This is a genomic window from Micromonospora sp. WMMD1102 (genome assembly GCF_029626265.1).
GTDB lineage: Bacteria > Actinomycetota > Actinomycetes > Mycobacteriales > Micromonosporaceae > Plantactinospora.
In genome coordinates this window covers 108,283-569,655 of sequence record NZ_JARUBN010000001.1, presented here as the reverse complement: position 1 = coordinate 569,655, position 461,373 = coordinate 108,283, and the positions used below count along the sequence as shown (strand labels likewise).

The 461,373-nt window shown below is 72.5% G+C and carries 405 protein-coding genes, 1 tRNA gene, 15 pseudogenes and 1 riboswitch (1 of these 422 only partly in view); of the genes and pseudogenes, 186 read left to right on the top strand and 235 right to left on the bottom strand.

Translation table 11 applies throughout. From position 1 onward, the window contains the following. Positions 1-68: 68 nt before the first annotated feature. The 4 genes from O7626_RS02795 to mtrA all read right to left on the bottom strand — a co-directional run bounded on the left by O7626_RS02795 (position 69) and on the right by mtrA (position 5,196). Positions 69-782 (bottom strand): phosphoribosyltransferase family protein, encoded by a 714-nt coding sequence (locus O7626_RS02795; protein WP_278058927.1) that lies wholly within the window; start codon positions 780-782, stop codon positions 69-71. A 32-nt stretch (positions 783-814) separates the two neighbouring features. Then, a complete protein-coding gene (locus O7626_RS02790; RefSeq protein ID WP_278058925.1) occupies positions 815-2,665 on the bottom strand; it encodes an LpqB family beta-propeller domain-containing protein in 1,851 nt (616 codons plus the stop codon). Next, complete coding sequence (gene mtrB, locus O7626_RS02785; RefSeq protein WP_347404849.1) at positions 2,662-4,407, bottom strand: MtrAB system histidine kinase MtrB; 1,746 nt, start codon at positions 4,405-4,407, stop codon at positions 2,662-2,664. The genes O7626_RS02790 and mtrB overlap by 4 nt, the downstream gene beginning before the upstream one ends. A gap of 99 nt (positions 4,408-4,506) precedes the next feature. After that, on the bottom strand, positions 4,507-5,196 hold the full coding sequence (gene mtrA, locus O7626_RS02780) for an MtrAB system response regulator MtrA (RefSeq protein ID WP_278058922.1): 690 nt from the start codon (positions 5,194-5,196) through the stop codon (positions 4,507-4,509). 262 nt (positions 5,197-5,458) lie between these two features. Here mtrA and O7626_RS02775 point away from each other — a divergent pair, with 262 nt between their 5' ends. From O7626_RS02775 to O7626_RS02755, 5 genes are all read left to right on the top strand, one after another. After that, positions 5,459-6,394, top strand: coding sequence for a hypothetical protein (locus O7626_RS02775; protein WP_278058920.1), 936 nt, complete (start codon positions 5,459-5,461; stop codon positions 6,392-6,394). After that, entirely contained in the window at positions 6,391-7,014 is a 624-nt protein-coding gene (locus tag O7626_RS02770; protein WP_278058915.1) for a DUF4129 domain-containing protein, read from the top strand. The genes O7626_RS02775 and O7626_RS02770 overlap by 4 nt, the downstream gene beginning before the upstream one ends. Before the next feature lie 83 nt (positions 7,015-7,097). Further along, the gene (locus tag O7626_RS02765; RefSeq protein WP_278058913.1) at positions 7,098-8,510 is read left to right on the top strand and encodes a DUF4350 domain-containing protein; all 1,413 of its coding nucleotides are present in this window, start codon (positions 7,098-7,100) and stop codon (positions 8,508-8,510) included. Positions 8,511-8,635: 125 nt separating this feature from the next. Continuing rightward, positions 8,636-9,613, top strand: a complete 978-nt coding sequence (locus O7626_RS02760; RefSeq protein WP_278066039.1) for a MoxR family ATPase — start codon at positions 8,636-8,638, stop codon at positions 9,611-9,613. A gap of 115 nt (positions 9,614-9,728) precedes the next feature. After that, on the top strand, positions 9,729-11,039 hold the full coding sequence (locus O7626_RS02755; protein ID WP_278058911.1) for a DUF58 domain-containing protein: 1,311 nt from the start codon (positions 9,729-9,731) through the stop codon (positions 11,037-11,039). Positions 11,040-11,152: 113 nt separating this feature from the next. Here the strand turns inward: O7626_RS02755 and O7626_RS02750 are convergent, their stop codons facing one another. Then, positions 11,153-12,121 (bottom strand): stage II sporulation protein M, encoded by a 969-nt coding sequence (locus tag O7626_RS02750; protein ID WP_278058909.1) that lies wholly within the window; start codon positions 12,119-12,121, stop codon positions 11,153-11,155. Positions 12,122-12,163: 42 nt separating this feature from the next. On the opposite strand from O7626_RS02750, the gene O7626_RS02745 reads away from it, so the two are divergent. Next, entirely contained in the window at positions 12,164-13,240 is a 1,077-nt protein-coding gene (locus O7626_RS02745) for an RDD family protein (RefSeq protein ID WP_278058907.1), read from the top strand. Continuing rightward, positions 13,237-13,383, top strand: a complete 147-nt coding sequence (locus tag O7626_RS02740) for a hypothetical protein (protein ID WP_278058905.1) — start codon at positions 13,237-13,239, stop codon at positions 13,381-13,383. Before O7626_RS02745 ends, O7626_RS02740 begins: the two co-directional genes overlap by 4 nt. A 101-nt stretch (positions 13,384-13,484) precedes the next feature. Here the strand turns inward: O7626_RS02740 and ahcY are convergent, their stop codons facing one another. From ahcY to O7626_RS02660, 16 genes and pseudogenes are all read right to left on the bottom strand, one after another. Further along, entirely contained in the window at positions 13,485-14,984 is a 1,500-nt protein-coding gene (gene ahcY, locus O7626_RS02735; RefSeq protein WP_278058902.1) for an adenosylhomocysteinase, read from the bottom strand. Between the two features lie 434 nt (positions 14,985-15,418). Continuing rightward, positions 15,419-16,597, bottom strand: a complete 1,179-nt coding sequence (manA, locus tag O7626_RS02730) for a mannose-6-phosphate isomerase, class I (protein WP_278058901.1) — start codon at positions 16,595-16,597, stop codon at positions 15,419-15,421. Between the two features lie 4 nt (positions 16,598-16,601). After that, entirely contained in the window at positions 16,602-17,570 is a 969-nt protein-coding gene (locus O7626_RS02725) for a cation diffusion facilitator family transporter (RefSeq protein WP_278058899.1), read from the bottom strand. Between the two features lie 67 nt (positions 17,571-17,637). After that, the gene (locus tag O7626_RS02720) at positions 17,638-18,831 is read right to left on the bottom strand and encodes an SIS domain-containing protein (protein ID WP_278058897.1); all 1,194 of its coding nucleotides are present in this window, start codon (positions 18,829-18,831) and stop codon (positions 17,638-17,640) included. A 152-nt stretch (positions 18,832-18,983) separates the two neighbouring features. Beyond that, positions 18,984-19,157: pseudogene (locus O7626_RS02715) on the bottom strand (Trm112 family protein); the annotation flags it as partial. 67 nt (positions 19,158-19,224) lie between these two features. Next, a complete protein-coding gene (locus O7626_RS02710; RefSeq protein ID WP_278058894.1) occupies positions 19,225-20,610 on the bottom strand; it encodes a phosphomannomutase/phosphoglucomutase in 1,386 nt (461 codons plus the stop codon). 199 nt (positions 20,611-20,809) lie between these two features. Next, positions 20,810-22,075 carry a hypothetical protein gene (locus O7626_RS02705; RefSeq protein ID WP_278058892.1) on the bottom strand — a complete coding sequence of 422 codons (1,266 nt, stop codon included), beginning with the start codon at positions 22,073-22,075 and terminating at the stop codon, positions 20,810-20,812. Positions 22,076-22,257: 182 nt separating this feature from the next. Further along, positions 22,258-22,920 (bottom strand): endonuclease V, encoded by a 663-nt coding sequence (locus tag O7626_RS02700; RefSeq protein ID WP_278066038.1) that lies wholly within the window; start codon positions 22,918-22,920, stop codon positions 22,258-22,260. Between the two features lie 44 nt (positions 22,921-22,964). Further along, positions 22,965-24,428 (bottom strand): aldehyde dehydrogenase family protein, encoded by a 1,464-nt coding sequence (locus O7626_RS02695; RefSeq protein ID WP_278058890.1) that lies wholly within the window; start codon positions 24,426-24,428, stop codon positions 22,965-22,967. 166 nt (positions 24,429-24,594) lie between these two features. Next, positions 24,595-25,320 (bottom strand): MerR family transcriptional regulator, encoded by a 726-nt coding sequence (locus O7626_RS02690; RefSeq protein ID WP_278058888.1) that lies wholly within the window; start codon positions 25,318-25,320, stop codon positions 24,595-24,597. A 200-nt stretch (positions 25,321-25,520) separates the two neighbouring features. Further along, positions 25,521-26,531: an aldo/keto reductase gene (locus O7626_RS02685; RefSeq protein WP_278058886.1), complete on the bottom strand. Its 1,011-nt coding sequence runs from the start codon at positions 26,529-26,531 to the stop codon at positions 25,521-25,523. A gap of 71 nt (positions 26,532-26,602) precedes the next feature. Further along, a complete protein-coding gene (locus O7626_RS02680; RefSeq protein ID WP_278058883.1) occupies positions 26,603-27,040 on the bottom strand; it encodes a hypothetical protein in 438 nt (145 codons plus the stop codon). Positions 27,041-27,142: 102 nt separating this feature from the next. Then, complete coding sequence (locus O7626_RS02675; protein WP_278058881.1) at positions 27,143-28,351, bottom strand: endonuclease/exonuclease/phosphatase family protein; 1,209 nt, start codon at positions 28,349-28,351, stop codon at positions 27,143-27,145. Between the two features lie 85 nt (positions 28,352-28,436). Beyond that, complete coding sequence (locus O7626_RS02670; protein WP_278058879.1) at positions 28,437-29,108, bottom strand: response regulator transcription factor; 672 nt, start codon at positions 29,106-29,108, stop codon at positions 28,437-28,439. After that, on the bottom strand, positions 29,105-30,211 hold the full coding sequence (locus O7626_RS02665; RefSeq protein WP_278058877.1) for an ATP-binding protein: 1,107 nt from the start codon (positions 30,209-30,211) through the stop codon (positions 29,105-29,107). Before O7626_RS02665 ends, O7626_RS02670 begins: the two co-directional genes overlap by 4 nt. Before the next feature lie 135 nt (positions 30,212-30,346). Then, the gene (locus O7626_RS02660; protein WP_278058875.1) at positions 30,347-31,399 is read right to left on the bottom strand and encodes a UbiA family prenyltransferase; all 1,053 of its coding nucleotides are present in this window, start codon (positions 31,397-31,399) and stop codon (positions 30,347-30,349) included. Positions 31,400-31,772: 373 nt separating this feature from the next. On the opposite strand from O7626_RS02660, the gene O7626_RS02655 reads away from it, so the two are divergent. From O7626_RS02655 to O7626_RS02640, 4 genes are read left to right on the top strand one after another with little or no spacing between them, the layout of a single operon-like run. After that, positions 31,773-33,104, top strand: a complete 1,332-nt coding sequence (locus tag O7626_RS02655; RefSeq protein WP_278066037.1) for an aminotransferase class III-fold pyridoxal phosphate-dependent enzyme — start codon at positions 31,773-31,775, stop codon at positions 33,102-33,104. Beyond that, complete coding sequence (locus O7626_RS02650) at positions 33,098-34,141, top strand: NAD-dependent epimerase/dehydratase family protein (protein WP_278058873.1); 1,044 nt, start codon at positions 33,098-33,100, stop codon at positions 34,139-34,141. Before O7626_RS02655 ends, O7626_RS02650 begins: the two co-directional genes overlap by 7 nt. Positions 34,142-34,191: 50 nt before the next feature. Next, positions 34,192-35,220 carry a UbiA prenyltransferase family protein gene (locus tag O7626_RS02645; protein WP_278058871.1) on the top strand — a complete coding sequence of 343 codons (1,029 nt, stop codon included), beginning with the start codon at positions 34,192-34,194 and terminating at the stop codon, positions 35,218-35,220. Then, positions 35,217-36,119, top strand: coding sequence for a BTAD domain-containing putative transcriptional regulator (locus O7626_RS02640; RefSeq protein ID WP_278058869.1), 903 nt, complete (start codon positions 35,217-35,219; stop codon positions 36,117-36,119). Before O7626_RS02645 ends, O7626_RS02640 begins: the two co-directional genes overlap by 4 nt. A 244-nt stretch (positions 36,120-36,363) precedes the next feature. Here O7626_RS02640 and O7626_RS02635 read toward each other — a convergent pair whose 3' ends face one another. Genes O7626_RS02635 through O7626_RS02625 form a run of 3 tightly spaced genes read right to left on the bottom strand, consistent with a single transcriptional unit; the run spans position 36,364 to position 39,809 of the window. After that, entirely contained in the window at positions 36,364-37,518 is a 1,155-nt protein-coding gene (locus O7626_RS02635; protein ID WP_278058866.1) for a glycosyltransferase family 4 protein, read from the bottom strand. Between the two features lie 39 nt (positions 37,519-37,557). Further along, positions 37,558-38,733, bottom strand: coding sequence for an endonuclease/exonuclease/phosphatase family protein (locus tag O7626_RS02630; protein ID WP_278058865.1), 1,176 nt, complete (start codon positions 38,731-38,733; stop codon positions 37,558-37,560). After that, the gene (locus O7626_RS02625) at positions 38,733-39,809 is read right to left on the bottom strand and encodes a glycosyltransferase family 2 protein (protein ID WP_278058863.1); all 1,077 of its coding nucleotides are present in this window, start codon (positions 39,807-39,809) and stop codon (positions 38,733-38,735) included. The genes O7626_RS02630 and O7626_RS02625 overlap by 1 nt, the downstream gene beginning before the upstream one ends. Before the next feature lie 190 nt (positions 39,810-39,999). On the opposite strand from O7626_RS02625, the gene O7626_RS02620 reads away from it, so the two are divergent. Further along, positions 40,000-41,211 (top strand): glycosyltransferase family 2 protein, encoded by a 1,212-nt coding sequence (locus O7626_RS02620; RefSeq protein WP_278058861.1) that lies wholly within the window; start codon positions 40,000-40,002, stop codon positions 41,209-41,211. Continuing rightward, on the top strand, positions 41,208-42,188 hold the full coding sequence (locus O7626_RS02615; RefSeq protein ID WP_278058859.1) for a lysylphosphatidylglycerol synthase domain-containing protein: 981 nt from the start codon (positions 41,208-41,210) through the stop codon (positions 42,186-42,188). The genes O7626_RS02620 and O7626_RS02615 overlap by 4 nt, the downstream gene beginning before the upstream one ends. Here the strand turns inward: O7626_RS02615 and O7626_RS02610 are convergent. Both O7626_RS02610 and O7626_RS02605 read right to left on the bottom strand, forming a co-directional pair. Next, complete coding sequence (locus O7626_RS02610; RefSeq protein WP_278058857.1) at positions 42,073-44,289, bottom strand: NACHT domain-containing protein; 2,217 nt, start codon at positions 44,287-44,289, stop codon at positions 42,073-42,075. The two genes, O7626_RS02615 and O7626_RS02610, sit on opposite strands and share 116 nt — an antisense overlap. A gap of 11 nt (positions 44,290-44,300) precedes the next feature. After that, positions 44,301-44,882, bottom strand: a complete 582-nt coding sequence (locus O7626_RS02605; RefSeq protein ID WP_278058855.1) for a hypothetical protein — start codon at positions 44,880-44,882, stop codon at positions 44,301-44,303. Positions 44,883-44,999: 117 nt separating this feature from the next. On the opposite strand from O7626_RS02605, the gene O7626_RS02600 reads away from it, so the two are divergent. The 3 genes from O7626_RS02600 (at position 45,000) to O7626_RS02590 (ending at position 47,786) form a co-directional block, all read left to right on the top strand. Then, positions 45,000-46,199, top strand: a complete 1,200-nt coding sequence (locus O7626_RS02600; protein WP_278058853.1) for a hypothetical protein — start codon at positions 45,000-45,002, stop codon at positions 46,197-46,199. 67 nt (positions 46,200-46,266) lie between these two features. Next, positions 46,267-46,698: a type VII secretion target gene (locus tag O7626_RS02595; RefSeq protein ID WP_278058851.1), complete on the top strand. Its 432-nt coding sequence runs from the start codon at positions 46,267-46,269 to the stop codon at positions 46,696-46,698. Positions 46,699-46,778: 80 nt separating this feature from the next. Continuing rightward, the gene (locus tag O7626_RS02590) at positions 46,779-47,786 is read left to right on the top strand and encodes a hypothetical protein (RefSeq protein WP_278058850.1); all 1,008 of its coding nucleotides are present in this window, start codon (positions 46,779-46,781) and stop codon (positions 47,784-47,786) included. 18 nt (positions 47,787-47,804) lie between these two features. Here O7626_RS02590 and O7626_RS02585 read toward each other — a convergent pair whose 3' ends face one another. Then, the gene (locus O7626_RS02585; RefSeq protein WP_278058849.1) at positions 47,805-48,089 is read right to left on the bottom strand and encodes a flavin reductase; all 285 of its coding nucleotides are present in this window, start codon (positions 48,087-48,089) and stop codon (positions 47,805-47,807) included. A gap of 3 nt (positions 48,090-48,092) precedes the next feature. Beyond that, the gene (locus O7626_RS02580) at positions 48,093-48,443 is read right to left on the bottom strand and encodes a hypothetical protein (protein WP_278058848.1); all 351 of its coding nucleotides are present in this window, start codon (positions 48,441-48,443) and stop codon (positions 48,093-48,095) included. Positions 48,444-48,650: 207 nt separating this feature from the next. Between O7626_RS02580 and O7626_RS02575 the strand changes: the two genes are divergently transcribed. Together O7626_RS02575 and O7626_RS02570 are read left to right on the top strand one after the other, a co-directional pair. Continuing rightward, positions 48,651-49,442 (top strand): DUF5753 domain-containing protein, encoded by a 792-nt coding sequence (locus O7626_RS02575; RefSeq protein ID WP_278058847.1) that lies wholly within the window; start codon positions 48,651-48,653, stop codon positions 49,440-49,442. Further along, complete coding sequence (locus O7626_RS02570; protein WP_278058846.1) at positions 49,439-49,630, top strand: DUF397 domain-containing protein; 192 nt, start codon at positions 49,439-49,441, stop codon at positions 49,628-49,630. Before O7626_RS02575 ends, O7626_RS02570 begins: the two co-directional genes overlap by 4 nt. Before the next feature lie 68 nt (positions 49,631-49,698). Here O7626_RS02570 and O7626_RS02565 read toward each other — a convergent pair whose 3' ends face one another. Next, a complete protein-coding gene (locus O7626_RS02565) occupies positions 49,699-51,216 on the bottom strand; it encodes a hypothetical protein (RefSeq protein WP_278058845.1) in 1,518 nt (505 codons plus the stop codon). Between the two features lie 463 nt (positions 51,217-51,679). Here O7626_RS02565 and O7626_RS02560 point away from each other — a divergent pair, with 463 nt between their 5' ends. The 3 genes from O7626_RS02560 (at position 51,680) to argS (ending at position 55,859) form a co-directional block, all read left to right on the top strand. Next, on the top strand, positions 51,680-52,279 hold the full coding sequence (locus O7626_RS02560; RefSeq protein WP_278058844.1) for a hypothetical protein: 600 nt from the start codon (positions 51,680-51,682) through the stop codon (positions 52,277-52,279). 139 nt (positions 52,280-52,418) lie between these two features. Then, positions 52,419-53,924: a rifampin monooxygenase gene (rox, locus tag O7626_RS02555; protein ID WP_278058843.1), complete on the top strand. Its 1,506-nt coding sequence runs from the start codon at positions 52,419-52,421 to the stop codon at positions 53,922-53,924. Between the two features lie 213 nt (positions 53,925-54,137). Further along, entirely contained in the window at positions 54,138-55,859 is a 1,722-nt protein-coding gene (argS, locus tag O7626_RS02550) for an arginine--tRNA ligase (protein ID WP_278058842.1), read from the top strand. A gap of 66 nt (positions 55,860-55,925) precedes the next feature. On the opposite strand, the gene O7626_RS02545 is transcribed toward argS, so the two are convergent. From O7626_RS02545 to O7626_RS02525, 5 genes are all read right to left on the bottom strand, one after another. After that, positions 55,926-57,320, bottom strand: coding sequence for a hypothetical protein (locus O7626_RS02545; RefSeq protein WP_278058841.1), 1,395 nt, complete (start codon positions 57,318-57,320; stop codon positions 55,926-55,928). Next, on the bottom strand, positions 57,313-57,948 hold the full coding sequence (locus O7626_RS02540) for a SigE family RNA polymerase sigma factor (RefSeq protein ID WP_347404740.1): 636 nt from the start codon (positions 57,946-57,948) through the stop codon (positions 57,313-57,315). The genes O7626_RS02545 and O7626_RS02540 overlap by 8 nt, the downstream gene beginning before the upstream one ends. A 202-nt stretch (positions 57,949-58,150) precedes the next feature. Beyond that, a complete protein-coding gene (locus tag O7626_RS02535; RefSeq protein ID WP_278058840.1) occupies positions 58,151-59,704 on the bottom strand; it encodes a hypothetical protein in 1,554 nt (517 codons plus the stop codon). Beyond that, positions 59,701-61,797, bottom strand: a complete 2,097-nt coding sequence (locus tag O7626_RS02530) for a dynamin family protein (RefSeq protein ID WP_278066036.1) — start codon at positions 61,795-61,797, stop codon at positions 59,701-59,703. The genes O7626_RS02535 and O7626_RS02530 overlap by 4 nt, the downstream gene beginning before the upstream one ends. Positions 61,798-61,900: 103 nt before the next feature. Next, positions 61,901-62,824: an IniB N-terminal domain-containing protein gene (locus tag O7626_RS02525; protein ID WP_278058839.1), complete on the bottom strand. Its 924-nt coding sequence runs from the start codon at positions 62,822-62,824 to the stop codon at positions 61,901-61,903. A gap of 499 nt (positions 62,825-63,323) precedes the next feature. On the opposite strand from O7626_RS02525, the gene O7626_RS02520 reads away from it, so the two are divergent. The 6 genes from O7626_RS02520 (at position 63,324) to O7626_RS02495 (ending at position 72,515) form a co-directional block, all read left to right on the top strand. Then, entirely contained in the window at positions 63,324-64,733 is a 1,410-nt protein-coding gene (locus O7626_RS02520; RefSeq protein ID WP_278058838.1) for an Hsp70 family protein, read from the top strand. Between the two features lie 11 nt (positions 64,734-64,744). Then, a complete protein-coding gene (locus tag O7626_RS02515) occupies positions 64,745-67,360 on the top strand; it encodes a helix-turn-helix transcriptional regulator (RefSeq protein WP_278058837.1) in 2,616 nt (871 codons plus the stop codon). A 1,340-nt stretch (positions 67,361-68,700) separates the two neighbouring features. Next, positions 68,701-70,929 (top strand): nitrate- and nitrite sensing domain-containing protein, encoded by a 2,229-nt coding sequence (locus O7626_RS02510; RefSeq protein WP_278058836.1) that lies wholly within the window; start codon positions 68,701-68,703, stop codon positions 70,927-70,929. Further along, positions 70,901-71,320, top strand: a complete 420-nt coding sequence (locus O7626_RS02505; RefSeq protein WP_278058835.1) for a roadblock/LC7 domain-containing protein — start codon at positions 70,901-70,903, stop codon at positions 71,318-71,320. Before O7626_RS02510 ends, O7626_RS02505 begins: the two co-directional genes overlap by 29 nt. A 6-nt stretch (positions 71,321-71,326) precedes the next feature. Then, positions 71,327-71,710 carry a DUF742 domain-containing protein gene (locus O7626_RS02500; protein WP_278058834.1) on the top strand — a complete coding sequence of 128 codons (384 nt, stop codon included), beginning with the start codon at positions 71,327-71,329 and terminating at the stop codon, positions 71,708-71,710. A 70-nt stretch (positions 71,711-71,780) separates the two neighbouring features. Beyond that, complete coding sequence (locus tag O7626_RS02495) at positions 71,781-72,515, top strand: cellulose binding domain-containing protein (protein ID WP_278058833.1); 735 nt, start codon at positions 71,781-71,783, stop codon at positions 72,513-72,515. A gap of 142 nt (positions 72,516-72,657) precedes the next feature. On the opposite strand, the gene O7626_RS02490 is transcribed toward O7626_RS02495, so the two are convergent. Then, positions 72,658-74,265 carry an AAA family ATPase gene (locus tag O7626_RS02490; RefSeq protein WP_278058832.1) on the bottom strand — a complete coding sequence of 536 codons (1,608 nt, stop codon included), beginning with the start codon at positions 74,263-74,265 and terminating at the stop codon, positions 72,658-72,660. Between the two features lie 171 nt (positions 74,266-74,436). Between O7626_RS02490 and O7626_RS02485 the strand changes: the two genes are divergently transcribed. From O7626_RS02485 to O7626_RS02470, 4 genes are all read left to right on the top strand, one after another. After that, positions 74,437-74,631: a CsbD family protein gene (locus O7626_RS02485; RefSeq protein WP_278058831.1), complete on the top strand. Its 195-nt coding sequence runs from the start codon at positions 74,437-74,439 to the stop codon at positions 74,629-74,631. 308 nt (positions 74,632-74,939) lie between these two features. Then, positions 74,940-76,142, top strand: coding sequence for an ATP-grasp domain-containing protein (locus O7626_RS02480; RefSeq protein WP_278058830.1), 1,203 nt, complete (start codon positions 74,940-74,942; stop codon positions 76,140-76,142). Next, positions 76,139-78,100 carry an IucA/IucC family siderophore biosynthesis protein gene (locus tag O7626_RS02475; RefSeq protein WP_278058828.1) on the top strand — a complete coding sequence of 654 codons (1,962 nt, stop codon included), beginning with the start codon at positions 76,139-76,141 and terminating at the stop codon, positions 78,098-78,100. Before O7626_RS02480 ends, O7626_RS02475 begins: the two co-directional genes overlap by 4 nt. Positions 78,101-78,156: 56 nt before the next feature. Beyond that, positions 78,157-79,728: an IucA/IucC family protein gene (locus tag O7626_RS02470; RefSeq protein ID WP_278058826.1), complete on the top strand. Its 1,572-nt coding sequence runs from the start codon at positions 78,157-78,159 to the stop codon at positions 79,726-79,728. Between the two features lie 55 nt (positions 79,729-79,783). Here O7626_RS02470 and O7626_RS02465 read toward each other — a convergent pair whose 3' ends face one another. Next, entirely contained in the window at positions 79,784-82,009 is a 2,226-nt protein-coding gene (locus O7626_RS02465; protein ID WP_278058824.1) for a hypothetical protein, read from the bottom strand. Positions 82,010-82,471: 462 nt separating this feature from the next. Between O7626_RS02465 and O7626_RS02460 the strand changes: the two genes are divergently transcribed. The 6 genes from O7626_RS02460 to O7626_RS02435 all read left to right on the top strand — a co-directional run bounded on the left by O7626_RS02460 (position 82,472) and on the right by O7626_RS02435 (position 86,818). Continuing rightward, complete coding sequence (locus O7626_RS02460; RefSeq protein ID WP_278058822.1) at positions 82,472-82,693, top strand: winged helix-turn-helix domain-containing protein; 222 nt, start codon at positions 82,472-82,474, stop codon at positions 82,691-82,693. A 258-nt stretch (positions 82,694-82,951) separates the two neighbouring features. Further along, positions 82,952-83,212: a hypothetical protein gene (locus O7626_RS02455; protein ID WP_278058820.1), complete on the top strand. Its 261-nt coding sequence runs from the start codon at positions 82,952-82,954 to the stop codon at positions 83,210-83,212. An 8-nt stretch (positions 83,213-83,220) separates the two neighbouring features. Beyond that, positions 83,221-83,907 carry a hypothetical protein gene (locus tag O7626_RS02450; RefSeq protein WP_278058818.1) on the top strand — a complete coding sequence of 229 codons (687 nt, stop codon included), beginning with the start codon at positions 83,221-83,223 and terminating at the stop codon, positions 83,905-83,907. 32 nt (positions 83,908-83,939) lie between these two features. Beyond that, on the top strand, positions 83,940-84,293 hold the full coding sequence (locus O7626_RS02445; RefSeq protein ID WP_278058816.1) for a hypothetical protein: 354 nt from the start codon (positions 83,940-83,942) through the stop codon (positions 84,291-84,293). Positions 84,294-84,356: 63 nt separating this feature from the next. Continuing rightward, on the top strand, positions 84,357-85,508 hold the full coding sequence (locus tag O7626_RS02440; protein ID WP_278058813.1) for an alanine racemase: 1,152 nt from the start codon (positions 84,357-84,359) through the stop codon (positions 85,506-85,508). A gap of 32 nt (positions 85,509-85,540) precedes the next feature. Continuing rightward, positions 85,541-86,818 carry a MarR family winged helix-turn-helix transcriptional regulator gene (locus tag O7626_RS02435; RefSeq protein ID WP_278058812.1) on the top strand — a complete coding sequence of 426 codons (1,278 nt, stop codon included), beginning with the start codon at positions 85,541-85,543 and terminating at the stop codon, positions 86,816-86,818. Between the two features lie 10 nt (positions 86,819-86,828). Here O7626_RS02435 and O7626_RS02430 read toward each other — a convergent pair whose 3' ends face one another. Next, positions 86,829-87,215 (bottom strand): MerR family transcriptional regulator, encoded by a 387-nt coding sequence (locus O7626_RS02430; protein ID WP_278058810.1) that lies wholly within the window; start codon positions 87,213-87,215, stop codon positions 86,829-86,831. Positions 87,216-87,266: 51 nt separating this feature from the next. Between O7626_RS02430 and O7626_RS02425 the strand changes: the two genes are divergently transcribed. Then, positions 87,267-88,058, top strand: a complete 792-nt coding sequence (locus tag O7626_RS02425) for an MBL fold metallo-hydrolase (protein WP_278058808.1) — start codon at positions 87,267-87,269, stop codon at positions 88,056-88,058. On the opposite strand, the gene O7626_RS02420 is transcribed toward O7626_RS02425, so the two are convergent. The 3 genes from O7626_RS02420 to O7626_RS02410 form a co-directional block, all read right to left on the bottom strand. Beyond that, entirely contained in the window at positions 88,027-88,368 is a 342-nt protein-coding gene (locus O7626_RS02420) for a hypothetical protein (RefSeq protein ID WP_278058806.1), read from the bottom strand. The genes O7626_RS02425 and O7626_RS02420 overlap by 32 nt on opposite strands. Continuing rightward, positions 88,331-88,837 carry a transposase gene (locus tag O7626_RS02415; protein ID WP_278058804.1) on the bottom strand — a complete coding sequence of 169 codons (507 nt, stop codon included), beginning with the start codon at positions 88,835-88,837 and terminating at the stop codon, positions 88,331-88,333. Before O7626_RS02415 ends, O7626_RS02420 begins: the two co-directional genes overlap by 38 nt. Positions 88,838-89,006: 169 nt before the next feature. Further along, positions 89,007-90,269: an erythromycin esterase family protein gene (locus tag O7626_RS02410; RefSeq protein ID WP_278058802.1), complete on the bottom strand. Its 1,263-nt coding sequence runs from the start codon at positions 90,267-90,269 to the stop codon at positions 89,007-89,009. A 74-nt stretch (positions 90,270-90,343) separates the two neighbouring features. On the opposite strand from O7626_RS02410, the gene O7626_RS02405 reads away from it, so the two are divergent. Further along, positions 90,344-90,535, top strand: coding sequence for a DUF2795 domain-containing protein (locus tag O7626_RS02405; RefSeq protein WP_278058799.1), 192 nt, complete (start codon positions 90,344-90,346; stop codon positions 90,533-90,535). Between the two features lie 23 nt (positions 90,536-90,558). Here the strand turns inward: O7626_RS02405 and O7626_RS02400 are convergent, their stop codons facing one another. Then, positions 90,559-91,206 carry a response regulator transcription factor gene (locus O7626_RS02400; RefSeq protein WP_278058798.1) on the bottom strand — a complete coding sequence of 216 codons (648 nt, stop codon included), beginning with the start codon at positions 91,204-91,206 and terminating at the stop codon, positions 90,559-90,561. Continuing rightward, a complete protein-coding gene (locus O7626_RS02395; protein WP_278058795.1) occupies positions 91,194-92,336 on the bottom strand; it encodes a sensor histidine kinase in 1,143 nt (380 codons plus the stop codon). The genes O7626_RS02400 and O7626_RS02395 overlap by 13 nt, the downstream gene beginning before the upstream one ends. Positions 92,337-92,448: 112 nt before the next feature. Between O7626_RS02395 and O7626_RS02390 the strand changes: the two genes are divergently transcribed. Then, positions 92,449-93,624, top strand: coding sequence for a serine hydrolase domain-containing protein (locus O7626_RS02390; protein ID WP_278058793.1), 1,176 nt, complete (start codon positions 92,449-92,451; stop codon positions 93,622-93,624). A gap of 28 nt (positions 93,625-93,652) precedes the next feature. On the opposite strand, the gene O7626_RS02385 is transcribed toward O7626_RS02390, so the two are convergent. The 10 genes from O7626_RS02385 to O7626_RS02340 form a co-directional block, all read right to left on the bottom strand. Then, on the bottom strand, positions 93,653-94,309 hold the full coding sequence (locus O7626_RS02385; protein ID WP_278058790.1) for a response regulator transcription factor: 657 nt from the start codon (positions 94,307-94,309) through the stop codon (positions 93,653-93,655). Next, the gene (locus tag O7626_RS02380) at positions 94,273-96,201 is read right to left on the bottom strand and encodes a sensor domain-containing protein (protein WP_278058789.1); all 1,929 of its coding nucleotides are present in this window, start codon (positions 96,199-96,201) and stop codon (positions 94,273-94,275) included. The genes O7626_RS02385 and O7626_RS02380 overlap by 37 nt, the downstream gene beginning before the upstream one ends. 153 nt (positions 96,202-96,354) lie before the next feature. After that, positions 96,355-98,013 (bottom strand): molybdopterin-dependent oxidoreductase, encoded by a 1,659-nt coding sequence (locus tag O7626_RS02375; protein ID WP_278058787.1) that lies wholly within the window; start codon positions 98,011-98,013, stop codon positions 96,355-96,357. 60 nt (positions 98,014-98,073) lie between these two features. Further along, positions 98,074-98,700 (bottom strand): fasciclin domain-containing protein, encoded by a 627-nt coding sequence (locus O7626_RS02370; protein ID WP_278058785.1) that lies wholly within the window; start codon positions 98,698-98,700, stop codon positions 98,074-98,076. A 35-nt stretch (positions 98,701-98,735) separates the two neighbouring features. Next, the gene (locus tag O7626_RS02365; RefSeq protein ID WP_278058783.1) at positions 98,736-98,957 is read right to left on the bottom strand and encodes a hypothetical protein; all 222 of its coding nucleotides are present in this window, start codon (positions 98,955-98,957) and stop codon (positions 98,736-98,738) included. 72 nt (positions 98,958-99,029) lie between these two features. Beyond that, on the bottom strand, positions 99,030-99,767 hold the full coding sequence (locus O7626_RS02360; RefSeq protein ID WP_278058781.1) for an anti-sigma factor: 738 nt from the start codon (positions 99,765-99,767) through the stop codon (positions 99,030-99,032). Next, a complete protein-coding gene (sigK, locus tag O7626_RS02355; RefSeq protein ID WP_278058779.1) occupies positions 99,767-100,459 on the bottom strand; it encodes an ECF RNA polymerase sigma factor SigK in 693 nt (230 codons plus the stop codon). The genes O7626_RS02360 and sigK overlap by 1 nt, the downstream gene beginning before the upstream one ends. Before the next feature lie 146 nt (positions 100,460-100,605). Then, positions 100,606-101,511, bottom strand: a complete 906-nt coding sequence (locus tag O7626_RS02350; protein WP_278058777.1) for a Gfo/Idh/MocA family oxidoreductase — start codon at positions 101,509-101,511, stop codon at positions 100,606-100,608. Between the two features lie 125 nt (positions 101,512-101,636). Next, the gene (locus O7626_RS02345) at positions 101,637-102,365 is read right to left on the bottom strand and encodes a hypothetical protein (RefSeq protein WP_278058776.1); all 729 of its coding nucleotides are present in this window, start codon (positions 102,363-102,365) and stop codon (positions 101,637-101,639) included. A 104-nt stretch (positions 102,366-102,469) separates the two neighbouring features. Then, positions 102,470-104,761 (bottom strand): UvrD-helicase domain-containing protein, encoded by a 2,292-nt coding sequence (locus O7626_RS02340; protein ID WP_278058774.1) that lies wholly within the window; start codon positions 104,759-104,761, stop codon positions 102,470-102,472. A 241-nt stretch (positions 104,762-105,002) separates the two neighbouring features. On the opposite strand from O7626_RS02340, the gene O7626_RS02335 reads away from it, so the two are divergent. Next, the gene (locus O7626_RS02335; RefSeq protein WP_278058771.1) at positions 105,003-105,368 is read left to right on the top strand and encodes a hypothetical protein; all 366 of its coding nucleotides are present in this window, start codon (positions 105,003-105,005) and stop codon (positions 105,366-105,368) included. A gap of 79 nt (positions 105,369-105,447) precedes the next feature. Continuing rightward, positions 105,448-105,807 carry a hypothetical protein gene (locus tag O7626_RS02330; RefSeq protein WP_278066035.1) on the top strand — a complete coding sequence of 120 codons (360 nt, stop codon included), beginning with the start codon at positions 105,448-105,450 and terminating at the stop codon, positions 105,805-105,807. A gap of 83 nt (positions 105,808-105,890) precedes the next feature. On the opposite strand, the gene O7626_RS02325 is transcribed toward O7626_RS02330, so the two are convergent. Then, complete coding sequence (locus O7626_RS02325; protein WP_278058769.1) at positions 105,891-107,546, bottom strand: alpha-amylase family protein; 1,656 nt, start codon at positions 107,544-107,546, stop codon at positions 105,891-105,893. Between the two features lie 188 nt (positions 107,547-107,734). Between O7626_RS02325 and O7626_RS02320 the strand changes: the two genes are divergently transcribed. Then, positions 107,735-108,397, top strand: coding sequence for a DedA family protein (locus tag O7626_RS02320; RefSeq protein WP_278058767.1), 663 nt, complete (start codon positions 107,735-107,737; stop codon positions 108,395-108,397). A 33-nt stretch (positions 108,398-108,430) separates the two neighbouring features. Here the strand turns inward: O7626_RS02320 and O7626_RS02315 are convergent, their stop codons facing one another. The 3 genes from O7626_RS02315 to yidC form a co-directional block, all read right to left on the bottom strand. Then, a complete protein-coding gene (locus O7626_RS02315) occupies positions 108,431-109,795 on the bottom strand; it encodes a cellulose binding domain-containing protein (protein WP_278058765.1) in 1,365 nt (454 codons plus the stop codon). Between the two features lie 152 nt (positions 109,796-109,947). Then, positions 109,948-111,384 (bottom strand): carbohydrate-binding protein, encoded by a 1,437-nt coding sequence (locus O7626_RS02310; RefSeq protein ID WP_278058763.1) that lies wholly within the window; start codon positions 111,382-111,384, stop codon positions 109,948-109,950. Between the two features lie 64 nt (positions 111,385-111,448). Further along, positions 111,449-112,234, bottom strand: coding sequence for a membrane protein insertase YidC (gene yidC / locus O7626_RS02305; RefSeq protein ID WP_278058761.1), 786 nt, complete (start codon positions 112,232-112,234; stop codon positions 111,449-111,451). Between yidC and O7626_RS02300 the strand changes: the two genes are divergently transcribed. Next, positions 112,233-112,412, top strand: a complete 180-nt coding sequence (locus tag O7626_RS02300) for a hypothetical protein (protein WP_278058760.1) — start codon at positions 112,233-112,235, stop codon at positions 112,410-112,412. The genes yidC and O7626_RS02300 overlap by 2 nt on opposite strands. A gap of 166 nt (positions 112,413-112,578) precedes the next feature. On the opposite strand, the gene O7626_RS02295 is transcribed toward O7626_RS02300, so the two are convergent. Further along, the gene (locus O7626_RS02295; protein WP_278058758.1) at positions 112,579-112,938 is read right to left on the bottom strand and encodes a DUF6412 domain-containing protein; all 360 of its coding nucleotides are present in this window, start codon (positions 112,936-112,938) and stop codon (positions 112,579-112,581) included. Between the two features lie 149 nt (positions 112,939-113,087). Between O7626_RS02295 and O7626_RS02290 the strand changes: the two genes are divergently transcribed. Then, complete coding sequence (locus O7626_RS02290; protein WP_278058756.1) at positions 113,088-113,846, top strand: phage Gp37/Gp68 family protein; 759 nt, start codon at positions 113,088-113,090, stop codon at positions 113,844-113,846. Between the two features lie 31 nt (positions 113,847-113,877). Here O7626_RS02290 and tcmP read toward each other — a convergent pair whose 3' ends face one another. Next, positions 113,878-115,059 (bottom strand): three-Cys-motif partner protein TcmP, encoded by a 1,182-nt coding sequence (gene tcmP / locus O7626_RS02285; protein WP_278058754.1) that lies wholly within the window; start codon positions 115,057-115,059, stop codon positions 113,878-113,880. A gap of 329 nt (positions 115,060-115,388) precedes the next feature. On the opposite strand from tcmP, the gene O7626_RS02280 reads away from it, so the two are divergent. The 3 genes from O7626_RS02280 to O7626_RS02270 all read left to right on the top strand — a co-directional run bounded on the left by O7626_RS02280 (position 115,389) and on the right by O7626_RS02270 (position 118,693). Then, complete coding sequence (locus O7626_RS02280; protein WP_278058753.1) at positions 115,389-116,618, top strand: glutamate--cysteine ligase; 1,230 nt, start codon at positions 115,389-115,391, stop codon at positions 116,616-116,618. A 14-nt stretch (positions 116,619-116,632) separates the two neighbouring features. Then, positions 116,633-118,003 carry an FAD-dependent oxidoreductase gene (locus O7626_RS02275; protein ID WP_278058751.1) on the top strand — a complete coding sequence of 457 codons (1,371 nt, stop codon included), beginning with the start codon at positions 116,633-116,635 and terminating at the stop codon, positions 118,001-118,003. Between the two features lie 69 nt (positions 118,004-118,072). Then, a complete protein-coding gene (locus O7626_RS02270; protein WP_278058749.1) occupies positions 118,073-118,693 on the top strand; it encodes a DUF1707 domain-containing protein in 621 nt (206 codons plus the stop codon). 59 nt (positions 118,694-118,752) lie between these two features. Here O7626_RS02270 and O7626_RS02265 read toward each other — a convergent pair whose 3' ends face one another. Continuing rightward, on the bottom strand, positions 118,753-120,024 hold the full coding sequence (locus O7626_RS02265; protein WP_278058747.1) for an ArsB/NhaD family transporter: 1,272 nt from the start codon (positions 120,022-120,024) through the stop codon (positions 118,753-118,755). A 256-nt stretch (positions 120,025-120,280) separates the two neighbouring features. On the opposite strand from O7626_RS02265, the gene O7626_RS02260 reads away from it, so the two are divergent. From O7626_RS02260 to O7626_RS02250, 3 genes are read left to right on the top strand one after another with little or no spacing between them, the layout of a single operon-like run. Further along, on the top strand, positions 120,281-120,640 hold the full coding sequence (locus O7626_RS02260; protein ID WP_278058745.1) for a GntR family transcriptional regulator: 360 nt from the start codon (positions 120,281-120,283) through the stop codon (positions 120,638-120,640). Continuing rightward, complete coding sequence (locus O7626_RS02255; protein ID WP_278058743.1) at positions 120,637-121,557, top strand: ABC transporter ATP-binding protein; 921 nt, start codon at positions 120,637-120,639, stop codon at positions 121,555-121,557. Before O7626_RS02260 ends, O7626_RS02255 begins: the two co-directional genes overlap by 4 nt. Further along, positions 121,554-122,246 (top strand): ABC transporter permease, encoded by a 693-nt coding sequence (locus O7626_RS02250; RefSeq protein WP_278058741.1) that lies wholly within the window; start codon positions 121,554-121,556, stop codon positions 122,244-122,246. Before O7626_RS02255 ends, O7626_RS02250 begins: the two co-directional genes overlap by 4 nt. A 39-nt stretch (positions 122,247-122,285) precedes the next feature. On the opposite strand, the gene O7626_RS02245 is transcribed toward O7626_RS02250, so the two are convergent. Genes O7626_RS02245 through O7626_RS02235 form a run of 3 tightly spaced genes read right to left on the bottom strand, consistent with a single transcriptional unit; the run spans position 122,286 to position 124,045 of the window. Continuing rightward, positions 122,286-122,729: a DUF6069 family protein gene (locus O7626_RS02245; RefSeq protein WP_278058739.1), complete on the bottom strand. Its 444-nt coding sequence runs from the start codon at positions 122,727-122,729 to the stop codon at positions 122,286-122,288. Positions 122,730-122,763: 34 nt separating this feature from the next. Further along, entirely contained in the window at positions 122,764-123,594 is an 831-nt protein-coding gene (locus O7626_RS02240) for a DNA-formamidopyrimidine glycosylase family protein (protein WP_278058738.1), read from the bottom strand. Between the two features lie 40 nt (positions 123,595-123,634). Further along, on the bottom strand, positions 123,635-124,045 hold the full coding sequence (locus O7626_RS02235; RefSeq protein ID WP_278058736.1) for a VOC family protein: 411 nt from the start codon (positions 124,043-124,045) through the stop codon (positions 123,635-123,637). A gap of 144 nt (positions 124,046-124,189) precedes the next feature. Between O7626_RS02235 and O7626_RS02230 the strand changes: the two genes are divergently transcribed. The 3 genes and pseudogenes from O7626_RS02230 to O7626_RS02220 all read left to right on the top strand — a co-directional run. After that, positions 124,190-124,549: a hypothetical protein gene (locus tag O7626_RS02230; protein WP_278058734.1), complete on the top strand. Its 360-nt coding sequence runs from the start codon at positions 124,190-124,192 to the stop codon at positions 124,547-124,549. After that, on the top strand, positions 124,546-124,713 hold the full coding sequence (locus tag O7626_RS02225; RefSeq protein WP_278058732.1) for a hypothetical protein: 168 nt from the start codon (positions 124,546-124,548) through the stop codon (positions 124,711-124,713). Before O7626_RS02230 ends, O7626_RS02225 begins: the two co-directional genes overlap by 4 nt. An 86-nt stretch (positions 124,714-124,799) precedes the next feature. Next, positions 124,800-124,988: pseudogene (locus tag O7626_RS02220) on the top strand (epoxide hydrolase); the annotation flags it as partial. A gap of 28 nt (positions 124,989-125,016) precedes the next feature. On the opposite strand, the gene O7626_RS02215 reads toward O7626_RS02220, so the two are convergent. The 4 genes from O7626_RS02215 to O7626_RS02200 all read right to left on the bottom strand — a co-directional run bounded on the left by O7626_RS02215 (position 125,017) and on the right by O7626_RS02200 (position 130,299). Then, a complete protein-coding gene (locus tag O7626_RS02215) occupies positions 125,017-126,750 on the bottom strand; it encodes an ABC transporter ATP-binding protein (RefSeq protein WP_278058730.1) in 1,734 nt (577 codons plus the stop codon). Continuing rightward, positions 126,747-128,462: an ABC transporter ATP-binding protein gene (locus O7626_RS02210; protein WP_278066034.1), complete on the bottom strand. Its 1,716-nt coding sequence runs from the start codon at positions 128,460-128,462 to the stop codon at positions 126,747-126,749. Before O7626_RS02210 ends, O7626_RS02215 begins: the two co-directional genes overlap by 4 nt. Before the next feature lie 230 nt (positions 128,463-128,692). Further along, a complete protein-coding gene (locus tag O7626_RS02205) occupies positions 128,693-129,292 on the bottom strand; it encodes a GNAT family N-acetyltransferase (protein ID WP_278058729.1) in 600 nt (199 codons plus the stop codon). Between the two features lie 29 nt (positions 129,293-129,321). Further along, positions 129,322-130,299 (bottom strand): AraC family transcriptional regulator, encoded by a 978-nt coding sequence (locus tag O7626_RS02200; protein ID WP_278058727.1) that lies wholly within the window; start codon positions 130,297-130,299, stop codon positions 129,322-129,324. A gap of 107 nt (positions 130,300-130,406) precedes the next feature. Between O7626_RS02200 and O7626_RS02195 the strand changes: the two genes are divergently transcribed. From O7626_RS02195 to O7626_RS02185, 3 genes are all read left to right on the top strand, one after another. Next, the gene (locus O7626_RS02195) at positions 130,407-131,372 is read left to right on the top strand and encodes an NADP-dependent oxidoreductase (RefSeq protein ID WP_278058725.1); all 966 of its coding nucleotides are present in this window, start codon (positions 130,407-130,409) and stop codon (positions 131,370-131,372) included. 107 nt (positions 131,373-131,479) lie between these two features. Next, positions 131,480-132,121, top strand: coding sequence for a hypothetical protein (locus tag O7626_RS02190; RefSeq protein WP_278058723.1), 642 nt, complete (start codon positions 131,480-131,482; stop codon positions 132,119-132,121). A gap of 67 nt (positions 132,122-132,188) precedes the next feature. Beyond that, positions 132,189-133,766 (top strand): nucleotidyl transferase AbiEii/AbiGii toxin family protein, encoded by a 1,578-nt coding sequence (locus O7626_RS02185; protein ID WP_278058721.1) that lies wholly within the window; start codon positions 132,189-132,191, stop codon positions 133,764-133,766. A gap of 399 nt (positions 133,767-134,165) precedes the next feature. Here O7626_RS02185 and O7626_RS02180 read toward each other — a convergent pair whose 3' ends face one another. Further along, positions 134,166-135,053: a helix-turn-helix transcriptional regulator gene (locus tag O7626_RS02180; RefSeq protein ID WP_278058719.1), complete on the bottom strand. Its 888-nt coding sequence runs from the start codon at positions 135,051-135,053 to the stop codon at positions 134,166-134,168. A gap of 407 nt (positions 135,054-135,460) precedes the next feature. Here O7626_RS02180 and O7626_RS02175 point away from each other — a divergent pair, with 407 nt between their 5' ends. From O7626_RS02175 to O7626_RS02165, 3 genes are all read left to right on the top strand, one after another. Further along, positions 135,461-135,649, top strand: a complete 189-nt coding sequence (locus O7626_RS02175; RefSeq protein ID WP_278058717.1) for a hypothetical protein — start codon at positions 135,461-135,463, stop codon at positions 135,647-135,649. Beyond that, positions 135,649-135,981: a hypothetical protein gene (locus O7626_RS02170; RefSeq protein WP_278058715.1), complete on the top strand. Its 333-nt coding sequence runs from the start codon at positions 135,649-135,651 to the stop codon at positions 135,979-135,981. The genes O7626_RS02175 and O7626_RS02170 overlap by 1 nt, the downstream gene beginning before the upstream one ends. 575 nt (positions 135,982-136,556) lie before the next feature. Next, complete coding sequence (locus O7626_RS02165) at positions 136,557-137,288, top strand: cellulose binding domain-containing protein (RefSeq protein WP_278058713.1); 732 nt, start codon at positions 136,557-136,559, stop codon at positions 137,286-137,288. Between the two features lie 4 nt (positions 137,289-137,292). Here the strand turns inward: O7626_RS02165 and O7626_RS02160 are convergent, their stop codons facing one another. Further along, the gene (locus O7626_RS02160) at positions 137,293-137,781 is read right to left on the bottom strand and encodes a cupin domain-containing protein (protein ID WP_278058711.1); all 489 of its coding nucleotides are present in this window, start codon (positions 137,779-137,781) and stop codon (positions 137,293-137,295) included. A 107-nt stretch (positions 137,782-137,888) separates the two neighbouring features. Here O7626_RS02160 and O7626_RS02155 point away from each other — a divergent pair, with 107 nt between their 5' ends. The 4 genes from O7626_RS02155 to rocD all read left to right on the top strand — a co-directional run bounded on the left by O7626_RS02155 (position 137,889) and on the right by rocD (position 142,071). Beyond that, positions 137,889-138,542, top strand: coding sequence for a helix-turn-helix domain-containing protein (locus O7626_RS02155; protein WP_278058709.1), 654 nt, complete (start codon positions 137,889-137,891; stop codon positions 138,540-138,542). 175 nt (positions 138,543-138,717) lie between these two features. Then, positions 138,718-139,587, top strand: a complete 870-nt coding sequence (locus O7626_RS02150; RefSeq protein WP_278058707.1) for a thrombospondin — start codon at positions 138,718-138,720, stop codon at positions 139,585-139,587. 334 nt (positions 139,588-139,921) lie between these two features. Continuing rightward, positions 139,922-140,779 carry a dimethylargininase gene (ddaH, locus tag O7626_RS02145; protein ID WP_347404739.1) on the top strand — a complete coding sequence of 286 codons (858 nt, stop codon included), beginning with the start codon at positions 139,922-139,924 and terminating at the stop codon, positions 140,777-140,779. Beyond that, positions 140,776-142,071 (top strand): ornithine--oxo-acid transaminase, encoded by a 1,296-nt coding sequence (gene rocD / locus O7626_RS02140; protein ID WP_278058705.1) that lies wholly within the window; start codon positions 140,776-140,778, stop codon positions 142,069-142,071. Before ddaH ends, rocD begins: the two co-directional genes overlap by 4 nt. A gap of 95 nt (positions 142,072-142,166) precedes the next feature. On the opposite strand, the gene O7626_RS02135 is transcribed toward rocD, so the two are convergent. Both O7626_RS02135 and O7626_RS02130 read right to left on the bottom strand, forming a co-directional pair. Then, a complete protein-coding gene (locus tag O7626_RS02135) occupies positions 142,167-143,315 on the bottom strand; it encodes an FHA domain-containing protein (RefSeq protein WP_278058703.1) in 1,149 nt (382 codons plus the stop codon). Then, positions 143,312-143,605: a 4a-hydroxytetrahydrobiopterin dehydratase gene (locus O7626_RS02130; RefSeq protein ID WP_278058701.1), complete on the bottom strand. Its 294-nt coding sequence runs from the start codon at positions 143,603-143,605 to the stop codon at positions 143,312-143,314. Before O7626_RS02130 ends, O7626_RS02135 begins: the two co-directional genes overlap by 4 nt. 240 nt (positions 143,606-143,845) lie before the next feature. On the opposite strand from O7626_RS02130, the gene O7626_RS02125 reads away from it, so the two are divergent. Then, a complete protein-coding gene (locus tag O7626_RS02125) occupies positions 143,846-144,625 on the top strand; it encodes a hypothetical protein (protein ID WP_278058698.1) in 780 nt (259 codons plus the stop codon). 22 nt (positions 144,626-144,647) lie between these two features. Here the strand turns inward: O7626_RS02125 and O7626_RS02120 are convergent, their stop codons facing one another. The 5 genes from O7626_RS02120 to O7626_RS02100 form a co-directional block, all read right to left on the bottom strand. Then, positions 144,648-145,709, bottom strand: coding sequence for an acyl-CoA desaturase (locus O7626_RS02120; protein WP_278058696.1), 1,062 nt, complete (start codon positions 145,707-145,709; stop codon positions 144,648-144,650). Positions 145,710-145,904: 195 nt separating this feature from the next. Beyond that, positions 145,905-149,843, bottom strand: coding sequence for a hypothetical protein (locus tag O7626_RS02115; RefSeq protein WP_278058694.1), 3,939 nt, complete (start codon positions 149,841-149,843; stop codon positions 145,905-145,907). Between the two features lie 131 nt (positions 149,844-149,974). Continuing rightward, positions 149,975-150,295, bottom strand: coding sequence for a divalent-cation tolerance protein CutA (gene cutA / locus O7626_RS02110; RefSeq protein WP_278058693.1), 321 nt, complete (start codon positions 150,293-150,295; stop codon positions 149,975-149,977). 10 nt (positions 150,296-150,305) lie between these two features. Next, positions 150,306-151,367: a 1-acyl-sn-glycerol-3-phosphate acyltransferase gene (locus tag O7626_RS02105; RefSeq protein ID WP_278058691.1), complete on the bottom strand. Its 1,062-nt coding sequence runs from the start codon at positions 151,365-151,367 to the stop codon at positions 150,306-150,308. Then, on the bottom strand, positions 151,367-152,203 hold the full coding sequence (locus O7626_RS02100) for a patatin-like phospholipase family protein (RefSeq protein WP_278066032.1): 837 nt from the start codon (positions 152,201-152,203) through the stop codon (positions 151,367-151,369). The genes O7626_RS02105 and O7626_RS02100 overlap by 1 nt, the downstream gene beginning before the upstream one ends. Positions 152,204-152,633: 430 nt before the next feature. Between O7626_RS02100 and O7626_RS02095 the strand changes: the two genes are divergently transcribed. Beyond that, entirely contained in the window at positions 152,634-154,652 is a 2,019-nt protein-coding gene (locus O7626_RS02095) for a serine/threonine protein kinase (RefSeq protein WP_278058689.1), read from the top strand. Between the two features lie 139 nt (positions 154,653-154,791). On the opposite strand, the gene O7626_RS02090 is transcribed toward O7626_RS02095, so the two are convergent. From O7626_RS02090 to O7626_RS02030, 13 genes are all read right to left on the bottom strand, one after another. After that, on the bottom strand, positions 154,792-156,120 hold the full coding sequence (locus O7626_RS02090) for an ABC transporter ATP-binding protein (RefSeq protein ID WP_278058687.1): 1,329 nt from the start codon (positions 156,118-156,120) through the stop codon (positions 154,792-154,794). Positions 156,121-156,434: 314 nt separating this feature from the next. After that, positions 156,435-157,466: a hypothetical protein gene (locus tag O7626_RS02085; protein ID WP_278058685.1), complete on the bottom strand. Its 1,032-nt coding sequence runs from the start codon at positions 157,464-157,466 to the stop codon at positions 156,435-156,437. 154 nt (positions 157,467-157,620) lie between these two features. After that, positions 157,621-157,836 carry a hypothetical protein gene (locus O7626_RS02080; RefSeq protein WP_278058683.1) on the bottom strand — a complete coding sequence of 72 codons (216 nt, stop codon included), beginning with the start codon at positions 157,834-157,836 and terminating at the stop codon, positions 157,621-157,623. A 9-nt stretch (positions 157,837-157,845) separates the two neighbouring features. Further along, positions 157,846-161,268, bottom strand: coding sequence for a cyclic nucleotide-binding protein (locus tag O7626_RS02075; protein ID WP_278058681.1), 3,423 nt, complete (start codon positions 161,266-161,268; stop codon positions 157,846-157,848). A gap of 180 nt (positions 161,269-161,448) precedes the next feature. After that, positions 161,449-162,507 carry a glycosyltransferase family 4 protein gene (locus tag O7626_RS02070; RefSeq protein WP_278066031.1) on the bottom strand — a complete coding sequence of 353 codons (1,059 nt, stop codon included), beginning with the start codon at positions 162,505-162,507 and terminating at the stop codon, positions 161,449-161,451. Between the two features lie 108 nt (positions 162,508-162,615). Continuing rightward, positions 162,616-163,293, bottom strand: a complete 678-nt coding sequence (locus tag O7626_RS02065; protein WP_278058679.1) for a BON domain-containing protein — start codon at positions 163,291-163,293, stop codon at positions 162,616-162,618. 256 nt (positions 163,294-163,549) lie between these two features. Next, a complete protein-coding gene (locus tag O7626_RS02060) occupies positions 163,550-165,229 on the bottom strand; it encodes a trypsin-like peptidase domain-containing protein (protein ID WP_278058677.1) in 1,680 nt (559 codons plus the stop codon). Positions 165,230-165,291: 62 nt separating this feature from the next. Further along, positions 165,292-166,905 (bottom strand): HAMP domain-containing sensor histidine kinase, encoded by a 1,614-nt coding sequence (locus tag O7626_RS02055; RefSeq protein ID WP_278058675.1) that lies wholly within the window; start codon positions 166,903-166,905, stop codon positions 165,292-165,294. Then, positions 166,902-167,606 carry a response regulator transcription factor gene (locus O7626_RS02050; RefSeq protein ID WP_278058673.1) on the bottom strand — a complete coding sequence of 235 codons (705 nt, stop codon included), beginning with the start codon at positions 167,604-167,606 and terminating at the stop codon, positions 166,902-166,904. The genes O7626_RS02055 and O7626_RS02050 overlap by 4 nt, the downstream gene beginning before the upstream one ends. Positions 167,607-167,680: 74 nt before the next feature. Beyond that, the gene (locus O7626_RS02045; protein WP_278058671.1) at positions 167,681-168,400 is read right to left on the bottom strand and encodes a PadR family transcriptional regulator; all 720 of its coding nucleotides are present in this window, start codon (positions 168,398-168,400) and stop codon (positions 167,681-167,683) included. Continuing rightward, complete coding sequence (locus O7626_RS02040) at positions 168,400-169,206, bottom strand: DUF4097 family beta strand repeat-containing protein (RefSeq protein WP_278058668.1); 807 nt, start codon at positions 169,204-169,206, stop codon at positions 168,400-168,402. Before O7626_RS02040 ends, O7626_RS02045 begins: the two co-directional genes overlap by 1 nt. Positions 169,207-169,406: 200 nt before the next feature. Beyond that, complete coding sequence (locus O7626_RS02035; RefSeq protein ID WP_278058666.1) at positions 169,407-170,402, bottom strand: lysophospholipid acyltransferase family protein; 996 nt, start codon at positions 170,400-170,402, stop codon at positions 169,407-169,409. Positions 170,403-170,470: 68 nt separating this feature from the next. After that, entirely contained in the window at positions 170,471-171,325 is an 855-nt protein-coding gene (locus O7626_RS02030; protein WP_278058664.1) for a GNAT family N-acyltransferase, read from the bottom strand. Between the two features lie 312 nt (positions 171,326-171,637). On the opposite strand from O7626_RS02030, the gene O7626_RS02025 reads away from it, so the two are divergent. From O7626_RS02025 to O7626_RS02010, 4 genes are all read left to right on the top strand, one after another. After that, positions 171,638-172,576, top strand: a complete 939-nt coding sequence (locus O7626_RS02025; protein WP_278058663.1) for an ATP-binding cassette domain-containing protein — start codon at positions 171,638-171,640, stop codon at positions 172,574-172,576. Beyond that, the gene (locus tag O7626_RS02020; protein WP_278058661.1) at positions 172,573-173,400 is read left to right on the top strand and encodes an ABC transporter permease subunit; all 828 of its coding nucleotides are present in this window, start codon (positions 172,573-172,575) and stop codon (positions 173,398-173,400) included. The genes O7626_RS02025 and O7626_RS02020 overlap by 4 nt, the downstream gene beginning before the upstream one ends. 313 nt (positions 173,401-173,713) lie before the next feature. Next, positions 173,714-177,625 carry a multifunctional oxoglutarate decarboxylase/oxoglutarate dehydrogenase thiamine pyrophosphate-binding subunit/dihydrolipoyllysine-residue succinyltransferase subunit gene (locus O7626_RS02015; protein WP_278058659.1) on the top strand — a complete coding sequence of 1,304 codons (3,912 nt, stop codon included), beginning with the start codon at positions 173,714-173,716 and terminating at the stop codon, positions 177,623-177,625. Between the two features lie 40 nt (positions 177,626-177,665). Next, complete coding sequence (locus O7626_RS02010) at positions 177,666-177,887, top strand: DUF6104 family protein (RefSeq protein ID WP_278058657.1); 222 nt, start codon at positions 177,666-177,668, stop codon at positions 177,885-177,887. Between the two features lie 10 nt (positions 177,888-177,897). Here the strand turns inward: O7626_RS02010 and O7626_RS02005 are convergent, their stop codons facing one another. The 3 genes from O7626_RS02005 to O7626_RS01995 are packed head-to-tail and all read right to left on the bottom strand — an operon-like array spanning position 177,898 to position 179,793. Continuing rightward, on the bottom strand, positions 177,898-178,086 hold the full coding sequence (locus tag O7626_RS02005; RefSeq protein ID WP_278058655.1) for a hypothetical protein: 189 nt from the start codon (positions 178,084-178,086) through the stop codon (positions 177,898-177,900). Further along, complete coding sequence (locus O7626_RS02000) at positions 178,079-178,507, bottom strand: hypothetical protein (protein WP_278058653.1); 429 nt, start codon at positions 178,505-178,507, stop codon at positions 178,079-178,081. The genes O7626_RS02005 and O7626_RS02000 overlap by 8 nt, the downstream gene beginning before the upstream one ends. 53 nt (positions 178,508-178,560) lie before the next feature. Continuing rightward, on the bottom strand, positions 178,561-179,793 hold the full coding sequence (locus O7626_RS01995) for a helix-turn-helix transcriptional regulator (RefSeq protein WP_278066030.1): 1,233 nt from the start codon (positions 179,791-179,793) through the stop codon (positions 178,561-178,563). 457 nt (positions 179,794-180,250) lie between these two features. Between O7626_RS01995 and O7626_RS01990 the strand changes: the two genes are divergently transcribed. Beyond that, complete coding sequence (locus O7626_RS01990; RefSeq protein WP_278058651.1) at positions 180,251-180,862, top strand: GNAT family N-acetyltransferase; 612 nt, start codon at positions 180,251-180,253, stop codon at positions 180,860-180,862. A 22-nt stretch (positions 180,863-180,884) separates the two neighbouring features. On the opposite strand, the gene O7626_RS01985 is transcribed toward O7626_RS01990, so the two are convergent. After that, positions 180,885-181,055, bottom strand: coding sequence for a hypothetical protein (locus O7626_RS01985; protein ID WP_278058649.1), 171 nt, complete (start codon positions 181,053-181,055; stop codon positions 180,885-180,887). Between the two features lie 127 nt (positions 181,056-181,182). Here O7626_RS01985 and O7626_RS01980 point away from each other — a divergent pair, with 127 nt between their 5' ends. From O7626_RS01980 to O7626_RS01970, 3 genes are all read left to right on the top strand, one after another. Further along, a complete protein-coding gene (locus O7626_RS01980; RefSeq protein WP_278058647.1) occupies positions 181,183-183,492 on the top strand; it encodes an MMPL family transporter in 2,310 nt (769 codons plus the stop codon). 135 nt (positions 183,493-183,627) lie between these two features. Beyond that, positions 183,628-184,587 (top strand): alpha/beta hydrolase, encoded by a 960-nt coding sequence (locus tag O7626_RS01975; RefSeq protein WP_278058645.1) that lies wholly within the window; start codon positions 183,628-183,630, stop codon positions 184,585-184,587. A gap of 62 nt (positions 184,588-184,649) precedes the next feature. Next, positions 184,650-185,645, top strand: a complete 996-nt coding sequence (locus tag O7626_RS01970) for a chlorophyllase (protein ID WP_278058643.1) — start codon at positions 184,650-184,652, stop codon at positions 185,643-185,645. Positions 185,646-185,765: 120 nt separating this feature from the next. On the opposite strand, the gene O7626_RS01965 is transcribed toward O7626_RS01970, so the two are convergent. From O7626_RS01965 to O7626_RS01950, 4 genes are all read right to left on the bottom strand, one after another. Beyond that, complete coding sequence (locus O7626_RS01965) at positions 185,766-187,019, bottom strand: hypothetical protein (protein WP_278058641.1); 1,254 nt, start codon at positions 187,017-187,019, stop codon at positions 185,766-185,768. Between the two features lie 409 nt (positions 187,020-187,428). Then, entirely contained in the window at positions 187,429-188,382 is a 954-nt protein-coding gene (locus tag O7626_RS01960) for a zinc-binding dehydrogenase (protein ID WP_278058639.1), read from the bottom strand. 122 nt (positions 188,383-188,504) lie between these two features. Continuing rightward, on the bottom strand, positions 188,505-189,731 hold the full coding sequence (locus O7626_RS01955; RefSeq protein ID WP_278058637.1) for an NADP-dependent malic enzyme: 1,227 nt from the start codon (positions 189,729-189,731) through the stop codon (positions 188,505-188,507). 171 nt (positions 189,732-189,902) lie between these two features. Beyond that, positions 189,903-190,265, bottom strand: a complete 363-nt coding sequence (locus O7626_RS01950; protein WP_278058635.1) for a S24/S26 family peptidase — start codon at positions 190,263-190,265, stop codon at positions 189,903-189,905. Between the two features lie 83 nt (positions 190,266-190,348). Between O7626_RS01950 and sodN the strand changes: the two genes are divergently transcribed. Together sodN and O7626_RS01940 are read left to right on the top strand one after the other, a co-directional pair. Next, positions 190,349-190,756, top strand: coding sequence for a superoxide dismutase, Ni (gene sodN / locus O7626_RS01945; protein WP_278058633.1), 408 nt, complete (start codon positions 190,349-190,351; stop codon positions 190,754-190,756). Positions 190,757-190,881: 125 nt separating this feature from the next. Then, complete coding sequence (locus O7626_RS01940) at positions 190,882-191,289, top strand: anti-sigma regulatory factor (RefSeq protein ID WP_278058631.1); 408 nt, start codon at positions 190,882-190,884, stop codon at positions 191,287-191,289. A gap of 77 nt (positions 191,290-191,366) precedes the next feature. Here the strand turns inward: O7626_RS01940 and O7626_RS01935 are convergent, their stop codons facing one another. After that, complete coding sequence (locus tag O7626_RS01935) at positions 191,367-191,768, bottom strand: hypothetical protein (protein ID WP_278058629.1); 402 nt, start codon at positions 191,766-191,768, stop codon at positions 191,367-191,369. A gap of 41 nt (positions 191,769-191,809) precedes the next feature. On the opposite strand from O7626_RS01935, the gene O7626_RS01930 reads away from it, so the two are divergent. Next, the gene (locus tag O7626_RS01930; protein ID WP_278058627.1) at positions 191,810-192,763 is read left to right on the top strand and encodes a diacylglycerol kinase family protein; all 954 of its coding nucleotides are present in this window, start codon (positions 191,810-191,812) and stop codon (positions 192,761-192,763) included. 428 nt (positions 192,764-193,191) lie between these two features. Continuing rightward, positions 193,192-193,449 carry a WhiB family transcriptional regulator gene (locus O7626_RS01925; RefSeq protein WP_278058625.1) on the top strand — a complete coding sequence of 86 codons (258 nt, stop codon included), beginning with the start codon at positions 193,192-193,194 and terminating at the stop codon, positions 193,447-193,449. A 349-nt stretch (positions 193,450-193,798) separates the two neighbouring features. Here O7626_RS01925 and O7626_RS01920 read toward each other — a convergent pair whose 3' ends face one another. The 4 genes from O7626_RS01920 to O7626_RS01905 are packed head-to-tail and all read right to left on the bottom strand — an operon-like array spanning position 193,799 to position 197,329. After that, complete coding sequence (locus tag O7626_RS01920; protein WP_278058623.1) at positions 193,799-194,602, bottom strand: CbiX/SirB N-terminal domain-containing protein; 804 nt, start codon at positions 194,600-194,602, stop codon at positions 193,799-193,801. After that, positions 194,584-195,345 (bottom strand): phosphoadenylyl-sulfate reductase, encoded by a 762-nt coding sequence (locus tag O7626_RS01915; protein ID WP_278058621.1) that lies wholly within the window; start codon positions 195,343-195,345, stop codon positions 194,584-194,586. Before O7626_RS01915 ends, O7626_RS01920 begins: the two co-directional genes overlap by 19 nt. After that, positions 195,342-195,539, bottom strand: a complete 198-nt coding sequence (locus O7626_RS01910; RefSeq protein ID WP_278066525.1) for a hypothetical protein — start codon at positions 195,537-195,539, stop codon at positions 195,342-195,344. The genes O7626_RS01915 and O7626_RS01910 overlap by 4 nt, the downstream gene beginning before the upstream one ends. Next, complete coding sequence (locus O7626_RS01905; protein WP_278058619.1) at positions 195,536-197,329, bottom strand: nitrite/sulfite reductase; 1,794 nt, start codon at positions 197,327-197,329, stop codon at positions 195,536-195,538. Before O7626_RS01905 ends, O7626_RS01910 begins: the two co-directional genes overlap by 4 nt. Positions 197,330-197,846: 517 nt before the next feature. Here O7626_RS01905 and O7626_RS01900 point away from each other — a divergent pair. Then, positions 197,847-199,211 (top strand): annotated as a pseudogene (locus O7626_RS01900) (glycosyltransferase family 39 protein); the annotation flags it as partial. Positions 199,212-199,411: 200 nt separating this feature from the next. Here the strand turns inward: O7626_RS01900 and O7626_RS01895 are convergent. After that, positions 199,412-200,932, bottom strand: coding sequence for a PAS domain-containing sensor histidine kinase (locus O7626_RS01895; protein ID WP_278058617.1), 1,521 nt, complete (start codon positions 200,930-200,932; stop codon positions 199,412-199,414). A 109-nt stretch (positions 200,933-201,041) separates the two neighbouring features. Then, on the bottom strand, positions 201,042-202,076 hold the full coding sequence (locus tag O7626_RS01890; RefSeq protein ID WP_278066029.1) for an SIS domain-containing protein: 1,035 nt from the start codon (positions 202,074-202,076) through the stop codon (positions 201,042-201,044). A gap of 190 nt (positions 202,077-202,266) precedes the next feature. On the opposite strand from O7626_RS01890, the gene O7626_RS01885 reads away from it, so the two are divergent. Then, positions 202,267-204,108 (top strand): tetratricopeptide repeat protein, encoded by a 1,842-nt coding sequence (locus tag O7626_RS01885; RefSeq protein WP_278058615.1) that lies wholly within the window; start codon positions 202,267-202,269, stop codon positions 204,106-204,108. A gap of 135 nt (positions 204,109-204,243) precedes the next feature. Here the strand turns inward: O7626_RS01885 and O7626_RS01880 are convergent, their stop codons facing one another. Further along, positions 204,244-205,824: an MDR family MFS transporter gene (locus tag O7626_RS01880; RefSeq protein WP_278066028.1), complete on the bottom strand. Its 1,581-nt coding sequence runs from the start codon at positions 205,822-205,824 to the stop codon at positions 204,244-204,246. A 120-nt stretch (positions 205,825-205,944) separates the two neighbouring features. Between O7626_RS01880 and O7626_RS01875 the strand changes: the two genes are divergently transcribed. Then, a complete protein-coding gene (locus tag O7626_RS01875; RefSeq protein ID WP_278066027.1) occupies positions 205,945-206,532 on the top strand; it encodes a TetR/AcrR family transcriptional regulator in 588 nt (195 codons plus the stop codon). 50 nt (positions 206,533-206,582) lie between these two features. Here the strand turns inward: O7626_RS01875 and O7626_RS01870 are convergent, their stop codons facing one another. After that, the gene (locus tag O7626_RS01870) at positions 206,583-207,116 is read right to left on the bottom strand and encodes a GNAT family N-acetyltransferase (protein ID WP_278058613.1); all 534 of its coding nucleotides are present in this window, start codon (positions 207,114-207,116) and stop codon (positions 206,583-206,585) included. Positions 207,117-207,180: 64 nt separating this feature from the next. Continuing rightward, positions 207,181-207,396, bottom strand: coding sequence for a biotin/lipoyl-binding carrier protein (locus tag O7626_RS01865; RefSeq protein WP_278058611.1), 216 nt, complete (start codon positions 207,394-207,396; stop codon positions 207,181-207,183). A gap of 106 nt (positions 207,397-207,502) precedes the next feature. Between O7626_RS01865 and O7626_RS01860 the strand changes: the two genes are divergently transcribed. Then, positions 207,503-207,649 (top strand): hypothetical protein, encoded by a 147-nt coding sequence (locus tag O7626_RS01860; protein ID WP_278058609.1) that lies wholly within the window; start codon positions 207,503-207,505, stop codon positions 207,647-207,649. Positions 207,650-207,804: 155 nt separating this feature from the next. Here the strand turns inward: O7626_RS01860 and rsrA are convergent, their stop codons facing one another. The 5 genes from rsrA to O7626_RS01835 all read right to left on the bottom strand — a co-directional run bounded on the left by rsrA (position 207,805) and on the right by O7626_RS01835 (position 211,434). After that, positions 207,805-208,089, bottom strand: a complete 285-nt coding sequence (rsrA, locus tag O7626_RS01855) for a mycothiol system anti-sigma-R factor (protein ID WP_278058607.1) — start codon at positions 208,087-208,089, stop codon at positions 207,805-207,807. A 4-nt stretch (positions 208,090-208,093) separates the two neighbouring features. After that, a complete protein-coding gene (locus O7626_RS01850; protein ID WP_278066026.1) occupies positions 208,094-208,924 on the bottom strand; it encodes a sigma-70 family RNA polymerase sigma factor in 831 nt (276 codons plus the stop codon). A 467-nt stretch (positions 208,925-209,391) separates the two neighbouring features. Then, entirely contained in the window at positions 209,392-210,006 is a 615-nt protein-coding gene (locus O7626_RS01845; protein WP_278058605.1) for an alpha/beta family hydrolase, read from the bottom strand. A 100-nt stretch (positions 210,007-210,106) separates the two neighbouring features. Beyond that, positions 210,107-210,511 (bottom strand): WhiB family transcriptional regulator, encoded by a 405-nt coding sequence (locus O7626_RS01840; protein WP_101369753.1) that lies wholly within the window; start codon positions 210,509-210,511, stop codon positions 210,107-210,109. A gap of 200 nt (positions 210,512-210,711) precedes the next feature. Beyond that, positions 210,712-211,434 carry an SOS response-associated peptidase gene (locus O7626_RS01835; RefSeq protein WP_278058602.1) on the bottom strand — a complete coding sequence of 241 codons (723 nt, stop codon included), beginning with the start codon at positions 211,432-211,434 and terminating at the stop codon, positions 210,712-210,714. Between the two features lie 176 nt (positions 211,435-211,610). Between O7626_RS01835 and aroA the strand changes: the two genes are divergently transcribed. Together aroA and rsgA are read left to right on the top strand one after the other, a co-directional pair. Further along, positions 211,611-212,921 (top strand): 3-phosphoshikimate 1-carboxyvinyltransferase, encoded by a 1,311-nt coding sequence (gene aroA / locus O7626_RS01830; RefSeq protein WP_278058600.1) that lies wholly within the window; start codon positions 211,611-211,613, stop codon positions 212,919-212,921. A 168-nt stretch (positions 212,922-213,089) separates the two neighbouring features. Then, positions 213,090-214,124 carry a ribosome small subunit-dependent GTPase A gene (rsgA, locus tag O7626_RS01825; protein ID WP_278058598.1) on the top strand — a complete coding sequence of 345 codons (1,035 nt, stop codon included), beginning with the start codon at positions 213,090-213,092 and terminating at the stop codon, positions 214,122-214,124. Between the two features lie 56 nt (positions 214,125-214,180). Here rsgA and O7626_RS01820 read toward each other — a convergent pair whose 3' ends face one another. Further along, on the bottom strand, positions 214,181-214,786 hold the full coding sequence (locus tag O7626_RS01820; RefSeq protein ID WP_278058596.1) for a DUF2087 domain-containing protein: 606 nt from the start codon (positions 214,784-214,786) through the stop codon (positions 214,181-214,183). Positions 214,787-214,837: 51 nt separating this feature from the next. Between O7626_RS01820 and hisN the strand changes: the two genes are divergently transcribed. Both hisN and O7626_RS01810 read left to right on the top strand, forming a co-directional pair. After that, positions 214,838-215,629 (top strand): histidinol-phosphatase, encoded by a 792-nt coding sequence (hisN, locus tag O7626_RS01815; protein ID WP_278058594.1) that lies wholly within the window; start codon positions 214,838-214,840, stop codon positions 215,627-215,629. Between the two features lie 71 nt (positions 215,630-215,700). Further along, on the top strand, positions 215,701-216,663 hold the full coding sequence (locus O7626_RS01810) for a hypothetical protein (RefSeq protein WP_347404848.1): 963 nt from the start codon (positions 215,701-215,703) through the stop codon (positions 216,661-216,663). A 52-nt stretch (positions 216,664-216,715) separates the two neighbouring features. On the opposite strand, the gene O7626_RS01805 is transcribed toward O7626_RS01810, so the two are convergent. Beyond that, positions 216,716-217,915, bottom strand: a complete 1,200-nt coding sequence (locus tag O7626_RS01805) for a glycosyltransferase (protein WP_278058592.1) — start codon at positions 217,913-217,915, stop codon at positions 216,716-216,718. A 345-nt stretch (positions 217,916-218,260) separates the two neighbouring features. Between O7626_RS01805 and O7626_RS01800 the strand changes: the two genes are divergently transcribed. Then, positions 218,261-218,830: a DUF5709 domain-containing protein gene (locus tag O7626_RS01800; RefSeq protein ID WP_278058590.1), complete on the top strand. Its 570-nt coding sequence runs from the start codon at positions 218,261-218,263 to the stop codon at positions 218,828-218,830. Between the two features lie 43 nt (positions 218,831-218,873). Here O7626_RS01800 and O7626_RS01795 read toward each other — a convergent pair whose 3' ends face one another. Both O7626_RS01795 and O7626_RS01790 read right to left on the bottom strand, forming a co-directional pair. Then, the gene (locus tag O7626_RS01795; protein ID WP_278066025.1) at positions 218,874-219,506 is read right to left on the bottom strand and encodes a response regulator transcription factor; all 633 of its coding nucleotides are present in this window, start codon (positions 219,504-219,506) and stop codon (positions 218,874-218,876) included. A 136-nt stretch (positions 219,507-219,642) separates the two neighbouring features. After that, positions 219,643-220,824: a DUF5931 domain-containing protein gene (locus tag O7626_RS01790; protein ID WP_278058588.1), complete on the bottom strand. Its 1,182-nt coding sequence runs from the start codon at positions 220,822-220,824 to the stop codon at positions 219,643-219,645. Between the two features lie 143 nt (positions 220,825-220,967). On the opposite strand from O7626_RS01790, the gene O7626_RS01785 reads away from it, so the two are divergent. Next, positions 220,968-221,429 (top strand): ATP-binding protein, encoded by a 462-nt coding sequence (locus tag O7626_RS01785; protein WP_278058586.1) that lies wholly within the window; start codon positions 220,968-220,970, stop codon positions 221,427-221,429. 212 nt (positions 221,430-221,641) lie between these two features. Here O7626_RS01785 and O7626_RS01780 read toward each other — a convergent pair whose 3' ends face one another. After that, complete coding sequence (locus O7626_RS01780) at positions 221,642-222,199, bottom strand: hypothetical protein (protein ID WP_278058584.1); 558 nt, start codon at positions 222,197-222,199, stop codon at positions 221,642-221,644. Positions 222,200-222,394: 195 nt separating this feature from the next. Between O7626_RS01780 and O7626_RS01775 the strand changes: the two genes are divergently transcribed. From O7626_RS01775 to O7626_RS01760, 4 genes are all read left to right on the top strand, one after another. Further along, complete coding sequence (locus O7626_RS01775; protein WP_278058582.1) at positions 222,395-226,366, top strand: hypothetical protein; 3,972 nt, start codon at positions 222,395-222,397, stop codon at positions 226,364-226,366. Positions 226,367-226,464: 98 nt separating this feature from the next. Next, a complete protein-coding gene (locus O7626_RS01770; RefSeq protein ID WP_278058580.1) occupies positions 226,465-227,571 on the top strand; it encodes a ricin-type beta-trefoil lectin domain protein in 1,107 nt (368 codons plus the stop codon). 113 nt (positions 227,572-227,684) lie between these two features. Beyond that, complete coding sequence (locus O7626_RS01765) at positions 227,685-228,881, top strand: glycosyltransferase family 1 protein (protein WP_278058578.1); 1,197 nt, start codon at positions 227,685-227,687, stop codon at positions 228,879-228,881. Then, complete coding sequence (locus tag O7626_RS01760; RefSeq protein WP_278058576.1) at positions 228,878-230,212, top strand: glycosyltransferase; 1,335 nt, start codon at positions 228,878-228,880, stop codon at positions 230,210-230,212. Before O7626_RS01765 ends, O7626_RS01760 begins: the two co-directional genes overlap by 4 nt. On the opposite strand, the gene O7626_RS01755 is transcribed toward O7626_RS01760, so the two are convergent. Then, on the bottom strand, positions 230,193-231,023 hold the full coding sequence (locus tag O7626_RS01755) for a phosphoribosylaminoimidazolesuccinocarboxamide synthase (protein WP_278058574.1): 831 nt from the start codon (positions 231,021-231,023) through the stop codon (positions 230,193-230,195). The genes O7626_RS01760 and O7626_RS01755 overlap by 20 nt on opposite strands. 203 nt (positions 231,024-231,226) lie before the next feature. Between O7626_RS01755 and O7626_RS01750 the strand changes: the two genes are divergently transcribed. After that, positions 231,227-232,624 (top strand): ABC transporter substrate-binding protein, encoded by a 1,398-nt coding sequence (locus O7626_RS01750; RefSeq protein ID WP_278058572.1) that lies wholly within the window; start codon positions 231,227-231,229, stop codon positions 232,622-232,624. Between the two features lie 103 nt (positions 232,625-232,727). Here O7626_RS01750 and O7626_RS01745 read toward each other — a convergent pair whose 3' ends face one another. The 3 genes from O7626_RS01745 to metG form a co-directional block, all read right to left on the bottom strand. After that, complete coding sequence (locus O7626_RS01745) at positions 232,728-232,979, bottom strand: hypothetical protein (protein WP_278058570.1); 252 nt, start codon at positions 232,977-232,979, stop codon at positions 232,728-232,730. A gap of 107 nt (positions 232,980-233,086) precedes the next feature. Further along, positions 233,087-233,581 carry an anthrone oxygenase family protein gene (locus tag O7626_RS01740; protein WP_278058568.1) on the bottom strand — a complete coding sequence of 165 codons (495 nt, stop codon included), beginning with the start codon at positions 233,579-233,581 and terminating at the stop codon, positions 233,087-233,089. A gap of 44 nt (positions 233,582-233,625) precedes the next feature. Then, on the bottom strand, positions 233,626-235,182 hold the full coding sequence (gene metG / locus O7626_RS01735; RefSeq protein ID WP_278058566.1) for a methionine--tRNA ligase: 1,557 nt from the start codon (positions 235,180-235,182) through the stop codon (positions 233,626-233,628). Positions 235,183-235,338: 156 nt separating this feature from the next. Between metG and O7626_RS01730 the strand changes: the two genes are divergently transcribed. Both O7626_RS01730 and O7626_RS01725 read left to right on the top strand, forming a co-directional pair. Beyond that, positions 235,339-236,181 (top strand): transposase family protein, encoded by an 843-nt coding sequence (locus O7626_RS01730; RefSeq protein WP_278066024.1) that lies wholly within the window; start codon positions 235,339-235,341, stop codon positions 236,179-236,181. A gap of 593 nt (positions 236,182-236,774) precedes the next feature. Further along, positions 236,775-237,305 (top strand): hypothetical protein, encoded by a 531-nt coding sequence (locus tag O7626_RS01725; protein WP_278058564.1) that lies wholly within the window; start codon positions 236,775-236,777, stop codon positions 237,303-237,305. Between the two features lie 858 nt (positions 237,306-238,163). On the opposite strand, the pseudogene O7626_RS01720 reads toward O7626_RS01725, so the two are convergent. The 8 genes and pseudogenes from O7626_RS01720 to O7626_RS01685 form a co-directional block, all read right to left on the bottom strand. Then, positions 238,164-238,493, bottom strand: a pseudogene (locus O7626_RS01720) (DDE-type integrase/transposase/recombinase); the annotation flags it as partial. An 18-nt stretch (positions 238,494-238,511) separates the two neighbouring features. Continuing rightward, positions 238,512-239,207 carry a hypothetical protein gene (locus O7626_RS01715; RefSeq protein ID WP_278058562.1) on the bottom strand — a complete coding sequence of 232 codons (696 nt, stop codon included), beginning with the start codon at positions 239,205-239,207 and terminating at the stop codon, positions 238,512-238,514. Beyond that, complete coding sequence (locus tag O7626_RS01710) at positions 239,122-239,652, bottom strand: membrane dipeptidase (RefSeq protein WP_278066023.1); 531 nt, start codon at positions 239,650-239,652, stop codon at positions 239,122-239,124. Before O7626_RS01710 ends, O7626_RS01715 begins: the two co-directional genes overlap by 86 nt. A gap of 96 nt (positions 239,653-239,748) precedes the next feature. Continuing rightward, positions 239,749-240,525, bottom strand: a pseudogene (locus O7626_RS01705) (transposase family protein). Between the two features lie 57 nt (positions 240,526-240,582). Beyond that, on the bottom strand, positions 240,583-242,055 hold the full coding sequence (locus O7626_RS01700) for an NF041680 family putative transposase (RefSeq protein WP_347404847.1): 1,473 nt from the start codon (positions 242,053-242,055) through the stop codon (positions 240,583-240,585). A gap of 473 nt (positions 242,056-242,528) precedes the next feature. After that, positions 242,529-242,602, bottom strand: a tRNA-Met gene (locus O7626_RS01695). Positions 242,603-242,707: 105 nt separating this feature from the next. Beyond that, complete coding sequence (locus O7626_RS01690) at positions 242,708-245,737, bottom strand: UPF0182 family protein (protein ID WP_278058558.1); 3,030 nt, start codon at positions 245,735-245,737, stop codon at positions 242,708-242,710. Between the two features lie 100 nt (positions 245,738-245,837). Then, the gene (locus O7626_RS01685; RefSeq protein ID WP_278058556.1) at positions 245,838-246,854 is read right to left on the bottom strand and encodes a PDZ domain-containing protein; all 1,017 of its coding nucleotides are present in this window, start codon (positions 246,852-246,854) and stop codon (positions 245,838-245,840) included. Positions 246,855-247,038: 184 nt separating this feature from the next. Here O7626_RS01685 and O7626_RS01680 point away from each other — a divergent pair. Continuing rightward, positions 247,039-248,181, top strand: a pseudogene (locus O7626_RS01680) (zinc-dependent metalloprotease); the annotation flags it as partial. A gap of 195 nt (positions 248,182-248,376) precedes the next feature. On the opposite strand, the gene O7626_RS01675 reads toward O7626_RS01680, so the two are convergent. Beyond that, positions 248,377-248,973: a hypothetical protein gene (locus tag O7626_RS01675; RefSeq protein ID WP_278058554.1), complete on the bottom strand. Its 597-nt coding sequence runs from the start codon at positions 248,971-248,973 to the stop codon at positions 248,377-248,379. A gap of 102 nt (positions 248,974-249,075) precedes the next feature. Continuing rightward, a complete protein-coding gene (locus O7626_RS01670) occupies positions 249,076-249,606 on the bottom strand; it encodes a M48 family metallopeptidase (protein WP_278058552.1) in 531 nt (176 codons plus the stop codon). A gap of 537 nt (positions 249,607-250,143) precedes the next feature. On the opposite strand from O7626_RS01670, the gene O7626_RS01665 reads away from it, so the two are divergent. The 3 genes and pseudogenes from O7626_RS01665 (at position 250,144) to O7626_RS01655 (ending at position 253,346) form a co-directional block, all read left to right on the top strand. After that, positions 250,144-250,311: a DUF5679 domain-containing protein gene (locus O7626_RS01665; RefSeq protein WP_165436864.1), complete on the top strand. Its 168-nt coding sequence runs from the start codon at positions 250,144-250,146 to the stop codon at positions 250,309-250,311. Positions 250,312-250,534: 223 nt separating this feature from the next. Next, positions 250,535-251,584, top strand: a pseudogene (locus tag O7626_RS01660) (PqqD family protein); the annotation flags it as partial. 376 nt (positions 251,585-251,960) lie between these two features. Continuing rightward, positions 251,961-253,346 (top strand): AarF/ABC1/UbiB kinase family protein, encoded by a 1,386-nt coding sequence (locus O7626_RS01655; RefSeq protein ID WP_278058548.1) that lies wholly within the window; start codon positions 251,961-251,963, stop codon positions 253,344-253,346. 453 nt (positions 253,347-253,799) lie between these two features. Here the strand turns inward: O7626_RS01655 and O7626_RS01650 are convergent, their stop codons facing one another. From O7626_RS01650 to O7626_RS01640, 3 genes are all read right to left on the bottom strand, one after another. Continuing rightward, on the bottom strand, positions 253,800-254,165 hold the full coding sequence (locus O7626_RS01650) for a WhiB family transcriptional regulator (RefSeq protein ID WP_278058546.1): 366 nt from the start codon (positions 254,163-254,165) through the stop codon (positions 253,800-253,802). Between the two features lie 133 nt (positions 254,166-254,298). Then, complete coding sequence (locus O7626_RS01645) at positions 254,299-254,556, bottom strand: hypothetical protein (protein ID WP_278058544.1); 258 nt, start codon at positions 254,554-254,556, stop codon at positions 254,299-254,301. Between the two features lie 302 nt (positions 254,557-254,858). Beyond that, complete coding sequence (locus O7626_RS01640) at positions 254,859-257,027, bottom strand: ATP-dependent DNA helicase UvrD2 (protein ID WP_278058542.1); 2,169 nt, start codon at positions 257,025-257,027, stop codon at positions 254,859-254,861. Between the two features lie 136 nt (positions 257,028-257,163). Here O7626_RS01640 and O7626_RS01635 point away from each other — a divergent pair, with 136 nt between their 5' ends. Continuing rightward, positions 257,164-257,409, top strand: coding sequence for a mycoredoxin (locus O7626_RS01635; RefSeq protein ID WP_278058540.1), 246 nt, complete (start codon positions 257,164-257,166; stop codon positions 257,407-257,409). Positions 257,410-257,635: 226 nt separating this feature from the next. Here O7626_RS01635 and O7626_RS01630 read toward each other — a convergent pair. Beyond that, positions 257,636-258,808, bottom strand: a pseudogene (locus O7626_RS01630) (MFS transporter); the annotation flags it as partial. 279 nt (positions 258,809-259,087) lie between these two features. Here O7626_RS01630 and O7626_RS01625 point away from each other — a divergent pair. Both O7626_RS01625 and O7626_RS01620 read left to right on the top strand, forming a co-directional pair. Next, entirely contained in the window at positions 259,088-260,062 is a 975-nt protein-coding gene (locus tag O7626_RS01625; protein WP_278058538.1) for a helix-turn-helix transcriptional regulator, read from the top strand. Positions 260,063-260,476: 414 nt separating this feature from the next. Next, positions 260,477-260,791 carry a hypothetical protein gene (locus tag O7626_RS01620; RefSeq protein WP_278058536.1) on the top strand — a complete coding sequence of 105 codons (315 nt, stop codon included), beginning with the start codon at positions 260,477-260,479 and terminating at the stop codon, positions 260,789-260,791. 152 nt (positions 260,792-260,943) lie between these two features. Here the strand turns inward: O7626_RS01620 and nudC are convergent, their stop codons facing one another. The 10 genes from nudC to O7626_RS01570 all read right to left on the bottom strand — a co-directional run bounded on the left by nudC (position 260,944) and on the right by O7626_RS01570 (position 275,627). After that, positions 260,944-261,915, bottom strand: coding sequence for an NAD(+) diphosphatase (gene nudC, locus O7626_RS01615; RefSeq protein WP_278058535.1), 972 nt, complete (start codon positions 261,913-261,915; stop codon positions 260,944-260,946). Then, positions 261,912-263,237, bottom strand: coding sequence for a pitrilysin family protein (locus tag O7626_RS01610; RefSeq protein ID WP_278058533.1), 1,326 nt, complete (start codon positions 263,235-263,237; stop codon positions 261,912-261,914). Before O7626_RS01610 ends, nudC begins: the two co-directional genes overlap by 4 nt. Next, the gene (locus O7626_RS01605) at positions 263,234-264,547 is read right to left on the bottom strand and encodes a pitrilysin family protein (RefSeq protein ID WP_278058531.1); all 1,314 of its coding nucleotides are present in this window, start codon (positions 264,545-264,547) and stop codon (positions 263,234-263,236) included. The genes O7626_RS01610 and O7626_RS01605 overlap by 4 nt, the downstream gene beginning before the upstream one ends. 192 nt (positions 264,548-264,739) lie before the next feature. Next, positions 264,740-265,693 (bottom strand): hypothetical protein, encoded by a 954-nt coding sequence (locus O7626_RS01600; protein ID WP_278058529.1) that lies wholly within the window; start codon positions 265,691-265,693, stop codon positions 264,740-264,742. A gap of 111 nt (positions 265,694-265,804) precedes the next feature. Continuing rightward, positions 265,805-266,011 (bottom strand): hypothetical protein, encoded by a 207-nt coding sequence (locus O7626_RS01595; protein WP_278058526.1) that lies wholly within the window; start codon positions 266,009-266,011, stop codon positions 265,805-265,807. A 293-nt stretch (positions 266,012-266,304) separates the two neighbouring features. Beyond that, positions 266,305-267,738 (bottom strand): DEAD/DEAH box helicase, encoded by a 1,434-nt coding sequence (locus tag O7626_RS01590; RefSeq protein ID WP_278066021.1) that lies wholly within the window; start codon positions 267,736-267,738, stop codon positions 266,305-266,307. A gap of 223 nt (positions 267,739-267,961) precedes the next feature. Continuing rightward, positions 267,962-268,165, bottom strand: coding sequence for a cold-shock protein (locus tag O7626_RS01585; protein WP_101369720.1), 204 nt, complete (start codon positions 268,163-268,165; stop codon positions 267,962-267,964). Positions 268,166-268,414: 249 nt separating this feature from the next. Beyond that, entirely contained in the window at positions 268,415-271,882 is a 3,468-nt protein-coding gene (locus tag O7626_RS01580) for an ATP-dependent DNA helicase (protein WP_278058521.1), read from the bottom strand. Then, positions 271,879-275,313: an ATP-dependent DNA helicase gene (locus O7626_RS01575; RefSeq protein WP_278058519.1), complete on the bottom strand. Its 3,435-nt coding sequence runs from the start codon at positions 275,311-275,313 to the stop codon at positions 271,879-271,881. The genes O7626_RS01580 and O7626_RS01575 overlap by 4 nt, the downstream gene beginning before the upstream one ends. Before the next feature lie 149 nt (positions 275,314-275,462). Further along, positions 275,463-275,627, bottom strand: a complete 165-nt coding sequence (locus tag O7626_RS01570) for a hypothetical protein (RefSeq protein WP_278058517.1) — start codon at positions 275,625-275,627, stop codon at positions 275,463-275,465. Between the two features lie 72 nt (positions 275,628-275,699). Between O7626_RS01570 and O7626_RS01565 the strand changes: the two genes are divergently transcribed. Continuing rightward, positions 275,700-276,170 carry a hypothetical protein gene (locus O7626_RS01565; protein ID WP_278058515.1) on the top strand — a complete coding sequence of 157 codons (471 nt, stop codon included), beginning with the start codon at positions 275,700-275,702 and terminating at the stop codon, positions 276,168-276,170. A gap of 180 nt (positions 276,171-276,350) precedes the next feature. Beyond that, on the top strand, positions 276,351-276,725 hold the full coding sequence (locus O7626_RS01560) for a hypothetical protein (protein WP_278058514.1): 375 nt from the start codon (positions 276,351-276,353) through the stop codon (positions 276,723-276,725). A gap of 102 nt (positions 276,726-276,827) precedes the next feature. Here the strand turns inward: O7626_RS01560 and O7626_RS01555 are convergent, their stop codons facing one another. Then, positions 276,828-277,679: a TIGR00730 family Rossman fold protein gene (locus O7626_RS01555; RefSeq protein ID WP_278058512.1), complete on the bottom strand. Its 852-nt coding sequence runs from the start codon at positions 277,677-277,679 to the stop codon at positions 276,828-276,830. Positions 277,680-277,851: 172 nt separating this feature from the next. Between O7626_RS01555 and O7626_RS01550 the strand changes: the two genes are divergently transcribed. Continuing rightward, the gene (locus tag O7626_RS01550) at positions 277,852-278,016 is read left to right on the top strand and encodes a hypothetical protein (RefSeq protein ID WP_278058510.1); all 165 of its coding nucleotides are present in this window, start codon (positions 277,852-277,854) and stop codon (positions 278,014-278,016) included. Positions 278,017-278,136: 120 nt separating this feature from the next. Here the strand turns inward: O7626_RS01550 and dapE are convergent, their stop codons facing one another. Then, entirely contained in the window at positions 278,137-279,210 is a 1,074-nt protein-coding gene (gene dapE, locus O7626_RS01545) for a succinyl-diaminopimelate desuccinylase (protein WP_278058508.1), read from the bottom strand. Between the two features lie 117 nt (positions 279,211-279,327). On the opposite strand from dapE, the gene dapD reads away from it, so the two are divergent. Together dapD and O7626_RS01535 are read left to right on the top strand one after the other, a co-directional pair. After that, positions 279,328-280,281 (top strand): 2,3,4,5-tetrahydropyridine-2,6-dicarboxylate N-succinyltransferase, encoded by a 954-nt coding sequence (gene dapD, locus O7626_RS01540; protein ID WP_278058506.1) that lies wholly within the window; start codon positions 279,328-279,330, stop codon positions 280,279-280,281. Between the two features lie 16 nt (positions 280,282-280,297). Continuing rightward, the gene (locus tag O7626_RS01535) at positions 280,298-280,885 is read left to right on the top strand and encodes a sugar O-acetyltransferase (protein WP_278058504.1); all 588 of its coding nucleotides are present in this window, start codon (positions 280,298-280,300) and stop codon (positions 280,883-280,885) included. Positions 280,886-280,920: 35 nt separating this feature from the next. Here O7626_RS01535 and O7626_RS01530 read toward each other — a convergent pair whose 3' ends face one another. From O7626_RS01530 to O7626_RS01520, 3 genes are all read right to left on the bottom strand, one after another. Beyond that, a complete protein-coding gene (locus tag O7626_RS01530; RefSeq protein WP_278058502.1) occupies positions 280,921-284,064 on the bottom strand; it encodes a bifunctional diguanylate cyclase/phosphodiesterase in 3,144 nt (1,047 codons plus the stop codon). A 209-nt stretch (positions 284,065-284,273) separates the two neighbouring features. Then, entirely contained in the window at positions 284,274-284,921 is a 648-nt protein-coding gene (locus O7626_RS01525; RefSeq protein WP_278058500.1) for a nucleoside/nucleotide kinase family protein, read from the bottom strand. Positions 284,922-284,929: 8 nt separating this feature from the next. Continuing rightward, on the bottom strand, positions 284,930-285,628 hold the full coding sequence (locus tag O7626_RS01520; protein WP_278058498.1) for an SIMPL domain-containing protein: 699 nt from the start codon (positions 285,626-285,628) through the stop codon (positions 284,930-284,932). Positions 285,629-285,857: 229 nt separating this feature from the next. Between O7626_RS01520 and O7626_RS01515 the strand changes: the two genes are divergently transcribed. Both O7626_RS01515 and O7626_RS01510 read left to right on the top strand, forming a co-directional pair. Beyond that, a complete protein-coding gene (locus tag O7626_RS01515) occupies positions 285,858-286,289 on the top strand; it encodes a hypothetical protein (RefSeq protein WP_278058496.1) in 432 nt (143 codons plus the stop codon). Continuing rightward, positions 286,286-287,155, top strand: a complete 870-nt coding sequence (locus O7626_RS01510; RefSeq protein WP_278058495.1) for a tetratricopeptide repeat protein — start codon at positions 286,286-286,288, stop codon at positions 287,153-287,155. The genes O7626_RS01515 and O7626_RS01510 overlap by 4 nt, the downstream gene beginning before the upstream one ends. Before the next feature lie 149 nt (positions 287,156-287,304). Here O7626_RS01510 and O7626_RS01505 read toward each other — a convergent pair whose 3' ends face one another. Next, positions 287,305-288,513 (bottom strand): epoxide hydrolase family protein, encoded by a 1,209-nt coding sequence (locus O7626_RS01505; protein ID WP_278066020.1) that lies wholly within the window; start codon positions 288,511-288,513, stop codon positions 287,305-287,307. A 36-nt stretch (positions 288,514-288,549) separates the two neighbouring features. Then, positions 288,550-289,023: a MarR family transcriptional regulator gene (locus O7626_RS01500; protein ID WP_278058493.1), complete on the bottom strand. Its 474-nt coding sequence runs from the start codon at positions 289,021-289,023 to the stop codon at positions 288,550-288,552. Between the two features lie 135 nt (positions 289,024-289,158). Here O7626_RS01500 and O7626_RS01495 point away from each other — a divergent pair, with 135 nt between their 5' ends. Further along, the gene (locus O7626_RS01495; RefSeq protein WP_278058491.1) at positions 289,159-290,001 is read left to right on the top strand and encodes a class I SAM-dependent methyltransferase; all 843 of its coding nucleotides are present in this window, start codon (positions 289,159-289,161) and stop codon (positions 289,999-290,001) included. 129 nt (positions 290,002-290,130) lie between these two features. Here the strand turns inward: O7626_RS01495 and O7626_RS01490 are convergent, their stop codons facing one another. Next, entirely contained in the window at positions 290,131-292,056 is a 1,926-nt protein-coding gene (locus tag O7626_RS01490) for a carbohydrate-binding protein (RefSeq protein ID WP_347404738.1), read from the bottom strand. A gap of 26 nt (positions 292,057-292,082) precedes the next feature. Here O7626_RS01490 and O7626_RS01485 point away from each other — a divergent pair, with 26 nt between their 5' ends. Continuing rightward, the gene (locus O7626_RS01485; RefSeq protein WP_278066019.1) at positions 292,083-292,616 is read left to right on the top strand and encodes a TetR/AcrR family transcriptional regulator; all 534 of its coding nucleotides are present in this window, start codon (positions 292,083-292,085) and stop codon (positions 292,614-292,616) included. Between the two features lie 23 nt (positions 292,617-292,639). Here the strand turns inward: O7626_RS01485 and dapC are convergent, their stop codons facing one another. After that, on the bottom strand, positions 292,640-293,716 hold the full coding sequence (dapC, locus tag O7626_RS01480) for a succinyldiaminopimelate transaminase (RefSeq protein ID WP_278066018.1): 1,077 nt from the start codon (positions 293,714-293,716) through the stop codon (positions 292,640-292,642). 62 nt (positions 293,717-293,778) lie between these two features. Beyond that, entirely contained in the window at positions 293,779-294,102 is a 324-nt protein-coding gene (gene fdxA, locus O7626_RS01475; protein ID WP_278058490.1) for a ferredoxin, read from the bottom strand. 79 nt (positions 294,103-294,181) lie between these two features. Here fdxA and O7626_RS01470 point away from each other — a divergent pair, with 79 nt between their 5' ends. Continuing rightward, the gene (locus O7626_RS01470; protein ID WP_278058488.1) at positions 294,182-295,270 is read left to right on the top strand and encodes a GNAT family N-acetyltransferase; all 1,089 of its coding nucleotides are present in this window, start codon (positions 294,182-294,184) and stop codon (positions 295,268-295,270) included. A 39-nt stretch (positions 295,271-295,309) separates the two neighbouring features. Here the strand turns inward: O7626_RS01470 and O7626_RS01465 are convergent, their stop codons facing one another. The 3 genes from O7626_RS01465 to mshB form a co-directional block, all read right to left on the bottom strand. Further along, positions 295,310-295,774, bottom strand: a complete 465-nt coding sequence (locus O7626_RS01465) for a hypothetical protein (protein WP_278058486.1) — start codon at positions 295,772-295,774, stop codon at positions 295,310-295,312. 208 nt (positions 295,775-295,982) lie between these two features. Continuing rightward, on the bottom strand, positions 295,983-296,462 hold the full coding sequence (locus O7626_RS01460; protein WP_278058484.1) for a hypothetical protein: 480 nt from the start codon (positions 296,460-296,462) through the stop codon (positions 295,983-295,985). Further along, entirely contained in the window at positions 296,459-297,493 is a 1,035-nt protein-coding gene (gene mshB / locus O7626_RS01455) for an N-acetyl-1-D-myo-inositol-2-amino-2-deoxy-alpha-D-glucopyranoside deacetylase (protein ID WP_278066017.1), read from the bottom strand. Before mshB ends, O7626_RS01460 begins: the two co-directional genes overlap by 4 nt. Before the next feature lie 178 nt (positions 297,494-297,671). Between mshB and O7626_RS41415 the strand changes: the two are divergent. The 3 genes and pseudogenes from O7626_RS41415 to O7626_RS01440 all read left to right on the top strand — a co-directional run. Next, positions 297,672-297,872, top strand: a pseudogene (locus O7626_RS41415) (hypothetical protein); the annotation flags it as partial. Positions 297,873-298,076: 204 nt separating this feature from the next. Beyond that, positions 298,077-299,993, top strand: a pseudogene (locus O7626_RS01450) (prolyl oligopeptidase family serine peptidase); the annotation flags it as partial. 149 nt (positions 299,994-300,142) lie between these two features. Continuing rightward, positions 300,143-300,415 (top strand): hypothetical protein, encoded by a 273-nt coding sequence (locus tag O7626_RS01440; protein WP_278066524.1) that lies wholly within the window; start codon positions 300,143-300,145, stop codon positions 300,413-300,415. 36 nt (positions 300,416-300,451) lie between these two features. On the opposite strand, the gene O7626_RS01435 is transcribed toward O7626_RS01440, so the two are convergent. Beyond that, entirely contained in the window at positions 300,452-300,880 is a 429-nt protein-coding gene (locus O7626_RS01435) for a VOC family protein (RefSeq protein WP_278058480.1), read from the bottom strand. A 77-nt stretch (positions 300,881-300,957) separates the two neighbouring features. Continuing rightward, positions 300,958-301,779, bottom strand: coding sequence for an SAM-dependent methyltransferase (locus tag O7626_RS01430; RefSeq protein WP_278058478.1), 822 nt, complete (start codon positions 301,777-301,779; stop codon positions 300,958-300,960). 270 nt (positions 301,780-302,049) lie between these two features. Continuing rightward, positions 302,050-302,132, top strand: a riboswitch (S-adenosyl-L-homocysteine riboswitch). A gap of 15 nt (positions 302,133-302,147) precedes the next feature. On the opposite strand from O7626_RS01430, the gene metH reads away from it, so the two are divergent. The 4 genes from metH (at position 302,148) to O7626_RS01410 (ending at position 307,800) form a co-directional block, all read left to right on the top strand. Then, positions 302,148-305,795, top strand: a complete 3,648-nt coding sequence (gene metH / locus O7626_RS01425; RefSeq protein ID WP_278058476.1) for a methionine synthase — start codon at positions 302,148-302,150, stop codon at positions 305,793-305,795. Between the two features lie 139 nt (positions 305,796-305,934). Next, positions 305,935-306,537, top strand: a complete 603-nt coding sequence (locus O7626_RS01420) for a hypothetical protein (protein ID WP_278058474.1) — start codon at positions 305,935-305,937, stop codon at positions 306,535-306,537. 148 nt (positions 306,538-306,685) lie between these two features. After that, positions 306,686-307,249, top strand: coding sequence for a TIGR03086 family metal-binding protein (locus tag O7626_RS01415; protein ID WP_347404846.1), 564 nt, complete (start codon positions 306,686-306,688; stop codon positions 307,247-307,249). 62 nt (positions 307,250-307,311) lie between these two features. Next, entirely contained in the window at positions 307,312-307,800 is a 489-nt protein-coding gene (locus tag O7626_RS01410; protein ID WP_278058472.1) for a type II toxin-antitoxin system PemK/MazF family toxin, read from the top strand. A 115-nt stretch (positions 307,801-307,915) separates the two neighbouring features. Here O7626_RS01410 and O7626_RS01405 read toward each other — a convergent pair whose 3' ends face one another. The 6 genes from O7626_RS01405 to O7626_RS01380 all read right to left on the bottom strand — a co-directional run bounded on the left by O7626_RS01405 (position 307,916) and on the right by O7626_RS01380 (position 314,505). Then, positions 307,916-309,670: an ABC transporter substrate-binding protein gene (locus O7626_RS01405; RefSeq protein WP_278058470.1), complete on the bottom strand. Its 1,755-nt coding sequence runs from the start codon at positions 309,668-309,670 to the stop codon at positions 307,916-307,918. A 67-nt stretch (positions 309,671-309,737) separates the two neighbouring features. After that, positions 309,738-310,736 (bottom strand): ABC transporter permease, encoded by a 999-nt coding sequence (locus O7626_RS01400; RefSeq protein WP_278058468.1) that lies wholly within the window; start codon positions 310,734-310,736, stop codon positions 309,738-309,740. 16 nt (positions 310,737-310,752) lie between these two features. Then, complete coding sequence (locus O7626_RS01395; RefSeq protein ID WP_278058466.1) at positions 310,753-311,781, bottom strand: ABC transporter permease; 1,029 nt, start codon at positions 311,779-311,781, stop codon at positions 310,753-310,755. Beyond that, a complete protein-coding gene (locus O7626_RS01390; RefSeq protein ID WP_278058464.1) occupies positions 311,778-312,857 on the bottom strand; it encodes a dipeptide ABC transporter ATP-binding protein in 1,080 nt (359 codons plus the stop codon). The genes O7626_RS01395 and O7626_RS01390 overlap by 4 nt, the downstream gene beginning before the upstream one ends. Beyond that, positions 312,854-313,876 (bottom strand): ABC transporter ATP-binding protein, encoded by a 1,023-nt coding sequence (locus O7626_RS01385; protein WP_278066014.1) that lies wholly within the window; start codon positions 313,874-313,876, stop codon positions 312,854-312,856. Before O7626_RS01385 ends, O7626_RS01390 begins: the two co-directional genes overlap by 4 nt. Positions 313,877-314,136: 260 nt before the next feature. Beyond that, entirely contained in the window at positions 314,137-314,505 is a 369-nt protein-coding gene (locus O7626_RS01380) for a hypothetical protein (protein WP_278058462.1), read from the bottom strand. A gap of 236 nt (positions 314,506-314,741) precedes the next feature. On the opposite strand from O7626_RS01380, the gene O7626_RS01375 reads away from it, so the two are divergent. Further along, positions 314,742-315,509, top strand: coding sequence for an XRE family transcriptional regulator (locus O7626_RS01375; protein WP_278058461.1), 768 nt, complete (start codon positions 314,742-314,744; stop codon positions 315,507-315,509). A gap of 57 nt (positions 315,510-315,566) precedes the next feature. Here O7626_RS01375 and O7626_RS01370 read toward each other — a convergent pair whose 3' ends face one another. The 3 genes from O7626_RS01370 to O7626_RS01360 form a co-directional block, all read right to left on the bottom strand. Then, positions 315,567-316,568 carry a hypothetical protein gene (locus O7626_RS01370; RefSeq protein ID WP_278058459.1) on the bottom strand — a complete coding sequence of 334 codons (1,002 nt, stop codon included), beginning with the start codon at positions 316,566-316,568 and terminating at the stop codon, positions 315,567-315,569. Positions 316,569-317,125: 557 nt separating this feature from the next. Next, positions 317,126-317,368, bottom strand: coding sequence for a type II toxin-antitoxin system RelE/ParE family toxin (locus O7626_RS01365; RefSeq protein ID WP_278058457.1), 243 nt, complete (start codon positions 317,366-317,368; stop codon positions 317,126-317,128). Further along, a complete protein-coding gene (locus tag O7626_RS01360; protein ID WP_278058455.1) occupies positions 317,365-317,664 on the bottom strand; it encodes a type II toxin-antitoxin system Phd/YefM family antitoxin in 300 nt (99 codons plus the stop codon). Before O7626_RS01360 ends, O7626_RS01365 begins: the two co-directional genes overlap by 4 nt. 121 nt (positions 317,665-317,785) lie before the next feature. Here O7626_RS01360 and O7626_RS01355 point away from each other — a divergent pair, with 121 nt between their 5' ends. From O7626_RS01355 to O7626_RS01325, 7 genes are all read left to right on the top strand, one after another. Beyond that, complete coding sequence (locus tag O7626_RS01355) at positions 317,786-318,340, top strand: Uma2 family endonuclease (RefSeq protein WP_278058453.1); 555 nt, start codon at positions 317,786-317,788, stop codon at positions 318,338-318,340. A 95-nt stretch (positions 318,341-318,435) separates the two neighbouring features. After that, a complete protein-coding gene (locus tag O7626_RS01350) occupies positions 318,436-319,872 on the top strand; it encodes a TldD/PmbA family protein (protein WP_278058451.1) in 1,437 nt (478 codons plus the stop codon). Further along, on the top strand, positions 319,869-321,275 hold the full coding sequence (locus tag O7626_RS01345; RefSeq protein WP_278058449.1) for a metallopeptidase TldD-related protein: 1,407 nt from the start codon (positions 319,869-319,871) through the stop codon (positions 321,273-321,275). Before O7626_RS01350 ends, O7626_RS01345 begins: the two co-directional genes overlap by 4 nt. 117 nt (positions 321,276-321,392) lie before the next feature. Next, the gene (locus O7626_RS01340; protein ID WP_278058421.1) at positions 321,393-322,163 is read left to right on the top strand and encodes a hypothetical protein; all 771 of its coding nucleotides are present in this window, start codon (positions 321,393-321,395) and stop codon (positions 322,161-322,163) included. Between the two features lie 235 nt (positions 322,164-322,398). Further along, positions 322,399-323,220 (top strand): hypothetical protein, encoded by an 822-nt coding sequence (locus O7626_RS01335; RefSeq protein ID WP_278058419.1) that lies wholly within the window; start codon positions 322,399-322,401, stop codon positions 323,218-323,220. A 12-nt stretch (positions 323,221-323,232) separates the two neighbouring features. Further along, entirely contained in the window at positions 323,233-325,158 is a 1,926-nt protein-coding gene (locus O7626_RS01330) for a fumarate reductase/succinate dehydrogenase flavoprotein subunit (protein ID WP_278058417.1), read from the top strand. Then, entirely contained in the window at positions 325,158-326,255 is a 1,098-nt protein-coding gene (locus O7626_RS01325; protein ID WP_278058414.1) for a succinate dehydrogenase/fumarate reductase iron-sulfur subunit, read from the top strand. The genes O7626_RS01330 and O7626_RS01325 overlap by 1 nt, the downstream gene beginning before the upstream one ends. Positions 326,256-326,363: 108 nt before the next feature. On the opposite strand, the gene O7626_RS01320 is transcribed toward O7626_RS01325, so the two are convergent. Then, a complete protein-coding gene (locus tag O7626_RS01320) occupies positions 326,364-326,756 on the bottom strand; it encodes a (deoxy)nucleoside triphosphate pyrophosphohydrolase (protein WP_278058412.1) in 393 nt (130 codons plus the stop codon). 266 nt (positions 326,757-327,022) lie between these two features. Here O7626_RS01320 and O7626_RS01315 point away from each other — a divergent pair, with 266 nt between their 5' ends. Next, entirely contained in the window at positions 327,023-327,334 is a 312-nt protein-coding gene (locus O7626_RS01315) for a 4a-hydroxytetrahydrobiopterin dehydratase (RefSeq protein ID WP_278058410.1), read from the top strand. A 67-nt stretch (positions 327,335-327,401) separates the two neighbouring features. Further along, positions 327,402-327,764 carry a PH domain-containing protein gene (locus O7626_RS01310; protein WP_278058408.1) on the top strand — a complete coding sequence of 121 codons (363 nt, stop codon included), beginning with the start codon at positions 327,402-327,404 and terminating at the stop codon, positions 327,762-327,764. 76 nt (positions 327,765-327,840) lie between these two features. Here O7626_RS01310 and O7626_RS01305 read toward each other — a convergent pair whose 3' ends face one another. Then, positions 327,841-328,143, bottom strand: coding sequence for a HigA family addiction module antitoxin (locus O7626_RS01305; RefSeq protein ID WP_278058406.1), 303 nt, complete (start codon positions 328,141-328,143; stop codon positions 327,841-327,843). Positions 328,144-328,163: 20 nt separating this feature from the next. Here O7626_RS01305 and O7626_RS01300 point away from each other — a divergent pair, with 20 nt between their 5' ends. From O7626_RS01300 to O7626_RS01290, 3 genes are all read left to right on the top strand, one after another. Continuing rightward, a complete protein-coding gene (locus O7626_RS01300) occupies positions 328,164-328,664 on the top strand; it encodes a lipoprotein (RefSeq protein ID WP_347404845.1) in 501 nt (166 codons plus the stop codon). A gap of 92 nt (positions 328,665-328,756) precedes the next feature. Next, complete coding sequence (locus tag O7626_RS01295; protein WP_278058402.1) at positions 328,757-329,338, top strand: Uma2 family endonuclease; 582 nt, start codon at positions 328,757-328,759, stop codon at positions 329,336-329,338. Positions 329,339-329,362: 24 nt separating this feature from the next. Next, on the top strand, positions 329,363-329,878 hold the full coding sequence (locus tag O7626_RS01290; protein WP_278058401.1) for an SMI1/KNR4 family protein: 516 nt from the start codon (positions 329,363-329,365) through the stop codon (positions 329,876-329,878). A 229-nt stretch (positions 329,879-330,107) separates the two neighbouring features. Here the strand turns inward: O7626_RS01290 and ychF are convergent, their stop codons facing one another. After that, positions 330,108-331,196, bottom strand: a complete 1,089-nt coding sequence (gene ychF / locus O7626_RS01285) for a redox-regulated ATPase YchF (protein WP_278058398.1) — start codon at positions 331,194-331,196, stop codon at positions 330,108-330,110. Between the two features lie 181 nt (positions 331,197-331,377). On the opposite strand from ychF, the gene O7626_RS01280 reads away from it, so the two are divergent. The 7 genes and pseudogenes from O7626_RS01280 (at position 331,378) to O7626_RS01250 (ending at position 341,228) form a co-directional block, all read left to right on the top strand. Continuing rightward, positions 331,378-332,952: a DNA-3-methyladenine glycosylase 2 gene (locus tag O7626_RS01280; RefSeq protein WP_278058396.1), complete on the top strand. Its 1,575-nt coding sequence runs from the start codon at positions 331,378-331,380 to the stop codon at positions 332,950-332,952. Beyond that, complete coding sequence (locus O7626_RS01275) at positions 332,949-333,473, top strand: methylated-DNA--[protein]-cysteine S-methyltransferase (RefSeq protein WP_278058394.1); 525 nt, start codon at positions 332,949-332,951, stop codon at positions 333,471-333,473. Before O7626_RS01280 ends, O7626_RS01275 begins: the two co-directional genes overlap by 4 nt. A gap of 189 nt (positions 333,474-333,662) precedes the next feature. Then, positions 333,663-335,474 carry an ABC transporter ATP-binding protein gene (locus tag O7626_RS01270; protein WP_278066013.1) on the top strand — a complete coding sequence of 604 codons (1,812 nt, stop codon included), beginning with the start codon at positions 333,663-333,665 and terminating at the stop codon, positions 335,472-335,474. Beyond that, positions 335,471-337,381, top strand: a pseudogene (locus tag O7626_RS01265) (ABC transporter ATP-binding protein); the annotation flags it as partial. The gene O7626_RS01270 and the pseudogene O7626_RS01265, both read left to right, overlap by 4 nt. 396 nt (positions 337,382-337,777) lie before the next feature. Then, on the top strand, positions 337,778-339,472 hold the full coding sequence (locus O7626_RS01260; protein ID WP_278058393.1) for a serine hydrolase domain-containing protein: 1,695 nt from the start codon (positions 337,778-337,780) through the stop codon (positions 339,470-339,472). 29 nt (positions 339,473-339,501) lie between these two features. Then, complete coding sequence (locus O7626_RS01255) at positions 339,502-340,173, top strand: response regulator transcription factor (RefSeq protein WP_278058391.1); 672 nt, start codon at positions 339,502-339,504, stop codon at positions 340,171-340,173. Further along, the gene (locus O7626_RS01250) at positions 340,170-341,228 is read left to right on the top strand and encodes a HAMP domain-containing sensor histidine kinase (protein ID WP_278058389.1); all 1,059 of its coding nucleotides are present in this window, start codon (positions 340,170-340,172) and stop codon (positions 341,226-341,228) included. Before O7626_RS01255 ends, O7626_RS01250 begins: the two co-directional genes overlap by 4 nt. A gap of 39 nt (positions 341,229-341,267) precedes the next feature. On the opposite strand, the gene O7626_RS01245 is transcribed toward O7626_RS01250, so the two are convergent. After that, the gene (locus O7626_RS01245) at positions 341,268-342,209 is read right to left on the bottom strand and encodes an aminoglycoside phosphotransferase family protein (RefSeq protein WP_278058387.1); all 942 of its coding nucleotides are present in this window, start codon (positions 342,207-342,209) and stop codon (positions 341,268-341,270) included. A gap of 69 nt (positions 342,210-342,278) precedes the next feature. Here O7626_RS01245 and valS point away from each other — a divergent pair, with 69 nt between their 5' ends. Continuing rightward, the gene (gene valS, locus O7626_RS01240; protein ID WP_278058385.1) at positions 342,279-344,894 is read left to right on the top strand and encodes a valine--tRNA ligase; all 2,616 of its coding nucleotides are present in this window, start codon (positions 342,279-342,281) and stop codon (positions 344,892-344,894) included. 12 nt (positions 344,895-344,906) lie between these two features. On the opposite strand, the gene O7626_RS01235 is transcribed toward valS, so the two are convergent. Further along, positions 344,907-345,581, bottom strand: a complete 675-nt coding sequence (locus O7626_RS01235) for a helix-turn-helix domain-containing protein (protein ID WP_278058384.1) — start codon at positions 345,579-345,581, stop codon at positions 344,907-344,909. Positions 345,582-345,616: 35 nt separating this feature from the next. Here O7626_RS01235 and O7626_RS01230 point away from each other — a divergent pair, with 35 nt between their 5' ends. Beyond that, positions 345,617-346,333, top strand: coding sequence for a hypothetical protein (locus O7626_RS01230; RefSeq protein ID WP_278058382.1), 717 nt, complete (start codon positions 345,617-345,619; stop codon positions 346,331-346,333). Between the two features lie 109 nt (positions 346,334-346,442). Here O7626_RS01230 and O7626_RS01225 read toward each other — a convergent pair whose 3' ends face one another. Next, the gene (locus tag O7626_RS01225; protein ID WP_278058380.1) at positions 346,443-347,387 is read right to left on the bottom strand and encodes a hypothetical protein; all 945 of its coding nucleotides are present in this window, start codon (positions 347,385-347,387) and stop codon (positions 346,443-346,445) included. A gap of 221 nt (positions 347,388-347,608) precedes the next feature. Then, complete coding sequence (locus O7626_RS01220; RefSeq protein WP_278058378.1) at positions 347,609-349,474, bottom strand: serine hydrolase; 1,866 nt, start codon at positions 349,472-349,474, stop codon at positions 347,609-347,611. A 189-nt stretch (positions 349,475-349,663) separates the two neighbouring features. Between O7626_RS01220 and O7626_RS01215 the strand changes: the two genes are divergently transcribed. The 5 genes from O7626_RS01215 to O7626_RS01195 all read left to right on the top strand — a co-directional run bounded on the left by O7626_RS01215 (position 349,664) and on the right by O7626_RS01195 (position 355,409). Continuing rightward, positions 349,664-351,547, top strand: a complete 1,884-nt coding sequence (locus tag O7626_RS01215) for a glycoside hydrolase family 3 protein (RefSeq protein WP_278058376.1) — start codon at positions 349,664-349,666, stop codon at positions 351,545-351,547. Between the two features lie 95 nt (positions 351,548-351,642). Beyond that, positions 351,643-352,539, top strand: coding sequence for an ABC transporter ATP-binding protein (locus O7626_RS01210; protein ID WP_278058374.1), 897 nt, complete (start codon positions 351,643-351,645; stop codon positions 352,537-352,539). After that, on the top strand, positions 352,536-353,321 hold the full coding sequence (locus tag O7626_RS01205; protein WP_278058373.1) for an ABC transporter permease subunit: 786 nt from the start codon (positions 352,536-352,538) through the stop codon (positions 353,319-353,321). Before O7626_RS01210 ends, O7626_RS01205 begins: the two co-directional genes overlap by 4 nt. A gap of 107 nt (positions 353,322-353,428) precedes the next feature. Then, a complete protein-coding gene (locus tag O7626_RS01200; protein WP_278058370.1) occupies positions 353,429-354,652 on the top strand; it encodes a histidine kinase in 1,224 nt (407 codons plus the stop codon). Between the two features lie 79 nt (positions 354,653-354,731). Next, complete coding sequence (locus O7626_RS01195; protein ID WP_278058369.1) at positions 354,732-355,409, top strand: response regulator transcription factor; 678 nt, start codon at positions 354,732-354,734, stop codon at positions 355,407-355,409. A gap of 54 nt (positions 355,410-355,463) precedes the next feature. Here the strand turns inward: O7626_RS01195 and O7626_RS01190 are convergent, their stop codons facing one another. Both O7626_RS01190 and O7626_RS01185 read right to left on the bottom strand, forming a co-directional pair. Then, complete coding sequence (locus tag O7626_RS01190) at positions 355,464-356,117, bottom strand: hypothetical protein (RefSeq protein WP_278058367.1); 654 nt, start codon at positions 356,115-356,117, stop codon at positions 355,464-355,466. A gap of 134 nt (positions 356,118-356,251) precedes the next feature. Continuing rightward, positions 356,252-357,001 carry a hypothetical protein gene (locus O7626_RS01185; protein WP_278058365.1) on the bottom strand — a complete coding sequence of 250 codons (750 nt, stop codon included), beginning with the start codon at positions 356,999-357,001 and terminating at the stop codon, positions 356,252-356,254. A 59-nt stretch (positions 357,002-357,060) separates the two neighbouring features. Between O7626_RS01185 and O7626_RS01180 the strand changes: the two genes are divergently transcribed. Beyond that, positions 357,061-358,257 carry a DNA recombination protein RmuC gene (locus tag O7626_RS01180; protein WP_278058363.1) on the top strand — a complete coding sequence of 399 codons (1,197 nt, stop codon included), beginning with the start codon at positions 357,061-357,063 and terminating at the stop codon, positions 358,255-358,257. Positions 358,258-358,317: 60 nt separating this feature from the next. Here the strand turns inward: O7626_RS01180 and O7626_RS01175 are convergent, their stop codons facing one another. After that, positions 358,318-358,764: a hypothetical protein gene (locus O7626_RS01175; RefSeq protein ID WP_278058361.1), complete on the bottom strand. Its 447-nt coding sequence runs from the start codon at positions 358,762-358,764 to the stop codon at positions 358,318-358,320. Positions 358,765-358,857: 93 nt separating this feature from the next. Next, positions 358,858-359,886: a 4-hydroxy-3-methylbut-2-enyl diphosphate reductase gene (locus O7626_RS01170; protein ID WP_278058359.1), complete on the bottom strand. Its 1,029-nt coding sequence runs from the start codon at positions 359,884-359,886 to the stop codon at positions 358,858-358,860. 105 nt (positions 359,887-359,991) lie between these two features. On the opposite strand from O7626_RS01170, the gene xseA reads away from it, so the two are divergent. After that, positions 359,992-361,212, top strand: coding sequence for an exodeoxyribonuclease VII large subunit (gene xseA / locus O7626_RS01165; protein WP_278058357.1), 1,221 nt, complete (start codon positions 359,992-359,994; stop codon positions 361,210-361,212). A 60-nt stretch (positions 361,213-361,272) separates the two neighbouring features. Continuing rightward, positions 361,273-361,509: an exodeoxyribonuclease VII small subunit gene (locus tag O7626_RS01160; RefSeq protein ID WP_278058355.1), complete on the top strand. Its 237-nt coding sequence runs from the start codon at positions 361,273-361,275 to the stop codon at positions 361,507-361,509. 52 nt (positions 361,510-361,561) lie between these two features. Here O7626_RS01160 and O7626_RS01155 read toward each other — a convergent pair whose 3' ends face one another. Together O7626_RS01155 and O7626_RS01150 are read right to left on the bottom strand one after the other, a co-directional pair. Then, on the bottom strand, positions 361,562-362,368 hold the full coding sequence (locus O7626_RS01155) for a hypothetical protein (protein WP_278058353.1): 807 nt from the start codon (positions 362,366-362,368) through the stop codon (positions 361,562-361,564). A gap of 91 nt (positions 362,369-362,459) precedes the next feature. Then, entirely contained in the window at positions 362,460-363,128 is a 669-nt protein-coding gene (locus O7626_RS01150; RefSeq protein WP_278058352.1) for a DUF4245 domain-containing protein, read from the bottom strand. Between the two features lie 273 nt (positions 363,129-363,401). Between O7626_RS01150 and glpX the strand changes: the two genes are divergently transcribed. Then, positions 363,402-364,433 (top strand): class II fructose-bisphosphatase, encoded by a 1,032-nt coding sequence (glpX, locus tag O7626_RS01145; protein WP_278058350.1) that lies wholly within the window; start codon positions 363,402-363,404, stop codon positions 364,431-364,433. A 40-nt stretch (positions 364,434-364,473) separates the two neighbouring features. On the opposite strand, the gene O7626_RS01140 is transcribed toward glpX, so the two are convergent. From O7626_RS01140 to O7626_RS01115, 6 genes are all read right to left on the bottom strand, one after another. Then, the gene (locus O7626_RS01140; RefSeq protein ID WP_278058347.1) at positions 364,474-365,442 is read right to left on the bottom strand and encodes an NAD(P)/FAD-dependent oxidoreductase; all 969 of its coding nucleotides are present in this window, start codon (positions 365,440-365,442) and stop codon (positions 364,474-364,476) included. Between the two features lie 136 nt (positions 365,443-365,578). Continuing rightward, the gene (locus O7626_RS01135) at positions 365,579-366,223 is read right to left on the bottom strand and encodes a rhomboid family intramembrane serine protease (RefSeq protein WP_278066012.1); all 645 of its coding nucleotides are present in this window, start codon (positions 366,221-366,223) and stop codon (positions 365,579-365,581) included. Between the two features lie 154 nt (positions 366,224-366,377). Next, positions 366,378-367,067 carry a transglycosylase SLT domain-containing protein gene (locus O7626_RS01130; RefSeq protein ID WP_278058345.1) on the bottom strand — a complete coding sequence of 230 codons (690 nt, stop codon included), beginning with the start codon at positions 367,065-367,067 and terminating at the stop codon, positions 366,378-366,380. 310 nt (positions 367,068-367,377) lie between these two features. Beyond that, a complete protein-coding gene (locus O7626_RS01125) occupies positions 367,378-368,796 on the bottom strand; it encodes a PhoH family protein (RefSeq protein ID WP_278058343.1) in 1,419 nt (472 codons plus the stop codon). 396 nt (positions 368,797-369,192) lie between these two features. After that, complete coding sequence (locus O7626_RS01120) at positions 369,193-369,543, bottom strand: hypothetical protein (RefSeq protein WP_278058341.1); 351 nt, start codon at positions 369,541-369,543, stop codon at positions 369,193-369,195. Positions 369,544-369,810: 267 nt separating this feature from the next. Further along, entirely contained in the window at positions 369,811-370,170 is a 360-nt protein-coding gene (locus O7626_RS01115; RefSeq protein WP_278058339.1) for a hypothetical protein, read from the bottom strand. Positions 370,171-370,434: 264 nt separating this feature from the next. Between O7626_RS01115 and O7626_RS01110 the strand changes: the two genes are divergently transcribed. From O7626_RS01110 to otsB, 3 genes are all read left to right on the top strand, one after another. Beyond that, on the top strand, positions 370,435-370,875 hold the full coding sequence (locus O7626_RS01110) for a helix-turn-helix transcriptional regulator (RefSeq protein ID WP_278058337.1): 441 nt from the start codon (positions 370,435-370,437) through the stop codon (positions 370,873-370,875). Positions 370,876-371,034: 159 nt separating this feature from the next. Next, positions 371,035-371,406 (top strand): hypothetical protein, encoded by a 372-nt coding sequence (locus tag O7626_RS01105; protein WP_278058335.1) that lies wholly within the window; start codon positions 371,035-371,037, stop codon positions 371,404-371,406. Between the two features lie 222 nt (positions 371,407-371,628). After that, a complete protein-coding gene (gene otsB, locus O7626_RS01100; protein ID WP_278058334.1) occupies positions 371,629-372,459 on the top strand; it encodes a trehalose-phosphatase in 831 nt (276 codons plus the stop codon). A 149-nt stretch (positions 372,460-372,608) separates the two neighbouring features. Here the strand turns inward: otsB and O7626_RS01095 are convergent, their stop codons facing one another. The 5 genes and pseudogenes from O7626_RS01095 to O7626_RS01075 all read right to left on the bottom strand — a co-directional run. Continuing rightward, the gene (locus O7626_RS01095) at positions 372,609-373,379 is read right to left on the bottom strand and encodes an isoprenyl transferase (protein ID WP_278058333.1); all 771 of its coding nucleotides are present in this window, start codon (positions 373,377-373,379) and stop codon (positions 372,609-372,611) included. A gap of 17 nt (positions 373,380-373,396) precedes the next feature. After that, positions 373,397-374,545 (bottom strand): geranylgeranyl reductase family protein, encoded by a 1,149-nt coding sequence (locus tag O7626_RS01090; RefSeq protein ID WP_278058332.1) that lies wholly within the window; start codon positions 374,543-374,545, stop codon positions 373,397-373,399. Between the two features lie 101 nt (positions 374,546-374,646). Next, on the bottom strand, positions 374,647-374,823 hold the full coding sequence (locus O7626_RS01085) for a hypothetical protein (RefSeq protein ID WP_278058330.1): 177 nt from the start codon (positions 374,821-374,823) through the stop codon (positions 374,647-374,649). 159 nt (positions 374,824-374,982) lie between these two features. Further along, positions 374,983-376,983, bottom strand: coding sequence for a hypothetical protein (locus O7626_RS01080; RefSeq protein ID WP_278058328.1), 2,001 nt, complete (start codon positions 376,981-376,983; stop codon positions 374,983-374,985). Positions 376,984-377,445: 462 nt separating this feature from the next. Further along, positions 377,446-377,789, bottom strand: a pseudogene (locus O7626_RS01075) (transposase); the annotation flags it as partial. Positions 377,790-378,206: 417 nt separating this feature from the next. Here O7626_RS01075 and O7626_RS01070 point away from each other — a divergent pair. Beyond that, complete coding sequence (locus tag O7626_RS01070) at positions 378,207-381,146, top strand: S8 family serine peptidase (RefSeq protein ID WP_278058326.1); 2,940 nt, start codon at positions 378,207-378,209, stop codon at positions 381,144-381,146. A 405-nt stretch (positions 381,147-381,551) separates the two neighbouring features. On the opposite strand, the gene O7626_RS01065 is transcribed toward O7626_RS01070, so the two are convergent. Then, complete coding sequence (locus tag O7626_RS01065; RefSeq protein ID WP_278058324.1) at positions 381,552-383,402, bottom strand: DJ-1/PfpI family protein; 1,851 nt, start codon at positions 383,400-383,402, stop codon at positions 381,552-381,554. A gap of 367 nt (positions 383,403-383,769) precedes the next feature. Between O7626_RS01065 and O7626_RS01060 the strand changes: the two genes are divergently transcribed. Next, positions 383,770-385,683, top strand: a complete 1,914-nt coding sequence (locus O7626_RS01060; RefSeq protein ID WP_278058322.1) for an ATP-binding protein — start codon at positions 383,770-383,772, stop codon at positions 385,681-385,683. On the opposite strand, the gene O7626_RS01055 is transcribed toward O7626_RS01060, so the two are convergent. The 7 genes and pseudogenes from O7626_RS01055 to O7626_RS01030 form a co-directional block, all read right to left on the bottom strand. Continuing rightward, positions 385,585-385,893, bottom strand: coding sequence for a response regulator (locus O7626_RS01055; protein ID WP_278058320.1), 309 nt, complete (start codon positions 385,891-385,893; stop codon positions 385,585-385,587). The genes O7626_RS01060 and O7626_RS01055 overlap by 99 nt on opposite strands. Positions 385,894-386,122: 229 nt before the next feature. After that, positions 386,123-386,728 (bottom strand): response regulator transcription factor, encoded by a 606-nt coding sequence (locus O7626_RS01050; protein ID WP_278058319.1) that lies wholly within the window; start codon positions 386,726-386,728, stop codon positions 386,123-386,125. A 318-nt stretch (positions 386,729-387,046) separates the two neighbouring features. Further along, positions 387,047-387,199 carry a hypothetical protein gene (locus tag O7626_RS01045; protein ID WP_278058317.1) on the bottom strand — a complete coding sequence of 51 codons (153 nt, stop codon included), beginning with the start codon at positions 387,197-387,199 and terminating at the stop codon, positions 387,047-387,049. 40 nt (positions 387,200-387,239) lie between these two features. Beyond that, positions 387,240-387,344 (bottom strand): annotated as a pseudogene (locus tag O7626_RS41410) (GAF domain-containing protein); the annotation flags it as partial. A gap of 287 nt (positions 387,345-387,631) precedes the next feature. Then, positions 387,632-387,910: pseudogene (locus O7626_RS01040) on the bottom strand (ISAzo13 family transposase); the annotation flags it as partial. A 286-nt stretch (positions 387,911-388,196) separates the two neighbouring features. Next, on the bottom strand, positions 388,197-389,057 hold the full coding sequence (locus O7626_RS01035; protein ID WP_278058315.1) for a hypothetical protein: 861 nt from the start codon (positions 389,055-389,057) through the stop codon (positions 388,197-388,199). Between the two features lie 100 nt (positions 389,058-389,157). Then, entirely contained in the window at positions 389,158-391,020 is a 1,863-nt protein-coding gene (locus tag O7626_RS01030) for a phosphoenolpyruvate carboxykinase (GTP) (RefSeq protein ID WP_278058313.1), read from the bottom strand. 450 nt (positions 391,021-391,470) lie between these two features. Here O7626_RS01030 and O7626_RS01025 point away from each other — a divergent pair, with 450 nt between their 5' ends. From O7626_RS01025 to O7626_RS01015, 3 genes are all read left to right on the top strand, one after another. Beyond that, positions 391,471-392,052, top strand: a complete 582-nt coding sequence (locus O7626_RS01025; RefSeq protein ID WP_347404737.1) for a GtrA family protein — start codon at positions 391,471-391,473, stop codon at positions 392,050-392,052. A 61-nt stretch (positions 392,053-392,113) separates the two neighbouring features. Then, positions 392,114-392,977: a GtrA family protein gene (locus tag O7626_RS01020; RefSeq protein WP_278058310.1), complete on the top strand. Its 864-nt coding sequence runs from the start codon at positions 392,114-392,116 to the stop codon at positions 392,975-392,977. Next, entirely contained in the window at positions 392,974-393,474 is a 501-nt protein-coding gene (locus O7626_RS01015) for a MaoC/PaaZ C-terminal domain-containing protein (RefSeq protein WP_278058308.1), read from the top strand. The genes O7626_RS01020 and O7626_RS01015 overlap by 4 nt, the downstream gene beginning before the upstream one ends. A 115-nt stretch (positions 393,475-393,589) precedes the next feature. On the opposite strand, the gene O7626_RS01010 is transcribed toward O7626_RS01015, so the two are convergent. Both O7626_RS01010 and O7626_RS01005 read right to left on the bottom strand, forming a co-directional pair. Next, entirely contained in the window at positions 393,590-394,162 is a 573-nt protein-coding gene (locus O7626_RS01010; protein WP_278058306.1) for a PH domain-containing protein, read from the bottom strand. 227 nt (positions 394,163-394,389) lie between these two features. After that, positions 394,390-395,463: a biotin--[acetyl-CoA-carboxylase] ligase gene (locus O7626_RS01005; protein WP_278058304.1), complete on the bottom strand. Its 1,074-nt coding sequence runs from the start codon at positions 395,461-395,463 to the stop codon at positions 394,390-394,392. Positions 395,464-395,704: 241 nt separating this feature from the next. On the opposite strand from O7626_RS01005, the gene O7626_RS01000 reads away from it, so the two are divergent. Then, positions 395,705-397,297 (top strand): acyl-CoA carboxylase subunit beta, encoded by a 1,593-nt coding sequence (locus O7626_RS01000; protein ID WP_278058302.1) that lies wholly within the window; start codon positions 395,705-395,707, stop codon positions 397,295-397,297. A 202-nt stretch (positions 397,298-397,499) separates the two neighbouring features. Here the strand turns inward: O7626_RS01000 and O7626_RS00995 are convergent, their stop codons facing one another. The 5 genes from O7626_RS00995 to O7626_RS00975 all read right to left on the bottom strand — a co-directional run bounded on the left by O7626_RS00995 (position 397,500) and on the right by O7626_RS00975 (position 401,233). Then, the gene (locus tag O7626_RS00995; protein WP_278058300.1) at positions 397,500-398,414 is read right to left on the bottom strand and encodes a hypothetical protein; all 915 of its coding nucleotides are present in this window, start codon (positions 398,412-398,414) and stop codon (positions 397,500-397,502) included. Continuing rightward, positions 398,407-398,916 carry a SigE family RNA polymerase sigma factor gene (locus O7626_RS00990; protein ID WP_278058298.1) on the bottom strand — a complete coding sequence of 170 codons (510 nt, stop codon included), beginning with the start codon at positions 398,914-398,916 and terminating at the stop codon, positions 398,407-398,409. The genes O7626_RS00995 and O7626_RS00990 overlap by 8 nt, the downstream gene beginning before the upstream one ends. 84 nt (positions 398,917-399,000) lie before the next feature. After that, positions 399,001-400,080 carry a 2-dehydropantoate 2-reductase N-terminal domain-containing protein gene (locus tag O7626_RS00985; protein WP_278058297.1) on the bottom strand — a complete coding sequence of 360 codons (1,080 nt, stop codon included), beginning with the start codon at positions 400,078-400,080 and terminating at the stop codon, positions 399,001-399,003. A gap of 120 nt (positions 400,081-400,200) precedes the next feature. After that, positions 400,201-400,941 carry a M50 family metallopeptidase gene (locus O7626_RS00980; protein ID WP_278058295.1) on the bottom strand — a complete coding sequence of 247 codons (741 nt, stop codon included), beginning with the start codon at positions 400,939-400,941 and terminating at the stop codon, positions 400,201-400,203. 43 nt (positions 400,942-400,984) lie between these two features. Continuing rightward, positions 400,985-401,233, bottom strand: coding sequence for a winged helix-turn-helix domain-containing protein (locus O7626_RS00975; RefSeq protein ID WP_278058293.1), 249 nt, complete (start codon positions 401,231-401,233; stop codon positions 400,985-400,987). Between the two features lie 209 nt (positions 401,234-401,442). On the opposite strand from O7626_RS00975, the gene O7626_RS00970 reads away from it, so the two are divergent. Further along, a complete protein-coding gene (locus O7626_RS00970) occupies positions 401,443-401,649 on the top strand; it encodes a hypothetical protein (protein WP_278058291.1) in 207 nt (68 codons plus the stop codon). Positions 401,650-401,740: 91 nt separating this feature from the next. Here O7626_RS00970 and O7626_RS00965 read toward each other — a convergent pair whose 3' ends face one another. Both O7626_RS00965 and O7626_RS00960 read right to left on the bottom strand, forming a co-directional pair. Next, on the bottom strand, positions 401,741-402,001 hold the full coding sequence (locus O7626_RS00965; RefSeq protein ID WP_278058289.1) for a hypothetical protein: 261 nt from the start codon (positions 401,999-402,001) through the stop codon (positions 401,741-401,743). 1,478 nt (positions 402,002-403,479) lie between these two features. After that, positions 403,480-404,472, bottom strand: a pseudogene (locus tag O7626_RS00960) (serine/threonine-protein kinase); the annotation flags it as partial. Between the two features lie 92 nt (positions 404,473-404,564). Between O7626_RS00960 and O7626_RS00955 the strand changes: the two are divergent. The 5 genes from O7626_RS00955 to O7626_RS00935 all read left to right on the top strand — a co-directional run bounded on the left by O7626_RS00955 (position 404,565) and on the right by O7626_RS00935 (position 409,536). Next, positions 404,565-404,792: an acyl-CoA carboxylase subunit epsilon gene (locus O7626_RS00955; protein WP_278058287.1), complete on the top strand. Its 228-nt coding sequence runs from the start codon at positions 404,565-404,567 to the stop codon at positions 404,790-404,792. A gap of 89 nt (positions 404,793-404,881) precedes the next feature. Continuing rightward, positions 404,882-405,346 carry a hypothetical protein gene (locus tag O7626_RS00950; protein WP_278058285.1) on the top strand — a complete coding sequence of 155 codons (465 nt, stop codon included), beginning with the start codon at positions 404,882-404,884 and terminating at the stop codon, positions 405,344-405,346. Positions 405,347-406,771: 1,425 nt separating this feature from the next. Next, the gene (mycP, locus tag O7626_RS00945; protein ID WP_278058283.1) at positions 406,772-407,872 is read left to right on the top strand and encodes a type VII secretion-associated serine protease mycosin; all 1,101 of its coding nucleotides are present in this window, start codon (positions 406,772-406,774) and stop codon (positions 407,870-407,872) included. A 70-nt stretch (positions 407,873-407,942) separates the two neighbouring features. Then, on the top strand, positions 407,943-408,683 hold the full coding sequence (locus O7626_RS00940) for a Maf family protein (RefSeq protein WP_278058281.1): 741 nt from the start codon (positions 407,943-407,945) through the stop codon (positions 408,681-408,683). 199 nt (positions 408,684-408,882) lie between these two features. Beyond that, a complete protein-coding gene (locus tag O7626_RS00935) occupies positions 408,883-409,536 on the top strand; it encodes an O-methyltransferase (RefSeq protein ID WP_278058279.1) in 654 nt (217 codons plus the stop codon). Positions 409,537-409,643: 107 nt separating this feature from the next. Here O7626_RS00935 and O7626_RS00930 read toward each other — a convergent pair whose 3' ends face one another. The 3 genes from O7626_RS00930 to O7626_RS00920 form a co-directional block, all read right to left on the bottom strand. Next, positions 409,644-410,399, bottom strand: coding sequence for an ABC transporter permease (locus O7626_RS00930; protein WP_278058277.1), 756 nt, complete (start codon positions 410,397-410,399; stop codon positions 409,644-409,646). Between the two features lie 98 nt (positions 410,400-410,497). Next, positions 410,498-411,457 carry an ATP-binding cassette domain-containing protein gene (locus O7626_RS00925; protein WP_278058275.1) on the bottom strand — a complete coding sequence of 320 codons (960 nt, stop codon included), beginning with the start codon at positions 411,455-411,457 and terminating at the stop codon, positions 410,498-410,500. A gap of 124 nt (positions 411,458-411,581) precedes the next feature. Continuing rightward, positions 411,582-412,313 (bottom strand): PadR family transcriptional regulator, encoded by a 732-nt coding sequence (locus tag O7626_RS00920; protein ID WP_278058273.1) that lies wholly within the window; start codon positions 412,311-412,313, stop codon positions 411,582-411,584. Positions 412,314-412,553: 240 nt separating this feature from the next. On the opposite strand from O7626_RS00920, the gene O7626_RS00915 reads away from it, so the two are divergent. Next, on the top strand, positions 412,554-414,341 hold the full coding sequence (locus O7626_RS00915; RefSeq protein ID WP_278058271.1) for a biotin carboxylase N-terminal domain-containing protein: 1,788 nt from the start codon (positions 412,554-412,556) through the stop codon (positions 414,339-414,341). Positions 414,342-414,473: 132 nt separating this feature from the next. Further along, complete coding sequence (locus O7626_RS00910; protein ID WP_278058269.1) at positions 414,474-415,913, top strand: GuaB1 family IMP dehydrogenase-related protein; 1,440 nt, start codon at positions 414,474-414,476, stop codon at positions 415,911-415,913. Positions 415,914-415,990: 77 nt separating this feature from the next. Here O7626_RS00910 and O7626_RS00905 read toward each other — a convergent pair whose 3' ends face one another. From O7626_RS00905 to O7626_RS00870, 8 genes are all read right to left on the bottom strand, one after another. Further along, positions 415,991-416,617, bottom strand: coding sequence for a TetR/AcrR family transcriptional regulator (locus tag O7626_RS00905; RefSeq protein WP_278058267.1), 627 nt, complete (start codon positions 416,615-416,617; stop codon positions 415,991-415,993). Between the two features lie 271 nt (positions 416,618-416,888). Beyond that, entirely contained in the window at positions 416,889-418,100 is a 1,212-nt protein-coding gene (gene thrS, locus O7626_RS00900) for a threonine--tRNA ligase (protein ID WP_278058265.1), read from the bottom strand. 263 nt (positions 418,101-418,363) lie between these two features. Beyond that, entirely contained in the window at positions 418,364-419,227 is an 864-nt protein-coding gene (locus O7626_RS00895) for a transglutaminase family protein (RefSeq protein ID WP_278058263.1), read from the bottom strand. Between the two features lie 144 nt (positions 419,228-419,371). Next, positions 419,372-420,325, bottom strand: a complete 954-nt coding sequence (locus O7626_RS00890; RefSeq protein ID WP_278058261.1) for an alpha-E domain-containing protein — start codon at positions 420,323-420,325, stop codon at positions 419,372-419,374. Next, the gene (locus O7626_RS00885; RefSeq protein WP_278058259.1) at positions 420,319-421,974 is read right to left on the bottom strand and encodes a circularly permuted type 2 ATP-grasp protein; all 1,656 of its coding nucleotides are present in this window, start codon (positions 421,972-421,974) and stop codon (positions 420,319-420,321) included. Before O7626_RS00885 ends, O7626_RS00890 begins: the two co-directional genes overlap by 7 nt. Before the next feature lie 172 nt (positions 421,975-422,146). Then, positions 422,147-423,070: a hypothetical protein gene (locus O7626_RS00880; protein WP_278058257.1), complete on the bottom strand. Its 924-nt coding sequence runs from the start codon at positions 423,068-423,070 to the stop codon at positions 422,147-422,149. After that, the gene (locus O7626_RS00875; RefSeq protein ID WP_278058255.1) at positions 423,067-423,411 is read right to left on the bottom strand and encodes a helix-turn-helix transcriptional regulator; all 345 of its coding nucleotides are present in this window, start codon (positions 423,409-423,411) and stop codon (positions 423,067-423,069) included. The genes O7626_RS00880 and O7626_RS00875 overlap by 4 nt, the downstream gene beginning before the upstream one ends. 256 nt (positions 423,412-423,667) lie before the next feature. Then, positions 423,668-425,071 (bottom strand): NAD(P)H-quinone dehydrogenase, encoded by a 1,404-nt coding sequence (locus tag O7626_RS00870; RefSeq protein WP_278058253.1) that lies wholly within the window; start codon positions 425,069-425,071, stop codon positions 423,668-423,670. A gap of 106 nt (positions 425,072-425,177) precedes the next feature. Here O7626_RS00870 and O7626_RS00865 point away from each other — a divergent pair, with 106 nt between their 5' ends. Then, positions 425,178-425,633, top strand: coding sequence for a gamma-glutamylcyclotransferase (locus tag O7626_RS00865; RefSeq protein WP_278058251.1), 456 nt, complete (start codon positions 425,178-425,180; stop codon positions 425,631-425,633). Positions 425,634-425,715: 82 nt separating this feature from the next. Here the strand turns inward: O7626_RS00865 and O7626_RS00860 are convergent, their stop codons facing one another. Further along, the gene (locus tag O7626_RS00860; RefSeq protein ID WP_278058249.1) at positions 425,716-427,671 is read right to left on the bottom strand and encodes a histidine kinase; all 1,956 of its coding nucleotides are present in this window, start codon (positions 427,669-427,671) and stop codon (positions 425,716-425,718) included. Positions 427,672-427,803: 132 nt separating this feature from the next. On the opposite strand from O7626_RS00860, the gene O7626_RS00855 reads away from it, so the two are divergent. Next, positions 427,804-428,556, top strand: coding sequence for an ABC transporter ATP-binding protein (locus O7626_RS00855; RefSeq protein WP_278058247.1), 753 nt, complete (start codon positions 427,804-427,806; stop codon positions 428,554-428,556). Positions 428,557-428,597: 41 nt separating this feature from the next. Next, the gene (locus tag O7626_RS00850) at positions 428,598-429,413 is read left to right on the top strand and encodes an ABC transporter permease (RefSeq protein WP_278058246.1); all 816 of its coding nucleotides are present in this window, start codon (positions 428,598-428,600) and stop codon (positions 429,411-429,413) included. Between the two features lie 182 nt (positions 429,414-429,595). On the opposite strand, the gene O7626_RS00845 is transcribed toward O7626_RS00850, so the two are convergent. From O7626_RS00845 to O7626_RS00835, 3 genes are all read right to left on the bottom strand, one after another. Next, the gene (locus tag O7626_RS00845) at positions 429,596-430,354 is read right to left on the bottom strand and encodes a hypothetical protein (RefSeq protein ID WP_278058244.1); all 759 of its coding nucleotides are present in this window, start codon (positions 430,352-430,354) and stop codon (positions 429,596-429,598) included. A gap of 259 nt (positions 430,355-430,613) precedes the next feature. Further along, positions 430,614-431,753, bottom strand: a complete 1,140-nt coding sequence (locus tag O7626_RS00840) for a hypothetical protein (RefSeq protein WP_278058242.1) — start codon at positions 431,751-431,753, stop codon at positions 430,614-430,616. Positions 431,754-431,769: 16 nt separating this feature from the next. Continuing rightward, positions 431,770-432,399, bottom strand: a complete 630-nt coding sequence (locus O7626_RS00835; RefSeq protein ID WP_278058241.1) for an MBL fold metallo-hydrolase — start codon at positions 432,397-432,399, stop codon at positions 431,770-431,772. A gap of 113 nt (positions 432,400-432,512) precedes the next feature. Between O7626_RS00835 and O7626_RS00830 the strand changes: the two genes are divergently transcribed. After that, positions 432,513-433,598 (top strand): DUF4349 domain-containing protein, encoded by a 1,086-nt coding sequence (locus tag O7626_RS00830; protein WP_278058239.1) that lies wholly within the window; start codon positions 432,513-432,515, stop codon positions 433,596-433,598. Positions 433,599-433,789: 191 nt separating this feature from the next. On the opposite strand, the gene O7626_RS00825 is transcribed toward O7626_RS00830, so the two are convergent. Further along, positions 433,790-435,043 carry an amidohydrolase gene (locus O7626_RS00825; RefSeq protein WP_278058237.1) on the bottom strand — a complete coding sequence of 418 codons (1,254 nt, stop codon included), beginning with the start codon at positions 435,041-435,043 and terminating at the stop codon, positions 433,790-433,792. 57 nt (positions 435,044-435,100) lie between these two features. Here O7626_RS00825 and O7626_RS00820 point away from each other — a divergent pair, with 57 nt between their 5' ends. Next, the gene (locus O7626_RS00820; protein WP_278058235.1) at positions 435,101-435,244 is read left to right on the top strand and encodes a hypothetical protein; all 144 of its coding nucleotides are present in this window, start codon (positions 435,101-435,103) and stop codon (positions 435,242-435,244) included. Between the two features lie 285 nt (positions 435,245-435,529). Here the strand turns inward: O7626_RS00820 and O7626_RS00815 are convergent, their stop codons facing one another. Then, positions 435,530-437,113, bottom strand: coding sequence for a methylmalonyl-CoA mutase family protein (locus tag O7626_RS00815; RefSeq protein ID WP_278058233.1), 1,584 nt, complete (start codon positions 437,111-437,113; stop codon positions 435,530-435,532). 282 nt (positions 437,114-437,395) lie between these two features. Between O7626_RS00815 and O7626_RS00810 the strand changes: the two genes are divergently transcribed. Together O7626_RS00810 and O7626_RS00805 are read left to right on the top strand one after the other, a co-directional pair. After that, a complete protein-coding gene (locus O7626_RS00810) occupies positions 437,396-439,315 on the top strand; it encodes a serine/threonine-protein kinase (protein WP_278058231.1) in 1,920 nt (639 codons plus the stop codon). Between the two features lie 90 nt (positions 439,316-439,405). Next, positions 439,406-441,172 carry a phospho-sugar mutase gene (locus O7626_RS00805; protein ID WP_278058228.1) on the top strand — a complete coding sequence of 589 codons (1,767 nt, stop codon included), beginning with the start codon at positions 439,406-439,408 and terminating at the stop codon, positions 441,170-441,172. A gap of 42 nt (positions 441,173-441,214) precedes the next feature. On the opposite strand, the gene O7626_RS00800 is transcribed toward O7626_RS00805, so the two are convergent. Both O7626_RS00800 and upp read right to left on the bottom strand, forming a co-directional pair. After that, positions 441,215-441,892, bottom strand: coding sequence for a GPP34 family phosphoprotein (locus O7626_RS00800; protein WP_278058226.1), 678 nt, complete (start codon positions 441,890-441,892; stop codon positions 441,215-441,217). Between the two features lie 100 nt (positions 441,893-441,992). Next, complete coding sequence (gene upp, locus O7626_RS00795; protein WP_278058224.1) at positions 441,993-442,625, bottom strand: uracil phosphoribosyltransferase; 633 nt, start codon at positions 442,623-442,625, stop codon at positions 441,993-441,995. Between the two features lie 179 nt (positions 442,626-442,804). Here upp and deoC point away from each other — a divergent pair, with 179 nt between their 5' ends. The 4 genes from deoC to O7626_RS00775 are packed head-to-tail and all read left to right on the top strand — an operon-like array spanning position 442,805 to position 446,938. Next, entirely contained in the window at positions 442,805-443,815 is a 1,011-nt protein-coding gene (gene deoC / locus O7626_RS00790) for a deoxyribose-phosphate aldolase (protein WP_278058222.1), read from the top strand. A gap of 2 nt (positions 443,816-443,817) precedes the next feature. Then, positions 443,818-445,269 carry an aldehyde dehydrogenase family protein gene (locus O7626_RS00785; protein WP_278058221.1) on the top strand — a complete coding sequence of 484 codons (1,452 nt, stop codon included), beginning with the start codon at positions 443,818-443,820 and terminating at the stop codon, positions 445,267-445,269. Next, positions 445,262-446,086, top strand: coding sequence for an aldehyde dehydrogenase family protein (locus tag O7626_RS00780; protein ID WP_278058219.1), 825 nt, complete (start codon positions 445,262-445,264; stop codon positions 446,084-446,086). Before O7626_RS00785 ends, O7626_RS00780 begins: the two co-directional genes overlap by 8 nt. Before the next feature lie 30 nt (positions 446,087-446,116). Beyond that, positions 446,117-446,938, top strand: a complete 822-nt coding sequence (locus O7626_RS00775; protein WP_278058217.1) for an AAC(3) family N-acetyltransferase — start codon at positions 446,117-446,119, stop codon at positions 446,936-446,938. Between the two features lie 37 nt (positions 446,939-446,975). On the opposite strand, the gene O7626_RS00770 is transcribed toward O7626_RS00775, so the two are convergent. Both O7626_RS00770 and O7626_RS00765 read right to left on the bottom strand, forming a co-directional pair. Next, on the bottom strand, positions 446,976-447,284 hold the full coding sequence (locus O7626_RS00770) for a hypothetical protein (RefSeq protein WP_278058215.1): 309 nt from the start codon (positions 447,282-447,284) through the stop codon (positions 446,976-446,978). Positions 447,285-447,778: 494 nt separating this feature from the next. Beyond that, complete coding sequence (locus O7626_RS00765; protein WP_278058213.1) at positions 447,779-447,967, bottom strand: hypothetical protein; 189 nt, start codon at positions 447,965-447,967, stop codon at positions 447,779-447,781. Positions 447,968-448,647: 680 nt separating this feature from the next. Here O7626_RS00765 and O7626_RS00760 point away from each other — a divergent pair. Further along, positions 448,648-448,830, top strand: a complete 183-nt coding sequence (locus tag O7626_RS00760) for a hypothetical protein (RefSeq protein ID WP_278058211.1) — start codon at positions 448,648-448,650, stop codon at positions 448,828-448,830. Between the two features lie 35 nt (positions 448,831-448,865). Here O7626_RS00760 and fxsT read toward each other — a convergent pair whose 3' ends face one another. Genes fxsT through fsxC form a run of 3 tightly spaced genes read right to left on the bottom strand, consistent with a single transcriptional unit; the run spans position 448,866 to position 453,953 of the window. Next, positions 448,866-452,798: an FxSxx-COOH system tetratricopeptide repeat protein gene (fxsT, locus tag O7626_RS00755; protein WP_278058209.1), complete on the bottom strand. Its 3,933-nt coding sequence runs from the start codon at positions 452,796-452,798 to the stop codon at positions 448,866-448,868. Next, the gene (locus tag O7626_RS00750; protein WP_278058207.1) at positions 452,785-453,042 is read right to left on the bottom strand and encodes a hypothetical protein; all 258 of its coding nucleotides are present in this window, start codon (positions 453,040-453,042) and stop codon (positions 452,785-452,787) included. Before O7626_RS00750 ends, fxsT begins: the two co-directional genes overlap by 14 nt. A 32-nt stretch (positions 453,043-453,074) precedes the next feature. After that, a complete protein-coding gene (fsxC, locus tag O7626_RS00745; protein ID WP_278058206.1) occupies positions 453,075-453,953 on the bottom strand; it encodes an FxsC protein in 879 nt (292 codons plus the stop codon). 827 nt (positions 453,954-454,780) lie between these two features. On the opposite strand from fsxC, the gene O7626_RS00740 reads away from it, so the two are divergent. Then, the gene (locus tag O7626_RS00740) at positions 454,781-455,350 is read left to right on the top strand and encodes a TIR-like protein FxsC (protein WP_278058204.1); all 570 of its coding nucleotides are present in this window, start codon (positions 454,781-454,783) and stop codon (positions 455,348-455,350) included. Then, complete coding sequence (locus O7626_RS00735; protein ID WP_278058202.1) at positions 455,335-455,679, top strand: hypothetical protein; 345 nt, start codon at positions 455,335-455,337, stop codon at positions 455,677-455,679. Before O7626_RS00740 ends, O7626_RS00735 begins: the two co-directional genes overlap by 16 nt. Positions 455,680-455,766: 87 nt before the next feature. On the opposite strand, the gene O7626_RS00730 is transcribed toward O7626_RS00735, so the two are convergent. Then, positions 455,767-456,954, bottom strand: coding sequence for an FxsB family cyclophane-forming radical SAM/SPASM peptide maturase (locus O7626_RS00730; RefSeq protein ID WP_347404736.1), 1,188 nt, complete (start codon positions 456,952-456,954; stop codon positions 455,767-455,769). A gap of 15 nt (positions 456,955-456,969) precedes the next feature. Further along, positions 456,970-457,149 (bottom strand): FxSxx-COOH cyclophane-containing RiPP peptide, encoded by a 180-nt coding sequence (gene fxsA, locus O7626_RS00725; protein ID WP_278058199.1) that lies wholly within the window; start codon positions 457,147-457,149, stop codon positions 456,970-456,972. A 331-nt stretch (positions 457,150-457,480) separates the two neighbouring features. Here fxsA and O7626_RS00720 point away from each other — a divergent pair, with 331 nt between their 5' ends. The 5 genes from O7626_RS00720 to cydC form a co-directional block, all read left to right on the top strand. Beyond that, complete coding sequence (locus O7626_RS00720) at positions 457,481-457,921, top strand: BlaI/MecI/CopY family transcriptional regulator (RefSeq protein ID WP_278058198.1); 441 nt, start codon at positions 457,481-457,483, stop codon at positions 457,919-457,921. A 4-nt stretch (positions 457,922-457,925) separates the two neighbouring features. Next, positions 457,926-458,849 carry a M56 family metallopeptidase gene (locus tag O7626_RS00715; RefSeq protein WP_278058196.1) on the top strand — a complete coding sequence of 308 codons (924 nt, stop codon included), beginning with the start codon at positions 457,926-457,928 and terminating at the stop codon, positions 458,847-458,849. Between the two features lie 83 nt (positions 458,850-458,932). Beyond that, positions 458,933-459,064, top strand: coding sequence for a hypothetical protein (locus tag O7626_RS00710; RefSeq protein WP_278058193.1), 132 nt, complete (start codon positions 458,933-458,935; stop codon positions 459,062-459,064). Further along, a complete protein-coding gene (gene cydD, locus O7626_RS00705; RefSeq protein WP_278058192.1) occupies positions 459,061-461,037 on the top strand; it encodes a thiol reductant ABC exporter subunit CydD in 1,977 nt (658 codons plus the stop codon). The genes O7626_RS00710 and cydD overlap by 4 nt, the downstream gene beginning before the upstream one ends. Beyond that, on the top strand, positions 460,968-461,373 hold the 5' portion of the coding sequence (cydC, locus tag O7626_RS00700) for a thiol reductant ABC exporter subunit CydC (protein ID WP_278066011.1). 1,499 nt of this gene lie beyond the right edge of the window; 406 of the gene's 1,905 nt are visible here — the first part of the coding sequence; its start codon is at positions 460,968-460,970; its stop codon lies off the right edge, out of view. Before cydD ends, cydC begins: the two co-directional genes overlap by 70 nt.

Sequence of the window (461,373 nt, the reverse complement as noted above, 5' to 3'; positions counted from 1 at the left end):
AGATTATTTGCAGAAGTACGTGACCAGCGTCAATCCACTGGCACGCAGCGTGAAGTCGTGAACAAAGCTCAGTCAACCCGGCCACGTCGGACGGTGGCCGCCAGCACGGCTGCCCCGTACACCGGGATGCCGGCACCGGCCAGGTGCCGGGACACCGCGGCCAGCGTGACCCCGGTGGTCACGATGTCGTCCAGCAGCACCACCGCCCGGCCGGCGGCCAGCCGGCGGACCGAATCCAGCCGACCGGCCCGCAGCCGGAACGCGTCCCGGGCCGCCGCCGCCCGGCCCGCGCTGTCCAGCGTCGCGGAGTCCGGCCGGGGCGCCGCCCGCAGCGGATGGGCCACCGCCACCGGCCAACCGGCGTCCCGCAGCCGGCCGGCACAGTGCCGGGCCAGCCGGCGCAGGTGGTCACCGTGCCGGGCCCGCACCGCCCGCGCGGTCGCCGGCACCGGCACCAGCAGCACCGCCCGGCGACTGCCGGCGGCCTCCGCCACGACCTCCGCGAGCAGCCTGCCCAGCGGCCGGGCGAGACCGTGCCGACCCCGTTCCTTGTACGCCAGCAGCGACTCCCGCAGCACCCCCTGGTAACTGCCGAGCGCCACGCAGTCCGGCAGCCCCGGCGGCGCCGGAGTGGGGCGTACCGCCCTCGGGCGCAGTGCCCCGAGCAGGGCGGCGCAGGCCGGGCAGGCGCCCTGGCGCAGCGGCACCCGCTCGCCCCGACAGCCCGCGCACTCGGCCGGCAGCAGCAGGTCGGTCAGCTCGGCCCAGACCCCCGCCAACACCACGCCCTCCGGCCCGGTCCCGTAGAGACAGCTCAGTAGAGATAGAAGGAGGCGGTCGCCGAGTTCGCGTTCGCCGGAGGCTCGCCCGACCCGGGTGCGATCTGGCTCCGCGTGACGATCGTGTCGGAGACGAAGGCGACCTCGTTCGCCTCGTAGGTCAGCGGCAGCGGCCGGGCCTCCAGGAAACTGGGATCGGCGGCCAGCGCCTCGACGGCAGCGGCACTGACGTACCTGATCTGCTGCGACTCCAGCGCGCCGTCGACGTTGATCCGGTTGATCGCCTTGGCGTCCTCGCCGTCCAGGCCGGCCACCACCAGCAGGTTCTCGCCGAACCAGTCCACCGCGCTGAGCGAGTGCAGCGAGGTGGCCAGCTGCCGGGGCGGCTCGACGTTCAGCCCGTTGTCGACCGGCCGGATCCCGGCGACGTAGAGCCGTCCGCCGGAGACGAAGGCGATCCGGTTGCCGTCCAGCGACGCCGACACCGCCGACACGCCCAGCTCGGCCCCGGAGAAGGAGACCGGGGCCAGCTCGGGGTTTCCGGCGGTGAAGGTGTGCAGCCTGCCCCGGGCCACGACCAGCCCGACCGGTCCGCCGACGCCCGCCTCCTTGAGCCACACCGGCCGCCCCAGGTCGGGATAGCTCTCCGCGCTGGTCAGCAGGCTGCCCGCCGCCTGCGGTCCGGAGCCGGTACGCAGCCGGAACGAGTCGCCGTCCCGGGTCACCAGCGCCACCGCGACGTCCTCGCCGTTGCGGCTCAGCCCCGCCGTGACGATGTCGTGGTTCTCGGTGGCGGGGATCGGCAACGGCTTCGGCTCGCCCGGGTTGGTCAGCGGATAGATCCGGCCCGCGAAGACGCCGTACCGGGCGGCCGGGCCGGCGAGCTGGTAGAGCGGGTGGTCCCGTCGGTAGTCGTCGGCGACCTCGACCATCCGGCTCTGGTTCTGGATCTTCAGCTCCAGCTCGTTGTCGAGCAGCTGGTTGGTCCGCAGCGACCAGACGATCTGGGTGAAGAGCTTCCGCAGGTCGAGATCGGCCTCCAGGGCGCCGGCCTTGACCGCGAGGTTGATCTCCAGCCGGCCGCCCTCCTCCGGCGCCGGGACGTTGCCCACCGAACTGGTGCCGTCGGGCAGCGCGACCGCCGACTTGAGCCACTCCGACGGGCCGCCGATCAGCCAGTCGAGCACCGCGGTGGCGTGCCGCTGCACCGGCACCGTACGCGGCAGGTAGCGCAGGTCCGGCACCAGCGAGGTGCCGTTGGCGTTCCAGAAGTAGATCGTGTTCTCCTGGTAGTAGTCCCGGAGAGCATCGTCGACCATCAGCAGCACCGGCGGCGGCTTGAGCACCCAGAGCCCGCCACCGGTGCCCGGATCGGTCGGCGCGGCGCCGACGACGAAGTTGTACTCCGTCTCCTGCTGCACCGGCGCGCCCATCGAGCCGTTGGCCCGGAGCACCCCGATCTGCTGGACCTTGACCGACACCAGACTGGTGCCGTCCTTGTTCTGGGTGACCCCGATCCCGCCGCCGTCGACGTCGACCCGCACGACGTTGATGTCGCCCTTGTCGTCCGGCTTCGGCTTCAACCGCTCGCCCGGCTGGATGTACTCGTTGACCCGCTTGTACGCCTCGCCCGCCTCGCCCGCGGCGGCGGTGAGGAAATTCCTGGCGAACGCCTCCGGTTCGCTGCCGCTCGCGGTACGGCCGGGCGGCTGCGCCGCCGGGCGGTCGGCCGGAGCGCTGTCGGCGACCGGCCCCCGGCCGTCGACCCGCACGTCGGTCTCGCCCGGGATGCCGCAGCCGGCCAGTCCGGCCAGCAGCACCGCCACGGCCCCGAGCGCGATGCGCGGGCGCTGCCGGACGCCCAACCCGACGCCACGCCGGCTCATCCGGTCACCTCGCTCCGCTCGGCCTCGGCCGGGCTCCTGGGGTTGGCCAACCGGTCCCGAACCGGCTCGACCCCCTGCTCCGCGCCCGCGCCCTCGTCTGGAGCGACCGGCGACGGCGACGGCTCGGGGTCGTCCGCGCTCCCGTCGGTCCCGCCGTCGGGCGGGGCCGGGACGGTCCAGCTCAGCCCGTCCGTGATCGCCAGCGGCGCGTCGGGCGGCACCAGTCGCAGCGGCGACGAGGTCAGCCGGTCACCGGCCCGGGCCGGCAGGGTCAGCCGGAACTGGGCACCCTCGCCCGGCGCCCCCCACGCCTCCAGCCAGCCGCCGTGCAGCCGGGCGTCCTCCAGACTGATCGAGAGGCCGAGGCCGGTGCCGCCGGTCTGCCGCGCCCGGGACGGGTCCGCCCGCCAGAACCGGTTGAAGACCAGCTTCTCCTCGCCGGGCTTGAGCCCGACGCCGTGGTCCCGGACCGTGATCGCCACCGCGGTCTCGTCCGCGGCCAGCACCACCACGACCGGCTTGCCGGCGCCGTGCTCCACCGCGTTGCCGACCAGGTTCCGCAGGATCCGCTCCACCCGGCGCGGATCGACCTCGGCGATCACCGGGGTCTCCGGCACGGTCACCCGCAGCGGCGTACCGCAGCGGCTGGCCAGCGACTCCAGCCGGTCCACCACCCGGTGCACCACCGGCACCAGGTCGGTGGGCTCGGCGTCCAGCATGGCGAACCCGGCGTCGAACCGGCTGATCTCCAGCAGGTCGGTGAGCAGGTCCTCGAACCGGTCGAGTTCGGCGTGCAGCAGCTCGGCGGTCCGGGTCACCGCCGGGTCGAACTCGTCCCGCTCCGCGTAGATCAGGTCGGCGGCCATCCGTACCGTGGTGAGCGGGGTGCGCAGTTCGTGGGAGACGTCCGAGGTGAACCGCCGTTGCAGCCGGGACATCTCCTCCAGCCGGACGATCTGCCGTTGCAGGTTGGTCGCCATCTGGTTGAAGGAGGAGGCGAGCATCGCCAGGTCGTCCTCGCCGTTGACCACCATCCGCTGGTCGAGCAGCCCCGCCGAGAGCCGCTGGGCGGTGCGGGCGGCCACCCGTACCGGATTGACCACCAGCCGGGTGACCAGGCCGGAGAGCAGCCCGAGCAGGACCACCAGGGCGAACCCGGTGGCCAGCACGGTGGCCCGGGAACCGTCCGCGATCTGGTCCCACCGGGTCAGCGGTACGAAGTAGTAGAGCTCTACCTGGCCGAACTGGGTCGGCACCGGCGAACCGTAGACGAGGTATTTCGTCGGACCCTTGTCGAACAGGTCGCCGGTGCGGAACTGGTGGGCGATGTCGCCGCTCTTGACCGCGTTCTCCAGCCCCGGCGTCAGGATGCCGCTGACGTCGACCTGCGGCGAGGTGGCCGGCGCGACGCCGGTGACCCGCAGCGACACCACCACGCCGCCGAGCTGGGCCGGGTCCCCGCCGGCCAGGTAGTTGACGGTGTTCTCCAGGGTGGCCCGCAGGCCCTGCTCGGCCACGGTGGTGTGGTTGCTGAGCTGCTCGGAGGCGTACTCCTGGCCGTCGTCGAGCCGGGTCTTGACGTCCGTGGTGGCGTTGTCCAGGACGATCTCGGTGATGTTGTCGGCGACCAGATAGGCGAACCCGCCGACCAGCAGGCTGGACGCCACCAGGGTGATCGTGACGACCCGCACCTGGAGCGAGCGCCGCCAGGTGCGGTGCAGGGCGCTGGCCGCCCGCGCCAGCCGGGCCGAGCCGACACGTCGCAGCCGCCGGCCGGTCGCGACGGCACGGCCGAGCAGCGCGGAGGAGGAGGTCAGGGTACGGGCCACAGTGCGCCCAGGTTATCCGGTGCCCGCCTTGTAGCCGACTCCCCGCACCGTCAGGATCACCTCGGGTCGCTCCGGATCCGGTTCGATCTTGGCGCGGAGCCGCTGCACGTGCACGTTCACCAGCCGGGTGTCGGCGGCGTGCCGGTAGCCCCAGACCTGCTCCAGCAGCACCTCCCGGGTGAAGACCTGGCGCGGCTTGCGGGCCAGCGCCACCAGCAGGTCGAACTCCAGCGGGGTCAGCTTCACCTCTTCGCCGTCCCGGCTCACGGTGTGCGCCGGCACGTCGATGTTGATCTGGTTGCCGGGCGGGCCGATGGTCAGCATCTCCGGCGCGGCGTCCTCGCCCCGGCGCAGCCGGGCCCGCATCCGGGCGACCAGCTCCTTGGGTTTGAACGGCTTGACCACGTAGTCGTCCGCGCCCGACTCCAGCCCGAGCACCACGTCGACGGTGTCGCTCTTGGCGGTCAGCATCACGATCGGGATGCCCGACTCGGAGCGGATCGCCCGGGCCACGTCGATGCCGCTCATTCCCGGCAGCATCAGGTCGAGCAGGACGATGTCGGGCCGATTCTCCCGGAACGCGGCCAGTGCCCGTTCTCCGTCGGCGACGAAGGAGGGCAGGAAGCCCTCACTACGCAGCACGATACCGAGCATCTCGGCCAGCGCGGGATCGTCGTCGACGACCAGTACCCGGGCTCTCATGACACTAATATTCCACCCTCTTCTCCACCCCGCCGTCCCGGCGCGGCGTACCGCCGGACCTTCCCGGGCCGCGAGGCGCAGAAGCTTACCCCGGCCACCCGCCCGGCACCAGGGACGGCCCGCGCTGATCAGCCCCGCCCCGACGCACACCGAACCGTGACGCGCGAACCGGCCCAGCGGCTCCGCCCGGGGTGAGCCGACGTGTCACCATGACTGCTGCGGTGCGTTCCCCCACCTCCCTCGAAGCCCGCCAGGAGTACGTTTGCCCGACGCCGGCCCGACCGCCGTACTGCCGCTGCGGCCACTCACCGTCGGTGAACTGATCGACTCGGCGGTCCTGCTGCTCCGCGACCATGCCCGGGTGCTGGTGCCGGTCGCCCTGGTGCTGGCCGGGCTGGAACAGCTCCTGCTGCACCCGTTGCGGCTGGTCGCCGAGGTCACCCCGCCGGCCTATCTGCCGAGGGTGGACGGGCTGCCGGCGTACTGGTTCCTGCTGGCCGTCGGCGCCGGCTGCGAAGCGGTGGTCATCGCACTGCTCGGCAACCTCTCCGCCCGAGCCGCCGGCACCGTGCTGCTCGCCCCCGGCACCCGGGCCCGCCGGCTGCTGCATCCGGCCGGCGCCCGACTGCCGGTGACGGTCCTGGTCGCCATGCTGGCCGGTGCGCTGATGTTCGTGGCGTCCCTGTTCCTGCCGCTCTGGCTGGTCGGCTTCGCCCTGCTCGGCGGGGTGGCGCCGGCGATCGTGCTGGACCGGACCGGGCCGTTCCGGGCGCTGTGGCGCTCGGCCACGCTCGCCCTGCGCACCGGCGGCCGGGCGGCGGCGGTACGCCTGCTCGGCTACCTCGTCTGGTGGCTGTTGCGGATCGGGCTCGCGGTCGGCGCCGTCACCGGCCTGGCCTCGGCCGGGCTGCTCGCACCGCACTGGCAGGTGCCGGTCGCGCTGGCGGTCTGGGCCCTGGTCAACAGTGTCGCCTATCCCGCGCTGGCCTGCCTCGACGCGGTGATCCACCTGGAGGCCCGGATCCGCACCGAGGGGCTGGACATCGCCGTCAGCCGGGCCGGCCGGACCGGAGCCCCGCTCCTCGGCACACCGGACGGAACACGAATCCTCGGCCTGCCGGACGGAACGCCGGTCCTCGGCCTGCCGGACCGGGTGCCGGTGCCGGGTCCCGGCCAGCAGACGGCGGGCCGACGGTGACCTTCAGCCGCTGGTGGACCGAGACGACGGCCGCGCTCGGCGACCGGATGCCGCTCTCCCTCGTGGCGCTGCTTCTGGTGCTGGCCGCCGTACTCGTCGCGCTCGGCTGGTTCCACTACCCCGCCTGGGCGCCCCGCCGCCTGCCGCGCTGGCGCCTCTCCCGGTGGCGGAAACGGCGGCGCCCCCGTCCGACGCCGACCCCGCAAGCCGAGCCGGAGACCGCCGCCGAGGATCCGGAGCTGCCGGACGTACCGGCGCAGACGCTGATCGCCCTCGCGGACCGGCTGGCCGCCGAGGGCCGGTACGCCGAGGCGGCCCGGGAGCGGTTCCGGGGGATGGTCCGGGAACTGGTCGACCGTGGGGTGCTGGAACACCGGCCCGGGTTCACCGTCACCGAGCTGGCCACGGCCGCCGCCCGGAACCGACCCGAGGTGGACCACCCGCTCGCCGAGGCCGGCCGGGTCTTCTCCGACCTCTGGTACGCCGAGCATCCGGCCCGGCGCGAGCACGACGACCGGATGCGCGCGCTCGCCACCGAACTCTCCCGGACCCTCACCGACAGCGCACCGCCCCGGACCACCGCGGACAGTGCACCGAACCCCGAGGCGGTTCGCGGATGAGCCCCGACCCGACGACCCGGCCGACACCCGACCCGACATCCCGGCCGACACCCGGCCGGACGCCTGATCTGACACCCCGGCCGATGCTCCGCCCGACGGCGCGTGGCCGGCGGCGTCGCTGGCACCGGATCGCGATCCCGCTCGGCACGGTCGCCGTGCTGCTCGCCGTCACCGGCATCACCCGGGCGGTCGACCAGCCCGACCCGGGCTCGCCCGGCTTCCTCTCCCCGGTCGAGACCGGTGACGAGGGCGGGAGCCGGCTCGCCGAGCGGCTCCGTGCCGAGGGCGTCCGGGTGGAGCGGTTCACCAGCACCCGGAGCGCACTGCTCCAGGCGACCGCCCGGGGGTTCACCCTCTTCGTACCCGCACCCGGGCTGGTGCATTCGCTGTACCTGCCGTACCTCGCCGAGCCGGCCGACCGCGCCCGGGTGGTGCTGGTCGACCCGCCGCAGCGGGTACTGGACGGCGCCGAGCTGCCGCTGGCCACCGCCGGCCGGCGGTGGGCCGCCGATGCGGTCGAGGCCGATGCCGGCGGCCGGCCCTGCCCGCTGCCCGAGGCGGCCGGTGCCGGGCGCGCCGCCGCACTGTTGCAGCGGTACGCCAGCCCGCCCGAACTGGCCGGCAGCACCGACTACTGCTACTCCGACGGGCTGGTCCGGACCCAGCGGCGCGGCAGCGAGGTCGTGGTGATCGGCGCCAGCGACCCGTTCCGGAACGACCGGATAGCCGAGCGGGGCAACGCCGCGCTGGCCACCGGACTGCTCGGCCGGCACGACCGGGTCGTCTGGCTCGACCTGGCCGGGCCGGAGCCGCCACCGCCGATCCATCCCGACGGTGAACTGGACCCGTGGACGTCGACGCCCGACGACTCCGACAGGTACGGCGACGGCACACCGGAGGCGACCGACGACGCCCCGGAGGAGTACGCCGACGGGGAGCGCCCGCCGCCACCAGGGCAGGACGACCGGGCCGCCCCGCCCGAGCGGAGCAACCCGCTCTGGGACGCCTTCCCGCCCTGGTTCTGGGCCCTGCTGGTGCAGCTCGCCCTGGCCCTGCTGCTGGTGGTGCTCTGGCGGGCCCGCCGGCTCGGGCCACCGGTCGCCGAGCCGCTGCCGGTGACCGTGCCGTCCGCCGAGACCGTCTTCGGACGCGGCCGGCTCTACCAGCGGGCCCGGGCGTACGGGCCGGCGGCCGGGACACTGCGGGCAGCGGCGCTGCACCGGCTGGCGCAGTCCCGGGGGGTACCGGCCGACGCCGGGCCGGACGAGCTGGCCGCCGCCGTGGCCGCGCGCACCGGACGGGGTACGGCCGAGGTGCACGACCTGCTGCACGGGCCCGCCCCGGAGACCAACCAGGAGTTGCTCGACCTGGCCCGCGCCCTCGACGACCTCGCCGGTTCCGCCGGCACCGCCCCGCCCGGACAGCCCCGGCCGGCCGGCACCGCCCCGCCCGACGAGCCCGGGCCCGACCGACCCGACGAAGGAGTTCCCCGGTGACCCGACCAGCCGGAACCACAGACCCGCGCTACGCCGCCGTGCCCTACCCGGCGCCGGCCCAAGCGGCCCATGGCGGCAGCGGCCCGATCCAAGGCGGCAGCTGCCCGGTCCAGAGTGACAGCGGCCTGGTCCAGGGCGGCGGTCCGGGGCACGCCGACGAGGCCCGGGCCGCGCTGCACCGGTTGCGTACCGAGGTCGCCAAGGCCGTGGTCGGGCAGGACGCCGTGGTCACCGGGATGGTGATCGCGCTGCTCTGCCGGGGGCACGTGCTGCTGGAGGGCGTGCCAGGGGTGGCCAAGACGCTGCTGGTGCGGACCATCGCGGCCGCCCTCGACCTGGACTCGAAGCGGCTCCAGTTCACCCCGGACCTGATGCCCGGCGACGTCACCGGGTCGTTGATCTTCGACCCGCGCACCGCCGCCTTCACCTTCCGGGAGGGGCCGGTCTTCACCAACCTGCTGCTCGCCGACGAGATCAACCGGACGCCGCCGAAGACCCAGGCCGCGCTCCTGGAGGTGATGGAGGAGCGGCAGGTCTCGGTGGAGGGGAACCGCCGGCCGCTCCCGGACCCGTTCATCGTGGCCGCCACACAGAACCCGGTCGAGTACGAGGGCACCTATCCGCTCCCCGAGGCACAGCTCGACCGCTTTCTGCTGCACCTGACGATGCCGCTGCCGAACCGGGACGAGGAACTGGGCGTACTCCGGGCGCACCACGCCGGCTTCGACCCGCGCGAACTGGCCGCCGCCGGGGTACGCCCGGTGGCCAGCCCGGCCGACCTGGCGCTGGCCCGCGCGGCGGTCAGCCGGGTCGGTGTCGCCGAGAGCGTGCTCGGCTACCTCGTGGACCTGTGTCGGGCCACCCGGGCCGCGCCCGCACTCGAACTCGGCGCCTCGCCCAGGGGCGCGATCGCGCTGCTGGTCACCGCGAAGGCGTGGGCCTGGCTGGCCGGGCGGGACCACGTCACCCCGGACGACGTCAAGGCGATCGCCCGGCCCACCCTGCGGCACCGGCTGCGGCTGCGGCCGGAGGCCGAACTGGAGGGCGTCACCACCCGGTCGGTGCTGGACGCGGTGCTCAACACCGTGCCGACACCCCGATGACGGACGACCGACACGACGACCGGACAGCCGACGCGACGACGGGACGGGCGGCACGATGACGGGACGGGCGGCACGATGACGGGACAGCCGGCACGATGACGGAACGAGCGGCACGATGACGGGACGGGCGGCGGTGCTGCTCGGCGCGGGCGCGCTGACCCTGCCGCTCTGGCCGGCGCCGTGGCTCGGCGTGCTGGTGATGTCCGGTGCGGTGCTGGTGCTCACCGTCTTCGACTGGTGGCTGGCCGCCCCGCCCGGCGCGGTCGAGGCGAGCCGGGACGGCGACCGGGCTGTCCGGCTCGGCGACACCGCCACCGTCACGCTGCGGCTGCACAACACCTCGGACCGGCCGCTGCGGGCTGTCCTCCGGGACGCCTGGGTGCCGTCCGCCGGGGCCCGCTTCGACTTCCCCGGCGCCCCGGCGGTACGCGTCGAGCCCGGTGACCGGGTGGAGCTGCCCAGCCGGCTGACCCCGACCCGGCGCGGTGACCGGCCGGCGCTGCGGCTGACGCTGCGCTCGTACGGGCCGCTGGGGCTGGCGTTCCGGCAGCGGGCCGGGCGGCCGTCGACTCCGGAGTGGACGTTGCGGGTGCTGCCCCGGTTCGAGTCCCGGCGGCACCTGCCGGAGAAGCTGGCCCGGCTGCGGATCATCGACGGGACCGAGGTGGCCCGGGGGCGGGGCCAGGGCACCGAGTTCGACACCCTGCGCGAGTACGTGGTCGGCGACGACGTGCGCTCGGTCGACTGGCGGGCCAGCGCCCGGCGGGCCGACGTGCTGGTCCGGACCTGGCGGCCGGAGCGGGACCGGCGGGTGGTCTGCGTACTCGACACCGGACGGACCAGCGCGGTACGCGTCGGCGACGAGCCCCGGCTGGACGCCGCGATCGACGCCGCCCTGCTGTTGGCGGCGCTCGCCTCCCGGGCCGGCGACCGGGTCGACCTGCTGGCCGTGGACAGCGCGGTCCGGGTGGCGTTGACCGGCGGTGCCCAGTCGACGCTGCTGGCCCGGCTTGTCGACGCGCTCGCCCCGCTCCAGCCGAACCTGGTGGAGACCGACTTCGACCTGGTCGCCGGGGAGATCCTCCGGCGCGAGCGACAGCGCTCGGTGGTGGTGCTCTTCACCGCCCTGGAACCGGGTGCCCTGGGCGAGGGGCTGCTGCCGGTGCTGCCCCGGCTGGCCGCCCGGCACCGGGTGATCGTCGCGTCGGTGCACGATCCGGTGCTGACCGAGCTGACCACCCGGACACCGGTTCGGGTCGAGGACGCCTACGCGGCGGCGGCGGCCTGGCGGGCGCTCGGCGACCGGGACCGGGTACGCGCGGCGCTGGCCCGGCACGGGGTGACCGTGGTGGACGCCCCGGCCGACCGGCTGGCGCCGGCGGTCACCGACACCTACCTGCGGCTCAAGGCCCTCGGCCAACTCTGAGCCGCCCCGCCCACCAGGCAGTGGCCCGCCCCGCCCACCGGCCAGTGGCCAGTGGCCCGGCGACCGGCCTGGTGGCCCCGCCCACCGGGTCAGGCTTGCCGCGCCACCCGCGATCACGCCGCGGCGACCCGGTCGGTTCTCTCCCGCAGCGCCGCCCGGCGGCCGAAGTAGCCGACGTAACCGAGGAAGCCGAGCCAGGCGAGCACGCCGATGCCGACCCGGATCCCGGTCGGGACCGCCGCCGGGGTGACGAACGCCTCGATGAGCCCGGCGACCGCGAAGAGCCCCACCAGGCCGACCGCGACCCCGACACCGGCACGACCGGCCCGGGCCACCGCCTGGCCCCGGGTCAGTTCGGGCGGCGGCGCGATCCAGGACCAGCCGATCCGCAGGCCGACGCCGGCCGCCACGAAGATCCCGGTCAGCTCCAGCAGGCCGTGCGGCGTGATCATGCTGAAGAAGACGTCGGTACGGCCGTAGGCGGCGAGCACCCCGCCGGTCACGCCGATGTTCAGGGCGTTGTGCCACAGCAGGTAGAAGACCGGCAGCACCAGGATGCCGGAGGCGAGGCAGCGGGCGGCGACCCAGGCGTTGTGCGTCCACAGTTGGAAGGCGAAGCTCGGTGCGGAGTACTCGCTGTAGTAGCCGACGAACCGGGCCTCGAACGCCTCGGCCGCCGCGTCCTCGCCGATGAGCGCGGCGGCGGTCTCCGGATGCCCGGCCGTCCAGTACATCAGGAAGCCGGCGACCAGCACGAACCCGGCGCCGACGGCGGAGCACCACGGCCAGGCCCGGTAGACGGCCAGCGGGAAGCCGGTGGAGAAGAACCGGCCGACCGCCGCCCAGGAGAATCCGGTCCGGCCGGCCAGCCTGCCCCGGGCGGCCAGCACCAGTTGGGAGAGCCGGGCGACCAGCACCGGATCGGGTGACCGGCTGCGCACCACCGACAGGTGCGTGGCGGCCCGCTGGTAGAGGGCGATCAGCTCGTCGGCCTCGTCGGCGTCGAGCCGGTACCGTCCGGTCAGCTCGGCCAGCCGCCGCCATTCCCGGTCGTGCTCGGCGGTGTACGCGTCGAGATCCAACTCGCTCCTCCAGGGTTCGCGACCATAGTGTTCACTGTGCGGGTGACAGCGCAACCGCCGAAGTCGGCTCCGGGACGGCCGGGCTACCCGACCGGGTACGGCACGGACGCCGGGCTGGTCAGCGGCGAGGCGGTCGAACTGGACATCCGGGCCGCCCGGCTCGGCTCGCGGATGCTGGCGCTGCTCCTCGACGTCCTGGTGCAGTTCACCCTGGCGGTCATCCTGGTCACCTGCGCGGGGATCCTGCTCGACTCCCTGGTCGACTCGGCGGTGCTGGACCGGGCCGCCCTGACCGGGTTGCAGACCGTCGGCGTGGTGCTGCTCCTGGTCGGCTACCCGGTCGCCTGCGAGACCCTCAACTCCGGCCGTACCCTCGGCAAGCTGGCCGTCGGGCTCCGGGTGGTACGCGCCGACGGCGGCCGGGTCGGCTTCCGGCAGGCGATGACCCGCAGCCTGGTCGGGGTCGCGGTGGAGTGGCCCGGACTGGTGCTGCCGCTGCTGACCTGGGCCGTCGGCGTGACGGTGATGCTCACCGATCCCCGGGGACGGCGACTCGGCGACCTGGCCGCCGGCACCCTGGTCATCCACGACCGGAGTCCGGCCGGCACCAACTACCTGCCGACGATGGTCCCGCCGCTGGCCGGCTGGGCGGCAACCCTCGACCTGACCCGGCTGGACGACGACCTGGCGCTGGCCGTACGCCAACTGCTCAGTCGGACCTCGACGCTGACCCGGGACTCCCGCCGCCGGCTGACCCGGTCACTCTGGGCGGAGGTGGCGGCGGTGACCTCACCACCTCCCCCGCCCGGCGTGCCCGAGTGGGCCTACCTGGCCGCCGTACTCGCCGAGCGGCACGCGCGGGCGCGACAGCGGCTGGCGGGCACCCGCTCGGTGGCCGCGACCCTCTGGCCGGAACTCGCCGCACCGGCCACCGACCCCCCGACCCCGGTCCGACCGGCAGCCCCGGTCGCGGCAGTCCCGACCGGCGCGGGCCCGAGCACGGCAGTCCCGACCGGGGTGGTTGCGACACCGGCGGCGCATCCGGTGCTGTCGCAACCGGCACTGGTACGCCCCGCGGCGGTCAGTCCCGCCGCCGAGCCGGAGAGGTCGAGCCGGTGAAGGCGTTCCTGCCCTGGCTCCTGGTGCTGGCGCTGGTGATCGCGCTGAACGCGCTGCGCCTGCGCCCGCTCGCCACGGCGGTGGCGATCGCCTGGCTCGTCTACTGCCTCTGGAGCTGGTTCCGCCCCCGCCGCCGACCCTGACGACCGACGAGCCCGGACCGGCAGTCCCCTGCCGACCCGGGCTCGTCGATCGTCCACCCGGCGGGCCGCCGCACCGGTGATCCGGCGGGCCCACCCGTTGCTCAGTAGCGGTAGTGCTCCGACTTGTACGGCCCCTCGACCGGAATGCCGAGGTAGCTGGCCTGCTCCTTGGTCAGCTCGGTCAGCTTGGCGCCGAGCGCGTCCAGGTGCAGCCGGGCGACCTTCTCGTCCAGGTGCTTCGGCAGCGTGTAGACGCCGACCGGGTACTGGTCGGTCTTGGTGAAGAGCTCGATCTGCGCGATCGTCTGGTTGGCGAACGAGTTCGACATCACGAAGCTCGGGTGCCCGGTGGCGTTGCCCAGGTTCAGCAACCGGCCCTCCGAGAGCACGATGATCGAGTGGCCGTCGTCGAACTGCCAGACGTCCACCTGCGGCTTGATGTTGATCCGCTGCACGTCGGAGCGCTTGGCCAGGCCGGCCATGTCGATCTCGTTGTCGAAGTGGCCGATGTTGCCGACGATCGCCTGGTGCTTCATCCGGGCCATGTGGTCGTTGCGGATCACGTCGAAGCAGCCGGTGGCGGTGATGAAGATGTCGGCGGTCTCCACCACGTCGTCCAGGGTGGCGACCTGGTAGCCGTCCATCGCGGCCTGGAGCGCGCAGATCGGGTCGACCTCGGTGACGATCACCCGGGCACCCTGGCCACGCAGCGACTCCGCGCAGCCCTTGCCGACGTCGCCGTAGCCGAGCACGACCGCGGTCTTGCCGCCGATCAGCACGTCGGTGGCCCGGTTGATGCCGTCGATCAGCGAGTGGCGGCAGCCGTACTTGTTGTCGAACTTGCTCTTGGTGACCGAGTCGTTGACGTTGATGGCCGGGAAGAGCAGCGTGCCGTTCTGCTGCATCTCGTAGAGCCGGTGCACGCCGGTGGTGGTCTCCTCGGTGACGCCCTTGATGCCGGCGGCGACCCGGGTCCAGCGCTGGCCGTCCTGAGCGAGCGAGCGGTGCAGCAGGTCAAGGATGACCGCGTACTCCTCGGAGTCGGCGCTCTCCACCGGCGGCACCGCGCCGGCCGCCTCGAACTGGGCGCCCCGGTGCACCAGCAGGGTGGCGTCACCGCCGTCGTCGAGGATCATGTTCGGCGCCTGGCCGTCCGGCCAGAGCAGCACCTGCTCGGTGCACCACCAGTACTCTTCGAGGGTCTCGCCCTTCCAGGCGTAGACCGGGACCCCGGACGGGGCGTCGGGGGTGCCGTCCGGCCCGACCACGATCGCGGCGGCCGCGTGGTCCTGGGTGGAGAAGATGTTGCACGAGGCCCAGCGGACCTGGGCGCCGAGTGCCACCAGGGTCTCGATGAGCACGGCGGTCTGGATCGTCATGTGCAGCGAGCCGGTGATCCGGGCACCGCGCAGCGGCTGCTCGGCGGCGTACTCGCGACGGATCGACATCAGGCCGGGCATCTCGTGCTCGGCGAGGCGGATCTCCTTGCGCCCGAACTCGGCGAGCGAGAGGTCCGCCACCTTGTAGTCGCCCTCGGCGACAGAGCCGGGGCGGGACGCGGCGGACGAACCACCCGCGGTTGCCGGGAGAGTGCTGGTCATGAAGGCTCCTGTCGTACGGTCTGCGGCGCGACTCTCCACGTTACGCCCCGGGCGTACGGCGACGGACCCCGGCCGGGTCGCAAACTGGACAGAGCGGGGCGGACCGGCGTCACCCGGCTGACCTGACCGCTGGGCCACTGCCGCCGGGACAGCGCACGGGGCGGTCGGTTCCGAGCGGTGTTCCGCCCAGCCTCCGGCCGCCCCGCGCATCCCCCCGGTTTGGTTCCCCGCGCGTGTCTCGGACCTGCGTCACGATAACGCTACGTACTCACAGCGTCACACTGCGCGAAGTTGATGTCAAGCCGATTCGAGATTCCCGCTCACTCGAACCGAGGAAGATCGCGCAGGATCGCGGGAAGAGTCCCCTCGTGCGCCGGCTGAGGCCACCATTTCCGGGAAGTAGTTCGATCTCGCCGGTCGGGGGCGCGCCGGGGTCAGCGTGGGGCGCCGACCGAGGCCAGGTAGAGGTCGCCCTCGCCGGTGACGGTGACGGGGCCGCCGTCGGCCCGGCCGATCGCGGCGCTGCCCTGACCGAGCAGCGTCGAACCGGCGCCGTCGGCCACGGTGACCTCGCCGGCCAGGCAGAGCGCGATCCGGGGACCCCGCAGGTCGAGCCGGGCGGACCGCACCCCGCCGTCGAGGCGTACCCGGTGCAGGGCGAAGTCGTCCACCGGCACCGGCCAGGTGACCACCCCGGGACCGACCGCGACCGGACTGACCACCGGGTCGGCCAGCACCTCGAAGCGGAGTACCCGGAGCAGTTCCCGGACGTCCACGTGCTTCGGGGTCAGCCCGCCACGCAGCACGTTGTCGCTGGCCGCCAGGATCTCCACCCCGGCACCGTGCAGGTAGGCGTGCAGGTTGCCGGCCGGCATCCAGATCGCCTCGCCCGGGGCCAGGCTGACGTGGTTGAGCAGCAGCGCGACGAGTACCCCCGGGTCCGCCGGATAGCGTCCGGCCAGGTCCCGGGCCAGCTCGACCGAGCCGGCGAACTGCTCGCCGACCTCCGCCGCCAGCACCGCCGCGACCAGCCCAGCCCGCTCGGACGACGGCCAGGTGAGCAGGGTACGCACCGCCGCCGGCAACCCGTCGACGCCACCGCGCAGCGCGGCGACCACCGGCGCCAACGCGGGTACCCCGAACGCGTCGAGCAGGTCCGCCGAGTGCTTCGGGTCGCGGAATCCGCACAGCGCCCGGAACGGCGAGACCGCGACAAGCATCTCCGGCTTGTGGTACGGGTCGACGTAGTTGCGGTGGGTCAGCTCCGGGTCGGTCGTCTCGGCCGCGTATCCGGCCCGGGCCTGCTCGGCGTCCGGGTGCGCCTGCAACGACAGCGGCGCCTCCGGAGCCAGCACCTTGAGCAGGAACGGCAGCCGCTGCCCGAACCGGTCGACCACGTCGGCGCCGAGCCAGCGACCCGGGTCCTCGGCGAACGCGTCGACCAGGTTCCGTGGCGCCCCGTCCCGCTCCAGTGTGGAGGGATCGCCGGGGTGGGCGCCGAGCCAGAGTTCCGCCTCGGGGCCGTCGCTCGGCACCGGGCGGCTCTGCAACCGGGCCAGGACGGTCCGCGACCCCCACGCGTAGTCGCGGATCCGACCGTGCAGCGGCTCCACCTGCTCAAACCTCCTTGAGTTCCGGGACCCCGTCGGCGGGCTGCTCGGCGGTGCGGTAGATATCCGGTTCCAGGTAGATCACCCGGGCGATCGGCACCGAGTTGCGGATCCGCGCCTCGACAGTGTTGATCCCCTCGGCCAGTTCGGCCGCCGAGGCGTACGGCCGGACCGCGACCTTGGCCGCGACCAGCAGCTCCTCCGGCCCCAGGTGCAGGGTCTTCATGTGGATGATCCGCTCGACCTCGGACCCCTCGGTGATCGCCTGCTCGATCCGGCGGACCTCGTCCGGGTTGGCCGCCTCGCCGAGCAGCAGGCTGCGGGTCTCGATCGCCAGGATGCCCGCGATGGCCACCAGCAGGATGCCGATCGCGGCTGTCCCGGCCGCGTCCCAGTAGCCGTTGTCGGTGATCAGGGTCATCGAGACGCCGACCAGGGCGAAGACCAGACCGAGCAGCGCGCCCAGGTCCTCCAGCAGCACCACCGGTAGCTCCGGGGCCTTGGCCCGGCGGACGAACTGTGTCCAGGACGCCTTGCCCCGGACCGCGTTCGACTCCACGATCGCGGTCCGGAACGAGAACGACTCCAGGATGATCGCGACCACCAGCACGACGACCGGCAACCACTGCCAGGACTCGATCCCACCCGGGTGTATCCGCTGCTCGTGCCACTTGTGGTACGCCTCGTAGAGCGCGAAGAGGCCGCCGAGGCTGAACAGCACGATCGAGACGATGAACGCGTAGATGTAGCGCTCCCGGCCGTACCCGAAGGGGTGTTCCGGGGTGGCCCGGCGGCGGGCCCGGCGCCCGCCGAGCAGCAGCAGCGCCTGGTTGCCGGAGTCGGCGACCGAGTGGATCGACTCCGCCAGCATCGACGACGAGCCACTCAGCGCGAAGGCGACGAACTTGGTGACCGCGATGCCGAGGTTGGCCAGCAGCGCGGCGACGATCGCCTTGGTGCCGCCGCTCGCGCTCACGACCGGCCCCCCGCCGGATCGGCCGGAGCCGGTGCCACGGCGGCGCCGGCCCGGGTGTTCTGCTCGGTCACGGGTTCGCAAGCTCCTTCATTTCGGTGATCGCCGGTACGGCCATCGGGTCGAGGCCGTGCGCCAGCGCCAGGTAGATCGACGCGAAGTCGGGTACGGCGACCAGCGAGGCGAGCCGCTCCAGCGCGGAACCACCCTCGGCGGTCACCACGTCGCAGCGCACCCCGCGCCGCTCGGCGAGAGTCTGCACCGCGTCGGCCCGGCGCTCCTCCACCACCAGCGGCTCGTCGGTGTCGTCCTCGGCGTTCAGGCCGCCGTCGCGGAGCAGCACCAGCCGCAGCCGGGTACCGCTCGGCTCGTCGTCCGGATCGGCGAAGATGTCCCGGCTCGACTCGCCGAGACCGCCGAAGACCCCGTCCAGCAGGCCGACCCGGCCCCGGCCGGCCTCGCCGAGTGCCCCGGCCACCACCGGGTAACGGGCGTTCGCCGAGAGGGTGTCGCCGAACCGCCGGGCGGCGGCGGTGGCCAGCGGCGACGAGCCCCAGACGATCGGCACCGAGCCGGCCAGGCCCAGCGCCAGCGACTTCGCCGGGTTGACGAACGACTCGGCGGACGGGCGGCACCGGTCGGCGTCCGCGTCCAGCCGGGCCGCCGTCTCGGCCAGGTCCGCCTCGTTCACCTTGACCAGGCCGAGCGCGCGGGCGGCCAGCAGCACCGGCACGGTCAGCGCCCAGAGGCTGGCCCGGGCCGGCGCCCGGCGGGGGACCGGGACGAACGGGGCGCGGACTCCCTCGGCCACCGACTGGAGCTGCGAGTCGGGTGCGCCGACGGCGACCAGCCGGGCCCCGCGCCGGGCGGCGGCCTCGGCCGCGCCGAGCGCCTCGGGACTGCGCCCGGAGGCGCTGACCGCGATCACCACGTCCGCCGCGCCGACCCAGCCGGGCACCCCGGCGCTGCGGTGCTGGATCACCGGGACCGGGCAGCGCGGCCCGGCGACGGTGGCCAGCACCTCCCCGGTACGCGCTGCGGTGCCGATGCCGGCGATCACCACCGCCCGGGGGCGGCCCTCGTCGGCCAGCGCCCCGAGGTTGGCCTCGGCGGCCAGTGCGGCCGACTCCCGCACCTGGGCACCGCCCGAGGCGGTGTGCCGGAGCATCCCGCCCGGGTCGCTCTCGTTCATCGCCGCGACGTCGTCGAGCAGCGCCTCGTCGGCGACCGCGCGACCGCGCAGACCGGCCGTACCGTCCATCACCGCTGGTCCGCGCTGCCGCCGGGGACCGCGTCCGGGCCGCCGGGGGCGAGTGCCGAACCGGCCGCCGGGGCGACAGCCGAGCCCTGCGCACCGCTCGCCGGTGCGGCGGCGGAGACGTCCGCCGGGCCGGCCGCGGCCGGACCTCCGGCAGCCGCCGGGCCGCCGCGCGCCTCGTCCAGCAGCAGCACCGGCACGTCGTCGCGTACGTCGAAGATCCGCGCGCACTCGGTGCAGGTCAGGGTCTGCGCCGCCGGGTCGTAGTCCAGCGGTGCGTGATGGGTGTCCGGGCAGGCCAGGATCTCCAGCAACTGCGGGTCGAGGGCCACCGTGCGGCTCCTTCCACTCCTCGGGCGACAGGTCGGTACGCCGGGTCTCCGACCAGCGCGATGGATCTTATCGGCGAACCAGTCCGAGCACCTCGTCGCGGAGCGTCACCATCCGGTCCGGGGTGGGCGCCTCGACGTTCAGCCGCAGCAGCGGCTCGGTGTTGGACGGGCGCAGGTTGACCCAGGCGCCGTCCGGGAAGCGCAGCGTCAACCCGTCCAGCTCGTCGGTCTCGGCGTCCGGGTAGGCCGCCCGAACCTCGGCGAGCTTGGCCCGCTGGTCCGGTACCGTCGAGTTGATCTCGCCGGAGGCGGCGTACCGCTCGTACGCCCGGCCGAGTTCCGAGAGCGGGCCGTCCTGCTCGCCGAGCGCCGCCAGCAGGTGCATCGCGGCCAGCATGCCGGTGTCGGCGAACCAGAAGTCCCGGAAGTAGTAGTGCGCCGAGTGCTCGCCGCCGAAGGCCGCGTTGGTGCGGGCCATCTCGGCCTTGATGAAGGAGTGCCCCACCCGGCTGCGCACCGGGTCGCCGCCGTGCTCCCGGACGATCTCCGGCACCGCGCTGGAGGTGATCAGGTTGTGGATGATCGCCGCGCCGGGGTGCTTGGCCAGCTCGCGTACGGCCACCAGGGCGGTGATCGCCGACGGGGAGACCGGTTCACCCCGCTCGTCGACCACGAAACAGCGGTCGGCGTCGCCGTCGAAGGCGAGCCCGAGGTCGGCGCCGTGCTCGCGTACCGCCGCCTGGAGGTCGACCAGGTTCGCCGGGTCGAGCGGGTTCGCCTCGTGGTTGGGGAAGGAGCCGTCGAGTTCGAAGTAGAGCGGAACGATCTCCAGCGGCAGCGCCGGCAGGACGGTGTCGCCGAGCACCGCCGGTGCGGTGTGCCCGCCCATCCCGTTGCCGGCGTCGATGACCACCTTCAGCGGGCGGATGCCGGTCAGGTCGACCAGGGTGCGCAGGTGGGCGGCGTACGCCGGCAGCAGGTCGCGGTGTTCGAGCGGCGGCAGCGGCTCGTCGGCCGCCCGGGTCTCGCCCTTGTCCAGCATCGCCTGGGCCCGGTCGCGCAGCTCGGCCAGCCCGGTGTCCTGGCCGATCGGCCGGGCGCCGGAGCGGCACATCTTGATCCCGTTGTAGCCGGCCGGGTTGTGGCTGGCGGTGAACATCGCACCGGGCAGGTCGAGGCTGCCGGAGGCGTAGTAGAGCAGGTCCGTGCTGCCCAGGCCGAGGTGGAGCACCCCGAGCCCCTCGGCCCGGACCCCGGCGGCGAACGCGGCGGCCAGCCCCGGCGACGAGTCCCGCATGTCGTGCGCGACGGCAACGGTCCCGGCCGGTTCCCCGGAAGTGCGCAGGAGTTGCGCGAAGGCCGCGCCCAACGCCTCGGCGGCCCGCTCGTCCCACTGCTCGGGCACCGTGCCCCGGACGTCGTACGCCTTGACGATTGCGGACAAATCAGACAAAATCCCGCCCCTCGGTCGGCCACTCGGTCAACGGCCTGAGCGTATCGGAGCCAGGCCCCGCGCCCTGCCCCAAGGCGATCCGCCAACCGCGAACAACCCCCGCCACCCCCACCGACCTCCCCCGGCACCCCGACACGCCGCCACCCTGCGGGTGCTGCCGGGGGCAGCGCCGTGGGCGGCAGCGCCGTGGGCGGCGGGATCAGCGCGGCGGGCGGCGGGAGGGCGGCAGGATCAGGGTGGCGTCGGGTCCACCGGTCGAGGGCGGGTCCGCCGGTGCGCCCGCGTCCGGTCCCGTCTGCTCGGCCGGCACCCCGGCGGGATCGACCGAGCCGGCCCGACGCGGCGGCACCGGGGCGGCATCGGCCGGCCGGGACGGGGTCGTCCCACGCGGTCGCCGCGGGGTCGTCGCCGAGACGGGCAGGATCAGCGTCTGGTCGCCGCCGGCCACCCCACCCGGCGCGACCTGACCGGGCACGGCGGGCGGTGAGGCTGGAGCGGGCGTGGCGGGCTGCGGGAGTGGCCCGGGAGCGGTGGCCGGCGGCGGGCCGGCCGGCAGCGTCGCACTGCGGAAGACCGGGCCGGCCGGGGGGATCCGGGTCGTCGGGTCCGCACCGGTCGGCGGGATCCGGGTGGTCGGCTCCGCGCCGAGCAGGACGATCCGGGCGGTCTGTTCGGCGCCGGTCGGATCGGCGGCAGCGGCGGACGGCATACCGGCTCGGGCCCGCTCCGCCCGGCTGCGGCGGACCAGCAGCACGATCAGGGCGATGCCGATCCCGACCATGACCACGCCGACCACCATCACCATGCCGCCGAGCCCGAGCGACCCGCCGGAGTCCTCGGCGGCGGCCGGCCGCACCGGCAGCGCCGCCGCGACCTCCTGACTCGGCTCGGCCTCCGCCGCCTCGGTGGCCTGCGGGGTCGCCGACGCAGTCACCAGACCGGGGGTACGCTGCGGGGCCTTCCCGGTCCGTCCGGTCACCCGGGCCGCGTCGCCGCCCCGGCCGAGCAGCCGGCCGCCCGCCGCGTACGCCTCGGCGACCAGCGTGACCCGACCGCCCGGCACCCCCTCGGCCAGGTTCACCCGGTAGCGGCTGGAGACGTTCTTCCGGGCGCACAGTTCGGGCCGCTGCGGGGCGGTGCGTTCCGTGACGAACAGCCCGTCCCCGGCCGCCGAGACCGGCACCCGCCGCCAGTCGCGGCCGGCGGGGACCCGCACCTCGACCCGGTCGGCGGTCAGCCCCGGCAGCTGCACGGCGAGCGCGGTGCGGACGTTCACGCAGTCGCCGCCGCGCATCGAGACGTTCACCGTCACCGAGGCCGCCGAGCCGCCCGCGCTTATCGAGTTCGGCGCGCGCACCTTCACCTGTTCGCCCTCGGCCCGGGCCGGGGCGGGTGCGAGTGCCACCGCCGCACCGGCCAGCAGGCCGACGGTTCCCAGCCAGGTCGCGCCACGCCGTACCGACATGTTTACCTCGCTCGTCGCAGTGCAAGATCAGGGCACAGGCTACCGGTGTGCCGGCAACCGTCCTCTCTTCTGCCCGGCCGGCCCCGCGCCGAATCCTCGGCCGGTGGCCGGAGGTGAGCTTCCCGCGCCCGGAAGCGAGCCGAGGCCCCGCACCGTGAAACCCCGACGGATCTGCCGCACCGTCACACCCCGACGGATCTGCGCAGCTCGGCCCGGCATGCCCGGTCGGCCTGCCGGGTGGTCTCCGGCAGCCGGTATCGGGGGGTCAGCCGGAGCACCTGGGCGCAGGCGTTCGCCACCCCCATCCGGTGCCCGACCGAGACGAAGACCGGCTTGACGCCGTCCCGGGTCCGCAACACCCGGCCGACCTCGTCGGTGCCGTCCCGCAGCGGGGTCCAGGAGCCGCGCCGCCGGTCCGGCTCGGCCCAGGAGCCGACCAGCGGAGTCTTTCCGACGCCGATCGCCGGGCGGTCGGTGAGCACACCCAGGTGGCAGGCGAGCCCGAACCGGCGCGGATGGGCCAGCCCGTGTCCGTCGCAGACCAGCAGCTCCGGCTCGACGGTCAGCCGGGCGAGCGCGGCGAGCAGGGCGGGCAGTTCCCGGAAGGCGAAGAGCCCGGGTACGTAGTCGAAGGCGGCCCGGCCGGTGACCACCGCCGTGTCCAGTACCGCCAGGGTGGCCGTGTCCAGCACGGTCACGGCGGCGGCGAGCCGGTCGCCGTCCTCGGCGTACGCGACGTCGAGTCCGGCCACCGTGCGGGGTGCGGCCGGCCCCGGCCCGGTCAGGTCGGCCAGTGGACGCAGCCGGTCCTGCACCGCCACCGCCTCGGCGACGGTGCCCGGGATCTCGACGGTGGCGGAAACGGTGGACAGGGCCGGCGGCCGGTCGGTCACCACTCGATCCCGCTCAGCACCAGCACCCGGGACTCGGTGTAGTCCTGCATCGCGCTGCGTACCCCCTCCCGGCCGACGCCACTGCCCTTCGTCCCGCCGTACGGCATCTGGTCGGCCCGGTACGACGGCACGTCACCGACGATCACCCCACCGACCCGCAGCGCCCGGTACGCCGCGAACGCCGTCTCCAGGCGATGTGTGAAGATCCCGGCCTGCAACCCGTACGTCGAGTCGTTGACGGCGGCGAACCCGGCCGCGTCGTCCGGCACCGGCGCCACCACCAGGACCGGCCCGAAGACCTCCTCGGTGTTCACCCGGCAGCCCGGCGGCACCCCGGTCAGCACGGTCGGGGCGTAGCTGGCGCCGTCCCGCCTACCGCCCAGTTCGACGGCGGCGCCGGCCGCGACGGCCTCGTCCACCCAGCTCTCCACCCGGCGGGCGGCGGCCTCGTCGACAAGTGGCCCGACCTCGGTCGCCTCGTCCGCCGGGTCCCCGGTGGCCAGCCCGGCGACCGCCGCGACCAGCCGGGGCAGGAAGGCGTCGAGCAGCCACTCGTGCACGAAGACCCGCTGCACCGCGATGCAGCTCTGCCCGGCCTGGTAGTTGCCGAAGGTGGCGATCCGGCGCGCGGCGTGGTCGAGGTCGTCGGTGCCGGCCCAGTCCGCGCAGACCAGCGCGGCGGCGTTGCCGCCCAGTTCGAGGGTCACGTGCTTCTCCGGGACCGAGCGCCGGATCGCGGTGCCGACCGGCCCGGAACCGGTGAACGAGACCACCGGCAGCCGGGGGTCGCGGACCAGGTCGCCGGTCCGGTCGTTCGGTAGCGGGAGCACCGAGACCAGCCCGGCCGGCAGCCCGGTGCCGGGGCCGTCCGGCTCGGTCACCTCGGCCAGCAGCTCGCCGAGGAGCAGCGCGGTCAGCGGGGTGGCCGGGGCTGGCTTGACGACGATCGGCGCCCCGACCGCGAGTGCCGGGGCGACCTTGTGCGCCACCAGGTTGACCGGAAAGTTGAACGGGGTGATGCCGAGCACCGGGCCCCGGGGCAGTCGGCCCACCAGGGCGAGCCGGCCCTCGCCGGTCGGTTCGGTGTCCAGTCGCTGCACCTCGCCGGACCAGCGCCGGGCCTCCTCGGCGGCCCACCGGAAGGTGGCTACCGCGCGGTCCACCTCGGCCCTGGCCCACCTGACCGGCTTGCCGCTTTCGGCGGTGACCAGCCGGGCGATCTCCTCGGCCCGCTCGCCGAGCCGCCGGGAGACGTGGTCGAGGGCGCCGGCCCGGACGTGCGCGGGCAGCGAGGCGGCCCGGTCCGCCACCGCCGCCGCGGCGGCCACCGCCGCCTCGACCTGCTCCGGATCGGCGAAACTGGTCCGGCCGACCTCCCGGCCGTCGTACGGATGCCGGACCACCAGCGGGTCGGCACCCTGCGCCGGCCGGCCGGCGAGGAGGAACGGCACGGACTCCACGCCCGGCAGCCTATCTCCGGGTACCGGCCGACAGCGCACCGCTGGCCGACCAGCCCGAAGCGGAGCCGCGCCCGCCGACCGGCCGCGGCAGCGGCCGAGCCTGCGATCGCGGCAGCGGCCGGGCCGGCGATCGCGGCAGCGGCAGTCGCCCCCAACACGGCAGCCGTCAGTCGGCCGGCGCGTCGGCGGTCAGGTAGTCGTGCAGCCGGCTCGACCCGGCCAGCATCGCGGTGGCCCGCCCGGTCAGCTCCTGCCGGCGGCGGGCCACGGCAGCCCGCAGTGCCGCGGTACTGCCGGTGCGGCGCAGGCCGTCCAGGATCGGCCGGATCTGCGGCAGCAGGTAGCGGCTCCGGCGCAGCATGTGGATCATCTGCGCGTCCCGGATCTCGGCCGGGCCGAACCGGCGGTACCCGGTGCCCGGCTCCCGCTCCGGCACCAGCAGCCCGGCCGCCTCCCAGACCCGCAGCGCGGAGGTACGCACGCCGAGCCGGGCCGCCAGCTCGCCGATCCGCAGCGTCAGCCGGGGTACGGCCGCCGACTCGGTCTGCTGCCCGGCGACCGCCTCCAGCGCGGCGGCGGTCTCGGCGAGCGCCCGCCGCTCCTCGTGCAGCCCCGCGTGACCGGCGTCGACCAGGGCCAGCGCCGACGGCAGGTCCCCGGCGTGCACCGCGTGCATGATCGCCCTGGCCGTCTCCCATCCGTAGCCGGCGGCCAGCGCCCGATAGGTGAGCAGCGCCCGGCGGTGCCGGTCGTCGAACTGGCGGTATCCGGAGGCGCTCCGGGACGCCGGGGGCAGGACCCCGGCGTCGAGATAGTTGCGGACCTGCTGGGTGGAGATGCCGGCCAGTCGGGCGAGGTCGACGGGACGCAGCCGCCGCGGCGCCCCGCTCACCACCGGGCCCCGCCCACCACACGGGCCCTGCCGAGCACACCGCCCCTGCTCACCGGCTGACCCACAGGGCTCCGCCGCCCCGCCCCGGGTCCGCGCACCGGGTTGAGGGTTTCCGGACACATCGGCCCAGGATATGTCAGGTCCGCGCGGAAACCCTCAAGCCGGTGCCGGATGGCGTTGGAGGGCCGGTGGCCGGGCGGTCAGGCGCCCGCGGCGTCGAGCCGAGCGAGCTGGTCGCCGCTGAGTTTCGCGCCGAGCGCCGGCAGGGCGGCCGCCAGCTGTTCGAAGGTACGCGGGCCGATCAGTGGGACCACCCGGGGCGAGGTCTGGTGCAGCAGCCAGGCGAGTACGAGCTGGTTCGGGGTCAGGCCGACCTCGGCGGCCACCTCGGTCAGTACGGCGATCCGGGCCTCGGCGTCCGGGCCCTCGTACGGGGCCATCGCCCAGTGCCCGGCCCGCTTCGCCGGGTCGTCGTAGATGCCCTTGACCAGTGGCGAGAACGACACCAGGGTCAGGTCGTCGTGTGCACGCAGGTAGTCGAGCTGTTCGTCGTCCACGATGGAGACTTCGTCCAGCCCCGCCCGGCGGCGCAGGTAGGAGTGCTGCTGCTGCACCGCCACCGGGGCGGGCCAGCCGTGCCGGGCGCAGAGCTGCCGGATCCGCTCCAGCCGCCAGGTGCGTACGTTCGACCAGCCGATGTGGCGTACCTTGCCGGCCCGGACCATCCCGGCCAGCGCCTCCAGGGTCTCCTCCAGCGGTGTCGACCGGTCGTCGACGTGCACGTAGTAGAGGTCGACGTGGTCGACTCCGAGCCGTCGCAGGCTCTCGTCCAGGGCGTTGCGCAGGGCGTCGCCGCCGGCTCCCTCGAAGTTCTCCCGGGCCACCGACCAGTCCGGGTCGGGACCCTCGCCCCAGAGCAGTTCGGGGTTGCGCTGCATGGCGCTGCCCTTGGTGGCCAGGAAGACCCGGTCGCGTACGCCGGACCGGCGCAGCCACCGGCCGAGCAGTTCCTCGCTCTCCCCGCCGTAGCTGCCCCGGTTGGGCCACCAGGCGTAGCAGTCGGCGGTGTCGACGAAGTTGCCGCCCTCGTCGAGATAGCGGTCCAGCATCCGCACCGAGGTGGCCTCGTCGGTGAGCGTGCCCATCAGCATGGCGCCGAGCGCGAGCTGGCTGACCTGCTCACCGGTCCGACCGAGTTCTACCGTCTGCACAGTCCGTCCTTCCAGTGTCGGCCGGTTCCGCCGGCCGTGTGCTTGAACAGATTCGGCGGATCCGCCGGGTGTCAGGCGTCGGCGTCCGCGTCGGGGCGTACCAGCAGGAGGGCCGCGATCAGCAGTGGGGGCAGCAGCATCGCCAGGGTGCTGTGCTGGTAGACCATCGTCGACTGCCAGCCGCAGTTGAGCACGGCCAGGGCGTGCACCGCCAGCGCGGTCCGGTGGGCTTTGGGCGTACCGGGCAGCCGGCGGAGCAGCCGGGCGCCCACGACGGCCAGCAGCACCACCCCGGCCAGCGAGAACCACATCAGCTTGATGTCCAGCCGGCTCACCCCGGTGGCGGCCAGTTGCCCCTCGCTGGACTGGAGCGTGGTGACCCAGAGCGCCGTGTACCCGGCCAGACAGGTCGCGACGACCAGGTGCACCCGGGCGACGACCCGGGCCACCCGCAGCGCGGCGGAGGGTCGGGTGCCGGTAGCGGCGGTATCCAGGGCTGCTGCGGTCATGGTCTGCCTCCAGACTTCGGGAATCGGGCGCCGTCGGCGCGGTGGCCGGGCGGCGGGTGTGGACCGGCCGGCGGCGGGTGTGAACCGGCCGGGGTGGCGCGGTCAGCTGCCCGGCGCGGCGAGCGAGAGCTGCATCCGTTGCAGGGCGTGGTCGGATCGTCCGCGCGGGTCGACCAGGTCGTATTCGTGCACGGCCAGCCCGGGGGTGGTGAACGCCCGGTCCACCCGCCACAGTTGCAGCGGCCCCTGGGTCTGCCAGGAGACCGGGTAGAAGGAGCGGTCGGCCCGGATCGCGTCCTCGACCAGCCCGTCGAAGTCCCGGGTCTCGCTCATCGAGGGCGAGGTGTTGAAGTCACCCACCACGAGCGACTGGTTCGGGTTCGCCGCCACGTCGTCGGCGATCGCCCGGTACTGCAACCGGCGGTTGTCGAAGCGGCCCCGGGAGTCGCGGATCAGCTCGACCGGCTCGGCGCTGGTGTCCACCGACACCTGGAGGTGCACGTTGTAGACCGACAGCGTCCGGTCCCCCACCGCCAGGTCGGTACGGATCGTCTTGACCTTCCAGTAGTCCGGCCACTCGTTGCCCAGCTCGGGCATCTCGGCATCGACCCAGAGCGGCCGGCTGGCCGAGATCGGGAACCGGGAGAGCGTGACAAGTTCGCCGACCGCGTAGATGTGGTAGCCGGGGAACTCCTGGCGCAGCCGGGCCAGGTCGTCGTACTCGACCATCCACATCCGGTCCGGGTCGTGGTAGAGGTACTCCTGCAACACGTAGACGTCGGCCGGCTGGCTCTTGACGAAGGTGTAGAAGTCGGCCGGGTCCTCGCTCTGGTGCCAGTAGCTCGTGTTCCAGGAGACCACCCGGATCGCGCCGGGCGGTGCGGGCGGCGGCGGGTCGCCGAGGGCGTACCAGTTGACCCCGAGGTTGCCGGCACCGGCGACCAGGCCGGCCGCCGCGACCAGCGCGACCAGCCGCCGGGCGCCGCGCGCCGTCCAGGCCAGCGCCGCCAGGAGCAGCGGTACGAGCAGGAATACCAGCGGCGGGGCCAGGTCGGGCAGTTGCATCAGCCACCAGCGGCCGGAGAGCACCGGCTGGAGCAGCGCGTACCCGAGCCACAGCACCGCCGCCACCAGCAGTCCCCGGGTACGCCGGGACCAGCGCGGCTGCGCTGCCGTCCCGGGGTCCGGCCCCGGCTGCGCTGCCGTCCCGGGGTCCGGCCCCGGCGCCTCCGTCGTCCCGGGGTCCGGCCCCGACTGCGCTGTCGTCCCGGGGTCCGCTCCGGGCGCCGATCGGATCGCTGAGGTCGTCATGGCCCGAAGCTACGGCGGGAACCCGGAGCCGGACTCTAGGAAACCTCGACTACCGAGCGTGTCCGTCCGACGTCGTCGGAAGCCGTCACCGGAGTGGGCCGCCGTCGGGGTCGATGAGTCGGGCCGCGGTCGCCTTCCGGATCGCGTCGACCCGGGAGACCGCCTGGAGTTTGGCGTAGATGTTGGTCAGGTGGCGTTTCACGGTCGCCTGGGTGATGTGCAGCCGGCTGGCGATCTGGGCGTTGCTGAACGCCTGCGCGGTCAGGGTCAGCACCTCCAGCTCCCGGTCGGTCAGCGGGCCCGCCGAGTTGCCGGCGCGGTCCCGCTGGCTGTCGAGCTGCGACACCGTACGCCGGGAGACCGAGAGCAGCACCGTGTCGGAGCGACTCGCCACCGAGCGGACCGCGACCACCAGCTCGTCCCGGAGGATCGTCTTGACCAGGTACGCGGCGGCGCCGCAGTTGAGCAGGTCGCGTACCACGTCGGCGTCGTCGTGCATGGTCAGCACCACGACCTGGGTCTGCGGGCGGACCCGGCGCAGTTCCCGGATCACCGGGCCGGCGCCGGGACCCGGCATCTCCACGTCGAGCAGCAGCACGTCGGGGCGTTCCGCCAGGACCAGCCCGACCGCGTCCGGGCCGGTGGCGGCCTCGCCGACCACCTGGATCCCCGGGTCGGTGGAGAGCATCTCCCGGATGCCCTGCCGGAACAGGGTGTGGTCGTCGGCGAGGGCGACCCGGATCAGGTTGGCGGTCACAGCCGCTCCCCGCGCAGCGGCACCCGCACGCCGATCCGGGTGCCCTGGCCGAGCCGGCTGTGCAGGTCGAGATGGCCCCGGAGCAGATCGGCCCGCTCCCCCATGGACGGCAGCCCGCCGCCCTGGGTGAAGGCGACGTTGCCGGGTTCGAAGCCCCGGCCGTCGTCGGCCACCGTCGCCTGGACCAGCAGGTCGGTGACCTCCAGGTCGATGGTGATCCGGGTCGGCGCGGCGTGCCGGAGCGCGTTGCGGACCGCTTCGCGCAGGATCAGGTACAGCTCCTCGCTGACGTCGGAGGGCAGCAGTTTCGCGTCCCCGGTCACCTGGAGGGTGGCCCGCACCGTCGTCGGGACGTTGGCCCGCAGGTACGCCCGCAGCGCCCGTTCGATGCCGTCCGCGCCGACCGAGCGGCGCAGTTCGGCCGAGAGCTGCTGCACGGTGCGCAGCGCATCGCCCAGCGACGCGACGGCGGCGGCGAGCTTGACCTCGGCGCGTTCGGGCTCCTGCGCGGCGTAGAGCCGGTGCAGGTCGAGGTGCTGCAACGCCAGACCCATGCCGTGGCCGACCCGGTCGTGCAGCTCCCGGGCTATCCGGCGGCACTCCTCCTGGCGGGACGCCTGGAGCTTCTCCATCAGGAAGCTGACGTAGGCGAGCGAGGCGAGGGCCACCCGGTCCATCACCGCCCGGTGCAGGGCGGCGCTCAGCACGAGCGGATCCGTGCCGTCGGATCGGCCCGCGGGCCCGACCAGCACCGGCAGGGCGGCGTCGAACAGCGCCGACGCCGCCCGCAGCGACTCCACCGGGTGTACGCCGCGCAGCGCCCGACTGGCCCCGATCTGGACCGCCAGTGGCGTCTCGGCCACCGGTTCCCCGGGGTCCTCCGGAACTCCCTCCGGACTGTCGCCAGTGGCTGGCAGGTCGGGCCGGCCCAGCACTTCGGCCACGATCGACGCCACCTGGCGCCGCAGTTGGCGTACGGTGTCCGGGCTCTGCATCAGTACGCTGTTCTCCGCCTCCAGCCGTTCTCGAAATGTGTCGAAAATCTGCCCGGCAAGGACAGCAGTGTCGCCATGCGACTCGTCGTCCGGCTGCCTCGGCTCCAATCCGGCCTCCCCCGAAAGGCATACTGACCGCGAACGGTCAGCCGTCCGGATGACCGTACCGAATTTGGATCAGAAAGACAGTGGCGTAGGTCAACGACTGAGCCCTTTTTGGGAGCGCTACCACGGTAGCACCACTCAGAGCAGGCACTGACCCAGTACGGTGCCGTGCACGCCGTACTGGGTGACCATAAAGGCCCGGTACGGGAGCCGGAGCCGGTTTCGTCCGAACTGGACGGACGCCTCGCCGGGCCGGCCGCTCACCATCGCCGCGAGCCGGGCCGGCAGCGACGCCCCGGAGCGGGTCGGCGGCACGGGTGCGGCGAGGCAGCTGGCCACCGTGCCGCCACCGAGCAGCAGCACCACGCCGGCCGGCAGCAGCTCCGGCACCCGGGCCGAGGCCACCAGGCAGAGACCGGCGCCGACCCCGACCGCGAGCACCGCCATCAGCCGGCGTGCCCGCCGGTCGCCGAGTACCACCGGCAGGGTGCGCCGGCCGGCCGCCCGGTCCCCGGCGACGTCGGAGAGGTCCTTGGTCATCCCGCCGAGGCTCATCCACAGCGACATCGCCGTGGCCAGCACCAGCAGCGGCAACGGGGGCAGCGGAGGCAGGCCACCGCCGAGCGCGGCAACCCCGCCGGCGGCCAGCCAACCGGCCAGGTAGGTGAGCAGGCCGCCGGCGGTCACCACCAGGACGAAGCCGTACACGTTCGCCTTCTGCGGCCGGGGTCCGGCCGAGTACGCCCAGCCGAGCCCGAGCATCCCGAGCACCACCAGCACCATCGGCCAGGAGAGCAGCGCGGCGCAGCCGAGCGCCGCCACCGCGAGCCCGGCGGCGACCGTCCGGGCGGCCCGCAGCGGCAGGGCGCCGCTGGCCAGCGGGCGGCCGGACCGGTTGTGCCGGTCCTCGACCTGGTCGCAGAGGCCGTTGAGCAGATAGATGTGCCAGGTCGCGCAGAGCCAGGCCAGGGCGCCGATCCCGACCCCGGCCAGCGCGCCCGGCGTCAGCACCCGACCGGGTACGGCGGCGAAGCCGGCGAGGCCGAGCAGCGCACCCGCCAGGAAACGGAGTTGAAACATGACCTGCACCGTCGGGCGCGACTCGATCCAGGCCAGCCGGACGGCGCGGAACAGCTCCCGGAACACGGCCGCGGGCAACGGGGCGGGCAACACCTCGGAAAGAACGCTCACGACAATCCCCCCAGGTCATGAATTGCCGAAGATCCCGGTCGGGATTTGATTCGGCGTGGTTGGGGAAATGGTGGTCCCGCCCCCGGTGGCAGACGCTTCGAACGTTGATCGAGCCACGTCTACCACCTTGGTCGTACGACCCTCTGCGACCTTGGTACGAACTCTGCCTTCCAGGGGCTCTGCGTCCTGTCGCGGGCCGCCTCGACCGGCCTAGGGTCACGCCACGGCCGGCACCCGCCGGTCGACCCGGACCCGGCGCGCAGGAGGACCCGCCATGCCCGAACTGATCACTCTGGATCAGGCCGAAGAGTTGACCGTGAAACAGGTCCACGACCTCTACCGGCGGTACGTGAACCGCAGCCAGGTCAATCTGATGACGTCATTCGGATTCGGCCGGGAACTGGTCGACCACGCCGAGGGCGCGATCGTGCACACCCGCGACGGGCGGCAGATCCTCGACTTCACCGGCGGGGTCGGGGTGCTCAACCACGGCCACAACCACCCGCGCATCCTGGCCGCCCGGCAACGCTTCCAGCAGCAGCGGCGGATGGAGGTGCACAAGACCTACTTCTCGCCGTACCTGGCCGCGCTCAGCCACAACCTGGCCGCGGTGCTCCCCGGCGACCTCAACATGTCGTTCCTGCCCAACTCGGGCGCGGAGGCGGTCGAGGGGGCGGTGAAGCTGGCGTACAAGTACCACGGCGGGCGGCGCAACACGATCATGCACGCCGACATCAGCTTCCACGGCAAGCTGCTCGGCTCCGGCAGCCTCACCGGCAGCGCGCAGAACCACTTCAAGTTCCCCGGCATCTCCGGCACGGTCGCCTACCCGTACGGCGACCTGGCCGTGCTGCGCGAGCAGGTGGCGGCGGCCCGGAACGCCGACGGCGGCTGCGACGTGTACGCCATCCTCGTCGAGCCGTTCAGCGCCTCCACGATGCGGCACTGCGAGGAGGAGTTCCTGCGCGGGCTGCGCCAGCTCTGCACCGACGAGGACATCGTGCTGATCTTCGACGAGATCTACACCGGCTGGGGCAAGACCGGCACGCTCTTCTACTTCATGCGCTACCCGGGGCTGATCCCGGACGTGCTGACCACCTCCAAGTCGTTCGGCGGCGGCAAGTCGTCGATCTCGGCGTACGTCGCCCGGGAGCCGGTCTTCCGCCGAGCCTACGACAGCCTCAACGACGCGCTGTTGCAGAGCACCAGCACCACCTACTACGGCTTCGGCGAGGAGGCCGCGACCGCGATCGAGGCGATCAACATCGCGGTCGAGGAGGACTTCCCGGCCCGCGCGGCGCAGATCGAGCGGGTCCTCGCTCCCGGGCTGGCCCGGCTGGCCAAGGAACACCCGGAGGTGATCTCCGACGTGGCCGGCGTCGGCGCGCTCTGGGGCGTCTTCCTGCACCGCGACTCCGCGCTGCTGAACCTCGCCGCCAAGCTGGCACCCGGCGGCTTCGCCAAGGACCCGCAGTTCGGCACCAAGCTGATCACCTGCGCGGTGATCGAGACGCTCTACCGCGAGCACGGCATCTACACCTACTACACGCTCAACGGGCGCAGCCCGCTCGTCGTCGGCCCGCCGCTGGTGGTCTCCGACGCCCAGGTCGAGTACTTCCTGAACTGCCTCGACGCCACCCTCGCCGAGGGGCTGCCGAAGCTGCTCACCCGCTTCGTCCAGGGGAAGGTGTCGGCGCTGTGGTGAACGTGGTGACGGTGACCGGCGGCAGCGGCATGCTCGGCGCCAGCCTGGTGCGCCGGCTGCGCGCCGAGGGACACGTGGTGCACAGCGTCGACCTGCGCGAGCCGGACGAACTGGTGGCCGGGGTCCGGTACAGCGTCGCCGACGTCCGGGACCCGGTCGGGATCGGCCGGGCGGTCGCCGACGCCGACGTGGTGGTGCACACCGCCGCGGCGCTGCCCAGCTATCCGGCCGACGAGATCCGCTCGATCATCGTCGGCGGGGCGCAGACCGTGCTGGAGGCGGCTCGGGCGCACCGGGTCGAACGGGTGGTGCAGATCTCCTCGACCGCCGTCTACGGCCTGCCCAGCGTGGTCCCGACCACCGAGGCGTACCCCCGGGAGCCGGTGGACGCGTACAGCGCGGCGAAGGCCGGCGCCGAGGAGGTCTGCGAGCGGTTCCGGGACGCCGGGATGTGCGTGCCGATCCTGCGGCCGAAGACGTTCCTCGGGCCGGGCCGGATGGGGCTGTTCGCGATGCTCTTCGAGTGGGCCGAGGAGGGGCGCAACTTCCCGATGCTCGGCTCCGGCGACGTCCGGATCCAGATGTTCGCCGTCGAGGACCTGGTCGACGCGGTACTCGTCGCGATGCGGGCCCCGGCCGACGTCGCCAACGACACCTACAACCTGGCCGCCGCCGAGTTCGGCACGATCCGGGAGGACTTCCAGGCGGTACTCGACGCCGCCGGGCACGGCAAGCGGGTGGTGCCGATACCGGCCCGGCCGGCGGTGGCAGTGCTCGACCTGCTGCAACGTGCCCGCCTCTCCCCGGTGTACGGCCGGCTCGTGCACAAGCTGCTCGCCGACTCGTACGTCAGCATCGACAAGGCCCGCGACCGGCTCGGCTTCCGGCCGCGCTATTCCAACCAGGACGCGATCCTCGCCACCTACCGGTGGTGGCGGGCGCAGCAGACGACGGCCCGGAACACCCGCTCCGCCGGCCGGACCAGCCGGGAGCCCTGGCGTCAGGGAGCGCTGTCGCTGGCCAAGGCCTTCTTCTGACCCGCCGGCATCTCCTCCGGCGGTTTCCTCCACCGAATGGGGACCCCGCAATGCAGACAGTGGACGCAACGCAGACAGTGGACACCTCACCCCCGACCGCATCCGGCGGACCGCTCGTCGTTCAGCCCGCCGGAGCCGCCCCTGCCGTCCTGCCGACGCCCGTGCTCGCCCCGCCGCCGGCCGGGCTGTTCCGGGACCTGCTCCGACTCGCCCGGCCACACCAGTGGCCGAAGAACCTGCTGGTCGTACCGCTGGCGCTGATCGACGCGCCGGGGCTGACCCTGGCCGGGGTGGCCAGGGTCGGCTGGGCGGTGCTCGTCTTCACCCTCGCCTCGGCCCTGGTCTACGTCTGGAACGACGCGGTGGACCGGCACCGGGACCGGGCACATCCGGTCAAGCGGCACCGCCCGATCGCCTCCGGCCGGATCGGCCTGCCGCTGGCCTGGGCGTACGGCGGGATCCTCACCGGGCTGCTGCTTGCCGCCGTCTTCGCCGGGCCGGCGGTGCCGTGGTGGCCGCTGACCGCCTACCTGGTGCTGAACGTCGCCTACAGCCGCTGGCTGAAGTACGTGCCGCTGGTGGACGTCTTCGTGGTCGCCGCCGGCTTCGTACTCCGGGCCGTGCAGGGGTACGTCGCCGCCGGCACCGACATCTCGTCCTGGCTGCTGATCGCCGTCTTCGCGCTCTGCCTGCTGCTGATCCTCGGCAAGCGGCGCAACGAGCTGGCGGTCTCCGGCACCGAACACCGCCCGGCCCTGAGCGCGTACTCCGCGCAGTACCTGGAATACCTGATCGTGCTCTGCGCCACCCTGGCGGTGACCGCGTTCCTGTTCTACCTGGCCGACGGCGGGCTGGTCACCCCGTACACCGATGTCGCGCTGCTGGTCTCGGTGCCGTTCGCGACCTTCGGACTGGCCCGCTACCTCCAGGTGGTCGTGGTGCACCGGGAGGGCGGCGACCCGGTCCGGGTCCTGCTGCGGGACCGGATGATGGTGGTCAACGCGGTGCTCTGGGCCGCCCTGCTCGGCCTGGTCGTACTGGCCGCCCGTTTCCCGGGTCTGGTCGAGGTGCTGCGATGACCGCGGGTGTCCTCGACCTGGTTCCGGCCGCGCCCCGTGCGGAGGGGGGCGCGGTCCGGATCCGCCTGCTCGGCACGATCGGCGCCGAGCGGGACGGCCGACCGCTCTACCTCGGCCCGGCCCGGCAGCGCGAGCTGCTCGCCATCCTCGGGCTGCGCCGGGGCGGCCCGGTCTCGGTGGAACAACTCGTCGACGACCTGTGGGGCGAGGACGCCCCGCGCAGCGCCGACAACCTCCTGCACACCTATCTCGGACGGCTGCGCCGGGCCCTCGGAACCGGGCCCGGCGACCGGCCGGTACTCCGGTCCCGCTGCCCCGGCTACCAGCTCGACGTACGCGCCGAGCAGGTCGACTCGGAGCTGTTCGAGCGGCGCCTGGGGCAGGCCCGCACCGCGCTCGCCACCGGTGACCTGGCGGCCGCACAGGCGCTGCTGCACCGGGCGCTGGACGGCTGGTCCGGGCCCCGGGCGATGGACGGTGCCACCGGGCCGCTGGTCACCGCGCAGCGCTGCCGGCTCGGCGAGTTGCGGCTGGACGCCACCGAGGACCTGCTGGCGGTCCGGCTCGCCCGGGGCGACAGTGCCGGAGTGGTGGCCGAACTGCGCGCCCTGGTCGCCCGCCATCCGCTCCGGGAACGGCTCTGGGCGCTGCTGCTGGCCGGGTTGGCCCGCAGCTCCCGCCGGGGCGAGGCGCTGGCCGCCTTCCACGACGTGCGGGGCATCCTGACCGAGCAGCTCGGCGTCGACCCGTCGGCGGAACTCCAGCAGAGCTACCGGTCGCTGCTACACGGCAGCGCCCCCGCCATCCCGCTGGGCGTACCCGGCACCACGTCCGGCGCCGGCACCGCGCCGGGCTACGTACCCGTCGCCGCCGCCCGTACCCTCGTCGCCACCGCCTGACGAGGACGGCCCGGCCCGCCGCCCTCGTAGCTGGGGGCACCTTCCAGATCTAGATGACTTGTGGTTGCCGCGGCAACCACAAGTCATCTAGATCTACTTTGTGCCTGAGCGCGCATGCGCCGAGACGACCGTGCGAGGCGACCCGGGACGGGCCGCCCGGGACGGGCCGCCCGGGACGGTGGCACGGGGGCGGCGGCTTCGGGCGTGGACCGGCCGGCCCCGGGGGGCCGGCCGGTTGCGGTCGTCAGGCGGTGGCGCGCAGGGCGGCGACCCGGAGGCGGTCGCCGGCGGCGGCCCGGAACGCCTCCTCGTACGCGTCGACCGAGACAGTCACCCCGAACCGGGCCTCCGCCCGGCGGGCTCCCTCGACCCGGTCCGCCGCCGAGGTCGCGCCCACCCGCACCAGGGCCTCGGCGATGGCCGCCGGATCACGGGGCGGCACCAGCTCGCCGAAGCCGGTGAGCTGGACCGGTACCCGCATCCCGGGCAGGTCGCTGGCGACCGACGGCACACCGGAGATCATCGCCTCGGCCTGCACGATGCCGAAGGACTCCTCGGCCACCGAGGTCAGCGCGAATACGTCGATCGAGGCGTACAGGTCGCTGATCTCGGCGTCGGTGAGCCGGCCGAGGAAGCGGATCCGGCGGTCCCCGGCGGCGCGGGCCCGCAGCTCGCCGATCACGCTGCCGCCGGCCACCGAGCTGTGGTCACCGGCGACCAGCAGCCTCGCCTCCGGGTCGCCGATCAGCCGGAACCCGTCGACCAGGTGGGTCAGCCCCTTCTCCGCGGCGATGCGGCCGAGGAAGCCGACGTGCAGCCCGGACGAGCCCCGGAACGAGGGCCGACCCGGCGGCCGGTGTACGCAGGGCGGCGGCACCGCGTGCACGGTCCGGTCCCGCATCACCGGCCAGTGCCGGGAGTGCTGGGCGTGGTCCACGTTGTTCACCAGCACGCCGACCGAGCGGCGCAGCGCGGCCCGGACCGAGCGTTCCACGAGGTCGATCTGGGCCCGCGCGACCAGGCCGCCCGGCACCCACACGTCGTCGTGGTGGTTGCAGACGATCGGGGTGTCGCCGGCCAGCCGGGCCACCAGGCCGGCCTCCAGCATCGGCAGGTGCAGGTTGACCACCGCCGAGTCCCGGGCGATCCGGCCGGCCAGGGTGGGGAAGCCGGGGCAGATCACCCCACGGCCCACCCGGGCCAGCACCGGGGCCCGGAACACCTCCACCCCGTTGCGTACCTCGTGCCGGGGCAGTGCCGGGTCGTGTTGGGAGGCGACGACCGCCACCCGCCAGCCCCGGGCGGCCAGCCCCTCGGCGACCACCCGGGCGACCTCGGTCAGCCCGCTGAGGTACGGGGTGTAGTAGGTGAGCACGACGGTCAGGTCGAAATGCTTCATCGTGACCTCCAATGTGTGTCATGGGTGAGGGAGTCGGGATCAGTGCACGGAGATCGCCAGCTGCTGTGCACTGTGGTCGGAGAGCCCGTCGTCGCCGGTCAGCCGGTACTCGTGCACGGTCAGCGCGCCCCGGCTGAAGGTCCAGTCGAGCCGCCACAGCCGGGGCAGCGGTACGCCCCGGGTCGGCCAGCTCGCCGGCAGCGGGGAGCCGGCGGTCGGGTCGTGCCGGCGCAGCCCGGCGCCGATCCGCCGCAGGTCGCGCATGAGGCTTGTCGAGTTCAGGTCGCCGCTGAGCAGTACCCGGTGCGGGTTCGCGGCCAGGTCGGCGTGCAGGGCGCGCAGGTGGGCGTCCCGGCGGTTGAATTGGCTGCGGACGAATTCGTAGAAGTCGGCCCGCAACGGGCTGCGGTCGATCTCCACCTGGACCGCCAGGTGCACGTTGTAGAACGACACCACCGCGGCACCGACCCGCACGTCGGTCCGGAGCGTCTTGCTGGTCCAGTACTCCGGCCAGTCCGTGCCGGGCGGCGGGGTGCTGCCGTCGGCGGCCGAGAGCCAGCCGCTGGCGTCGACCGTCCGGCTGGCCAGCACCGGCAGCCGGGAGAGGGTGACAAGTTCACTGCCGACCACCACCTGATAGCCGGGGAACTCGGCCCGCAGCCGGTCCAGCGCGTCGATGCGTACCGGGCGGTCGGTGTAGTGCAGGTACTCCTGCAACAGGTAGACGTCGGCCCGCTGCGCCCTCAGGTAGGCGTAGAACCGGTCCGGGTCGTCGTCCTGGTCCCAGTACTCCGGGTTCCAGGAGAAGACCCGGACGGCGTCCGGCGGGGTCGCCGGATCGGGCAGTGGCGCGGCCGGGGTCAGCCCGGACCGGGGTGCGCCGAACAGCAGGGTGGCGACCAACAGCACCAGCATCGGCGCGCGCACCGGCCGGGCGGCCAGCGGCACCGCGCCGAGCAGCACCAGCGGCACCACCAGCAGCAGGATCGGCGGGACGGTCTCGACCAGCAGCCAGAACCACCACCGTCCACTCAGGAGCGCGTGCAGCAGCAGGAGCACCGCCCAGCCGAGCCCGCCGCCGACCAGCAGCCGGGTACCGAGACACCACCGCCCAGCACCACCCACGCCCGGCGCGGCACCAGCCGGCGCCGTGCCGGCGGGGCCGGGCGGCGGGGTGGCCGACGGTGGGCGGGAGGTGTCGAGGTCGGGCAGCATCAGGCCCGGCCCGAGACGGTCGCCGGGGCGGGCCGGGCGAGGTGCCGGGGCCGGACCAGCCAGCGCAGCGCACCGACCGCCATCCCGGCCACCAGCACCAGGTGCACCAGCAGGTGCACGCCGAGGAAGAAGGCGGTGAACCGCGGGCCGCGCTGGGCGTACACGAAGCGGGGCAGCGCCGGGTCGGCCACGCAGAACGCCAGCGCCAGCACCGCCGGCAGGACCGCCAGCCAGCCCGCGTACGCCGGGGCGAGCAGCGGGGCGAGGGCGGCGAGCGGCAGGCTGCCCAGCAGCAGCGCGGCGGCGAGCACCCCGAGCGGGTGGTTGGCCCGCTCCAGGCGTACGCCGTCGGTCCGGCCGGCGGCCAGGGCCAGCGGGACCAACGGAACGGCCCGGCGCCACTGCTCGGTCAGGATCGGCCAGAGCCGGCTGCCGTCGTCGTGCCGGCCGACCACGGAGCCGGTGAGTACCACCCGGGTGTGCCGGGCCAGCCGGCTGCTGTACTCCACGTCCTCGCAGTCGCGCAGCCCCTCGTGCAGCGGACCGACCGCCCGGAGTACGTTCCGGCGCAGCGCCGCCAGCGCGAAGATGACGGTACGCACCTCGCCGACGTGCCGCCGCCGCCAGTGCACCGCGTGCAGGATGCGGTACCGCTCCACCGGCCCGTCGTCGACAAGCGGCTCGGTGTCGTACGTCCCGTGCACCGCGCCGACCGTCGGGTTCGTCGCCAGGATGTCGACGGCGTTGCCGAGGGCGTCCGGGGCGAGGGCCACGTCGGAGTCGAGGAAGAAGACCACCTCGCCCCTGGTGGCGGCGACCCCGGCGTTGCGGGCTGCCGAGACGCCCCGGTTCTCCGGTTGGCGCAGCACCTGGCAGCCGAGTTCGGCCGCGATCTCCCGGGACTCGTCGGTGCTGCCGTCGTCGACGAGGAGCACCTCCACCGGCCGGTACGTCTGCGCCAGTACCGACCGCAGGCAGGCGCGCAGGGTCCGCGCCGCGTTGTAGCAGGGTACGACCACGGAGACGGTGAGTGGCCCGGAGGCCGTACCGCTGATTCCGGTCCTGGTTCCAGTCATGGTCGCGGACGCTAGCCGCCGATGGTGGAGTCCTCCCCGACTACCGACCGTCGCCGCCGGTGACGGTGCGCGCTAGGGGTTTCCTCCAGCCCGACTACCCGGCCCGGCCCAGGTCGCCCGCCTAGCGTCTCGCTCGACGGACCGCCCGGCGTCCCGATCGAAAGGCCCGAACGCAGTGGACACGAACGCGATGGACACGAACGCAGTGGACACGAACGCGCCGGACACGAACGCAGTGGACAGGAACGCGCCGGACACGAGCGCGCTGGACACGAGTGCCGGCACGGTCTCGGTGGTCGTCCCCAGCTACCACTCGGCGAAGACCCTCGCCGCCTGCCTGGACGCCGTCTACGCCCAGTCGCACCCGCCGCTGGAGGTGATCGTGGTGGACGACGCCAGCTCCGACGACTCGGCCGCGATCGCCCGCCGCTATCCCTGCCGGCTGATCGTCGCGCCGGTCAACCGGGGCGTGTCGGCGGCCCGGAACACCGGCGCCGCGGCCAGCCGGGGCGACGTGCTCTTCTTCGTCGACTCGGACATCGCGCTCGCCCCGGACGCGCTGCGTTCCGCGCTGCGGGTGCTGGCCGGTGACCCGGAGTGCGCGCTGGTGCAGGGCATCTACGACCGGGAGCCGCTCTTCGCCGACGGACCGGTCGAGGAGTACAAGACGCTCTACGAGCATTTCTGGCGACGCCGGGCCGCCGGGCCGGTCACGGTGACGCTCTTCGCGCTCACCGCCGTCCGGCGGGAGGTCTTCGACCGGGTCGGCGGCTTCGACGAGGGGCTGCGGGACGGCGAGGACGTCGAGTTCGGCACCCGGCTGCCGGCCGGGACCCGGATCCTGATGAGCGCCGAAATGGTCGGCCGGCACGACGACGTGGACCGGCTCCGGCCGCTGCTGCGCGAGCAGTACCGCCGGGCCACCCTCTTCGCGGTCAACCTGGCCCGGGGCCTGCGCCGGGGCGGGCGGGCCGGGGTGGCCACCGCCCGCACCGACGCGCTCGGCCCGGCGGCGGTGCTGAGCTGCGCGGCCACCCTGGCCAGCCTGCCGCTGCCGCTGCTGGCACTGCTGTTGCCCGGCACGGGTGCGGCGTCCCCGCTGCTCGATTCCGGCGCCCCGTTGCCGCTGCTCGGTCTGCCCGCGCTGTCGCTGGCGCTGCTCGGCCTGCCGGTGCTGGCCGCCGCCGCGTTTCTGGCCGCGAACCGGGACCTGCTCGGCTTCGTCCGCCGGGTCCGGGGCGTCCGCTTCGCCGGCCGTTTCGCCGGGCTGCACTTCCTGCTGACCGCCGCGACGGTGTGCGGCACCGGGGTCGGACTGCTCCGGTTGCTGGCCGCACCGTGGCGCTGGCGGACGGCCGGCTCCGCCGCACCCGCCCGGGTCGCGCCGGGAGCCCTCCGATGACCGCCGACACCCTCCGGGTACGCCTCGGCGTGCTGCGCCGGGTCGCCACCGTACTCTTCGGAGTCGCCCTGGTGGTCGGCATCGCGATCGCGCTGCGCGACGCGGACTGGGCCGCCGTACGCGACCTGACCGGGGCGGGCGAGTTGGGCCTGCTCGGGCTCGCCCTGCTGGTCAACTCGGTGGGGCTGGTGCTCGGGATGCTCTCCTGGCGCCACCTGCTCGCCGGCCTCGGCTCGCCGGTCGGGGTCTGGACCGCCGCCCGGATCTTCTTCGTCGGCATGATCACGAAGTTCGTGCCGGGCCGGTTCTGGGCACTGATCGCCAACATCAGGATGGGTCGGACCGCCGGGGTGACCCCGGCCCGGATGGCCACGGTCTACGTGCTGAACATCGCGGTGATGTCGCTGACCGGGCTCACCGTCGGGCTGATCGCCGCGCCGAGCGTGCTCGGCGGGCGGGGTGGCTGGCTGCTGCTGGCCGCGCTGCCGGTGCTGGCCTGCGCGGTCCGGCCCGAGCTGGCCAACCGCTGGGCGGCGGCGCTGGCCCGGCTGCTGCGCCGGCCCGCACCCGCACCGGCCGGGCACCGCGACCTGCGGTACGCGATCGCGGCCCAGGCGGTCTCCTGGCTGGTCGCCGGCCTCCAGTTCTGGCTGGTGGCGGTCGCTGCCGGCGCCCCGCCGGCAGCCTCGTTCCCGGTCTGCGTCGGCGCGTTCGGGCTGGCTGCCGTGGTCGGCAGTTTCGTGGTCTTCGTCCCCGACGGCATCGGGGTGCGCGAGGGCATCCTGATGGTGGCACTGACCGGACTGCTGCCGCTGCCCACCGCCGGGGCCGTGGTGCTGGTCAGCCGGCTGATCTGCACGGTCAGCGAGATCGCCTCGGCCGGCGTGGCGCTGCTGGCCGCCGAGCTGATCCGCCGCCGCGCCCGACCGCCGGCCGGCGCCGAACCAGCCGGCGCGGAGTTGCCGGCTGGGGTGTGAGCTGCCCTGTCCGGTCCAGATGCTCCTGAAGCCGGGAGTGTCGGAACTGATAGACAGCTCCGACCTGTCGTAGCACCCCCCGTGCATGAGCGTCCCTCAAAAAACGCATCAAAGACCAGGGAAGCTTCCCGCGCGCGGCAAGCCACGATCGGGCTATGACGAATCGCACCCATGCACTCCCGGTGCCGGGACGGAGCCCAACGACACCTATGTGGCGGGATATTCGGTCAAACAGCAGTCGGGGCGCCAGTCCGAGCCCGACGCCGGAGAACAGGCCCAACATGAGCACTGCGGCCGGCCCAGGTAACGGCACTGGAAGAGCAGCCATTCCGCTCCCGTATGCAAGACCCACTATCACCCCGCCCACAAGCCCAATCGCCAGAAAGACGGTTCGGTCATCACGAAGCGTCGAGTGCGGGCCGAAGAGTTCCGTCTCCGTGGCCTTGGCCCCGAACCCGAACAACAAGCCGGATCCGAGCGCGAACCCGAGTCCGATAAGCAGACTGACCCGCAGACTGAGCCCCGATGTCAGCCCATGTAAGTATCCCACGACGAGGCCGGCAAATAGGCTGAACAGCAGTCGCCACAGCCGGAATCGCACGCGGCTCGGTGAGCCGTCAGAAAACCACAGCCCCGCCGGGAGCGCAAAGCCAAGCGTGAAGCCAAGCCACGCCAGAACTCCCTGTGACCCATCGAAGACCAGCCCTATCCCAATCCCGAAACCGAGTCCCATTCCTGAACCAAAGATCAAACCCAAAGCTGGCTTGTAGTGGGGGACCGCACGGATGAGCCTCCACCAAGCGAGGTCAGCGTTGCCCTGGCGCTCCAGATGCGAGGCAAGGAACGACAACCAACGCTCGGATTTCTCAAGCGGATACGCGGACAGCGGCACGCGTGCGGCATTTTTTCTCCAAGCTGGTTCCTGCCGGTAGATGGCCGGCAGGTAGGCGTTCAGCAGACGAGTTTCGATGACGGCTACGTCGGAGTGGCCGATCAAATCAGACGGATCGGCGCTGGGAGACGCGTAGGCCGTTCGCGCGAGGTACACCATCAAGGGAGTCGACAGCGTCTGGGCCAACGCCCCTCCGGGATGCTCCTTCAATTCTGCGAGCACCGACGCCCACCTACGTGGGCCCTCGGGTTGCCCCGTTGGCAGGTACTCCATCGCATCGCCAGCGGTGACCGGCTCGATCTCGACCACCGCCGCACGTCCCAATGGATTGCCAATCGCATCTACTGCAGCCTCGTATTCATCAGCTCGGCAGGTCACTACAAGGGGACGACTCGGCCCCACCGCGTCTGTCAGCGCCCTGACAGCGGAGACGTGCACGCCAACGGGCATCTCATCCAGTCCATCCAAGACAGGAAGGACCCGACCCTGATCTACCAGCCGCATCGCCGAATTCAAGCCGTATCGGTCCTGCGCGCGCAGAAATTGATACTGCTCAACGAGGCAATCGGCCAGCCAATCGTCAAAATGTTGACGGCGCGGGTTCCAGGAGGCGGGGTTGAGCAGAACCGGCACCGGTTCCCCCGGTATCCACTCTCGACACAACCCAACCGTAAGCAGGACCGCAAGCGCCGACTTACCAGCCCCCGGTCCGCCGATGACCACCAGCTGCCGCGCGGGAAGTTGCCGGAAGGCCGCCACTATCGCGGTCACGTCACCATGCAACCGAAGGCGTACCGGCCGCCCCGCGACCACACCGGGACCAAGGATCTCCGCGGCCGACGGCCCGACGCGACGCGTAGTTGACGACCAACGGACTCGTAGCGCCGCCGGGCGCAGCAGGCGGATCGCCGCCTCCCGTTCCCACTGGCGTCCGACAAGACGGGCAAGATCCTCGGCCGCAGCGCTCAGCATGGCCGACGGGTCGGTGGACACGTTCGCCGGTCGCCGGCTGAACCGCATGGCCGCAACGCTGACGCCGAGGCCCACGGCTGTCAGTACCAGGCTACCGACGCTGGCCAGCTTGTCCGTGCGGTCTAGCCGCTGTTCGGAACCGAGAGCGAGGAAGCCGAAGAATGCTGCTGCGGCTACGACAAAGGCGGCACCGGCGAGCCGTTGCCACCATTTCCACTGGTTGTCGAGCTTCCCCATACCGGCGCGGCTCAGCGGCGGTTCCGGTTGCGGGTCCGCAGCTCGGTCATCAGCTCCCGCCACTGCCGGGGAATGCCGATGTCGAAGTACTCCGACTTCAGGCCGATGATCTTCATTTCCCGGTCACTGAGCAGCGATTTCATCGCGGAGTGCAGCTCGGCCAGGAAGGCCGTCTCGCCGAGTCGCCGGATGCTGCCCGGCTCGATGTCGACGTTCCACTGCATCAGCCCGTAGGTGCGGACCCGCACCGCACCACCGGTCGAGACACCCTCGCCCTCGATGGCGTTCAGCTCCACTTCGTACTGCCGCCGGTACGGGTCGTCGCTGGGCCGCTCGGCGTCGGCGAGTTCGTCGGAGCTGAGCCCCTGGGACAGCCGGTACGCCTCGGAGCGGGCTCGGTGGTACGCCACCCAGGTGGTCAGCCCCAGCCGGCCGAGCTGGTGGCCGAGCTGCTCCTCGTCGTACCTGTCGAAGGCGCCGGGCGCGAAGGTGATCTCCACGTCGTGATAGTTGGAGACGCGTGCCCGGATGCGCTCGTCGGGAGAGTCCACCGTGACAACCATGTTGTCGAGGTACTCGCCGATGTGGGGCATCTCGCTCCTTTCGATGGGAAGCGTGTGGCGGCTCGATGGAAGCGTGTGGCGGCGCAACCATAAACCTTCCACGCACGAGGATTCGACCACTCGGTGTGCTGTGGTAGACAAAGGTCCATGCTTTCACCACGCCGGGTCGCCGTGCCGCTCGCCGCGCTCGTGATCGGGGCCGCTCTGGTCCCGCCCCCTCCGGCGTACGGCGAGGCGGTCGATCTCGACGTGTTCGCCGGTACCGGAACTGCCGGGGCGACCGGGGACGGCGGTCCGGCCTCGGCGGCGGCGCTCGACCGTCCCGGCGGGGTGGCGGTGGCCGCCGACGGCTCCGTCTACCTCAGCGACGCCGGCAACCGCCGGGTCCGGAAGGTAGCCCCGGACGGCACCATCTCGACCGTCGCCGGCAGCGGCCGGGCCGGCACGCCCGGCACGGAGGTGACCGACGGTACGTCCGGCACGGAGGTGGACCTGGCGCTGCCGCAGAGCCTGGCGGTCGGTCGCGACGACACGCTCTACATCGCGGACACCGGCCTGGCCCGGGTGTTCCGGCTCGCTCCGGACGGCCGGCTGTCGGTGGTCGCCGGCACCGGCGTACCGGGTCCGGTCGGCGACGGGGGCCCGGCGGCTCGGGCCTCCTTCGGCCAGCTCGGCGGTCTGGCCGTCGCACCCGACGGCACCGTCTACGTCGGGGACGTCCGCAACCACCGGGTCCGGGCGGTGACGCCCGACGGCACCATCGACACGGTGGCGGGGAACGGGAACAGCCAGCTCGTCGCCGCGGGCGGGGAGGCCACCACGATCCCGGTGCCGAGCCCCGGAAGTCTCGCCGTGGACGGCAGCGGTGACCTCTGGATCGCCGACGGGCTCGTGCTGCACCGGCTGGCCGGCGGCAAGCTCGGCACGGTCACGCTGCCGGACCAGCCCGACGGCGCACGGTGGGAGCTTTCCGAGGCGGGGAACTGGCCGCCGCCGGAGCCGCCGATGAACAACGTCGCCGCCGTCAGCGCCGCCGGTGACCAGGTCTACGCCCTCGACCAGTCGGCCCGGACACTGCTGCGACTCGGCGACGGCGCCGCACTCGGCACCGTCGCCACCCTCGACGCGGCCGGCAGCCCGGTGGTCGGTCCGGTCGCCGTGGGCGCCTCCGGCGTCGGCTATCTCGTCGACAACGCCGGACACCGGGTGTACTCGTTCCGCTTGTCCGCACCGAACCCGGAGACTCCGGACGGCGACTCGTCGGTGCCGTGGTGGCCGTTCGCGGCCGGCGCCGTCCTCGTCGTGATCGTCGTCGTCGGCTGGCTGGTCAGGCGACGATCCCGCTGAGCCGGGACCCCTCCGGGCGTCCGCGCAATACCCGAATTCCACAGCGAAACAGCCAAAGGAGCCCTTGATGGCAGAGATCGTCGGTGGTGACCTGTACCACCTCTGGCGGGTGTCCGACGTACACCTGCCCCGAATCGCGGACGTCTACTACGACGCCAGCCGCAGCCTCGGCGGCGCGACCGGTGACGACGGCGGCGGGTTCCGGGCCAACACCCCGACCGGGCCGGGCGGCACCATCATGTCCAGCGCCGGAGCGGCGGCCTGGGGCGCGCTGCGGGACGAGATGCAACGGATGTACACCCAGACCGGCGGGACGGTCCTGAACGCGGCCGAGGCGCTCCGGATGGCCCGCCAGGCGTACGTCGACGCCGACATGGCCAGTGCCGACGCCCTGTCGCAGTACCTGGCGGACCCGACGAACCACGACCCGAACGACCCGGCGTCGAACCCGCCCGCCGAGGGCGCCGACGACCACCCCGGCGAGCCCTACCAGGGCTGACCGGGCGGGGACGACAACCGCACAGACCTGGATCCGCAAGCCGACGCCCCGAACGGGGGGCAGTTGAAGGAGCGTCAGCAGTGAGCAGCCAAGTTGACACGCCGGCAGACCTCGCCGGCGGGACGTACAAGGGCACGGTCCGGGAGAAGGCGTCGCAGCTCAAGCAGGAGCTGATCCGGCAGACCCTGGACGACATCGAGTCCTGGCGCAAGGCCGTGGACCTCGAATGGGCGCAGACGCACCCCGAGTCCCCGCACTCGCCGATCCCGCCGGAGGAGATCGAGGGATACCGGAACACCGTCCGCAACGAGTACTACGAGTGGGTCGAGCCGGCCTTCGAGAAGTACCTGGAGCCCGATCCGGACGCCACCAACCCGATGATCGCCTCGCTGCGTACGATCGAGAGCTCCTTCGGCGGCAGCCAGGACGACGCGGGCAACTTCAGCGGGGCCAACTCGGCGCTGTCCCGGATCAACGACGTCCGCACCGACATGAGCCAGTGGCAGGGCGACCTCCAGGTCAACTTCATCGACAACTTCGTCAGCCCGTTGCAGACCGCGTCGATCAACCAGGCGGCCGTCGCCAAGGTGGTGCGCGAACAGCTCGAATGCAACAAGATCCTCTACATCCGCTACCGCAAGGGCATCATCGAGCTGCTCGACAAGTCGATCCAGGCGGTGCAGACGCTCAACAACGGCAAGGATCCGAAGAGCTTCACCTGGGGCACCCTGGTCGGCATCTCGATCGGTACCGGCCTGACCCTCGGCCCGGCCGGCTGGGCGATCGCCGGTGCGGTGCTGATCGCCGGCAGCACCCTGTCCCAGGGCCTGGTTCCGGACCCGCCGAAGACCAACGAGCTGAGCGCCCCGACCGCCCAGGAGGTCGCGGTCAAGGTCTCCGAGGCGATGATCAAGATGGACGGCGACATGGTCGAGGAGGAGCGGAAGGTCGAGCAGGCGCTGAAGAACCTCCTCGACACGATCGGGGACGCCCGCACCGGCAACGGCCCGCTCGCCGTGCCGGAGCCCGCGATCAGCTCCGCCCGGCCGGGCGAGATCACCGACGGCTCGCTGCGCCCGCACGACTGAGCCGTCCCGTCCCCGATCTCAGTGGCGACGGGGGACCCAGTAGAGGATCTGGCTGGCGACCAGGGCCGGGTGTGTGTCGGGTAGTGCTTCCAGGGCGCGGGTGAGGTGTGCGGCGAGGTACATCAGCAGGCCCACCCGGTCACCCCGGAAGCCGATCAGCAGGGCGAGTCGGGCCGGCGCGCACGGCCACGGGTCGGAGCAGCTCTGGCACCGGTACGCCTGGGCCGGCAGGTGCCGGCCCGTCGGATAGCGTCGCGGGTTGCGCCGCATGTGCCGGTACCAGCGTTCCTGCGGCCCGATCACGGCTCACACCTGCTGCCGCTGCCGGGAGCGCGCGGTCTGGGCCGGGGTCAGCGCCCCGGGCCGGCCGTTCGCCTGGAACGAGCGGGTCGGTGCGTCCAAGCCGGGGCCGCGGTTGACCGCCCGGAACCGGGCCGGCGAGGGTGGAGCGTCCGGCTGCGCTGTCGGCGTCGCCGCGCCGCGGCGGGCTGTCCGGTACGCCGTCCCGGTCAACGGCGGCACCGTCGGCGCGTACGGCATCGGCACCGGGTCGACCGAGTCCGGGCAACGCCAGCGAAAGCCGCACCGGCAGTACCGCCAGAGCCGCCGCCAGTCCCGGCGATGACGGTTTTTCTTCGTTCCGCGACCGAACATCATCCGGCCCTCCCATCCGTGGAAATTGCGTTTTCCGATCACCGGTGGCGGGTGCGGTAGACCCGCCGAAGGTGTCGGTTCCACCTTGGACGCACAGGCCCTACGCTGGGAACTGCTTATCCGCTGGTGGGCGCGGCTGACAGATTCAGGCAGTGCGTGAATGGCCGGTGGAGAGCCGTGAATAATTGATCTATCTCCTGGGGAATCCTGATGACCGACGTACCGGAACCACTTGCCGCATTCATCGTTTCCGAGATCCGCCAGGGCAGGCAGACCACCGGAACGACGCAGGAGGCGTTCGGGCGGGTGGCGAACTTCTCCGCCTCACACGTCAGCGCCGTCGAGAAACGGACCCGGGCCCTGACGATGGCCTTCATCGCCGGTGCCGACCGGGCCCTGAAGACGGGCGGGGTGTACGAACGCCTGGTCACCGCGCTCGGCACCCCGACCTGGCTGCGCGAGTGGATCGACCAGGAACGCGAGGCGGTCGCCCTGCGGTCCTTCCAGAACGCGGTCCTGCCGGGCCTGCTCCAGACCGAGGCGTACGCGCGCGCGGTGCTCAGGGTCGGGCTGCTCACCGACGAGCAGTTGCAGCAGAAGGTCGCCGAACGGCTCGACCGGCAGTCCATCCTGACCCGGGACGACCCGCCGCAGGTCATCGCCGTCGTCGACGAGTGCGTGATCCGGCGGGTCGTCGGCGGGCGCGAGGTGATGCGGGACCAGTTGGCCCACCTGCTCAAACTGAGCGCGACTCCCCTCGTGCAGATACAGGTAGTACCGAGCAGTGTCGGGGCGTACCTTGGGCTCAGCGGGCCGTTCGTGCTGGCGACCCTGCCGACCAACGTGGACGTGGGCTATCTCGACAACCAGCTGCATGGGCAGGTGGTCGAGCAGCCCGCCGAGGTGCTGCGGTTGCGTCGGGCCTGGGACGCCATTCGCGGCGGCGCGCTGACTGTAGAGCAGTCAGCCGACCTGATCAGGGAAGTGATGGAGCAGCTATGAACCTGAGCGGCGCCCAGTGGCACAAGAGCACGCGCAGCAGCCCGAATGGCGGGGACTGCGTCGAGGTGGCCCGCAACCTGTCCGAGGTCGTGGCCGTACGGGACAGCAAGGACACGACCGGACCGGTACTGGCCTTCGCCCCGGCAGCCTGGCGGGCCTTCGTCGACGAGGTCACCCGACGCCCGTAACACGATTGCCCGCAACACCTGTCGCACCGACACCGACGCGCTGTCCGAAATAGACGATTTTCACCTGCTCAGCCCCAGCGGGCCAGCAGGGCGGCGCAGTAGGCGTCGACGTCCTGCGGGCTGACCGGGGTGCGCCGGTGTTCCACCTCGGCCACCGCGTCGGCCACCGGTCCCGCCCACTGGCGGAGGAAGATCCAGCCCCCGACGTGCGACTGGTGCCTGATCTCGCCGGTCGGGCCGCTGCCGCTGACGTCGCGGCGCACCTCCGGACGGCCCCGGCGCCGTCGGAAGACGTTCCGCAGGAAGGTGCCGGCCAGCAGCCGCATGTCGTCGTCGGTGAAGACCGGGGGCAACGCCGGAGTCGCATGGTAGAGGCGGGCGAAGTCGAGGTCGATGAGCACGTGGGTGACGTCCTCGGGCCGGGGCACCGCCCGGTAGCCGGGACGGAAGCGCGACACGTCGGTCTCCGGATCCCCGGTCGGCTGCCAGCCCCGGTAGACGTGCCCGAACGACGGCCAGTACGGCCAGGTGAAGGCGCCGCCCTCGACCCGTAGTTGCGCACGCAGGGTCCGGGCCATCGCGACGGCCCGGTCGACGTACTCCCGGTCTCCGGTCACCGCCGCCAGCTCGACAAGCGTCCGACCGACCGCGAGAAACTCGTTGGTCGGCAGTTCTGCCCCGGCGAACGACACCGGCTCGTCCGGCAGCCAGGTGTAGTAGCCCTCGCCCTCGGCGGAGAGCCGCCACTGCTCCTCGTGCACGGCCAGCGCCTCGTGCACCGCCGTCAGGTAGTCGTCGACCCGGGCGACGATCCCGGCCGGCACGAGATCGGGCCGTTCCCGGGCCAGCCGGGCGAGCCCGGCCATCGGAAACGTGATCATGCCGGTCTGCGCCGCCAGCACCACCCGGGCCGGCTGGACCCGGTAACTGCCCGGCCGGGGCTGCCGGCGAGCGGCGTCGGCAGCCCCGGCGGTCCCGGCGGCGCCGGCCGACTCGGGTCCGGGTAGCAGGCGCACGGTCGTGCCGTCCTGCCAGGTGTACTGCCGGTAGGCGACCAGGTCGGCCCGGCGCGCGCCGGCCGGGTCCAGGTCGAGCCCGCGCAGCACGGTCTCCGGCCGACCCGGGTCGGCCCGCCGCACGGTGAGGGTGAAGGTGCCGTCGGCGTCGGGCGTGACGACGACGGTGGCCCGGAACGCGTGCGGCGGACAGATCCGCACCTCCAGCGCCGGATCGCCCCGCAGGTCCGGCACGGTCGCGGTGACCACCGTGTACCTGCCCGCCGACCCCCAGACCGGCAGGCTACGCCCCCGGAAGTCCCGCACCCCGCGAACCGAGTCCCGGACGTCGAGCACGCCGTCGACGGTCCGGGCGAGCCGGTGCAGATATTCCGGATCGCCGGTGGCCTCGGCCATCACCAGATAACTGTGCATCCGCCAGGAGCTGCCCCAGCCGATGGCGCCGGCCTCGTTGTGCGGCGGACCAGACCCACCGGTCAATGCGGACAACTCGGCGTCGATTTCGTCGAACCGCGCCCGGCGCTGACTCGCCGTCGACGGCGTAACGCGGCGGCGCACTGCCCAAAGCATCGACGGAGGCTATCAGGAATCGGCCCACCGCAACGTCCCCGAAGCACTCCGGCCCGAACCGTACGCCGAGCGCCCCGAATCTCGCGGCAAGCACTCCTTTCCACGGCAGCACACGCCAACCCCGCACAGGCGAGTCATGACCGAACTCCATTATGCACAACCGAATGTTCCAGTTCGGTCGACGGTTGAACCGCGGTTGTACGCTGACGGCATTCCGGGGGGAGTGACTATCGGCGAGTGACGGCAGGCACCGAGATGAGGGCGGATGGGTAAGCAGCGGACCCGACGGCGCAACAGGCGCGGGCAGACGGAGGAAATGGTCGCGCGCGTCGACCCGGGCCCGCCACCACAGCCGAACCGCCGCACGACACCATCCGACCGTGCCCGTGCGACGGAAAGCGACCCTCGCCGTTCGACAGGAAGCAGGCCGGGCGCAGCCGAGGCGTCGCAGTACAACCTCATAATGGAAAAGGTCGCGCAACCCGGGCCGGTGTTGGCGGTGCTCCTGATTTCGGGGCTCATCGCAGCAGGCTGGCTGGCTCCCAGGTACGTCGCCGACCCCACCACCATTGCCGGCCCGGCGCGTTACGTGGTCGCGGCCGGCCTGGCGGTCATAGCGTTTCTCTCGTTCTCGACGCTGAACCTCGTGGCCTACTGCCTGATCGTGACGAGGCAGTCCGAGCCGACGAAACGGTTCGTGTCGGCGGTCGGAAACCGCGCCGCCATCGGCGCGATCCTGGGTACGCTGCTGGGCCTGCGCATGGCGAGCATGATGGGCGATCGGCCGGTGGAGGACCCGGCCGTCCAGCCGACGACCTTCCTGGACTTCGAGAGCAACCTGAGCAACACGATCACGCTCGTCACACTGGCGCTGATCGGCACCGCGTGGCCCTACTGCTGGGGCCCGGTCAGGGCCTCGATGACCGCCTTCGCATCGAAGCCGCCGCTGGCGGCCCACGCCGGCAAGTTGGGTTTCGCGCTCGGGGCGACCTTGCTCCTCAGCAGTCACTTCCTGGGATTCGGCGTGGCACTGGCCGTGTATCGCGGCGTCGCCAATCCGTAGCCGGTCGCCAATCCGTAGCCGCACACAGGGAAATCCCTGCCACTACCAACATATACCGCACCCCCGGACTTGCGGCAAGACCCCCGTCGTGGCGCACAATCGTCGGCCGAAGACAACAAGCGGCAACCGGGGGGATTCCATGTTCGATGTCATCGTCGTCGGCGGTGGCCCGACCGGCATGATGCTGGCGAGCGAATTGCGACTGCACGGCGTCGACGTGCTCGTGCTGGAGAAGGAGACCGAGCCGCCGCCGTTCGTGCGGTCCCTCGGGCTGCACGTACGCAGTATCGAGATACTGGACCAGCGGGGCCTGTTGCGGCGATTCCTCGACAGCGGCAAACAGCACCCGATCGTCCCCGGCGCCGTCCGAGGATTCTTCGCCGGCATCGAGAAGCCCGCGCCCGCCGGGCTGGACACCGCACACGGTTACGTTCTCGGCATCCCGCAGACGCTCACCGACCGGCTGCTCGCCGAGCATGCCGCCGAAGTCGGCGCCGAGATCCGGCGCGGCGCGCCGGTGGTCGGACTCGAACAGAACGACGACAGCGTGACCGTCCTCGTGGCGAACGAACTCCTGGAAAACGGATCCGTGACGCCGTTGCGGGCACGGTTCGTCGTCGGCTGCGACGGTGGGCGCAGCACGGTTCGGAAACTGCTCGGGATCGGATTCCCCGGTGAGCCGTCGAAAATCGACACGCTGCTGGGCGAGATGGAGGTGACAGCCTCCCCGGACGACATCGCCGCGGTGACGATCGAGGTGCGCAGGACCGAGAAACGGTTCGGGATCGGGCCGTCGGGCAAGCCAGGAGTGTTCCGGGCGGTCGTACCGGCGGAGAACGTTGCCGAAGACCGCTCGGTGCCGCCGACGATCGAGGAGTTCAGCCGACAACTGCGCAGGTACGCCGGCACCGACTTCGGCGTGCACTCCCCCCGCTGGCTGTCCCGCTTCGGCGACGCGACCCGGCAGGCCGAGCGCTACCGGGTCGGCCGGGTGCTCCTGGCCGGGGACGCCGCGCACGTCCACCCGCCGCTGGGTGGACAGGGGCTCAATCTCGGCATCCAGGACGCGTTCAACCTCGGCTGGAAGCTGGCGGCGGCCGTCCACGGCTGGGCGCCGGAGGACCTGCTGGACAGCTACGAGCGCGAGCGCCATCCGGTCGCCGCCGACGTGCTCGACAACACCCGCGCCCAGATGCACCTGACCGTCGACGAGCCCGGACCACGGGCGGTTCGGCGACTGCTGGCGCAGTTGATGGACCTCGACGACGTCAACCGGTTCCTGGTCGAGAAGGTCACGGCAATCGGCGTCCGGTACGACTTCGGCACCGGCCATCCCCTGCTCGGTCGGCGACTGCGCGACATCCGGCTGAGCGGCGGGCGCCTGTACGAGCTGATGCGCACCGGCAACGGGCTGCTGCTCGACCAGACCGGACGGCTCTCGGTCGACGGCTGGACCGACCGGGTCGACCACGTTCTGGAGGCCACGGATGGCGCGGGCATCGCGGACGGCTGCGACGCGTCGGACGTACCGGCGATGCTGCTCCGGCCGGACGGGCACGTCGCCTGGGTCGGCGACGATCAGCAGACGCTCGACGTCGCGCTGGCCAGGTGGTTCGGCACCGCAGGAGCCCCTGCCACCGGCTGAGCGGACGCATCCGAGGACTGCGACATCCCCGGATGCCGACGTCCGGCATGCAGAAACCCGTACACCCCGGAGCCCAACTTCCGGATACCCTGGCGCCGTGGCCAGTCCTGTCACCACCGGCGGAATCGATCCGCCGGTGCCGCCGTACGCGATCGATCCGCTCCCGGCACGTGTGGTCCGGACAACGGACCGGAGCGAGGAAGGCGTACCCGGATGAATCTCGAAAGCCTGCTCAGCGACCGGCTGGCACGGTCGTTCGCCGCCGTCGCCGCCGACGACCCGGTGGATCCGGTGGTCCGGCGCTCGCGGCACGCGGACTTCCAGGCCGAGGCGGCGCTGTCACTGGCCCGCCGGCTCGGCCGGCCACCCCGGGAGATCGCCGCCGAGGTGGTCGAGCGGGCCGCGCTGGCCGACCTCTGCTCGGCGGTCACCGTCTCCGGCCCGGGGTTCGTCAACCTCACCGTCTCCGACCGCCTGCTCGGCGACCTGGTGTCGGCGATGGCCGCCGACCCCCGCCTCGGCGTGCCCGTCAGCCCCACCCCGGAAACCGTGGTGGTCGACTACTCGGCGCCGAACGTGGCCAAGGAGATGCACGTCGGCCACCTCAGGTCCACCATCATCGGCGACGCCGTCGCCCGGCTGCTCGACTGGCTCGGGCACCGGGTCGTCCGGGCCAACCACCTCGGCGACTGGGGCACCCCGTTCGGGATGCTGATCGAGCACCTGGTCGACCTCGGCGAGTCGGCGGCGGTGGCCGAACCCTCCATCGGCGACCTGGACTCGTTCTACAAGGGAGCGCGGGCGAAGTTCGACGCCGACGGGACGTTCCGGGAACGCGCCCGGCGGCGGGTGGTCGCCCTCCAGGGCGGCGACGAGGCGACGCTGCGGCTCTGGCGACTGCTGGTCGCCGAGTCGGAATCGTACTTCCTGGCCGTCTACGACCGGCTCGACGTGCTGCTGACCCGGGCCGACTTCGTCGGCGAGAGCCACTACAACCCGATGCTCGGCCCGGTCACCGACGAACTCGACCGGCTCGGCCTGCTCGTCGACAGCGGCGAGGCGGCCTGCGCCTTCCCGGCCGGCTTCCCCGGCCGGGACGGCGAGCCGGTCCCGCTGATCGTGCGCAAACGGGACGGCGGTTACGGGTATGCCGCCACCGACCTCGCCGCGCTCCGCCACCGGATCGGGGAACTCGGCGCCACCCGGCTGCTCTACGTCGTGGGCCTGCCGCAGCGGCAACACTTCGAGATGGTGTACGCGGTTGCCCGGCAGGCCGGCTGGCTACACCCGCCGGCCCGGGCCGAGCACGTCGGCTTCGGGCTGGTGCTCGGGCCGGACGGCCGGAAACTGGCCAGCCGGTCCGGTGACTCCGTGAAGCTGGTCGAGCTGCTGGACGAGGCGGTCGACCGGGCGGCGGCGCTGGCCCGGCAGAAGAACCCGGACCTGGACCCGGCGACCGCCGCCGCACTGGGCCGGGCGATCGGCGTCGGCGCGGTCAAGTACGCCGACCTCTCCGCCGACCGGACCAGGGACTACGTCTTCGACTGGGACCGGATGCTCGCCCTTTCCGGCAACACCGCCCCGTACCTCCAGTACGCGCACGCACGGATCAGGTCCATCTTCCGGCGGGCCGGCCAGCCAGCCCCGGCCGGCGTACCCGTCTCGGTCGTCGCGCCCGCCGAACGGGCCCTGGTACTCGAACTGCTCGCCTTCCCGACGGTCGTCGACACCGTGGCGGAGACGCTCGAACTCCACCGTCTCGCCGCCCACCTCCACGCGGTAGCGGTCGCGTTCAGCGGCTTCTTCGAACACTGCCCGGTGCTCCGCGCCGAGCCGGCCGTCCGGGACAGCCGGCTCGTCCTCTGCGACCTCACCGCCCGGGTACTCCGGCACGGGCTGCACCTGCTCGGCATCGCCGCCCCGGACCGGATGTGAGCGAACCGCCCCGGGGGTGAACCGCCCGGGGGCAACGGCTCGGCCGGACAGGCCGGACCGAAGCTCTCACCCGGGCGCCGCGCGCCGACGGATTCTTCGCCGGCCGACGAGCCGCCGGCAGCACCGGACGAGCCAGCCCAGCATCGGGGCGAGGACCAGCCCGACCGCCAGCAGTGCCCACCACTGGGCTGCGAACGGGGACGGGCCCGGGGACGGACCGCCGAAGCGCCCCGCCTCGACCAGCTGCCGGGGTACCGCCATCCCGGTGACCTCGTCGGCCGCGTCGACAAGCAGCTCCAGCTCGCTGTTCCGGTTCACCGCCACCAGCACCGTGCGCCGGGACGTCATCTCGGCGGCGGGGGTGTACGACAGCACCGGCTCGACCCCGGCCCGCCAGCCGAGCACCTCGCCCGGCCGGCCCGGCAGGGCGATCGGGGCCCCGGCGCTCGCACCCGTACCGGCGTCGAGGAACTCGATCCGCCAACGCTGCGCCGCGAGTCCGCTCTCGTCGCAGAAACTGGTGCAGCCGTCGACCGCGAGAATCGCCAGCCGCCTGCCGTCCGGGCTCCATGCTCCCGTGCCGCCCAACTGCCGGTGGCCGAGGTCCAGGCTCCACCGTTCCCGTCCGGTGGCCGCGTCGAGCACCGCGAGCCGCTGCTCCCCGTCGACCGCGTGTTGGCTGGCGACCGCCACCGAGGCGCCGTCCGGGGAGTACGCCGCCGCGCCGTACGCCAGCTGGCCGCCCTTGACCAGGTCGCGGAACTCCCCGGTGGTGGTGTCCACGGCGACGAGGTCGTCGGGGTGGTCCGGATCGTTCAACTGCTGCCCGTCCGGCCCGTACGAGATGCCCTCGTCGTCGTTGTTCCGGCCGCAGACGAGCCAGCGCCCGTCCGGCGACCAGGCCAGCGGGGTGAGGCCCCTGCCGGACGCGGACGAGGAGCGGGAATCGGAGCCGGAGCCGGAGGCGCGGCCGAGCTGGCGTTCGTCGCCGGTGGCCAGGTCGAGCAGGGCAGGGCCGAATCGCGCGTAGTACCGACCGTCCGGGGAGAGCACCCCCCGGCTCTCCCCGACGTCGAGGTACACCAGCCGGTAGGCGCCGCCCCGCCCCACCACCACCCCGGTGTCCTCGAAGTAGCGGGTCGCGCCGGTGAAGAACATGACCGTCGCCGGGCCGGGTGCCCACTGCCGTGCCGTGGCCTGCCACAGCCACGGCACCTCCACCCGGCCGGGGATCGCAGGATCGGCCGTCGCCGAGCCGTCGCCCACGGTCCCCGACGACGATCCGGCGAGCAGCGACGGCGACAGCACCGCACCGGCCAGCAGCACGGTGGCGACACCGGCCGCGGTGGCGAGCCGGACCCGCCGCCGCCGACGACCCCGACGCCACAGGTCGTCCGGCAGCCGGACCGGCGCCATCTCGTCGGCGTACGCGGTCAGCACGCCACGTACCCGCTCATCCATTGTCGACGCTCCTCTCCCCCGCCGGCACCTGAAGTGCTGGCCCGGCTCCAGGCGTCTGGCCCGGCGCCCGGACGCCGTCGAGGTCGCGGACGCCGTCAAGGTCGCGGACGCCGTCGAGGTCGCGGACGCCGTCAAGGTCGCGCAGCTCCGGTGCGACGGCGCGCAGCCGGGCCAACCCGTCCCGCACCTGGCTCTTGACCGTGCCGACCGAGCAGCCGAGCACCTCGGCGGTCTGCACCTCGGTCAGGTCCTCGAAATAGCGCAGCACCAGCGCGGCCCGCTGCCGTGGCGCGAGCCGGGACAGCGCCCGGCGGATCACGATGGAGGTGTCGAGTTGGCCGGTGTCGTCCGGCGCCGCCCGGTCCGGGACGTCGGCGTGCGGGATCGCAACCGGACGCCGGCGCCGCCACCACGACACGTGCTGGTGGTAGAGGACCCGCCGGACATACGCCTCCGGGTCGCCGGAGGCCACCACCCGCTCCCAGTGTCCGGCCACCTTCAGCAGCGCCGACTGGACGAGATCCTCCGCGAGATGCCGGTCGCCGGTGAGCAGGTACGCCACCCGGGACAGCGCCGCCAGCCGCGCTCCGACGTACGCGCGGAAGGACTCCTCACCGTTCACACCCACCCCCTCATCCCATACACGCCTGACGGCGCCGGTACGGAGGGGTGCCAGCGCGCGGCAGGATCGCGCTCGTTCCGGGAAAGAGTCCTCGCACGACCGGCGGAGGCCACTCCTTCCGGGAAAGAGCGCGATCTCGCCAGCGAGGGCACGCGAGGGCGAGCGACGGCGAGCAGGGGTGGCGGGGCGGGGCGGGGTGGCGCGGCGGTCAGGAGAGTTCGGCGAGGATGCCCTCGCAGCTACGCACCACGACGCGGGCGGCACGGCGCTGGTCGACGCCGCGCAGCGGATCCTCGGCCAGGTCCTGCCAGCGGCGTACCGCCGTCGAGCCGCGGGCCCACAACTCGTCGCCGGTGGCGTCGTGCTCGACACCGAGCCGGGCGGCCAGGCTCGCCCCGTCCCCGCCGATCAGCCGCTGCGCCTCGGCCGACAACTCCGGGTCGAACCGCAACTGGCCGCCGAGCAGCGCCGCCGAGAGCCGCAGCTCGCGGAACTCGTGCGCACCGGCGAGTACCTGCTCCAGCCGGGCCAGCAGCTCGGCCGCGCCCGGCCGGGGCTCCGAGCGGAGCAGCGACTCCAGCGCCATCAGCACCGCACGGGCCTTGAACACCGGGGCACGGTCCACGAAATACCTGGTCATCGACTCGCGCAGCTCGGTCAGGCCGCTGCGCCGGACCAGTTCGGCGGCGAGCCGGGCCCGGCTGTCGGAGCCGGTCCGGACCAGGGTGGTCGACAGGCGTACCCCGAAGATGCCGAGCCGGTCGAGCAGCCGGCGCCGGGTCTCCAGGTCCAGCGGGATCGGGAAGTCGGCGGCGAGGAACCGGTCGGTGGAGAGCAGCAGCCGGTCGGTCTCCGCCCGGGGTAGCCCGGCGAGCGCGGCCAACGCGGCGTACTCGGACTCGCTGAGCATCCGGCCGGCGAGCGCGACCAGCCCGCCGACCGCGACCACGCTCAGGCAGCGCGCGCTGACCCGGGGGTCGCGGCGGTGCCGGCGGGCGAGTTGCCGGGCGGTGAGCAGCGCGTCGACCCGGCCGCCGGCCAGCTCGTCCACTCTGGACAACACCAGGAGTACGTTCACCGGCGCGGCCCGGGCCACCGAGCCCGACTGGGCCGCCTGGAACGCCGGCAGGTCGTCACCGCTGCCGTCCCGGCTCAGGTACAGCACGGCATCCGCCTCCCGGACGATCCGCTGCACCGTGGCCGCCGCACCGGCACCACCGACCAGTTGGGCGTCCCCACCTGCGGTCGGACCCGCACCGATCGCCGGCCGCCCGCTTCCGTCCCGGCTTCCGGGGCTGGCCGTCCGCGCCTCGACACCCGACGCGGCCGCCGGGGTGTCGATGAGTACGGCGTGCCGCAGCGCCCTCGTCGGCCACTGCACCACGATGTCGTCGACCTGGTCCCACCGCCCGCCGCCGAGATCCACCCGCATCCCACTCGAGGTACGGGTCACCGCCAGGTCCCGGGGCGCACCGTTGGCCGGGTACGCGGTGACCCGGGGTTCGGGGCCGTCCTCGTACCAGGTGAAGACCTGGCGGCCGTCGGCCACCTCGACCGGCGCGACCGCCTCGCCCATCACGGCGTTGACAAGCGTCGACTTGCCGGAGCGCCAGGGACCGGCGACGGCGATCCGCAGCGGCTCCTCGAACCGGGTGAACTGCCGGTGCAACTGCTCGACGGCCCGCGGATCGTTGCCGTAGACCTCCAGCGCCTCGTGCACGAGCCCCCAGGCTGCCTCGTCCAGCCGCCCCACCCGACTCATGAGCCGGCTTCCGGGCCGACCGGGCCGATCGGGGTGGGTGTGCCGATCGGGGCGGAGGTGCCGACGGGCTGCGCGCCGGCCAGCACCTGTGCCTTCTCGTAGAGGTCGGCGAGCCGCTTCATCTCCAGGGCGAGCCGGCGCTGCCGCTGGTCGCGTTCGGCCGCGTCGGCTTCGGCGGCCTGCTTGGCGGTCCGGAACGACCGGACGATGCCCTCCTGCAACTCCTCGGTCAGCGCGGCGAAGTGGTCCCGGAGCATCCGCTGCACCTGCCGGGCGGTGTCCTTGCAGTCCTTGCTGAGCCGGAGGAAGAAGTCGTCGACGTGCCGCTGGGTCGCCGTCTTGACCGCCGCCTGCCGACGTTTGAGCAGCGACTTCCCCTCGTCGCGGACACTCTTACCGCCGAACAGCGCACCGGCGCCGAGCGAGATCGGGTTGATCAGCGGCATCCCGGCCAGCGTGGTGGCCAGGCCGAACATCAGCACCCCGCCGTACGAGCCGCGCAGGCCGGTGACGAGTTTCTGGGTACGGGTGAACCGCTCCACGGTCGGCTGTTCCATGATCTGGATCCGGTCGCCGAGGTTCTCCGGCACCCGCACCGACCAGCCCGGCAGTGCGTCGAAGCCGTACCTGTCGAACTGGCTGGCGACCCGGTTGGCGATCCAGCCGCAGCGCTCGGCCAGCCAGGCGTAGTTCGCCTCGGCCGCGTCGGTGAGGTTCTCGGTCAGCCACTCCTGGAAGGTGTCCCAGCCGTTGAGCGGGTCGGCCTTGTCGAACGCCTCGTCCACCTTGCGGAGGATCTGCCGGGTACGGTCCCGCAGGTCGTACTCGACGTCGGAGATCAGGTCGGCCATCTCGTCGTTGAGGGTGTTCTGCCAGCGCACCGAGCAGCGGCGCAGCTCGTCGACCTCGCGCTGGGCGGCGTGCAGTTTCGAGATCGGACCGGAGTGTTCGTCGGCGGCCTCCTTGGCGACCGTCAGCTCGGCCCGGAGCGGAGCGGCGAGCTGCTCGACGACGGTACGAGTGGTCAGCGCGACCGCCGCCCGGGCCAGCGCGTCGGCCTTGCCTGCCTGGTCGCGCTTGATCCGGCTGATCAGCTCGGGAAAGTGCGACTCGGCGTTGAGCTGCTTGTCGTTGCTCCGGGCCGCCTGTAGCCGCAGCGTCGCGGAGACCGGGATCAGCGCCGCCACCACGCCCGCGTCGGCGAGGTGCTGACGGTTGCGTTCGACCACGCTGCGCCAGTGCGGCACCATGTCGATCTTGCTCTGCACGACGGCCAGGTTGGCGTGCGACCGCGCGATGTGCAGCAGCAGGTCCAGCTCGGCGACGGAGAGTTCCCGGGTCACGTCCGAGACCAGCAGCACCAGGTCGGCCTGGCTCGGGGTGGCGGCCGGACTGATCGCCCGGCCCGGATCGGTGCCGTCGGCTCCCGGGGTGTCCACGAGCACGAGTCCGGAGGCGAGCAGCGCCCGGGGGATCCCGATCTCGGCGTGCTCCAACCCGCCGCCCGGACGTCGTCCCGAGGTCCCGGCACCGCCGACCGTACGCCCGCCGCCGGTCGGTCCGGTGCCGGCCGGGCCCGCCGGCAGGTCGGAGATTCCGCCGCTGCGACCGCTGATCCGGGCCGCGATCTGCTCGATCGGTACGGCGATCCGGTGTGCCGGGCTCGGCACCGCCGTACCGGGTCGGGTAGCGGCCAGCGGCGGCGTGGGCGGGGTGACCGGACCGCTACGGTCCGGTGCCCCCGCCGGGCCGGACAGCCGCCGGGGCTGCTGGCCGTCGGCGGGGCGGCGCGCCGGCTGTTCGGCGACCGGTGGCGGGCTCCAGACCAGGGCGGCGGTCGGGGTCTGGGCGTGTCCGACCACTGTCGGGATGGTGGTGCTGATTCCCTCGCCGACCGGGCAGACCGAGGCGTTGAGCAGTGCGTTCACGAGTTGGCTCTTGCCCTGCTTGGCTTCGCCGACGACCAGTACCCGAAGCCTCGGGTCCAGCAGTTGGGCCCGGCGACGCCGGAGCCACGAGGTCAGGTCGCCCCGACCGTGCGAGCCGGAGACCCGCACGACCTCGTCGAGTACGTCAAGCCAGCTGGGCGCCATCACGCACCAAGTGTGCCGGTTGCGCCGGAATTATCAAGAGGACCGAAGGCCGGACCGTGGGACCACGGTCCGGCCTTCGGCGGGCCTCACGGACTTCCTGCGCTCAGAGAAGGTCGTCCGTGATCCCCAGGAGGCCGCCGGAGGTGGAGGCGTCTACGTCTCCGGCGGTGCCGCTGTTGCCGAGGACACTCGAGGTGGTGTCACTCAGAGTGTGGCCGAGGTTGTCGGTCAGGTCGGTCACCCCGGAGGTGGTGCCGTCCAGCACCGGCGAGCCGGTGGAGTCGAGTGGGTCGAGGTCCAGCGCGTCACCGACCCCGCCCACCGTGCCGGTCACGCCACCGACGGTGTCCGTGACGCCGCCGACCGTGTCGGTCACGCCGCCGACCGTGCCGCCGACGCCGAGCGAGCCGACCAGTCCGGTCACGCCGTCCAAGGTGCCCTGCACCGTGTCACCGGCGAAGTCGACCAGCCCGAGCTGGTTGCCGTCGACGGTGTCGCCGACCAGGCCGTCGGTGGTGCCGACCGCGTCGGTGGCGTCGGTGAGCACCGGCTCCACCACCTCGGAGTCGAGGGTGTCGGCGACGTCCACCTCGGTCGGCACCAGCGGGTCGGCCAGACCCAGCGGATCGGAGAGCCGGTCGGCACCGAGCCCCGGCAGGACCCCGCCGAGCGCGCCCGGCGCGATGCTCATCGCACCCAGCGTCGCCGCATTGACGTCCGAGCCCGGCGAATGCGTACCGACCCCGAGCTGCGTCGCGACGCTCTGCAGTTGGCCGATCACGCCACTCGGGTCGAGCTGGAACTGCCCGAGGCCCGGGTCCTCGCCGACCGGCGCGAACGAACTGAGGCCCTGCACCGGGGCATAGTCCACCACCAGCGGCACCACGTCCTGAACGTCCGCGACGCTGATGTCGGCCAGCCCGGCCTCGCGCAGCGTCCCCTCCGGGTCGATCTCGAAGGCCGACCGGGCGTCCGGATTGGTCAGCAGGTTCAGCACGAAGTCGTGCAGGGTCTGGGGCGAGCCCATGGGCCGGTCTCCTCGGTGCGGTCCTCACACCGGCGCGGATCCGGTGCGACGAACTGGGCGGCGGATCCGCTTCCGGTCGGAGCGGGCCCGTCAACTGGTGCGGCGGAGCCTACGTCGGGTGTTGCGATGAAGCCAGGCGTCACCGGGAGCCGGACCTCGTCTGGTGCGGGTGTTGCCGACCTCCGGCGGCGACGCGCTGCGTTGCGCCGCCGCCGGATGTCGCCATCGACGCTAGCCGCGCCCCTCCGCTCCGGACATCGGGGACGACGCCGAGGTCACCCGCCACCCCCGCTAGGGCCGCGCCTTAGATCTGCGTTAGGGGCATAGGGGATGCGTTCCGTCGGAGTTAGGGTCCCGATGGCGGATAGATCTCTGGTACGAAAAGATGACTCCCCTAACGGCCCACCGGACGATCCCAGCCGCCCCCGGTTGCCCCGGCTGAGGCCACGACATGTACGCGCCGTCCCGGCGGAATGACTCGCGGTGGAGGAATGGTCGGATGCCCTACGTCCTCGGAATCGACATCGGCAGCACCGCAACGGCTGCCGCTGTCGCACGACTCCGGGGCAACAACTGGGATCCCCCCGAGCCCGTCCGGCTCGGCCCGGTCGGCCACGCCGTCCCCTCCGTACTGCTGATGTCGTCGAACCGGTCGATCACCGTCGCCGACCCCGACGAGTACGACGGCCCGGTCGACAGCGGCTGGGTCGCCCGTGACTTCGCCGGCCGGATCGGCGACGGCGTACCGCTGCTGCTCGGCGGCGAGGCGTGTTCGGCGCAGGCGCTCAGCGCCATGCTCGCGATGTGGGTGGTCGAGCGGGTGATGGAGCAGGAGCGCGAGCATCCCGACTGGATCGTGTTGAGCCATCCGGCGGGCTGGGGCGACCACCGGCGGCACCTGCTCGGCGAGGCGCTCTGGGACGTCGGCCTCGGCGACGTGGCCCTGCTCCCGGCACCGGTGCTCGTCGCCGCCAGCCACGCCGCGCACGGCTTCTCCGGGCGCACCCTCGCCGTGCACACCCTCGGCGGGCAGACCTGGTCCACCGCCGTCGTCGACCGGGCCCAGCCGCTCGGCTTCGAGCTGCGCACCGGACAGGTCGGCGCCGAGCCGCTCGGCGGGGCCGACTTCGACGAGGCGCTTGTCGAACACGTCCGTTCCGGGCTGGCCAAGGAACTCGCCGACCAGGCCGACCCGCTGGTCCGGCAGGCGCTGCTCGGGCTGCGCCGGGAAAGCCGCCGGGCCAAGATCGAACTGACTCTCGCCGACACCGCCGACGTACCGGTCCGGCTCCCCGCCCGGCAGACCCGGGTGCCGGTGCGCCGGGCCGAGTTCGAGGACCTGATCCGGCCCGCCGTCACACTCACCGTGCAGGAGCTGGTCCGTACCGTCCGGTCCTGCGGCCTGGCCCCACACCAGCTCGACGGGGTCCTGCTGGCCGGCGGCTCGGCCCGGATCCCGCTGGTGCGGGAGCTGGTCGCCGCCCGCTTCCCGGTGCCGGTCGAGGTCGAGGCCGACCCGCAGCTCACCATCGCCGCCGGTGCCGCCGTCGCCGGCTACCACCTGCTGGACCGGCAGCGCGGCAACCGGCCACCGCCCCGCCCGCCGGTGATGCGCCCGCCCCGGCCCGGTGTCCGGCGCGGCGAACCACCGGCCCGCCGGCAGCGCGGCCGGTCCGGCGACGGTCGCGAACCCGGCCGGTACGACGAGGACCGCTCGCAACTGCCACCCCGCCCACCGATCCGGATCACCCCACTGGAGTTGCCGATGCGAAAGCTGTCCCGCTTCGCCTCCGGCCGGGACACCACTGTCGTCGGCTTGGCGGCGCTGCTTGGCGCGCTCGGCGGGCTGCTCGGCGGGATCGGCGGATCGGATCCGCTGACCGTCGCCGCGTCGGGGTGGGGCTGGTGAGGACCGCCGTCATGCCGCGCACCGAGACCGAGATCCCGCTCGTGCTCGACGAGCAGACCAGCGCCTTCCTCAGCCGGGTCGACGCCGACCCGCAGGCACCGCTGCGCACCGCGATACAGGCGGTCGGCGGGCACGGCAAGACCGCCGTACTCGCCCGACTGCGCCGCGGCTACCAGCAGGCCGGCGTACCGGTGCCGGGCTCGTGGCGGGAACTGGCCGACTCCGGCGACCCCGACTGCGCCGTACTCGTCGACGACGCGCACCTGCTCGACGCCGCCGCGCTGGCCGAGCTGCGCCGGCTCGCCGAGAGCGGCCGGACCCGGCTGGCGGTCGCGTTCCGCCCCTGGCCCCGCCCGGCCGGGCTCGCCGAGCTGGCCGAGGTACTGCACCGGGGCGGCCCGCCGGTGGTGCTCGGCCCGTTCACCGAGCAGCGCACCGCGGCGTACCTCGGCACCGCGTACGGGTCTGCGCTGCCGCCCGGGGTCGCCCGGCTCGTACACGAGCAGACCGGTGGCGTACCCCGGTTCGTCGAGTGGCTGGCCCGGGCGCTGCGCCCGGCCGACCGCCGGCCCGGCCGCACGGACCGGCCGCCCACCGACCGGCCGGCACCCGCCGCGCCGACCCTGGAGATACCCCGGTCGGTACTGCTCCAGTTCGCGCCCGAGCTGGAGAGCCTGGAGATCGAGGTACGCCGGCTGCTGCTGGCGATGGCCGCCGGCCCGGCACTCCCCACCGACCTGCTCGGGGCGCTGCTCAACCGGCACCCGGAGGAACTGGACGAGCCGCTGGCCGCCGCCCGGGCCGCCGGACTGCTCGGGCCGGACGACCGGCTCGCCCCGATCGTCCGCCGGGCCATCGCCGCACTCAGCCCGGCGAGCCAGCGGGCGGCCGTCTGGCAGCGCCTCGCCGAGCTGCAACTCCAGCGCGGCGGACGGGTACTCCCGCTGGTCCGGTCGATGCTCGACGGCGGCTTCGGCGCCAGTTGCCCGGCCGGCGTCGCCGAGGCCGCCGGTGACGAGGCACTCGGCGAGGACCCGGCACTGGCGGCCCGGCTCTTCGCCGTCGCCGGTGCGGCCGGCCGGCCGGTGGCGGCCCGCCGGGCGATGGCGGCGGCACTCTCCGCCGACCTCGACTCCGCACTGCGCCTGGCCGACCGCCTGATCGCCACCCCGGACTCGCCGGACCGGGCCGACGGGGCGGCCGTCGCCGCCACCGCGCTGGTACACCGGGGTCACCCGGACCGGGCGGTCGAGCTGTACCGCTGGTCCGGCACCCCGTCGTCGGTGGCCTTCGCGGCCCTCGGCGCGGCCGGCGCCGGCCGGGTCGACCAGCTCGACCGGATCCTCGCCGACCCGCCGGCCGACGGCCCGCCGACGATGCTGGCCAGCGCGGCGCTGCTGATGGCCCGCGGGCTGAAGGAAACCCTCGCCGGCCCGCCGACCGCCGCGCTCTCCACCCTGGTGCAGGCATCCGCGCTGCTCGAACCGGCCGGCCGGTCGGTGCTGCTGCCGGAGACCCCGGCCGCGCTGGCCGCCCTGGTGGCCCTGCACTCCGGTGAACTCGACATCGGCGAGCGGGCCCTGGACCGGGCCACCGCCGCCGGCCTCGGCGGGGCGCTGACCGCCCGCCGGCACCGGCTGCTCCAGTCCTGGCTGCTGATGGTCCGGGGCCGGACCGGCGAGGCCGCCGCGCACCTGGCGGCGGTCACCACCGGTCCGGTACCCCTGGAATCCCGTGACCTGGTCTTCGCCGCAGCGCTCGACCTCGGCATCGCCCGCCGCAACAGCGACCTGCCGGGCCTGCAACGCGGTTGGGAACGCGCCCGGGAGGCGGTGGTACGTCACCCGGTGGACCTGTTCACCCTGCTTCCGCTCGGCGAGTTCGCGATCGCCGCCGCCCGGCTCGGCGAACTCGACCGGCTCGCCCCCTATCTCGGCGAGGCCCGGAACCTGCTCGCCCGGCTCGGCGACCCGGCACTGTGGACGACACCACTGCACTGGAGCTGTCTGCACGCCGCGATCCTGGCCGACCGTCCGGCCGTGGCGGACGAACACGTCGCCGCCCTCGCCGCCGCCACCGGACACACCCGGTACGCCTCCGTGGTGGCCGCCGCCGGCCAGAGCTGGGTCGAGGTGCTGCGCGGCACCGTCGACCCGGTACGCGTGGAGGCCGCCGCCCGGAGCCTGCACGGCATCGGACTGTGCTGGGACGGTGCCCGGCTGGCCGGTCAGGCCGCGATCCGTACCTCCGACCGGAAGGCGATGACCACCCTGCTGGACTGCGCCCGGATGCTCCAGGGCCGGCCCGCCGGTGCGAAGGGCGGCACCCGGCCGGCGGGTACCGGCAACACCCCGGTGGCCGACGCGATCGCCGCACCGGCCGAGGACCGGCTCAGCGAGCGGGAGCGGGAGGTGGCCGAGCTGGTGCTCAGCGGGCTGACGTACAAGCAGATCGGTGACCGGTTGTTCATCTCGGCCAAGACCGTCGAACACCACGTGGCCCGGATGCGGCAACGGCTCAACTGCGCCAACCGGAGCGAGCTGCTGGCCCGGCTCCGGGCGATCGTCGAGGAGCGGTCCGGCGGCCGGCCGGCCGGCTCCGCCTGGCCGCAGCGGACGGCACGGTGAAGGGGGCGGGGCGCCGGATAGCGGCGCTGGGCGCCGGACTCCGGCGCGGGGGACCGGTCCGTACCCCGGCGGACGCCGCGCCCGTCGACGGTCCCGTCGACCCGGCGGTCCCGGCGGTCCCGGCGGTCCCGGCGGACCGGCAGGACGACCAGCCACAGCCCACGGAACAGCGAAGCGACCGGGTGCGACCTGCGGAACAACCCGCCGACCGGTCACGACCTGGGGACCAGCGGAGCGACCGCCCACGACCGGCAGAACAACCCGCCGATCGACCACGACCGGTCGAACGCGCAACCGACCGACCACGACCTGGGGACCAACGAAGCGACCGGGTGCGACCGGCGGAACAGCGAAGCGACCGGGTGCGACCGGTCGAGCGGGCGGACGACCGTGCACGGCCTGGTCAGCAGCCCGCCGAGCGGCCACGTCCGGCGGAACAACCGGCGAACCGGCCTCGGCCCGCCGAGAGACCGGCCGATCGGGCGCGGCCGGCGGCGCGACCGACGGACCGGCCACGTCCGGCGGAGCAACCGGCGCAGCGCCTGCGGCCACCCGAGCAACCGGCGCAGCGGCTGCGGCCACCCGAGCAACCAGTGGACCGGCCCCGGCCAGCCGAGCAACCAGCCAATCGCGCACGGCCGCCCGAGCAACCGGCGAGCCGGCCACGGCCCCCCGAGCAGTTGGCGAACCGGCCACGGCTGCCGGAGCGACAGGTGCCCGGAGGTGGCAGATCCGGTCCGGGCGTCGGGCCGGCCGGACGCGGTGCCCCGGGACCGGAACGCGGCGAGCCTCGACCCGGCCCGGCAGGACGCGGCAGCCCCGACTCCGGCCCGGCAGGACGCGAGGGCTCGGCCAACCGGCCGACCGACCGCGGCGGCTCCCGCTCAGGGCATGCCAAGCCCGGCACTGATCCCGGGCCGACAGCGCGGACCGGATCCGGTCCCGGGCCGTCAGCACGAACGGGATCCGGTCCCGGGCCGTCGACGCGCACCGGATCGGGTTCCGGTCCTTCCCCGCGCACCGGATCGGGTTCCGGTCCTTCCCCGCGCACCGGCTCTGGTCCCGGGCCGACGTCGGCAACCGGGCCGACGTCGGCAACCGGGCCGACGTCGGCAACCGGGCCGGCGGGGCGTACGGGGGCCGGACCGGGAGGTCGTACCCGGGCCGGGGCGGCAGGGCAGGTGGGGTCCGGATCAGGGACGGTGGCTGCTGAGTCCCGGCCGGGAGGGGCTGGGACCGGTGCTGCCGGCTCGGCCGGTGCGGCCGACGGGACCGCCGCAACCGGCGGGACCGGGGCACCGGAGAAGCCGGGGGGCGCCTCGGCAGCACCCAGCAGGATCGTGGTCAAGGTTGCCGCGCTGCTGACCGTACTGACCGTGCTCTGGGCGTACGCCAGCTTCCTGACCGCCCGGGACGCGATGGACCTGCTCGCGGTCCGCACCCTCGGCACCCAGCTCGGTCAGCCGACCGACGCGCTGATCCTCGGCCTCCAGGCGGAACGCCGGCTGAGCATGGTCGAGTTGGCCGCACCGGGCCGGCACCGCGCCGCCCTGCTCGAACAGCGTGCCCGCACCGACACGGCTGTCGGGGCGCTGCGGCGGTTCGCCGGACGGACGGACCTGCGGCTGGCCACCGTCGGCGCGGTCCGGGAGCGGGCGGCGGAACTGGTCCGGCGGCTGGACGAACTCGGGCGACTCCGGGCTGACGTCGACGGCGGCCGGATCGAGCGGGCCGCCGTCGCCGCGTCCTACGGGGACATCATCGATGCCGGCTTCGCCGTGTACGGCTCGCAGTGGGCGAGCCGGCGCAGCGAGCTGATCGAGGAGACGCGTACCCTGCTCGCGCTCTCCCGGGCCGCCGAGCTGCTTTCCCGGGAGGATGCCCTGGTGGCCGGTGCGCTCGCCTCGCCCAGGTTGACCGGGGCGGAGCACGCCCGGCTGGTCGACCTGGTGGCGGTGGCCCGGTTCGTCCGGACCGAGGCCGCGGCCGGACTTCCGGAGTCGGAGCGGGTCGACTACGACCGGCTGGTCAGCGGTCCGGTCTTCGCCACCCTGCACGCCGTCGAGACGGAACTGCTGACTGCCGACTGGGACGGCGGGACTCCGCCGGTGCAGCCCGCCCGCTGGCAGGCGACGACCGAACCGGCCCTGTCCGAACTGCGGGCGCTGGTCAGCACCGGGGTACGCGACAGTGTCGACCGGGCCTCCCGGGGTGCGGCCGGGGTGGTGGTCCGGGCCGGGCTGGTCGGCGGCCTCGGGCTGGTGCTGCTGGTGGCCGCCTTCGTACTCACCCTGCGCGGCACCCGGCGGGTCGTCGCCCGGCTCGACGACCTGAACAGTGAGAACGCCACTCTGGCCAGCGCCCGGGACGGCCTGGCGGCGGAGCTGACCGCCCAGCGGAACCGGGCGGCAGAGCTGACGGACCGGGCGGCCGAGTTGACCGACCGGGCGGCCGAGTTGACCGCCCAGCGCAAGCGGCTCACCAGCCAGCGGGAGCAGCTGGTGGTGCAGACCGGGCAGCGGCAGGCGGAGGCCGAACGGGTCACCGAACGGGCCGCGCAGATCGCCGCCCGGCTCGCCGCGCACCAGCGGGCCCGGGAGGTCAACGCCTGGTTGGCCCGGGAGAACCAGAGCCTGCTGCACCGGCAGATCGGCCTGCTCGACGCGATGGAGCGGCGGGAGACCGACACCGAGGAACTGGCCGAACTCTTCCGGATCGACCATCTCGCCACCCGGGTCCGGCGGAACGTGGAGCAGATGATCAGCCTCTCCGGCGGTACGCCCGGCCGGCGCTGGCGGCGGCCCGTCCCGCTGGTCGACGTCGTACGCGGTGCGGTGGCCGAGGTGTCCGACTATCCCCGGGTACTGGTGGCCCCGCACTGGTCGGGGGCGGTCGCCGGGCGGGCGCTGCCGGACCTGATCCACCTGCTCGCCGAGATCGTCGAGGCCGCCCTTTCCGGCTCGGCCCCGACCACCACCGTCCGGATCGCCACCGAGGTACGCGACGACGGCCGGGCGATCATCGTCAGCGACGACGGCGTGGGGCGGAGTCCGGCCGAGCTGGCGGCCGTCAACGAGCTGCTCCGGGACACCCCAAACACCGGCCCGCTCAACGGCGCGGTCGGGATGTACGTGATCGGCCGGCTCGCCCGCCGGCACGGCGTCACCGTCGAACTGACGGCCGGTCCCCGGGGCGGAACCGCGGCGATCGTGCTGGTGCCGGCTACTCTGCTGGTCGAGACATCCGAACCCGAACCGGCTCCCGCCCCGGGCACCACCACCGCACCGGGACGACCGACCGACACCGCCGTCGGACCGCCGGCTGGTGCCTCCCGACCAGGGGCCGCACCGGCGCTCCCGGTCCGGGTCCGCCGTCCGGACCCGGGGAATCCGGTCGGCACTCCGAGCCGGGCCGCCGGCTCCGCGCAGAACGGCGCGCCCGTCCGGCGTGCCGCAACCGACTGGTCGGCGACGATGGAGCTGCCGGTAGCGCTCCCGGCACCCGGCGACGACCAAACCGAGAGCAGCGGAAGGACGACAGGTGACTCACGCAGTGGTCACGACGGATAACCTGGTCCGGATACTCGACGAGTTCGTGGACCGGGTCTCGGCGGCCGAGCACGCCGTCGCGCTCTCCCCGGACGGGCTACTGCTCGGGGTCTCCCGGGGAGTCGGCGGCGAACTCGCCGAACAGCTCTCCAGTGTGGTCGCCGGGTTGCAGGCGCTGGCCCAGGCCGCCGCCCGGTACTCCGACGACGGCGCGGTACGGCAGGTCATCGTGCAGATGCAGAAGGCGTTCCTGTTCGTCGCCGCGACCCGGGGCGGTGCCATTCTCGCCGTACGGTTCGCCGGGGACGCCGACGTCGACTCGATGGCGTACGAGGTGGCGTTGGCGGCCGGCCGGGCGGACACGCACCTGCCCACGTTTCCGGTGCCGGCCGATGACCTGACCGGGGGGTGACACGCGGTGCGCACCGGTGCAGGAGGTCGGCACGAGGATGCCTGGTACGACCAGGACGCCGGACCGGTGGTCCGCCCGTACGCGATGACGCGGGGCAGGACGCAGCCGATCCGGGGACAGTTCGATCTGATCTCTCTGGTGGTGGTCCGCTGGCCGGTGCCGCAGCGTTCCGACCTGACGCCCGAGCAGTCCGAGATCCTCGTGCTGTGCCGCCAGCCGCTCTCGGTGGCCGAGATCGCGGCCGCGCTGGACCTGCCGGTCGGCACCGTACGGGTGCTGCTCGGCGACCTGCTGGACGCGGGCCTGATCGACACCCACGAGCCGTCGGTGCTCAACGTGCCCTCGGAGGACCTGCTGGAGGCTGTGCTCGCCGGGTTGCGGGCGCTCTGATCCGCCCGGCCCGGGTCTGACGGGCGGGGGCGGCACGGCGTCGCCACCCGTGCAGCGAAAGGGAAGTCACGTGCGCAATGATCGACAACGTCCGGCGCGTACCCTGCCGGTCGCCATCCTCGACGCGCTGCTCGCCGTTGCGGCGGCGGTGCGTGCCCCGGTCCGCCGGCTGGCCCGGCTGTTGCCGGCACGCCGGGGTGACCGGGCGATGGTGGGCGCGATCGGGGCGGCGGCACTGGTCGTCGTCGTCGGCACCGGATTCCTCGTCTTCGCGCTGCTCCGGACACCGGACCAGTTCGCGCCGCTGGGTGTGGCGCCGCCACCCTCCGCCGAGATCGAGGTGGACCCCGGGGACGGGGCGGGCGACGCGACGGGCAGCGCGACCCCACCCGCCTCCTCGCCACCGGCCGGGTCACCCGCACCACCGGGCAACGGGTCCCGGAGCCGGCCGCAGCGGTCCGCCGCCCCGTCCCCCGTCCCGCCGCCGACCCTGGCCGCCCGGTACGCGACCGAGGACGTCACGCTGCTCAACTACACCGCTTCGGTGACCATCACCAATCCGGGTCCGGGTACGGCCAGCGGGTGGCGGCTGGTCATCACCCTGCCCCGGACAACCCAGTCGGTCGCGGCGGTGCAGGGCGCCGAGGCCAGCCGGGACGGTGCCACCTGGACCTTCGTACCGACCGGAGCGACCAGCCGGGTGCCGGCGCGCGGCTCGGTGCAGGTGCGCTTCCGGGTCGACGGCGCCCTGATCGACGGCGAGCCGACTGCCTGCACGATCGACAACCGCGCCTGCCAGGCGTAGTCGGCAGGCCGCACGACCGACAACGACCCCTGCCGGGCATGACCAACCGCCTGCACGACCAACGACCAACGACCAACGACCAACGACCAACGACTAACGACCAAGCCTGCGAGGCTCAACCGGCGGTCGGATGGTCGGGCGGTTATTCGATCGTCCAGGCGAGCCGACCCTCGGCGTCGACGGTCGGGCGGTACCGAGCGGCGTACGGCTCGCCGGTCTCCAGCGACCTGGCCACACCGACCAGCAACTCGGTGACCGATGCCGGCCAGCCGTCGAAGCCGGTGCCGTCCTCGGGATAGAACTCGCCGACCCGGCCGTGCCCGCCGGAGCGCTGGTCGACGAGCAGGCTGCCGCCGTCGCCGGCCGACGCGAAGGGCACGAAGGCCGGATGCCACCAGTGGTCGTCCGTCGCCATGTCGGCCCGAACGTCGCAGGTCAGCGCCCGGTCGGCGCCGATTTCGTCCAACGACAGCGGCCGGTAGAACGGCGGCAGGTCGAAATGCTCGGCACCGTCGTGCCGGCGCAGCGAGGCGACCAGGTCGGCCGGGAACGGCACCGACATCCGGACCTGGAGCGCGGCGATCCGGGCCGGTGCGGCCGGCGGTCGCAGGCCGGCCAGGCTGCGCGGGGCGTGTCGGGCCAGCCAGCGCTCGATGCGTGACCAGGCGCCGTCGATCCGGGCGGTGGTCGCCCGGTCCGGCACGGTGGGGACCACCTTCCGGACATACGGCGGGCAGGCGGAGCCAAAGGCAGAGGCGGATGGCCGGGACACGGTCGAGGGCGGGACGGGTATCGGGAGCCGAGCGGTCGGTGCCACCCTGTCCGGCACGTCCCGCTGATCGATGACCGTGTGCTGGTCAACGAACGCCGGACCGGTCGACGTGACCAGGTTCAGGCCGCAGAGCAGCAGCACCGAGGCCAGGAAGACGGCAAGCAGGACGATCAGCACCCGCTTGCCGCTGACCGTCCTGCTCCCGGCCGGCCGTCCCGCGTCGCCGCCCGTCGACGGGCCGCCCGACGACAACCCGCCTGACGCCCCGGCCGACGACGCCCCGGCCGGCTGCGGTCCGGCCGGCTGCGACGACCCCGTATCGGGACTGGCCGGAGCCGGCGGCTCGGGCGCACGGGTCGCGGTCGGGCGACGAGTGGCGTGCAGCAGTGGATCGAGCCAGCCCGGTGCCGCAGTCCGGAACGTCTCCGTCGGGAGCGCGGCCAGCCGGTCGGCGGCGTCCGCCGGGATCCGCCCGGCCAGCCGGACCGGCAGCACGGCGAGTTCGTCGCCGTCCCCTTCGCCGACCGCGACGACAGTGCCGGCCAGGTCGCGGCCGGCGAGGACGTCGAGGGCCAACGTCGTGTGGTTGACCGCCTCCGGCCCCAGATCGGCGACGAGCACCACCGGAGCGCCCAGCGTTCGGGCCAGCTCCGCGAGGGTCCAGCCGGCCCGTCCCACGGGTACGACGAGACCTGGTGCCCCGGCCACCAGCACCAGGCCGTGACCGTGGGAGAGGGACCGTACCAGCCTGGCCAGGTCGGTTACGCGGGTCGGATCGGCGGCACCGGCGCGTACCTCCAGATAGCTGGCGACGTTGTCACACAGCACCGCGGGCGGGACGTCCGGAGCGTCGTCGACGATCCGGAGCACCGCCACCCGTGCTGTCGACGCCGCGCAGATGGCCGCGGTGGCCACCGCCCAACTCGTGCTCGACGAAGTGGTGGCGACCACCCACGGTCCACCGTCCGGCCAGGTCATCCACGCCTCCCCCGCGTCGCCCCGGGCAGCCTACCGACACCTCCGGTCCGGCGCGGGGCACTCGATCGGCTGGTGGAGCGGCCGGCGTGGCCGGTTTCGGTGTTGCGGGGTCGGGGCACTAACAAAGCGACGGAGCGTATGCACCACGGCCAGTATTGGAGGACACACACCATGGGCATCGGAGACAAGATCCGGCACAAGGTCGAGGAAGTGACCGGTGCGGCCAAGGAGAAGGTCGGCGACGCGACCGACAACGAGCGGCTTCAGGCCGAGGGCGCGACCCAGCAGACCGAAGCCAACGTCAAGCAGGCCGGTGACCACGTGGGCGACGCCGCCCGCGACACCCGGGACGCGTTCCGGGGCTGACTTCCGTCCCATCCGGCGGGTCCGGGTGGTGGGTGCCTCGACCCTGGCACCCGCCACCCGGGCCCGTTCGTCTGCCGCTACCTCCCGCTCGTCTGCCGCTACCTCTCGTTGGTCCTCGCCGCAGCCGTGCTGGCGCGAGCCGGTGTTCCGGGACGCCGGCTCGGTGACCCGCATCGGACTCCGACACGCGGTCCGTGATCGGCGGGCAGATTTCCATTCCGCGCTGGGCAGGGCTAATCTTCCGCTAGGTAAGCCTTACCTTAGTGGAAAGAGGGACGCCGGGTGGCACCGCCGGAGGAGACTCGTCCGTGCGGCTCTACCTGACGGCGCTCAACCCGACCGACTCGGTACTCGACGGGTTCCTGCCGGCGGCCGTCCGGCTCGGACTGCCGGTGACCGTACTGACCGACCAGCCCGCCGCCTGGCGGGTGGAGCCGGTGCGACGGTCCGGGGCGGAGATCCGGGGTGCGGACGTTCGCGACGTGCGCGGCGTACTCGACGCGGTGCAGCAGGGCGAGCCGCCGGTCGCGCTGCTGTCCAACAGTGACCACCTACAGACCCCGACCGCGCTCGCCGCCGAGTACCTGGGACTGCCCGGAAAGGACTGGCGGGCCACCGTGCGCGGCAAGGACAAGCGACTCACCCGGCGTACCGTCGCCGACGCCGGACTGGACCGGGTGGCTGTGGTGGCGCTGCATCCGGACGACCCGGCGGAGCGGGCCGGGACCGTGCCCTTCCCGGCGGTGGTGAAGCCCCGGGAGGGCGTGGCCAGCGAGGACGTCTACCTGGTCGAGGACATGGCCGAGCTGCGGCGTCGGGTCACCGAGATCCGCACCCGGCGCCCCGGCCGAGACCTGCTGGTTGAGGAGTACCTGGCCGGCGAACTGCACACCCTGGAGACGCTGGGCGACGGCAGCGGTAGGGCGGTGCTGGGCGGCTGGCAAACCAGCCTCGGGCCGCCGCCGACCTTCACCGAGGAGGCTCTGGACTGGGCCCCCGAGCTGCCGGCGCCGGTACTCGGCCAGGTGCTCGCCCAACTCGACGCGCTCGGGGTCGGCTTCGGCGCCTGCCACACCGAGTTCGTGGTCACCGACGACGGCCGGGCCCGGCTCGTCGAGGTCAACTACCGGCTGGTCGGCGACCGGGTCGACCTGGTGATGGCCGACCTGCTCGAACTGCCGCTCTTCGCGCACGTCATCCGGATCCACGCCGGTGATCCGCTGCCGCCGCTGCCCGACCCGGTACGCCTGCCCCGGCACGCCCGGGTCGAGTGGGTCTGTGCCGACCGCTCCGGGACGCTGGTCGCCGCGCCCGGACCGGTGGACGCGACCGGACCGGCCGGGGTCACGCTCGGCGCCCGTCCACTCCGGACTGTCGGGACGACCGCCCCGCTCACCGGCACCAACCGGGACTACCTGGCGGCGTTGCACGGGATCGGGCCCGACCGGGCGACGGTACGCGCCGCGCTGGCCCGCTTTCGGGCGGCCCACCGCTGGAGGATCGAGGGATGACGACGCGACGCCCGGCGGAGCCGACGAGCCTGGCCGGCGGCGGCCCCCACGCACCGCAGCACCGGACCACCGACGACACGGTGCGCGGAAGCGCCGCCGCCGACGACGACGCCGAGCGGCAGCTCTTCCAGCGGGTACTGGACGCGCTGCTCCGCGAGGACCACCTCGGCCTGGCCGGCAGCGGGCGTCCCGCGGGTCGGTGGTGGCTCACCCGGATTCCGGGCGCCCGGTTGGCACTGCCGGTCCGTTCCGACGGCTTCCAGCACGAACTGCGCACCGCCGCCGCGGAACTGCTGGTACTACCCGACGCCGACCCGAACCCCGGCCCCGACCCCGACCCGGGCCCTGACTCGGAGCCGGAGCGGAAGCGCACTCCGGAGCCGTTCGCGGCAATTGGTGGTGATGCCGGCTCCGATGTCCCGGTGCGGGTGGTGCGGGACCTGGACGGGCTGCTGGACGTACTCGCGCCGGTGGGCGATCCGGAGGCCGAGCAGGGGTGGCGGGTGTTCCGCGCCGAGTGCCGGGACGATCTCGTGGCCCGTCGACTCGCCGACCGGACCCGGAGCAGGGTGTACGCAGAACTCCTCGCCACCCGCGCCGGTACCCCGGACGGGATGGCCGGTGCGCTGCTCGACGACGTACTGGCCGCCCGGACGGACCACCCGGTCTACCCGACCAGCCGGGCCCGGATCGGGCTCGACCGCGCCGCCCTGCTCGGGTACGCCCCGGAGCACGCCCCGCGATTCGCCCTGTGCTGGCTGCCGGTGCCGCATGCCGAGCTGACCCTCGCCGGCACGCTGCCGCCCTGGTGGCCGGCGTCCGGACAGCCGGGGACCGTGCTGCTGCCGGTGCACCCGCTGACCGCCGAGCGGTTCGACCTGCCGGTGCTCCGCGCCGACGCGTCCGACCTTCCCGAGGTGCTCGTCCGGCCGACCCTGTCGACCCGGACGGTGGCGCTGGTCGACGACCCGTACACGCATCTGAAGCTGCCGCTGGCCACGGCGACGCTCGGGGCGCGCAACATCCGCACCATCGGCCCCGGCACGCTTGTCGACGGCGCGGAACTACACCGGCTGCTGGCCCGGATCGCCGCCGCCGAACCGGCGTTCGCCGGCCGGATCCTGCACGCCGACGAGAGCTGCTACGGCCATGCCGGCGATCCCGTCCGGTCCTTCCTGGTGCGCCGCTTCCCGGCCGAGCTGACCGGGCGGACCGTCGTCCCGGTCGCCGCGCTGGCCGCCGAGGACCCGGCCGGCGGCACGGTCGCGCAACGGATCGGCGGCCCGGATCCGCGCCCGCTGCTCGAGTCCTACCTGGACCTACTTGTCGACTGGCACGCTTTTCTCTGGCTGCGGCACGGTGTCGCGCTGGAGGCGCACCAGCAGAACATCCACCTCGTCCTCGACCGGCCGGCCCGTAAGCAACAGGCGAGGGCCACCAGCCCGACCAGCGGCAACGCGTCCGACAGCGGTGCGTCCCGCGGCGGCCCGCTCGGCGGTGGTATCTGGTTGCTCTACAAGGACAACGACGGTGCCCGGTTGGTCCGGCGGCCGGGCCCGGCGTTGCGGGACGATCGGATGTGGGTCACTGATCCCGGCGAGCTGGCGGACGTCTTCACCACGATCACCCTGCACCTGGCCGCCGCCGCGCCGCTGCGCGCTCTCGCCGAGCGGGGTGTACCGGTGCCGGACCCCGGTACCGCGCTGCGGACCCGGCTGATCGCCGCCCGGGACCGCTGGGCCGGCACCCCGGCCGGAGCGGAACGAGACGCCCCGGCCGGCTGGGACGTGGCCGCCGCCGGACGGCAGCTCACCGGACGCGTCCTGACCGCCGACCGGTTGCCGGTCAAGGCGATGCTCACCGCCGGCACGCTGCTGTCGAAGCAGCGCACCGGCTGTGCCGACATCAACAAGTACTACCGGCGTACCGGCCCGAACTACCTGCGGTCCGACCGGTGACCGAGGTGGCGAACCGGGCGCCCGGGAGCAGGCACCGCAGCAACGAGGAGCAGTCGATGACCGCCGCCGTGTCCCGGCCCACCGCCGACGTCGCGAGTACGCACACTCTGCTCGGCTGCGTCGTCCGGGAGCTCGCCGGGCCGGAACGGCAGACCACGCTCGCCGACGGGTACGCGGTGGTACGGCTGCCGCGCAGCGCCGTGCTGCTGCGCTGTGCGGTGGCCCGGGTCTCCGAGGTGGGTGCGCACCGCTACCAGGGGCCGGTGCAGCGGCTCTCCGCCGACACCTGGTCACCGGTGGACGCGGCCGAACTCGCCGCGCTGGTCACCGACGAGCTGACCCTGCGCACGGGAGTACGCAACGACGAGTTCGCCGAGCAGGTGGTGGCCAGCCGGGACGCGCTGGACCGGGTACTCCGGCTGCGCCCGCCGGCCGATCCGGACCCGACCGGCGAGATTGCGATCGACTCCTATGTGGACTCCGAGCAGTCACTTGTGCACGGCCACCCCCGGCATCCGACGCCGAAGTGGCGCAGCGGCGACGTCGAGGCGTGGAACGCGTACGCCCCGGAGCTGCGGACCAGCCTGCGGCTGCGCTGGATCGGCGTACCGGAGGAGCTGCTCGGCTCGGCGGGACCGTTCGACGAGCTGATCGGGGTACTCGATCCGCCGGAGGCACCGGTCGGGTACGCCGTGCTGCCGGTGCACCCCTGGCAGTACGCGCTCGCCCGGCCGCTCGACCCCCGGCTGCGCGATCTCGGTACGGCCGGCGCGGTGCTCCGGCCGACCGCCAGCGTGCGTACCCTCTACGCCCCCCGCGCCGACCTCTTCGTCAAGACCAGCCTGCACGTCCGGATCACCAACTGCGTACGCAAGAACGCCCGCCACGAGCTGACCGGAGCGGTGGCGCTGACCCGGCTCCTCGACACGCTGCCACTGCCGCCCGGGGTGGCGCTGCTGCCCGAGCCGGCGTACCGGACGGTGGAGCTGCCGGTGCTGGACGAGACGTACGGGGTGATCCTGCGCGGCGGGCTGCGCCCGCACCTGGCCGACGGCGAGACGCCGCTGCTCGCCGCCGCGCTGGCCGCCGCGCCGCTGCCGGTGGCCGACCCGGTCGGCTGGTGGGTGGCGTACGTCCGGCTGCTCGTCCCGGCGGTGCTGGAACTCTGGGGGCGGCACGGGGTGGTGCACGAGGCGCACCTGCAGAACGTCGTGGTGGTGCTGGACGCCGACCGGTGGCCGGTGCGGATGCTGCTGCGCGACCTGGAGGGGGTCAAGCTGGACACCGAGCGCCGGGCCGACTGGCTCGCCCGACTGCCGGCCCCGATCGGGTACGACCCGGAGCAGGCGTTCAACCGGGTCAGCTACTGCCTCTTCGTCAACCATCTGGTGGAGCTGGCCGGGGCGCTCGCCGACGCGCGGCCGGGGATCGAGGCGCGGCTCTGGGCGGCGTTGCGCGAGGTGGTGGCCGAGACCTCCGCCCGGCTCGGCGAGCCGCCCCGGCTGCGGGCGCTGCTGGCCGGCGTACCGCTGCCGGTCAAGGCCAACCTGTTGGTGCGCTGGCAGCGGGCCGCCGACCGGCACGCCGACTACCTGCCCTTTCCCAACCCGATCGGCGAACGCTGGTGAACACGCGCCGCCCGAGCCCGAGTCCGGGCCCGAGCCCGAGCCCGGGCCCGGTTCGTCAGAGGCCGAGGGCGCCGATGGCGGCCGGCAGGGTGGCCGCGACGGCGAGTTGACGTACGTCGTGGTGTTCGCGGACCGATACCCGGCAGGTGCTGTCTCCATAGTGCACGGCGACAGGTTGCGCCGGATGGTGGCGGGCGAGCCGGCGCAACAGGGGTACCGGATCGTCGACGGTCCTCGAGGTCGGGTTCTGCGGTACCGGGATCGATGCGGTCGGGTCGGCGGGGACGTTGCCGGCGATGGCGAGTTCGAGATATTCGAGGCAGTACGCGGTCGCGGCCTCCGGGGTGGACCAGGTGGGTGGGTCCGCCGGGGCGGGCGGGACGCCTGGACGGTCGACTGTGACGTCCCAGCTCTCGCCCTGGACGAGGGTGAGGTCGCCGGCATTCCGGCTGTGGTCGGTGAGGGTGATCGTGACCGCCAGCCGCAGCCCGAGGAGGAGCCGGAGCAGGTCGGCCAGGGGCGGCACATCGGGGCGACGGGCGAGCAGGAACAGTCGGGCTCCGGGGCGCCCCCGGGCGGCCCAGCTCAGATACTCGGTGAGCGGGTCGGCGCCCGGCTCGTGCAGGGTGACGGTACCGTCTCGGAGACCGTGGTCGAGAGTGCCGCCGCCGTCGAGTTCGACCAGGTCCTCCGGGCGTACGCCGAAGTGGTCGGCCCAGCCGGCGAGCCGGAACTGGCCGGGAAGCTGGTGCAGCGGTTTGCCGCCGGGGTAGGTCGCGACGTGCGACGCCGGGACGTGCTGCCCGGCTCGCCAGTGCTCCTCCCCCGCCGGTCGGGCCGGCTCGTCGCCGTCTCCGGCAAGGTCGCCGTCTCCGGCAAGGTCGTCGGGTTGGGCGAGGTCGTCGGGTTGGGCGGTGAGATCGGCCCGCCAGGTCTGCTCGCCGGTCTGCCAGCCGGACGGACCGGCCCGCCAGTGCAGGTGCGCGACCCGGCCGGCCAGGTCGGTGATGGTGACCGTCACCGCGCTGTGCAGTCGACGGCTGTCGCGGCAGGTGTGGCAGCGCAGTACTGACGGGCTGCGGCCGGAGCCGGCGCAGTGTGGACAGTCCGGGTCGGCGCGGTCGGTGCCGAGCCGGCAGCCGCAGCGGCGTAGCCGGCTGTGCGGGTCGCAGTCGGGGCAGTCGACGTACCGGATCGGTGGACCCTGCCAGGATGGTGCCGGCGGCTGCCATCCGCGCCGCAGCACCGGAGAGCGGCGGCTGACGATCTGCCCGGTGGACCGTTCGGTGAGGGTTTCGGTGCTGCCGTCGGCGCGCAGGCTGGTGTGCCACCAGCGTCCGTCACGCCAGACCGCCTGCGCCCCGCAGGTCGGGTCGCCGGTGCCGAGATCGACGCAGTCGGCGAGGATCCGCCGTTCGAGCTGGTCCAGGTCGATCGTCGACGGCCCGGCCGAGGGTGGCGTGCCGGTCAACTGGTGCCCGGGGACGGTCAGGCCACGGGCCTCCAGCCCGTAGAGGGCGTCGAGATCGGTCGTGGCGGTGATCGCGCCGGCCAGGTCGTCGGCGTACCCGTAGGTTTCGGCCGGGACCGGCCCACCCGGCACCTCGAACCGGACCGCCCAGGTCAGCGAGGGCGTGGCGGCCAGCCGGCGGGCCTCGACCACCAGGTCGAGGCAGAGCAGGTCGGCCAGCCGGCACCACCGGCGCAGTTCGGCCGCCGCCTCCCGTTCCGGGACGACAGTGGTACGGCCGAGGTAGAGCCGCCAGGCGTCGTTGCTCTCCCCGGCGATGGCCTCCGCCTCGAGTACCCGCCGCACCGGCGCGGGTTGGTCCGGCCGCCAGGCGCGCGGCAGCAGGACGAGCGGCCCGTCCGGGTCGGCGGGCTGCCGGACGTCGGTCCACGAGCCGACACCGACCAGGCCGGCCAGCTCCCGCAGCAGCGGGCCGAGCGGCAGATGCCAACTTCCGCCGCCGTCCCCCGACCAGGGCGTCGGCTCCACGACTCCGGGTACGACGTTCGCCGACGCCACCGCTCCGCTATCGAGATTCGTCATTGTCAGCACGAGTTGCGCCCGCCGGCGACCGGTCTGCTGGCAGTCGTGGCACGGGCGGCCGACCGTGCCGACCCCCTGGCACTCCCGACAGTCCCGGTACGCCTCCGCCGCCGGCCGGTCCTGCTCGGTGACCAGCAGTCGGTCGCCGCCGTAGGTGCAGTGGCAGCGGTCGAGAGTGAACGCGAGCCCGTCACACGACCGGCACGACACCACCGGCACCCCGGCCATCAATACCCCGCCAGTTTCCGCGCCGAGGCCGACCGGTACGCCGACCCGAGCCGCCTCGCCGACACTCCCGCCCGCCGCGACAGCCGTTTCAACAGATCACGCACAGCCCTCACCAACCTTCCGACGACCGCAGCAGGTGGGCGGGTGGGCACGGTTCGGTCTGCCCAGCACACTCACCCGAACCGGGACCCCCCGCTCTGCCAACGCGGCCACGACCAGCACGCGCGTCAGCAGGGCGTGGTTGGGGCCAGCACGGCTGGAGGGGAGATCACCAGCCGTGCTGGCAGTGTGTGCCCAACCGGAGGGCCGGCTGCCTACCAGGCTTTCCGTTGCCAGGCGTCACACAGAGGTAACTTACAATGCAAAGCATGTGAGGACAAGTACCCGGCATGCAAAGCAGGCAGAGTATTGAGGCCATGTCGGCGATCATGAGAGGATGCATGGGCCTACCAGGAAGTTGCCATGCCCCGAATCTCAGATCGTCAGCGCATCGCGCAAGACATCCGAAACAAGATCGCGTCGGGTGAGTACAAACCCGGCGACAAGTTGCCGTCGCTGCGCGAGCTGACCGCCCTCTACGACGTGTCCGCCGAACCCGTTCGGTCGGCCCTGCTGATCCTGCAAGCCGAGGGCCTCCTGGAAGGCCACCAGGGGAAGGGCGTGTACGTCACCGAGCCGAAATAGTCGCTTCCCGACTCGGCACCGGCAATCGACCGCTCGATGTACCCTTTGACACTCTCGGATAGTGTTCGACCAGCCCCGCAGGCGCGACGTGGCCGGCAACGTGACCTCCGCCGGCTTGCAAAGGACGCCGCACGACGGCCGGCTGTCGGGAGGATCACTATGGCCACCTTCGAGGAAGTCGAAGCAACACTCAGCCGGGCCGCCGAACAGCGGAAGATCCTCTTCGACGTCGTCCCCCTGCGTTAGCCAGGCGGCGCGGTGAACATCGACGAGGTGAAACGCACCATCCGAGCGGGCAACCAGGCCGCCGAGGAGACCAAGGCCACTTTGGACGTGGCCCGCGCCGAGGCGGCCGCCGCCGAACAACTCGCACGGGTGACCATCCACGACAGCCAGGACGAGGACGCGCAGGCCGGCCTGAAGATCCTTGAGGGCTTCGAGCGTGAGGTGGGACTGGTGGTGCGCCGCGTCGACGCCGCCGTCGAGCACGCCAACGCCTACCTCGCGGCTCTCGGATGACCGATCCTATGCGGGAGGTGGTGGCCCAGCTTCTCGACGTACGCCAACGTCTCGCCGCCGCCACAGTAACCGCGATGAGAGCCAAGGCCGATGCCGAGCAGGTCTATCGGCGATATGCCGAAGCGGCACAGGGCACCGAACATCCGAAGATACAAGAAGCCCTCACCGATATCAGGACTGCCAGCGAGAAGGCAACTAGAACGGCCCGTCTGCTCAACGAGGCGAGAACACGATTCACCGCTTACCTCAACAGAATCGCCCCTGGCAGCGTGCCGGATGTGGACGTCTCGGAAGCAGAGATGCCGCCAGGCGAACAACTGGTAGGCGACGCCGTCCGCCGAGCGGAGAGTTCGTCCGGCATCGGCGCGTTCCTGAGAAGGACGAGCCGCAACATCGAGAACATCCAGGACGCGGGCAAGAGTGCCACCGAGGCGGCACAGAACACTATCAGGATAATCAAGAACCCCTTCAAGCCGCCGGGATCACAAACAACGAGCACCGCGACCGGATCGCCTGCCCAGCCGTCGATCCTGCAGAGAATCGATGCGCCGGAGGCGGTGGGAAATCTTCTCGTCGTGGGTGTGATAGCCGGCGTGTCACTTCATAGATCAACCCCATTTGTTACGCAAGAGCATAGAGAGGTTCAGGTCACGTGCAAGCAAGCAGAGAAGCGAGCGATCTCGTACGAGCGATAGCGAAGAGTGATTGGAACCGAGCCGATCGTCTGGTGGAACGCCTGGATCAAGTCGGCTGGGGCGAGGGGGCGCAGATCATCAGCGCTGCCTTCGCAATCGCCGTCGACCGGCGGTTCCGCGATAAGAGCCTCCAGGACATCGCCGAGTTCGTTGCCAACACACGCGCTCGCTATCAGGACGGCTCCGAACTTCCTGCTCTCGCCATGGAAGGAATGATCCGTGCCGTGCTCGGAGAGGCGCACCTCGTGGACGACATCGCGCCCGACACCGCATTCTCCGCGCAGATCGCGATCCTCGGCACGCTGCTGCATGACGAGAACCTGACCGACACCCAGTTGGATCAGTTCATCCAGCAGGTCGAGAAGACCGCCGCCGAGTACATGTAGGAACAGAGCAAGCCGATGTCAACGACGTCGCGTCTCCGACGACGCGTTTGGGAAGGCGAGCCGGTGACAGGTCCCGCCAAGCCGGGTTACTGGTACGACCTGGCCGGGCTGGACGCCTGGGCGGCGGCGGTCCGGGCCGCGCTGCCGGCCGGGGTCGAGCTGCTGTACGCGATGAAGGCGAACCCGGACCCGGGCATCCTGCGTACCCTCGCCCCGCACGTCGACGGCTTCGAGGCGGCCAGCGGCGGCGAGCTACGGCACTTGACCGAGGTCTTCCCCGGCACCGCCCCGGCGGCGTTCGGCGGCCCCGGCAAGACCGACCCGGAACTCGCCGCCGGGCTGGCCGCCGGGGTGCGCCGGTTCCACGTCGAGTCCCCGACCGAGCTGTACCGGCTGTCCCGGCTGGCCGACGACCGGGGCGAGATCACCGACGTGCTGCTCCGGGTCAACCTGCCGGTGCCGGTCGGCGGGGCGGTGCTGGTGATGGGCGGGCGGCCGAGCCCGTTCGGGATGTCCCCGGCCGACGCCCGGGACTGCGCGAAACTCGAGCTGCCGGGAATCCGGATCCGGGGCGTGCACGCCCATCTCGGCAGCGGACTCGACGCGCCGACCGCCGCCGAGATGGCCCGGACGATCGTGGAATGGGCGGTGGCCGAACTCGACGCCCGGGAGGTGAACGTCGGCGGCGGCATGGCTGTCGACTACACCGACCCGGCCGCCCGGTTCGACTGGCCGGCGTACGGGGCAGCGCTCGCCGACCTGCTCGGCTCGTATCCCGGCCGGACGCTGCGGATCGAGCCGGGCCGGGTCCTGACCGTCTACTGTGGCCGCTACCGGGTCGGCGTGCTGGACGTGAAGCGTTCCGGTGCCGAGTGGTTCGTGGTGGTGACGGGCGGCACGCACCAGTTCCGCACCCCGGCCGCGAAGGGGCACTCGCAGCCGTTCATCGTGCTCCCCCGACCGGAGTGGGCGTACCCGTTCCCCCGCCCGGTCACCGGTGACGCCGGGCCGGTGACCGTCGTCGGGCAGCTCTGCACTCCGAAGGACGTGCTGGCCCGGCTGCCGGACGTGGCCGTACTGCCGCCGTCGGGCCGGATCGCCGCCGGTGACACGATCGTCTTCGAGATGGCCGGTGCGTACGCCTGGAACATCAGTCATCGGGACTTCCTGATGCACGACCCCCCGGAGTTCCGGACCGGCATACCGGAGGAGTGACCAACGCCCGATCTCTGACTATAGTCAGAGAAATGACGGGGACCACACAGGAACAGGCAGCGACACAGGAACAGGCGGCGATCGTCGACCAGGCCCGGTCGGTCCGCGACTTCAACCGCTACTACTCGCAGCGGCTCGGGCTGCTCACCGACCGCTACCTCGGCCAGGACCGGCCGCTGAGCGAGGCGCGGCTGCTCTACGAGATCGGCACCGGCGCCTCGGTCCGCGACCTGCGCGCCCGACTCGGCTGGGACTCCGGCTATCTGAGCCGGTCACTGCGCTCGCTCGCCGGGCAGGGCCTGGTCCGGCTCCGGACGCACGAGACGGACGGCCGGGTCCGGGTCGCCGAACTGACCGAGGCCGGCATCGCCGAGCTCGCCGAACTGGACCGCCGGTCGACCGCCGCGGCCGGCGACCTGCTCGCTCCGCTCACCCCCGCCCAGCGGGCCGAGCTGATCGAGGCACAACGGCGTACCCGCCGGCTGCTCCGGCTGGCCGCCGTCACGGTCGAGCCGACCGGCGCCGACTCGGCCGCCGCCCGGCACTGCCTGGCCGAGTACGCCGCCGAACTCGCCACCCGGTTCCCCGAGGGCTACGACCGGGCCGCCCTGGTCAGTACGGACCAGGTAAGCGGCGGGGCCGGCGCGTTCCTGGTCGCCTACGAGCAGACCCGGCCGGTCGGCTGCGGCGGCATCCGCACCCTGGCACCGGGGGTGGCCGAACTGTGCCACCTCTGGGTGCACCCGGACGCGCGGGGGCTCGGGCTCGGCCGGCGGCTGCTCGGGGAACTGGAGCGGCAGGCGGTGAGGCGGGGACTGCACATCGTCCGGCTCGGCACCCACCGCTCGCTGCCGGAGGCTGCGGAACTCTACCGATCAGCCGGCTACCGGGAGATCCCGGTCTACGGCGACAGCCCGTACAACCAGGATTGCTTCGAGCGGGTGTTGAGCAGCGGCGACGTACCCGGGAAGGGGCTGCCGTCGCTGCACGGCCGGCGGTTCCGGGCGGTGCACGAGGTCGACGGCGGCGAGGTCGGCACCGCGACCGTCTTCGACTACCGGGAACGCGGCGGCGAGATCTCGGCGGCGTACTCCGGCGGCAGCGTCCGGACCGGCCACCTGGTCGGCACCCGGGACGGCGACACCCTCGACTTCCGCTACGCCCAGCTCAACACCGCCGGCCAAACCTCCACCGGGCACTGTGTCAGCCGCATTTCGAGACTGCCGGACGGCCGGCTGCGGCTCGACGAGACCTGGGCCTGGGAATCACGTGAGGGCTCCGGCACAAGTGCGGTCGAGGAGATCGACTAGCTGTTGCAGTTCAGGGCGTCGACGATACGAAGTCCTGACATGCGGGACACTCGCGAAGCACGGGGTGGGAACACTCCAGCACGTGATCGAGAAAGGTCACGACCCGTTCGAGTTGGGCACGTTGGCGGTTGATCGCGTCGCGCTGCTTGGTGACGAGGTGCCTGCGCTCGTGTCGCTGGCCGTTCAACAGCTGGGCGATCACGCTGAGCGACATGCCGGCCTGCTGACACTTGATCGCGATCGACAGCGCATCCAGCGACTCCGGGTCGTAGCGTCGGGCACCGCTCGCAGTGCGATGCGGAGTGATCACCCCTGCGGCCTCCCAATGCCGGAGGAGGTGTGCCGAGACCCCGAGACGTTCAGCCGCCTCGCCGATTCGCAGTAGTTGAATGCGCATGTGCCGATGATCGTTGACTTCGAGCCGACACGAACTTCTACCCTTCACCGGGTGCGAATCCATGAGCTCAACGGCGGAACCCTCAACGTCCCGGGCGGGCAAGCCGTCTTCGGGGTACCTCACTTCGTCTGCAGATGCCTCCTGATCGAGCTGGAAGGCCGGCTAGTCGCCGTCGACACGGGGATCGGGCGCGCGGACATCGAGTCCCCCGGGCTTCGCCTGGGCGAAGGCTGGATCGCGCAGGTCAGCCCAGCGCTCGATCCCGACGAGACGCTCATTGCCCGCGTCATCTCGCTGGGTCTGGATCCCGACGACGTCTCCGATGTGATCTTGACTCACCATCACCGCGACCACGTTGGCGGCCTTGCCGACTTCCCGGCGGCCCGCGTTCACGCCACAGGCGCGTGTCGATCCGCGGTTGAGGACGGTGACGGACGCGTCATGCCCGCACAATGGGCGCACGGCGTGACGTGGGCTCCCCCGCCCACCCCGGCGCCTCCGTGGCGGGGACAAGCCTGCTGGACCCTCGACGACCTTCCGGCATCGATCCGTCTGGTCGAGTTGTCCGGCCACTCGCCGGGACACGCCGGGGTACTGATCGAGAACGCCGCCCAGGGGCAGGAACTCCTGCACGTCGGCGACGCGATCTACCAGCACGCACAGCTTGCCTGCACCGCACCGCCCGCAGTCGAGGCCTTCGCCGCCTCGACACAACATGACCAAACCGCCAGACTCCATACACAACGACTGCTGGCGGAGCTTGCCGACGACAGGTCGGTTCGCCTGGTCAACTCACACGACCCGTTACCTCTCAGTGCGCTTCAGGAAGCACACGGTTGGTAGTCCTGCCTTGCGGTGGGACGGTCCCGGTCTGATCGACTGGTGTCGTGCCGGGTTCACGCTTCACGGCCACCTGCCCGCCGTGGCGGGTCTTCCGGTCGGCTCCACGTGCTGCCACCGGGCCACTCCCGGCGGTTTCGATCCGCGCCGCCAGGGCGGCCAGGTTTGCCGAGCAGGTCTTCGAGGACGGATACCAGCGGTCGGCCACGAGCAGCCGACCACCGTTCCATCCGGTCTTGTACGCCAGTTGGCGTCGGATCTCGGCGAACCCGGCGTCAGCGATGTGCCTGGCCAGCCGCCGGTTGGCGAGCATCCCGGTAACGTTGAGGTCTTCGACCACGATGGGTGCCGTGCTCGCGGGCGAGGCGGGTGGTGAGCTTGTGCAGCCCGTCACGGCGCAGGTTCGCCACCCTGGCGTGCGCCCGGGCGAGGCGGCCCGCGGCCCGCTCCCAGCGTTTCGACGCACGGCGTCCGGCCCGACAGTCCGGGCCGGACTTCCGGGACAGCGCCCGGCCGAGCCCCCGCATGCGCTGCCGCGCGACGACGAGGTGGCGCGGGTTGTCGACCAGCTCGCCGGTGGACAGTGCGGCGAGGTGCGCGACCCCCACGTCGACGCCGACCACCGACTGCGGCCGGGCCGGAACGCGGTCGGCCCGTTCGACCTCGACGGTGAACGCGACGTGCCAGCGGCCACCGTCTCGCCGCACGGTCGCGGACATGATCCGCGCGGTGCCGTTGTCGAGGCGGCGGGCGAGCTTGCGGGCGGACTCGTGAAGCTTCAACCGGCCCAGGCGGGGCGCACGACGTGCGTCCGGTCGGCTGCGACCCGGATCGCGCCGGTGGTGAACCGCACGCTGGGTGCGGTGCGGCGGCGGGACTTGAACCGGGGAAAGCCGACCGGCTGCCCGGCCCGGGTGCCCTCGAAGCTGACGTTGAGACGGACCTCCGACGCTAGACCCCGGAGGGGTACGTCTCGAGTTCGCCGGGGGCGGCGGAGGCGGGCAGCGGGTGCAGCGCGGTGGTGTGGTCGCACCAGACGAAGGCGTCGTACCGGTCGCCGAGCCGGGTCGGCACGTAGTTGCCCCACGCCTCGAAGGACGGGTCGTAGACCACCCCGATCGCCCGGTGGTCGGCCTCGTCGTCCAACCAGTCCGGCCGGTCGCCGTCACCCGCGTCGAAGACCAGCAGGGCACGCTCGGGCAGCACGTGGTGCATCCGCTCCTCCACCGAGCCGGGCCGGGCCGGCGGCACTGTCATCACCTCGGCCGGCGCGCCCCACCGGTCGGCGGCGACCACGCTGCCCTGGTAGCTGCCGAAGCCGACCAGCACCACGTCCTCGGCGCCGTACCGCTCGCGGGCGAGCTGGCCGATGTTCACCATCCCGCCGGCAGCCATGTCGGTGGCGCGGGCGTCACCGACATGCGTGTTGTGCGCCCAGACGACCGCCCGGGACCCCGGGCCGTACCGGTCCAGCAGTCGGTCGAGGGTCTCGACCATGTGACTGTCCCGCACGTTCCAGGACTGCGGGCCGCCGCCGACCATCGCCCGGTAGTACTTCTCCGCGCCGGCCACCACCGCCGCGTTCTGCCAGGCCGAGAAGGCGTCCGCGCCGTCGGCGGCGGCCCGTTCCCGGGTACGCGCCAACAGCCGCACCACCTCCTCCTCGCAGCGGGCCGAGACGAACCGGCTGGCCAGCCCGTACTCCTCGATCCGGCTGCCGTACGGCTCGAAGCACCGGTACGCCTCCTGAGCGGTCTCCAGCGACGCCGGGTCCTCCTCGCCCAGGTAGTCCAGGATCGCCCGCATCGAGTCCCACAGGCTGTAGACGTCGAGACCGTGGAAGCCGGCCCGCGACCCGTCCGGCCGGTCGACGTTCCAGGCCCGCAGCCACCGGCAGAACCGGGCCACCTCGGCGTTGGCCCACATCCAGGTCGGCCACCGCTCGAACCGTTCCAGCGCGCGCTGCGGGTCGTCGTCGCCGCCCGGCGCACCGACCACCGAACGGTGCACCAGGTCGCAGTCCGGCCAGTCGCCCTCCACGGCCACGAACGAGAACCCGCACTCGGCGACCAGCCGCCGGGTGAGCTGCTCACGGAGCCGGTAGTAGTCGTACGTACCGTGACTCGCCTCGCCGAGCATGACCACCCGGGCCGAGCCGATGCGCGCGAGCAGCGGGTCGAAGTCGTCCGCCGCCCCGAGCCGGGATACCAGCATGGGCGGCGGCTACCCCGCGGACCGCCCCGGCAAACCCGTGGTGTGGGTGGGACGAAACCGGGTATCCGACCGGTATGCGAGCCAACGCCATCCAGTTGCAGGAGTCGCTCGCCGGGCTGGACTACCCGGTGTCGAAGGAGGACCTGGTGCGCTGGGCCCAGGAGACCGGTGTCGACACCCAGACCCTCAAGCTGCTCCAGTCGCTGCCGGTCGAGCACTTCCAGACCCCGGCCGAGATCGGCGACGCGATCGTCGAACTCTCCTGACCGGCGGCGGCGACCGGGGGGTGTCAGCCCTGCCGCTGAAGGTACGCGAGTACGGCCCGGACCCGGCGATGACCGCTGTCGGCGGTCACCAGTCCCAGCTTGGCGAAGACGTTTCCCACATGCTTGTGCACGGCGTTGTCGGTGACGAAGAGTCGGGCCGCGATCGTCGCGTTGTCGTGCCCCTCCGCCATCAGCGCCAGAACCTCCCGCTCCCGGCGGGTCAGCGCCGCGATCGGGTCGCGACCGGAACGGCTGAGCAACTGCGCGACGACCTCCGGATCGAGCGCGGTACCCCCGGCGGCGACCCGGTGCAGCGCGTCGAGGAACTCGTCCACCCGGCTGACCCGGTCCTTCAGCAGGTAGCCGATCCCGCCCCGTCCGCCGGAGAGCAGTTCGGTGGCGTACGCCTGCTCGACGTACTGTGACAGCACGAGTACCGGCAGGTCGGGGTGGGCGCGGCGGGCCCGCAGCGCCGCCCGGATGCCCTCGTCGCGGAAGGAGGGCGGCAGCCGTACGTCGACGATCGTGGCATCCGGCCGGTGCGCGTCGACGGCGGCGAGGAAGCCGTCGACGTCCGCGGCGACCGCCGCGACCCGGCAGCCCCGGCTGCCCAGCAGCAGCTCCAGCCCGGCAGAGAGCAGCACGTTGTCCTCGGCGATCACCACCCGCACGGCAACTCCACGGTGATCTCGGTCGGCCCACCGGCCGGGCTTCGCACCGTCACGGCACCGTCCAACGCGGCGGCCCGGCGGCGGATGCCGGCCAGGCCGCTACCGCCCCGCTCGTCCGCCCCGCCGATCCCGTCGTCCACGACGGTGACCCGGAGCAGGTTGTCCTGCCGGGACACCCGCACCAGGGCCCGGTCGGCCCGACCGTGCCGGGCGACGTTGCTCAGCCCCTCGGTGACCGCGAAGTACGCCACCGCCTGCACCGCGACCGGCACCTCGGCCAACTCCCCCACCTCCAGCTCGGCCGGTACCCCGCTGCGGGCCACCACGGTACGCAGCGCACCGGCCAACCCCTGGTCGGCGAGGACCGGCGGATAGATCGTCCGGATCACCTCGCGCAGCTCGGTCATCGCCTCCTCCGTCCCCTCGTGCGCCTCCCGGAGCAGCTCCGCCACCGCCTCCGGGTCGCCCGGCAGCCGGTCCCGGGCCACCGCCAACCGGATGGCGATCGTCACCAGCCGGGCCTGGGTGCCGTCGTGCAGGTCCCGCTCGATCCGGCGCAGCTCGGCACCGTGCGCCTCCAACACGTCGGCGCGAGTCCGGGTCAGCACCGCGATGCGGTCGGCGAGCCGCTCCGCCGCCGACGGCGCCAGGACAGCCAGGCAGACCCGGGCGTGTGCCGTGGCAAGCCGGGGGAAGCCCCAGTACGCCACCGCCGCCAGCCCGGCGACCTGCACCGGCCCGAGGGTCAGTGCCGTGGCCCAGCCGGTCACCGGCACCTCGACCACCAGCCGGGCCGGGTCACCGACGGGGAACGCCCACCACAGTGGCGTCACCACCGCCGCCAGCAGCAGGTTGCCGAGGCAGACCAGCGCCACGGCACCGGCCGGCAGCCCGATCGCGAGATGCGCCGGCAGCCAGCCGAGCGCCCGGCGCGGCCGGATCCGGTGCGTCGGCACGGCCACCCGGCACAGCCGGCCGGCCCGCCGCTCGTGCCAGGCCGCCCATCGGCGGAGCACGGCGGGATGGCCGAGCAGCGGCAGCAGCGGCACAGTCAGTACCACGCTGGCCAGCGTGCCCAGCAGGTATCCCGTCGCCCACCACACCCGGGCCCGGTCTTCTCCTTCGCGCATCGCTCTCCAGCCTCACCGGGCGACGGCGGGATGGCACTACAGCCAGCGGTACCTTTTTGCGGCCGGTCCGGGGTATCGGGTCAGCCCGATACAGCGGCCTAGCGTCCCCGCCATGAGATTCTCGCTTCTGCGCGCCACCGTCGTCGTCGCGACGCTGGCCACCCTCGGCGGCGCGGCGACGGTGGTCGCCGGCAGCGCCGGACCCGAACCCACCCACCGCCAAGACCTGGAGCGCCTGCGCGGGGACGCCGACGCGCTCACCGCCCTCGGGGTGACCGGCGTGCAGGCCCGGCTGGTGCTGCCGGACGGCACCTCGCAGGTCGCCACCAGCGGCGTCGCCGACCTGCCCGGCAAGCGTCCGGTGCCGCCGGACGGGCACTTCCGGATCGCCAGTACCGCGAAGTCGTTCGTCGCGGTGGTGGCACTGCAACTCGTCGGCGAGGGGCGGCTCGGCCTGGACGACACCGTGGAACGCTGGCTGCCCGGCCTGGTCCGGGGCAACGGCAACGACGGGCGCCGGATCACCGTACGGCAGCTCCTCCAGCACACCAGCGGGATGCCCGACGACTTCCCGGACCACGCCTCGGCGGAGGACTACCGGCGGCACCGCGACGACGTGCACACCCCGGAGTCGTTGCTGGCCCGGGCGCTGAAGCACCCACCGGCCTTTCCACCCGGTACGGCGTGGCGCTACTCCAGTACCGGCTTCGTCCTGGTCGACCTGATCATCGAACGGGTCACCGGCCGACCCTGGCACGAGGAGGTTTCCAGCCGGATCATCAAGCCGCTCCGGTTGACCGGTACGAGCTGGCCGGGGCGTACGCCGACACTGCCGGAGCCGCACGCCCGGGCGTACCAGCCGTTCGAGACGCCGACCCTGGTGGACGTCACCGACCAGATCGTCGCCGACCCCGAGGGCGCGATCATCTCCACCACCCGGGACCTGAACACGTTCTTCCGGGCCCTGCTCGGCGGCCGGCTCCTCCGGCCGGCCCAGCTCGCCGAGATGACCCGGACGATGCCGATCGGCCCGGATTTCGCCGAGCTGCTGCCCGACACCCGCTACGGTCTCGGCCTGTTCGAACGGCCGCTGCCCTGCGGCGGCACGTACTGGAGCCACGGCGGCGGGGACGGCGGCTACCTCACCGACAGCGGGGTCACCGCCGACGGGCGGCGCAGCGTCGTCGTGTCGATGTCCAGTGTGCTCGGCCGCGCCCCCGAGGACCACATACGCCAGCAGCGCGCCATGGACACCCTGGTCGGCAACGCCCTCTGCGGCGGGGAGTGACCGCGGCCCGGTCGGGCCGAACCGGACGTCAACCGCCGGCCGCGCCGTTCAGGTATGCCAGGACGGCCAGCACCCGGCGGTTGTCGTCGTCCGAGGGTGCCAGGTCGAGCTTGCCGAAGATGCTGGCGGTGTGCTTGCCGACCGCACTGTCGCTGAGGAAAAGCCGCTGCCCGATGGCGCTGTTGGAGCGCCCCTCCGCCATCAGCTCCAGTACCTCCCGCTCCCGGGGCGTCAACCGGGCCATCGGCGCGTCCCGGCTGCTCCGGGCCAGCAGCTTCGCGATCACGTCCGGGTCCATCGCCGTACCGCCGCCGGCCACCCGGCGCACCGCGTCGACGAACTGCTCCGCGTTGAAGACCCGGTCCTTGAGCAGGTAGCCGATCCCGCCAGTGCCGTCGGCCAGCAGCTCCCGGGCGTAGAGCTGCTCGACGTGCTGGGAGAGCACCAGCACCGGCAGCCCGGGGACCTCCCGGCGGGCGGCGAGCGCGGCCTGGAGCCCCTCGTCGGTCTGGGTGGGCGGCAGGCGTACGTCCACCACGGCCACGTCGGGGCGCAGCTCCAGCAACGCCGCCAGCAGCTCCGGACCGGTCTCCACCGCCGCCACCACCTCGAAGCCGTGCGCGGTGAGCATCCGGGCCAGACCGTCCCTCAGGAGATAGAGGTCCTCGGCGAGGACAACGCGCACGGCACCTCCAGGGTCACCGTCGTCGGGCCGCCCGGTGGACTGCTCAGGTCGACGACGCCGTCGAATGTACCGAGCCGGCGGGCGATGCCGCGCAGCCCACTGCCCCGGGTCTCGTCCGCGCCGCCCCGCCCGTCGTCGACGACCACGATCCGCAGCCGGCCGTCGACATACCCGAGATGCACGGTGATCCGGTCGGCGCGGGCGTGCTTGACCGCGTTGGTCAGCAGTTCGCTGACCGCGAAGTAGGCCGCCGACTCGATCGGCTGCTCCAGCCGGCCCGGCAGCGCGACGGTCACCTTGGTCCGGACCGGGATGTCCAGGGCCAGCGCCCGGACGGCGTCGCCGAGCCCGCGTTCGGCGAGTACCGGCGGATGGATTCCCCGGACCAGGTCGCGCAGCTCGTCGAGTGCCTTCGCCGACGCCTGCCGCGCCTCGGCCAGCAGCGCCCGGGCCGCCTGCGGGTCCCGGTCCATCAGGTATTCGATGTTGCCGAGGTTGATGCCCATCGCGACCAGCCGGGCCTGGGCGCCGTCGTGCAGGTCGCGTTCGATCCGGCGCAGCTCGGCGGCCTGGCTCTCGGTGGCGTCGGCCCGGGTTTCGGTGAGCCGCTGCACCCGCAGCGCCAGCCGGGCCCCGGCGGTCGGGGCCAGCAGCAGCGCCACCCACCGGCCGTTGGACCGGAGCACCGCCGGACCGGCCAGCAGACCGAGCGCGACCAGGGCGAGCCCGACCGGGATCGCCGCCGCGTCGGAGCCGGCGACCGAGGCGTACCAGTCGCCGCCCTCGTCCGGCACCAGCCCGACGGCCATCCAGAGCCGGGGCAGGGCCAGGCCGAAGATGCCGTAGCCGACCGCGGCCAGCGGTGCGGCCAGGGCGAGCCCGCCGGCCACCGGGTCGAGCAGCAGGAAGCCGAGGTCACGCCAGTTCCCCGGATCGCGGACGAGCGAGCGCAGCCGCTCGTGGTACGCCGCCCACCGAGCCGTCCGGTAGAGGTTGTTCCCCACCTGGTAGCGGCCGTCCGGCCGGGGCTGCGGCACCCCGGGCCGGGGCCGGTACGGCGTGGCCACCTCGACCCCGCTCCACCGCGCGGCCAGCTTCCGGCGCAGCTCAGGCAGGCAGCGCTGGTTCTGCATCATCGGCGGCAGCACCACGACGACGCCGAGCCCGTACGCCAGCACCAGGCCGAGTACGGAAGCGGCGGCCATCGGCAGGGCGGCCAGGCTCAGCCCGAGCAGCGCGGCCAGGCGCAGCAGCAGGAGGAGCTGGCGGGCGTACCAGATCCGGAGCCGGCCCGGCTGTCGCTGCTCCGACCCCAACCACCAGTGGGTCCAGCGCCGGTGGGTGGCGAGCAGGCAGGGGGCGACCGCCAGCCCGGCGGCGGCGACGGCGAGCCCGGCCGGCAGGGCCCACCAGTGCCTTCCGGCGTTGCCGAGCGCGTACCAGGCACCGGCGGCGAGCAGCGCGACCGGGAGACCGCCGAGCAGCGTACCGACCACCGGAGTCGCGATCATCCAGCCCAGGTCGCGGTAGCTGGCCGGGTCGCCGAGTACCCAGTCCAGCCAGCGGAGGAAGGCGGGCACCCAGGGCCGCCGGTAGAGCCGGTTGTCGTGCGGGTAGCGCCCGCTCTCCTCCGGCCGCGGCGGCTCGGGCCGGGGCCGGTACGGCGACCCGATCGGTGCGCCACCGGCGCCGGCCAGCCGGCGGACCAGGTTGGTCAGGTACCGCCCGGCCAGGATCGGCAGCGGCACCAGGAAGATCAGCCCGAGTCCGAACCCCGGCACGAAGAAGACCAGGTGCACCAGGAGCAGCACCGCCCCGGCCAGCCCCAGCCCGGCCAGCGCCGCTCCGTGCAGCAGGGCCAGCCCGCTGGTGCGAAGCGCTCTGGATGCCATGCGCCCCAGTCTGGCCGGTCCCGCCCGGCGGCGACACTGCCGGAAGCCGCCGACCCGGGGTGGGGCTAGCCACACCGTCGACCGGGCCCTGCCCCCCTTTCAGGCCCTGCCCCATCCCCGGCGCCCTCGGCCGGCCGAGCACCGACGGCACGGTCAGCCGACCGTCACCGAGACGGTGTGCCAGCCGGTCGCGCCGGACGGGAACGGGGCGGCCCGTTGCCCGGTCTGCACCTCGCCCCCGCCGTCGACCGCCCGTACCCGCAGGGTGTGCGTACCGGTGGACGCGCGCCAGTCGTACCGCCACTGCACCCAGGTGTCGGAGGACGGGACCGGGGCCAGGGTCGCCGGCTGCCATCGCCCGCCGTCGACCTGCACCTCGACCGCCCGGATTCCGCGCCGCTGCGCCCAGGCCACCCCGGCCACCCGCACCGGACCACCCGACAACCGTGCGAACGGTGCGGGACGGTCGATCCGGGAGGCCGTCTTCACCGGTGCCCTGGCCGCCCAGCCCCGCCGCACCCAGTACGCGTCGAAGTCGTCGAACGTCGACAGCTCCAGCTCGGTCAACCACTTGCAGGCGCCGGCGTAACCGTACAAGCCGGGGGTGAGCATCCGGACCGGGAAACCGTGCTCGTACGGCAGCGGCTCGCCGTTCATCCCGACCGCGAGCATCGCGTCCCGGCCGTCAAACACCGTCTCGACCGGTGTGCCGATCGTCATTCCCTCGACGGACCTGGCCACCACCTGGTCGGCGCCGGTCTGGATGCCAGCTTCCCGCAGCAGCGGCGCGAGGGGTACGCCGAGCCAACGTGCCGTGCCGACGTACGGGCCGCCGACCTCGCTCGAAACGCAGTTCAGCGTGATGTCGCGCTCGACCAGCTCGCGCCGGAGCAGGTCGGTGAAGCGCAGCTCGACCGGCCGGTCGACCCGGCCACGGATCCGCAGCCGCCAGTCGTCGACGTCGAGGCGGGGTACCGTCAGGGCGGTGTCGACGCGATAGAACTCGGCGTTCGGAGTGTGGAAGCCCGGCTGGACGTCGGCCGGCAGCGGTTCGGCCGGTCGGGCCGCTGCCGGAAGCATTACGGTCTGCCTCGACCGCGCGGCGTCCCGGTTCCTGATCTGTGTCAGCAGGTAGCCGGCGGTGCCGGTGAGCACGGTCCCGCCGGCCACCACCGTCGCGGCCCGGACGAAGTGCCGTCGGGTCGCCCCCGCCGCCTGGGGTTCGGGAGCGGCGACGTCCGGCGCCGGCGGGGAACTTGGCTCGACACCACCCGGACCGGACGCCCCCTCGGTCGTCCGGTCCGGTCCGGCCCCGAACGGCGCCGGACCGGACCGGCCTGCCCCGACCGCGCGGCGCGGCAGCCGGTGCAGCACGATCGCGGCGACTACGGCACCTGCGGCGGAGGGCAGCAGGTCGGCGGGGCCGGCCGCTGGCCGGGTCAGTGCGGCTGCGGCGCCGACCAGCCCGAACAACACGGCCCCGACCGCTCCGACGGTCGGGCGCCGCGCCGCCAGCAGCCCGGTGAGTACTGCGAACGCGGCGAGCAGCAGCCCGATCCCGCCGAGCAGTACCGGCTTGTCGTACGTGCCGAAGGTCTGGACCGCGAACTCCTTCACCGGAGTGGGTGCCGCGTCGACGACGGCGGACCCGACCGCGACCAGTGGGCCGGCCTGCGGCCGGGTGGCGGCGGCGACGAGTTGCGCCACCGCCACCCCGGCGGCCCCGCCGAGCAGTCCGGCGAGACCTCGGCCGAACAGCTGCCCCGGACGTCCGCGGCTCCCGGCCGGTACGGCCCCGCGCGGCGCTGACATGGCTGTATCCTCCCTCGGGATACGGGAACCGCCGAGCCGACCGCAGCCCGGGCGGCGGGGTCAGGACGGCGGCATCAGGACGGAGTCGACCAGGTACACCACCGCGTTCGCGGTCTGGACGTTGCCGCAGACCACGGTCGCCTCCGGGCCGACCTTGAAGTCGGTGCCGGAGCCGGTCACGGTGACGGTGCCGCCCTGCAGCGTCTTGTGCGAGCCGGCGAGCTGTGCCGGGGCGAGCTTGCCGGACACCACGTGGTAGGTGAGCACCCCGGCGAGCATCTTCTTGTCGGCCATCACCTTGTTCAGGTCGGCCTCGGGGATCTTCGCGAACGCGTCGTTGGTGGGCGCGAAGACGGTGACCCCGTCGGCGCTGTTGAGCGAGTCGACCAGGTCCGCCTCTTTGACCGCACTGACCAGTGTGGAGAGCACCGGGTTGCCGCTGGCGGCGGTGGCCACCGGCACCTTCGCCATCGCCTCGAAGCTGCCCGGGTTCGACGCGTCGGTCGGCACGGCGGCGCAGCCGGGGCCGAACTCGCCGTCCATCATCGCCGGTGCGCTGGTCGCCATCGGCGGCGCGCTGGTCGCCGGGGCGCCGCCCGCCTCGTCCGCCGGGTCGCCGCCGCAGGCGCCGAGCGTCAGGATGCAGGCCGTGGCCACCGCCACCGGCGCGAAAATTTTGGTACGCATGACAGGAAGTCCTTTCATTTCACTTCGTTGGGTGCTTACTGGTGATTCGTCGCCGCATCCCGTCCGGATTGGTCCGGATCCGAACTTCTCGGGAAGCGCGCCCGGAACTCAGTCGGAAGCGCCCTCGGAACTTCGCCGGCCGTGCGGTCGGCGCCGAAGCCGATCGCTGTGAGGACCAGGCACAACCCGAGGTGCAGCAGGTTTTCGGCACCGTTCAGCGCGACGATGTTCGGGGCCGCACCGATCAGCACATTCATCTGGAAGAGTCCGCCGTCGCTACGGCGACCTCACCAGGGATTCGGAGCCGGTCCTCCGCCAGACGGGTCCGGTCAGGTGATCGGCACCTCGGCCACGGTCGGCAGGGTCGGCCGCGCCGAACCCGCCGCCGGTTCCACCGTCAGGCCCAGCCCGTCGGCACCGCGTACCCCGGTGATCAGCCTGGCGGCGCTGGAGGCGTCGGCGGTCAGTACGCCCGCGTCGGCCGGCTGCCCGCCGCGCAGCAGCCACAACTGGTAGGCCCGGTCGGGTCCGGGTGCCGGAGCGCCACCGAGCAGCACCACACCGGCGTCCAGACTCTCCGAGGTGACCAGGCTGATACGCCCGCCACCGGTCACGGCGCCGCCGTGCAGCACCGCGTCCGGAGCGGCCAGCACCGAACGGATCCGATCGGCCTCGGCCCGGGCCGCCTCGGCGACCCCCCGCTGCTCGCGTACCCGCTGCTCCTGAAGGCTGTAGCCGAGCGCACCGGCGCCGGCGGCCAGGATGCCGGCGGCGACCGCCGCGGCCGTCCAACGACGCCACCGCGACAGGGCCGGCGAACCCTCCGGATCGGCGCGGCCCGGCAGGAGTTGCCGGGTACGCCGCACCCGGTCCAGCACCTCGGCCCGCATCCCCGGCGGCGGCACCGACCAGGTCGGCTCGGCCAGCCGGGCGGCGGTCTCCCGCAGTTCGGCCACCTCGACCGCGCAGGTGTCGCAGCCGGCCAGGTGCCGGGCGAAGGCGGCCCGCTCGACGTCGTTCACCGCGTCCAGGACGTAGGCGCCGACCAGCGCGTGGATGTCGGTCATCAGCGGGTCACCTCCACACCCAGGCAGTCGCGCAGCCGGATCAGGCCGTCCCGCATCCTGGTCTTGACCGTCGGCAGCGAGGTTTCCAGCAGCCGGGCAACCTCGGGGTACGTGTGCCCGCCGTAGTAGGCCATGGTGATCGCCTGCCGCTGCAACTCGGTGAGCGCGTCGAGGCAGCGCCGGACCTGCTGCTGTTCCAGCCTGGTGGTGGCCGTCTCCACCACGTCGTCGTACGGGGTCTGCCCGCTCGCGGCGGCGAGCCGGCCGGCCCGGTCCACCCCGGCCTGCTCGGTGCGGATCCGGTCGACGGCCCGGCGGTGCGCGATGGTGAACATCCAGGCGGTCGCCGAGCCACGGGCCGGATCGAACCGGCCGGCGGTACGCCAGATCTCGACAAGCACCTCCTGGGTCACCTCCTCGGCCTGGGCCGGATCGCGCAGCACCCGCCGGACCAGGCCGAACACCCGGGGCGCCACGATCTCGTAGAGCTGGCCGAAGGCCGCCTCGTCACCCCGGGCGATGGCCCGGAGCAGCCGGTCCGGCTCGCCGGCGCCATCGGTCGGTACGGTCCGGCCCGGCTCGCCGCCCCGTTGTGCCGGCACCGCCGAGAGCCGTTCGGGCCGGAGCCGACGCGGCTGCCCGGCCCCCTCGGTCGGATCCGACCGGTCGGTTCCCCGGTCACCCGGTTTCATGGTCGACAACCTCCCGTCCGGTGCCGGCATGGCACAGACGTTATTCGGCGCCACCGGCCCACCGGATGGGTCCGCCCTCCGACCACCTCCGGCCGCACCGGCCCCGTCGTCCGCGCGTTCGTGGCCGTGAGCCGGGCGGGTCGGTTTCAGGATGGCAGCGTGACCGTGCGGCCCTGGCCGCGAGCGGTCTCGGCGGCGGCGAGCACCGCGACCACCTGCCGGCCGAACCGGACGTCGCACTGCTGGTCGCGGGTGCCGCTGTCGACCTCCGTGCAGAGCTGCTCGATCGCCAGCCGGAGCGCGTCGACCGGGGTGACGTCCCGGTCCGGCACCACGCCGATCCCGTCCTCGCCGTGGAAGGCGTACTCGACGGCGGTCGAGGCGGGCGGCGCGTCCAGGGCCAGCGACAGGGTGCTGGTCGCCGCCTCGCCGTGCGCCAGTGTCAGGTGCACGCTGTTCCGGGGCCCGGCCATTGCGGCAACCTGTGTCACCGGGCCGAGCACCGGCAGGACCAGCGAGAGCGCGTGCGGGCCGACGTCCCAGAGCGCGCCGTGCTCGCGCCGCCAGGCCGATCCGCCGTACGGGTTGCCGGGCTGGAAGATCGACGCGTAGTGCACCCCCCGGGCGCCGTGCCAGCCACCGGTGACAGCCGCGCTGGCCAGGAAGGTGGCGATGGCCGGGTGGAAACGGTTCGTGAAGAAGACCACCGAGGCGATCCCGCTCTGCGCGGCGGCCGACACGACCCGGTCGGCGTCCGGCAGGCTCAACGCCAGCGGCTTGTCCAGCAGCAGGTGCCGGCCGGCGGTGGCGGCCCGGACCGCCAGGTCGGCCTGCACGTCGGGCGGCAGCGCCACCGACACCGCCTGCACGTCCTCGATCAGCGCGTCGGCGTCGGAGTAGGCCGGCACGCCGTACCGCTCGGCGAGCGCTGCCGTCTTGGCCGGGTCCCGGCCCCAGACCCCGGCGAGCCGGGTCCGAGGATGCCCGGCGAGCGCGGCGGCGTGCACCTCGGTGGCCCAGACACCGGTGCCGAACAGTCCGAACGTGAGCACGGAAATCTCCTCTTCGCGCCGCCTCGAGCAGGAGCTTCTTCCTAACACAACCGGAAGCTGGTGCAGGAAGAGACGCAGCCGTGCGCACACCCCACGCCGGGCGCCGGCGACCACCGCGGCCCTGGTCAGGACCCCCGCCGACGCCGCCGGGGCCGGCCGCCGTGCCGCTGGGTGAACCGCTGGACGGTGTGGTACGCCTCCCGCGCCTCGGCCACCGACCGGTTCGCCTCGGAGCGCAACTCCCAGGCGGCGGCCTCGGCCATCGCAACCTCCTGCTCGGCGCGCCGGGCCAGCGCGGCGGACCGGTCGTACGCCCGCCGCGCCTCGGCCAGCCGCAACCAGACCAGGTCGAGCTGCCGTTCCCGTTCCTCCTGGATCGGCACCCAGGTCCCGCTGCGCCGGAACACCTCGCGCAGTTGCGACAGCGACAGGTCGCCGCGCCGGTAGGCCGCCAGCGCCGCCCTGGACACCGCACGCTCCCGCTCCGGGTCCGGATCGGAGTCGGCGACCGGTGCCGGAACGGTGCCCGCCTCCCGGGCGGCGAGTACCGTCCGCCACACCCGGTCGTACTCCCGCTCCGCCGCCTCCTGGTCGGCCCAGGCCTCGTCCCGGCACCGCTCGGCCTCGACCAGCGCCACCCGGGCCGCGGTGGCCACGGCGGCGGCCCGGCCGGCGTCGGTCTGCACGGCCATCGCGTACGCCTCCAGCTCGGCCACGGCGGCGCGCAGCCGCGTCAGGTCGGGTCGGGGGCCCCTCGGCCGGTCCGCCAGCAGGGCGAGCACGAGCAACGAGAACAGCACCACTCCACCGGCGATCAGCAACGCGGAGCGCGCGTCGATGCCGGACAGGTCCACGCGGTGGGGCTCCCGGTGAGGTGGCGGTGCGGGGCGGCCCAATCATAGAAGACACTGATGTTCCAGCCATGATCGCCCGGTGCCCCCGCACCCGCCGGCCCGAGTCAGTCGCGCAGCGCCGGCGGCAGCGGCTCGCGGTGCAGCACGACCAGTCCCGCGACGGCCCGGGTCAGCGCCACGTAGAGCCGGTTTCCGCCCCGGGGTTCGGCGGCCACGATCTCGGCCGGCTCCACCACGACCACGTGGTCGTACTCCAGACCCTTGCAGAGGCTCGCCGGCACCACGGCGACGGACGGCAGGTCGGCGAGCCCGGCGGTGAGTTCGTCGGCCGTGTCGTCGGCGGCGATGACCGCCACCGTGGCGTCGGGCGGAGCCTGCCGGGCCGCTGCCCGGACGGCGGCGGGCAGGTCGTCCACCTGCCGCACCGACAGGCTGCCGCCGGCCCGGTACGACCGGGTCGGCGCGATGCCGGGGGCGAGCACCCGGGCCGCGAACTCGGCGACGACCCGGGGGACCCGGTAGCCGGTGTTCAGCTCCAGTGTGCGTACCTCGCGCTTGCCGAGCCGGGTGAGCAGTCCGGGCCAGGAGTCGGTGGCCAGCGGATGGGTTGCCTGGCCGAGGTCGCCGACCACGGTCATCGAGGCGTACTCGGCGCGGCGGGCGATCATCCGGCACTCCATCGGCGACAGGTCCTGTGCCTCGTCCAGGATCACGTGCAGGTAGGGGTCGTCGCCGGACGGCTCGTCGTCGGGTTCCGGCACCGGCAGCGGCTCGGCGAGCAGCGGCACGTAGCCCTCCTCGCCGTGCGGGTCGAAGCCGTCGGTCCAGCCGACCACCCGGTGACCCTCCCGCAGGATGACCGCCTCGGCCCAGCGCTGGGCGGCGGCGGTCGCGTCGTTGTCGATCCCCGGCCCGGCCAGCGCCATCGGGGTCGCGAGACCCGGCGCGTACAGCTCCCAGCCCTCGCGCAGCCCGCAGCTCAGCACGAAGGTCCGCACGGTCCGGGCGCCGACGCCCAGCTCGCGCAGCTGCCACTCCGGCTCCGGTGCCCTCGGCGCGGGAGGCGGCTCGCCGAGCAGCTGGGCCAGCTCGTCGAGCAGCGGCACGTCGTCGACGGACCAGTCGGCCGGCCGACGCCGGTAGGAGGCGGCGAGCAGTTCGGCGTCCCGGCCGTCGTCCAGCCCGACCACCCGGGCGGGGTCGGCGAGCCAGCCGAGTACGGCCGTCGGGGTCAGCACCGGCCACCAGGCCCGGAGGAACCGGTGGAACTCGCCGCGGTCCCCGACGTCCTCGGCGAAGAGGTCCCGGTCCAGGTGACTGCCGTGCACCCTGTCCCAGAGCGCGTCCAGCAGGGTCGCGGCGGCGGCCGGGCGGGCGGCGTTCGGCAGTGTGCCGGTCTCGGCGCAGCGGTCCCGTACCCGGGCGCGGGCGGCGGTCAGGTCGGCTCTGTCCAGGGTGAGCACCTGCCCGGCGTAGACGATCCGGAGCCGCTCCGGTGCGCTCGGCGGGGTCTGCCAGACCAGCTCGGCCAGTACGTTCCGGACCCGCTCGTCGCCCTTGACCCGGGCCACCTCGGCCCGCTCCCGCCGGGTGGCGGTCACCCCGTCGACGAGTTCGCCGATGGCCCGCAGGTGCACGCTCTCCTCGCCGAGCGAGGGGAGTACCCGGCCGATGTAGTTGGTGAAGACTGTCGACGGGCCCACCACCAGGATCCGACCGTCGGTGAACCGGCCCCGGTCGGTGTAGAGCAGGTACGCCGCCCGGTGCAGCGCCACCTGGGTCTTGCCGGTACCCGGCCCGCCGGTGATCAGGGTGACGCCCCGGGCGGGTGCCCGGATCGCCTCGTCCTGTTCGCGCTGGATGGTGGTGACGATGTCCCGCATGTGCGGGCCACGGGAGCGGCGCAGCGCGGCCAGCAACGCGCCCTCGCCGAGCACCCGCAGGTCCGCCGCGGCGTCCGGGGAGAGTACGTCGTCGTCGAGGTCGACCACCTCCGCGCCCCGACAGATGATCACCCGACGGCGTACCACGCCGAGCGGCTCACCCGGGGTGGCCCGGTAGAACGGCGCGGCGGCCGGTGCCCGCCAGTCGACGAGCAGCGGCTCGGTGCCCTCGCGTACGCCGAGCCGCCCGATCCGGTAGGTCTCGCCGTCGTCGAAGTCGAGCCTTCCGAAGACGAGTCCCTCGGCCTCGGCGTCGAGTGCCCGCAGCCGGGTGGCGGCCCGGTGGGCCATCGCGTCCCGTTCGACAAGCCCGGTGAGCGGGCCGGCCGCCGCCCGCTGCCGTCCCTCGTCGGCGACGGCGGCGGCCTGCTCCCGCAGTACGTCGAGTCGCGCGTAGACCCGGTCGACGATCCGTTGTTCGGCGGCGATCTCCTGCGTTCTGGCGTCGGACACAGTGCTCCCCCGGTGCGTCTGCGAAGTGGCTCCGGCGAGCATATGTACCGGTCAGGGCCGAGAAATCATCATTCGCGCCGACGCGAAGGGCTTGCCACGCCCGTAGGATGAAGATGGCAGCCGGAACGAGCCCCGTCACGGCGCCCTACTACGCCGGTTAGTAGACTGCCCGGGTGAGTCGAGACCGGTCCCGCGCCGCAGCGCCGCCGCCGCGCACCGGCATCCGCCCCGGTGCCGGCCGATGAACGACTTCCTGGTCGCCTCCTCGATCGTGCTGTCACTCGTACTCGCCGGCTGGAGCCTGGTGACGACGATGCGCAACCGGCCGCCGGACGTCTCGCACCTCGCCGGCCTGGCCGTGCTGGAGCTGGTGCTGCTCGCGCTCGCCGCCACCGCGGTGGCCGCCTGGATCGGCGGCGAGCAGCCCGCCGAGGCCGGCACCTTCGCCGGCTACCTGGTCACCCTGGTCTGCCTGCCGCCGCTGGCCGGCGTGCTGGCCCGGATGGAACCGACCCGCTGGGGCTCGGTGATCGTCACCGTCGTCTGCCTGGTGGTCCCGGTGGTCGTGCTCCGCCTGCAACAGACCTGGCAGCTGCCCGGTGGCTGAGCCGACGACCTCCGACCCGGCGACCCCGACCGGCCCCGGGCCAGCGCCCCGGCGGGTCAACAGCGGTCCGGGGCGGGCGCTGGTCGCCGTCTACCTCCTCTTCGCCATCGCGGCGAGCTGCCGGGCCGGAGTGCAGATCATCACGAAGTTCGGCGAGGCGCCGGTGGCCTACCTGCTCTCCGCGCTCGCCGCCGTGATCTACATCGTGGCGACCGTCGGGCTGGCGAAGGGCGACCGGGCCGGCCGGCGTACCGCCCTGGTCTGCTGCACCGTGGAACTCGCCGGGGTGCTCGGGGTCGGTGCGTTGAGCCTGTTCGACCCGGCCCTGTTCCCGGACGACACCGTCTGGTCGGACTTCGGCGGCGGCTACGGCTACGTCCCGCTGGTGCTGCCGGTGCTCGGCCTGCTCTGGCTGCGCCGCACCCGCCCCGCCAGCTGAGCGGGGCCAGCCGCCGGGCGGAACCGCCGGCCCGGGCGAGCCAGCCCGCTGGGCGAGCCGGCCGCCCGGAGCGGCGACCGCCGCTATTCGACCGCGCCCGAGCGGAACAGCCGGATCCAGCGGTAGCCGTAGCCGGCCAGCTCCAGCGCGTCGAGCTTGCCGACCGGCGGGTAGTCGCGGTCGGCGAACACGTCGTTCGGCATGTCCGCCTCCGGGAAGAGCGCGCCCAGGTTGACCACCGCCCGCCGGGTGCCGAGGTTGTGCAGGAAGAGCATGCAGCCGGTCGGGCCGTCCGCCCGGTGTGCCAGCACCCCGGGCGGCATCTCCTGGTCGACGTGGGTGCAGGAGCCGGAGCCGATCTCGGGGGCCTCGCGCAGGGTACGGATCATCCGCTCGAACCAGCCCAGCAGCGACGACGCGTCGTGCCGCTGCGCGGTGACGTTCACCCGCTGGTAGCCGAACTCCCCGTCGTCGATCACCGGGCGGACCAGCTTGTCGGCGGGCGCGCTGGAGAAGCCGGCGTTCGGCTTCCCGGACCACTGCATCGGGGTACGGATCGACTCCCGACCCGGCAGCGACAGGTCCTCGCCCATCCCGATCTCCTCGCCGTACCGCAGCACCGGGGTGCCGCGCAGCGAGAACTGGAGGGCGTACGCCAGCTCGATCCGGCGCCGGTCGTTGCCGAGCATCGGGGCGAGCCGGCGCCGGATGCCCCGGTCGTAGATCCGCATGTTCTCGTCCGGCCCGAACTGCTCGTACACCTGCGCCCGCTGCTCGGCGGTGAGCCGGGAGAGGTCGATCTCGTCGTGGTTGCGCAGGAAGGTGGCCCACTGCGCCCCCTTCGGCAGCGCCGGGGTGTCCCGCAGGCCGTCGATGATCGGTTCCGGGTCCTGCCTGGCCAGCGCCAGGATCATCCGGCCGTTCAGCATGAAGTCGAAGAGCATGTGCAGCCGGTTGGCGGAGCCGCCGCTGTCGCCGAAATAGACGCGGAGCTGGTCGGGTTCGACGTTCGCCTCGGCCAGCAGCAGCGCGTCGGCCCGCCGCCACTGGACGTGCTGGCGCAGCTCGGTCAGGAACTCGAAGTCCTTGGGCGAGTTCGGGTTGCCGGGCTCGGTCTGCTCGATGATGAACGGCGCCGCGTCGATCCGGAACCCGGCGACACCGAGCTGGAGCCAGAACGACATGATCTTCTTGACCTCGGCACGTACCGCCGGGTTGCCGAAGTTGAGGTCCGGCTGGAACCGGTAGAACCGGTGGTAGAACCAGGACTTCGCGGTCCGGTCGTAGCTCCAGGTCTCGTCCTGCTCACCTGGGAAGACCATGCCCTGGTGCCGGTCCGGCGGCTCCTGGTCCGACCAGACGTACCAGTCGCGGTACGGCGAGTCGGGCGACGAGCGGGCGGAGGTGAACCACGGGTGCTGGTCCGAGGTGTGGTTGACCACCAGGTCGATGATGACCCGGATCCCCCGGTTGGCGGCCTGGTGCAGCAGCTCCGCGAAGTCGCCGAGGGTGCCGAGCCGGGGGTCGACGCCGTAGAAGTCGGTGGCGTCGTAGCCGTCGTCGCGCTGCGTCGACGGGTGGATCGGATGCAGCCACAGGCAGGTCACCCCGAGCCGGGCCAGATAGTCGAGCCGGCCGATCAGGCCCTGGATGTCGCCGATACCGTCGCCGTCCGAGTCGGCGTACGTGTCGATGTCGAGGCAGTAGACGACCGCCTCCGCGTACCACCGGTCCGTCATAGCCGAAGCTCTTTTCCGATCGGCGGCGCCGGCAAACCGGATCGGCCGGCCGGGTCGCCGGGGTGGCGGGACGGCGGGTGTAACCGGGGCGGTCACGGGGTAACGAGTTCGCTTCACCCGGGGCTTTCCCTGAGCCGGCCGATGAGCCCTGAGCCGACCGTACGAGCCGACGAAGGAGTGGGTGCGCCGTGGCCCTCGCCCAGGACGTGGACCCTACGCAGGTCGGTGGCCTGACCGGCTGGATCGCGGGCGTGATCGACTCGCTGGGCGTACCCGGAGTGGGGTTGCTGGTCGCGCTGGAGAACATCATCCCGCCGGTGCCGAGCGAACTGGTGCTGGCGATGGCCGGCTACCTGGCCGGTGACGGACGGATGAACGTCGTCCTGGTGGCCATCTCCGCCACCGCCGGCTCGGTGCTCGGCGCGATGCTGCTCTACTGGCTCGGCGCGGCGCTCGGCGAGGACCGGCTCAAGCGCTGGCTCGACCGGATTCCGCTGGTCGACCTCGACGACCTGGAACGGGCCGACAGGTGGTTCGAGCGGTACGGCTCCTGGGCGGTGCTCTTCGGCCGGATGATCCCGGTGGTCCGCAGCCTGGTCTCGATTCCGGCCGGCGCCAACCACATGCCGGTGGGGCGCTTCCTGGCACTGACCACGCTGGGCAGCGGGCTCTGGAACGCGATCTTCGTCGGCCTCGGCTACTCGCTCGGGTCGCGGTGGCAGCAGATCGACAGGTACGCCGGCTACTTCGACTACGCACTGCTGGCCGTCTTCGCGGTGATGATCGGACTCTGGGTGGTCAAGAAGGTGCGGCGGCGGTCGGGCCGGCGCCAGGCCGCCGACACACGCTGACGGCCCGGCGCCGGGTGCGGGGTGCCGGTCGGCTCAGGGCAGGGTGGACAGGTGCGGGCGTACGGTCCGGGCGAAGTTGTTGCCGTTGCTGACGTCCCAGTTGATCGACCAGGTCATCGCGCCCCGGATGCCGGGGTAGGTGCGTGGCGGGCGGAAGCTGCCGCAGCTGGTCCCCCTGGCCAGGCAGTCCAGCGCCTGGTTGACCAGGCTCGGCGCGACGATGCCGCCGCCGGCCGCCCCCGGGCCGGCGGGCAGGCCGAGCGCCACCTGCTCGGGGCGGAGTCCGGCTTCGAGTTGCAGGCAGGCCAGCGCCGTCATGAAGTTGACGGTGCCCTGGGCGTACGCGAAGGACTGGTCGCAGCCGAGCATCGAACCGGAGTTGTAGAACTGGGTGTGCACGACGGTGAGGATGTCCCGGATGTCCAGCGCCAGTTTGAAGTACGACACCGAGGGCGACTGCATGTCGATGGTCTGCGGCGCCATCGTGATGATCAGGCCGGCGCCGACCCGGCTGCGCAGTGACCGCAGCGCCTGCGCCATGTACGTCGGGTTGAGCCCGTTCTCCAGGTCGATGTCGACGCCGTCGAAGCCGTACTGCTGGATCAGGCTGTACACGCTGTTGCTGAACGCGGTCGCCGAGGCGGCGTCGTTGACCGCGACCCGGCCGGTCTCGCCGCCGACCGAGAGGATCACCTTCTTGCCGCGCGCCTTGACGGTGCGTACGTCGGCGGCGAAGTCGGCGTTCGTGTAGCCGCCGACCGAGGCGGACAGTCCGGGGTCGATGCCGAAGGTGACCGCCCCGGGGGTGCTGGTCGCCTCGGCGAAGGCGACGGCGATCAGGTCGTACTCGGCGGGCACGTCCCGCAGCCGCAACTCGACGGCGGGGTTGTCGAAGTTGTGCCAGTACCCGGTGAGGAAGTGTTTCGGCAGCCCGGTCGCCGGCGGGTCCGTCGGCGGGGTGGTGGGCGGCGCGGTGGTCGGCGGCGTCGTCGGGGTGCTGCTGCCGCCGCAGGCCGCGCCGTTGAGCGTGCAGTTGGCCGGGCTGCCGGAGCCGGTGGCGAGAAAGCCGAACGAGACCGAGGCGCCGGGGGCGACGGTGCCGTTCCAGGACCGGTTGGTGAAGGTGTGCCGCTGTCCGGAGGAGGTCAGCAGGGCGTCCCAGTAGCTGCCCATGGTGGTGCCGGCGGGCAGGTCGAAGGCGACCGACCAGCCGTTGAGGGTGCCGGTCCCGCCGTTGGTGATTGTGTACTTCCCCTCCCAGCCGGTCCCCCAGTCGGCGGTCTTGACGAAGGTCGCGGTCGGCCCGGCCGCGTACGCCGGCAGCGCTCCCCAGGCGACGCCGACGGTTGCCACCAGGCCGGCGACTACGGACAGGACAAGGCTTCTGCGGCGTCTCATGTGCTCCTCCACCGGGGCGGTCGGGTAGGCACAGCCATCGACTGTCCGCTAATTATTAGGAAGGTTAACTGTTAAAGCAAGAGATGCCGGGGCAGGGTCTCTCGGCGCCGCCCGCCCGCGCGGAGACGCCCCGCCCCGGCACCTCCCCGCGGTCAGCGGCGGAAGGTGAACCAGTTGAGGTTGGCGAAGTCGGCCGGCTGACCACTGTTGAAGGTCAGGTAGACCGTGCGTACCCCGGTCACCGAGGAGACGTTGCCGGGAATCGACTGCCAGCTCTGCCAGCCGCCGGTGTTGCCGACCGACAGGCTGCCCAGCACCGGGCCGGTCGGGCTGTCCAGGCGCACCTGCACCAGGCCGCTCACCCCGCCGCCCGCACCGGAGGCGACCCGGACCACGAAGTCCCGGGGTGGCGTGCTGCCGAAGTCGACCCGGTCGTACCGGACCCAGTCGCCGTTGGCCAGCCAGCCGATGTTCTGGCCGCCCTCGCTGCACGCCTCGACCGCGACACCCTGCTGCCCGCTGAACGCCTCACCCTGGATCGTCGAGTACGCGCTGACCGTGCCGCCCGGAGGTGGCGTGGTCGGCGGCGGGGTGGTCGGCGGGTTGGTCGGGTTGCCACCGCCGCCCCGGCTGTAGACCGCGACGTAGTCGACGAGCATCGGCCGTCCGGAGACGGTCGCGGCGGTCGGGGTTGTGCCGCCGGCCACGCCGTTCGGGAACGAGCCACCCATCGCGACGTTGAGCAGCAGGAAGTAGCCCGCGTGGTCGGTCATCTGCGACCAGTACGAGCCGACCTGCGCCTGGGTGACGGTGTGGTACTGCTGGCCGTCGACGTACCAGCGCAGTTGCTGGGGGCTGACCGAGGCGTCCCACTCGAAGCGGTAGGTGTGGAACGCGGACTGGCAGGTCGAGCCGGGGCAGGCCCGCTGGGCGCCGATGCCGTTGAACTCGTTGCACGGCCCGCCCGGCGCGACGCCACAGTGCAGTACGCCCCAGACCGAGTTGATCCCGTTGACGTTCTCCATCACGTCGAACTCGCCGATCCCCGGCCAGTTCTGGTAGTTGCCCCGGTAGGGCGAGCCGAGCGCCCAGAACGCCGGCCAGTAGCCGGCCGCCTCCGCACCGGTCACGTTCGGCATCTGGATCCGGCCCTCGATCGCCAGTACGCCACCGGCCGGCGGCTTGAAGTTGCTGCGTACCGTCTCGATCCGGGCGGAGGTCCAGCCGCCGGAGGCGTTGCGCAGCGGGGTGATCCGCAGGTTGCCGCCGCCGTCGTGACTGACGTTCGCGGTGCTGTTGGTGTACGTCTGGATCTCCCCGGTGCCCCAGTTCGGCGGGCCGCCGGGATAGCTGGTGCCGGTGTCGATGATCCAGTTGGCCGACGAGGGCAGCGTGTTGGCGGCGCCGGTGAAGTCGTCGGCCCAGACCAGGCTCCAGCCGGAGGCTGGTGGCGGTACGGCGGCGCGCGCGGTCACGGTCACCGTGCCGAAGACCGTGGCGAGCAGGGTCGACGCGGCCGCCAGCAGCGCGAGCCGGCGTCTGGTGGTCCGGCCGGCGGGGGCCGGCCGGGCGGTCCGGGTGGTGTTCATGTCGGGGGCCTCTCTACGGGGGACGGAAAGCCCTACAGGGGACAGTGCGCGAGAGAGCGCTCTCTCAGGAGTTGTACGTGCCGGACCCTCCCGTGTCAACACCTGTCGATGCCCTACCTCGGCGCAGCACCACCTGCTCCACTGCGGTCCACGCGGTGGTGGTGACCAGGTACAGCACCGCCGCCAACGGCACGAACAAGGCCACCAGCACCGTCCCGTACGGCAGCAGCGGCAGCACCCTGGCCAGCACCGCCGCCCCCGGCACCTCGGCGGCACCCGCCGGCCCGGATGCCGCGGCTCGGCGCATCCGTCGGGAGGACCACCAGGCCAGCAGGACCAGTAGTCCGAGCAGTACCCCGAAGACCGGGCCGGCCGCCCCGGCCAGCCCGTCGCCGAGGTGCTGGCCGAGCGGCACCCCGAAGAGCCGCTCGGCCAGCAGTCCCGTCCCGGCCGACCCGGCAGCCGGGCCCGCCCCGGCCGCCGGCACGGCGAAAAGCCGGTACATCAGGAAGAAGAACGGGGCCTGGGCCAGCGCCGGCAACAGGTTGCCGAACGGTGAGACCCCGGCCTCCCGGTGCAACGCGACCAACTCGTCGCGCAGCCGGGCCGGCTGGTTCCGGTACCGCTGCTGGAGTTCCCGGATCCGGGGCGCCAATACGGCCCGACGCCGCTCGCCCCGGACCTGCGCCCAGCTCAGCGGGGAGATCGACAGACGTACTCCGACGGTGAACAGCACGATGGCGGCGGCGGTGGCGCCGACCCCGGCGACCGGTTCCACCAGGGCGGCGAGCAGTGCGACGGCGTGCGCGGCGGCGCCGACCGCCCCGTCGAGTGGTGCGAAGGCGAGCATGCGAGGACTCCTCGGTTCGATTCCGGAACGCCCGGACGGGGATGTGCCCCTGGTCCGGCGGGACGGCCCGACGTCAGTCCCCGGCCACCGGGAGATCACCGCCCAGCCGGTCGGCGAGCCGACGAGCCGGGACGACGTCGCACACGGTGGCGGCGGGGTGGACGTACGGGCGGACTGACGCGGGATCGACCGGCGCGGCATCGTGGAGTCGCACCGCTGGGCGGAATGCCGAATGCCTCCCCGAGCGGAATCTCCGCCGGGTGCGGTGCCGCCTGGGTGGAGCGCGCTCCGCTTCGCTGAGCGCGCCCGCTGGATGGGACGCCGCCGCTGACGGAGCGCTGCCGCTAACCGGCCGAGAGGTGCGCGGAGGGTGCTCGCGGCCGAGGGCGACCCGCCGCGTCGGGATCGAGCTGGCGGAGCGTACCGAGTCGCCGGGACCGCTGCCGGAACGTGGCGCTCAGGCGTACCCGGTCGACGCCGGTGTGCGGACCGGCCGGCAGCCGGCCGGCGAGGGCGACCGTGAGCAGCGAGGCCGCCGCCAGCACCGCGGCGCCGGCCAGCGACTCCACCGCCGGCCCGGTGGGCGTGCCGACCACGGCCAGCGCGTACGCCGACCAGCCGAGCGACACCGCCAGCCAGCCGAGCAGCAGCGCCACCCCGCCGGACGGGACCGCCCGGCCGGAGATGGGCCTCGATCCGCTCACCGGCACGGCGCCCAGGCTAGTCGGCACAGGCAAGCGGCAGCAGCAGGAACTCGGCGGTCTCCGGACGAACCAGATGTTGGTTCGGCCGCGACGCTTCACTTCCGTACGAACGTTCGACAGGATTGCCCGGTCGACGGAAGGACGCGAACGTGGCCGACAAGAGCGCTATCGAGTGGACAGAAGCGACCTGGAACCCCACCACCGGATGCGACAAGGTATCCGCCGGTTGTGACAACTGTTACGCGATGAGCCTGGCTAAACGGCTCAAGGCGATGGGTTCGCCGAAATACCAGGTCGACGGGGACCCGCGCTCGTCGGGACCGGGCTTTGGGGTGACCCTGCACCGATCCGCCCTCGACATCCCGCACCGCTGGCGCGAGCCGCGGGTCGTGTTCGTCAATTCCATGTCCGACCTGTTTCACGCCCGCGTGCCACTAGCCTACGTGCAGCAGGTCTTCGAGGTGATGAGACAGACCCCCCGCCACACCTATCAGGTGCTGACGAAACGGGCGTCCCGCATGGCCAGGCTCGCCAGCAGCATCGACTGGCCGAAGAACGTCTGGATGGGCGTCTCTGTCGAGAATCGCTCTCAAGTACACCGAGTTGACGACCTTCGGCAGGTACCGGCAGCCGTACGCTTCGTCTCCGCCGAGCCGCTTCTCGGTCCGCTGGGTGCAATCGATCTCGAAGGCGTGCACTGGCTCATCGCCGGCGGTGAGTCCGGCGCGGGATGTCGAAGGATGGCTCCCGAATGGGTGCGCGAGTTGCGCGACGGCTGCGCTGCGGCCGGCACCGCGTTCTTCTTCAAGCAGTGGGGCGGCCGTACCCCCAAGGCCGGCGGGCGGGAGTTGGATGGCCGCACCTGGGATGAGATGCCGGCAGGACGGGAACTGAGCGCCGTCGCGTGACCGTTGCTCGACGAGGACGTTGCCGGCACACTCATGGACGCCGGATCATCTCGGCCCAGAAGTCGCCCTTTCCACTGTTCGCTACCCGGTCGCCGGCCAGCAACTTGACAGCGGCCCGTACGTGCCGCTCCCAGGCCTGCCCCAGTGTCGTGCCGTAGACCTCCGGCACAGCGGCATCGAGCCGGAACGGACCCGTCTCGTCAAGAAGTCGGTCGATGTTACCGGCGATGATCTCTGTCCAGGCAGGTGCCGACTGCTTGACGTACTTTTCAGGAGTGACGAGTACCTCCTCCCCGAAGAGCGCCCCCTGCCCGGGCGCCTCGCCGCGCCGGACCATGTCGGTCTTCCAGGCCACCCACCAGTCCAGGCCGGCCCTGCCCAGCGTGTCGGCGAATGACCATGCGCCGGCGTTGTTGGCGGTGAAGAGAGTGAGTACGTACTTCGGCTGCAACTCCGATCGGGGGCGCACCGGCATGCTGATCGCCTGGTATCGAGTCCCAGAGGTCAGCTTGCTCTCGTAGATCTTGCAGACACGCAGCGCACTCTGGGTGGCGGTCTCCTCGTCACGCTCGTCGTGCACCCGGGCGAACTCGTCCTGCCACCAAGCGCCGCCGAGGAATCGATCCAGTTGCTCTGCGGTCTTCTGGTCGGCGGGTGTGAGCGCATCGCCGCGAGTGCGGGCCAGGTGCACCGCACGCCCCATCCGTGCCACCGCCAGAACGCTGAAATGCAGCAGCACTTCCGTTCGGGGCCAGGACGGTCGGCCGAGCAGATTGTTTCGGATCGACTCGAAGTCCAACGCGAGCCCGAAGGGATCAAGGAAGGCGAAGAGAGCGGCGCCGTCCGCGACAGTCAGCAACTCCGGCAGGTGGTCGCTCACCGAACCACAGCGGAGCACCCGGCGAGTGTTGCCACCCTTCGCGTCCAGGACCCTCCGCAGGTTGTCGAAGTTGTCCTCGTCCTGCTCCACGAAGAAGCCCAGCACGTTCCGGTACGTGCTCACGTACTCGGCGCAACGCGAAAGCAGCAAGGGCGATCCCGGTTCCCCTTCACCGTACTCACCGCGACCGGCATATCCGTCGAGGAACACGACCCGGTTGCCCGCGACATCCCGGCCGGTCCGCGAGGCGAAGACCACCGGATATCGCTTCAGGATTCCGTGCTTGAAAACCGCTGCCGCCCTCTTCGATGCGAAGAAGTCCCTCCCGGCCACGTACCCTCCCCAGGAACTACCAAAAGTGACGCCACGGTAGCGCAGCGATCAAGTCGCAGCGCACCACGGATGAGTGGGCAGTTCAGCCTGCGACCATCGCCGCTGGTAGGAGGCTTCTGAGCGAGAAGCCCGTCCGTGATCCGACAATTTCTCGGAACAGCCCTCACCACGGCGCCCCGCGGTAACCCGGACGGGCTGATGCCGCGATTGGTGCCCCCGGGGAGTTTCCCGGCATCGACACTGAGGGTAATGAACAACCGGTCGGGGCAGCGCCGCTGATCCGACCGAGTGACGGGTCGACCGAGTGACGGGCGGTGATGGTGATGGTGATGGTCGACGGACCGGCCACACCGGTGCGGGGCGGGCTGGCCGCACCTGCGGGGGACGGGCTGGTCACACCGGCCGGAGGCGGACGGGCCGTACCCGTGCAGGCTGCTGGACCGGACGCCGGAACGGAGCGGCTCACGGTCGGGGTCGAGGAGGAGTTCCTGCTCGTCGACCCGGCGACCGGCGCGGCGGCCCCGGCGGTGGAGGCGGTCCTCGCCGAGGTGCCGGACGAGCTGCGCGGGCAGGTGCAGCGCGAGTTCCAGACCAGCCAGATCGAGATCGGCACCCCGCCCGGCCTCGAACTGAGCGCGCTGCGGCACTCGCTCGGCCTGCTGCGTACCGGGCTGGCCGACGCGGCCGAGGCGGCCGGGGTACGGCTGGTCGCGGTCGGCACCGGCCCGGTCGACGGCCCGGTCCCGCCGCTGGTGGACAATCCACGGTTCCACCGGATGATCGAGCGGTTCGGGCCGCTCGTCCCCTCCCCCGGGGTCAACGGCATGCACGTACACGTCGGGGTGCCCGAGCCGGAGATCGCGGTGCAGGTGCTCAACCACCTTCGCCCGGCGCTGCCGATGCTGCACGCCGCCACCGCCAACTCGCCGTTCTACGCCGGCCGGGACACCGGGTACGCGAGCTGGCGCTCGGTGCTCTGGGAGCGCTGGCCGTCGGTGGCGCCGACGCCCTGGCTGGAGTCGCACGCGCACTACGAGAGCCTGGTCGACGAACTGATCGGCACCGGCATGATGCTCGACGAGGGCATGCTCTACTGGTACGCCCGGCTGTCGTCGAAGTATCCGACCGTGGAGATCCGGATCGGTGACGTCTGTCCGGGCGTGGACGACACGATCCTGGTCGCGGCACTGGTCCGGGCGCTTGTCGACACCGCGCTCACCGACATCGCGGCCGGCCGGCCGGCCCCCCGGATACCACACCAGATGTTGACGGCGGCGCACTGGCGGGCGGCCCACGACGGCCTGGAGGGGCTGGCGGTCGACCCGGTCGACGGCGGCCTGCGTCCCGCCTGGCGCCTGATGCGTCGGCTGTTCGACCGGCTCCGGCCGGCCCTGGAGCGGCACGGCGACCTGCCCCTGGTCACCGCGCTGCTGAGCCGCCTGCAGGCGCACGGCACCGGCGCCGCCCGGCAGCGGGCCGCGTACGCGAAGCGGCACGAGATCTCCGACGTGCTGGACGACCTGGTCCGGCGTACCCGGGGCGTCGCGCGGAATGGCTGAGAAGGACGACCGGGATGGCTGAGAAGCTGGTGGTGGTCGGCGGCGACGCGGCGGGGATGTCCGCCGCGTCGCAGGCACGCCGCCGCCGGGACGCCTCCGACCTGGAGATCGTGGCGTTCGAGCGCGGACACTTCACGTCGTACTCGGCCTGCGGCATCCCCTACTGGGTGGGCGGGCTGGTCGACGACGTGGACCAGCTGGTCAGCCGGGACCCGGCCACCTTCCGGAAGGACTTCCAGATCGACGTCCGGCTCCGGCACGAGGTGGTCGGCATCGACCTGGACCGGCGCGAGGTGGTGGCCCGGGACCTGGAGAACGGCGGGCGCGAGGTCCGGGAGGGCTTCGACCAGCTCGTGTACGCCGCCGGTGCCGTCCCCGTCACACCGGAGTGGGCCCGGACGGACGCCGCCGGGGTGTTCGGGGTGCAAACCCTGGACGACGGCGCCGCGCTCATCGACTGGCTGGACGGCGACCCGATGCCACGCAACGCGGTGGTGGTCGGCGGCGGCTACATCGGTGTCGAGATGGCCGAGGCGATGATCCAGCGCGGCCTGTCTGTCACCCTGGTCGAGCGGAGCCCGGAGCCGATGTCGACAGTCGACCCCGACATGGGCGCCCTGGTCCGCGAGGCACTGTGCGGACTGGGGCTGGACGTGCGCAGCGGGGTCGGCGTCACCGGGCTGGAGACCCGGGACGGCCGGGTCACCGCCGTGGTCACCGAGGACGGCACGCTGCCGGCCGACGTCGTGGTGCTGGGTCTCGGGGTACGCCCGAACGCCGCGCTCGCCGCCGAGGCCGGCCTGCCGATCGGCCCGACCGGTGCGATCCGGGTCGACCTGCGGATGCGGGTGGTGGACACCCCCGGCGTCTGGGCGGCGGGCGACTGTGTCGAATGCGTGCACCGGGTCTCCGGACAGCCGGTCTTCGTGCCGCTCGGCACGCACGCCAACAAGCAGGGTCGGGTCGCCGGGATCAACATCGGCGGTGGTTACGCCACCTTCGCCGGGGTGGTCGGCACCGCCGTGACCCGGGTCTGCGACCTGGAGGTGGGGCGTACCGGGCTGCGCGAGGACGAGGCGGCGGCGGCCGGCTTCGAGTTCGTCGTGGTACGCGTCGAGTCGACGAACCGGGCCGGCTACTACCCCGGGGCGAAGCCGATGACCGTGAAACTGATCGCCGAGCGGCGCAGTGGGCGGCTGCTCGGCGCCCAGATCGTCGGCCGGTCGGAGGCGGCGAAGCGGATCGACGTACTCGCCGTGGCGCTGTGGAACCGGATGACCGTCGACGAGATGTCCGGGCTGGACCTCGGCTACGCGCCGCCGTACGCCCCGGTCTGGGATCCGGTGCTGGTCGCCGCCCGCAAGGCGGTCGACGCGATCCGCTGATCCTCGGTGCTCGTTCTTCGGTGGTCGGGTTGTGACCGGGCGGGCCGCCGGCCGCTAGGCTGTGCGGCCATGGAGCGGGAACCGCAGGACGGGGCGGACCGGATCGACGAGGCCGACCGGTTCCGGGTCTCGGACCGGGAGCGGGAGCAGATCGTCGAGTTGCTGGGTACGGCTGCCGCCGAGGGCCGGCTGACCCTGGACGAGTACGCCGAGCGGGCCACCGCCGCGCACGCCGCCAAGACCCGGGGTGAACTGGCCCGGCTCACCGACGACCTGCCGACCGGCCAGCCGCCGGCTCCGGTGCCGGCCCGCCGGGCCGGGTCCGCCGTCGCCGGGCCGGCCCCGGAACGACTGGTCGCGATCTTCGGCAACGAGACCCGGAAGGGACGCTGGCCGGTGCCGGCCCGGCTGGAGGCCCGGTCGATCTTCGGCGACTGCCATATCGAGTTGCAGGACAGCACGATCCCGCATCCGGTGGTCACGATCGAGGCGACCGCGATCTTCGGCTCGGTGACGATCTTCGTACCGGAGGGGGTGGAGGTGCGGCTGACCGGTACGGCGATCTTCGGCGCCAAGGAGTCGAAGCTGCGCGGCGACGCCCCGCCGGGCGGCCCCGTGCTGGAGGTGCACACAAAGATCGTCTTCGGCTCGGTGACCGTACGCCCGCCGAAGCGCCGCTGGCTGGACTGATCCGCCCCAGATCGAACGCGTCCGGTGTCGCGCGGGCGGGCCCGCCCGGTGGACGGGCTTCAGGCCGCCTGGGTCAGGTGTAGGGCCGCCCAGAGCGCGACCACCCCGGCGAGCAGGCCGGCGGGAGTGCTGAGCACGCCGAGCCGCAGGAAGGTGCCGGTGGCCGGCGGCTCGTCGCGCAGGTGCAGGATGCGCCGCCAGAGCAAAGTGGCCAGCGAGCCGACGTAGTAGAGGTTCGGCCCGACGTTCACCCCGATCAGCACCGCCAGCACCAGGCCCGGCGAGTGGGCGACCGCCGGCACCAGGACCAGGGTGGCCGGCAGGTTGTTGACCAGGTTGGCCAGCAGCGCGGCGAGCCCGGCGACCGCGAGCAGCCCGAGCAGGTCGGCCCGGTGTGGGGCGAGCCGGTCGACCAGGTCGTCCAGCCCGTGCCGGCGTACCGCGAGGACGACGACACCGAGGGCGAGGACGAAGACGCAGAACAGCGGCTGCGCCTCGGCCACGATCCGGCCGGTGACCCGCAGCCGCTCCACTTTCCGGGTACGCGCGACAAGCGGCACCCCGAGCAGCAGCGCCCCGAGCCCGGCCACCCAGCCCGGGTGCAGGTGCACCGGCTCGGCCGCCACGAACCCGGCCAGTGTGGCACCGAGAACCCCGAGCGCATACCGGGGCGGTGGCACCGGCTCGACCGATCCGGGTCGGGTCGGGGCGGCCAGGTCGGCGCCGAAGAACCGCCGGAACACCAGGTACTCGACGGCGATCACGGCCAGCCAGGGCAGCGCCATGGTGGCGGCGAAACCGGCGAAGGTCAGTCCGCTGGCGGCGAAGGCGAGCAGGTTGGTCAGGTTCGACACCGGCAGCAGCAGCGAGGCCGAGTTGGCCAGGTGCGCGCAGGCGTAGACGTGCGGCCGGGCGCGTACCCCGGTGGCGGTGGCGGTGGCCAGTACTACCGGGGTGAGCAGCACGACTGTGGCGTCCAGGCTGAGTACCGCGGTCACCGCGGCGGCGATCCCGAACACCACCGCGAGCATCCGGGTCGCCGGACGCCCACCCCGGCCGCCCCGGGCGAACCGCGCGGCCACCGTTCCCGCGTACCGGAAGACGCCCCAGGCGTCGGCCAGGTACGCCAGCACGAGGATCGCGGCCAGGAAGCCGACCGTCGGCGCGAGTAGCGCCAGCTCGGCGCGGGCGGCTGACCACGGCACCAGGCCGACCGCGATCACCAGGAGGGCGGCCGGGAGCGCGACGGCAGCCTCGGGCAGCCGTCGCGGGCGCAGTACGGCGAACCCGAGTACCGCCGCCAGCAGCATCGCGGCGGTGATCGTCGGCATCAGGTCGGCAGCCTATGGCCGTCCCGCCCCGGCCGCCTCCGCTGGAACCGGGGATGTGTCCAGGGCAACCTCCGCCGGTCGGCTACCCGACCTTGACAACGAGCGGGGTTGGTTACATGGTTGGTTACATGAGTAATGAACCGACGAAGCCCGACCGGGTCGAACCGCCCCCCGGCGCCGGGCCCTCGGCGGGCGACCGCGCGGCAGACAGGTCGCGGAACTCGGCGGGCGAGTGCGCGGCGGACGGGCCCGGCTGATGGAAGACGGGCGACCGATCTTTCTGCAGATCGCCGAGCTGATCGAAAACTCGGTCATCGACGGCACGCTCGCCGAGGAGAGCCAGGTGCCCTCCACGAACGAGCTGGCGGCGTTCCACCGGATCAACCCGGCGACCGCCGGCAAGGGCGTCAACCAGTTGGTCGACGACGGGATTCTCTACAAGAAGAGAGGTATCGGCATGTTCGTCGCCACCGGCGCCCGGGCCAGGCTGCGGGACCGCCGTCGCGAGGAGTTCGCCGAGCAGTACCTGCATCCGCTGCTCACCGAGGCCAACAAGCTCGGCATCGACGCCGACGAGTTGAAGCGCATGATCGACCGATGGGAGCAGGGGCGATGAGCACGGTGGTCGGCGCCCGGCACGTCAGCAAGCGGTTCCGCGACGTCACCGCCCTGGACGACGTCAGCTTCACCCTGGAGGAGAACCGGATCCACGGCCTGCTGGGCCGCAACGGCGCCGGCAAGACCACCCTGATGCAGATCATGACCGGGCAGCTGCTGGCCAGCTCGGGCGAGCTGACCATCGGCGGGAAGCCGCCGTACGAGAACGAGGCGGTGCTCTCCCGGGTCTGCTTCGTCAAGGAGAGCCAGACCTATCCGCAGTACTTCAAGGTGCGGCACGCACTGGAGTCGGCCCGGCTGCTCTTCCCCGGCTGGGACGAGGACTTCGCGCAGACGTTGCTTGCCGACTTCCGGCTGCCGGTGGACCGGCACGTCCGCAAGCTCTCCCGGGGCATGCACTCCATGCTCGGCATCGTCATCGGGCTCGCCTCCCGCGCCCCGCTGACCCTCTTCGACGAGCCGTACCTCGGTCTCGACGCCGTTGCCCGGCACCTCTTCTACGACCACCTGCTCACCGACTACGCCGAACACCCGCGCACCGTGCTGCTCTCCACCCACCTCATCGACGAGGTCGGCGAACTGCTCGAACACGTGCTCCTGCTCGACCGGGGCCGGATGCTGCTGGACACCACCGCCGAGGCGCTGCGCGGCCAGGTGGTCACCGTCGCCGGCCCGGCCGCCGCCGTCGACGAACGGGCGGCGCGCAACGAGGAACTGCACCGGGAGACCCTGGGCCGGTACGCCCGGGTGACCCTGCGCGGCAGCTTCGACGCCGCCGAACGCGCCCGGGCTGCGGAGCTGGGCCTGGACCTGGCGGCGGTCTCGTTGCAGGACATCGTCGTCCGGCTCACCACCGCACAGGCCAGGTCCGGTGGCGACGCCGCCGCGACCGACCGGAAGGAGACCGACCGATGAACCGGGTGCTGACAGTGAACCGGGTCCAGCTGGTCGGCTGGCAGAGCACCCTCGGCTGGCCCTGGCTGGTGTTGCTGATGGTCTTCGCCGTCAACTACGCCCTCTTCCTGGCGATCGGCGACCGGGAGCAGAACCCCACGACCGGCGCACTGGTGTCGATCTACATCGTCGTCTTCGTCGGCAGCATCAACTGGATCACCCAACTGCTGCCGTTCAGCATGGCGCTGAGCGTGATCCGGCGGACCTTCTACCTCGCCTCCGCGTTCTTCCTGGTGGTCCAGTCGGTCGTCTTCGGCCTGCTGCTCTTCTGCTGCCAGCTGATCGAGGACGCCACCGACGGCTGGGGCATCCGGCTGCGGTTCTTCGGGCTGAACTTCGTCGACGACCTGCATCCGCTGCTCCAGATCGCGGTCTACACGATGCCGTTCGTGCTGCTCGGTTTCCTCGGCATCTTCGTGGCGGTCTTCTACAAGCGGTTCGGGATCAACGGGATGTGGCTGCTCTCCGCCGGCACGCTGCTCGGGGTCGCCGTCGCCGCCGTCCTGCTCACCTGGCTGGATCTCTGGTCGGTCGTCGGCGGTCGGCTGGCCGACCAGCCGACGGCCGCCTGGATCGTCGGCTGGCCGGCGCTGCTGACCGCCGCGCTCGCCGCAGTGGGCTACCTGACCATTCGCCGGGTCACCCCCTGACGGGACGGTGAACCGGACCCTGCCCGACAGGGGTCCGGTTCACCGTCCGGATGCGGGGGCCGACGACCGGCGGACCGCCTCCAGGGTGAGCACCACGACGATGCCGAGCACGACGTGCATCGCGGCCGGTGCCACCCGGGTACCGGTGTCGGCGCCGGCGTTCAGCGGCCCCAGCACCGTCAGCAACGCGAGTCCCCCGCCGACGACCTGGGCGACGCGGAGGATCGGCCGCCACCAGAGAGAGATCAACACCGCCAGTCCGGTTCCGACCACCAGCGGCGGCACCGACGCGACCAACACACCGACAGCGTTCACCTCGTGCTCACCGGTGGCGTCCCGGTAAACGAACGAGACACCCGCGATCTTGCCGACGGCGAAGACGAGGAGATTGCCGACGGCCGCGGCGACGACGCCGCCACCGATCGCCTGCCACCAGTTCAGTCCACGACCGGTCAACACCGGCCGGTTCTCGGTCACACTCATGGCGATGACTTTCCAGCCTCAACAAGGGTTCAGGTCAAGCCCGGCGGCGGGCCCGGGGCGCCGGCTGGCACCCGGGGCACCAGTAGGAGTTCCGGCCGGCGAGGTCACCGCGCAGGATGGCGGCGCCGCAGAGGTGACAGGGCAGGGCGGCGCGACGATAGACGTAGACCTCGCCGCCGTGCCGGTCGACTCTGGGCGGCCGGCCCATCGCCTCCGGCAGATGGTGCGGATGCACGGTGTCGATCCGGCCGGTCCGCACCGCGGTACCCATCAGTTCGACGAGATCCGCCCAGATCCGCTGCCAGCCCTCCGGGCTGAGGTTCCGGCCCGGGGTGGTGGGTGGCAGGCCGGCCCGGAACAGTGCCTCGGTCACGAAGATCAGACCGGTGCCGGCGACTATCGACTGGTCGAGCAGCAGCGCGAAGAGCGGGGTGGGGCTGCGCCGGATCCGGGCGTACGGCGCGTCGGGGTCGGCGTCGGCGCGCAGCGGATCGGCGCCGAGCCGGGCCCGCAGCGCCTCGACCTCCGGTGGCGACAGCAGTTCGCAGGCGGTCGGGCCGCGCAGGTCCAACCAGTGCCGGTCGCTGCGCAGCCGCAACCGGACCTGGCCGACCGGCTCCGGCGGCTCACCGTCGCCGTCGGCGAACTTCCCGTAGAGCCCGAGGTGTACGTGCAGGGTCCGGTCGCCGGCGTAGTGGTGCAACAGGTGCTTCCCGTACGCCTCGGTGACGTCGAGCACGGAGCCGGAGAGCAGTGCGGCCCCCTCGGCGAACCGCCCCTGCGGGCTGCCGGCCAGCACCTTCTCCCCGCCGAACAGCTCCTGGTGCCGGGCTGCCAGCCGGTGCACGGTGTGACCCTCGGGCATGGTCGCCAAGCATAGACAGCCGGTTCGGGCGGCCGGCGGCTCAGCCGCGTGGCGCGGAGATGTTGACCATCCACGGTACGCCGAACCGGTCGACGCAGGCACCGAACTCGTCGCCCCACATCTGCCGCTCCAGTGGCACCGACACGATGCCGCCGTCGGCGAGCGCGGTCCAGTACCCGCGCAACTCGTCGCCGTCGTCCCCGCTCAGGCTCACCGTGATGGCGTTGCCGGGCTCGTAGTCCATCTCCGCCGGCACGTCGGAGCCCATCAGGGTGAAGCCGCTGTCCGTCTCCAGCATGGCGTGCATGACCTGGTCGCTCTGCTCGCCCTCGGTGCCGAACTCGCCGAAGGTGTTCACCACCAGGTTGCCGCCGAAGACGCGCTGGTAGAACTCCATCGCCGCCCGGGCGTCGCCGCGGAAGCTGAGGTACGGGTTGAGTCGGGTCGGCACCGGATGCTCCTGGAGTCGCGGGGACGGGTCGTCGTCGGGGACTAACGACTCAGGGGCACGCGGCGTTCCACCCGAGCCGGGCGGACATGGCGAGTTCGTCAAGGCAACTTGACGTCAAGGTGATCTGACGGCAGGGTGGACCGCATGACCACTCCCGACGAGTTGGAGCAGCGGTTCACCCTGCTGACCGCCGCCGCCCGGTACAACCAGCTCCGGCTGCGCGACGCGCTCGCCCCACCGGCCGACGACCCGGAGGACGACGACGACGAGCCCGACCCGGACGCCCGGCCGCTGAGCCGGGAGGAGGCGCTGGAACTGCTCGCCCTCGGCGAGGTTCTGGTGCGGAAGGCGGCCTACGGCCGGCAGTTGACGGTCCGGACGGCGCGCGCTGCCGGTGCCTCCTGGACGCAGATCGGCGCCGCCCTCGCCACCAGCAAGCAGTCGGCCTGGGAGACCCACACCCGCTGGCTCGCCGACCAGCAGCCGGACGGGAGCCGGCCGTGAGCGGCGGCACTGACACGGCGGCGGGCGTGCGGCCCCGCCTGGATCACCGCGGCGGGGACGACCTGCGGCCGTACCGGCTGGCGGTGGCCGAGGCCGAGTTGACCGACCTGCGCGAACGGCTGGCCCGGACCCGCCGGAACCGGGGGCGCTGCCGCTGGTGCTGACACACGGCTGGCCCGGGTCGATCGTGGAGTTCCTCGACGTACTCGGACCGCTCGCCGACCCCGGCCGGTACGGCGGCGGCCCCGATCCGCGCCGGCTGGCCGTGCCGACCGGGGTCGCCGTCTTCGGCGCGGACGTCGCCGCACCGGTACGCCGGCTCGCCGAGCGGGACAACCACATCGTGCACTGGACGGAGTACGACCGGGGCGGGCACTTCGCCGCGATGGATCAGCCGGACCTCGTCGTCGCCGACGTACGGGCCTTCTTCCGGGCGCTCCGCGCAACGGCGGTGCGGGGTCAGCCGGTCAGCCGTGCCAGGAGCGCCAGAGCGCCGCATAGGCGCCGTCGGCCCTGAGCAGCTCGTCGTGACTGCCCAGCTCGGTGATCCGGCCGTCCGCCATCACCGCCACCCGGTCGGCGTCGTGCGCGGTGTTCAGCCGGTGTGCGATCGCGATCACCGTACGTCCGGCCAGCACCGCCCCGAGCGCCCGTTCGGTCCGCCGGGCCGTGCTCGGGTCGAGCGCCGCGGTCGCCTCGTCCAGGATCAGCGTGTGCGGGTCGGCCAGCACCAGCCGGGCCAGCGCGAGCTGCTGCGCGTCGGCCGGACCCAGCTCCCGGGCCCCGTCGCCGAGTTCGGTGTCGAGCCCGTCGGGCAGTTCGGCGTACCAGTCGGCACCGACCGCGACCAGCGCGGACCGCATCTGCGGGTCGGTGGCATCCGGGGCGGCGAAGGCCAGGTTGTCCCGCAGCGAGCCGAGGAAGACGTGGTGCTCCTGGGTGACCAGCGCGATCCGGCGGCGGCGCTGCGCCGGGTCGAGGTCGGTGATCGGGCAGCCGCCGAGGGTCACCTCGCCGTGCCGGGGCCGGTCGATCCCGGCCAGCAGCCGGGCCAGCGTGGACTTGCCGGCGCCGGACGGACCGACGACGGCCAGCCGCTCGCCGGGACGGATCACCAGGTCGATGCCGTGCAGCACGTCGGGTCCGTCCGCGTAGCCGAACCGGGCGCCCCGGACCAGGAGTTGCTGCCCGGGTGCCTCGGAGGTCCGGCCGCGCGGCTCCGGCGGCACCTGGCCGACGCCGAGCACCCGGGCGAACGACGCCAGCCCGCGCTGCGCCTGCTCCAGCCAGAGCAGGAGTTGGTCCAGCGGGCCGATCGCCTGTTGCAGATAGAGCGTGGCGGCCACCACCTCGCCGAGCGTGACCAGCCCGTTGTGCAGACCGAGGCCGCCGACGAGCAGCACCGCCGCGATCGGCAGCGGATAGCTCCCCTCCACCACGGGAAAGAAGACCGAGCGCAGCCCGAGGGTACGCCGTCGGGTAGCCCACACCCGGCCGATCCGCTCCCGGCCGTGCGCCATCCGTTCCTCGCTGAGCCGGAGCGCCTCGACGGTCCGGGCGCCCTCGGCGGTGGTGGTGAGCGTCTCGGTCAGCTCGGCCGATGCGGCGCCCTCGGCGAGGTAGGCGGTGGACGCCCGGCGCAGATACCAGCGGGTCACCGCGACGATCGACGGCAACCCGGCCAGCGCGGCGACGCCGAGCACCGGATGCAGCAGGAAGATCGCCCCGAAGAGCAGGACCAGTTGCGCCGAGGCGATCGCCACCACCGGCACCACCCGGCGCACCGTCAGCCCGACCGTGCCGACGTCGACCGAGCTGCGGGTGGCGAGGTCGCCGGTGCCGGCCCGCTCGACGACCGAGACCGGCAGCGCCAGCGTCCGCCGGACGAACTCCTCGCGGAGCCGGGCCACCGCCCGCTCCCCGAACCGGTGGCCGGCGTACTGGGCGTAGCGGAAGAGCACGGTCTGCACGAGTACGCAGCCGACGATCGCCAGCGCCAGCCGGTCCACGGTGGCTGTCCCAGCGCCGGCCACCACCATGTCGACGATGACGCCGAGCAGCCAGGGCGCGGCCAGCCCGGCGACGGTGGCCGCGACGTGGAGTACCAGGATCACCGCCACCGCCCGCCGGTCCCGGCGGATCAGCTCCAGGGTTGCCCGGCGGACTTCGGACGACTCCGCCACCGGAAGTCCGGTCGTCATCGCAGCGCCTCGGCGGTGTCGGCGTTGGAACTGCCGGCCGGGACCGGCTCACCGTCGCGGGAGACCAGCGCCCGGTAGTCCGGGTCACGGTCGAGCAGTTCGGCATGGCTGCCGGTGCCGACGATCCGCCCGGCCCGCAGGTGCGCCACCTGCTCGGCGTGCCCCAGCAGCAGCGGCGAGGTGGCGAGCAGCACCGTCGTCCGGGCGGCCCGGGCCGCCCGGAGCCGCTGCGCGATCCGCGCCTCGGTGTGCGCGTCCACCGCCGAGGTCGGGTCGACCAGGATCAGCACCTCCGGTTCGACGAGCAGTGCCCGGGCCAGGCGTACCCGCTGCCGCTGGCCGCCGGAGAGCCGGCGGGCCCGGGTGTCGATCGCAGTGTCCAGCCCGTCGGGCAGGGCGTCCAGGACGTCCTCGGCCGAGGCGACCCGCAGGCCGGTGCGCAGCCGCGCGTCGTCGTGCCGCCGCCCACTGTGCAGGATCTCCCGGAGCGTCCCGGCGAAGAGGTAGGAGTCGTGGTCGGCGAGCAGGATCCGCTCCCGCACCTCCGGCAGGGCGACCTCGGCCAGCGGCACACCGCCCCAGGTCACGTCGCTGGGTGCGTACCGGCCGAGCCGGTCGGCCAGCGCGGTCGCCTCGGCCGGGTCGGCGGCGGCGACCGCGACCAGCCGGCCGGCCGGCACGGTCAGCCCGGTGGCCGGATCGTGCAGGTCGGCGGGACCGGCCGGAGCGGACCGCGCGGCGGCGGGACGGTTCCGTCCCCGCCCGACAGCCGAGTCCTCCGGTCCGGTCGCCCCGTCCGGTCCGGTCACCTCGTCCGGGGTCAGCCGGAGCAGGTTGACGATCCGGCGGGCGGCGACCCGGCCCCGGATCAACTGGTAACTGCCCTCCAGCATGAACCAGACCGGGATGACCAGCACCGCGACATACCCGTAGACGGCGACGAGCTGCCCGATGGTGATGTCGCCGTGCACGGCCATCCTGGCGGCCAGCCAGATCACGGCGGCGAGGAACCCGGCCGGGACGGCGGCGGTCAGCGCCTCGATCCAGCTGCCGACCGCGCCGACCCGGTAGCCCTCGCTCCGCAGTTCCCGGGACTGGTCCGCGTACCGGCGGGCGAAGAGGTCCCGGCCGCCGACCCCGGCGAGCACCCGCAGCCCGGCGACGATGTCCCCGGCCCGGGTGGTGAGGACTCCCTGCCGGTGCCGGTAGCGGGACTCGGCCCGGTCCAACCGGCGCAGCAGCGGGCCGACCAGCAGGGCGACCGCCGGCACGCCGAGCAGGACGCAGATGGCGAGCCGTGGGGAGATCGACCAGAGGATGACGGCGACGACCGTGTACGCCATGACCGCGCCGACGCCCGGACCGGTGAGCGTCAACACGTGCGAGGTGTTGGTGATGTCGGAGCCGCCGACGGTGGCGACCTCGCCGGCGGCGAGCTTGCGGGGCAGCACCGCACCGATCCGGGTGAGTTGCCGCAGCAGTACGGCGGCGGAGCGGGCGCTGGCGTCCTCCCGGATGAAGGTCATCGTGCGGTGCCGCAGGATGCCGAGCTGGGCCAGCCCGAACCCGGCGACGACGATCGCGGCGACCCAGAACAGCAGGGCACCCGTGTCACCGGTGCGCAGTCCGTCGTCGATCGCCCGGGAGACGAGGTACGGCCGCAGCGCGAGCCCGACCATCCAGGCCGTGCCGATCAGGCTGCCCCGCAGCACCCGGACGGGTTGGCTGCGCACCAACCACCAGATGTAGCGCAGCGGTCCCCGGGTGTCCGGCACCCCTGGATCGGGATGCGGGAGCTGCGGCGGCACCCGCCCAGGTTACCGAGCCGGGCATGGCGGCCCCACCCATTTCAGCGCTGGGCGAAGCGTTCCGGCTGAAGACGTTGGGAAGCATGTCGTCCGGACGGAGCTGCGGCGGCGGCTCCCCGACCTGCCGGGATGACTCAGAGCCGCAGGCCGAGATAGGTGAGCGGACCGGGGTCGGCGACCTCGACGACGTGGAAGCCGAGCCGGTCGTAGAAGGTCCGGGCCGGACGGTTCGCGCTGATCATGCCGACGTGCAGCCCGGGTACGCCGGCCCGGCGCAGCGCCGCGACGAAGGTGTCCATCATGGCCCGGCCGTGGCCGGCGCGCTGGTAACCGGGGAGCAGGTCGATGTGCAGGTGTGCCGGATAGTCGTCGAGGCCCGGCACGACCATCCGCTCCGGGGTGTGCAGTTCGTACGCCATCGCCTCGTCCCGGGTCGCCGGTTCGCCGGCCGGTGCCGGATAGCGCTCGGCGACCCGGGGCAGCCACTCGGCCCGGAACCGCCGGGCGAAGACGCCGGTGTCGGCGGTACCGAGTACGTAGCCGACGGCCCGTCCGCCGTCGTCCAGCACGAACGCCAGTTCCGGCTCCAGTTCGGCGTACGGCAGGGCGAAGATGTTCGGCAGGATGTCCGGGTCGGCGTACGAGCCGGAGGCGTCCTGCCCCAGGTCGGCGGTACGGATGCAGATGTCGTGCACGGCGTCCCGGTCACCGGGCCGGTACGGGCGGATCTCCATGTGCGGCAACATATCTGCTGGTACCGCTCTCACACCTCCCCGTGGTGACCGGTGCGTCGGAAGCGGCCCGGGGCGATCCCGTAGCGGCGCTTGAACGCGGCACCGAAGGCGAACTCGGAGCTGTAGCCGACCCGGCCGGCGATGGCGGTCAGCGGCGCGTCGGACTCCCGGAGCAGCCGGGCGGCGAGGGTCATCCGCCACCAGGTCAGGTACGCCAGCGGTGGCCGCCCGAGCAGCGTGCTGAACCGGCGGGCGAACGGCGCTCTGGAGAGCCCGGCCTCGGCGGCCAGGGTCGCGACCGTCCAGGGCCGGGCCGGCTCGCGGTGGATGGCCCGCAGTGCCACGCTGGTCACCGGATCGCGCAACGCGGCCGCCCAGCCGGAGCCGGCCGCGGGTGCCCGGTCGAACCAGGCGCGCAGGACGAAGAGCAGCAGGGTGTCCAGCAGCGCCGGCACGATGGCGTCGGTGCCGAGCCGGGGTGTGCCGAGCTCGGCGGCGAGCAGGTCGACCGTGGATCGCAGTTCGGGGTGCCGTCCGAGGTGCGCGGGCAGGTGGATCAGTTCGGGCAGGTCGTGCAGGAGCGGGTGGGTCCGGGCTGGGTCGAGTTCGTAGGCCCCGCAGAGCGTCACCGTCACCCCGGCGGACCCCGCTACCGTCCCGGCGTCGACGCCGGTCGAGTCGCCGTGACCGGGTCCGGTGGCAGCGGCGGACCGGACGAGGGCCTGCGGGACGGTCGGGTCGCAGGCGGGTGCGACGGGGCGGGTCGACGGGTTGTCGGCCAGGACGTGTCCGCGCCCGTGTGCCCGGAACAGCACGTCCCCGACGGCCAGCGGCACCGGCTCGGCCTCCGGCCGGATCAGCCAGCACGGGCCGCCGAGGATCACCTGGAAGCCAACGGCTCCGGGCACCGGCCCGAACTCCTGGGCCCACGGAGCGGGCCAGGCCAGCCTGGCCGATCTCGGCCGGCCGGACCGCATCACCGCGACCAGGTCGCTGAGCACGTCCATCGCGGCAACCGTATCCGGACCGAGACGATCGGAACCGAGACGATCGAACATGAATCCGGGACTGACCAGCATGGGTAGTCCCGGCCACCCGGCCTACGTTTCTTCCCGTGAGAACCGAACGAAGCATGCGGGCCGCACGGATCCACCGGTACGGCGACGCCTCCGTGATCCGCCACGACGAGGTCCCCCGGCCGGTGCCCGGCGACGGCGAGGTGCTGGTCGAGGTGGCCGCCACCTCGTTCAACCCGTCCGAGGTCGGTCTGCGCGCAGGGCTGCTGCGATCGCTGTTCGCGCTCGAGTTGCCGTACACCCTGGGTTGGGACGTGGCCGGCACGGTCGTCGAGGTGGGTGGCGGGGTGCGGACCTGGACCGTGGGGGACCGGATGGTCGGCCGGGTCGACACCGGCGGCGCGGCGGACTATGTCGTCGCGGCGGCCGGCACGGTGGTGCCGGCTCCCCGCACGGTGCCGCTGGCGCACGCCGCCGCGCTGCCGGTCGCCGGGCTGACCGCCTGGCAGGCGGTGTACGAGCAGGCCCGGCTCACCTCCGGCCAGCGAGTACTCGTGAACGGCGCGGGCGGCGGCGTCGGCGGCTTCGCCGTGCAACTCGCCAGGTACACCGGGGCGACGGTGATCGCCACCGCGAGCCGGCGCAGCGCCGGGACGCTACGCCGGCTCGGTGCCGACCAAATCGTCGACTACACCGCGACCTCGCTTGTCGAGGCGCTGGACGAGCCGGTCGACGCGCTACTCAACCTGGTCCCGCTCGACCCGCGGCAGGCTGGGGCGCTGCTTCCGCTGGTCCGGCCGGGAGGCATCCTGGTCTCGGCCACCGTTCCCGTTCCCGCGCCGGCCGGCTCGGCGGTCCGGACGACGCGGTTCGTGGCCCGCAACGATCCCGACCAGCTCGCCGGGTTGGTGGAGCTGGTGGACGCCGGTGTCGTCCGGTTGGACATCGCCGGGTTTAGGCCGCTGGCCGAGTTGGCCGAGCTGCACCGGGAGGCGGAGGCCGGGCGGATCCGGGGCAAGACGATCCTGATCCCGGCGGGTGTCACGGCCGACGCGCCGCACTGACCTCCGCCAGGCAGCCGGCCGTCAGCCGGTGCGGGTCCCGCGTCGTACCGTGGGGTTGTTGCGTACCGGCCCGCGCTTCGGGGCCCCGAGCTCGCGAAAGGCCGACGATGCACATCCCCGCCCGGTTCAACGGGCCGCCCGGCTCCGGCAACGGCGGCTACTCCGCCGGCCTCTTCGCGCACGGTGAGAGCGGCGAGGTCACGCTCCGGATGCCGCCGCCGCTGGACACCCCGCTGTCGCTGCTCGGCTGCCAGGTCCGCACCACCGACGGCGCCGTCGTGGCCGAGGTGGCGCCGGGCGCCGGGATCGACACCGTGGTCCCGCCGATCGGGTACCCGGACGCGGTCGAGGCCGCCAAGGGGTACCCGGGTTTCGTCGACCATCCGTTCCCGACCTGCTATGTCTGCGGTCCCGAGCGCACCGACGGGTTGGCGATCTATCCGGGGCGGCTCGCCGACGGCAGCACCGCGGCCCCGTGGACCGTTCCGGACGACGTCTCTACCCCGACCGTCTGGGCCGCCCTGGACTGTCCCGGCGGCTGGGCGGTGATCGGCGCAGGTCGCCCGTACGTGCTGGGCCGGATCGCCGTGGAGCTGGACCGGCTGCCCGCCGCCGGTGAGCGGTGCGTGCTGCGTGGTGCCCTCGCCACCACCGAAGGCCGCAAGGCCCTGGTGCACACCACCCTGTACGGCGGGGACGGCACCGAACTGGCCCGCGCCCGAGCCACCTGGATCGCCCTGCCCGGCTGACCCCGGCAGGGGCGCGACGGCCGACAACGCGCTTTCTCGGCTGGCGGCGTCCTCGTACGCTACGCCGGTGTCTGAGGTGTCGGGGGACTTCGAGATCCACGTGACGACGTACGGGCAGCACGCCGACCGGCTGGCGACGCTGGCGGCGGAACGCGGGGTGAAGTTCCTGCACATCATGCTCGACCGTGGCGAGTTCACCTCGCAGCCGATGCTCACCCTGACCGGCCGGGGCACCCTGGCGGAGCAGCACGCCGTGGTGCGGCGGTGGCAACGCGAGCTGCGCGAGGCGGGCATCCACCCGTGCCGGTCAGAGATCGAGGCGGCGCCGTGGTGTGCCGGCGTACCACGGTCCGACGCCGAGGCGGCGAACGAGCCGGCGGGGCGGTATTTCGAGCACCACGTGAAGCTGCTGCTGCCCACCGCGACCGTGCCGGAACTGCTGGCCGTCACCGACCTGGTCAGCCCGCACGGCGCCCGGCTGTCCCGCAACGCCCGGCGGGAACGGGCCGACGGCGGGCAGGAGAGGTTCGTGACCCAGCGCTGCCACGGCGTCGGGCTCGACACGGCCAGGTTACGACTCGACGCGCTCGTCGAGGACCTCCGGTCGGCCGGTCACGAGATCGTCTCGGTCGAGCAGGAGTACGTGGTCTTCGACAGCGACCTGGCCCACGACCGGGGTTGGCTGACCGGGTACGCCCGATGGCAGCCGAACGAGTACGCGATCAGGCGGGAGGAAGAGTTGCGCTCCGCACCGGTCGCCGGCCCGGACTTTCCGCCGACCTACCGGCCACTGCGCGCCGACCCGGCGGTACGGCAGCGGGCGGCGTTCGATCCCGCGCTGAAGCAGTACCCGAACGCCTACCGTGCCGGCGAGCCCACCTTCCTGGCGGCCGACACCGGCCGGCGCTGGATCGGCGCCCGGCACGCCGCGATCAAGCGCGTCCTGGCGGCGGTCGCCGCGACGTCCTGGGGCGAGCGGCTGGTGCTGCGCGGCAGTGTCACGATGGCGGCCTGGGTCGGCGAGGCCGCCCGGGAGCCGGGCGACCTCGACTTCGTGGTCACCCCGCACACCGTCACCAGCGACAGCGCGGAGGCCCGCGCGCTGCTGGACGGGCTCAGGGTCGCCGTGCGGCGCATCCCGGACGACGCCGGGCTGCGGGCGGACGAGATCACCGAGTCGGCCATCTGGACGTACGAGCGGGCCGACGGGCGACGGCTGGTCGTCCCGTTCGGCGCGCCCGGGGCACCGGACGGACACGTGCAGCTCGACATCGTCTTCGGGGAACGGCTGCCGGTCGCCCCGGAGGTGCTGGTGCTGCCCGGCGTGGACGAGCCGGTCCTGGCCGCGCCCGCCGCGCTCTCGCTGGCCTGGAAGCTGCTCTGGCTGGCCACCGACGCGTACCCGCAGGGCAAGGATCTCTACGACGCCGTGCTGCTGGCCGAGCACAGCACCGTCGACCGGGAACTCGTCCGCACCATGATGCGGCCGGAACTCGGTGCCGAGGCCGACGTCTTCACGGCGGAGACGGTGCTCAACTGGGACGTCGACTGGAGCAACTTCGTCGACGAGTACCCGGGAGTCACCGGCACGGCTGAGCAGTGGGCGCGGCGACTGGCGGTCGCGCTCGACCGGGCCTGGGAATGACGCCGGCCTCGGGGCCGGCGATCTCGGCGGCCGGTTCGTGCACGTCGGGGCCGGCGATCTCGGCGGCCGGTTCGTGCACGTCGGGGCCGACGGCCCGGTCGCGGCCGGCTGCCTCGCCGTCGGTCGCGACCCGGCGGCGGGCGCGACGATGCGGGTGCCCGTCGGGGTGGGCGCGGAGGTGGAGTGGGACGATCCCGCTCCACCGTCCACCGTCCCGGTCCCGGGCAACGGCGGGGCACCGAATCTCGTCCGTCCTCTCGGCTCGGCCCGATGCTGGGCCGGCCCGCCGGTCGCCGCTGTCTCCCCACACCGGCGACGTACGGCAGGCTGCCGACTACCGCTTCTCCCTCCCCGTACCGCTGTCCGGCCGGAGCCGGCCGGACGCTGTCCCGGCGGGCGTCAGCCGCCGTACTCCTCGGCCACCGTCGTGATCAGCTTCCGGGACAGCTCCTCGGTGAGACAGATTTCCTCGAAGTCCCGCCAGAGGGCGGCGTGGCTGTCCACCTCGTGCGGCTTCTCCAGATAGAGCGCGCCGGTGAGGCCGCCGCTGTAGACGATCGGCGGCTCGGTGCGGCGTCCGAGCCCGTCCTTCGGAAACTCCAGGATCGCGAAGCCGCCGTTGGCCCGCTCGGCCCGGTAGAGCCCTGCCGAGAACGGCAGCACCCGTACCGAGATGTTCGGCTGCTGGCTGACCGTCACCAGGTGGCGCAGCTGCTCGCCCATCATCTGCCCGCTGCCGGCGGCCCGGCGCAGCACCGCCTCGTCGAGCACCACGTCGAGCTGCGGCGCCGGTCCCCGCTGCCCGTCGAGGATCTCCTGCCGGGACAGTTCGATCCGGACTGCCCGCTCGCGTTCGGCGGGTGCGAGTTCGGGACTGACAATCCGGGAGACCTCGGTGGCGTACGCCGGGGTCTGGAGCAGCCCGGGTACGAACTGCGGCTCGTACATCCGGAGATGGCTCGCCACGGCCTCCAGCCCGAGGTACGGCTCAAACCACCCGGGGATGGCCTCGCCGTAGCAGTGCCACCAACCCCGGGCCCTGGTTTCCTTCGCCAGCCCGGTCAGAGCCTCGGTCATTTGCGGTGACGCACCGTATATCCGGCACATCGCCTCGACGTCCAGCGAGCGCATGCTGGTCGCCCCGCTCTCGATGCGCCAGATCTTCGGCATCGACCACTCCAACGCCTCGGCCACCACCCTGATGGTGAGCCGGGCATCCTCGCGGAGCTGGCGTAGGTGCCGCCCCAGCTCTCTGCGAGGAACGGTGGAGTCCACCCCTGCCTGCACTTCACTCCCCCTCTCCGGTATTACCTTTTGGATGAACCTTTCATTCGGCTTGTAATGTCCACTGAGTACTCTCCGTGATTCAGGTAATTACAGATCGTTAGAGGGAAATCGTTCAACCAAGACGTAATATTGCATTGTTTCTCGCTCTAGTAAAGCATCGATTCATGGCAGCCGAACCTCTGACGACCGAAGCGGGGGGAACGGAAATGTGGGACCACGATCCGGCCACTCCGCTCTGGACCTGCACCGGATGCGGCGACGACTGGCCCTGTACGGCCCGAAGACGACAGCTGCGGGCGGAGTTCGCCGGCAGCATCGTCTCACTCAGGTACTACCTGGCCCATCATCTCGTCAACGCCGCCGAGGATCTGCGACATGTTCCCGCCGGTTGGTTACACAATCGTTTCATGGCCTGGACGGACCGGGCCGCGGATCCGCCGCCGTACACCTCGGCGGACATCCTGCTCAACAGCTATCGGCTGGCCGACTCGCACAGCCCCGATCGGTTCGGGAGATGCCCGGTCTGCGGCGATGCCGGCAACTGCTGGGTACGACTCGACCCGAACGGACCCGGCTTTCTCATCCCGGTCCCCTGATGCGCGAGCCACCTCGCCCCGGAATGGTGGTGCAGGTCGGGGCGGCTGCGAGCGTACAGTTCGCGGGTCGGCGGGGACTGTTGTTCCGGGTGTCGAGGGTCAGCGAAAAGCCCACCTATCACGGCTGGTGCTGGCTCACCGGCTACAGCTTGGACGAGTACGGCAGGGCAGTTCGACGCCGGGAAATCTACGTCCAGTTGGCCGGTCTGCAACCGGCCCGCCCACGCCCACCCGAGCCGAAGCGGGCCGCCCCGCCGCCGCGAGTACGAAGGGCGGAACCGGTCCGGCGTACCGCCCGGAAGCCGAGACCTCTGCCGGCCGCGCTGATCTGAAGTCGCAAATGACGTACCGCCGCCCGGTCCGACTCCACGGCGGCCCGGGTGGACCGGGGAAAATGCCGGCGGAAGGAGCCCTTCCACTTGCCTTCCCCTCGTTGCACTCGCCATACCCGATACCTGCTACGCATGTTCTACGCCGTTTTCTGGTGATCGGCCGGCCGGCAATGACCGGATCCGTATCACGACGGCGTCCGGTACCCCGCCAGCGGTACCGGCAGCCGAGGCGGCGGCGCCCGCACGAGAAATCCCGGTCGGAAACCATGGGAGGGGGCGACCGGGGTCCGCGCGGCGCGCCGCCGCCCGGCTGGGCGCGACCGCCACCCGGCGAGGACGACGAGCAGCCGGCCGGCCATGACGACGAGCAGCCGTCCGTGCCGCGGGGTGCGGCCGGCGACGGGTCGCCGGAGACGACCGGGTCGTCCGGTACGACCGAACCGGCAGCGACCTTCCGGCCGACCCTGACGCATGGGAGGCTGTCGATGTTTCGCGCGGGACGGGCACGGGTCAGGCCGCCGACGGGCAACGGCGGCGCCCTCCACATGCCCTGTTTCCGACCCGAAGGGAATCCGATGACCGTCCCCTCCGTACGCCGCTGGACCACCGCCGTCGCCGCCCTGGCCCTGGCCGTCACCGCCGGGCTCGTCGCCCCACCCGCCCCGGCCCGGGCAGCGGTCGCCTGCGAGGTCGACTTCACCGCCTCCAACTGGAACGGTGGCTATCTCGGCAACGCCCTGCTCCGCAATCTCGGCGACCTGCCCTGGGAAAGGGTCGTGGTGGAGTTCACCCTCCCCGACGGCCACCAGCTCGCGTCGATCTGGAACTACAACGTGGTGGTCCTCGGCCAGAACGTGCGGGCGGAGAGCAGCCCCGGCCTGGCTGCGGTGCCGCCCGGCGGAACGACCTCGTTCGGCTTCGTCGCCCGGCACAGCGGCACTTTCCGGCCGCCGACCAACTGGCGGGTCAACGGCGCGACCTGCTCGGTGCGCGGCTCGGCTCCGGCCGTGCTCGCCGACCCGACGGCGGCGACGGTGCCCGAGGGTGCCTCCACCAGCTTCACCGTACGACTGAGCCACCCGCCGGCCGGGTCCGTCTCCGTCCGGATGACGACGAGCGGTACCGGCACCTGGGCCGTCCCGCCGATGGTGCTCACGTTCTCGCCGAGCGACTGGAGTACGCCGAAGTCGTTCGCCGTCTACAGCAGCCAGGACGCCGACGCGGTCGACGACGTGGTCGTCTTCACCCTCGCCGTGCCCGGCTATCTCTCCGACACCGTGACCATCACCCAGGCCGACGACGACTGAGCGGTCAGTGGGTGGGCGGCGGTCCGAGCAGTTCGATGCCGTGCCGGGCCGCCGCGTGCCCGAGGGCGGCGGGGTCGACCGGTCCGGGATCGGGCAGTCGCGGTTCCCGGGCCGGCGCGCCGACCTCGGCGGCGAACCGCTCGAACCCGGCGGGCGCGGTGATCTGCAGGGTACGCAGCGGCTCGTCGGCGCCGACCAGGAAGGTGTGGGCCAGACCCGCCGGCAGCAGCACGAAGTCACCCGGCCCGACCGGAAACACCTCACCGGCGCAGCGGAACTCGGCGGCGCCGGAGATGACGTAGAACATCTCGTCCTCGGCCAGATGCCGGTGCACCGGCGGCGCGAAGCCGGGCGGGTTCACGAATTCCACGACGGTGACCCGCCCACCCGTCGCCGCGCCGTCGGCCTTGACCGTCACCAGGCTGCTGAGGAACCACAGGGTCTCCCCTTCGGCCTCTCGGCGTACGAACGGACGGATTGCCGCATCGGTCATGGTGCCGCCTCCTTCGAGCCTCGCCCGGACCGCCGCCGAGTTGTGCGGTTGCGGGACCAATTCAACATACCGCCGTCTAGTGAATATGTAGCTAGTATGGCCAAGTCATGAGTGCTGTCAACCCCAGACCCAGGCGCCGTTACCAGTCACCGGTCCGCGAGGAGGCTGCCCGGCGTACCCGGCAGGCGATCGTGGCCGCCGCCGCCGGGATGTTCGTGGAACGCGGCTACGCGGCGACCTCGCTGGCAGACATCGCCACGGCCGCCGGAGTGGCCCGGCCGACCGTCTTCGCGGCCTTCGGCTCCAAACCGGCGCTGCTGCGCCAGGTGCTCGACCAGGCGCTCGCCGGTGACGACGCCCCGGTCGCCGTCGCCGACCGGCCCTGGTTCCGGCCTGTCTGGGACGCCACCACCCCGGCCGAACTGCTCGACGCGTACGCCGAGGTGTGCGTACTGATCGGCGGACGGGCGGCCCGGCTGTTCGAGACCGTACGGCGCGCCGCCGACGACGCCCCCGAGGTGGCCGACCTGTGGCAGACGCTCTGCCGCAACCGGCGGGCCGGTGCCACCATGGCAGTCGACCGCGCCGCCACCCTCGGCCCGCTCACGCCCGACCTCGACCGGGACCGCGCGATCGACGTCCTCTGGCTGCACAACGACCCCGCGCACTACGCCACACTGGTGCACGACCGTGGTTGGTCCGAACGGGACTTCGCCGGCTGGCTGGCCACCAGCATGCGCCACGCCCTGCTGCCCGGCTGACGCAGCGTCCACCGCACCGCACCGCACCGCACCGCACCGCGCCGCGCCGACCAGCCGGGCCCGAGGTGTGGTGGATCAACCATCGGGGTACACCGATCCCAACGCTGCGTAGGCGCCACCGACGAGGCTCCACGCATGGATCAGGAGGTGTGTTGTGGTCAGGATTCCATCACTGATGCGCAAATCGGAGCCGGCGCCGACGCGGGTCGAGAACAGCGACGGTCGCGTCGACAACCGCGACAGCCAGGTCGACAGCCAGGTCGACAGCCAGGTTGACAGCCAGGTTGACAGCCGCGACAGCCACGCCGGGCGCGTCGAGAGCGCCGAGAGCCGCGTCGACGGCCGCGACGAGCGGGCGACCGCCGGCGCCACCACGACCGACACCGGCACCCGGTCGGCTGCGGACCGGGACGCTTCCGCGCGTACCGGATCGACCGCCACCGCCCGGACCGAGGAGCGGACCGACACCGCCCGGACCGACGCCGCCCGGACCGACGCCAGCCGCGACGACGCAGTCCGGAGCGACGACCCGCCGGCCCGCCGGGCCGGCACCGCCGTCGCGGACCCGGACACCGCGTCCCGGCCGGCCCCGCCGGTCGCCCCGACCACCCCGGGCACGAAGGCCGAGCCCCGGCAGGACGCCGACGGCACGACCGAACCGGAGCGCGGGCTCGGCGAGAGTACGCCGCAGACCGAGCCGGTCGTGGTGGACCGCGGCCCGCGCCCCCGGGCCAGCATGCTGGCCACGCTGAGCCTGGTCCTCGGGGTGGCCGCGGCCGCGTTCGTGCTGGCCGGCGCCCTCGCCGGGTACGGCATCGTGCTCGGCACCCTCGCCCTGCTGCTCGGCGTCAGCGGCGTCTCCGCGACCGCCCGCCGGCACGTCGCCGGCCGCACGGACGCGCTGATCGGGATCGTGCTCGGCGTCGGTGCCGTCGTCGTCGCGGTGCTGGCGATGACCGGCCAGTTCGACTGGCCCACCACCGACGGCGACACCGTCGTGCGGTTCCGCGAGTGGCTTGACTCACAGTTTGTGGACCGGTTCTGACCGGGTAAGGACCTGCGCGGAGCGGTGGTGCACCGCTCCGGCCCCGCCGGCCGGTGGTGGTTCACCACCTGAGCGCACGTTTTCGGGGGCGGCGAAGATGCCGCCCCCGAAGTGCGTCCGGGGCCGGGCACCGGACACCGCCACCGCCGCCGAGGGGTGCGGCGAGGAGGCCACGCAACGGTTCGCCGTCGTCTCCCCACCCACACGCAACGATCAGCCGCGACAAGCAATTCTCAACGGTGGTTCCCGCCGGTCGGCCCCGCATAGCGTTGGGTCCGGCGCCAGCCCGTGAGCCGTACGGAGGCCCGGCGCGCCCGATCCCAGGAGCAGGACCATGACGTTGGACGCCACCGCCATCGGCAGGCGTACCCCGGCCGGCCCGGGACAGACCCGGCACTACCTGATGTGCCGGCCGACGCACTTCACCGTCGAGTACGCGATAAATCCCTGGATGGACCCGACGGCCCCGCTCGACAGTGCACTCGCGCTGCGGCAGTGGGAGACGCTGCGGCAGGTCTACCTGGACCTCGGGCACACCGTCGACGAGATCGAGCCGTTGCCCGGCCTGCCGGACATGGTGTTCGCGGCGAACGGCGCGACAGTGCTCGACGGCCGGGCGCTGGCGGTGCAGTTCCGCGACCCGGAGCGGGCCGACGAGGCCCCGGCGTACGCCGGCTGGCTGGACCGGGCCGGCTTCGAGGTGCACGAGGCCAAGCACGTCAACGAGGGCGAGGGGGACATCCTGCCGGTCGGCGGACTGCTGCTCGCCGGCACCGGCTTCCGCACCTCGCACGCCGCGCACGCGCACCTCCAGGAGGTCTTCGGCCGCCCGGTGATCACCCTGCAACTGGTCGACCCGCGCTTCTACCACCTGGACACCGCGCTCTGCGTCCTCGACGACGAGACGGTGGCTTACCTGCCGGAAGCGTTCTCCCCGGGCAGCCGCGCGGTCCTGCGCCGGCTCTTCCCGGACGCGGTGCTGGCCGAGGCGGTCGACGCCGAGGTGCTGGGCCTGAACGCGGTGAGCGACGGCCGGCACGTCGTACTCCCGGCCCAGGCCACCGGACTGTCGGCGGCCCTGCGCGAGCGCGGGTACGACACAATCGGTGTTGATTTGTCCGAGCTGCGCAAGGCCGGTGGCGGACCGAAGTGCTGCACCCTGGTGCTGCGGGAACGAGAGGCGACCAAGTGATCGTGGACGACATGCTGCGCCCCGAGGCGGCGGGCGGCATCCCCGGCACCCCGCAGGCGGCGGGCGGGAGCCGCATCCCGGAGGCGGCGGGCGGCTCCCGCACCCCGGAGGCGTTACGTGAGGCGGAGCGCTGGACCGCGCACAACTACCACCCGCTGCCGGTGGTGATCGCCTCGGCCGAGGGCGCCTGGGTGACCGACGTCGACGGCTGGCGCTACCTGGACTGCCTGGCCGGCTACTCGGCACTGAACTTCGGGCACCGGCACCCGACGCTGATCGCCGCCGCGCACGCCCAGCTCGACCGGCTCACCCTGACCAGCCGGGCGTTCGTGCACGACCAGTTCGCCGACTTCTGCCGGGAGCTGGCCCAGCTCTGCGGCAAGGACCTGGTGCTGCCGATGAACACCGGGGCAGAGGCGGTGGAGACCGCGATCAAGGTGTCCCGTAAGTGGGGCTACCGGGTCAAGGGCGTACCGGACGGGCGGGCGACGATCGTGGTCGCCGACGGCAACTTCCACGGGCGTACCACCACGATCGTCAGCTTCTCCACCGACCGGGAGGCCCGGGACGACTTCGGGCCGTACACCCCGGGGTTCCGGATCGTCCCGTACGGCGACCTCGCCGCGCTGGCCCAGGCGGTCGACGAGACGACCGTGGCCGTACTGCTGGAGCCGATCCAGGGCGAGCAGGGTGTCGTGGTGCCGCCTCCGGGCTACCTGACCGGGGTACGCCGGCTCTGCACCGACCGGAACGTGCTGTTCGTGGCCGACGAGATCCAGTCCGGCCTGGGCCGCACCGGCGAGACGTTCGCCTGCGACCACGAGGACGTCACGCCGGACATGTACGTCCTCGGCAAGGCGCTCGGCGGCGGGATCGTGCCGGTCTCGGCGGTCGCGGCCGACGCGAACGTACTCGGCGTACTGCGGCCGGGCGAGCACGGCTCGACCTTCGGCGGCAACCCGCTGGCCTGTGCGGTCGCCACCGAGGTGGTCCGACTGCTGTCCACCGGCGAGTTCCAGCGCCGCTCGGCCGAGCTGGGCGAGCGGCTGCACGCCGGGCTGCACGCGCTGGTCGGCGAGGGCCTGGTCGCGGTACGCGGCCGGGGGCTCTGGGCCGGCATCGACATCGACCCGGCGCTGATGACCGGGCGGCAGGCGTGTGAGCGGCTGGCCGAGCGGGGCGTACTGGCCAAGGACACCCACGGCTCGACGATCCGGCTCGCCCCGCCACTGGTCGTCGAGGCACCCGAACTGGACCACGTGCTGGAGCAGCTCGCCGCCGTACTGCGCTGAAACCGGCGCGCTGAACCGGCGCGCGGAGCACCGCGCCGAACCGCCGGTTCAGCACCGCGCCGTACCGGCGGGGCGGTACCGCGCCGAAGTGGCGGTCAGCCCCGGTCGGGGAGCCGGATCGCCATCGTCGGGGCCTCGGCCATCACCGAGGTCGGGTTGGTCATGCCGCCCGAGTTCCAGGTGCTCGACCGCCCCACCTGCACGCCCGGATACAGCTCCACGATGTCGCCGCCGCGCATCACCCGGGACTGCTGGCGGCCCAGCGCGACCCGCTCGGCCTCGTCCATCGACCCACCCGGGCGTACCCCGGAGCCGTTGGTGCTGACGTCCTGCGCCACCAGATCGGCGCCGCGCAGCTCGAACCGGACGTGGCTGCGGCTGATCCAGCGCCGCGCCTCGTCGTTGAGCCACTGGCCGAGGCGGATCCCGCCGGAGTCGTCCGGTGCCCGGCCGACCACCACCGGCCGCTCGGCGGTCACCACGAACCGGCGCCGCACCATGCCGCCGATCCGGACCGACAGCACCTCCTCGGTCGGCCTCGGTCCGGCGTCGCTGAGCCGCTGGTCGTGCCGGGGGCACATCGGCGTGCCGGCGCGGAGCGTCGGCGGCGGCTGGCCGCTCGGCTTACGGTCGATCTCGGCGAGGTCCGCGAAGGCGCCACCGCCGCCGCCACCGCCGAACAGCACGCAGCCGGGCTCCTTGCAGCGCCAGGTGCGGGCCAGCAGCTTCCGCCCGGTCGGGGACGGGCCGGTGGCCGCCACGGCGCCCTTCACCCGCTGCGCCAGCACCGGCCCCCCGGCACCGGGCAGCGGGGCCAGCAGCCGGCCCGGGGTGCTGGTCACCCAGGGGAAGCGCCCGGACACCCCGTCGAAGCGGCCCCGGCTCAGCACCGGCAGGCCGAGCAGGTCGGCCACCTCCAGCACCCGGTCGCCGGGGTTCACCAGCACCTCGACCAGGCCGTTGTCGGCCCAGCGCCGCAGCACCATCCGCTCGTTGGAGGTGAGGTCGGCGTCACTGAGCAGCGCCCGGTGCACCACCGCGTACACCGGGACGTTGTCCTCCTCCAGGTGCCGCCCGAGCGCGTCGATGACCATGCCCAGCCGCATCGTGCTGGCCGGCCGGCCGCCGTCGAGGTCCTGGTAGCGGACGACCTCGGCCAGGTCGAGCACCGCGCGTACCAGCGACGGGTCGGTGCTGACCCGGTCCTCGATCGCGTCGAGGACCTTGCTTATCTCGAATCTCACGCCGCTCCCCGGACTATCTCGTCGATCCGCCGCGCCAGCTCGACGTCCCGTCGGGTGACCCCGCCCACCGAGTGGGTCGCACAGCGGAAGGTGGCGGTACGCCATCGGATGTCGATGTCGGGGTGGTGGTCGAGTTCCTCGGCGACCACCGCCACCCGGTCCACCACGCCGATCGCGTCACGGAACGTGGGCAGGTCGACGGTACGGGCGATGCCGGCCGGGTCGCCGGCCCAGCCGTCCAGTGCCGCCAGCTCGGTCCGCACCGCCTCCGCATCCAGCACCTCTGCCATGGCCAGACCTTACCGCCGGGAATCCCTCCCGTGTTGTCCAACCCGAACGGGTGCGGGCGTGCCCGTGACCCTTTGTCTACCGGGCCGACGCACAGGGCATCGACACGCTTACGATTAGCGTCCCCCTCCGCCCGGTCGACACCACCGGACGGTTCTCTCGCCGGGCGGGGTGTTTCGGCGGGACCCGGTCGCGGGGAAGCGGGACGCGGGGAAGTCCGTCGACGGAAGGAAGCTATGCAGGTGCGCACTGCGCGGTCAGCGGTCCCGGTGTTCGTCCTCACCGCCGCGATGAGCCTCCCGGCCGCGGGCTGCGGCATCGGCACCCGCCCGGTCGACCGGGCCGCGCCGCCTGGACCGGCGACGTCCACGCCGGCCCAGGCCAGCCCGACGGAGAAGCTCGCGGACGCGGCCGCGAAGACGAACCAGGGCGTCATCACCGTCGTCATGCGGGCCCCGGGAGTCGTGACCGACACCAGGCTGGACCCGGCCGCCCGGAAGGGCACCATGAGCATCAGCATCGAGGGGCCGGGCGAGGAGGTGGTCCGGGCCGACCTGATCCAGATCGACACCGACGTGTACCTGCGGATGCCCGACCTGCCCGGCGCCGGGAAGAAGTGGATGCACAGCCGGGTGTCGGACCTGCCGGCGGGCAGCCCGCTGCACCTGTTCCGCGGCGCCGACCACAGCGGCGCGGCCGACCTCGCCGGCTGCGTCGTCTCGGCGACGCGCAAGGGCGGGCACGACTACGTCGGGATGATGGACCTGACCCGGTCGCGCACCCTGAACCGCGGGGTGCTCGACGAACTCGGCCCGCTGGCCCGAGCAGTCCCGTTCAGCGCTCGGACGAGTCGCGGTGGCGATCTGCACGAGATCAGCATCGACGTACCGAGCGTGCTGCCGGAACATGGCAGGATCACGTACGGCTACAGCAGGTCGGACGGTGGGGTGGACGCCGAGCGTCCCGCCCCCGCCGACGTCACCGAACTGCCGGGATCGCTGGCCGACCGCCTGGAGGTGTGACCGGGAGTCCTCGACCCACCGGTCAGCGGGCCGCCCCGGCCGGCGGGTTGTCCTGCCGGCGCAGCGGGGCACCGACCTCGTGCAGGTGTCCCAGCGCCTGCCGGTACGAGGCGAAGAGCCCGGTCTGCTCGTACGGGATGCCGTGCTCTGCGCAGTACCGCTCGACGATCGGCTGGGCCCGGCGCAGGTTCACCCGGGGCATGCTCGGGAACAGGTGGTGCTCGATCTGGTAGTTGAGGCCGCCCAGCGCGAAGTCGACCATCACCCCGCCCCGGACGTTGCGCGAGGTCAACACCTGCTTGCGCAGGAAGTCGAGGTCGTCTTCGGCGGTCAGCACCGGCATGCCCTTGTGGTTGGGCGCGAACGAGCACCCCATGTAGAGCCCCCAGAGCCCCTGGTGGACGGCGAGGAAGACCAGCGCCTTCCCGGGGGAGAGCACGGTGAACAGCGCACCGAGGTAGCCGACAGCGTGCAGTGCCAGCAGTACCGCCTCGGCCCGGCGGCGCCGGATCGGCGTACCGTCGGTCAGTGCCCGCACGCTGGAGACGTGCAGCGCCAGCCCTTCCAGCAGCAGCATCGGGAAGAACAGGTACGCCTGACGCTGGGCCAGCCACCGCCCGAAGCCCCGGGTGGCCTGCGCCTGCTCCTCGGTCCAGACCAGCGCGCCCGCCCCGACGTCCGGGTCCTCCTCCGAGTGGTTCGGGTTGGCGTGGTGCCGGTTGTGCTTGTCGATCCACCAGCCGTAGCTGAGCCCGACCGCCAGGTTGCCGGCAAGCAGCCCGGCCACCTCGCTGGCCCGCCGGTGCCGGAACATCTGCCGGTGCCCGGCATCGTGGCCGAGGAAGGCGACCTGGGTGGTGGCTCCGGCCAGGAAGACCGCCACCCCGATCTGCCACCACGAGTCGCCGACGAGGGCGAAGCCGACCCATCCGGCGACGAAGAGCCCGACGGTGAGCGCGATCCGGGCGACGTACCAGCCGGTGCGGCGTTCCATCAAACCGGCCGCACTGATCCGTCGAGATAACCGTGAGTAGTCACTTCCTCGACGCGACCCCGGTGCGTCCACGGCAGCGGTTACCGCCATCTGCAAGCTCCCCACGTCGCCCTTCGCCCGCCGGTCGGCGGAGCGCTGATCTCCAAGTCTCCGGGCGACGCTTGCACTCAGTAACCCCGACAACCCCCGTATCCGGGGTGGTGGTAGCACCACCACCCAGGATAGGGAGTCGAACTCCGCTGCCCTTCCCCTCCCCTCCGGCGGGCGATCGGGCGGGCGATCTGGTCAGCTCATCCGGTGTACCGCCGCGCGTAGCCGGCGCAGGTCCCGGCGCCGCCGCTCGTACGTCATCGCCAGACCGATCAACGCGAAGCCACCGACGGCCAGGAAGATCCACCGGGGCAGCAGGTCCCAGACGTCGACCATCTCCCGCACGGCCAGTACGGCAAGTACGGCACCGCCGAGCAGCACCGGCGCCTGCCGCCGCCACCGGGCACCGACAAGTACCGCCGCCAGCGCGCCGGCACCGAGCAGCAGCCGTCGCCACGGCTGGTCGGCGGCGACCACGACCGAGACCAGGCTCGGCAGCAGTGCGGCACCGAGCCCCGGCCCGTACGCGACCCAGCTGCTCAGCGCCGGCCAGGCCCGCAGCGCCAGCCAGCCGGCCAGCACTCCCAGCACCGCCGCCGGCAGCGTGTACGCCTCGACCAGCGCCACCCGGGCCGAGGCGAACAGCAGCCAGGCGGCGACCAGTTCGGCACCACCCGCCGCTGCCGCCCGAGCCCAGCGGTGCGGCGCCGGCTCGCCCGGCCGCAGGGCACGCAGTCCCAGTGCCACCCCCCAGAGCGTGCAGACCGCCGCCGCGTACCGGATCTCACCGACGGTCAGCAGCAGCGCGATCGCGGCGGTGACATGACTGGCCACCTCGACGGCCGCCGCCTCGCCCCGCCGCTCCGGCCCCCGGGCCCCCCACCGCCGTCGACCACCAGCCGGCACCGACCTGCCAGCCGGGACCGACGTCCCAGCCCCGCCCGACGTGCCAGCCGGAGCCGACGTGCCTGCCCCGCCCGGGGTGCCAGCCGGAAGTGGGGCGCCGGTGAGAGGGCCGGCCAGCAGGGTCGCCAGGGCCAGGGCCAGGGCGGCGACGCCGAGCACCGCCAGGGCGGTGAGCCGCAGCGGCAGGTCTGCGGCGACCGTGGCGGTGGCAGCCAGCGACGCCGTGCCGGCGACCCCGGTCAGCCACCCCGCCACCCGCGCCGCCGAGGTGCCGCCGCGCGCTCCGGCGGCCAGTCCGGCCACGCCGACCAGCGCCAGCCCGCCGAGCGTGCCGGCACGGGTCGGCAGCAGCCCGGCCAGGCCCGCCGCCACGAAGGCGACCCCCACCGGTACCAGCCAGAGCCGCCACCCGACACCACCACCCGGCACCACGCCAGGCGCGGCCCCGCCCCCTGTTGCCCAGCCGGACGCAGTGCCGCCCCCTGCCGCCGAGCCGGACGCAGTGCCGCCCGCTGGTGCCGCAGCGGAAGCAGTGCTGTCCGCTGTTGCCGCGACGGACGCGGCCCCGCCCTCCGGCGCCACGGCGGACGCTGTGCCGCCCCCCGATGCCACGGCGGGGGCGGTGCCGGGCCGCAGCGCCAGCGCGAGCAGGCCGGCGGCCCCGGCGAGCAGGCTGGACGCGGGTACGACCGGCCACGGCGCCCCGGCGACCGCGAGCCCGACCAGTGCCGTGCCGGCCGCGAGCGGAGCCGCCGCCAGCGTCGCAGCCCGGACGGTCCGCCCGCGTGCCCAGCCGGCGACCGCCGCCGCGACGGTGAGCAGCAGCAGGGTCAGCACGTCGGCCGCGTCCAGCCGCCAGTCGACCGGACCGGTGCCGACCGGGTGAAGTCCGACCCCGGCCGGCGGGCCCGACCAGATCCGGCCCAACCAGGCGTACGGGGCGACCAGCACGACCAGCACCGCCGGTACCGCCACCACGGCGGCCCGGACGAGCAGCACCGCCCCGGAGAACAGTGCCGGTACCCCGGTTGCCCTGGGCCACTGCTCCGGACCGGCCGACCGCGTCGGCCGACCCCGCCCCGCCAACCAGACGCCGAGAGTGAGCAGCAGCGCCCCGGCGGCGTACGGGCCAGCCGGCTCGCCGACCCCGGGCAGTCCCGGTGCCAGGCCGACGGCGAGCGCGACGGTCGACAGCGCGGCGTTGGCGTACGGCCGGTAGTGCGGGGCCGCCCGGCGCACCGGCACCAACCCGGCGGCGAGCAGTACGGCAGCGGCGAGCACGGCCCGCGCCTGCCACCACGGCGGCACCCCGGCGGCGAAGAGTCCGAGCAGGACGGTCGCCGGAGCGGCGAGTACCGCCACCGCCAGCCCGGTCCCGCCGACCACCCGGCGCAGCGCCGCCCCAGCGGGCACCGCCGTACCACCGACGGCCGGAGCAGCGGCGTCGGCGGTCGGAGGCGTGGCCGGGGTGGGCTGGCGGAGGGCGGCCAGTGCGACCGCGGCGCCGAGCAGTACCAGCGCGCCGCAGACGGCGGCGGCACCCGCCGGCCGGGCCAGGCCGACCAGCAGGGCGTGCCCGGCCAGTGGCAGCGCGGCGACCGCCGCCGGCAGCACCGGGCGCGGGCCGCGGTGCGGCCACCCGGCGGCCAGCGCGAGGACGCCGGCCGCCACCAGGTCAAGGGTGGCGACCAGCCACCAGGGCAGGGCCAGCCCGGCCGGCGCCGCCAGCACGGTGAGGGTCGCGGCGGCGATCGCGACAACCGGGCGGTTCCGCCGCCGGCCCAGCAGGGCCAGCGCCCCGGCCGCCAGCAGCAGCGCCACCGGAAGCTGCCAGTCGAACGGGCCGGACCGGGCGGTCAGCTCGGCCCGCCAGGCCGGTTGCGAGCGTGCCGCCACGGCCAGCCCGACCACCAGCGCCATCGAGCCGGTCAGCAGCGCCAGGGCGCCGGCCACCACCAGCCCGCCGGCCCGGGGACCGATCCGGATGCCGGCCGGCAGCAGCCGGGCGGTGGCCGTGACGGCGGCGGCGAGCAGCGCGACGATCACGGCGGCTGGGAGGAGCAGCGGCCAGGATGCCTCGGCGGCGGCCCGGACCAGCGCCACCGCCAGTACCACGACGAAGAGGGCCGCCGCGCCGGCTCCGGCGGCGGTGCTGCGCAGCCGCACGGCTCCGGCGATCGGCAGCAGGGCCGCCACCAGCAGCGGAACACCGGCGAGTACCGCGAGCGGGCCGTCGGCGGTGACCACGGCCAGCGTCCCGCAGAGCGCCGAGGCGAGACCGGCCACTCCGTATCCGACCCAGGCGACGGACCGGCGGACCACGGTCACCGGGTCCGCCGGTCCGTCGCCGTCCCGCCCCCGGGTCAGTGTCAGGTTGACGGCCGCCAGTACGGCCAGCGCCACAGTCCAGCCGGCCGCGCCGAAGCCCGCGTCGTAGGCGAGCAGCGGCACGACCGGCTGGAGCAGCAGCAGTCCGGCGAACGCGGGCGCGGCGAGCCGGGTCAATCGGTGGTAACCCCCCGCCACCACCGCGCCGACCCCGAGCACCAGTGCCGCGTACCGGACCCTGGGCCAGCCTGCCACGCCGAACAGGTCGACGGCCCAGCCGGCGTACCCGTCGAGCACCACCAGGAGCAGGCCGATCGCCGCGAACGTCTCGGCGGTGGCGGTGAGCCCGCGCCGCCGGGCGAGCAGGGGAGCCGCCAGGGCCAGCGCGGTCAGCACACCGAGGATCAGGGCCCGACCGCCGGTCCCGACCGCCGCCCAGGCGACCACCGTGAAGACGACCGCCGCCGTGCCGACCAGCAGCCCGCCGAGGATGAAGAGCAGGTTCTGCACGGTCCGGGTGGAGGCTTCCGGGCGTACCGGTGCGGAAGCCTGCGGGGCCGGCGTGCCGGCGGGGCCGAAGGTGGCCGCCGGTGCGCCGGGGAAGCTCTTCACCGGGACCCGCACGGCGACGGCCGCCGCCGCCCGGACCTGCTCGGCCAGCGTGTCGCGGCGCCGCCGGAGCTGCCACAGGGTGGCGTCCAGTCCGAGGTACGCCCGCCGCGCCTGCTCCACCCGCCCGGCCAGCGCGGTGATCTCCGCACCGAGCCGGACCACCTCGGCGGCGGCCGGATCGGGTCCCCGGCCGCAGCCGGGACAGCCGGTCGCCAGGTCGGCACCGGCACCGCACACCGGACAGGGGTACGCGGTCGGGTTCGGGTTCGGGTTCACGGACGCGGTCACGGTGCCATGTTCGTACCCGTGGCCAACCGGTCGGCAGAGTGCGCGTACCTACTCCGGGTTGGGTGTCCGGACCCGGCCGGGCCGACGATCCTCCGGCGCCCCTGGCCGGCCAGCCGGCGGTCCGTGCCCGGTCAGGGACGGGTCTGCTCGTGCAGCCAGGTCGAGTAGTCCGGGTTGCCACCCTGCACCCAGGTCACCAGCACCTCCGGCACCTCGTACGGGTGCGCCGCCCGCACCTGGTCGACCAGCGCCTCCATCCGGTCCGGGGCGGTCTTGAAGACGACAGTCCACTCCCGGGTGGTCTCCATCCGCGACTCCCACCAGTAGGTGCTGTCCACCGGGCCGGTCACCTGAGCGCACGCGGCGAGCCGGCCGGCGACCGCGGCGGCGGCGAGTACGTCGGCGACCGCCCGCGCGTCCACCACCGTGGTCACGATGCAGATCTGGTCCACGCCGCGCACCCTACGCCCGATCGGTGCCGCCCCGGTGCGTGTCGACCCAGGCGTCGATCCGGGCCCACCAGTCGTAAAGCCAGTCGATCCGCTCCTGGTGGTCCTTCGGCACCTCCTCCGGCGGCACCGACCAGAACCGCATCACGATCCGCTTGTCCATCGGCAGTTCCCGCCACACGTCGGCGCCGGTGAGCATCCGGTCCAGCCCGGTGTGCGCGACGAAGATGACCCCGGCGTCGGGCGCGGCGTCCAGCGCGGCGATCACCCCGCCCGGCTGCGGGGCGACGACGTGCCGCATCGCCTCGGCCCGCTCCGCCATGTCGGTAAGGCCCCGGGCCCGGAGCAGGTCGATGGCGCGGCGCCGCCGCTTGGGGGTGAAGTTACCGCCCTCGGGGAAGATCACGAAGGCGTCGTTCTCGTCCAGGTTGCGGGCCAGGTGGCCGATCTGTTCGGCCAGGCTCTCCCGGGGCGGGCCGGCCCGCTCGGTCGGCCCGACCCGGGTCGGCCGACGGTGGTGCGGCGCGATGAACCGGTTGGGCAGCCGGTTGAGGAGTACGTCCACCGCCGGGTCCCACTGGAGGGTGTCCTTCAGCACGATCCTCGGTTCCCGCTTGAACCAGTTGACCAGTGCGTGGATCAGGATGAACGAGTCGCCGGGTCCGGCGTGCCGGCAGAGCACCAGCTCGGGGCGGCCGGGCAGCGCCGTGTCCGGGTCGGTGCCGACGACGTCGATGCGCAGCCGCAGCGTCCACCGGGCCTGCCAGAACAGCGCGGTGAGGAACCACCCGGCCAGTACGTAGTGGGCGCGCTGGAAACCCGGGGACCGCTTGTGCCAGCCGAAACCCGAGCCGACCCAGAGCCCGAACATCGCCACCAGCGCGGTGGCGTCCCAGACCAGGTAGACGATCCCGACCCAGAGCACCCGCAGCGGGCGCAGGTAGCCGGGCACCAGCGGCGAGGCGGCCGCGGCGACGATCAGCCACACCGGCAGCGTCGTCACCACCAGCAGGGCGAGCAGCACCGTACCCGGCGCGAGCACGACCCGCCGGACCCATCTCGGCGGCAGCGGCATCAGCCGGGGTCCAGGTGTTCGCTGAGGTAACGCCGGGACGCCGTGTACGCCCGGCTGATCCGCCGGCCCACCGCCGCCATGTCCCGGTACGCCCACGGGCTGTCGTCCCGGAGGCCCAGCCCGCCGGTCGGCAGCACGTGCACGTCCACGTCGTCGGGCAGCGCCGCCATCTCCCGGGCGAACCGGTGCCGCCGGGCGATCTCGAAGGCCACCTGGGCGATCTCCCACGGCCGGCGCGGCGGGCTGAGCGGCCGTTCGATCCGGCCGACCTGGAGTACGAAGATCTGCCTGGCGCCGAGCTGCACCGCCTCGCCGATCGGGATCGAGTTGACGATCCCGCCGTCGACGAAGTGCTCGCCGTCGATCTGGGCCGGTGGCAACAGCCCTGGCACGGCCGCCGAGGCGAGCACCGCCGGCACCAGCGGGCCGCTGCGGAACCAGTGCTCGGCAGCCCGTTCGATGCTCGCCGCACAGCACCGGAACGGCACCTTGAGGTCGGCGAAGGTGGTCTGCTCGCCGAGTTCGGCCTCCAGCAGCCGGCGCAGCGGGCGCGGCGAGTGCAGGTGGGTCCGGGCGGCGAACCGGCGCAGCTGCCGGGCGATGGAGTCGCCGTACACCTCGCTCGCCTCGGGCGAGGCCCAGAGCCGGACCAGCCGGTCGGTGACCGCCTCGGACGGGTCGGCCGCGACCAGGGCGCCGTTCACCGCCCCGATCGAGGTGCCGAGCACCAGGTCCGGATAGATGCCGGCCCGGAACAGCGCCCGCAGCATGCCCACCTCGACGGCACCGAGCACCCCACCGCCGCCGAGCACGAACGCCACCGGACCGCTGACCATGTCGTTCATCCTGGCACGGGTCGCCCACTCCGACCCGTCGGGCCGCCCGCCGTACCGGTCCGGCGGCCCGACGAACCCCGGCCCGGCGGCCGACCGGCGCGGCAGCGGATCGACACCCGTCCGGGGCAGCGGATCGACGGGTCCGGGGCAGCGGATCGACGCCCGTTCGAGGTGTTGCGTGGACGACCGTTCGGCGCACGGACGGTGCCGTCCGACGACGCGTGACATTCGCGGCCGGCCACAGCCGACATTCCGACCGGTGGTGCCCGGCGGACGGACCGGTCGGGGCACCCGGCTGGGATGTCACGAAAACCGGGCTGTGTCCGGCTGCTGATCCGTCGTTGACAGGAGGTATCCAGTCACGGAGCCTGATACGACCCCCCACACGGCCTGACGCGACCCCCGACTTCCCAGGCAGGTGCGACCGACAATGGCAGCGTTGCAGGCGGGCGGCCTGCTCGCCCGCAGGTACCGGCTCATCGACCGGATCGGCGCCGGCGGTATGTCGGTGATCTGGCGGGCCCGCGACGAGGTGCTCGACCGGGTGGTGGCGGTGAAGGTGCTCGCCGCCGCACTCGCCGCCGACGCGAAGTTCCGGGAGATGGTCCGGGAGGAGGCGCGAGCCGCCGCGCAACTCGTACATCCACACGTCACCGCCGTGCACGACTACGGCGAGACCCTGGGGCCGGACGGCGGGATCACCGCGTTCGTGGTGATGGAGCTGCTCACCGGCGAGGAACTGAAGGCCGAACTCACCGCCGGTCCGCTCCCCTGGCCGACGGCGGTCGAGATCTGCGCCCAGGTGGCCGAGGCGCTGGCCGCCGCACACCGGCTCGGCATCGTGCACCGGGACATCACCCCGGCCAACATCATGATGACCGCGATCGGTGCCAAGGTGCTCGACTTCGGCATCGCCACCCAGGTAGGCGCGCCGGACGAGGACGAGGACGGCGAGACGTTCGGCACCCCGGCGTACGTCGCGCCGGAGCGGCTGGACGGGCTCCCGGCGCAACCGGCGACCGACACGTACTCGCTGGGTGTGCTGCTCTACGAGACCCTGACCGGCCGGGTGCCCTTCCCGGCCGACACCTGGGACGAGCTGACCCGGGCGCTGGCGACGGAGGCGGAGCCGACGCTGACCGGCGTACCCGACCTGCCGTCGGCGGTGGCGGACGTCTGCCTGCGCTGTCTGGCCCGCGACCCGGTCGAGCGGCCGACGGCGGCCCAGGTCGGTGAGTTGCTGCGCCAGCAGCTCCTGGTCGCCGACCCCCGACGCGCCATGCTGGGCCACACCCGGCCGGGGACACTGCCGATGCCGATGCTGGCATCCGGGCCCCCGACAACGGCGGACCGGGCATCGGCGGACCGGCCATCGGCGGACCCGACACCGATGCGGGCGCCGCTGCCGCAGCCGGCTCCGGCGGACCCGGAGGACGCGCCCCGAGCCCGACGGGACGATGCACCGGCAACGCCGGGCAGCCGGCCTGCGGCTGCGGGTCCTCCTGCGGCTGCGGCAACGGGCCTGGGGCCGGCAACCGGCCATGGCCCGGCGACGGGTCCGGGTCCGGGTCCGGTCGGGAGTGCGGGGTCGGCGACGGGCCCGGGTATGGCGGCGGGAGCGGGGTCGGCGTCGGGTGCGGGTGTGACGGATTTGTCGCAGCCCTCGGAACTCTCGGGGCCGTCGGCCTGGTCGGCCACAGCGGGCGGGCCGGAGGTCGCGCCACGGGATCGACCCGCGACGGATCCGGAGCGGCGGTTGTCGCCGCCCGGTCGAACGCCTCCGGACCGGACCCCGCCGCCACTACAGCCGGGTCCGGAGCGGACCGCGCCGCCACCCCAACCGGGTCCGGAGCGGACCGCGCCGTCGACCCAACCGGGTCCGGAGCGGACCGCGCCGCCACCCCAGCCGGGTCCGGCCGGCGAGCCGCCCCGGGGTGGCCGGGTCCTGCTGGTCGCCGCCGCCGTGCTGGTCGCGCTCACCACCACCGTCGTGCTCGCCTCCACCGTGGGGGAGGAGCCGGAATCGCGGCCGAACACCGGACCGACGACCGCCGGACCGGACCGGGTGGAATCCCCTGCTCCGACCGGTACCCCGGCGCCGGAGGTTCCGACGGCCGGGCCACCGGCCAGCACCGCGCCGGGCCGGCAGCCGGACGTCCGGGACAACCCCAACATCCCACCAGCGCCGATCAGCGAGGTGATGGCCCAGCTCTACCAGATCGTCGACGACGGGGTGGCGACGAACGAGATCGAGGACCACGCCGGGGTGGACCTGCGCAACCATCTCCGCAACCTGCGGGCCGACTCGGGCGGCGTGACGGCGGACCTGGCCGGCCAGGTCTCCCTGCTGCGCGACAAGGTCACGGTCCGCCGGGACGAGGGTTCGATCTCACCCGAGTACGCCGAACTGCTCGACACCGCCCTGCTCCGGCTCGCCAGGGCGGTCTGAGTCCCCCGACCGCCGCGGATAAACCGCGACGACACCTCGCCACCCGGCGGGGGTGGCGTGCCGCCCGGTGCAGGTCCGCTCCGCCCGACAACCGGACCCGGTTGGCCACCCGGGTCCCGCCCAGCCACCGATTCCCCGGTCAGCCCAACCGGATCCGGTCGCCGGAGCCGTCGAAGAGCAGCAGTTGGTCCAGGTCGACCGCGAGCGTGATCGGCTCGCCGACCCGGGGCAGCACCGGCATCGGTACCCGGACCACCACCTCGCCGGCCACGACCGGAGTGTCCCGAAGCTCCGGGTCGTACACCGGATAGAAGCCGTACTCGGTGCGGGCCGTGGCCGGCGGCTGCTCCGGCCGGGAGTGCGGCATCATCCGGGCCAGCCGGTCCCGCACCGGGTGCCCGCTCGGCAGCTCGTCGGCGAGCAGCTCGGAGAGGTGCTGACCGCTGTCCGGGTGCTCCAGGCGGGCCTGCGCGGACGAGGTCGGCACGGTGTCCGTGGTGACGTGCACCAGCGCCTCGTGACCGAGGTTCTCGACCAGCCGGACCACCCCGCGCAGCACCGGCGCCTGGCCGGACGGCTCCGGCACCGGCCTGAGCGCGTCGGCCCGCAGGGCACAGGTCACCCGCTCGGTGTGCCGTTCGCGCAGCGGGCGTACCCGGGGGTCGTCGGGGGGCAGCTCGATCAGTTGCGATCCGAGGTCGAGCAGTACGCCTCCGTCGGGTGCGTAGATGGCGGCCTGCAACAGGTTGGCCCGGGGCGTACCGAGGAAGGCCGCGACGAAGAGGGTGTGCGGGTCCCGGTACACCTCGCCCGGCGGTCCGATCTGCTGGAGCCTGCCGCGGCGGAGTATCGCGACCCGGTCGGCCATGGTCATCGCCTCGACCTGGTCGTGCGTCACGTACAGGGTGGTCATCTCCAGCCGCCGGGCCAGGGCGGCCACCTCGGTACGCAGCTCGGCCCGGAGCCCGGCGTCCACGTTGGAGAGTGGCTCGTCGAGCAGGAAGGCCCGGGACTCCCCCGCCATCGCCCGGGCCATCGCCACCCGCTGCCGCTGCCCGCCGGAGAGCTGCCCCGGCCGGCGGTCCAGCAGGTCGGTGATGCCGAGCTGGTCGGCGATCTCGGCGACCCGGGCGGAGGCGGCGGCCGGGGAGTCCGGGCCGAGGCTCAACGGGAAGCGGATGTTCTCGGCGACCGTCAGATGTGGATAGAGCGCGTAGTCCTGGAAGACCATCGACAGTTGGCGGTGCGGGCCGAGCCCGGGGTTCACCGGCTCGCCGTCGATGAGCACCCGTCCGCTGGTCGGTTCCTCCAGCCCGGCCACCAGCCGCAGGATCGTCGACTTGCCGCAGCCGGTCGGCCCGAGCAGGGTGACGAACTCCCCCGAGCCGACGTCGATGCTCACGCCGTCCACCGCGACGGTGCCGTCGGAGAACACCTTCGTCAGCCGGTCGGTGGCGATGCTGACCACGGCGACCACCTCCTGACGCCATCGTCCGGGGCCGGCGGGTTGCGCGCCAGTCCCGGTGCGCCGGACGGCCACGCGCGGTGCGCCGGACGGCCGGACCCGGTGCGCCGGACGGCATAATGCCACGGCGTCCCATGCCGTGCTGTCCCGGCCGCTGCACGACTACAGCCGTGCGCGGCTACGGTCGGTGGTTGGCTACGGTCGGTGGTTGGCTACGGTCGGTGGGCGACTACGGTTCGGTGCGTGGGGCTGCGGCCGGTGCGTGGGGCTACGGCCGGTGTGCGGTGTGGGTGCGACGCAGTGCGGCTGCGACGGGGTCAGCGGGTGCTGCCGGCCGGCGGCGGGTCGACCCGTACGGTCCGGTCCATCCAGCCGTCGCCGTCGTCGTCGTACATCCGCTTCTCGAAGAAGCCGTCACGGTTCTTGTCGTACTCGCTGATCTCGACCAGCCCGTCGGCGTCCAGGTCGTGACCGACGAAGTCGGTCCGCCCGTCTCGGTCGAGGTCGACCAGGATGTCCACCCCGCCGTCGGCCCGGCCCCGCAACGTGTGCCTGTCCCAGTCGCCGTCGCCGTCGACGTCGACCCGGGTCCGGTAGCCCGCCGGCAGAGCCGGCTCGGCCTCCGTCGCGCCGGGAGGTGGTCCGGCCGGTCCCAAGCCCTCCTCGGCCGGCGTTCCCGGCTCGGGCGCGGACCCGAACCCGACCTCGGCCGGCGGCCCGAACCCCGGTCCGGGCGCCGGCCCGAACCCGGACTCGGCGCCGGCCAGTGCGGCGGCGAGGCCGACGTCCGGGTCCGCCAGCGCGCCGGCCAGGCCGCCCGCCGGCTGCGCCAGCGCCCCGTCGGTGGCCGCCCCGAGCTCCCGGCCGATCTCGTCACCGAGCCCGCCCAGCCCACCCACGGGTACGCCGGCAGTGCCCGGCCCGACCGGCGCCGCGCAGCCCGACGCCCCGGCCAGCGGTGGCACGCCGTCACCGGGACCGCCGGCCGCCCCGAAGCCCTGGGTCACCGCCGGTGCGTTGCCGCCGCCACCCCCGGCCGGTCCGAGGCCGGCGCCGCCGACCTCGGCCGCCGTGGGCAACCCACCCGCCGTGGGGAACCCGCCGGGGGTGGGCAGCGCGCCGGCCAGCCCGGCGAGCGGGCTGAACATGCCGAACAGGCTCGACTGGTTGGCCCGGGTCTCGACGCCGTGCTGACCGTCGCCGCTGCCGCCGACCTGGAGCCGGAGCAGCGCCAACTCGTCGGCGTCGAGCCGGTAGCCGGCCAGGGTGTGCACCGGGTCGGCGGCGAGGGCGGCGGCGAACGCCGGATCGCCTACCAGCCGTTCGAGTACGTCGTCGAAGTCACTCACGTGCCGCCTCCTCGCACCCGCCGGGGCGTCCCCAGGCTATCCGGGCACCGCCAGCCCGGGACATCGGCCCGACGGACCGGACGGCGAACCCTGCGACGGACGAGAAGGGGACGACGGGGTACCCCGAACGGGACCGACAGGCCTGCGGACGGGATCAGTCCAGTTCCGGCATCGGCACCGGCTGCGGGCGTGGCCGGCAGGTGCCGCACTGGAGGGCGTCCTCCACCACCAGCGCCTCGGCCCGGCCGCGCGTCTCGGAACGGTGCACCTGCAACAGGTACGGGCCGAACCGCGCATGGTCCTCGCAGAGGCCGCGCCCGCAGAACCGGCACCCGCCCCGGGCCGCCTTCGGACAGAACCAACAGAGCACTGCGTCTCCTCACCTGATGGTCACCTGGGTGCAGCCGGCCACCGTGATCGGGCTGCCCGCCAGGGTGGACTCCGCCTTCTGGCTGTCCGTCGCGGTGACCCAGACGTCGAGCGTGCCGCCCCGGTTGTCCTGCCCGGGGTACGGCACCGGCCCGACGGTGCCGTAGTAGGCGCCGTCCGGGGACATCCGGGCCGAGCCGCTGGCGAAGCCGCTCCAGTGCACGGTCACCACCAGGGACTGGCCGGCGTCCCGGTCGTCCGAGACGTTCACCACCGCAGTCGTGGTGGTCGGGTGCTCGGTGCAGCCGCCGCTCGCGGTCTGCTGGCTCAGCGTGCCGCCCGGGTCGCGCTGCCAGCTGATCACCGGTGGCCGGTTGGCCGGCGGGGTGGTCGGGGCGGCGCTGGTGGGCGGAGGTGTGGTGCGCGGCGGGGTCCTCGGCGGGCCGGTGGTCGGGGTGGTAGCCGGGGTGCTGGACGTGCCGGTCGGGGTGCTGCCCGGGGTGGCCGGGGTCGGCCCGGGAGTGCCGGGGGTGGCGCTCACCGATGCCGTCGGGGTCGGGAACGGCAGGCCGGTCGTCGGTTCCGGCTCGTCCGGGGTACCTGTCGGGGACGAGCCGGTGCCGTCCGGCGCCGTACCACCGCCGCAGCCCAGCGGGCGGCGCTGCTCCGGCTGGCGTACTCCGGTGACCCGCACCTCGCCGGTGGAGACCTCGATCCCCCGGGTCCAGGCGGCGTACCGGGCCGCTCCGCGGTTGCCGATCCCGCCGCCGGTCCGGTCCACCAGCAGCGCCAGTGGCTCGAAGGCACCGCTCGGGCTCTCGGTGTCGGCGACCATCCGCCCGGTGTCCAGGGTCAGCCGGCCGTGCGGGGTGACGGTCCGCCCGCCGTCGCTCCACAGTGGTCCGAGTACGGCCCGGGAGCCGGCGCAGAACGTCACCGTCGCACCGCCCCGGAAGGTCAGTACGGCACGGGACCGGGCCGGCAGCCGGATCTGGTCACCTTCGGAGACGTAGCTCCGCTCGCCCTCGGCCAGCAGCAGGCTCCGGCCGTCCACGGTCGTGTCGACAGTTCCCTCCTCGGCACTGAGCAGTGCCCGGTCGGCGGGCATCTCCGCCCAGGCCGGGCCGGGGACCAGGTTGGCGGCCGTGCTGAGCAGGGCCAGCAGCAACAGGAGCAGGACCAGCCACCAGAGCCGGCGCTCGAAGCGACGGTCGACGTCGGGGTCCGCCTGCGGCGGCGGCGGTCCGGGCGGGGCGGCCAGCGGCGGATAGCCGCCGTCGGGGTGGACGCCGGCCCGGGGCGGGCTGCCCGGTGTGCCGGGTCCGGGCGGGGCGGCCGGGGTCGCGCCGCCCGAGGTGTCGAAGAGCAGCGGCAGGCCGGTGACGGCCGGCAGCGCCCAGACCCGGACCGGCGTACGCGCGGTCGCCACCGTACCCGGCTCGCCCTCCCCGGCCGGGCCGATCAGGGTGCCCCGGCGCAGCTGGGTGCCGTCCGGCAGCTCGATCACCCCGGACTCCACCACCACCGCGTCGTTCGGCCCGGCGAGCACGATCGGGTCACCGGCGGCGACCGACGAGACGAGGGCGCCGGAAACCAGCCCCATCCGGTCCTCGGCGCTGAGCCCGCGCAGCGCCGGAGCCTCGGCGAAGAGCGTCTCGGCGGCGGCCCGTTCGCTGGGCGGCGGGCCGGGCAGCGGCCCGACCCCGACGACCACCGCCGGGGCCGGCAACCCCAGCAGCAGCGTCCCGGCGGTGTGCCAGTCGAGGGTGGCCGGGGTGCCGGTGAGCGCGCTGGCCAGCCCGACCACCCCGCCGGGGCCGAGCCGCTGCCGGACCAGCCCGCCCGGGTCACCCGGCTGCCGGCCCTCCATCGCGCCGTCGACGACCACGAAGACCGTCGACTGCGCGGCACCGGCGAAGACCAGTTGCTGACCGGTACGCGGACGTACCCAGTGGGCCCGCCGGGCCAGCTCGGCCAGGGTCGCCTCGGGCAGCCGGCCCAGCGGCGAGGTACGCAGCGCGTCCAGCCGGCGGGGCAGGTCCAGCCGCTGCCGCCGCTCCGCCCAGCGGGCACGCAGCCGCCGGACCCGCCGGGCGAGCCAGCCGGCGACCAGGTAGACGAGCGGGGCGGCCAGCCCGGCGACGACTGCCACGAGCAGCAGCCTGGCCGGCCAGCCGGAGCGCCACAGTCCGAGTACCAGCCCGGCGACCCGGTCGGTCCAGATCCGCCAGCCGAGGTTGACGGCGACGACCACCCAGAGCAGGGCCAGGGTGCCGTACAGGGCGACGATCCGGCCCTCCCGGTCCAGTTGCGCCCAGCCCGGGGGGCGGCGGCGCAGCCTGGCCAGCAGCCAGGCGAGGCCACGGGCACGCAGGTTGGGGATCTCCAACCAGTCCATCAGCAGGTAGTAGCCGTCGAGGGCGAGGAACGGGTTCAGGTTGAACAGGGCGTTGAGATACCAGGCGAAGGCGAGCTTGAACGTCCACGGCGCCGCCTCCGGCACCAGTACGCCGACGAGCTGGGCGAGACCGGCCAGCACCAGTCCGGCCGCCGGACCGGCCGCCGTGGTCAGCATCCGGGCCCGGCGACCGGCCATCCAGACGTCGGTGGTGTCGACGAACACCGACGGGATGCCGAAGTAGACCAGGAACCCGGCGGCCGGCACCCGCCGACCGGCGTGCTTGGTGGCGAGCGCGTGCCCCAGCTCGTGACAGGCCAGCGCGAGTACGTTCAGCCCGAGCAGCACCGCCGCACCGGCCGCGTACGAGCCGTCGGTGAGGAACAGCGACTGGCTGCCGGCCCACCACGTCCAGCCGAAGAGCAGCAGCCCGGCCAGGGCCACCGCGCCGAGCAGCCCGGCGGCGACCCGGGTGAAGAGCAGCCGCCCACCGGCCCGGTAGACCAGCTCGACCAGCCGGTTCACGTCGGCCACCACCGTGCGCTGCCCCTTGGCGGCGGCGAGCAGCCCCCGGCCGAGCCGCACCGGCCAGGGTCGCCGGTGCACCCGGTCCAGCGGCCGGAACGCGTCCACCGGCAGCTCGGCCAGCATCCGGTTGCCGGCCAGGTCGGCGACGACCCGGGTCACCTGCTCCGGGGCGAGCCGGCCGGCGATCCGGGCGAACTCGGCGACCAGCCGGGCGACCGTGCGGGTGCCGTCCATCAGCTCGGCGAGCCGCCACTCCTCCGGCGACAGCCGCAGGTAGCAGGCGTTGCCGCCGGGGTCCGGCGAACGGAGCATCACGTACGGCACGCCGCGCACCGAGACCAGTTCGGCGCGCTCGATGCCGGGGCGGAGCACCGGGCGGGCCCGGGCCGGGTTCAGCCGTTCGACGACGGCGGTCCACAGTCCACGGTCGGCCGGTCCGACCGGCCTGCCCGGGGCACGACCGGCCAGAGCCTCCCAGACGCTCACCCGGCTCTCGACGACGGCCACCGACCCCTGCCCTCCACGTGCTGCTGCGGCATGCAGAGTAAGGCGTCGATCCCACTCTGACGCCCGCGCGTCCACTACCCGACAGGGAGCGTGGCTGACGTCGTACCCGAAATCAAGTGGCTGACGTCGTACCCGGAACCGGTCGGTGGCCGTGACCGGGGCGGGCGGCGGCCGGCGGTCTCACCAGGCGCCGGTCGGTGCCGACGCCGGCCGGACCGGGTTTTCCGGTCCCGGCGCGAGCACGGACCGGTAGACCCGCTCGTAGTCGTCGGCCATCCGCTCGGCGGAGAACTCCCGGCGCACGTGCGCCGCACAGACCGCCGGGTCCAGTCGGGACACCTCGCGCAGCGCCGGCCCCAGCTCGGCCGGGTCGTCGCAGATCAGCCCGGTCTCCCCGTGCCGGACCAGCTCCGGCACGGCACCCCGGTTCAGCGCCACCACCGGGGTACCGCTGGCCATCGCCTCCACCATCACCATGCCGAACGGCTCCTCCCAGCGGATCGGCATGATCAGGCAGCGGGCGGCGAGCATCAGCCGGACCGTGGCGTCCCGGTCCGGGTTGCGCAGCACCGTCACGTCCGGGCCGAGCATCGGTTCGACGACCTGTTCGAGATAGCGGCGCTCGGACCGCTCGTCGCACTTGCCGGCCAGCACCAGCGGCAGGTCGGCGGCCCGGCACGCCTCGATGGCCAGGTCCGGGCCCTTGTCGGCGTCGAACCGGGCCAGCCAGAGCACCGGGCCCATTCCCGGCGCCGACTTGGTCACCAGGTTGCGGGTCGACATCCCGTTGTGCACGGTGGCGACCCAGGGCAGTTCGGGGGCCAGCCGGCGCTGGGTGTGTGAGATGGCGACCAGCCCGACCTTCGGGTCGACGTCGGCGAGCACCTCCCGCAGCTCGCCGGTCGGCTTGCCGTGCACCGTGCTGACGGTCGGCACCGCCCGGTCGGCGACGTACGGGCCGGCGGTGGTGTGGTCGTGCACGATGTCGAACGACTCCGGCGTGATCATCCGGTTGACCCGGGACAGGTGGGCCAGCTCCGGCAGCGTCTCGCCCAGCCGGGGGTGCTGCAACTCGCCGACGGTGGCGACGAAGTGCGCGGCGGTGCCCGTACCGCTGCCCGCGCCGAAGAGGGTCACCTGGTGTCCCTTGGCCACCAGGGCGTCGACCAGGGCCGAGCAGACCTGCTCCAGTCCGCCGTAGCCGGGCGGCGGCAGCTCGTACCAGGGCGGGACGATCATCGCGATGCGCAGCGGGCGTTCCGGCTGCGCCCGCTCGGGCGGGTCGTCAGCCACGGACTTCGACGGGTCGTTGGTCACGCCAGCGGTCCTCCCCCCGGGGTCGGCTGGTCACGTCGTCAGGCGCAGCCGCAGCTCGACCTCGCCCACCCCGGGCGCGGCCCAGGCCACCCGTTCCGCCTCTTCCCGGGCAAGCCACGACCGCACCTCGCCGGAGAGCACCACCGTCGCACCGGCGACGTCGATCTCGATCAGGTCGGCGTCGACGTCGATCCGCCGGGCGAGTGCGATCCGGAGGGCCCGTTTCAGGTCCTCCTCGGAGAGGTCGCCGGCCGGTGTCACGGTGATCAGGTTTGTCACCCCGCGTACTCCGGTCAGCCGGCGCAGCGCCCGCTCGGCGGCGCGTTTCTGGTAGCCGCGCTCCACCTCGCCGCGCAGTGTCAGCCAGCCGTTGCCGGCGGTCACCTGGATCCGGTCGACCGGCACGAAGGCGTCCCACTCCAGGGCCCGGCTCGCCGCCGTCGCGATGTCGGTGTCGGTGCGCTCGGCGGTGCCCGGCAGGCGTACCTCGATGTCGTTGGCGACCGCCCGGTTGCCCCGGACCCGGTGCGCGATCCGTTCCGCGGCCCACTTCTTCGCGTAGCTGTCCACCCAGCCGGTGAGGGTCACGATGCCGCTGGCGACCGAGACACCCACCTCGCTGGCCCGTACCCGGGCGTCCCAGGCCAGTTCGGCCAGTACGTCCCGCTGGATGTCGGCGTCGCTGCGCGCCATGGTCGCGGTGCTCATCAGCACTCCTCCCCCGGGTCCTCGTGGTCCTCGTGGTCGTCGGCCCACGGCCGAGACCGAGTCCGTGCCGGACCAACCCCGATGTTCGCCCTGGTCCGGGTGAGCCGGGCTCACCCGGACCAGGTGAAGGCGGAAAAGGAGGAGCGGCGGGCGACCTGACCAACCCCCTTGGTCACGTCGCCCGCCGCTCTGGGGAGGAGGCTCTCACTTCCGTGTCCGGAAGGGCTACCCGCCAAGCGTACGGTCGTCCTTCTTCTTACGACGTTTCGGCGAGCGTCACGGTTGCCGTCTTCTCGACTCCGTTTCGGGTGTACGTCACCTGCACCTGGTCACCCACCTTGCCGGCCTGTACCGCACCGACCAGGTCGTCGGCGTCGCCGATCAACTTGTCACCGAACTGGGTGACCACGTCGCCCTGCTGGAGGCCGGCCTTCGCGGCCGGGCTGTCCGGCACGACCCCGCCGACCAGCGCCCCGCCGTTCTCGGCCGGGGTGACCTGGACCCCGAGCGACGGGTGGCTGACCTTCTCGCCGCGCTGGAGCGCCTCGGCGACCGCCCGCGCCTTGTTGCTCGGGATGGCGAAGCCGACGCCGATGTTGCCGTTGCCCTGCCCGGCGGTGAGGATCGCGGTGTTGATCCCGATCACCTCGGCCCTGGTGTTGACGAGCGCGCCGCCGGAGTTGCCCGGGTTGATCGGGGCGTCGGTCTGCAACAGTCCGGCGATCGAGCTGGCGCCACCCTGCTGCGGCTGCTCGAACGGGCTCTGCTGCTCACCCCCGCCACCGGCCCGGATGGTCCGGTCCCGGGCGCTGATGATGCCGGCGGTCACCGAGCCCTGGAGGCCGAGCGGGCTGCCCAGGGCGAGCACCTGGTCGCCGATCTGCATCGCGTCGCTGTCGCCGAGCTTCGCGGCGGTCAGCCCGGAGACCCCGTCGACCTTCACCACGGCCAGGTCGGTCTTCGGGTCGGTGCCGACGACCTTCGCCTCGGCGTTCCTGCCGTCGGCGAAGAAGACCTTGACGGTGCCGTCTTCGGCGCTGGCGACCACGTGGTTGTTCGTCAGCACGAAGCCGTTGGCGCTCGTCACCACGCCGGAGCCCTCGCTGCTGCTGGTGCTGATCGACACCACGCTGGGCTGCACCTGGGCGGCGATCTTCGGCAGGTCGGCGGCGTTGATCACCGGGGCCGCCGAGTATGTCCGGTTCGTCTCCGTCGGCGAGTCGTCGTCCAGCGCCGTCACGATCGCACCACCGGCGATACCGGAACCGAGCATCAGGGCCAGCGCGGCCACGCCGACCGCCACGGCCCGGCCGACCCGGCCGGAACCGGAGGGGCTCGGTGCGGGCGTGCCCGGGGTGGCCCAGGGCGGCGGTACCGGGCCGCCGAGGTGCGACGGCTGCTGCGGCGGCCCGCCGGTGTGCCCCGGCGCCCAGGGCGACTGGGTACGCCCGTCGCTGGGCGCCTGCCACGGGCTGCCGCCGGGCTGCCCGGGTACGCCACCGGGCCGGCCGGTCGGTGGAAGGCTGTACGGCTGCCCGGAGGCGGGGGCGGCGGCGTAGGGGTTGCCGCCATAGGTGGTCCCGGAGGCCGGTGCACCGCCGTAGTGCGCTCCGGAGGCCGGGGCGCCACCGTAGGGCTGGCCCGGGGCCGGTGGCCCCGCGTACGGCTGGCCCGAGGCCGGCCCGCCGCCGTAGGGCTGGCCCGGGGCCGATGCGCCCGCGTACGGCTGGCCCGAGGCCGGCACGCCGCTGTAGGGCTGCTCGGCGGTCGGGTCGGTGGAGCCGGTGGGGCTGGCGGCCGGGGTGGCCGCGTCGGCGCTGGAGGCGCCGGAGTCGGACTGACCGCGGTCGTCGCGCGGCAGCTCGGCGGTGTGGTGCGAGTGCTCGCTGTCGGCGGTCACCGGCCGCCGCTGCGGGTCGGTCTCGAAGTCGTTCATGCCCTTACCTTGCCCCCTCGCTCTGCGACGTACCTGGAGCCCGCCTGAATGTTGGCTGTGAATTACTGTACGTCGATTGATTCGGCGGTCTCCGACTCCTCGGAGACCTCGGGCGCGCGTGGCAGCCGGACCCGGAAGGTCGCGCCGCCACCCGGGGTGTCAACCACCTCGACGCTGCCGTTATGCCCCGCGACCAGGGCGGCGACGATGGCCAGGCCGAGCCCGGTGCTGACCCCGCCACCCGCGCTGCGGGTCCGCGCCGCGTCCGCCCGGTAGAACCGCTCGAAGACCCGCTCGGCCTGCTCCGGCGAGAGCCCCGGGCCGGTGTCGGCGACCTCGATCACCGCGTCGTCCGGCTCGGCCCGCAGCCGCAGCGTCACCGCCGCCTCCGTCGGGGTGTGGTTGAGCGCGTTCGTCATCAGGTTGCCGAGCACCTGCCGCAGCCGGGCGTCGTCGCCGAGCACCACGAGCGAACCGGCGCCCGGCTCGATGTCCAGGTCGATCGTCCGGTCCGGCGCGACCGCCTTGGCGGCCTGCACGGCGTCGCTGGCCAGCACCGGCAGCTCGACCGGGGCCAGGGTGAACGGCCGTTCCCGGTCCAGCCGGGCCAGCAGCAGCAGGTCCTCGACGAGCAGTCCCATCCGGGCCGCCTCGTCCTCGATCCGGCGGATCAGCCGGGCGGTCTCCTCGGGCGGCCCGGCCGCCGCGCCCTGCCGGTAGAGTTCGGCGAAGCCCCGGATGGTGGTGAGCGGGGTACGCAGTTCGTGCGAGGCGTCCGCGATGAACTGCCGCATCCGTTCCTCGGAACGCAGCGCCCGCGACTCCGACGCCTGCGCGGCGAGGGCGGCGTGCCGGGCCGCGGTCGCCGCGCTGCGGGCGTTCGCCTCGGCCGCCCGGGCGGCCGACTCCGAGGCGGCCCGCGCGGTGAAGGCCATCTCGATCTGGCTGAGCATCGTGTTCAGTGCCCGGGACAGCCGGCCGAGTTCGGTCTTCGCCTCCGCCTCGCCCGGCTCCGGATCGGGTATTCGTCTGGAGAGGTCGCCGCCGGCGATGGCCGCCGTGGTCCGCTCGATCTCGACGAGCGGTTTTAGACTGGTACGCACGATCGCCGCGCCCGCCGCGGCCAGCGTGATCAGCACCGAGCCGCCGACGAGTACGTCGATCCAGATGAGTTCCTTGACCGCCAGGTCGACGTCGGTCAGGTGCTGCCCGACCGCCAGGTAGCTGCCGCTGGGCCACTGCACGACCATCATCCGCCAGCGGAACCGGCGGTCGGCCGAGGAGACGGTGAAGAAGTCCCCACCGGCGTGCCGCTCGTACCACTCGGGGTCGTCGAGCGAGCCGGGCAGGTTGCCCTGGTTCAGCGTCCGGTCGTAGAGCGGGTTGTAGAGGCCGACCTCGCGGTCGGCGCGCACGATCAGGTAGTCGGTCGGCAGGGCGCTGCGGCCGGCCGCGGCGGCGTCGTAGAGCCGCTGGACCTCCGTCGCGTTCGCGTCGCGGGCCAGGCCCGCCAACTCGTCGTCGATCCGGCCGACGAGATAGCTGCGCAGGAAGAAGGCGGTCATCACGCTGATCACCACGAGCGCGGCGGCCACCAGCACGAGTACGGCGGCGACCAGCTTGATCCGCAGCGGCGTGCCGCGGAGCCGCCCCTTCAGCGGCAGGGCGACATTCACGCCGCCGGCTTGCGGAGCACGTAGCCCACCCCGCGCAGCGTGTGGATCAGCCGGGGCTGGGTGGTGTCGATCTTGCGCCGGAGGTAGGAGATGTAGGACTCCACGATGTTGTCGTCGCCCCGGAAGTCGTAGTTCCAGACGTGGTCCAGGATCTGCGCCTTGGACAGCACCCGGTTGGCGTTGAGCATCAGATAGCGCAGCAGCTTGAACTCGGTCGGCGAGAGCTGCACCCGCTTGCCGGCCCGCTGCACCTCGTGGGTCTCCTCGTCCAGCTCCAGGTCGGCGAAGGTGAGCCGGGACGGCGCGTGTTCCCCGGTGGCGGTACGCCGCAGCACGGCCCGGATCCGGGCGGTCAGCTCCTCCAGGCTGAACGGCTTGGTGACGTAGTCGTCGCCGCCGAGGGTCAGCCCGCGGATCTTGTCGTCGGTGGCGTCCCGGGCGGTGAGGAAGACCACCGGGGTACGGGTGCCACCCTCGCGGAGCAGCCGGATCACCTCGAAGCCGTCGAGGTCGGGCAGCATGACGTCGAGCACGACCAGGTCGGGTCGGCGCTCCTTCGCCGCGCTGACCGCCGCGCTGCCGCTGGTGGCGGTGGCCACGTCGAAGCCGGCGAACCGCAGGCTGGCGGAGAGCAGCTCGAGAATGTTCGGGTCGTCCTCGACCACGAGTAGCCGGGCCTCGCTCTGCGTTGTCGCTGCCATCTGGACATCATCCGCGCTTCCGCTGCGGCGCGGCTGAGCATCACCTGAAAGTTTTCTGAGAACGGTTGGCGGGGTCAGCGCAGCAGCCGGCGCAGCCCGTCCAGTGCCCCGTGCAGCAGCCGGGCCGCCGTGCCCAGCTGGGCCTCGGTGAACCGGCCGCTGCGGGCCAGCGTGCGTACCTCGGTCACGAAGAGCAGGAGTTGCCGCTCGAACTCGGCGCTCGGACCGTCGCCCTGCTCCGCCGGCCCGCCGGCCGCCGACCAGCCGCCTGCCGGCCCACCGGCGCCGGGCCCGCCGGCCGCCGGCCGCTCCCCGGGACGGGTTCCCGTCGGCCCGCCGCTCTCGGCCGCTCCGGCATTCGGGTACGGCGCTCCCGGGCCCGGCCGCCGGTCACCCAGCCGGCTCTCCCGGACCGCGGCCCGTAACTCCTGTTTCAGGTCCCGCACCGAGCCGCGTACCTCGGAGCGGATCTCACCGGCCAGCTTCGCCAGGTCGGAGACCGAGGCGCAGATCTCCGACTCCAGGCTGGCCACCTCGTCGGCCCGCTGCCGCAGCTCCGCCCGGCCCGCCTCGGTGATCCGGTAGACCTTCCGGCCGCCGACCGCGTCGTGCGCGACCAGCCCCTCGGCCTCCAGCCGGGCCAGCCGGGGGTAGATGGTGCCGGCACTCGGCGCGTACAGGCCGAGGAACCGCTCCTCCAGCAGCCGGATCAGCTCGTAGCCGTGCTTCGGCCCGCCGTCGAGGAGCTTGAGCAGGTAGAGCCGGAGCCGGCCGTGGCCGAACACCGTCGTCATCAGATGCCGCCCGACCGCCGGGCCAGCAGCACGATGCTCCCGGACATGGTGGCGGCGCGCAGACTGCCGCCGCCGGCGCCGAGTCTCCCCCGCCGGTCGCTCGACCAGCTCGGCGCGGCACCCGGCTGGAGCTGGGGGAAGTCCGTGGTGATCTTTCCCGAGGTGGTGTGCAACCGGACGTCGAGGTCACTCTCCTCGGGCACCCGCACCGTGACGCTGCCCGAGGCCGCGCCGAGCTGGATCTCGCCGCTGCCCGGGTTGCCGAGATCGCAGGTGATCGCGCCGGAGACCGTACTGGCCCGGACCCGTTCGGCGGTGCCGTCGGCGAGGACCAGTTCACCGGAGACCGTCTCCATGGTCAGGTCACCGGAGACGCCGAGCGCCTCCACCGGCCCGGAGATCAGCCGTGCCGTGGTCCGCCCGGCCAGCCCCATCAGGGTGACCTGGCCGGCCGTCACGTCGACCCGGGTCGCCTCGGTCAGTCCGGACGCCACCACCGCACCCTCGTGCAGCCGCAGGTCCACCCGCACCCGCGCCGGTACGCCGATAGAGATCTCCGGCCCGCTGTCGCGCCCGAACAGGCGCAGCAGCAGGGTCCAGTCGCGCGGCGTCCGCTGCCGGACCGAGAGCTTCCCGTCCTGGTGCTCGACGACCAGCGGCCGACCGTCCGTCCGGGTCACCTCGATCCGGGCCGGGCCGTCCGTGCCGAAGACGTTGACCCGGCCGGAGTCGAGCCGTACGACGAGTTGGTCGACCGGTTCGACGAGGGTCAACCGGCGCGGGCCGTCCACGGTCCAGCTCGGCATCACGACACTCCCTGGTGCTGGCCGGTCCGTCCTCCGGTCGGGCGACGCCGGACGGGAGGCGGAGGTGGTGCTGCCACGATAACGCGATACATCGCGTTTCCGGAACGCCCGTCGACCCGCCACGGGGGCGTGTCAGCCGGCCGGCTCCGCCGCCGCCGGTGCCTCCGTCAGGCGCCGGCATCCGCCACCAGGGCCGGCGGTCAGGCGGCCAGTTCCAGGGATACCGGGCCGGCCGGCTGCTCCGACGGGGCCGGTCGAGCCGCCGCTCGTACCGCCGACTCGGCCGCCTCGGCGAGCTGGCGACGCAACGCCGGACCCTCGTACCACGGCTCGTCGACCACTGTCATTGTCACCACCAGGCCGCGCAGGGCCAGCACCCGGCGTACCGAGGTGTAGAGGCTCTCCTCGGCCAGGAAGGCCGCGGCCGTGGTCCCGGCCGACGCGGACCCGGCCGGGGTGGGCGCCGGGCCGCTCGCCCGGCCGCCATCGGGCCGCTCGATGCGGTACCCCAGATGCACCGGCACCACCGGGGCCGCCGCGTCGACGGCGGCCTGGAACATCGCCGGGCGGAACCGGACCGCCCAGCCGCAGCCGACGGCGGTCCGGGGCACGCCGCACCAGGTCGTACCCTCCGGGAAGACCGCGACCACCCCGTCGGCGCGCAGCGCGTCCGCCACCTCGGCGACCGTCCGGGGCAGGGTTCGCGGCCTGGTCCGGTCGACGAACAGGGTGCCGCCGAGCGCCGCCAACGGCCCGATCAGCGGCCAGTTCCGCACCTCGTGCTTGGCCAGCAGCCGGGCCGGGGTCACGGCGAGGATGGCGACGACGTCCAGCCAGGAGACGTGGTTGGCCACCAGCAGCGCCCGGCGCAGCGGCGGCCGGCCCCGCACGTCGAGCCGGATCCCGCCGGCCCGCAACACGGTACGGGCCCAGGCCCGCCCGGCGGCCTGCCGGCCGGCCGGGGACAGCAGCGGCAGTACCGGCAGCAGCAGCCCGCCGAGGATCAGCGCGCCGGCCAACGCCAACAGCCGGGCCAGTTGGCGCGGCGCGGACGCCCGCGGCGTCTGGTCGGGACCGGGCAGGCAGGCCGGCCCGCAGATCGAGTTCGGCCGCCAGAGCGACCGCCCGGCGTGCCCGCCGGGACGAGCGGAACCAACCGGACCGCGCTGACCGGAATTCAGTTGACCGGAATTCACCTGACCAGGCCGGGCCGGGTGCTCCGGCCCGGGCTGAGTCGAGTGCACCCGGCCCGGCCGACGGGAGTTCACCGGTCCGTCCCGAGGAAGTGCCGCCGGTACCGGTCGGGCATCCGGTCCATCGAGAGCAGTACGTAGAAGTCGGCCACGTCGAACTCCGGGTCGTACGCCGGCTCGCCGCAGACCCAGGCGCCCAGTCGCAGGTAGCCGCGGAGCAACGGCGGCATCCCGGCCCGGCCCCGGGCGACGGCCGACGCCCCCGGCGGTAGGTCCGCCCCGCCCGGCGGTAGGTCCGCCCCGCCCGGCGGTAGGTCCGCCCCGGCGGCTGCCAGCGCCGCCGCGCCGGCCGGCTCGGCCAGCCAGGGCCGGTGCGGCCGGACCCGCAGCGGCGGCGGCGACAGGTGCCGGCGGCGCACCTGGGACCAGACCTCGACCGCCGTCGCCCCGCCGTCGTCCAGCGGCACCGAGGTGCAGCCGCCGAGCCAGCGCAGGCCGCGTAGTTGCAGGTAGCGGGCGATCCCCGCCCACATCAGGTTGATCACCGCGCCGGTGCGGTGCGCCGGGTCGACGCAGGACCGGCCGATCTCGACCAGTTCGTCGCGCAGCGGTGCGAGCGGGGAGAGGTCGAACTCGCCCTCGGCGTACCGCCGGCCGGCCTGGGCGGCCCGGTCCGGTGGCAACATCCGGTACGTGCCGACCACCGCACCCGAGGCGTCCTCCCGGACGACCAGGTGCTCGCAGTACGGGTCGAACTCGTCGACGTCGAGCCCGGTCACCGGGGTACGCAGATCGGCGCCGAACTCGTCGACGAAGACGCTGTGCCGGAGGCGCTGTGCGGCGGCGACCTGTGACGCGCTGTCCGCGATCAGCAGGGTGTATCCGCTGGTCCTGGTTTGTGCCGGGGCGGTGAGCAGAACGGCCATGGTCTCTGTGTAGGCCCCCGGGCTGCCCGGCACGTGTCGGCCGTCGACCGGTGGCGTGTCGATCCGGTGAACGGGATGTGGTGCCGCCGACCCGCCCGGCCGGCCTGCCGTGTTGTCCCCCGGGCGGCCCGGTGGAGCTGGTACATTCGCCCCTCCTCCCCAAATGCCGCGCGGCTCGTGCTGTAGGAGGACGGGCTCCTGCCCAGGTATGACGACGGGTTCGGCAATGATCCCGGTTGACCGCGCAGCCCACAATGTCGACGCTGGGTGACGGCGTAAGCGGCACGGCAGCGCCACACGGAGGGGAGAGAGATGTCCGACGGGCGAACAGGCCCAACGGCCGGGAGTGGCCAGATAGTGGTCTCCGGTCTCACGAAGGTCTATCGCAATGTCCGGGCGGTCGACGACCTGTCGTTCACCGTCGAGCCCGGCCGGGTCACCGGCTTCCTGGGCCCCAACGGTGCCGGCAAGACGACCACGTTGCGGATGCTGCTCAACCTCGTCACTCCGACGGCGGGCAGCGCGACGATCGGCGGCGCCCGCTACGCCGACCTGCCGCAGCCGCTGCGGCACGTCGGGGCGGTGTTGGAGGCGTCGAGCGCGCACAAGGGCCGGACCGGGATCAACCACCTGCGGGTGACCTGTGCGGCGGCCGGGCTGCCGAAGCAGCGCGCCGACGAGGCGCTGGCGCTGGTCGGGCTCACCCCGGCGGCCAAGCGGAAGTTCAAGGGCTACTCGCTCGGCATGAAGCAGCGGCTCGGCATCGCCGCGGCGATGCTCGGCGACCCTCGGGTGCTGATCCTGGACGAGCCGGCGAACGGGCTCGACCCGGAGGGCATCCGGTGGATGCGCGGCTTCCTCAAGGGGCTCGCCGCCGAGGGACGTACGGTGCTGGTCTCCAGCCACCTGCTCTCCGAGATGCAGCTGCTCGCCGACGACGTGGTGATCATCGCGGCCGGCAAGCTGGTCCGGCAGGGTCGGGTCGAGGACGTGATCGGCTCGATGGCCCAGACGGGCCGGGTCCGGGTGCGGACCCCGCAGGGTGACGAGCTGGTCGCCGCGCTGACCGGTAACGGTGCCCAGGTGACCCGGGGCGAGGACGGCGTACTGCTGATCGAGGGGGCGGACGCCCCGTCGGTCGGCCGGGCGGCGCTGGCGGCGAAGGTCGAGCTGCACGAGCTGACCACGGAGCGCCCTGACCTCGAAGGGGTCTTCCTGGAGCTGACGGCCGGAAAGGCGGGGATCCGATGAACCTGGTCCGGTCCGAGCTGTTGAAGATCCGCACCACCAACACCTGGTGGATCTTCGGGCTCATCACGCTGCCCCTCTGGGGGCTCACCCTGCTGATCAACTATTTCCAGTCCCAGGCCCTGCTCGACCCGGCCAGCGTCGGCGTGCCGGAGTCGGAGCAGAACGCGCAGTTCCAGGCGGCCGGGGAGCACGTCAACGTCGCGGCGAACCTCTACACCAACGGCCAGTTCTTCGGCGTGCTGATCGTGATGCTGCTGGGCGTGATCGTGGTGACCAACGAGTTCTTCCACCAGACCGCGACGACCACCTTCCTGACCACGCCGCACCGCACCGCCGTGGTGGTGGCGAAGCTGGTCGCCGCCGGGATCCTCGGGTTGATCTTCTGGGTGGTCACCACCGCACTGAACCTGATCTTCACGCCACTGATCCTGAGCAGCCTGGACGTGGCCAGCCAGCTCGGCGAGGGTGCGATCTGGCAGGCGATCGGGTTGAACGGGCTGGCGTACCTGCTCTGGGCGATCTTCGGGATCGGGTTCGGGGTGCTGATCCGCAGCCAGATCGGTGCCACCGTCACCGCGCTGCTGGTCTATCTCGCCGGCTACATCGGGGCGATCATCGTGCTGTCGATCCTGGCCGACCGGTTCGGCGACTGGATCAACAACCTCCAGTTGATCGTCCCGTCGCTCGCCTCCCAGTTGATGGCGACCGGCACCGACCTGCCGGGCAGCCCGCCCCGCTGGGCGGGTGCGGCCGTCATGGTCGCGTACGCCCTGGTGACCGGTACGATCGGTACGTTGATCATGCGCAAGCGGGACGTCTCCTGACCGCTGCGGCCAGGGTCTCCTGACCGCTGCGACACGGAGCCTCCACCGCCGCGACGAGGATCGTCGAGTCGACGGGTGAACCCGGCCGGGCCTACGCCCGGCCGGGTTCGGCGTTCGTGGCCCGGTCATCTCGGCGTTACCGAAAGGCCGACAACTCGCAAAACCTGTGAAACACGACACGGGCCCGATGCGACAATGCTGTCGGTTACCGCACGGCGTAGCCTTGAACCCGTCTTTCGACGCCAGCCCCCCGGCCCAGGTGGGCAGGAGACCGCGTGACACACACCCCGCGTGAAAGAGGCGATTACCGGCCGTGTCGACCCAGCAGACTTCGCAGGAAAATCCACTGGCGGGGTTCGGCCCCAACGAGTGGATCGTCGAGGAAATGTACCAGCGGTACCTCGCCGACCCCGCCAGCGTCGATCCCGCCTGGCACGACTTCTTCGCCGACTACCGCCCCGGCGGGCAGCCCACCCCGGACGGCGGCGGGGCCGGTGAGGCGAAGGTGACAAGCGACACCACCGTGACCGGCGACACGACGACGGCCACCCGCGACAAGACGGCCACCCGCGACAAGACGGCGGCCGGCGACACCACGGCAACCGCCGACAAGACGGCGACGGCGACCGGCGACGGTAGGTCCGGGGGCGCCGCCACCACCGTCGAGAAGGCCACCGGAAAGCCCGCCGCGACCCCGCGTACCGCCGCGAAGACCGAGACCGGGCCGGCCAGGCGCGGTGCCCAGGCCCCGGACGGCAAGGCCACCGCCGCGCCGAAGCCGGCCGCGGGCGCACCGAAGGCCGCCCCGGCGAAGCCGGCCCCGGCGGCGAAGGCCGCCGCGCCGACCGCCGGCAAGGGCGGTGCGGCCCAGCCCGCCGGCCCGCAGACCACCCCGCTGCGCGGCGTGGCGGCGCGGATCGTGCAGAACATGGACGCCTCGCTGGCGGTGCCGACCGCGACAAGCGTCCGCGCGGTACCGGCCAAGCTGCTGGTGGACAACCGGATCGTCATCAACAACCACCTCGCCCGGGGCCGGGGCGGCAAGGTGAGCTTCACCCACCTGATCGGCTGGGCCCTGATCAGGGCGCTCGCCGAGCACCCGGAGATGAACAACTCCTTCGGCGAGGTCGACGGCAAGCCGGCGCTGGTCAAGCCGGAGCACGTCAACCTGGGCATCGCGATCGACCTGGCCAAGCCGGACGGCTCGCGCACCCTGGTCGTGCCGTCGATCAAGGCCAGCGAGCAGATGGACTTCCGGCAGTTCTGGCAGGCGTACGAGGACATCGTCCGGCGGGCCCGCCGCAACGAGCTGACCATGGAGGACTACGGCGGTACGACGATCTCGCTCACCAACCCGGGCGGGATCGGCACCGTGCACTCCCAGCCGAGGCTGATGGTCGGCCAGGGCGCCATCATCGGGGTCGGCGCGATGGAGTACCCGGCGCCGTACCAGGGGATGTCCGAGGAGACCCTCGCCGAGCTGGCGGTCAGCAAGATCATCACGCTGACCAGCACGTACGACCACCGGATCATCCAGGGCGCGCAGTCCGGCGAGTTCCTCAAGACCGTGCACGAGCTGGTCCTCGGCGAGCACGGCTTCTACGACGAGATCTTCACCTCGCTGCGCATCCCCTACGAGCCGGTGCGCTGGATGCGGGACGTGGCGGTCAGCTCCGAGGGGCAGATCAACAAGACCGCCCGGGTGATCGAGATCATCCACGCGTACCGGGTCCGTGGACACCTGATGGCGGACACCGATCCGCTGGAGTTCAAGATCCGCAAGCACCCGGACCTGGACGTACTCCAGCACGGCCTGACGCTCTGGGACCTGGACCGGACCTTCCCGGTCGGCGGCTTCGCCGGCAAGCAGAAGATGAAGCTCCGCGAGGTCCTCGGGGTACTCCGGGACTCCTACTGCCGCCGGGTCGGCATCGAGTACATGCACATCCAGGACCCGGAGGAGCGGCGCTGGATCCAGGAGCGGATCGAGCGCAAGTACACCAAGCCGGCGCCGGACGAGCAGAAGCACGTCCTCAACCGGCTCAACGCGGCCGAGGCGTTCGAGACCTTCCTGCAGACCAAGTACGTCGGCCAGAAGCGCTTCTCGCTGGAGGGCGGCGAGTCGCTGATCCCGCTGCTCGGCGAGGTGCTGGAGTCGGCCGCCGAGCACGACCTCGACGAGGTCGTCATCGGGATGGCCCACCGGGGCCGGTTGAACGTGCTGGCCAACATCGTCGGCAAGCCGTACGAGAAGATCTTCTCGGAGTTCGAGGGGCACCTCGACCCGCGCTCGACGCAGGGCTCCGGCGACGTGAAATACCACCTCGGCCAGGCCGGCAAGTTCACCACGCCGGACGGCGAGCACTCGATCAAGGTGTCGGTGACCGCGAACCCGTCGCACCTGGAGGCGGTCGACCCGGTGCTCGAGGGGATCGTCCGGGCCAAGCAGGACCGGATCGACCTCAAGCTGGAGGGCTACACCGTGCTGCCGGTGGCGGTGCACGGCGACGCCGCCTTCGCCGGACAGGGCGTGGTCGCCGAGACGCTCAACCTGTCGCAGCTGCGCGGCTACCGCACCGGCGGCACCGTGCACGTGGTGGTGAACAACCAGGTCGGCTTCACCACCGCGCCGGAATACTCGCGGTCCAGCCTCTACAGCACCGACGTGGCCCGGATGATCCAGGCGCCGATCTTCCACGTCAACGGTGACGACCCGGAGGCCGTGGTCCGGGTGGCCCGGCTGGCCTTCGAATACCGCCAGGCGTTCAACAAGGACGTCGTGATCGACATGGTCTGCTACCGGCGGCGCGGGCACAACGAGGGCGACGACCCGGCGATGTCCAACCCGTTGATGTACAAGATCATTGACTCGAAGCGGTCCGTCCGGAAGCTCTACACCGAGGAGCTGATCGGGCGCGGCGACATCACCCTGGAGGACGCGGAGGAGCTGCTGCGCGACTTCCAGGCCCAGCTGGAGCGGGTCTTCAAGGCCACCCGGGACGCCGCATCGTCGGCCCGGCAGGCCGCCCGGCCCCGCCGGCAGGCCGAACCCGAGCCGCAGGTGCAGACCGCCAGCACCGTCGAGGCGCTCCGCGCCGTCGGTACGGCACACACCTCGCTGCCCGACGGCTTCACCCCGCACAAGCGGATCCAGCAACTGCTGGACCGGCGCGCCAAGATGGCCGAGGCCGGCAACGTCGACTGGGGCTTCGGCGAGATCCTCGCCTTCGGCACCCTGCTCCAGGACGGCGTCACGGTCCGGCTCGCCGGCCAGGACTCCCGGCGCGGCACCTTCGTGCAGCGGCACGCCGTCATCGTCGACTCCCGCACCGGCGTCGAGCACACCCCGCTGGGCACCCTGGCGGGCGACCGGGCCCGGTTCTTCGTGCACGACTCACTGCTCAGCGAGTACGCGGCGATGGGCTTCGAGTACGGCTACTCGGTGGAGAACCCCGAGGCGCTTGTGCTCTGGGAGGCACAGTTCGGCGACTTCGCCAACGGCGCGCAGACGGTTGTCGACGAGTTCATCTCGTCCGGCGAGGTGAAGTGGGCCCAGCAGTCGGCACTGACCCTGCTGCTCCCGCACGGGCACGAGGGCCAGGGCCCGGACCACACCTCCGGCCGGCCGGAGCGGTTCCTCCAGCTCTGCGCCGAGGACAACATGCGGATCGCCATCCCGAGCACCCCGGCGAACTACTTCCACCTGCTCCGCCGGCAGGCGCTCTCGGCGAAGCGCAAGCCGCTGGTCGTCTTCACCCCGAAGTCCCTGCTCCGGCACAAGCTCTGCGTCTCCAGCGTGCAGGACTTCACCACCGGCGGCTTCCAGCCGGTGATCGCCGACAGCTCCGACGTGGCGCCCGAAGCGGTCAAGCGGGTGCTGCTCTGCTCCGGCAAGGTCTACTATGACCTGCTCCAGGCCCGCACCGAACGGAAGATCACCGACACGGCGATCGTCCGGATGGAGCAGCTCTACCCGCTGCCGGTCGACGAGGTCCGGGCCGCGCTGGCGCAGTACCCGAACGCCGAGGACTTCGCCTGGGTCCAGGAGGAGCCGGCCAACCAGGGCGCCTGGTCGTTCGTCGCGCTCAACCTGCTGGAGCATCTGGAAGGCGTACGCCTGCGCCGGATCTCCCGCCCGGCGGCGGCGGCCCCGGCGGTCGGCTCGGCGAAGATGCACGACGCCGAGCAGTCCGCGCTGATCGAGGCGGCGCTGCCCCGCCCCTGATGTGTTGTTAGGAAGGGCCCCTTCATATACAGAAAGCGATATGAAGGGGCCCTTCCTTTTCGTGCCGTCGAGAGAGGACGCCGTGTACTTCACCGACCGAGGCATCGAGGAACTCGTCGAGCGCCGGGGCACCGAGACGGTCACCCTGGAGTGGCTGGGCGCCCGGCTGCGCGACTTCGTCGACCTGAACCCGGAGTTCGAGACGCCGGTCGAGCGGTTCGCCACCTGGCTGGCCCGACTCGACGACGAGGACGATCTCTGACGACGTGAGGTCAGGCAGCGCGGGGATCGGTGAGGCCGAGCCGTTCGCGGAGTTCCTGCCGTCGCTGCGGGGTCCAGTGCCGGTCGGCGTCGGCGAGTTTCCGCCGGATGTCATCGCGGACCAGTTGTCGACGGACGGCTTCGGTGACGTACGCGTCGGTGCCCGGCTCGGGTTCGAGTGAGGCGGCTTCTTCAGTCACGGTGGGCACCGGCCGGCCAGACCACGGAGACAGGAACGCCCTCTTCTCGCGCATACTGCACGACGTCTGCGGTTCCGCCGTACGCACGGGCCGGTTCGCCATCCCACACCGCGATGAGATGATCGGCACCGTCCACCATGACTCGGCTCGCGTCCATGTGAGCCTCGGCCGTCGATTCTCGATGCACACATCTGTGTACGACAACCGCGCGAGCGAACAGTTCGTCATACTCGGCCCGTGCGTTCTCGGGAAGGCCGTCGCGGTACTCGTCGGCAGGCACCACCGCTTCGAGGCTTCCACCTCTGTTCAACACGGCACGGGCGAATATCTGGTCCGCGCCGTCGGCCAGGCAGGACACCCCGATCAACGGTGGACCGCCAGACCCGAGCTGGGTCAACAAGCCGTTGATCCCGTCGGCCACCAGCTCCGCGACATGAGGGGACAGTCCTCGATGACCACTTACGGCTACTCGCGTCAAAGGTCCTCCCGATAGTTGGAGTACAAGCGTTCGTCAAGGGCGGCCCCTGCCTGACCCGAGCGTTTGCCAAGCCTGTTCCGGAAGTCTGCTACGGCACGCGTGACGCGCTCCGAGTCGTAGGTCTTCCCCACGTCGAACGCCTCGGCGGCAACCCGGCACGCCTCGTCCAGGTTGCCCGACTGAACAAGCACGTCGGCTCGCAGCAGATCCATCACCGCGCGCGGTTTTGGCGCCTGAGCGGGGTCACTTGCGATGCGCAGCGCCTTCTCGGCGACATCCACTTGCCCCAGAGATCCGGCGGCCTGCGCCCGAAATCCGGCCAGCTTCCGCTCGTCGAAGCGGAAGATCCACGGCCACACGGGTTCGTCGGTAGCTGCGCGGGCAAGTCGGGTCTCGGCGTTGTCCAACTTGTTGAGTGCGTTCCGGTCCCTGACCTGTGCCAAGGCAATCGCCTCGATCGCGTCCATCCAGATGCCGGCGATAACCGGCGCCGACCTGGGGAGTCGGTGCCGCGCGCTCGCGACCAGTCGTACGCTCTGCGCCGCATCTCCACAGTTGGCGGCGAACTGCCCCATACTCGCCTGCATGTACGCCGGTAGCAGCGGGTGCCCTGAGCGCTCGGCCGCCCGTGTAGCGAGTTGGTAGTGGCGTCGGGCGTTCGCCCGATCCTCCACGTCCACGTACAGCCACGCCGCGAGCCCGGCAGTTTCGCTGAGTACTGCGAACAACCGGCGGACATGTGCTGGCGAGTGCCCATTACGCGCGGCAAGTTGGCGGATCAGCGCAAGGTGTGCGCTGACCGGCGCGATCAGGCTCCGCGAGGGAAGCCGCTGTTCGAGCCGGCGGTACGTGGCAGACGGAATCGTCAGTAACCGTTCCTCGTCTTGAGATTCGACGGGAACGGCACCCGCGACGGTGCCGACGAGCGCGATCCCCGAAGCACCTGCGGTGCCCGCTAGAAACTGGCGGCGGTTCGTGTCGTCCTCCTGGTCATCAAGCAAGCCGGCGAGCGGCCTCGGTATGCCCAAGCCGTCGCATAATGCCCGCACTGTACGGATGCCCGGCTCCTTGCTCTGGCCGTTCAACAGCCGCGATACGTGCGGCTGCGAGATGCCGACCGCTACCGCGATATCGGTCTGCGATGCTCCCGTCTCTCGGACGAGGACCTGAAGCACGGTCGACCAGTCACCGGAGCGGAGCGCACGTCTGATCTCGGCCCGGTCGAGCATCTCCACCGGCGCCCTGATCACTGAAGTACGCCCGTGAAGTGGGGGAACATCGCGGGCACCGCAGGTGTCACCGGTCTGGTAACACCTCCTGGCTCGGAGTGGTGTCGGACTCTCGCGCTTCCACTATGCCCCTTCCCTAAGTGATCGACATACATCCAGGTATAGCCGGGCGGCTCATATTCCTCCATGAGTGGCTGTCACGGCCAGTGATCTGCACGCTTCGCATTGTCGTCCAAGGTCGCGCCGACAGAAACCCTCCGTCAGCGCCTCAGCCTCGCCGCCGGTACCCACCGATCGGCTCCCTGCCGTCACGTGACGAGGGCTCCGTGCCGGTAGGTGAATGGTGGGGCGTACGTCCCACAGGCGTACGCCCCACCAGAACGTCCATCTGTCGATTCACGCCGCCCGACTACCGCAGTGCTCGTCGCCCATGTGTCCTAAGTCGAGGAGGAGCCCGATGCGTCAGCTACCGAGGATCGTGCCGGTCGAGTCGGACGACGACGTCCGCCGGGTCGCCCGGCTGGTCGCCGAGGCGTGGTGCGAGTTCGACCAGGCCGCCTGGCTGGTTCCGAACCGGCTCCAACGACGGATGATCCTCGGCGAGGTCGCCCGGATCCACATCGAACACGCCACGTTCTACGGCACGGTCGGCATGCTCGCCGACGGCACCGCCGCGACCGTCTGGTTCGACCGCTACCGCCCCATGCCGCCACCGCTTGACTACTGGTCGCGGCTGGCCGACGTCGCGGGCGGCAACCTGTCCCGGTTCATGCTGCTGGACAAGCTGCTCGACGGAAACCGGCCCGGTGAGGGGCACGAACAGTTGGCGTTCGTCGCGGTGGCGTCCGGCTTCCGGAAGGACGGCCGGGGTCGGCGACTGGTGCGGCAGCACCTGGCCAAGCTCGACCGGGCCGGGATCACGACGTACGCGGACGCGGCCACGACCGTCGCCCGGGAGTTCTACCGAAGCCTCGGATACCGTCCGGTGCACGCGATCCCCGTCCCGGACGGCAGCCGGATCTGCCTGCTGCGGCGGGCGCCGAACACCGGCGACGGCACGGAGGCGTGACCGCGCACCGATATGGAGCCTGTCAGCCGAGGGCGAGCCAGCCGACCAGTGCGACCACCACGACGACGGCGAGCGCGATCCCGATGATGAGCGGCAGTCGGGACGGCGGTTCGGCGGCGGCTGCCTCCGGGGACTGGGCGAACGCCCGGAACGCCTCGGTGTTGCCGCTCGGGTCAGGGTGCTGATCAACCATGTCGAGCACGATAGCGAACCGCCGCACATGGTCGGGCCTGCCCTACCGGCGTCGTTCCGTATTCCCTACCCCTGACCAGGGTGCCCGCCGGATCGATCCCGCTCGCTCCGGCTCATAGCGTCGGGGCATGACGACGCCGACGACTCTGCCGCCGACCGGCACCGGCACCGCGCCCTCCCCCGAGGGCAGCCCTGCCCCCTCCCGCCGGAGCAGCCTGGCCGCCGCGGGCTCCCGACAGAGCAACCTGGCCGGGCGGATCGCCGGCTGGAGCGCCCGGCACCGACGTGCGGCCGTACTCGGCTGGCTGTTGTTCGTGGTCGCGGCGACCGCGCTCAGCGCCGTCGTCGGGACGGTCGAGGTGCAGAGCAGCGAGTCGGGGCACGGCGACTCCCGCCGGGCGGACGAGATCATCGCCGCCGCCGGCTTCCCGGACCGGGCCGCCGAGATGGTACTGGTGCAGAGCGACACCCTGGTCGCGGACGATCCCGCCTTCCGGGCCGCCGTCGCCGATACCACCGCCGCCGTCGAGCGCACCGGCCGGGTGCTGGACGTACGCTCCGACGCGGTCTCCGCCGACCGGCACGCCGTACTCGTCACATTCGATCTGACCGGGCCGGCCGAGGATGCCGCCGACCGGGTCGGGCCGGTACGCGACGCGGTCGCCGCCGTGCAGCGCGCACATCCCGAGCTGTACGTGGCGCAGACCGGCGGGGCCAGCATCGGCGAGGCGATCGGCCGGACCTTGGACGCCGACATGCACCGGCTGTCGATGCTCTCCATTCCGGTGACGCTCGGCATCCTGGTCATCGCGTTCGGGGCGCTGCTCGCCGCCGTACTGCCGATGGGGTTGGCCCTGACCGCGTTCCTCGGTTCGCTCGGGCTGCTCGCGGTGGTCAGCCGGATCGCCCCGGCGGTCGACACCACGATGCACCTGATGCTGTTGATGGGGCTCGCGGTCGGGGTCGACTACTGCCTCTTCTACCTGCGCCGGGAGCGGGAGGAGCGGGCCCGGGGCGCCAGCGCCGAGCGGGCGCTGGCGATCGCCGCCGCCACCTCCGGCCGGTCGGTGCTGATCTCGGCGCTCACCGTGATCATCGCGATGTCCGGGATGTTCCTGACCCAGGACGCCACGTTCGTCAGTATGGCCACCGGCACCATCCTGGTGGTCGCGACCGCCGGCGTCGGGTCGCTGACCGTACTGCCGGCGGTGCTGAGCAAGCTCGGCGACCGGATCGACCTCGGTCGGGTACCCGGGATCTACCGCCGCCAGTCGAGCGGCCGGTTCTGGCGGGCGACAATGCGGGTGGTGCTGCGCCGGCCCGGGGTCTCCGCCACGCTGGCCGCCGCCGCCCTGCTGGTCCTGGCGGTGCCGCTGCTCGGCATGCGGACCGCCGAGGAGGATGTCACCGCGTTGCGGAAATCGGCCCCGGCGCTGAGCGCCTTCGTGCATGTCAAGGCCGCCTTTCCCGGCGGCGCCGAGCCGGCGGTGCTGGCGATCCGGGCGGACGACGTGACGACCCCGGCGCTTACCGCCGCGATCGCCGAGCTGAAGACCCGGGCGCTGGCCACCGGGCAGTTGCACGAGCCGGTCTCGGTCGAGGTCAACCCGGACCGGACGGTCGCGGTGGTCAAGGTGGGACTCGCCGGCTCCGGTGTCGACGCCGCCTCCGAGCAGGCGGTACGCACCCTGCGCGAACAGGTCGTGCCACGGACCGTGCAGGGCGTCGACGGTGCGGAGGTACTGGTGACCGGCCAGGCCGCCGACTCGGTCGACTTCAATGCGGCGCTGGCCCGCAGCGTGCCACTGGTCTTCGGCTTCGTGCTGGGGCTGGCGTTCCTGCTGATGCTCGTCTCGTTCCGCTCCGTGGTGGTGGCGGCGACCGCGATCGTGCTGAACCTGCTCTCGGTGGCCGCCGCGTACGGGCTGCTGGTGCTGGTTTTTCAGCACGGCTGGGGCGAGGCGCTGCTGGGCTTCGAGTCGGTCGGGTCGATCACCAACTGGGTGCCGCTGTTCCTCTTCGTGATCCTCTTCGGGTTGTCGATGGACTACCACGTCTTCGTGCTGAGCCGGATCCGGGAGGGGCACGACCGGGGCTGGCCGAGCAGGCTCGCGGTCTCCCGGGGCATCCGGGGTACCGCCGGGGTGATCACCAGCGCGGCCGTGGTGATGGTCGCGGTCTTCGCCCTCTTCACCACCGGGACCCTGGTGTCGATGAAGGAACTCGGCTTCGGCCTGGCGGTCGCGGTACTCATCGACGCGACGGTGGTCCGGGCGGTGCTGCTGCCGGCGGTGATGGTGCTGCTCGGCGAGCGGAACTGGTACCTGCCCAGGTGGCTGGGCTGGCTGCCCCGGCTCTCGCACGAGGAGCCCCCGGACGCCCTGCCGCCAACCGAGCCGATCGGGGCCGAGCCGATCGGGGCAGAGCCAGGACGCTGAGACGATCTTTCGGGGGGACGGGTTGCCTGGCAACCCGAATCGGGGGCGGACGGCGGGACAAACCGTCCGGGTGGGCGCCGTACGAGGGCCGGAAAGCTGGCCTCGTACGGCGTTCCACCATCTAGCGTCGACGCTGTGCGCGTGAACCCCTTGGTCGCGGGGCTCTTCGCCCTGCTGCTGCCGATCGCGCTCACCGTCGGCGGGTGGGTGGTCGCCGCTCCGGCTCCCGCGGCACCGCCCGGGTCAGCCCCGAATCGGACGTACGCGGTCGGCGTGCGTACGCTCGATCTCGGTCGCGGCACCGCCCGCCCGCTCCCGGTCACGGTCTGGTATCCGGCCAGGGACGACGGCACCCGGGACGACGGCAGCCGCGTCCCGGCAGCCACGCCGCGCCGGGACGTCCCGGTCGCGGCCGGGAGGTTCCCGATCGTGCTGTTCAGCCACGGCCTGCACAGTCTGCCCGAGTTGCACGCCCCGCTGACCTCCCGGTGGGCCGCCGCCGGTTTCGTCGTCGCCGCGCCGGCCTATCCGCACACCAAGCGCGCGGCCCGCCGGTTCGACCGGGGCGACATCCGCCGCCAACCGGGTGACGCCTGGCGGGTGGTCCAGCATCTGCGCCGGCTCGACCGGGTCGACGGGGACCGGTTCGCCGGGCATCTGGCGGTGAACCGGATCGGCGCGGTGGGGCACTCCGCCGGTGGCTACACCACGGCCGGCCTGTTCGCCCCGGGGCATTCGGAGTGGCTGCGCGGCGGCATCGTGCTCGGTGGTGCCGGGATGCCCGGGGCCAGCTTCGGCGGGCCGGCGGCACCGCTGCTCTTCGTGCACGGCGACTCGGACCGCGTCGTACCGGTGACCCGGAGCCGGGACGCCTTCCGCCGGGTGCCCTGGCCCAAGGCGTTCCTCACCGTACGCGGCCAGGGGCACGGCGAGTACCTGATCCCCGGCCGACGCGGCTTCACCCAGGTGCTGACCGCGACGACGGAGTTCCTGCGCTGGACGCTCTACGGCGACCCCCGTGCGCGGCGTGACCTCCCCACCGGCGCCGCCGCCCCCGGGATCACCGTCTTCGCCGACCGCCTGCACGCACCGTGAACGAGCCGCACCGGTGGGTGCGGAACGGGTCGGCCGGTCGGTGGGCGGGGCAGAATCGGGTCATGTTCCGACGTCCCCTCCGGGCCACGCTCGCCGCAGCGACCGCCACGACGATCCTGGCCGCGAGCCTGGCCGGCTGCTCCACCGGGTCGGACCGTCCGGCCGCCGACCGGGCCGCGCCGCCGGAACGTCCGACTCCGGGCGCCACCGCCCCGACCAGTCCGGCCCTGGCCGGTGTCGCGCCGGGCCGCCGCTTCGCGGTCGGGGTACGGGAGCTGAGCTACCACCGGGGCGGTGACCGCAGGCTGCCGGTCACCGTCTGGTATCCGGCCGCCGGGGCAGCGGGCGGCTCCCCGGACCGTGGCGCCCGGGTCGCCGCCGGACGGTTCCCGCTGGTGCTGTTCAGCCACGGTCTGACCGGCCGGCCGTCGGACTACCGGGCCCTGCTGACCCGCTGGGCGGCGGCCGGGTTCGTGGTGGTGGCTCCGCGTTATCCGCACACCAGCCGGGGCGCCGCGGAACTCCAGATCCTCGACGTGGTCAACCAGCCGGCCGACGCGTCGTTCGTGCTGACCCGGGTGCTGGCCCTGAACCGGGCGGCCGGGGACCCGCTGCGTGGCCGGCTCGCCGTCGACCGGGTGGCCGCCGCCGGGCACTCGGCGGGGGGCGTGACCACGATCGGGCTCTTCACCGTGGGCCGGGACGTCCGGCTGGACGCCGGCATCGTGCTCGCCGGCACCGCGCTCGGCGTCGGCACCGGGTTCACGGGTACGCCGGCTCCGCAGCTCTTCGTGCACGGCGAGCGCGACGACGTGGTCTCGTACCAGGCGGGCAAGGCGGCGTACGACCGGGTTCCCTGGCCGAAGGCGATGATGACGCTGCCGGACGGCGACCACCGTGGCGCGCTGCTCGGCGACGACGAGCAGGGCCTCGACGTGGTGGCCGACACGACCGTCGAGTTCCTCCGCTGGACCCTGTACGGCGACGACCGGGCACTGCGCCGGCTGCCGGACCAGGCCACCCGGGGCGGCCTGGCCAGCCTCGACGACCGGTTGTAGCGAACGCGGCCTTGCGCGGCTGTTCTGCCGGCGGAAGCCGGGCGCCGCAGTTCCGCCGGGACGGGCGGGCGCGGCCGGTCCTGGCCTGACCGACCGCGCCCTGGGTGGGGGTGGGCGGAGCTAACCCACCACCGGCTTCCGGTTGTCCGCGTAGAGGTTCGTCGACCGGTCCCAGCGGATACCGGCCTGGTCGGGCCGGGCTATCACGCCGTACCTGTGGTTGCGTCCGAAGACGTTGCGACTCAGCCGGATGTTCGCGGCATTGAGGTCGGTCCGTATGCCGATCGAATAGTTTCCGCCGTTGCAGTAATTGCCCTCGAAGAGCAGATTCGACACGATCGGTCCGGTGGTGGATCCGATCATCAGACAGGCGTTGAACGGATCCTTGGTCACCGGGTTGTACGCCTCCAGCGAGTTGCCCCGGATCACGATGTTGGAGGCGCCGGTGGTCTGGAGCGTGTCGTTGTGCGATCCCGGCCCCCGCGTCAGGTGGTGGATCCAGGAATCCTCGACTACCACGTCACTGCCGAGCCGGGGGCCGTCGATGACGTTGCTGATGTCGACCCGGCGCAGTGTGTATTCGCCGCAGCAGACCGCCGCCGAGTTCTTTCCCAATCCGTTGATCTCGACGTCTTCCACCACCAGGTTGACGGCGTCGATGGTGCGGATCGAGTAGTTCCCGCCGCAGGTGATCCGGGACTTGCGGAGTACGACGTTCTTCGCCGTGACGGTGACGCAGCCGGTGATGTTCAGGCCGCTGACCACCTGGCCGTCCTGGGTGAGCTTGAGCGAGCCGGAGGCGCGCAGTGCGGTGCTGGCCGGCACGCCGGTGTTGTCGGGGCCGGGGAATGTCGACGGCGCCCGGCTGGTCGGTGCCCTGGTCACGGTCGCGGCGGCGGCGGAGTCGGAGGCGTCCGGCGAGTCGCCCGGGGTGGGGGTGCCGGGGTCGGGGGCGGGCGTCGGCTTACCGGCCGACGGCAGGTCCCCGGCGGCCACCGGCTGGCCGTTCCAGGTCGACATGACGATCGTGGCGGGTGCCTCGGGCGAGTGCACGAAGCCGTTCCTGCAACCGATCACCCGCACCTTGCGGGCCGTGTAGTTGCCGAAGACGATGCCATTCGTCCTTGCTTCCGTGCACTGGATCCTGGTGTTCTCGACCAGCGCCCCGGTGAACCCGTCGAAAATCCGTACGGCATGCGCACCGCCGTACTTGATCGTGCTATTTCTGATCGTGACGTCGTCGGCCTTGATGTGCACGTACCCTTCGATCTTGCGGCCGTCCAGCACGGTCCCGTCGCGGGTGATGGTCATCGAACCGTCGCCACTTCCGGCGACGGCCACACCAATCCCGGCGAGAATGATCCCCAGCGTCACCGAGCCCACCACCAGGGATCGCGGGGTACGCCAGCCGCGCCCGGGGGCACGACGGGATGGCGGTGTCTGTCGATTGTGCTGACCCGCCACAGAGAAACTCATCAAGATCCGACTCCTTCGCCGTACAGATCGTCCTCGATCGCCAGGGGCGGAACGGGACGACTGTACCCGCCGGCCCCAAGCGGATTGAGACGCGAAGGAAGGGACCGAAAATTGAACCTTTATTTTTCCTGAAGTCAGGCTTTACCCCGACTTTCCGGTGCATTGTGGAGAACTTATCCTGCCTCGCTGTCCGTTTTGGAGCGGGGCGGAACGTCCGGATTTTCAGATACTGTCACCGCGCGTGTTCACGGCGTGTCTGCCCGGTGACCACCGGCCTGACGGCCCGGTGGCCTCCAGGGTCCGGACGCTACGCGGTGTGGTCCAGCACCACCTTGCCGAAGGCGGCACCGGAGAGCAGCCGGGCGAACGCCGGAGCCGGCTCGGAGAACGGGTACGTCCCGTCGACCACCGGCCGGATGCCCTGCCGCACCAGGAGTCCGAGCAGCTCGGCCAGCTCCGCCGGGGTACCCATGGACGAGCCGAGGATCTCCAGCTGCATCGCGAAGACCCGGCGGAGGTTCACCGGCGGCTCGTAGCCGGCGGTCGCACCGGAGACGACGATCCGGGCACCCGGGGCGGCCGACTTCAGCGAGTGCTCGAAGGTAGCCGCGCCGACCGTCTCGACCACCACGTCGACCCGCTCCGGCAACCGGGCTCCCGGCTCCACCGCCGTGGCGCCCAGCGCGGCGATTCGCTCCCGCTTGCCCGGGTCGCGGCTGGTCGCGTACACCCGCTTGCCGAGCGCCACCGCGAGCAGCACGGCGGCGGTCGCCACGCCGCCGCCCGCGCCCTGGACCAGCACCGACTCCCCGGCCTCGACCCGCCCACGGGTGGTGAGCATCCGGTACGCGGTCAGCCAGGCCGTCGGCAGGCAGGCCGCGTCGGCGAAGGAGAGTTCGGCCGGCTTGGCCACCAGGTTGGCCCGGGGCACCGCGACCCGCTCGGCGAGCGTGCCGGGATGCCGTTCGGAGAGCAGCGACAGGCCACGGGGGTCGCCGGGATCCGGGATCACCGGATAGAGCACGACCTCGTTGCCGTCCGGGTCGACGCCCGCCGCGTCGCAGCCGAGGATCATCGGGAGCCGGTCGGCGGCCAGCCCGACACCGCGCAGCGACCACAGGTCGTGGTGGTTGAGCGAGCTGGCCCGCACCTGCACCGTCACCCAGTCCGGCTCCGGATGGGCCGGCTCGGGCTGCTCCCCGACGACCAGCGCGGCGAGCGGATCGTCGGCGTCGAACTTCGAGGCGTACGCGGCACGCATGATCAAGACGTTACACCCGGCCCCGAACCGCCGCCCGGCGCCGGCCACCGCGCTGCGGGCCGCGAACCCGCGGCCCGCCGCCGTCGGGCAGGGCGGACACGGGTCGTGCGGGTTCGGCGCGGTCAGCCGCGGGCCACGCCGTCGCGGCGGGCCGCCTCGGACACCGCCTCGGCCACCGCCGGGGCGACCCGAGGGTCGAGCGGGGACGGCACGATGGCGTCGATCCGGAGCTGCCCGTTCCCAACACCGGCCTGGTGCGCACCGTCCGACCAGGCCGCCTCGACCGCGACCGCCGCGATCGCGTCCGCCGCCGCCACCTTCATGCCCTCGGTGATCCGGGTCGCCCGGGCCGCCAGAGCGCCCCGGAAGATGCCCGGGAAGGCGAGCACGTTGTTGATCTGGTTGGGGTAGTCGCTGCGGCCGGTGGCGACCACGGCGGCATACCTGGCGGCCACCTCGGGATGCACCTCTGGCGTCGGGTTGGCCAGGGCGAAGACGGCCCCGCCGGGCGCCATCCCGGCGACCGCGTCCTCCGGGATCTGTCCACCGGAGACCCCGACCAGCACGTCGGCGTCGCGCAGCGCCTCGGTGATCCCGCCGACCCGGCCGGCGGCGTTTGTCAGCTCGGCCAGCTCCGCCTTGACCGGGGTCAGGTCCGGCCGGCCGCCGTGCAGGATGCCCCGAGAGTCGCAGACCACCAGCTCGTCCGGGCTGACCCCGCCGGCGATCAGCATCTTCGTCACCGCGACACCGGCCGCGCCCGCGCCGCTGACCACCACCCGCAGATCGCCGAGCTTGCGGCTGAGCAGCGTCGCGGCGTTGCGCAGCGCGGCGAGCACCACCACCGCGGTGCCGTGCTGGTCGTCGTGGAAGACCGGGATCGGCAGCGCCTCGTCCAGCCGGCGCTCGATCTCGAAGCACCGGGGCGCGCTGATGTCCTCCAGGTTGATGCCGCCGAACGACGGCGCCAGCGCGGTCACCACCGAGACGATCTCGTCGACGTCCTGGGTGTCCAGACAGATTGGCACCGCGTCCACCCCGCCGAACTGCTTGAAGAGCACCGCCTTGCCCTCCATCACCGGCATCGCGGCGCGCGGCCCGATGTTGCCCAGCCCCAGCACCGCCGAGCCGTCGGTGACCACCGCGACGGTGTGCGGGACCCAGGTGTACTCGTCCACCAGCGCGGGGTCGGCGGCGATCGCCTCGCAGACCCGGGCGACCCCCGGGGTGTACGCCAGGGAGAGGTCCTCCCGCGTGCCCAGCGGTACGGTCGAGGCGACCGCCAGCTTACCGCCCCGGTGCAGCTCGAAGGCGGGATCGGACGGATCCACGGCGGCGGTGGATGACATGGTGACTCCAGGGATCGGGATCGCGAAACGAATTCGATAGCGGCCGGTGGGACGCGAGATCGGCGGTCGCCGGCAGCTGTGCGGGGATCACCCGGGTATGGACTACAGAGCATAGTGGCGTCCCGACGGCGCTGTTGCCCCGCAGGGGTCATCCGGTTGCCCCGCTGGGGGTCATCCGGCCCGGCGGTGGAACCACGTCGGGCGGGGCCAGTAGCGGGCCACCACCCGGCCGAGCACGTCGGCCACCCCGTGCACCCGGGAGTCGTCGGTGGCCAGCGGGTTGTCGCCGTGCAGTTCCCAGCCACCGTCGCGCTGGCGTACCGCGCGCTTGACGACCAACAGGTCCGGGCGGGTGCGGAAGACGCCGACGACCACGTCACCGGCGCGGACGGCGCGACCTCCACGCCGGACCAGCACCGCGTCGCCGTGCCGCAGGGTCGGCACCATCGACGGCCCGACCACGAGTACGGCGAAGACCGGTGCAGCGGGCCGGCCACCGGCCGCCGGCGGTCGGGCGGAGGCGCCGCTGGACACCCAGTTTCACCTCCGTCCCTTCGGGGACATATCGCAGGAGTACTGTCATCCTGGATCATCACAGACGTGCCTTGGAGGGTCCCATGCGGCTTCCACGCATCTTTACACCACGCATCGTCGCGCATGCCCACTGCGACCTGCCCTGCGGCGTATACGACCCGGCGCAGGCCCGGATCGAGGCTGAGTCGATCAAAGCGATCGACGAGAAGTACGCGGCGAACACCGACCCCGAGTTCCGCACCCGGGCTCTGATCATCAAGGAGCAGCGCTCCGAGCTGGTCAAGCACCACCTGTGGGTGCTCTGGACCGACTACTTCAAGCCCCCGCACTTCGAGAAGTACCCGCAACTGCACCAGCTCTTCAACGAGGCCACCAAGCTCGCCGGTGGTGGTGGCGGCACCAAGGCCAGCACCGACGCGTCCAAGGCCGACGAGCTGTTGCAGAAGATCGACGAGATCGCGAAGATCTTCTGGGAGACCAAGCAGGCGTGAGTTCCGCCACCCGCCCGGCCACCTGGCCCGGCGGGATCTCGTCTCGGCGACGTGCCGGCCGGAGCGGTCCGGTCGGCACGTCGGCGCGACGGGCCGGTAGAGTCCGAGACGGGGGGACAGGCCTGGTGACTTCACTGAGCACACCGCCGACGACCGGCGACGACGTCGTCCTGCTCACCGTGCCCGCCGACGGTGGCTTCCTCGGCGTACTGCGGACAGCGACCGCCGGCCTCGCCGCGCGCCTGCACTTCGCCCTCGACGAGATCGAGGACCTGCGCATCGCCGTCGACGAGGCGTGCGCCATGCTGCTGGCCGTCGCGACCCCGGACGCCGAGCTGGACTGCCGGTTCGCCGTCACCGACGACGCGCTCACCGTCGAGGTCTCGGTGCCCACCGCCCGGGGGGCGCGGCTGCCCTCGGAGTCGTCGTTCGCCTGGAAGGTGCTGACCGCGCTGACCACCTCCGCCTCGGCCGCCGCGACCGGCGACCGGGCCACCATCACACTGCTGACCCGACGCGCCGCCGCGGTCTGAACCCGCGCCCGTCGAACCCGCGCCCGTCGGACCCGCGGCCGTCGAACCCGCGGCCGTCGAACCCGCTTCTCCGCTGGTCAGGCCCGTTCGGTGTCGAAGCCGAGCGCGCGGTTGGTGGCCGTGCTGATCAGCAGCCCGACGACGACCAGCCCTAACGCGATCAACGGTGCACCCAGCCAGGCGAGTCCGCCGAGGATCATGAAGTAGCCGACCGGCAGCAGCATGAGCTGCAGGACGATCGCCGGAGCCCGCGCGGCCGGCCGGCGACGGTCGAGCGCGGTGCCGAGCACCCAGAGCAGCACCGCGCCACCCGCCGCGAAGAGGATGACCAGGAGCGCGGAGAGCAGATCGGTCGCGGTTGCCGTGACCAGCTCGTAGACCAGGAAGAGCGTCAGCAGGGCCAGCCCGACCGCTTCGGCACGCAGCAGCCACACCGCCCAGCGCAGCGGGCCGGGTGCCGGTTCGGGGTCGCTCGTCACGGGCGCCACGATACCGGACGGCTCGCGGTACAGTGCCGCCCATGCGGGCCATCCTGGTGGTCAATCCCAAGGCCACCACCACGACGGGCCGGGGCCGGGACGTTCTCGTCCGCGCGCTCCGCAGCGAGGTGGACCTGACCGTCGCGTACACCCGGCGGCGCGGACACGCGGTCGCGCTGGCCCGGGAGGCTGCCCGGCAGGATGTCGACCTGGTGGTGACGCTGGGCGGGGACGGCACCGTCAACGAGGTGGTCAACGGCCTGATGACCGCCGGTCCCTCGAACAGTGCCGCCGACGACCGGCCACCGGCCGAGGAGTTGCCGGCGCTCGCCGCCGTACCGGGCGGGTCGACGAACGTCTTCGCCCGGGCGCTGGGACTGCCGCGCGAGTGGCCGGAGGCGGCCAGCATGATCCTGGAGGCGCTGCGGGTGGGGCGGGTCCGCACCATCGGGCTGGGCCTGGCCGACGACCGGTACTTCACCTTCTGCGCCGGGCTGGGCATGGACGCGGCGGTGATCCACCGGGTGGAGCGGGCCCGCCACCGTGGTCGGGTCTCCACCCCGAGCCTCTACCTGCGCTCGATCGTCAGCCAGTTCCTGATCGGGGCGGAGCGGCGGCACCCGGCGATCCGGCTGGAGCAACCCGGCGAGATCACCGAGGGTGAGCTGGCCACGGTGATCATCCAGAACACCGCGCCCTGGACGTACGTCGGGGACCGGGAGGTCAATCCGAACCCGGACGCCTCGTTCGACCTGGGCCTGGACGTGCTGGCGCTGCGCCGGCTGCGGGTGCCGAGCACCACCCGGATGGTGACCCAGAGCCTGTCCCGCCGCCCCGACCCGCGCGGCAGGCAGATCCTGCGCCTGCACGACCTGGAGGAGTTCACCCTGGTCGCGGAGCAGCCGCAGGCGTTCCAGCTGGACGGTGACTACCTTGGGGAGCGAAACAAAGTCCGTTTCACCTCCGTGGCGGCTGCACTGCGAGTAATCTGCTGAGCCTGGGGTACAGCACCCGGTAGCGGACCTCTACAGCATGCCACGAGGGCGGTGCCGGAAATGCCAGCAATGTCGGGCGGACTGTACTATATTGATTCTCGGCTGTGGCGCACCGGGTGCCGGCAAGGGCGGAGATCCGGACAAATGGGCCGTGACCTGTCTCACCTGCCCAGAGTTTTTCCGGGCGCTACCCTTGACATCGCGAGAGTTCGTGAAAGTATTCACAAGCGAACTTGAGTTACCGGGACATTGCGTGGGCGCGTTCGTCCGACGGCCGCCGCCCCGCGGGTCCCACAACACAAAGCCTGCTCTCGCGCTGCCGAACCGACGGGCTCCAGATCGTCGTGATCGGCACCGCGGACGCATATAGAAAAGATCCACGAAGCACGAAGCACTGCCGCCCACCCAGATTGAGGAGTGTTGCCGCCATGGACTGGCGCCACCATGCTGCCTGCCGCGACGAAGACCCGGAGCTGTTCTTTCCGATCGGAACGTCCGGTCCGGCCGTCCTGCAGGTCGAGCAGGCCAAGGCCGTCTGCCGGCGTTGCTCCGTGACCGATCAGTGCCTCCAGTGGGCGCTCGAATCCGGTCAGGACGCCGGCGTCTGGGGCGGAATGAGCGAAGAAGAGCGGCGCGCCGTCAAGCGCCGTGGCGGCCTCCGGGTCCTGCGTGCTCACTCTGCCTGACCGACCACACCACGCACAGAACGCCCCGGGGCTCGTTCCCCGGGGCGTTCTTCGTTGCGACCTGACACGTTCCGTCGTTCGCGGAACGCGTTCTGCTGTCGTCGTGACGATGGATAGTGGATCGACGACAATCCGCTGATCAATTCGTCGCCCGCTAGGCCGGGACGAATTCCCCTCCGCCGGTCGCGATTCCGACCGCGATTCACCACCCGGGCCCGGCCACCGTCGCCGAGCCCGCCTCTCGTGGCGGCGGGGGCCGGCGACGCCGACCCGACAGCGACTACCCAGAGTGGCCGCCGATCATCACACTGTGTCACCGATCGGCCCGGCCGCAGCGCAGCGCCGATCACTACCGAGGGTCACCACTGACTGCCGCGTCGACCCGCCCGAGGACCAGCCGAACCAGTTCCGGCGCATCGCCCAGCGGGTCGGCCAGGGCCACCGCGCCGGCCTCCCGGGCCGACTCCAGAGCCGTCTCGCAGAGCCGGCCGGGAGCCAGGAAGTAGGTGGCCACCGCCACCCGCCGGGCGCCGGCCGCCCGGAGCGCACCGACCGCCGCACCGGCCGTCGGCGGGGCCGCTGAGGCGTACCCGACCCGGGTCGGCAGGCCCGCCGTCCGGCCGAGCGCCTCGGCCACCCGTACGACGGTGTCCCGCGCGGCAGCGTCCCGGGTGCCGGCCGCGGCCAACACCAGCCCGTCGACGCCGCCGTCTGCCGGAGTGGCCGCCCCGACCGCCTCGGCGAGCCGGCGCAGCAGCCCGGCCAGCAGCCGTGGATCGACCACCCCCGCCGTCGGACCGAGCACCTCGGCACTTCGCACCGGAATGCGCAGCCCCGCCTCCCGGGCCGCCGCCACCGCACCGGGAATGTCGACCCGACCGTGGTACGCGGCGGTCAGCAGCAACGGCACCAGTACGGCCGACCGGTGCCCGGCCGCCTCCAGTTCGGCCAGTACGGCGCCGGGCCGGGGCGGGCCGTGGTCGAGATAGCTCGCCCGAACCGGCAGCCCCGGCCGGGCCGCCGCCACGGCCCGGGTCAGCGCCTCGGTGGCCCGGGCCGCCCGGGGATCGCCGCTGCCGTGCGCCACCAACAGCACCGGAGCCGGCCGACCGTCCCCGGCTCCGACCTCGTCGGTCACACGTGCAGGCCGCACTCGGTCTTCTCGAACATGGCCCAGCGACCGGCCCTGGCGTCCTCGCCCGCCTTGGTCCGGCGGGTGCACGGCCAGCAGCCGATCGAGGTGTAGCCCTGCCGGAACAACTCGTTGACCGGCACCGTCCACCGGGAGATGTAGGCGTCCACCTCGGCCTGGGTCCACGCCGCGATCGGGTTCACCTTGACCTTGCCGCGCCGGGCGTCGAAGCCGACCACCGGAGTGTTGGCCCGGGTCGGCGACTCGTCCCGGCGCAGCCCGGCCGCCCAGGCGTCGTACTCGGCCAGGGCCCGCTCCAGCGGCTCCACCTTGCGCAGCGCGCAGCACTCGTCGGGCGCCCGGGAGAAGAGCCGGGGACCGTACTCGCCGTCCTGCTGGCCGACGGTCTGCCGGGCCCGGATGGTACGCACGTTCACCGGCAGGGTGCGGGCCACGATGTCGCGTACCCGCAGGGTCTCCGGGAAGTGCAGTCCGGTGTCCAGGAAGACCACGTCCACCCCAGGCACCACCCGGGAGACGACGTGCGCGAGTACGGCGTCCGCCATCGAGCTGGTCAGGCAGAACCGGTCGCCGAACTCGTCCGCCGCCCAGCGGACGATCTCGCGGGCCGGTGCGCCCTCCAGTTCGCGGTTGGCCTTCTCGGCCACCGCCCGCAACTCCTCCGGGTCCCGACGGGACGGGCTGGCCGGCACGACGGGACCGAGCTTGACCAACCCGAGGTTGGCCGCGGCGACCGGACTCATGGTTGCCCTCCTTCGAACGCGGCGGGGACTGTCGACTCGAACGCGGTGGGGGCGAGCAGGCCGGTGAACTTCACCGTGAAGACCCGGGCACAGGCCCGGCACTCCCAGGCACCGTGCGACGCCTCGTTGGGCCGCAGGTCCTCCTCGCCGCAGTACGGGCAGTACATCGGTGCGGCTCGGGTCTCACCGCTCATCGCAGTTCCTCCTCGTCGACTCGCACGACCCAGTTCGCGAAGCTCTCGCCCTCGGTGCGACCGTCCAGGTAGCGGCGGGTGAGCCGCTCGACGTACTCGGGAAGCTCCGCGGCGGTGGTCTTCAGGCCGCGCAGCTTGCGGCCGAATCCGGCGGACTGGCCCTGGGCCATCCCGAGGCCGCCGCCGAGGTGCACCTGGAAGCCCTCGACCTGGCGCCCGTCCGGCCCGACCACGAGCTGCCCCTTGAGGCCGATGTCGGCGGTCTGGGTCCGGGCGCAGGCGTTGGGGCAGCCGTTCAGGTGGATGCTCAGCCCTTCGCCGAGGTCGGCCCCGGCGAGCCGCTCCTCCAGCCGGGCGACCAGTTCCTGGCCCCGGGCCTTGGTCTCGACGATGGCGAGCTTGCAGTATTCGAGGCCGGTGCAGGCCATGGTGTCCCGCCGCCACACCGAGGGGAACGCCTCCAGGCCGATCCGGCGCAGCGCCGTCACCAGCGAGTCGGTCCGCTCGGCCGGCACGTCCAGGACCAGCAGTTTCTGGTACGGCGTGAGGCTGACCCGACCGCTGCCGTGCTCGGCGGCGGCGTCGGCCAGCTCGGCGAGCTGGCTGCCGGAGATCCGGCCCACCACCGGGGCGGCCCCGACGTAGTGCCGCCCGTCCCGCTGCCGGTGCACCCCGATGTGGTCGATCGGCTTGGCCGGCAGCTCCGGCGCCGGCCCGTCGAGCAGGCCCCGGCCCAGGTATTCCTTCTCCAGCACCTCGCGGAACTTCGCCACGCCCCAGTCGGCGACCAGGAACTTGAGCCGGGCGCGGTGCCGCAGCCGGCGGTAGCCGTAGTCCCGGAAGATCCCGACCACGCCAGCCCAGACGTCCGGCACCTCGGAAAGCGGCACCCAGACGCCGAGCCGCTGCGCCAGCATCGGGTTGGTGCTCAGCCCGCCACCGACCCAGAGGTCGAAACCGGGGCCGTGCTCCGGGTGCTCGACGCCGAGGAAGGAGATGTCGTTCACCTCGTACGGCGTGTCGACCAGCCAGGAGATCGACGACTTGAACTTGCGCGGCAGGTTGGAGTACTGCGGGTCGCCGACGTAGCGCCGGACGATCTCGTCGATCGCCGGGGTGGGGTCGAGCACCTCCGCCTCGGCGATCCCGGCGACCGGGCTGCCCAGCACCACCCGGGGGCAGTCGCCGCACGCCTCGGTGGTCTGCAGGCCGACCGCATCCAGCCGGCGCCAGATCTCCGGCATGTCCTCCACCCGGATCCAGTGCAGCTGGATGTTCTGCCGGTCGGTGATGTCGGCGGTGTCCCGGGCGTACGTCTGCGAGATGTCGGCGATCGTGCGCAGCTGCTCCAGGCTGAGCTGGCCGCCGTCGATCCGCACCCGGAGCATGAAGTACTCGTCTTCCAGCTCGTGCGGCTCCAGTACGGCGGTCCGCCCGCCGTCGATGCCGGCCTTGCGCTGGGTGTAGAGCCCCCACCAGCGGAATCGCCCGCGCAGGTCCTGCGGGTCGATCGAGGCGAAGCCCCGGTGCGCGTAGATGTTCTCGATCCGGGCCCGTACGTTGAGCGGGTTGTCGTCCTTCTTGGTCCGCTCGTTGGGGTTGAGTGGCTCCCGGTGCCCGAGTGCCCACTGCCCCTCGCCGCGCGGCCGACGAGCCGGTCGGGCCGCCCGAGCACTGCCGCCGCCGGGTGCCGCGCTGCCGCCGGATGCCGCGCTGCCGCCCGCTGGTGCGTTGCCGACAGCGGGTGCAGTGGTGGTGGCGGGCCGGGCCGGGGTGTCACTGACCGCCATCGCGGCGTCCTCCGTAGTTTCGTGTGACCAGGTGGACGCGCAGCGCGACGACCTCGGCCACAGTGGGCCGGAAGCGACGGTGCCGGAAGGGGCCGGCGCGCTGGGCGCCCGGGACGGAAAGGTCCAGGCGGCGTCAGTGGGCCGGACAGATCGCGCTGCGCACGCGGCCGTAGTCCACGTGGCGGCGGGAGGTGAATCCCGGCCTCGCGAAGCGGCGCACTGCGGCGGTCATACCCGTCATGCTGCCACATCAGTACCGGCCGGACCACCACCCGCGACCTTCGATCCCGCCTGGCGGACCCGCTGTGGCGGGCTTCACGCTACGATTTCGGACATTGGAACGAAAGCGACAAATGGTGGCCCGTCGGCCACAACTCGGCGAATCGTCCTGGCCGCCGGCCGGCGGATCGTCCTGCCGGCCCGGCGGATCGTCCTGCCGGCCCCGTTCCGCCAGCGGGCGACCTGGCTCTGGCCCGGCCTGGCCACCCTGCTCGGCACCGCCGTCCAGCTCGACCGGGCCCCACTCTGGCGCGACGAGCTGGCGACCTGGAGCGCCGCCACCCGCCCGTTCGGCGACCTCCTCCGGCTGGTCGGCACCGTCGACGCGGTGAGCGCCCCCTACTACCTGCTGATGCACGGCTGGGTCGCGGTCGCCGGGGACTCCGTCGTCGCACTGCGGCTGCCGTCTACGCTGGCCATGGCAGGTGCCGCCGCGCTGACCGCCGTACTCGGCGCCCGGCTCTTCGGCCGCCGCGCCGGGCTGCTCGGCGGACTGCTCTTCGCACTGCTGCCGAGCACCTCCCGGTACGGCCAGGAGGCCCGGCCGTACGCCCTGGTCACCCTGCTCGCGGTGCTGGCCACCCTGCTGCTGTGCCGGGCACTGGACCGGTCCCCGGGCCGTTCATCGCCGCATCCAGCCGCGACGTGGCCGCGCTGGGCCGGCTACGCGGCGGCGCTGGCCGGGGTGGGCCTGGCCAACCTCTTCGCGCTCAGCCTGGCCGCCGGGCACGCGTTCGCCGCCCTCGGCGACCGACGGGCCGGGGTACGGCCGCGCTGGGCGGTCTCGGTCGGCGTTGCGGTGCTGGTGCTGGCGCCGCTCGCCGTGCTCGGCCGCAGCCAGCAGGGCCGGCAGCTCGACTGGGTCGGCCGGCCCGGCGCCGGGGACCTGCTCGGGCTGCCCGGCAGCATCGTCCAGGCCGGAGTGGTCGGCGGGCTGCTGTTCGGGCTGGCCGCCGTCGGGGTCGCCGCCCGGGGCCGCCTGGGCGTACTGCTCGGGTTGACCGTACTGCTGCCGGCGCTGCTGCTCTTCGTCGCCGGGCGGGTCACGCCGCTCTTCGTACCCCGTTACCTGGTCTTCGTGCTGCCGTTCGCCGCCGTGCTGGCCGGCGCGGCCCTGGCCCCGCTCCGGCTGTCCGCCGGGCTGGCGATCGTGCTCGCCGCCGGGCTGCTCGGCGCACCCGAGCAGGCCGCCCTGCGCCGCACCCACGAGTCCCCGCGCAGCGCCCCGGTCGACTACCCGGCGGCGGTACGCGTCATCGCCGCACACCAACGACCGGGCGACGGCATCGTCTACTCCCCCCGGGACGGCTGGGCGTTCCTCGACCTCGCCACCGCCTACTACCTGCGCACCGACCGCCCCCGGGACGTGCTCCTCGTCTCCGGCCAGGCCCGCCGGGCCGACTTCTGGGCCACCGAGTGCCCCCGTCCCGAGCCCTGTCTGGCCACGACGGATCGGCTCTGGCTGCTGGTCCGGGGCGAACACTCCGATCCACTCGCCCACCTGCCCGAGAACCGGGCGGCCCCGCTACACGCCCGCTTCCGCCCCACCCGGACCTGGACAGTCCCCGGCCTCACCGTCACCCTCCTGACCCACCCCTCCTGACCCACCCGCCGCCCCGATCCCCGCCCCGCCCTGCTGGGCAAGATCGCACTAGTTCCGGGAAAGAGTGGCCTCGGTCCCGGCGGAGGGAACTCTTACCGGGAAAGAGCATGATTACCGGGAAAGAGCACGATCTTGCCCGGCAGCAAGCGAGCGAGGGCGCAACGGGGAAGGCGGGGCGAGGGCGGGGAGGGGACGGGGGCTCAGCGGGCCAGTGGGACCACGAGCAGGGCCTCGGTGCCGGTGTCCGCGCGGTTGCGCAGTTCGATGGTGCCGCGCAGTTCGCCGGTGGCCAGGGCCCGGACGATCTGGAGGCCGAGCCGGCTGCCCTGGTCGGCGTCGAAGTCCGCCGGCAGGCCCCGGCCGTTGTCGGCGACCGTGACGTGCAGCTGCTTGCGGAACCGGTGCGCCGAGACGACCACCTCGGCCGGTTCGGCCGGCGGCGGCACCGGCTCGCCCTCGGCCGGCTCCGGGAAGGCGTGCTCGACGGCGTTGAGCAGCAGCTCGTTCACCACGATCACCAGCGAGGTGGCGATCTCCGCCGGCAGTACCCCGAAGCTGCCCTGCCGGCGTACCCGGACCGGGACCTCGGTCGCGGCGACCTCGGCGGCGGCCACCGCCACCCGGTCCACGATGCCGTCGAACTCGACCGCCTCGTCGCTGGACATCGAGAGGGTCTCGTGCACGAGCGCGATCGAGGCGACCCGGCGTACCGACTCCTCGAGGGCGGCGCGGGCGGCCGGGATGCCGACCCGGCGGGCCTGGAGCCGGAGCAGCGCGGCGACGGTCTGCAGGTTGTTCTTCACCCGGTGGTGGATCTCCCGGATGGTGGCGTCCTTGGTGATCAGGGCCCGATCCCGGCGGCGTACCTCGGTCATGTCCCGGACCAGCACCAGCGCGCCGATCGGCACCCCGGCCGGCATCAGCGGCAGGGCCCGGGTCAGCACGGTGGCGCCCCGGGCCTCGATCTCGCGGCGCGGCGGTGCCTCACCGCGCAGCGCGGCGAGTACCCGGTTCGACGCCTCGGTGCCCTCCAGCGGGTCGGCGGCCAGTCGGCCGTTCAGCGCCGCCAGGTCCTCGCCGACCAGGTGCGAGGCGAACCCGAGCCGCCGGTACGCCGACTGCGCGTTCGGGCTGGCGTAGGTGACCTTGCCGTTGGCGTCCAGCCGGACCAGCCCGTCGCCGACCCGGGGTGCCGTGGTGGTCTCGCCGGGGTGGCGTACCGGCGGGAACGTCCCGTCGGAGAGCATCTGGGCCAGGTCGTCGGCGGTGGTCAGATAGTTCAGTTCGAGCTGGCTCGGGGTGCGCGCCGTGGAGAGGTTGGTGTCCCGCCCCACCACGGCGATCACCTCGCCCGCCTCCCCGTCGCTGGAGCGCAGCCGGACCGGGATCGCCTCGTGCCGGGCCGGGGTGTCGCCGTACCAGACCGGGTCGCCCTCCCGCCAGATCCGGCCCTGGCTGTACGCGATCGCCAGGTGCGCCACCTCGGGCCCGCCGACGATCCGCCCCACCTGGTCGTCCTGGTACGCGGTCGGCGCGGTGGTCGGGCGTACCTGGGCGACGCAGACGAAGCCGTCGGTGTCGTTTACCGGCACCCAGAGCAGCAGGTCGGCGAAGGAGAGGTCGGAGAGGAGTTGCCAGTCGCCGGCCACCCGGTGCAGGTGGTCGATGTCGACCGGACGCAGACGGGTGTGCTCCTCGGCGAGATCGCGCAGCGTGGACACCGGGCAAGCCTGCCACGACCACGCCCGGGGCGGGGTGCAAGGAAGGGCCCCTTGTTATCGCATTCTGTTGTAGAAGGGCCCCCGCCTTACAGGCAGACGCCGGCGCGGGCTACAGGGTGGAGGTCACCTTGTGCAGGCCGCGCGGGGCGTCCGGGTCCTCGCCGCGGGCCAGTGCGAGGGCGAGGGCGAGCCGCTGCATCGGCAGGATGTCCAGCAGCGGGGCGTACCGCTCGTCCACCTCCGGCACCGCCAGCCGGGCGGCGGCCCCGGCGACCTCGGCCGACCCGACCACGACCAGGTCGGCGCCGCGCTCGCCGACCTTGGCGACCACCTCCCGCATGGCGGCACCGCCGGCACCGCCGCCGACGACGGCCAGCACGGGTACGTCCGGGTCGGTCATCGCCAGCGGGCCGTGCAGCAGGTCGGCGCCGGAGAAGGCGAGTGCCGGCAGGTAGGAGGTCTCCATCAGCTTGAGCGCGGCTTCCCGGGCGGTCGGGTACGCGTAGCCCCGGCCGGTGGTGACCATCCGGTCGGCGAAGCGGTAGCGGGCGGCCAGCTGCTCCGGCGCCGGGCCGGCGAGGGTCTGCGCGGCCAGCTCCGGCAGTGCCGCCAGGCTGGCGCGTTCCTCGGCGGGGATCGCGCCGTCGCCGGCCCGGATCCCCTCGACCAGCATCAGCAGGGCGAGCAGTTCGGCGGTGTACGTCTTGGTCGCGGCAACCGCCCGCTCGTGCCCGGCGGCCACGTCGATCGCGAGTTCGGCGGCACCGGTCAGCGGCGAGTCGGGGGCGTTGGTTACCGCCAGGGTGAGCGCGCCGGCGGACCGGGCCACCCGGAGCACCTCGGTGAGGTCCGGTGACCCGCCGCTCTGGCTCACCCCGACGACGAGGGCCTGGGAGAGGTCTGGGCGGGCGCCGAAGACGGTGATGGTGCTCGGCGAGGCGAGCCCGGCCGGCAGCCCGAGTCGGATCTCGGTCAGATAGGCGGCGTAGAGCGCGGCGTGGTCCGAGGTGCCCCGGGCTGTGAAGACGACGTGCTTCGGGCGGCGTTCCGCGATCACGGTCGCCACCTGCGCGATCGCCGCCGTCGAGGCTGGTTCCAGCAGTCGCGCGAAGCCCTCCGGCTGCTCGGCGATGTCCGCCGCCATGCCGGCTCCCGGTTGCGCCACGATGACCTCCTCATGCGCGATTCCCGCGCGTTCTGTGCTCAGCTTTGCACGATTGGACGCGTCTAAGCAATCTAACGAGCAGCTTTGCGCAGTAGATCACCACCCGCCGCCACCATGCCCTAGGCTCCCCAACCCAGGGGAAATTCCACGTACGTGAAGGGTCGACTCGGTGCCCGAGGGAACGGACGACCCCCGGCTCTCGGCCGAGGGGGAACTCGCGCTGGCCCGGCTGGCGCTGGACGAGGGAGATCTCCGGCACGCCGCCGGGCACCTGGCCGGGGCGATCGCGTACGCCCCGACCATGCCCGAGGTGCACGAGGCGCTCGCCCAGCTCGCCGCCCGGTCCGGTGGCGGGGTGGACCTCTTCCCGCTCGACCAGCACCCGTTCATCGGTACCGTGGTGGCCCGCGCGCACCTGCTCGCCGCCGCCGGACGCCCCGGCGACGGGCTGGAACTGCTGGCCGCCGCCACCGGGCACGTCCCGTCGGCTGACTGGGCCGGTGTGCCCTGGGTGAGCGCCCCCGAACTCCCCGGCAATCTCGACCCGGACCGGATCGCCCGGGTGTTGATGCAGGTCTGCGCCGGCATCCCCGACCCGGTGCCGGAGCCCGCCCGCGAACCGCTCTGGCCCTACCTGCGGCTGGCCCGGCACGCGGTGGCGGCGCATCCCCGGCACGGCCTGCTGCTCGGCGCGGCGTCCGCGCTGGCCCGCCGGGTCGGCGCGGTCGGCCAGGCCGTCGAGTGGGCCGGTCAGGGCGCCCGGGAACTGCCGTCGAAGCTCTCCGAGGTGTGGCTCGGCTACGCCTACCGCAGCGCCGGACGGACCGGCGAGGCGCTCGCCGCGCTGCGCCGGGCCGTCGACCACGACCCCGACGACCTCTCGGTGTACGCCGACATCGCCGGCACCCTCGCCGACCACGGCCGCCTCGACGAGGCACTGGAGTGGATCGACCGGGCACTGGCCCGCGACCCCTCCTTCGACTGCGCGGTGCACACCGGGCACCGGCTGCGTTACCGCCGCGACGGCGACCTGGGCCACCTGGTCGCGCTGGCCGACTTCCAGCGCGACCATCCGGACGACTCGCACGAGCACAGCGACCTCGCCGAGTGCTGCCAGAGCCAGCCGTGGCTGGGCCGGGTGCCGCCGGCCACCGAGCTGGTGGCGACGGCGGTGCGGCAGCGGCTGGCCACCGGCGACCCGGCCGACGGGGTACGGCTGTCGCTGGCCGGGCTGGAGCCGCCGAGTGCGATGCGGGCCCTGCACCACACCGCCCCGGCCCTGGACGTCGCGGTCGCCGCCACCCCGGAACCGGATCCCCGCGAGCCGCGCCGGCCGGTCGGGCACCAGCTCTGGCGGTACTCCGGGATCACCGCCGTACCGGCCGTGCCGCCGCCGGCCGACGCGGCGGTACGCCGGATCCAGCAGTTGGCGCACCCCGCCTGGCCGCACCCGCCGGCCGCCTACGACGCGGCGGTCGGGTTGGCCACCCTCGAACTCGACGACCTGCTCGGCCTGCTGGTCCATCCGCCGGCCCCGCCGCAGACCGAGCTGGGCCGCACGCTGGGCCGGCACGACCCGACGCTCTGGGTGCGCTGTGTCCAGGTCTGGGCCTGCCTCGGGCTGCTGCACCACCGCACCGACGAGCCGTGGCCGGACTCGACCCGGCGCCGGGTACTCCTCGACCTGGTCTGGGGTGTGGAGGACTGGATCACCGAGGCGGCCCTGTTCGCCCTGGTCACCGCCGCCTGGGTGGACCCGTCGGTGCGCGCCGAGGTGGCCCGGCTGATCGCCGAGCGGCTCGGCGACGCGGTCGAGGTGGCCCAGCGGCGGCCGGTCAGCATGCTGCGGTCGCTGGCCCACCTGGTGCTGGCCACCCCGTCCGCCGAGCCGGCCGCGCTGGACACCGCCCGGCTGCTGCTCACCCGGGACGGCACCGCGGTGGCACCCCGGCAACGCCGGTTCGGCCGGCTGCTGGACCGGATGTGGCGACGCCTCACCCGGCAGGACTGAGCCGGGTGACACCCGGCAGGACTGGGCCGGTGGCGGGATGGCTGGGCGGGTGTGCCCGGCGGCTCTGGTCGGGTACGCGACGGCGCCGCCCCCAGGTGGAAGGCGGCGCCGTGCGGGTGGTCAGCGTGCGGGTGGTCAGCGCACGGGTGGTCGGGCCAGGGCGATCTCTGCCTGCTCCTCGGGCGTCTCGGCCGCCTCCGTGGCGGCCGGGCCGCCGCGCAGCGGGATCTCCTTGACGAACCAGGCCAGCACCGCGACGACCAGTGCGAACGGCACCGCCCAGACGAAGACCGTCCCGATCGCGTCGGCGAGTCCGCCGAGTACCGCGTGCTGCTGTTCCGGCGGCAGTGCCCGCAGCGTCGCCGGGTCGACCCCGGCGCCCTCGCCACCGCCGGCGATCATCGGCCCGGCGGCCGAGTCGGCCAGCCGGTTCGCGAAGACCGCGCCGAAGAGCGAGATGCCGAACGAGCCGCCGATCGACCGGAAGAAGGTGGCGGCACCGCTCGCCGCACCGAGGTCCTTCTGCTCGACGCTGTTCTGCGCGATCAGCATCGAGGTCTGCATCAGAAAGCCCATCCCGACGCCGAGCACGATCATGTAGAGCGAGGACTCCAGCTTGCCGGTGTCGACGTCGAGCATGGCCAGCAGCGCCATGCCGGCGGTCATCACGATCCCGCCGACGATCGGGAAGGCCCGGTAGCGGCCGGTCCTGGTGATCGCTCGGCCGACCACGATCGACACCACGAGCATGCCGAACATCAGCGGCAGCAGCAGCAGGCCGCTGTTGGTGGCGGAGGCGCCCTGCACGGTCTGCTGGTAGAGCGGCAGGAAGTTCATCGCGCCGAACATCGCGAAGCCCAGCAGGAAGCCGATCACGGAGATTACCGCGAAGTTGCGGTTGGCGAAGAGGCTCAACGGCAGGATCGGCTCGGCGACCCGGCGCTCCACCAGGGCGAAGCCGGCCAGCGCGAGTACGGCGAGGGCGGCCAGCCCGAGGATCTGCCCGGAGGTCCAGTCGTACTCGTTGCCGCCCCAGGTGGTGACCAGCACGATCGCGGTGATGCCGACCGAGAGCAGCGCGGCCCCGAGCCAGTCGATCCGGTGCTCGGTGCGGTACTTCGGCAGGTGCATCCGGGTGGCCAGCAGGATCAGCGCCACGCCGCCGAGCGGCAGGTTGACGTAGAACGCCCAGCGCCAGGAGAGGTGGTCGGTGATGAAGCCGCCGACCAGCGGACCGGCCACCATGGCGATGGCCATGATGCCGGCGATCATGCCCTGGTAGCGGCCCCGCTCCCGGGGCGGGACCAGGTCGCCGATGATCGCCATCACGCCGACCATCAGGCCGCCCGCGCCGAGGCCCTGCACCGCGCGGAAGGCGATCAGTTCCGCCATCCCCTCGGCGGGGCCGCCGAGCAGCTGCGACCCGGCCATCCCGCAGAGCGCCGAGCCGAACAGGAACAGCAGGATCGAGGTGAGGAAGATGCTCTTGCGGCCGTACAGGTCGCCGAGCTTGCCCCAGATCGGCGTGGAGACCGTGGAGCCGAGCACGTACGCGGTGACCACCCAGGTGAAGTGGTTGAGCCCGCCGAACTCGCCGACGATTCTCGGCAGCGCGGTGCTGACGATCATGTTGTCGAGCATCGCGAGCATCATCGCGATCATCAGGCCGCCGAGGACGACCCTGATGTTGACTGGTCGTTGCGGCGCTTCCGCCATGGTGGTCATCGGTAGGCTCTCTCCCCCTGCGCGTGGCCCACTTACTTGCCGACCGGCTAGTGAATTCTACTTGCCGTACGGTAAGTTGGGTGCCTGGTGCCCGTCAAGCGATTACGAGAGGTGGTCCGGGTGACCGGCAGCACAGGTGACACACGGTCCCGGATCCAGGCCGTCGCGCTCGAACTCTTCACCGAGCAGGGTTACGAGAAAACCTCGCTACGGGAGATCGCCGAACGGCTGGGCGTGACGAAGGCTGCCCTCTACTACCACTTCAAGAGCAAGGACGACATCGTCGAGAGCTTCGTCGCCGACCGGCTCGACCGGCTCGACCGGCTGATCGAGTGGGCGGCGGAGCAGCCGGCCGACGCCACCGGCCGGCGGGCCACGCTGCGCCGGTACTCCGCGGAGTTCTTCGGCGACGGCGGGCGCAGCGTGATGCAGTTCTTCGAGCAGAACCGGACGGTGGTCAAGCACCACCCCGCCGGCCAGATGATGCGGGACCGGATGCTGCGGGTCGCCGAACTGCTCTCCCGGGCCGATCCGTCACCGGCCGGACAGCTCCGGGCGATGCTGGCGCTCTTCGCCGTACACGGCAGTCTCTTCGCGCTGCGCGGCGAGATCAGCGGCGAGGAACGGCAGGCACTCGCGCTCGATGTCGCCAACGAGTTGCTCGACCGGATCGGCGAGACTCCGGCCGGATCCGGTTAGCCCCCGCCTCCGGGTTGGCCCCCGCCTCCGGGTTGGCCCCGCCGCCCGGCTCAGTGGCCGGGATCGGCCAGCACGGCCGGGGCGGGGTTCAGGTCGAGGCGGAGCGCGTACAGGTCCACCCCGGCGGCCGGGGACCAGTCCCGGTCGGGGGTTCGCACGAAGCCGAACCCGTCGTAGAGCCGGTGCGCCGGGGCGGAAAAGCTGCGGACGCAGATCACCACCCGGGAACAGTGCTGCGCTTCCGCCCGGTCCAGGCAGGCCCGGACCAGCGCCTTGCCGACACCCCGGCCCTGCGCCCGGGGGTCCACCGCCAGCATCCGGAACTCCGCCTCGCCGGCACCGCAGAGTTCGGCGTACGCCGAGCCGGGCAGCACGAACAGCACCGCGCCGAGCGGTTCACCGGTCGCCCTGTCGGCGGCGACCAGCAGTTCACCGGCACCGGCCCGGGCCGGTACGTCGGCGAGAACCTGTTCGTACCCGTGCTCGCCGTCGAGTTGCCCGTCCGCCCGGTACGCCGCCACGGTGAGCCGGGCGATCGCGTCGAAGTCGGCCGGCTCGGCCACCCGGACCAGCAGGTCGGTCATTCCGTTCCCTCGTTCCGTCGGGGTGGTGCCGCGGTCGTTCGTCGCCGGCCCGGTGGTGCCGCGATTACTCGATGACGGCGATCAGGTCGCCGTCCTGCACGACGTCACCCTCGTTGACGCGCAGTTCCCGGAGCACCCCGTCGGACTCGGCCAGCACCGGGATCTCCATCTTCATGGACTCCAGGATCACCAGCGTGTCACCCTCGGACACCGAGTCGCCGGCCGAGGCCACGACCTTCCAGACGTTCGCCACCATCTCGGCGCGGATCTCCTCGGCCATGGGTTTCCCCCTCGTCGTCACCGTTGTCCTGCGAACGACATCCAATCATGCGCAGGCCACGGGCGTGGGCACTGCGCCGGCCGGTCGCCCGGGGACCATGAAAGGATTGCCGGCGCGAGCAGAACGGGCGGCCGGCGACTCCTGCCGGCGCCGCCCCCGGCAGACGGAGGAGGACAGCATGGCGAAGAAGGCACGGAAGAAGAAGGCGCGGAAGAAGAGCTCCGCCAACCACGGCAAGCGCCCCAACTCCTGAGTTCGGCGCCGGGCCCGAGCGGCCGGGCGGGGCACGGGACGGGTCGGCGATCGCGGCAGAGCGCTCGCCACCACCCGGCCCGCCCGGCGATCCGGCCGCCGGCGCCGCGCCCGAGGACGGACGCGGCCGGCGATCTCACCGGCGCGGCCGGCGGCTCAGTCGGGAAGGTACTCCCGGGAGTCGGTCTCGAAGACCAGTTCGGCCAGCCGGACCCGCAGCCGCTCGCGAAGCTCGGCGGGTGCGGTCTCGTTGCCGCAGCAGCGGGCCACCAGGGCCTTGACCTCCTGCTCGATGCCGTACTCGCGCAGGCAGGGCGAGCACTCGTCGAGATGGTTCCGGATCAGGTCGCGCCGCTCGTCCGCGCACTCCAGGTCGAGGTAGAGATACACCTCGGTGAGGACCTCACGGCAGTCGGTCTCGTGCGGGTCACCGCAACTCATTGGCTCACACCTCCCGGCCGGCCGCAGCGGACCTGGTCGACGGGGCGGACGAGAAGCCCCGCTCGGCAGCGTAACGCTCCAGCAGCTTCCGTAGGTTTCGCCGGCCACGGTGCAGCCGGGACATCACGGTGCCGATCGGCGTACCCATGATGTCGGCGACCTCCTTGTAGGAGAACCCCTCGACGTCGGTGAGGTAGACGGCGAGCCGGAACTCCTCCGGGAGCTGCTGCAACGCCTCCTTCACGTCGGTGTCCGGGAGCCGGTCCAGCGCCTCGGTCTCGGCCGAGCGCAGTCCGCTGGAGGTGTGCGACTCCGCCTCGGCGAGCTGCCAGTCGGTGATCTCCTCGGTGGGCGCCTGCACGGGCTGCCGCTGCCGCCGCCGGTAGGAGTTGATGTAGGTGTTGGTCAGGATCCGGTAGAGCCACGCCTTGAGGTTCGTGCCCTCTTCGAACTGGTGGAACGCGGCGAACGCCTTCAGGAACGTCTCCTGGACCAGGTCCTCCGCGTCGGCGGGGTTGCGGGTCATCCGCAGGCCGGCGGCGTACAACTGGTCGACGAAGGGCAGCGCGTCACGTTCGAACCGGGCCCTGCGCTCGTCCGTCTTCTCCGCTGTCAACCGGCCGTCTCCCTCGCCTCGGTACCGAACCGGCGCGGTGACCTTCTTCCCCGTCACCGCAGCGTTATTCGGCTGTCCCGCCGAGGATACGCGGAAAGCGCGCGGCTGCGACTCCGTTCGGAGGGTGCTGGTACCCACTCCGGGCCGGCCCTCCGACGACCGGGTGGGCGGGCCGTTCCGCCGCCGATCCGGTGACCGCGCGCCGCGGTCGTACTCCAGGCTCCGTGTCTCGGTCGACACCGGGCAAACCCCCTTGTGGCTTCACTGGCTTCCGGGAGTTGTAACCGCCGCGCCGGGCGGGGCATTCCGGCACCCCCCATCCCTGGCCCCGCCGTGACCGATCCGAGGCGGACCGTCCACGGCTGGGACCAGGAAGGGCCTGGGAGGATGAAACCGGGCGCCACGTCCGATTCGCGCATCGTCTGTGGCGTCCGGCATCAGTTGGAGCAACGATCACCCTGCTACGACAGAAACGGCCGGGCCGGCGCGGCCTCGGCCCAGCGGCCGGCCCGGCCGGTCAGCCGCCCGGCCACGCTCACGCAGCCCGTCGAGCACGGCGGCTCAGCCCGAGCCCGGCCGCTCAGGCCGCCCAGCCATGCCCGCGGAGCCAGTCGAGCACCAGTTCGGCCGTCGGCCACGCTCACGCAGCCGCGTCGAGCACAGCGGCTCAGCCCGAGCCCGGCCGCTCAGGCCGCCCAGCCATGCCCGCGGAGCCAGTCGAGCACCAGTTCGGCCGTGCCTGCCGGGTCGACGCGCAGGTCGTGCCGTTCGCCGGGCCGCACCTCGACCCGGACGCCCGGCCCCGGGGCCGGTATCCCGAACGGGTCCCGATCACCGTTGAGCACCAGGGTCGGCAGCCCGGTGCGCAGCTCCGCCGCCCGGGACCGCTCCGGCCGGCCCGGCGGATGCAGTGGGAACGCGAGCGCCACCACTGCCGAAGCGCCCACGGTGCCGGCGGTCCGGCAGGCGACCCGGGCACCGCTGGACCGGCCGCCGACGACGAGCGTGCGGGTCGAGGGCCACCGGTCCAGCAGTGCGGTGACGACCGCCACCCACGCCTCGTCGAGCTGCCCGGCCGGAGCGGGCGCCCGCCGCCCGGCCACCCGGTACGGCTGGGTGACCCTGGCCACCGTGACCCCGGCCGCGACCGCCGCCCCGCGCAGCGCCACCAGGTCCGGCGCGTCCACGCTGCCGCCCGCACCGTGCCCGAGCACCAGCAGGGTCGTCGGCTCGGAGCCCGGCAGGTCGACGTCCACCCGGGCTGGGCCGCGTGGAGTGTCGATCTCGTCACCGTGCCGCACGGCGCCACTGTATGGCAACGCCGGTCGGCCGAGCCCGGATCGCCGCCCCACCCGTCCAGGTGACCCGGCGTGACTGCGATCCGGGTACGCCGGTGGACGGTCAGCGGCGGCTCGAACTGAGCGGTACGAGGGTCAGCAGGCGGTCCCGGACCGGCGGCCCGGCGTCGCCGACCGCGTCCGGATCGTGCTCCACCTGGTCCCGCCAGGCCACCAACATCGCCCGGCGTTCACGGGGTGTGGTCGCCCCCCAGACACCGTGGCAGTCGCCCACCTCGAGTGCCCAGGCGAGGCAGGGGCCCTGCACGTCACAGGTCCGGCACAGCGCGACGGCCGAATCGGCCGGCTCGCTGGGCGCCGGGAAAAACGTTTCCGGGTCCACGCTCTGGCACACCCCCCGGGTACGCCAGGCATCGTCCAGGCGCCGCTCGCTCAGAGCCCGAAGCAATCTCGGGTCTCGTCGTGCCGCGGCAACCTCGTGCGGGCGTGGCATCCGCGCCCGTGTCATTCACCCACCTCCCCCGTGGGACCGACGAAGATCGGTGAGTGCCGCTCGCCCGGTGCGAGCCGACACCCACTGTCGGCGCTGTGTTCTATCGCACCAACACGATGCGTGACAAGTGCTCTCAGCAAAGGTGTGGAAAAGTCCCGCCGACGTTCCACCCCGAACGGTGACAAATCGGTGCAGGCAAATGCGCGGTTCCGTGTTCAGAACAGCGTCGTCGCCATCGGCCCTTCTGGTAACGCTCGCAGCGGCGCGGCGGGGACCCGGGCGACGAGTTCCGGGCCGTCGTTGCGGACGTCGCCGACGGCCTTGCCGACCGGCCGGATCTCGATCTCGGCCAGCGATTTCCCGTCCGGCGGCGCGAGCAGCACGGCCGGGTCGTCGTCGCCGTCGAGCCAGTCGGCCCAGCGGTCCCGGGGCAGCAGCAGCGGCATCCGGTCGTGCACCAGGGCCAGTTCGCCGAGGGCGGCCGTGGTGACCACACTCGTGGTCAGCAGTGGTTCGCCGGCGCCGTGCCAACGCGACCAGAGACCGGCGAAGGCGAGCACCCCACCGTCGCGCGGAGTCATGAAGTACGCCTGCTTGCCGCCGTCCCGGCGGACCCACTCGTACCAGCCGTCGGCCGGGACGAGGCAGCGGCGCCGGGCGAACGACTGCGCGTACGCCCGGGTGGTGGCGACCGTCTCCGCGCGAGCGTTGATCATGCGGGCCGCACCCCGGGTGTCCTTCGCCCAGTGCGGCAGCAACCCCCAGCGGGCCACCGAGAGCACCGGAGGGTCCGAGTCGACGTCGCGCCGCACGACCGGCACCGGATCGGTCGGCGCCACGTTGTAGTCGGCGGCGAGCCGGCCACCGGTCTCGTCGAACGCCTCGAAGAGGGCGCTCAGATCGGCCGCGCTCCGGGTGGTGGCGTACCTGCCGCACATGGGGGCAACGCTAGCGCCTCCGGCGCCGGCCGGCCGTCCCGTACCCCGGCCCCGGCGGCCCGGCCCGCCCGGCAGACCCGGTCACGCCGGTGCTTCCGGCCCGGCCGGCCGTCCCGCCAGGCGGGAGGGGCCGGGACTCGGATCCGGTCCGCCCGGCCAGGGGGCAGGATGTACGGGTGCCGAACCTGACGGCGGTCCGCCCGCTCGAACCCTGGACCGCGCCGACCGCGACCGACCCGGTCGCCTCGACGCTGCGGCTGCCCGGTTCCAAGTCGCTGACCGCCCGCGCCCTGGTGCTCAGCGCGGTGGCCGACGGCCCCTCCACGCTGCGCCAGCCGCTGCGCGCCCGGGACACCGAGCTGATGGCCGCCGGGCTGCGCGCGATGGGCGCACACGTCTCCACAGTGGATGACGAGCGCTGGCTGGTCCGGCCGCACCCGTTCCGGGGCCCGGCGCACGTCGACGTGGGGCTCTCTGGCACGGTCATGCGGTTCGTGCCGCCGGTCGCCGGGCTGGCCGAGGGGCCGGTCACCTTCGACGGCGACCCGCACACCCGGACCCGCCCGCTCGGCCCGCTGGTCGAGGCGCTGCGCTCCATCGGGGTGGGCATCGACACCACCGAGGGCGCCAGCCTGCCGCTGACGGTGCGCGGCGCCGGGCGGGTGGCCGGCGGCGAGGTGGTGCTCGACGCCTCGGCCTCCAGCCAGTTCGTCTCCGGGCTGCTGCTCGGCGCCGCCCGGTTCGAGCGCGGGATCGTGGTCCGGCACGTCGGGCCGCCGGTGCCGTCCGCGCCGCACCTGCGGATGACCGTGCAGATGCTCCGGGCCGCCGGTGCCGCCGTCGACGACGCCACCCCGGACGTCTGGACGGTGGAGCCGGGTCGGCTCTCCGGACGCGGCTGGGACATCGAACCAGACCTCTCCGGCGCGGTGCCGTTCTTCGCCGCCGCGCTTGTCACCGGCGGCGGCGTCACCCTGCTCGGCTGGCCGCGCAGCAGCCTGCAACCGGTCGACACGCTGCGGGACCTGCTCTCCCGGATGGGTGGCGAGGTGACGCTGGGCACCGACGGCCTGACGGTGCGCGGCACCGGGACGATCCGCGGGCTGGACGCCGACCTCTCCGACGTCAGCGAGTTCACGCCGGTGCTGGCCGCCCTCGCCGTACTGGCCGACTCGCCGTCCCGGCTGCGCGGGGTGGGACACATCCGGGGACACGAGACCGACCGGCTGGCCGCGCTGGCCCGGGAGCTGAACGGGCTCGGCGCCGAGGTCACCGACACCGCCGACGGGCTGGAGATCCGACCTCGACCGCTGCGTGGCGGCACGTTCCGGACCTACGCCGACCACCGGATGGCGCACGCGGCAGCGGTGATCGGGCTCACAGTGCCGGGGATCGGGTTGGACGACGTGGCATGTACCTCGAAGACCATGCCCGAGTTCCCGGCACTATGGTCGACGATGGTGACCGGCGGCGACGGGCGCCGATAGCCGGGACCGGTACGTTCCCGCGCCGGTCGCCGCCGATTCGACGCCGACGACGAGACGGGGGCGGAACTGGCCGGCAAGCGGCGGGAGTACGACGAGGACGACGTACGGGTCCGGCCCGGGCGCTCGTCCCGTCCGCGCACCCGCACCCGCCCCCGACACTCCGACGCGGTGGACGGATTCGTGGTCGCCGTGGACCGGGGCCGCTACACCTGCGTCACCGGCGACGACCCAGCGGGCGGCCGGGGTGACCGGTCCGGCCCCGGTAACGGCGCGGGGGCTGGCGTCGAGGCGGGGGACGGCGCGGGGACGGTGACCGCGATGCGGGCCCGGGAGCTGGGCCGCAAGTCGGTGGTCGTCGGCGACCGGGTGGCCCTGGTCGGGGACACCTCCGGCACGGCCGGCGCGCTGGCCCGGATCGTCCGGATCGCCGAGCGGACCTCGGTGCTGCGGCGTACCGCCGACGACGACGAGAGCACCGCCGAGGGGCGGCTCGAACGGGTGGTGGTGGCCAACGCCGACCAGCTCGTGATCGTCAGTTCGCTGGCCGACCCGCCGCCCCGGACCGGGTTCATCGACCGCTGCCTGGTGGCGGCGTACGACGCCGACATCGAGCCGCTGCTCTGCCTGACCAAGTCCGACCTGGCCACTCCGGAGGGGGTGCTCGGCTACTACGCGGAGCTGGACCTGCCGCACGTACTCGTCGGGCCCGACTCGGACCTCGACGAGCTGCGCGGGCTGCTCGCCGAGCGCCTGTCGGTGCTGGTCGGGCACTCCGGGGTGGGCAAGTCGACGCTTGTCAACCGGCTGGTGCCGGAGGCGGACCGGGCGGTCGGCACGGTCAGCGCGATCGGCCGGGGCCGGCACACCTCCACCAGCGCGGTCGCGCTCCGCCTGCCGTCGCTTGCCGGGCCGGCCGGGTCCAAGGCGGGTAAGGGTGGCGGCCGGCGTACCCCGCACCCCGGCTGGATCGTCGACACCCCGGGGGTACGCAGCTTCGGCCTGGCGCACGTCTCCGCCGCGAGCCTGCTGCACGGCTTTCCCGACCTGGTGGAGGGGACCGTGGAGTGCCCGCCGAACTGCGAGCACACCTCGGACGAGGCGGACTGTGCGTTGGACGCCTGGGTGGCGGCCGGCAACGCCGACCCGCGCCGGCTGGCGTCGTACCGCCGGTTGCTGGCCTCCCGGGCCGGCGAGACCGAATAGGCCGCGCCGAGGCGACCGGGTAGCCACCCGCCAGAGGCGACCCGGTGGCCGGAACGCTAGCCGGGCAGGCCGTCGGGGTCGGTGGCGGTCGGGCCGGGATCGATGTCGACCGGGCCGCCGCTGCGCCAGTAGACGCCGTCCCGGCGGGTCAGCAGCACCTCGTCGACGAGATAGCGGCGCAGCGCGGCGTAGTCGTCGTGCCAGGCCCGGAGCAGGGCGTTCACCTCCCGCTCGGAATAGCGCACCCCGGGGACGAAGGTCGTCACGACGTGCTCCAGCAGCAACCGGCGCTTGCCCTGCGCGGCCGGCAGTTGGGTGATCCGGCCGCCCCGGACGAAGGATCGGAGCACCGCGGCGGTGGCCCGGTCCGGGTCCAGCTCCGCGTCGGGCACGGCCGGGGTCGGCGGGTGGGCGCGTACCGCCTCCTTGAACGCGCCGACCAGGGCGACCGTCCGGTCGTCCACGGTCTCGACCAGGCCGCCGGACTCCAGCCGGCGCAGCGCGGCGTGCACGGTCCGGGCGGGCAGCCCGGTCCGCTCCGCCACCTCGGCCGGACCGCCCGCGCCGAGCACCACGGCGGCGAAGACGGCCAGCCGGTCCGGCTCGGCGAGCAGGCCGATCAGTACTTCGGGAGAGACGTCGGAAATCGGTTCGGTGGCCACGGCGCGGGATGCTAACGCACCCGGCTCGACCGGATCGAGTAGGTTTCCGCCATGGCCCGGCACGCGGACGACCTGTCTCTGGCGCACATGCTCGCCGACACCGCCGACTCGATCTCGATGGCCCGGTTCCGGGCCCTGGACCTGCACGTCGAGGCGAAACCGGACCTGACCCCGGTCACCGACGCGGACACCGCGGTGGAGAAGGCGCTCCGGGCCACCCTGGCCCGCACCCGGCCCCGGGACGGCGTGCTCGGCGAGGAGTACGGCGCCTCCGGCCCGGCAGCCGGAGCCGGCACCCGGCAGTGGGTGATCGACCCGATCGACGGCACCAAGAACTTCGTCCGGGGCGTGCCGATCTGGGCCACCCTGATCTCGCTGATGGAGGGCGACACCCCGGTCGTCGGGCTGGTCTCCGCACCGGCCCTGGGCCGCCGCTGGTGGGCGGCGACCGGACTCGGGGCGTACGCCGGCCGGCACCAGGCCGCGGCCACCCCGATCCGGGTCTCGGGGGTCGGCCGGCTCGCCGACGCCAGCTTCTGTTACTCGTCGCTGAACGGGTGGGAGGAGACCGGCCGGCTCGACCCGGTGCTGGACATCATCCGGACGGTGTGGCGGAGCCGGGCGTACGGCGACTTCTACGGCTACATGCTGCTCGCCGAGGGTGCGGTCGACGCGATGGTCGAGCCGGAGCTGTCGCTGTGGGACCTGGCCGCGCTGATCCCGATCGTGACCGAGGCCGGTGGCACCTTCACCGACCTGCACGGACGTCCCGGCCCGGGTGGCGGGAGCGCGGTCGCCAGCAACGGGAAACTGCACCAGGATCTGCTCGACCGGCTCGGCTAGCCGGCCGAGCGAAGCGGGGCGGCAGCCTCTATCCTCGCCAGGTGTCTACCGGTTGGTGCTTCCTCGCGGCCATGATCGCCGCCTATGGCGTGGCCAACCTGCTCCAGTCGGTGGCCGCGACCCGGACGACCCTGCACCACACCTTCGACCCCGGGCTGCTGCTGCGACTGGCCGGGCACCGCAGCTATCTGGTCGGGCTGACCTGCCAGATGCTCGGCTTCGTCCTGGCCTTCCTGGCCCGGCGGGACCTGCCGCTGTTCCTGGTCCAGGCGAGCGTGGCGGCCGGGCTGGGCGTGACCGCCGTGCTCGGAGTGCTGCTGCTCAAGTGGCGCCTGCCGGCCGCCGAGGTGGTGCTGCTGGTGCTGCTGCTGGCCGGCATAACCGCGCTGGTGCTGGCCGCCAAACCGGCGCCGTCCCGGCAGCTGGGGACCGCCGGGGTGGTCGGGCTGGTCGTCGCACTCGGCGTGATCGGCGCGCTCGGTTTTCCCGCCGTACGCCTGCACGGCGTGCCGGGCTCGGTCGCCCTCGGCGCGCTGGCCGGGCTGGCGTTCTCGGCCGCCGCGGTGGCCGCCCGCCCGCTCGCCTCGGTGCACTCGTTCGAGGCCTTCCTCCGGGACCCGCTGCTCTACCTGCTGATCGTCCACTCGATCGTCGGCCAACTGCTGCTCGGCCTGGCGATGCAGCGCGGCTCGACCACCGCCGCGGTGGCCGCGATGGACGCCGCCGGTGCGGTGCCGGCGGCGATCGTCGGGCTGCTGCTGCTCGGCGACCGGATCTGGCCGGGCCGGGAGTGGCTGGCCGCGGTCGGCTTCCTGATCACCCTGGCCGCGGTGCTCGGCCTGACCCGGTACGCCGAGCCGCAGCACCAGCACACCCTGCTGCCCAGCCAGCGCGAGCTGCCACACCGGCGCGACCGGGAACGGCGTTCGGGATCCCGGGCGGCCCTGCCGGCAGGTCCCGCGCCGGGACTACCCCGGTCGACCACACCCGGCCGGCGCCGGTCCACCTCCGTCGTACCGCTCCCGCGCCGCTGAGCACGAGACGGGACCGGGCTGGCGTGTCGGGTCGGTCGGGTCGGTCGGCGGGTCAGCTCGGGGCGGGCTGGCGGCGGCGCACCACCCGCTCGTAGAGGCGCTCCAGCGCGCCGGCCGTACGGTCCCAGGTGTAACTGCACCGCACCCGGTCCACCGCCGCGTGCCCGTACGCGAACCGCTCCGCGTCGGCGGCGAGCAGCCGGCGCAGGGTCACCCCGAGGCCGCGTACGTCGCCGGGCGGGACGAGCCGGCCGGTGACCTCGTCGACCACGGTGTCCACGATGCCGCCCATCGAGTAGCCGACCACCGGCACCCCGCAGGCCATCGCCTCCAGCGGGATACGGCCGGCGGAGGCGTACCGGGGGGTGCAGGCCACCACGTCCGCCGAGCGGTACCAGGCGGGCATCTGGTCGTGCGGCACCGTGCCGACCAGCCGGACCTGGTCGGCGACCCCGCTGGCCTCGGCGATCTTCCGCAGCCGCCGGGCCTCGGCGTGGTTGTTGAGGCCGTCGGCGGACGGGCCGCCGGCGATCACCAGCTCGGCGTCCCCGACCAGCCGCATCGCCCGGATCAGGTCCTCCTGCCCGTGTCCGGGCTCCAGCCCGCCGGCGGCCAGGATGCGTGGTCGCCGGTCCCGGGAAACCGCCTCGCCCTCCGGGGCGAAGAGTTCGGTGTCCACGCCCGCCGGCACCACCACCACGGAGGCGCGCTGCAGACCCATTCGGGTCAGCTCGTCGACCTCGTCGGTGCACCCGGCCACCGCCATGTCGACCGCCCTGGTCAGCGCCAGCTCCAGCGGGATCCGCTCACCCGGGCCGCGGTACGCCTGGCCGAGGTGGCGCTGCTGCTCGACGCCGAGGGAGTGGAAGGTCTGCACGACCGGGATGACGGTCTCCCGGACGGCGCTCGCCGCCGCCAGCCCGCCGACCCAGAAGTGCCCGTGCACCACCTCGGGCGCCCACTCCCCGGCCCAGCGGTCCGTGAGCCAGCGGCCGAGTTCCGGCACGTACGGCACCAGCTCGGCGGTGGCGGCCCGCCGGGACGGCCCGACCGGCACCCGTTCCACCCGGTACCCGCCGATCTCGGTGGTCGGTGGCGCGTCCGGGTCGTCGAGCCGCTCGTACACGCGGACGTCGTGGCCCCGTTCGGTCAGTTCCACGGCCACCCGGGCCACGTGCTGGTGCGTGCCGGCGAACTGACGGCGACGCTCCTGCGGCGGGCCGGCGTGTGCGCAGACGAGGCCAACGCGCATGGTCACCTCCAGCGACGGCTACGGCAGGCTAGGGCCGTTCGATCAGAGGCTCCCATTAACCGCGACGGGCCGAGCGGAAACCTGGCAAACCGGCCCGCCGACCCGATCGGCCCGCCCACCGGACGCGTCGACGCCCTGCGTGGCGGGAACGTCACCGCCCGCGCCGTCGCGGTCCTTCCCGTTCCGCCGCCGGCTAATCCCGCGCCGTCGGGCTTCCGGCGGTTCACCGGCGGAGCGCCGGCCCGGGCCCGGCCCGGCCTGAGCGCCGGCCGGCGGTCCACCGGCGGAGTGGCCGGTCCGCCTTCGCCCGGTTACGGGTACCCGGGGAGCGGGTAGTGGTCTGTCATGCGCGATGACGAGTTTCCGACGCCCGTGTCCGACCCGGAGGCGGAGGGTCTGCCCGACACCGCCGACGACGACTCGACGGCCCGTGACGACGTCGAGACCGGTCGGGAGGCGGACGGCCGGAATCCCGCCGCACTTCCCACCGACCGCCAGCCCCTCGGGGTCGACCGGTACGGCAACACCGCCGAGGAGCAGGCCGACGGTGAGCCGCTGGACTACAAGCTCGCCCAGGAACGGCCCGACATCCCGGTCGAGGAGCCGCTCGCCGGCCCGGCCGACGAGGCGATCTCCGGCGAGGCGGACAGCGAGGAGGCGGCCGCCGAGGCACAGCTCGACGCGGACGTGCTGGACCCGGGTCCGACCTCCGACCCGAACTCCCCGGTGTCGATCTACGACCACGGCAACCTCGGCGACGCGCCCGGCGGCGGGCCGGTCGGCCGGCTGGTGGAGCCGGACGAGGGGGCCCGCGACGACGACGAGACCGACTCGGTCGCCTTCGACCGGGGCGCCGCGGGCGGCGGTGCCAGTGCCGAGGAGTTGGCGATCAACGAGACCCAGCCACCGCCGTGACGACCCCGGCCGCTCGGCCGTTGAGCGCTCGGCCGTCGGCCGGTCACCCGTCGAGCCCCTGCTCGATGGCGTAGCGGGTGAGTTCCACCCGGTTGTGCAGTTGCAGCTTGCCGAGCGTGTTCTGCACGTGGTTCTGCACCGTACGGTGGGACAGCCCGAGCCGGCCGGCGATCTGCTTGTAGGACATCCCCTTGGCGACCAGCCGGAGCACCTCGGTCTCCCGGTCGGTGAGTCGGGGCAGGGAGTCACCGGGCGGTGCCGGCGCGGCGGCGATCCGCCGGTACTCCCCGAGCACCAGCCCGGCCAGCCCCGGGGTGAAGACCGCGTCACCGGCCGCGGTACGCCGTACCGCGTCCAGGAACTCCGCCGGCCCGGCCGACTTGAGCAGGTAGCCGGTGGCCCCGGCCTTGACCGCGTCCAGCACGTCCTGCTGTTCGCCGCTGGCCGAGAGCATCAGCACCCGCACCCCGGGCAGTTCGGCGAGCAGCGCCCGGAGCACCTCCACGCCGGAGACGTCCGGCAGTTGCAGGTCGAGTACGACGACGTCGGGCCGGGTTGCCGGGGCCACCCGGACAGCCTGCCGCCCCTCGCCGGTGGTGGCGACGACCTGGTAGCCGGCCTCGGTGAGGTCGCGGGCCACCCCTTCCCTCCACATCGGATGGTCGTCGACCACCATCACCCGGACTTCCGGCACGCCCTCGTCGGTCACATCGGCGAGCCTAGACGAGCCCGTGGCGTGCCCCGGTCAAGCCCATGCCGTGCACCTGGTCAAGCCGTGTCGGGCGACCGGTCGAGCCGTTCCGGGCGACCGGTCACCGGTCCGTGCGCTGCCCGGGGACGGACGGGCCACGGGGTATCCGGAGTTCCACTTCGGTCCCCTCGCCCGGGGCGGAGCTGATCCGGACCGTGCCGCCGAGGTCGGCGATCCGGCCCTCGATCGACTGGACCACGCCGAGCCGCCCCTGACCGGCCGCCTCGGTCAGCCGCCCCGGCGGGATGCCCGGCCCGTCGTCACGGACCGAGACGGTGACCGCGGCCGGATCGTCCTCGACCAGCACCCAGCCCCGTCCGCCGCCGTGCCGGGCCACGTTGTCGAGCGCCGCACCGACGGCCGCAGCGACCTCACCGGCGACTCCGGCGGGCAGTGGTACCGAGGTCGCCGGAGCGGCGATCGAGACGGTCGGCGAGGCGTACCCGCCGAGCATCGCGCGCAGGTCGACCTCCTGCCGGTCCAGCCCGTCCGGTGCCCGGCTGGCGACAAGCGACCGCAGCGCCGCCTCCTGTTCACCGGCGAGCCGGGCCAGTTCGCCGGCCTCGCCGTCCAGGTCTGCACCGCGGCGCTGCACCAGGGCCAGCACCTGGAGGACCGAGTCGTGGATCCCCCGGGCCAGCCGCTCCCGTTCCCGAGTCGCCGCCTCCAGCTCGACCGCCCGCTGCAACCGCTCCTCGGCGATCACGGCGAGCCGGACGACGTGCCCGACGGCGATCCCGGCCAGCAGCATCAGCGCGGCACCGGTGAGCGACGCCTGGGCGAACCGCTCCCGGGCCACCAGGTCGGTGACGCCGATGACAAGTGCCGCCACCACGCCCCGCCGCCGCCCGCCGGAGACCGCCCAGGCGAGCACCGGCCCGGCCAGCCAGGCGACGCTGGGCGGGGGCACCCCGTCGTGCATGACGTCCCGGCCGACCACCCGGGGGGCGGCGACCACCACCGCCAGCACCACGGCCAGGTCGGCCAGGAGCAGCGGCCAGCGCCGCCAGGCCGGATCGGCGTACGCGTACGCGCTGAGCACGGTCCAGCCGGTCATCGCGAGCAGGAGTACCGCACCCGACACCGGATGCGTGTAGTCGCCCAGGTTGCGTACCGCCAGCACGGCGACGTACGCCAGGGCGGCGAACCGGTAGACGGCGATGGACCGCCACAGCGGCGCCTGGAGGCTGCCGGGCGGGTCGCGGCGGCGCCCGCCCGGCGCGTCGCTCGACGAGTCCGGCACGCCACCGACCATCGCACAACCGCCCTCGGCGGGACGACCCGTGCACCCGTCTTCCCGACCCGGTGGCCCGGATGCGCAGCTACATACCCTGACGTAGGGTGGGAAAGCCACGAAAGGACTCGACGAGCAGCAGTGGGACGGCCATGAGCGACACAGATCCCCTCGCGCCCACGGCTGTCGCCTCGGACGGGTCACCGCCACTGCTCGCCGAGACCTTCGACGGCGACCGGGTGACCGAGCTCCGGCACACCGTGACGGCGTGCGCGGGGGAAGCCGGTCTCGACGGGACACGGCTGGACGACTTCGTACTCGCCGTCAACGAGCTGATCACCAACGCGGTACGCCACGGCGGCGGGCAGGGCTGGCTGCGCCTGTGGCGTACCGGCGAAATTCTCTACTGCCTCGTCTCCGACAACGGTGCCGGCATCCGGACCGAACGGATCGACGACCGGCGGCGACCGGCTCCGGAGATCGCCGGCGGCTGGGGGCTCTGGCTGGCCCGGCAGCTCAGCGACGAGATGCTTGTGCGCAGCGGTCCGGAGGGCACCACCGTGCGGATCAGCGCCAACCTGACCGACGCCGGTGCCGGTGACTCCGGCACCTGACGACGGCGCTGCCCGGCACCGGACGACGCGTCCTGCGGTCCCGGATGACGCTTCTGCGGTTCTGGATGGCCGGTCGGTCGTGGGTGCATGAGCGGGGCAGCTCGACAGCCTGCGAACCGCACCACCTGCGCCCGGCACGGCAGGGCGCCACCCCGGAACCGGGAGTGGCGCCCACGCTCGGAAGGTCACCTCGAGTCACCTCCGGAGATTGCTCAGGTGTGGCAGAGGATGCCCAGGTCGTCGACCCAGGTGCCCTTCTGCACGCCGTTGGCGCCGATCAGCGAGACCCGGACCAGGATGTCCGTCGGGCCGTGGTTCCACGAGGTGGAGACGAAGGTGTACGGCGCGTCACCGCTGAGCACCACCGTCTGCAACGCCACGTACGTAAAACTGACCGGCTCGATGATCTCGAAGTTGATCTGCTGGGTGGCAAGTACCGGGTTGACCCAGATGCCCGCCGTGCAGCTCGTGGTCGCCGGCAGGAAGACCCGCCGGCCGACCGAGGAGAACCCGGCGCTGCGCATCGAGAGGAACCCGTCCTTGACCCCGGTGTGGGTCTGCAACGAGCTGATCCCGCCGGTGCCGTCACCGGTGTGGGTGAAGCTCCAGTTCGCCGCCTGGTTGCCCTCGAAACCGTCCTGCACCGTGATGATCGCGGCGCTGGCCGGCGAGGCCGTACCGGCGAGCAGGGCCACGGTCAGTCCGAGCAGGACCGCCGCCACCCCGAGCGGACGGAACCGGAGCGGACTGCGGAACAAAGTGGAACGCATTTCTGATCACCTCGTGATCTGCCTGGTGGGGCGCCTGTCGCACCCCCGCTGAGGAGATGTCTAGTCGCCGACTCGTTGTCCGGCTTCGGGCCGCCGACCCGGACAATCAACTCCGGACAGTCGACGGACCGACCACGACGAGCGACCAACGGCCGGGCCGACGAGCGACAGGCGGAAGCGAGGGCGAGGGCGAAGGTGCCGCGACCAGAGGGCGTACTGGGGCCGGGGTCCCCACAGGTGCGGGAGTTCGCGGCCGGGCTGCGCCTGCTGCGGGAGAAGGCCGGCAGCCCCGGCTACCGGGAGCTGGCCCGCCGGGCGCACTTCTCCGCGACGACGCTCTCCGAGGCGGCCGGCGGCCGGCGGCTGCCGACCCTGGCCGTCACCCTGGCGTACGTCACCGCGTGCGGCGGCGACCCGGACGAGTGGGCGGAGCGGTGGCGCCGGATCGCCCGGGACGAGCCGCCGACGCCTGCCCCGGCAGATCCCGACGACACCCCCTACCAGGGCCTGCTGGCGTACGGGCCGGATCGGGCGGAGTGGTTCTTCGGTCGCGAGGAACTCGTCGACGACCTGCGGCAGCGGCTCGCCGACCGCCGGTTCGTGGCGTTGTTCGGCGCCTCCGGCAGCGGAAAGTCCTCGGTACTCCGGGCCGGTCTGGTGCCCGCCGTAACGAGCCGGCCGGAACACCCGCCGGTGCTGGTGCTGACCCCGGGCGCGGATCCGCTCGGCGAGCTGGCGGTGCAGCTCGCCCGGCTGCTCCGGATCCCGGCCGGCGCGCTGCACGCGGACCTGCTCACCGCACCGGACCGGCTGCACCTGGCGGTCCGGCAGGTGCTTGCCGACGCCCCGGCCGAGGCCGACCTGTGGCTGGTGGTGGACCAGTTCGAGGAGGTCTTCACGCTCTGCCGGGACGCCGAGGCCCGTACCGGTTTCGTGGCGGCGCTGCTGGCCGCCGTCGCCGCGCCGGGAAGCCGGCTGCGGGTGGTGATCGGGGTACGCGCCGACTTCTACGGGTACTGCGCCGAGCTGCCCGAGCTGGTGGCGGCGCTGGCCGACGCGCAGGTACTCGTCGGGCCGATGACCGCCGCCCAGGTCCGGGACGCGGTGGTCCGCCCCGCCGAGCGGGCCGGTGCGATGGTCGAGGGCACCCTGGTCTCCACGATCGTGGCCCAGGTCGCCGGCCGGGCCGGTGCGCTGCCGGTCGCCTCACACGTGTTGCTGGAGGCGTGGCGGCGGCGCCGGGGCAGCGCGGTGACGCTTGCCGGTTACCAGGCGGCCGGCGGGATCGACGGCGCGGTGGCGCAGACCGCCGAGCGGATCTGGCAGGAGTTCGACGCCGGGCAGCGCCGGGCGGCCCGGCACGTACTGCTGCGGATGGTGGAGATCGGCAGCCTGGACGAGTCGACGGCCGCGCTGGACCGGGCCGGGTTGCCGACCGCCCGCCGGGTGGACCGGGCCGAACTCGCCGAGACGGACGCGCTGACCTCGGGCGTACTGGAGCGGCTGGCCGCCGCCCGACTGGTCACCCTGGACGACCGCTCGGTGCGGCTGGCCCACGAGGCGCTGCTCGACGCCTGGCCCCGGCTGCGCCGCTGGCTGGAGGAGGACCTCGACGGGGTACGCGTGCACCGGCAGCTCACCCAGGCCGCGGCGGGCTGGCGGTCGCTCGACCACGATCCGGGCGGGCTCTACCGGGGGCTGGCGCTGTCCCGGGCGCAGGCGTGGGCGCAGGCGCACCCGGAGAGCCTGACCAGCCTGGAGCGGGACTTCCTGGACGCCGGTCGCCGGGCCGAGGAGCGCCGGGCTGCCGGTCGGCTGCGCCGTCGACGGCTGCTCGGGGCCGCGTTGGCGGCGGTCGTCTCGGTGGTGACCGTGCTGGCCTCGGTGGCGGTGGTGCAGGCCCGGCAGGCGCGGGGGCAGCGGGATCTCGCCGTACACCGGCAACTGGTGGCGGCGGCGCGGGCCCAGATGTCCCGCGACCCGCAGTTGGCCTTCCTGCTGGCCCGGCGGGCCTTCGAGGTGCGGCCGGACGCCGAGGCCGAGACGGTGTTGCGGCAGGCGACGCTGCACTGGCGGGGGGTCGAGGTGCGGCAGGTCTTCACCGCGCCGGTCAAGCAGGCCGCGTTGACCCCGGACGGCCGGTACGCGGTCGCCGCCGGGGAGCGAAAGTCGGTACAGCTCTGGCAGCCGGCTGCCCCCGACCGGCCGCCGGTGACGCTGTCCCGGCCCGGCCCGGAGGTGCTGACCGCGCTGGCGATCAGCCCGGATGGGCGGCGGGTCGCCGCGGCCGGCGACGCCGCCTCGGTGCAACTCTGGGACACCGCCGACCCGGGCCGGGCGCCGCTGCTGCTCGCCGGGCACCGCGGGCCGGTCCGCGACGTCGCGTTCAGCCCGGACGGCCGGCGGCTGGCCACCGGCGACGCGGCCGGGGTGGTCCGGATCTGGGAACTGGCCGGCGAGCCCCGGGGCCGCCCACTCCCGGCGAGCGGCCCGCCACCCGCCGGCAGCCCGCCACCGGCTGGCCAGCCGGTTCCTACCGCCCGTGCACTGCCGGCCGCGCGCGGCGCCGTGCACTCGGTGGCCTGGTCGCCGGACGGCCGGCGGTTGGCCGCCGCCACCACCGACGACCCGGCGAGGATCTGGCCGCTGGCCGGGCCGGGCCGGGCGCCGACCCTGCTCGCCGACTCCACCGGAACCGCCGACGCGCTGCTGTTCAGCCCGGACGGTGCGCGGATCGTCGGGGTCGACAACGCCAGCACCGAGGACGGCGGCGTGCTGCGGATCTGGCCGGCCGGCGGCAGCGGCCAGCCGACGGTACTCGGCCGGCTGCGCAGCGCATTTCCGGCCGTGTTCAGCCCGGACGGGCGCCGGCTGGTCACCAAGAACGCCTACGGCGTGATCACCGTCTGGGACCCGACCGGCGCCTTCGACCCGCTGCCGCTGCGCGGGCACGCCGGCACGGTCTGCGCGGTCGCGCTGACCCCGGACGGCCGGTTGCTCAGCGTCGGCCAGGACGGCACCGTCCGGCGCTGGGACGTCGACGGTCCGTTCGCCCCGGTGGTCGCGCGGCCGCATCAGGGCCTGGTGCACGCCGCCCGGTTCAGCCCGGACGGCCGGCACCTGGCCAGTGCCGGCATCTTCGACGGTACGGTCCGGATCTGGCCGGTACCCGGGCCGGCCGGAGTCGCCCCCGCCACCGGTTCCGCCGCCCCGGTCGCCGGTACGCCGGTCGCAGCTGCCCCGGTCGCCGGTGCGGCCGCTCCGGTCGTGCTTTCCGGGCACGCCGGGATGACCATGGACGTCGCGTTCGCCCCCGACGGGCGGCGGCTGGCCAGCCTCGACGCGGCCGGCACGGTCCGGCTCTGGGACTGGCCGACCGGCCGGCCGCTCGGCAGCTTCGTGGCCGGCCGGGCGACCCGGGTCGGGTTCGGGCCTGACGGCCGGCGGCTGCTGACCAGCGGCAGCGGGGGCGTCCGGCTCTGGGACCGGCTCGACGCCCGACCGGTCGCCGTCGAGCTGGCACCGACCGGTTCGGGTGCGGCGTTCAGCCCGGACGGCACCCTGGTGGCGACCGGTGCCGAGGACGGTGGCGTGCGGATCCGGGCCGTCACCGCCGGGGACGACGGCAGTCGGGCGGACCCGGCCGGGGACGACGGCGCGGGGGACGCGGTCGCCACCCTGGACGGCGGTGCCGATCCGGTCAGTTCGGTCTCGTTCAGCCCGGACGGGGATTCGGTGGCCGGGCTGAGCCGGGACAGCACCATCCGGGTCTGGTCGGTACGTGGCGGCCCCGCCCGGGTGGTCCTGCCCTCGGCCGGTCAGGGTGCCGCCACCACCCGGCTCGGCTACACGCCTGACGGGCGGCACCTGTCGATCCTCGGTGGCGGTGCGGAACTCGTCGGGATCCAGCTCTGGGCCGCCGCCGGTGCGACCGAACCGGTGACCGTACGCACCCTGGGTCCCGGACCGCTCGGCTTCGCGTTCGCCCCGGACGGCGAGCGGGTCGCCACCGTGCACTCCGACGGCTCGGTACGGATCTGGCGCTGTGACGTCTGCGGCTCGGTCCGGCTCCTGCTGGCCACCGCCGCCACCCGGGTCACCCGGCCGTTCACCTCGGACGAACGGCGTACCTTCCTGCTCGACGGTGGGCGTCCGGCCGGAAGCTGACCGGTTCGCGCCCGGGGTTGACCGATCGCCGCGACCAGGATCAGAATGCATTCATCCAGATCGTTGTTAGCGCTAACATGAGCGCGGGGAGCAGCCGAATGCGCACAAGGGTGAGATGGTTCGCGGCGATCGCCGCGCTGGGCATCGTGGCCGCCGGTGTGGCGGTACGCCCGGACGCGGCCAACGCCGAGTCCAACGGCGGGGTACGGGTGATGCCGCTCGGCGACTCGATCACCGAGGGCACCCAGATACCGGGCGGATACCGCATCGGTCTCTGGCAGCGCCTGGTCAACGGCAGGTACACGGTGGACTTCGTCGGCTCCCAGTTCAACGGGCCGGCCAGTCTCGGCGACCACGACCACCAGGGGCATCCCGGCTGGCGGATCGACCAGATCGACGCGAACGTCGTCGGCTGGCTGAACGCGCAGCGGCCACGGAGCGTCCTGCTGCACATCGGCACCAACGACATCCTGCAGAACTACAACGTCGGCACCGCCCCGAACCGGCTCTCCACCCTGATCGACCGCATCACCGGCACCGCCCCCGACGCGGACGTGTTCGTCGCGCAGATCATCACGCTCTCGAACAGCAACCAGGCCGCGGCGGCGCGCACCTTCAACGCCGCGATTCCCGGCATCGTGCAGAGCAAGAGAGATGCCGGCAAACGGGTGCACGTGGTCAACATGAACAGCGCCCTGACCACCGCCGACCTGATCGACGGCGTCCATCCGACCGCCGGCGGCTACGACAAGATGGCCGCGGTCTGGCACACCGCGCTCCAGTCGGTGGCCGGCAGCATCGGCTCCCCCGGCACCGGCACCCCGACCGCCGGCGCGATCGTCGCAGCGGCCTCCGGCCGGTGCGTCGACGTCCCCGGCTACAGCACCACGAACAGCACCCAGGTGCAGCTCTGGGACTGCCACGGTGGCACCAACCAGCAGTGGAACCACACCTCGGGACGGCAGCTCACCGTCTACGGCAACAAGTGCCTCGACGCCGAGGGTCGCGGCACCTCCGCCGGCACCCGGGTCACCATCTACGACTGCCACGGCGGGACGAACCAGCAGTGGAACGTCAACCCCGACGGCACCATCACCGGCGTACAGTCCGGGCTCTGCCTGGACGCCGGCGGCACCGGCAACGGTACGAAGCTCGTCCTCTGGACCTGCACCGGCCAGGCCAACCAGCAGTGGAGCCGCCGGTAGCCGGACCGGACCGGGTGGCACGGCCGTGGCGCTCCTCGCATCGTCGCTGACAGTTCGCCGGCAGGTCATGATGGCGTGACCTGGACGGTGGGGACCTGCACGACGGTGGGCGCATGCGGATCGCGATCGTCACGGAGTCCTTTCCGCCGGACGTCAACGGGGTGGCGAACTCGGTCGTACGGGTCGCCGAGCACCTGGTACGGAGCGGTCACCGGCCCCTGGTGATCGCCCCGCAACCGGCGCCCGGCACCCGGTACGCCACCGACGCGCTGCCCTACCCGGTGGTACGCCTGCCCTCGGTGCCGATGCCCGGGTACCCGCAGTTCCGGCTCGGCCTGCCGGGGCGGGAGCTGGCGGCGGCGCTGCGCGGGCACGACGCCGACCTGGTGCACCTGGCCAGCCCCTTCGTGCTCGGCGCCCGAGGCGTCGCGACGGCCCGGACGATGGGACTGCCCTCGGTGGCGGTCTACCAGACCGACGTCGCCGCCTACGCGCGGGCGTACCGGGTGCGGCTGACCGAGGCCGCGGCGTGGCGCTGGCTGCGCCGGGTGCACAACGCGGCGAGCCGTACGCTGGCCCCGTCCACCGCCACCGCCGCCGCGCTCGCCGAGCACGGCATCGGGCGGATCCGGCTCTGGCAGCGCGGGGTGGACAGCGAGCGGTTCCGGCCGGAGCACCGCAGCGCCGCGCTGCGCCGGGTCCTCGCTCCCGGCGGCGAGGTGCTGGTCGGCTACGTGGGCCGGCTGGCGGTGGAGAAGCGGGTGGAGCTGCTGGCCGGGGCGAGCACCCTACCCGGGGTCCGGGTGGTGGTGGTCGGCGACGGCCCGGCCGCCCCGGCGCTGCGCCGGGCGCTGCCGCAGGCGCTCTTCGTCGGCGCCCGGCACGGCCGGCAGCTGGCCCGGATCTACGCCAGCCTCGACGTCTTCGCGCACACCGGGCCGTACGAGACGTTCGGCCAGACGGTGCAGGAGGCGATGGCCAGCGGGCTGCCCGTGGTGGCGCCGGCCGCCGGTGGGCCACTGGACCTGGTCCGGGATGGCCGGACCGGTCACCTCGTCCCGCCGGACGACCCGGAGGCGTTCACCGCCGCGGTCGCGGGGCTGGTCGCCGACCCGCATCGCCGGGCGGAGTACGGCCGGGCGGGGCGGGCGGCGGTGCGCGGGCGTACCTGGGCCGCGGTCGGCGACGAGTTGCTCGGGCACTATTCGGCGGTGCTCGCCGAGGCACCGGCGGTGCCCGCACCCCGGCCGGGCCGGCTGTTCCGGCTGCGCCAGGCAACCGGGTCCGCCGTGGACGGCAGGGCCGCATGAGGATCGTGCGGCTGGCCAACTTCATCACGGGAAGTTCGGGTGGGCTGCGTACCGCACTGCGCCAGCTCGGCGCCGGGTACGCCGCCGCCGGGCACGAGCCGGTGCTGGTGATGCCCGGCCGGTACGACCGCGACGAGTGGACCGAGCAGGGTCGGGTGATCACGCTCGCCAGTCCGGCCGTACCGGGGATGGGCGGTTACCGGGTGATCGTCGACCGGGTACGCCTGGCCCGGCTGCTGCGACAGCTGCGCCCCGACCGGCTGGAGATCTCCGACCGGACCACGCTGCGCTGGACCGGCGCCTGGGCCCGCCGGCACGGCGTGCCGAGCATGATGGTGTCGCACGAGAGCCTCGACGGTCTGCTCCGGCTGCTCCCCGGCGGCCACGCCGGGCCGGCAGCCGGCAGCCGGCCTCGGCTGGTCGACGACGGGCAGGCCCGGCTCGACAACGGCAGGCAGGCCCGGCTGGTCACCGACGACCGGGTGCGCCGGGTGGCCGACCGGCTCAACAGGCGCACCGTCGCCGGGCACGACCGGATCGTCTGCACCACCTCGTGGGCGGCGGCGGAGTTCCGGCGGATCGGCGCCGCCAACCTGACCCAGGTACCGCTCGGCGTCGACCTCGACCACTTCCGGCCGGACCGGTACGACCCTCGGCTGCGCGCCGGCCATGCCCGACCCGACGAGCTGCTCCTGCTGCACTGTGGCCGGCTCTCGCCGGAGAAACGCCCCGAGCGGTCCCTCGCCGCGCTGGCCGGGCTGCGGGACCGGGGCGTACCGGCGGTGCTGGTGGTGGTCGGCGACGGGCCGCGCCGGGACCGGCTTCGCGCGACAGCCGCTCGGTACGACCTGCCGGTCCGGTTCCTCCGGCACGTCGCCGACCGGGACCTGCTGGCCCGGCTGCTCGCCACCGCCGACGTGGTGCTGGCACCGGGGCCGGTGGAGACGTTCGGCCTGGCCGCCCTGGAGGCGCTGGCCAGTGGTACCCCGGTGGTGGCGAGCGACCAGAGCGCCCTGCCGGAGGTGCTCGGTCCGGCCGGGCTGGCCGCGCCGGGCGAGGGGCCGGGCTACACCGAGGCCGTGCTGGAGCTGGCCGGCCGGCCGGCGCCGGAACGCCGGGCGGCGGCCCGCCGTCAGGCCGAGCGCTTCCCGTGGTCGACGGCGGTGGCCGGCTTCCTGGCCGCGCACGACCTGCCGGTACCCGCCGAGCCCCTGACCGCCCCCACGGTCGCGACCGCCGGCACGACTACGGCAATCGCCACGGCTACGGCGGCCGTCACGGCCGGGGGCAGGGGCAGGGGCGCGCCGTCGGCTACCAGTGGCGGCCGGTGAGCTGCTCGTACACCTCGACGTAGCGGGTCCGGGCCACCTCGACGACCTCCGGCGGCATCTCCGGGGCCGGCCCGGTCCTGTCCCAGCCGGTGCCGACCGCCCAGTCCCGGACGAACTGCTTGCTCAGGTTGAGCTGCTCCCGGCCGGGCTGGTAGGAGTCGGCCGGCCAGAACCGGGACGAGTCGGAGGTCAGCAGCTCGTCGCCGAGCACCATCGTGCCGTCCGGCGCCCAGCCGAACTCGAGTTTCGTGTCGGCGACCAGGATGCCCCGGTCGGCGGCGAGTTCGGCGCCGCGCCGGTAGACGGCCAGGGTGGTCTCACGCAGCCGCTCGGCGGTCTCGGCGCCGACCTTCGCCACCACGTCGGCGAAGGTGATCGCCTCGTCGTGCTCGCCCTGCGGCGCCTTGGTGGTCGGGGTGAAGATCGGCTCGGGCAGGATCGACGCCTCCACCAGCCCGGCCGGCAGCGGCACGCCGCAGACCGCACCGGTCCGCTCGTACTCCTTCATGCCGGAACCGGTGAGGTAGCCGCGCGCGATGCACTCGACCGGGATCATCTCCAGCCGGCGTACCCGGATCGCCCGCCCGGCCCACCCGGCCGGCACGTCGGTGGCCGAGACGACGTGGTTCGGCACCAGGTCGGCGAGCTGCTCGAACCACCAGAGCGAGAGCGTGGTGAGCAGTTTGCCCTTGTCCGGGATCGGGGTCGGCAGCGCCACGTCGTAGACCGAGACCCGGTCCGAGGCGACCAGGACCAGGTCGTCGCCGTCGGCGTAGACGTCCCGGACCTTGCCCGAATGCAGCAGTTCCACGTGCCCAAGTACATCACGCTGGCCGGGCCGGGCCCGGTCCGGCCCGAGCCGCCGGGCCGGGTCGGACAGCGGAGTCGGACAGCCGGGCCGTTCCGGGTGGCGGTTGGGCGATCTTGCCCGTACGGGCGTTGACACCCGCCGAGGTCGACTGTGTAAATGATCCGGTTGCCGCCACAGCTGACCCGCTGTCGTCAGGAGTTGTCGTGCCTTTTCCCTCCCCCTCCCCCGTGGCCAACGAACCTCCCGGGCCGAACAGCGCCCACGTCTCCGCCAGAGTCCCCGTCCCGGGCGGACGTTCCACAGCGGGCGGACCTGCCGGCGGCCGGCTACGCCGGCGGCTGGGTGCCGCGCTGCTCGTGGTCGTCACCGCGCTCGCCGCCGGCTGCACCGGCGAGGAAGCCGCACCCAGGGACAACAGCGCGAAGATCTCCGTCTTCTGGTGGGGCGGCGATCGGCGGGCCGAGCTGACCAAGCAGGCGCTGGAGGTCTACACCAAGCGCTACCCGCACGTCACGTTCAAGTTCACCCACCAGGGCAACGCCGGCTACTTCGACCGGCTCTCCATCGAGGCCGCCGCCGGCAACGCCCCGGACATCTTCCAGATCGACGACAACTACCTCACCGAGTACGCCCAGCGGGAGATCCTGCTGGACCTCACCGACTACGTCCGGACCGACGTACTGGACCTGCGGAAGCTGCCGGCCGGGCTGGCCCAGTCCAGCCAGGTCACCGGCCGTACGGTCGCCGCCGCGGCGGCGGAGAACACCCCCGGCCTGATCTACAACAAGAGCCTGCTCGACCGGCTCGACATCCCGGAACCGACGATCGGAATGTCCTACCAGGAATACCTGGCCTGGGCCGAGCAGGTCTCCGAGCGCAGCGACGGCGACGTCTTCGGCACCATGGACCCGTCCGCCGACTACAAGGCACTCTGGCTCTGGCTGCGGTCGCAGGACAAGGAGCTCTACCGGGGCCGGCAGGTCGGCTTCACCGAGAACGACCTGACCCGCTGGTTCGAGTTGTGGGCCGGGGCCCGGCAGCGCGGTGCCGCCCCGCCGGCCTCGGTGACCCAGCCCGCGAACAGCGGTGACGTGACGAAGCAGCTGGTGACCAGCGGCCAAGCCGCGACCTCGTTCGTCTGGTCGAACCAGCTGCCCGAGTTGCAGAAGCTCACTAAGGACCAACTCGGGGTGGTGAGCTATCCCGGCGACCCGGCCGCGCACTGGGCCCGAGCCTCGCTCTACTGGGCCGCCTACCGGGGGACCCGGCACCCGGACACCGTCGTGCACGTCATCGACTTCCTGGTCAACGACGCCGTGGCTGGCGAGATCCTCGGCACCGAGCGTGGGCTGAGCGCCAACCTGGACGTACGGCGGGCCGTGGAGGCGTCGCTGACCGACGAGAGCATGAAGAAGTCGGTCGACTTCGAGACCACCATGACGGAGAAGTTCGGGTCGGCGCCGGTGCCGCCGCCGAAGGGGCACGCCACGATCAAGCAGCTGCTGATCCAGGTGGCCGAGGACGTCCAGTTCGGCCGGGCCTCGCCACGTGCGGCGGCGGCGTCCTTCATCAACCAGGCGAACGCCGCGCTGACCAGCTGAACGGGTTCCCGGAGTGCAAGGAAGGGCCCCCCGTTATCGCTTTCTGTTGTAGCGGGGGCCCTTCCTTGCACTCCGACGGCACGGGGGCAGCCGACCGGGCCGGTCAGCCCTTTCCGCCCCGCCCGCGGTTGCGCATCACCAGGACCAGGACGGCGACGATCCCGCCGACCACGATCAGACAGCAGACCAGGCCCCATATCCCGAAGCTGCCCCGGGCCCGGCGGCCACGGGCAGCCTCCAGGACCAGCTCCCCGGGTCCGCTCGACGCCCAGGCCACGGCCGGTACGAACACTGTCAACGCCGCCGTACCGAGCACTGCGGTCAGGCGGACCCACCAGTTGCGGAAAATCTCCATGCCTACATCCTCGGGGCTGCCGGCAAGTCCCGCCGGCAACCCGGCCGCTCGGCGGGGCGGATCACCGGCCCCGCCGGTGTCGGTCACGCCGCGCGGCCGGTGCCGGGTCAGCCCTGCCGGCCGTAGCTGACGAGAGCGACGAGCAGGCAGCCGAACGCCGTCCCGGTCAGTACGACCCGGAGCAGGTTCCACGCCCGCCACCGCGCCTCGCCGAAGTCCCGGCGTACCCGGGCGAGGTCGGCGATCCCGTCCGGGTCACCGGCCGCCTTGATCGCGTCGTTCGCCGGTACGTTCACCGCCAGGGTGATCACGATCACCGCCAGGTACAGCAGGAACGCGGCGGCGATCCACGGCAGCCCGTCGTCGGTGTCCGCCCGCAGGCGCAGCACGGCGGAGAGCCCGGTGAGGATCGGCGCTCCGAAGAAGCACGACATGAACCACGGATTGATGATCGCCCGGTCGACCGCTTGGAACGCGCCCACGAAGGTACGGTCGTCGGTGCGGCCCAGGCCCGGCATGATCGTGTGCGCGTACAGCACGAAGACGCCGGCCACCAGCCCGGTGGTCATCGCGGCGCCCCCCAGGACGATTCCGGTCAACACCTGTCCGCCTCCCCGTCGCTCCCGTCGACATCCGCTGTGCCAGGCTACGTCTCCAGGCGTGGGAAGAGCGCCGGTGGCTTGCTGACGGTCGTCCCCGCGACGCCGTCCAGCCAGGCCGCCGCCGGGGGCACGGGGGCCGAGGACGAGCCGACCGCCGCCAGGATCGCCGCACCCGGACCGGGCAGGAACGGCGAGACGAGCGCCCCGAGCTGTCGAACGGCTGCCACCAGGTGGTGCAGTGTGGTGTCAAGCGCGTCCGAGGCGGCGGTGTCGCCCGCGTCGGCGGCCTTCGCCAGCTTCCACGGCGCGCGTTCGTCCACATAGGCGTTGGTACGCCGGACCAGGTCCCAGATGCGGGTCAGCGCCTGCTTGTGGTCGTATCCGGCCATCGCGTCGAGCGATCCCGCCGCGCTGTCGCGCACCTGCCGCGCCAGCGACGCCTCGGGCGCACCCGCCTCGCCGGCCGCCGGCACGACGCCGTCGCGATAGCGCAGCGTCATGCTCGTCGCCCGGCTGAGCAGGTTGCCGAGGCCGTTCGCGAGATCGGTGTTGTAGCGGGTGACCAGGCGCTCCTCGGAGAAGTCCCCGTCGCCGAACGGGGAGAAGTCCGCGAGCAGGAAGTACCGTACGGCGTCGACGCCGTACCGCTCGATCAGCTCGGCCGGGTCGACGGCGTTTCCGAGGCTCTTGCTCAGCTTCTGGCCGCTCACGGTGATGTAGCCGTGCACCACGACCTCGGTGGGGGTCGGCAGGCCGGCGGAGATCAGCATCGCGGGCCAGTAGACGGCGTGGAAGCGCAGCACCCCCTTGCCGACGACGTGCACCCGGCGAGCGGCGTCCACCCAGTACCGCCGGTAGTCGTCCCCGCCCCGCGACCACCCGAGCGCGTTGGTGTAGTTGGTGAGCGCGTCGATCCAGACGTACATCACCTGCGAGGGATCGTCCGGCACCGTGATGCCCCAACCACGGGCCCGGTTCATCGAGCGCGAGACGCTGATGTCGGCCAGCCCCGCCCGGACGAAGCTGGTCACCTCGTTCGACCGGGTCTGCGGCACCACCCGGATCTCGCCCGCCTCGATGGCTTTGAGCAGGGGCTCGGCATACCGGGACAGCCGGAAGAAGTAGTTGGTCTCGCTGACCGGCTCGGGCTCGACGAGGTGCTCGGGGCACTTTCCGTCGACCAGTTCGGCCGGGGTGTAGAACTGCTCGCAGCCGACGCAGTAGAGGCCCTCGTATTCCCGCGAGTAGATGTCGCCGGCCGCGCTCATCCGCTCCCAGATGCGCTGGGCGCCGTCGAGGTGGTCGGCGTCCACCGAGGTCCGGATGAACCGCCGGTACCCGATGTCGAGCCTGTCCAGCAGCCGCACGAAATGGTCGACGTTCCGGTCCACCAGTTCGCGCGCCGACAGACCCTCGCGCTCGGCGGCGAGCACGTTCTTCAGCGAGCTCTCGTCGGAACCGGTGAGGAGGTAGACGTCGACTCCCAGGGAGGCCAGGTGACGCGCGTAGGCGTCGGCTTCCACGTACTCCAGGGCGTGCCCGAGGTGCGGGCGCGCATTGACGTACGGGATGGTGGCCGATACGAAGGCCGTCTCTACCACGATCTCCCCCGGGGATTGAGCTGATCTCAGCGACGCGAACGTGTTGATTGGTGCGACACGGATGAATGCGGCGAGATCGGACGGTGCTGGAAGCGGACGTGAGGTCCTCGGTAGGTAGTTCTCACCACAAGATCACCTACACGGTGAGGACCACGCATAATCGCATATCGTGCCACGGTCGACGTCCCGAGGGAACTCGTGCAGTACCTCGCGCGGCTCCTGTACGTACAACGCCGTGCCCGCGGCACCCGCCGTGACACCCGGGCGATGACCTGCTTCCACCAAGCCCTGATGGTGCTCGTCTGGTTCCGCAAGGCCGAGGACATGACCCTGCTGGCAGCCGGCTTCGGCATCTCCCGAGCGACCGCCTACCGCTACCGCGACGAAGGCATCACGGTCCTCGCCGCCCAGGCGACCGACCCACACACCGCCCTGCACCGGGCCGCCGCCGACGGCTGGTCCCACGTGATCCTCGACGGAAAACTGTTCGACTGCGACCGGCTCACCGAAACCACCCTGTCGGTCAAGGGCGAAACGATCGACGCCTGGTACTCCGGGAAGCACCGCGACTTCGGCGCGAACATCCAGGCTGTCATGCGCCCGGGCGGGCTGCCGATCTGGACCTCCGCAGCGATGCCCGGGCACCTGCACGACACCAGCTGCGCCCGCGAACTCGGAATCACCGCCGCACTGAACTGGTCCGCCGCGGACCTCGACCTGCCGGCCCTGGCCGACTCCGGCTATGAAAGCGCAGGCCACGGCATCAAGACCCCGATCAAGCAGCCCACCGACGGTAGCCGGCTCGCACCCCACAACCGCGCCTACAACCGACTGCTCCGCGGCCTACGCTGGCAAGGCGAACGCGGCTTCGCCATCCTGGTCGGACGCTGGAAGACGCTACGCCACACGACCGTCAGCCCACGCCGAATCGGCGACATCGCCGCCACCGCGCTACACCTGACCCACTTCGAGTACGAATACCTACCGAAAAGTCGCTGAGATCACTTCATTCTGCACGTCTGAGTGTTCCGGACGTTCGGCGAACACTCGCAGGCAGCGTAGCCAGAACCGGGTTTACGAACGGCACAGGCCCGGCACGGACGACGGCGATGGACCAGGACACCTTGCTATGGTTCTCGGCCCGGCCGGGCATCCGGTGGTTACCGGTCGCGTTCCTGCTCGCGGTGGCGGTCGACCCGCGCGCCTTCGGCGGCCTATTGAGGGCCTTGCCGACCTGGAAGCCCTGCCCACGGCGGCTTCGTCTCGGGTTCACGTCCCATCGGACGCAGTTTCAGGTGTGGCCGGGCCCGCCACGACGCCGTTAGCATTAGCGGTTCCGATCGGGGAACGGGGGAGTGCTGGACATGCCAGGGGTGAGTCGTAAGCCGCGGCCCGAGCGCCTTAACCGGGCGTTCGTCGTGACGGCGTTCGCCACCGCCACTATCGCTACTGTTGGTTGTGGAGTCAGCCCGTTCCGTAATGATGGACCCGCCAACTCCGAAGCGACCACCACCACGCCAGGGAGAGTGGTATACCAGCAACCGGCCGACCCATGCGCCGCGGCTTCGCCGGAGCTGGCCAAGCGGCTTGGCATGACCGACGCGACCCCACGATCGACGACGCAGTTCGCAAGGGATTCCGCCACGACGAAGGACCCGTTGGTGATCTACGACCTTGTCACGTGCGAGTGGGTGGTGGCAAACCCGACGAAAGGGCCACGCGGCCGCCCCAACCAGTGGACCATGCGGGTCGCGTACGCGGTGATACAACCCGAGCGGGAGAGCGCGCCCGTAGTCGCCCAGACGGTGTACACGCAGGGGCACGACGGCTTGTGGGAGCACAAGGACATCACCGTCGTACGTGAGGGCAAGCCGACGGTATCTGCCGACGACGGCTACTACGTCTACGCGACGCGACGGTCGGCGACGGGTACGAGCGGCGAAGTGCAATCCGCGGTCCGGATTGCCAATGCCGTGGTCACCGTCGAGTTCAGCGGCGCCGACCTCACCACTGATCCGACGTTGCCGCGTGGTCTGCAGCTTGTCACGAAAGCCGTTGCGGAGTCTCGGCTACAGCCCGCTGTGGAGGATCTGCTGCCCGAGGCGCTCGGCCTACTGCGGTAACAACGCTGGCCAGAATCGGTCCCCGCCCGGTCGGCTGTCGGTGGTGACGAGGTGGTGTTGGACGAGGCGCAGGCGCGCGGTCGGGCGGCGTCTGGCGGTGCTGCCTGCACGGCGACGGCCGGAGGTGGTGATCTGCTCGCCGTACCGGCGGGCGGAGCAATCTCCATGAGAAACAAGACGTAGATGCGGGTCAGGCCGATGGTATCGACGTGCAGGAAGTCGCAGGACAGGATGCCTTTTGGCCTCTGCGGTGGGGGGACTCGCTCCATGTCGGTCCCATCCGTCGCGGTGCCGGACCGGCACCGCGCCCTGTTCAGGCTCACCCAGACCGTGCTGGCTGCCAGCCGGTGACCCAGGTTGGCCAACTTTCCCTGGATGTGCCGACATCCCCAGGTCGGGTTGTCCCGAGCCAGCCGCAGCACCAACCGGCGCACCTCGGCCGTGACCGGTGGGCGACCCCGCCACCTCGGGTACGTCCACCGCCGTGCGATCACGCCCTGGCCCTGTCAGCCCCACCAGCGCCCTCACCCGCAGCCCTCGCGGCGGCACTGGCCGTGTAGAAGGCACCCAGCCCTACCGACGCGTGGCGTCCGGCCGCCCCCGAGTCAGAACCGTGAGCAAGGGTTCACCCGCCTGCCCGGGCCGCCGTGTCACGCGTGACATACGCGTGAGTCACGGTGCCCCTGCCCCACCCGGCCCCCTCCCTTCGGGAGGAGGGGCCGGGCGGCTCGTTCACGCCCGGACGTCGCGGCGACCGCATCGGCGGCCTGCCCGTCACCGCTGTCGTCCAGCCCCCAGGTCTTCCCATGGCACACCCTCGATCAGGGTGTTGCGACGACACTGGAATCCGCCTTCCCCGCCGTGGTCGGAATGGAAGACCGCACCGTCCAGGCTGCCCCTGGTTCGCCGCGCGGCGGTCAGGGCGTCAACGACGAGGTCGGCGCGCATGTGGTCGGCGATGGCGTACCCGACCAGCGGCCTCGATCGCAGCACGGTCGCGAGGTAGAGGAACCCGCGCTCGCCCACGGGCAGGTAGGTGATGTCGCCGACGTAGCGCTGGTTCGGGGCCCCGGCGGTGAAGTCCCGGCCGATGAGGTCCGGGGCCTTGGCCGCGGCCGGGTCCGGGATCGTGGTGCGGTGTCGGCGGCCCAGCCGCAGCCCTTGCAGGCCGATACGGCGCATGACCCGGGCGTGCGCTTGCGGTTGTCAGTGCGTGAGGGACCTCCATGGGATGCGCTGATGAAGGTCGGTCATCAGATCTGCCAGTGTCATGGCGCTGTCAGGCGTGAGCGGCCCCCGCACGACCGCCATCAAGTCGGAAGGCTCGAATACGATAATGGCCTGAGATGCTCGTGGATCGGCCGCAAGCCAATGGATCAGCGGTGGACGTAGCAGGAATTGCGCAAAAGCCGGAGTATCGGTGCTGACGTGGAAGGTCGCATCGAATTGCGGGTCCCCGATCTGGATGTCTCGGCGGAATGCGGTGGCCCAAGAGAGCCGCTGTGGGGCAAGGCGCAGCGGCGGACCAGCTACAGGGCGCGGCACCAACACCACGGTGTACTCGGGGGTGCGTGTCGAGACTTCGAAGGTGACAGCGTGCTGCCGAGGCGCCGGACGTCGCACCTGGAATGCCTGAAACGGCACGCCGCGCATGGCTCCGTCAATCTGGAAGTCCACGTAAATCATCGGGTCGCCGACAATGTCGTTGATGTCAGGCGCTCTGCCGGGTAGGTTCGGCTCGAAGCGACCAAAGCGCATCCCGTTACGCATGGCGAATTCCGATAATACGGCGGCTGTGTCTTGAAGTTTCTGGCGCTTACCTAGCCTGATCGGGATCAATATCGCCAACGCACCAGCGAAGGCGACGACAATTAATAGCAGAACGACCATTCCGGAACTCATCGGCCCCTCCCCGAACCTTGAGATCAACACACAGGAGCCAACGATACACAGAAGGATCTACCATCTGGGTCGCTCGTGCCGTGATGGGCGTTATGGTCGGCAAAGTAGCTTGGCTTGGTAGGGCAGTCGCCGAGTCTGTCGGGAGAGCTTCCTGCGCGGGAGACGCGACCCGGCCAGCGGCGACCGCCCGGTCGACCTGCGCCGCCGTCGTCGCCATCGCCAGGTCGTCGGGGTAGCGCCGCATCATCCGGTACACCGCGTTGATCTGCTCCAAGGTTGCCGTGACCGCGGCGTCACCGGTAAACGAACACGGCACGAAAACCAACCAGAACTGGGCGCCGATTCCGCCGGCCCTCAGCCGGGGCAAATCCGCCCGGCGGCGTAACGTACACAGCAGATCGCTGTGCCCGTCGAAGACTGGCGCCGCTGCAAGCAGCGCCCGCATGCGTTCGACACCGGTACGACCCGTCACGGCGCTACCCTACGACCCTAAAGGACGTCTCGTAACTCGGTGAAGGATTGCCCGGCAACGGTGCTGGTGTCATCCCGCCAGGGTGATGTTGTGGAGATGGGCGATACCGGAAGCGGTATCGGTCAATGTGCGGGCGGCGCGGCGGTAGTCGCGCAGGATCTTGGAGGTCTTCATCCTGGGGAGGGCGTGTTCGACCTGGGCTCGGACCTTCGGTGCTGCTTGTTCAGATCCTTCTTCCAGTCGGGTAGTACGCTGCCGTCGGCGGGCTTGCGGTACGGGGTGATCACCTCAGGGTTGCCGCGGTAGGCGCCGTCGGCCATCACCGGCCGTCCGGCCAGCTTCTGGTCGATGCCGCTGGTGCGGTAGACGATCGTGTCGTTGCGGTTGCCCGGTTGCGGGTCGCCGAGGGCGACCACGAGGCGGGTGTGGGCGTCGATGGCGATGCAAGTTCGTGGAGTAGCGGTAGTTCTTGCTCTGGGCGGCCAGGCGGTGGTCTCGGGTCGGGATCAGGGTGCCGTCGACGATGGCGATCTGGTCGACCCGGCGTCGGCGTGCCGGGGCCAGGGCGAGCAGGGGGCCGAGGGTGTCGATGACTCGGTGGGCGGCGGAGTGCGACACCCCGAACAGCGGGCCGATCTGCCGCATCGTCAGATTCGTGCGCCAGTACGCGGCGACCAGCAACACCCGATCGGCGAGGTCGAGAGCCCACTGCCGGCCCGGCCGGCCGGCCGCGATCGCGTCGCCGCCATGCTCGGCGACCAGCCTGACCAGCTTGCGGAACTGGACGGGCTGCAGCCCGGTGAACGGGAAGATCCACTCCGGGCGAGCTACCGAGATCACCTGCACCCTGACATGATCCACATGGACACCTACCGCGTTGCGAGACATCCCTTAGCTTGATCTTTAACCTGTGCGACGTGGCCTCGGGTTATTCGAAGTCTTCGTTTTCTTCGTGCAGCCTTTCGGTTTTGTGCTGGTGGCGGCGGTGACGATGTGGACGTCGTGGCGGGTTGCCGGGTGGCGGTTGCGTAGTCCGGGTGGTCGGCCGGGTCCTGGTCGGGACGGTTTCGGCGCGCGGGCGGGGTTGCCGGCTTTGCCGCGCAGGTGCCGAAACCCTCGCCGGACGCGGGCGGGCGTGAGTCGCTCGGGCGACGCTGGGCGTTCCCAGGGCCGGCGCAGGTCGCCGACGGCGCCTCGGGCGAGGCGCAGCTGGGTGTAGGCGGCCAGCACGAGCCAGGTCCAACGGTCGGCGGCGTGCGGATCGCGCAATTTCGGGCTGGTCCAGCCAAGGGTTTGCTTGAGCATGCGGAAGGTGTGCTCGATGTCGAAGCGGCGCAGGAACGCCTGCCAGAGCAGGTCGACCTCGGCGTCAGTGGCGGCCGGTTGGGACCACCAGAGCCAGACCGGTTTCGCGTTGGCACCTGATGGCAGCCGGTCGACGGTCAGCAGGATCACGGTGCCCTCGATGATCGGCAGCGGGCCGTGCTGGGCGGTCCATGCGGTGCGGTGGGTCAGCCTGGGGTGCAGCCGGTGCCAGGCCCGGGCGGTCGCGGTGCCGTAGAGACGGGTGTCGGTGGTCGTGGCGACGTCCGGGTCGCCCCAGCTGGCCGGGTCACCGAAGATGAACTCGCCGCCATGCCTGCGTGGGCGGCCGGTGGTGCCCGGCAGTCGGGGTGGCGTGGGGCGGCGTAGCACCCGGTCGGAACGCATCCGCACCAGAACCTGCACCGGCAGGTCGGCCAGCAGGAACGCCAGCCGGGGTCCGTCGTATCCGGCGTCCGCGACGATCCACACGTCCGGATCACCGGGCTGCCACTGCCCGGCAGTGATCAGCCGTCGCACCACGTCCCGCAACTGGCCGGCGGTGACCGTGGCAGCGTCGTCGCCGGGTGCCAGCCTGCGGGCGTCCAACGGGGCGGTCCACGAGGTGCGCCCCGCCTCCAGGGCGGTGACGAACGAGTACGGCCAGCCCGGCACCCCGATGTGGGTGTCCTTGCCGCGCCCGTAGGTGTGGCACAGCACCCGCTCCGGGCAGGTGTGCGCCTCCGGCCGCAGCCAGCAGGTCACGTCCACCGCCAGAACGATCCGCCCGTCCGCGGCCCGCGGCAGCGGCACCGCCGCCACCGCGGTCCGCAGCCGCTCGATGTCGATCCGGCCGCGGTTCAACGCCGCGTACAGCGAGCCGTGACCGCGGCGGTGCTCACCCACCAGCGACAACTCGACCAGAGACCGCACCGGCGCGCCTGCGCACAACAGCGCGTCGGCCAGCTCGAACAACGCATCCCGGCGAGCGGTCAGACAGGCGTGGAACTCGCGCCGGAACGCCGCCAGCCGTCCGACCTCATCCTTCGTCCCGGCATCGTGCACACTGACCACCAGACAGCCCTTGGTTGCGATCTTCTTCCCTAGACAAGAGGAATGATCGATCAAGGGCTGTCACCATGATCAGCCGGGGTCGATGCCGCCGCCCCACAGGTTAAAGATCAAGTTAGACGGCCGCAGCGGGGCACGACGTCAAGCAAATCCGGGCGGTCGCGTGTAGTGGCGCCATGACTGATCACATGCACGATCAGGCATGAGTCGTCGTCGACGCTGTCGATCTCCGTAGCGACGGCGCGGGCGAACTCGCCCTAACCCATCCGAAACCCCAGCTCAACAGCCCCTCAACCAACTACGCAACGGCCCTGCTTCGGGAGGAGGGGGCAGGATGGTACATCGACCAGACCATCGCGCCGGGGTGGCCAGCAGGTCCCGAACCTGCCGGGGCCTGACGTCACGTCCGGCGGACAAACGATCATGGGTCGGTTCTCGATTTCTCGAGAACCGACCCATGGACTGCTACTTCTTCGTAGCGGGGACAGGATTTGAACCTGCGACCTCTGGGTTATGAGCCCAGCGAGCTACCGAGCTGCTCCACCCCGCGTCGACTCGTTAACACTAGCGCACACCACCCACGCCCCGCAAAACGGGGGGTGGACTACCCGGCGGCGGTTGTCGAACCACCGCCGGGTGGCCACGAAACCCCTGTTCAGCCGCTCGGCAGGGCCGGCGACGGAGTGGGCGTACCGCCGCCGGCGACCGGTGAGCCGGTCGGGGCGGCGGACCCGCCCGGAGCCGGTGCCCCGCCAGCGGCCCGCTGGGCGTTCTGGAACTCCGTCATCGCGTCGTCGAGCGCCTTCAGCGCCCGGCCGTACCGCTCGAAGTCGCCCGAGGTCTGGGCGGCCTTCACCTCGGCGATCGCCGCCTGCACCTTGCTGGCGGCGGCGGCCAGTTCCGGCGTGAGCTGCGGATCGCCGGTCGGCGGTGCCGTCGGGGTGGGTGTCGGGTTCGGGGACCCGTCGGTGTTCGGCGGTGGCGGCGTCGGGGTGGTCGGTGCCGCCTTCTTGCCCTGCTCCACCAGCTGTTTGATGCCCTCTTCGAGGCTGTTCGCCAGGACGACGTACTGGCCGCCGTCACCGTACGAGACGAGCACCCGTTGCAGCAGCGGGTAGGCGTTCGTCTGGTTGCTCTTCACGTAGACCGGCTCGACGTAGAGCATCCCGTTACCGAAGGGCAGCGAGAGCAGGTTGCCGTACTGCACCTGGGCCTGGTTGGAGGAGAGCAGGTTCAGCTCCTGCCGGATGTTCGCGTTGTTCGTCATCTTCTGGTGCACCTGGACGGGTCCGGAGACCGCCGTCTGGTCGGGCAGTTCCAGCACCTCCAACCGGGGCTGGCCGTTCAGGTACGACCCGCTGATCAGCGCGGCGAGGTTCTGCCGGCCGGCCGGGGTGACCGCCGAGGTGAGCTGGAAGCGTGGCCCCTCCTGCCCCGGGAACTGGGTGTAGAGGTAGTACGGCGGCTGCCGCTCGCCGGAGTCCGGCGCGTCCGGGACGTTCGGCACCTCCCAGAAGTCCTGCCCGGAGAAGAACTCGGACGGGTCGGTGACGTGGAACTTGGCCAGCAGGTTGCGCTGCACCTTGAACAGGTCGGCCGGGTAGCGGAAGTGTGCCGCCAGGTCGGCCGGGATCTCCGACTTCGGTTTCACCAGGTCGCCGCCGAACGCCTTGTTCCAGGCCTTCAGCACCGGGTCGGTCTCGTCGAACTGGTAGAGGTTCACCGTGCCGTCGTACGCGTCGACCGTCGCCTTCACCGAGTTCCGGATGTAGTTGACGTTCTCCCGGGCGAGTTCGAAGGTGCCCAGCCCGGTCAGCTCGTCGGCGGTCTGCTCCTGGAGGTTGACCTGCTCCGCGTACGGGTAGGTGGCCGCCGTGGTGTAGCCGTCGACGATCCACTGGATCCGCCCGCCGACCACCGCCGGGTACGGGTCGCCGTCCAGGGTCAGGAAGGGTGCGACCTTCTCCACCCGGTCCCGGGGGTTACGCACGTAGAGCAGCTTGGAGGCATCGTTGATCGCGCCGGAGAGCACGAAGTTCGGCTCCTGCTCCTTGATCGAATAGAGCAGTCGGCGGCCGAACGAGCCGATCTCGACACCACCGGAGCCGGTGTAGGTGTAGTACTGCTCGCCGCCCTCCCGGCCGGTCGGCCGGTCGAACTCGACCGGGTTCTTCCCCTCGGTCTGCCCGACGATCGCGTAGTCGCTGCCGTCCATCTGCTCGCCGTAGTAGATCCGCGGCTGGGTGGCCGGGATCGTCTCGGTCGCCGACGAGCACGCCTCCTCGGTGCGCTCGCCGAGGAAACCGGAGACGAAGTACGGCTGCCCGCCGCAGACCACCTGGTTGGCGGGGGCGCCGACCAGGCCGTACCCGTGGGTAAAGACCGTGTGCCGGTTGATCCAGTTGCTCTGCTGGTCGGTCAGCTCCAGATAGTTGATCTCCCGCATGCCGACGACGTAGTCCTGGGTCTCGCCGTTCACCTGGTAGCGGTCGATGTCGAGCTTCGGGCCGAAGTCGTAGAAGCCACGCACCTGCTGGAGCTGGGTGTACGTCTCCGAGACGAGTTGCGGGTCCAGCAGCCGGATGTTCGGCACCACCGAGGTTTCGGTGGCCAGCGACTCCGGCGGGCGCAGGTTCTCGGCGCCGAAGGGTGCCGAGACCGTGCCGGCGAGCCCGAAGGCGTCCCGGGTGGCGACGATGCTGCGCTCGATGTAGGCGGCTTCCTTGTCCTTGACGCTCGGCTTGACCTCGAAGGTCTGCACCGCCCACGGGTAGATGCCGCCGATCGCCACCGCCGAGATGCCGAGCAGGGCGAGCGAGATGCCGGGCCAGACCAGGTTCCGGATCACGGCGTTGGAGAAGACGACGATGGCCAGCGCGACCACCACCGAGATGTACGCCAGGATCTCCTTGGCCGGCAGCAGCGCGTTGATGTCGGCGTAGCCGGCGCCGTACAGGTCGACGCCCTCGTTGAACTCCAGCAGCATCGCCCGCCGGTCGAGCACGTAGGCCAGCGCCTTGAGCAGCACGAAGACCGCGACGAGCGTGGTCAGGTGGGCCCGGGCGGCGTTCGTCATCCGGTCGCCGATGCCCTGTAGCCGCACCCCGCCGAAGAGGTAGTGCATCGCCAGCGAGCCGATCACGGCCAGCACCACGGCGGTGAAGCCGACCCCGAGCAGATAGCGCAGGAACGGGAACTGGAAAACGTAGAACCCGATATCGATCTTGAATTCCGGGTCCTCGATGCCGAACGTCTGCGCGTTGCGGAACAGCATCCACTGCCCCCAGCGGGTCTGCGCGGAGAGACCGGCGAAGAGCCCGACGACCACGCCGATCGCGACCAGCCAGGTGCCGACCCTGGGCGCCAGCACCGAACGGTACCGCTCCAGGGTCACCTGCTCCGGTGAACTCGGCCGGAGCAGCGGCCGGAGCCGGTAGGCCAGCCACATGTTGCCGGCGACCAGCAGCGCCATCGACACGCCGACCGCCACGAAGAGCAGGATCCGGGTGACAAGCACCCCGCTGAAGACCCGGGTGTAGTCGACCTCGTCGAACCAGAGCCAGTCGGTCCACGCCTGGACTCCCCAGCCCAGCAGGGTGAGGAGCAGGAACACCCCTAGGAGTACGCCGACCGTGACGCGACCACGTCGACTCATTCTTGGCAGGGGGCTGCTACGCATGACCACTGTTGGCTCCGCACCTTCGGCAATGACCGGCTCTGATCAGAGCACCTAGACTACGGGGTGTTTCTGAGTGGGACCGGTCCCCCTGCGGGCCCTGCGCGGTTCAGCACTTCGCCGGCGTGCCTCCGGCCCGGATCGCGTCCAGCGCGGTCAGTGCCTCGTCGAGGGTTCCGACCCGGGCCATCGGCAACCCCGGCTGGGCGTTGCGGACGGCCTCCTCGCAATTGTCGGCCGGCACGAGAAAGTACTTCGCGCCCGCATTCTTCGCGCCGACCAGTTTCTGCGGAATGCCGCCGATCGGCCCGACCTGTCCCAGATCGTCGATGGTGCCGGTGCCGGCAATGATCTTTCCGCCGGTCAGATCCTCGCTGCGGACCTTGTCGACGATGCCGAGCGCGAACATCAGCCCGGCGCTCGGCCCGCCGATGTCCCCGAGGTCGATCTTCAACTCGAACGGGTGCGGCTGCCGCTGCTCGATCTCGACGCCGATCCGCGGCGGGTCGTTGCCGGTGGCGGCGCTGACGATCGTCGCGCCGGCCGGCGCACCGTCCCGGGTGTAACCGATCTTCAGCTCCGAGCCGGCCGGACGCCCCCGGATCGCCCCGGTGAGGCTGGCCGCCACCTCCACCGGCTTGTCGTCGACCGAGGTGATCACGTCACCGACCTTCAGGACGCCCTCCGAGGGGCCGCCCGGGGCGACGGTCTTGACAACCACCTGCACCGGATAGCCGAGTTCGCGCAGCGCCGCGGTCTCGGCACTGGTCTGCGAGGCGGCGAAGTCCTCCGCGTTGCGCTCCTCCACCTGCTGCTGCGTCTGCCCCGGCGGATAGATCAGCTCGTACGGCACCACCGCCTCGTCCGAGGAGATCCAGCCGGCGATCGCGGAGAGCAGCTTGACGTCGGGCTGCACGCCGACCGTGGTCAGCCGGAGCTGCCCGGCCGACGTCGAGGTCTCCCGGCCGGAAATCTGGATCACCTCCTTGTCGTCCTGCCGGCCCAACGTGTCCACCGTCGGCCCGGGACCGAGCACGACGTACGGGATGGGTGCGGCGAGCACGCCGATGCTGAGCAGGGCGGTGAGCAGCGCGCCGAGCAGGACCGTGACACCGCGACGTCTCATGGCCGCCAAGCCTACCCAGCCGGCACCCCCCGGGCCGGTTCGTGAACCCCAAGTTCGCCCTCGGCGTGACACCTGGGCGGGCGGTACGCCCCCCGGCGCGCGTACCGTGGACGCCGTGCCTGATATCCCGTTCGGCTTCGCACTGCCGGGTGGCCAGCCGCCCGACCCCAACGACCCGCAGCAGATGCAGCAGTTCATGGCGCAGCTGCAACAGCTGCTCGCCGCGCCGGGCAGCGGTCCGGTCAACTGGGACCTGGCCCGCCAGGTCGCGGCCAGCCAGCTCTCCTCGGCCGGCGACCCGGCCGTGACGCCGTACGAGCGCAACGCCGTGGAGGAGGCGCTCCGGCTGGCCGACCTCTGGCTCGACCCGACCTCGGCACACCCCTCCGGGATCCGCACCTCGGTCGCCTGGAACCGGAACGAGTGGATCTACCGGACGCTCGACGTCTGGAAGAAGCTGTGTGACCCGGTCGCCGGCCGGATGGTGGCCGCGATGGGCGACCTGGTGCCGCCGGAGGCGCGCGCCCAGCTCGGCCCGATGCAGTCGATGCTCACCACGCTGGGCGGCGCGCTCTTCGGCGGCCAGCTCGGGCAGGCGCTCGGCTCGCTCGCCGCCGAGGTGCTCTCGGCCGGCGACATCGGCCTGCCGCTCGGCCCGGCCGGCACGGCCGCGCTGCTGCCGGCGAACATCCGGGCGTACGGCGAGGGCCTCGAACTCCCCGAGGACGAGGTACGCCTCTACGTCGCCCTGCGCGAGGCCGCCCACCAGCGCCTCTTCCAGCACGTACCGTGGCTGCGCGGGCACGTCCTGACCACCGTCGAGATGTACGCCACCGGCATCACGGTGAACCGGGAGGCGATCGAGGAGGCGATGGGCCAGCTCGACCCGATGAACCCGGAGTCGATGCAGGCCCTCTCGGTGGAGGGCATCTTCACCCCGGAGGACACCCCGGCGCAGAAGGCCTCGCTGGCCCGGTTGGAGACCACGCTGGCCCTGGTCGAGGGCTGGGTCTGCCACGTCGTCGACACCGCCGCCGCCGAGCGGCTGCCGAACGTGAACCGGCTCGCCGAGGCGTTCCGGCGCCGCCGGGCCGCCGGTGGCCCGGCCGAGCAGACCTTCGCCGCGCTGGTCGGGCTGGAGCTGCGCCCTCGCCGGCTGCGCGAGGCCGCCGCGCTCTGGGCGGCGCTCACCGAGCACCGGGGCATCGCCGGCCGGGACGCCCTGTGGGGACATCCCGACCTGCTCCCCGGGGAGGACGACTTCGCCGACCCGGACGCGTTCGCCCGGTCCCAGCTCGACCTCGGCGACCTGGACGACTTCGACTTCGGCGCCGCCGCCGCCGAGGAGGGTTCCGGTACGCCCGGACCCGCCGAACTCCGGGGCGAAACCGACACCGACCGGCCCCGGGACGGTGACGACGGCGGCGGGACGGCCGGCGACGCGCGGGACGACGACGGCGAGGCGGGCGGCGGTACCGAGCGGCGCTGACCCGGGACGACCCGGGTCACCCGCAGGCCGATGTCAGCCGCCGAGCAGCATTCGGGTGGTGTCCCAGCCCTCCACCGCCGGGTCGAGCGTCGACAGGTCGGCCGGGGTGCGCAGCCGGCGCCAGCCCGGGGCTACCGCGACCTCGGCGGGGCGTGGCGCGGCGGCGCGTACCAGGCCGGGGTCGGCGGTGTCCAGGTCGATTTCCGGCAGCCAGTCCGGCGCGGGTAGCCGGGTGGCCAGGCCGAGCAGCCCGGGACCGGGATTCGCCGGGGCGACCGCGACGGTCCGGCTGGTCAGCGGGCGGAGCAGCTTGCCGAGGATCAGGCCGGGTACGTCGGGCGCGTCGGCGACGAGCACGGCGGCCTGGTCGTACCCGTCCCGGGTCGCGGCGTCCAGCGCGGCGCCGACCCGGCGGGCCGGCAGGTCGTACACCGGCATGCCGGGCCAGGCGACCGCGTCGGCCAGCGGGCGGTCGGCCGCGGTCACGGCGATCGCCGGCTCCACCTCGGCCAGCATGGCGACCAGGTCGACGACGTCCTCGGTGAGGGCGGACCGCCACCGGGCCGGGTCGGTTTCCGGTGGCGCCCAGGCCACGGGTCCGGGCAGCACCACGATCACACGGCGGGTCACCCGGCGACCCTACCGGCCCGGAGCGCGCCGCAGCCGGTGCACCGGACCGCACCCCTCGCCGCTCAGGCCGGTTCGACGACCGCTGCCCTGATGACCGTGGCCTCAGTCAGCCAGGACGACTCCGGCGGTCGCCGCGACGCCCTCCAGGTAACCCCGGGCGCGTTCGGTCTTCGGATAGCGCCCGACGAGTTCCCAGAACCGCGCGTTGTGGCTCGGCACGACGAGGTGGGCCAGTTCGTGCAGGAGCACGTAGTCGATCACCCAGTCGGGCATCTCCTGGATGCGGTGCGAGATCCGGATGGTCCGGTCGGCCGGGGTGCAGGAGCCCCAGCGGCCGTTCTGGTTCGTCACCCACCGGACGCTGGCCGGCACCGCCGCCCGGCCGTGCTCGCTGAGGTAGCGGTCGATCAGCCGCCTGGACCTGAGCAGCAGTTCCTCGTCGGAACGTCCGAGCCGCTCCTCCCGGGCGGCCAGCCGGGCGAGCATCCGGTCGACCCACTCGGTCTCCTCGGCGCGGGAGAACTGGTCCGGGATCAGGACCACGACCCGCTCGCCGTCCCGGTACGCGGACACCGTCCGACGCCGACGCTGACTGCGCCGTACCTCGACGACCGGCTTCCGCAACCCCGCCATTAGCGGCTCGCGCAGCCCCGGGTTTCGTTCACGATGGAAAAGTAATGCGTACTGGCCAGGTCACCCAAGGGTCAACCTATGGAAGGCCGCCGGAAAAATACCGGTTAGCGCCCAAGCGTCCGGAAAAAATTCATTGCGGTGATCGCCTGCGTACCCATGATCGCCCGGTCCCGGGCACCGACGGCGTACGGTCGGCCCGCCGGTGGCAACCGTAAACGATCATCCGCCGAGTTCGCCAGCCGCCCCTCCGCGAGGCCGGCAGTGGGCCCCTGATCAGCGATCTGACGGGGTTCATCCGGCGTGTCCCTGCGAAACTGACTTATCCGACCTATTGCGGCATGCACACTCTGGGCGTCGACTTCCTCACAGTGTCGACAGATCGCTGACATGGAACTGCCCAGATCTGGGTAGGGTCCGCGAACCGGCGGTCACATCGGTGATCGCGGAGAAATCCCAGCGCTGGCGCCTACGTGGCCGCCCGCCGCCGGGCGCACGTCGGGCTCGCGAGAGTCCGGCGGATGAGACGAGGAGGGCACCGTGGCCGAGAAGGCCCAGACCTACAACGGGTACTGCGTGAAGTGCAAGGAAAAGCGTGACTTCGAGGGCAACGTCGAGGTTTCCAAGACGGGCATGAACATGGCCAAGGGCAAGTGCCCGGTCTGCGGCACGACCGTCAACCGGATCCTCGGCAAGGCGAAGGTCTGATCGCCGGGAAGCACGCGCGACTGCGGGAAGGGGTGGCCGAGCGCCACCCCTTCCGCTGTTCTGTCGCGCTGCCGACACCCGCTGTGATGTCCGCGCGCCGACAGAAGTTACCCATCAGTTGTGGATAACACCCGAGAACCTGTGGATAAAGCAGTGCACAGCCTCCACCCGTTGTGGACAACCGTCATCGGTCCGCACCCCGCCGGTGACAGCGTGTGGCGCCATGACCAGAACCGTGCTGCCCCGCCCCACCCTGCTGCCCGGCCTCGCCCGACTCTGGCGTGACCGGCACACCCTGCAACTCGGCCTCGACCCCCGCCGGGCGGTCCTGCTGGAGGTCGCCAACCCGGCCGCCGCCCGGCTGCTCGACCTGCTCGACGGCAGCCGCAGCGAGCGGGCCGTCCTCGACCAGGCCGGCACGATGGCCGTTTCCCGGGACGACGCCCGTACCCTGATCGACACCCTGCGCGCCGCCGGCCTGGTCGTCGCCGGGCACACCCTGCTCCCCACCGACCTGCCCGAACCCGCCCGGCAGCGCCTCGGCGCCGAGGCGGCGGCACTCGCCCTGCACGGCCGGGACTCGCCCGGCACCCCCGCCCAACTCCTCCGGCGGCGAGCCGCCGCCCGGGTGGTGGTGACCGGTCAGGGCCGGCTCGCCGCCCCGGTGGCGGTGACCCTGGCCCAGGCCGGCGTCGGACACCTGCACCCGGACCTGCGTGGCCGGGTCGGGCCGGCGGACACCACCGGCAGTGGACTGCTGGCCACCGACGTACGCCGGCCGAGCGCCGACGCCGTCGCCGACGCGATCGCCCGGTGCACGCCCGGCACCGTCACCCGACCCGTCCGGCGGGGCCGAGCCGACCTGGTGGTCCAGGTCGGGGTCGACCGACCCGTCGAACTGCTCGCCGCCGGCTACGCCCAGCACCGGCAGGCGCACCTGCTGCTGACCATGCGCGACGGCGTACCGGTCGTCGGCCCGCTGGTCCGGGTCGCCGGATCGCCCTGCCTCAACTGCCTCGACCTGCACCGCCGGGACCGCGACCCGGGCTGGCCCGGCCTGGCCGCCCAGCTGGCCGCCGGCGACGGCCAGGAACCCTGCCTCACCTCGACCCTGCTGGCGGCGGTCGGCTACGCGGTCGGCGAGGTGCTCACCTTCCTCGACGGCGGTACGCCGGAGACGGTCGGCGGAGCCGTCGAGGTCACCGGCCACGGCCGGCTACGCAGGCGCAGCTGGCCACCGCACCCGGCCTGTGACTGCACCGCCCGACGGCGCCGTACCGCGGCCGGGCGACCGGGCGATGACCAGCGCAGTTACGGGACCGACCCGCGACCATCAGCGACCCGGCGACCAGGAAGCAGCGGTGTCGTCCGCGGCCGCCGCACGCCGCCGCCGCATACCTCACCCGGAACCGCGTCCGAGGGCCCGGCCGCCGGATGACCGTCCCGCCGAAACCGACCCGGAACCGCCGGACGGGACCCGCCCGTACGAACCGGACCTCCACGACGCGCCGCCCAGCGTGGGACGCCCAGAACGGGAGGGCGGATCGCTCCGCCCGATTTCGCCACCCCGGGTCGAGGGCGGCGAGGACGTGGCCGGAGCCACCCGCTGACGGCGGACCGGATCCCGTCGAGTCGGTAACAATGATCTGGTGACCGACATCCCGCGCCGGGCCGTCTCCCGGACCGCCAAGCTCGCCGCCCTGCCGCTCGGCTTCGCCGGCCGGACCGTCCTCGGGGTGGGCAAGCGGGTCACCGGCCTCGCCTCCGAGGTGATCTCCAACGAGATCCAGCAGCGCACCGCCGAGCAGCTGTTCAGCGTGCTGGGCCAGCTCAAGGGCGGGGCGATGAAGTTCGGCCAGGCGCTGTCGGTGTTCGAGGCGGCCCTGCCCGAGGAGGTGGCCGCGCCCTACCGGCAGGCGTTGACCAAGCTCCAGGAGGCGGCGCCGCCTCTGCCGGCGGCCAGCGTGCACAAGGTGCTCGCCGAGCAGCTCGGGCCGAACTGGCGGTCGTTGTTCGTGGAGTTCGACGACAAGCCGGCCGCCGCCGCCAGCATCGGGCAGGTGCACCGGGCGGTCTGGAAGGTCGAGGGCACCCCGCCGGTACGCCGACGCGGCACCAAGGCGGTCGCCAGGACGGATACGCCGACCCCTGCCGGTCGGCCGGTGGCGGTCAAGGTGCAGTACCCGGGTGCCGGGCCGGCGCTGCTCTCCGATCTGAAGCAACTGTCCCGACTCGGTGGCATGTTCCGGGCGATCCAGCCCGGCCTGGACATCAAACCGCTACTCAGCGAGTTGCGCGAGCGGATCAGCGAGGAACTGGACTACGAACTCGAGGCGGAGTCGCAGCGGGCCTTCGCCACCGCCTACGCCGACGACCCGGAGATCTTCGTGCCCGGCGTGGTCGCGGCGGCACCCCGGGTGCTGGTCACCGACTGGGTCGAGGGCACCCCGCTCTCGGCGATCATCGAGTCCGGCTCCGAGGCCGAACGCGACCGGGCCGGCCGGCTGATGGCCACCCTGCACTTCTCCGCGCCGATGCGCGCCGGACTGCTGCACGCCGACCCGCACCCCGGCAACTTCCGGCTGCTGCCGGACGGCCGGCTCGGCGTGATCGACTTCGGCGCGGTGGCCCGGCTGCCCGGCGGGCACCCGGAGCCGATCGGCCGGCTGGTCCGGCTGGCCCTGGCCGGGGACGCCGACGCGGTCGTCGCCGGGCTGCGCGAGGAGGGCTTCATCCGGCTCGACTCGCCGATCGACGCCCAGGCCGTACTCGACTTCCTGATGCCGATCCTGCAACCGCTCTCGGTCGAGGAGTTCCGGTTCACCCGGGCGTGGCTGCGGGTCGAGGCGGCCCGGCTCGGCAACCCGCGCTCCCCGGCGTACCAGCTGTCGCGGCAGCTCAACCTGCCGCCGTCGTACCTGCTGATCCACCGGGTGACCCTCGGGTCGATCGGGGTGCTGTGCCAGTTGGAGGCGAAGGCTCCCTATCGGGGCATCGTGGAGCGCTGGCTGCCCGGATTCGCCCCGGTGGCCTGAGACCTGACCGGACTGACGGAACTTCTGCCCCGGGCCGCTCCGGGCGACAGCACGACTCCAGGCGACAGCACGACTCCGGACGACAGCACGACGCAACGGCGCCGGGCCGGCCGGCGGCGGGTTCACCCCACCACCGACCGGCCCGGCTGATCGTTTTCAGATTCGGTTGGTTACCGGCGGCCCAGGCCGACGGTTCACAGGCTGCCCAGCTCGCGGGCGGCCCGGCGACGGGCCTCCAGCGCGATGGTGCGGGCGGATCGGGTTGCCTCAGTGCTCGTGGTGCTGCGACCGGCCTGAGGCAGTCGCATTCGCGCCCGTGACAACGCTTCGTGGATGAGATGCATCTTGGTGGCTCCGTCTCGGATGGGCATGGCAGTACTCGTTCTCGACACCGCGGCCATCGCGGTGTTCGGCGCCGATACCAGACCGGCGTTGGTACGGATCGGGTTCATGTCAGGCCGCCAACCGGACCGCGCTGCGCGACTCGGCAAGGCCACTGGCCGCCAGCCGCGCCTGGGCCTCGACCCGCAGCGCCGCGTCCCGGGCGACGTCCTCCTTGCGCGGGCGACCCCGGGGCCGCTTGCGCGGAACGACCGCGCCACGCTCGAAGATCTCGCCGCCCCAGACGCCCCACGGCTCCGCCCGGTCCACCGCACCGGCGAGGCACTCGACGCGCAGCGGGCAGTCCCCGCAGAGCGACTTGGCCAGCTCCAGCTCGGCAGGCGAGTCGGCGAACCACAGGTCGGGGTCGAACTTCCGGCAGGGCAGGTTCGCCTCCAGCTCGACGTTCGCGTCGAGGGGGGCCAACGCCAGACTCATCGCCCGGTCACCTCTCTCTCGTTCCGATCTTTTAGATCGCTGTTCCGACTTACTTCGGCAGTGCGGAAATGACTAAGGCCGCGGATCCCGGTGTACGGGGTCCGCGGCCTCGAGGTGAGCCGGCTGGTCTGTGTTAGACCGGTCTCCCTCGAGGTGGAACCCCGCTGACATCCATCCGCTTGACGCCGACACGGATGCCATTGCCCGTGAATCCATTGGTCCCCTGGTGCTGCGCGGACGCGGGGGCCTGAACCAGCTCGGCCTGGGTCAGGACCTGGTGCGCCTGCGAGCGCCGGAGGAGATCAGTGATCAGCATGCAGCCGACCTCTGACACCGGAGCGGGGGCAGCAGGCAGCGCCCACGGTCGCTGGGTGACATAGGTCGTCCCCATTGGGGCCACCTCCTGACTCTCACTCGTCGCCAACATCGGACTCATCCCCCTCTTGAGCAGCCGGAAGACCGCCGCTCGCAAGGTGTGCCATGAGGCTATGCCCCCGCCCCGCGCGAGGGCAAACGAATTACGGCGAGATTGCGGAACTTTCTTCCGACACTCGTCGACGGCCGTTCCGACCAGCCCGAACCGCGAGCCGGTCAGCTCGGGCCGGACCGCAACGAGCCCGGTCGGCCACGGCCGCGCGGCACGGGGCCGCCCCCGCCTCGGCCCGGCGACCTGTCCCAGCCCGACGCCCTGTGTCAACCCGACGACGGCTCGGTCGGCTCCTCGGTCAGCAGCACGTCGTCGACCCCGACGCCGTCGACAAGCGCCAGCACGGCATCGCTGTACAACGCGACCTTGCGGGGGCCGATCCCGGCGATGGCCAGCAGTTCCGCCGCCCGGCCGGGCCGACGCTCGGCGAGCGCGACCAGGGTGGCGTCGGTGAACACCACGTAGGCGGGGACCTTCTGCGCCCCGGCGACCCGGGCCCGCCAGTCGCGCAGCCGGTCGTGCAACTCCTCGTCGAGATCGGAGGGGCAGGTGGCGCAGCGGCCGAGCTTGCGGTCCGCGCCGGCCAGCAGGGTCGCCCCGCACACCCGGCAGGAGACGACCTGGGTACGTCGACGGTCGGGTTTCCGACTCCCGCCGGGGGCGTCGGCGGTACGCGCCCCGCCGGAGCGGTCGAACTGCGGCAGGAACCGGCACGGCCGGCGGGCCCGGCCACCGGGCGAGCGGGCCGAGGCGTACGACAGCCAGAGCCACTGACGGGCCCGGGTCACCCCGACGTAGAGCAGTCGACGCTCCTCCTCCACCTGCTCGACGGTCTTGGCGTAGCTGGTCGGCAGCGTGCCGTCGGAGAGTCCGACCAGGAACACGGCATCCCACTCCAGCCCCTTCGCCGAGTGCAGCGACGCCAGCGTCACGCCGTCTACCGTCGGCACGTGCTGCGCGGCGGCCCGCCGGCCCAGCTCGGCGCAGAAGTCGGCAAGCGTCACCGGCCGCTCCACGCTGGCCGCCTCGCCGATCGGCAGCACGGCCGGGCTGGCCGCGTACTCCTCGGCAAGCTGGACCAGGGCGGCGAGCGCCTCCCAGCTCTCCCGGGCCGCGCCGCCGGGCGGGGGCTTTTCCGGGGTCCAGCCGACCGCCGCCAGCGCCTCCACCACGGCCGGGACCAGCGGCATGTCCCCGGGCGTCGACCGGGTCGCGGCACGCAGCGCGACGAGTGCCTGCCGGATCTCGGTCCGCTCGAAGAACCGCTCGGCGCCCTGCACCTGGTACGGCACCTCGGCCTCGGCCAGCGCCTTCTCGTACGCCTCGGACTGTGCGTTGGTCCGGAACAGCACGGCGATCTCCCGGGCCGGTGTGCCGGCGGCGACCAGTTCCCGGCAGCGCACCGCCACCGCCGCCGCCTCGGCCGGCTCGTCCGCGAAGATCCGCAGGTCCGGTTCGGGGCCCGGCGGACGCTGCCCGACCAGCTCCAGCCGGAGTCGCGCCTCGGCGCCCCGGGCCTGCCGGATCACCGCGTTGGCCAGCCCGACCACCTGCGGCGTGGAGCGGTAGTCCCGGACCAGCCGGACCACCACCGCGTCGCGGCGCTGCCGGGGGAAGTCGACCAGGTACGCCGAGGTGGCCCCGGTGAACGAGTAGATCGTCTGGCTGGCGTCGCCGACCACGGTCAGGTCGTCCCGGCCGCCCAGCCAGGCGTCCAGCAACCGCTGCTGGAGCGGGTTCACGTCCTGGTACTCGTCGACCACGAAGTGCCGGTATTGTGCCCGGATCTGCTCGGCGACGTCCGGGTGCTCCTCGATCCCCCAGATTGCCGCCCGGAGCATGTCCTCGAAGTCGATCACACCGTTGGCCCGTTTGACCTTCTCGTAGCCGGCGAACACCTCGGCCACCTTCGCCGGGTCGTGCGGGGTCTCGCGGAGTGCCTTGGCCGCCGCGACGACGTACTCCCCCGGCTCGACCAGGGACGACTTGGCCCACTCGATCTCGCCGGCCAGGTCCCGGGCGGCGGCCCGGTCGGTGCGCAGCCCGGCGCGGGCGGCGGCCAGGGTGACCAGCCGGACCTTGCTGTCCAGCAGTTCCGGCATCTCCCGGCCGGCGAGCAGCCGGGACGCGAAGTACCGCACCTGGCGCAGCGCGGCGCCGTGGAACGTCCGCGCCTGCACCCCCGGCACGCCGAGCGCGCCGAGCCGGGCCCGCAGCTCGGCGGCGGCCCGGGCGGTGAAGGTGACCGCGAGCACGTGCCGGGCGGCGACCTCGCCGCTGGTCACCCGGTAGGCGATCCGGTGCGTGATCGCCCGGGTCTTGCCGGTCCCGGCGCCGGCCAGGATGCAGACCGGTCCGGCCGCGGCGGTCACCGCGGTCCGCTGCTCGGGGTCGAGCCCGGCCAGGATCCGTTCCACGCGTAGGTCAGCCGCCACAGGTAGGAATCATGGCAGCCCCCGCCGACGTTGCACCTTTAGCCTGTGTGATCGGCAATCCGTCCGATCCGGTGTCCGGCCGGTGCGAACCGGTGGACCGGGCTGGGAACGACTGAGCACCGCGGAGGTCTCGACGATGTTGACGATGTATTCCACGTCCTGGTGCGGCTACTGCCACCGGCTGAAGTCACAGCTGGACCGCGAGGGCATCGGGTACACGGTGGTGGACATCGAGCAGGACCTCGCCGCCGCGGAGTACGTGATGAGCGTGAACGGCGGCAACCAGACCGTGCCGACGGTGCGCTTCGACGACGGCTCGGCGCTGACCAACCCGTCGATCGTCGACGTCAAGAAGCACCTGGCCGCGCTCGCCGGGAGTTGACCCGGTCCGGAGGTGGGCCCGTCCCGGGCCCACCTCCGCCGTCCGGCCCCGCGCCCGACGGCACCGCCGGCAGATCGGTGACCGGCGGCACCTCGGGCGGGTCGGTGGCGGACGGCGTCCCCGGCGGGCCGGTGCTGACCGGCGGCACCTCGGGCAGGACCATGTCGGGCGGCAGCACGCCGGTCGACGGGTCGGTCCGCACCGGCGTACCGGCGGCGGGCGGCGCGGAGAGTCCCCGGCCGGCCCAGAGATAGCCGGCGGCGACCGCCATCACCACCGCGATCACCACGAAGAGCAGCCGGTAGTCGACGAAGCCGACGAGTACCGCACCGGTGCCGATCGAGACCGCCTGCGGGCCGCTGATCAGCGTCTCGGCGGCGGCGGTGACCCGGCCGAGCAGCGGGCCCGGGGTACGCCGCTGGATCAGCGTGTTCAGCCCGACGAACGCGATCGGCAGGCCGAAGCCGAGCAGCACCAGGGCGACGAAGGCGAGCCAGATCCTCGGGTACGCCAGCAGCAGCGCACCGGGCGCGAAGATCGCCACGCCGACGCCGAGCGCGGCCAGCTCGCCGAACCGGCGTACCACGGCCGGGGAGAGGAGTCCGCCGAGCACTCCGCCGACGCCCTGCACGGTGACCAGTACTCCCACGAAGCCGGGTTCCCGGCCGAGCCCCTGGTCCACGTACGCGAAGATCAACGACTCGCTGAACCCCATCACCAGTACCGCCAACGCGGCACCGACGACCGCCCGGCGCAGCGCCGGCTCGCCGACCATGTGCCGCAGCCCCGCCCCGACCTCGGTGACCCAGCGCAGCTGGGCCGGACCGGGCCGCCGCTCGGCGATCCGCAGCGCGGAGATCGCACAGGCGGCGCCGGTGAAGCCGACCATGCCGACCGTGGGCAGGGTCCAGCCGCCGGCCCCGGTGTAGAGCGCCGCCCCGGCCAGCGGGCCGACCAGCCGGAGGCCCTGTTTGACGGTCTGCAGTACGCCGTTGGCCTGCGCCATCAGCTCCTCGGGGACGATCTGTTTGATCAGTCCGTTCAGGGTGGCGCCGAGGGCGACGTAGGAGAGCCCGTACAGGGCACCCACCACATAGATGATCCAGACGTCGGCGCGGTCCCGGACCAGGAAGAGCGGGGTGAGCACCAGCGCCGTGCCGAGGTTGGTGACCAGGAAGAACGGGCGGCGGCGGAACCGGTCGACCACCCAGCCGACGATCGGGGCCAGCCCCATCGGGGCGACCATGGCGAAGATGGTGGCGCCGGCCAGACCGTTCGAACCGGTCAGGTCCTTCACCCAGACGGCCAGCGCCAACAGCATGATCGACTCTGCCGTCATGCTGAACACGAGACCGGCGAAGAGCAGCCGGAAGTCCGGGCGACGCAGGATGGCTCGCATGCGAGGGGTCCCTTTCGAGGTGGCGGCGGACCGCCCGGGGGTGCCGAGGATTTCTCGCAGTCGATGGTGCTGGGCCGGCCGGCAGGGGCTCGGAACTCGATCGGCTATCTGACGACAGGTGCCGGAAGTGTCACGGAAGGCCCCCTCCATTTAGACACGCCGTTACCATTCGACGGCAGGCCGTGAAGAACGAGCGGCATACTGGACCGCCGGGAGCACGAGCCGGACGGTCCGCACCCGCCCGGTGACGGGCTCGACCCGATCGAGAGCGAGGATCCAGTGCCTCCTGCCCACCCCAGCCCGATCCTGCGGCGGCGCAGGCTCGGCACGGAACTGCGCAAGCTGCGGGAGTCGGCCAAGCTCACCGGTGACCAGGTCATCGAGGCGGTGGGCTGGGCATCGGCCTCCAAACTGTCCCGCCTGGAGAACGGCCGCAGCCGACCCGACCTGCGCGACGTCCTCGACCTGCTGGACCTCTACAAGGTCACCGGCGCGCTCCGGGAGGAGCTGACCGCGATCACCAACGAGGCCGGCGACATCCGGGGCTGGCTGCGCTCGTACGCGACGATGACGCCCCGGCAGCGCGGTTACGCCGAACTGGAGGCCGGCTGCGCCGAGATCCGCGAGTACAGCCCGGTGATCGTGCCGGGTCTGTTGCAGGCCAGGCAGTACGTCAACCTGCGGATCCTCTCCTCCCGGCAGCTCGTGGACGACCCTGAGAGCGACGACACCGAGGACGCCGAGACCGAGGTGAAGGCCCGGATGGCCCGGCAGTCGCTGCTGACCCGCGACGGCGATGCGCCGCAGTACTCGGCGGTGATCGAGGAGGCCGCGCTCGGCGACCGGGCCGGCCCGCGTGACGTGCTGCGCGCCCAGCTGATCCAGTTGCGCAAGCTCGCCGGGCTGCCCAACGTCACCATCCAGGTACTGCCCACCGACCGGACCATCGCGGACTGGTACCTGCCGCACACCGGATTCTCGCTCTACCGCTTCGCCGAGCCGCAGGATCCGGAGACCCTGGCGATCGAGGGGCTGGCCACCAACCTGATGGTGACCGAGCCGAAGGAGATCGCCACCTACTCGATGGTCTTCGAGTGGCTCCGGGACGCGGCCCTCAGTCCGGAGGAGACGGTGGCCTGGCTGGTCGAGAAGGCGGGGCAGCGCTCGTCGGGTGCGGCCAGGTCGACCGGCCGCGACCCGGGGAGGCCGCCGACCCAGCGCAGCCGCCGGTCGGGGCGGCTGACCGAACAGTAGTTCCGGCCACCGGTTCCGCACCGTACCCAGCCGGGTCCACAGCCGCCGGTTCCGCACCACATTCCGGCCGAGTCCACAGCCGCCGGTTCCGCACCACACTCCGGCCGAGTCCACAGCCGCCGGCTCCCGCAGCGGGGCCGGCGGCTTCGTCGTACCCGCCGCCGGGCGGCGTGCCTCGGCCGGCACCGCACCGCTGTCCGGGCGGCGGTCTCACGGCGGCGAGCTCGCGTTACTCAGCTGCGGCCTGGACCGGTGTCACCTGATCGGACGAGCGGTTACTCCAATCGGCGCGTTTCACTTGCCCATTGGCCGGGACTGGGTGAATATAGCCCAAGGGGGGACGTGGAACTTCCACGAGATGACTTCACTAGGTAATCAAAGAATCATCGTCCGTCACGGCCTTCGGAGCCACCCATGCGGTTTCTCATCGTTCGCACGGACATCCGTGCCGCCGCCGATGACGACCTGGCCGCCGCCTGGGCGCAGGGGGAGCGCCTCCGCGACGAGCAGACCTCACCGGAACAGCGCCGCCAGATCCTCCGCGCCGAGGACCGGGACGCGGCCCTGGTGCTGGCCCGCGCGCTGGCCAGCGTCGGCGCGGTCCGTTCCGGACGGCAGCGGGTCAAGGTGGTACCGGTGGGCGAGCCCGACCGGCAGCGCCCCGACCACCCGTTCCGGGACCACCAGCCACAGAATCCGAGCCTCGGCCCGCAGTCGAGATTCGGCTAGACGACCGTCGTCGGCCGGGTGGCGTCCCCCGCCACGCACCATGCCTGAACCCGGCAACGACGGCCTATGATCTTGGCCCGTGATCGTCGCGGCAACGACGGTCGCGGGCCAAGATTCGCTCGAAGCCGGCGGTCCACCCGCGACGACATGGACTAGCCGGCATCCTCCAGCCAGCTGCGGATCAGGAACAGCGCGATCGACGACGGCGGCGGCAACGCCAACCGCAGCCCGGCCGCCACCTCCACCGCCTCCCCGGCGAACACCGCGGCGATCTCCCGCCGGCTGAACCAGCCCGCGTGCGCGATCTCCGCCGGGTCCAGCCGGATCGGCCGTTCCGGGTCGGCGAGCGCGAAGAAGCCCAGCATCAGCGAGCCGGGGAACGGCCAGGACTGGCTGGCGACGTACCCGATGTGGTGCGGAACCAGACCGACCTCCTCGGTGACCTCCCGGACCACCGCGTCCTCAACCGACTCCCCCGGCTCCACGTAACCGGCCAGGCAGGAGTACCGGCGCAGACCCGTCTCGGCACGCCAGGCCGCGTTGTTGCCGAGCAGGCACCGCCCGTCCGGGCCGGCGACACCGTCGTGCACCAGCACGATCATCGCCGGATCGGTACGCGGCCAGAGCTGGTTGCCCGCCTCGTCACGCCGGGACCAGCCGGCGTCCCCGACCACGGTGGACAGCCCGGTCAACGACGAGTACAGGTGCCGGGCGTGCCAGTTCGCCAACGCCACGGCGGTGGTGAGGAGGCCGGCGTCCCGGTCGCTGAGCAGGTGGCCGACCTCACGCAGGTTCGCCGGCCGGGTGCCGGCCAGTTCCGGCAGCGGCGCGTCGACCGCGAAGACTGGTACCCCGTCCGGCTCGACGCCCAGGAAGAGCCGCTCGCCGGGCCCGCTGTCCCGGGCCACGTCCGGACCGAAGAGGACCAGCTCCGGCTTGTCAGCGGCCGGGCCGACCAGGGTACGGCCACCCTTCGCCACGTCCACCACCAGCACCCGGGCCCGCCGCCAGGCGTCGGCCAGCCACTGCGGGTCGCCGCGCCGGTGCGCCGCCCGGTCGAGGGTGGACCGGGCCAGTGGCGGATGGCCGGCGGGCAGGTCCAGCGGCGGCGGACCGGAGGTCACGATTCCGCGGCCTCGGTCCGGACCGGTCCCAGCACACCCAGCGGCGCCTCGACCTGACCTGCGTCGCCGAGCACCACGCTGACCGCCCGGGCCGGCGCCAGGTACTTGGCCGCTGCCGCCGCCACGTCCTCCCGGGTCGCCTTCGCCAGCCGGGCGGCGTGCTCGGCCAGGAACTCCAGCCGCAGCCCCGAGCCGGCGTACGCGCTGGCCACCGCCGCCAGCCCGGCCTGGGTCGAGATGCCGAGTTGGAGAGTGCCGAGGGCGTACTGCCGGGCCTGCTCCAGCTCGTCCTCCTTCGGCGGCAGCGAGGCCAGCCGGCCCAGCTCGTAGACCGTCTCCAGCAGGGCCGGCCCGGTCACCTCGGTGGCGACCTCGGCCGCCACCACAAGCGCCGACCCGGCGACCGAGTGCTCGATGAGCGAGTGCGGCCCGTACGTGTAGCCCTTGTCCTCGCGGATGTTCTCCACCCAGCGGGACGAGAAGTACCCGCCGAAGACCAGGTTGGCCAGTTGCAGCGCCGCATGGTCCGGATGGGTACGCGGCACGGCCGGCAGCGCCAGCCGCATCGACGACTGCACCGAGCCGGGCCGGTCCACCAGCAGCAGCGGCCCCGGCTCGAGCGGCGGGGCCGGCGGCAGCTCGCCCGGTGCGCCGTTCCCGGTCCAGTCGCCGAGCGCCCACTGCACCGCGTCCACCGCCTTGGCCGGCTGCACGTCCCCGACCAGCAGCAGGATCGCCCCGGCCGGGCGGATCCGGGCGGCGTGCAGGCTGCGCAGTGCCGCCGGCCGGACCGCCTCGACCTGCTCCGGCTCCGGGGTCTGCACCGCGTACGGGTGCCTGCCGTACATCCGCTTCAACAGCGCCCGGCGGGCCAGGTGGGTCGGCTGGCTCCGGGCCATCCGGATCCCGTCGATCAGCCGGGCCCGCTCGGTGGCGACCTCGTCGTTCGGATAGCTCGCCCCGGTCAGTACCTCTGCGAGCAGTTCCAGGAGCCGGCCCAGCCCGGTCGACAGGCCGGTACCGGAGATCATCAACCGGTCGGCGTCGGCTCCGGCGGAGAGGCCGCCGCCCACCTTCTGCAACTCGGCGGCGAGCTGCACCGAGGTCATCGACTCGGTGCCGCTGAGCAGCGTCTGGGACAGCATCAGCCCGCGGGCCAGATGCGCCCGGCCGAACGGCACCCAGAGCCGCAGCTCGACCAGCGGCACCGCCGGCCGGCGCAGCACGATCACGGTAAGCCCGTTCGGCAGGGTCTGCTCGACCTCGCGGGGCAGCTTGAGCTTGCGGTTCGGCCCGAGCGGGGGCAGCGTGCGTACCGTCACCTGGCACCTCCACCGGGAACGACCTCGACGGCGGCCCGGCGCTGCGGCCGCAGGGTGGCGGCCGCCGCCCGTACCTGTTCCTCGGTGACCTCGCCGACCAGCCGGGGCAGCTCGCCGAGTAGCCCCGGATCACCCCGCTGCTGCTCCAGCACCGCCATCTGCAAGGCCCGACTGAGCACCGCGTCGGTCTGCCGGAGCAGGTGGGTGGCCATCCGGGCCTGGGTCCGGGCCAGCTCGTCGGCGGCCAGCCCGTCGGTGGCGAGCCGGTCGAGTTCCTCGTCGACGGTGCGCAGCACCTTCTCCGCCTCGCCACCCGGCGGCAGGTGCGCCTCGAACACCAGCGCCGTCGGGTCCCGCACGTCGAACGGGTCGCCCATCAGCCCGAGGTAGCCGCCGACGCTGGTCACCGAGCGGTCCCGCAGCACCAGCCGCTCCACCAGCCGGGACGCGTCGCCGTCGGTGAGCACCTCGGCCAGCACCACGTACGGCAGATAGCCGGCGAAGTCGCCGATCGGGTCCGGCACCCGCCAGGCCGCCGCGACCGCCGGCAGCGGCGCCAGCGGATCGGTGTACGCCTCCCGCCGCTCACCGGTCAGCTCCGGCTCGGCGAAGTCGGGCCGCACCGGGGCGGGCCGGGCCGGCACGTCCCCGAAGTGCCGCTCGATCAGCGCCGTAGCCTCGGCCACGTCCAGGTCCCCACCGACGGCGAGTACCGCGTTGCCGCAGGCGTAGTACCGGTCGAAGAAGTCGGCCGCGTCGGCGATGCTGGCGCTCTCCAGGTCGTCGAAGGAGCCGTACCCGTCGTGCGCGTTCGGGAAGGTGTCGAAGAGGACCGGCGGCAGCCGCAGCCACGGGAACCCGCCGTACGGCCGGTTCAGCACGTTGACCCGGATCTCCTCCTTCACCACGTCGACCTGGTTGCGGAGGTTCTCCTCGGTGAGCCTCGGCCCGCGCATCCGGTCGGCCTCCAGGAAGAGGGCCCGCTCCAGCGCGTTGCTCGGCAGCGTCGACCAGTAGTCGGTGTAGTCCAGGTGGGTGGCGCCGTTGAACGTCCCGCCGGCACCCTGGACGTGCCGGAAGTGCGCCAGCTTCTCCAGGTTCTCCGAGCCCTGGAACATCAGGTGCTCGAAGAGGTGCGCGAATCCCGTCCGCCCCTCCGGCTCCGACCGGATGCCCACGTCGTAGACGACCGCCACCCCGACCACCGGCGCGCTGCGGTCCGGCGCCAGCACCACCCGCAAGCCGTTGTCGAGGGTGAACCGCTCGACCATGTGCTTCGTCGCTGGAATTCTCGATCTTCCCGCCGCCACGAACCGACCCTAGCGCGTCCCGCCGGCACCGGTGCCCGGCCTCGGCACCTGCCCACTCCTCGGGCCGTCCGCTCGCCGACACCCGCACACTCCCCGGACCGACACACCCACGCACTCCCCGGACCGACACACCCGCGCACTCCCCGGACCGACACACCCGCGCACTCCCCGGGCCGGAACCCGCCGGAGGACTCAGGCGGGTCGGACCGAGGAGAGCGCGTGCTCGACGACCCAGTCGAAATCGCGATGGGTGCCGGGCACCGAGATGTAGAGCACCGCCGCCGTCGACCGGCCCACGTCGATGCAGGCCACGGCGGCCAGTTCGTCGGTGGCCCGCAGCCCCGGCCGGCTGAAGTGCAGCCGGAACACCGAGACCCAGGCCGGGAGCCCGCCCAGGGTGCTCCGCCCGTCCCGGATCCGCTCCAGCCGGTTCGGCTGCGGGTAGTACTCGGTCCGCACGTCGGTGGTCACCTGCCGGCCGACGCACTCCAGGTCGAAGGTCAGGGCGTCGTTCTCGGCCGCCGGCACCGCCGCCGACAGGATCGACGCGTGGTAGTCGCTGAAGCCGTCGTACTCCCGCTCGGTGACGAAGTGCTGCCCGACCTTGTACGGCACCTCGAGCGTCCCGGCGCTCCACACGGCCCGCCACGGCTGCCACGGCGCCCCGTACGTCGCGTACGAGATGCCGGCCTCCGGGTCGACGGTCCGCTTCCCGCTCAACGGCCGGCCCGGCCCGTCCGTCGGCACCACCGGCTCGGGCCGCGGCACCCCCGTCGGCCCAGGTACGCCCGGAGAGGCCGGTCCGTCCGGGACGGCCTGCCCCGGCGAACCGGGCGGCGGACACTTCCGGGCCAGCGGCGGCCGTACGTCCGTCGGCGCCTCCGGTCGGCTCCACAGCGGGTCGACCCCGCCGGAGAGGGTCAAGCCGAGCACCACCACCAGGCCGATCACCAGCAGGCTGCCGGCCGCTCCGGCGAACCACCACAGCCGACGGTTCCGTCCTGGCCCGCGTGGCGCTTCCGGCGGCTCGGGCAGCTCCGGCACCGGCGTCGGCAGGCCGATCCGGGTGACCGCACCCGCCGCCCAGGCGCCACCGGGCCGCCGCTCGGAACCGTCGTCGGTCGCACGCGGGACGTTAACCGGCATGCCTCTAGTGAACACCACCGGCAACCCGGCGAGCGGCCCGGCAACCAGTCGTGATCGCGCCGGGCCAGTACGGCGTCGTCAGCCGATCCCGGACCGGTCACATCGGCGGCGTCAGCCGTTCCCGGCCACCGTGATCCCGATGCCCCCGCCCGTGCTGCCCGGCGAGTGCACCTCCACCACCTCGACCTTCGTCGCCCCGGCGGCAACGCCGTACCAGGGGCTGAACGCGACGAGGGTGGCGAGGAGCAGACCGCTGACCGCGACCGCGAGCACCACCAGGATCTCCCGCGTCGACCCCTGATCGACACGCACGGTCATCGCAACCTCCCCCACCGCGACCCACCCCCGTGGTCGCTGGCTCCCCAGGACAGGATGGTCCGTCGATGGCCGATCCACAGTCGCCCATCGGACGCGATCAGGTGTATTCGCGGGCACAGTTGTGTTGACCGATCGGTGCACGGGTCACGCCACTCGCCGACCGCCGACAGGTCGACGGTCGACACGACAACACAGCGCGTCACCTGACGCCGGTGTTCCAGACCGTCGGCAGACCCCCGGCCGGCCCGCAACCCCGGACATCCGGAGCCCCGGTTACCCGGGGCCGGCAGCGCTCAGGCGGCCCTACGGAGCCGGCGCGGGCGGCGGTTGCCACCACCGCCGGACCTGGCCTTCGGCGCCGCCGCCGAGGTCGTCGACGCACGGGCCGCCTGCGTCCCAGCCGTCGAGGCCCGGGCCGTCTGCGTTCCTGCCGTCGAGGCACGAGCCGTCTGGCTCCGGGCCGCCTGCGTCCCAGCCGTGGAGGCACGGGGCGCCGGTGTCCGGGGCGTCCGGGTCCGGGGCGGCTGCGCCGGAGTCGACGGCGGAACCGGAACTCCGGACGGGAGCCGCGCACCGGTCAGCCGTACCAGCGACTGGTCGCCGGGGCGGACCGCCAGGGTCTCCGGCCTGATCCCCGCCTCGCGCAGGAGCTGGGCCACCTCCCGGCGCTGTTCGGGGAGCGCCAGCGTGACCACCCGACCGGACTCGCCGGCCCGAGCCGTGCGACCGCCCCGGTGCAGGTAGTCCTTCGCGTCGGTCGGCGGGTCGACGTTCACCACCAGGTCGAGCCCGTCGACGTGGATGCCCCGGGCCGCCACGTCGGTGGCCACCAGCGCGGTCACCTGGCCGGTCCGGAACTGCTCCAGGGTACGGGTCCGCTGCGGCTGCGACTTGCCGCCGTGCAGGGCGGCGGCCCGTACGCCCCTGGTCAGCAACTGGCGGGCCAGCCGGTCGGCGCGGTGCTTGGTCCCGACGAAGAGGATGACCCGGCCGTCCCGGGCCGCGATCTGCGCCGTGGCCGTCGTCTTCTCCTCGGCCTCGATCTGGAGGACGTGGTGCGTCATCCCGGTGACCGTGGCGGTGGTCGGGTCGACGGAGTGCGAGACCGGGTCGGTGAGGAACCGGCGGACCAGCCGGTCGACGCCCCGGTCCAGGGTGGCCGAGAAGAGCATCCGCTGCCCGCCCGGCGCCACCTGGCGCAACAGGTCGGTGACCTGCGGAAGGAAGCCCATGTCCGCCATCTGGTCGGCCTCGTCGAGCACCGTCACCGCGACTTCGTCGAGCCGGCAGTCGCCCCGGTCGACCAGGTCTGCGAGCCGTCCGGGGGTGGCGATGACCACCTCCGCCCCGTCCCGCAGGGCCGCCGCCTGCCGGGTCAGGGAGAGTCCGCCGACCACCGTGGCGCAGCGCAAGCCGAGCGCGCGGGCGTACGGGTCGAGGGCGGCGGTCACCTGCTGGGCGAGTTCGCGGGTGGGTACCAGCACCAGCCCGAGCGGACGGCCGGGCCGGGCACGCCGCCCGGCGGTGCGGGACAGCAGGGGCAGGCCGAACGCGAGCGTCTTGCCGGAGCCGGTACGGCCCCGGCCGAGTACGTCCCGACCGGCCAGCGAGTCGGGCAGCGTGGCCGCCTGGATCGGGAACGGCGAGAGGATGCCGTTCCGGGTCAGCGCGCCGTGCAGTCCGGCGGCCAGCGGGGCGTCGGCGAACGACTGGATAGTACGGGTCATCATGGACCTTCCTCGATGCGGTACGTGTCGAGGAAGATCCCCGGGGCCCGCCGCGGTGGCTCTGCCACCGACGGCGGTGCACCCGGTGACCGCAGCCACGGACCGGGAAACACGCGGGAGCCAGCCCGTGCCGTCGGGCGCGGGCTGGCCGCGTCACCACGCCGGTCTGGACGCGGTGGTCGAACTTCACTGCACCGGCTCACGCCGGGCAGGACCGGCTAGGTCAGATCGGGCGGATGTTCTCCGCCTGCGGGCCCTTCTGGCCCTGGGTGACCTCGAACTCCACCCGCTGGTTCTCGTCCAGGCTGCGGTAGCCGGAGCTCTGGATCGCGGAGAAATGGGCGAAGACGTCGGCGCCGCCGCCGTCCGGGGTGATGAAGCCGAAGCCCTTGTCGGCGTTGAACCACTTCACGGTGCCAATTGCCATGTGTTTCGTCTCCTGACGGAACGTTCGGTCCGCACCTCTTGCGGGCCGGGTTGTTGCCCACCGACCGGGTGGACGGCTGTCGCTCTGGTCGCCCCGCCCGGAGAACTCCGGACATAACAAAGAGCGCCTACGGTCACAATCCCGCAGGCGCACACAGAGTCTCTGGGAACCAAAACTGCAACGCGACCAGACTAGCACACCACCAGCCCGTGTACAGGGTTTTCGGCGATCAAAGAAGATCCGGTCTGCTCAGCCGGGTAGCGGCGACTCGGGTACCCGGGCCACCAGGGCGGCCAGGCCGTCGGCGTCGAGCAGGTCCGCCGGACGTACGGTGACGTTGTCGCGTACGTAGTGGAAGGCGGCCCGGACCCGGTCGACCGGTACCCCCGCCAGTTCCGCCCAGGCCAGCCGGTACGCCGCCAACTGCACCGCCGCCGCCTCCGCCTCGACCCCCGTCGGCTGTCGACCGGTCTTCCAGTCGACGACGTCGTACCGGCCGCCCGGCAGGGTGAAGACGGCGTCCATCCGGCCCCGGACCAGCAGCCCACCGACCGACGTGGCGAACGGCACCTCCACCTCGACCGGGGTGCGCTCGGCCCACTCGCCGGCCAGGAACCGCTCCTGCAACTCGGTCAGTGCCTCGTCCGGCGCGGCGTCCGAGTCGGCCGCCCCGGGCAGCTCGTCGACGTCGAGCAGCCGGCTGATCCCGTACCGCTGCTCCAGCCAGGCGTGGAACGCCGTGCCCCGCCGGGTGTAGGGCTCGGGGCGCCGGGGCATCGGCCGGCGCAGCGCGCGGGCCAGCGCCGCCGGGTCGCGGCGCAGCGTGACGAGTTGGGAGACCGACAGGTGGCCGGGGAGCGCCACCTCGACCGGGCCGGTGCGGTCGGCCAGCATGTCCCGCTCGGCGAGCAGCAGCTCGGCCTCCCGCCGCCAGGCCGCCGCAGCGGCCACCACCTCCGGCTCCGCCACCACCTCCGGCTGCGGCTGCGCCGGCTCCGCTACGGGACTGGCGATAGGAAGGGCCCCCTCTTCTACAGAATGCGATAACGGGGGGCCCTTCCTTTCACCTTCGGCGATGAGGCGGCGGACCAGGGCGGCGGCCTCGGCGAGGGCCGGGCGGCGGACGCCGAGCGGGTCGGCCGGCCACTCAGCCCGGAGCACCACCTCGGTCGTCGGGTTGCTGGCGTCCGCCGCCGGCTCGGGCGCCCAGGCGTCGACCACGAAACCGCTCTCCCCGCCGGTCTCCGGCGTGGTCAGGCACCACTCGTACACCTCGGAGAGGAACGTCGACGGCCCGCGCGGCCGCTTCGTCCCCTCGCCCCACCAGTACCCGGAGCAGAGCAGCAGCCGGCGCGGCCGGGTGACCCCGACGTACGCCAGCCGGCGTTCCTCCCGCTCGTCGTGTGCCCGCCAGTCGTCGGTGAAGGTGGCCAGCGCCCGGGCCACCGCCTTCTGGTCCTCGGCGTCGTCCAGAGCCAGCCTCGGCAGCCCGTCCGCGTCGCCGCGCAGCGGGAACGGCAGCACCCCCAGGCCCAGCAGGTAGTGGTCGGAGCCGCGGGCGGTACCCGGCCAGACGCCCCGGCTCAGCCCGGCCACCGAGACGACGTCCCATTCGAGGCCCTTCGCGGCGTGCGCGGTGAGGATCTGCACCGCCCCCTCCACCACCTCGACCTCGCCCGGGGAGAGACCCCGTTCCTCGTCCTCGGCGGCGGCGAGGAAAGCCAGGAAGGCGTGCAGCGGCGCACCGGCCGAGTCGCCGGCGAACCGGGCCGCCACGTCGCCGAGCGCGTCCAGGTGGCCGCGGGCCAGGCCGGCGTCGCCGCCCCGGCCGTCGCTGCCGGCGCGCACCGCCACCTCGACGTCGAGGCCGGTCGTGCGTTCGACGTCGGCGAGCAGGTCGGGCAGCGGCTGGTCCAGGCGCTGCCGGAGCAGGCCGAGTTCTCTCGAGTACGCCCGCAGCCGGGCATAGCCCTCCGCCGAGTACGCCTGCGCCGGGCCGAGGTCGGCCAGCGCCTCGACCAGGGTCGCCTCGTCGAGCCGGTCGGTGACGATCTCCGGCTCGTCGTCGTCCCCGGAGCGGGGCAGGTCCCGGCGGGCGCGGGCGATCGCGGTGGCCCGACGGTGCAGGGCGACCAGGTCACGGGGGCCGATCCGCCAACGGGCTCCGGTGAGCAGCCGGAGCAGCGCGGCACCGTCGGTCGGGTCGGAGAGCACCCGCAGCGTGCAGACCACGTCCCGCACCTCGGGGGTGTCCAGCAGCCCGCCGAGCCCGACCACCTCGACCGGCAGTCCCCGGTCCCGCAGCGCCGCCTCGATCGCCGGGATCTGACTGCGCAGCCGGACCAGGACAGCTGTCGTCGGCCGGGCGAGCACCGGGATCTGCTCCGGCAGGACGTCCGGCAGCCGAGCCGCACCCCGCCAGGCGGCCAGGATGCTGTCGGCGATCCAGTCGGCCTCGTCGGCGTACGTGTCGAGCAGCGCGCAGTGCACGGTGCCGCCCGGGTAGCCCCGACCGGTGCGGCCGGGGATCTCCTCGTCGACCCGGTAGGCGGCGGCCAGTTCGGCAACCTGGGCTCCGGCGGCCCGCAGCGGCGCGGCGAGCCCGTTGGCGACGTCCAGGATCTGCGGCCGGTTCCGCCAGCTCGTGGTGAGCGTGCACACCTGCGCCGGGGTGCCGTCCGGCTGGGCGAACTCGGTGCGGAACCGGTCCAGGGTGCCGGCGCTGGCCCCCCGCCAGCCGTAGATCGACTGGCACGGGTCGCCGACGGCGGTGACCGGGTGCCCGCCGCCGTAGAGCGAGCGGAGCAGCACCACCTGGGCGTGCGAGGTGTCCTGGTACTCGTCGAGCAGCACCACCTTGTAGCGCCCGCGCTCGATCGCGCCGACCTCCGGGTGGTTCCGGGCCACCAGCGCCGCCCGGGCCAGCTGGTCGCCGAAGTCCATCGCCTCGAAGTCGTCCTTGCGCCTGGCGTACGCCCGGACCAGCGGCAGCAGCCGCAACCGGAGCTGTTGCAGGTGCAGCGCCTTGCGTACGTCGGCGTAGACCCGGCCGGGGCGGGACTGCACCTCGGCGAAGAACCGGCCGGTCCAGGCGGCCAGGTCGTCCGGGGTGGCCAGGTGTTCGGCCAGGTCGGCGGCGAGCGCGAGGACGGCGTCGGTGACGGTGCTCGGCTGCCGCTCCACCTCGGACATGTCCCCGTCGTGGTTGCGGACGATCGAGTCGACGATCTGCCAGCGGGACGCCTCGGTGAGCAGCCGGGTCGACGGCTCGTACCCGGCCCGCAGCCCGTGCTCGGTGACGATCCGGGCCGCGTACGAGTGGTACGTCGCCACGGTCGGCTCGCCGCCGAACGGGTCGTCGTCGCGGTGCCGGGTGTTGCGGCCGAGCCGGCGCACCAGCTGGCCGAGCCGGGTCCGGATCCGGGTGCCGAGTTCACCGGCCGCCTTGCGGGTGAAGGTGAGCCCGAGGACGTGCCCGGGTTCGACGTACCCGTTGGCGACCAGCCAGACCACCCGGGCGGCCATCGTCTCGGTCTTGCCGGAACCGGCCCCCGCGACGACCAGCAGTGGCGCGACCGGCGCCGAGATGATCGCGGCCTGTTCCAGGGTGGGCGCCGGCAGCCGGAGCAGCTTGGCCAGCTCGACCGGGGTGAACCGGGGTCCGGCGTCGGCGACCCGCTGACTCGGCGGCGGGGTGAACAGGGAGGGCTGGGTCACCGGCCGCCACCGCCACGCTGGCCCGGTGTCCTCGGCGGGGTGTCCGGGCGACGCCGGGCGGGTGGCTCGACGACCTGGCGGCCCTGGCCGGAGATCGGGCAACTGCTGCGCACCGGGCAGACCCGGCACTTCGAGTTGGCGACGGCGGAGAAGGTGGCCGCGGCCATCGTGTCGGCGGTACGCCGGACCATCGCCCGGGCCCAGCTGCCGGTCTCCTCGGCGGCGGCGGCCGGCGGCTGGACCTGCTCCCGGGCGTCCTGGGTCGAGGTGCCGAGCTGCACCAGTGCCGCACCGCCGGGCTCCGACCCGGCGCCGAGGTCGGCGAAGGCACCCGCCTCCACCGCCGCCTGGTACGCGCCGAGCTGCGGATGCTCGGCCAGCTCGGAGGCGGTCACCGCGGTCGACTTGCCGGTCTTGAGGTCGATCACCACGAGCCGGCCGTCGGCGTCCACCTCCAGCCGGTCCACCCGGCCGGTGAGTTCGATCGGCCGTCTCGGGTCGTCGAGGCGTACCGCGAACTCGTGCTCGATGGCGAGCAGCCGGCGCGGGTTGCCGGCCAGCCAGCGCAGCAGCTTGTCCACCATCACCTCGGCACGGGCCCGTTCGGCGCCGGCCATCCAGCGGGCGGCGAGTTCGATCACGTCGAACCGGGCGGCGACGTACTCCAGCAGTTTGCCCCGGTCGGTGCTGGCGTCCTCGGCGAGCATCGCGGCGGCGTGCACCAGGTTGCCGACCCCCTGCGCGGAGCTGGCCGGCGCCCGCCCGCCGTGCCGTTCCAGCAGCCAGCGCAGGCTGCACCGCAGCGCACTCTCCATCCCGGACGGGGTGACCCGGACCGGTTCGCCCTCGTCGACGAGCGGCCGGTCGTCGGAGAGCGGGCGCAGCCCCCACCAGTCGTCGGGATGCGCCCCCGGCACCCCCGCCACCGCCAGCCGGGCCAGTTCCTCCGCCGCCGCCCGCCGCCGCCCCGGCGACGCCTCCGGATCGACGACGGCGGTACGCAGCTCGGCGACCAGCGCCGACAACGTCAACGCCCGCGGCGGCCGCCCCACCGGAAGCACAGCTGCAAGGAAGGGCCCCCCGTTATCGCTTTCGGTAGTAGAAGGGCCCCCGCCTAACACCTCAACCGCGGCGTCGGCGTCGGCGTCGGCGTCGACCGTCGGGCCGAGTTCGTAGAGGAAGCGGCTCGGCTGTTCCTCGTGGTCGGCGACCCCGACCGCCGCCGAGGCGACCGCGCTGACCAGCAGCCGGCGCCGGGCCCGGGTCGCGGCGACGTAGAAGAGCCGGCGTTCCTCGTCGAGTACCGCCGAGGTCTGCCCGACCAGGGTGGCCGCCGCCCCGGCTCCCTCGCCCCGGCCGGCGAGCAGGTCGACAAGCCGTTCCGAACCGAGCAGGCTGCCGCGCAGCCGCAGGTCCGGCCAGATACCCTCCTGCACCCCGGCCACCGCCACCAGGTCCCACTCCAGCCCCTTGGCCGCGTGCGCGGTGAGCAGCCGTACCGCCTCGCCCTTCTCGGCACTCGGCGCGAGGGTGTCGGCCGGCAACTGCTGCCCGAGCACGTGGTCGAGGAAGACCTCGGTACGCGCCCCCGGCAGCCGGTCGACGAACCGGGCCGCCGCGTCGAAGAGTACGACTATCGCGTCCAGGTCCCGGTCGGCCGCCGCCGCCCGCCAGCGCAGCCCGCTGTCCTGGGCGGCTGCGCTGGTACGGGACCGGGCCAGCGCACCGGACCAGCGCTCGGCCAGCCCGCTGGACCGCCACACCGCCCAGAGCACGTCCTCGGCGGTCGCCCCGGGCGCGGCGGCGGCGGACCGGGCGGCCGCCAGCAGGTTGGCGACCGCCTGGGCCGGTGCCGCCCAGCGCCGCTCGATGGTGAGCAGGTCACCCGGCTCCCGCAACGCCTCGACCAGCAGGTCCCCGGAGGGGCGCCGGTCGCCGCCGGCCAGCGCGAGCGCCCGCAGCCCCTGCCGCAGCCGTCGCTCGGCCAGCGGGTCGGCACCGCCCAACGGGGAGTGCAGCAGCGTCACCGCCGCCTCCTCGTCCAGCCGGTCCGGTTCGAGCGCGCAGCGCAGCAGCAGCAGGATCGGGGCCACCGCCGGTTGCAGGTGCAGTGGCAGGTCCTCGGCGTGCACCACGGTCGGCACCCCGACGGTATGCAGGGCGCGCTGCAACGGCGGCAGTTGCAGACTGGTGGAGCGGAGCAGCACCGCCATCCGCGACCAGGGCACCCCGTCGAGCAGGTGCGCGGAACGCAGCGCGTGTGCCAGGTAGGCCGCCTCGCTGGTGCCGGACCGGAAGGTGTGGATCTGGACCGTCCCCGGCTCGGCGTCCGGCAGCGGGCGCAGGTCACGGTGGGCCACCGGCCCGCGCAGCCGCCGCGCCAACCGCCGGGTCGCGGCCAGCAGCTCCGGCCCCGACCGGTACGACGTGTGCAGCAGCCGGGTGCCCGCCACCGCCCCGGAGACGGTACGGAACCGGTGCGGGAAACCGTGCACGATCTCCGGGTCGGCGCCTCGGAAGGCGTACGTGGACGAGTCCGGGTCGGCGAACGCCACGAGTGGCTTGCCGCCACCGGCCACCAGGTGCAGCAGGTCCACCTGGGCCGGGTCGGTGTCGGCCAGCTCATCGACGTAGACGTACGCCAGCCGGGCCCGTTCGGCGTCGAGCAGGTCGGGATCGTCGGTGAGTAGTCCGGAGGCGGCCCGGACGAGTTCGGCGGGGTCGTAGGCGACCGAGCCCCGGGTGGTGACGTCACGCAGGGCGAGCACGGCGACGTACTGCCGCAGGAAGCGGGCGGCGGCAGGCCAGTCGGCCCGGCCGAGTTTCTCGCCGAGCCGGGCCAGCTCGACCGGGCCGACACCCCGCTCGGCGGCCCGCATCAGCAGGTCACGGAGCTGTTCGGCGAAGGCCCGGGTACGCAGTGCCGGCCGCAGCTCCGCCGGCCAGCCGACCGGGTCCTCGATCTCGTCGGCGCTCTCGGGAGACTCGTCGTCGACCCCGACCACGCCGAGCAGTTCGCGGATGATCAGATCCTGCTCGGGGCCGGTGAGCAGTCGCGGGGACGGCTCGCCGCGTTCCGCCGCCGACCTGCGCAACAGGCCGAAGGCGTACGCCGGGAAGGTGCGGACCAGCGGCTCGTGGAGTACCCGGTTGGTGACCTCGGCGATCCGGGCCTCGATCCGGTGCCGCAGTGCGGTGGCCGCCCGGCGGCTGAACGCGAGCACCAGAACGCGTTCCGGGTCGACGCCCTCGACGACCCGGGCGACCACCGCCTCGACCAGGGTGCTGGTCTTGCCGGTGCCCGGTCCACCGAGGACCAGCAGCGGACCGTCGGTGTGTCCGACCACCTCCCGCTGCACGGGGTCGTCGTGTCGCGCCGGCCCGGCCTCGGCCGGCCGACGGACCAGCCGGTACGCCTGCACGCCGCCCATCACACCACGCCGCCCCGACGCGTCCCCCTCAGGTACGCCTCGCGCCACGCCCCGGGCGCGCTCCCGGTACGTCCACCGACCCCGACAGGTCCTAAATGGGGTGCGGATGGGCACGTACAGTGCGGTCAAGAGGGTGTCGAGGTCTGTCGTCACAAACGACCATCGATGCCCTCTCTTCTTGCGCTGGTCAGCGCCGATTCGAGGACCGTGCGAGTTATCCGGGCCAGCCGCCACCCGGCCCCGACCAGGGCAAATCCGGTGGGTTCGAAGCTGGCGTGAAGCTGATAGATCGTAATTTCGTTCTCGCCGCCCATGCGGCGAAGCCTGGCGATTCCCCCTGGATACCTCCATCCCGGGGCGAGTTGCCCGAAACTGGGAGGTACGCGATGAAGTATTTGAGCAGGTTGGCAGTGCTGGCCTTGCCAGTAGTCGCCGCAGTGTCGCTGGGCGTCGCCGCAAGCGCTGCCCCGGGTACTGGTTCACAGTTGCTGGCGCCGGCATCGGGTGACACGGGTTCGGCCTCACGCTCCGGCTCTTCCGTGGCGGCGGTGCCGAGGAGTTACATCAGCAATGTGAGCGCCATCGTTAGCATCGGAGTGATAAAGGACCGCGACGGGAGCTACGCCAAGGGGAGTTACGACGCGCTACTGCCGGTGGACCGGCGCACGGACAGCTACCTAGATTGGGACCACGCCCAGGGCTTCTACATCGGCCCAGGGTTCTGCGCCGACCTCTTCTCCTGGAATGGTTCCACTTGGATCTCCAGCGGCACCGTCGGATCCGGGACATGGTGGCCCGATCAGACCCTCCCCGGTCAGAGCATCGCGAGGTGGGAGGTACTGGCGCACCGCTGCTGATCTGTGACGCGGCACTAAGGCGCCCGGCCGCAAAGTCCATTTGAAAGCGAACTGAAGTCCGCCGGGCGTAGCGTGCCAGCCAGACCAGTCGACGATGACCGCCGATGTTCCGCTTCGGGGGCGACACGTCGACGGCGGCCGGTAACTTATCAGCCCTTCGAACGTTGGGGAGGACTTCTCGTGGAAATCATCGAAGCAGCGCCGACGCAGTCCCGGACGACGGCACGCCGATCGCGCGCCTGGCGCCGCGCGACCCGGGTGGCCGTGGTCGGCGTGCTGGCCGGTGCGGCTGTCGGGCTCGCCGCCTCGCCCAGCCTCGCCGCCACGGGCCGGATCGTCATCAGCAGCCCCGCTGGCGCAAGCGCCGTCCTGGTCAACCCGGCCGCCGGCTGCCGCGACATCAACGGCACGTTCCCGGCCGGCACCACGGTCAGCAACCAGACCGACTCCACGATCGTGGTCTACACCGGACGGGCCTGCACCGTCCCGTCGGCCACTCTCCCACCCGGCGGCTCCACGGGCTTCTCGTCAGGGAGCATCCGGGTCCTGTCGTAGTCAGCGGTACCGGACGGCCCGCTCCCGGGAGACCGGGGCGGGCCGTTCGCACGCCGGACGTGCCCGGCAGGTTTTGCGGACGCGTCCGGGCGGGTCGACGGTTCAGCGCGAGTTGCGTGCCCCGGCGGCCGATTGCTGGGCCGCCTCGGCCTGGGCTATCGCGGTCTCCTGCAACGCCTCCTGCTCGGCGGCCAGCGCCGCGTCCGCGTCCACGATGTGCCGGACGGCGGCGCTGACGTCGTCGGTGACGATGATCAGTTCCAGGTCGGCCGGGCTGATCTTGCCGTCGGCGGCCAGCGTGTCCCGGAGCCAGTCGAGCAGCGGGCGCCAGTAGGTCGTACCCATCAGCACCACCGGGAACCGGGTCACCTTGCCGGTCTGCACCAGGGTCAGCGCCTCGAACAGCTCGTCCAGGGTGCCGAAGCCGCCCGGCAGCACCACGAACGCCTGGGCGTACTTGACGAACATGGTCTTGCGGGCGAAGAAGTACCGGAAGTCGATCGCCATGTCGACCCAGTCGTTGATGCCCTGCTCGAACGGCAGCTCGATGCCGAGCCCGACCGAGAGTCCGCCGGCCTCGGTCGCGCCCCGGTTGGCCGCCTCCATCACGCCCGGCCCGCCGCCGGTGATCACCGCGTAGCCGGCGGCGGCGAGCGCCGCACCCAACTGCTCGGCCAGCTCGCACTCCGGGCTGTCCGGCTTGCTGCGGGCCGAGCCGAAGACGCTCACCGCCGGTGGCAGGTCGGCCAGGGTGTCGAAGCCCTCCACGAACTCCGACAGGATCCGCAGGGCCCGCCAGGCGTCCTTGGTCTTCCAGTCGCCCCGGCTGCGGGAGTCGAGCAACCGCTGGTCCGCCGTACTCAGCGGGATGGCCTCGCGGCGCAGCGTGACCGCACCCCGATGGCGTTCCGGTCCCGGGCCCCGGCTGCCGTTTCGTCCCTGGCTGTGGTTCATGGGCTCCACGGTAATCCGGTGGACCAGGGCCGGGGTGGCGTGATCGCGTACGTCACGGGACGAACCTCGGCGCCGAGGCAACCAAACGGGGCTGACCGGCGTCTTACCAATCACACAAGGGGGAACGCGCGGCGCCCACGTCACGGCCGCGCACCTTCGGGGGGCAACGGTGATGACCAGCGGGGAGATCATCCGACTGCGACGACAGATGCAGCGCCGGATCCGGGCGGTGGTCGCGGAGCGCCGGATGGCACGCAACGCCGCACCGGCCGGCGCGATCGAGGACGTCTCGGTGCCGGAGCAGGAATCCCGTACGCAGCAGCACGTCGACGGCTAGTCCGCCGACCCGACACACCGGGAAAGCCGGCGCCGGCCGGCGGCAAAGGGGCCACCGCCGGCCGGCGCCGGGCCGGGTCCCGACCCGGCGACGACCAGCAGACGTCCGGTACGTCCCGGCTCAGTGTGAGGCGAGCCAGCGGTGCAGGGTGGCGGCACCGTCCCGGATCTTGCCGATCTCGACGTGCTCGTCGGGGGCGTGTGCCACGTTCGGGTCGCCCGGCCCGAAGTTCAGCGCCGGGATGCCGAGGGCGGCGAACCGCGCCACGTCCGTCCAGCCGAGCTTGCCGATCGGGTCCGCCCCGACCGCCGCCAGGAACTCCCGGGCCGGCGCCTCGGTCAACCCGGGCAGCGCACCGGGCGCCCAGTCGGTCACCCGGACCTGGTACCCGTCGAAGACCTCGCGGAGGTGCGCCTCCGCCTGCTCGGCGGTCCGGTCCGGGGCGAACCGGTAGTTCACCTCCATCTCGCAGAGGTCCGGTACCACGTTGCCGGCCACCCCGCCGCCGATCCGGACCGCGTTCATCCCCTCGCGGTAGACGCAGCCGTCGATGGTGACCATCCGCGCCTGGTACGCCGCCAGCCGGTTGATCGCCTCGGCGATGCCGTGGATCGCGTTCACCCCGTTCCAGGAGCGGGCCGAGTGCGCCCGCCGGCCGGTGGCACTGACCACCGCCCGCATGGTCCCCTGGCAGCCCGCCTCCACCACCCCGTGCGTCGGTTCCAGCAGCACCGCGAAGTCGGCGGTCAGCCACTCCGGATGCGCCTGCGCGACCAGGGTCAGCCCGTTGTAGCGGGACTCGATCTCCTCGGCCTCGTAGAAGAAGTACGTCACGTCGTAGCGGGGCTCGGGCACGCTCACCGCCAGGTGCAGCGCGTACGCCACCCCGGACTTCATGTCGGAGGTGCCGCAGCCGTAGATCAGGTCGCCCTGCACACTCGACGGGAAGTTGTTGTTCAACGGCACGGTGTCCAGGTGCCCGGCCAGCACCACCCGCTGGGCCCGGCCCAGGTCGGTACGCGCCATGATCGTGTTGTTGTGCCGCGCCACCGTCAGGTGCGGGACCTCCCTGAGCACCTCCTCGACAAAGTCCGCTATCTCCTTTTCGTTGCGCGAGACGGACTCGATGTCGACCAGGGCACGGGTCAACGCCACCGGATCGGCCAACACCTCGGGGGTGAGCGGGTTCTCCATGCTGGGAGACGGTACCGTCAAGGTCGTATCGGCGGGACGCGTCGAGGGCTCACGAATGACGTTCCACACGCCCGGCCGAGCCGGTTCTGGCGGACGGATGACGGAGGGGTAGACCCGGTGACGACCACACAGCCCGCCTGGGGGATCGGGGTAGCCACGCTCGCCGGAGACCAGGTGCTCGACACGTGGTATCCGACCGGCAAGCTCGGCCTCGGCCCGTCGCCACTTGTCGCCGGCGACGACGGCGACGTGCTCGACCTGCCGCCGGGCGCGCTCGGCGACCGGGCGCTGCCGGGGCTGCGTACCGCAGTGGTGGTCACCGAGATCGGCTCGCTGGCCGACCCGATCAAGGACGCCGCCGACGCGTACCTCCGGTTGCACCTGCTCTCCCACCGCCTGGTCCGGCCCAACGAGCTGAACCTCGACGGCATCTTCGGGGTGCTGGCAAACGTCGCCTGGACCTCGGCCGGGCCGTGCCCGCCGGAGCGGGTCGACGAGCTGCGGGTGGTCGAGCGGGCCGCCGGCCGGCACCTGGCCGTCTACGGCGTCGACAAGTTCCCCCGGATGACCGACTACGTTGTCCCGTCCGGGGTCCGGATCGCCGACGCCGACCGGGTCCGCCTCGGCGCGCACCTGGCCAGCGGCACCACCGTGATGCACGAGGGCTTCTGCAACTTCAACGCCGGCACGCTCGGCGCCTCGATGGTGGAGGGCCGGATCGTCGCCGGTGTGGTGGTCGGGGACGGCTCCGACGTCGGTGCCGGCGCCTCGATCATGGGTACCCTCTCCGGCGGCGGCAAGGAGAAGGTCCGGATCGGCGAGCGGAGCCTGCTCGGTGCCAACGCCGGGATCGGGATCTCGCTCGGCGACGACTGCGTGGTCGAGGCCGGCTGCTACATCACCGCCGGCTCCAAGGTGACCCTGCCGGACGGCCGGGTCGTAAAGGCCCGCGAACTGTCCGGGGTGAACGGGCTGCTCTTCTGGCGCAACTCGGTGACCGGCGCGCTGGAGGCGAAGCCGCGCACCGGCCGGGGCATCGAACTCAACGCGGCGCTGCACGCCAACGACTGAGCCGACGGGCGCGACCATGCAGACCGGCGCGGATCCGCGCTCCCAGCGGGAGCGGATGCTCGCCGGTGACCTCTACCGGGCCGACGACCCCGAGCTGGTCGCGCTGGCGGAGCGGGCCGCCGTGCTGGCGCAGCGCTACAACTCGACGCCGGCCGACCAGCCGGAACGGCACCGGGCGCTGCTGCGCGAACTCCTCGGCGCGGTCGGCGAGCAGGTGGTGGTCAGGCCGCCGTTCCACTGCGACTACGGCGGCCAGATCCGGATCGGCGACCGGTCCTACCTGAACTTCAACGCCGTGCTGCTCGACGTCGCCGCGATCGAGATCGGCGCCGACGTGCAGGTCGGGCCGAACGTACAACTGCTGACCCCGCACCACCCGCTCGACCCGGAGCAGCGCCGGTCCGGCTGGGAGGCGGCCCGGCCGATCACGATCGGCGACAACGTCTGGCTCGGCGGCGGGGTGATCGTGCTCGGCGGGGTCACCATCGGCCGGGACACCGTGGTCGGCGCCGGCAGCGTCGTCACCCGGGACCTGCCGGCCGGGGTACTCGCCGTCGGCAACCCGGCCCGGGTCCGCCGCCCGCTCACCCCGGCAGCCGCCTGAGCCCACTCCCCGTCCGGAAAGTCGGGCGGACCAGCTCACTCGCCGGCCGGGCGGGGCTTCGGCAGTACGGCGGGCACCGGCCGGTCGTCAAGCCAGCGCAGCACGTCCCCGTCCTTGAGCGGCCGGGCGAAGAGGTAGCCCTGCCCGGACGCGCAGCCCATGTCCAGCAGGATGGTCCGGACCGCCTCCGTCTCCACCCCCTCGGCGATGACGTCCAGGCCGAGGGTGCCGGCGAGCCGGATGATCCCCTCCACCAGCAGCCGCTGCCGCCGCGACGACGCCACGGTCTCGGTGAACGACCTATCGATCTTGAGTACGTCGGCCGGCATCTGCTGGAGATAGCTCAACGACGAGAACCCGGTGCCGAAGTCGTCGATGGCGACCCGCAGCCCGAGGGCGCGCAGCTCGGCCAGCTCGGCCCAGACCGGCTCCTGGTCCCGCAGCAGCAGACTCTCGGTGATCTCCAGCATCACCCGGTCCGGCGGTACGTCGGCGGCGGCCAGCGCCGCCCGCACCGAAGCCACGAAGCAGGGCGTACGCAGCTGCCGGGCCGAGACGTTGATGCTGACGTACGGCGCACCCGCCTCCCCCCGCTGCGCACACCAGCCGGCAACCGCACCGGTCGCCTGGCGCAGCACGTAGTCGCCGATCGGCTCGATCAGCCCGGTCTCCTCGGCCAGCCCGATGAACAGCTCCGGCGGTACCGGCCCGCGCGCCGGATGGTGCCAGCGGGCCAGTGCCTCGAAACCGACCGCCGCCCCGGTCCGCATGTCGACGATCGGCTGGTAGTCGACGGAGAAGCTCAGCGTCTTCGCCGCCTCGGTCAGCGCCGCCCGCAGCTCCAGCCGCTCCACGATCGCGGTGTGCAGCTCGGACTGGTAGCGGCACCAGCGCCCCTTGCCGGCCCCCTTGGCCACATAGAGCGCCAGGTCGGCCCGTTGCAGCAGCTCACCGGCGTCGCTGGCGTCGTCGGTGGTGGCCACCCCGACGCTGACCGTGCCGCTGACCACGGTGTCGCCGACCTCCAACGGCTCGGCCAGCGCCCGGACCAGATGGTCGGCGACCGCCTCGACCTGCTCCGGGGACTCCGCCCGCGGCACGAGTACGGCGAACTCGTCGCCGCCGAGCCGCGCCACCAGGTCGTTCGGCCCGACGCTTTCCCGCAGCCGCTGCCCGGCGGCGACCAGCAGCGCGTCCCCGATCGCGTGCCCGTGGGTGTCGTTGACCGTGGTGAACTCGTCCAGGTCGATGGAGAGGGTGCCGACGGTGGCCGCGCCGTCCCGGGCCTTCTCCACCGCCTCGTAGACCTGGTCCTGATAGGACGCCCGGTTGGCCAGCCCGGTCAGCGCGTCGTGCACCGCCCGGTGGGTCAGCTCCTGCTCCAGGCGTACCCGTTCGGTGATGTCCCGCAGGGTCAGCACGAAGCCGCGTACCGCCCGGTCCCGGCGCAGGTCCCGGCAGGTCACCTCCAACTGCACCCGCTGCCCGTCGGGGCGGCGCACGCTCCAGTCGACCCCGCGACGGTCCGCTTCGGCGAGCGCCGAGTCGAGCAGGGCGGCGACCGAGCGCTGGTCCTCCGGCGAGAGCACGGTCCCCAGGTCGGTGCAGTCGGCCGGCTCGATGCCGAGGACGGCCCGGACCGACGGGCTGGCGTACCGGACCCGGTGGTCGGCGTCGACGATCAGGATCACGTCCGCCGCGTGCTGCACGAGGCTGCGGAAGTACGCCTCGCTGTCCCGGCGGTTGATCTCCTGGGCCAGGCTGATCCGTTCCAGCGCCATCGCCGCCTGCGCGGCCAGCACCTCCAGCGAGTCCCGCAGCGTCGGCAGCAGCCGGCTGTCGGTGGCCACCAGCAGCGCGCCGACCCGGGGTGCGCCGCTGGCCGCGCCGCCGACCCGGCCGTCGCCGATCAGCGGGCAGACCGCCACGGTCTCGAAGCCGCGCAACTGCTCGGCCAGCGCCGGTTGCAGGGTTCGGACCCGGAGCAGCCGGCTGCGCCGGGCGGCGGCGGTGGGCGGGGCGGGATAGAACGGCGACGGCGCCGCCATCCCCGGGCCCCAGATGCTGACAGTGGCCGCCGGCACCCCGTCGCTGTGGTTGATCGTGAAGACCATCCGATGTGCGGACTGCCGGGGCACCAGCCGGGCCACGGCGGTGCGCACCGCCCGGCGTACCTCGGCGGTGTCGGTCGCGGCCACCAGTTCGGCACCGGACTGCCGCAGGCTCCGCTCCCGGGTCACCGCCTGCCGGTGCCCGTCCACCGCGTCCGCGAGCCGGCTCAGCACCAGGGCGAAGACCACCCCGCCGACCACGGCGATCACCGCACCGTCCCGGACGTCCCCGTTCACCACCTCGTAGAGCAGCACCGCCGGGGCGAGCGTGGCGGCGATGCCGAGCAGCACCAGCCGGGTCTTGTCGATCTCGCTGTCCGGCGGCGCTGCCGGCTCGGTGAGCGTTCCCATCGACGGGTGCAGCGCGGCGGCGCCCCAGCCGATGTAGAAGGCGAACCAGCCCAGCTCGGTCGGGCCGCCCGGCTGCCAGTCGCCACGCAGCAGCGCGGCGCCGTAGACGACGTCGGCGACGAGCATCCCGGCCGCGCCGGTCGCCAGCAGCAGCCCGGCGACGCTGCCCCGCGAGGTGAGCGCCACCCGTACGGCGGTGGCCAGCAACAGCACGTCGAGCAGCGCGTACGCGGCAAGTACCGAATGCTCGAACGTGTCCGGCCCCGGGTCGACCAGGTACGGCCGGATCACCAGTACCCAGAGCAGGAAGGCACCGGCGGTGGTGAAGATGAGGAAGTCGAGCAGTCCGGACCGGTCCCGGGCACCGGTGGAGGAGCGGGTCAGCCCGAGCAGCCCGGCACCGATCAGCGGCACCATCGCCAGATAGCAGAGGTCGGAGACGAGCCCGGAGTTGGCCGCGGAGTCGCCGAGCGGCAGGTTCGCGGCGAGCAGGTAGACGGTGTCGCCGGCCGCGAAGACCCCGAGCGCGGCGGCGAGCAGCCACCAGGCGTACGCCCGCTCCGGCCGGTGCCGGCGGACCCCGATCGCGACGGCGGCCATGCTGGTCAGCCCGAACGCGGCGGTCACCGCCGGACGCGGCAGCGGCAGCACGAAGAAGCCGGCCAGCAGCACGGCGTTCACCCCGGCGTACCCGGCCAACAGTCTCCGAACTGACACGGCTCTCCTGCCGATAGTCGCGCTCCCGCCGATCGTCGCCGACGGCCGACCAACGGTCCAAACAGCTTCGCCGATCGGTCTACCAGTCCTCGATGCGCTTCGCCATCACCCCGGCGGGTACTGGTACCAACCGTTGGGCAGTGAGCAATCCGGAACCAATGGCCGCAACCCGGCACGGAGTCCGCGCCCGGGTGGACTCCGATGCGGAATCAGGCCGGAGTGGACGGTGCTATCCGGACGACGAGGTCGGCCCGGTCGGCCGTGCCGGAGATCAGCTCGGCGTTGCGCTGGTCGGTGCCCCGGGCCCGGGCCGCCGCCTCCGCCGGGTCGCGGCCGAACGCGATGTGCCGCTCGGTGAGCCGGTGCAGCCGCTCGGCCTCGTCGAGGTCGAGATACCACACCTCGTCGAGAAGTCCGGGTATCTCTGCCCAGGGTCGGTCGGGCAGCAGCAGGTAGTTGCCCTCCACCACCACCAGCGGCACCGACGGGGGCACCGGGATCGCCCCGGCGACCGGCTCCTCGATCTCCCGCCGGAACTCGGGCGCGTACACCGTCTCGGCGCCGGCCCGCAGCCGGCGCAGCAGCGCGACGAAACCGGCCGCGTCGAAGGTGTCCGGGGCACCCTTGCGGGCGTGCCGGCCGAGCCGGTGAAGTTCGGCCTCGGCCAGGTGGAAGCCGTCCATCGGCACCAGCTCGGCGACCCCGGGCAGGGCCGTCACCAGCAGCCCGGCCAGGGTCGACTTGCCGGCGGCCGGGGCGCCGGTGACGCCGAGCAACCGGCGCCGTCCGGTCGACGCCAGCCTGCGGGCCCGGTCGACCAGCTGGTCGAGAGTCTGCGGTGACGGTTTGCTGGGCACCGGCGGAACTATCCCGCCGCCGCCCGGTGGTCGCCGTCCGCCGACGGGCCGTCCGCGAGCGGCGGTGGGGTGATCGCGAACCGGGCCTCGACGGTGGCCTGCACGGTCTGCACCTGCGGGTCGAGTTCGAGTTCCGGCGGCGCTCCCCCGGCCGCCGCCGCGTAGCCCATCGTGTGCGCGGCCCGGGTCATCATCATCGGCTGCGCCGTCAGGCCCGCGTCGGCGAGCTGGAGCAGCGCGGTCACCTCGGCGCCGAGCGCGTCGGCGTACTCCCGGGCCCGGGCGACCGCCTCGGCGACGGCGGCCCGCCGGGCTTCCCGGTGCACCGGGCTGCCCGGCCGCAGCTCCCACCACGGGCCGGAGACGGTGCTCTGGTCCTGGTCGGCGAGCCGGAGCATCAGCTCGCCGAGCACCCCGAAGTCGGTGACCGTGACGGTGGTGGTGGCGCTGCCGGCGTACCCGGTGACCTTTTCGCCGGAGCGCTTCAGCTCGGGGCGTACCCACAGGTTGCCGGTCTCCCGGCGCTCGATCGCGTCGCCGTACCCGTCGACGAGCGTGCGGACCGCCTCGGAGCGCTCGGCGAGCCGGGCCAGTGCGGCGGGGCGGTTCCGGTCCCGGGCGGCGACCGTCACCGAGAAGCGGGCGATCTCCGGGGGTACCTCCCGGACCACCTCGCCGCGGACCAGCACGAAGGGTTGCTCCGTCATCCGCCCACCCTAGCCCGCGGACGGCGGGTCGGCAGTTCTAGGACCTGGCCCGCTCGCCGCCGCCCTGCTCCCGGTCGAGCACCGTGGTCACGGTCGGCCGCCGGCGTCATCGATCGACCGCCGGGGTCTCGGTCGACCGGCTGCTCCGGTCCGGCCGTTATGCGGTCGGGTCGTTCCTGGACGGTCACTATGCTGTGCCGGCGCCCTCGACCGCAGAGATGGGAACCCGATGCAGGACGAGCTGTTCAGCCCGACGGTCCAGGAGCGGCCGGCAACCGGCAAGCCGCCCTGGCGCCCTGAGTCGATCCTGGTTCCCGCCGTCTTCGGCGGCCCGCTGGCCGCCGCCGCGCTGGGCGTGCTCAACGGCGGGCGGCTGGGGCTGCCCGGCCGCCGTCTGGCCGCGATCGGCGCGGCCGGGCTGGTGGGTTTCGGCGTCCGGCTCGCGGTCAGTGCGGCCGTCGACGGCAACTCGGCGGTACGGCTGGCCGGCATGGTCACCGGTGCGCTCGTCTGGCTGGCGGTGCTGTCCTTCCAGCGGGCACCGTTCCGGGCCTACACCTACGGTGGTGGGGAGCCCGCCAGCCTGGTCGGCCCCGGGTTCGCCGCGGCGATCGGCTTCGGCGTGCTGGAGGGCATTCTCATCCTGGTGCTGGTCCGGTGACCACACCCTCGCCGGTGCTGGCCCGCGCCGAGGCCCTGTTGCTGGCGGACCGGCCGCAGCAGGCCCTGGCGGAGCTGGCCAGGCTACCGGCCGCCGACGCGGTCGACCTGCCCGCGACCCTGCTGCGCTGCTCCGCGCTGGGCCAGCTGGACCGCTGGTCCGAGGTGGTCGAGGCGGCCGGTGCCGGGCTGGCCGCCGTCGGGCCGAATCCCGACCTGCTGTGGCACCTCGGCCGCGCCGAGCACCGGCTCGGCCGTCCGCAGGTCGCCGAGCGGGCCCTGCTCGACGGGCTGGCCCAGGCACCGCACGACGTCGATCTGCTCTGCACCTACGCCGACGTCTGTGCGGCCAACGGCCAGCCGGAGAAGGCGGCGAAGCTCGTCGAGCGGGCCAGGGCGCTGGAGCCGGACGCGCCGATCGTCTACGCCACCCGCATCCAGGTGGCCTTCGCCGGCGGCGACGACCGCACCGCCGAGCGGATCAGCCGGGAGTTCGTCGCCGCCCATCCGGAGCACCCGGGCGCGCACGCCCTGCTCGGCGGCACCAGTGCGGCCCGTGGCCGGATCGACACGGCGTACGAGGGCTACCGGCAGGCCGCTGCCGCGATGCCCACCGAGCAGTCGCTCGCCGAGTCCGCGCTGGAGCTGAGGATCGCCCGGCATCCCCTGATGCTGCCGATACGCCCGGTGCTGCGCTTCGGCCCGCTGAAGGTCTGGCTCGGCGCGCTCACCCTGATCTTCGGGTTGCGCGCGGTCGGGCTGCCCACGTTGGCGGGGGTGGCCGGGCTGCTCTGGCTGCTGTTCTGTGTCTACTCCTGGGTCGCGCCGCCGCTGGTGCGGCGCTGGTTCCGCCGCAACTGGGGCTGAGGCCCCGCTCGTCGGCACGCGAGAGCCCCGCTCGTCAGCGGGCGAGAGCCCCGCCCTTCCGCACCCGAGAGCCCCGCTCGTCAGCGGGCGAGAGCCCCGCTCTTCCGCAGGCGAGAGCCCTCGCTCGTCGGCGGGCGGGCCGGGGCAAGTCAGCGGCTGTCGCCCGCCGGATGCATCCGGCGCGCTGTCGCGAAGGTGCGGCGCAGGTCGGTCACCCACGCGTCGGGGATCTCCCACGGGATGAAGTGTCCGCCGTGCTCGTGCACGGTCAGGTTGACGTGGTTGTACCAGCCGGCGCGGTCGCTGCCGAGGAAGTGCTCGATCCGCCGCTCGGTGGTCACGCCGGGCGGGTTCTCGTAGCCGACGAAGGTGATCCCGGTGGGCGCCTCGACCACCGGCCACCGCTCGTGGGACGGCGTCCAGGGGTAGCGGTTGTTGTTGGCGTAGGTGCGGATCGAGGTGGAGATCGTGCCGGTCACCCAGTAGATCATGGCGTGGGTGAGCAGGTCGTCCTTGCTGAAGACCGACTCGATGTCACCGCCGTTGTCGCTCCACTTCACCCAGCGTTCCAGGATCCAGCCGAGCATCCCGGCCGGTGAGTCGGTAAGCCCGTAGCCGAGCGTGCTGGGGCCGAGCACGTGGGCGGCCAGGTGCACGGCAAACCGCCTGTCCAGCGCGACGATCCGGGCGTGCGTCCCGGCCGGCAGCCCGGCCGGGATCGGCTGCCCGCCGCTGAGGTCCCAGGCCCGGTCGCCGTTGAACATCGTGAGTTTCTGGCCGGACCCGATGTGCATGCCGTACAGCTCGGCCGCGTACCTGTGCCCGAGCTGACCGGTGACCAGGGCTCCGACGTCGCAGCCGGCCGCCGCGTACCGCCGGTGGCCGAGCGTGGAGGTCATCAGGGTGTGCCAGAGGTCGGCGATCTTCCAGAAGTTCATGTCCGGCCGGGTGCCGGAGAACCCGAACCCGGGCAGCGACGGGACGATCACGTCGAACGCCTCGGCCGGGTCTCCTCCGTGGGCCCCCGGGTCGGCCAGCGGGTCGACCACCTTCGACCAGTGCCAGAACGTCCACGGCCAGCCGTGCGAGAGGATCAACGGAGTCGGGTTCGGCCCGACGCCGGGGCGACGCATGAAGTGCACGGGCACACCGTCGACCTCGACCCGGTAGTGCTGGTACGCGTTGATGGCGGCCTCGGCCGTGCGCCAGTCGTACCCGTCCCGCCAGTAGTCGACGAGTTCCCGCAGGTAGTCACCGTTGACGCCGTAGTCCCAGTCCTCGTTTCCCGGGTCGTCCGGCCACCGGGTCAGGTCGAGCCGGCGCCGCAGGTCGGCGAGCACCTCGTCGGGCACGTGGATCGGCTCGGGTCGTAGTGGGAAGGGGGGCGGGCACGGTCACCTCCGGATGCTGCCGTCGCGCTGCGGGGCCGCGCCCCCGCCGTCGCGCTGCCGGTCGAGTTCACGCAGTCGGGCCAGGGCCGGCAGCGCAGCCGCGATCGCCGCACGTTCCTCCGCCGTGAGTTGGCCGGCCAGTTCGGTCAGGTGCGTCACCCGGCTGGCCCGCCTGCTGTCCACGATCGCGGCCCCGTCGTCGGTGATGTGCACCAGCACCGCCCGGCCGTCCGTGGGGTCGGGTTCGCGCCGCACCAGGCCGTCGTTCTCCAGCTTCGTCACCGTCTGGGTGATCGCCGGCTGGCTGACCTGTTCGCTCGCGGTCAGCTCGGTCAGCCGCCTGGGCCCGCCGTACCGCAGGGTGTGCAGCACCGAGAGGGTCGTGAAGTTCAGCCGGTGCACGGTCGGCAGCCGGATGAAGATCCGGTTGAAGTCCTCCAGTGTGGAGGTCAGCTCGGTGACGTTCAGCTCGGGCACGGCGCGAATGTATCACATTTTTATTTAAATGATTGATGTTATTGCCCCGGCCCGGCGAGGCCGATCCGCTCCGACGCCGGCCCTCTGCCACGCCGGTCCTTTACACCGCCCGGCCGGTCGTGGCTGGATGGACCGGTGACCTTCGACGAAGCCGTCAACGGCATGATGCGCGAGATCGAGGCCAACTGGGACGCCCGGACACCCGTCCACCTGGCCAGCGAGTTCTACGGTGTCGGCAGCCGGGACGCCGAGTTCTGGTTCGCCGACTTCGAGTGGGCCGACCTGGGCGACGTGTCCGGCCGCGACGTGCTGCATCTACAGTGCCATCTCGGCACCGAGACGGCGGCGTTCGCCCAGCGTGGGGCCCGGACGGTCGGCCTCGACATCTCCGGCGCGGCCGTCGCGGCGGCCCGGCGGATCGCCGCCGGGGCCGGGCTCGACGTCGAGTACGTGCGGGCAAACGTCTTCGACGCCGTGCCGGCCCTCTCCGGTCGCCGGTTCGACGTCGTCTACACCGGCAAGGGCGCCTTGGTCTACGTGCCCGACCTGGACCGCTGGGCAGGCGTGGTCGCCGACCTGCTCCGGCCCGGCGGAAGCGTCTACGTGGTGGAGTTCCACCCGCTGCTGGCGGCGCTCGGCCTGGTGCCGACCCCGGACGAGGGCACCGACCTGGTGCTCCGGCACGACTACCTGGCCGGCGACGGCCCCCGCCGGGTCGACTCCGCGCACAGCTACACCGACGGGCCGCCGCTGGCCGGGCCGACGGTGAGCTACGAGTGGTCGCACGGGCTCGGCGAGCTGGTCGCCGCACTTGTCGGTGCCGGCCTGCGGGTGACCGCGCTGCGGGAGACCGACCAGGTGCCGTGGCCGCGCTGGCCCCGGATGACCAGGACGCCGCGAGGCTGGTGGCGGCTGCCGGCCGGCGAGCCGCGGATCCCGCTGATGTACGGCCTCCGGGCCACCGCTCCCACCGACTGACCGGCGGGGCTCACCCCGACGCCACCGAGGTCGGCCGGCGAGGATCGGCCCGACGACACCGACGCCGGCCGAGGCCCGCCGAGGGTCGGCCGACCCGTGCCGAGCGTCGGCCGACCCCGGTGCCGGGCGTCAGCCCGGGTACGCCTCCAGTTCCCAGAGCGAGTAGCCGTAGCCGGTGCCCCGGGCGGTGCCGTTGATCCGCAGGTAGCGGCCGTTGGCGCCGAGCCCGGTGTGCTCGTCGGTGCCGCCGTCGCCGCCGGTCACCGACCGCACGGTGGTCCAGGTGGTGCCGTCGGCCGAGGTCTGGATCTGGTACCCGCTGCCGTACGCCGCCTCCCAGTTCAGGCGTACCCGGCTGAGCTGGTACGACGCCCCGAGGTCGACGGTGATCCACTGCGGGTCGGCGAACGCAGACGACCAGCGGGTCGCCGGGTTGCCGTCCACCGCCGCCGAGGCGGGCACGTCGGCACCCTGCACGCTGGACGCGGTCGCCGGCTGGTTCAGCGCCAGGTTGCCGGTCGGCTCGGGACCCGGCCCGCCGCCCTCGCCGAGCAGGGTGAACTCGTCGATGTCGTAGAGCCCGCCGCCGGTGCCCCGGAACACCAGGTACAGCTCGTGGCTGCCGGCCGGTGCGGTGATGCCGCCGGTCACCTCCCGGAACTCGCCGTAGCCGCCGGTCGCGGGTACCGTCGCCGAGCCGACCAACTGCCCGGTCGGCGAGCCGATCCGGAACTCCAGGGTGTGCCCGCCGACGGCCGCGCCGACCCGGGCCGAGAACGACCGTACCCCGGTCAGGTTGTACGGCGTGAACGCGATCCAGTCCCCGTTGTCGATGTACCCGACCGCCCGGCCGCCGTGCGCCTGCCCCGGCGCGCTGGTCTGCACCCCGCTGCTCGACGAGTAGTGCTCGGCCTGGCGTACCCGGGGTTGCAGGATGCTCTGCGCGTGCGTGGTCAGCGGCGCCTGCCCACCCCCGCCGTTGTCGGTGTACTCCGCGTCGAGCACCCCGAAGATGTTCGCCGAGACGTCGTGCTCGCCGTCGGCGAGGGTGCGCAGCGTGCCGATGCAGCCCTGCGCGCTGGCCAGCTGGTGCGCGTGCGCGTCGTGCCCGAGCAGGTAGTTGACCCTGACCCGGGAGCAGTCGATGGTGCCGTCCTGCGGGTCGGTGACCACCACCCGGAACGGCACCGTGTCGCCGAAGCCGAAGGTCTGGCCGTTGGCCGGCAACTCCAGCCGGACCGTCGGGGCGGTGTTGCCGACCGTGATCACCACGCTGCCGGTGGCGCTCTTGCCGGTCGAGTCCCGCACGGTGAGCGTCGCGCTCCGGGTCCCGTTACCGGTGTAGGTGAAGGTCGGGTTCGGGGCGGTGGAGTCGGTGCTGCCGTTGCCGTCGAAGTCCCAGGCGTAGCTGATCGGGTCGCCGTCCGGGTCGAGGGTGCCGGCCGAGGAGAATCTGACGGTCAGCGGGGCCACCCCGGAGGTCGGGCTTGCCGCGACCACCGGCTTCGGGGCGCGGCCGGCGCGGGCGTACTCGATCCGGTGGACCGCCGAGTTCTCGTCGCCGTTGAAGAACCCGGTGCCGTAGTCGAGGACGTAGAGCGCCCCGTCCGGGCCGAACTCCATGTCCATAACCTGGGTACCGGACCAGGGGAACGGGTTGATCTTGAACGGCTTCCCCGCCTCGTCCAGCACGATGTTCCGGATCCAGCGCCGGCCGAACTCACCGGCGAAGAACGTCCCGTCGTAGTACTCCGGGAAGGCCGCCTCGGAGGTCGAGTTCGGGTCGTACCGGTAGACCGGGCCGGCCATCGGGGAGAGCCCGCCGCCGGGGAACTCCGGCGGCTGCGACCCGGTGTACGGCAGCCAGGCCGGCACCGCCGGCGGCAGGTTGCGGATGCCGGTGTTGTTCGGCGAGTCGTTCGTCGGCCCGCCCGCGCAGTTGTACTTCGGCCCGGACGGCCCGCTCGGGAAGGTGAACTCGTTGTACGCGTCGTTGTTGCCGGTGCAGTACGGCCAGCCGTAGAACCCGGGCGCGGTGATCCGGGCGAACTCCACCTGCCCGGCCGGCCCCCGGTTCGGGTCTGCGCCGGGACGCCGAGCAGAACCGTCGCCGGACGGTCCAGGCCGCGCGGGAGGTCTTCGCCGCCGCCGGGCTGTCGGCCACGCTCAACGACGTGGCCCACCACGCCGGGGTCGGCGTCGGCACCGTCTACCGGCGGTTCCCGGACAAGGAGTCGCTGGCGGTCGAGGTGTACGCCGCCGAACTGGCCGAAATCCGCGCGATGGCGGAGACGGCGGCCGAAGCACCGGATCCGTTCCCGGCCCTGGCCGCGTTCCTCGAAGCGGCGCTCGGCCGGGCGGCGGAGAACCGCGGCCTGCTGGAACTGATCGGCGGCGAGGTCTTCGACGTGTCCCCGTTCGACACCGTCCGGACCGACATCACCCGGGCGGTGGGCCGGCTGATCCGCCGGGCTCAGGCCGACGGCACACTACGCCGCGACGTCACCGTCGACGACCTGCCGGCCATCGCCACGATGGTGCACGCCCTGATCGTCACCGGCGCGGACTGGCGGCGCTTCCTGGACGTCATCGTCGCCGGGCTGCGCGTGCGGTGACACAACCGGTCTGCCCGCGTGCGTTAGCCGAGCAGCCGGTCGGCGGCGGCGGCCACCCGCTCGTCGGTCGCGGTGAGCGCGACCCGGACGTGCCGGTCGCCGGTCGGGCCGTAGAAGGCGCCGGGCGCCACCAGCACACCCCGGCGGGCGAACCAGTCCACAGTGGCCCAGCAGTCCTCGTCCCGGCTCGCCCAGAGATAGAGCCCGGCCGCGGAGTGGTCGATCTCGAAACCGGCCTTGACCAGCGCGTCCCGCAGCACCTCGCGGCGGGCGGAATACCGGGCGCGCTGCTCGGCCACGTGCGCCTCGTCACCGAGCGCGGCGACCATCGCCGCCTGCACCGGGGCCGGCACGATCATCCCGGCGTGCTTGCGTACCGCCAGCAGGGTCTGCACGATGCCACGGTCACCGGCGACGAAGCCGGCCCGGTAGCCGGCCAGGTTGGAGCGCTTGGAGAGCGAGTGCACGGCCAGCAGGTTGGCACAGTCGCCGCCGGAGACCGCCGGGTCGAGGATCGAGGTCGGCGTCTCCTCCCAGCCCAGCGAGAGGTAGCATTCGTCGCTGGCCAGCACGACGTCGCGTTCGCGGGCCCAGTCCACCATCTTGCGCAGGTGTTCCGGGGGCAGCACCCGGCCGGTCGGGTTGGACGGCGAGTTGACCCAGACCAGCCGGACCCGGGGGTCGGGGCCGAGCGCGGTCAGGGCGTCGGCCCGGACCACCTCCGCCCCGGCCAGCCGCGCCCCGACCTCGTACGTCGGGTAGCAGACCTTCGGGATCACCACCACGTCCCCGGGACCGAGCCCGAGCAGGGTCGGCAGCCAGCCGACCAGCTCCTTGGAGCCGATGGTCGGCAGCACCCCGACGTTCGCCGGATCCGCCGCGCAGTTCCGGGCCACCCAGTCGGTGAGGGCGGCGCGCAGTGCCGGCGAGCCGGCCGTCAGCGGATAGCCGGGCGTGTCCGAGGCTTCCGCCAAGGCGGACCGGATCGACGCGGGCACCGGGTCGACCGGGGTGCCGACGGAGAGGTCGACGATCCCGTCCGGGTGCCGCCCGGCCAGCGCCTTGGCCGGCTCCAGCAGGTCCCAGGGGAAGTCGGGCAGGTTGCCGGTGCGGCCCGACGGAGACCCGCCGGGTGTCCGGCCGGCAACCGGTCCGGTGCCGCTCAGTGCTCACCCCGGGGCGGCTGCGCCGCGATGAACGAGGTGTCCTTCTCCACCTTGCCGATCTTGGAGGCGCCGCCCGGCGAACCGAGATCCTCGAAGAACTCGTAGTTGGCGGTGGTGTAGTCCTTCCACTGCTCCGGCACGTCGTCCTCGTAGAAGATCGCTTCCACCGGGCAGACCGGCTCGCACGCCCCGCAGTCGACACACTCGTCGGGGTGGATGTAGAGCATCCGGTTGCCTTCGTAGATGCAGTCGACCGGGCACTCCTCGATGCACGCTTTGTCGAGCACATCCACGCACGGCTCGGCGATGATGTAGGTCACCGATCTTCTCCTCCGCAAGCCACGCCGCGATCGACCGCGACGGTAAGAGCCTAGTATGTCGCCGGGGAGGGGGTCGATCGTGCTAGGACGCCGGGATGTGGGACATCGCATCGTCGTCCGCCGGATTGTCGGAAATCAGAGCGGACGTACCCTGTTCAGCGACGCTCTCGGCGAGCTGGTCGACCTGACCGAGACCCATCTCACGATCGCCACCGCCAGCGGGCAACTGCGGGTGCCGCTGCGCGAGGTGCACCGGGCCAAGCGGGTGCCGCCGGCCCGGCGCCCGAACGCGGCGGCGGTGGTCGAACTCGAACTCGCCTCGGACGAGGCCTGGCCCGCCCCGGTACGCGAACGGCTCGGCGACTGGCTGCTGCGTACCGCCGAGGGCTGGTCCGGGCGGGCGAACACCGCGCTGCCGGTGGGTGACCCGGACCGGCCGCTGGAGGAGGCGATCGACGCCGTCACCCGATGGTACGCCGAGCACGGCCGGCCGGCGATGATGAACGTCCCGCTGCCGCTGGCCGCGCCCGTCGGGGCGGCCCTGGACCAGCGCGGCTGGTCGACCCGCCCGCTGGTACTCGTGCAGACGGCACCGCTGGCGGCGATCCTGGACGCCGTGCCCGACCGGCCCGACCTGCCGGTCCCGGAGCTGGCCGGCACACCCACACCGGAGTGGCTGGCCCTGGCCGCCCAGCGCAAGGCGAAACAGGGCCGGCAGTACGCCCGGCCCGGCGCACCGGCGGGCGGGCGGCCGGCGGGTCCCGAGGGTGCTCCCGCCGGCCCGGGCGGCCCCGGCGAGGGTCCGGCCGGGTTGCCGGCCGCCGCCCGGCACATCCTCACCGCCGTGCCACAGCTCCGCTTCGCGCACGCGTACGCGCCGCCGGTCGGCCACCCCGACGACCGGCCGGAGCTGGTAACGACGGCCCGGGGCACGGTCACCGGGCGGGGCCGCTGGCTGGGGCTGAGCCTGATCGAGGTGGTCCCGTCGGCCCGCCGCCAGGGGCTGGCCCAGCACCTGGTCCGGGCGCTGGCGCAGTGGGCGGCCGAACTCGGCGCGACCCGGGCGTTCCTCCAGGTCGAGGAGCGCAACGAGGCGGCCGTGGCGCTCTACCGGCGGCTCGGCTTCACCACCCACCATACCTACCAGACCCGGGTCGCCCCGAACTGACCCGCACCCGAAGGCCGGGCGTCAGTCGGGTAGGGGGCGTCAGCGGCGCACGACGCGGCGGGGCTTGGACTGCTTGGCCTCCGCGTACCGCTTGAGCGAGCGCGAGCGGTAGTCCAGGCCGAACGCGGTGAGCAGCAGATATCCGACGAGTACGCCGCCGAGGGCGCAGCCGGCGTAGAGCCAGATCTGCGAGAAGAACGCCCCGGCCCCGGAGGCGAACGGCTGGCTGCCGCTGACGAACGGGCCGACGAAGACGGTGAGCAACATCGCGACGAGTACGGCCAGCGCCATCTCCCCGCCCCAGTCCGGCAGCGGACGGCGCTGGCCCCGGAGGAAGGCGAGGGTCGCCAGGACCAGCCCGATCGCGGCGAACATGCCCAGCGAGATCCGGTCCTGCACCTCCGCGTCGTCACCGAAGGCGAACCGGGCCACCAGGCGTGCCGCCACGTTGATCCCGAACAGCACGCCCGCGAGTACTCCGACCGACAGCCAACGCTCCCTCATCGCTTTCGCACGTCCTCTTGGCCTCGTGGCCCCCACCCGTCCGGGGGCGTCCTGCCACAGAGTTCTACCACCCGTGTCCGAGCGGATCCATGGTGCGCACGAGCGAGGAACCGGGGGACGCGGGCCGATCAGGGCTGGAGCGGCGGGGCGCCGGGGTACGCGGGCGGATCAGGGCTGGAGCGGCGGGGCGCCGGGGTACGCGGGCGGATCAGGGCTGGAGCGGCGGGGGCGCCGGGGTGCGCGGGATCATCATCATCCGGAAGCCCATCACCGCGAAGGTCACCGAACCAGCGAAGATCATCACCAGCCCGACCCAGTTGTCGGCGGCGATCAGCACGTCGCCCTCGGCGGTGCCGCCGGCCGCGAGCACCATCAGGGCGAACCAGACCACGGCGGGCAACGCGAGCGCCCAGCGCCGGCCCACCGCCCGGGGCGCGAACCAGCCCAGCGCCACGTTGGCCAGCACGGTGACCAGCACCGACACCCCGATCAGCAGGCCGCCGACCCGCCAGGTCGACAGGATCAGCTCCAGTACGGCGGTGACCGCCGCCGCTGCCACCGCGACCGCGCCACCGACCACCCGCAGCACCAGGTCGACCGCCCGGTACGCCGCCGAGGGTCCGGCGGGCGGCGGCGGATCGGGTCGCAACTCCTCGGGGGTCGACACGGGCGCGCTCGGCAGGCTCACCGCGCGCCCGCCTCCGCCGGCGTACCGGTCGGGGGCGTCGGGACCACGGCCACCGGGTCGGGCCGGCCGGCGCCGGTGCTCGGATCGGGGTCGGCGTCGGTGCTCGGGTCGGCGCTCGGGGCGGCGTCGGCGCTCGCGTCGGGCAGCCCGGCGAAGAGGTCGTCCTCCCAGTCGTACGGGCCGGCACCCGGACCCCGGTTACCGACCGCCAGGGTGTAGTACTCGACGCCCATGAACTCGCCGCCGAAGTTGCTGGCGATCGAGTAGAGCCACGAGTCGTCCGGGATCTGCGTGCCGTGCGCCCGCATCGCCGCCTCCTTGGCGGCGTGCTGGTCGGTGCCGTCGATCCGGGCCGCGATCTGCTCGTCCAGGGTGCCGAACGGAAGGTCGTCGGCCTGCTCGGTGCCGGCGAACGGGTTGTCACCGGCCTCGGCGAAGGCGGCCAGGCCGGCCTCCAGCACGCTCCTCGGCATCGCCGTCCAGTAGATCTTGTCCGGCCCGAAGCCCTCGGCGGCGGCGAGTTCGGCCGCCCGCATCGCCACCCGGTGCGCCTGGATGTGGTCGGGGTGCCCGTAGAAGCCGTTCGGGTCGTAGGTGACCAGCACCTGCGGGCGTACCTCCCGCATGATCTCGACCAGGTGACCGGCCGCCTCGTCCAGGTCGGCCCGCCAGAACGCCCTCGGGTGGTCGTTCGTGGGCAGCCCCATCATCCCCGAGTCGCGGTATCGGCCGGCACCGCCGAGGAACCGGTGGTCGGACACGCCGAGCGCGGCGCACGCGGCAGCCAGCTCGGTGATCCGATACCCGCCGAGCTGGTCGGCCTTGGCGGCGGCCAACCCGCGCAGCGCCGGTACGTGGATCTCGCCCTCCTCGCCGAGGGTGCAGGTGACCAGGGTGACCCCGGCGCCGGCCGCCGCGTAGTACGCCATCGTGGCGCCGGTGCCGATCGCCTCGTCGTCGGGATGCGCGTGCACCAGCAGCAGCCGCCGGGCGGGCCGGGACGGCGCGGAGCCGGGCGGCTCGGGCTGCACGGTCGGGACGGCCACCTCAGGGTTCGTCACCCGGGCAACTCTACGCCGCCGGTCCGGTTCGCCCTACTCAGGGAGTTGGTGCCGTCTTCGCGGAGTGATCAACCGGCTACCGGCACCCGACCGGGCGGCGATGGCCGGCTCGGCCACATCACCGACCGCCCGGCTCTACGATCACGGGGTGGACTACCCCGAGTTGGCCGCCCGCACCCGCCGTTTCAGCCGCGGCGCGCCCCGGGCCGTGACGGTGGCGAGCGACGGCTCCCGGGTGGTCTTCCTCCGCTCCGGCGGCCCCACCGACCCGGTCGACGCACTCTGGATGTTCGACGTCGCCGACGGCACCGAACGGCTGGTCGCCGACCCCGCCGACCTGCTCGCCGACCCCGGCGCCGACACCGACCCGACCGGGCCGGGAACCGACGACGCCGAGCTGGCCGGGGCCGCCGCGGGCGCCCGGCCGAACGGTCGTACCGGTGCCCGGTCGACCGGAACCACCGGCACCCGGGCCGGCCCGGCCGGGCCGGCCGTCGACCTCGCCCCGGCCGCCGGCACCGCCGACCCGGCCGCCGGCACAGCACACTCGACCGAGCGGGCGCTGCGCGAACGGCTCCGGCTGAGTGCCTCCGGCATCGCCTCCTACGCCACCGACCCGGCCGCCCGGGTGGCGGTCTTCGCCCTCGACGGCCGGCTGTTCCGGGCCGACCTGCTGCACGGGGACGTGGTCGAGGTCGCCGTCGCCGGCCCGGTGGTGGACCCCCGACCGGACCCGACCGGGCAGCGGCTGGCCTACGTCACCGACACCGCCGGCAGCGGCGGCCCGGTCGGGCAGCTGCGGGTGGTCGACCCGGACGGCACCGACACCCTGCTGGCCGGCGAGGACGCCGGGGTCACCTGGGGACTCGCCGAGTTCGTCGCGGCCGAGGAGTTCGACCGGTTCCGGGGGTACTGGTGGGCGCCGGACGGGCGCTCGATCCTGGCCGCCCGGGTCGACGAGTCCCGGCTGCCCCGCTGGCACCTGCACGATCCCGGCGATCCGGCCAGCCCGCCGCGCGCGGTGGCGTACCCGCGCTCCGGCGGGCCGAACGCCGAGGTGAGCCTGCACCTGCTCGACCTCGACGGCGGCTGGGTCGACGTGCACTGGGACCGGGAGACCTATCCCTACCTGGTCTCCGTGGAGTGGGTCGAGACCGGGCCGCTGATCACCGTACTGCGCCGGTTGCAGCAGCACGGGCTGGTGCTGGCGGTGGACCCGCGTACTGGCGAGACCCAGGTGCACGCCGAACTCGCCGACCCGCGCTGGGTCGAACCGGTCGCCGGCACCCCCCGGCACCTGCCCGACGGCCGGGTACTCGTCGGCGGCGAACTCGCACACGACGGGTACGACGCCCGCTGCCTCTTCGCCGACGGCACCCTGCTCACCCCGCCGTCGCTCTACGTGCGGCGGGTGGTCGGCTGGCTGCCGAACCGCAACGGCAGCCCGGACCTGCTGGTCGAGGGGAGCGACGGCGAGCCGAGCCAGCAGCACCTGTTCCGGGTGCGTACCGCGATCGGGGCGGGCGGGGTCGACGCCCGGCGGCTGACCGGCGACCCGGGCTGGCACAGCGCGACGGTCGGCGGTGACGTGATCGTCGTGCAGTCCCGCTCGCTGGACAGCGCCGGCAGCAGCTGGACGGTCTGGCAGGGCGATCAGGAGGTGGGCACGCTGCGCTCGCTCGCCGCGACCCCGCCGTACGCGCCCCGTCCCGCGCTGGAACGGGTCACCGACCGCCGGTTGCCGGCCGCGGTGGTCTATCCCGGCAACCACGTCGCCGGCCGCCGGCTGCCGGTGCTGCTCGACGTCTACGGCGGCCCCGGCCACCAGGAGGTGGTGGCCGCCCGCTCGGTCTGGCTGGAGCGGCAGTGGTGGGCCGACGCCGGCTACGCGGTGGTCACCATCGACAACCGGGGTACCCCCGGGGTGGCGCCCTCGTTCGAGAAGGTGGTGCACCGGCGGCTGGCCGACGTGATCCTGGCCGACCAGGCGGACGCACTGACCGCGCTGGCCGGCAAGCACCCCGACCTCGACCTGGGCCGGGTGGCGATCCGGGGCTGGTCGTTCGGCGGCTGGCTGGCCGGGCTCGCCGTGCTGCGCCGGCCGGACCTGTTCCGGTGTGCCATCGCCGGCGCCCCGGTCACCGACTGGACGCTCTACGACACCGCCTACACCGAGCGCTACCTCGGGATGCCGGCCGACAGCCCGGACGTGTACGCCCACCACTCGCTGCTGGAACTCGCCGCCGAGCCGGTACGCGACCCGGACGAACTCCGGCCGATCCTGCTGGTGCACGGGCTGGCCGACGACAACGTGGTGGCCGCGCACACCCTGCGGCTCTCCGCCGCGCTGCTGGCCACCGGCCGCCCGCACTCGGTGATCCCGCTCACCGGTGCCACCCACATGGCCGCCGGTGGCACCGCCGAGCGGCTGCTCGCGCTGGAACTCGACTTCCTCCGGCAGCACCTCTGAAGCAGCCGACGCGCGGTGGACTCAGCTCGCGGCTGACGTCGCCGAATTCGTGCGCCGGACCCGACGTCTCCGGTCTAGCGGGCAGCTAGCCTCACGTCTCCGCGACGTATGTTCCCGACCCTGGTACGCCCACCACGATGCCGCTTGCCGTGAGCGCATCCACGGCGCGGGCGACGGTGCGGCGCGCTGACCCGTACTCGGCGGCCAGGGCGTCAGGTCCGGTATATACGACGGTGATCGGCCGGGAGGAGCTGCCGATGCGCGTACCGGTCAACATCGATGCGTGGCGATGGCCCCTGCGGACCGACGGGCCTGTCGAGTGCGGCGAATGCCGCGAGGTGCTGTTGGTCGAGCGGTTCACCGCACTGTCCGAACTGGCCGAGGCGGTCGAGTGCCACACGGCGAGGTGCCAGCGGGCCTGAAACGACGAAACCTCGGCCCCGGCCGCTGGCGGTCGATCAGCCCGCGTTGGACCAGGCCCGGGTGCAGAGTACGAGCCGGTAACCGTCCGGGTCTTCGAACGTCACACCCCAACGGTCCCAGTACGGCCCCTGGGAGACCCGCTGGCCGCCGGCCGCTTCGAGGCGGGCGACCAGGGCGTCGTCGACCGGCCCGGCCAGGTAGAGCACCAGCAGCTCCTCCTCGGTCGGCCCGGGTCGTACCGCGAGATCCGGCCCGCTGACGATCTCCAGGTGCCAGCTCGCCTCCGGCCAGCCCAGCATCAGCAGGTCGTGCTCACCGGGACCGGCACCCTTGGCCCGGTAGAGCACCGCCAGGCCGAGCCCGGCGACGTAGAAGCGTTCGACGGCGGCAGGGTCGCGGCTGGGCCGGGCTATCCGGAGGTGGGCCCCGGCGTCGACCGGTCGGGGCTCGGGATCGATCGACAATGTGACCTCCTCGTCGGTTCAGGACGATCCTGGTGGTTGAACCGAGCTTGAGGTCAAGCGGGTGGGCGCCGAATCCGTCAGGGCTTCCGGGCCACCCCGCCGACGATGGTGTGGTAGGTGTCGGGATGCTGGTATTCCTCGTCGCCGTCCGGACGCCAGTCGGCCAGTGGGACCAGACCGGGCGGTAGCAGCTCCAGGTCGCCGAAGTAGGCCGAGATCTCCTGATGGGTACGCCACCGGCCGGTGCCGAGAGTCTCGTTGAAGACCTTCTCCACCCCGAGGGCCCGTCGGGAGACCTCGGGGTTGGCGTCGCCCGGGTTGTGGAAGTGCGAGATCGCCAGGTAGCTGCCGGACGGCAGGGCGGCGGTGAGCCGGCGGGCGATCGCGCCGGGGTCGTCGTCGTCGTGCAGATGGTGCAGGACCGCCAGGAGCAGCAGCCCGACCGGCCGGTCGAAATCGATCATCCGCCTGACCTCGGGATGTTCGAGGATCTTTTCCGGCTCCCGGAGGTCACCCTCGGCGACCGTCGTGGTCTGGGCGTCCGCGAGCAGGGCCCGCCCGTGCGCGAGCGCCATCGGGTCGTTGTCGACGTAGACCACCCGGGCGGCCGGGTCCACCTTGTGGGCGATCTCGTGCACGTTGCCCTGGGTCGGCAGCCCGGAGCCGAGGTCGAGGAACTGCCGGATGCCGGCTTCCGCAGCCAGGTACCGGACCGACCGGCGTAGGAAGGCCCGGCAGGCCCGGCCCACCTCCGCACCGTCCGGCGTGACTTTCAGCGCCATCTCGGCCGCCCGCCGGTCGACCGCGAAGTTGTCCTTGCCGCCCAGGTAGTAGTCGTAGACCCGGGCGATGCTGGGCCGGGTGATGTCGACGCCCGGCGGAGCCTTCTCACTCGTCAAGACCTTGATCCCTCCGTACGCGCAGAGCTGGTCACGGTTGCGCGGGAACGGCGGGGGCCGATCCCGGGCTGGAGGACCGGCGGCGGTGCCGGGCAGCGTCACCGGACGTGTGCGCACTGAGGGTAGATGAGACCGTCTCGTCCCGTCGATCCCATGCCGCATGTCGTCGTCGATATCGTCGATCCGGACAGCGGTCGCCGCCGACATGGCCCATCCCACAGTCCGCGACGATTTCCGCCCCATCGGGACCTTTCCGGTACTCTCGATCCTCGGGCCGAGAGGCGCTGCAACGGGCGAAGCCGCCCGCCACGCTCGACCCGAGTTTCGATCTTCCGCAAGGGCGCCTCCGTTCAACGACGGAGGTGGTCATGGGTACGGCTTCGACCGGTGCCCAGACGCGGGCGGCGCGCACCAGGGCGCTGCGGGAGCTGCTCGCCGAGCGGATCGTGGTGCTGGACGGTGCCTGGGGCACCATGCTCCAGGGCGCCGGCCTCACTCCCGCCGACTACCGGGGCGAGCTGCTCGCCGACCACCCGCAGGACGTGGCCGGCGACCCGGACCTGCTCAACCTGACCCGGCCGGACGTCATCCTCGACGTACACCGGCGCTACCTGGCGGCCGGCGCGGACATCACCTCGACGAACACCTTCACCGCGACGAGCATCGCGCAGGCCGACTACGGCCTCCAGTCGCTGGTCCCGGAGATGAACCTGCGCGGCGCCCAGCTCGCCCGGCAGGCCGCCGACGAGGCGGGCGGCAAGTTCGTCGCCGGCTCGGTCGGGCCGCTGAACGTGACCCTGTCGCTCTCCCCCCGGGTGGACGACCCGGCGTTCCGGACGGTCTCCTTCGACACGGTCCGCGAGTCGTACGCGGAGCAGATCCGGGCGCTCGCCGAGGGCGGCGTCGACATCCTGCTGATCGAGACGATCTTCGACACGCTGAACGCGAAGGCCGCGATCGCCGCCGCCCGGGAGGTCGCGCCCGACCTGCCGTTGTGGATCTCGGTGACCATCGTCGACCTGAGCGGCCGGACACTGTCCGGGCAGACCGTCGAGGCGTTCTGGAGTTCGGTCGCGCACGCCGAGCCGCTGGCGGTCGGGGTGAACTGCTCGCTCGGCGCCACCGAGATGCGCCCGCACGTCGCCGAGCTGGCCCGGCTCGCCGACACCTTCGTCGCCTGCCATCCGAACGCCGGGCTGCCGAACGCGTTCGGCGGCTACGACCAGCAGCCGGAGGAGACCGGCGGGCTGCTCCGCGAGTTCGCCGAGGCAGGGATGGTCAACATCGTCGGCGGCTGCTGCGGCACCGGACCGGAACACATCGCCCGGGTCGCCGAGGCGGTCGCCGGCCGCCCGCCCCGGCCGGTGCCGGCGGTGCCCGGCGCCACCCGGTTCAGCGGCCTGGAGCCGTTCGCCATCGGCGCCGACACCGGCTTCGTGATGATCGGCGAGCGGACCAACGTCACCGGCTCGGCCCGGTTCCGCCGGCTGGTCGAGGCCGACGACTACCAGGCCGCCGTCGACGTGGCGCTGGAGCAGGTACGCGGCGGCGCCAACATCCTCGACGTGAACATGGACGCCGACCTGCTCGACAGCGAGCGGGCGATGACCACCTTCCTGAACCTGATCGCCACCGAGCCCGAGGTGGCCCGCATCCCGATCATGATCGACAGCTCGCGGTGGAGCGTGCTGGAGGCCGGGCTCAAGTGCGTACAGGGCAAGGGGATCGTCAACTCGATCAGCCTCAAGGAGGGCGAGGAGGCGTTCCTGGAGCAGGCGCGGCGGATCCGCGACTACGGCGCCGGCGTGGTGGTGATGGCCTTCGACGAGATCGGCCAGGCGGAGACCACCGAACGGAAGGTCTCCATCTGCGGCCGGGCGTACGACCTGCTCACCCAGCAGGCCGGGTTCGCGCCCACCGACATCGTCTTCGACCCGAACGTACTCGCGGTGGCGACCGGGATCAGCGAGCACAACGGGTACGCCAAGGCGTTCATCGACGCGCTCCCGCTGATCAAGGAGCGCTGCCCGGGAGCCCGGACCAGCGGCGGCATCTCCAACCTGTCGTTCTCGTTCCGCGGCAACGACGTGGTACGCGAGGCCATGCACTCGGCGTTCCTGCTCCACGCCGTACGGGCCGGGCTGGACATGGGCATCGTCAACGCCGGTCAGCTCGCCGTCTACCAGGACATCCCCGCCGACCTGCTGGAACTCGTCGAGGACGTGCTCTTCGACCGGCGGGACGACGCCACCGACCGGCTTGTCGCGTTCGCCGGTACGGTCAGCGGTTCCGGCACCCGGCGCACCGTCGACCTCGGCTGGCGGGAGGGGCCGGTCGCCGAGCGCCTCTCCTACGCGCTGGTGCACGGCATCGTCGACTTCATCGAGGCCGACACCGAGGAGGCGCGCAAGCAGGCCGACCGCCCGCTCGACGTGATCGAGGGGCCGCTGATGGACGGCATGAAGGTGGTCGGCGACCTCTTCGGTTCCGGCAAGATGTTCCTGCCCCAGGTGGTCAAGAGCGCCCGGGTGATGAAGCGCTCGGTCGCCTACCTGGAGCCGTACATGGAGGCGGAGAAGGAGCAGGCCCGCGCCGAGGGGCGGCTCGACGGCAACCGCGGCCAGGGCAAGGTGGTGCTGGCCACGGTGAAGGGCGACGTGCACGACATCGGCAAGAACATCGTCGGCGTGGTGCTCGGCTGCAACAACTACGACGTCGTCGACCTCGGCGTGATGGTGCCGGCGGCGAAGATCCTGGACACCGCGATCGCCGAGGACGCCGACGCGATCGGGCTCTCCGGGCTGATCACCCCGTCGCTGGACGAGATGGTCTCGGTCGCCACCGAGATGCGGCGGCGCGGGATGGACCTGCCGCTGCTGATCGGCGGGGCCACCACATCCCGGCAGCACACTGCGGTGCGGATCGCCCCGGCGTACGACGGCAGCACCGTGCACGTGCTCGACGCGTCCCGGGTGGTCGGGGTCGTCTCCGACCTGCTGAACCCGCAGCGCGCCGCCGATTTGGACGTCCGCAACCGCGCGGAGCAGCAGCGGCTGCGCGAGCAGCACGAGGGGCGGGACCGGGTCCCGCTGCTCACCCTCGAAAAGGCCCGGGCCAACCGGGAGGATGTCGACTTCGCCGAGTTGCCGGTGCCGGCCTTCACCGGGGTACGCGTGGTCCGCCCCGAGCTGACCGAACTGCGCGAGATGATCGACTGGCAGTTCCTCTTCCTCGCCTGGGAGCTGAAGGGGAAGTTCCCGGCCATCCTCGACCAGCCGGTGGCCCGGGAACTCTACGACGACGCGAACACCCTGCTCGACCAGATCATCGCGGACGGCTCGCTCCAGGCCGTCGGGTCGTACGCCTTCTGGCCGGCACACGCCGACGGCGACGACATCGTGCTGACCGGCGGGACCGGCACACGCTTCCCGATGCTGCGCCAGCAGACCGCCAAACCGGCCGGGCGGCCGAACCGCTGCCTCGCCGACTACGTCGCCCCGGCCGACGACCACCTCGGCGGCTTCGCGGTGACGATCCACGGTGCCGAGGAGCTGGCCGCCTCCTTCGAGGCCGGGCACGACGACTACCGGGCGATCATGGTGAAGGCGCTGGCCGACCGGCTCGCCGAGGCGTTCGCCGAACACCTGCACCTGCGGGCCCGGCGCGACTGGTACGAGCCGGACGCCGACCCGGCGATCGAGGACCTGCACGCCGAACGGTTCCGGGGCATCCGTCCCGCCCTCGGCTATCCGGCCAGCCCCGACCACAGCCTCAAGCGGGAGCTGTTCGAGCTGCTCGGCGCCGAGGCGCTCGGCATCGGCCTGACCGAGTCGTACGCGATGACCCCGGCCGCCAGCGTCAGCGGCCTGCTCTTCGCACACCCGTCGTCGCGGTACTTCACCGTCGGCCGACTCGGTCGCGACCAGGTCGAGGAGTACGCGGTCCGGCGCGGACTGCCGCTCGCCGAGGTCGAACGCTGGCTCCGGCCCAACCTCGGCTACGAGCCGGGGCAGTGAACGGCGTCGCCCGGCCGGTCATCGCGGCGCCCGGCCGGGCGACGTCCAGCGTTGGACCGACTGTTCAGCCATCCGTCTCCGTCGATTCCTCGTTCGACTCACTACCCTGGTCGGTAGGGGCTGACGGGAGGAGACGCGCGTGGAACTGCGAGGCCCGCTCTCCTGGCGGATCGGCGTCCGCAGGTTCGACCACCTGGTCGACTGTGCGTTGTGGATCCGGGCGGGCGAGCGGATAGAGGTGCCGGCGCACCGGCTGGTACCCGGCCCGCTGGACCTCGACGAGCCTCCGGACCCGAGCCGGCCGCTCGGCTTCGTGCCCGGTGCGGAGTGGCTCGGCTGGTGGCTCTCCCTGGTGGATCCGGCGGGGCAGCGACCGCGCCCGCGCACCGACCTGGAACCCGCCGACGACACCCCGGACCCGCTCGGCCTGGCGCCGTGGCCGGCCCTGCGCCAGGTGGTCGCGGAACGCTGGCCGCAGGCGCGGGACTGGCACACCGCCCGGCAGCGCGACTGGTTCGCCCGGGTCGGCCCCGGCAACACGGCCACGAACGAGGCGGTACGCCAGGTCGAGCGGTCGCTGGGCCGCACGGTACGCCCGTTCAGCGTCGAGATCGTGCTGCTGCCGGTACGCGACGAGGTGATCCGCCGGGTGGACCAGCACCGCTACCTGGTCCCGGAACGGGTGCACGACAGTCCACGATGGTCGGTCTGGCTGCGTAGCCTGGTGCTGCGGATCGGCTGAGGAGGCGCTGCGGATCGGCTGAGGGCGAGGATTGTCGGCGCCGCCGGGTAGCCTGCCGATCCGGACGCCCCGGCAGTCGGTTGGGCGCGTCCGGGAGCCTGGAGGGAGTCGCAGATGATCGACCTCGATCCTGCCGCGCAGGAGGTGAATCAGGCTGGTCGGCGGGGTGACCGACGAGCAGCTGACGCACCGGACGCCGAGCACCGACGTCTCGGTGGCGGCCCTGCTCGACCACCTGCTCGGCCTGTCCCTCGCGTTCACCTGGGCCGCCCGGAAGTCCGGCGGGGACGGCCCCGGCAGTTCCGCGCCGCCGCCGCCGGCCAGCGCCGACAACCTCGACCCGCAGTGGCGGACGTTGCTGCCCCGGCGGCTGGGTGAGCTGGTCGAGGCGTGGCGGCAGCCGGATGCCTGGACCGGGAAGACGACGGCCGGCGGGGTGACGTTGCCGGCCGAGGTGATGGGCGTGGTCGCGCTCGACGAGCTGGTGCTGCACGGCTGGGACCTGGCCAGGGCGACCCGGCAGCCGTTCCACTGCGACCCGGCCAGCACCGAGGCGGTGCTGGCGTTCACCGCCGAGTCGGCCAAGCCCGAGCAGGCCGCCGGCCGGGAGGGGCTGTTCGGCCCGGTGGTGCCGGTGCCGGCGGACGCACCGCCGCTGGACCGGGCGCTGGGCTTCGCCGGCCGCGACCCCGGCTGGACGGCACCGTCCTGAGCACGACCGGGCTGCCCGTGGCCGCAGGGTGCGCGGCGGTCGCCGGGGAGTAGGGTTCCGCCGTGGCGAATCTCTGGAAGGGCGTGACCGCGACCGTCAACCGGATTGCCCGGCGCACCCCCACGGGCAGTGCCGGGGCCATTCCGGCCCAGCCCGCACGGCGCCGGCAGGTCTCCGCGTTGCAGCGCCGGGCGCTGAGCTACGCCCCCGAGCTGGACGGGCAGGCCGACCCGGGCGAGATCGTCTGGACCTGGGTGCCGTACGAGGACGATCCGCGTCAGGGCAAGGACCGGCCGGTACTCGTCGTCGGGCGGGTCAGCCGGACCCTGTTCGGGCTGATGCTCTCCAGCCAGAGCGATCGGGACGGCCAGCGGCACTGGCTGGCGCTCGGCCCCGGCGAGTGGGACCGGGACAACCGGCCGAGCTGGATCCGGCTCGACCGGGTCCTCACCATGCGCGAGGACAGCATCCGCCGGGAGGGCGCGGTGCTCGACCGGGCCCGCTTCGACCGGGTCGGCCGGGCGCTGCGCACCGGGTACGGCTGGCGCTGACCGGCGCGCCGGACTCATGACGGTCCGGTGGCGCCGAACTCGCGACGCTCCGATGGCGCCGGGGTCCCCTCCGGTGCGGACCGAACCGACCGGAGAGGACCCCGCACGGACCCGGCTAAGGCTTGATGTGGCTGTTGTAGAAGACCGGGGTGCCGAACTGCTCCGAGACGATCAACCCGCCGACCTTCGCGCCGGTGACCAGGAAGGTGTTGTCCTGGTAGATCGGCACGACCGGGACGTACTTCTCCATGATCATCTGATCGATCTTGGCCCACTCCGGACCCGCCTCGCCGGCCGGTAGGTTGCTCACCCGGTCGATCTCGGCGTTCACGTCGTCGGCGTTGAAGTACGACACGTTGGAGTTGCCCTGCGGCCCGAGCTTGCGGCCGTCCCAGAGCACCGGGATCGTCGAGACCGCGCTCGGCCAGTCCGCCGCCCAGTTCGACAGGTAGATGTCGTACGGGTTGCCCCGGGTCCGGGCGGTCGGGTTGTGGTCCTCGACGTACTGCACTGTCACGTCGAAGCCGGCCCGCTCCAGGCTCTGCTCCACGATCGGCGCGGTCTGCTGCCCGAAGGCGGTGGCCCGGGACATGAAGACCAGCTTCGGCTTCTGCCCGCCGAGCAGCTCCTTGGCCTTCTCCGGGTTGCCGGTCGGCCCGCCGTCGTACGGGTTCGGGTACTCCGTCCGGCCGATCGTGGTGTCGGCCAGCAGGGTGTGGGTCAGCTTGCCGGCCGCGTCGCCGCCCTGGGTGGCGAGGATGCCCTGCCTGTCGATGGCGTACGCGATGGCCTGGCGGACCTTGACGTCCTTGATCCGGTCGTTGTTGATGCTCAGGTACCAGACCGACGGAGCGGTCTTGCGCACCACCCGCTCACCGAGCGAGGAGTCCCCGAGCACCTGGTTGACCAGGGCCTGCGGGACCTCGTCCCAGGCCACCGCGAACTGGTCGGCACCCTGGCCGGCCAGCGCCCGCTCGGTGGCGGCGGTGTCGTTGGGGCCGATCTCGACCTCGATGGCGTCCGGGTAGGCGTGCCGTAGCGGGTCCGTCTTCGGGTCCCAGTTCGGGTTGCGCTCCAGCACGAACCGGGTGTCCTTGACGTACTCCTTGATTTTGTATGGTCCGGACGAGACCACCCGCCGGTCGTACTCGGTCCGGGTGTCCTTGGCCCTCGGCACCGGCACCGAGGTCGGCAGCGAGAGCGCGTACGGCAGGTCGCAGTGCGGCTTGGCGAACTCGAAGGTCAGGGTACGGTCGCCGCGCACGTTAAGCCCCGGCACGGCCTCGACACCCGAGGTGTACGGCCCCTTGTAGTTCGCGTTGTATGTCGGGCTGTCCGCCAGCCACTCCTGGATGTACGTCGGCCCGCCGTCGATGCTCTCCTCGTAGGAGCGGGCGATCCCGTAGGACACGTCGGCCGCCGTGATCGGCGTACCGTCCTCGAACTTCACCCCCTCCTTGAGGGTGTACTCCCAGGTCTTGCAGTCTTTGTTGACGTCCTTGCCGGCATCGGTGGCGAGGTCGCCGACGAGCAGCACGTTCCCCTTGCCGTCCTCCTTGAAGACGGTGAGCGTGCGTAGGAACATCTGCTGGATCGACATGCCCTGGAACGTGTACGTGCGCTGCGGATCGAGGTGCTCGAAGTCGGCCTCCTGGATCAGCTTCAGCGTGCCGCCGGGCTTCGCACCGGGCACCTCGGCAGCCGGCCCCTGGGAGTCCTTCGGGTCGGTCGCGATCGAGCTGCTGAACTGCTTGCCGCCGCCGTCGTCGGAGTCACCGTTCTCCCCGGTGTTCTCCGAGCAGGCGGCCAGCGCACTGGCCGCGATCATGAGCGCGGCGCTCGTCGCGGCCACCGCGAGCCTGGGTCGCATTATGAATTCCTCCTGGTCTCGTTGACGATGGGACAACGGTTGGTGCTGCGCGGAAGCCGTTCGCCGGTCATCCGAGCCGGACCCGTGGGTCGACCACCGCGTACAGCACGTCGACCAGGACGTTGGCGGCGACCACGAAGACGGCGGCGAGCAGTACGGTCGCCATCACGATCGGCATGTCCAGGTTGAGTGCCGCGTTCAGCGCCGTCCGGCCGAGCCCGGTGAACCCGAAGACCGTCTCGGTGATCACCGTGCCGCCGAGGTAGGCGCCGAGGTCCAGCCCGGCGATGGTGATGATCGGGGTGATCGCGGCGCGCAGCGCGTGCCGACCGTACACGGTGATTTTGGACAGTCCCTTGGCCCGCGCGGTCCGGACGAAGTCCTCGGAAAGGGTCTCCAGCATCTGCGCCCGGGACAGCCGGGCGTAGGTCGCCGAGTTGAGGAAGCCGAGCGCGAACCAGGGCAGCAGCATCGCGCTCGCCCAGGCCACCGGGTTCTCGGTCAGCGGGGTGTAGCGGGGATAGCCGAGCAGTCCGGTCTCGTAGACCAGGCCGATCAGCAGCAGCGGTCCGAAGAGCAGGATCGGCATCGAGGCCCCGACCAGCGAGGTGCCGACCGCGAGCTTGTCGAAGGCGCTCCCCCGGCGCAGCGCCGAGACCATCCCGATCGAGATGCCGAGCAGCAGCCAGACGACTGCCGCGCCGAAGACGATGCTCAGGGTCACCGGCAGGGTACGCCCGACGATCCCGGTCACCGGCTCGTCGTTGCGGAACGAGAAGCCGAGACAGGGGGCGGGACAGTCCCGGGCCGTCTCACCGGCGCCGATCGTACGGCCGGCGAAGATGCCCCGCATGAACTCGGCGTACTGCACCGGGATCGGCTTGTCCAACCCCATCCGGCGCTCGATCATCTCGATCCGCTCCGGACTGCACACGTTCTTGCTGTCCCCGCACATCAACTCGGCCGGGTTGTTGGGCACCGCGAAGAACATCCCGAAGGTGACCACGCTGACCGCGAGCAGGGTGCTCAGCGCCAGCAGTACCTTCTTGACCACGAACCGCAGCACGGACGACGCCTCCCGACTACCTGCTCGACTTCGGGTCGAGCGCGTCGCGCAGCGAGTCGCCGAAGAGGTTGAACGCCAGCACCAGCAGGAACAGCGTGGTTCCGCCCACGATCGTGAAGCTCGGTACGTCCCGGATGTAGCGCACGCTGTCGTTGATCAGCCGGCCCAGGTCGGGGGTCGGCTCCAGCACCCCGATGCCGAGAAAGGACAGCGCCGCCTCCGCCGTGATCAGCGCGGGTACGTTCAGCGAGAAGGTCACCAGGATCGGCGCCCAGAGGTTCGGCAGCAGTTGGCGGAACAGGATGTGCCCGAGTCCCGCCCCGGAGGCGCGGGCCGCCTCGACGAACTCCCGCTCGCGCAGTGAGAGCACCTGTCCCCGGACCAGCCGGGCGGAGATCGTCCAGTTGAAGAGTACGAAGATCAGCACCAGTAGGGCCGGCCGGAACCAGGAGGCCACCTCGTCGCGCGGGCCGTAGAACTGGTTCACCGCCAGCGGCACGAAGGCGAAGCAGAAGATGTAGAACGGGAAGGCGAGGGCCAGGTCGATCACCCAGGTGATCACGGCGTCCACCCAGCCGCCGACGTACCCGGCGACGATGCCGATCACCACGCCGAGCGCGATCGTCAGTACGGCGGCGGTGAAGGCGATCATCAGCGAGGTACGCAGCCCGTAGACCACCTGGATGAAGATGTCCCGGCCGATCCCCGGCTGGATGCCGAACCAGTGCTCGCCGGAGACCCCGGCGTAGCCGAGCGGGAAGCCGTTGCGGTCCAGCCGCTCCGGGAAACGCTCCTGCGGGCCCTTGCCGTAGAGCCGGGCCACCAGCGGGGCAGCCGCCGCCAGCAGGACGAAGAAGACGAGTACGGCACCGCTGACCAGGGCGACCCTGTCCCGGCGCAACCGCCGCCAGGCGAGCTGCCCCGGCGACCGCCCGACGAACCCGTCCGAGCCGGGATCGGGTACGGCAGGGGCGTCCGGGTCCGGCACGTCCGGCACGTCCGCGATGATCGCCCCGGCCTGCGCCGTCACCTGCTGCTCGCTCATGGCAGGTCACCCTCCTCCGGGAAGTGGCAGGCGACCGCCCCGGTGCCGGCCGTGCTGCCGACGCCACTGCTGCTGCCGGCGGCGCTGCCGGCGCCGTCCGGGTATTCGGCGAGCGGCGGCTCCTCGGTCGCGCAGATCTCCCGCGCCTTCCAGCAGCGGGTCCGGAACCGGCAGCCGGACGGCGGGTCCAACGGCGTCGGCACGTCCCCGGCCAGCCGGATCCGCCCCGCCGGCCCCAGCTTCGTGACATCCGGTACGGCCGAGAGCAGCGCCCGGGTGTACGGATGGCGCGGCCGCTCGTAGATCTCCGACCGCTCCCCGATCTCCACGATCTTCCCCAGGTACATCACCGCGATCCGCTGGCAGAAGTGCCGGACCACCGCCAGGTCGTGCGCGATGAAGACGAAGGCGAGCCCCAACTCCCGTTGCAGGTCGCGAAGCAGGTTCACCACCTGCGCCTGGATCGAGACGTCCAACGCGGAGACCGGCTCGTCGGCGACGATCAGCTTCGGCCGCAACGCCAGCGCACGGGCGATCCCGATCCGCTGCCGCTGCCCGCCGGAGAACTCGTGCGGATAACGGTTGTAGTGCTCCGGGTTCAACCCGACCAGTTCGAGCAGTTCCCGGACCCGCTGCTTCACCCCGCCTGGCGGGACGATCCCGTTCACCTGCAACGGCATCGCCACGATCCGCCCCACGGTGTGCCGGGGGTTCAGCGACGCGTACGGATCCTGGAAGATGATCTGAAGGTCCTGGCGGAGCGGGCGCAGCTCGCCCCGGGAGGCGTGCGTGATGTCCCGCCCCTCGAAGACGATCCGGCCGGCGGTCGGCTCAAGGAGACGCACCAGCAGCCGGCCGGTGGTGGTCTTGCCGCAGCCGGACTCGCCGACCAGGCCGAGGGTCTGGCCGGCCCGTACCTCGAAGTCCAGCCCGTCGACCGCGCGGACCAGGCCGTGCCGACGCAGCCCGGAGCGGACCGGGAAGTGCTTGGTCAGCCCGCTCACCGCCAGCAGCGGCTCACCCGCGCCGCCGCCGTCCGGCTGCCTGGCCTCCGCCGCCCGCTGCTGCACGATCATCTCGCCACCCCCACCTGGGCGATCTCCTCGGCGTAGTACCGCCGCCGGTCGACCTCGGCCAGGTGGCAGGCGACCAGGTGACCGGCCTCGGCCACCGGCAGCAGCTCCGGCACCTCGGTCGACGCCCGCCCCTCGGTGCGGTCGGCGAAGCGGCAGCGGGGGTGGAAAGCGCAGCCGGGCGGCAGGTTGATCAGGCTCGGCGGGTTGCCCCGGATCGGCACCAGGTCCGCGTCCGCGTCACCGTGCAACGACGGCACGCTGGAGAGCAACCCCCAGGTGTACGGGTGCTGCGGCCGGCGCAACACCTGCTCGACGCTGCCGTGCTCGACGGCCCGCCCGGCGTACATCACGAGTACGTCGTCGGCGACCTGGCTGACCACCCCGAGGTCATGCGTGATCAGCACGATCGCCGAGTTGAACTCGGCCTGGAGGTCGGCGAGCAGGTCGAGGATCTGCGCCTGCACCGTCACGTCGAGCGCGGTGGTCGGCTCGTCGGCGACCAGCAGGTCCGGGTCGTTGACCAGCGCCATCGCGATCATCACACGCTGGCGCATCCCGCCGGAGAACTCGTGCGGGTACTGCTCCGCCCGGCGGGCCGGCTGCGGGATGCCGACCCGATCGAGCATCTCGACCGCGCGCTGCCGGGCCGCCCGCCGCCCCGCCCGGGGATGGTGCACCCGGTACGCCTCGGCGATCTGCCGCCCGACCGGATAGTACGGATGCAGGGACGAGAGCGGATCCTGGAAGACCATCGCCATGTCCCGGCCGCGCAGTCTGCGGCACTCGGCGTCGGGCAGCCCGACGACGTTCCGCCCACCGACCAGGATCTCGCCACTGATCTCCGTACGCCTCGGGTCGTGCAGGCCGAGCACGGCGAGGCTCGTCACGCTCTTGCCGGAGCCGGACTCGCCGACGATGCCGAGGGTGCGCCCGCGCTCGACGGCGAAGGAGAGCCCGTCGACGGCGCGGACCACGCCGTCCTCGGTACGGAACCGCACCCGCAGATCCCGCACCCGCAGGTACGCCTCGTCGGTCCCGGTCCCGGTCCCGTCCGTCGAGGGCTCAGGTGACGCTGCCGATTCCGGTGCTTCCACCAGCGCCCCTCCTCTTCCTGCCCGGCCAGCCGTTCCGCCGCCCGCCCGGCCGGTCCGCGTCGACGCAGCCGACCTCGGGGAGCGTGGAGGTAACCTACAGCAGAGTTCAGAGGGTGAAAATAACCTACAGGTGCCGATCTTTCCGGCTCGCCGCGCTCCCCCGGCCGGTGGACCGGCGTACCGCCCTATTCAAATCGCTCCGGTCCGTCCCTGTCGACCCCGCCGGTCGCCTCGGCACCGTCGGCGTCCGGCACGACCGGGCCAGCGACCCGGCGCAGCACGTCGAGCCGGACCATCAGTTCGATGCAGGGCGGGTGCGGCTCCACCGACGCCCACGAGCAGGTCGGATGGTCGTGCCCGGTGACCCACACCCAGAGATGACCGAGATCCTCCCGCGTCACCCCGGCATGGACCTTGGCCACCGTCATGTCGCAGTACGCGGTGCAGGGCAGGTCGTGGATGTGGTACCAGTCCCCGGATCGGAGCCGGAGCAGGGTTCCCGCCGGCAGCTCGGGGATCTCCGGCGCGGGGATGTGCGGAAGCTTCGCGCTCACCGCTTCGGCCCCGGCACCGTACCCACCGGCGACCGTCCCACCGGAAGTCACGCACCCGCCGCTGCCGCAACCAGATCCACCCACTCGTCCTCGTCAACATCGCAGCTCCTCACGTCTAGACCAGATCGCTTCGCCACAGCATGTCGTCAGGCGAGCACGCCACGCGGCGACAGAGGCGGCGGCGAAGTGTCGGCATTGGGGCGACATTCCGGCGACATAGGCGCTACCGTGTCGTCATGAGCGCGCCGAACACTGCCCTTCGGGCGGTCCGCCTGGGGATGCGGATGAGCCAGGACGACTTCGCCCGCGCTATCCAGGACGCCGGCCGCCGGGCCGGTCAGCCGAACGACGCCAACAAGCGGCTCGTACAGCGATGGGAGTCGGGCGTCATCGGCACTCCCCGCCCCGTCTACGCGCGCGCCCTTGAGGTGGTGACCGGGTTACCCATAGAGTCGCTGGGTTTCGCCGACGCTGCGTATGCCAGCGTCTCGCCTGACGGTCAGGGCGGACACGATCTCGTACCGCCGACCAGTGCTCCGGTAACTCCTGCCGGCGCAGCGGCAGCGCAGATCAGCCCGCACCGCAACTACTCGGGCATCTGGCTCAGCCGGTACGAGTACTTCTCCAGCGGCCGGGACGAGGCGTTCGTCGGCCGACACTACGTGGTCATGTTGCAGCACGGCGACCGGCTGACGGTACGCAGCCTGCCGAACACCGCGGCAGGTTCGCTCAGCATCGACCTGAGCATCGACGGCAACGTCGTCACCGGCACCTGGACCGAGCAGACCGACCCGAGCGGCTACTACCGTGGCGGCCGGTACCACGGGGCGATCCAACTGCTGGTCGACCCGACCGGTCGACGGATGACCGGCAAGTGGGTCGGCTTCGGCAAGGACATGGACGTCAACACCGGTCCGTGGGCGATGGTCTTCCAGGACGCCTCGACCGACAAGGCCACGATGGACCGTTACAACCGGACACCGGACCTAAGCCCCAACGCCTGACCAGGCCCGCAATCGCGGGAGTGTCAAGTTAACGGCTGATCTTGGTTGTTGAGGTGGTCAGTTGTTGGCCGGGGTGAGCCGGCCCTCGAAGGCGATCTCCGGGCTGTAACCCATCCGCGCCCGCGTGTAATCAGTGTTCGTACACCCGTCATCACTCGCATACGCCCACCGGTTCTGCCGCACCGACCACTCCGGATCGATGAACACCGGAAACACCTCCGGCCCACCCGACAACATCCCCGCATCCGGCGTCAGCACCAGATCACCATCAGCCGTCACCGCCGTACCCACCGGCGCCGACTGCGCCCCACCAGCCGGACCCTCGGCCGTCGACTCCCCCACCGCAGCCGAACCACGCCCCGCAGGTGGTGCCTGACCGGCCGAGTTCCACATCACCGCAGGCTCCGCAGACGCCACCACCCGAGCATCCACCTGGGCCCTCAACGACCCATCCGGCAAACCCACCGCCCGAACATCACCGCCCAGATCAAAACGGATCTGCCGCACCGCCGGACTCGCCGCCGCCTGCGGCGTCTTCACCACCAACAGATGCGAAAACCCCGTCCGAATCGCCCGCACCGTCAAATCCACACCCGGCAACACCTCGGCATAGACGGCAGTGTCACCCGACACCGAAGGCGCCGGCAGAGACGCGGGCCAACCCACGGTGAACGTGCGCCCCTCCCGGGTCAGCGACACCAACGGACCACTGCCACCGCTGGAGAACACCACGTCCGCGACCGAGACCGCCGGCCGCAACCGACCATCCCCACCCCGGGAAAGACGCAGATCCACATCCGCCCACGTACCGTCCGCCCGACGCGCCCACAACGGCACCACCCCGGACTCGAACGTCAAACCCCCACCCGGCTGCGCCACCACCCGCCCGAACTCCGACCGCGACGACCCCACCACCACCGGCCCATCACACACCTGCGCAGCCGCCACCGCCTGCCCCTCCGACGCAGCCTCCCCCACACAGCCCACCCGCGCCGACACCGGCCGCTCACCAGCCACAACAGGCACCAGAGCGGCACCGACAACCACCACGACCGCCACCGCGAGCCGAGCCCGCCACCCATCACGCACCCACCAAGGACGCGGCAACGTCCACACACGACCGACAACCACCGACAACCCCCCGTGGTCAAGACGTGACAGCGCGCAGACTCTATAGACCCTGGAGATCAGCTGTAAAGAGTGGTTACAACTGGTGACCACAAACCGGGCAACACCAACCCAGCCGCCACACCCCGGCACCCACCGTCAATCCAAGAAACGATCCGGGATGCTCGCGACTCGCAACCAAACCGGCAATTGAGGCGGGTCGAACAGCTCAAGGCGAGTTGCTGCGCGTCGAGACACCGTGATCGAGACGCCGCGACCGGAGGACCATGATTGCGGCGGTGTTCGAGCACGGTATGCCGTACGGCGCGCCCCGTCGGGGACCACCACCGGTGGGCGTCAGCGAGCCGACCGGAAACGGCTCGGCGCCGGCAGGGCACAGGGCCGAGCCTTCAGGGTCAAGGCCACCACCGCCGTCGTACGACCGCCCGATCGGCGACCCTTGACCGTCAAGCCCGTTGCGGTCGGACAAGGCGTGGGACCAGGGTGGTTCATGAGTAGACGTCCTTGCGGTGCCCGACGGCGTGGATGGTCAACTCGTCGCCGTCGAGGCGGTAGAGGACCCGGTAGTCCCCGACGCGCAATCGACGCCCGGATCCGTCGCGCATCTCGGTCGAGTTCTGTGGGACAGGGTCGGAGACCAGGCCGAGGATCGCGCTCAGGACGGTCAGGAAGACGTTCCGGGGCTGCCTGTGCAGCCAGACCAGCACGTCCCGGTCGATCTGGACCTTCACGCCGCCTCGCCGCCGGCCCGGTCGGCCAGCAGCGCCTCCACCTCGCGTGGATCGACCCCGAGCGACTCCAGCGCCGCTGACAGCGGCACGAACTGCCCCTCGGCGCGGGAACGGGCGATCACCGCAGCGTCCCGACGGTCTCGGAACGCCTCGATCTCTTCCCACTCGTCGATGCCGACCAGGACGGCCACGGGCCGTTCGTACTTGGTGATGATGACTGGCTCGCCGGTGCGCTCGACTCCGTCCAGCACTCGACCCGCGCCATCGCGGAACTCCCGCAGCGTGATCCTCGTCATGCACCGCACTGTACCACGCGGTACCATCTCGCCGCCGCCGACGAAGCCACTGGGTGTGCGGCAGACTGGAGCCGTACCGGAGGCGGACCAGCGAGATCACGACGACGGACCGGAGGGGACCATGACCGCAGCGGTGTTCGAGCACGGCGGGCCGTGGACCGAAGCGGAGTACCTCGCCCTGGGCGAGACCCGGGATCGCGTCGAACTCTTCGACGGGAGCCTCCACGTGACACCTGCCCCCACCCCGCGCCACCAGCACATCTGGCGTCAGCTCGGCAACGCGCTGGAACCCGGCGCCGAGGCCGTCGGGCTGCACGTGCTGGAGGCGGTGAACGTCCGGTTGCGATCGGGCCGGATCCCGATCCCGGACCTGGTGGTCGTCGGCGAGATCGATTTCGATGATCCGGTCGTCGACGGTACGGCGGTCCGGCTGGTCTGCGAGATCATCTCGCCCGGCAACGCGGCCACCGACAAGGTGCTGAAGATGCACTACTACGCCACCGCCCGGATCCCCTGGTATCTGCTCGTCGAACAGGAGACCGGCACCCTGCGGCTGCACCGTCTCGACGGCTCCCATTACGTCGAGCACGCGGTGGCCGAGCCGGGTGACTCGCTGCGGCTCGCCGAGCCGGTTGTGGCGGAAATCCGACCGGCGGAGTTACTCCCCGGGCGCTGACACCCGCTCCTCGCATAGGGTCGTCCCATGATCCGCCGTCCGGCCGAACCGGACGGTGGCTCACCACGACGGGCGAGCACGACGAGGAGATGCCGATGGCCGAGTTCGACGTGGCGACGGCGGCGGTGCGGGCCGCCCTCGACGCGGGAGCCCGGTACGCCGACGCGCGGGTGATGCACCAGCGGTACGAGTCGATGTCCGCGCGCAACGGCGAGATCGAGTCCGTCACCCAGGTCGAGAGTGCCGGGATCGGGGTACGCGCACTCGTTGGCTCGGGCTGGGGCTTCTACGCCGTACCCGATCTGGCCGAGTCGGCGGCTCGGGCGGCGGGTGAGCGGGCCGCGCGGATCGCCGCCGCGAGTGGCCGGGTCCCCGGTCCCGGCAGCAACCTGCTGGCGGCGCCGGCCAGCACGGGGTCGTGGGCCTCGCCGTGCGCGGTCGACCCGCTCGCGGTGCCGCTGTCGGACAAGGGCGACCTGCTGGTACGCGCCACCGGCACGTCCCGGGAACACGGCGCCGACCTGGCCGAGGGGCTCTACCAGATCTGGGACACCCGCAAGTGGTTCGTCTCCAGCGAGGGGCACCGGATCGACCAGCACATCCGGGAGTCCGGGGCCGGGATCTCGGCGACGGTGATCGGCGACGGCGAGACCCAGCGTCGCTCCTACCCCAGCTACCGGGGGCAGTACGGCACCCAGGGCTGGGAGCTTGTCGACTCGCTCGACCTTGCCGCGCACGCCGCCCGGATCGCCGAGGAGGCCCGGGAACTCGTCACCGCGCCGCTCTGCCCGGCCGGCGAGACCACCCTGATCCTCGGCGGCGAGCAGATGGCGTTGCAGATCCACGAGTCGGTCGGGCACGCCATCGAGCTCGACCGGATCCTCGGCTGGGAGGCGGCGTTCGCCGGTACCTCCTGGCTCGACCTGGACCAGCTCGGCGCGCTGCGGTACGGCTCCGAGCTGATGAACGTCACGATCGACCCGACGATCCCCGGCGCGCTCGGCAGCTTCGGCTTCGACGACGAGGGGACCCCGGCGGCCAAGCGGGACGCGGTCCGGGAGGGCCGCTGGGTCGGCACGCTCGCCGGGCGGGACTCGGCGGCCATCGCCGGCCTCGACTACGCCGGCAGTGTCCGGTCCGACGGCTGGGCCCGGCTGCCGATGGTGCGGATGACGAACGTCGGGCTGGAACCGGGACCGCACACCCTGGACGAGATAATCGCGGCCACCGACGACGGTGTGCTGATGGACCTCAACCGCTCCTGGTCGATCGACGACAAGCGGCTCAACTTCCAGTTCGGCTGCGAGGTCGGCTGGGAGGTCAAGAACGGTCGGCGGGGCCGGATGCTGCGCAACCCGACATACACCGGGATCGGACCGCAGTTCTGGCGGTCGATGGACATGCTCTCCTCGGAGACGGTCGCCTGGGGCACCCCGAACTGCGGCAAGGGGCAGCCGGGCCAGGTCGGGCACACCGGCCATCCCGCCGCACCCGCCCGGTTCACGAACGTCCGGATCGGAGTACGCGGATGACATCCCCACTGGACCTCGCCGGCCGGGTCGTCGAGCTGGTCCGCCAGGTGGCCGGGCCGGGCGCCGAGGCGGAGGTCGGTGTCGAGCACGCCGAACTGGCGCTGACCCGGTTCGCCAACTCCTTCATCCACCAGAACCTGGCCGACGTCGCCACCACTGTGCGACTGCGGCTGCACCTGGACGGGCGTACCGCCACCGCCGTGTCCACGGTGGTCGGTGACGAGGGCGTACGCGGCCTGGTCGAACGTACCGTCGCGGCGGTCCGGCACTGCCCGCCCGACCCGGGCTGGCCGGGGCTGGTCCCGCCGGGTGCGGTGGACGGCAGCGGCAACTGGGACGAGGCGACCGCGACCGCCGGGCCGGAGCAGCGGGCCGAGCGGGTACGCGACTTCGTCGACGCGGTCGGCGGGCTGGAGGCGGCCGGCTACTGCCGTACCGGGCGGCGGGAGGGGGCGTTCGCCAACACGGCCGGGCACTCGGCCACCGGGCGGCACACCGAGGCGATGATGGACGGGATCGCCCGGTGCGGCGGTGCCGACGGGGTGGCCCGGGTGGGCTCGGTCCGCCTCGCCGACCTGCACGGCGGCGTACTCGGGGCACGGGCGTCGGTGAAGGCGCGGGCCGGAGTCGCCCCGGTCGAACTTCCCCCGGGGCGCTACGAGGTGGTGCTGGAGCCGAGCGCCGTCGTCGACTTGTTGCAGAACCTCGCGATGTACGGCTTCAACGGCAAGGCGTACAACGAGCAGCGCTCGTTCGCGGTGCCCGGTGCGGAACAGTTCGACCGGTCGGTGACCCTGCTGGACGACGCGCTGGCCAGCCCGGCCCTGCCGTTCGACGCCGAGGGCACCGGCCGGACCCCGGTCGCGCTTGTCGAGCAGGGCGTCACCCGGACGGTCTCGCACGACCGGCGTACCGCCGCCGAGGCGGGCAGCGGCTCGACCGGGCACGCCGTGCCGGGCGGCGCCGCCATGGGCGCCATCCCGCTGCACCTCGGGCTCGTGCCGGCCCCGACGACGGAGGGCGCGGCCACCCCGGGCGAGGTCTCCGGACCGGCCGAGGTCTCCGGGCCGGTGGTGGACACTGACACCGCCGCGCTTGTCACACAGGTCCGGCGCGGGCTGCTGGTCACCGACTTCTGGTACACCCGGGTCCTCGAGCCGAAGAGCCTGGTCGTCACCGGGCTCACCCGCAACGGGGTGTGGCTGGTCGAGGACGGTGAGGTGACCGCCGCGGTGCAGAACTTCCGGTTCACCCAGTCCTACCCGCAGGCGCTCGCCCCCGGAGCCGTACTCGGGATCGGCCGGTACGCCTCGTTGCAGTCGCAGACCTTCAGCAACGCGTGGTGGTCGGCACCGCCGCTTCGGCTCGCCTCCTGGAACTTCACCGGCGGCGCCTCCGGCTGACCGGCACGCCCAACCGAAGGCCGGCACGCCTAACCGAGGACCGGCACGCCCAACCCAAGGCCGGCACGGTGCCCCGCCGGGGATGCCCGGATCGCGTTCCGGTGCTTCACTGGGTGCGTGACGGACGAGTCGAGCACCCACGCCGCCGACGAGCCGGGCAGCGCCGCCCGGACGGCCGACGTACCCGCGGACGCGCCGGCCGGCTCCGACCGACCGGCCGGGCAGCAGAGCCGGCCCGACCCGGCCGGGCAGCGTGCCGTGCCGGACCCCGCCGGGCAGCGTGCCGTGCCGGACCCCGCCGCCCGGCGGCGGCGCCGGCTGACGATCGCCGGAATCGCCGGCGCGGCCGTCCTGGTGTTACTGGTCTGCGGCTGCCTCGGTGCGTTCGCCGCCGGGCTGGGCCGGTTCGCCCGGGAGGCCGACCGGGACCGGACGGCGCAGACCCGCGCCGACTCCGCCTGCCGCGACCTGGAGCGGCGGCTCAACCGGTTGACTCCGCCGGGCGCCACCGGCAGCCCTGGTGAGCGGGCGGCGGCGATCCGGGACGAGAACGCCGCCGTACGACCGTTCCTGTCCGAAGTCGAGCGGCTACGCGGCTGGTGGGGCGGCGACCGTGAGGACGACCAGGACGACGGTGACCCGGACTACGGTGACCCGGACGACGACTCCGGCGACCGCGGGCGGCCCGGACGCGGCGAGTCCTGGCAGCGCCTGGTCGACGCCCGGACCAGTTACGCCGACGCGCTCGACCGGCAGGTCACGCACGGCGATCCGGCGTTCTTCCTGGCTCCGCGCGACGCCGCCGGCCGACCGCTGGTGGACCGCCTGCAACGCGGGCCGCAGGAGTGCGCGGCAGCCGCCCGCAGACTTGCCGCACCGGATCTGTAGCCACGCCTGTCGAGTGAAGTTCTGCACAACCCCGTCCGGATCCGGCAGCAGGACTTTCGTAATCGGCGGGAAACCCGCGAGACTCCCTTGCGCATGTGCCTGTCAACGTGCGGCGTAACGTGTGCACCGACGCGGACGCAGGTAGCGCGGCTACGGGTCCTCCCCTGTCCCGCGCGCCCCGCCGGAACACCATCCGTGCCCGTCGAAGCGACCGGGCCCCGTCAGGGAGACATAGATGACTACGAGGACGGCCCCACCTCCGGCCGGACTGCCGGGGAGCGTGCGCCAGCGCGCGGCCATCGCGGCAAAAACCCTGCGTACCGACCGCTGGTGGTTCGCACCGCTGATCACCGTGATCGGGCTCGGCGCCTGGGTCACGTACGCGACGGTGCGGGTGTTCATGCACGACTTCTACTGGGTGGCGGACTACCACTACCTGACACCGTTCTATTCGCCGTGCGTGACGGAGGCCTGCATTCCCGAGGCGGCCCACTTCGGCCGGGTACTGCCCGGCTGGTGGATCATCCCGGACGCGGCGCTGACCCTGCCGTTCCTGCTGCTGTTCCGGCTCACCTGCTACTACTACCGCAAGGCGTACTACCGGTCGTTCTGGCTTTCGCCGCCGGCCTGCGCGGTGCCGGACGGGCACAAGACCTACACCGGCGAGACCCGTTTCCCGCTGCTCGGGCAGAACCTGCACCGGTACACCTTCTACGCCGCCGTGGTCATCTCGCTGATCAACAGCTGGGACGCGGTCCTCGCCTTCCACAGCCCCAAGGGCTTCGGCTTCGGTCTCGGCAACCTGATCCTGCTCGGCAACGTGGTGATGCTCTGGGCGTACACGCTCTCCTGCCACTCCTGCCGGCACATCGCGGGCGGCCGGTTGAAGCACTTCTCCCAGCACCCGGTCCGGTACCGGTTCTGGACGTTCGTCTCCAAGCTCAACGTCCGGCACATGCAGCTCGCCTGGATCACGCTGGGCACCCTGGCGTTCACCGACTTCTACGTCATGGCGCTCTCCGCCAACTGGTTCGACGACCTGCGGTTCATCAACTAAAGGGCCTCTGACATGACTACCCGAATCGAACGACACCACTACGACGTCGTCGTCATCGGCGCCGGCGGCGCCGGCCTGCGGGCGGCGATCGAGGCCCGGCTCGCCGGCAAGCGGACCGCGATCATCTCGAAGTCGCTGTTCGGCAAGGCGCACACGGTGATGGCCGAGGGCGGCGCCGCCGCCGCGATGGGGAACGTGAACAGCCGGGACAACTGGCAGGTGCACTTCCGGGACACCATGCGGGGCGGCAAGTTCCTGAACAACTTCCGGATGGCCGAGCTGCACGCCAAGGAGTCGCCGGCCCGGATCTGGGAGCTGGAGACGTACGGCGCGCTCTTCGACCGGACCACGGACGGGAAGATCTCCCAGCGCAACTTCGGCGGCCACGAGTACCCCCGACTGGCGCACGTCGGCGACCGGACCGGGCTGGAGCTGATCCGCACCCTGCAACAGAAGATCGTCTCGTTGCAGCAGGAGGACAAGAAGACGCACGGCGACTACGACGCCCGGATCAAGGTCTTCGCCGAGACCACCATCACCGAGCTGCTGCTCGACGGGGACCGGGTGGCCGGGGCGTTCGGCTACTACCGGGAGTCCGGCGAGTTCGTCCTCTTCGAGGCCCCGGCCGTGGTGCTGGCGACCGGCGGGGTCGGCCGGTCGTACAAGGTCACCTCGAACTCCTGGGAGTACACCGGGGACGGGCACGCGCTGGCGCTGCGGTCCGGCGCCACGCTGATCAACATGGAGTTCCTCCAGTTCCACCCGACCGGCATGGTCTGGCCGCCGTCGGTGAAGGGCATCCTGGTCACCGAATCGGTCCGGGGCGACGGCGGGGTGCTGAAGAACTCCGAGGGCAAGCGGTTCATGTTCGACTACGTCCCCGACGTCTTCCGCAAGCAGTACGCGGAGACCGAGGAGGAGGCGGACCGCTGGTACACCGACCCGGACAACAACCGGCGCCCGCCGGAGCTGCTGCCCCGGGACGAGGTGGCGCGGGCGATCAACGCCGAGGTCAAGGCGGGCCGGGGTACTCCGGCCGGCGGCGTCTACCTGGACATCGCCAGCCGGCTGCCGGCCGAGGAGATCCGTCGCCGGCTGCCCTCGATGTACCACCAGTTCAAGGAGCTGGCCGACGTCGACATCACCGCCGAGCCGATGGAGGTCGGCCCGACCTGCCACTACGTGATGGGTGGCGTCGAGGTCGACCCGGACAGCGGTGCGGCGGCCGGGCACGTGCAGGGGCTCTTCGCCGCCGGTGAGGTCTCCGGCGGCATGCACGGGTCGAACCGGCTCGGCGGCAACTCGCTGTCGGACCTGCTGGTCTTCGGCAAGCGGGCCGGTGAGCACGCGGCGACGTACGCCGGGGGGTTGTCCGCCCGGCCGAAGGTCGCGGCCGGCGACGTCGAGGCGGCGGTGGACCGGGCGCTGGCCCCGCTGGAGCGGGACGGCGGGGAGAACCCGTACACGTTGCAGCAGGACCTCCAGGCGGTGATGGGCGACCTGGTCGGCATCATCCGGCGCAAGGGTGAGCTGGAGGAGTCGCTGGTCAAGCTCGCCGACCTGCGTGACCGGGTGACCCGGGTGGCGGTGGCCGGCGGCCGGCGCTACAACCCGGGCTGGCACTTGGCGCTGGACCTGCGCAACATGCTGGTGGTCTCGGAGTGCACGGCCCGGGCGGCGCTGGAGCGCGAGGAGTCCCGGGGCGGGCATACCCGGGAGGACTTCCCGACGATGGCGCCGAAGTGGCGCGCGGTCAACCTGGTCTGCTCGCTCGACGGCGACAAGGTACGCCTGGAGCACAAGCCGCTGCCGAAGATCCGGGCCGAGCTGATCCAGCTCTTCGACCGGGGCGAGCTGGCCAAGTACCTGACCGACGAGGAACTGGCGGACTTCGACGCCCTCACCGCAGAGGCGCACGCTGAGGAGGCGGCCAAGTAATGGCGACAGAGAACGCGCCGGGCGGCACCGGCAAGGCCGGCGGCACCCGCCACTTCAAGGTGTGGCGCGGCGACGAGGCCGGCGGCGAGCTGACCGACTACCAGGTGCAGGTCAACGAGGGCGAGGTGGTCCTCGACGTCATCCACCGGTTGCAGGCGACCGAGGCGCCGGACCTGGCCTGCCGGTGGAACTGCAAGGCCGGCAAGTGCGGCTCCTGCTCGATGGAGATCAACGGCATGCCCCGGTTGGGCTGCATGACCCGGATGTCGACGTTCGAGGAGACCGAGACGGTCACCATCACCCCGCTGCGTACCTTCCCGATCATCCGGGACCTGGTCACCGACGTCTCGTACAACTACGAGAAGGCCCGGGAGACCCCGGCGTTCGCGCCGCCGGCCGACCTGGCACCGGGCGAGTACCGAATGCAGCAGGTGGACGTCGAGCGGTCGCAGGAGTTCCGCAAGTGCATCGAGTGCTTCCTGTGCCAGAACACCTGCCACGTGGTCCGCGACCACGAGGAGAACAAGGTCGCCTTCTCCGGGCCGCGCTACTTCATCCGCGCCGCCGAGCTGGACATGCACCCGCTGGACGCCAAGACGGACCGCAAGGAGTACGCCCAGGCGTCGCAGGGACTCGGCTACTGCAACATCACCAAGTGCTGCACCGAGGTCTGCCCCGAGCACATCAAGATCACTGACAACGCGATCATTCCAATGAAGGAACGCGTCGTCGACCGGCGGTACGATCCGGTTGTGTGGCTCGGTAGCAAGATTTTCCGTCGTGGCAAGCAGAACGAGTCCGCGCAGGCCCAGACGCCGCGCGACCCGGACGAGCTCGGCACGGTGCACGCGCACGTCGGCGGGTCCCACGGACCCGAGGCCGGCGCGGAGCGCGGCGTGCACTGGGGCCGGCAGGTCCCGCACCCGACCGCTCCGCCGGTCGACTCCCGGGGGCGGCTGGCGATCAGCGAGTTCACCTTCGACAAGGCGGCCGCACCCTCGCCGTTCGGCGACGACGTGGCCTTCCCGCTGCCGGCCGAGGGGCTGAACTACAGCCACCCGGACCAGCCGCCGGCCAAGGACCGCCCGGAGGACTGACCGGTTCGGTTCTGTTCCGTCGCGTTCCGTGCCGTGGGCCGGGACCGCCGTCCGGCGGTCCCGGCCCACGGCCGGTTCAGGCGTGATCTCGCAATCCTGCCCGGTCGTTCAGGTGGCGGCGGCCAGCACCGGGCGCAGGGCCGCCACTATGGGTACGTCCGCCGGCAGCCACGGCACGCTGTCCAGCTCATCCGGGCGCAGCCAGCGGATCTCGGAGTGCTCCAACGGCTCCGGCTGGTCCCCGTCGACGAGTACGGCCAGGTAGACCCGGAGCACCGAGCGACCGTGTCCGCCCATCCGGACGTCCCGGCCGATCCGCTCACCGACCTCGATCCGTACGCCCAGTTCCTCGGCGCACTCCCGGACCAGCGCGGCGACCTCGGTCTCCCCCGGCTCGACCTTGCCGCCCGGGAACTCCCACCGGCCGGCCACCTCCGGAGGGTGAGATCGCGCACACCCGAGCACCCGTCCGGCGGCCACGATGGCCGCCCCGACGACCACCTTCGGCTCCCGCCGTCCGCGCCCGGAATGTCCGCCTGTCGACCCGTCCCGGTCGTTACCGCTCGCCCAATCGGTCCGCACGGGCGTCCAGCGTGCCAGATCAATCGGGAATTCGGGTAGCTGCGCCGGGCCCACCGGTCAACAGAAGACGGAAGGGTGGACGTGGACACACCAGCCGGCCAGAGACAGACTAGGGAGCACCGACCGAGACACGGGATGGCGACGATTTGGCCACAAGCCGGCAACGACGCCTGGGAGGTTTGGCGATGCGTGCTCTCTGGGGTGGCCGGATGGACCGCGACTACCTGAGCGACGCACTCACCCTACTGGGCGGCTGGACCCGCGAGGGACAGCAGATCAAGAGGACCCTCATCCTCGACGACACCCAGCACGCGGCACTCACCGAGCGGATAAAGATCATCGCGGACGCGCTGCATCTCCGCCCGGAGATCCGCCGCCTGGACGGGCACACCCAGATCAGGATCGGCCCTCGCGACGACAGCGAGATCACCGACGGTGAGGTCACCCTGGCTGCCCGCATCGAGGACGTCTACCGTGCGGTGACCGCACCGAACTGAGCACGGCCACGGGCACTGCCGGCGACGCCGACGCGCGGCGCTGGCGCGGTCCTCCTACCCTCGGATCATGGCCAACGTCAGCTATGACCGTCGGGAACAGCTCAAGCAGATCGAGAGCGGCCTCCTCGACGGGGAACAGGTCATCGCCGTCTACGACGCCATCGGCACCGGCACCGGGTTCATCGGGCTGACCGACCGACGCGTGATCATCCAGGACAAGTCGTTCGTCGGCAAGAAGTTCGCGATCACCAGCATCCCGTACTCGAAGATCACCAGTGTCAGCGTGGTCAGCAACAAGTCCTGGGGCGGCGCGTTCTTCTCCACCGGCGCGATCGCGATCAACGTCGGCACGCACACCTACGAGGTGGAGTTCCGGGGCGACCAGAAGAGCCACCACGTGCACAACGTGATCCTGCACTACATCTCCTGAGAGGTACCGGTCGCCAGACGAGTCGACAAACCCGGGTCTGCTCACCGAACGCCGGAGACCTCTACCGGCCGCACGGTTAGGCCGCCCGTAGCGGCTGGATCTTCTCGAGTACGTGGCCGAGCGCGTCGCGTTCGATCTCCAGGTCGAACCGGTTCTGCAAGTTGATCCAGAAGAGGTCGGACGTCCCGAAGTAGCGGGCCAGCCGCAGGGCGGTGTCAGCCGTGATGCGGCGCTTGCCGTGCACGATCTCGTTGATCCGCCGGGGCGGTACGCCGATGGCGACGGCGACCCTGTGCTGGGTGACGCCGAGCGGCTCGATGAACTCCTCCATCAGCACCTCGCCCGGGTGCACCGGGGGCATCTTGTCCACCTCACTCACCTCCTCAGTGATAGTCCACGATCTCGACGCCCTCGACACCGCCGTCGGTCCAGGTAAAACAGATCCGCCTGCGGATCAGCTTCGAGATGCCGGCCAGGTGGAAGGCGAAGCCGGTCGAGGTGGATCCCGAGTTCGCCGAGCTGGCGGAGCTGGGCGGCGCCAACATGTGGTGTGAGATCGACGCGAAGCCGGCCGGCAACATCGGGTTCCTCCGGGTCTGGATGGTCGACCGGGGGGCGGTGATCGGTGCCCGCAAGGGACTTGAGCAGTTCCTGGACGAATATGGAAAACTCACCGATGTGCAGTACCGGGAGACGAAGGCCGGCCCGATCTCGGCGATCGAGGCGACGTTCCTGAAGGAGAGCGAGCTGACCGGCGAGCCCACCCGGGGCCGGGCACTGGTGGTGGGCACCCGGATGGGCACCTTCCTGCTGACGCTGGGCGGTACGGACACCGAGGAGTACGAGGAGATGCTGCCGGCGTACCAGCTGGCGAAGTCGACGTTCGCGATCAAACGCTGAGCCCCCGTCCGGTGCGAACCGGGCTGGCCCCGACAACACCGTGGCCGGCCCGGATCGATCCGGGGCTCATGACCGAGTGTTACGGTGACGAAGTGACCGCGGTGCCCGCATGGATGCGCCCGCCCCGCCCTGAGGGGTGGCGGGCCGACGACCTCGACCGACTACCCGAGGCACCGCGTCATACCGAACTCATCGATGGAGCGCTTGTCTTCATGATGTCCCCGCAACGGTCGTGGCACGGCCGGGTCGTCACCGCGTTGGCGGTCTCTCTCACCCAGCAGGCGCCGGAGGGCATCGAGGTGGAGCGGGAGATGACGATTCGTCTCGACGAATGGAACCGTCCCGAGCCCGACCTTCTCGCCACTACGGCGCCGTACGAGCCCGACCGCACCTGCTACGTCCCGGAGGACGTTCTCCTGGTCGTCGAGGTGGTCTCGCCGGAATCGGCGCACCGTGATCGGACGGTCAAGCTACGGAAGTACGCGGAAGCCGGTATCGCACACTACTGGCGCGTCGAAGACGAAGACGACCTGCCAGTCGTGCACTCCTACGAACTCGACGGCCCCACCCGGTCGTACGCGCCCACCGGAATCCACCGTCATGAACTCCGCAGTCCCGCACCTTTCCCGATATGGCTCGAACTGGACCGGCTGGTGCCTGGCCGCAAGCGCTGAGCCAGCGGCACCTAGGGTCGGACCATGCTCGACGCCTCGACAGTCTTCGCACCCGGCGAAGCCTTCGACGCCCCGCTGACAGACGAAGTTCTGCGATCCGTCGAGGCGGAGCTCGGCAGGCAGTTACCCGCTGCCTACGTCGGCCTCGCGCGTCAGCACAACGGCGGATGGCTCGCCCACGCCGCCCACCCGGCTCCGCACCCAACCACCTGGGCCGACGATCACGTACGTGTGGTGTCCCTGGCCGCCATCGGCCGAGATCGTGGGTTCAGTCTCTGTGGCGCGGGCGGAAGCGCCTTCTGGGTCGAGGAGTGGGGCTACCCCGACATCGGTGTCTACATCGCCGATTGCCCGTCCGCGGGCCACGACATGATCGCCCTCGACTACCGCTCGCGAGGCGAGCCAGTCGTCGTGCACGTGGACCAGGAGTGGAACTATCGGATCACTGTCCTGGCTCCCGATTTCGAAACCTTCATCCGGCAGCTTGTCGATGCATCCGACTACGACAGGTATGAGAGGAGGACCGATCCAGACCGATGACGCGGTGCTCGGCCAGCGACGCCGCAGCAGGGACTCACACCGCCACAACCCGAACACGATCGCCGCAGAGCTTGACCATGTCGTCGATGTCGGAAGTCCTTCTTCCTCGCCCACCGAGACCACCCGCAATCCGGAAAGAACCCAGTTCAGGCGAGGTTTGTTCGTCCGGGCGTGTACGGCCTCTGGTCTCTGGAAAGCGAAGTCGACCCAGGCAGACGTTCGATCGAAACTAGACGTTGAACCTGAACTCCACCACGTCGCCGTCCTGCATGACGTAGTCCTTGCCCTCGATCCGGACCCGGCCGGCGGCCTTGGCGGCGGCCATCGAGCCGGCGGCGACCAGGTCGTCGTACGAGACGATCTCGGCCTTGATGAAGCCGCGCTGGAAGTCGGAGTGGATCACCCCGGCGGCCTCCGGCGCGGTCGCCCCGATCGGCACGGTCCAGGCCCGGGCCTCCTTCGGCCCGGCGGTCAGGTAGGTCTGCAGACCCAGGGTGCGGAAGCCGACCCGGATGAGCTGGTCGAGACCGGGCTCGGACTGCCCGATCGACTCCAGCAGTTCCCGCGCCTCGTCCGGGGGCAGGTCGGTCAGCTCCGACTCGACCTTGGCGTCCATGAAGATCGCCTCGGCCGGGGCGACGAGGGCCCGCAGCTCGTCGAGCAGGTCGGCGTTGTTCAGTTCCGCCTCGTCGACGTTGAAGACGTACAGGAAGGGCTTGGTGGTCAGCAGGTGCAGCTCGCGCAGCTCGGCGACCTCGATCCCGGCGTTGGCCGCGCCCGCGTAGAGCGTGACCCCGGTGTCGAGCAGCTCGGCCGCCTTCTTCGCGGCGGTGACGGCGGCGGCCCGGTCCTTGCGGACCCTCGCCTCCTTCTCCAGCCGGGGCAGGGCCTTCTCGATCGTCTGCAGGTCGGCCAGGATCAGCTCGGTGTTGATCGTCTCGATGTCGTCGCCGGGCGAGACCTTCCCGTCGACGTGCACCACGTTCGGGTCGGAGAAGACCCGGACGACCTGGCAGATCGCGGCGGCGTCCCGGATGTTGGCCAGGAAGGCGTTGCCGCGGCCCTGCCCCTTCGAGGCGCCCCGGACCAGGCCGGCGATGTCGACGAAGGAGACCGGCGCGGGGATGATCTTCTGCGAGCCGTGGATCTCGGCGAGCTTCTCCAGCCGCCCGTCCGGCAGCCCGACCACCCCGACGTTCGGCTCGATTGTGGCGAACGGGTAGTTCGCGGCGAGTACGTCGTTCTTGGTCAGCGCGTTGAACAGGGTGCTCTTGCCGACGTTGGGCAGGCCGACGATGCCGATGGTCAGTGAAGTCATGCGAACGCGACTGCCTCTCTCGTAGCCTCCCGCGACCTGGTGTACGCCACCGGCCCGGCCCGGGATGAAGTCTACGGACGTGCCCCGGGCACCGACCCGACGGGCGAACCCTGCCGGGTCACACACGGCCAGGTCCGATTTCCGCGAGTCAACGCGCCGGACACGCGGCATCATCGAAGGCATGGAAGTGGACTTCGAACGGTGCTACCGGGCGGTCGACAGCCGGGACCAGCGGTTCGACGGCTGGTTCTACACCGGTGTCACCACCACCGGCATCTACTGCCGGCCGTCCTGTCCGGCGACGACCCCGAAGCGGCACAACGTCCGCTTCTTCCCCTCGGCCGCCGCCGCCCAGCGGGCCGGGTTGCGCGCCTGCCGGCGGTGCCGGCCCGACGCGGCCCCCGGCTCGCCGGAGTGGAACGTCCGGGCCGACGTCGTCGGCCGGGCGATGCGGATGATCGCCGACGGGGTGGTGGACCGGGACGGGGTGCCGGGGCTGGCCGGCCGGCTCGGCTACACCGAACGGCACCTCAACCGGATGCTCGTCGCCGAGGTGGGCGCCGGGCCGCTGGCCCTGGCCCGGGCCCAGCGCGCGCAGACCGCCCGGATCCTGATCGAGACGACCGGTCTCGGGCTGGCCGAGATCGCCTTCGCCGCCGGCTTCGGCAGCGTGCGGCAGTTCAACGACACGATCCGCGAGGTGTACGCGGTCGCGCCGTCCCAACTGCGCGACGCCGCCCGCCGCGCCGCCGCCACCGACGCAGCCCGCAGCGGCACCCGGACGGCCCGGGGCAGCTTCCCCGACCGGGTGGCCCGGGACGGACCCCCCGGAGCCGCCGAGCCGAACGGCAGGCCGGGGACCATCTCACTGCGACTCGCCTACCGGGCGCCGCTGCACGCCGACGCGCTGCTCGACTTCCTCGCCCTGCGCGCGGTGCCCGGGATCGAGCAGGTGGACGGCGGCACATACCGCCGGGGCCTGCGGCTGCCGAACGGGCCGGCCGAGATCAGCCTGACCCCGCTGCCCGGGTACGTCGCCGCCACCCTCCGGCTCGCCGACGTCCGCGACCTGGCCCCGGCGGTGGCCCGCTGCCGCCGGCTCTTCGACCTGGACGCCGACCCGGAGGCGGTGGACGCCCTGCTCGGCGCCGATCCGGCCTTCGCCGAGGCGGTGGCGAAGGAGCCGGGCATCCGGGTACCCCGGTCGGTGGACGGTTTCGAGATGGCCGTCCGGGCGATCGTCGGCCAGCAGGTCTCGGTCGCCGGGGCCCGGACCGTGCTGGCCCGGCTCGCCGCCACCTCGACCGGTCCCACCGACCGCACTGATCCCAGCGAGCTCATCGACCCCGGCGACGCGGATCCGGGCGGGCCCGATGGGCTGCGGGCGTTCCCGGGCGCTGAGGAGGTGCTGGCGCTGCCGGACTCGGCGTTCGGCATGCCGGCCGCCCGCCGGGCGACCATCCGGACACTGGCCGAGGCGGTCGCGGCCGGCGAGCTGGACCTGGACCCCGGTGCGGACCGGGCCGAGCTGGTCGAGCGGCTCACCGCGCTGCCCGGCATCGGCGCCTGGACCGCCGGCTACGTCGCGATGCGGGCGATCGGCGACCCCGACGTCTTCCTTCCCACCGACCTCGGGGTACGCCGCGGCGCCACCGCGCTCGGCCTCCCCGACGACCCGAAGAACCTCGACGCGTACGCCGGCCGCTGGCGGCCCTGGCGCTCGTACGCGGTGATCAGACTATGGAGAGCGGGATGAACGAGATGCTCGACAGCATGTACAGCAGTCGGATCGAGACGCCGGCCGGTGCACTTACCGTGCTCGCCGACCCGGACGGGGTGGTACACGCCGCCGGCTTCGGCACCGACCCCGGCACACTGCTGGGACTGGTGCACCCACGGCTGCGCCGGGAGCTGCGGGAGCGGCCGGAACTCGGCCCGGTCACCGCCGCCGTTCGGTCCTATCTGGATGGTGACCTGACCGCGATCGACACCGTACCGGTGGCGCAGCACACCGGCGGGGAGTTCCTGGCACACGCCTGGGAGACGTTGCGCCGGGTCAAGCCCGGCGAGCCGGTCACCTACACCGAGTTCGCCGAGCTCTCCGGCCGGCCCCGAGCCGTCCGGGCCGCCGCGATGGCCTGTGCCCGCAACGCCGCCGCGCTCTTCGTACCGTGTCACCGGGTGTTGCGTACCGACGGGGGGCTCGGCGGCTTCCGCTGGGGTTTGCCGGTGAAGCGCTGGCTGCTCGCGCACGAGGGCAGTCCGGTGGAGAGGTGACAGCAGGTGGAGAGGTGCCAGCAGGTCGAGAGGTGACAGCGGATCGAGAGGTGACAACGGATCGAGAGGTGACAACAACACGACTCATCCGGCGGCCGCATTTGCCACTACCGTCAGGGGATGGCGCCGGATCGTGACGGCGAGCGCACGGTCCGGGGCCGGGCGCGCTCATGGCCACCCGCCCTGCCGATGCCCGGCAACCTGTGGCGGCTGCGGCGCTACCTCCGCCCGTACCGTTGGCAACTGGTCTGGCTGCTGATCGCGGCGTTCGCGGCGACCGGGGCGAGCATCGCCGTACCGCTCGTGGTGCAGCGGGCGGTGGACGGCCCGATCGCCGACCGCGATCCGGACGGCCTGCTCCGGCTCGGCGGGCTGGCCCTGCTGCTCGGGCTCGCCGAAGCCGCGCTGATCTTCATCCGGCGGTGGGCGCAGTCCTCCTCGGCGGTCGGGATGGAAGCCACCATCCGCGACGAGATCTACGCCCACCTGCAACGGCTGCACATCGGCTTCCACGACCGCTGGCAGTCCGGCCAACTGCTGTCCCGGGCCACCAGCGACCTGTCGGTGCTCCGGCGCTTCCTCTCCTTCGGACTGCTCTTCCTGGTCGTCAACGTCACCACCTACCTCGCCGTCGTGACGCTGCTGATCACGCTGCACCCGGGGCTCGGGCTGCTGGTCGCGGCCGGCGCCGTGCCACTGTTCCTCTCCAGTCGCCGCTTCACCCGGGCCTATCTCCGGGCCGCCCGACGACTCCAGGACGAGCAGGGCGACCTGGCCACGCTGATCGAGGAGTCCGCGCAGGGCATCCGCACCGTCAAGGCGTTCGGGCGACGCCCGGAGATGGTGCGGAGGTTCGCGGCCGGCAGCCGCACCCTGCACGACACCGCGACCGGCAAGGGCCGGCTGCTGGCCCGCACCTCCGCACAGTTCGACCTGATCCCCAACCTGACCCTGGCGGCGGTGCTGGTCGCCGGTGCGGCGGCCGTCGCGCACGGCTCGCTCACCATCGGCGGCCTGGTCGCCTTCGTCAGCCTGCAACTGATGCTGGTCTGGCCGATCGAGTCGCTGGCCTGGATCATCGCCAACGCGCAGGAGGCGATGACCGCCGCGGACCGGATCTACGAGGTGCTGGACACCCCGCCGGCGATCGTCGACCGGCCGGGCGCGGTGGCGTTGACCTGGGCCGGGCCGGAGGCCAGCACCCGGGGCGGGGCGCTGCACTTCGCCGGGGTGTGGTTCGGCTACCCGCAGGGTCCCCCGGTGCTGCGCGGCATCGACCTGGCGGTGCGGCCCGGCGAGACCCTCGCCGTCGTCGGCGTCACCGGCTGCGGCAAGACCAGCCTGCTGTCGCTGGTACCGCGCCTGCACGACGTCACCGCCGGGCAGGTCACCCTGGACGGGCGCGACGTCCGGGACGTCCGGCTCGACTCGCTGCGCCGCCGGGTCGGGATCGCGTTCGAGGAACCCACGCTCTTCTCGATGTCGGTCCGGGAGAACCTCACGCTCGGCCGGGCCGACGCCGGGGAGGACGAGGTACGCGCCGCGCTCGCCGTCGCCCAGGCCGACTTCGTGTACGACCTGCCGTGGGGGCTGGACACCCGCATCGGCGAACAGGGACTTTCCCTCTCCGGCGGGCAGCGGCAACGACTCGCCCTGGCCAGGGCGGTACTCGGCCGGCCCGGGGTACTGGTGCTCGACGACCCGCTGTCGGCGCTCGACGTACACACCGAGGCGCTGGTCGAGCGGGCGCTGGCCCGGGTGCTCCGGGACACCACCGCGCTGCTCGTGGTGCACCGGCCGTCGACAGTCGCCCTCGCCGACCGGGTGGCGCTGCTCGCCGACGGTCGGATCGCCGCCGTCGGTACCCACGCGGAGCTGCTCCGCGACGTGCCGGCGTACCGGTCGGTGCTCTCCGCCGAGGAGACCGGACCGGTCGGGACGACCACGGGCCGCGCCGCGACCGTCACCGACACCGGTGACCTGGGGCTCGTCCGGTCATGACGGCAACCGAGCCGATCAGCGGGACGCCAGCCGCCGGGCGGGACGGCGAGGCGGAGGCGGGTCCGGGTGGCGGGTCCGAGCTGGACCGCTGGCGGGGGATCGCCGCCGACCCGGAGGCGGACCGCACCGCCGCCGAGACCGGCACCACGCAGGGCATCGCCCGGCTCCGCAGCCGCAGCCGGGTCCTGCTCGGCTCGCTGATCCGGCCGCACCGCCGGCTGCTCGGGGTGGCGGTGGCCCTGCTGCTGTTGCAGAACGCCGCCGGGATGGCCGGGCCGTACCTGGTGATGCTCGGCATCGACCGGGCGATCGGACCGCTGCGGTCCGGCGACCCGGGGCCGCTGGCCGCGGTGGCGGCCGCGTTCGGTCTCGCCGCCGTCGCCGAGTACGCCGGCAAGCGCGGTTTCCTCACCATCTCCACCCGGATCGGCCAGGCCATCCTGCTCGACCTGCGGCGCCGGGTGTACGACCACTTCCTGCGGCTGTCGGTCAGCTTCCACGAGCGCTACACCTCGGGCCGGCTGGTGGCCCGGCTCACCAGCGACATGGACTCGATAGCCGAACTTGTCGACGGCGGCATCGACGACCTGGTCCTCGCCGTGCTCTCCATCGTCTCGGTGGCCGGGGTGCTGCTCTGGCTGGACCCGCCGCTGGCCGCCGTCACCCTGCTCGCCTTCCCGTTCCTGCTCTGGCTGTCCCGCTGGTTCGCCCACGCCTCGGCGGCCGCCTACCGGCGCACCCGGGAGACGGTCGCACTGGTGATCGTGCACTTCGTCGAGTCGCTCGGCGGGATCCGGGCGGTGCAGGCGTTCCGCCGCGAGCCGCGCAACCAGCAGATCTTCACCGCTGTCAACGACGACCACCGGCGGGCGAACCTCCGGGCCTTCCGGCTGATCGCCACCTACTCCCCGGCGATCAAGGTGATCGGCAACGTGACCATCGCGGCGGTGCTGGCGTACGGCGGGATGCGGGTGCTGGACGGGCATGCCGAGATCGGCGTACTCGCCGCGTTCCTGCTCTATCTGCGCAGGTTCTTCGAGCCGATGCAGGAGTTGAGCCAGTTCTACAACGCGCTCCAGTCCGCTACGGCGGCGCTGGAGAAGCTGGCCGGCGTACTCGACGAGCGGCCCGGTGTGCCGGAACCGGCCATCCCCCGCCCGCTGCCGTCCGGGCCGGTCCGGGGTGCGGTGGAGTTGCGGGCGGTGACCTTCGGCTACCGCACCGCCACTCCGGTGCTGCCCGAGCTGACCCTCGGCATCCCGGCCGGTCAGACGGTGGCGCTGGTCGGCGCGACCGGGGCCGGGAAGTCGACGGTGGCGAAGCTGGTCGCCCGGTTCTACGACCCGACGCGGGGCACCGTCACGCTGGACGGTGTCGACCTGCGCGACGTCGCCGACGCCGAGCTGCGCCGGGCGGTCGTCATGGTCACCCAGGAGAACCACCTCTTCGCCGGGTCGGTGGCGGACAACATCCGGTTCGGCCGCCCGGGTGCGGACGACGCGGACGTGGTCGCGGCGGCGGCGGCGATCGGCGCGCACGACTTCATCGCCGCGCTGCCCGCCGGGTACGCCACCGACGTGCACCGCCGTGGCGGCCGGCTCTCCGCCGGCCAGCGCCAGCTCGTCGCGTTCGCCCGGGCCTTCCTCGCCGATCCGGCGGTGCTGATCCTCGACGAGGCCACCTCGTCGCTGGACATCCCGAGCGAGCGGCTGGTGCAACGGGCGCTGCGGACGATCCTGGCCGACCGCACCGCGATCGTCATCGCACACCGGCTCTCTACTGTGGAGATAGCCGACCGGGTGCTGGTGCTCGACGGCGGCCGGGTGGTCGAGGACGGCCCACCGGCGACGCTTATCGCCCGGGGCGGCCGGTACGCCGCCCTGCACCGGCAGTGGCGCGACTCGCTGCTCCGGGGCGGCACCGAGCCGGCACACCCCGCCGCCCAGCGCAGGACGGCACCGCCCGGCGTCGCAAGTCCCGACGACACCCCGGCCCGATCCTGACCGGCCCGGCCCGGCGGACCACTCCGGCCGCCGGCCCAGCACGGCGGACCGCTCCGACAGGTAGTCGACGTGCAGACTGTCGAGCTGCCCCGTCTGTGCGCCCACCCACCCCGAGCCGATCGCCGTGTCACCCGTGCCCCGTCTGTGCACCCAGCTCGACAGTCTCCGCAACGAACATGGCCAGGCAGGCGAGAGGTCAGCCAGCGGGAGGTCAGCCAGCGGGAGGCCCGGCCAGCGGCGACTGGGGCAAGGGCGGTCCCGTTTACCTCAGGTTCGCAGCGGTGTTCCTACCTTCGGGCCATGACCAAGCATTTCAGGCTGTTCGCGGCGGCGCTGCTCGTGACGGCGCTGGCCGCCGCCTGCACCGAGGACAGCGATCCGCCGGAGGACGTGACGGCGACTCCGGCCGGTACGGCGGCGAGCTGCGACGCCGGGCTCGACGCCGCCTTCCGCGCCTGGGCACAGGCGGGGTTCAGCGGTTCGGTCGCGATCTCGACCGGTGGTCGCTTCGACTGCCTGGCCAGTTACGGATCGGCGGACGAGGCCACCGGCACCCCGAACACCGTCGACACCGTGTTCAGCATCGGATCGGTCACCAAGGCGTTCACCTCGGCCGGCGTGTTCCGGCTGGTGGACGAGGGGAAGCTGACGCTCGACACCCGGGTCGGCGACGTACTGCCGGAACTGACCGGTCCGGCCGCCGGGGTGACCGTACGGCAACTGCTGCTGCACACCAGCGGGTTGACCGGCTCGCACGGTACCGACCACGAGCCGCTGGACCGGGCCGGCGCGCTCACCGCGATCGGCAGGCTGGAACTCGCCTTCGCGCCCGGCACCGGCTACGTCTACTCGAACGCCGGTTACACGCTGCTGGCTCTCGTCGTTGAGCAGGTCTCCGGGCAGGGTTACCGGGACTACACGGTGCGGAACATCCTGCCGCTGCCCGACGGGCGGGTCGCCGGCGGCTTCTGGGACGGTCAGCCGGCGGCACCGGGACCCCGGGCCGTCGGCCGGCTCGACGGCGGCCGGACCGGCGAGTCGGGGAGCTTCGCCGGGCCGCACTGGGCGGTCGACGGCAACGGCGGGCTGGCGATGACCGTCCGCGACCTGGCGACCTGGACCCATTCCCTGTTCACCGGCCGGATCGTCTCGGCCGGTTCCGTCCGGGCGATCACGACCCCGGGACGCGACCTCGGCAAGGGCAGGTCGGAGACACCCGGCTGGGTGGCGTACGACGCCTCCGTGCACGGTAGGCCCTTCCTGGCCACGGCGGGGGGCGGCGGCGACATCGGGCACAACGCGGTGGCGGTCTGGCTGCCCCAGGGTGAGCGGGTGATCGCGATGGCCGCCAACGGTACGAAGGTGAACGCCGAGCAGCTGCTGGCGAAGATCGGCCCGGCACTGCTCGCCGGCAGCCCGTTGCCGACGCCGAGCCCTCCGGCCGGTGGCACGCCCGCGGCGGCTACCGTCGGGAAGTACCGGCTGGACACGGGAGGTGGGTTCGAGGTGAGCGCCGCCGGCAACCAGCTCTCCGTCACGGCCAGCGGTGCCGACGCCGTCGCCGCGCTCTTCCCGCCGCGCGACGTACCCGCCGACGAGCTGCACCGGCACGAGCAGCGGGTGCGGACGCTGCTCGACGGGAAGACCCGGGAGGGCCGGCAGGAACGCAGGGCGCTGGAGGCGGCGTTCGGGCGGATCACCGGCATCACCCCGGGCGGCACCGTCGTGCGGGACGGCGAGCTGCGCAGCTACGTCACCGTCACCACCGACAGCCGGTCGGCGTTGGCCTGGTACGCGGTCAACGCCGAGGGTGGGGTCGAGGCCGCCGAGGTGGGCACCGAACCACCGCGCCTGACCCTCACCTCCGCCGGTCCCGGCCGCTACCGCCCGGACGATCCGACCGGCAGCGGCCCGGCGGTGACCGTCGAGTTCCAGGCCGGTCTGCTGACCGTCGTCGGACCCGGCGGCCGGTACGTCGCCGAGCCGGCCCGCTGACCGACCACGCGTACCGGAAGGTCGACGCCATGCGCATCCTGCTGGTCGAGGACGACCCCGACCTCGCCGAGGTGGTCGCCCTCGGCCTGCGCAACGAGTCGTACGCGGTCGACCTGGCCGCCAGCTACGCCGACGCCGAGGAGCTGCTCCGGATCACCGGGTACGACGTCGCCTGCCTCGACCTGGGGCTGCCGGACGGGGACGGGCTGGACCTCGTCCGGCGGCTCGGCCGGGATCCGGAGCTGCGCCGGCCCCGGCGCTGCCTGGTGCTGACCGCCCGGGACGCGGTGACGGACCGGGTGGCCGGGTTGGACGCCGGTGCCGACGACTACCTCGTCAAGCCGTTCCACTTCGCCGAGCTGGTGGCCCGGCTCCGGGCGCTCGGCCGGCGCGGCGACGTACGCGGCGCGACGCTGCGGGTCGGCGACCTGACCCTGGACCTGGCCGCACACCGGGCCTGGCGGGGCGGCACCGAACTCGAGCTGACCGCCCGGGAGTTCTCGCTGCTGCGCTACTTCATGCACCACCCGGGCCTGGTGCTCTCCGCCGAGGACCTGCTGGAGCACGTCTGGGACGCGCACGCCAACCCGTTCACCGCCTCGGTCCGGGTGATCCTCAGCCGGCTGCGCCGGAAACTCGGCGACCCGCCACCGATCGTCACCATCACCGGCGCCGGCTACCAGTTGACGGATCCGTCGTGAGCCGCGGCTGGTCCTCGCTTCGGGTACGCCTCGCCGTGCTCGGATTCCTGGCCAGCTACGTACCGGCACTGCTGCTGTTCGGCGTGGTCCTGGTGACCGACACCGAGACGGAGACCCGGCTGCGGCCGGACGGCGAGGTCGTGCGGCAGACCGTCACCGGCCGGGCGGAGTGGGCGACCTGGACGGTACTGGCCCTCGCCCCGGTCGCCGCCGGGCTGGCCTGGTGGTGGGCGGGGCGGGCGGTCGGCCCGATCGCCCGGATGCGGCGGGTCGTCGAGGAGATCGAGGGGACGGACCTGAGCCGGCGTACCGGGCTCGACCGGGGTCCCGCCGAGGTGGTGGCGCTCGCCGCCAGCTTCGACGCGATGCTCGAACGGCTCGAACAGGCCGCCGACACCCAGCGGCGGCTCGTCGAGGAGACCAGTCACGAACTGCGCATCCCGCTGGCCGTACTGGTCACCAACGCCGAGGTGCTGCTCGACCACCCGGATCCGACGGTAAAGCTGTACCGCCGGGGCCTGGAACGCTCCCGGGACGCGGCGGTACGGCTCCGGACGACAGTCGACGGGTTGCTCGTCGACGCCCGGGGCCGGGCCCGCACCCTCGACCGACGGCCGGCCGAGCTGGTCGGGATCGTCCGGCAGGTCGTCGAGGACGCGGGGGTGTTCGCGGCGGCGAGGCGGATCCGGCTCTCGGTCGACGGGCCGGCGCAGGCGAGTTGCGCCGTGGACGAGCCGACGGTACGCCGGGCCGTCGCCAACCTGGTCGACAACGCCATCCGGTACGCCCCGGCCGGCTCGGCGGTCCGGGTCGGCGTCGAGACGACCGCCGACGAGGTGGCCGTGGTCGTCGTCGACAGTGGACCGGGCATCCCCGCCGACCAGCACGGGTACGTCTTCCAGCGGTTCTGGCGCGGCCGACGGGACGTACCCGGCACCGGGCTCGGCCTGGCGATCGCTCGGCAGATCGCGCTGGCGCACGGCGGCGACCTCACCCTGCGCTCGCCCGGCCCGGACGGCGCCGGCTGCGAGTTCCGGCTGACCCTGCGCCGCTGAACCGGGCGATCCACGCCGACCAGCCGGAACGGCGGTCGGTCAGCTCAGCCGGGGCAGCAGCAGGTGCGCGACGTCCAGGGCCCGGCTGGCCGGCGACGGAGCGCCCGGCGTCCAGTCCTCGGCGGTCCAGACGTCCGACAGCACCGCCATCACGAAGCCCCAGCCGACCACCCGGTCCGCCGGTATCGCCAGCAGGTCGGCGAGCTGTTCGACCCGGGCCGGCACCAGCGCGGTCAACGCCGGGTCCCGGTTTTCCGGCGCGGGGTTGTAGAGCAGCGCGCCGATCTCGAAGCCGGGGTCGCCGACCAGCCCGTGCGGGTCGATGGCCAGCCACGGCTCGCGTTCGGCCCGCAGGATGTTGTCGTGGTGCAGGTCGCCGTGCAGCACCGCCCGGCGGGGTGCCGAGGCGCAGAGTTCCCGCATCAGGCCACCGGCCCGGCCGACCAGGTCGGCCGGCAGCGGCCCGCCGTCGCCGTGCGCCGCGAGATAGCGGTCGAACCCGGCGGCGTACGTCGAGAGGTCCGGCAGCGGGCAGTCGGCCGGCGGCGGTACGGCGAGCCGGCGCAGCAGTTCCGCCGCCACCGAGGTCGCCTCGGTGTCCCGGGTCGGTACCAGGTCCCGCAGCCGCCCGCCGGGCTCGGCCCGCTCCAGCAGCAGGGCACCCCGGTCGAGGTCGGCGCGGAGCAGGCGTACGGCGCCCCGGCCGGCGAACGCGGCCAGCGCGGGTGCCTCGTTACGCAGCGAGTCCCCGCTCGGCACACCCAGTTTCAACACCGCCGGCCGGCCGTCGGCACAGGTCACCGCCGTGACGTAGTGGTACGACAGGTCGTACGGCCGGCCGAGGGTCAGCTCCCAGTCGGCGGCCACCCCGGCGAGGGTCCGGGGCAGCTCGGCGAGCCATCGGCGGCCGTCCGCCTGCCACACCTGCCGCACGTTCCGGGCCAGCGCCTCCGGGACCACGACGTCAGCCTCTCCGATCACGGCATCCACGGTAGCCGGCGGTGAGGAAATGCTGGTCGGCCGCCCGGACGTCTCCCGTACCATCGGCGGATGACGGATGCGGCACGGCAGCAGCGCACCGGCGTCCCCGAGCGGCCGAGCCTGGACGGGCTGGCCGAGAAGTGGGGCCAGCGGTGGCAGGAGGAGGGGACGTACGCCTTCGACCGGACGAAGAGCCGGTCGGACGTGTACGCGATCGACACGCCCCCGCCGACCGTATCCGGCGAGCTGCACATGGGGCACGTCTTCTCGTACACCCACACCGACACGGTGGCTCGGTTCCAGCGGATGCGCGGCCGGACGGTCTTCTACCCGATGGGTTGGGACGACAACGGGCTGCCCACCGAACGCCGGGTGCAGAACGTCTACGGGGTGAGCTGTGACCCGAGCCTGCCGTACGACCCGGAGTGGCAGCCGCCGCGGCGGCCGGTCGGCGAGCAGGCCCGGAAGAACCCGGTGGCGATCTCGCGGCGCAACTTCGTGGAGCTGTGTGCCACGCTCACCGCCGAGGACGAGCAGGTCTACGAGGAGTTGTGGCGGCGGCTCGGGCTCTCGGTGGACTGGTCGCTGACGTACACCACGATCGGTGCGACGGCCCGGGCCACCGCGCAGCGGGCGTTCCTGCGGAACCTGGCCCGGGGTGAGGCGTACTCGGCCGAGGCGCCGGCGCTCTGGGACGTCGGCTTCGGCACGGCGGTGGCCCAGGCGGAGCTGGAGGACCGGGAGCGGCCGGGGGCGTACCACCGGATCCGGTTCGAGGTGACCGCCGCCGGGCCGGGCAGCGCGGGCGGCACCCCGGTCGGTCCCGGGCCCGGCCGCGACGACCCCTACGTGTACGTCGAGACGACCCGCCCCGAGCTGCTGCCGGCGTGCGTGGCGCTGGTCTGCCACCCCGACGACGAGCGGTATGCCGACCTGGTCGGCGGCACCGTCCGGGTCCCGCTGTTCGGCGCCGAGGTGACCGTCTACGCGCATCCGTTGGCGGATCCGGCCAAGGGCAGCGGACTGGTGATGACCTGCACCTTCGGCGACCTCGCGGACGTGACCTGGTGGCGGGAGCTGCGGTTGCCGGCCCGGGTGGTGATCGGCCGGGACGGCCGGCTGCTGCCGGAGCCACCGTCCGGGGTCGCCGCCGCCCCGTACGCCGAACTCGCCGGCCTGCGGGTCAACGCGGCCCGGCGGCGGATCGTGGAGTTGCTGACCGGCTCCGGCGACCTGGTCGGCGAGCCGAGGCCGGTGACCCATCCGGTGAAGTTCTACGAGAAGGGCGACAGCCCGCTGGAGATCATCTCGACCCGGCAGTGGTATCTGCGCAACGGCGGCCGGGATGCCGAACTGCGCGCCGAACTGCTCGACCGGGGACGGGAGCTGAACTGGGTGCCGGGGCACATGCGGCACCGCTACGAGCACTGGGTGGGCGGGCTGACCGGCGACTGGCTGGTCAGCCGGCAACGCTTTTTCGGGGTGCCGTTCCCGGTCTGGTACCGGCTCGACGGCACTGGCGAGCCGGACTACGCCCAGCCTCTCACGCCGGCCGAGTCGGCGCTGCCCGTCGATCCGACCTCCGACACCCCGGCCGGCTACACCGAGTCGCAACGCGGACAGCCGGGTGGTTTCGTGGCCGACCCGGACGTGATGGACACCTGGGCCACCTCGTCGCTGACCCCGCAGATCGTCGGCGGCTGGCTCGACGACCCGGACCTCTACGCCCGGGTCTTCCCGATGGACCTGCGGCCGCAGGGGCAGGAGATCATCCGTACCTGGTTGTTCGCGACGGTGGTCCGCGCGCACCTGGAGGCCGGGGTGCTGCCCTGGCGGGACGCGGTGCTCTCCGGCTGGATCCTCGACCCGGACCGGAAGAAGATGTCCAAGTCCAGGGGGAACGTGCAGACCCCGATGGGGCTGCTGGACGAGCACGGCCCGGACGCGGTCCGCTACTGGGCGGCGAACGGCCGGCCCGGCACCGACCTGGCGTTCGACCCGGGGCAGATCCGGATCGGCCGGCGGCTCGCCACCAAGCTGCTCAACGCCTCCCGGTTCGCGCTCGGCCTCGGCGCCGGCGACGCCCTGCGGGCGCCGGCCAGCGAGCCGCTGGACCGGTCCATGCTCGCCGGACTCTCCACTGTGGTCGCCAGCGCCACCGCCGCCTTCGAGCGGTACGACCACACCGAGGCGATGCAGGTCACCGAGGCGTTCTTCTGGCGCTTCTGTGACGACTACATTGAGTTGGTGAAGGAACGCGCCTACGGGGAAGGTGCGGGTGCCGAGTCGGCCCGGGCCGCGCTGGCCGCCGCCCTCGGCACGCTGCTGCGGCTGTTCGCCCCGTTCCTGCCGTACGTCACCGAGGAGGTCTGGTCGTGGTGGCGGTACGGCTCGGTGCACCGCTCGCCGTGGCCGACGACGTACGAGATCGCCCGGGTGGCGGCGGACGGCGACCCGGCGCTGCTGGAGCTGGCCGGGGCGGCGCTGACCCAGATCCGCCGGGCCAAGTCGGAGCGGAAGTTGTCGATGCGTACGGAGGTGCCGCTGGCCGAGGCGCTGGGCCCGGCGGCGATGCTGGAACAGTTGGCCAGCATCGCCGGGGACCTGAAGGCGGCCGGCCGGATCGGCAAGCTCGACTTCCTCCCCGACCGCACCCCGGAACTCGTCATCGCCTGCGCCTTCTGACCCGGGTTCCGGCTACGCCAGCAGTTCCCGGATGAGGAGCCCGGTCCACCACCGCTCGACCCGGTCGGGTGACCAGCCGCGCCCGGCGGTCAGCTCGGTGTACGCGTCGATGCCGCAGATCACCCCGTAGACGTCCACGGCGGTGCGCGGGTCGACACCGTCGGCGAACGTGCCGGCGGGCCACGAGGAGAAGAGCCCGAGCAGGGCCTCCTCGCCGCGCCGGGGTCCCTCGCGGTAGGCGGCGGCCAGCTCGGGTTCGGTCCGGCCGCCCTCGCGGAGCAGCAGGATCACGTCTCCGGCCCGCTCGTAGAGCCGGCGGTGGAAGGCGACCGAGACGCCGAGCTGCCCGGCCGGGTCGTCGGCCGCCGCCAGGTCCGCCACCAGCCGGTCGGCGTCGGCGGCGAGGTCGGCCGCGTCCATCAGCGCGACGGCGAGCCCTTTCTTGTTGCCGTATGCGGAGTAGACGGTCGGTGCGGAGACGCCGGCCTCCCGGGCCACGTCCCGGACGGTCGTCTCGCCCCACCCCCGGCTCAGGAAGAGTCGCCGGGCGGCTCGGGCGATCTCCCGACGGGTCTCGTCGGCCTGGGCGGTACGCACCAGCGAGTCGTACCGCCGTCGCTCCGGTGCCGCAGCCGCCACCGTGCCCCCCTCCTCCTTGCCTTCTGCCTTCTCGCTGCTTATATTCAATATAAGCTCCGTAAAGTCGATTGGGAGATCTCGTCATGCGCTTCGCCCGGCTGGCCGGCCTCTCCGGGATCGGCTTCGTCCTGCTGCTGCTCGGCGGAAACCTGCTGCTGCTCTCGGCCGGCTTTCCGGACTCCTCCGCCTCGGCGGCGCCCGGCGAGATCGCCTCGGCCGTCGCCGACGCCTCGGCCGCACTCCGGCTCACCTCCACCCTGCTGCCCGCCGCCTGGCTGCTGGCCACCATCTTCGCCGCCGGGGTCTTCGCCGCGCTCCGGCGCCACGACCGGATACCCGGCGACGGCTGGGCGGTCGTCGGCCTGGCCGGCATCCTCATGCAGTGCGTCGCCTTCGCCGCCGTCGGGGCGTCCCGGCTGGCCGTGGCCGCCGCCGCGGCCCACGACCCCGGTGCCGTCGCCGGGCTCTGGGGACTGCACAACGCGATCTTCGGCTTCAACCAGGTCTTCCTGGCGACAGCCCTGCTCGGCCTCTCGGTCAGCGGGCGCCGAGCCGGCCTCGTGCGCCGCTGGCACGCCGCCGTCGGTCTGTCCGGCGCGGCCCTGCTCTTCCTCTCCGCCACCACCAGCCCGTACGGCGTCGACGGCGGCAACCCGTTCTCGCTGGCCGGCCTGCTCGGCTGGCTGCTCTGGCTGGTCTGGATCGTCGCATACAGCCTGCGCCTGATCAGGGACGTCGACCGCCCGACCGTCGACACCGACCCGACCGCCGCGCCGGCGACCACCTCTGGCACACCCTGACCAGCCAGCGTGCACACCCGCCCCACGGGACCCCTCGCAGCGCGCAACGGGACGCCGTGCGCACCGCGCGACGGGGCCGCGTGGACCGTTGCGACGGGGACGTTCGCGGTCAGGGCTCGGCGCGCCAGCCGGCGGCGCTCAGTCCGGCCCGTACCTGGTCGGCCACCTCGGTCGGACGGCTGCGGACCAGCCACGCCGGGAACCGCAGGATCCGGTCCCCGGCGATCCAGATGTCGTTCTGGCGGCGCAGGTCGGCCGCCCAGTGCCGGGCATCCATGTGGTGCGCGCCGTCGATCTCGACGTGCAGCCGCCACCGTCGCCAGTACGCGTCCAGGTAGCGCACCCGTCCACCGGCGTCGACCCGCCGCTGTTGAAGATCCGGCGGTGGGATCCGGAACCGACGGCACAGTGCCATGAAGTCCAGCTCGGAGAGCGCCTGCGCACCGCCCGCGATGTCGTCGAGGGTACGCAGGATCAACGGCCGCCGTCGCAGCTTCGGCAGCGTCAGCACCACCTCCCTGATCTCGCCGGCCGTCGCACGGCGCTGCTGGCAACCGGCGGCCAGGACCGTCCGCGCCTCGTCGTCGGAGCGCGCCCAGCCTGCCGCGTCGGCCAGTGCCCGGGCGACGCTGGTACGCATCGGCCTGGCGAGTTGCAGGTGGGACTCCGGAAGGATCGTGCTGCGCCGCACGAATACGGCCGGCATGTCCAGCGGCAGTCGACGCAGTGTTCCGGACACCTGCCGGGCGGCGGGGATGAGCACGTGCAGCGGCTCCTGCCGGAGTCCGCGTACGCCCGCTTCGGCGGCGGCGGTCGCGCCGGCCAGTACGGCGTCGCGGCCTGCCGCCAGGACCGCCACCCACAACTGCTGCTCCCGGGTGAGCCGGCCGTTGCCGGTGAGCAGCACGTTGTGGCAGATGGCGCGCCACCGGCCGGACCGCACCAACCCACGGACGGTGGCCCGGCCGAGCGATTCCGCAGCCTGCCGGCTCGTCACCACGCCGGACTGTTCGAACGCCAACCAGTCGAACTCGGCGCCCTCCGCACCGGGCACCCCGCCCCACCCCCACCGCCCCGCAACCCCGGCGGACCCACCCCGCCCGACCCTCCGCGTCCCCCGCCCCGACACCCACCAAATCTCCCAACCCCGCACCCCACCCACAACACCCACCCGCCGCCCTGTGGACAGCGAGGGGAGCGCCAAGATTCTTGTTGATTCGTGGCGCGTAGCTGACCACCGTTCAACAAGAATCTTGGGCATCGCATCCCGCCCGGTCAGGTGGTGGAGGGGGTCCAGCCCGTCTGGGTGAAGCGGGGGGCGTCGGAGGTTTCGCCGGAGAAGAGCAGGCCGTTGCTGCCGACCACGAGCAGGTTGTCGAGATAGACGCCACGGCCCCGGGAGCTGGCGTCGGTGGTGTAGCGCCAGCGCAGCTCGGTGGTGCCCGCCGGCACCTGCGCGAACGCCTGCCACCAGCGCCGCCCACCGTAGCCGGTGACCGAGCCCTCGGCGGTCCACCGGCCCCCCGGCCCGACCAGGGTCACGTCGACCGGCGCCCAGGTCCCGCCACCGTCGGCGGAGGTCTCGAAGTGCAGGACGTCGTAGCGCGGCTCGGTGTCGTACCAGAGTTGGAAGCTGGCCACGGCGGTGCGGCCGGCGGCGCGGCGCAGCGGCGCGTTGAGCGTGACGCTGCCGCCGTCGCGGTCGTCCGCGCGCCAGGCGGTGCCGCCAAGCGGCGGCCGGACCGGCATCGCGTACGCCAGGTCGCGGGCGAGCGCCCGCCGGGCCACGTTGTTGCTGCCCCAGTTCCGGTCCGGGTGCACCCGGTTGGTCAGCAGGATCAGGAAAGACCGGGACAGCGGGTCGACCACGATCGAGGTGCCGGTGAACCCGGTGTGCCCGAAGGTGACCGATGAGGCGAGCCCGGACATGTACCAGTGCTTGTGCAGCTCGACGCCGAGCCCCCGGTCGCTCTCCGGATAGCCGCTCTCCAGGCGCGCGTTGTGGTTGACGAGCATGTCCCGCACCGTCGACTCGCGCAGGATCCGGGCGCCCCGGTATTCGCCGCCGTTCAGCAGCATCTGGCAGAAGATCGCCAGGTCGGCGGCGGTGGAGAAGAGCCCGGCGTGCCCGGCGACTCCGCCGAGTGCCCAGGCGTTCTCGTCGTGCACCTCGCCCCAGACCATGCCCCGGCCCGCGTACGGCTGGTATTCGGTGGCGGCGATCCGGTGCCGCAGCGCCGCCGCCGGGTTGTAGCCGGTGTCGCGCATCCGCAGCGGCCCGGTCACCTCGGCGGCGACGAGCTGCTCCAGCGGGCGGCCGGTCACCCGCTCCACGAGTACGCCGAGTGCGATGAGCCCGAGGTCGGAGTAGACGTACTGGTTGCCGGGGCTGGCACCGGCGGCGAACGGGGTGGCCAGGGCGGCCGCCTCCCGCTCCTCCGGGGTCGGGTAGCTGCTCCACAGTGGTGCGAACGCGGGCAGCCCGCCGGTGTGGGTGAGCAGCATCCGCACCGTCACGGCCTGCTTACCGCCGGCGGCAAACTCCGGCAGGTAACGGACCACCGGGGCGTCCAGCTCGACGGTGCCGCGCTCGACCTGGCGCAGCGCCACCACCGTGGTGAAGAGTTTCGAGATGGAGGCGAGGTCGAAGATGGTGTCCGGGCGCATCGGGATCTGCTGGTCGGCCGGCAACTCGACGCCGACCCGTCCGGGTGCCGGCCCGACCTCGGCGTACTTCACCGCCGACCCGACCGCCTCGTGCGCCACCATCACCCCGTCCTTGGCGGCCAGCAGCACCGCCCCGGCGTAGGTCGGATAGCCGGGGTGGTCCGGGGTCGGCACCAGGTACGCCTCGGCGTCGGTGCGCAGCCTCTCGACGTACCCGGGCAGCAGGCCGACCTCCGATGGCCGGCCGGTCCGCAGCGTGCGCCGCTCGAACCGGATGTCGGCCGGGTCGACGCCCGGCGGCCCGCTCTGCCATCCCCCGCCCCGCCCGGCGACCACCGCCTGCCCCGTCTTCGGCCCGGCGGCAGCGGGGTGTGGCACAGCCAGGGCCGTGACCAGGACGGCCATGCCGACTCCGGCGCCGATGGCGCGAAGGGCGCCCGTGCCGATCCCGCAACGACTACTACTCCGACTCATCGCCACACCTCCGTGCCGGTCATCGACCGATCCGTCAGTCCCGATCCGTCAGCCCGAGCCGGTGTCCATCCCGGACAGCCCCGACCAGCATGAAGCTTTCCTTCGTGGAAGGCAAGAACAGAGAAGCTTCTTGCCCGCAGCCGGGAAGCCGACTAATTTATAGGATCGGATGAACCACCTGGAGGTGCCATGCGGACCCGGCTACTGGCATCAACCGTCGCGACGGTCCTGCTCGTCGCCGGAACCGCCGCCCCGCCCGCCCACGGCACGCCACCCACGCACGGCACGCCATCCACGGTGGACCGGCTGGTCGCCCGGATGAGCCTGCCGGAGAAGGTCGGCCAGCTCTTCGCCAGCTACGTCTACGGCGGCTCCGCCACCGCGCCGAACGCGTCCGACGCCGCCGCCAACCGCCAGGCGTACGGGGTGGAGATCGGCGCCGAGGTGGTGGCGAAGTACCACCTCGGCGGGGTCATCTACTTCACCTGGTCGCACAACCTCGACTCGCCCCGGCAGATCGCCACGCTCTCCAACGAACTCCAGGCCAGCGCCGCCGCCAGCGGTCCCCGGATCCCGCTGCTGATCTCCACCGACCAGGAGCACGGCGTCGTGCAGCGGCTGCCGGCCCCGGCCACCCTCTTCCCCGGCAACATGGCGCTCGGCGCCGGCCGCAGCCTGCCCGACGCGTACACCGCCGCCCGGATCACCGGGCGGGAACTGCGGGCGGTCGGCATCGGGCAGGCCTGGGCGCCGTCGGCCGACGTCAACGTGAACCCGGCCAACCCGGTGATCGGGGTACGCTCCTTCGGCTCCGACCCGCTGCTGGTGGCCGGGATGACCGCCGCCCAGGTGGTCGGCTTCCAGTCCGGCGCCGGGGTCAGCGTGGCCGCCAAGCACTTCCCCGGGCACGGGGACACCCGGGACGACAGCCACACCGCGCTGCCGGTGATCCACCACAGCCGGGCCGAGTGGCAGCGGCTGGACGCACCACCGTTCCAGGCCGCCATCGCGGCCGGGGTGGACACCATCATGACGGCACACATCGTCGTACCGTCGCTCGACGACTCCGGCGACCCGGCCACGCTCTCCGCGCCGGTCCTGACCGGGCTGCTCCGGGAGCGGCTCGGCTTCCGGGGCGTGGTGGTCACCGACTCGCTCGCCATGGCCGGGGTACGTCAGAAGTACGGCGACGACCGCGTCCCGGTACTCGCCCTCAAGGCCGGCGCCGACCTGCTGCTGATGCCGCCGAACCTGGACCTGGCGATCGACTCGGTACTCGCCGCCGTCGCCTCCGGCGAGCTGACCGAGTCCCGGATCGACGAGTCGGTACGCCGGATCCTCACCCTCAAGCAGCGCCGGGGCGTACTCGACGGGGTGCCGACGGTCGACCCGGCCGCCGCCGAGCGGGTCGTCGGGCAGCCCGCCCACCAGGCCGCGCTCCGGGAGGTCACCGACCGGACCGTGACCGCGCTGCGCAACGACGCCGAACTGCTGCCGCTGTCCCGCCGGTCCGGGTCCGGGTCCAGGTCCGCTGCCGGTGCCGGGTCCGGGTCCGGGTCCGGTGCGGGTGCCGGCGACCGGTCGATCCTGGTCACCGGCTGGAACTCCAGCGCCTTCGACAACGTCGGCACGCTGGCCGCCGGGCTCGCCGGCCGGGGCAACCGGACCACCGCGCTGCCGACCGGGCTGCCGAACGACGCGAAGATCGCCGAGGCGGTGGCGGCGGCCGAGGCCAACGACCTGACCGTCGTGCTCACCCAGAAGGCGTTCGACACCACTGTCACCGACCCGAACGCCCGGCAGCAGAAGCTGGTGCACGCACTGGCCGCCACCGGCAGGCCGGTGGCTGTGGTCGCCGTCCGGGACGCCTACGACGTCGGTCACTTCGACGACGTGCCGACCCAGCTCGCCACGTTCGGCTACACGAAGGCGTCGATGGAGGCGCTGACCCGGGTACTCGTCGGCGAGGTCGCGCCGCGCGGCAAGCTCCCGGTCGGCGTCCCGGACCCGGCCGACCCGGGCACGGTCCGCTACCCGTACGGCCACGGCCTCACCTGGCGGCTCCCCCGCTAGCAGGACGGCGTACGACCTCAGGCGTACGGCCGGGGCGTCGACGACCAGCCTCACGGCGGTCGGCGGGCGGCTCGGCCGCGCCTAGCGTCGGAGCCATGATTGAGGTGCGCGCGCTGACCAAGCGCTACGGCGGCACCCTCGCCGTCGACCAACTGTCGTTCGCGGTCAGACCTGGCCAGGTGACCGGGTTCCTCGGGCCGAACGGCGCCGGCAAGTCCACCACCATGCGCGTGATCGTCGGGCTGGACCGGCCGACCGCCGGCTCGGTGACCGTGGCCGGTCGCCCCTACCGCGACCACCCGGCACCGCTGTGCCAGGTCGGTGCGCTGCTGGACGCCAAGGCGGTGCACCGGGGCCGGAGTGCCCGCAACCACCTGCTGGCGCTGGCGCAGACCCACGGGATCGGCCGGCGGCGGGTCGACGAGGTGCTGGACGACGTCGGACTGACCGCCGCCGCCGACCGCCGGGCCGGCGGCTTCTCCCTCGGCATGGGCCAACGGCTCGGGATCGCCGCCGCGCTGCTCGGCGACCCGGCGGTGGTGATCCTGGACGAGCCGGTCAACGGGCTCGATCCGGACGGGGTGCTCTGGATGCGCAACCTGCTAAGGGGGTTGGCCGCCGAGGGACGTACAGTGCTGGTCTCCAGCCATCTGATGAGCGAGATGGCGGTGACCGCCGAGCACCTGGTGATCATCGGCCGGGGACGGCTGCTCGCCGACACCACGGGCGCGGAACTGATCGCCCGGGTCGCCGTCGGCAGCGTGCTGGTGCGCTCGCCGCACGCCACCGAGCTGGCCGAACTCCTCGTCGCAGACGGCGCCGCGCTCACCGACGTCGAACCGGGACTGTTCCGGGCCGCCGGACTCGCCGCCGAGCGGATCGGCGAGCTGGCCCGGGCCGGCGGGCTGGCCCTGCACGAGTTGACGCCGCGACGGGCCTCGCTGGAGGAGGCGTACATGGAGCTGACCAGAGAGGCGGTGGAGTACCGGTGAGGATCACGTTCGCCCGGGTGGTCCGGTCGGAGTGGACGAAACTCTGCTCGCTCCGCTCGACCTGGCTGACCCTGGGTACGGTGCTGCTGCTCGCGGTCGGGCTGGCCGGCGCGATCGGCTACGGCGTACGCCGCTCGGTGCAGTCCGGCGAGCCGCCGCCGGACCCGGCCGGCACGGTCGCGGTGGCGTTCCTGCCGATGGACTTCCTGATGCTGGTGGTCGGCGTCTTCGGGGTTATCCAGATCACCGGCGAGTACGGCAGCGGCGCGATCCGGGCCACCCTGACCGCCGTACCCCGGCGCTGGCCGGTGCTCGCCGCGAAGGCGGTCGCACTGGCCGGCGCCACCGTCCCGGTGCTGGCGGTCAGCTGCCTCGGCGCGTTCCTCGCCTGCCAGGTCGGGCTGGGCTCGTCGGCTTCCGCCAGCCTGGCCGATCCCGGAGTCCCCCGGGCGATCGCCGGAGCGGCCGGATCGGCGGTCCTGATGGGGCTGCTCGGGCTCGGCATCGGTGCGATGCTGCGGCACACCGCCGGGGCGATCACCGCGCTGGTGGTGCTGCTGATGGTCGCACCGGTACTGGTCGGGCCGGTGCTGCCCGGCGAGCGGGAGGAGGAGGTGCTGAAGTTCGTGCCGGCCCTGGCCGGACAGGCCATGTACGCCCTGGATGCCGAAGCCGCCCCGTTCGAGATGCTGTCGCCCGGCGCCGCCGCCGCGACGCTTGTCGGCTGGGCCGCCCTGCTGCTGCTCGGCGGGATCGCCGTGCTGGGCCGACGGGACGGTTGACCACGGACCCAGCCGGTGTGCTCGACCGCTGAGCTGAGCTGGGCCGTTGGCCGTGGAACCGAGCCGGACAGTTGACCGCGGACCCCAGCCGGGAAGGAGGTGACCCGATGCGGGACGTCCCGCCGGCCCCGCGCTCCGGCGCGGGGTCGGCCCGACCCGTCGACCGGTTCGGCCCGGCGGTACGCGGGTTCCGGGACCTGCTCCGGCGCCGGCCCCGGTGGGTCGACGCCGGCCTGGTCGTCATGCTCGGGCTGGTGAGCGGACCGGTGGCGCTCGCCGGCACCGACGTCCCCGTCTGGCTGTGGTTCGTCGCCGTGCACGCCCCGCTGGTCTGGCGGCGGCGGGCTCCGGTGCTGGTCTGCTGGTCGGTGTACGGCCTGGCGATCGTCTCGGCGCTGCTGGAGGGGATCCGGGTCAGCGGGATACATCCGGAACTCGTCGTCGCGGTGGCGGTCTACACCGTCGCCCGGTACTGCCCGCAGCGCCACGTCTGGCCGGTCGTCGCGGCCATCGAGGTCCCGGCGGCCGTACTCCTGCTGCCGGGCGGCCCGCACTGGACCGCGTTGGGGTTTCTCACCTGCGGTCTCGCCGCGACCGTGCTGCTCGGGATCACGGTGCGGATCCGGCACGCGTACCTGGCCGAGTTGCGGGAGCGGGCCCGCCGGCTGGAGCGGGAACGGGACCAGCGGGCCCGGCTCGCCGTCGCCGCCGAACGGGCCCGGATCGCCCGGGACCTGCACGACATCGTGGCGCACAACCTCGCGGTGATGGTCGCCCTCGCCGACGGCGCCAGCTACGCCGCCGGTACGGCACCCGAGCGGGCTGCCGAGACGATGACGCAGGTGTCCGCGACCGGACGGCAGGCGCTCGGCGAGATGCGCCGGCTACTGGGTCTGCTCCGCGACGACGCCGTCGGCCGTGCCCCCCAGCCGGGGCTGGACGACCTGGACACACTTGTGGCGCAGGTCCGCACCGCCGGACTGCGGGTCGGGCTGACCGTCGACGGCACGCCGCCACCGTCCGGCCCCGGTGTCGGACTCGCGGTCTACCGGATCGTCCAGGAAGGTCTCACCAACACGCTCAAGCACGCCGGCCCGGCCGCCGAGGTGCGGATCCGGCTGGACTTCCGGCCGGACGGCCTGCACCTGGAGATCGTCGACGACGGCGCCGGCCAGGCGGCCGTGCCGGGTGTGGTGCCCGGGCACGGACTGACTGGGATGATCGAACGGGCCACGACGTACGGCGGTGAGGTCGAGGCCGGTCCCCGGCTCGATGGCCCCGGCTGGCGGGTACGGGCCCGCCTGCGGCTCGACGACGAGGAGACGACGTGACCGGTGCTCCGGGCGGCCGAGATGACCGGGCGGCGGGACGGGCGGCCGAGGTGACCGGGCGGCGGGACGGGCGGCCGGCGTGACGATCGGCGTGCTGCTCGTGGACGACCAGCCGCTGCTGCGGCTCGGCTTTCGGATGGTGCTGGAGAGCCAGCCCGACCTGGCGGTGGTCGGCGAGGCGGGCGACGGTGCGCAGGGCGTCGTGATGACTCGTGCGCTCCGCCCGGACGTGGTGCTGATGGACGTCCGGATGCCGGTACTGGACGGGATCGAGGCGACCCGGCAGATCGTCGAGTCCGGCACGCCGGCCCGGATCCTCGTGCTCACCACGTTCAACCTCGACGAGTACGTCTTCGCCGCGCTGCGGGCCGGGGCAAGTGGCTTCCTGCTCAAGGACGTGCCGCCGGCCGACCTGCTCACCGGGATCCGGGCGGTGGCGGCCGGCGACGCGGTGGTGGCGCCGAGCGTGACCCGGCGGCTGATCGACGCCTTCGCCGCGCACCTGCCGGACCCGTCGACCGGGCGGTCCCCGGCCGACGAGCGGCTGCACCGGCTGACCGACCGGGAGCGGGAGGTGCTGGTGGAGGTGGCCCGGGGCCGGTCCAACGCCGAGATCGCCGGGCTGCTCACCGTCTCCGAGGCGACCGTGAAGACCCATGTCGGCCGGATCCTCGGCAAACTGGACCTGCGGGACCGGGTCCAGGTGGTGGTCTTCGCATACGAGGCGGGCGTCGTACGCCCGGGCGACGAGCGTTGACCTGTCCCCCGGCGGCTACTCCCGGCGCGGCGGTTTCCCGGCCGGCGCGGCCGGTCACGGCCAGAACGGCCAGTCGCGCAGGAAGCGCAGGCCCAGCAGGATGGCGATCACCGCCGGGCCGACGGCCAGGGTGACGGCCTGGGCCCGGTACGCGATCCGGTGCCGGAGCAGTTCCAGCCCGTTGGCCAGGATGACCGCGCCGGCAACCGTCACGAACCCGCCCCACCACCCGATCCGGCCGAAGTCCAGCACGTCGTTGACCAGCAGCAGGAAGGTCAGCCCGAGGGCGGCGGCGTCCAACGCCAGCAGCGCGACGGTGCGGTGGAAGGCCCTGGCCAGCGGATCGGGGGACCGCCAGAAATAGGTGCCGGCGACGGCCAGCGCCGGAAGCGTGATCATGAAAGGCCAGCCGCGCCCCATCACCCCGAACATCAGCAGGGCACCGACGGCGAAGACCAGCCCGCCGACACAGGCCAGCAGGTAACCGACGAAGGCCCGCCCACCACCGCGGGCCAGCAGCGGCCCGCCGGACGAGGCGACCAGGGCGCCTGGGACGAGTACGAAGCCGGCCCACCAGTGGAACCGGTCGATGGACTGTGCGGCCGCCGTCACCACCGCCACCGCCAGCCCGGCCACGGCCAGGCTGGTCGACCAGCGTCCGGCGATCTCCGGCCGGCGCCCACCCGCGGTCTCCACCTCAACGCTCACAGTTGACGACTCTGCCGGCTCGACGGGCGGCGGACCATCCCGGCAGCCCTACCATCCGCCGGACGGCTAACCCGACGATCGAGGTGACCACCGGGACGATCATGACGCAGGAACTGGAAAGCCCCCGCGCCGCCCTAGAAATCTCCGCCGCCGCCGAAATCACCGCCCCCGAAGTCCCCGCCCCCGAAGTCGTCGCCACCGGCGGCGCCCGCGTCGGCCTGGTCGGTCCCGTCGGCGAAGCCCTCCTGGTAGCCGGCGTCGTAGCCGTACCCCGGGTCGGCGAAGGCGGGCGAGAAGAGCGCGTCGGCGATCAGCATGCCGCCGAGTACCCCGGCACCGGCGGCCAGGCCGGTCTTCCACCACGGGGTCGAGTACCAGCCGGCCGGCACCGGCCGACCCTGCATCCGGCCACCCGGGTAGTAGTAGGGCGTCGCCGAGCCCGGCTCAGGCCCGGCCCGGAACGTCTCGCCCCGCACCTGCACCTCCCGGGGCACCGTGATCGCCCCGGCCCCCCGGGCGGCGGCCAGCGGCGGCAGCTCCGGCCCCGGGTCGATGCCGAGCGCCACCCGGGCCGCCCGGACGTACGCCAGGCCCTCCAGGGCGGTCTCCCGGGCCAGCTCGTACTGCCGGGCGCTGCGCGCCTGTTCGAGCTGGCTGCCGACGGCGTTGTACCGCTCACCGGCGTCGGCGAGCGCCTGCCGCACCGCCGGCTCGTCGCCGTGCAGGTGCATCAACTGCCCGCCCAGCCGCTCGTACCAGCGGCTCGCCTCGGCCCGCGAGTCGGCCAGCTCCCGGGCCCGCCGGGCGGCCCGCTCCCGGCGCCACCAGAGCACCCCGCCGCCGAGCAGCACCACCAGCAGGAGCAGCCAGATCACCTCGCCCATCACCCAACGGTACCCACCACCCCCGGCGAGTACTCCCGGCGCCGCGGCCGGCGCCTGGCATGCTCTGTCAGATGGACCTCTCGACCGTCGCCGTGGTGATCGTCTGCCTCGTCGCGGGCGGGGCGGTCGGCTGGCTCGCCGCGACCGCGCGGTCGACCGCCGAGATCGCCCGGCTGGACGCGACCCTGCGCGCCACCCGGGACGGCGAGGGCCGGCTGGAGCAGTCGATGCGGGCGCTCTCCTACCAGGCGACCGCCCAGTCGCAGGAGGCGGTGGCCCGGGCGGTGGCCCCGCTGCACGAGACGTTGCGCCGCTACGAGCAGCGGGTCGCCGAGCTGGAGCGGAACCGGGTCGACGCGTACGCCGAGCTGCGCGAGCAGGTCCGTTCGATGACCTCGGTCTCCGGCGAGCTGCGCACCGAGACGAAGCAGCTCGTCGCCGCGCTGCGCGCCCCGCAGGTACGCGGCCGATGGGGCGAGCACCAGCTGCGCCGGGTGGTGGAGGCGGCCGGGATGCTGGAACACTGCGACTTCGCCGAGCAGGTGACGGCGGCGACCGAGCACCAGACGGTCCGCCCCGACCTGGTGGTCCGGCTGCACGGCGGCCGGTCGGTGGTGGTGGACGCGAAGGCGCCGTTCGAGGCGTACCTGACCGCGATGGAGGCCAGGGACGACCACGGTCGGGACCGGCAGCTCGACGCGCACGCCCGGCACCTGCGGGCCCACGTCGACGCACTGGCCGCCAAGTCCTACTGGACCGCCTTCGACCAGTCCCCCGAGTTCGTGGTCCTCTTCGTACCCGCCGACCCGTTCCTCGACGTGGCGCTGCAACGCGACCCGACGCTGCTGGAGCACGCGTTCGCCCGCAACGTCGTACTTGCCACCCCGGCGACCCTGGTGGCGCTGCTGCGCACCGTGGCGTACTCGTGGCGGCAGGAGGCGCTGGCCCGCAACGCGGTGGCGGTGCACGCCCTGGCCCGCGAGCTGTACGGCCGGCTCGGCACCCTCGGCGAGCACGTCTCCAAACTGGGTGGCGCGCTGGGCGGGGCGGTGACCGCGTACAACCGGGCGGTGGGCTCGCTGGAGGCGCGGGTGCTGGTCAGCGCGCGCAAGCTCGCCGAGTTGGGCGTGGCCGGCGACGACCTGCCGGTGCCACCGCAGGTCGAGAGCGCTCCGCGCCAACCGCAGGCGCCCGAGCTGCTCGACGGTCCGCCGTCGGCACCGTCGCCGGGGCTCTCCCGGTCACCGCGACTCTGATCGCCCGATCGCGTCGCCGCCCCGAGCGAGGCTGTGCCGCCGGCCGTGCGGCGAGGCCGTTCAGCTCCGGGTGGCGGATCGCACCTGGAGCGGGGTGCCCTGCTGGCAGGTGGTCATCAGGTCGGCGCGGATCTCGCCGGTCACCGTCACCCGGGCACCGGGGGCGAGCACGTCCCGGGGGCCGCCGACCAGCAGGTAACCCTCCAGCAGCAGGCAGTTCGGCTCGACGCCGGCCTGGACCGTCCCGCTGACCGTGGTCGTACCGCTCGGTCCCGCACCGCCGTGCGGCGGTCTGGTCGGGGTGCCCGGTCCGGCCATCGGGCCGCCTGGGGTGCTCGGGACGGCGCCGGGCGACCCGGACGGATCGGCCGAGGACGGACCTGGCGAGGGGGACGTGGTCACCGGACTGCCTCCCGATCCACCCGGCGGGGTCGGACCGGAGTCGGCACAGCCGGCGAGCGCCAGCCCGCCGGCCAGCACGACGCCGAGCAGCCAGCGCGTCGTCATGGCAGATCCGACGCGTACGCCACGCCGTCCGTTCCGCACCGCAGCCCTTTCCGCACCGTCCGGCCCGACCCGTTCCGCACCGTCCGGCCCGGTTCAGCCGTTGGCGGCGCTCGCCGCGAGTTCGTCCGGCTGCCCGGCCGCGGCCCTGGCCGCCGCCTTCATGTCCCGCCGGAGTTCCTGGGGCAGCGAGAAGGTCAGCCGCTCGTCGGCCGTGGTCACCTCGGTCACCTCGGCGAAGCCGCGCGCGGCGAGGTGGTCGAGCACCTCCGTCACCAGGTCGTCCGGGACGCTCGCTCCGGAGGTCAGGCCGACGGTGCTGGCCCCGGTCAGCCACTCGTCGGAGATCTCCGAGGCGTAGTCGACCAGGTGGCCGGCCCGGGCGCCCGCGTCCACCGCCACCTCGACCAGCCGGACCGAGTTCGACGAGTTGCGGGAGCCGACCACGATCACCACGTCGCACTCGGGGGCGATCTCCTTGACGACGTGCTGGCGGTTCTGGGTGGCGTAGCAGATGTCGTCGCTGGGTGGCGACTGGAGCAGCGGCAGCCGCCGCTTGAGCCGGGCGACGGTCTCCATGGTCTCGTCCACCGACAGGGTCGTCTGGGAGAGCCAGACCACCTTCGACGGGTCCCGTACGGTCACCTTGTCGGCGTCCTCCGGACCGTCCACGAGCTGGATGTGCGCGGGTGCCTCGCCCGAGGTGCCGATCACCTCTTCGTGCCCCTCGTGACCGATGAGCAAAATGTCGTAATCGTCCGCCGCGAACCGCCGTGCCTCGTGGTGCACCTTCGTGACCAGCGGGCAGGTGGCGTCGATCGCCTTCAGCGAGCGGCTCCGGGCCTGCTCGTGGACCTCCGGCGCCACGCCGTGCGCGGAGAAGACCACGATCGAACCCTCCGGCACCTCCTCGTTCTCCTCCACGAAGACGGCGCCCTGCCGCTCCAGGGTGGAGACGACGTGCTTGTTGTGCACGATCTGCTTGCGGACGTAGATCGGCGCCCCGTACAGCTTCAGGGCCTCCTGCACGGTCTGCACGGCACGGTCGACGCCGGCGCAGTAGCCGCGGGGCTTCGCCAGCAGGACTCGCTTACCGGTCTGGGGTGTCGCCTGAGCTCCGGTCACCCGTCCAGTCTACGTTCCGCCCGTCGTTCCGCCCGCTGGCCGCCGGCCCGCCGGGGCCGTGAGGTGCTGCCCGGGGCCGTGCGCCGCCCGCCGTAGGCTGACCGGATGACCGAGGCCGGCATCCCGCGCAGTACCCCGGACGAGCCGTGGCCGGTCCGGGTGGTCAGCCAGAAGCTGAGCGCCTGGATCGGCAAGCTGGGCTGGGTCTGGGTGGACGGGCAGGTGGCGCAGCTCAGCCGGCGCCCCGGCGCGGCGACGGTCTTCCTCACCCTGCGGGACCCGTCGGCCGACCTCAGCCTCACCGTAACCACCAACCGGGACGTACTGGACGCCGGTGCACCGGAGCTGGCCGAGGGCGCCCGGGTACTCCTGCACGCCAAGCCCGAGTTCTACGCCGCCCGGGGCACGCTGAGCCTGCGGGCCGACGAGATCCGGCAGGTCGGGCTCGGCGAGTTGCTGGCCCGGCTGGAGAAACTGAAGAAGCTGCTCGCCGCCGAAGGGCTCTTCGACAGGTCCCGCAAGCGCCGGCCACCCTTCCTGCCCGGCCGGATCGGCCTGATCACCGGCCGCGCCTCGGCGGCCGAACGGGACGTCCTGACGAACGCCCGGCGCCGCTGGCCGGCGGTGCGGTTCCGGACGGTGAACGTGGCGGTGCAGGGGCCGACCGCCGTACCGCAGATCGTCGACGCGCTCAAGGTGCTCGACGCCGACCCGGGCATCGACGTGATCGTGCTGGCCCGGGGTGGCGGCAGCGTCGAGGACCTGCTTCCCTTCTCCGACGAGGCGCTCTGCCGGGCGGTCTTCGGCTGCCGTACCCCGGTGGTCAGCGCGATCGGGCACGAGACCGACGCGCCGCTTGTCGACTACGTCGCCGACCTGCGCGCCTCGACGCCTACCGACGCCGCCAAGCGGATCGTGCCGGACCTGGGCGAGGAGAGCCGGCTGATCCGGATGGCCCGGGACCGGCTCGACCGGGCGATGACCGGGCTTGTCGACCGGGAGGCGCACCGGCTGGACGCTTGGCGGTTCCGCCCGGCGCTGGCCCGGCCGGAGGTGCTGCTCGACCAGCGGGCCGCCGACGTGACCGCACTGCGGGACCGGGCCGTGCGCTGCGTGCGGCACCGGGTCGGCACCGCGACCGAGGACCTGCGGCACACCGTGGCGCGGCTGCGGGCACTCTCCCCGGCGGCCACCCTGAACCGCGGGTACGCCATCGTGCAGCGCGCCGACGGCCATGTCGTACGCGCACCGGGCGAGGTCGCCGCCGGTGACCCGCTGCGGGTACGCCTCGCCGAGGGGGAACTGGGCGCCGTCGTCGAGCCGTAGCCGGCGTACGGGTGTGCGCGGTCCACGCCGCGAGGCGAAGGTATCCACGAAAGGAATCTGATGACTGACGGTGACGACCGCGCGAGCGGACCGGGTGACGGGCTCAGTTACGAGCAGGCTCGGGCCGAGCTGGCCACGGTGGTCGAGCGGCTGGAGGCCGGCGGCAACTCGCTGGAGGAGTCGCTGGCGCTCTGGGAGCGGGGCGAGCGGCTGGCCGAGATCTGTCAGGGCTTTCTCGACGGGGCCCGGGAGCGGATCGACGCCGTCCGGCAGGCCCGGGAGACCGACCGGAGCTGACCGCCGGTCCGCCGGGCGGGGCGGACGGCGCCACCCCACCCGGCAGCGGGTGTCACTTGTTGAACAGCTCGTACAGCTCGGGCGACGCCTCCACGACCTCGGCCGCCGGCGGCGCCTTGGCCGGGCTCGCCGCGCCGTAGTCGGAGTAGCCGACGGTCAGTTCCTGCTCCTGGCCGCTGCCGACCGCGGGGAGCTGGATGGCCAGCGAGGTGAGCCGGCCCTCGGTGTCGAGCTTGGCCTCGAACGGCAGCTTGGTCGCCTCGGCGCCGAGCAGTGTGACCGAGTCCTCGTTGACCATGCCGGCGTCGGTGGCCTTGGCCAGGTCGATGGTCCCGGTGTACGCGCCCTCGCCGGTCTTCCGCACGTCGACGATCGCCTTGGTCAGCGCCTCGCTGCCGGCCGGGTCGACGTCGGTGAAGTTGAAGCCCAGCCCCTCGGTGCTCTTGATCTTGGACTGGTCCAGGTGCTGGTACTTGCCGGTGTTCAACTTCTCCAGCCCCGGTACGCCCTCGGCACCGGTGACGGTCAGCTTCACCCAGCTGTCCGGCGAGATGTAGACGACCTCCATGTCCATCGAGAAATCGCCGCTGCCGGCCTTCATGCTCATCTGGGCACTCTGGCTCGGCTGGTGCACGAAGCCCTGACCGTCGAGGTCCGCGCCCTTCATGCTGAACTTGAAGTTGCCCTTCGCGATCTCCTTGGTCGACGCGAGCAGCGCCTCCTTGGCGTCCGTCGGAACCGTCGGTGCCGCGGAACCGGTGGTCTCCGGTTCGGTGCCCCCGCGCGCACAGCCCGTCAGAGCCGGCGCGAACAGGGCCACGGCAGCGAGCGTGGCGGCGCCCCACCGTCGGATTGTCACGGTCGTTCCTCCCCAGATAGTCCCCGCTGTGCTGATTACCCACCATTACCCACGATCGGGTGCGGGCACGCAGGGCGCCGGGAGGTGCCGACTACCGCAGGGCGACGACCATCCGGTGCAGCTCACGCTCGGGCACCTGGCCGACGACAAGTACCGTCCGGCCCGGCTCCAGCAGGACCAGCGCCGACTCGCCGGGACGGGCCGTGTAACGCTGCCAGCTGCGCCCGGCCACCTCCACCGTGCCCTGCGGCCGTCCCTCGCCGGTCAACTCGGCCGGCAACAGCCCGTCGGCCGGCAGGTTGCTCTGCACCAGCTGCACGCCGCCGCCGTCCGGGCTGAGGTACCCGATCCGCAGCGTCGCGCCGGCCTCCTCGCGCCGGAACTGGGCGGTGACGGTACGCCAGCCGTCGGGTAGGTCGGCCGGCTCGCTCACCGGGAAGGCGTTGGCGGACCGGGCCTGCTGGAACACCGGGGCCGCGTCGACCACCACCGGCTGGTCCGCGCCGAGGACGATCCGGCCGAAGCCGATCAGGAGGGCGATCGGCACCAGCAGGACCAGCAGCGAGATGACAACGTCCCTGGTCGAGCGCTGCGACCTGATCGCGGCCGGCACCACCCGCCCGTCGACCGGCCCGCCGTCGGCCGGCGTTACCCGCCCGTCGACCGGTCCGGCTCCGGCTCCGGCTCCGGCTCCGGCTGGCAGTTTGTCGGCCGGGGCGCGGTCGGCGGGGAGGTGGTCGGCAGGCTGGGCGGAGTTCACCCCACTATCTTGACAGCTCCGCCGGCAACGGTTCTCCGGGCGGCCCGCCGAGGACTCCGGTCGGCGGAACCGGTGCCGGATCCGGCGGACCACGGCACGGGTACCCGGCAGAATGGGTGGCCCGGGTCCGCCGCAGTCGACCGGTTGCCGTGATCCGGACCACCGGGCCCGAACCGGCGTTAAGTTGACAGGCGTGTCAGGATTCCTGACCAAGGCTGGCGGCGGCGCCGTGCCGTGCCGGGCCACCCCGCAGTGCCGCGAGGAGGAGCCGACATGACCAACACCCGTACCCGGGTGCCACAGAACCTTGACCGCAACCTGGCCCTCGACCTCGTCCGGGTGACCGAGGCGGCGGCGATGGCCGCCGGCCGGTGGGTCGGCCGGGGCGACAAGGAGGGTGGCGACGGCGCGGCCGTCGACGCCATGCGCAAGCTGATCAACTCGATCCCGATGCGCGGCGTCGTGGTGATCGGCGAGGGCGAGAAGGACAACGCCCCGATGCTGTACAACGGTGAGCAGGTCGGTGACGGCAGCGGCCCGGAGGTCGACGTCGCGGTCGACCCGATCGACGGCACCACGCTGATGAGCAAGGGCATGCCGAACGCGCTGGCCGTGCTCGCGGTGGCCGAGCGCGGCGCGATGTTCGACCCGAGCGCGGTCTTCTACATGGAGAAGCTCGCGGTCGGCCCGGTCTACGCCGACGTCATCGACATCGACGCCGGGGTGGCGGAGAACCTGCGCCGGATCGCCAAGGTCAAGGGTGCGGAGGTCTCCGACGTCACCGTCTGCGTGCTGGACCGGCCCCGGCACAAGGAGTTGGTGCAGCAGATCCGCCGGGCCGGCGCCGGCATCGCGTTCATCTCCGACGGCGACATCGCCGGGGCCATCGCGGCGGCCCGGGGTGAGTCCGGCGTCGACGTGCTGATGGGGATCGGCGGCACCCCGGAGGGGATCACCGCGGCCTGCGCGCTCAAGTGCATGGGCGGGGCGATGCAGGCCAAGCTCTGGCCCCGGGACGACGAGGAGCGCCAGAAGGCGCTCGCCGCCGGACACGACCTCGATCGGGTACTCGGCACCGACGACCTGGTGACCGGGGACAACGCCTTCTTCGTGGCGACCGGGATCACCTCCGGCGATTTGCTGCGCGGGGTCCGCTACCGGGCCGGTGGCGCGTACACGCAGTCGATCGTGATGCGTTCCAAGAGCGGCACCATCCGGGTGATCGACTCCTACCACCGGCTGGAGAAGCTGGCGCTCTACTCGGCGGTCGACTTCGACGGCCGCCCGCTGGCCGAGCAGGAGTAGCCGGCGTCGGGTCAGCCGGTCGGGTCAGCCGAGGATTGGGTCAGCCGGCGTCGGAGGAGTGGCCGGGGAAGAGGTGGGCGGCCGGATTGATCACCACTGCCGCGTTGTTCACCGCCGTCGCGGCCTCGCCGAAGCCGGTGGCGATCAGCCGGACCTTGCCCGGATATTCGGTGATGTCGCCGGCCGAGAAGACCCGGGGCAGGTTCGTCACCATCGTGCTGTCGACCAGGATGTGCCGCTTGTCCAGCGCCAGTCCCCACTCGGTGAGCGGCCCGAGGTCGGCGGTGAAACCGAGCGCGGCGACCACCGTGTCGACCGGGACCGTCTCGGTCGCGCCGCCCTTCACCACCAGGTCCGCCCCGGTCACCGCGCCCTCGCCGTGCAGCTTCGTCACCTCGGCGTTGACCACGATGCGTACCGGCAGTCCGCGTACCCGGTCGACGGTGGCGGCGTGTGCCCGGAACTTCTCCCGGCGGTGCACCAGGGTGACCGACCGGGCCAGCGGTTGCAGGGCCAGCGCCCAGTCGAACGCCGAGTCGCCGCCGCCGACGATGAGCACGTCCTGCCCGGCGAGATCGGCCAGGTGCGGTACGAAGAAGACGATGCCGCTGCCGACGAAGTTCTCGGCGGCGGGCAGCGGTCGGGGCGTGAAGCTGCCCAGCCCGGCGGTGACGATGATCGCCCCGCAGTGCAGGGCTTCCCCGTTGGCCAGGCTGAGCGCCGGCCTGCCGTCCAGGTAGGACAGCTTCTCGGCGCGTACCCCGAGCAGGTATTCCGGGTCGAAGGACGCGGCCTGGGTGACCAGGTTGGCGACCAGGTCGCGACCCTTGATCGACGGGAACCCGGCGACGTCGTAGATCATCTTCTCCGGGTACATCGCGGTGACCTGCCCGCCGGGCTCGGGCAGCACGTCGACGACCGCGACCGACAGTCCCCGGAATCCGGCGTAGTAGGCGGCGAAGAGCCCGGTGGGGCCGGCTCCGATGATCGCGACATCGACCTCACGCATGTGCCCACCGTCGCTCTCCGGTCACGGACTGATCAACAACTGTGCTGATCCGACCGTAGGCGGACAACAGGTATCGAAGCAATAGCCGTCCCACCGGCGGGTGTACGCGGCGTCCGCGCAGGCCAGGGGCGCGGCGTCAGGGCAGGGTCATGGTCGACTCCGACCGGTACGGGTCGTCGTCGCGGGGGCGGCGCCGTCGGAAGACCACCGCGGCCACCAGCCCGCCGAGCAGGCCGAAGAGGTGCCCCTGCCAGGAGATCGGCTCGTCGGTGGGCAGCACCCCGAGCAGTTGCCAGCCGTAGAGCAGGCCGACCAGCAGCACGACGCCCATGTTCCACCAGCTGCGTTCGACGATGCCCCGCATGAAGAGCAGGCCGAGGTAGCCGAAGACCACCCCGCTCGCCCCGACCACGATGGACCGGGGCGACCCGGTGAACCACACCCCGAGCCCACTGACGAACATGATCAGCAGCGTGGAGTAGAGGAACCGCTTCGCCCCGGCGGCCAGGACGAAGGTGCCGAGCAGGATCAGCGGCACGCTGTTGCTGTAGAGGTGGTCGAAGCCGTGGTGCAGGAACGGCCCGAAGAAGATCCCGTCCAGCCCGGCGATGTTCCGGGGCATGATCCCGGCGGTGGTGTCGAAGCCGGCGTTCAGCCAGACGTCGAGTGCCTCGATCACGAAGAGCACCGGCACCACGGCGCACATCGCCACGAAGGCCCGGCCGAGTGCCGCGTAGAAGGCCTCGGTGCCGAACCGGTTGGGGTCGTTGCCCCGGGACATCGGGTCGAACGTCACCCTCAAGTTGCTATCAGCTTCCCGCGCCGACCGCCACCGGAGTCGGTCGACAGGGCGGAAAACGCCGCCCGGAAGCGGGGGGCGCGGGCGCCTCCGGCCCGGCCCCCGCCTCCGAGGTGGTCGACCTGTGACGTTCGGCTCAGTAGAAGCCCTCGGCCTGGAAGAAGCTCCAGGCGCCGCAGGGCGTGTCGTACCGACCCTTGATATAGCCGAGACCCCACTTGATCTGGGTCGCCGGGCTGGTCCGCCAGTCGCTGCCGGCCGAGGCCATCTTGGTCCCCGGCAGGGCCTGCGGGATGCCGTACGCCCCGGTGTTCTTGTTCTCGGCCTTGTGGTTCCAGCCGCTCTCCTTCTTCCAGAGCCTGTCGAGACAGGGCATCTCGGAAAGCGCGAAGCCCTTGTCGAGCAGCAGGGCGCAACCGATCTCGCGGTTACCGCTGTATTCGTTGCAGGAGGCGGGAATCGGCCCGTCGTACGGCTTGGTGGCCTGCTCCGCCGCCTCCTTCTCCTGCTTCTCGCGTTCGCGCTTTCGGCTCGCGGCCTGTTCCGCCTTCTTGGCCCGCTCCGCCGCCGCCTTGGCGATCTCGGCCGCCTTCCGGGCGGCCTCCGCCTCCGCGGCCCGCTGCTCGGCGGTGGCCCGGATGTGCGCCGCGTGTCGCTCGCGGAGCAGGTCCCACTCGGCCTGCTGCGCGTCGAACGCCGACTCGGCCTCGATGCTGTGTTGCTGCGCTTCCCGGTCCTCGCCGAGGTAGTAACCACCGCCGACGCCCCCCAGGAGCAGGGCAACGGCGACTCCCCGGACACCGAACCGGCTCCACAGCCGACTCACACCAGTGGTCCTCTCGTCGGGATCAGGGACGCGGCGCAGCGGAGCCGGAAAGGCCGCCGGTCACGCCGCGAGCGCCCCGGCCCCGGCGGGCCGCGACCCCGACCCGCCGTGGCGTCGGTGCCTCCGCCGCGCGGAGGCGGAGAACTGATCTCCCGCGATGCCTCCGGGGCGTGGGCGCTCGAGGGACACGATTGCGCAAGGTGGGGCAGTTGGGAAACCAGTGGCGAGAACTGTGAACTGGGTCACGCCACTTATGGGCATAAACTAGGACAAAGCTCTGCCGTCTGCCGCTGCCCGGCCCACTCACCGGCTACAACGGGATGTCCTCCAGCAGGTCCGTGACCACCTCGGCGATCGGCGACCGTTCGGACCGGCTCAGGGTGACGTGCGCGAAGATCGGATGCCCCTTCAGCGCCTCGATCACCGCCGTCACCCCGTCGTGCCGGCCGACCCGCAGGTTGTCCCGCTGGGCCACGTCGTGGGTGAGCACCACCCGGGAGCCCTGGCCGACCCGGGACAGCACGGTGAGCAGCACCCCGCGTTCCAGCGACTGCGCCTCGTCGACGATGACGAAGGCGTCGTGCAGGCTCCGCCCCCGGATGTGGGTGAGCGGCAGCACCTCCAGCATCCCCCGGGACAGCACCTCGTCCATCACGTTCTCGTGCACCACCGCGCCGAGGGTGTCGAAGACCGCCTGGGCCCAGGGCGACATCTTCTCCGCCTCCGAGCCGGGCAGGTAGCCGAGTTCCTGGCCGCCGACGGCGTACAGCGGGCGGAAGACGATCACCTTCTTGTGCCGGCGCCGCTCCATCACCGCCTCCAGGCCGGCACAGAGCGCCAGCGCGGACTTGCCGGTGCCGGCCCGGCCGCCGAGCGAGACGATGCCGATCGACTCGTCCAGCAGCAGTTCGAGCGCGACCCGCTGCTCGGCGGAGCGGCCGCGCAGCCCGAACGCCTCCCGGTCGCCCCGGACCAGACGTACGGTCTTGTCCGGGAGTACCCGGCCCAGGCCGGAGCCGCGCGGCGAGTGGAGTACCAGGCCGGTGTGCGTGGGCAGTCCGGCGGCGGCGTCCAGGTCCAGCGCCGCGCCGTCGTAAAGCTGGTTCACCTGCTCCTCGGCCAGCTCCAGCTCGGCCATGCCGGTCCAGGTCGGGTCGCTGGCCTGGCCGTGCCGGTACTCGTCGGCGGTCAGCCCCACCGACGCCGCCTTGACCCGCAGCGGCATGTCCTTGCTGACCAGCGTGACCGTCCGGCCCTCGGCGGCCAGGTTGAGCGCGACCGACAGGATCCGGGTGTCGTTGGATTCGGTACGGAACCCCGGCGGCAGTACGCCGTCGTCGGAGTGGTTCAGCTCCACCCGCAGCGTGCCGCCCGCGTCGTTGGCCGGCACCGGCTGGTCCAGCCGGCCGTGCTTCACCCGCAGCTCGTCGAGCATCCGCAGCGACTGCCGGGCGAACCAGCCCAGTTCCGGATGGTGGCGCTTCCCCTCCAGCTCCGAGATCACCACGAGGGGCACCACCACCTCGTGCTCGGCGAACCGGTGGAAGGCGCCGGGGTCGGAGAGCAGTACCGAGGTGTCCAGGACGTACGCCCGGCGTTCTGGTGCGGGCTCCGCACTGGCGGCCGGCTCGGACGTCCGGGTACGGCGTCCGGTCCTGGCTCGGCCCGCGGGCTTGGTGGCGGCCGGGTTCTGGTCGTCGGCCCGAGGAGTGCTACGGCGATTCGTCACAGGCCTGCTCCGGCGGGTGTGCACCCGTACACCCGCGTTCCGCCTCGTCCGGTGCCCGGGGGACACGGGGTCGGATGCGGGCCCCGTGGCGCACGCGTTCGCAGAGTCCGGGCCGGCCGGCTGGCCCGGGACGACCCCGTGCCATGGCGTAGACGCTAACCGGGAGATGCCAGCTTGGGCTAGGGCACGCGGCTGTGCGACTTCGCACGGGGCCGGGCGGCGGACCGGCCGGCACCTGGCTGGACGGCGACCGGCTCGCGCGACGCCCGGACGGCGGACCGGCCGGGATGCATGCCCCCTGCGCGCATCCCGGCCGGTGGGATCACCGTCACCGGTCTGAGGTGATCCCGACGGTGCGGGTCCGTTCGGACCGGCACCGTGTTCGCGGGCGACCGCTCACCCCACCGCGCCGCCGGTCAGGTTCCGGCCGGCGAGTGCGTCGGTGGAGTGCCGTCCGCCGTTGGTCGCGGTCCCCGCGAAAGAGGCGCCCGTGTACGTCGTTCCCTGACCTACGACGGTGTGGGCGATGTGCGGTGTGCTGGGTGATGGCACCGCCAACACCGAGGCGATGGCCGCCTGCGCCTCCCTGCGCCGACGGTTCCAGGCTCCCCTGTCCCCGTCGAAATATCCCTGCCGGTAACCGAACCGGTAACCGAGCCGGTAGCTGAGCTGGCCGTGCAGCCGCCCGGCGGCGTAGCTGGCCGAGGCGAGCAGCAAGAGGAGGAAGACCACGAAGAACGGGCTCACCGGATCCGCCCCTCGCACCACTCGCCGGCAGCACGATCGCCCGGGCCCGGCCGGCCGACCAGGGACCGCTGCCCGCTCACGCCGGCACCCCGCTCGACCGGCCGGCGCCGGAGGCCCGCAACCGGGTCCGGAACCGTGCCGGGAACCGGGGCCGGAACCGGGGCCTGAGTCGGCCGGTTCGCCGGTAACTCTCGCTCACGCAAGTCTCCTCGCTCCGCTCGTCGATGTCCTGGAGCTCCGCACCGCACCGACCGGTCGTCGGCGCGGTCACTTCTCCTCCGGGTCGGAGGATGTGGGGTCGAATGAGGTGGGGTCGGTGACGAGCAGCCGGTCGAGATCCTCGGTGCTCACCTCCTCGACCAGCTCGACGCTGATCCGGCAGCCGTCCAGCACGACCTCGGCGACCGAGGCCCGCCGGATCTCGCCGCCCGCGTCGTACACCCGGACGCTCAGCTCCGGGCAGCCGAGGTGGGTCCGCCAGGAGTTCCACTCCGCACGGTCGCCGACGTTCAGCGACAGGTAGCGGCAGCCCCGTGCCAGGTAGAGCCGCCACGGCGCACTGAGGCCGGCGGCGACGCCGTCGGCGATCAGACCGAATGCCTGGGCCCGGGTTGCTAGTTCGGTCACCGGACTCCTCCAGTCACGAGGATGTCACCCTCGCGAGCACGAACCGTCTCATGCACGCGACACACGGTAGGGCGTACCGTACGCGTGACAGTATCAGCTTTTCGTCTGATTACCCCCACGCCTACGGACACCTATTGTGGGCACGTGATACCCCTCAACACAAGCAAGACCACCGCGCGTCGGAAAAGTGAGCCGTTGTCACGCACGCAGTACACGCTGGTCGCAGTCCCCCCGGAGGGCGACGGCTGGCCGTACCGTCACCGGGTGCCGGACCGCGCCCACGGACGGAAGATCGCGTTCGCTGCCTTCGTACGCAAAGCCCTCGACGACGCCCGCACCACCCGCGCCTGGACCGGTACGGAGGTCTCCCGACGCACCGGCGTCTCCCGGCAGACCATCAACCGCTGGGTACGCGGCGAGTGGGCCAGCGACCCCGAGGCGGCCCGGGTGGTCGCGTTCTGCGAAGGGCTGGGCCTGGACCCGGGGGTGGCGTTCGGAGTGCTCGGCTGGGACCGCGGCACCCCGTCCCGGCCGGCACCGAGTGCCCCGCCGATGGACCCGGACGTCGAGGCGTTGCTGCGCCGGCTGGTCGACCCTAACGTCTCGGACGCGGAGAAGTTCCACATTCGAGAGACCATCCGCTATCTAGCCTATCGCCCGACCTTGCCGGTAGATGTCCGAAAAGGGCGAAGGCAAGCCGGGTAGTTACTCAGATGGCGCAACTTCGCGCATGAGTCCCATCCAATCAGGTCCAGGAATCAATCAGTCGCGCTAACGTCGCTCTTCGTACTGCTTGGGCTCGTCGTCGGCGGGGGGACGGGACAAGGCCGAATTCAGCCCTGCGGGACAGAAGGAGGGTCAGCCATGACCCTGAAATGGATGGCTGTCGTTGTCGCGGCGGTGTCCCTGACCCTGTGCGTGACCGCGAACATCGTGGTGGGGACGGTGCACGGCGGTGACCCGGTGCCGTTCCTCGTGAACGCGCTCGCCATCACCGCCACCGGTACCGCCGTCGTCCTGGCCGTCGTCGCCGATCTGCACGAACGACTCGAGGCACGGATCACCGCACTCACCGAGTTCCTGACCACCCGACTGAACGAACTCGACCGCAACACCGGGGACCACAACACCGGCTTCGTCGAGGGCTACCTGCTCAGCCGCGGCCAGGACCCGGCGGTGGTGCCGATCGGACCACGACTGCACGGCCGCCGGGCGATGCTCGGCGGCGACGACTGAACCTTCGCCACGGAGGTTCACCGACGGCCGTGCGGCCGACGCGGCGACCTGGGGAGATCGCCGCCAGCACCGCCGGCCGACTGCCGGCCCGCGCCGCCGCCGGACCCGTACCGGAATTGCCGGCGGGTCGCCACCGCGACCGGTCGAGGTTGCCGCCTCGACGGGTGAGACGTTTTCGCTTCGACGTCTGCGGTGGCAACCCGCCGGGGTACGCTGACGCCCGTGCCGCCGATCAACCCGGGGGGCGAGCGGCCCCCGACCCGTCGTCAACTGACTGCCGAGCAGGCGTGGCGGGCGACCGCCGAGCGAGCCGGGCGCTGTGTCCTGTTCTTCGACTTCGACGGCACCCTCGCCCCGGTGCGGGACGACCCGACCGCCGTCGAGCCGGCCCCGAAGGCGCTGGCCGCGATCACCGCGCTCACCGAGGTGGTGCAGCGGGTCGCCATCGTCTCGGCCCGACCGGTGGAGTTCCTACGCGACCGGTTCGCCGGCGCCCCCGGCGTGGACCTCTACGGCCTCTACGGGCTCGAACACCTGCACGCCTCCGGCGAGACCGTCACCGAGGAGGCGGCGCTGTCGTTCGTGCCCACCATGGCCGACCTCGCTGACCAGGCCCGGGCCGAGCTGCCCGAGGGGACGCTCGTCGAATACAAGCGGCTCTCCGTCGCCCTGCACTACCGGACCGCGCCGCACCTGGCCGAGCAGGTCGAACGGTGGGGTCGGGAGCAGGCCGACCGGCTGGGCCTGCGGGTGCAGGTCGGCCGGATGGTGCTGGAACTCAAGCCACCCGTCGACCGGGACAAGGGCATGGTGATCGACGAGGCGGTCCGGGACGCCGACTGCGCGTGGTATTTCGGCGACGACGTCTCGGACATCAAGGCCTTCGCCGCGCTGCGGGCCCGGGAGGCGGCCGATCCGGACTTCTTCGGCGTCTGCGTGGCGGTGGCCAACCCGGAGACCGGCGACGAGGTCTCCACCGCCGCCGACCTGAACATCGAGTCCCCGGAGGCGCTCGGCGACTTCCTCACCGAGGCCCTGCACCGGCTCACCTGACTCTGCCCTGCCGCGCCCGCCGTCCTCGCGGACCGGGTCGCCGTCTCGCGGGCGGTACCGCCGCCCCGCCAGGCGCGGTGTCGCCGTTCTCGAAGGCCCGTGCTGCCTCCCCGGCACGGGCCCCCGTCGCGGGCCGTGCCGCCGCCCCGTCAGGCGCCGTACCGGCGTTGCCGGTTGGCGTACGAGCGCAGCGCGCGCAGGAAGTCGACGCGCCGGAAGTCCGGCCAGTTCAACTCGCAGAAGTAGAACTCGGAGTGCGCCGACTGCCAGAGCAGGAAGCCGGAGAGCCGCTGCTCGCCACTGGTCCGGATGACCAGGTCCGGGTCGGGTTGCCCCCGGGTGTAGAGGTGCTCGGCGATGTGGTCCACGTCGAGCACCTCGGCCAGCTCCTCGATGGTGCCGCCGGCCGCCGCGTGCTCGTGCAGCAGCGAGCGGACCGCGTCGGCGATCTCGCGCCGGCCGCCGTACCCGACGGCGATGTTGACCTCGGCGCCGCCGACCCGGTCCCGGGTGCGTTCCTGCGCCGACTTGAGCGTGATGGCGGTCGCTGCCGGCAGCAGGTCGAGCGCGCCGACCATCCGCAGCCGCCAGGGGTTGCCCTCCTCGGCCAGCTCGACCACCAGGTTCTCGATGATCTGCACCAGCGGGTCCAGCTCGCTGGCCGGGCGGCGCAGGTTGTCGGTGGCCAGCAGATAGAGCGTGACGTGCTCGATCCCGGCCTGGTCGCACCAGCCGAGCACATCCTTGATCTTGGCTGCGCCGACCCGGTGCCCGTCGTTCGGGTCGACGTAGCCCATCTCCCTGGCCCAGCGCCGGTTGCCGTCGCACATCACCCCGACGTGCTTCGGCACGGGCTTGCCGGCGAGTTTCGCCGTCAGACGCCGCTCGTACACCGAGTAGATAAGGTCGCGCAGACTCATCCCCTGCAGCGTACCGATCAGCGGCCACGACGGAAGTGCCGCCCGGCCGAGCCGGCCACCGCGCCGGCGACCCGGGTCAATGTCCGGGCGTCCAGCCGGCCGTCGCCCAGGCCCAGTTCGACAAGCGTCCGGAAGACCCGGGCGTCCCGCTCGGCGGCCCGGACCACCCCGTCCACCACCGGCGCCCGCCGGGCCAGCCAGGCCACCGCCGAGCTGTCCCGCAGATGGCCGCCGAGCCGGGAGCGCAGCGCGGCGGCGTACCGGTCGGCGGCGGCGTGCGGTGCCGTGGCGGCAGCCGCCCCGGCCAGCGCCCCGGAGAGTACCGCGTAGAAGATCCCCTCGCCGGTGAACGGGTTGACCAGCGACAACGCGTCACCGGCCAGCACGATCCGGCCCCGGCCCGGCGCCGGCCGGCGGGTGGAGAGCGGCAGGTGGTGCCCCCGCACCTCGGTGACGGCCGCCGGGTCGACCTCGGGCAGCAGCACCGCCAGCCGGTCCAGCAGCTCGGTCCGGCGCAGCGGGCGGCCGGCCAGCACCTCGCCGTACCCGACGTTCGCCCGGCCGTCGCCGATCGGGAACGACCAGGCGTAGCCCGGCCAGTGCGCGGCCGAGGTGACGATCCGCTGCTCGGCCGGGCCGGCGGCGTCCGGGGCGTACCCCCGGATGGCCAGTGCCAGGTGCCCGTCCGGGTTGGCGCCGTGCCCGAGCGCCCGCCGAACCACCGAACCGGCGCCGTCGGCGCCGACCACGGCACGGGCGGCGAGGACACCGTCGAGCACCACCAGGTCGCCGGAGCGCCGCACCCGGCGGACGGTGTGCCGGCGCAGCTCCGCGCCGGCCGAGCGGGCCGCCGCGACCAGCCGGGCGTCGAAGACCCGCCGGGGCACCGTGTACGCCGGTCGGGGCAGCCGCCGCGCCACCTGCCCGCCACCGGGCGCCACCAGCCGCAGCGCCGGCACCGCCCGATAGCCGGCCACCGCGTCCGGAACACCCAGTTCCGCGAGTACGTCGAGCGCGTGCGCGGCGATCCCGTCCCCGCACGGCTTGTCCCGGGGAAAATCGGCCCGGTCCAGCAGCACCACCCGGGCGCCCGCCCGCCGGGCCGCCAGCGCGGCGCTGGCCCCGGCCGGCCCGGCGCCCACCACCGCCACGTCGACGGTCTCCACCGCCGCCTCAGTCTCTGGGCGTGAAATCGGGCCTTGCTCCCGATCGCGTCTCGTCCGAACCGCGCAGGGCTCGCCCGGTTGCGACCCGACGAGTCACGAGATCATTCTCCATCTGCCGGTTTCGGAACGACCACCGTGGCAAGACCTCGCACCGCTATCGGATAGTAGGTATCGAATTCATTGAGCACATCGTTGGCCTGTTCAGGGGTAAGATCCGTTTCCCGCGCACCGGCGGGCCAGTCATGAGGCGAGACGTGGTAAGTCGAATCAATTATCATGTTCTTGACACCACTTCGTGAGACCAGCTTGGATCCTTGCCTCGGTTCTACTACTTCCGATCTCGGCACCGCAACCCTCCGGTGAGCTCGTTGCTGCTGACAACCAGGCAATTTTGATGCGACATATCTGGTACCATAGCAGGGCATAACGTGATCAACCTAGCTGTGCTCTTGTGCCCCACCACCTAAACCATTCGATCGGTTGGACAGGTGAAGAAACTCCCACGTATGGGCCAAATATATGTAGCCGATAGACATGGCGTTCACGATAGCCACAAGAGTCAAGGCGCTCCATGCCATAGATTCAATACCCAAGACGTGGATGTCCAGCGGATTCCTCCAGCGAAAGTATGGCAGGTTGGCTTTGAACATCATAAAAAGGCCACTGGCGGACACAGATGCAAGAACGGTAGTCAGAAGCGAGAGTCGTGCCGCCAACGTCCCTTCCAGAAGGCGTCGCGGCGGCCCGTCGAAGCCGAGCCATGCAGCCGCGAGCGCCGGAAAAACCAGAAGGAAGGCAGGTACGTCCGTACCGGGATCGGGACGTCGCGAGGCGACAAATCCGATTAACCAAATTAGCAGCGCCGCAGCCGATCCGGTGATTACCGCGCGAAAAACCGAACCGGGCGGGGTCTCGTAGAAACGGAAGCGGACGTGCGGAATTTTGTCCCCGCCATCAAGGCCTTCAATTGGTTCGGGAAAAAATCTCGAATAGAAGTGGGCGTACCGCTGACCACCGCGCCTTCGAAACCGAAAGTAAGGAGGTGGCGGAATTTCTCGAGGGGGCCCGGACTTCCGACTCTCCTTTATGCGCCTCCAATGTGTGTCGAAATAACCTAGAAGTGTCGGTGCTCCCTGCGCGCCAAGGAAGACACCCTCCTGGCCGTCCACCACCAAATGGTAGCTTTGACTGGTACAGGCGTTGTCGAGCGAGATACTGAAGTCAACCGGTCGTGAGCCCAGGACGAATCGGGCGCGCTCCTTCGCCCAGGTCAACCAACCTCTATTCCGTCGGACGGCGAGTTCCAGCGACGGGGTGATCAGGCGTTGGTAGGAGATCACGAACCGTCCATCTGACGGACACGGCACAGCCGCGACGATCGCGTAGTGTGAGGTGAGCTTCTGGACCAGTTGCACCGCGAGTTGATGCGCCGCGAGGTTCGACACCCGCTCGCCCTCACGCGAGGGTAATCCGGCTAGATGCCGTACCGCCTGGATGCCCGAGTCGTCCGGTTCTTTTCCGTCGGCCCGGCGCATGATGGCCCGCAGAGCCAGATGCTCTGCATCGTACGCATTCGGGTGGGAGGCCGGCGAGAGGTCCTGGCTGTGCGCGATGGCGAGCAGTGTTCGCAGTACTCGGGCCACCAGTTGGAGATACTGCCGGTAGGAGAGAACGGGTAGCGCGCTTCCATCCGCAGCGCTCACACGGAGGTCGTCCACCATGTCCCCCTTGGGCGGGACAAGGACCGGAAACAGTACGACGGGAGCTCCGTGCGGCGAATCCGTGCTCGCCGCTCCGTGAGCTCGGGTACCCCCTGCGTCTGATGCCGCGCCGGTCGCCCCCGGCGAGCCGTGCACCGCCGACCCCCGGCTGGTCGTCTTGGCTCCCGTCGCTCCCCGGTCCCCGAGTAGCTGCCGGACGGTGCTTTCCGGCAACTGGACGTCGATAGTGACGCGCTGCACGAGCGTCCGCTGGCTGAGTTCGTACCGCTCAGTGATCCGTTGCCGGACGTTGGCTGGGTAGATGACGGAGAAGGTGAAGGCGCGCGCCTGTCCGGCACCGGCGATCTCCGGATTCAACATGCCACCACGACGACCTGCACTTCGTTGCAGGATGTTTACTTGATAATCCGGGAGTTCGGTCACTTTGGTGTTGCGGTGTGACTTCATCTGCGGCAAATAGTAGCGAATCCGCGTATGTAAGACCAGCAGTGCCACGATGCCGGCAATCGCGACCGTCCGGCAGGTGATATCGGCAAATAATCCCAAACCGGGCGGTAACCCAACTATGGCCACCCCCAGGAGTACCCCGATGGCCAGCCAGGTCAGAAACGAAATGCCTGCGGAGGGGGGATTGGCCCAATCTGCGACGCCCTCGTCGATCTGCTCGGAGTCCCCACCATAGTGTCGCGCATCATCGCCCATCATGATCCGCCTCACGTAATGCTCACCGACTATTGGCATGAGATACCAACGGCACCGGATTCCGCTGGAATTGAAACCCTCTTCGTAATCAGCTCTTCACGCAACGTCCATGTCGGGGAGGCGACATCAATGCCGGAAGGTCTGTCTGAAGGTGCCATCGAGGATTCCACCGCCGCGTCGACAGCAACGGCGACGGGGGAGACGATCCTCGGTCGCCGGGTCCCCGAACGCCGACGTTCACGCACGTTTCGGAGCCGCTCTCCAACCGTTCAAACGACGGCAATCGTGACGTTCGGATCGTCTGGACCGAGGCCTGACGTAGGCATCCGCCCTGATGCCACAGACGACTAGTGATAGTTCGCCAGGTTCTGTGGCGTTTGTCGCGATGTACGGTTTCACGGGTTGGTGGCACCTGAGGCAGGCGCCGGTTCCAGGTCGCGAGGAGTCGTTGTAGCTCGCGGATGACCGTGTGAAGGGTCAGGCCGGCGCAGCCGCTTTTGGGTCCAGGCGCAGTCCGGTGATGAACAGGTGCGCGGCGGTGACGAGGGTGACGCGGCGGTGCCAGCCGGTGAAGGAGCGCCCTTCGAAGTGGTCCAGGCCGAGGCCGGTCTTGAGTTCGCGGCAGTCGTGTTCGATGCGCCAGCGGGTCTTGCCGTAGTGGACCAGGTCGGCGTGGCTGGTAGTGGCGGACAGGCTGGACAGCCGGTACTTGACTGGCTCGAGCTGGTCGTCGGGCCATTGGGCGATCGGCCATCGCTCGGACAAGGTGCCGTCGATGTCACGCGCCACGCGGTGTCCGGCCGGGCGTACCCGTAGGAAGATGCCCTGTGCGGTGTCCTGCTTCCGCGCGCAGGCGTTCTATGCCCGCAGTCTGGTCGCGCCCGTCTCCGGCATCCACGATGGAAGGCCGCGGGTCGAAGGGGCTTTTCACGGTCGACGGGCAGCCACGGGAGACGGTCGACGGCTGGTAGGAGGCGTACGCCCTGAAGGCCAGACACGACACACCTGGCGCGTCATGTCGGTGCATCCGCCGTGAAGCAGAGATGAAGACCGGGGGGCCTAGGTTGCCGGTGTTTGTCTATGGATTGCGGACATGGTGCGTCTCGTCCAGGTGCTAGGGATTCGTCGAATAGCGCGGAGCCTCCTGGCTGGACCGCACGGGCCGCACGTAACGGAGGTTGACATTGTCATTCTCACCCCGGGCCAGGCTCCGGCGTCCGGCTCTCTCGATCGCGACCATGGCTGTCACCGTGCTCGCGATGACGGGAGGAGGAAGCCTGGCGAACGCCGCCCCATCGGCCTCCGCGGCGACCGGTCTCTACCTGGTGCAGTTCGAGAGCCCACCGATCGCGACCTACACCGGCGGAGTCAGCGGCATCGCCGCGACCAGGCCCTCCGGCGGGGAAAAGCTCAACCGCAGGTCCGAAAGCTACTCAGCCTACCGCGATCACATCCGGGCGGGGCGCGCCCAGGTGCTTCGCGAAGCGAAGGTTGATAACAGGAAGGTTGTCGCCGAGTACGACGTCGTCATCAACGGCGTCGCAGCGGAACTGAGTGGCGTTGAGGTCGCGCGACTAAGCCGCACTCCCGGGGTGTGGAAGCTTTGGAAGCAGGAGTTCTCCCCACTCGACACCAGTCACACGCCGACCTTTCTCGGTTTGGACGGCCCGAACGGCACCTGGGCCCGGCAGTTCGGCGACGTCTCGCGGGCCGGCGAGGGGATGATCGTCGGCATCGTGGACAGCGGAATCTCATCCGACAACCCCAGCTTCGCGCCGTTGCCCGAGCCGCGCCCCGACGTCGACATCATCGCCAAGAAGTGGACCGGGGAGTGTGTCGACGCCCCGGAAGCGCCGGTGCGGTGCACGAACAAGATTATTGGGGCCCGCTACTACAAGTTCGGCAACCGGCCCATCGACGCGGAGTTCGAGTCACCGCGCGACTACAACGGACACGGCTCGCACACGACGAGCATCGCGGCCGGCAACAACGGCGTCACCGCCGCCGTCGGCGGCGTGACCGTAGGCAGGATCAGCGGTATCGCACCGGCGGCGCGGATCGCGGCGTACAAGGCCTGTTGGCAGGAGTCCGGCGGGGGCGGCGGCTGTGGCCTCCTCGAGGAGGTCGCGGCGATCGACGACGCGGTGGCCGACGGTGTCGATGTCCTCAACTTCTCGATCAGCGGCCCCTCGGACACGGTGACTGACGTCGTCCAGTTGGCCTTCTACAACGCAGCCGCGGCTGGCGTCTTCGTCGCGACCTCGGCCGGCAACACCGGTCCGCGCGCCGGCACGGTCGGAAAAACCGCCCCCTGGGTCACCACGACGGCGTCGGGAACCCACGGTCGCACCTTCGAGAAGTCGGTGACGCTGGGCGACGGCACCACGTACACCTCGGCTGGCTTCGGCGACGCGTTGCCGCCGACCCCGCTGGTCGACTCGGTCAGCGTGCCGGCCCCCGGTACGCCGGTCACGGACGCGGAGTTCTGCAGGATCGGCTCCCTCGATCCGGCCAAGGTGGCCGGCACGGTCGTGCTTTGCGCCCGCGGGGGACAAAACATCGGCCGTACCGACAAGAGTCGCGCGGTCAAGCAGGCTGGCGGCGTAGGCATGATCATGTACAACCCGACGGACAATACGATCGACGCCGATATCCACGTCGTGCCGACCGTCCACGTCGGCACGGCCGAGGGCGTGGCTATCCGGGCCTATCTCGCTGGCACCGCCAACCCGACGGCATCGATGGCAGCAGCGGCGCAGAAGACGCTGCGCGCACCGCAGATCGCGAGTAACTCCTCGGCGGGTCCGGCCATCGCCGCCGGCGGTGACCTGCTCAAGCCGGATATCATGGCGCCGGGCGTTGACGTGATCGCCGCGGTGGCACCGGGCGGCAACGCCGGTGAGAACTTCGCGTCGTACTCCGGGACGTCGATGGCGAGCCCGCACATCGCCGGCATCGCCGCCTTGGTCAAGCAGAAGAACCCGACCTGGACGCCAATGATGGTCAAGTCTGCGATCATGACCACGGCGAGTCAGGTGGACAACACCGGGGCGGCTTTCCAACGCGTCGGTGGCGTCGCGGCGACCCCGTTCGACTACGGAGCCGGGTTCGTCCGCCCGGTTGACGTGTTCGACCCGGGTCTGGCATACGACTCCGGGCCGCTGGACTGGGCGCGGTTCGTCTGCGGCACCGGTGAGCAGTTGGTGATCGGCAACAATGACTGCGCCGACTACGGCTCGATCGATCCGAGCGCTCTCAACTACCCCTCGATCGCGGTCGGCGACCTGACCGGCAAGCAGACCATCACGCGTACGGTGCGTAACACCACCGGCAAGATGGGCACGTACGTGTCGAAGATCGAGGCTCCCGAGGGCCACACGGTGCGGGTCACCCCGTCGACGCTGCTCGTGCGGCCGGATCGGACGGCGACGTACACGGTGGAGATCACCCGCACGACCGCTGCCTACGGCTCCTGGTCCTTCGGCTCGCTCACCTGGCTGGACAACGATGGCCACAGGGTACGCAGCCCCATCGCGCTGCGGGCGGTCCCGATCATCGCGCCGGCCAGGGTAGCCCTCACCGGACCCAGCGGCTCCGCCGAGGTCTCGGTGCGCGCTGGCTTCACCGGCACGCTGACGGCCAACGTCAGCGGCCTCGTGCCATCGGCGGTCACCACCAAGCACTTGGTGGGCAGGGAGACCGCCTTCAACGTCACGAACCCCGCGGAGGGGCCGGCGGTGGGTAAGGTGACCGTCACCGTTCCCGCCGGAAGCAAGCTGGCCCGGTTCGCCACCTTTGACGGTGACTATCCGGACGGCGCGGACATCGATCTGCACATATACAAAGATGGCGTCCGTGTGGCCAGCAGCGGCGGCAGCAGTTCGGAAGAGTCGTTCATGACCACCACGGCGGGCACCTACGACGTTTACCTGGTGCAGTACGCCACCGCTCCCGGCGTGACCGAGCAGGACGTGCTGTTGAACGCCTTCGTGGTTTCGCCCAGCGCAGCGGGCAACCTGACCATCACCCCGCCCGAGGCCGCCGTGACCATCGGAGAGCAGGTGAGCCTGACGGCCAGCTGGTCGGGGCTGACTGCGGCGACCCGCTACCTGGGTGTCATCGAGTACCGCGACGCCTCGACGGTGCGCGGTCAAACCATCGTCATGGGAACCGCCTGATCCCAGCAGGGTGCCCATCCCCATAAGGCACCGCATTCAGCGCCAGGAGCCCGGACACCATGTCGATAGGCGTCCGGACTCCTGGCGTGAGGTTCGCAAGCGCGTGCACGACGCTGGCACCGTTGGCGGTCGACCAGCCTCCCCCGTTCAGCGGGAACGAGAAGTGCCGAGCCACCCGGTGACGACTTCTCGCTGCGGCGACCAGTCGCCGGACGTTCTGCCGAAAGGTGTCGACACAACGACGGTACGCGGGTTCCTGAGGACTACGACGGACGAGAGCGCCTTCGGGTACCTTGAGCGGCATGGCGTACGACCTGCGCCGGCGTGGCGAGCCCAACCGCTGAGGCCGCTGTTCGCTCCCGGACGATGGGTGTGGACAGCGGGCCTCAGCGGTGTGTAAGGGAGTCAGGACCGGCGGGTGCGGGTGCGGCAGCGTGCCAGCCGCACGGTGCCGAGGGCGGCGGCCAGACCGGCCAGGCCGAAGAGGAGCGGGCTCAGCCCGAGCATCCACGGCACCCCCGAACCGGACATCCCGAGTTCGGCGGTGCGGTACTCCAGAATCTTGGCGCTCCACCGGGCCGTGGGCACGTCCATGGTGCGGGCCATGTCCCGTAGGGTCGCGTCGAACGCGAAGCCCGACTGTTGGTGCAGGTACTGCATGGGCACGTCGGCGCGGCGGGCGGCGGCGGCGACATCGGGGGCGGGGCTGGCCGCGATGCCGGCGCCAGGGACCAGTAGCCGGTCGACGCGGCTCGCGGCGGCCAGGTCGGCCCGTGGGACGAACGTCAGGCCGTGGCGGGAGCGGACGCTGTCGCCATGTGCCGCGATTGCGAGGGTCCGGGCAGACTTGACCTCGGCGTACGGGGCGAACGCCGAGGCCAACTCGATTTCGCCGACCCCCTCGGTGAGCACCACACCGACGGTGGTGACGTTCGCACGAAAGCCGAGGTTGAGCAGGTGCGTGATGGCGTCGGCGGGGGCCAGCTGCGACCGGGGGAGCGTCGCGGCGTTGCCAGGGGAGTAAGACTCCCAACCAACGGCCCGGGCGGCCGCCGCGGCGGCGTCGGCGTCCACGAGCCGCTCGACGACCCGGAGTGCCCCGTCGACGGAGGACAACAATCCGCCGGTGCTGATCACGTCACCGTCGTCGATGTAGCGGATGCCGCGCTGCCAGTTCACCTCGGGATGGTTCTGCTGGAGCTCGTCGAGCCTGAACCAGTGCGACGTCGCGTCGCGGCCGTCCAGCAGCCCGGCTTCGGCGAGCAGCCGTGCACCGGTGCATACGCTCAGCAGCAGCCCGTCGCTCGCGGTGTCCCGCAACCACGCGGTCACCGCGGCGTCGCTGGACTCGGAGTCCGGCATGTCCGGCACGATGGTGACGTCCGGGGCCGAACCGCCCAACTGCTGGTCCAATTGCGCAAAGCTGAGGTCAGGGACGAGGTCCAGCCCGCCGAGCAGGGGCACCGGGCGGCGTTCGGCCGCAACGGTGTAGACGTTGAACGCTCCCGTGGTGGCCAGGACCTCGTACGGGACCAGCGTGTCGGCGATGTTGGCGCCGCTGCTTCCGACGACCACCACGGCGGTCGGCTTGCTGGCGTCGTGTGCCAGCGGTCTCGCGGCGGCAACTGCCGCGGCGGCCGTGGTGGTGGCCTCGGGCTGCGTGTATCGGCTTCGCTCGTAGCCGATGGAGCCGGCGGTGGCCACGGCGGCCGGGACGAGGAGAAAGGCGAGCAGGACGAACAGGCCGCGGCCGAGCATCCGCACGACCCGGCGGCTCCCGCCGTGGGCGGCCGCGTACTCGTCGCGCCGCCGCAGCATCACGGCCAGCATGAGCGGAAACATTGTCACGTGCTCCAGGGCCATTGCCGTCCCGCTGTCCAGGACGTCCAGCCACACCGGCGGGAGCACGGCGACCGCTGGCACGAGCATGGCGGCGCTCATCTCAAGGATGCTCGCCCAGCCGTGACGCCGGTAGCGCATCCAGGCGGCCATCCCCAGCGCCATGGTGAATCCCATCTCCAGGATCACCAGCTCCGGGGCGCGCGCCATGGAGTAGTCCACGCCCATGGCGGCGAGTACCGCGCGAAGCACCCCTCCGAGGACGAACATGCCGACCACCATCGCAGCAACCATTTCCAGATAGTGAAGGACGAAGTGTCCCCAGCGTCGGCGCCTTCCGGTGTGATGTCCGAACCCGGTGGTGTGCTCCTGATGGGTGAGCTGCTCGGTATGGGTGAGCTGCTCGGTGCTCTGCATGCTGGCCTCCGGGATCTCCGGCCGGGACCGGCGAGGTCCGGGCTTCAGGTGCGGCGTGACGCAGTGAAGTCTCATCTGCCTGGGGGAAAGCGACCAGTGCCGCCAGTAACGACCTCCGTATGGGTTTCGCACACCTCCTGGGATGCACTCTGCACAATTGCCCCCGCGCGCCACCGAGTGCAGGCGGCCTATCGTGATCACCTGAAGTGCCCGTACGTATTCGGCGAGGAGGCGAATGGACGCGGATGAGCAGCCCGCTGTGGCGGCACCCCGGCACGCCTGGGCGTTCGCCACGGCCTTCCTCTGCGCGGCGCTGCCCGCAGGGGCGAGCATCGCGGCCTACTGGGCAGGGCCGGCCGCAGGGGCGGTGGCGGTCGCGGCATTCGCGCTGCCGCTGTTGTACGCCGTGCCGCGCGGCCGGTCCCTGTGGGTGCGCTACCGCAACTGGCTGCTGGCCACGCAGGCGCTCCTGACCTACCTGCCCTTCGCAGCCTTCGGGGACGACTGGGTCATCGGTTTTCCCGGGCTCCTGGGTGGGCTACTGCTGCTGACGGTGGCGGCGCGGGTCTCGTGGCTCCTGTTCGGCGTAGCGCTGGCCGCCGAGGGGATGCTGCGCGTCGCCCTTGTCGGCCTCCCCTACCTTCCGGGGATACCGGAGAACCTGCTGATCTTCGTCGTCCCGGTCTACACCGGCGTGGCGCTGTTTGGGCTGGTCCGGATGGCTGGCCTGGTCAACGAACTGCACACGGCCCGGACCGAGCTGGCGGCGCTGACCGTCGCCCGGGAGCGGCTGCGTGCGGCCGAGCGCCTGCGCGCGGCCATCGGTGACCGGCTGGACACCGCGACGGTGCGCGCCCGGGCCGCCCTGGCGGCGCTGGCCCGCGCGCCGGACGAGGCCCGCGCCCAACTCACCGAGGCGGCCGGCAGCGCGCGGCAGGCTCTTGATCAGGTCCGGCTGATGGTGGCAGACGACCGGCGCGAGCCAAGGCAGGAGACGGGTACGGGGCATGAGAGCGGAGCGGAGCCCACCCTGGCGCCCCGGCTGGCGCGGCTGGTACTCGCACTGGTGCTGGTCACGTTGTCCGCCCAGCTCATCGTGGACGCCGTCGCCGGCCGCGCCAGCGCGCGGGTCGCGGCGGCCTCGGTGGCGGCCATCGTCGCGCTCGCGGCGCTTCAGCTATACCACTCCACGGCGTGGCGGGAGCGCGCCCGCCCGCGCGGCTGGGCCTGGACGCTGGCCGCACAGTTTTTCCTGACCGCGCTGGGATTCTTTCCGGTCCTGCACTCGGCCATCCACGGCCTGGGCGGGTTCGTCGCGGGCTCGGCGCTGCTGCTGCTGCCCCGCTACTGGCGATGGATGACCTTCGCGGGCATCCAGGCGGCGATCGCGGCGCACGTGGTCGTCCTACCGGGCATGGATGCCGCCGACTTCGCCTACACGCTGCTGGTGACGGTGACCACCGGCCTGATCGTATACGGGCTGTCGCGTCTGACGGGCATGGCGGTGGAGCTCGACGAGGCGCGCCGGGAACTCGCGCACATGGCCGGCGTGCGGGAGCGGCTGCGGGTCGCCCAGGACACCCACGACCTGCTCGGACTGGGCCTGTCGGCGGTGGCGCTCAAGAGCGACCTGGCCGGGCGGCTGGTCGGCCGCGACGACGCCAGGGCGCGCGAGGAGCTGCACGCGCTGGTGCGCCTGGCCGTGCAGGCACGCGCAGACGTCCTGGCTGTCACCGCCGACGAGCGCCGCCTCTCCCTCCGCGCCGAGCTGGACTCCGCCGCTGAGGTGCTCGCCTCCGCCGGTGTGGACGCCGTGGTCCGCGCTGGTCCGTCGGACGCGCAGCTGTCTACGGAGGTCGACGCGGTCCTCGCCACCGTGCTTCGGGAGGCGGTGACCAACGTCCTCCGTCACGCCAGGGCAACGTGGTGTGAGATCGAGCTGACGGTCGACGAGGGTACCGCCCGCCTTCAGGTGACCAACGATGGCAGCCCTGACAGCGCCAGCGACGAACCCCAGAACCACCCGTTGCAACAGGTAGGTGAACGAAATTCACAGCGACGGCCCGGCGGGCGCGGGCTGGCCAGCCTGTCCGCCCGCGCCGTCGCCGTCGGCGGCCGCCTGGCCGTGCATGCCGCGGACGGCCGCTTCGAACTGACCGTGCGGTTGCCGTTGCCGTCGGCGTCAGCAGGGCTGTTCGGCGAACACCCGATCGCCGCGGGCGACCCTCCGCACAGCGTCGATGACGTCGTCGGCGGGAACGCCCTTGACCAGGAACCCTGACACTCCGGCGGCCAGTGCCCGGCCGCAGCTATCGGGGGTGGCCAGGCCGGTCAAGATCAGGACGCGGCAGGCCGGCAGCTGTTCGCAAAGCTCCGCGGCGGCGGTGAGCCCGTCGGTGCCTGACAGGTCGATGTCCAGCAATGCCACGTCCGGATGACTTTCCAATGCCTCCGGCACGAGGCGGTCGCCGGAGGCCAGCTTGGCGACCACCTCCAGGTCGCCCTCCCAATTTCAGAAGGGCGACCAGCGTGTCGCGGAGGATCTCGACATCCTCGGCGATCAGTACTCGGGTAGGCATCGGCACAGTCTCGAGCTGGGCGAATTGCCGCGTGCCAGCGCCGCCGGCACCAGGCCACCGTGTGGTTATCGCAGGCGCGGGCATGCATTCTGCACATCGCCATCCAGCGCACTGCCGCCTGTCCCGCGGCTTCCGGGTTGCCTACAGCCAGCCGGCCTCGGCTGCGATGTGAGCGGCGTCCACCCGATTGCGCGCGCCCAGCTTGGTCACGGCCGACGCCAGGTAGTTGCGCACCGTGCCATAGGACAGGTGCATTTCCGCAGCGACGTCGGCGGCCGACGCGCCGGCCGCATGCCGCTTGAGGATCTCGGCCTCCCGCGGTGACAGCGGGTTGTCGGGCATCTCCAGGGCTGCCAGCGCCAACTGCGGATCGACCACCCGTTCCCCGACGGCCACCCGCCGGACCGCGTTGATCAACTGTTGGGCTGGGGCGTCCTTGATCATGAACCCGTTTACGCGGGCGGCCACGGCGCGGCGCAGGTTACCAGGCTTACCCAGCCCGGTCAGGATCAGTATGCGGCACTCCGGCAGCCGCTGGCGCAGCTCGGCCGCGGCAGTGAGCCCGTCAACACCCGGCAGGTCAATGTCCAGGACCGCGACGTCCGGGCGGTGCTGGAGCGCGGCGGGAACGATCTCGTTGCCGGAGGCGGCCGCTGCGACCACATCGAAGTCGTCCTCCAGCCGCAGCACCGCGACCAGCGTTTCCCGCAGGATGCGCACGTCCTCCGCGATCAGAATCCGGATCATCTGTTCCTCCCGACCGGCATTCGGACCTACTCGCGGTCAAAATGCCGTCCAGCCCCTTATCCCCAGCGGCATTATACGAAGAGCCGGCCGACCCTGGAAGCCTAGTATCGGGGCGAGCCCGGCAATGCAGCCGTACGGCAGTTGCTCATCCGCGCATTCGTCCAGTCGGTCCGGCCTGCCCGAGCCGAGGCTGATCCGCCCCCCAGCGTTCGGTTGGGCGTTAGTCCTGGGCGCCCCCGGCGGGGTGAGCATTACGGTATGTCGATGCCGGCGGCCGGCGTCGAAGCGGGCTGGTATGTCGGGAGTCCGCAGGGCGCCTCAGCCCGTGACGCTGATCTCCGACCGCTCGATCCGTTGCACCAGGCGAGCGGCCATCGACTTGACAATCTTCAGTTCCTCGCGGCCCCACGGTTGCGGATCCGGGTCCACCACGCAGATCGTTCCCGGCGCCGTACCGGTGCGGTCGATCAATCAACGGTGCTCCGAGGTAGGTATGGATTCCGATCTCGTCGACTACGGGTTTTCCGGCGAACCGCAGGAAATCACGGACATCTTCGAGAACCAACGCCCGGCGCCGTACGATCACGTGCGGGCAGTAACCGTGGTCACGAGCCATCTCCCGGCCGGGCTGGGGCAATACCGTGGCCGAGGTTGGCAGTTCCACGGTGGTGTCGGCCACGGCACTGTAAGCCCCGCGAAGTAATGCCGGTTCGCGTCGATAAGGTTGACCAATGCATAGCTTCGCCGACGAGCGTCGCCAGTTCGCGCGCGAAGTCGTCGAACTCCGGAACGGGCCGGTCCCCGATTCCCAACTCCCGGAGCTGGAGCACTCGGGATGGTGCTTCGGCCTCGTCCGGGAAGGAGCAGGTGTCGCATGGCGATCCCTTCCTCCGCCCCGGCGGCGGCCAGGTTACGCAGCGATTTTGTCGTCCACGGCAACGGAGAGCACGGGTCGCCCCGCTCGTCCAGCCCGAGCAACGCCGGCACCAAACCTGGATCACGCTCCTCAGCGCGGCTGAGGCCGCCGCCGACCCGACGGACGCGCCCAACCGGCATCGGTTCGGCGCCGACCTCCAGCTCGGACACGCCCCGACGGACCGTGGTCTCGCTGACGCCAGCGACCTGGGCCACCACCCGGATCCCGCTGTGACCGAGCAGCCGGGCCTCGACCCCGAGCAGCAAGCGACCAGCAGGAGAATGGCCGGCCGAGGAAACGGGGGTCGCACCGGGCGATGACGCAGATCCAGGGTCCTTCGCCGTCCTGGTGATCCGCTGCAACCGCTGACCCTCGGGCATCGACACCTGCCGGACGAACACCTCCGGCCGTCTACTCACCAGCCACCACCTCCCACAGCTCGACGCGTCAGGAGACAGCCTGCCCGAAAGGTACCGGGAACCGACGGATTACACGATCAACCTTCAGGAAGAGGCGCTATACCGCCGGCACTCGAAAATAACCGATCCTGACTCAGCCCGCCGCTGTTGCCGGAGCCACGGAATTGGCCCGGCGCAGCGCGTACAGGGTCAGCCCGGCGGCCACCAGCAGCGGTACGCCGTCCCGGACCAGCCCGTCCACCCCGAGCAGCAGCCAGCAGAACGCCAGGTCCACCGCGACCACCGCCACGCTGACCAGCACCAGCAGGATGCCCGCCCACGCCTTGCCGCGGAGCAGGAAGAAGGTGCAGAACAGCACCGCGTGGCTGACTCCGATGCCGATGCCGAACCACAGCACCACGGTAGGCACCGCGAGCAGTTGGCCGTCGAGGATCGTGCCGATTGCCACCAGGCAGGGCACCAGGGTCAGCGGCCCGTACGTGAACGCCGCCACCCGGGCGGTGAGCAGCCAGCCCGCGACCGGCGGCCGGCGCGGGGCGACCTCCCGCCAGGAGATGCCCTGACGATCGATCACCAGCCGGTTCGGGTGCCGGACCAGAAAGTCCCGCAACGCCGTCGACCGGTAGAGCAGCCCGACGACGGCGACGCAGAGTACGGCCAGTACGGCGAAGCCGAGCGCCCCGGGCAGTGCCGGTACGCCGTCCCGGGGCACGATCAGCCGGCCGACCGCGAAGACCGTGGTCACCGCAAGGATCAGCCCGAACGGGCGGGCACCGGCCCGGCCCCGCCGGACGTGCCGGATCAGGATCAGGAAGCCGAGGGTGCGCAGCAGCGCCCAGCCGCTGCGTACCGCCAGGCCGAAGCCGCGCTCGTCGGCGTACCACCAGTTGAGCGCGTCGACCACGACGGTGGCCGCGGCGGTCGCGGCGAGCAACCAGGTCAGCACGCGGACGGCGGACGGCCGCCGGACCTCGGTCGCGGCGGCCGTCGTCATGCCGTCGATGATGCCCGGTACGGACCACCCGCACACCCGCCCGGTAAGGAAGGGCCCCCGATTATCGTTTTCTGTTGTAGAAGGGGCCCTTCCTTACACCTCAGCGGGGCTGGTCGGCGCCGACCCGGACGGCCTCGTCGTCGAGGCGGGCCCGGAGCGCGTCCAGTTCCGCCCAGAGCACGCCGGGGAGCTTGTCGCCGAACTTCTCGAACCACTCGGTGATCATCGGCAGTTCGTCGCGCCACTCCTGAACGTCGACCCGGGTGGCGATCCGCAGATCCTCCGGGCTCATGTCCAGGCCGTCGACGTCGAGGGCGTCCGGCGCCGGTACGAAGCCGACCGGGGTCTCGACCGCGTCGCCCCGGCCCTCCATGCGCTCGACGATCCACTTGAGCACCCGGGAGTTCTCCCCGAAGCCGGGCCAGATGAAGTCGCCGTCGGCGTTCTTGCGGAACCAGTTGACGTAGTAGATCTTCGGCAGCTTCGACTCGTCGCCGTCGGTGCCCTTGCCCATCTCGATCCAGTGCCGGAAGTAGTCCCCGCCGTGGTAGCCGATGAACGGCAGCATCGCCATCGGGTCCCGGCGCACCACGCCGACCTCGCCGGAGGCGGCGGCGGTGGTCTCCGAGGAGAGGGTCGCTCCCATGTAGACGCCGTGCACCCAGTCCCGGGCCTCGGTGACCAGCGGGATGGTGTCCTTGCGCCGCCCGCCGAACAGGATCGCGTCGATCGGTACGCCGTTCGGGTCGTTGAACTCGTCGGCCACGATCGGGCACTGCAACAGCGGGGTGCAGAACCGGCTGTTGGCGTGCGAGGAGAGTTCGCCGCTCTCCGGCGTCCAGTCCCGGCCCTTCCAGTCGATGAGGTGGGCCGGCGGCTCGCTCATCCCCTCCCACCAGATGTCGCCGTCGTCGGTCAGCCCCACGTTCGTGAAGATGGAGTTGCCGAGGTCGATGGTGCGCATCGCGTTCGCGTTGGTCTTCCAGCCGGTGCCGGGCGCGACACCGAAGAGGCCGTACTCCGGGTTGACCGCGTAGAGCCGGCCGTCGGGACCGAACTTCATCCAGGCGATGTCGTCGCCGATCGTCTCGACCTTCCAGCCGGGGATCGTCGGCTCCAGCATGGCGAGGTTGGTCTTGCCGCAGGCCGACGGGAAGGCGCCGGCGATGTACTTCACCGTCCCCTCCGGTGAGGTCAGCTTCATGATGAGCATGTGCTCGGCGAGCCAGCCCTCGTCCCGGGCCATCACGCTGGCGATCCGCAGCGAGTAGCACTTCTTGCCGAGCAGCGAGTTGCCGCCGTAGCCGGAGCCGTAGGACCAGATCTCCCGGGTCTCCGGGAAATGCGAGATGTACTTGGTGTCGTTGCACGGCCACGGCACGTCCGGCTGGCCGGGCTCCAGTGGCGCGCCGACCGAGTGCAGCGCGTGCACGAAGTCCGCGTCCTCGCCCATCCCGGCCAGCACCGCCGTGCCCATCCGGGTCATGATGCGCATGGAGGCGACGACGTACGGGCTGTCGGTTATCTCGACGCCGAACATCGGCTGTTCCGCCTCGAGCGGGCCCATGCAGAACGGAATGACGTACATGGTGCGACCGCGCATCGAACCCCGGTAGAGGTCGGTCATGACGCGCTTCATCTCGGCCGGGGCCATCCAGTTGTTGGTGGGCCCGGCATCGGCCTCGTCGACCGAGCAGATGAAGGTACGGTCCTCGGCCCGCGCCACATCCCCGGGATCGGTACGCCCCCAGAACGAGTTCGGCTTGCGCGCCGGATCGAGGCGTACGAGCGTGCCGGCGTCGACCAGTTCGTCGGTGAGGCGCCGCCATTCCTCCTCCGAGCCGTCCGCCCAGACGACCTGGTCAGGGCTGGTCAGTTCGGCTACCTCTTTGACCCAGGCGAGTAGTTTCGGATGCCTTGTCGGAGCTTGATCGAGACCCCGGATAGTAGCCGGAGCGGCCATGACAGTTCTCCTTTGGTCGACGCTGACCGTTTACGGAGCGTGCGGGTGCCGCAGAGGCGGCGACCGCGTCGCCGAGTGAAAGCCTGGGATTTCCGTCAGCGTAAACCGAGCCGGCGCCCGGGGCAGCGAGACTGGTTGTGAAGAACTGCACAAGATGCGGGCGGGCTGCCGCAAGACGATTCTTTCCCCGCTCCCACGCGCAGTTTCACGCAAATCCTTCCACGCAACCGCATTGCGTCACTGCGTCCTCACAGCATTCATTGACGCCAGGTGACCCGTATGTCACAGCGGGCACTCCACCACGCACCGGCCCCGCCGGCCGGCACCCGGCGGACGGACCGGGCGGAGCGCGGCGGACGGACCGGGCGGAGCGCGCGGGACGGGCCGGGCGGAGCGCGGCGTCCACGCCGGATCGCCGGCCCCGCGGCCGCGAGTCGCCGGTAGCGGCCCGTGGGGTCGGGCGGCAACCGGTACGCTCAAGCCGTGTCCTCGACCGCCACCGGCGAACAGCCCTCAGCGCCGGGCACCCGTCGCGGCTTGATTCGCACCCTTCTGGACCGTTTCGGGCACCTGATCCATGAGCTGGGCAAGTTCGGCACGGTCGGCGGGGTGGCTTTCGTGGTCGACCTGGTGCTGTTCAACTTCGCCAACGCGAGCCTCGGCTGGGAGACCCTCACCGCGAAGACGTTCTCCACGGTCATCGCCGCCACCGTCGCCTTCGTCGGCAACCGGTTCTGGACCTGGCGCCACCGGGAACGCTCCGGGATGGCCCGGGAGTACTCGCTCTACTTCTTCTTCAACGCGGTCGGCCTCGGCATCGGGCTCGCCTGCCTGGCCATCAGCCACTACGGGCTCGGCAGCATCTGGCCGGGCGTGTTCAAGTCGCTGTTGGCCGACAACATCGCGGCCAACTTCGTCGGCGCCGCCATGGGCACCTTCTTCCGGTTCTGGTCGTACCGCCGGTTCGTCTTCGTCGGCCCGGCCGCCGCCGACGCGCCCGAAGTGATCACCCAGAGTCACAAGAGGCAGTGACCGGCGACCCACCCCGTCCGGCCGGCGCACCCTGCGGCCGCATCTGCCCTAAGGTGGTCGAATGCGTTTCGTCCGTCTGTTGCCCGAGCGGTGGGAGAAGTTCCTGCGTGAGGTGCTGAAATTCGGCGCCGTCGGAGGTTTGAACTTCGTCATCAACTACGCGGTGTTCAACGCGCTGGCGCTCACCGTGTTCGCCGACGGGCAACTGAAGGCGAACGTCATCGCCACGGTCGTCGCCACCATCTCGTCCTATCTGATGAATCGGCACTGGACCTACCGGGACCGGCCGAAGTCGGCGATGCGCCGCGAATACGCGCTCTTCTTCCTCTTCAACGGAGCCGGGCTGGTCATCGAGTTGGGCGTACTGGCGCTGGCGAAGTACGGGTTCGGGATCACCGGCCTGCTGGCGCTGAACGTCGCCAAGACGGTCGGTGTCGGGCTGGCCACCGTCTTCCGGTTCTGGTCCTACCGCACCTTCGTCTTCCGGAAGTCGCCGGGCGCGGCGTTCGGGCCGAGCGGAACGCCGGGTCCGGCGTCCGGAGGGCCGTCCGGGAGCGGTGCGGTGCACAGGACGAGCGGGTCCGGGTCGGCGGAGGAACCGGACGGCGAGGTCCTGGCCGAACTCGATCCGGTCGCCGAACTCGCCGAGGCGGTCAGCGAGCTGTCCGGAGGTGACACCCTCGACCCCCGGGCCGCGACTCAGGACACCCGGGCCGTGGCGCCGGACGGCCGGGCCGCGAGCCCGGACAACCGGGGTGCGGGCGACGGCGCCGGAAGCCGGGTCGCCGGTGCGCCGGCCGGCGGCTCCGCCGCGCCGCTCGAGGTCCAGTTCGCCGAGACCCTCGACGCCGCGCTGGAGACCGAACTCGCCGCCGAACTGAACGCCGCTCCGGGGCGTTCGTCAGCCCGCGAAGCGGCGCGGTGAGCCGCTCGGGCACCGGCGCGCCCGCCGAACTGTTCTTCGAGGACCTGACGCCCGGCCGGTCCTTCGACCTCGGCGTCACCGTCGTGGACGGGCGGGAGATGGTCGACTTCGCCAGGCGCTTCGACCCGCAGTGGTACCACGTGGACGAGGAGCTCGCCCGGCGCAGCCATCACGGCGGGCTGATCGCCAGCGGCTTCTTCACGGTCAGTCTCTTCATGCGCGCCTACGTCGACCACGTGCTGGCGCGGGCGGCCGGGGACGCCTCGCCAGGGCTGGAGGAGCTGCGCTGGCTCGCCCCGGTACGCGCCGGTGACCGGCTGGCGACCCGGCTGACCGTACTCGGCAGCAAGCCCTCGGTCGCGCGGCCCGGCTTCGGCACCGTCACGCTGACCGCCAGCATGGACCGGCTGGACGCCCAGGGCCGGCCGGAACGCGAGGTGCTGCGTACCCGCTTCCGGGGCTGGTTCCTCATGCGGGAGCCGGCGCCACCGGACTGATCCGGTGCCGGGCTGGCGGGTCCGGGCTCCGGAAAGGGCCCCTGGCCGGCCGACCACGAGCGGGTGGCGGCAGGGGCCCATCGGTGTGCTACTTCGGCTGCTCGCGCAGTGGGTGCTATTTCGGCTGCTCGCGCAGCGGCTTGCCCTCGGTCACGTCCGCCATGATCTCCCGCATCTCGTCGTCACCGAGCGAGTGCTTGTCGTGGTTGGCCTCGACGATCTCGTAGAGCATGGTCTGCACCCGCTCCACGCCCGGGATGTCCGCCAGCACCGACTGGCCCCGCTCGCCGGCCGACTCGATGGTCAGCGTGCCGCAGCCGAGCAGGCGTTCGAGGAACTTCTGGTTCATCGAGTGGTCGTTGATCCGACCGAGCGGGATGTCCCGACGGTCGCGGGAGAAGACGCCCTTCTGCAGCAGCACCCGCTCGTTCGTGAACAGGTAGTGCGTGGTGCGCCAGACCAGGTACGGCCAGACGCTCAGCCAGACCGCGAGTACCAGCGCGACCGCTGCGATCACGTAGCCGAGCACGGTGCCCGCACCGCCCGCAGGCAGCAGCACGAAGCCGGCGACCACGGCGGCGACGGCCAGTACCAGCACCACGACCGGGCGGATCAATGCCTTCCAGTGCGGGTGTAGGTGCGCTACGACATGCTCGTCCGATGTGAGCACGTCCTCCGGGAAAGCCACCCCATCCTCCTCGTCCAGATCCGTTTGTCCGCGGTGACCGTAGCGGTTCCCCGCCACCACGGCGGTATCCGGTACCGACTCTTCACCGAGTTTCCCGGGCGGCGGGACGACGACGGGCCGGCGGGACGACGACAGATCGGCGGGACGACGAAAGGCCAGACGGGCGACCGGCCGGACCGGGCGGCACCGGGACGGGCTCGGGACGACCGGTCGGGGTCGGGTCGGGTTCAGCGCAGGTGCAGGACGTCACCGGCCGCGATGCGGCGTTCGCCGTCGGCCGTGGTGGTGCTGAGCAGCAGTTGCCCGTCCGCGTCGATCGTGCGGGCGGTGCCGACCAGTTCGTCTCCGGCCGGCAGCAGCACCCGCACGTCGCGACCGAGGGTGGCACAGTTGCGCACGTACGCCTCGTGCAGGCCGCAGGCGAGCGCGTCGCCACCGGCGGTCCGCCAGCGGTCGTACCAGCGGTCGATTCCGCGCAACAGCGCCCGCAGCAGCGGGTCGCGGTCGGTGGCCGCCGCTCCGGCCAGTTGCAGGGAGGTGGCCGGCAGACCGGTCGGGTTGGCCGGCAGCTCGTCGGCCCGCAGGGTCACGTTCACACCCAGGCCGAGCACCACCGCCGACGCGGCCTCACCGGGTTCGGCCACCCCTTCGGCCAGGATCCCGGCGGCCTTCGCCTCTCCACCCGTCCGGCCGCGCCCCGCCCCGCCCGGCGGAGGGTCGGCGGGAGATCCACCCGGCTCGTCGGCCGGGCCGGACCCAGGTCGTCCGGCGGGACGAGCGCCGCCCGGGTCGGAGCCGGGTCCTACCGGAAGACGGGCGCTGCCCAGGTCGGAGCCGGGTCCTGCCGGAGAACGGGCGGTGCGGGGGTCGGACCAGACCAGGAGGTCGTTCGGCCACTTCAGGGCGGAGTCCAGCTCGGCCAGCAGGTCGACCGCCTCCACCAGCGCCACGCCGGCCAGCAGCGGCAGCCAGCCGTACCGGGACGGTGGTACTGCCGGCCAGTTCCGGTCCGGCTGGGCCGTCCCGGGCCGGAGCAGCACGCTGACCGCGAGCCCGGCCCTGGCCGGCGACTCCCAGGTACGCCCGCGCCGGCCCCGCCCGGCCGTCTGCCGCTCGGCGACCACGACCAGCCCCTCCGGCTCCCCGGCCCGGGCCGCCTCGGCGGCGTCGGCGTTCGTCGACCCGGTCTCGTCGTGCAGCACCAGCCGGGTCCAGAGACTCTCCGGCGTGATCAGGGCCCGCTGGAGCCGCCGCGCATCGAGTGGCGGACGGTCCAGGTCGGTGTACGGCGATCCCGGCATCAGGCCAGCGTACGGGCCCGGCCACCGGAAGCCGGACCGGCCGGCGGTACGGCTGGTGCGGTACGCAGACGGTACGGCTGGTGCGGTACGCAGACGGTACGGCTGGTGCGGTACGCAGACGGGACAGCTGGTGCGGTTCGCAGGCGGGCAGGGAATACGGCGCGTCGACGCGACGGTGTTGTGGCACACGCCGCGCCACCGGGTGGTGGCCCGGGGACCTGCCGTCGTTACGATCGCGGACGTGACTGGGCAGCCGAGCAGCACCGACATCGACCCGCACAGCACCGCCGGCCGGCTGGCGGACCTGGACCGACGGGTGGACGAGGCGGTGCACGCCGGCTCGGCCCGGGCGGTGGAGAAGCAGCACGCCCGGGGCAAGAAGACCGCCCGGGAACGGATCGAGCTGCTGCTCGACCCGGGTTCCTTCGTCGAGCTGGACGGGTTGGCCCGGCACCGCTCGACCAACTTCGGGCTGGACCGGACCCGCCCGTACGGGGACGGCGTGGTGACCGGGTACGGCACCGTCGACGGCCGGCAGGTCTGTGTCTTCGCCCAGGACTTCACGGTCTTCGGCGGCTCTCTCGGCGAGGTCTTCGGCGAGAAGATCGTCAAGGTGATGGACCTGGCCATGAAGATCGGCTGCCCGGTGGTCGGCATCAACGACTCCGGCGGCGCCCGGATCCAGGAGGGCGTGGTCAGCCTCGGCCTCTACGGCGAGATCTTCTTCCGCAACGTCCGCGCCTCCGGGGTGATCCCGCAGATCTCGCTGGTGATGGGACCCTGCGCGGGCGGTGCGGTCTACTCCCCGGCGGTCACCGACTTCACCGTGATGGTGGACCAGACCTCGCACATGTTCATCACCGGGCCGGATGTGATCAAGACGGTGACCGGTGAGGACGTCGCGATGGAGGAACTGGGCGGGGCGCGTACCCACAACACCCGCAGCGGCAACGCGCACTACCTGGCCGCCGACGAGGACGACGCGATCGACTACGTCAGGGCGCTGCTGTCGTACCTGCCGAGCAACAACCTGGACGAGGCGCCGGTCTTCGACGCGCCGGCCGAGCTGGTGGTCACCGACGCCGACCGGGAGCTGGACACCCTGATCCCGGACTCGGCGAACCAGCCGTACGACATCCGCCAGGTCGTCGAGCACGTCCTCGACGACGGCGAGTTCCTGGAGGTGCAGCCGCTCTACGCGCAGAACATCGTGGTCGGCTTCGGCCGGGTCGAGGGGCGCCCGGTCGGGGTGGTGGCGAACCAGCCGATGCACTTCGCCGGCTGCCTGGACATCGCGGCCTCGGAGAAGGCGGCCCGGTTCGTCCGCACCTGCGACGCGTTCAACATCCCGGTACTCACCTTCGTGGACGTACCCGGCTTCCTGCCCGGCACCGGCCAGGAGTGGGACGGCATCATCCGGCGCGGCGCCAAGCTGATCTACGCGTACGCCGAGGCGACCGTCCCGAAGGTCACCGTGATCATCCGGAAGGCGTACGGCGGGGCGTACGACGTGATGGGCTCCAAGCACCTCGGCGCGGACCTCAACTTCGCCTGGCCGACCGCGCAGATCGCGGTGATGGGGGCGCAGGGCGCGGTGAACATCCTCTACCGCGGCGAGCTGACCGCCGCCGAGGACCCGGCCGCCGTCCGGGCCGAGAAGATCCGGGAGTACGAGGACACCCTCGCCAACCCCTACGTGGCGGCCGAGCGCGGCTATGTCGACTCGGTGATCCGGCCGGCGGAGACCAGGAGCCAGCTCGTCCGGGCACTCCGGATCCTCCGCACGAAGCGGGAGACGCTGCCGGCCAAGAAACACGGCAACATCCCCCTCTGATCTCCGATCCCAGCACTGTCCTCGCCAGCACTGTCCTCGCCAGCACTGTCCTCGCCAGCGCGGTCCCCCACAGCGCAAGCCTCAACAGTGCGAGCCCCGCCAGCGCAAGCCTCAACAGTGCGAGCCCCGCCAGCGCAAGCCTCAACAGTGCGAGCCCCGCCAGCGCGGGCCCTCGCCAGCGCCAGCCTCAACAGCGCCAGTCTCAGCAGCGCGGGTTGGCGGCCGTGCAGAGCCGGGCGGCGGCGGCCCGGACCAGCGCCCGACCCCGCTCCGGATCCGCCGACTCGTCGGCCCGGTCCACCCTGGCGACCAGGTCGGCGACCCGGACCACCCCGACCAGCCGGCTGGCCGGACCGTCCACCACCGTCGAGTCGTCCTGCCGGCGGATCGTGGTCTGCCAGTCCAGCAGCACCGACTCGTCCCCGGCGAAGCCCTCGGCCAGCATCCGCCAGCGGTGCACAGCGGCCACGGCCAGCCGCTCGCCGTCGATCTCGATCGCGCCCGCCGAGACGTACTCGGCGCACAGGTCGGGGACGGCCCGAGCGTCCGCGAAGACCTGCCGGGCCGCGTCGGGACCGAGCCGGAAAACCTCCTCGTGTACGACCGCAGCCCCGCTGAGCGGGTCACCGGGTACGGCCGGTGGCTGCTGCACGGTGTGCCGACGCGTCATCCGGGCCAGCCCGGTGTAACGGGTGCGGGTGGCGTACCCGGAGCAGCCGAGTGGGACGGTCGGATCGATCACCTGCACCGCCTCGTCCGGTCGTACCTCCACCCGGTCGACCACCAGTCCCGGCCCGACCTCCTCCGGTTGCAGCAGCGCCGACAGCGGGATCTCGACCCGGTCCGGCGGCGACGTCGCCGGTGCCGGAAAGTTGGCCGGCTGCGGTGCCGCGACCGGCGACGGCGGCGGGCCGTACCGCCCGACGGTCACGACCGAGCCGACCGCGACCACGGCGACCACGGCGACGGTCCCGACCACCGCCCGGATCCGGTTGCGGCGCCGGCCCCGGGCCCGGATCTCCTCGGGCGCGAGCCAGCGCACCGTTGCGGTCTCCCGGCCGACCTGGTCGGCCAGGCCCGCCCCGGCCCCGGCCCCGCTGGGTAGCTGCTCAGGCATCGGTGGCCCCCTCCAGATCAGTGACCGTCAACAACCCGGCCAGCGCGGCCCGGCCCCGGGCGAGCCTTGCCTTCACGGTGCCGACGGGTGCACCGGTCTCCCGGGCCACCTCGGCGACCGGCATGCCGAGCAGGTAGTACAGGGCGATGGCGGTACGTTGCTCCTCCGGCAGGCGGCGCAGCGCGGCCACCACCTCCACGGTCTCGGTACCCGGTGCCGGGGTGTCGGCCAGCACCCCGTGTCGCAGGTACGCCCGGGCCCGGCTGCGCAGGCTGCGCCAGCGGCTGATCGCCACCCGTACCGCCACCACCCGCACCCAGGCTTCCGGATCGGTGTACCCACGCACCGTCGACCAGCGCTGCCACGCCCGGATGTACGCCTCCTGCACCGCGTCCTGGGCCTCGGACAGGTCACCGGTCAACAGATAGACGTACCCGAGCAGCCGTTGCCGGCTCCCCCGGTAGAACTCGTCGAAGTCGTCCACCTCGTCGACGTCGGGCACCTGCACCTCCCCTGGCGGACATAGCAATCACGCCTGGGCACCGGGGTGCGGTTGCCGCCGTCCCCACTCGAATAGTCGGGCCGCTCACGGAGGTGACTGCCGGTCGGCCAGCTCCGCGATCGGGAACTCACCGGCCGGGATGCGTTCGCGTACCGTCCGGCGCATCGCCCGCTGCACCGCCGCGTTGGCCGGGGTCGGCACCCCGTGCAGCCGGCCGAGCAGCACGATCTCGCCGTTGAGGTAGTCCGTCTCCACCGAGCCGGCGTTCCGGGCCAGGCTCTGCCAGGTCGAACTGCCCTGCCGGGGCTGCCCGGCGACCGGTGCCGACTCCACCCGGTCGCCCCGTTCGGCGGCCTCTTCCGGCCGCGAGGTGTATCCGATGCCGGCCGCCTCCAGCACCGCCTCGCCCTCGGCGACCACCGCCGAGAGCAGTTCGGCCACCCGGCCCACCCGGTCCTTTCCGGATTCCGTCCTCCGACGGTCGGATGCCCCACCGTCGGATGCCCCAGCATCAACGCTGCCGAAGAGCGCCTGTACGCCGTTGCCGAGGTTGCGCAGCAGCTTCCCGTACTTCCAGCGCATCACGTCGTCGCGTACCGGGGCGAGCAGCCGGGCCGCCGTCAGGTCGGCGCTGACCTCGTGCGCGAGATCGTCGGATCCGTGCGGAAAGGCGCCGAGGTGCAGCATTCCCGAGTACGGGTGCCCGCTGGCCACCACCCGGCCCGGTTCGAGGTGCGTCGCAGGCATCCACACGCAGACCGGGTAGACACGTTCGAAGATCCGGGCGGCGGCGCGTTCGTTCGCCACCCCGTTCTGCGCGGTGAGCAGCGGCAGCCGCTCGGCCGCCGTACCGCCGCCCCGGACGGGCAGGTCCGCCCAGCCGTGCAGCGCCGCCTCGGTGTCCTGGGACTTCACCGTCAACACCAGCACGGTGTCCGGAGTCAGCAGCAGGTCGGCAATGCCGGAGTCGGCTGACGCGGGATCACCGACGGCGGGGAGCCGGCCGAGGTAGCCGCCGTCCGGAGTGTCCAGAGCCAGCCCGTGCGCCCGGATCGCGGCCAGGTGTGCACCCCGGGCCACCAGGGTCACGTCCCGGCCGGCCTCGCCCAGCCGAACGCCGATGGTCCCGCCGACCGCACCGGCACCGATGATCACGTAACGCATCCGTCCCCGCTTTCCTCGGCCGCCTGCTTTGCTCGGCCGTCTGCTTCCCTCTCGGCCGCCCGTCGCCGTCGTCGCCTGGTTCCCGTTTCCCGTCGGCCAGAACGGCAGGTTTCCCGTCGGTCAGAGCGGCAGGTCGGCGGAGTTCAGTATCGGGCCGGTGAGCAGGGCGGCTCCGGCCAGCAGGGCGATCAGGTTGACCGCGCCGAAGACCCCGACCCAGACCAACCCGGGGATCCGGGTCAGCCAGGCGAGCTGGTCCGCGTCCGACTGCGGCAGTTGCCCCCGCCGGCGCTGGGTCTGGAGTTCGCCGACCGGCCGTACGCCGCCGAGCAGCAGGAACCACACCCCGGTGTACGCGAACGCGGCCTGCACCTGCGGCGATGCCATCATGGAGACCCCGAGTACGACCCCGGTGGTGACCACGATCGAGATGATGCCGAAGACGTTGCGGATCATCACGAGCATGGCGAGCAGCAGGGCGACCGCGACCCAGAGCAGCAGGGTGATCCGGTTCCCGCCGAGTACCCAGGCAGCGGCCAGCCCGATCAGCGAGGGCGCCAGATAACCGGCCAGCAGGGTGAAGATCATTCCGGGGCCGGTCGGCCGGCCGGCCGACAGGGTCAGCCCGGAGGTGTCCGAGTGCAGCCGGATGCCCTGGAGACGGCGTCCGGTGAGTACGGCCGCGAGCGCGTGTCCGCCCTCGTGCGCGATGGTGATGGCGTTGCGCCCGACCCGCCAGGGCACCCGGGTGAGCACCACGGCCAGCGCGACCAGCCCGGTGACCAGGACCAGTAGCGGGGGTGGGTCCGGCTGTGCCCCGAAGAGCCTGTCCCAGAGATCTGTCACGCCGTCCACTGACATCCGAGCGAGCCTAGCTCACGTCCCCGCAGCCCAGCGGGGGCCTTCACTCTTCGTTCTCGACGACGAAGACGCCCAGCCCGGGGTGACCCTTCACTAGGCCCTTCGCCTTGAGCCAGTTCACCGCCCCACGCACGACGGTGATCGAGACGCCGTACTGCGCACGCAGCTCCGCCGTGCTCGGCAGTTGGTCTCCCGGTCCGAGCTGTCCCGACTCGATCTGCTCGGTGATGTCGTTAATGATCTTCTGTGTCTTCGAGGTGGGCACGCTGCACTCCCTGGTCCGCAGCGCCATTTGATCACGCCGGACCGGGGACCACAAGCATCATGATGCATATGGTCTTGCCTTGCTCTACCTTATGCATTAAGTTCACAGAGGCCGATTTCTCCTGGTCCGCAGCCTGGTGGGTCGGTCTTCCGCGCGGCGGCTCGTCTCCCGTTGACACTCGTGTCCCTCGACAGCCGGCGAGCCGCCGCGTGTCCCGCGACCGCCGGAGGTCAGCAATGGAACGCGACCGATCCATGGCAATCGTCGAACGACACCGAACCGCACCGCTGTGGCGACTGCTCGGGATGTGGCGGTGTGTCGCCTGCCGGCGCCGCTGGCCCTGCCCCCGCTACCGGGACGCCCGCAGCAGCCTGCTCGCGCAGAATCGACACGACATCGCCGAGGTGGCCCGGCGGTTGAACACCCGCTGGCCCAGCTCCTGAGACGAGTTAGCGGCAGCGGGACCTGTCATCACCTTCCGGTCGATAACTGATCCGGCTGCCGCTATCGTCGTCACCTCGGATCGGGCCGATGCTAACGGAGCTGGCCGACAGAGCCAGCCCGCGCCCGAGCCGTCGCCGGTACGGCCACCTGGGCCGGCACCGCAGTCCGGTTCAGTACGCCTCGCCGCAGCAGAACCCAGGCGCCGACCGTGGCGACGGCCACGGTGACAACACTGGCGAGCGCGATCAGCACGACCACGCCGGCACTCGCCACCAGCAGGGCGAGATCACCGATCGCGACCAGCATCCACAGGGCGACGCTGGGCTTCTTCGCATGATGTCGGGAACGCATCAGTACCTCCTTCCGACGGGATCATCACTACCCCGACGAAGGTGAGGTCATGCCTGTCAACTCTTCGCGGGCCGGAATCCGTCCGCAATGATCTTGAACGTGGCGAGTTCCCGGTCCCAGTCGGCCGCCTCGGTGTCCCAGCGGATCGCGTACGCCTTCTTGCTGCTCGTGACGAAGCCCCGGTTGCGGACGTGCATCCGCACCCCGTCCTCGTCGTGCAGCCACTCCCAGTCGGCGGCCTTCAGCCAGTAGTCGACGGCCTCGATCGTCACCAGGTCGTAGTTCCGGTAGTTGCCCCGACGGGCCCGCTCCTGTTCCCGCCAGTCCGCGACGGGATCGGGCCGGGGACTGTTCGTCTGGTCGATCATCAGGAAGCGGCGGCTGTCCGGGTCGTTGAACTTCACCCGCGGCCCTTCCCGGCTGACCGTCCACCCGTTCGGCACAGGGACGGAGAACCCGGTCGGGTCCCGATGGATCTTCCAGCCGGACGGCAGCTGCGGGGTGGACTGCCCGGTCGGCGTCGCCGGCGGCTGCGCCGGCTGGGCGGTGGTCGCCTCCGGTGTCGGTTCCGGCGGCGCGCTGGTGGCGTCCGCGGACGGCGTACCCGCGGGTTGGCTCGTCGGCGCGGAGCCGGAAGCCGGCCCCTTCCGCTCCTCGTCCGACCCGCCGTCGCGGACCAGTGGCACGATCACGACGAGCGCGAGCAGTAGCAGCGCGACCAGCCCGCCGAGCAGCCACACCCGGCCGTTGCCGGCCGCCACGGCGGCCAGCGGACCACGCCGGTCACCTCGGTCGTCGTCGTACCCGTCGACCCGCCCGACCGGGACCGCCGCCCGGCCCGCCGGTTGCGCGGTCGCCGACTGATCCGCTGGGCCGGTCTCTGCCCTCGGCTGGACAGCGGTCGGCGCCGGATCCGCCCGCACCCCGTCCGCTTCTTCGGCGTTGTCGACCTTTCCGGCCTCGTCGGCCTTGCCAGTTCCGCCAAGCGTTCCCGCCTGTTCGGCCCTGCCGGCCACGTCGGCCTTGCCGGCCACGTCGGCGCTGCCAGCCATGTCGGCGCTGCCAGCCACGTCAGCCTTGTCCGCCTGTTTGGCGTCGATGGCCCCGGCTGCCGCGTCTTCCGACTCGCCCGGTACGACGACGACCGTCGGCTCGGCGGGCGGCCGGACGCTGTCTGACTTGGCGAACTTCTCCGGCACCTCGGCCTCGGCCGCCTTCGCTTCGGCCGTCGTCGCCTCGGGTCCCGTTGCCTCGGATCCCTTCGCCTCGTCCGCCGCCGCCGACTCACCCTCGGCCGACTGCGCACCCTCGGCCGACTGCGCAGGCTCGGCCGCAGGCATGGGCAGCTTCGTCGTCTCGCCGGCCGGCAGCTTCGTGGTCTCACCAGCCGCGGCCCCACCAGCGACGGCCGCCCCGGTCGACGGCGCCGGCAGCTTGGTGGTCTCGGCCGGCGGTGGGCCGGCCGGCAACCTGGTCGTCTCGGCGGCCGGCGGCACCGCCGGGGCGGCGGGCGGCGGGGGCGGCGCCGCGGCCGGAGCCGGTCTGGGCGCCGGCAACGGCACGATCCGGGTACGCGGTTCGCCTGGTCCACGCGGGCCGTGCGGCCCTGGCCGGCGTACCCCGTCCAGCAGTGAGATTCCTGGGCTACGGCGCCGGCCTGCCGCGCGCCGGAGCAACCGCTCGGCAACCTCGGCGTTGATCCTGTTCGTCGGGTCCTTCTGCAACAGGCCGGAGAGCACCGCCTTGAGCGGGCCGGCCCGACGCGACACCGGTGGCGGTTCGGTGGCCAGAGCCGCCAGCGTCGCGATCGCGGACGGCCGGGCGAACGGTGACTGCCCCTCGACAGCGGCGTAGAGCGTCGCGCCCAGCGACCACAGGTCGCCTTCCGGCCCGGCGGTTCCGTCCCGGGCCCGCTCCGGCGCGATGTACGCGGGCGACCCCAGCACCAATCCGGTACGGGTAACGTTCGGGTCCCCCGGCACGGTGGCCAGCCCGAAGTCGGTCAGTACCACCCGACCCTCGTCGCCGAGCAGCACGTTGCCGGGCTTCACGTCCCGGTGCATCACCCCGGCCCGGTGCGCGGACTTCAACGCGCCGAGCACGCCGAGACCGATCTCGGCGGCCCGGGTCGATGACACCGGCCCGTCACTGGCAAGTACGTCCTGCAACGACCGCGACGGGACGTACTCCATCACGATCCACGGATCACCGTCGGTGCGGAGTACGTCGAAGACCCGGACCACGTTCGCGTGGTTGAGCCGGGCGATCGCCCGTGCCTCCCGGAGCGAGCGCTCGCGCATCTCCCGGCGCTCGTCCTCGGTCAGCCCCGGCGGCGGGACGAGTTCCTTGATCGCGACGTCCCGGTGCAGCACCTCGTCGCGCGCCTTCCAGACCCGACCCATCCCGCCCTGGCCGAGCGGCTCGACAAGTCGGTACCGGTCAGCGATGAGTTGCGGAGGCGCACTAGACACCCGTGGACGGTACCCAACGGCAACAAGAGTCACACCCGCGGCACGCCTATCTGAGATGCTCACCAATCGGTCAAGGACGTACCCTCGACGCCATGGCTGACGAAGAACCGCTGCTCCGGGTGGTCCGAGGCACCCCCACTCCGGAGGAGTTGGCCGCCCTGGTCGGGGCGATCTTCCTCCGTCCCCGACCGACCACATCGGCCCGACCCAGCGCCGTGTCGACCTGGGCCCGGCTGGGTCGCCCCGGTAACGTGTCCGCGTCCGGCATGCCGGCCCGGAACAGCCGTGACGCCTGGCGGATCTCCGGTCTTCCACACTGACCCTGCTCCGGCCGCCCGACGGGGCTGCCCGCACGGCCCCGCACCCACTAACCTGGTACGGGGCAGTACGTAGCACCTGGGGAGAAGACGTGATACCAGAGGAAGACCTTGGCCCTGCGTGGCTGCGCGACTACGGCGGCGCCATTGAGGCTGACATCCAGCGGATGGAAGAGTTCGCCCAGCAACTCCTGACCGAGGTTCAGAAGAACTACGTCCCACACATGGAAGAGGTCCAGGCAGACATCCTGCCCAACATGCCCGATCCGCACGGCGGCTTCGCCGAGTTGGTGTCCTTCTTCGATGCGCACCGGAACGTGCAACAGGACACCTCCAACCTGGTCTGGGACGTAGGCAACGGCACCGGAGGCTTGGCCGTTGCCGCCGAGAAGGTCAGTAAGAACTACGGCCAGGCCGACGCGTTCTCGCGCGCCCGGGTCAGCGATGTCGAGAACGCACTTGATGAGACCGGTGCAGCGGCACCGCCGCCGCCCGGGGCGCAGCCCGCGAGCACGCCGCCGGGCAGCACGGAGAACACGGGGAGCCCCAATGCTTGATGACGGAGGCGGGCGGAGCGGCCAGATCTCCGGTACGACCAACTGGACCTCGCACAACGTCGACCAGATCTGGGAGCTGCTGGCCAACCAGCAGACGGACACGCACTGGCAGCACGTCAGCGGCTGGCGCAAGACCTCTGAACTCAGCTCGCTCCACCTGGCGCGGATGAAGCTGTACCGGGACAACCTGATGGAGGCGTGGCCGCCGGAGAAGAGCGAGGCTTCGAGGGCGTACATCGCGCGTCTCGACTACCTCATCCAGACGGTGCAGGGCGTCTACGACACCGCCGCTGCCAACCAGCAGACTCTCAGCGGGGTGACCCAGGCTATCTGGGAGTCCCGCAGGAACCTTGAGGACCTTCACCGGCAGTACGTCGCGAAGGAACAGGCCAAGCAGCAGTACGACGCGGCTCTGCTTGCGAACAACGGCCGGCCGCCTGCTGGCCAGCAGCCAACGACCCAGTCCGACCTGGAAGACCTCAACTGGCGCGCTCGCCACATCATGTACGGCCTGAGCAGCGAACTCGCCACCGCCCAGGTACAGCTCCGCAAGCCTCCTGTTTACAATAGTCGCCAACGGGTTGGAGAGGAACCGCCGGACGGCGGCGGGAGCAGCGTCATGGGCGGTTCGGCGCCACCGGTCCTGCCGCCGGTCGTGCCAATGCCGGCGGGCGGCGGCGCCAGCTATACACCCCCGCCAACTCCGACGCCAGCTATCCATACCGTCGTTCCAACTACAACTGGGCCTTCTGCCGGTCCGATCCTCGGTGGCACCGGGCCGATAGCACCCCCCGCCGTGCCACCGACACCGCCGAGTGTTATCCCACCGGCGCCACCACCCACCACTGGCCCGCCTACGCCTCCGCTCCCCCCGGGATTGCCCCCTAGTGCTAGGCCGCCTGGGGGCAAGCCACCTGCTTTGCCATCTGGCTATCCCGCGCCGTCTTCGATGCCGCCAAGCACTGGACTGAGCAAGTCAGGGTTTAACCCTAACTCGGGAACGGCTCCCCGAGCTATGCCACCAGGGGGAATGATCGGCGGTAAGCCAGGGGCAGGCCTGACGCAGCCGGCTTCAGGACCTGTAGGAACTCGGCGAATCAACCCCATTGGCGGCGTGATAGGTGGCGGGAGCGGAGCGCCATCGCCGACCGGTGCAGGTCGAGGATCTACTTTTGGAGCAAGTCGGCCGGCAGGCACTGGGCAGGCATACGGGTTGGGAACGACCGCGCGACCTGGCAATCAAGGCAAGGAAGGCGAAGCCCGGCACTGGGATCCGGACAATCCTTGGGAAACTGACGAGGGAGTCGCCCCGGTCATGATGCCATCTCATGAGAATCGCCGCATCGACCCGGGCCCGACGATTGGCTCCAGCCGGTGACACACCGCGCTACACGAGCGGCCGCAGCACTTCTTTGTGCTGCGGCCGTGGCTGTTGTGCCCGCCTTACCCGCGCACGCCGATCAAATCCGCAGAAATCAGTGGCATCTGCAATACCTAAAAGCGACCGAGGCACACAAGATTACTCAGGGCAATGGCATTACTGTCGCAGTTGTCGACACTGGCGTCGACCCTCATCCCGACCTACGCAACAATTTACTGTCTGGAACTGACACGTACCCGGGGGGACGGGGCACCGGCCGCACTGACGATGACGGACACGGAACGGCTGTGGCGGGAATTATCGCAGCCCACGGCAGATCCGACAACAGCGGAATATTAGGCATCGCACCTAAGGCCAAGATCCTGCCAATCCGCTATGTTGCACCATCAAGCGCAGACGACGACCCAGACGATATCACAAAGGGGATAAACTGGGCTGTCGCGAGAGGCGCAAAGGTAATAAACATTTCATCTACCGCAAGCTCTACCACACGTCTGCGCCAGGCAGTAGAGGCTGCGATTCGCGCGGATGTAGTTGTCGTCGCCGGAGCGGGCAACCGTTCCGGCGGATTTATGGTAGGGTTTCCTGCCGCCTACCCAGGTGTCGTTGCGGTCTCCGCAACGGACCGACAAGGCAACCATTCAAACGTTTCGGTTACCGGCTCGAAGATCGTTATTGCTGCGCCGGGCGTAGATATCAGTAGCACCCAAAACAACGGAAAGTATCAAAGCGGCGACGGAACCTCTTTCTCCACTGCCATCGTCGCCGGGGCGGCTGCGCTCGTACGGAGTAAGTATCCGGAACTGTCGGCGGAGGAAGTCGTACACCGGCTGACGGCTACCGCAGATGACAAGGGTGCGCCGGGCCGGGACGAGGAGTACGGGTACGGCGTACTCAACCTGGTCAAAGCGCTGACGGCGGACGTACCTCCGCTGGAGGGGGGCGCCAACCCGAGCGCGAGTACCGCACCGAGTGCCCCCCAGACCCCGCCCGCCGGTAACGCCGCTCCAGAACCCGAGGAGAAGTCGAACGTTGGCCCGACGATCCTGATCGGTGTACTGGTCGCACTCGTCGTACTCGGTCTGCTGGTGACGCTCCTGGTCGTGTTCCTGCTCCGGCGTCGGCAGCAGCCGTACCGCTCCTGAGGAGGGCGGCGACACGTACACCCGGCCCGATCGTAGGTAGCCTTCGACGGGCCGGGTAGCGTTGGCCGGCGTGCGTACGACACATCGGCTGCGCCTGGTGCTCGCCTCGGCGAGCCCGGCCCGACGCAAACTCCTACAGGCTGCCGGCATCGAACCGGAGGTGCTGGTCAGCGGGGTCGACGAGTCTCAGGTGGACCCGTCCAGCCCGGGGGCGTTGAGCCTCACGCTGGCCCAACTGAAGGCGCGAACGGTAGCCGACCGGATCGCTCGGATCACCGGCGCCGGCGCCGGCACGGGCACCGGCACCAATGGCACGAGCACCAATGGCACCGGGAGCGAGCCGGCCGACCCGCGCACCCTCGTGCTCGGATGTGACTCGGTACTCGCCTTCGACGGGGAGATTCTCGGCAAGCCGGCCGACGCCGAGGAGGCGACCCGCCGCTGGCAGGCGATGCGCGGCAAGAGCGGCGTACTGCACACCGGGCACTGCCTGGTCGACCTGTCCGGTCGGCGGGAGGTGGCCCGGGTCGCCGCCACCGCCGTCCATTTCGCGGAGATCACCGACGACGAGATCGCCGCCTACGTCGCCACGGGTGAGCCGTTACACGTGGCAGGGGCGTTCACCATCGACGGCCTGGGCGGCCCGTTCGTCGACCGGATAGAGGGCGATCCCGGTACCGTCATCGGGCTCTCCCTGCCGCTCTTCCGTGACCTGCTGGGCCAGCTCGACCTGCGGATCACCGACCTTTGGACGAGCCGGGCGGCGACCTCGACCGACGACGCCGGACCGGCGGTCGGGACGGCCCGCTGAGGCAGGCCCGCCGACGACCGGGGACGACCGGCGACGCGTCCCGACAGACGAACCAGCGTCCTACGGCATAGATCGACGAACTGGCTACCATCCGGCAGCACGACAGATCAGCTACCGCCGGCAGATCGACAAACGGACCACCGCCGGCAGATCGACAAACCGGCTACCGTCCGGCGGCATCCTGGCATAGCGTCGAGCGGTGCCGACGAAGTCGATTCCGCTCACCGATGACCTGCACGCCTACGTCCTGGCGCACGGCTCTCCGCCGGACGCCCTGACCCGGGAGCTGATCGACGAGACGATCTCCCTGCTCCCGGCCGAGGCTGGGATGCAGATCGCTCCGGAGCAGGCAGGGCTGCTCACCTTCCTGACCCGGCTGGTCGACGCCCGGCAGGCGGTCGAGATCGGCACGTTCACCGGGCTCTCGTCGTTGGCCATCGCCCGGGGCCTGCCTGCCGACGGCCGGCTGACCTGTTTCGACATCTCGGAGGAGTACACGGCGGTCGCCCGCCGCTACTGGTCCCGGGCCGGGGTCTCCGACCGGATCGAGCTGCGGATCGGGCCGGCCGCCGAAACCCTGCGGTCGTTGCCCGCGCAGCCGCACCTGGACCTCGCCTTCGTCGACGCCGACAAGCCGGGCTACCCGACCTACTGGGCCGAGCTGGTGCCGAGGATGCGTACCGGCGGGTTGCTCGTGGTGGACAACGTGCTGCGCGGCGGTCGGGTCCTCGCCCCGGAGAGCGTGGCCGACCAGGCGATCGCCGAGTTCAACGAGGCGGTGTTGGCAGACGAACGGGTCGACCTGGTGATGCTGCCGATCGCCGACGGCCTCACCCTGGCCCGCCGCCGCTGACCACCGCCACCACCCGCCACCAACAGCACCGAGGTCCGGCGACGGGCGATCCGGGTACGGGATGCGGCGGCCGGACGCCTGCCCCACCCCGTACCCGGGAGGAAGCGTCAGCGAACGCTGCGGGCGAACTCGCGGGCGGCCCAGACCACGGCGAGCACCGTGATCACCGCCATCACCGACAGTCCCTGCCAGACCGCGTCGTTGCCGAGATCACCGGCGAAGAGCGCCCGCGCCCCGTCGACCGCCCAGGAGAACGGGTTCCAGTCGGCGATCCCCTGCAACCAGCCGGGCGCGAAGCTCAGCGGCAGCAGGATGCCGGAGAGCAGCAGGACCGGTTGGGCGATCGTGTTCATCAGCGGCGCCAGGGCGTCCTCGCTCTTCACCACCAGGGCGATCCCGTACGACAGGGCCGAGGTCATCAGTGCGATCAGGGCCAGCAGCAGGTACGCCAGCAGCAGGTCGCCGATGAAGACCGAGAGCCCGAAGCCGAGCGCCAGCACGGTGATGATGATCGCCTGGGCGATCAGCGACGCCACGTCCCGCAGTGAGCGGCCGAGCAGCAGGGCGAGCCGGCTGACCGGGGTGACCCGGGAGCGTTCGATCACTCCGGCCCGCAGTTCGGCGATCAGACCGAAGCCCTGGAACAGCCCACCGAAGATGGCGAGCAGCACCAGCAGGCCGGGCACGAAGATCCGGTACGCCTCGGCGTTGCTCGACGCCTGCAACGCGGGCTTGAGCAGCGGGGCGAAGAGCAGCAGGTACATCACCGGCTGGAAGATGCCGACGAAGAGCCAGACGGGCTGGCGGACCAGCAGCAGGAACTGCCGCTGGAAGATCAACCATGTGTCGCGGGCGAGTTTCACTAGCAGGTCTCCTGTTCGGCGGGCGCGGCGAGCGTCAGGATCAGCGCGGCGAGCGGCCAGAACTCGCGGTTGGCGGTCGGCACTCGCGCGGTTGGGGGTCAGGACTCGCGCAGCGAGCGGCCGGTCTTGGTGAGGAACACGTCGTCGAGACTGGGCCGGTGCAGCTCGATCGAGCTGAGCGCGATGCCCGCGGCGTCCAGTGCGCGGAGGATCTGCGGCATGTCCCGGGACCCGTCGTGGACATAGAGCCGCAGCCCACCCTCGTCGGTGCTCTCCAGCCTGGTGACGTACGGCTGGGGCTCCAGGACCTTGCCGGCGGCTTCCTGGGCCGATCCCTCGATGGTGACCAGCACCACGTCGCCGGAGATCTCCCGCTTCAGCTCGGCCGGCGTCCCCTCGGCGACCACCTCGCCGTGGTCCATGATGGCGATCCGGTCGCAGAGCGCGTCCGCCTCGTCCAGGTAGTGCGTGGTGATGAAGACGGTCATCCCCTCGGCGCGCAGCCGGCGGATCTCGTCCCACATGTGCGCCCGGCTCTGCGGGTCGAGCCCGGTGGTCGGCTCGTCCAGGAAGACGATCTTCGGCTTGTGGATGATGCCGAGCGCGATGTCGACCCGGCGCCGCTGCCCACCGGAGTAGGTCTTGCACTTGCGGTCGGCGTACTCGGTGAGTTGGAACGCCGCCAGGGCCCGTACGGCGCGCTGCTGCGCCTCGGCCTTGCTGAAGCCGTACATCCGGGCGTGCAGGACGAGTTCCTCCCGGGCGGTGGACTCGTCCCAGGTGCTGCCGCCCTGGGCCACGTAGCCGATCCGCCGGCGCACCTCACCCGGGTTGCTCCGCAGGTCGACTCCGGCGATGTTTGCCTCGCCGCCGTCCGGTTCGATGAGTGTGGCGAGCATCCGCAGCGTGGTGGTCTTGCCCGCACCGTTCGGGCCGAGGAAGCCGAAGATCTCCCCCTCGGCCACCACGAGGTCGACACCGCGGACCGCGTCGACCGACTTCTTCGCTCTGCCCTGTCGGGAGCGGAACGACTTCCGCAGTCCCTTTGTCTCGATCATGCCTGCTCCTGGTCAGCCGGACCGGCATCCCCACCGGCCCATCCCCCGGGGCACGCCAGAAGGCGCCCACCGCAACGCTTGAGGGAGGCTAACGCGATATAGCGCATCTAGTCAACGTTGATTATTACGCGTCGCTCGGCCGTCCGGCACCGTCCCTCGGGGCGGTGTCGTCCGGCGCGCCAGCGCCACCGGGGTCCGGCGTATCAGCGCCACCGGGGTCCGGCGTACGGCCACCGTCGAAGCCGGTCGCCTCGTTGGCCAGCTTCGCGAACTGCGCCCAGGCGGGCTGCTCGGCGTAGTCCTCCGGCAGGTACGGCACCCCGGCGTCGATCAGGTCGGCGATCCGCTCGCACCAGGCGATCTCCCCCTCCGACCGGGCGACGGAGAGCTGCCACATCCAGGAGACGTGCACCGGCTTGCCCTCCTTCATCCAGCCGGACTCCATCGCCGCCCGCAGGCTGTCGTTGACCGCCCGCAGCAGCCGGGCCCGGTTGCGCAGTGCCGCCGACGCCTCCTCGCGAGGCAGCGCCGGCAGGAAGGAGAAGGCCGCGAAGAACGGGTCGACCACCTCGCCGAGGTTCCACCAGATGCCTCTGAGCAGGCCCTGGAACTCGTCCTCGCCGACCGGCGTGATCTCGTACGTGATCCGGGCCGGGCGGGCGCCGACCTGCTCGGTGGCCACCTCGCGCAGCAGCCCCTCCTCGGTCAACTTGCGCAGCGCGTGGTAGATCGAGCCGGGCTGTACGTTCGCCCACTTGTCCGCGCTCCAGCTCAGCAGCTCGCGACGTACGTCATAGCCGTGCACCGGTTGCATCCAGCGGACCAGGCCGAGAATCATCATTCGGGTAGCTGACACACCCAGAAGCGTAATAGCCAAAATTGACTATCGACCAGCGCCGTCCCGTCGTCGACCGGCGAGAGGTTCCGCAGCCGGGCCGAGCCGGCCAGGGGTCCCCGCCCGTCGGGGCGCCGGCCGGGTTCGTTGACAATGTCCCTGGCAGCGTCCCTGGCGGTCGCTCCAGCGCTGCCGAACCTTTGCGGCGGAAGCGGCGGCGGGTAGCAGGACGGGCGGGAAGATCCGAGGAGGAGCAGCGGCGTGCGCAAGGTACTGATCGCCAACCGGGGCGAGATCGCGGTCCGGGTCGTCCGCGCCTGCCAGGACGCCGGCCTGGCCAGCGTCGCCGTCTACGCCGACTCCGACCGGGACGCGCTGCACGCCACTCTCGCCGACGAGGCGTACGCCCTCGGTGGCGACACCGCGTCCGAGACGTACCTGCGGATCGACAAGCTGCTCGACGTGGCCGACCGGTCGGGGGCGGACGCCGTACATCCGGGTTACGGGTTTCTCTCCGAGAACGCGGACTTCGCGGCGGCGGTGATCGACGCCGGCCTGACCTGGATCGGGCCGACGCCGCAGGCGATCCGCGACCTCGGCGACAAGGTCACCGCCCGGCACATCGCGCAGCGGGCCGGCGCTCCGCTGGTGCCCGGCACCGCCGAACCGGTCGGCGGCCCGGACGAGGTGCTGGCCTTCGCGGCCGAGCACGGCCTGCCGGTAGCAATCAAGGCGGCGTTCGGCGGCGGTGGCCGGGGCCTCAAGGTGGCCCGGACGGCGGAGGAGATCCCGGTGCTCTTCGAGTCGGCCACCCGGGAGGCACTGGCCGCGTTCGGCCGGGGCGAGTGTTTCGTCGAGCGCTACCTGGACCGGCCCCGGCACGTCGAGGCGCAGGTGCTGGCCGACCGGCACGGCAACGTCGTGGTGGTCGGCACCCGGGACTGCTCGCTGCAACGCCGGCACCAGAAGCTGGTCGAGGAGGCGCCGGCCCCGTTCCTGACCGACGAGCAGCGGGCGCAGATCCACGCCAGCGCCAAGGCGATCTGCCGGGAGGCCGACTACCACGGCGCCGGCACGGTGGAATACCTGGTCGGCGCGGACGGCACCATCAGCTTCCTGGAGGTGAACACCCGGCTCCAGGTGGAGCACCCGGTGACCGAGGAGACCGCCGGGATCGACCTGGTCCGGGAGCAGTTCCGGATCGCCGCCGGCGAGAAGCTGCGGCTCGACGCCGATCCGGTGCCGCGCGGGCACTCGATCGAGTTCCGGATCAACGGCGAGGACCCGGGCCGGAACTTCCTGCCGGCCCCGGGCACCGTGACCGCGCTGCGGCTCCCCTCCGGCCCCGGCGTACGGGTGGACACCGGCATCACCGCCGGGGACGTGGTCGGCGGCAACTTCGACTCGCTGCTCGCCAAGCTGATCGTGACCGGGGAGACCCGGGCAGAGGCGCTGGAGCGGGCCCGCCGCGCCCTGGCCGAGATGGTGGTGGACGGGATGGCCACCGCACTGCCGTTCCACCGGCTCGTCGTGCGGGACCCGGCGTTCACCGCCGAACCGTTCACCGTGCACACCCGGTGGATCGAGACCGAGTTCGACAACACCGTGCCGGCCTTCACCGGCGCCGCTCCGGCGGACGAGCCGGTCGGTGCCCGGGAGACCGTCGTGGTCGAGGTGGCCGGCAAGCGGCTGGAGGTCAGCCTCCCCGCCGGCTTCGGCCAGGGTACGTCCCCGGCCGCCGCCCCGGGCAGCTCGGCCGCCGCAGGCACCCCCGCCGCGCGTCGGCCGGCCCGGCGTGCCGGTCGCGCCGGGGCGGGGGGCGGGGCCGCCGCCGGTGGCGACGCGCTGACCTCCCCGATGCAGGGCACCATCGTCAAGATCGCGGTTGCCGAGGGCGACACCGTCGCCGAGGGTGACCTGGTCGTCGTCATGGAGGCGATGAAGATGGAGCAGCCGCTGCACGCGCACAAGGCGGGCGTGGTGACCGAGCTGGCCGCCGAGGTCGGTGGCGTACTTGCCGCCGGTGCCGTCATCTGCGTCATCCAGTGACCGCGACCACCGGCACCGGCCCGCACACCGACGCGTCGCCGGCGCGGTCGTCTGCGACGCGGTCTGCGGCGCTGCTCACCTTCGGCGGCGGACCGCCGGGCCGGGTGGATCGCCCTCCGGCATGATGGCCAGGTGCGGTTCATCAGCGGCGGGAAGCCCACGCAGGACCTGACCTACAACGACGTCTTCCTGGCACCGGTCCGGTCGGCCGTCGAGTCCCGGCTCGACGTCGACCTGTCCAGCGCCGACGGTACCGGCACCACGATCCCGATCGTGGTGGCCAACATGACGGCGGTGGCGGGCCGGCGGATGGCCGAGACGGTGGCCCGGCGGGGCGGCCTCACCGTCCTGCCGCAGGACATCCCGATCGAGGTCGTCACCGAGGTGATCGGCTGGGTCAAGCAGCGGCACCTGGTGCACGACACCGCGATCACCCTCGGCCCGACCGACACCGTCGGGGACGCCATCCACCTGCTGCCGAAGCGGTCGCACGGCGCGGTCGTCGTGGTCGACCCGGAGGGCCGGCCGGTCGGCGTGGTGACCGAGGCGGACACCGTCGGGGTGGACCGGTTCGCGCAGGTGCGGCATGTGATGTCGACGGAGTTGCACACCGTGCCCGCCGAGGCCGATCCCCGTACCGGGTTCGAGCGGCTCTCCCGGGGACGCCGCCGGCTCGCCCCGGTGGTGGACGTCGAGGGTCGGCTGGTCGGGGTGCTGACCCGGAAGGGCGCGCTGCGGGCCACGCTGTACCGGCCGGCGTGCGACGGCAAGGGCCGGTTGCGGATCGCGGCGGCGATCGGGATCAACGGTGACGTCGCCGGCAAGGCCGCCGCGCTCTTCGAGGCCGGGGTGGACACCCTGGTGGTGGACACCGCGCACGGCCACCAGGAGCGGATGCTCCGGGCCCTGCGCGCGGTGCACCGCCTCGACCCGCCGGTGCCGGTGGCCGCCGGCAACGTGGTCACCGCCGAGGGGGTACGCGACCTGGTCGAGGCGGGGGCGGACATCGTCAAGGTCGGCGTGGGGCCGGGGGCGATGTGCACCACCCGGATGATGACCGGGGTGGGCCGGCCGCAGTTCTCGGCGGTACTCGACTGCGCGGCGGCGGCCCGCGAACTGGGCCGGCACGTCTGGGCCGACGGCGGCGTACGCCATCCGCGCGACGTCGCGCTGGCGCTGGCCGCCGGGGCGTCGAACGTGATGATCGGAACCTGGTTCGCCGGCACCTACGAGTCGCCCGGGGACCTCTACACCGATGCCGACGGACGGCGTTACAAGGAGAGCTTCGGCATGGCGTCGGCGCGGGCGGTTAGCGCGCGTACCGCCGAGGACAGCGTCTACGAACAGGCCCGGAAGGCGGTCTTCGAGGAGGGAATCTCCAGCGCGCGGATGTACCTCGATCCGGGGCGGCCGGGCGTGGAGGACCTGATCGACGGGATCGTCGCCGGGGTTCGCAGCGCCTGCACGTACGCCGGGGCGGCCGATCTCGCCGGGTTCCACGCGAACGCGGTGGTCGGGGTGCAGAGCGCCGCCGGCTACACCGAGGGGATGCCGCTGCCCACGAACTGGTGAGCGGACGCGGGGCCCGGCGACTCAGCCGGGATTGGGAAGAGGCGACGACTCGGCCGGGATTGGGAAGAGGCAACGGCTCAGCCCTGACCACGAAGAGGCGGCGGATCGGCGGGGACCGCGAAGAGGCGGCGGATCACCCGTCGGGCGGCGGCCTCCGGGTCGGTGCCGATCTGGTCGACCCGGAGTGCCCCGCCGAGCCAGAGGGTGGCGAAGCCGTGCACGATCGACCAGGCGGCCAACTCCGACTCGGCCGCCTGCGGGCCGGCCGGCGATCCGGGCAGTCCGGCCACGCCGGCCCGCAGTGCCCCCCGGGCGCGCTGCTGCGCGGCGACGAGCCCGCTGTCGTCGCGGTGGAAGAGTTCCGGCCGGAACATCACCTCGAAGTGGGCCCGGTACCGGACCGCGAACATGACGTAGCCGACGCCGAGTTCGAGCAGGTCGCCGCCGGATTCCTGGTGGATCCGGGTGAGCGTGTCGGCCAGCATCTCGAAGCCCTCGGTGGCGAACGCGGTGAGCAGCCCGGCCTTGTCGCCGAAGTGGTGCGCCGGGGCCGCGTGCGAGACGCCGGCCCGGCGGGCCAGGTCGCGCAGGCTGAGCCCGGCCGGGCCGGACTCGCCGATCGCGGTCGCGGCCGCGGCCAGCAACGTCCGCCGCAGGTCTCCATGGTGGTACGGCCGGCCCGGCGCGGCGCTCTCGTCGCTCATCCGGCCAGCATATCTTGTCAGCGACAAGATATGCTGGTCGAGCGTGTCGACGGCGACCACCTGTTCGACGGTGATACCACCGAGGCATCATGATGCCTTGGTGGTATCACGCTCAACGCGGGACAACCCCGCCTGACGAAGCGCGTGCCACGCCCGCGGGACCTCTCCCCGCCTGCGGCCACGCCTGACGAAGCGCGTGCCACGCCCGGCGCGGGAACATCCCCCACTTGCCGCCACGCTGGGCACCGGGCGAGCGACGCCCGGCACGGCGTCAGGGCAGGAGTTCCGCCGACCGGCTGGCCACCACCCCGGCGACCAGGGCAAGCGCGTCCGGCGCGGCCATCGGGTCCAGCCCCCGGCCGTCCCGCAGCCGCAACGCCACCCGCCCGTCCGCCACCTCCCGGGCGCCCAGCACCGCCGCGTACGGGACCCGGCGAAGGGCGGCGTCCCGGACCCGGGCACCGAGCGACCCCTCGGTGGCCAGCTCCGCCCGCAGCCCGGCGAGTACGCAGTCCCGGCGGAACGCCTCGGCCGCCGCCACCTGCTCCGCACCGACCGGCAGCACCCGCACCTGGACCGGGGCGTACCAGGCCGGAAAGGCACCGGCGTGCACCTCGATCAGATACGCGAAGAGCCGCTCCAGGCTGCCGACCAGGCTGCGGTGCAGCATCACCGGCCGGACCCGCTGCCCCCGGGCGTCGGTGTAGGTCAGGTCGAACCGCTCCGGCTTGTCGAAGTCGAGTTGGATGGTGGAGAGGGTCGACTCGCGGCCCGCCTCGTCCCGTACCTGGATGTCGATCTTCGGCCCGTAGAACGCCGCCTCCCCGGGCGCCTCGACGTACGGCAGCCCGGACAGCGCCGCGCGCAGCAGCTCCTCGGCACGCCGCCACCCGCCGTCGTCGCCGACGTACTTCTCGCCCGGTCCGCGCAGCGACAGCCGGAAACCCGCCGGGCGTACCCCGAGCGCGGCGTGTGCCTCCCGGATCAGTTCCAGCACCTCGGCGACCTCGGCACCGACCTGCTCGGGTACGCAGAAGTTGTGCGCGTCGTTCAGCGAGATCGCGCGTACCCGGCTCAGCCCGCCGAGCACCCCGGAACGCTCCGGCCGGTACATCCCGCCGAGTTCGGCGACGCGCAGCGGCAACTCCCGGTAGGACCGGCCCCGGGAGCAGTAGACCAGGGCGTGGTGCGGGCAGAGCGCCGGGCGGAGTACGAACTCGTCGTCGGCGGAGAGCCGCAGCACCGGGAACATGTCGTCGGCGAAATAGCCGAGGTGCCCGGAGAGTTCGAAGAGTTCGCGCTTGCCCAGCGGCGGCGAGTACACGTGCTGGTAGCCGGCCCGGCGCTCCAGTTCCCGGACGTAGGACTCGACGGCGTGCCGGGCGGCGGCGCCGGCCGGCAGCCAGACCGGCAGGCCGGCGCCGGAGAGCGGGTCGGCGTGGAACAGCTCGAGCTCGCGGCCGAGCCTACGGTGGTCGTGCATGTCAGCTCCCAGATCTGGTGTGCCCGGTGGCTGCCCGCCCGGGGCCGCGCCCGATCCGGTGCGCACGACGAAGCCCCGGGGCGGATCGCCCCGGGGCCGTCGACGAGTTCGGTATGCGTCAGCGCGGCACGCCGGGGTGACCCGGCGTCGTCGGCTCCCGCATCGCGCTGCGCATGGCGGCCACGGTACTCCCGCCGCCCGCACCGTCGCAGCCCAGTTCCGCGCAGCCCAGTTCAGCGCAGCCCAGTTCCGCGCAGCCCAGTTCAGCGCAGCCGGGTGATAGTCACCTCGACACCCTGCCCGGTGTTGGCCGGGCCCGCGTAGACACCCTTCAACGGCGGGACGTCGCCGTACTCCCGGCCCCGGCCGACCACCACGTGCCGTTCGCCGACCGGTATCCCGTTGGTCGGGTCGAAGGCCGTCCACCGGCCCACCCACCACTCCACCCAGGCGTGGCTCTGCCCGACGACGCCGTCCCCGATCGCCGCGTCCGGGGCCGGGTGCAGGTAGCCGGAGACGTACCGGGCCGGGATGCCGACGGCGCGCAGCAGCCCGACCACCAGGTGACTGATGTCCTGGCAGACGCCCTTGCGCTGCCGCCAGGCCTGTACGGCGTCGGTCTGCACGCCGGTGGCACCGGAGGCGTACGCGACCTCGTCCCTGACCTGCTCGCAGAGCGCCATCGCGGCGGCGTGCGGGGTCGGCTGGGCGGCCCGGACGGACTCGGCCAGCCCGGTCAGCTCCTCGTCCAGCGCGGTACGCGGGGTCGGCAGCAACAGCTCGTACCAGCGGTCGGCGTTCTCCGGCCCGCGCAGGTCGGCCCAGCTCACCCCGTCGGTCGCCGCCAACTGGTCGCCGGGGCCGAGGGTCTCCACAGTGGAGATGGCGGTGACCTGCAACGAGTCGTGCGCGTCGTGCAGGTCGAAGGCGGTCACCACGGTCCCCCAGTAGTCCTCGTACCGGTAGGTCCGGGCCGACGGCCACACCTCCACCCGCGCCTCCAGCACCGCCTGGCGGGCCTCGTTGCGCGGCGACATCCGCGCCTCGTTGTAGGACGAGGCGACCGGCCCGGCGTAGCTGAAGCCGGTCTGGTGCCGGATCCGCAACCGCCAGCTGTCCACCGTCATCTCGTTCCCTTCCCGCCCCGCCACAACACTTCCCACACCGCCACGACTTCCCACACGGCCGCTACTCCCCGCACCGCCACGACCCTCCGCACGGCCACGACTTCCCGCACCGCCCCGCCGCCGTGGCACCGCGGCCGGGCACCGTCACGACACCGTCTCCGGCAGCCAGGCCACCGCCGAGGTCTGCCGGAAGTAGCGGCGGGAGACCGCGTCGTTCACCTGCGAACAGGTGCGTTCCAGCCCGGCCAGCACCGCCGCCAGGTCGTCGATCAGCTCGTCGGCGGCCCGGAACTCCAGGCCGGTCCGGGCCCGGCCGATGATCCGCTGCGCCTCGGTGGAGACCCCGGTCCGGCCGGGCTGCCCCGGCCCGCCGGCCGGTTCCAACTCCCGCAGGCACCCCTCGGCCCTGGAGAGCGCGGCGAAGACCGAGCGGGGAAAGAGCCGGTCGAGCAGCAGGAACTCGGCGGCGTACCGGTCGTCGAGCGAGCCCCGGTAGGTGCGCAGGAACGTCTCCCAGGCGCCGCAGGAGCGCAGCAGGGTCAGCCAGGACGGGATGCTGCCGCCGGCGCGTACGTGCGTGGAGAGCAGCCGGGCGGTCATGTCGACCCGTTCGACGCTGCGGCCGAGTACCAGGAAGAGCCAGCCCTCGTCCCGGCTCATGGTGGCGTCGGTCAGCCCGGCCATCACGGCGCAGCGTTCCCGGACCCACCTGAAGAACGCGTGTACGCCCTGCTGTTCGGCCCGGCGCCGGACCGCCGGCAGGCCGTGCCAGGTCGAGTTGAGGCACTCCCACATGTCGGCCGAGATGGTCTCCCGGGCGCCCCGGGCGTTCTCCCGGGCGGCGGCCAGGGCACCGACCACCGAACTCGGGCTCTCCGGGTCCAGGCCGAGCACCCCGACCACCCGGGCGGCGGTGACCGGCTGGTCGAGCGAGCCGGCACCCATCACGGTGAGCAGGGACCGGCAGGCGGTCGCCTCGTCCACCCACGGGTCGGCGAGCATCCGGTGCAGGTGCACGTCGAGGATCCGGGCGGTGTCCTCGGCCCGTTCGACGTACCTGCCGATCCAGTAGAGCGACTCGGCGATCCGGCTCAGCACGACGACCACCCCGGCGCGGCGGCAGCGGCGCCGCACGTCCGGACCCGGTGTGCGGCCTCGTCCCGGGCGGACTGTTGCTGTTGCTGCTGCTGCACGCTGACCAGGCCGGCGTCCGGACCCGGGTCGGGGCTGCGCGGCGCCGGCACGGGCGGGCCCAGCACGCCCTCCGGATCGACCGGCTCGATGCCCACCAGCTCCACCGGGCTGAGCGTGGCGACCGGTTCGGCGAGTATCCAGGTGTCCTTGGAACCGCCGCCCTGGCTGGAGTTGACCACCAGCGCCCCCTCCGGCAGCGCCACCCGGGTCAGCCCGCCGGGCAGCACGGTGACCCGCTGGCCGTCGTTCACCGCGAACGGCCGCAGGTCGACATGCCGGGCCCGCAGCCGGTTGTCGACCAGGGTCGGCACCATGGAGAGCGCCACCTCGCGTTGGGCGATCCAGCCGCGCGGGTCGACGGCGATCCGGTGCCGCAGCTCGGCCAGCTCCTCGTCGCTCGCCTGCGAGCCGATCACGATGCCGGCTCCGCCGGAGCCGTCGACCGGCTTGAGCACGAGTTCGTCGAGCCGGTCCAGGACGTGGTCGCGCACCTCCGGGTCCTCCAGCCGGTACGTCTCCACATTGGACAGGATCGGCTCCTCGCCCAGGTAGTAGCGGATCAGGTCCGGGACGTACGAGTAGAGCAGCTTGTCGTCCGCCACCCCGTTGCCGATCGCGTTGGCGACGGTGACCCGGCCGGCCCGGGCCGCGTTGAGCAGCCCGGCCACCCCGAGCACCGAGTCGGCCCGGAAGTGCACCGGATCCAGGAACTCGTCGTCGATGCGCCGGTAGATGACGTCGACCCGCTGCTCGCCCGCGGTGGTGCGCATGGCGACCTCGTTACCCACGCAGACGAGGTCCCGACCCTCGACCAGCTCGACGCCCATCTCGCGGGCCAGCAGGGCGTGCTCGAAATAGGCGGAGTTGTGCACGCCGGGGGTCAACACCACCACCGTCGGGTCGGCGATCCCGACCGGCGCCGCCGCGCGCAGGGCCCGCAGCAACTGCCCCGGGTACGACTCGACCGGCTGGATCCGGGTCGCGGCGAAGACCTCGGGGAGCACGTGTGCCATCGCCCGGCGGTTCTCCATCACGTAGCTGACCCCGGACGGGACCCGCACGTTGTCCTCCAGCACCCGGAAGTCGCCGCGCTCGTCGCGGACCAGGTCGACCCCGGCGACGTGCACGCGTACCCCGTTGTGCGGGACGATCCCGGCCGCCTCGCGGTGGAAGTGCGCGCTGGTCACCACCACCCGGCGCGGCACCACCCCGTCGGCGAGCACCTGCCCGGCGCCGTAGATGTCGGCGAGGAACGCCTCCAGGGTCCGCACCCGCTGGGCGACGCCGGCCTCGACCGTCCGCCACTCGTCGGCGGCGATGATCCGGGGCACGATGTCCAGCGGGAACGGCCGTTCGACGCCCTTGAGCGCGAAGGTGATCCCCTGGTCGAGGAAGGCCCGGGCGAGTACGTCGGCCCGGACCCGTAGTTCGACGCTGGACAGCGGTTGCAGGGTGGCGTGCAGTGCCTCGTACGCGTCCCGGGGCATCCCTGGCGCGCCGAACATCTCGTCCCAGCCCGGGCCGAGGCGGTAGTCCTCGAACAAGTCCGCCATGGCCTGACGTTACGCCGACCTCGTTGCGCCCGCGTAACACGACCACAACACACGATCACCGTTGTCGATCGGCACTCCGGCCGAGGGCGACCAGCCGGAGCGTCTGCTCACGTCTGCGCACCGCGACGAAACCGAGGACGAGCGTCGTCGACGGCACCAGGATCAGCAACACTCACTGGGCGGGCACCAGGTAGACCGGATGTCCCATGTGCTGGTTGGAGTACTCCCAGCCGGCCAGCCCGAACCGAACGGTAAGCAGCACCGCGGCGAGTGGCGCGAGCAGCGCCAGCATCCGGCGGCGGACCGGCGCCGGAACGCCCCAGACCGCGAAGGCGATCACCAGCATCCCGGCCGGCACCAGGAAGGAGACCATCGCCTGCACGGTCGGGTCGACATCCCAGGGGTTGCTCAGATAACTCTCTGTCCCGCTGACGGCCAGCAACAACACGGTGCCGCCACCTACCACCAGCAGCCGGGTCCGGCCGAGTACCGTCACGGCCGCCCGGCGCGGCGCTGGCACGGTCAGCGCGACGGCGCAGCAGACCTCGAGCAGCGTCTGGGTCAGCATCTGCAACACCGTCACCGGTTCCTGGGCGTAGCGGGACGGCAGCGCGACCAGTTCCACAAGCACGGCCGGCCAGGCGAGCAGCGGCGCAAGCCGGCGCGGACCGGCGAGCACGGCGAGCACGGTCAGGGTCCAGAGTCCGGCCCGGGTCCACAGGGCCGGGTCCGGATACCAGACGATGTCGTCCGGCGCCGCCCGGCCGAGCGCCCAGGCTGCCTGCCTGACCAGCGGAAGCGCGTGCAGGTAACTGAGCAGGACGGCGGCCAGCAGGCCGGCGGTGGCCGCCGCCCCCGACCAGCTCCGGTCGACGACGGCCCGGCTGGCGTGCCCGAGCCGGGTCCTGATCGCGGTGAGCGCGAGGTTCGCCGCGTCCGCCGGTGCCGGCCAGCGCTGGCCGGGGCGGGAGTCGGCGAGCAGCACCCCGAGCATCTCCTCCTCGTACGCCCGGCGGTGCTCCCACGGATAGCAGGCCAGCAGTCGCCGGTAGCGGCGCTCCAGGGCGGGGTGGTGCTGCGACTCGTCGCCGGTCATGCCGGGCCTCCCTCGGGGACGAAACCACTGTTGCGCAGCCGGGTCGCGGCGGCTTCGGCGTTGCGCCGGAGCCGGAAGACCTCCTCGGCGAGGCGTTGCGCGCCCAGACCGGTGATCCGGTAGTAGCGCCGCAGCCGGGACTGCACGACCTCCTCGCGGTCCACCTCGACCAGCCCTTCGACGCGGAGCCGGTCCAGCACCGCGTAGAGGGTGCCGGCCCGCAGCCGCACCTGGCCGTCGGAGATCCGGCGTACGTCCTCCAGCACCCCGTAGCCGTGCTGCGGCTGCTCGGCCAGGGCGGTGAGGACGAGGAACGTCGGCTCCCGGAACGTCTCTGTCATGACAGCAGCATATACCGATAACGAGAGTATGGTGGCCCCACGCATGAACTGTGCACGCGTCGTACCTCGTGGAAGGGCCGCCGGCGCGGGACCCGCCGGCGGCCCGGTGGCGAGCCGCCTCGACCACCGGGAACGGGGGACCCGACGGGAGACGGCTCGCGCGCCGACAACGGTACGCCGACCGCCGCGCCCGCACCGCCCCGCGAAGCCCTCCGTACCCGCCGCCCGGATCGGCCCCGGCCCGACTTCGGACCGGCTACTCCAGCTCGTGCAGCATCAACTGCCGGGCCGCCTCGGTGATCGAGCCGGACAGCGACGGATAGATGGTGAAGGTCATCGCCAACTGGTCGACGGTGAGGTTGTTCTCCACCGCCATCGTGATCGGCAGGATCAGCTCGCTGGCCCGCGGCGCCACCACCACCCCGCCGACCACCTGCCCGCTGGCCGGCCGGCAGAACAGCTTCACGAAGCCGTCGCGCAGGTCCGCCATCTTCGCCCGGGCGTTGCCGGCCAGCGGCAGCATCACCTGGCGGGCCGGCACCCTGCCGGAGTCCACCTCGTTCTGCGACACCCCGACGGTGGCGAGTTCCGGGTCGGTGAAGACGTTCGCGGCGACGGTACGCAGCCGCAGCGGCGAGACCGAGTCGCCGAGCGCGTGCCACATCGCGATCCGGCCCTGCATCGCGGCGACACTGGCCAGCGGCAGCACCCCGGTGCAGTCACCGGCGGCGTAGATGCCGGGCACGTTCGTCCGGGAGACCCGGTCGGTGCTGACGAAGCCGCCGGGGCCGACCGCCACGCCGTACTCGGTCAGCCCGAGGTCGGCCGTGTTCGGCACCGAGCCGACCGCCATCAGCGCGTGCGAGCCGTGCACCAGCCGGCCGTCGGCGAGTTCCACCTCCACCCCGTCGCCGGTGCGGCGGACCGCGTTCGCCCGGCTGTTGTTGAGGATCTCCATCCCCCGGGCCCGGAAGACCTGCTCGATCGCGGCGGCGGCGTCCGGGTCCTCGTGCGGCATCACCCGGTCGCGGCTGGAGACCAGGGTCACCCCGACCCCCATCGCCAGGTACGCGCTGGCGAACTCCGCACCGGTCACGCCGGAGCCGATCACGATCAGCCGTTCCGGCAGCTCGGAAAGGTCGTACACCTGGCGCCAGTCCAGGATCCGCTCCCCGTCCGGGACCGCGCTGGGCAGCACCCGAGGGGTGGCGCCGGTGGCGATCAGCACGGTCGAGGCGTCCATCGAGTACGTCGAGTCACCGTCCGACGGGGTGACGAGTACCCGGTGGGTGTGACCGAGCGTGTCCTCGCCGAGCCGGGCCCGGCCGGAGACGAAGGTCACGCCAGCCTTGATCAGTTTGGCCTGGATGTCCGCGGACTGGGCCAGGGCCAGCCGCTTGACCCGGCCGTACACGGTCGGGGCGTCGACGGTGACGCTGTCCAGCCCGTTCGAGTGCACCCCGAACTCCTCAGTGTCCCGGGATCCGGTCACCACGTCGGAGCTGGCGATGAAGGTCTTCGACGGTACGCAGTCGTGCAGCACGCACGCCCCGCCCGCGCCGTCCGCCTCGACCACCGTCACGTCCGCGTCCAACTGGGCCGCCACCAGGGCCGCCTCGTAGCCGGCCGGTCCGCCGCCGATGATCACAATCCGGCTCACAGTGCTCGCCCTCCGTCGCTGCCCACAGTGACAATCTTGTCCAGAACCAGTTCGACACGCACGGTCGTATTCTCCCCCACCCCTCCACCGGGCTATCGTCATCGCCGTGCGTCATTACGCCGCGTACGGCTCAAACCTCGATCCCGCCCGGATGCGTGCCTACTGCCCGCACTCACCGATGGTGGGCACCGGCTGGCTGGAAGGCTGGCGGCTCACCTTCGCCGGTGAGGGGGTGATCGGCTGGGAGGGTGCCGTCACCACAATCGTCGAGTCGCCCGGCGATCGGGTCTTCGTCGCACTCTACGACGTGCACTCCTTCGACGCCGCGCAACTCGACGAGGTCGAGGGGGTGGCCTCCGGCACGTATCGGAAGCTGCACGTCCGGGTGGTCACCCTGGACGGCGAGGTCACCGCCTGGGTGTACGTCTTCGCCGGCTACGAGGGCGGCCTGCCCACCGCCTGGTACCTGTCGGAGATCGCCAACGCGGCCGAGAAGGCCGGCGCCCCCGACGACTACGTCGCCGAACTGCGCTCCCGGCCCACCGGCACCGCCTCGACCTGACCCCCCGGGGGCCGGCCAGGCCGGCACCTGGGCGGCGGTTGCCACCCCCGGCAGCGGGTGCGTTACTCCGACAGCGGAGGCGCTACCCGGACAGCGGGCAGGGGATCCGCACGGTCAGCAGCGTCGGGCCGCCGGCCGGGCTGTGCACGGTTAGCGTCCCGTCGAAGGCGCCCAGCCGACGCCGCACCCCGGCCAGCCCGCTGCCCCGGGCCGGGTCGGCGCCGCCCCGGCCGTCGTCGGCCACGGTGATCCGCAGCACCGTGCCGGTGTGCGTGATGTCGACCTCCACCCGGCTCGCCCCGCCGTGCCGGCTGGCGTTGGCCAGCGCCTCCAGCACGCTGAAGTACGCCGCCGACTCCACCGGCGGGTCCAGCCGACCGGCCAACTCCCCGGTCACCCGCACCGGGACCGGGCTGTCCAGCGCCACCGCCCGGATCGCGTCCGGCAGCCCCCGCTCGGCGAGTACCGGCGGATGGATGCCCCGGACCAGGTCCCGCAGCTCGGTCAGCGCGGTCGCCGAAGCCGCCCTGGCCTGCGCCACCAGCGCCTGCGCGGCGGCCGGGTCCTCCTCGATCAGCCGTTCCACCCCGGCCAGGCTGAGCCCGACGGCGATCAGCCGGGCCTGCGCCCCGTCGTGCAGGTCCCGTTCGATCCGGCGCAGCTCGGCCGCCTGGCTGTCGACGGCGTCGGCCCGGGTCTCGGTGAGCCGCCGTACCCGTAGCGCCAGCTCGGCCGAGCGGGTCGGGGTCAGCAGCAGCCGGTCGAAGCGTACGCGCAGCCGGAGCAGGGCCGGGGCGACCAGCACCCCGAGGCCGGCCAAGGCGAGGCCGAGCGGCACGCTCGTCCAGCCGGGCACGCCGGCCAGGTCGGGCGCCGCGTAGGTGACGGCGTACCAGACGTACCACGGGGTGACCCACTCGCCGGTGAACAGCCCGAGCGGCACCGCCCACGGCGCCCACCACAGTGGCTGGCAGACCAGCCCGAACAGGCCCACCGAGACCAGCGCGGCGGGGAGCAGCCCGAGGAGCCCGACCAGCGGGTTCGTGGCCGACCAGAGCTGGTCCCGCCAGAACGCCGGATCGGTGAAGAGCCAGCGGTACTCCTGGACCCGGATCGCGGTGGTCCGGTCCGCGTAGAGAGTACGGCCGACCCGGTAGCGGCCGTCCTCCTCCGGCCGGGGCGGCTCCGGCAACGGCAGGTACGGCTCCGCGACCGCCAGCCCGGCCCAGCGTCGCAGGTACCGGCGGTAGCGGCTCACCAGCGGCCGGGTCAGTCGCGACACCTGTGGCGACAGCCCGCCCCAGGCGAGCAGCAGGGCCAACAGGTTGAGCAGGAAGCCGCCGAACGCCGCGAAGCCGAGCCCGACCAGTCCAGCGCCGTGCCAGGTGGCACCGGAGCGCCGCCTGGTCCAGCCGGCCAGCCCCGACCGGTGCCACCAGGAGCGCTCCGGCGGCTGGAGCAGCATCCGGGTCCACCGGGCGTGCAGCCGCAGCGTCAGCGGCGCCACCGCGAAGCCGAGCAGCAGCAGCGCCAGCCCGAGCGGCAGCGCCAGTGCCGACGGCGGCGTGCCGACCGCCGGGACCGCACCGCCGGTCAGCCCGAGCGCGCCGAGCCAGATCCCGGCACCGGCCAGCCCCGGCGGGACGAGCGTGCCGAGACCGCCCGCGAAGGGCGTGAGGTGCAGCCAGACCCACTCGCGGAGAAACGCCGGGTCCTCGCCCCGCCAGGCGATCTCCATCAGGTACCCGGGAAGTCGGGGCGAGCGGTACAGCTCGTTCTCGTGCACGTACCAGCCGTCGCCCCGGCGTCGCGGCACCGGCGGTCCCGGGCGGTGCTGGACCGGCACCGGGATCCCGCCCCAGCGTTCGGCGAGCCGGCGACCCAGCTCGGCCAGCCGCTTGGCGCCCCGGGCCGCCGGCAGGTACGGCACCACCAGGGTCGCCGCCACCACCAGCAGTACGGACATCAGCAGTCCCAGCAGCCCCAGCCCGGTCAGGGCGAGGTTGCGGACGAACGCGTGACCGTACCGGCGAGACATGCCACAAGTGTGGCCGCCCGCACCCCTGCGGCGGAGTGCCGCCAGCCGCCCGGCCGGGGTGTAGTTACCTGCACCCCGGCCGGGCAGATGGACGCATTCCGACCGGCCGCCGTACTTCCTAGCGTTTCTCCCATGACAGCCATCGAGGTCAGCAACCTACAGAAGCGGTACGGCGACCAGGTCGCGGTCCGCGACGTCTCCTTCGAGGTACGGGCCGGAGAGATCTTCGGGATCGTCGGCCCGAACGGCTCCGGCAAGACCACCACCGTCGAGTGCCTGACCGGGCTGCGCCGGGCCGACGGCGGGACGATCCGGGTCCTCGGCCTGGATCCGGTCCGGGACCGTGCCGAACTCCGCCGCCAGGTCGGCATCCAGCTCCAGGAGAGCCACCTGCCCGACCGGCTGCGGGTCTGGGAGGCGCTCGACCTGTACAGCTCGTTCTACGCCGAGCCGGCCGACTGGCGGGCGCTGATGGACGAGCTGGGGCTGACCGCCAAGCGGAACACCGCCTTCGGCAAGCTCTCCGGCGGGCAGAAGCAGCGGCTCTCCGTCGCGCTTGCCCTGGTCGGCAACCCCCGGATCGCGGTACTCGACGAGTTGACCACCGGGCTGGACCCGCAGGCCCGCCGGGACACCTGGCAGCTGGTGCGGCAGGTCCGGGACCGGGGCGTCACGGTCGTCCTGGTCACCCACTTCATGGACGAGGCCGAGCGGCTCTGCGACCGGCTGGCGGTGTTCCGGGCCGGCGAGGTGCTGGCCATCGACACCCCGGCCGAGCTGGTCGCCCGGGCCGACGTTCCCGGGGTCGCCCGGCCCACCCTGGAGGACGCCGTCCTCGCCCTGACCGCTCCGACCGCCGCCGCCACCAGCAGCAGCCCGAACTGAGCCGGCGTACTTCCGCCCATTCCGAAGGATCGAGGAACCCGATGAACGCCACCGCCCTTCCCGAGACCGTCCCGTCCGGCGCCGACAGCCGGGCGCAGCGGCGCCGTACCGCCGGCCGGAGCACCGCCAAGCTGGTCGTCACCGAGGCGAAGCTCTTCGTCCGGGACCCGCTCGGCTCCTTCTTCGCGGTCATCTTCCCGGCCGCCCTGGTGCTGATCCTGGGCAGTGCGATACCGGGCTTCGACGAGCCGAGCCCGGACCTCGACGGCCGGCGGCCGATCGAGCTGTACCTGCCGATCACGCTCGCCCTGGCGATCGGCACCGTCGCCCTGGTCAACCTGCTGGGCGCGCTCGCCGCCGACCGGGAGAAGGGAATCCTGCGCCGGCTCTCCACCACCCCCGCCTCACCGGTACGGCTGCTGGTGGCGCAGCTGACGGTGAACGCGTCCGCGCTGCTGGTCGGCTGCGCCCTGGCGCTGCTCGGTGGCCGGCTGGTCTTCGGGATCGAGACCCGGCCGCACGTACCCGGGCTGCTGCTCGCCTTCGTGCTCGGCGCGGCCTCGATGTCGTCGCTGGCCCTGCTGCTGGCCGCCTTCACCCCGACCAGCCGGGCGGCGACGGGCATCGGCAGCCTGGTCTACTACCCGATGCTCTTCGCCGCCGGGGTCTGGACCCCGGGCCCGGCGATGCCCGACGCGGTACGCCGGGTCGCCGACTTCACCCCGCTCGGCGCGGCCTCCCAGGCGCTCCAGGACGCCTGGGTCGGCGACTGGCCGCAGCCGCTGCACCTGGCGGTGCTGGTGGCCTGCATCGCCGGCTTCGGTGCGCTGGCCGCGAAGCTGTTCCGCTGGTCGTGATCCCGCCCGCTCCGGCCGCGACACGCGCCGTGGTCCCGCCGAAGAACCGGCGGGGCCACGGCGGCCGTTCCCGATCGGTCCGATCCGCCCGGTGAGGCCCGCACGAAGGTCGGTCCGAATCAGGGGCGGTGGCGTCCGCACGAAGGTCGCTCCGACCCGAGCGCTTTCCGTCCGCGCCCCGGTCAGTCCAACCTGGGCGGTGACATCCGTGCTCCGGTCAGCGCGGCGCCGAGCAGGCTGACCAGTTCCACCCGCTCGGCCGGGTCGAGCACCCCGAACGCCTGGGCCACGATCCGGTCGGCCACCGACTCGGCCCAGAGCCGCCGCCGGACCAGCGGCCCCACCGGCGGGTACGGCGGCGACCAGCCGTACGCCACCGCGCCGGACTCGCCCTCCGGGCCGGCAAGGATGATCTCCATCGCCGTCATCCCGGCCGCGCGTACCGCCATCAGGCTGGCGCCGGAGTAGTACTCGAAGAGCAGGTGCAGCAGCACCGCCGCCCGGGCGGCCGGTGCGGCGTCCGCCGGCACCGGCATGCCCCGCCAGGCGGCGAAGAGCGGCATCCCGGTGGCGTCGGCCGCCACCACTACCGGTTCGACCAGCTCGATCAGCCGGGCGAGCGGCGGAAAGCCGGCGAGATAGTCGATTCCCCAGCGCAGGCACTCGGCCCGGCTCACCTCGGCCACCGTGCTCGGGTTGGTCACCCGGACAGCGGTCTCCCAGCCGTCGGCCACCGCCTCCGGAGAAAGGATGCCGATCGCAGCGGCCACGGTCTCGGTGCGTACGTCGCCGAGGACCGCGCCGCGCCCGGTCACCAGGAACGCCCAACCGGAGATGCCCATCTGACGCGCCCGGCGCAACGTGCGGGGGCATTCGATGAAGGCGCTGCCCAGCTTCAACACGATCGGCCTGGCCGCGCCGGCGGCCTGCTCGGGGGTCAACGACACTGCCTTCCGGTCCGGCTTCCGCTCTCCGCCCGCATCACCCGGTTGAGTCTGCCTCGCGGACCGACATTTCGGCAGCCCCCGCGCGGCAACCGCGCCGGCCCGAATCGCCCGCCGCACCGGGTCAGGGCTGTCTCCCACCGGGCCGGACCTGTCCGCCACACCGGGCCGGACCTGTCCGCCACACCGGGCCGGACCTGCCCCCCACACCGGGCCGGACCTGCCCGCCACACCGGCCGGCGGTCGTCGCGCCCGGTCAGGGCGGGTCGTCGCCGTCCTCCGCCATCGCCTCGACGGCCGCCTGCACCTCGCCGGCCCGGCGCCGGGCGGCGACCGCCGTCCGCTCGGCGGCCTTGCGGGCGAGCCTGCGCCGGCCGGACTCCTGGTCGGCGGCGGCCCGCCGCCGTTCCAGTCCGGCCAGTTCGGACTCGATCGCGGCCAGCTCCGCCCCGGCGTCCCGCTCGGCCGTCACCGCCGCCGCCAGCTCCGCCTCGGCCCGCTCCTGTCGGGTACGCGCCTCGGCCAGCGCCCGGTCCAGAGTGCGCCGCCGGGCGGCCCGAGCGGACTCCTCGGCCCGAGCGGCCCGGGCGGCTGCCTGCTCGGCCGTCGAGGTGCCCTGCCCTGCACCGCCTCCTCCCGCCGCCCCGCCTCCGGTACGCCGACCGCGCGCCTGCGCCCGACCCGCCGCGCCGGCTCCGGTACGTCCACCGCCCGCCTCCGCCCGACCTTGCGCACCGGCGTTGCCAGCCTCCGCCGTCGTCACGGCCTCCCCGGCGTCGGCCAGCTCCTCGGCTTCGGCCAGCTCCCCCGCTTCGGCCAACTCCCCCGCTTCGGCCAACTCCCCGGCGACGCCGTCGACAAGCTCCCCGCCCTCCGGGCCGCCGACGATCAGCCGCAGCTGCGGTCGGGGCACCTCGCCGAAGCCGGCGTAGCTGGTCGCCCGCACCAGCCGGCCGGACCGGGCCTGCTCGGCGACCTTGACGTCGGCCAGTGCCGCGTTCAGCGTCGCCTCCACCTCGGCCAGCGGCAGCTTCCCGGCGGCCAGCCGTGGGTCCGCCTCCTCGGCGAGCGCCCGGGCCTGGCCGACGAGTGCCCCCACCACGCCCCGCCGCTGGGCGGAGAGTTCCCGCAGCCGGTCGCCGCGCAGCTCCCGCTGGGCGCCGCGGAGCGCGGCGGAGAGTTCGACCAGCTCGGCCATCAGCTCCGGCCGGCGCAGCGCCAGCAGGTTCACCAGCCAGGCCGCCACGGTCGGCTTGCGCAGCTTGCCGATCTCCCGGGCGGTGCCCGGGTCACCGGCGGCCCGGGCCGCCGCGACCGCCTCGGCGCGGGCGGCGACGAAACCGTCCGGCGGCGCGGCGTAGAGCCGCTCGACGAGTTCACGGGGCAGACCGGGCATGTCGCGGATCTCCGCTTCAGTCGACGGCGGTCCCGGGCACCAGGCGGGCGTAGTCACAGTTCGCCAGCGCGGCCATGTTCTTGTCGTAGACGGTCAGCCCGGCGTCGCCGAGCAGCCCGTCGTGCAGGGCGTACGCCCGGCGCGGGCCGACCGCCCGGACGAAGTCCACCGAGTCGGCGAGCCTGAGCCAGGGCCCGGAGATCGGCACGAACAGGGTCTCCACCTGCGCCCCCTCCGGTACGTCGAACGAGTCGCCCGGATGATAGACCGACCCGTTCAGCAGGAAGCCGAGGTTCACCACCCGGGGAATCTCCGGATGGATCTCGGCGTGCCAACCGCCGTACGCCCGCACGGCGAAGCCGGCCGCCTCGAACGAGTCGCCGGACTCGACGGTCCGGACCACTCCGCCCAGCACGTCCAGCTTGGACGCGACCTCGGGATGGGTGTGGACGGTCACCGACGGCCGCCGGTCGAGCGCGTCGGCCAGGGCGTCCACGTCGAGATGGTCGGCGTGCTCGTGGGTGATCAGGACCGCGTCCACCCCGTCCAGCGCGGCCGGCTCGGTGAGGTTACCGGGGTCGATGACCAGCACCGCTCCGTCGTCCTCCACCCGTACACACGCGTGGCCGTACTTGGTCAGTCGCATCGAGACTCCTCGGTCACCGAATCGTGATGTCCCCAGCGCAGTCTGCCGGAACCGGGGCGACTTCGCGGCGCGTCTGACCGCAACGCCGTTACGGGGACGGACGAGGAGGAGACATGAGCGCACGACTCGGGGTCACGGGGCGTCGCCGACGCCGGCTGACCGCACTGCTCGGTACGGTGCTGCTGGCAGCCGGCCTGGCGCTGGCCGGCTGCGGCGCGGACGGCGGGGACGCCACCGGCAGTTCGGCGGCGGACGCTCCGGCCGGGCAGGCGGAACGGGCCCAGCCCGGCGCGGCCGAGGCGCCACTGCTGGGCGGGGGCGAGGAGCAGGCCGGCAAGCCGGCCGGGGAACCCGAGACCGACCTCGGCGTCGGCCAGCGGGCGATCGTCTACACCGGTTCCGTCACCGTACGGGTGGAGGACGTCGAGGAGGCGTCGGCGCGGGCGGTCGGCATCGTCACCGGGGCCGGCGGTTTCCTCGGCGGCGACAACCGGCGCAGTGACGCCTCCCGGTCCGAGGCGACCCTGCAACTGCGGGTTCCGGCCGACCGGTTCGGCACCGTGGTGGACGAGATCGCCCGGCTCGGCGAGCAGTTGCGCCGGGAGGTGAAGACCGACGACGTCACCGAGGAGACACTCGACCTGGACGCCCGGATCGCCACCCAGAAGGCGCGGGTGGAGAGCGGGCGGCGGCTGCTGGCCCAGGCGAAGACCCTGTCGGAGCTGGTGATGCTGGAGGGCGAGCTGGCCAAGCGGGAGGCGGACCTGGCCTCGCTGGAGGCGAAGAAGCGCCGGCTCGCCGACCTGACGGCGCTCTCCACGATCACCGCCGTACTGCTCGGGCCGAACGCGCGGGCGCCGGAGGACGACGAGCCGGCGACCGGGTTCCTGGCGGGCCTGGAGGGCGGCTGGAAGGCGTTCGTCGCGTCGCTGCGGATCCTGCTGACCGTGCTCGGCGCGCTGCTGCCCTGGGCCGTCGGTCTGGGCGTGCCGGCGTTCCTGGTGCTCTGGCTGGTCCGCCGGCTCCGTGGCCGGCGTCGCCCACCGACCCCGCCCATTCCACCGGGTCCGCAGACCCGGCCGGGTCCGCCCACTCCGCCGGCTCCGCGTCGGGACGCTCCGGCGACCGCCGCCGGGCGGGGGCCGGGTGGCGGGCCGTCGAGCACGGTTCCGGCCCAGGCACCGGCCCCGCCCGACTGAGCCGACCACCACGGGTACGCCGGGTGCCGTCAGCACGGCACCCGGCGGCACCATCCGCGGCGCCACCATCGCGGCACCGCCGGCTTGGCCCCACGGGTACCCGTCCGCCGGACCCGAACCCGCCCGCCTCCGCCCGCCTACACGGCGGGTCAGCCGACCAGTGGCACGGCGGGTCAGCCGGCCAGCGGCGGTCAGCCGGCCAGCGCCTTGAGCGCGGTCTGCACCAGCAGCCGTACGCCGACCCCGATGGTCCGCTCGTCCACGTCGAAGGTGGCGCGGTGCAGGTCGACGTTGGCCGCCGTCCGCCCCACGCCGAGCCGGGCCAGCGCACCCGGTACGTGCTCCAGATACCAGGAGAAGTCCTCGCCGCCCATGCTCTGCGGGGTCTCGGCGATCCCGGCCGGGCCGACCGAAGCGGCGGTGGCGGCGGTCAGCACCCGGATCGCCCCGGCGTCGTTGACCACCGGCGGTCGCCCGCGCAGGTACTCGACGTCCACGGTGGCGCCGGTCGGGGCGATCACGTCCCGGACCACCTGGGCGACGATCTTCGGCGCCTGGTCCCAGGTGTCCCGGTCGAGCACCCGGAGCGTGCCGGCCGCCATCGCCTCGTTCGGGATGACGTTGTACTGCGTACCGGCCGATGCCTGGCCGAAGACCAGCAGCAGTCCGCTGTTCGCCGGCACCCGGCGGTTCACCAGTGCCGGTACCTCGGTGACCAGCCGGCCGAGCGCGTCGACCAGGTCCACCGTCAGGTGCGGCCGGGCGGTGTGGCCGCCCGGCCCGGTCAGCCGCACGGTGATGTTGTCCGCCGCCGCGGTGATCGGGCCGACCCGGAGGCCGACCTGGCCGACCGGCAGGTTCGGGTCGCAGTGCAGGGCGAAGATCTGGGTGACGTCGGTGAGCCCACCGGCCTCGATCACCTCGAGCGAGCCGCAGGGCAGGATCTCCTCGGCCGGCTGGAAGATCAGCCGTACCCGCCCGTCCAGCTCCCCCCGCTTGGCGAGCTGGGCCAGCAGCAGAGCGGCCCCGAGGACGACCGTGGTGTGCACGTCGTGACCGCAGGCGTGGCAGACGCCGTCCACCGTGGACCGGTAGGGCACGTCCTTGGCGTCACTCAGCGGCAGGGCGTCGAGGTCGGCCCGGAGCGCGACCACGGGGCCGGACGGCCGCCCGTCGATGTCGCAGATCACCCCGTTGCCCTTCGGCATCAGCCGCGGCTTCAGGCCGGCCAGTGCCAGCTCGCGGGCGATCAGGGCGGCGGTGTCGAACTCCTGGCCGGAGAGTTCCGGATGGGCGTGCAGGAACCGGCGGGTCGCGATCAGATCGGGCAGCCGGACGCCGAGCATCCGGTCGAGCCCGGCGGGCAGGGGTTCGGCCCCGGGCGGCGTCTCGGATTCCGACGACGCCGGCCGGCTGCCGGTCGGCAGTTGCAACGCACTCGTCACGTCGAATTCTCGATCACTGTGGATGGGATGGGACTCGGACAGCCTAGACCGCCGACGGTGACGCTGCGCAACCTCGTTCTGGTAGTGATCAGACAGCACAGCGTCACGAAAGCCCTGGTAGAAGCGCTCGGCAACATGCGGAACGCGACCTACGCTGCCGTCAGACCCCGCCATCTGTGCCACACCTCCTACAACGCGTGACGGTTTCACCGGTCACGATCTAGCTCGGCAGCAACATCGCCTGCCCGGTTTGTCGAGTTGTCCGACGGTCCTCGGGCGGGCAACGGTGTAGCACCACCGGGTGGGGTGGCGGGGGTCCCCAGGGTGACAGTCGGCGTCAAACGGACCGCGCACAGGTTGTCCGTCATGGCACCGAAAGGGGCCGCTTACCTCCTGATACCCGCAACCCCCGCACTCCCATGCAAGGAAGGGCCCCCTTTTATCGCTTTCGGTGGTAGAGGGGGCCCTTCCTAACAGATCGGGTGGTCAGAACCGGTCGGTCGGCCGGTAGGTGCCCCATACCTCGCGCAGCACGCCGCAAACCTCGCCGACCGTGGCCCGGGCCCGCAGCGCGTCCTTCATCGGATAGAGCACGTTCCCGGTACCCGTGGCGACCGTGCGGAGGGCGGCGAGGGCCCGCTCGACGGCGGCGGCGTCCCGGTCGGCCCGCAGCCGGGCCAGCCGGTCGCGCTGGGCCGCCTCGATCGCCGGGTCGACCCGGAGCGGCTGGTACGGCTCCTCGTCGTCGACGGTGAACCGGTTGACCCCGACCACCACCCGGTCACCGGACTCGATCTCCTGGGCCACCCGGTACGCCGAAGCCTCGATCTCGCGCTTCTGGAAGCCCGCCTCGATCGCCTCCACCGCCGAGCCGTACCCGGCGACCCGGGCCATCAGCTCGCGCACCCCGGCCTCGATCTCGTCGGTCATCGACTCCACCACGTACGAGCCGGCGAACGGGTCGACGGTGGCGGTCAGGTCGGTCTCGTACGCCAGCACCTGCTGGGTACGCAGCGCCAGCCGGGCCGCCTTCTCGGTGGGCAGCGCGATCGCCTCGTCGAAGCTGTTGGTGTGCAGCGACTGGGTGCCGCCGAGCACCGCGGCCAGCCCCTGCACGGCGACCCGGACCAGGTTCACCTCCGGCTGCTGGGCGGTGAGCTGCACCCCGGCGGTCTGGGTGTGGAAGCGCAGCATCAGCGACTTCGGGTTGCTGGCGCCGAACTCGTCGCGCATCAGGTTGGCCCAGATCCGCCGGGCGGCCCGGAACTTCGCCACCTCCTCGAGCAGGGTGGTCCGGGCCACGAAGAAGAACGACAGCCGGGGCGCGAAGTCGTCCACGGCGAGGCCGGCGGCGAGCGCCGCGCGGACGTACTCGACGCCGTTGGCCAGGGTGAAGGCGATCTCCTGCACCGGGGTCGCCCCGGCCTCCGCCATGTGGTAGCCGGAGATCGAGATGGTGTTCCACCTCGGCACCTCCTTACGGCAGTAGGCGAAGGTGTCGGCGACCAGCCGCAGCGACGGCTTGGGCGGGAAGATGTACGTCCCCCGGGCGATGTACTCCTTCAGGATGTCGTTCTGGATCGTCCCGTTCAGCGCCGGGCCGGCCACCCCGGACTCCTCGGCCACGAGTTGGTAGAGCAGCAGCAGCACCGAGCCAGGGGCGTTGATGGTCATCGAGGTGGAGACCCGGTCCAGCGGGATGCCGGCGAAGAGGGTCCGCATGTCGTCGACGGAGTCGATCGCCACCCCGACCTTGCCGACCTCGCCGTGCGCGATCGGGTGGTCCGAGTCGTAGCCCATCTGGGTGGGCAGGTCGAAGGCGACCGAGAGGCCCATGGTGCCGGCGGCGAGGAGCTGGTGGTAGCGCGCGTTGGACTCGGTGGCGGTGCCGAAGCCGGCGTACTGCCGCATGGTCCACGGTCGCGAGGTGTACATCGTCGGGTAGACGCCCCGGGCGTACGGGAAGTCGCCGGGCGCGCCGAGCCGGTCGTCCAGACCTTCCGGTACGTCGGCGGCGTCGTAGACCGCCCTGATCGGGAAACCCGACTCGCTCGACCGACCTTCACTCATGACCGGCATGGTAGAACGATCCGCCGACCAGGCTGAGCCGGGCCGAACGACCCGGCACCGGCGGCTGGCGAACCGCTACCGGCGGGCTGGCGAACCGGCGCCGGCCGGCTGGTGAGCGGATCGGCACGCCCCGTCCACTTATCCGAACGTTCGGTGAGAGGACCGACACGTACGGTCGAGTTCTCGCCAACTCCGGCGGTTGTCTTTCCCTTCTGCGGTCGGAACCCGCAATATAGGGGGGTTCTGTCCTGTGCCCCCTCGATTCTCTTCGGTGGCTTTTCTGTGACTCAGATCCCGACGTGGAGTGGCGGACCGGCCAATCCCACCAACGGACGTGCGGCACCCGGCATCACCATCGGCGGCCGGTACTCGTTGCGGGCTGCGGTCGGCCACGGCGGCATGGGCACGGTGTGGCGGGCGGCCGACACCCTGCTGCGTCGCGACGTGGCGGTCAAGGAGGTCGTACTCCCGCCGGGGCTGGCCCCCAGCGACCGCGACGCGATGTACGAGCGCACGCTGCGCGAGGCGCGGGCCGCGGCGGCCCTTCAGCACCCGGCGGTGGTGCAGGTCTACGACGTGGTCACCGAGGGCGGCCGGCCGTGGATCGTGATGGAGCTGCTTGACGCGCGCAGCCTCGCCGACATGGTGATCGAGGACGGCCCGCTCGCACCGCGGGCCGTCGCCAAGATCGGCATCGCCCTGCTCGGCGCGCTGGAGGTGGCACACGCGATCGGCGTGCTGCACCGCGACGTCAAGCCGGCGAACGTGCTGATCTGCTCCGACGGCCGGTGCGTGCTCACCGACTTCGGGGTGGCCCGGATGCCGACCGATGTCCAGCTCACCACCCCGGGCATGGTGCTCGGCTCGCCGCACTTCATCTCGCCCGAGCGGGCCATGGGCCAGGACTTCGGCCCGCCCAGCGACCTCTTCTCGCTCGGCGTCACCCTCTACACCGCCGTCGAGGGGCGACCGCCGTTCGACAAGGGCGACCCGATCGAGACCATGCACGCGGTGGTGGAGGACCCGCCCGCCCCGCCGGTCCGGTCCGGGGCGCTGACCCGGGTGCTGCTCGGCCTGCTGGAGAAGGACCCGGCCCGCCGGCTCGACGTGACCGCCTCGCGCACCATGCTCCGCGAGCTGCTGGCCGGCCCGCTGGCCAGCAACGCCGCCGGGCACCTGGTCACCGACCCGTACGCGGTGGTGCCGAGCCAGCGCTCGCCGTGGCAGCAGCCCGCCGACGCCTCCCAGTCGCCGACGGCGGCCGGAGCCCAGCCGGGCCGGTCCACCCGGCCGCCGGCCAACGGCGAAATCGGCGGTTCGGCCATGCTCGCCCCGGGCGAGTCCCTGACCGAGCGGATCGCCCGGAGTTCCCGCGACGCCGCCAGCTCCAACCGGGCCCCGGCGGCCGGCGCCAACCCGCTGGAGACCCCGACCGGGGCGATGCCGGGCGCGGCCGGCCGGCGCGGCGGGCCGCTCAACACGCCGACCGGTGCGATGCCCGGAACCGGCGGGCGGGGTACGGTGCACACCGCCCGGGGTGGCGGCGTGGGTCGCGGCCTGGACGGCGCCCGCCAGGCCGGCGACTCGGTGCTGCGCACCGTCAAGGGCTGGCCGCGCCGGACCCAGCTCGCCGTGGCCGGCGGGGTGGCCGCGGTGCTGCTGATCGGCATCGTCGCGTTCTCGCTGGGCGGCGGCGAGGACCCGGCCGACACACCTCCGCCGCAGGCCGCACCGACCAGCGAGGCGCCGGTGAAGGCCGCGTTCGCCACCCAGCCGCACAGCGCGAAGGGTGTCTCGGTGAACGTCCCGAAGAACTGGAAGAAGAGCGGGGCCGGGGTCTACACCGACTACACCGATCCGGAGGACAGCGGCCGGCGGGTCCGGATCCTGGTGGAGGACGGCCGGACTCCGATGGGCTTCATGCGGGTCGCCGAGGGCGGCCTGAAGAAGAACGGCAGCAGCTGCAAGAAGCCGTACGCCCAGGTGGCGCTCCAGGAGACCGAGATCGGTGGCAAGCCGGCCGCCGAGCTGGAGTACACCTGCGGCGAGGGTTCCGGCAAGCGGCACGGGGTGTGGCGGGCGATCACGGAGGACGGCAAGGCGTACTCCTTCTACCTGACCACCCCGGACGACCGGTTCGAGGAGAGCAAGCCGATCTTCGACGAGATGGTCAGGTCCTTCCGGCTCACCAGCGCCGGCTGACGCCCGCCCACCCGCCCGCCCACCGGGCCGGCGCGCGTCGGGCGGGGGCCGGGCTGCGTCCGGGTGCGGCTGGCGTGCTATCACAGTCCGATGGCGGCGAAACCGAACCAGCCGGACGTATCCCCGGACCAGGTAACCCCGGACGGGCCCCCCGACGAGCCTGCCGGCTCCCCCGGCGCCCCGGGCGGGTCCCCGGACGAGTTGGCCCGGCTGCGGGCCCGGGCCCAGGCGTGGCTGGACGACGACCCCGACCCGGCGACCCGGGAGGAGCTGCGGGGGGTGCTCGACCGGCTGCCGGCCAGCGCCGCCGAACTGGCCGACCGGTTCGCCGGGCCGCTCACCTTCGGCACCGCCGGGCTGCGCGGGCCGCTGCGGGCCGGCCCGAACGGGATGAACCTGGCCGTGGTCACCGCCGCGGCGGCCGGGCTGGTCGGCTGGCTCGCCGCCCGCGCCGCGTCCGGCCCGCTGGTGATCGGGTACGACGCCCGGCACGGCTCGAAGGAGTTCGCCGAGCGGACCGCCCGGGTGGCCACCGGCGCGGGGCGGCCGGCCCTGCTGCTGCCCCGGCCGCTGCCCACCCCGGTGCTGGCGTACGCGGTCCGGGCCCTCGGCGCGGTCGCCGGGGTGATGGTCACCGCCAGCCACAACCCGCCGCAGGACAACGGCTACAAGGTCTACCTGGGCGCCGCCACCGGTGGGCCGCTCGGCGCGGGCGCGCAGATCGTGCCCCCGGTCGACGCCGAGATCGAGGCGGCGATCCGCGCGGTCGGGTCACTTGCGACGGTGCCGCTGGGCGCACCAGGTGACGTGCTCGGCGACGACGTGGTGGCCGGGTACGTCCGGGTCACCGCCGGGGTGATCCCGCCGGCCGGGCCGCGCGGGCTGACCGTGGCGTACACCCCGCTGCACGGGGTGGGTGCCGCCGTGCTCACCTCGGTCTTCGCCCGGGCCGGCTTCCCCGTGCCGGGGATCGTGGCCGAGCAGGCCGAGCCGGACCCGAACTTCCCCACCGTGTCGTTCCCGAACCCGGAGGAGCCGGGCGCCACCGACAGGCTGCTCGCGCTGGCCCGGGAGGTCGGCGCGGACCTCGCCCTGGCCAACGACCCGGACGCCGACCGGTGCGCGGTGGCCATCCCCGACCGGGTACGCGGCTGGCGGATGCTGCACGGCGACGAGCTGGGCGTCCTCCTCGCCGACCATCTGATCCGGCGGGGCCGTACCGGGCTGTACGCGAGCACGATCGTCTCGTCGTCCCTGCTGCGGGCGCTGTGCGAGGCGCGCGGCGTGCCGTACGGCGAGACGCTCACCGGGTTCAAGTGGATCGTCCGGGCCACCGCCGAGTCCGGGGACGCCGAGCTGGTCTACGGCTACGAGGAGGCGCTCGGCTACTGCGTCGCCCCCGACCAGGTGCGGGACAAGGACGGGATCAGCGCCGCGCTCACCGTCGCCGAGCTGGCGGCGGAGCTGAAGGCGCAGGGGCGGACCGTCGCCGACCGGCTGGACGAGTTGGCCGGCGAGTTCGGGGTGCACCTGACCGACCAGCTCTCGGTCCGGGTCGACGACCTGCGCGAGATCGAGAACGCGATGACCTACATCCGGAGCAGGACTCCGGCGACGCTGCTCGACGAACCGGTCCGCTCGGTCCGGGACCTGACTCCGGCGGCGGACGTACTGATCCTGCGTACCGACACCGCCCGGGTGGTGGTCCGGCCGTCCGGTACCGAGCCGAAGCTGAAGGCGTACCTGGAGGTGGTGGAGCCGGTGGTCGACGGCGACGTGCCGGCCGCCCGGGAGCGCGCCGCCGCCTCGGTGCGGGCGCTGCGCACCGAGACTGCCGCCGCCCTCGGCATCTGGTAGCCGTCGGGCGCGGGTTGCCCGGGGCGGCGCCCTCGGTGGCCGTCAGGCGCGGCTGCCCAGGGCGGCGTCGATGGCCCGGGAGAGCGCGGCGATCACCAGCGCCACCGAGGGGCGGATGGTCGATCCCTCCAGGCTGCCGTCGTCGGTGAACCCGGCACCCCGGGCGATCTCCGCCAGCCGGTTCCGGGCGTCCTCGGCGGCCGGCCCGGTCAGCCCGAGACTGGGCTGTACCCGGATCGCCGCCATCACCGCGGCCAGCGCGGCGGTCCGCTCGTCGGGTACGGCCTCGCCGGTGAGCGCGGCTGCCAGCCGGGTCCGGATCTCCGCCTCGACCGACGGGTCGAGCACCGGGTAACGGTGCACGTGGATGTAGCCGAGTTCGGTCTCGTCCACGTCGCTGATCACGCCCCGGGTGCAGAGGTCGCCGAGAATCCGGTCGCGTAGCCCGTGCCGGAGCCGCTGCACCCAGGAGGCCGGCGTGTGCGGGGTGTCGGCCGCGATCCGGGCGAGCACGTCGTCGGCGATCGGGTCACCGGTCGGCGTGGGGTCGGTGGCCACGATCGAACCGTCGGAGAAGGCGACCCGGCCGGCGAGGGCGAGATCGACCAGCACGGCGGCGGCCATGCCCAGGTCGAGTCCGATCCGGGAACCGGTCGCCTTGCCGGATTTGTCGTCGTAGCCGAGCAGCAGCAACTCCTCGGCCAACCCAACACCTGTCATGGCCCGGAACGGTAGCCGTTCCGCGCCAGCCGCGCATGCGTCCCGGCCGGATCGTTCGGAGCCGGTTCGGGACCGGTCAGCCGAACCGGCTCCGTGAAGGTCAGAACCGGGGCATGCCGCCGAACTGCCGGTCGCCGGCGTCGCCGAGCCCGGGGACGATGAACATCCGGCCGTTGAGCCGCTCGTCGATCGCGGCGGTGACCAGTCGCAGCGGCAGCCCGGAGCGGTCCAGCCGCTCGATCCCGGCCGGGGCGGCGAGCACGCAGAGCACGGTGATGTCGGTGCAGCCCCGGTCGGCGAGCAGCCGGCAGCAGTGCTCCAGCGAGCCGCCGGTGGCCAGCATCGGGTCGAGCACCAGCACCGGGCGGCCGGCCAGGTCGGTCGGCAGCGACTCCATGTAGGCGCGCGGCTCGTAGGTGTGCTCGTCCCGGGCCAGCCCGACGAAGCCCATCGACGACTCGGGCAGCAGGCCGAGCGCGGAGTCGGCCATGCCCAGCCCGGCCCGGAGCACGGGTACCAGCAGCGGCGGGTTGGCCAGCCGGATGCCCTGGGTCGGCGCCACCGGGGTGTCGATCGGGAACTGTTCGACCGGCAGCGAGCGCGCGGCCTCGTACACCAGCATGGTGGTGAGTTCGTGCAGCGCGGCGCGGAACGACGCCGAGTCGGTCCGGGCGTCGCGCATCACGGTCAGCCGCGTCTGGGCCACGGGATGGTCAACCACGAGTACGTCCACGGTCGCTCAACCTACCGGTAACCTCGGGGCGGATCTTCGCCTGGTCACCGGGTCCGCGGTACCCGCCGCGCCGGGACCCCGCCACCCGACGGCGGCCCGCCCGGTCGCCCCGGTGGCGGCGGCCACCCGGTTACTATGGCCAAGATCACAGGCGGGCACCGGTGCGTAGACTTGCCGGCATGACGGCGACAACGGCGTCGGCGCGGCCCGACCTGTCCGGTACGGGGCGTTCCGACCTGTCCGAGGTGGGGCGTTCCGAGGCGACTCTGCGAACCTTCCTGCACGGCCTGCCCGGGGTGGACCAGGTCGGCGCGGAGCAGCGGGCGGCGATGCTCGGCACCCGCTCGATCAAGACCACCTCGAAGGCCTGGGCGATCGACCTGGCGATCCGGATGGTCGACCTGACCACGCTGGAGGGCGCCGACACCCCCGGCAAGGTGCGCGCGCTGGCCGCCAAGGCGCTGCGCCCGGACCCGGCCGACCCGTCCTGCCCGCCGGTCGGCGCCGTCTGCGTCTATCCGACGATGGTCCCGGTGGCCGCCGCCGCGCTCTGGGGTGCGTCCACCCGGCCGGCCGGCGAGGCGGGCCGGGTGCACCTGGCCAGCGTCGCCACGGCGTTCCCGTCCGGGCAGGCACCGCTGGAGGTGCGGCTCGCGGACACCCGCTCGGCGGTGGCCGGCGGGGCGGACGAGATCGACATGGTGATCAACCGGGGTGCCTTCCTCTCCGGCCGCTACCAGGAGGTCCACGACGAGATCGTCGCGGTGAAGGCGGCCTGCGGGGACGCCCACCTCAAGGTCATCCTGGAGACCGGGGAGCTGGCCACCTACGACAACGTCCGGCGGGCCTCCTGGCTGGCGATGCTGGCCGGCGCCGACTTCATCAAGACCTCCACCGGCAAGGTGCCGGTCGCCGCGACCCTGCCGGTCACCCTGGTGATGCTGGAGGCGGTCCGGGACTTCCGGGACGCCACCGGGCGCCAGGTCGGGGTCAAGCCGGCCGGCGGCATCAAGACCACCAAGGACGCGATCAAATACCTGGTACTTGTCAACGAGACCGCCGGGGCGGACTGGCTCGACCCGGACTGGTTCCGGTTCGGCGCCTCCAGCCTGCTCAACGACCTGCTGATGCAGCGCACCAAGCTGACCACCGGCGTCTACTCCGGCCCCGACTACTTCACCCTGGACTGAGCATGTTCGAATACGCCCCTGCGCCGGAGTCGCGCGCCGTGGTGGACCTGAAGCCGTCGTACGGACTGTTCATCGGCGGCGAGTTCGTCGATGGCGAGGGTCTCAACGTCGAGCCCGGTGGCGGCGGAGTCCTGAAGTCGATCAATCCGTCCACCGAGGAAGTGCTGGCCGAGGTGACCTCGGCCAGCACCGGTGACGTGGACCGGGCGGTGCGGGCGGCGCGCCGGGCGTACGACGAGGTCTGGGGGCCGATGCCGGGCCGGGACCGGGCCAAGTACCTGTTCCGGATCGCCCGGATCGTCCAGGAGCGCTCCCGCGAGCTGGCCGTACTGGAGTCACTGGACAACGGCAAGCCGATCCGGGAGTCCCGGGACGTCGACCTGCCGCTGGTGGCCGCGCACTTCTTCTACTACGCCGGCTGGGCCGACAAACTCGGGTACGCCGGCTTCGGCCCCGCCCCGCGCCCGCTCGGCGTCGCCGGCCAGGTCATCCCGTGGAACTTCCCGCTGCTGATGCTGGCCTGGAAGATCGCCCCGGCGCTGGCCGCCGGCAACACGGTGGTGCTCAAGCCGGCCGAGACCACCCCGCTGAGCGCGCTGCTCTTCGCCGAGATCTGCCAGCAGGCCGACCTGCCGCCCGGGGTGGTCAACATCGTCACCGGGGCCGGCGAGACCGGCCGGGCGCTGGTCGAGCACGACGGGATCGACAAGGTCGCCTTCACCGGCTCCACCGAGGTCGGCCGGCAGATCGCCCGCTCGGTGGCCGGCAGCCGCAAGAAGCTGACCCTGGAACTGGGCGGCAAGGCCGCCAACATCGTCTTCGACGACGCACCGGTCGACCAGGCCGTCGAGGGCATCGTCAACGGCATCTTCTTCAACCAGGGCCACGTCTGCTGCGCCGGCTCCCGGCTGCTGGTCCAGGAATCGGTGTACGACGAGGTGCTCGCCTCGCTCAAGCGCCGGATGGCCCGGCTGCGGGTCGGCGACCCGCTGGACAAGAACACCGACATCGGCGCGATCAACTCGGCCGCCCAACTGGACCGGATCCGGACCCTCACCGAGATCGGCGCGGCGGAGGGGGCCGAGCGCTGGTCCCCGCCGTGCGAGCTGCCGGACCAGGGCTTCTGGTTCGCCCCGACCATCTTCACCGGGGTCAGCCAGGCGCACCGGATCGCCCGGGAGGAGATCTTCGGGCCGGTGCTCTCGGTGCTCACCTTCCGTACCCCGGCCGAGGCGGTGGAGAAGGCGAACAACACGCCGTACGGTCTCTCGGCGGGGATCTGGACCGACAAGGGTTCCCGGATCCTCTGGATGGCCGACCGGCTGCGCGCCGGGGTGGTCTGGGCCAACACGTTCAACAAGTTCGACCCCACCTCGCCGTTCGGCGGCTACAAGGAGTCGGGCTACGGCCGGGAGGGTGGCCGTCAGGGGCTGGAGGCGTACCTCGATGTCTGAGCGGGTGGCGGTACGCAAGACGTACAAGCTCTTCATCGGCGGGAAGTTCCCGCGCAGCGAGTCGGGGCGGTCGTATCCGGTGCAGAACTCCAACGTGGCACTCGCCTCCCGCAAGGACGTCCGGGACGCCGTACTGGCGGCGCGGGCGGCGGTCAAGGGCTGGTCGGGTGCGACCGCGTACAACCGGGGGCAGATCCTCTACCGGGTCGCCGAGATGCTGGAGGGGCGGCGGGACCAGTTCGTCGGCCTCGGCGTGCCGGCCGGCGAGGTGGACGAGGCGATCGACCGGTGGGTCTGGTACGCCGGCTGGGCCGACAAGCTGACCCAGATTTACGGCAACGCCAACCCGGTCGCCGGCCCGTACTTCAACCTCTCCGCACCCGAGCCGACCGGCGTGGTCGGGGTGGTCGCCCCGGCCGAGCCGGCCCTGCTCGGGCTGGTCAGCGTGGTGGCACCGGCGATCGTCACCGGCAACACCGTGGTGGTGCTGGTCGCCGAGGCGAGCCCGCTGCCCGCGATCACCCTCTCCGAGGTGCTGGCCACCTCCGACCTGCCCGGTGGGGTGGTCAACCTGCTCACCGGCCGGCCGGCCGAGACCGCGCCCTGGCTGGCCGGGCACATGGACGTGAACGCGCTGGACCTGACCGGGGTCGCCGACCCGGACCTCGCCGCCGAGTTGGAGCGGGCCGCGGCCGGCAACCTCAAGCGGGTACTCCGGCCGCCCGCCGGTCCGGTCGACTGGGCCGCCGATCCGGGCATCGGCCGGATGACCGCGTTGCTGGAGACCAAGACGGTCTGGCACCCGAAGGGGATCTGACCGGCACCGTTTCTGGCACACTCCCGTCGCATGGGTGAGGCGGAGCCACAGACCCGGAGCAGTCTCGTCCGGGACCTGCGCGCGCTCGGCCTGGCGGCCGGCAGCACGGTCCTGTTGCACGCCTCGCTGCGGGCCCTCGGCTGGGTCTGCGGAGGTGCTCCGACGGTGGTCCGGGCGCTGCTCGACGTCCTGGGCGAGGGCGGCACGCTCGTCGTGCCGGCGTTCAGCCGGGACAACCGCGATCCGTCCCGCTGGTCGCACGTCCGGGTCCCCGAGTCCTGGTGGCCGACGATCCGGGCCGAGCTGCCGGCGTTCGACCCTGCCGTCACCCCGTGCCGGGAACTGGGGCTGATCGCCGAGACGGTCCGCACCTGGCCCGGTGCCGCGCGCAGCGGCCATCCACAGACCTCGTTCGCCGCGGTCGGCGCCCGGGCGGCGGAACTGACCGCCCGGCATCCGATCACCTCCGAGATCGGTCCGGAGTCGCCGCTCGGCGCCGTCGAGTCGGTCGGTGGCGAGACGCTGCTGCTCGGCGTCGGGTACGACCGGTGCACCGCGTTCCATCTGGCGGAGTACCGGCTGCCGGGGCTGGGGCGTCGGACGAACCGCTGCGTGGTGACGACTCCGGAGGGCCGGCGGGAGTGGATCAGCTACCCGGCGGCGGTACTGGACGACCGCGATTTCGCCGAACTGGGCAAGGATTTCGAATCGCTGTCGACAGGTACGGTCCGGACCGGCGGGGTGGGTGCTGGAGCGGCCCGGCTCTTCCCCGTCGCCGCTGCCGTGACGTACGCGGAGAGCTGGCTTCCCCGACACCGACAGACGTCGGAGTGCGGCCGGTCTCCCGGATGACAGCGGCGCGCCGACAGACCGAGCGGAGATCAAGGAACTACGCTCGGGACCCGTGCGAACGGCGCCAGGGACGTCGCAGGACGGGCGTGTGCAGGACAAGCAGCTTCGACGCCATGGGCTGACCATCGAGCAGTTCACCGCGCTCGCGCACGGCGGCGGCAGACCGGGTGATCTCGCGGTGCTCACCGCCAGCCAGCGCTCGAAGCGCACGGTGCAACTGCTGGCCATCGCACAACGCGCGGCACAGCTCGGCGGCGTTGTCGGTGCCGCTGTGGAGCAGGCGATGCGACTGCTGGTTGCGGCGGGTTCGGCCCGCCCGGATGTCGTCCGGACGATCCTGGCCCACCCGTACCTGGACGCCTGGGCAGGTGCCTGCCTTCGACAACTGGCGCCGACCGGTGACGGCCGCGCCGACCGGCAGACCTTGGCAGACCTCGGCTATCTGACCGCGCTGGCCGCGGCCGCGGGGGCAAGGGCAGGGTTGTCCTTCGAGCTCACGCTCCCCGTCCGGGACGGCGTGGTACTGCTTCCCACGTTGGGGACGGCGGTGGGACTGGACGGGGACCGGGTAGGCGTGACCGGCGAGCCGACCACGCTGACCTTCACCGGCAAGGGCCGGCACGTCGTCGTGCCCAGCCCCTTCACCCGGCAGTCCAGCCGCTGGGCTCCGTACCGGTCGATGCGGGTCGGCCGGGGGCACCGGGTGGCGATCGAGGACGTCGACCCGTACCGGAACTGCCACCAGTGGCAACCGGCGGCCCGGCTGGACGGGCCGGCGGCACGGCGGTTCACCCGGTTGTGTCGCGAGGCATGGTCGATTCTCGGCGCCGACTATCCCGACTACGCCGGCGGGATGCGCGAGGCGCTCCGCTCTCTCGTGCCACTCGTGCCCTCGGACGAGGGTACGAGCCAGGGAGCGCCGTCGTTCCAGGCGTACGGGTCGCTGGCCGTCACCACGAACTGCCCACCCGAGGCGCTGGCCCTCTCGCTGATCCACGAGTTCCAGCACATGAAACTGGTCGCGGTCATCGACCTTCTTGAGTTGTACCGACCGGGCGGCGCGGCCCGTTTCTTCGCTCCATGGCGTTCCGACCCTCGTCCCATCTCCGCGCTGCTGCACGGCGCCGACGCACATGTCGGGGTCTGCGACTTCTGGCGGCGCCGGCGCCTGATCTCGACCGACCCGGACGGCCTCCGGACCGCCCACTTCGAGTTCGCACTCTGGCGCCGACTCACGCTGCTCGCCGTGCACAGCCTGCTGGCCTCGGGTGAGCTGACCGAACTCGGCACCCGGTTCGTCACACTGTTGCGCGAGCGCCTGGACGGCTGGGGCGGGGAACCGCTGCCGTTGGAGATCGACCGGGCCGCCGCCGACGCCGCGCTCGCGTACGTCGTGCGGTGGCGACTGCTGAACGCCGGGCCGGACCCGTCCCGTCTCGCCAATCTGGCCGACGCACCTCGGCCAGCCTGGCTGGCCCCCTCGACCGATCCGAGCACCCTGCTGTCGTCCGGGGCGCCACCAGCGTTTCCGGCGCCGAGCACGGCCGAGCCGGCCATCGTCACCCTGATCCGGTCCCACCTCACGATGGCTCCGACCCTCGGCGCCGAAGCTCCCCCCGCAGCTACCAGGCCAGCGGACGTCGCCTACCTCGACGGCCGGTACGACGAGGCCGTGACCGCGTACGCGGCCGATCTCCGCCCCGACGACCTTGGACTGTTGGGTCGGGCTCGCCGTGGCGCTGGCTCGCGCTCAGGGCGGTACGACGGGCGCTTCGAAGGCCCTCACCGAGCACCCCGAGTTGGTCAGCGGGTTGTTCCTGACCTCGACCGGCGAGGTCGATCCGGTGCACGTCGCGGGCTGGCTGGCCATGGCGCTACCCCTGAGCCCCTGACCCGTCGACGTCCTGCCACCCGACGGTCGCAACTCCTAGCTCGGTTCGAGCTCGATATCGATGTTGGTGCGCTGGCCGTCACGGATCGCGGCGGTGCTGGGATGCTCCTCGCCGAGGACCCGACGGGACAGTTCGAGCGCCTTGTGGAGCTGCCGTCGGCCGTCGTGCACGGCACCGGTCTCCCGGAGACTGACCGCGAGGTTGGCCGTTGCCGCGATCGTCGTCGGATGCTTCCCGCCCAACCGCTCCACCAGTTTGCTCTGAGTGCGCTCATCGAGCCGTCGGGCATCCGCGGCGTCGCCGGTGGCGAACCGCACGTTGGCCATGTTGAGCCGACAGGCCAGGGTGTAGGGGTGGTCTTCCGAGAGACGGTCTGTGAACCGCTCGGCGGCGTCCGCCAGGATCGGCAGCGCGGCTGCGGCATCTCCGGCCCGGAGCAGGAAGATACCGAGGTCATTCTCGGCGCCCAGGGTGAGCGGGTGGTCCGGTCCCGACTTCTCGTGGAAGTAGGTCACCGCCTCTCGCGCCTGCTGCTGCGCCGCGACGTGCTCGCCGAGTGCGGACCGGAGACAGGCGGACTCGAGCAGACACTGCTTGGTCTCCGGGTGGCGCTCGCCGAGCACCTGGTGTGATCGGCGCAGGGTGTCGTCGAGCAGCGCGACGGCGTCCTGTGGCTGGCCCATCTGGCGGATCGTCACCGCCAGGCTCCTGGCTGCCCAGAGGGTCACCTTGTCGTCGTCGCCGAGCACGCTCCGGCACTCCTCCAGCGCCTTCGTCAGCGTTTCGCGGGACGCGGCAAGGTCGCCCAGTGCCCGGAGGTCGCGACCGTAGGCAACCGCCGAGTGCAACGTCCGCCTGTCCCGCCCGCCGTGCACCTTTCGCCGACGACGCAGGGTGTCCGCGTCGATCCGGGCCGCCTCGCCGTAGTTCCCGAGTAACCGTTCCGACCACGCCACGTTGTTCGCGGCACCCAGTGTCCGGAAGAAGTCGTCGCCGTAGGCGCTCCGCCAGCGAGCCCAACTCGTCCGGTTCCGCTCCGCCGCCTCCGTGTACTCGCCCGCGGCGTTCAGGTCGGCGGCGAGTCCGCCCGCCGCTTCGAGCGTGTAGAAGTGGTCGGGGCCCACCAAGCCCTCGAGCCGGGGCAGCACGTCCCGGCTGATCGCGAACGATTCCTGGAAACGGCCGGCGTTCCGCACCACGTTGGCGAGTTGGACGCGCAGGCGCAGCGCCAGGGCGTCCTCCACCTCGAACATCGTCGACCACTGCTTCAGGGTCGCCTCGGCCAACTCCTCGCTGCCGGCCAGGTCTCCGCGCAGCCAGAGGTAGCGCACCATGTCGAGGACCAGCTGTCGCGTCGCGTCGTCCTGGGACTCCAGCGCGCCGGAAGGCTCGAGATGGGGGCGCAGCTCCTCGTAGGTCGACCAGTTCTCCTGGTCGTCCACCCCACCCTGCCTCGCGGCCGACGTGGCCGCGAGGATCTCCTGCACCTGCACCCGACTCTCCGCCCTCGCCTCGACGCTCATCGCGTCCCTGATCACCGCTTGTACCAGCCGGTGAACCCGAATCGCGTTGATTGTTGGATCAACCCGGGCAAGCGCATACCGACCGATATCCTGGATCAGCGATCCGTGCAGCAGCGGGTCCCGCATCGCCCGGTCGACCTTGGCCAACTCTTCGACCATCCGGGGCGTCTGGAGCAGCCAGGTCGGGATCGGCTCGGGGGAGAAGAACGAGAAGAGTTCCAGCAGCCGGGCGGCTGCGGGCCGGCTCTCCCGCAGCCGTTGCAGCGACAGGTTCCAGGCGACCGCCGCCGAGGTCGGATAGCCCTGGGGCGGCTTCTCCGCCAACATCTCGGGCAGCCGGGTGTCCAGTAGCCGCAGGTAGTTCCGCACCGGCATTGCCGTGGTGGCCAACCAGGCCGCCGCCTGCTCCACCACCAACGGAAGATCGCCCAGTCGCTCGGCCACCGCGTCGGCGTCGCTCGGCACCATCGTCTCGACTCGCCGGGAGATCAGCTCGACGCTCTCGGTCCGCTCGAAGACCCCGATCTCCAGGTACTCGGCAACGTGTGTCCAGCTCTGGTTGCGGGTGGTGACGATGACGTCTCCGGGGCCGTCGGGCAGGAACTCCCGGAGTTGCTCCGGCTCTTCCGGGTTGTCGAAGATGATCAGCCATCGAGGGAACAGGTCGCCCTGCCGTAACGCCTGGAGAACGGCGTCGACCTGCTCGTTCACGGTCGGCCCGGACTGTAGCTTGAGCTGTCCGGCAAGTTTGGCCAGCTCGGTCCGGACGATTTGTGGCTGGTCCGCCGAGATCCACCAGACGATCTCGTAGTAGGCGGCGAACCGGTGTGCGTACTCCAGGGCGATCTGGGTCTTGCCGACGCCGCCCAGACCGAGCAACGCCAGGGGCTGTGCCGTCGGATGCCGGTGCAGCCGGTTCCGCAGGGTTTCCAGGATGGCGGCCCGGCCGGTGAACGCCGGGTTCCGAGCCGGTACCCGCCAGACCGGGGGCAGCGCCGCCGGGAACCGCGGCCAGGTCTGGCCACCACTCCCGGGACCGGGTGACGACGGCACCTCCACCAGGTCGAGGGCCGTCAGGAGAGTGTCCCGGGCCCGCGTCGCCGACACCCCGTGCAGGTCCACCACGTCCCGCTCCTCGAACACCGGCGGGGTGGGGGTGGTGTCCAACCTAATCGGGACGATAAATCGACCAGGGCCGTTGTGCTCCCTCTCGTGTCCGCGCCGCCACAGCCGCGTCGCGTCGCGGGAACGCGCGTACTCCTGGGAGAGCAGCACCAGCATCCGGTCGGCCCGGCCGACCTCGTCCACCGACAGGTGTTGCTCGACCAGCCGGCTGGGGATGCTGACCCGGTTCAACTCGGCCGCGATCCACTCGGCCCAGATGCGGTCCCGCAGGACGTAACTGATCACGACCTCGCCCGGCGTCAGTGGGGTACGGCGTTCGAAGTCGGCCAGCCAACGCAGCCGGTTGGCCTCCGGGATCAGGATCGGCAGCTCGATTGGCGAGCCGATCACCATCCCGGCCAGTCGCTCGTACGCGGCCAGCAGCGTCCCCTCCTGGCGGGGCCGATCACCGAACGCGGCGAGGATTTCCTCGTAGGCGTAGTAGACCTTGTAGGGGATCTCGACGGAGCCCCAGTACTTGTCGACGTTCTGCCGTTCCAGCGCCCGGACGAAGGGTTCGAACTGCTGCCGGGCGTGCGTACGGCTGCGTTCCAGCTTGACCTGCTCGCCGTCCTCCACCCGACTCGGTACCGGGTAGATCTGGACCGGTCGGCCCCGCCGGTGGTTGCGGATCGACCGGGCCACCGAGACCGCACCCTGGATGCTCTGGGTGCTCATGGTGAAGCAGTTGACCAGCACGTCCGGCAGCACCACGGTGCAGATGCCGGCGGTGTCGCTGAGCCCGGTCCGACTGTCGATCAGGATGTAGTCGTAGTTGGCTCGGAGGTCCTTGCGAAACGCGTCCAGGAAGACCGCGCCGCCGAGACGGTCGTAGAAGTCGTCCCAGTTGAAGGTGCTGACCCGGGCCGAGTACTCGGGGCCCTGCCGTCCCGCCGGCACCAGGTCGATCCCGCCGTCGTTCGGGAAGGGGAACTCCAGCGAGCTGGCGTAGCGCTGGACCCGGGCCAGTTCGGACACCTCGGCCGAATCCAGCACCCCCGAGCCGTCCTCAGCCGGCCGCGTCGCCGCCTTGGCGTACTCACGGACCAGGTCGATCACGCCGTGCGAGTCGCGCAGCTCCTTGTCGACCAAGAACGGATGGAAGTAGCGGTGCAGGCCGGGAGACTCCAGGTCCCAGTCGATGGCTAACACTCGGTAGCCGTTACTGGCCAACAGCCAGGCGACGTTGGCCAACGCCATCGTCCGGCCCGTGCCACCTTTGTACGAATAGAAGGTGATGATCCGGCCGGTTGACTGCTGACCGTCCTCAGGGTTGTTCATGATCATCACCCCACCAGGTATGTAGCGCGACGCCAGGGTTCTCGACCGGCCCCTTTGCGTCGCAGCGTTGCTGGTCCTCAGCAACCTTCGAACTGAAAATCAGCCAGGGTTGAAGAACAATTCCGGCGAGTGGATGGAACTTGCCTGCCACCCGCCGCGGATCGGACCGGGCTTCGGCGTTCGGGTCGAACTCGGGCAGCCGGAGATTCTCCGCCACGATCTCCGTGATCAGTGGGTCGAGCACGCGGGCAAACCGCTCGGAGTTCCGACCGTCCATTACGGACCCCGCAGGATTGGACGTTCGACAGGATCGTTCCGGGCAGGTCGGCGGAACACCCGGCCGTTGCTGAAGATACGATTCTGTGCCTCCTCCAGCGCCGCCACAAGGTCAGCTTCGAAGGCCTCCGGGCTGTCGATTTCGGTACGGACAAGCTGGTCCTCACGCGCCAGTCTGTGCGGTAGCATCCGCACCAGTCCTGCCCGGAGTTCCCCGCCGTGCCGGACCGTTTCCGCATCGGCCAGGCTGGCCGGCGCCAGCACCGCGACACTCGGATCGGAGCGACGGTCGAATTCGGCGAGTATCCGCTGATAGGACACGAGGCGTGTGATCCATGCGTCGACCAGCAGCACGACGATCTCGTTGTTGCGGCGCGCTCGGTCGAGCCGGTTTGATAGATCGACGAGATCGGCCACGTCGGACCCGAAGAGGCGGTCGGCCGCGAGTGCGCAGGCGTGCGCGACCAGCGGCTCCGGCAGCACCGGACGGTAAGCGGCCCAATCTCTTCCCCGGTCGCCGTAGAATCGGAGATCCTCTCGAATGCCGCCCATCTCGGTCCGGCTGCCCGCCGCTACGATGAAGTGCACCCGCTGGCTGACCGTGCCAGCAAGATCCTTCCGGATTGGTGTCTGAACGCTCGACTCGTGCCCGGTCCGGCCGGAGGGCCCGACTGCGGTGTACCCGAAGGCGTTCGGCACCTTGGCCAGGTCGAAGTTCGGACTGCTCGGTGGGATCCGGTGCTCTTCGACGGTACTCGCGATCTGGCCGGCCAGTACGGCGAGCAGCGCCTCGTAGCGCGGCCGGTGACTGCGTAGCCGGATCAACTGCCGGACGGGCTCGCTGTTGGTCTTGACGATTTCACTGTCGGCCCAGAGCACGGAGAGCAGCGCCGGAGCACGCCGTCCGGTCTCCTTCTCGTACTGCCGGAGGCGCTCCGCGAAGAGCCCCCACTGCCGCCCACACCGCTCGCTGAGGAAGTATCGCGGCGAGCAGAGGGCGACGAATACCTGACAGCTGGTCAGCGCGTCGCGAGCCGCCGTCGACCAGGGCGAACGACCGCCACTCTCCACCGACTCGACGAATCCGACGTCGCTGTCCACGCCCGAGAGCTCTCGGACCCTGATCGACAGGTCGTGGAAGAAGCGGATCGCGTAGCTGTCGTCGTCACCCACAGCACGACTGAGGAAGAACTGTGTCAACAGCTCCTCCTCGGACAGGGTGGTTCATCTTGTCGGGTTTCCTAGATCATTTTGCCGCGAAGCCGCGCCAACGCAGCGGGTTCCATTCTGGACTTACCAGCGGCACGACCGCAACACGCGATACAACCAGGCCGGGGTAACCGGCGGGTAGGCGCAGGTGGCACCGGACCGAAGGATTCTTGATCCAAGTCGCACCTCCCGGGTGGCTCCGGCCGCGTGACCGGAAGCCGCAACCTCCTTGCTACCGCACGGTCGCCACCAGAGACAGGCACGAGAGCCCCCGATCAACTGAGTACCGAGAATGTGAATCACCCCAGGTCAGCGCGGGCACATTAGGATCATGACGAGCGCACCGATTTATCCCGTTCCCCATCACTACGCATTCGTCCAGCGGGCAGGCATGATGTCTGGTGCGGATGTACGCGTGACGCGTTCAGATCCGCATCCCTAACTAACCCTCACAACGGCAGGACGGGGGGTCGCTCGGGTGACCGCGGAGCAGGCCGGTGTCCCGCACCGTCTGCACCTCTTTTCTCAGCTACGCACGCAGCGACGACGACCCCTACGTGGAGGGGTTCTACCGTGACCTCTGCGCTGAGGTCCGGGTCCGGGCGGGGATGGCAAGCAACGCCGAGGTGGGATTTTTCGACAAGAACAGCATTGAGATCGGCGCCACCTGGTCGGCTACGTTGGTGGATGCCCTGGTCAACGCGTCTTCGTTCGTGGCCCTCTTTTCGCCCCGGTATTTCGCAAGCGGACCGTGCGGCCGCGAATGGCAGATCTTCGCGGACCGCGTGGGGCGGCACGAGGCGACCGGCGGCGCCCGCTCGGCGGCGCTGCTCCCCGTCCTCTGGTTGCCGCCGCGGCACGTCCCGGAGGTGGTCCAGGCGGTGCAGTACGACCGGGACGTGTTCAGCGAGGCCTACCGGCGGGACGGGCTGCGCCAGCTTGTGCGGTTGCGCCGCAACGAGGACGAGTACATCGAAGCCGTCAGCATCCTCGCCAACCGCATCGTGGACAACGCCACCACGAACGCGCTGCCACGACCGCCCACTCCCACGTGCGGTCCGGGTTGAACGAAGACCATCCGTACACCCTGCAATGTTCGGTGATCGCGGCGAATGTCCGGTTCGCCGCCGGCGACCCCGCTGCGGCGCTCACGACCGAGCGGCAGGTGTACGACGCGATGGGCCGCATCTTCCGCGAGATGCACCCGGATCTGCTGACAGCCGGGTGCAATCTGGCCGCGAGCCGGACCGCGCTGGGGGACGTCGACGGGCTGGTGGAGTTCCGGGCCGATCTGCTGGCACGGGCCAGTCAGAGTGTCGGCCGGGAACATCCCCTGACCGCCGCGATACTCGCGCGAGGTCGATCGGAATGCGAGTTCGATCTGCTCCAGTTCTGAGAGCCGGCAATTGACCGTGCCAAGAGCCTGGGGCCGATGGTCCTGGGAGCGTGCGGTCGACATCTCCGGGAGCGTGCGTCCGGTCGATCAGTCGGCGCCCGGACGACGCAGCGCCGAGAGTTCCGCGTTCAGCCGGGCGCGGATGTGCAGGATCAGGCGGGTCAGGTCCGGGCAGTACACCGACGGGTTGTCGAATCCGTTTCCGGCGCGGTAGCGATGGGCGTACAGGCCGCCGCCGCATACCCGGACGATCAGGCAGGACCGACAGGACGGCGCGAGCCCGGCCAGACCAGACTGCCGGGCGCTGATACCCGGCTGTTCGATCGCCTCGTCGAAGGAGGCCGAGGCCACGTGCAGGCCGGTGGCCGCCATGCCCTCCTCGGTGGTCTTCAGCGCGTCGCCCTGCTCGATCGCCCCGTCCGTCTCCACGGTGATCAGGTCGCTCGGGCTCAGCCCCACGACCTCGCTGCCGCTGCGCCCACCCAACAGCAGGTCGACAATGGACTCGAACAGCCGGATGCCGGTCCGTTGCGGCCGGGTGGCGTACCAGTCGTCGAAGATCCGGACGAGCCAATCGGCGTACGGAGCGTCGGTGGTGTCGGTTCGCCGGCCCGGCGGTGGCGTGGTCCAGTTGCCGTGCGGCAGCAGGAAGTCCAGCCGGGGCGGGTGGAAGGCGAGCAGGCTCCGATACACCTCGATCGGATCGTTCTCCAGGTTGACGGTGCACAGGATCCCGCCGTACAGGTGGCGGTGGCGCTCCTGGTGCAGCCGGCGCAGCGCTCGCGCGACCGCCCGGTGGCTCCCCTGGCCACCGGCGAAGACCCGGTGCCGGTCGTTCGCCACCGCCGGACCGTCCAGACTGACACCGACCCGGATGTCGTGCTCTGCGAACATGTCGAGGAACGCCTCGTCCAGCAGCACCCCGTTGGTCTGGATCCGCAGGTCCACTGCGGTACTGGCCGGGACGGTGGCCCGCAGGACGCGGGCGGCGTGGTCGAGGAGGTCCGGGCCGGCCAGCAACGGCTCGCCACCGTGGAAGATCACGGTGATGCGAGCGAGTTCGTGCCGCCGGGCGTGTTCCGCGATCCGCCTCGCCGCCATCTCGACCACCGGTCGGGACATGACCTTCGGCCGGCTCCGCCAGGTCTGGTCGACGTGCTGGTAGACGTAGCAGTAGTCGCAGGCCAGATTGCAGCGGCTATGGACCTTGAGCAACACCTGCCGAACCGGCGTACCGACAACCCTGTCGGAATCGACCGCACTGTTCCAGCTCACCTTGCCAGCAGCGCGTCAGATGTAGTTGTTGAACGCTGCCACGGTGTCCTGGGGGTGCCGCTGGGCCGCATCGATGACCCTCCGGATCGAGTTGGCCAGGACGGTCTCGTCCTCGTCGAGCAGCAGCACCTGAGCCAACGGGACATCCTCAAGATCGACCAGGTGCCCCTCGACATCGGGTCCGACTCTCTTCATGCCGCACTCGTCCTCCGCCGCGAAATCATTAGACAGAGATTACCGTGCGCGGCGATGCCAGCGGCTAGATCGTCAACCGGCGCCAACAGGTCCGGGCAGCCGGGGATCACACCGCTCTGCCGGATCGTGTTCTCGTGGCTGAGCAGCGCCACATGGGGCCGGTCCGCAGCGTGAAGTCCAACCCAACTTGTCCACGACGCATCGACCGTCACCCGCGTCACTCTTCCGGCGTCACCGTCAGGGCCGTCCGACGAAAGCCGGCGGCTAGACGCGGTGTGGACGGGACCGACGAGGTCGGCAACTATACGACAGCAGGTAGTAGAATTGCCGCGTGACGCGACTCGGTGATCTCGAACGTGCGGTGATGGACGTGCTCTGGGACCGGGGCACCGGCGCCGGAGCGACCGTCCGCGAGGTGGCCGAGGCGCTGCGGGACCGTGAGCTGGCCTACACCACGGTGATGACCGTGCTCGACCGGCTGGCCGGCAAGGGCATGGTCGAGCGCGAGCGGGAGGGGCGGGCCTGGCGCTACCGGCCGGCCGCCAGCCGCGAGGCGCACATCGCCCGGCTGATGCTCGACGCCCTGGACCTGGCCGGCAGCCGGGACGCCGCACTGGTCCGGTTCGCCCGCTCGGTCACCGGGACCGAGGCCGAGGTGCTGCGCGCGGCGCTGGCCGACGAGCCCGGGTCGGACCCGACGCGGCTCCCGACGACACCCGGTGACCCCGTGGCGACGACCGACCGGCCGAACACCGCGAAGCGGCGGGGCTGAGCCGATGCTCTACGCCACACACTTCGCGCTCGCCGCCCTGGCCTGCTATCTCGCCGCCCAGGTCCTGACCCGGTCCGGCCGGCTGGGCGCCGGTTGGGCGTGGCACAGTCCCCGGATCGCGATCGTCTGCTGGCAGTTCGTCGGGCTCGCCCTCGGGCTCTCCGCGATCGGCCTGCCGATCTCGCTCGGGCTCGCTCCGTACGGCCAGGGCACCGGTTCCGCGCTGCGGTCGCTCGCCGGTGACCTCCTCGGCGGCGGCGATTTGCCGGCCGGCCTGGGTGTGCTGCACCTCGGCCTGGTCGGCGTCGGTGTCGGCGTGGCGGTGGTGCTGCTCGGCTCGACGGCCCGGAGCCTGCTCGGCGCGCTGCGCGCCCAGCGCCGGCACCGGGACCTGCTGACCCTGGTGGCCCGGGACGACCCGGCCGCGCCCGGCGCCCTGGTACTCGACCACCCGAGCGCGGCCGCCTACTGCCTGCCCGGGGTACGCCCGCAGGTGGTGGTCAGCGCCGGCACCCTGAGCCTGCTCGACCGCGCGCAGCTCGCGGCGGTACTCAGCCACGAGCGGGCGCACGCCGACGAGCGGCACGACCTGGTGCTGCTCCCCTTCACCGCGCTCTGCCGGGCCCTCCCCGGCGTCCGGTGGGTACGCGCCGCACACGACACCGTCGCCCTGCTGGTGGAGATGCGGGCCGACGACAAGGCCCGGCGCCTGCACGCCGACGCCCCGCTCGCCGCCGCGCTGCTCCGGTTCGCCAGCGCCGGCTCCCGGGTCACCCCGGCCGGCGCGCTCGGGGTCGCCGACGGCGAACTCGACGCCCGGGTGCAGCGACTACTGGACGCCCGCCGGCCGGGACGGCTGCCCGGGGTGGCCGCGCTGGCGCTGGCGACGACCCTGGTCGCGCTGCCGGTGTCGCTGTTCCTGCACTGAGCCGCCGGGCCATTACTACATCCCGTAGTAAACTGGCCCTGTCACGGAAGCTGCTGCCCCAGGAACGGAAGCTGCCCCGAGAGATGCGTGGGATATGGGTCTTCGACGGTCGCCGGCCACGCCGGTCGGACAGCGCGGCGCCACCGGCACCGTTCCGGGCCGCGAACGTGCTGCTGCCGGACGAGCCGACCCCGACGCCGCCCGGACACCGGTGAGCCGCCGGCCGTTCGACCCCCGCCTGCTGCGCCGGGTTCCCGGCGCGCGGCGTCACCTCGGACTGCTCGCCGGGCTCGGCGTCGCCGCCGCCGGCCTGGTGATCGCCCAGGCCACCACGCTGGCCACGGTGCTGGCCGAGGCGGCGGGCGGGCGACTCGACCGGGCCGCCCTGGCCGGTTTCCTGGCCAGCGTGGCCGGCCGGGCGGCCCTGCTCTGGGCACAGGGCACGGTGGCGGCCCGCGCCGCGGCCACGGTAAAGGCCACCCTCCGCACCGAACTGCTCGACGGCGTCGGCCGACGCGGGCCGGGCTGGCTGTCCGGGCAGCGTACGGGGCAGCTCGCCACCCTGGCCGGACGCGGACTGGACGCGCTCGACGGGTACTTCACCGGCTACCTGCCGCAGCTCGTGCTCAGCGTCACGGTGCCGCTGGCGGTACTCGCCCGGCTGACCTTCGCCGACTGGAGCTCGGCACTGGTCATCGCGGTGACCCTGCCCCTGGTCCCGATCTTCGGGGCGCTCCTCGGTTGGCAGGCCCAGGCCGCCACCGAGCGGCAGTGGCGCCGGTTGGCACTGCTCGGCGGCCACTTCCTCGACATGGTGCGCGGCCTGCCCACCCTGCACCTGTTCGGCCGCGCCTCCGCCCAGGTCACGGTGGTACGCGGGATGGCGGACCGGCACCGTCGCGCGACCATGGGCACGCTGCGGATCGCCTTCCTCTCCGCGCTGGTGCTCGAACTGGTCGCCACCCTCTCGGTCGCGCTGGTCGCGGTGCCGATCGGCCTCCGGCTGCTCGGCGGAGGACTCGCCCTCCAGACGGCGCTGCTGGTGCTGCTGCTCGCCCCGGAGGCCTTCCTGCCGCTGCGCGCCGCCGGCAGCCAGTTCCACGCCAGCCAGGAGGGACTGGCCGCGCTGGACGAGGCGCTCACCCTGCTCGACCCCGAGTCACGCACCGCCACCACCACCGCCAGCGCCAGCACCACCACCACCGCCAGCGCCAGCGCCAGCGCCAGCGCCAGCGCCAGCGCCAGCCGACCAACTGCCGCCAGCCAGCCATCCCCCGCCAGCCAGCCATCCGCCGACCGGTCACCCGCTACTGGCCACCGAGCATCCGCCGCTGGCCACCGAGCATCCGGCGCTGGCCACCGAGCATCCGGCGCCGGCCAGCTACCGCCCGCCGGCCAACCGGGGCGGCCCGGGGAGATCAGGTTCGAGTCGGTCACGGTCGAGTACGAGCGCACCACCGCGCTGCGGGACGTCACCCTCACCATCCGGCCCGGCGAGCGGATCGCCGTCATCGGTCCGAGCGGCGCCGGCAAGAGCACCCTGCTGCACCTGCTGCTCGGTTTCGTCGACCCGAGCGACGGGCGGATCACGGTCGACGGCACGGACCTGGCGACCCTTGACCTGGCGGGCTGGCGCCGGCAGCTGGCCTGGGTACCGCAGCGGGCCCACCTGTTCGGCACCTCGCTGGCCGACAACATCCGACTCGGCGCGCCGGAGGCGCCCGAGGCGGCCGTCCGGGACGCGATCCGGGACGCCGACCTGACCGAGGTCGTCGCCGGGCTTCCAGACGGCCTGGACACCCGGCTCGGCGAGCGCGGCCACGGGCTGTCCAGCGGCCAGCGGCAGCGGGTCGCACTGGCTCGGGCCTTCCTCCGGGACGCCCCGATCGTGCTGCTCGACGAGCCCACCGCCCGGCTCGACGCCGGCGCGGAGGCGGCCGTACTCGCGGCGACCCGGCGACTGGTCGAGGGGCGTACGGCACTGCTGGTGGCACACCGCCCGACGCTGCTGGCCGAGGCGGACCGGGTGCTCCGGGTCGAGGACGGCCGGGTCACCGAGGAGGCCCCGGCCGCCCACGCCGACCCACCCGCACCTCCGCATTCCGAGCCGGCCGCCGGATCCGGCCCGGTGGGCGTCCCGGGACCGGCGAGGCTGCCCGAGGACGCGCCCCGGGAGGTGGTGGCGTGAGGCTGCGCCCCGAACGGACCGTCTGGCGGCTGGCCCGCCCGTACCTCGGTCGGCTGCTCGGCGCCGGCCTGCTCGCCGCCGGCACCGAACTCGCCGGGCTCGCCCTGCTGGCGACCGCGACCTGGCTGCTGATCAGCGCCGCAGGCCGGCCGCCGCTGGACACCCTCACCGTCGCGATCGTCGCGGTACGCGCCCTGGCGATCGGCCGGGGCGTGCTGCGCTACACCGAACGGCTGGCCGGACACGACGCGGCACTGCGGGTCGTCACCGAGGTCCGGGCCAGCGTCTTCGCCGCGCTGGCGGCCCGGCGTACCGCCGGCACGCAGCGCTCCGCCG

What these genes read in the sequence shown, in the direction of transcription:
- O7626_RS02325 (WP_278058769.1), bottom strand. Translation starts at nt 107,546, where the DNA reads ATGACGGACCGGTGGTACGCGGAGGCGGTCGTCTACTGCCTCGACATC.
- O7626_RS01835 (WP_278058602.1), bottom strand. Translation starts at nt 211,434, where the DNA reads ATGTGCGGCAGGTACGCCACCACCCGGAGCGCGGCCGATCTGAGCGCC.
- O7626_RS01520 (WP_278058498.1), bottom strand. Translation starts at nt 285,628, where the DNA reads ATGACGGAGCAACCCTTCGTGCTGGTCCGCGGCGAGGTGGTCCGGGAG.
- O7626_RS02245 (WP_278058739.1), bottom strand. Translation starts at nt 122,729, where the DNA reads ATGAGTGTGACCGAGAACCGGCCGGTGTTGACCGGTCGTGGACTGAAC.
- O7626_RS02070 (WP_278066031.1), bottom strand. Translation starts at nt 162,507, where the DNA reads ATGATCGTCCCGCCCTGGTACGAGCTGCCGCCGCCCGGCTACGGCGGA.
- O7626_RS02095 (WP_278058689.1), top strand. Translation starts at nt 152,634, where the DNA reads ATGGCAGCGTTGCAGGCGGGCGGCCTGCTCGCCCGCAGGTACCGGCTC.
- O7626_RS01350 (WP_278058451.1), top strand. Translation starts at nt 318,436, where the DNA reads ATGGCCGAGTTCGACGTGGCGACGGCGGCGGTGCGGGCCGCCCTCGAC.
- O7626_RS02020 (WP_278058661.1), top strand. Translation starts at nt 172,573, where the DNA reads ATGAACCTGGTCCGGTCCGAGCTGTTGAAGATCCGCACCACCAACACC.
- O7626_RS02375 (WP_278058787.1), bottom strand. Translation starts at nt 98,013, where the DNA reads ATGTCAGCGCCGCGCGGGGCCGTACCGGCCGGGAGCCGCGGACGTCCG.
- O7626_RS02435 (WP_278058812.1), top strand. Translation starts at nt 85,541, where the DNA reads ATGACGGGGACCACACAGGAACAGGCAGCGACACAGGAACAGGCGGCG.
- deoC (WP_278058222.1), top strand. Translation starts at nt 442,805, where the DNA reads ATGACGGCGACAACGGCGTCGGCGCGGCCCGACCTGTCCGGTACGGGG.
- O7626_RS02755 (WP_278058911.1), top strand. Translation starts at nt 9,729, where the DNA reads ATGACGGGACGGGCGGCGGTGCTGCTCGGCGCGGGCGCGCTGACCCTG.
- O7626_RS01960 (WP_278058639.1), bottom strand. Translation starts at nt 188,382, where the DNA reads ATGCGTGCCGCGTACGCCTCGAAGTTCGACGCCGACGATCCGCTCGCC.
- O7626_RS02100 (WP_278066032.1), bottom strand. Translation starts at nt 152,203, where the DNA reads ATGGTCAGCGGTCCGGTGGCGTTCGTGCTCGGCGGCGGTGGGGTGCTC.
- O7626_RS01970 (WP_278058643.1), top strand. Translation starts at nt 184,650, where the DNA reads ATGTTCCGACGTCCCCTCCGGGCCACGCTCGCCGCAGCGACCGCCACG.
- O7626_RS01095 (WP_278058333.1), bottom strand. Translation starts at nt 373,379, where the DNA reads ATGAGTCTGCGCGACCTTATCTACTCGGTGTACGAGCGGCGTCTGACG.
- O7626_RS00840 (WP_278058242.1), bottom strand. Translation starts at nt 431,753, where the DNA reads ATGCCCGGTCTGCCCCGTGAACTCGTCGAGCGGCTCTACGCCGCGCCG.
- O7626_RS02205 (WP_278058729.1), bottom strand. Translation starts at nt 129,292, where the DNA reads ATGGAGATCCGCCCGTACCGGCCCGGTGACCGGGACGCCGTGCACGAC.
- O7626_RS01980 (WP_278058647.1), top strand. Translation starts at nt 181,183, where the DNA reads ATGACGACGCCGACGACTCTGCCGCCGACCGGCACCGGCACCGCGCCC.
- O7626_RS02105 (WP_278058691.1), bottom strand. Translation starts at nt 151,367, where the DNA reads ATGCCGCTGCCGCCGAGATGGGTCCGGCGGGTCGTGCTCGCGCCGGGT.
- xseA (WP_278058357.1), top strand. Translation starts at nt 359,992, where the DNA reads ATGACCGAGGCCGGCATCCCGCGCAGTACCCCGGACGAGCCGTGGCCG.
- O7626_RS01805 (WP_278058592.1), bottom strand. Translation starts at nt 217,915, where the DNA reads ATGCGCGTTGGCCTCGTCTGCGCACACGCCGGCCCGCCGCAGGAGCGT.
- O7626_RS02370 (WP_278058785.1), bottom strand. Translation starts at nt 98,700, where the DNA reads ATGCGTACCAAAATTTTCGCGCCGGTGGCGGTGGCCACGGCCTGCATC.
- O7626_RS01585 (WP_101369720.1), bottom strand. Translation starts at nt 268,165, where the DNA reads ATGGCAATTGGCACCGTGAAGTGGTTCAACGCCGACAAGGGCTTCGGC.
- O7626_RS01085 (WP_278058330.1), bottom strand. Translation starts at nt 374,823, where the DNA reads ATGATAATTGATTCGACTTACCACGTCTCGCCTCATGACTGGCCCGCC.
- O7626_RS02620 (WP_278058861.1), top strand. Translation starts at nt 40,000, where the DNA reads ATGGACACGAACGCAGTGGACACGAACGCGCCGGACACGAACGCAGTG.
- O7626_RS01555 (WP_278058512.1), bottom strand. Translation starts at nt 277,679, where the DNA reads ATGAACCACAGCCAGGGACGAAACGGCAGCCGGGGCCCGGGACCGGAA.
- O7626_RS00880 (WP_278058257.1), bottom strand. Translation starts at nt 423,070, where the DNA reads ATGACCGGCGACGAGTCGCAGCACCACCCCGCCCTGGAGCGCCGCTAC.
- O7626_RS01930 (WP_278058627.1), top strand. Translation starts at nt 191,810, where the DNA reads ATGCGGGCCATCCTGGTGGTCAATCCCAAGGCCACCACCACGACGGGC.
- O7626_RS02560 (WP_278058844.1), top strand. Translation starts at nt 51,680, where the DNA reads ATGGAAAAGGTCGCGCAACCCGGGCCGGTGTTGGCGGTGCTCCTGATT.
- O7626_RS02450 (WP_278058818.1), top strand. Translation starts at nt 83,221, where the DNA reads ATGCGGGAGGTGGTGGCCCAGCTTCTCGACGTACGCCAACGTCTCGCC.
- O7626_RS01685 (WP_278058556.1), bottom strand. Translation starts at nt 246,854, where the DNA reads ATGAGACGTCGCGGTGTCACGGTCCTGCTCGGCGCGCTGCTCACCGCC.
- O7626_RS01140 (WP_278058347.1), bottom strand. Translation starts at nt 365,442, where the DNA reads ATGCGTGAGGTCGATGTCGCGATCATCGGAGCCGGCCCCACCGGGCTC.
- ahcY (WP_278058902.1), bottom strand. Translation starts at nt 14,984, where the DNA reads ATGACCAGCACTCTCCCGGCAACCGCGGGTGGTTCGTCCGCCGCGTCC.
- O7626_RS01710 (WP_278066023.1), bottom strand. Translation starts at nt 239,652, where the DNA reads ATGCGGGCGCTGCTTGCAGCGGCGCCAGTCTTCGACGGGCACAGCGAT.
- O7626_RS01770 (WP_278058580.1), top strand. Translation starts at nt 226,465, where the DNA reads ATGCGCACAAGGGTGAGATGGTTCGCGGCGATCGCCGCGCTGGGCATC.
- O7626_RS02200 (WP_278058727.1), bottom strand. Translation starts at nt 130,299, where the DNA reads ATGGACGTGCTCAGCGACCTGGTCGCGGTGATGCGGTCCGGCCGGCCG.
- O7626_RS02420 (WP_278058806.1), bottom strand. Translation starts at nt 88,368, where the DNA reads ATGCTCGCCAACCGGCGGCTGGCCAGGCACATCGCTGACGCCGGGTTC.
- O7626_RS01915 (WP_278058621.1), bottom strand. Translation starts at nt 195,345, where the DNA reads ATGAGTCCGGTCGCCGCGGCCAACCTCGGGTTGGTCAAGCTCGGTCCC.
- O7626_RS01345 (WP_278058449.1), top strand. Translation starts at nt 319,869, where the DNA reads ATGACATCCCCACTGGACCTCGCCGGCCGGGTCGTCGAGCTGGTCCGC.
- O7626_RS01355 (WP_278058453.1), top strand. Translation starts at nt 317,786, where the DNA reads ATGACCGCAGCGGTGTTCGAGCACGGCGGGCCGTGGACCGAAGCGGAG.
- O7626_RS01335 (WP_278058419.1), top strand. Translation starts at nt 322,399, where the DNA reads ATGACTACGAGGACGGCCCCACCTCCGGCCGGACTGCCGGGGAGCGTG.
- O7626_RS02600 (WP_278058853.1), top strand. Translation starts at nt 45,000, where the DNA reads ATGCTTTCACCACGCCGGGTCGCCGTGCCGCTCGCCGCGCTCGTGATC.
- O7626_RS01175 (WP_278058361.1), bottom strand. Translation starts at nt 358,764, where the DNA reads ATGACGACGCGCTGGCTGCTCGGCGTCGTGCTGGCCGGCGGGCTGGCG.
- O7626_RS01050 (WP_278058319.1), bottom strand. Translation starts at nt 386,728, where the DNA reads ATGATCCGGATTCTGATCGCGGAGGACGTGCGCATCCTGCGGGAAACG.
- O7626_RS02655 (WP_278066037.1), top strand. Translation starts at nt 31,773, where the DNA reads ATGACGTCATTCGGATTCGGCCGGGAACTGGTCGACCACGCCGAGGGC.
- O7626_RS01030 (WP_278058313.1), bottom strand. Translation starts at nt 391,020, where the DNA reads ATGGCCGCTCCGGCTACTATCCGGGGTCTCGATCAAGCTCCGACAAGG.
- O7626_RS02545 (WP_278058841.1), bottom strand. Translation starts at nt 57,320, where the DNA reads ATGGATGAGCGGGTACGTGGCGTGCTGACCGCGTACGCCGACGAGATG.
- O7626_RS01255 (WP_278058391.1), top strand. Translation starts at nt 339,502, where the DNA reads ATGCGCATCCTGCTGGTCGAGGACGACCCCGACCTCGCCGAGGTGGTC.
- O7626_RS02790 (WP_278058925.1), bottom strand. Translation starts at nt 2,665, where the DNA reads ATGAGCCGGCGTGGCGTCGGGTTGGGCGTCCGGCAGCGCCCGCGCATC.
- O7626_RS01990 (WP_278058651.1), top strand. Translation starts at nt 180,251, where the DNA reads ATGCGTCAGCTACCGAGGATCGTGCCGGTCGAGTCGGACGACGACGTC.
- dapE (WP_278058508.1), bottom strand. Translation starts at nt 279,210, where the DNA reads ATGGAGAACCCGCTCACCCCCGAGGTGTTGGCCGATCCGGTGGCGTTG.
- O7626_RS01465 (WP_278058486.1), bottom strand. Translation starts at nt 295,774, where the DNA reads ATGAGGGAGCGTTGGCTGTCGGTCGGAGTACTCGCGGGCGTGCTGTTC.
- ychF (WP_278058398.1), bottom strand. Translation starts at nt 331,196, where the DNA reads ATGACTTCACTGACCATCGGCATCGTCGGCCTGCCCAACGTCGGCAAG.
- sigK (WP_278058779.1), bottom strand. Translation starts at nt 100,459, where the DNA reads ATGAAACCGGGTGACCGGGGAACCGACCGGTCGGATCCGACCGAGGGG.
- O7626_RS02155 (WP_278058709.1), top strand. Translation starts at nt 137,889, where the DNA reads ATGAGTGCTGTCAACCCCAGACCCAGGCGCCGTTACCAGTCACCGGTC.
- O7626_RS01405 (WP_278058470.1), bottom strand. Translation starts at nt 309,670, where the DNA reads ATGCGACCCAGGCTCGCGGTGGCCGCGACGAGCGCCGCGCTCATGATC.
- O7626_RS02530 (WP_278066036.1), bottom strand. Translation starts at nt 61,797, where the DNA reads ATGGCGCCCAGCTGGCTTGACGTACTCGACGAGGTCGTGCGGGTCTCC.
- O7626_RS01765 (WP_278058578.1), top strand. Translation starts at nt 227,685, where the DNA reads ATGCGGATCGCGATCGTCACGGAGTCCTTTCCGCCGGACGTCAACGGG.
- argS (WP_278058842.1), top strand. Translation starts at nt 54,138, where the DNA reads ATGAATCTCGAAAGCCTGCTCAGCGACCGGCTGGCACGGTCGTTCGCC.
- O7626_RS00905 (WP_278058267.1), bottom strand. Translation starts at nt 416,617, where the DNA reads ATGAGCGACGAGAGCGCCGCGCCGGGCCGGCCGTACCACCATGGAGAC.
- O7626_RS01035 (WP_278058315.1), bottom strand. Translation starts at nt 389,057, where the DNA reads ATGACGACGGCCGCCGCGACCGAGGTCCGGCGGCCGTCCGCCGTCCGC.
- O7626_RS00995 (WP_278058300.1), bottom strand. Translation starts at nt 398,414, where the DNA reads ATGCCTGAGCAGCTACCCAGCGGGGCCGGGGCCGGGGCGGGCCTGGCC.
- O7626_RS01310 (WP_278058408.1), top strand. Translation starts at nt 327,402, where the DNA reads ATGGCCAACGTCAGCTATGACCGTCGGGAACAGCTCAAGCAGATCGAG.
- O7626_RS01870 (WP_278058613.1), bottom strand. Translation starts at nt 207,116, where the DNA reads ATGACCGACCTGCTGGTCCGGGTGGCCGAGCCGGCCGACTTCGACGCG.
- metH (WP_278058476.1), top strand. Translation starts at nt 302,148, where the DNA reads ATGGGTACGGCTTCGACCGGTGCCCAGACGCGGGCGGCGCGCACCAGG.
- O7626_RS02405 (WP_278058799.1), top strand. Translation starts at nt 90,344, where the DNA reads ATGCGAGCCAACGCCATCCAGTTGCAGGAGTCGCTCGCCGGGCTGGAC.
- O7626_RS00925 (WP_278058275.1), bottom strand. Translation starts at nt 411,457, where the DNA reads ATGATCGAGACAAAGGGACTGCGGAAGTCGTTCCGCTCCCGACAGGGC.
- O7626_RS01955 (WP_278058637.1), bottom strand. Translation starts at nt 189,731, where the DNA reads ATGTCATCCACCGCCGCCGTGGATCCGTCCGATCCCGCCTTCGAGCTG.
- O7626_RS00830 (WP_278058239.1), top strand. Translation starts at nt 432,513, where the DNA reads ATGAGCGCACGACTCGGGGTCACGGGGCGTCGCCGACGCCGGCTGACC.
- O7626_RS01020 (WP_278058310.1), top strand. Translation starts at nt 392,114, where the DNA reads ATGCGTTTCGTCCGTCTGTTGCCCGAGCGGTGGGAGAAGTTCCTGCGT.
- O7626_RS02630 (WP_278058865.1), bottom strand. Translation starts at nt 38,733, where the DNA reads ATGCTGCCCGACCTCGACACCTCCCGCCCACCGTCGGCCACCCCGCCG.
- O7626_RS02525 (WP_278058839.1), bottom strand. Translation starts at nt 62,824, where the DNA reads ATGGGCTCGCCCCAGACCCTGCACGACTTCGTGCTGAACCTGCTGACC.
- O7626_RS01275 (WP_278058394.1), top strand. Translation starts at nt 332,949, where the DNA reads ATGAACGAGATGCTCGACAGCATGTACAGCAGTCGGATCGAGACGCCG.
- O7626_RS01810 (WP_347404848.1), top strand. Translation starts at nt 215,701, where the DNA reads ATGATCGCCGCCTATGGCGTGGCCAACCTGCTCCAGTCGGTGGCCGCG.
- O7626_RS00885 (WP_278058259.1), bottom strand. Translation starts at nt 421,974, where the DNA reads ATGGCGGACTTGTTCGAGGACTACCGCCTCGGCCCGGGCTGGGACGAG.
- O7626_RS02280 (WP_278058753.1), top strand. Translation starts at nt 115,389, where the DNA reads ATGGTCGACGGACCGGCCACACCGGTGCGGGGCGGGCTGGCCGCACCT.
- fxsA (WP_278058199.1), bottom strand. Translation starts at nt 457,149, where the DNA reads ATGAAGAGAGTCGGACCCGATGTCGAGGGGCACCTGGTCGATCTTGAG.
- O7626_RS01375 (WP_278058461.1), top strand. Translation starts at nt 314,742, where the DNA reads ATGAGCGCGCCGAACACTGCCCTTCGGGCGGTCCGCCTGGGGATGCGG.
- O7626_RS02430 (WP_278058810.1), bottom strand. Translation starts at nt 87,215, where the DNA reads ATGCGCATTCAACTACTGCGAATCGGCGAGGCGGCTGAACGTCTCGGG.
- O7626_RS02025 (WP_278058663.1), top strand. Translation starts at nt 171,638, where the DNA reads ATGTCCGACGGGCGAACAGGCCCAACGGCCGGGAGTGGCCAGATAGTG.
- O7626_RS02300 (WP_278058760.1), top strand. Translation starts at nt 112,233, where the DNA reads ATGCGAGGACTCCTCGGTTCGATTCCGGAACGCCCGGACGGGGATGTG.
- O7626_RS01260 (WP_278058393.1), top strand. Translation starts at nt 337,778, where the DNA reads ATGACCAAGCATTTCAGGCTGTTCGCGGCGGCGCTGCTCGTGACGGCG.
- O7626_RS01105 (WP_278058335.1), top strand. Translation starts at nt 371,035, where the DNA reads ATGACCCTGAAATGGATGGCTGTCGTTGTCGCGGCGGTGTCCCTGACC.
- O7626_RS01595 (WP_278058526.1), bottom strand. Translation starts at nt 266,011, where the DNA reads ATGACCGTGCGTGTCGATCAGGGGTCGACGCGGGAGATCCTGGTGGTG.
- O7626_RS02050 (WP_278058673.1), bottom strand. Translation starts at nt 167,606, where the DNA reads ATGGCAGCGACAACGCAGAGCGAGGCCCGGCTACTCGTGGTCGAGGAC.
- hisN (WP_278058594.1), top strand. Translation starts at nt 214,838, where the DNA reads ATGGCCCGGCACGCGGACGACCTGTCTCTGGCGCACATGCTCGCCGAC.
- O7626_RS00785 (WP_278058221.1), top strand. Translation starts at nt 443,818, where the DNA reads ATGTTCGAATACGCCCCTGCGCCGGAGTCGCGCGCCGTGGTGGACCTG.
- O7626_RS01910 (WP_278066525.1), bottom strand. Translation starts at nt 195,539, where the DNA reads ATGAGCGGTGAGACCCGAGCCGCACCGATGTACTGCCCGTACTGCGGC.
- ddaH (WP_347404739.1), top strand. Translation starts at nt 139,922, where the DNA reads ATGACGTTGGACGCCACCGCCATCGGCAGGCGTACCCCGGCCGGCCCG.
- O7626_RS00965 (WP_278058289.1), bottom strand. Translation starts at nt 402,001, where the DNA reads ATGCGTTCCCGACATCATGCGAAGAAGCCCAGCGTCGCCCTGTGGATG.
- O7626_RS01185 (WP_278058365.1), bottom strand. Translation starts at nt 357,001, where the DNA reads ATGGGCGAGGTGATCTGGCTGCTCCTGCTGGTGGTGCTGCTCGGCGGC.
- O7626_RS01535 (WP_278058504.1), top strand. Translation starts at nt 280,298, where the DNA reads ATGCAGACCGGCGCGGATCCGCGCTCCCAGCGGGAGCGGATGCTCGCC.
- O7626_RS00980 (WP_278058295.1), bottom strand. Translation starts at nt 400,941, where the DNA reads ATGTCAGTGGACGGCGTGACAGATCTCTGGGACAGGCTCTTCGGGGCA.
- O7626_RS01005 (WP_278058304.1), bottom strand. Translation starts at nt 395,463, where the DNA reads ATGCCGGGATCGCCGTACACCGACCTGGACCGTCCGCCACTCGATGCG.
- rox (WP_278058843.1), top strand. Translation starts at nt 52,419, where the DNA reads ATGTTCGATGTCATCGTCGTCGGCGGTGGCCCGACCGGCATGATGCTG.
- O7626_RS01515 (WP_278058496.1), top strand. Translation starts at nt 285,858, where the DNA reads ATGCAGGACGAGCTGTTCAGCCCGACGGTCCAGGAGCGGCCGGCAACC.
- O7626_RS01905 (WP_278058619.1), bottom strand. Translation starts at nt 197,329, where the DNA reads ATGGCGGTCAGTGACACCCCGGCCCGGCCCGCCACCACCACTGCACCC.
- O7626_RS02045 (WP_278058671.1), bottom strand. Translation starts at nt 168,400, where the DNA reads ATGACGACGGTGTTCGGCCACGGCCGGCTCCGGCTCTACCTGCTCAAG.
- O7626_RS02610 (WP_278058857.1), bottom strand. Translation starts at nt 44,289, where the DNA reads ATGGGGAAGCTCGACAACCAGTGGAAATGGTGGCAACGGCTCGCCGGT.
- thrS (WP_278058265.1), bottom strand. Translation starts at nt 418,100, where the DNA reads ATGCACGACCACCGTAGGCTCGGCCGCGAGCTCGAGCTGTTCCACGCC.
- O7626_RS00895 (WP_278058263.1), bottom strand. Translation starts at nt 419,227, where the DNA reads ATGACGGTGGACAGCTGGCGGTTGCGGATCCGGCACCAGACCGGCTTC.
- O7626_RS01325 (WP_278058414.1), top strand. Translation starts at nt 325,158, where the DNA reads ATGGCGACAGAGAACGCGCCGGGCGGCACCGGCAAGGCCGGCGGCACC.
- O7626_RS02465 (WP_278058824.1), bottom strand. Translation starts at nt 82,009, where the DNA reads ATGGCCGGGGTGCCGGTGGTGTCGTGCCGGTCGTGTGACGGGCTCGCG.
- O7626_RS00955 (WP_278058287.1), top strand. Translation starts at nt 404,565, where the DNA reads ATGGCTGACGAAGAACCGCTGCTCCGGGTGGTCCGAGGCACCCCCACT.
- O7626_RS01565 (WP_278058515.1), top strand. Translation starts at nt 275,700, where the DNA reads ATGAAGTATTTGAGCAGGTTGGCAGTGCTGGCCTTGCCAGTAGTCGCC.
- O7626_RS02120 (WP_278058696.1), bottom strand. Translation starts at nt 145,709, where the DNA reads ATGGCGGTAACCGCTGCCGTGGACGCACCGGGGTCGCGTCGAGGAAGT.
- rsrA (WP_278058607.1), bottom strand. Translation starts at nt 208,089, where the DNA reads ATGAGTTGCGGTGACCCGCACGAGACCGACTGCCGTGAGGTCCTCACC.
- O7626_RS02675 (WP_278058881.1), bottom strand. Translation starts at nt 28,351, where the DNA reads ATGACGACCTCAGCGATCCGATCGGCGCCCGGAGCGGACCCCGGGACG.
- O7626_RS02570 (WP_278058846.1), top strand. Translation starts at nt 49,439, where the DNA reads ATGAACCTGAGCGGCGCCCAGTGGCACAAGAGCACGCGCAGCAGCCCG.
- O7626_RS02060 (WP_278058677.1), bottom strand. Translation starts at nt 165,229, where the DNA reads ATGAACGACTTCGAGACCGACCCGCAGCGGCGGCCGGTGACCGCCGAC.
- O7626_RS02460 (WP_278058822.1), top strand. Translation starts at nt 82,472, where the DNA reads ATGCCCCGAATCTCAGATCGTCAGCGCATCGCGCAAGACATCCGAAAC.
- O7626_RS01070 (WP_278058326.1), top strand. Translation starts at nt 378,207, where the DNA reads ATGGCTGTCACCGTGCTCGCGATGACGGGAGGAGGAAGCCTGGCGAAC.
- sodN (WP_278058633.1), top strand. Translation starts at nt 190,349, where the DNA reads ATGCGGCTTCCACGCATCTTTACACCACGCATCGTCGCGCATGCCCAC.
- O7626_RS01620 (WP_278058536.1), top strand. Translation starts at nt 260,477, where the DNA reads ATGCGGTTTCTCATCGTTCGCACGGACATCCGTGCCGCCGCCGATGAC.
- O7626_RS00875 (WP_278058255.1), bottom strand. Translation starts at nt 423,411, where the DNA reads ATGACAGAGACGTTCCGGGAGCCGACGTTCCTCGTCCTCACCGCCCTG.
- O7626_RS00710 (WP_278058193.1), top strand. Translation starts at nt 458,933, where the DNA reads ATGCGTGGGATATGGGTCTTCGACGGTCGCCGGCCACGCCGGTCGGAC.
- O7626_RS01985 (WP_278058649.1), bottom strand. Translation starts at nt 181,055, where the DNA reads ATGGTTGATCAGCACCCTGACCCGAGCGGCAACACCGAGGCGTTCCGG.
- O7626_RS02315 (WP_278058765.1), bottom strand. Translation starts at nt 109,795, where the DNA reads ATGAGACGCCGCAGAAGCCTTGTCCTGTCCGTAGTCGCCGGCCTGGTG.
- O7626_RS02380 (WP_278058789.1), bottom strand. Translation starts at nt 96,201, where the DNA reads ATGGCATCCAGAGCGCTTCGCACCAGCGGGCTGGCCCTGCTGCACGGA.
- O7626_RS02250 (WP_278058741.1), top strand. Translation starts at nt 121,554, where the DNA reads ATGAACCGGGTGCTGACAGTGAACCGGGTCCAGCTGGTCGGCTGGCAG.
- O7626_RS00975 (WP_278058293.1), bottom strand. Translation starts at nt 401,233, where the DNA reads ATGGCGCTGCGGACCAGGGAGTGCAGCGTGCCCACCTCGAAGACACAG.
- O7626_RS00850 (WP_278058246.1), top strand. Translation starts at nt 428,598, where the DNA reads ATGAACGCCACCGCCCTTCCCGAGACCGTCCCGTCCGGCGCCGACAGC.
- O7626_RS02520 (WP_278058838.1), top strand. Translation starts at nt 63,324, where the DNA reads ATGCCCTACGTCCTCGGAATCGACATCGGCAGCACCGCAACGGCTGCC.
- O7626_RS02130 (WP_278058701.1), bottom strand. Translation starts at nt 143,605, where the DNA reads ATGGCAGAGGTGCTGGATGCGGAGGCGGTGCGGACCGAGCTGGCGGCA.
- O7626_RS02010 (WP_278058657.1), top strand. Translation starts at nt 177,666, where the DNA reads ATGAAGGGGCCCTTCCTTTTCGTGCCGTCGAGAGAGGACGCCGTGTAC.
- O7626_RS02215 (WP_278058730.1), bottom strand. Translation starts at nt 126,750, where the DNA reads ATGACGACCGGACTTCCGGTGGCGGAGTCGTCCGAAGTCCGCCGGGCA.
- O7626_RS01390 (WP_278058464.1), bottom strand. Translation starts at nt 312,857, where the DNA reads ATGATCGTGCAGCAGCGGGCGGCGGAGGCCAGGCAGCCGGACGGCGGC.
- O7626_RS00765 (WP_278058213.1), bottom strand. Translation starts at nt 447,967, where the DNA reads ATGACCGCGACCAGTTTCATGTGCTGGAACTCGTGGATCAGCGAGAGG.
- O7626_RS00855 (WP_278058247.1), top strand. Translation starts at nt 427,804, where the DNA reads ATGACAGCCATCGAGGTCAGCAACCTACAGAAGCGGTACGGCGACCAG.
- O7626_RS02765 (WP_278058913.1), top strand. Translation starts at nt 7,098, where the DNA reads ATGCTCCGCCCGACGGCGCGTGGCCGGCGGCGTCGCTGGCACCGGATC.
- O7626_RS01745 (WP_278058570.1), bottom strand. Translation starts at nt 232,979, where the DNA reads ATGGAGATTTTCCGCAACTGGTGGGTCCGCCTGACCGCAGTGCTCGGT.
- O7626_RS01785 (WP_278058586.1), top strand. Translation starts at nt 220,968, where the DNA reads ATGAGCGACACAGATCCCCTCGCGCCCACGGCTGTCGCCTCGGACGGG.
- O7626_RS02580 (WP_278058848.1), bottom strand. Translation starts at nt 48,443, where the DNA reads ATGATGTTCGGTCGCGGAACGAAGAAAAACCGTCATCGCCGGGACTGG.
- O7626_RS01590 (WP_278066021.1), bottom strand. Translation starts at nt 267,738, where the DNA reads ATGACCCGTACTATCCAGTCGTTCGCCGACGCCCCGCTGGCCGCCGGA.
- O7626_RS01290 (WP_278058401.1), top strand. Translation starts at nt 329,363, where the DNA reads ATGCTCGACGCCTCGACAGTCTTCGCACCCGGCGAAGCCTTCGACGCC.
- O7626_RS02615 (WP_278058859.1), top strand. Translation starts at nt 41,208, where the DNA reads ATGACCGCCGACACCCTCCGGGTACGCCTCGGCGTGCTGCGCCGGGTC.
- O7626_RS02040 (WP_278058668.1), bottom strand. Translation starts at nt 169,206, where the DNA reads ATGCCGAGCTGGACCGTGGACGGCCCGCGCCGGTTGACCCTCGTCGAA.
- O7626_RS00800 (WP_278058226.1), bottom strand. Translation starts at nt 441,892, where the DNA reads ATGACAGGTGTTGGGTTGGCCGAGGAGTTGCTGCTGCTCGGCTACGAC.
- O7626_RS02490 (WP_278058832.1), bottom strand. Translation starts at nt 74,265, where the DNA reads ATGACCTGGCCGGACGGTGGACCGTGGGTGGTCGCCACCACTTCGTCG.
- O7626_RS01795 (WP_278066025.1), bottom strand. Translation starts at nt 219,506, where the DNA reads ATGGTGGTCGACGACCATCCGATGTGGAGGGAAGGGGTGGCCCGCGAC.
- O7626_RS01670 (WP_278058552.1), bottom strand. Translation starts at nt 249,606, where the DNA reads ATGGCGGGGTTGCGGAAGCCGGTCGTCGAGGTACGGCGCAGTCAGCGT.
- O7626_RS01865 (WP_278058611.1), bottom strand. Translation starts at nt 207,396, where the DNA reads ATGGCCGAGGAGATCCGCGCCGAGATGGTGGCGAACGTCTGGAAGGTC.
- O7626_RS00805 (WP_278058228.1), top strand. Translation starts at nt 439,406, where the DNA reads ATGGCGGCGAAACCGAACCAGCCGGACGTATCCCCGGACCAGGTAACC.
- O7626_RS01600 (WP_278058529.1), bottom strand. Translation starts at nt 265,693, where the DNA reads ATGCCGGTTAACGTCCCGCGTGCGACCGACGACGGTTCCGAGCGGCGG.
- O7626_RS01800 (WP_278058590.1), top strand. Translation starts at nt 218,261, where the DNA reads ATGCGCGATGACGAGTTTCCGACGCCCGTGTCCGACCCGGAGGCGGAG.
- O7626_RS02260 (WP_278058745.1), top strand. Translation starts at nt 120,281, where the DNA reads ATGGAAGACGGGCGACCGATCTTTCTGCAGATCGCCGAGCTGATCGAA.
- O7626_RS00970 (WP_278058291.1), top strand. Translation starts at nt 401,443, where the DNA reads ATGGAACGCGACCGATCCATGGCAATCGTCGAACGACACCGAACCGCA.
- O7626_RS02635 (WP_278058866.1), bottom strand. Translation starts at nt 37,518, where the DNA reads ATGAAGCATTTCGACCTGACCGTCGTGCTCACCTACTACACCCCGTAC.
- O7626_RS02230 (WP_278058734.1), top strand. Translation starts at nt 124,190, where the DNA reads ATGACCACTCCCGACGAGTTGGAGCAGCGGTTCACCCTGCTGACCGCC.
- O7626_RS00780 (WP_278058219.1), top strand. Translation starts at nt 445,262, where the DNA reads ATGTCTGAGCGGGTGGCGGTACGCAAGACGTACAAGCTCTTCATCGGC.
- O7626_RS02390 (WP_278058793.1), top strand. Translation starts at nt 92,449, where the DNA reads ATGAGATTCTCGCTTCTGCGCGCCACCGTCGTCGTCGCGACGCTGGCC.
- O7626_RS01570 (WP_278058517.1), bottom strand. Translation starts at nt 275,627, where the DNA reads ATGGGCGGCGAGAACGAAATTACGATCTATCAGCTTCACGCCAGCTTC.
- O7626_RS00835 (WP_278058241.1), bottom strand. Translation starts at nt 432,399, where the DNA reads ATGCGACTGACCAAGTACGGCCACGCGTGTGTACGGGTGGAGGACGAC.
- O7626_RS02535 (WP_278058840.1), bottom strand. Translation starts at nt 59,704, where the DNA reads ATGAGTCGGGTGGGGCGGCTGGACGAGGCAGCCTGGGGGCTCGTGCAC.
- O7626_RS01315 (WP_278058410.1), top strand. Translation starts at nt 327,023, where the DNA reads ATGCGTGCTCTCTGGGGTGGCCGGATGGACCGCGACTACCTGAGCGAC.
- O7626_RS01220 (WP_278058378.1), bottom strand. Translation starts at nt 349,474, where the DNA reads ATGAGTCGGAGTAGTAGTCGTTGCGGGATCGGCACGGGCGCCCTTCGC.
- O7626_RS01395 (WP_278058466.1), bottom strand. Translation starts at nt 311,781, where the DNA reads ATGAGCGAGCAGCAGGTGACGGCGCAGGCCGGGGCGATCATCGCGGAC.
- O7626_RS01200 (WP_278058370.1), top strand. Translation starts at nt 353,429, where the DNA reads ATGCGGGACGTCCCGCCGGCCCCGCGCTCCGGCGCGGGGTCGGCCCGA.
- O7626_RS02470 (WP_278058826.1), top strand. Translation starts at nt 78,157, where the DNA reads ATGACCGCCGCCGTGTCCCGGCCCACCGCCGACGTCGCGAGTACGCAC.
- O7626_RS01280 (WP_278058396.1), top strand. Translation starts at nt 331,378, where the DNA reads ATGGAAGTGGACTTCGAACGGTGCTACCGGGCGGTCGACAGCCGGGAC.
- O7626_RS01995 (WP_278066030.1), bottom strand. Translation starts at nt 179,793, where the DNA reads ATGCTCGACCGGGCCGAGATCAGACGTGCGCTCCGCTCCGGTGACTGG.
- O7626_RS01715 (WP_278058562.1), bottom strand. Translation starts at nt 239,207, where the DNA reads ATGAGTTCCGGAATGGTCGTTCTGCTATTAATTGTCGTCGCCTTCGCT.
- O7626_RS00985 (WP_278058297.1), bottom strand. Translation starts at nt 400,080, where the DNA reads ATGCGTTACGTGATCATCGGTGCCGGTGCGGTCGGCGGGACCATCGGC.
- O7626_RS01725 (WP_278058564.1), top strand. Translation starts at nt 236,775, where the DNA reads ATGACCGACGCGACCCCACGATCGACGACGCAGTTCGCAAGGGATTCC.
- mtrA (WP_278058922.1), bottom strand. Translation starts at nt 5,196, where the DNA reads ATGAGAGCCCGGGTACTGGTCGTCGACGACGATCCCGCGCTGGCCGAG.
- O7626_RS02410 (WP_278058802.1), bottom strand. Translation starts at nt 90,269, where the DNA reads ATGCTGGTATCCCGGCTCGGGGCGGCGGACGACTTCGACCCGCTGCTC.
- O7626_RS02645 (WP_278058871.1), top strand. Translation starts at nt 34,192, where the DNA reads ATGCAGACAGTGGACGCAACGCAGACAGTGGACACCTCACCCCCGACC.
- O7626_RS01180 (WP_278058363.1), top strand. Translation starts at nt 357,061, where the DNA reads ATGCTCTGTCAGATGGACCTCTCGACCGTCGCCGTGGTGATCGTCTGC.
- O7626_RS02575 (WP_278058847.1), top strand. Translation starts at nt 48,651, where the DNA reads ATGACCGACGTACCGGAACCACTTGCCGCATTCATCGTTTCCGAGATC.
- O7626_RS02065 (WP_278058679.1), bottom strand. Translation starts at nt 163,293, where the DNA reads ATGAGCACCGCGACCATGGCGCGCAGCGACGCCGACATCCAGCGGGAC.
- O7626_RS01270 (WP_278066013.1), top strand. Translation starts at nt 333,663, where the DNA reads ATGCCCGGCAACCTGTGGCGGCTGCGGCGCTACCTCCGCCCGTACCGT.
- O7626_RS01360 (WP_278058455.1), bottom strand. Translation starts at nt 317,664, where the DNA reads ATGACGAGGATCACGCTGCGGGAGTTCCGCGATGGCGCGGGTCGAGTG.
- O7626_RS02160 (WP_278058711.1), bottom strand. Translation starts at nt 137,781, where the DNA reads ATGACCGATGCGGCAATCCGTCCGTTCGTACGCCGAGAGGCCGAAGGG.
- O7626_RS02165 (WP_278058713.1), top strand. Translation starts at nt 136,557, where the DNA reads ATGACCGTCCCCTCCGTACGCCGCTGGACCACCGCCGTCGCCGCCCTG.
- O7626_RS02515 (WP_278058837.1), top strand. Translation starts at nt 64,745, where the DNA reads ATGCCGCGCACCGAGACCGAGATCCCGCTCGTGCTCGACGAGCAGACC.
- O7626_RS00860 (WP_278058249.1), bottom strand. Translation starts at nt 427,671, where the DNA reads ATGTCTCGCCGGTACGGTCACGCGTTCGTCCGCAACCTCGCCCTGACC.
- O7626_RS02175 (WP_278058717.1), top strand. Translation starts at nt 135,461, where the DNA reads ATGGCCTGGACGGACCGGGCCGCGGATCCGCCGCCGTACACCTCGGCG.
- O7626_RS01650 (WP_278058546.1), bottom strand. Translation starts at nt 254,165, where the DNA reads ATGAGTCTGGCGTTGGCCCCCCTCGACGCGAACGTCGAGCTGGAGGCG.
- O7626_RS02565 (WP_278058845.1), bottom strand. Translation starts at nt 51,216, where the DNA reads ATGCTTTGGGCAGTGCGCCGCCGCGTTACGCCGTCGACGGCGAGTCAG.
- O7626_RS02275 (WP_278058751.1), top strand. Translation starts at nt 116,633, where the DNA reads ATGGCTGAGAAGCTGGTGGTGGTCGGCGGCGACGCGGCGGGGATGTCC.
- O7626_RS01645 (WP_278058544.1), bottom strand. Translation starts at nt 254,556, where the DNA reads ATGGGGACGACCTATGTCACCCAGCGACCGTGGGCGCTGCCTGCTGCC.
- O7626_RS02360 (WP_278058781.1), bottom strand. Translation starts at nt 99,767, where the DNA reads ATGACCGACATCCACGCGCTGGTCGGCGCCTACGTCCTGGACGCGGTG.
- O7626_RS01890 (WP_278066029.1), bottom strand. Translation starts at nt 202,076, where the DNA reads ATGGCGGCGGACATCGCCGAGCAGCCGGAGGGCTTCGCGCGACTGCTG.
- O7626_RS02485 (WP_278058831.1), top strand. Translation starts at nt 74,437, where the DNA reads ATGGGCATCGGAGACAAGATCCGGCACAAGGTCGAGGAAGTGACCGGT.
- O7626_RS02335 (WP_278058771.1), top strand. Translation starts at nt 105,003, where the DNA reads ATGAACGACTTCCTGGTCGCCTCCTCGATCGTGCTGTCACTCGTACTC.
- O7626_RS01215 (WP_278058376.1), top strand. Translation starts at nt 349,664, where the DNA reads ATGCGGACCCGGCTACTGGCATCAACCGTCGCGACGGTCCTGCTCGTC.
- O7626_RS02240 (WP_278058738.1), bottom strand. Translation starts at nt 123,594, where the DNA reads ATGCCCGAGGGTCACACCGTGCACCGGCTGGCAGCCCGGCACCAGGAG.
- O7626_RS02395 (WP_278058795.1), bottom strand. Translation starts at nt 92,336, where the DNA reads ATGCGCGAAGGAGAAGACCGGGCCCGGGTGTGGTGGGCGACGGGATAC.
- O7626_RS01840 (WP_101369753.1), bottom strand. Translation starts at nt 210,511, where the DNA reads ATGACACGGGCGCGGATGCCACGCCCGCACGAGGTTGCCGCGGCACGA.
- O7626_RS01550 (WP_278058510.1), top strand. Translation starts at nt 277,852, where the DNA reads ATGACCAGCGGGGAGATCATCCGACTGCGACGACAGATGCAGCGCCGG.
- O7626_RS00815 (WP_278058233.1), bottom strand. Translation starts at nt 437,113, where the DNA reads ATGAGTGAAGGTCGGTCGAGCGAGTCGGGTTTCCCGATCAGGGCGGTC.
- O7626_RS01210 (WP_278058374.1), top strand. Translation starts at nt 351,643, where the DNA reads ATGATTGAGGTGCGCGCGCTGACCAAGCGCTACGGCGGCACCCTCGCC.
- O7626_RS02190 (WP_278058723.1), top strand. Translation starts at nt 131,480, where the DNA reads ATGCACATCCCCGCCCGGTTCAACGGGCCGCCCGGCTCCGGCAACGGC.
- O7626_RS02150 (WP_278058707.1), top strand. Translation starts at nt 138,718, where the DNA reads ATGCGCAAATCGGAGCCGGCGCCGACGCGGGTCGAGAACAGCGACGGT.
- O7626_RS02030 (WP_278058664.1), bottom strand. Translation starts at nt 171,325, where the DNA reads ATGGCCGTTCTGCTCACCGCCCCGGCACAAACCAGGACCAGCGGATAC.
- O7626_RS02625 (WP_278058863.1), bottom strand. Translation starts at nt 39,809, where the DNA reads ATGACTGGAACCAGGACCGGAATCAGCGGTACGGCCTCCGGGCCACTC.
- O7626_RS02265 (WP_278058747.1), bottom strand. Translation starts at nt 120,024, where the DNA reads ATGCCGACGATCACCGCCGCGATGCTGCTGGCGGCGGTACTCGGGTTC.
- O7626_RS01575 (WP_278058519.1), bottom strand. Translation starts at nt 275,313, where the DNA reads ATGGGCGGCGTGCAGGCGTACCGGCTGGTCCGTCGGCCGGCCGAGGCC.
- glpX (WP_278058350.1), top strand. Translation starts at nt 363,402, where the DNA reads ATGACCAACACCCGTACCCGGGTGCCACAGAACCTTGACCGCAACCTG.
- O7626_RS02270 (WP_278058749.1), top strand. Translation starts at nt 118,073, where the DNA reads ATGGAGCGGGAACCGCAGGACGGGGCGGACCGGATCGACGAGGCCGAC.
- O7626_RS01780 (WP_278058584.1), bottom strand. Translation starts at nt 222,199, where the DNA reads ATGCGTTCCACTTTGTTCCGCAGTCCGCTCCGGTTCCGTCCGCTCGGG.
- fxsT (WP_278058209.1), bottom strand. Translation starts at nt 452,798, where the DNA reads ATGAACAACCCTGAGGACGGTCAGCAGTCAACCGGCCGGATCATCACC.
- O7626_RS02705 (WP_278058892.1), bottom strand. Translation starts at nt 22,075, where the DNA reads ATGTCGGTACGGCGTGGCGCGACCTGGCTGGGAACCGTCGGCCTGCTG.
- O7626_RS01635 (WP_278058540.1), top strand. Translation starts at nt 257,164, where the DNA reads ATGTTGACGATGTATTCCACGTCCTGGTGCGGCTACTGCCACCGGCTG.
- O7626_RS00715 (WP_278058196.1), top strand. Translation starts at nt 457,926, where the DNA reads ATGCTCTACGCCACACACTTCGCGCTCGCCGCCCTGGCCTGCTATCTC.
- O7626_RS00775 (WP_278058217.1), top strand. Translation starts at nt 446,117, where the DNA reads ATGGGTGAGGCGGAGCCACAGACCCGGAGCAGTCTCGTCCGGGACCTG.
- O7626_RS02255 (WP_278058743.1), top strand. Translation starts at nt 120,637, where the DNA reads ATGAGCACGGTGGTCGGCGCCCGGCACGTCAGCAAGCGGTTCCGCGAC.
- O7626_RS02170 (WP_278058715.1), top strand. Translation starts at nt 135,649, where the DNA reads ATGCGCGAGCCACCTCGCCCCGGAATGGTGGTGCAGGTCGGGGCGGCT.
- O7626_RS01880 (WP_278066028.1), bottom strand. Translation starts at nt 205,824, where the DNA reads ATGGCGGAAGCGCCGCAACGACCAGTCAACATCAGGGTCGTCCTCGGC.
- valS (WP_278058385.1), top strand. Translation starts at nt 342,279, where the DNA reads ATGACGGATGCGGCACGGCAGCAGCGCACCGGCGTCCCCGAGCGGCCG.
- O7626_RS02595 (WP_278058851.1), top strand. Translation starts at nt 46,267, where the DNA reads ATGGCAGAGATCGTCGGTGGTGACCTGTACCACCTCTGGCGGGTGTCC.
- O7626_RS01760 (WP_278058576.1), top strand. Translation starts at nt 228,878, where the DNA reads ATGAGGATCGTGCGGCTGGCCAACTTCATCACGGGAAGTTCGGGTGGG.
- O7626_RS01925 (WP_278058625.1), top strand. Translation starts at nt 193,192, where the DNA reads ATGGACTGGCGCCACCATGCTGCCTGCCGCGACGAAGACCCGGAGCTG.
- O7626_RS02475 (WP_278058828.1), top strand. Translation starts at nt 76,139, where the DNA reads ATGACGACGCGACGCCCGGCGGAGCCGACGAGCCTGGCCGGCGGCGGC.
- O7626_RS02640 (WP_278058869.1), top strand. Translation starts at nt 35,217, where the DNA reads ATGACCGCGGGTGTCCTCGACCTGGTTCCGGCCGCGCCCCGTGCGGAG.
- O7626_RS01065 (WP_278058324.1), bottom strand. Translation starts at nt 383,402, where the DNA reads ATGCAGAGCACCGAGCAGCTCACCCATACCGAGCAGCTCACCCATCAG.
- O7626_RS01135 (WP_278066012.1), bottom strand. Translation starts at nt 366,223, where the DNA reads ATGTCCCGGGGCAACGACCCCAACCGGTTCGGCACCGAGGCCTTCTAC.
- O7626_RS01230 (WP_278058382.1), top strand. Translation starts at nt 345,617, where the DNA reads ATGCGCTTCGCCCGGCTGGCCGGCCTCTCCGGGATCGGCTTCGTCCTG.
- O7626_RS02310 (WP_278058763.1), bottom strand. Translation starts at nt 111,384, where the DNA reads ATGAACACCACCCGGACCGCCCGGCCGGCCCCCGCCGGCCGGACCACC.
- O7626_RS02680 (WP_278058883.1), bottom strand. Translation starts at nt 27,040, where the DNA reads ATGACCGCAGCAGCCCTGGATACCGCCGCTACCGGCACCCGACCCTCC.
- yidC (WP_278058761.1), bottom strand. Translation starts at nt 112,234, where the DNA reads ATGCTCGCCTTCGCACCACTCGACGGGGCGGTCGGCGCCGCCGCGCAC.
- O7626_RS02605 (WP_278058855.1), bottom strand. Translation starts at nt 44,882, where the DNA reads ATGCCCCACATCGGCGAGTACCTCGACAACATGGTTGTCACGGTGGAC.
- O7626_RS02365 (WP_278058783.1), bottom strand. Translation starts at nt 98,957, where the DNA reads ATGAATGTGCTGATCGGTGCGGCCCCGAACATCGTCGCGCTGAACGGT.
- O7626_RS01330 (WP_278058417.1), top strand. Translation starts at nt 323,233, where the DNA reads ATGACTACCCGAATCGAACGACACCACTACGACGTCGTCGTCATCGGC.
- O7626_RS01160 (WP_278058355.1), top strand. Translation starts at nt 361,273, where the DNA reads ATGACTGACGGTGACGACCGCGCGAGCGGACCGGGTGACGGGCTCAGT.